Source organism: Streptococcus sp. DTU_2020_1001019_1_SI_AUS_MUR_006, from assembly GCF_032340315.1.
In the GTDB taxonomy this organism is placed as follows: Bacteria; Bacillota; Bacilli; order Lactobacillales; family Streptococcaceae; genus Streptococcus.
In genome coordinates, this window is sequence record NZ_CP135436.1 from 1461888 (window position 1) to 1923260 (window position 461373).

Genomic DNA, 461373 nt, shown 5'->3' on the forward strand with positions numbered 1-461373 from the left:
GCACCCCAAAAGTTAGACATAAAAATCTAACTTTTGGGGTATTTTTATTATGAAATTAACTTATGATGATAAAGTTCAAATCTATGAACTTAGAAAACAAGGATATAGCTTAGAGAAGCTTTCAAATAAATTTGGGATAAACAATTCTAATATTAGGTACATGATTAAATTGATTGATCGTTACGGAATAGAATTCGTCAAAAAAGGAAAAAATCGTTACTATTCTCCTGATTTAAAACAAGAAATGATTAATAAAGTCTTACATGAAGGCTGGACTAAAGATAGAGTTTCACTTGAATACGGCCTCCCAAGTCGTACGATACTTCTTAATTGGCTAGCACAATACAAGAAAAACGGGTATACTATTGTTGAGAAAACAAGAGGGAGAGTACCTAAAATGGGACGTAAGCCAAAAACGAGACCTGAAGAGAGGACAGAATTAGAACGTCTTCAAGCAGAAAATGAGTACCTGAGAGCGGAGAATGCTATCCTAAAAAAGTTAAGAGAACTCCAATTGAAGGAGGAAAAAGAGAAAGAAGAAAGACAGAAATTGTTCAAGAATTAATGACTGAGTTTTCGTTAGATATTCTTCTAAAAGCCATTAAACTAGCTCGTTCGACCTACTACTATCACTTGAAACAGCTAGACAAACCAGATAAGGACCAAGAGCTTAAAGCTAAAATTCAATCCATTTTTATCGAACATAAGGGAAATTATGGTTATCGTCGGATTCATTTAGAACTAAGAAATCGTGGATATCTGGTAAATCATAAAAGAGTTCAACGCTTGATGAAAGTACTCAATTTACAAGCTAAAATGCGACAGAAACGAAAATATTCTTCTCATAAAGGAGACGTTGGCAAGAAGGCAGATAATCTTATTCAACGCCAATTTGAAGCAACCAAACCAATGGAAAAGTGTTATACGGATGTGACAGAGTTTACCATTCCAAATAGCACTCAGAAACTCTATTTATCGCCCGTTTTAGATGGTTTCGACAGCGAAATCATCGCTTATCATCTTTCTACTTCACCGAACTTGGAACAAGTGAAGAGCATGTTAAAACAGGCCTTCACAGAGAAGTACTATGAGAATACGATTCTCCATAGTGACCAAGGATGGCAATACCAACACGATTTTTATCATCATTTTTTAAAGAATAAGGGAATCCAACCATCTATGTCACGTAAGGGGAATAGCCCAGATAACGGTATGATGGAATCTTTCTTTGGCATTCTTAAGACTGAAATGTTTTATGGTTATGAGAATACGTTTCAGTCACTTGAGCACTTGGAACAAGCTATTGTAGACTATATTGATTACTACAACAACAAACGAATTAAGGTAAAACTAAAAGGACTTAGTCCTGTACAATACAGAACTAAATCCTTTGCTTAAATTAATTGTCTAACTTTTTGGGATCAGTACATCTTGATATTATACGTTTTTTTAATTTTAAAGACTTTTTAACTATTTTCTACGATTTGTTAAACTTATCAAGGTTAAAAAAATGCTACAAGACAGTAGACATCCTGAAGTTTCTACCTTATTTTTAATACTAATTGAGTTATAAAAGGGCATGCTCAAATAACACCTCATCTGTATACAATAAAATGGACTAGGTAATCATTTTAGGGAATTGACCGATTACAATAGTATAGATCCGTGAATGCCATCTGGTTCAGTCTTTTTTCTGTTAATGTAGTATAATAAAGGGTGTAGGGATTCTATTTTTTAAAAGGATTTTTCTAAGAACGAAACTCCAATTAGAAAGAGGAGAAGCATGAAGCAATCACTTGAATTTTTAAGAAAAAGAATCACCGATAAGATGCCCTTAGAGGATATGGTAGCAATCTTTGAAGACTTGTGTCGTGAGCCTATTGAGGATGAGATGATTTTATTTGAAACAGGGACATTTACAGCTATATCTGATAAGCCCTTGTTTCAACTATCCTTAGTAAGGCAAGCTCCAAATGAAAAGGAAGAGTTTTATCAGGTTCACCTTGATATTTTCTATGAAGCTAGTCAAGACAATCAAATCTTTAGTGAATCGACCTGGGATGAAGATTTAGAGGAAAATATTTTTGACTACATTAGAAATTCAGAAGTATTTGCCTATGCTAAAGAGCAGGAATACCTAGCAGTCAAAATGTATCTTGAAGAAACTTAAGAAAAGGTAGTAATATGTTTGATTTTTTTAAGAAAGCAACACACAAAAAACTTGAAATCAATCTCCACAACAATTCAATGATTATTAACGGAACCAGCTTAGCTTTTCCTTTGTCCTTGAAAGATATTGAAGCTGTATTGGGGAAGCCTGACCAGGTTGTCAAAAGAGATAATAAGTTTATTAAATACATTTATGATAAAGCTGGAATTGTATTTGAACATTCTTTCTCAATTAATAATCATTTAAAAAAATGTAAGACCTACATTGATGAGGAACATTTGATTTCTACTGTTTTCCTCTACTATGGCGATGTTGTAAAATCTATGACTGGAGAGAAAGAATTACCAAAGCAACCATGCCAAGCTGTGGTATTATCAGATGGAAAATCTCCTTATTTCTTTTCTGATAGACAGAGAGTAGGGGATTTTAACTTAATTTTATGGACCCCTTACGGAAGAAATTTTAATGGAATTCCAGAGACCATCACAGACACACTATCTATTTCCTACTTTCCAGAGTTCAAACATGAACGGGAAAGTTACAAATTAAAAGAAACTGACGAAGAAGTGTTACGCTTTGATAATATAAATTTTAAATTAGCTATTATCCAGGTCTTGATGTACGATTTACGAGTACTGAAACCCTTCTTTGACATCTATGATTTTGCGGATGAATTTAGTGAACTGGAAATCGATACAGAAAGTATGGAGATTATTCAGCCAGCACTTGAATATATGATAGATCTTCCGATACCCAAAAAATATGCCGAACAAGTCCAAGAAATTTATATGGATGGCGGAAATGAAATTTATCTGAATTTGATTCCTCAGTGGGACGGTGAAGATGATGGTTTTGATCTAAATGAAGTTAGTCTTAAAGAACTGCAACAGTTTCCAAATCTGAAGCAAGCGACTATCATAAGCAGTAATTTTGAACATGTCAAAGAAACGTTCGACATGCAAGGGGTTCAAGTGAAGTTATTATAATTGTCGCATTTATCTGGATAAATCATAAATGGATGGGATAAGTTCTTTAAGAATAAGGGTTAAAAAAGGAAAGAAATCTGGTGTCGGAAAATGAACATTCTTGATCTTAATTCTAATCAGAAAGATACGATATTGTTAATCCACCCTATGTTATCTTCTGCTCAAGGGATGAAGTCCCTCATTGCAGATCAGATGGGGCAAGAGTTTAGATATATTATTCCGGATTTGTCTGCGCATGGGCGATCAGCTTCGGATACTTACGAGTCAGCTATTAAGGAAAGCCAGATGATCTATAATTATCTAAAAGATCATCAGATAAAAGACCTGCGTTTAGGCTTTGGTGCATCCTTGGGTGGAGTTGTATTACTGCAATTATTGAATTACAAGGACATCAGGTTTGGGGAACTTGTTTTTGAAGGGGTTAGTTTATGGACAAATGCGCCCTTGCTAGATGTATTTACTAGGTATTTATTGTTAATAAAGCATAGAAAAGCTTTGCGAAATAGAGATATAGCTGTTCGTAAGATGGTTTCACTTTATGGAGAAAAAGGAGAGATGATGGCGGATTCTTTCATTGCTATGGATGAAGAAAGCATCAGACATATTTCCCATGATTGTGCCTTTGTAGCTTTGCCCAACCTTACACTAGAGGAACAAAAAAGTTGTGCCTTCTTTTATGGATCAAAAGAATTCGACTTGATAGCTGCTAAAAAAGTTCTCCCTAAAAAGTATCCTCATGCCACATTTCATATTTGGCAAGGATATGATCACTGTCGCAAGATCACAGAAAATCCGGTAGTTTACTGTAAATTATTAAAAGAAATGATTGTAAAGAAAAATACCAGTTTTAATGAGGTAACACATGACAAGCAAAAGATCTGATCTTGAACATTATAGAAATATGTTAAAACAACCTTGGGGAAAGATACAATATGAAATAACCTTTGCCCAACTTGCTCATCTGGAAGGTAAGAAAATTCTTGATTTTGGATCTGGATTTGGCTTGGTCAGTGAATTTCTCTCTCGCAAGAATCAAGTTATTTCTGTTGAACCTAATGAGGAAATGCTCTATGCCAACTCTTCCACATCCTATGAAAAATTGTGGGGAAGTATTGACTAACTCGCTTGTTTTATGGATAAATCCTTTGATCTTGTCCTTTGCCATAATGTTTTAGAATATATAGATCCTAATGACCGAAAAGACTATCTTCTGGAGTTCAAAAGAATTTTAAAAGATGATGGCTTGATTTCAATTATCAAGCATAATCAAGTTGGAAAAGTTCTACAAAGTGTTGTTTTTGCTAATGACATCAATCAGGCATTTTGCTTACTCAATGGTGAAAATTTTGAGAGCCTATCTTTTGCAAGTGGTTCTACTTATACGATTGAGGAATTATTAGCTTTGTCTGGTCTTAAATTAGAAAACTATTTGGGGATTCGAACATTTTACAGTCTACAACCAAATGAATTTAAGAGCAAAGAAAACTGGTTAGAAGAAATGACAAAGATTGAACTTGCAGTATGTGATTTAAAACCTTATAAAGATATTAGTTTTTTACAACATTTGTGGTTAAAAAAATAATAGAAGCATAGGTTTTGTTTTAAAGTAAAATAAAAACTGATGTATATGAAGAAAGAGTGAATGAGATGATTTCTTCAGTTTGTAACTTGATAAAATTTTTTCCACAAATTCTATTTTTCCAATTTTGATAGAAAAATTCTTAGACAGTTCATGATTGTATCTATTTTAGTTCAGTACTTTCAATTTTTGTTTTTAGAAATTTCATTATATAATAAAGTGTATCAAAAAAAGATATATTGATAGCCTAAAGATGTGAATAGATATTGAGGAGAAAAAAATGCAAAAAATAATGTTGATTATCAATCCAACCTCTGGTGGAGAAAAGGCTTTAGAGTATAAGGAAAAGTTAGAAAATAAGGCTAAAAAATACTTCGAGCAAGTCGATACCAGAATTACACAAAAAGCGCAAGACGCCACAAACTTTGCAGTAGAAGCTTCTCGAGAGCATTATGATGCTGTCCTTGTTTTTGGTGGAGATGGGACTGTCAATGAAGTAATCTCTGGTATTGCTGAGAAAGACTTTATTCCGAAACTAGCAATTATACCTGGAGGAACTGGAAATCTCATCACGAAACTATTAGAAATCAATCAAGATATTGATGGTGCCATTGACGAGCTTGATTTTAATTCTACGAGTAAGATTGATATCGGAAAATCAAATGGAAATTATTTTGGTTATATCTTTAGTATTGGTTCACTACCAGAAGCCATCCATAACGTTGGGATAGAGGATAAAACAAAGTTTGGTATGCTAGCCTATGCGATTAATACCATGAAGTCTGTCGTTACAGATCAAGCATTTAACATTCAAGTTGAGACAGAAAATGGAAATTATATTGGAGAAGCAAGTCACGTTTTAGTTCTCCTAACCAATTATTTTGCTGATAAGAAGATTTTTGATGAAGATAAGGACGGATATGCAAACGTTCTGATTCTTAAGGATGCATCAATTCTTACTAAATTGTCAGTTATTCCTGACTTATTAAAAGGGGATGTCGTTGAAAATGATCACATCGAGTACATAAAAGCTCGTCATATAAAAATCTCTTCAGACACTGAGTTAGAAACGGATGTTGATGGTGACAAATCTGATGACCTACCAGTAGAAATCAAAGTGCTAGGTCAGCATATTCAAGTCTATTCTCAACCGAAAGTATAAGATTTTTAAACTTTGACAAGTCTTTTTAAAGATATTATTAACAAAGGAAAACCTATGAAAATTAGAAAATTAGCAACTATTGGCCTTTTCTCAACGCTTCTTTTGACCTTAGTGGCTTGTAGTCAAACTCAAAAGACATCTGATAGTACTGCTGAAACTTCAGTAACTCAAACACAGTCTGATCAAGTTGCCTGGAAAGCAACTTATAGCAATTTGAACAATCAACCGAGTGCAGAAGAAGTTCGGAAAGCCTTGGCTGCACATTTGGATAAAGAAAGTGTGGATGCATTTTTCAACCTTGTAAATGATTATAACAATACTGTCGGTTCAGTTGGCCTAACTGGAGATTTTTCTACATTTACCAAAACAAACTATGATGTTGAAAAGATAAGCAATCTTTGGACTCCGAAAAAAGGTGATTTTGTAGGTACCAACTGTCGTATTAACAGTTATTGTTTATTGAAAAATTCCATCGAAATTCCTAAGTTAGAGAAAGATGATTCCCTCTTGTTTGTCGATAATGATGCTATTGATAAGGGAAAGGTCTTTGGTGCAGAAGACAAGGATGCCTTTGATATTTTATTTTCAAGAGTTAAAACTGAAGCAACCACAGATGTCAAGGTTCATGCTGCTAAGATGGAAAACTTCCTTTCTCAATTCAAGTTTAATGAAAATGCTCGAATGCTATCCGTAGTTGTCCATGATGACTTGGATGGGCAATCCCTTTTTATCGGTCATGTTGGGATACTTGTACCAAGTGAGGATGGCTACCTTTTTGTCGAAAAGTTAACCTTTGAGGAGCCTTATCAAGCCATCAAATTTGCGACCAAGGAAGATTGTTACAAATATCTAGATACAAAATACGAAAACTATACAGGAGAAGGTCTAGCGAATCCCTTTATTATGGATAATGATAAGTGGGTTCAATTCTAAAAGTAGGATTTTGGGGATGATTTGCCTAAAGAGTAGGATAAGAAGTTACCAATCGAATGATAGTTAAATTGACATGATTAGAGGATAGCAAGCATGGATGAACATACATTAAGAGTTGTAAAAATTGATAAGGAAGCTATTTTTGAGTTGATCTACGAAACGTTTATAGCGCAAGAGCAAGAACTGCTGGACCTGTCGCCAGTAGATGTTATCAATGATTGTGCTATGGATTGGGAAAAGGGGGAGTTTATCTTTGCATCACATCTTCAAGAAAATAGTCTGGGAGAATTTAATCCTCTTCCCACTAATATTGATATCCAAGATTTGCTGCAAAAACTACCTGTTACAACAGATTCCGTTCTTGGCAAAGAAGTGATTTATAGAGATTTTTCATTCGACCAATTAAAAAAATAGTATAATAGTAGTAAATAAAATAGTCATAAGGAGACACAATGGATATTAAAGATTTTACAGAAAAAGAACAAGAAATGATTAAAAAGGGACTAACTTTCTCTAAGCTGACCGATAAGGAAACTGCCGATAAAATTATCGCTTTAATTCCTCAAGATATGATTAAACGAATTCCATTTTTTGTTAGAAAACATGCCATTACACGTACTGTTAAGAGAATCTCGCTCGAGTATCCAGAGTTGTATGCTGTAGCTGAACAAGAAGGCCAACTTCCTGAAAAAGAAGCTCAAGAATTGCGACAAATTCTTACAGATATTTTCCAAGAAAAAATGAACAAGCATAAGATTAAGTAAGGTTTTAAATTTAGTAATTTCATGGCGGTTGAACCTAGGAGTTGAGAATGGCTATTGATGGCGTTAAAATCATTGACAGTGATCAAGGGTATGACATTTACAATGAGGTAGTTGGTCGTTATAGAGACGGTGATCATGTGTCCAATATTATCAAGGATATCCTCGATGCAGAGAAAGATTACTGTCAAACTGACTTTTTTACAGAGATTTATTGGACTGCTCTTGCCTATTCACTGTGGAAGATTGGTCACCTGACAGACGATATCAGAGATAAAACGGTAGAGCTTATCCAAAAAGGGGCTGATCCATTTTGGATGGAAATAGATCCAAAGGCTTTGAAGCAAAGGCAAAAAGTCTTGGAAAAACTTGCTATCCAGTTGCAAACTGAAAATCCTAGGCCTCTAAAGTTCCCTAAAGCCAAAACTAAACGCAAACCCTATTTTGAAGAAGGGGATCTCCTTGCTGTTAAGTTTCAAGATGAGTATGGTCTTGTCTTTGTATCTATGGTTGATCAGAGTCCTAGAAAGCTTGAGTACCATCTGGCTTGCACGCGCCTCTTACAGACAAAAAAGCCCACTATCGATGATTTTTTGACCAGTCATATCTCCTGTAAGATGGACAATACAAAGTTTGCTCTCGTTACAGACTGCTGGTTCAATCACAAAGATTTAGGGCAATTATTAGAAAATATTGAAAAAATTGGACAGGTGAAACTTAGACCTTTTAGTCTTTGGATGTTAGCACCTGCCCAAAATTTAGAAGATATTTATGAAGAAATCACTAGAGATAAAGGTTCCTCTGGCCTTAGATTCATTGAAACCTATAAACTTGTCGACGATATTTTTCCAGTTTAATGCCTATGTGATAATGGGAGAAATGGTCAATCATTCCCACATGCTGTGTTGGGCTCTGACACCATAGCTATCCAGGGAACCATCTGAATTGAACTTGGATTCAATCCGGTATCTTTTCCAGAGGTCGTAATCTGCTGTTTGAATGGTTAAAATGAAGTTGGCATCGGTATCAGATTCATGATAATCAACAGGATTGACTTCAAAGATATCGATTAATTTTCGTGTTTGAAAGTCTTGGTGTTTGAGGTTTGCTAGCTTGACATGATTGATGGAAATTTCTTCTAGTTGATTCTTATCCTTAGGTGTTCTGTAATAGGTGACGACGCAGTTTTTGAGTTGATCAGTATCTTTACCTGTGGGAGTAAGGCTCATAAAGCCATAGGACTGATCATCCCGCTTGACTTCGAGAAGCTGACCGTAGTAGAAGTGGTCGTTTTTGGGATTGGTGATTGGACTATCTGCACCTTTATCTTCGAAGGTGAACCCATGCTCCAAAAGCTCGGAAGCCTTGGTCTCCCCTATAATGACAGTGGTATCTTGAATGGTTACTGGAACAGGTTGCGCTGGAAGACCACTCATCATGATGCAAAACATAAAAACATAACTCGTTAAAAAAAATGTCCCGACAAAAGCGTTGGTTGATGCATAGACATGACTGTTATGAAAGTTTTTTCTTATAGCTAGTACAACAAATTTTCCAAGACTTTTTAAAATCATACTAACAAGTACGATGAAAAATTGTTTTTTCAAACATTCATAAACTGCTTGCGGGAAGCTATTGCCATGATAGTAGAAGCCAGCCAATACGAGTAGATTTACGATTAAATAGATCAGCAAGAACCAATGAATCTCTTTAAGGGCATTAGCATCAGTGATTTCTTCATAGTCAACGTGAATTCTTCCTTGAACAGCATGGCCAAATTTATAAATCCATTTGGGAATGTCTTTGCCTTTTTTAACCGCAACTACGAGTCTGATATAGAGATAGGTGGTAAAGGATAAGGATAGAAAGAAAAGAGCATAAAAGCCCAAAACAATACTAGTGAACATGACTATTTCCCCTATTTAACCTACAATAAAACAATTTCTTAGCTCCATTATAGCATTTTCTAGGGAAATAGAGCTAGAAATATCCATATGATACTAACAGATTCAAAGGAGAAAAATCATGGGAATGATTGCCAATTATCAATATTTACCAGACGATAAATTAAAACAAATAAAGCTACTTTCTAATGAGGAAAATGACTTGCTGGACTTGGCGGAGGATTATGCAGAAGAATTTGAAATTTTTCTGGATATCGATAAAATGTGGGATGTCTTGGTCTTTGTCTTGACAGGATTTAGTAGTTCAGAATTTTTGGATGACAATCCCTTGAGAGAAGCTGTTTTAGGGGTGACTCCTCTAGAGGATGTATCTGAATATATCGCCTATACTGAAAAAAAACAAGATAGCCGAGATCGTAGAAGCTCTAGAAAGTTTTGACATGGACAGAGCTATGACTGACTTTAGTATGGAAGCCTGTAAGAAAGCCGACTTGTATCCTGATATTTGGGATTATCTTGAGGAAGAGGAAGAAATCAAGGATGACATTTTAACCTGCTTTGTCAAAATGAAAGACTTTTACAATGAAATCTTAAACCACAAGGGGAATGTCTTAGTGACTATTTGTTAAGATTTTATGTCATCCATTAGGAAGGTGGTCAGATGAATCCATTTCTAGAAAAATACATTACATTAAAAAAGCAATACCTGGACCAAGATGGAAAGCCTTCAAGTGTCGCAGCCCTTTATGATTTGGCTGATGAATTAGCTAAGTCTGATGATTTAGAAGCGAAGAAAGACTTAGTTGACCTCTATGAGCAATTGGGTCTCTACATTAGTGCCTATAGCTTATTTACCGAAATTTTTGATAAACCAAATCGAAAACAGATAAAGAAACTGAGTCGTTTACAAGAAATGAGTCAGAGTCATGGAGATAGATTTGCCCTTCCTCGTTCCCTAACAAAAGAAGGGAAGAAGCAAAGGCAGGACTTGTTAAAAGACTTACCCCATTTTCTCTATCATCCAGATCCATTAGCTACAGGTTCATTTGTTGAAGGAGAAGCCAAGGTTTGCCCATCTTGTGGGAAAGAAAGCAATGTTTATTATACCCTTATACCTTATAGTATCGAAGAGATAGAACATCTCTGCCCAACTTGCATTGCAAACGGTCAAGCAGCCAAAAAATTCGATGCAGAATTTATCCAAGATGACGAGTGGCAGGGTGAATTGGATCCAGAAAAGAATCAGCTCTTTTTTTGTCAGACTCCAGGCTACTCTAGTTGGCAGGGATAATCTTGGCTTTCTTGTTGCCAAGATTATTGTGCTTACTTGGGTACAGTTGGCATTCGAGAATTAAAGGCCATGGGAATCGCTAAGCAAGTCTTGGCAGACTATGAAGCGCGTGAAGAATATCAAGAGGTAGAAGACTACTTGGTCAAAGATGGGTCTCTCTGTGGTTATTTGTTTAGATACCTCCATTGCCCAAAATACCAGATCTGGGTCGATGCAGATTAAATCGGAATGTGATTCGCTATGAAAATTAAAGAGAAGACTATGGAAGAACTAGAATTATTTGAAGCTGCCTCCAAAGATTTATTAGATACTATGCAGGGATTTAAAGACAATCTATCTGCTCAATTTTCCCTATTTGATAGTGATAACTGGCAGTATGATAAGGGATCGATAAAAGTTTGTAGGGCTGATGAGTCAGGATTCAAAAAAAGATGTAGGGTCGGAATCAGCTACAACTTGAAAGTCTCCCTATTAAACGAAGATGCCGAGCAAATCTGGCTACTGTTTAAAGACTGGTTCAATACTAGCAGATTGAGTCTAGTTGAAAGAAATCCTAATAATGAAGATTTGGGAAGATATGTCTTCTCAGCAAGTTCCTCTCTAGGTGATCAGGTAGATTGTTCAATTTATTTGCCCAATGAGTGGAATATCCCTCAGATTAGCCTTTCAGGCTATCTAACAGCTCGTTATAGGGCTTGTGATCTTGATAAATCGCAAGAATAAGATGGAGGTTTTTAGAGATGAGAAAGATTGATTGGGACAAGATAAAGACTCGTTTAGATGCCTTGCTGGTCCTGGATGAGTATCTGACAGATCCGAGTGAGGATTGGATCAAACTCGTGATTAAGACTGAGGAAGACTATGGACTCCGCTACCTTATTGACAATGGCTCTGGTGATTCTTTGGATGTGATTTTGACTGATAAAATGATCCTTATAAAAGGCTTGGATCATGAGAGTAGTTTAAGCCAGTTTGCTGCTGACGAGTGGAATCAAGATATCATCGATAGTTTTTATAAAGGACTGGATGAAAAGTATGTCTCACTTTATTCAGAAGACCAAAAAGATGAAACAACCTTCCTTTTTGATAGCTTTGAGAGATTTCATGAGTTTGTGACTGACTATTATTCAATCACAGTTGATGAGGACTTACTGAGAAAACTATACAAGGATGGCTTTCTTTCAGACCTAGAATTAAACCAATTAATCCAGGAGAATTAAGAGGTTTATCATGAGAGTGAACTATAAAAATACCCCTGAAAAATATCAAGCCATAGCAGAAAAAATCATCCCTGACTTACTTGATTTACTCAAAAGTTTAACCTTGTTAGAAGAGGAAATTTTTGAGCGTAACAGAGCACTGGATAAGGAAAAAGAAGGCCTTGGCATCCCATCAAATCAGCTTCATCCTTTGTGGAATGAACTTATGGATGACTATTTTCAGAGGCAAATGCAACTTTTAACTGGACGAGTGACACCACAATATCTTCAAAGAGGTCCTCGGAATTCTTATGCTTCCCCAAGTGAGTATAACTATGTTCAAACGAATGATTTTTCTGTCGATTTTATCATGACAAAAGCTGAAGAAGCAAGAATTATCACCCATTTTCAAGAAGCATTAGAAATGAAGCATCAGTTTGTTCTTAGATTGGTGGATGGAAATTGGCTACTTGATGAGAAATTTTACGGTTTTGAGGACGAGGAAACTTGGTATCTTGACTCACTTTGAGTAAGATAGCTTTGCTTTCCAACTGATATGAGAAAAAGGAGAAGTCCTATGAATTTTTTAAAAAATCTATTTGCTAGTAAGAAAGAAAAGTCAGAGAAGAAAAAACAACTTATCTTGTCCATGCCCCTCTTCAAAGGCCAGCAAGCCTATTCTTTAGACCAGGTTGTTCAGGAATTGAAATCTCACTGGGGACTTGAAATTTCTGAAGTTTCTGGGGATGATTCGAGTGCAACATTTATGATTGATGGTGCTCTCGTTGCTTTGGCATTGATGGATCTTCCTATCCCAAGTCAAGAATTTGAAGAATTGTATGCCTATTCTTACCTCTGGCAGGATGTTGAGAAGGAAACACAGGAGCACACACAACACGCCATTGTTTCTATTTTGTCTGACAATCTTTCGCCAGTAGAAACTTATTCCCTATTAACTAAAGTCAATGCCTCTATCCTAAAAACTAGTCAATCAGCTATTGGTATTTATCAGGGTTCTACCACCTTGCTCTTGCCCAAAGATCTTTATCTAGACCTAGCTGACCTTTTGAAAGAAGAAATGCTTCCTCTTCAACTCTGGATTTATATGGGAATTATCAACCAGGGAGATAAAACTAGTATTTACACTTATGGTTTGAAAGAGTTTGGAAAAACTGAGATTGAAATCATTGATTCTGTCATGGATAGCGATGACTTATATTATTTCCTCTTGTCTATTCTTCAGTATGTTTTAGGCAGTGATGTCACCTTAAAGGATGGTGAAACCATTGGCTTTTCAGAAGATCAAAAAATCAAAATCACTGAGTCAAAAGCTGTCTATTTGGAAGGAAATTCCTTGAAGTTAGAGGTTTAGACCATGATTTATAATTGAGTGTCCTTCCTAAATTGGGGATTTTATGAAGCGTGATATAAAAAAGTATTATCTCTACCGATTTCTGGTCTATAGATTTGAAAAACTCTCTTGTAAGAATCCAAGTCTCAAGGAAATAAAACCAGAGAAGAGAGAAAAAATCGTTCTAGAGGCTACTCGAACTAGTCAAAAGATTATTCTAGTCCTTGGAATTCTTTATGTTTTGCTAAATTCTGCTTTATTCATTTACCTAAGGCTCAGTGATTTCCAAAATCCTTTGTTTATGATGTATACTGACTACATCGACTATTTGGGTCAGCTGATAAACGGAGAATGGGGCGGTAGTTTGCGTCAAAAGAAAGCTAGTTTTTTGATGATTGCTCTACTGGCTTTGCCCATTGTGGTCATAGAAGGTGGCCCCTTCTTCTTGCTGGTCTTATTGATTGTGAATTGGGTGCTAAAGAGAAAGATAAGATTTGAGAGAGAACATAAAGGAGTAGAGAGCCATGGCTAGAACGGCGATAATAGGTACTTTAATAGTTTTTGCAATCTTTAATCTGCTACTTGGTCTGGGGTTTTATCTCTTTCTAAAAAAGAGGAAAGAGAACGGGCAGTCATTGTACGAAACCCCTGTAAATCAACAAACTCGAACAGAAAAACTGGGTTTAGGCGAGATTTTAGTCTACCTGACGTTGATTGCTATTGCAGGGATCTTTGCTTTTCAGGCCTTAAATAGAGGTGGTGTTGGGAATTCTATTTTAGCCAAAATGATTCTTCTCCCAGCCATAATGGCTCTTTTCAATGCAAGAAAAAGGACTGGAAAGTCATTACTTGCCCTCCTTATAACCTTTATGGTCTTTCTGGTAGGAGTCATGTTTAATCTCACGATTGGTTTGCCACCTCAAGCACCGATTTTGCAAATTAATGAAAGTAAAATCACGTTAGCAGAAACAAAAGCAAGTGATCTGATGGAAGCTGGATTTGATATCTATGTAAGACAAGGTGATGGTGGTAGCGACTCCGAAGACCTCCTGGCAGATGGCAATTTCCAAAAGTATGCAGGTGATAAAACAGTCACTATCGAAAAAGGCTTCAGACTTGATAGCAATGCTGTTCCCTACGCTCCCTATCTCTTTGCAAAAGATGGCATAGTTCTTGGGAGTATTTCCTTTTACGGGGCAGAAGATAAGGACGTGGTTCTAGAAGATTCTAAGGTTATTCAGGTTCGATTTAACAAGGATAGCATTGAAGCAGCTAAAGAACATTCTATAATTTTGAAATTGGATGAACTCGACTTGACTAGTCGACTGGATGTTCCACTTGTTCAAGAAACTTTTAAAAAGCATCTATGGTCAATCCCCCCATCAAATACAAGTGATGTCACTCAATTGTGGTATGGATTACAGTGGTCAAGTAACAGTGACTCTCTATTTTGGAATGAGTATTATAGTCTTATCCGTCTAGATGAAAATTATTTGATGACTGATTTTGAACTAGCTGCCAAAGTAGCGCGTGATGAGTAAATACGATTTTGAATAGTTAGCTTTGCTTATGCCTATCTAAAGGAATTAATTTAGGCTCTTTGTCAACTGTAGTGGGTTGAATAAAAACTAACATCTGGAGAGGACAATTGATGTCCTCTTCATTTTTATATTCAGAGCGATGAAAATTCGTTTCTTAAAGTTGTCAAAGTTCCGAAATCCAAAGGCATTTCGTTTGATAAGTTTAACGAGATTATTGGTCGCTTCCAATTTGGCGTTGGAATAGGGTAGTTGAAGGGCGTTGACAATTTTCTCTTTGTCCTTGAGAAATGTCTTAAAGACAGTCTGAAAAAGAGGATGAACCTGTTTAAGATTGTCCTCAATGAGTCCGAAAAATTTGTCTGGCTCCTTGTTCTGAAAGTGAAAAAGCAAGAGCTGATAGAGATTATAGTGGTGTCTCAAGTCTTCTGAATAGCTCAAAAGCTTGTCTAGAATCTCCTTATTTGTTAAGTGCATGCGAAAAGTAGGGCGATAAAAACGTTTATCACTTAGTTTACGACTATCCTGTTGAATGAGCTTCCAGTAGCGCTTGATAGCTTTGTATTCATGGGATTTTCTATCAAATTGATTCATGATTTGAACACGGACACGACTCATAGCACGGCTAAGATGTTGCACAATGTGAAAACGATCTAGAACGATTTTAGCATAAGGAAAAAGCTGTTTAGCCAAGTTATAGTAAGGACTAAACATATCCATAGTAATGATTTTCACCTGACAGCGAACCGCTCTATCGTAGCGAAGAAAGTGATTGCGGATGATAGCTTGTGTTCTGCCTTCAAGAACAGTGATGATGTTGAGATTATCAAAATCTTGTGCAATGAAACTCATTTTTCCCTTAGTGAAGGCATACTCGTCCCAGGACATAATCTCAGGAAGACGAGAAAAATCATGCTTAAAGTGGAAATCATTGAGCTTTCGAATGACAGTTGAAGTTGAAATGGATAGCTGATGGGCAATATCAGTCATAGAAGTCTTTTCAATTAACTTTTGCGCAATTTTTTGGTTGATAATACGAGGAATTTGATGATTCTTCTTGACGATAGAAGTCTCAGCGACCATCATTTTCGAGCAATGATAGCACTTGAATCGACGCTTTCTAAGGAGGATTCTAGTAGGCATACCAGTTGTTTCAAGATAAGGAATTTTCGACGGTTTTTGAAAGTCATATTTTTTCATTTGACTTCCACAATCAGGACAAGATAGAGCATCGTAGTCCAGTTTGGCGATGATTTCCTTGTGTGTATCCATATTGATGATATCTACAATCTTGATGTTTGGGTCTTTAATATCAAGGAGTTTTGTGATAAAATGTAATTGTTCCATATGAATCTTTCTAATGAGTTGTTTTGTCGCTTTTCATTATAGGTCATATGGGACTTTTTTTCTACAACAAAATAGGCTCCATAATATCTATAGGGGATTTACCCACTACAAATATTATAGAGCCTTAATTTATTTAGTTCCTTTTTTTGTTTTTTGATTTTAATTTAAAACGATTTCCATTTTGAAACTAAAGCAATTTCACGAACAAAATATTAAATTATTTAAAAAAAGTTTCTAAAAATACTTTACAAGTATCTGAAAACATGATATAGTAATAAAGCTTAGAAAATGAGATGATGTTTTCTAGCAAATATAAACCCGAGTAAAAAATGCCTACGGACAGGCAGGGTTGAATGCCGAAGCGTGGTTGAAAAACCACATTATTGATAGGGTTAAAAGCCTACTTTTATAAGTTGATGTTAGGACACTTGTCCTAATTCATAAATTTTTAGTGTGGTGAAAGCACACGTCATCTTGTGAAACGATCAATAAAGTACGTAATATTTGCTACTAGAGAGTTAGGAAACATCAGGAACAGACATACTCAACAGAAACAAACATAAAAACGTCAGAAGATTGCAGAGCAGGTGAAATCCTGCTCTTTTTTCATGAGTCAACCTTTAGTTCCTTAGTTTTCATAAGGTTCTAAAAATATGGAGAGGAGTATGTCTTGAAGGAGTTAGATCAAAACCAAGCCCCAATTTATGAGGCCATGGTGAAGTTACGCAAGAAAAGGATTGTTCCCTTTGATGTTCCAGGTCACAAGCGTGGACGGGGAAATCCAGAACTTGTCGAACTGTTAGGTGAAAAATGTGTTGGCATTGATGTCAATTCGATGAAACCCTTGGATAATTTAGGCCATCCCATTTCGATTATTCGGGATGCAGAGGAGCTGGCGGCTGATGCTTTTGGAGCAGCCCATGCCTTTCTAATGATTGGGGGAACAACTTCATCGGTGCAGACTATGATTCTTTCTACCTGCAAGGCTGGAGATAAGATTATTCTGCCACGAAATGTCCATAAATCTGCTATTAATGCGTTGGTTCTATGTGGTGCCATTCCCATCTATATCGAGATGAGTGTGGATCCTAAGATTGGTATCGCTTTAGGTCTTGAAAATGACCGAGTAGCCCAGGCCATAAAGGACCATCCAGATGCTAAGGCTATTTTGATTAACAATCCTACTTACTATGGAATTTGTTCAGACCTCAAGGGTTTAACGGAAATGGCTCATGAAGCTGGCATGATGGTTTTAGTGGATGAAGCCCACGGGGCGCATTTGCATTTTACAGATAAACTTCCAATTTCTGCTATGGACGCAGGGGCTGATATGGCAGCAGTCTCCATGCATAAGTCTGGTGGGAGTTTGACACAAAGTTCGCTTCTTTTAATCGGGGAGCAGATGAATCCTGAGTACGTTCGTCAGATTATCAACCTGACCCAGTCAACATCCGCCTCTTACTTGTTGATGGCTAGTTTGGATATTTCACGTCGCAACTTGGCCCTTCGTGGTAAAGAGTCGTTTGAGAAAGTCATTGAGCTATCAGAGTATGCTCGTCGTGAAATCAATGCTATCGGTGGCTACTATGCCTATTCAAAAGAGTTAATAGACGGAGTGTCCGTTTGCGATTTTGACGTGACCAAGTTGTCAGTTTACACTCAGGGTATTGGCTTAACAGGTATCGAGGTTTATGACCTCCTGCGAGATGAATACGACATTCAGATTGAGTTTGGTGATATTGGTAATATCTTGGCCTATATTTCCATCGGCGACCGCATCCAAGACATTGAACGATTAGTTGGTGCTTTAGCAGATATCAAGAGACTATACTCACGAGATGGGAAGGACTTGATAGCTGGAGAATATATCCAGCCCGAGTTAGTGCTGTCTCCACAAGAAGCCTTCTATTCAGAGAGAAAAAGTTTGTCTTTAGACGAATCTGTTGGACAAGTCTGTGGGGAATTTGTCATGTGCTATCCTCCAGGAATCCCTATCTTGGCTCCTGGAGAACGTATTACACGAGAAATTGTAGACTATATCCAATTTGCCAAGGAACGTGGTTGCTCCCTCCAAGGGACGGAAGATCCTGAGGTCAATCACATCAACGTCATTAAGAGAAAGGAGAACTAGATGGATTTATGGTTTTCTGAAGTTCATACTCCAGATGTGAAATTGTCCCTGAGAACAGCCAAGCAACTCTACGCTGGTAAAAGTGAATGGCAGGATATCGAAGTCTTGGATACGCCAGCTTTTGGAAAAATTTTGATTTTGAATGGGCATGTCTTGTTCTCAGATGCGGATGATTTTGTCTACAATGAAATGACCGTTCATGTTCCCATGGCTGTGCATCCCAATCCCAAGAAAGTTTTGGTAATAGGGGGTGGTGACGGTGGTGTTGCCCAAGTATTAACACTCTATCCTGAATTGGAACAAATCGATATCGTGGAACCAGATGAGATGCTAGTTGAGGTTTGTCGTGAGTATTTCCCAGATTTTGCTGCAGGGCTAGATGATCCTCGTGTTACCATTTACTACCAAAATGGGCTACGCTTTTTGCGAAACTGTGAAGATGATTACGATATTATCATCAACGATGCCACTGATCCATTTGGACATACGGAAGGGCTCTTTACCAAGGAATTTTACGGCAACAGTTACAGAGCCTTGAAAGAAGACGGCATCATGATTTACCAGCATGGGAGTCCCTTCTTTGACGAGGATGAGTCGGCTTGCCGTAGTATGCATCGCAAGGTCAATCAAGCCTTTCCAATCAGTCGGGTCTATCAGGCCCATATTCCAACTAGCCCAGCTGGCTATTGGTTGTTTGGATTTGCATCGAAAAAATACCACCCTGTCAAAGATTTTGACAAGGAAGGCTGGAAAAAACGCCAGCTTTTCACAGAATACTACACTGCAAACTTGCACGTGGGAGCCTTTATGTTGCCCAAGTATGTTGAGGACATTTTAGAAGAAGAGGAAGGAAAAAAATGAGTCGTTTACTAGTTATTGGATGCGGGGGCGTTGCCCAAGTTGCTATTTCAAAGATTTGTCAAGATAGCGAAACCTTTACAGAGATTATGATTGCTAGCCGTACCAAGTCAAAATGTGATGACTTGAAGGCTAAACTGGAAGGCAAAACAAGTACAAAGATTGAGACAGCTGCACTTGATGCTGACAAGGTAGAAGAAGTGATTGCCCTGATTGAAAGCTACAAGCCAGAAGCCGTTTTGAACGTAGCACTACCATATCAAGATTTAACCATTATGGACGCATGTTTGGCGACTGGAGTTCACTATATCGATACAGCTAACTACGAAGCCGAGGATACGGAAGATCCAGAATGGCGAGCTATTTATGAAAAACGTTGCAAGGAACTTGGTTTTACAGCCTACTTTGACTACTCATGGCAGTGGGCTTATCAGGAGAAATTCAAAGAAGCTGGCTTGACAGCTCTGCTTGGTTCTGGTTTTGACCCAGGTGTGACTAGTGTCTTTTCAGCTTACGCCCTTAAACATTATTTTGATGAAATCCATTATATCGACATTTTAGACTGTAATGGTGGTGACCACGGTTATCCATTTGCAACAAACTTTAACCCAGAAATCAATCTCCGCGAGGTTTCTGCGCCAGGTTCTTACTGGGAAGATGGAAAATGGGTCGAAGTTGAAGCCATGTCTATCAAGCGCGAGTACGATTTCCCTCAGGTTGGACAAAAAGACATGTATCTCCTTCATCACGAAGAAATTGAATCATTAGCGAAAAACATTCCAGGTGTCAAACGCATTCGTTTCTTTATGACCTTTGGTCAATCTTACTTGACGCACATGAAATGTTTGGAAAATGTCGGTCTCCTCCGTACAGATACTATTAACTTCAATGGACAAGAAATCGTTCCAATCCAATTCTTGAAAGCCTTGCTTCCAGATCCAGCCAGCCTTGGTCCACGCACTGTTGGTAAAACCAATATCGGATGTATCTTTACAGGTGTCAAAGATGGCGTTGAAAAGACCATCTACATCTACAATGTCTGCGACCATCAGGAATGTTACGCAGAAGTTGGTTCGCAAGCCATTTCGTACACGACTGGAGTTCCAGCCATGATAGGGACAAAATTGGTTATGAACGGTACTTGGAAACAACCAGGAGTTTACAACCTTGAAGAATTAGATCCAGATCCATTTATGGAAGCTTTGAATGAGTATGGTTTGCCTTGGGTTGTGGTTGAAAATCCACAAATGGTGGACTAATGAAATTAGAAAATGTACCAACACCAGCTTATGTTATTGACTTGGCAAAGTTAGAAGCCAACTGTCGCATTCTACAATATGTACAAGAAGAAGCTGGCTGCAAGATTTTGCTTGCCCAGAAGGCATATTCTCTTTACAAAACCTATCCCTTGATTAGCCAGTATCTCTCTGGGACTACTGCCAGTGGTCTTTATGAAGCCAAATTGGCAAGGGAAGAATTTCCTGGTGAAGTCCATGTCTTTGCACCTGCTTTCAAAGATTCAGACTTGGAAGAATTACTTGAAATTACTGACCACATTAGACTTCCTGCGAAACTAGAATCCTAGTTCACGATTGATAATGCCAGTAATCAAATTCATTCGTAATCCAAACCGTTTGCGTCGATTTCGATAGGTTGTTGAAAATATTTTAAACGTTTTTACTTTGGCAAAAATATTCTCAACCTTGATTCTCTCTTTAGATAGCGCATGGTTATAGGATTTATCTTCAAGAGTTAGTGGCTTAAGTTTGCTTGATTTCCTCGGAGTTTGCGCTTGTGAATACATCTTCATGAGTCCTTGATAACCACTGTCAGCCAAGATTTTACCAGCTTGTCCGATATTTCTGCGACTCATTTTGAACAATTTCATATCGTGGCAATAGTTCACTGCAATATCCAAAGAAACAATTCTCCCTTGGCTTGTGACAATCGCTTGAGCCTTCATAGCATGGCATTTCTTTTTACCAGAATAATTGGCTAGTTGATTTTTTTAGGACGATTTATTTTTACCTCTGTTGCATCCACAATCACCGTATCCTCAGCACTAAGATGAGTTTTTGAAATCGTAAAGCCACTTTGAATAAGAGTTGATTCAACCCATTGACTCCGACGAATTAAGTTGCTTTCGTGAATGCCAAAATCAGCCGCAATTTGTTCATAAGTACGGTATTCGCGCATGTATTGAAGAGTAGCCATGAGGAGATCTTCTAAGCTTAACTTAGGGGTCCGTCCACCTTTTGCGTGTTTACGTTGATAAGCTGTTTTTAATACGGCTAACATCTCTTCAAAAGTAGTGCGCTGAACACCAACAAGGCGTTTAAAGCGTGCATCAGTTAATGGTTTACTTACTTCATAATTCATAGTTTTATTGTATCATATTTTGTTTCGCAGGAAGTCTATTGTCTTTAACTCTGAGAGACAGTTGCGTAAGCATGGTTCGCGTTGTCGTGAGGCTGGTATCAGTATAGGTCTCCGTATCAATCCCCAATGTTCAACTCAGGGTGATCACGCGCTCTATGACCCCTGTGCACCAGGTTCTCGTTTTGGCGTGACACTAGATAAAATTCCTAGTGATTTGTTGGATTTGGTGGATGGTCTTCATTTTCACACCCTTTGTGAGCAAGGTTCGGATGATTTAGAGACAACTTTGAAAGCAGTAGAAGCGCAATTTGGAACGTATTTGCATCAGGTCAAATGGCTCAATATGGGGGGCGGACACCACATCACAAGAGAAGGTTACGATGTGGATTTGCTGATTTCAGAAATCAAGCGTATCCGAGAAACTTACAATCTTGAAATCTATATCGAGCCGGGTGAAGCCATTGCACTCAATGCGGGTTATCTAGCAACTGAGGTATTAGATATTGTAGAAAACGGTATGGAAAGCTTGGTTTTAGATGCCTCTGCGACCTGCCATATGCCTGATGTACTTGAGATGCCCTATCGTCCACCTTTGAGAAATGGCTTTGAGGCACAGGAAAAAGCCCATACTTATAGACTTTCTTCCAATACATGTCTGACAGGCGATGTGATTGGTGATTATAGTTTTGAAAATCCTGTTGAGATTGGAGATAGACTTTACTTTGAGGACATGGCTATTTACTCATTTGTTAAAAATAATACCTTTAATGGTATTGGATTGCCAAGTCTCTATCTCATGGACGATCAGGGTGACTGTAGCTTAGTCAAAGCCTTCGGCTATCAAGATTTTAAAGGGAGATTATCATGATGGACAGTCCCAAAAAATTAGGCTATCGTATGCCAGCAGAGTACGAACCACATCATGGTACCCTCATGATATGGCCGACTCGACCAGGTTCATGGCCTTTTCAAGGAAAAGCTACTAAAGCAGCATTTAGCCAGATTATTAATACCATAGCAGAAGGGGAAAGAGTCTATCTTTTGGTAGAGCAAGATTATCTATCTGAAGCCCAATCTTATCTTGGAGACAAGGTTGTTTATCTATATATTCCTACCAATGATGCCTGGGCGCGTGATACGGGTCCGACTATTCTTGTCAATGATGAAGGCCAGAAATTAGCCGTGGATTGGTCTTTCAATGCTTGGGGTGGTGCTGTAGATGGTCTCTACCAAGACTATGAATATGATGACCAAGTAGCCAGTCATTTTGCCGAGGCCTTGGAAATGCCTGTTTATGATGCTAAACCTTTTGTCCTAGAAGGCGGAGCGATACATAGCGATGGCCAAGGAACCATTCTTGTGACTGAAAGTTGCTTGCTTAGTCCCGGTCGCAATCCTCATCTAAGTAAAGAGGAAATTGAGAATACCTTATTAGAGAGCCTTGGAGCTGAAAAAGTTATCTGGCTTCCTTATGGTATTTATCAGGACGAAACCAATGAACACGTTGACAATGTTGCAGCCTTTGTTGGTCCTGCAGAACTTGTCTTGGCTTGGACGGACGACGAAAGCGATCCTCAATATGCCATGTCAGAAGCTGATTTAGCGCTTTTAGAAAAGGAAACAGATGCAAAAGGTCGTCACTTCACCATTCATAAATTGCCTATCCCTGCAGTTCGACAAGTTGTGACAGAAGAAGATCTTCCTGGTTATTCCTACGAAGAAGGTGAAGAAGAGCGATACGCAGGTGAACGACTAGCAGCTTCCTACGTGAACTTTTATATCGCCAACCAGGCAGTCCTTGTTCCCCAGTTTCAAGATAAAAACGATCAAGTAGCCTTAGATATCCTCAGTAAGTGTTTTCCAGACCGTAAAGTTGTCGGAATTCCAGCCAGAGATATTCTCTTAGGTGGTGGCAATATCCACTGTATCACCCAACAAATCCCAGAATAGGAGAAAAAGATGAGAAATGTAAGAGTTGCAGCCATTCAGATGCAATGCGCTAAGGATGTGGCAACAAATATTCAAACAGCAGAGCGTTTAGTACGTCAGGCTGCAGAACAAGGTGCACAAATTATTCTTTTACCCGAATTATTTGAACGTCCATACTTTTGTCAGGAACGTCAGTATGACTACTACCAGCATGCCCAATTTGTAGCAGAAAATACTGCCATTCAGCATTTTAAGGTGATTGCTAAGGAACTACAGGTCGTTTTACCAATCAGTTTCTATGAAAAAGATGGTAATGTCTTATACAATTCCATTGCTATCATTGATGCAGATGGAGAAGTGCTTGGCGTTTATCGGAAAACCCACATACCAGATGACCATTATTATCAGGAGAAATTCTTTTTCACACCTGGAAATACTGGTTTCAAGGTCTGGGACACTCGCTACGCCAAGATTGGTATCGGGATCTGTTGGGATCAATGGTTCCCTGAAACTGCCCGTTGTCTTGCACTAAATGGAGCAGAATTACTCTTTTATCCGACAGCTATTGGTTCGGAGCCGATTTTGGATACTGATAGTTGTGGTCATTGGCAACGTACCATGCAAGGGCATGCAGCAGCAAATATTGTGCCAGTTATCGCAGCAAATCGTTATGGTTTAGAAGAAGTCACTCCTTGCGAGGAAAATGGAGGACAAAGTTCCAGTCTAAACTTCTACGGTTCATCCTTTATGACCGATGAAACAGGAGCTATTTTAAGTCAAGCCGAACGACAAGATGAAGCAATCCTCATAGCTACTTATGACCTCGACAAGGGAGCAAATGAGCGACTTAACTGGGGTCTCTTTAGAGACAGAAGACCAGACATGTATAAAGATATTGTGAAATGACAAAAAGCGGCTCTATAATATTTGTAGTGGGTAAATCCCCTATGGATATTATGGAGCCTATTTTTGTGTAGAAAAAAAGTCCCATATGACCTATAATGAAAAGCGACTAAACAACTCATTAGAAAGATTCATATGGAACAATTACATTTTATCACAAAACTACTCGATATCAAAGACCCAAACATCAAAATTCTAGATATTATCAATATGGATACTCACAAAGAAATCATCGCTAAACTGGATTATGAGGCTCCATCTTGTCCTGATTGCGGAAGTCAAATGAAGAAATATGACTTCCAAAAACCGTCGAAAATTCCTTACCTCGAAACGACTGGTATGCCTACTAGAATCCTCCTTAGAAAACGCCGTTTCAAATGCTATCAGTGCTCGAAAATGATGGTCGCCGTGACCTCTCTCGTCAAGAAAAATCACCAAATTCCTCGTATTATCAATCAAAAAATTGCGCAAAAATTGATTGAAAAGACTTCTATGACTGATATTGCCCATCAGCTTTCCATTTCAACTTCAACTGTCGTTCGCAAGCTCAATGACTTCCGTTTTAAACATGACTTTAGCCGACTTCCTGAGATTATGTCTTGGGACGAGTATGCCTTTACCAAGGGAAAGATGAGTTTTATCGCACAAGATTTTGACAATCTCAACATTATCACCGTGCTTGAAGGTAGAACCCAGACTATCATCCGAAATCACTTTCTGCGCTACGATAGAGCCGTTCGCTGTCAGGTGAAAATAATTACTATGGATATGTTTAGTCCTTACTATAACTTGGCTAAACAGCTTTTTCCATGTGCTAAAATCGTTCTAGATCGCTTTCACATTATCCAACATCTTAGCCGTGCTATGAGTCGTGTCCGTGTTCAAATCATGAATCAATTTGAGCGAAAATCTCATGAATACAAGGCTATCAAGCGCTATTGGAAACTCATCCAACAAGATAGCCGTAAACTGAGTGATAAACGTTTTTATCGCCCTACTTTTCGCATGCACTTAACGAATAAAGAGATTCTAGACAAGCTTTTGAGCTATTCAGAAGACTTGAAACACCACTATAATCTCTATCAACTCTTGCTTTTTCACTTCCAGAATAAAGAAGCTGACAAATTTTTCGGACTTATTGAGGACAATCTGAAGCAGGTTCATCCTCTTTTTCAGACTGTCTTTAAGACATTTCTCAAGGACAAAGAGAAAATTGTCAACGCCCTTCAATTGCCCTATTCCAACGCTAAATTGGAAGCGACTAATAATCTCATTAAACTCATCAAACGAAATGCTTTTGGTTTTAGGAACTTTGACAACTTTAAGAAACGAATTTTTATCGCTCTGAATATAAAAATGGAGAGGACAACGATTGTCCTCTCCAGATGTTAGCTTTTATTCAACCCACTACAGTTGACAAAGAGCCCAAAAAGCCTCCAAGAGGCTTTTTTCTGTAGATACTATAATAATTTTTTGATAATGTCCTAGGATTCTGATAAAATGGGGTATAAGAAGTTTTAAAATTTTGTATGTCAGATTTTTAAAATTGAAACATTTTGAGAGGTAAAATATGATTACAGGCGAATTAAAGAATAAGATTGATCAATTGTGGGAAATGTTATGGACAGAGGGAAATGCGAATCCTTTGACTAACATCGAGCAATTGACTTATCTTTTATTTATGAAGGATTTGGACAGAGTTGAACTTGAACGAGAAAATGATGCTGAATTTCTAGGTATTCCCTTTGAGGGAATTTTCCCAAAAGATAAACCCGAATATCGTTGGTCAACCTTTAAGAACTTAGGAGATGCGCAAGAAGTTTATCGCCTGATGTCACAAGAGATTTTTCCATTTATTAAGAATCTGAAAGGGGATACTGACGATACAGCTTTTTCACGTTATATGCGTGAAGCGATTTTTCAAATCAATAAACCTGCTACACTCCAAAAAGTAATTTCTATATTGGATGAATTTCCAACTAAAGGATCGGATATGGAGTTTTATAGTGACAAACAAAGTATAAATGATATTGGAGACATTTACGAGTATCTATTGTCAAAATTATCTCAGGCAGGGGCAAATGGTCAATTTCGTACTCCTCGTCATATCATTGATATGATGGTTGAGCTCATGCAACCGACAATTAAGGATATTATTTCAGATCCTGCCATGGGGTCTGCAGGATTTTTAGTTTCTGCAAGTCGCTACCTAGACCGAAGAAAAGAAGAGTGGCAAACAAATATTGACAGTGTAAAGCATTTCCACAATACTATGTTTCATGGGAATGATACAGATACGACAATGTTGAGACTTGGGGCTATGAACATGATGCTCCATGGGGTTGAGAATCCACAAATTAGCTATCTAGACTCGCTTTCTCAAGATAACGAAGAAGCTGATAAATATACTCTAGTTTTAGCCAATCCACCTTTCAAAGGATCTCTTGATTATGATTCAACCTCTGGCGATTTGTTGGCTACGATTAAGACTAAGAAGACAGAGTTGCTTTTCCTTGCCCTTTTCTTACGCACTTTGAAGCCAGGTGGACGTGCAGCTGTTATTGTACCGGACGGTGTCCTCTTTGGTTCCTCTAAAGCTCATAAAGGGATTCGTCAGGAAATCGTTGAGTATCATAAACTAGATGCAGTTATTTCGATGCCAAGTGGTGTTTTCAAGCCTTATGCAGGAGTTTCAACGGCTATACTTATCTTCACTAAGACTGGAAATGGTGGGACGGATAAGGTTTGGTTTTACGATATGAAAGCAGACGGTCTGAGTTTAGATGATAAACGCCAACCTATCAACGAAAATGATATTCCAGATATTATTCAACGATTCCATCAATTAGAGAAAGAAGTAGAACGCAAGAGAACAGATCAGTCCTTCTTTGTTCCAGTTGATGAGATTAAGGAAAATGATTTTGATCTGTCCATCAATAAATACAAAGAAATCGAGTATGAAAAAGTTGAGTATGAACCAACAGAAGTCATTTTAAAGAAAATCAATGATCTAGAAAAAGAAATTCAAGCTGGCTTAGCAGAGTTAGAAGAATTACTAAAGTAGGGAGATGCATGTATGAAAAAAGTGAAGTTGGGGGAAGTTTGTGAGATTTTAAATGGATTTGCCTTCAAGAGTTTGCTATATGTTAACGAAGGCATTCGTATTATAAGAATAACTAATGTTCAAAAAGGATACATCGAAGATAGTGACCCAAAATACTATCCAATTGAATATAGAAATTCAATCGAGAAGTATATTTTAAAAGAAAATGATTTGCTTATGTCTTTAACAGGAAATGTTGGACGAGTAGGATTAATAAGTAAAACTATGCTTCCTGCTGCATTAAATCAACGGGTTGCCTGTTTAAGAACTATTGATAGTTTAATTTCCAAAGAATATGTATTTCAATTTCTTAATTCAGATCTGTTTGAACAGTCAGCAATAAGAAGTTCTAATGGTGTTGCTCAAAAAAATTTAAGTACAGATTGGTTAAAAAAAGTAGAAATTACTTATCCTTCAGTTGAGCAACAAAAGTTGATTACTAGTACGTTAAATTTGATTGAACGATTAATTTGCTGTCGTAAAGAACAAAATAAAAAATTGAACGAGCTCGCCAAATCCCGATATTTCGAGGAGGTGGTTGCATGAAGAAAGTGAAACTAGGTGAAATTTGTGAGATACAAGCAGGAGGTACTCCTTCAAGAAATAAGCAAGAATTTTGGGTTCAAGGTAATATACCTTGGGTAAAAATAAAAGATATAAACTCAAAATACATCTCTAAAGTTGAAGAACATATTACAGATTTAGGGTTGCGGTTTTCCTCTGCAAAATTATTTTCAAGAGGTACGATATTGTATACTATTTTTGCTACTATTGGTGAAGTAGCTATATTAGATATTGATGCTGCAACAAATCAGGCTATAGCAGGTTTACATTTAAAGTCTGAAAAAGTATTAAAAGAATATCTTTATTTTTTCCTTCTTTCTATTAAAAATAGAGTAAGAAACGATAGTAGAGGAGTGGCTCAGAATAACATTAATTTAACGTACTTAAAAAATATAGAGGTCCCTATTGTTGAAAATAGTATTCAGCAAGAAATTTGTAATAATTTAACTAAAATAAATCAAATAATTACTCTACGTAATCAGCAACTCATAGAACTCTCAAACCTTGTAAAATCCCGATTTAACGAGATGTTTGAAGATTATCCTGACTCAGTATTCTTAGATACATATATAAAAGAACTGAGAGCAGGTAAAAGTTTAGCTGGTGAGGAAAATAATAAGAATAGACTTCCTGCGAAACAAAATATGATACAATAAAACTATGAATTATGAAGTAAGTAAACCATTAACTGATGCACGCTTTAAACGCCTTGTTGGTGTTCAGCGCACTACTTTTGAAGAGATGTTAGCCGTATTAAAAACAGCTTATCAACGTAAACACGCAAAAGGTGGACGGACCCCTAAGTTAAGCTTAGAAGATCTCCTCATGGCTACTCTTCAATACATGCGCGAATACCGTACTTATGAACAAATTGCGGCTGATTTTGGCATTCACGAAAGCAACTTAATTCGTCGGAGTCAATGGGTTGAATCAACTCTTATTCAAAGTGGCTTTACGATTTCAAAAACTCATCTTAGTGCTGAGGATACGGTGATTGTGGATGCAACAGAGGTAAAAATAAATCGTCCTAAAAAAATCAACTAGCCAATTATTCTGGTAAAAAGAAATGCCATGCTATGAAGGCTCAAGCGATTGTCACAAGCCAAGGGAGAATTGTTTCTTTGGATATTGCAGTGAACTATTGCCACGATATGAAATTGTTCAAAATGAGTCGCAGAAATATCGGACAAGCTGGTAAAATCTTGGCTGACAGTGGTTATCAAGGACTCATGAAGATGTATTCACAAGCGCAAACTCCGAGGAAATCAAGCAAACTTAAGCCACTAACTCTTGAAGATAAATCCTATAACCATGCGCTATCTAAAGAGAGAATCAAGGTTGAGAATATTTTTGCCAAAGTAAAAACGTTTAAAATATTTTCAACAACCTATCGAAATCGACGCAAACGGTTTGGATTACGAATGAATTTGATTACTGGCATTATCAATCGTGAACTAGGATTCTAGTTTCGCAGGAAGTCTAATAAAGTATTAAAAACAGGAGCTGTATCGTACGATTATTTTAATTCCTCTGAAGTAAAAAATTTACCAATTGACTATATTCCCTTAGATGAACATAAAGTTGAAATAGGGGATGTAATTATTAGTCGTATGAACACTTCTGAACTAGTTGGGGCTGCTGGGTATGTTTGGGCTATCAATAGTGATAATATATATTTGCCAGATAGATTATGGAAGGTTATTCTGAATGATCGAGTAAATCCAGTTTTCTTATGGAAGCTTATTACAAATGAGAAAACAAAATTAAAAATTAAGAGAATTTCCTCTGGAACTAGTGGGAGTATGAAAAATATTTCGAAATCAAAATTTTTACAAATTAGAGTCCCCCTCCCCCCTCTTTCCCTCCAAAACGAGTTCGCAGACTTTGTGGCTCAGGTAGACAAATCACAATTGGCAATTCAAAAATCACTAGAAGAACTTGAAACTTTGAAGAAATCTCTCATGCAGGAGTATTTTGGCTGATATTCTGTCATTGTAATTACGGTAATTATTTGTTATAATACTTCAAAGGAGGAAATCAGATGGTAGTAAAAACAAGAAAGCAAGGAAATTCAATCACCATCACCATTCCAAGCGAATTCAATATTCCAAGTGGTGTTAAATACGAAGCAAAATTGTTACCAAGTGGTGAAATTATCTTTACTCCCGAAGAGTCTGGACATCAGATTTCTTATGTATCTGATGATGCCTTTGACTTAAATTTAGACAAAATTTTTGACGAATACGATGATGTTTTCAAAGCTTTGGTGGAAAAATGACAGTCTATCTAACAGAAAGGCAAATTGAAAAAATCAATGCTTTAGCAATTCAACGGTATTCACCTAATGAAAAAATTCAAACGGTTAGTCCTTCTGCCTTAAATATGATTGTCAATTTACCAGAACAATTTGTCTTCGGTAAACCTCTTTATCCAACAATTTTTGATAAGGCAACGATACTATTTGTCCAATTGATCAAGAAGCATGTTTTTGCCAACGCTAATAAACGAACTGCTTTCTTTGTTTTGGTGAAATTTCTACAGTTAAATGGTTATCGTTTTTCTGTAACAGTTGAAGAAGCGGTCGATATGTGTGTAACTATCGCAGTAGAATCCTTAACAGATGAAAAGTTGTCTAGCTACACCAAATGGATCTCAGAACATTCATTTAGAGCTAATGGCCAAATTTAAGCTTGGATATTTAAATCCTATAAGTAAAAAAGGCTCTTTGTCAACTGTAGTGGGTTGAATAAAAACTAACATCTGGAGAGGACAATTGATGTCCTCTTCATTTTTATATTCAGAGCGATGAAAATTCGTTTCTTAAAGTTGTCAAAGTTCCGAAATCCAAAGGCATTTCGTTTGATAAGTTTAACGAGATTATTGGTCGCTTCCAATTTGGCGTTGGAATAGGGTAGTTGAAGGGCGTTGACAATTTTCTCTTTGTCCTTGAGAAATGTCTTAAAGACAGTCTGAAAAAGAGGATGAACCTGTTTAAGATTGTCCTCAATGAGTCCGAAAAATTTGTCTGGCTCCTTGTTCTGAAAGTGAAAAAGCAAGAGCTGATAGAGATTATAGTGGTGTCTCAAGTCTTCTGAATAGCTCAAAAGCTTGTCTAGAATCTCCTTATTTGTTAAGTGCATGCGAAAAGTAGGGCGATAAAAACGTTTATCACTTAGTTTACGACTATCCTGTTGAATGAGCTTCCAGTAGCGCTTGATAGCTTTGTATTCATGGGATTTTCTATCAAATTGATTCATGATTTGAACACGGACACGACTCATAGCACGGCTAAGATGTTGCACAATGTGAAAACGATCTAGAACGATTTTAGCATAAGGAAAAAGCTGTTTAGCCAAGTTATAGTAAGGACTAAACATATCCATAGTAATGATTTTCACCTGACAGCGAACCGCTCTATCGTAGCGAAGAAAGTGATTGCGGATGATAGCTTGTGTTCTGCCTTCAAGAACAGTGATGATGTTGAGATTATCAAAATCTTGTGCAATGAAACTCATTTTTCCCTTAGTGAAGGCATACTCGTCCCAGGACATAATCTCAGGAAGACGAGAAAAATCATGCTTAAAGTGGAAATCATTGAGCTTTCGAATGACAGTTGAAGTTGAAATGGATAGCTGATGGGCAATATCAGTCATAGAAGTCTTTTCAATTAACTTTTGCGCAATTTTTTGGTTGATAATACGAGGAATTTGATGATTCTTCTTGACGATAGAAGTCTCAGCGACCATCATTTTCGAGCAATGATAGCACTTGAATCGACGCTTTCTAAGGAGGATTCTAGTAGGCATACCAGTTGTTTCAAGATAAGGAATTTTCGACGGTTTTTGAAAGTCATATTTTTTCATTTGACTTCCACAATCAGGACAAGATAGAGCATCGTAGTCCAGTTTGGCGATGATTTCCTTGTGTGTATCCATATTGATGATATCTACAATCTTGATGTTTGGGTCTTTAATATCAAGGAGTTTTGTGATAAAATGTAATTGTTCCATATGAATCTTTCTAATGAGTTGTTTTGTCGCTTTTCATTATAGGTCATATGGGACTTTTTTTCTACAACAAAATAGGCTCCATAATATCTATAGGGGATTTACCCACTACAAATATTATAGAGCCGTAAAAAATAGATAAAGAGACAATATTAGAATTCTGTAATTCAGAAAACTAATATTGTCTCTTTTTATTGAAATAATGAAAGTGAGAATATATGGAAACAAAAGTGACAATCATCATTCAAGAAATGCTACCCCTTTTAAACAATGCACAATTACTAGCATTACGGGAGAGTTTAGAGCGTCATTTAGTGAGTGGTGTAAATCAACAGAAGTATACGAATAATTCCTTGTTAGCCTTGTTTATTACTGCTAAACAGGTGGAGGGTTGTAGTGCAAAAACCATTTGTTATTATCAAAGGACCATTGAAAATTTATTTACAAGCATAAAGCAGTCTGTAACACAACTGACAACAGATGATTTGAGAAGTTATCTAGCACAGTATCAGTCAGAAAAAGATTGCAGTAAAGCAAATTTGGACAATATCCGACGCATCCTGTCTTCGTTTTTTGCTTGGCTTGAGCAGGAGGAATATATCATCAAAAATCCTATTCGACGGATAAAAAAGATTAAGACCGAACAAACTGTGAAAGAAACTTATACTGATGAACATCTTGAAATCATGCGAGACAATTGTGAAAACTTAAGGGATTTAGCAATGATCGATCTGCTAGCTTCAACAGGAATGCGCGTGGGAGAACTTGTACAGCTGAATCGATCAGATATTGACTTTGAAAATCGTGAATGTGTTGTATTTGGGAAAGGTAAAAAGGAGAGACCTGTTTACTTTGATGCTCGTACGAAAATTCATTTAAGGAACTATATCAATAGCAGAGAAGATAATCATCCAGCTCTTTTTGTTACCTTGCTTGGAAAAGCTCAGAGACTCGGAATAGCTGGTGTTGAGATTCGATTAAGAAAGTTAGGTCAAAAGCTTGGAATCCAAAAGGTCCACCCACATAAATTTAGAAGAACACTAGCAACAAAGGCAATTGATAAGGGAATGCCTATCGAACAAGTCCAAAAACTTCTAGGTCACAGCAAAATTGACACAACCTTAGCCTATGCTATGGTCAACCAAAGTAATGTTAAACATTCCCATCAGAAATTCATCTCTTAAGTGCAAATCCCGATTTAACGAGATGTTTGGAGATCCTGTTTTGAATGAAATGGGTTGGGAAAAGCATAGATTATCAAAATTAACATTAAAAATTGGTTCAGGGGCTACACCTAGAGGAGGAAGAGAAAGTTATGTCAACGAAGGGATAGCGCTCATTAGAAGTATGAATGTATATGATGGTAAGTTTATTTTCAAAGATTTAGCTTATTTAACTAATGTTCAGGCTGAAAAATTAAATAATGTAATTGTTGAATCTGACGATGTTTTGCTGAATATTACAGGTGCATCTGTATCTCGTTGTTGTATTGTTCCACAAATTATTTTGCCTGCGAGAGTTAATCAGCACGTTTCTATAATTCGTTGTAAAAAGCACTTATTATCACCAATATTTTTAAATCAACTTCTAATAACTTCCGAGTTTAAGAGTTTGCTACAGAAAATAGGAGAAAGTTCAGGTGCTACTCGTCAAGCGATAACAAAAAATCAGATTGAAGAATTAACCATCCCCCTCCCCCCTCTTTTCCTCCAAAACGAGTTCGCAGACTTTGTGGCTCAGGTTGACAAATCACAATTTGCTTGTCAGATGGCTATAAAACTGTGGAGAAATAGCTTAAAATCTAGTATAATATAGGTATCTATTTAGTCAAAGTGAGAGAAAAATGGGAAATTTTGATTTTCTTTTGAATAATAAGGAGTATGAATCTTTTTCGAGGCCCTGTATAGAAGCCGAGAATATGATTGGGACATCCACTGTAGCGACAGCTTTCATGGCGCGTCGTGCCTTGGAGCAGGCTGTTCATTGGATTTATAGCCATGATTCTTATTTGGAAGCCCCTTATCGTGCTACCTTGTCTTCATTAGTTTGGGATGATGACTTTAGAGAAATCGTAGATCCAGAGCTTCATAGTCAGATGGTTCTCTTGATACGCTGGGGCAATCATGCTGCTCATGGTGGGGAGATCAAGGAACGTGAAGCGATTTTAGCCTTACATCATTTGTACCAGTTCGTAAACTTTATTGATTACTGCTACAGCAATGAGTTTGTGGAACGTTTTTTTGACGAGAAGTTATTGCCAATTTCAGAGAATGTCAAGAAAAGAGAAACACCACAAGCCATGGTGGAACTGCAAGACAGTTTACCTGTTATGCCTGACTTTCATGAACAAATGGCTGTACAGTCCTTGGAAGTTCAAGAGAATTATACAGAAAAACGTGAAACTGCTGCTCAACGGCAAGAGGTTTCCTTTCATATCGATCAGTTATCTGAGGCTGAGACGAGAAAACTTTTTATTGACATTGATTTACGATTAGCGGGTTGGAAATTTGAAGAAAATTGTCGAGTTGAAGTCGCTGTTAATGGACTGAAACACGGATCGGGAACAGGTTATTGTGATTATGTCCTTTATGGTAAAAATGGAAAGATTTTAGCAATTATTGAAGCTAAAAAGGCTGCAGTGAATCCAGAAGTCGGTGAAGTACAAGTTAAGGAATATGCTAAAGCGCTAGAGGAAAAAATAGGTTACCAACCGATTTGTTTTATTACAAATGGCCTCAAGCACTACATTCTTGATGGTGTAAATCGTCGCCAGGTCGCAGGATTCTATTCTCAAGAAGAATTGCAATTATTGATGGACAGACGTCATTTGCAAAAACCACTTGAGGATATTTCTAGTAAAATCAGAGACGATATCTCTGGACGATATTACCAGAAACATGCGATTGCAAGTGTTTGTGAGGCTTTTTCTAACAATCGAAGACAAGCTCTTTTGGTAATGGCAACTGGTTCCGGGAAAACTCGAACAGCAGTCTCTCTTGTTGATATCCTATCACGTCACAATTGGGTCAAAAATATTCTCTTTCTAGCTGACCGAACATCTCTTGTAAAACAAGCCTATGATTCATTTAGGAAATTACTTCCAGATCTTTCGGTTTGTAACTTTTTAGAGGATAAAGCTGGGGCACGATCAAGTCGTATGGTGTTTTCTACTTATCCGACCATGATTGGAGCTATTAGTGATCAGGAAGAAGTCATTCAACGCCCTTTTACTGTTGGTCATTTTGATCTTATCATTATTGACGAGTCCCACCGCTCTATTTATCAAAAATACAAGACAATTTTTGATTATTTTGATGCTAGAATCGTAGGCTTAACGGCCACACCTCGTCAGGACCTTGATAAAAACACTTATGGATTTTTTAACTTGGAAAATGGTGTTCCTACTTATGCTTATGATCTTGAAAAGGCTGTTGAGGATGGATACTTGGTATCCTATCATTCGATTGAAACCAAGTTAGAATTACCTACAGATGGGCTTCATTACGATGATCTATCCCAAGAAGATAAAGAATATTTTGATAGCCAATTTGAAGATGATAGTCTAGAAAAAGACATTGATGCTGGAGCTTTTAATTCCTTTATTTTTAATAAAGGTACAGTAGAGATTGTTCTAGATGAACTAATGACGAGAGGGATTCAGACGGCTTCGGGTGATGAGATTGGAAAAACTATCATCTTTGCAAAGAATCATCATCATGCTGAATTTATTAGAGAGATTTTTAATAAAAGATATCCTGAAAAGGGGAGCGACTATGCTCAGGTGATTGATTACAGTATTAAACATTATCAGACCTTGATTGATGATTTTAAAATCAAAGAGAAATACCCTCAAATTGCAATTTCAGTTGACATGTTGGATACAGGTATTGATGTTCCAGAGGTTGTCAATTTAGTCTTTTTCAAGAAAGTTCGCTCAAAAACAAAATTTTGGCAGATGATTGGTCGTGGAACGCGTCTCTGTAAAGATTTGTTTGGACCTGATCAGGATAAGGAAAACTTCTTGGTATTTGATTATGGTGACAACTTTGAATACTTCAAAGCAGATCCGAGAGAAGGAAATGGACGTCATATTGTTCCCTTAACACAGCGTTTGTTTAATATCAAGGTGGACTTGATTCGTGAACTACAAGACCTTCACTATCAAGAGGAACAGTTTGCAAGAGAGTATCGTCAGCAACTGGTCTCAGAACTTCATAGTCATGTAGAGGACTTGAATGAGTTAGACTTTAGAGTTCGTATGGTCTTAGATATGGTTTATACCTATAAGAAATTAGAAAATTGGCAAAATCTTACAACGATTTCATGTGAAAATCTTCATACTCATATATCTCCTCTCATGTTTGATGATGATAAAGAAAATGAAATGGCTAGACGCTTTGATTTATGGATGTTAGAAATTCAAGTAGGACAACTAACCTCTAAGCCATCAAGGACTCATATAACTCAAGTCATGAAAACTGCTCAGGCTCTTGCTTCTGTTGGCAATATCCCTCAGGTCTCTGCACAGGCTGAAATTATCAGGAAAGTGCAAGAACCTGAATTTTGGGAGGAAGTAAGCTTGTCTGAACTTGAAAAAATACGCCTTTCTCTAAGAGATTTATTGCAATTCTTAGATAAAACGAGCCGAAAGGTATATTATGTCAATTTTGAAGATCGAATTCTTTCTACTGTATATGAAACCACTCCTTATTTGCAGGTAAATGATCTTCGATCCTATAACGAAAAAGTTGAACATTATTTGAAAGCTCATTTGGATGAGGAAGCAATTTCTAAATTGTATCATAACAAGAAGTTGACTCCTCAAGATTTATTAGCATTAGAAACTCTATTATGGGAAAAATTAGGAAGTAAAACTGACTATCAGCAGCACTATGAGAACAAGGCTATTCCTAGATTGGTGCGGGAGATTATTGGTTTGAATAGAGAGGCCGCTAATCAAGTCTTTTCTAAGTTCTTGTCAGATGAAAGCCTTAATGCTAAGCAAATTTCTTTTGTGAAATTGATTGTCGATTATGTCGTTGAAAATGGTTATATGGATAAGTCTATCCTGACACAAGAACCGTTTAAATCTTATGGCTCCGTACAAGTACTATTTCAACATCAAATACCAGTATTGAGGAATATTGTCCAAACAATTGACTTAATCAATAATCGCGCCGAAGAAGTAGCTTGAAAATAGAAAGAGAATCACCATGCAAACACAAGAAGAAATGAATGTTTTGGTACCTGAAAAACTTGCAGAAATTGAGCGTGATTATGATGTTACTGTTTTGTGGGCAATTGAGTCTGGTAGTCGCGCTTGGGGCTTTGAGTCTCCGGATAGTGATTTTGATGTGCGTTTCGTATACAAGCACAAGCAAGATTTTTATCTAAGCTTGAACGATCATCGAGATGTCATCGAACTACCAATTGACGATACATGGGATGTGAGTGGTTGGGATTTGGACAAGGCTTTAAAGTTGCTTTATAAGTCAAATCCAACCTTCTTTGAGTGGTTACAGTCGCCAATCGTTTACCAGCAAGACGAAGGCTTTATTGACCGTATCCGTCCGCTTGATAGTCAGTATTTTTCAGAGAAAAAGATGCTCCACCATTACTTGAATACTGCTAGAACTCAAATGAATAAGTATCTTTCAGGAGATAAGGTCAAACCTAAAAAGTATTTCTATGCTCTGCGTCCTATTTTAGCTTGTCGTTGGATTGAAAAACATCACTCTGTTCCACCGATTTTGTTTGATGATTTGGTCAAAGAATTCCTCCCTGATGAAATGAAAGAGCATGTGTCTAGATTGCTTGATATAAAGGTAAAGGGACCTGAAGAAATGGAAATTGAGCCGATAGAGCCCATCCAGGACTATATCATCAAAAACATCCAAGAACTAGATGATTACATCCAAAGTGTTACCGAGGAGAAGAAAGATTGGGAAGCTCTTAATCAATTTTTCCTTGAAGAATTAAGTCGTGACTGAGGTTAGATATGGGAAAATGGACATGTAGATGTGGTCAAGCAATGAACGATCACCAAGCGCCTGATCCAAATGCTTATTCGGTTTATTCGGATGAGTTGCTTGAGGATATTTTTAACAATACTGACGAACATGATAGAATTTCCTATGAAGACATTTCGGAGGCTTCCTTTTATATGTGGAAGTGCCCAAATTGTGGTAGTTTTATGGTCTTTGGCGAAGAGGATAATAAAGATTGTTTCACTTTTTATGAGCGCCAGACCAGTGCAAAAGTTGAACCACTTTTCGATCCTGATCAGGAGTTGAATCTCGTTGTCGTTGAGTTTCAGGAAGGTGGAAATGGATATACTTATATCTGTGATGATCCAAGTATTCATATTGGGCATGGTGTGATTGTACCAACTGGAAAGGAAAATATTGAAAAAATAGCTCTGGTAGTCCAGAAATATCATGCTTTCCCAAGAGATATCACTTATCCCGCTGAAAAGTTAAAAAGGGTTATCCGTAGGTATTCTATTTTTGATCCCGAGACTTCAAAAATAGTTTGTAAAAATATACTTGAGCATGGAAGAATTCTAAATGCTTGCTCGAAAAAAGTAAAAATAGAGTCTAAACAAATTTACCATGCAATCAAAACTCCTCTAGGCTATTTTTGGTTGGAGTTAAATAGAGTTCCAATTCCGATGAAAATCACACAATTCAAGTACAAGATAAAAAGTATCAGGTTGATGGAGCCTTTTATATAAAGCCTGCCAAGGTAAACTACAGAAAATTGTTAGAACTTGAATTATGTGCAGATTTTGATATTGATGCCTCTCGTTGGATTGACGTTCTATCAGACGAAAATGTTTGGGGAAATACCTGGGAACTGAATGGCCTTCAATTTGGAATTACTGCAGGAGAGTCCCCAGAATTTGAAGATGAAGTAGTTGCAAGAAAATTTAGCCGTATCCCACTCTATTATGACTGGCATCCAGAATTTGAAGACTATTATGGCTTTAGCCTAGCATGGAAAAAATACGAGTCTGATAGTGATTTGTCGATTGATTTCTATACTACATAAGATGGAGGATTATAAGTATGAAAAAAGCCTGGGAATTATTGTTTGAGGGGAAGATTGAAGAGGCCAAGAAATTAGTCTCAGAAAATTTCTCTTTGGAAACATGCAAGGATTATGGCCTTCTCAATTTAATGGGGTATATTAAGCTCTTTGAAAAAGATTACAAAGAAGCTTTGCTGATTTATCAAAATTATCTAGATGTGGCAATTTCAAGTCAAGATAAAGAAAATGAACATATAGGATATCACCAGTTAGCCATGGTTTATCGTGAAATGAATGACTATCAAACAGCTCTTAACTATATCAATAAAGAGCGAGAAGTTATTGAAGATTCTTTTTTAGAGGATGCACTAAAATCTTCTGTCAATAATTATGAGCAAGGTTATTTACGATTTAAGATTGGGGAAATCGAAAAATCGATCATGTATATGGAGCAGTCCTTAAAGCAAGCTTCACAAACAGATGATCTTATTGCTCAAGCCTGTTCCTTCAGAGGTTTGGGAGAGATTTATTCTGTAGAAAAACCTGAAAAATCGCAAGAGAATTTTTTGCAAGCTATCGATCTTTTTGAAAAAGCAGGCGATCAGGTTGGAGCTCAAGAAGTTAAAGACTTGTTAAACAAGAAAAAGTAGCCCACTCAGGCTACTTTTTTAAAATTCTTTGTAAACATAAGGATTATCTGGCTTATCGACTTTTACGAAAGATTGAACTTCAAGAGTTGGGAGGACTTGATTGAGTTCCTTATGATATTGGTTTCTAATCTTCCCTTTTACTCTCACCCAAGTGTTATTCTCATACTGATTGGTATTTCCAGTGGTCAAAAGGCCGAAAACTCCTGAATCAGCGATACAGTGCATGATACCGAAACGAAAAACGAACTGACTATTGGCATGATTTGGATCGTTGTAGATAAAGCCAATAAACTCGATTTCCTTGCCTTCAAATTCATTTGGATAATCATAGATAGCTTCCATGACTTCCAAGTAATTTTCATCCTTGATAACAATACTAGATTGAGCTAAATACTTATCAGCAATCTTACGAACAGTGTCTACATAAGCTGTGTGTGAATAAAACCTACTGGTATCCGGCTTAAGATACTGACTGCTCGTTCCTTCACTTGCTTGGATTGCCTTGTCAGTTCCTTCCGACAAAGGGAAATAATATCCTTTTGCCGATACTGTTTGTGAATCCAGAGTGACTGTTGGAAAAGTAAATCCAATTAACAGAGGTAAACTTAAGAGGGCAAAACTAGCAAGCTTGGCTGAAAAACTATGTAAGTGACTATGTTCTTTCAAACGCTTGAAGCAAATATAGGCTTGAACGATGGCTAGTAGCAAAGATAAAAACATAGTGATATAAGCCAGATAAGAGTAGTGGAGGTTTATATACTGATTGAGTTTACCTGATAGGTGCAGATAAAGGGTTAAGATAAAATAGCCAAATAAGATAAAAAATCGAATCATAGCATCACCCCGATTAGATAAGAATAGACAAGAACAACAAGAGTTACGATGGTCATGAACTGCCAGATAAAGCGAGATTTGAGATAATTCTTCATCATGAGGAGGTTCTTGATATCAAGCATGGGACCTATAACTAGAAAGGCAAGCACTGGAGCAAAGCCAAAACTTGATAGAAGAGAAGATCCGATAAAGGCATCTGCTTCACTACAGAGAGATAGTAGGAAGGATAAGACCATCAGAAGAACAATCGCAAGTAGTGGTGTTGCGCTGATAGATGTCAGAACCCGAGTTGGTACATAGACCTGGACTATGCTGGCAAAAAGACAGCCAAAGACCAAGTAACGCCCCATATCAAAGAATTCATCAATAGCTTGGATAAAGACCTGAAGCATTTTTTGACTTTTAGTCAAGTGAGAAAAATCATGCTCATGGCAAGCAAGTCTATTTTCTTTTTGGATAGGTTCCTCCCAGAAAAATCCAAGAAAGACACCCAATATAGTAGCAACTAGAATTGCGCCCAAAGTTCTTAGGAAAACCATTTGAATTGAATTACCAAAAGCTGAGTAAGTCGCAAAAAGTACGATAGGATTGATGATAGGAGCCGTTACTAAAAAAGGTACAGCTGTATAGCTTGGAACCTTCTTCTCCAAAAAACGATTGATGATCGGAACAATTCCACACTCACAAGAGGGAAATAGAAAACCGATGAAGCTACCAAAAAAGATTCTCCCTAGGCGGTTTTTAGGGAGAAATTTATAGACCTTCTCAGGAGTCACATAGACTTCAATGGCACCAGAGATGATGCTACCAATTAAGACAAAGGGTAAAGCTTCAATGATAATTGATAGAAAAATAGCGCCAGTTTGTAAAAGACTAGAGGGTAGAGATTGAAAGATAGTCATCTATTTTTTCTTTTCTGCCTTATCTTTCTTTTCTTTGTCATCTGGGAAAGTCACTTGCTTCAAATCAGGGAGTTTAGCGAATTCTTCGAACATCTTATCTAAGTCATCAGTTTTTGTAAATTTAACAGCCATGGGGCATACCTCAATTCTTATTGTTTCCTCTATTATACTATTATTTCAGCCAAAAAGTTTAATTTTAAATTGTTAAGACGAGTGAATTTTCAATTTCAACAAATACCAAGTCAACTGTGACATGAATGAAAACAAGCTTTCTTCCTTATGGTATAATAGTTTCATGGATAAAAAATATGAAAAAATTTCCCAAGATTTGGGTGTAACCTTAAAGCAGATTGATACTGTCTTATCTTTGACAGCTGAAGGAGCGACTATTCCTTTTATCGCTCGTTATCGGAAAGACATGACTGGAAGCTTAGATGAGGTGGCTATTAAGGCAATTATTGACCTTGATAAAAGTCTAACCAACCTCAATGACCGTAAGGAAGCAGTCTTAGCAAAAATCAAAGAGCAAGGCAAGCTAACCAAGGAATTGGAAGAAGCTATCCTAGCAGCTGAAAAACTCGCAGACGTTGAAGAACTCTATCTTCCCTATAAGGAAAAACGTCGGACCAAGGCAACTGTCGCCCGTGAGGCTGGACTTTTTCCTCTTGCTCGCTTGATTTTACAAAATGTTCCCAACTTAGAAGAAGAAGCAGAAAAATTTGTCTGTGAAGGTTTTTCTAGTGGCAAAGAAGCCTTGGCTGGAGCAGTAGATATCCTAGTTGAAGCACTTTCTGAGGATCCTACACTTCGTGCCATTGCTTATCGCGAAGTCCTTGAAAATTCTAAAATCACTTCTCAAGTCAAAGACGAAAGCCTGGATGAAAAGCAGGTTTTTCAGATTTATTACGATTTCTCGGAGACGGTTGCTAACATGCAGGGCTACCGTACACTTGCCTTTAATCGTGGTGAGAAGTTAGGCATCTTGAAGATTGGTTTTGAGCATGCGGTCGAACGTATTCAAGCCTTCTTTGCTGCTCGTTTTAAGGTTAAAAATGCCTATATTGAAGAAGTTATTCAGCAATCTGTTAAGAAGAAGGTACTGCCAGCTATCGAGCGTCGTATCCGTACAGAGTTAACAGAGAAGGCAGAAGAAGGAGCTATTCAACTCTTCTCAGAAAACCTCCGTAATCTTCTTCTGGTAGCACCTCTTAAAGGGCGCGTGGTTCTTGGTTTTGACCCTGCATTTCGTACAGGGGCTAAGCTAGCTGTTGTAGATGCGACTGGGAAGATGTTGACAACACAAGTTATTTATCCAGTCAAACCAGCTTCAGCTCGTCAGATTGAGGAAGCCAAGCGTGATTTGGCTGATTTGATTGGCCAATACGGTGTTGAAATCATTGCTATCGGAAATGGAACTGCCAGTCGTGAGAGTGAAGCTTTTGTTGCTGAAGTACTGAAGGATTTTCCAGAAGTTAGCTATGTCATTGTCAATGAAAGTGGTGCGTCTGTCTACTCAGCTAGTGAACTTGCCCGTCAGGAATTTCCAGATTTAACTGTTGAAAAACGCTCTGCTATCTCTATTGCTCGACGTTTGCAAGATCCTCTTGCTGAATTGGTTAAAATCGATCCTAAATCCATCGGTGTTGGCCAGTATCAGCACGATGTTAGCCAGAAAAAACTATCTGAAAGTCTTGATTTCGTGGTGGATACAGTTGTTAACCAAGTTGGTGTCAATATCAATACGGCTAGTCCAGCCCTACTTTCACATGTTGCAGGACTAAACAAAACCATCTCTGAAAATATTGTTAAGTATCGTGAAGAGGAAGGAAAAATCACTTCACGCGCCCAAATCAAGAAAGTTCCTCGCCTAGGTGCTAAGGCCTTTGAGCAAGCTGCTGGCTTCCTCCGTATCCCTGAAAGTTCTAATATCCTTGACAATACAGGAGTTCACCCTGAAAACTATACTGCGGTCAAGGAACTCTTCAAACGCTTGGATATAAAAGACCTAAATGAAGAAGCGCAAGCAAAACTCAAATCTGTTTCTATCAAGGAAATGGCTCAAGAGCTAGAACTCGGTCAAGAAACACTTAAAGACATTATCGCTGACCTTCTCAAACCAGGACGTGATTTCCGTGATTCTTTTGATGCTCCGGTCCTTCGTCAGGATGTCTTGGATATCAAAGACTTACAAGTTGGCCAAAAGCTTGAGGGAGTTGTACGCAACGTCGTTGACTTCGGTGCCTTTGTTGATATCGGTATCCATGAGGACGGTCTCATTCATATCTCTCATATGAGCAAGAAATTTATCAAACATCCAAGTCAAGTAGTATCGGTCGGCGATTTGGTAACCGTTTGGGTTAAGAAAATCGATGCTGACCGTGAAAAAGTGAATCTGTCGCTCCTAGCTCCAAATGAATCTAACTGATTACGTTAAACAGGTCTCTTTAGAAGATTTCGGAAAACCTTTCAAACACCAAGCTCAATGGAATACTCGCCTACGGTCGACAGGTGGACGATTTTTCCCTAAGGATGGTCATTTGGATTTCAATCCTAAGGTTTATCAAGAACTTGGTTTAGAGGTTTTTCGTAAAATTGTTCGTCATGAGCTCTGCCATTACCATCTTTATTTCGAAGGTAAAGGCTATCAGCATAAGGATTTAGCCTTTAAGCAACTTTTAAAAGAGGTAGACGGACTTCGCTTTGTTCCTCCCTTATCAAGTGCCAATCAAAAGCCAAATTTCGTCTATGCTTGTCAGTCTTGTCAGCAAATCTATCAAAGAAAGCGAAAAATCGATACCAAGCGTTATCGTTGTGGTCTCTGTCGTGGAAAGCTCCTCTTGTTAAATCGGCCTAAGGACTGATGTAGTAAATCTAGCTTAGTGCTATACTAAGATTAAGAAATCCGAAAGAGGAATAAATTATGAATACAAAATTTTATAAAATGAGAAGAAATCGTATGGTATCAGGTGTACTTGCAGGTCTATCTGATAAGTGGAATCTTGATGTAACCCTAGTTCGTTTCCTTTTTGCAATCTTTACAATCGCAAACTTTGGACTCGGGATTATTATCTACATTATCTTAGCTTCTATCCTACCAACAAAGGAAGATATCGAAGCTGAAATGTATGGAACAGGCCCACGCAAGATCAAAGAAGCCAAACCTATCAATGATGACGAAGGTTGGTTTTGGTAAATCGCTTTACCATTCTTAAAAAATCAAACCCTTGTAGTACCAAGGGTTTTTCTTTTGCTTAAAAATTTGTGGTAAACTAATAGTAGTTGATTTCAAAAAAATATCTCTATCTTACAAAAATGTAAGATTAAAGCTCCAAATGTAAGGTTATGTTATGGAACCATCTCTTTTTTTAGAGTACACTTATATCATAAAAATAAAGGAGCAAAACTATGAAAAATATTTTACAGAAAAAACAAAAAAGTAAACCGAGTCCTAAGGATATCGAGCGAGTTGAGCTCGGCATTCAAATGATGCAGGCTCAGTTTCAATTAATGGGATATTAAAAAGGAGATTATCATGACACTATTAGATGTAAAACACGTTCAAAAGATTTATAAAACACGTTTTCAAGGCAATCAAGTAGAAGCCCTGAAAGATATTCATTTTACTGTAGAAAAAGGCGACTATGTTGCCATTATGGGTGAGTCTGGTTCTGGGAAATCAACCCTACTCAATATTCTCGCCATGCTTGACAAACCAACTCGTGGTCAGGTCTTTCTAAACGGAACAGACACAGCAACCATTAAAAATACTGAAGCATCAAGCTTCCGTCGTGAAAAGTTAGGCTTTGTCTTCCAGGACTTTAATTTGTTAGATACGCTTTCTGTTAAAGACAATATCTTACTCCCTTTGGTATTGTCTAGAAAGCCTATTACAGAAATGATGAAAAAATTAGTCGTGACGGCTGAAAATCTTGGCATCAATCAATTGCAGGAGAAGTATCCTTATGAAATTTCTGGGGGGCAAAAACAACGGGTAGCAGTTGCACGCGCCATTATCACAGAACCAGAAATTCTCCTTGCTGATGAGCCAACAGGAGCTCTAGACTCTAAATCATCTGCGGCCCTTCTTGATATTTTTGATCAGATCAATGAACAAGGACAGACTATTCTCATGGTAACCCACTCAACAGCTGCGGCCAGTCGTGCGAAACGTGTCCTCTTCATCAAGGATGGCATCCTCTACAATCAAATCTACCGTGGTGAAAAGACTGAACGTCAGATGTTCCAAGAAATCTCTGACACCTTGACTGTTATGGCAAGTGAGGTGAACTAGTATGTTTCGATTAACCAATAAGTTGGCCATCTCCAACTTAATCAAAAACCGCAAACTCTATTATCCTTTTGCTCTAGCAGTTCTCCTTGCAGTTACTATCAGCTATCTATTTTATTCATTAACTTTTAATCCTAAAATGGTAGAAATGCGGGGTGGATCTTCTATTCAATTTACCCTACAACTAGGTCTCATCGTAGTAACACTTGCATCTGCCATTATCGTCCTTTATGCCAACAGTTTTGTCATGAAAAATCGTTCCAAAGAACTGGGTATATATGGCATGTTGGGACTAGAAAAGCGACATTTGATTGGTATGACCTTCAAGGAACTCCTGATTTTTGGTCTAGTAACAGTCACTGCTGGGATTGGGATTGGTGCCCTCTTTGACAATCTGATTTTCGCTTTATTGCTCAAACTTTCAAAGATGAAGGTGGAGTTAGTCGCAACCTTCCAATGGGCCGTAGTCCTTTCCATCCTTCTGGTATTTGGTCTAATCTTTTTAGTAATTGTCTTCCTAAATGCTATCCGCATTATCCGTATGGATGCTCTCCAACTATCTCGTGAGAAAGCAAAAGGTGAGAAGAAGGGCCGTTTCCTAGTGTTTCAGACAATCTTGGGACTACTCTCTTTAGGTAGTGGCTATTATCTAGCTCAAAGCGTAACAAATGCTCTATTAGCTATTTCTACCTTCTTTTTAGCTGTAATACTGGTCATTTTAGGAACCTATCTCTTATTCAATGCTGGGATTACAGTTTTCTTGAAAATGCTCAAGAAAAACAAGAAATATTACTACCAACCTAACAATCTCATCTCTGTTTCTAACCTCATTTTCCGTATGAAGAAAAATGCGGTTGGTTTAGCGACTATCGCCATCCTTTCCACCATGGTTTTGGTCACCATGTCGGCAGCAACCAGTATCTACAATGGTTCTGAAAATATTAAAAAACTCCTGTATCCTCACGATATGTCAATTTCAGGACAAAATGTAGAAGTTGAGGATTTAGACCAACTTTTAACTCAGTATGCCAAGGAAAAGAACCTAACAATCAGCACTAAGGATGTTCTTAGCTATGCAAGTTTCGGCCTTTCTAGTCAAGATGGTACCAAATTAACCACCTTTGCAAAAGGTCAAAATAGTGTTATGCCCAAGACAGTTTTCCTAGTCTTTGATCAAAAGGATTATGAAAAAATGACTGGACAAAAGCTGAACCTTACGAATAATGAGGTGGGACTATTCGCTAAGAACGATGGCCTTAAAGGTCAAAAAGCATTCAGTCTTAACAATCAGAACTATACGATCAAGCAAGAAATCCAGCAAGATTTCCTCAGAGACCATGTTGCTAACCAGTATGTACTTTTGATCTCAGATTATAACTACCTTGTTGTCTCAAATTTGCAGGACTTTTTAGATAAATACCAGGATTCTGCTATATACACTCAGCTATATGGTGGAATGGATGTGACAGCAAGTAAAGAGGAACAGTTAAAGCTATCTGATGATTTCGATGCGTATGTGAATAATTTCAGTCACAATCTCAAGAACGAGAATGGTATGGTTTACGGTGCAAACATTGCGAGTGAGTCAACTGTCGAAATGAACGCTCTCTTTGGTGGAGTCCTCTTTATCGGTATTTTTCTCTCTATCATCTTTATGGTAGGTACTGTACTCGTTATCTACTATAAACAAATCTCAGAAGGTTATGAAGACCGTGAACGCTTTGTCATCCTGCAAAAAGTTGGCTTGGACCAAAAACAAATCAAGCAAACTATTAACAAGCAGGTCTTGACCGTCTTCTTCCTCCCTGTAATCTTTGCCTTTCTTCACTTGGCATTTGCCTATCATATGTTGAGCTTAATTCTCAAGGTCGTTGGTGTTGTTGATTCAGCCATGATGTTAAGCGTAACTCTTTCCATTTGTGGTATCTTTGCTTTAGTTTATGTACTAATCTTTATGATTACTTCAAGAAGATATCGTAAAATTATCCAGCTATAATAAAAAATACCTCGATTTTTTCGAGGTATTTCAGACTGAAGAAAAAGTCCATTTTGGACGATTTTCTTCAGTCTTTTTAAAAAAATAGAGAAAGTATAGTTGATTGAAATAAGATATGAACAAAAGAGATTAGGAAAGTCAAATCAATTTCTAAAAATATTTTAGAATCTGTAGTGTACTATTCTAAGTTCAATCTGCTATAAAAAACTCTTAAGAATAGCGCGATATCAGCATTCCTAAGAGTTTTCACTATATGGTACCCAACCTACAATATGGCAATTTTTCTATTGCTGGTAGGGTTTGTCTACGTTCTGAAATACCTCGATTTTTTCGAGGTATTTTTATGTTTTAAATACTAAACAATTGTCCAAACAGATAGGTCACTCCCATGGTCAGAAGGCCGATACAGAGGTTACGGATCATGGCTGTTTTTGTTGGGGCTTTCCCGAGTTTTGCACTGGTGTAACCTGTAATCAATAGAGAAATCGCAACGATAAAAACAGTAGCAGGGATTCGATAGTCACTTGGAAAGATGGTAATAGAAAGCATTGGTGGTAAACTACCAAGAACAAAAGCGATGAAGCTAGATGCTGCAGCATGCCAAGGATTAGTGAATTCCTCATACTCGATTCCGTACTTTTCCTCAACTAAGGCTTTGAGAGGATTTTTAAGAAATGCCTTGTTGGTTAAGAGTTGGGCTGATGTTTCACACTCACCATTTTGAAGATAGGCTGCGTAGAGTGATTTTTTAGCAGCTTCCATATCTTTATCCAAAAGTAGTTGTTCGCGGGCTACAGCGGCTTCCTCCGTGTCTTTTTGAGTCGATACGGATACATACTCGCCACCAGCCATAGAAAAGGCACCAGCAAGAATTGCGGCTAATCCTGAGAGGAAGATAATCCAGATATTGTTAGTCGCACTGGCAACCCCAATAACAACTCCAGCGATAGAGATGATTCCATCATTTGCGCCCAGTACACCAGCACGCAAGATATTTAAACGGCCAGCAAAGTTTGCATCAATTTCATGTGTAATTTCTGACATAGTTTTCTCCTTTCTAAACATTATAAAGTATAGGAACAGTGAATACAAACATTTTAAACTATCTGAAAAAAGTTCTACAATTCTAATAATAGCCATAGCTATTTCTTATGCCAAGATATAACAAAGTTGTATTTGTAACCTGAGAGATTAGGTGATACAATGAACCTAATGAAATCTTTGGAGGTCTAAATATGACTCGTGAATTTAAATTTGAAACTCTTCAATTGCATGCTGGTCAAGTGGTAGATGCTACTACCAAGTCTCGTGCTGTTCCAATTTACCAAACAACGTCCTTTGTATTTGATGATACACAAGAAGGTGCAGAACTTTTTGCCCTTCAAAAAGCTGGAAATATCTATACTCGTATTACCAATCCAACAACATCAGCTTTTGAAGAGCGTATCGCAGCACTGGAAGGCGGAGTTGGTGCACTTGCTACTGCATCAGGTATGGCAGCTATTACCTACACAATTTTAGGATTTGCTCACGCAGGAGACCATGTGGTTGCAGCTTCAACTATTTATGGTGGTACTTTTAATCTCTTGAAAGAAACCCTTCCTCGCTATGGTATCACCACAACTTTTGTTGATATTGATAATCTTGAAGAAGTAGAAGCAGCGATAAAAGATAATACCAAACTTGTTTTGATTGAAACCTTGGGTAATCCAGTTATCAACATTCCTGATATCGAAAAAATTGCTGAAATTGCTCATAATCACCAGATTCCTTTGGTTGCAGACAATACTTTTGCAACACCATATCTTATCAATGTCTTTTCTCATGGTGTTGATATCGCGGTTCACTCTGCAACTAAGTTTATTGGCGGTCACGGTACAACTATTGGTGGTGTCATCGTTGATAGCGGCAAATTCGACTGGGCTGCTTCAGGAAAATTCCCTCAATTAGTCGAAGAAGATCCAAGCTACCACAATATCAGTTATACTCGTGATGTTGGTGCTGCTGCCTTTATCGTCGCTGCTCGTGTTCAATTGCTTCGTGATATGGGAGCTGCGCTATCACCATTTAACTCATTCTTGCTCTTACAAGGTCTTGAAACTCTTTCTCTTCGTGTTGAACGCCATGTTCAAAATGCTGAGAAAATCGTAGATTTCCTTGTGAACCATCCAAAGGTTGAAAAGGTCAACTACCCAAAACTTCCAGATAGTCCTTACCATGCCTTGGCTGAAAAATACTTACCAAAAGGTGTTGGTTCAATCTTTACCTTCCATGTTAAAGGTGGAGAAGCAGAAGCTCGTAAGGTGATTGACAACTTGGAAGTCTTTTCAAACTTAGCCAATGTAGCAGATGCTAAATCATTGGTGGTTCATCCCGCGACTACAACACATGCTCAGTTGTCTGACTCAGATCTAGAAGCAGCAGGAGTAACTAAAAATCAAATCCGTCTTTCAATCGGTCTTGAAAATGTCGATGATTTGATTGAAGATTTGCGACTAGCGCTTGAAAAAATCTAAAAATAACTAGTTTTTATCGAATTAAGGATCCTTCTCACGAATAATAAAGTGAGGAGGATTTTTATGTATAGTATTTCATTTCAAGAAGATTCGCTCTTGCCAAGGGAACGCTTGGTGACAGAAGGAGTAGAAAGTTTGAGTAATCAGGAATTACTAGCCATTTTATTACGAACAGGAACTCGTCAATCTACCGTTTTTGAAATTGCACAGAAAGTATTGTCTCAATTAAATAGTTTAACTGATTTAAAAAAAATGACCTTGCAAGAATTACAGACTTTATCAGGTATCGGTAGAGTAAAAGCTATTGAATTGCAAGCAATGATTGAGCTTGGAAGTCGTATTCACAAACATGAAACCATTGAGGCAGAGAGCATTCTTAGTAGTCAAAGACTGGCTAAAAAGATGCAACAAGAATTGGGAGATAAAAAACAAGAGCACCTAGTGGCGCTCTATCTGAATACACAAAATCAAATTATTCATCAGCAAACCATTTTTATTGGATCTGCTACTAGAAGTATTGCGGAACCAAGGGAAATTCTCCACTATGCCTTAAAGCATATGGCAACATCCGTGATTCTGGTTCATAATCATCCATCTGGTGCTGTTATGCCAAGTAGAAATGATGACCAGGTTACGAAACTTGTTAAAGAAGCCTGCGACTTAATGGGTTTGGTCTTATTGGACCATCTCATTGTTTCACATTCCGATTATTTTAGTTACCGTGAGAAGACGGACTTGATATAGGTTTATTTTTTTAATTTTAGGGGACCCTGCTCAATCTCTTGTAAAGCATAGGATTCTACTTGAGTCATATCTATGACAGGAAGTGGATCTAATGTAGCGACTAGCAATTTTTCTTGCACGATAAAATCAACAATAGCATTGAAGTCTTTTATTTTATAATACCTTTTTTTATGGATGAGGATATCCCTGTAAAAACCGACCGATGAGCGAAATTTACCTTTTAATTTAGCATCTGTTTTTTTACAAAATGGTTTTGCCTTTTTAGACCACTTTTTGAGTTGCTTTTGTTTTTCTTTTTGAGATAGTTTATCAAGATTCTCTTTATCCTTAGAAAATGCTTGATAGCTTTCGGCTGTTAAAAGTCTGTATAGATTAGAAAGTTGAAAATAAACTTCTATTTCCTTGCTCTTAACAAAAGTGAAAATATTAACTTCTAAATCTCTCAAAATATCATGAGTAGAAGGTGTTTTAAGTTCATTCATGATTTAATAACCTATTAGTAGCCTTAGAGTTCATTGACGACATAGTCGAAAAGTGTTTTATCTTTGGGGCGATTTTCAAAAAGAAATTCCGGATGCCATTGAACACCGAGAAAGGAAACATCATCTGTACTCATAACAGCTTCAATAATGCCATCCTTAGGGTCATGAGCTACAATCTTTAAGTTAGGTGCTAAATCCTTGATACTCTGGTGGTGGAAGGAGTTGATATGGGAGATTTCTCCATAGATTTCTCGAAGAACAGTATCAGGTTCTGTTACCAAACGTTGTGTTGTGTACTCGGCAGAACAATCCTGCCAGTGGTCTTCGATATCTTGATACAAAGTTCCACCCATAGCAACGTTAAAGAGTTGAGTCCCACGGCAAACAGAGAAAATAGGTTTCTTTTGTTTGATGGCTTCTTTTATAAGAGCTAGCTCAAAAATATCTCTTTGAAGGTGGTAGTCATCGCTATCGATTGTTTTAGGCTCACCGTAGAACTTTGGATCGACATTTTGTCCACCTGTCAAGATGAGCTTGTCAATCATACTGATATAGTGGCTAGCCATTTCTTGATCACCAATCGGTAGGATGATGGGAATCCCTCCAGCGTCTTTAACGCCTTCAATAAAGCCTTTTGCTGCGTAGCTCATCATAAGCTCATCATCAGGATGAGCTTTTTCGTTTCCTGTAATCCCAATAACTGGTTTTTTCATAAATGCTTTCGCTTTCTAATCCTCTTTTCTCATGAAATAGAGGAGAGTTTGCAATTCACTAGTTAAATCCACATATTGAGCCACCACATCTTTTGGTAGTTGGAGATGAACGGGTGAAAAGCTTAAAATTCCTTTAATACCTGCTTCGACAAGGAGATTAGCTACTTCTTGTGATTTGACACTCGGAACAGTTAAGATTGCAGTTTTTACATCTGCATTTTTTATTTTATCCTTGATTTGGGAGATTCCATAAATTGGAATTCCATCGGGAGTTTTTGTCCCAACTTCAGGATGGTCATCCAAATCAAAAGCCATAATAATTTTCATTTTGTTTCGTTCATGGAAACGGTAGTGAAGGAGAGCGTGCCCCATATTACCAATACCCACCAACATAACATTTGTAATAGAATTATCATTTAGAAGATCAGCAAAAAACGTCATTAGTTTTTTGACATCGTAGCCAAATCCACGGCGACCAAGTTCACCAAAGTAGGAAAAATCTCGTCTAACGGTAGCAGAATCAATACCAATGGCCTCGGCAATTTGTTTTGAGTTGGCTCTTTCAATCTTTTCTGCATGAAATCTTTTAAAGATACGATAATAAAGAGAAAGTCTCTTTGCTGTTGCTTTTGGAATAGCAGACTGTTTTTCTTTCACAAAATCACAACCTTTCTAAATACTATTTTATAGAAAGATTGTGAAAAAATCAACAAAAACAAGAAAAAACTAAGAAAATCTTAGTTTATCTTTGTAAAATCATAGTGAAATAGAAAACGATAGAGATCTCCCAGAAGACCTTGATATATTTCTTTCCCCTTATAGGTAAGTGAAGTAATGACGGTCGTATCTGGAAGAGTCACACATCCTGAAAGTGACAGCATGAGTGCTTCGTAATCTTCGTATTCTAAAAGGCGATCGACTTGATAGGTATCCTTATAGGTTAATCGAAACATAGGGACCTTCTATCTTTCACTTTTAGTGAAAACACCACGTTCAACAAGACTGTCCATCAAGAAGTAGAATTTCTCTTGGTGGATATGAGTTTCTTCTGACTTAAAGATATCAACCAAACGTAGACCAAATTTATCAGTGATGTTGATTTTTGCACCAGTTAAGTCTTTGTTGATGATAATCTTAAGTTGGAAACCTTCCCCACTATTTGGAACCTTCTCAAGAAGGCGTGTTAGTTCATAGTTACCAACCTTTGTTTCAAAAAAAGTGTTATCTTTTAGAGTAAACTTTTTGACAGTTGGGCTAAGTGTGTAATCGTAACGGCAATTTTTGAGACTAATAGTTTTTTCGAATGCCATTGAGTTATCCTCCAATGATTTCTTTTAGAGTTTGTGCGAGGGTGATCATTTCTTGCTCTGTATTTTGAGGTGAAATGCTGACGCGAACGGATTCGTGTAAGCGAGGAGAGTCTTCTCCGTAGAAAGCTTGAAGAACATGACTAACCTGAACGACACCTGCAGTACAAGCAGAACCAGTTGAAATAGAAATCCCTTCAAGATCCAGACGAAGGAGTAGTAGATCATTTCGTTGACCTGGAAATCCAATATTAAGGACATAAGGTAGCTGGTCTTTTCCTTGATTGAGGTAATAGTCTGTCTCAGCCATTTCCTTTAAGAAGGTGTCTTTCAGTTGTTGAACCTTTTCAAAGTTTTGTGCTTGGTTTTCAAGATCATCCTTTAGAGCTGCTACCATTCCTACAATGGCAGGAAGATTTTCTGTTCCTGCTCTTTTTTTCTGCTCTTGATCACCACCATGAAGGTAGGAATCAAAATCTGTAGATGCAGCATAGAGAAAACCAACTCCTTTTGGACCATAAAATTTGTGTGCAGAAGCACTGAGAAAATCAATTCCCAATTCTTCGGGAAGTATCTCTAATTTACCGATTGCCTGAACTGCATCGACATGATAGACGGCTGGATGATTTTTTAGAACCTCACCAATTTCAGCAATAGGTAATAGTGTACCGGTTTCATTGTTGGCAAACATAGTAGAAACAAGAATGGTATCTTCACGAAGTGCATTTTTGACTTGGTCTGCAGTGATTTCTTGATGTTCAGGCTGTAATATAGTCACTTCAAAACCGAAATTTTCAACCAAGTATTTGATGGGTTCTAGAACAGCATGGTGCTCAATCGCAGTAGTGATAATGTGCTTCCCACGATTTTGATGGCGAAGGCAGTAGCCGATGATAGCAGTATTATTGCTTTCAGTACCACCAGTGGTAAAGAAGATATGTTGTGGCTTTGTTCCTAGTAAACTTGCTAGTTCTTGACGAGCTTCTCGTAATAGTTTACCTGCTTGACGCCCATGGCTATGAATACTAGAAGGGTTACCATAAGTTTCTTGCATGACTTGAGTCATTGCTGAGATAGCTACTGAAGACATCGGAGTCGTTGCAGCATTATCCAAATAAATCAAAAACTCACCTAATTTCTATTTAAATAGTGGACTAACTGGTTTTCTTTCGTGAATACGAACCATAGCATCACCAATCAATTCGCTAGCAGTGATGTATTGCACGTTTTTAGGTTTTCTACTTTCTGTCAAAACAGAATCTGTAACCAAGATTTCCTTAATATTTGTTGCATCTAATAACTCTGCAGCACCGTTAACGAATAGTCCATGACTTGAAACCGCGTAGATTTCAGTAGCACCATCGCGTTCCAAAATTTTAGCAGCTTCAGAGAAGGTACGGCCAGTGTTCAGAATGTCATCGATTAAGATTGCTTTCTTACCTTCAACCTCCCCGATAATGTAACCTTGGCTACGTTCAGAATCATCTTGTGCATAATCAATGATAGCAATCGGAGCATCAAGATATTCTGCAAGACTACGCGCACGTTTTACACCAGAGTTTTTAGGACTAACAACAACCACATCTGAACCAGTTAAACCTTTATCGCAGTAATGTTTTGCAAAAAGTGGGATAGTATAGAGGTTATCTACAGGAATGTCAAAGAATCCTTGAACCTGAACGGCATGGAGGTCAAGAGTCAATACACGACTAACTCCAGCTTTGACCAGCATATTTGCAACCAGTTTTGCAGTAAGTGGTTCGCGTGAAGAAGCGATACGGTCTTGGCGAGCGTAGCCGAAGTATGGAAGTACAACGTTAATGGTATTTGCACTAGCGCGAACACAAGCATCAACCATAATCAAGAGTTCCATCAAGTGGTTATTTACTGGATAACTAGTTGATTGGATAATATAAACATCGTATCCACGAACACTTTCCTCAATATTAACTTGGATTTCACCATCTGAAAATTGGCGTGAAGATACTTTTCCAAGTGGAACACCTGCAGCATCTGCGATTCTTTGAGCAATTTCCTGGTTGGAAGATAGTGCGAAAAGTTTCATGTTTTTTGTATCTGACATCGATAAACCGTCCTCTTTAAACTAAGTGAATCGCTATAGTGAGACACTTTCAGTGATAAATGCTCTCTACAACAGATTCTATTATTTTTCATCCCTTTTATTTTATCAAAAAAAGAAGATTATTTCAGTATTTTTTCATATTTTCTATAAAACGAACCAATTTTGAAGGAGCTTTTTTGTAATGGATTTCATTGGCTTGTAAAAATTTTTGGAAATCAAGACTACCTTGGTTGCCATCTTCCACTTCTAATTCAAGCTCATAGTCAACAATATCAAAGTATTGGCTTTGATCAAGAGCCATGAGGCCGATAGGAGTTTGCTTTTCGTAGCGAACAGTAGTTAGGCAACCTAAAACTACCCAGCCACTGGTTGAAAGTCCACGGCTAGTCAATTCGTCAAGAATCATTCCTTGTGGAAGTTTACATTCTTTAAGACAATGGTTTGCTTCCTCAAGGCTTAGATCTTGATTGTACTCCATATTTCCAACTTTTTGGGGAATTTTTATGGTCAATTCAGCACTATTTTCAAAAGTACGAATGCGCATAGCGATTTTATGTTTGCGAAGGTAAAAATCAGGCGTGTCTAGGTAGTAATTTTTTTGTGTAATAGGTGTGACTCCTGAAAAGTGATCCTGCAATCTTTGATATTCATCCTTGTTTAGAAGTGTTTTCATTTCAATTTCTAAATGTTTCATTTTTTTTACTTTTTCCTTATCTTTGAAAGCGATTGTATGGTATAATAAGCATTGTATTTATTGTATAAGATTTTTCCTAGAAAATCAAAAACTAGATAAATCGAAGTGTATAGAGAATTGGATGAAAAAGATATATGATTACAGAATGGGAAGAATTTTTAGATCCTTACATTCAGGCTGTCGGAGAGCTGAAGATAAAACTCCGAGGTATTCGAAAACAATACCGCAAACAAAATAAACATTCTCCAATTGAGTTTGTAACTGGTCGAGTCAAACCGATCGAAAGTATAAAAGAAAAAATGGCTCGTCGAGGGATTGGATACGATACGTTGGAACAGGACTTGCAAGATATTGCAGGTTTACGCGTCATGGTTCAATTTGTAGATGACGTGAGCGAGGTTGTTGCCATCCTTCGTAAGAGGCAAGACATGAGAGTGGTACAAGAACGTGACTACATTACTCATCGAAAGGCTTCAGGCTATCGTTCTTACCATTTGATTATTGAGTATACAGTTGATACGATCAAGGGGGCAAGAACGATTCTGGTGGAGATTCAGATTCGTACCTTGGCTATGAATTTCTGGGCTACCATCGAGCATTCTCTAAATTATAAATATCAAGGGGATTTTCCAGAAGAAATTAAGAAACGTCTGGAAATCACAGCAAGAATCTCTCACCAATTGGATGAAGAAATGAGTAAAATTCGTGATGATATCCAGGAAGCACAGGCACTCTTTGATCCATTGCATAGAAAGTTAAATGACGGGGTAGGTAATAGTGACGATACCGATGAGGAATACAGGTAAACGAATTGATCTAATCGCTAATCGCAAACCTCAAAGTCAAAGAGTCTTATATGAATTAAGAGATCGACTAAAAAAGAATAACTTTATATTAAATGATAAACATCCCGATATCGTGATTTCCATAGGTGGGGATGGGATGCTTTTGTCTGCTTTTCACAAGTATGAAGACCAGCTGGATAAGGTTCGCTTTGTTGGTGTTCACACTGGTCATTTAGGTTTCTATACAGACTACCGTGATTTTGAACTGGACCAATTGCTTACTAATTTACAGTTGGATACTGGGGCTCGTGTGTCTTACCCACTGTTAAATGTAAAGATATTTTTGGAAAATGGAGAAGTGAAAATTTTCCGAGCTTTGAATGAGGCTAGCATTCGGAGAGCTGATAGGACTATGGTTGCCGATATTATTATTAACCAAGTGCCATTTGAACGTTTTAGAGGAGATGGCCTGACGGTATCGACGCCAACCGGGAGTACAGCCTATAATAAATCTCTTGGTGGAGCTGTTTTGCATCCTACTATTGAGGCCCTACAATTAACAGAAATTGCGAGTCTCAACAATCGTGTCTACAGAACTTTAGGTTCGTCTATCATTGTGCCTAAGAAGGATAAGATTGAATTGATACCGACTCGCAATGATTATCATACGATTTCTGTTGACAATAGCATTTATTCTTACCGTAATATTGAAAGAATAGAATACCAAATAGACCACTACAAGATCCACTTTGTCGCAACTCCAAGTCATACTAGTTTTTGGAATCGTGTCAAGGATGCCTTTATTGGTGAGGTGGATGAATGAGATTTGAGTTCATTGCTGACGAACACGTTAAGGTAAAGACCTTTTTAAAAAAGCATGAAGTCTCTAAAGGTTTGCTAGCCAAAATCAAGTTTCGAGGTGGAGATATTCGCGTAAACGGTCATCCACAAAATGCAACCTATCTCTTGGATATAGGAGATGTGGTTGTCATCGACATTCCTCCTGAGGAAGGTTTCGAGACACTGGAAGCCATTGATTATCCACTGGATATTCTGTTTGAGGATGATCATTTCTTGATTTTAAACAAACCCTTTGGTGTGGCATCAATTCCGAGCGTCAATCATTCTAATACCATAGCTAACTTTATCAAGGGCTACTATGTGAAACAGAACTATGAAAATCAGCAGGTTCACATTGTAACCAGACTAGATCGAGATACTTCGGGTTTGATGCTTTTTGCGAAACATGGTTATGCTCATGCTAGACTAGACAAACAGTTGCAAAAGAAAGCCATTGAAAAGCGCTATTTTGCTCTGGTTAAAGGAGATGGTTTTCTGGAACCTCAAGGTGAGATTATTGCACCGATTGCCCGTGACGAAGATTCAATCATTACTAGACGAGTTGCAAAAGGTGGTAAGTATGCCCATACTTCCTATCGTATAGTGGAGTCTTATGGCAATATTTATCTAGTTGATATTCGACTGCATACAGGAAGGACACACCAGATTCGTGTCCATTTCTCCCATATCGGTTTCCCTTTGCTTGGTGATGACCTCTATGGTGGTAGTCTTGAACATGGCATAGAGCGTCAAGCTCTGCATTGCCATTACTTATCGTTTTATCATCCTTTTCTTGAAGAGCAGTTGGAGATGGAAAGTCCACTGCCGGATGATTTCAATACTCTTATAACTCAGTTATCAAATAATAATTTATCTTAAAAGGAGTCAAAACTCATGGAAGTTTTTGAAAATTTAAAAGCCAACCTAGTTGGTAAAAATGCACGTATTGTCTTGCCTGAAGGTGAAGAACCACGCATTCTTCAAGCAACAAAACGCATCGTAAAAGAAACAGAAGTTATTCCTGTCCTACTTGGAAATCCTGATAAAATTAAAATCTATCTTGAAATCGAAGGAATCATGGATGGTTATGAAGTAATCGATCCTGCACATTATCCTCAATTTGAAGACATGGTAGCATCACTTGTAGAACGTCGTAAAGGAAAAATGACTGAAGAAGAAGCTCGAGAAATCTTGGTTAAAGACGTGAACTATTTTGGTGTTATGTTGGTATACATGGGCTTGGTAGATGGAATGGTTTCGGGAGCTATTCACTCTACTGCGGCAACTGTTCGTCCAGCCCTTCAAATCATTAAAACTCGTCCAAATGTTAGTCGTACTTCAGGTGCCTTCCTTATGGTTCGTGGCACTGAGCGTTACCTATTTGGTGACTGTGCCATCAATATCAATCCTGATGCTGAATCTTTGGCAGAAATCGCAATTAACTCTGCTATCACAGCTAAGATGTTTGGTATCGAACCAAAAATTGCAATGCTAAGCTATTCAACTAAAGGTTCTGGTTTTGGTGAAAGCGTAGATAAAGTTGTTGAAGCAACTAAGATCGCTCATGATCTTCGTCCTGACCTTGAAATTGATGGGGAATTGCAATTTGATGCTGCCTTCGTTCCAGAAACAGCTGCTCTTAAGGCGCCAGGAAGCAAGGTTGCTGGTCAAGCAAACGTCTTTATCTTCCCAGGTATTGAAGCAGGAAATATTGGTTACAAGATGGCAGAACGTCTTGGTGGCTTTGCAGCAGTTGGTCCAGTATTGCAAGGTTTGAACAAACCAGTTAATGACCTTTCACGTGGATGTAATTCAGACGACGTCTTCAAACTTACTCTTATCACAGCAGCCCAAGCTGTACACCAATAAAATACAAGATAGCTCCTTTTCTCTTAAAGGAGCTTTTCGTTGAATTTCAAATCTAAAGATGATAAAATGTATTTACAAATCATCTTTACAAAGAGGTATTAATCATGGCAAGTACTCAACCTGTTAATTTTAGAGCAGATTCGACTCTTTACCAACAAACGAAAGAAATCATAGCTGATGAAAAGTTAACCCTATCAGATATTTTTAATGCTGCACTTCGTAAAATTGCGACAGGTGCAGTTGATCCTAAAGAGTTCGTATTTAGTGATTTACAAGAGACTCAATATCAGGTTGCTTTTGAAGACTTGAAAAAGGAAATCTTGATGGGACATAAAGAAATTGAGCAAGGTAAACTAACGTCTTTGGCAGATGTAAGAAAGGAATTTGGACTTGACTAATCATAAGCGTTACCATGTTTCTCTTACGGATCAAGCTAAGAAAGACTTGAGAGAAATACATGATTATATTGTACTGAATTTTTACAGCCAGCAATCTGCCGATAGTAAACTAGACCTTATTCTAACGGCACTAGAAACTTTAGAAACCTTTCCAGAAGCATGTCCTTTGGTTTCAAGTCGAGGTTATGGTGAATTAACAGATGACGGAAAACGTTATCGATATATGCCAATTGAAAATTACTTAGCTTTTTATTATATCGACAAATATGAGGTTTATGTCTCCAGAATTTTAAATTCCAAGCAGAATTGGGCTAAGTTATTCAATAAGTAGAGGTAAAATTTTTTAAATTTTTTTGAATCATTTAGTCCCACTCTTTGTCCCCCAAAGAAAGGAAGTTTTTAAAATTGAAATACAAATTTCTATTATTCGACCTCGATCACACCTTACTCGATTTTGATGCTGCTGAGGATATAGCTCTGACGCAACTCTTAGAAGAAGAAGGAGTTGCGGATATTCAAGCCTATAAAGACTATTACGTTCCAATGAACAAGGCTCTCTGGAAGGACTTGGAGCAAAAGAAAATCAGTAAACAAGAGCTGGTTAACACGCGCTTTTCTCGTTTATTTGTTCACTTTGGACTGAAGAAAGACGGTAGTTTTCTGGCCCAGCGTTACCAATTTTACTTAGCTCAACAGGGACAAATTCTTTCGGGTGCTCACGAACTCTTGGACAGCCTCATTGAGCGTGATTATGTCTTGTATGCTGCGACAAATGGCATTACTGGCATTCAGACGAGGCGTTTGGCTCAATCGGGTCTGGCACCTTATTTCAATCAAGTTTTTATCTCTGAACAGTTGCAAACACAAAAACCGGATGCTCTCTTTTATGAAAAAATCGGTCAGCAGATTGAAGGTTTTAGCAAAGAAAAGACGCTGATGATTGGAGACTCTCTAACTGCCGATATTCAAGGTGGAAATAATGCTGGCATTGATACCATCTGGTACAATCCTCATCATCTGGAAAATAAGACACAAGCTCAGCCAACTTATGAAGTTCATTCTTACAAAGATTTGCTGGATTGCTTAGATAAACTGTAAAAAGTGGTTTAGGTAGCCACTTTTTGCTATAATAGAGGCAGTATTAACGAAGGGGGCGGCTATGGAACACTCATCTTGGCATGCTTTGATTAAAGAGCAATTACCTGAAGGTTATTTTGGGAAAATCAATCACTTTATGGAGCAGGTTTATGCTCATGGGACTGTTTATCCGCCTAAGGAAAAGGTTTTTCAGGCTCTTTTGACGACTCCACTGGAAGAGGTTAAAGTGGTAATTCTAGGCCAAGATCCCTATCATGGGCCTGGTCAAGCTCAGGGCTTGAGTTTTTCAGTTCCAGATTCTATTCCAGCACCTCCTTCTTTGCAAAATATTTTAAAAGAACTTGCGGATGATATTGGGGTAAAACCGTCTCATGACTTGACCTCTTGGGCCGAGCAGGGGGTCTTGCTTCTCAATGCTTGCTTGACGGTTCCTGCTGGTCAAGCAAATGGTCATGCCGGTCAGATATGGGAACCTTTTACAGATGCTGTGATAAAGGTCGTCAATAATTTAGATAGACCAGTGGTTTTTGTACTCTGGGGTGCTTATGCACGTAAGAAGAAGTCCTTGGTTAAAAATCCTCAACACTTGATTATCGAATCAGCCCACCCGAGTCCCCTTTCCGTTTACAGAGGATTTTGGGGTTCCAAGCCTTTTTCCAAGGCCAATGCATTCTTAACAGAGACAGGACAAGAGCCGATTGATTGGCTTAGATAAGGAGAGAATATGCCTCAGTTAGCGACAATTTGCTACATTGACAACGGGAAAGAGCTACTCATGCTTCATCGCAATAAAAAGCCTAATGATGTCCATGAAGGGAAATGGATCGGTGTAGGTGGAAAGTTAGAACGGGGGGAAACTCCACAAGAATGTGCTGCTCGTGAAATTCTTGAAGAAACTGGTCTAAGAGCAAAACCAGTATTAAAAGGAGTAATCACCTTTCCAGAGTTTACACCAGACCTTGACTGGTACACCTATGTATTTAAGGTAACTGAGTTTGAAGGTGAGTTGATTGACTGTAATGAAGGAACCTTAGAATGGGTTCCTTACGATGAGGTTTTAAGTAAGCCGACCTGGGAAGGGGACCATACCTTTGTAGAGTGGCTTTTAGAAGATAAACCATTCTTTTCAGCTAAATTTGTCTATGATGGTGATAAATTATTGGATACCCAAGTGGATTTCTACGAATAAAGGAGTAAAGTGATGTTAGTAATCAAAAACGGCCGTGTAATGGATCCTAAGTCTGGTTTGGATCAAGTCAGTGATATTTTAGTTGAAAATGGAAAAATCGTTAAAATCGCTCCTCGAATCGATGTTGAGGGAGTTCAAGTAATAGATGCTACTGGTCTTGTAGTTGCGCCTGGATTGGTGGATATCCATGTTCATTTCCGTGAACCTGGTCAAACTCATAAAGAAGACATTCATACGGGAGCACTAGCAGCAGCTGCAGGTGGATTTACAACTGTCGTTATGATGGCTAATACTAATCCAACGATCTCTGACGTAGAAACCTTACAAGAAGTCCTTCAGTCGGCAGCTAAGGAAAAAATCAATGTCAAGACTGTAGCAACGATTACCAAGAACTTTAATGGCCAAGGTTTGACAGACTTTAAGTCGCTTTTAGAAGCTGGAGCTGTTGGTTTTTCTGATGACGGAATTCCACTTGAAAGAAGTAAAGTTGTCAAGGAAGCCATGGAAGAGGCTAAAAAACTCAACACCTTTATCAGTCTGCACGAAGAAGATCCTGGTCTGAATGGTACGCTAGGTTTTAATGAAAATATTGCTAAAGAACACTTCCATATTTGTGGCGCTACAGGGGTTGCAGAGTATGCAATGATTGCACGTGATGTCATGATTGCCTATGCAACAAAAGCCCATGTTCATATCCAGCACTTATCCAAGGAAGAAAGTGTTAAGGTTGTGGAGTTCGCTCAAAATATGGGAGCAAACGTAACTGCAGAAGTAGCACCCCAGCATTTTTCTAAGACTGAAACTCTTCTTTTGACTAAAGGAAGTAACGCTAAGATGAATCCACCTCTTCGTCTGGAGTCTGACCGTCGTGCAGTTATTGAAGGACTTAAATCTGGAGTCATTTCTGTCATTGCTACTGACCACGCGCCTCACCATGCTGACGAAAAAAATGTTGAGGATATTACCAAAGCGCCATCAGGTATGACAGGCTTGGAAACTTCTTTGTCACTAGGTTTAACCTATTTGGTGGAAGCTGGCGAGTTGAGTTTAATGCAATTGCTAGAAAAAATGACCTATAATCCAGCAAAACTTTATAATTTTGAAGCAGGTTATTTGTCTGAAAATGGACCTGCAGACATTACCATTTTTGACGCTAAGGCAGACCGGATCATAGGATCACATTTTGCTTCTAAATCATCTAATTCACCATTTATCGGTGAAACCTTAAAAGGCCAGGTCAAATACACCATCTGTAAGGGCCAAATCGTTTATCAAGCGGATTAGGAGCTTGAGGATGAATTATTTTCGTAAATTTAGAAATCGTAAACGAAATGCTTGCCATGGAGTATATTGTCCAGCTGCTAACCGTGCTAAAATTCAGTATGAAACCAAGGAAAAAGCTGATCATGCTGTAGAGTATGATAATGGTGGCTTGATTAGAAGCTATTATTGCGCCTCATGTAATTGCTGGCACACGACATCAAAAACTAGTAATCCACCTTTGAGCTTGAGAAAATACGGATTAAAGCTTTTTGGCTTGGATGAAAAGGAGTAGAAAGAGTAGGTATGCATTCAACAGAAACTATTAAAGGCAAAATCATCTTATTTTTAAAAATTTTCTTTCCTATTTTAATTTATCAATTCGCTAATTATTCCGCATCTTTTGTCGATACCACGATGACGGGCCAATATAATACTCTCGATCTAGCGGGTGTTTCCATTGCGACTAGTTTATGGAATCCTTTCTTTACCTTTTTGACTGGAATTGTCTCAGCCTTGGTCCCTATTATTGGTCACCATTTGGGACAAGGAAAAAAGAAAGAGGTTTCTTCGGATTTTTATCAATTTCTTTATTTGGCTTTAGCCTTATCTATCGTACTTTTTGGCTTGGTTTTCTTTTTAGCACCAATTGTGTTACAATTCATGGGACTGGAAGTGGCTGTATCCAGCGTTGCCATACGCTATCTATGGCTCTTAGCAATCGGTATTATTCCTCTTTTACTTTTTAGTGTTATTCGTTCGCTACTTGATACGCTAGGACTGACAAAATTGTCTATGTATCTCATGCTTCTTTTACTTCCTTTAAATAGTGGATTTAACTATTTACTAATATATGGAGCTTTTGGTTTTCCTGAGTTAGGAGGTGCAGGAGCAGGTCTGGGAACTTCCCTTGCCTACTGGGCTTTGTTGCTGATTTCGTTTTTGGTCTTGTTAAAGCATAAAAAGCTCAAGGAATATCAACTCCAAAGACCTATGCCCCTACAAATCAAAAAAATCAAGGAAGCTATTTATCTTGGTCTACCAATTGGTGGAACTGTATTTGCAGAAGTTGCTATTTTTTCAGCCGTTGGCTTGATTATGGCGAAGTTTTCATCATTGATAATAGCTAGTCATCAGTCTGCCATGAACTTTTCATCTCTCATGTACGCTTTTCCTATGAGTATTTCAACTGCTATGGCTATTGTGATTTCTTATGAGGTAGGAGCTAAACGATTAGACGATGCAAAACAGTATATCCATATTGGTCGTTTAACAGCTATGGTGTTTGCAGTTCTAACACTTAGTTTTCTTTACATCTATCGTGAAAATGTAGCCAGACTATATGGTCAAGATCCAGAATTTATCCAACTAACAGCTTCTTTTATGACCTATAGCTTGTTTTTCCAGTTAGCTGATACCTTTGCGGCACCTTTGCAAGGAATTTTAAGAGGTTACAAGGATACGATTGTTCCTTTTTGCCTTGGTCTTCTCGGATACTGGGGCATAGCTATTCCACTGGGAATAGTCTTAGATTACTGGACAGGATTAGGTGCCTATTCTTATTGGATTGGTTTAATTGTTAGTCTGGTGATTAGTGGAATTCTTTATCAGTGGCGTTTACAAGTTATTATGAAAAAATTCAAATAATTTGTTGAAAAATGATGAAAAAACAGCTTGTGAAATTTGTATTTTATATAAAGAAAAGTCTTGATTTTACTGACTTTTCTTTTTTTATATTGTGAAAAATTGCAAGCATATTTTTTGACACTAATTAACCTATAAAGTAAAATAGAACTATAAGAATTTAAACTTAGAAAGGCAAGATTATGTCAACTTTAGATAAAAATCTTTTGCTTGAGATGTTCCGTAAGATGGAAGAAATTCGTCGTATGGACTTAAAAATTGCTCAATTAGTAAAAAAAGGGAAAGTGCCAGGAATGACGCACTTTTCTGTTGGGGAAGAAGCGGCTAACGTAGGAGCAATGTTGGCTTTAAACGACGATGATTTGCTGACATCAAACCACCGTGGACACGGACAAGCCATTGCTAAAGGAATCGATTTGAATGGCATGATGGCAGAAATCCTAGGGAAATATACTGGTACTTGTAAAGGGAAAGGTGGTTCCATGCATATTGCTGACCTAGATGCCGGTAACCTTGGTGCTAACGGGATCGTTGGTGGTGGTATGGGAATTGCCGTAGGTGCAGCCCTTACTCAACAAATGCATAAGACTGGTAAGATTGTCGTCTGCTTCTTTGGCGATGGTGCAACCAACGAAGGTGTCTTCCACGAAGCGGTCAATATGGCTTCGATCTGGAATCTGCCAGTAATTTTCTACTGTATCAATAACGGTTACGGAATCTCTGCTGATATCAAGAAAATGACCAATATTCAGCACATTCATGAGCGTAGTGCTGCATACGGCATTCCTGGAATGTTTATTCCTGACGGGAACAACGTTATTGATGTCTATGAAGGCTTCCAAAAAGCTGTTGAACACGTCCGCTCTGGAAAAGGACCTGTCTTGATTGAAAGTGTCACTTATCGTTGGCTTGGTCACTCTTCATCTGACCCTGGTAAATACCGGACCCGTGAAGAAGTCGAAGAGTGGAAGAAGAAAGATCCGATTGAAAACCTTCGTAAGTATCTGCTCGAGAATGATATTGCGAGCGCAGAAGAATTGGATCAGATCCAAGAAGAAGTAAAAGAAGCAGTTGAAGCTTCAGTAAAATTTGCGGAAGAAAGCCCATTCCCACCACTCGAATCAGCTTTCGAAGATATTTACGCAGACTAAGGGGGAGTAGAGAATTATGGAAACTAAATTAATGTCTTTCCGCGATACCATTATCCTTGCTATGTCTGAGGAAATGCGTCGCGACGAAAATGTATTGTTGATGGGAGAAGATGTCGGAGTTTTTGGTGGAGACTTCGGAACCTCTGTAGGGATGCTGGAAGAGTTTGGTCCAGAACGTGTCCGTGACTGTCCGATTTCTGAGGCTGCGATTTCAGGTGCAGCAGCTGGTGCAGCCATGACCGGACTTCGTCCAATCGTTGATATGACTTTCATGGATTTCTCTGTGATTGCCATGGATGCTATTGTCAACCAAGCTGCTAAGACTCGCTACATGTTTGGTGGAAAAGGTCAAGTGCCGATGACCATTCGCTGTGCTGCTGGGAATGGAGTTGGATCTGCAGCCCAACACTCCCAATCTTTGGAATCATGGTTTACTCATATTCCTGGTTTGAAAGTTGTTGCTCCTGGTACGCCAGCGGATATGAAGGGACTTCTCAAGTCTTCTATTCGCGATAACAACCCCGTTATCATTCTTGAGTACAAATCAGAATTCAACCAAAAAGGGGAAGTGCCAGTTGATCCGGACTATACGATTCCGCTTGGTGTCGGAGAAATCAAACGCGAAGGAACTGATGTCACTGTCGTAACCTACGGGAAAATGCTTCGTCGGGTTATTCAGGCAGCTGAAGAATTAGCTGAAGAAGGCATTTCAGTAGAAGTAGTAGACCCACGTACCTTGGTTCCACTTGATAAAGAAATCATCATTAATTCTGTTAAGAAGACAGGAAAAGTCGTCCTTGTCAATGACGCCCACAAAACAAGTGGATATATCGGTGAAATTTCAGCTATCATTTCTGAATCAGAAGCATTTGATTACTTGGATGCACCTATCCGTCGTTGTGCGGGGGAAGATGTGCCAATGCCTTACGCACAAAATCTTGAGAATGCAATGATCCCAACAGTTGAAAGTATCAAAGAAGTCATTCGTAAAACGTACAACAAAGAATAATACATAATATAAATTATGTAACCTGTTCGTGATTTTATCTTTCATTTTGAAATAGATAAAATGCGACATGAGTGAGTCGAATCGATTCTATTCGACGAACGAATTAGTAAATCTACTAGGTTGACCGCCTGATAGCGGCAACCGTAGCAACCTGAGATACGTGTGTATCCAAGTTGCTTGTAGAATTGAATCCGGACGGAGGACTGTGAAAAAAAGATAGATTTCCTTGTGTTCATCGAACACAGCGTCAATCTCCTATTTTTTCTTTATCCTCTACGTCCTTGATATCTTAGATTAGAGCACGGGCTAAAGTCTGGGTGAAAAAGAGAAACTTTCCTAGAAACTAAAGTTTCTTCGTCAAGTTTCCTATTTTCACTGTGACTTTTGATGCCCTTAGTATCTTATAATAGAATAGGAGAGGTCATGGCTGATGATAAGCTAAGAGCGACTCCTGCAGCTAGAAAATTAGCGGATGATTTAGGAATTAATCTCTACGATATTTCTGGCTCAGGCGCAAACGGTCGTGTCCACAAAGAAGACGTGGAAACATTTAAAGACACTAATGTGGTTCGCATTTCACCACTTGCAAAACGAATTGCCCTTGAACATAACATTGCATGGCAGGAAATCCAAGGAACTGGTCACCGTGGTAAGATTATGAAGAAGGATGTTTTAGCTTTCCTTCCTGAAAATATCGAAAACGATACGATTAAGTCTCCTGCTCAAATCGAGAAAGTGGAAGAAACTCCAGACAACGTAACACCTTACGGTGAAATCGAGCGTATTCCAATGACACCGATGCGTAAGGTTATTGCTCAACGTATGGTTGAATCTTACTTGACTGCACCAACCTTCACGCTTAACTACGATGTCGATATGTCTGAAATGCTTGCCCTTCGTAAGAAAGTCCTTGATCCAATCATGGAAGCAACTGGTAAGAAAATTACTGTTACAGACTTGCTTTCACTTGCGGTTGTTAAGACTCTTATGAAACACCCATACATCAACGCTTCATTGACGGAAGATGGTAAGACAATTATCACTCACAATTATGTCAACCTTGCGATGGCAGTTGGAATGGACAATGGATTGATGACGCCAGTTGTTTATAATGCTGAAAAAATGAGTTTGTCTGAGCTGGTAGTTGCCTTCAAAGATGTTATCGGGCGTACTTTGGATGGTAAACTAGCTCCTAGCGAATTGCAGAATTCTACCTTCACCATCAGTAACTTGGGAATGTTTGGTGTTCAATCATTCGGTCCAATCATTAACCAACCGAACTCAGCAATCCTTGGAGTTAGCTCGACAATTGAGAAACCTGTTGTAGTTAATGGTGAAATTGTGATTCGTCCAATTATGAGTCTTGGTTTAACAATTGACCACCGTGTCGTAGATGGTATGGCTGGTGCTAAGTTTATGAAAGACTTGAAAGCCTTGATTGAAAACCCAATCTCAATGTTGGTTTAGAGAATTTATTTTTAGAAATATAGATAAAGGAAGTAAGATATGGCCTTAGAAGTAATTATGCCAAAAGCCGGCGTGGATATGACAGAAGGACAAATCGTCCAATGGAATAAAAAAGTCGGAGAATTTGTTAAAGAAGGAGAAATCCTTTTGGAGATCATGACTGACAAAGTCAGCATGGAATTGGAAGCAGAAGAAGACGGTTACTTGATCGCTATCCTCAAAGGTGACGGCGAGACTGTTCCTGTTACTGAAGTTATCGGATATCTTGGTGAGGAAGGTGAAAACATCCCATCAGCTGGAGCTCCTGCACCAGAAGCTAGTCCAGCACCTGCAGTCAGCGCTTCAAACGATGATGGTAAGAGCGATGATGCTTACGATATCGTTGTTATTGGTGGTGGACCTGCTGGTTATGTTTCTGCTATTAAAGCAGCTCAATTAGGTGGTAAAGTGGCTCTTGTTGAGAAATCTGAACTTGGTGGAACTTGCTTGAACCGCGGATGTATCCCAACTAAGACTTACCTTCACAATGCTGAAATCATCGAAAATATCGGTCATGCAGCAAATCGTGGTATTGTGATAGAAAATCCTAACTTCACAGTTGATATGGACAAACTTTTAGAAACAAAATCTAAAGTTGTTAATACTCTTGTTGGTGGTGTTGCAGGACTCCTTCGTAGTTACGGAGTTGATGTTCATAAGGGTATCGGTACAATCACTAAAGATAAGAATGTCTTGGTAAATGGTTCTGAATTGCTTGAAACTAAGAAGATTATCCTTGCTGGTGGTTCAAAAGTAAGCAAAATCAACGTTCCTGGTATGGAATCATCACTTGTGATGACGAGTGACGACATCCTAGAAATGAACGAAGTACCAGAAAGCCTTGTGATCATTGGCGGTGGTGTTGTCGGAATCGAACTTGGACAAGCCTTCATGACGTTCGGTTCAAAAGTTACCGTTATCGAAATGATGGACCGTATTGTTCCAGCTATGGATGCGGAAGTATCTAAGAATCTTCGTTTAATCCTTGAACGTAAAGGTATGACTATCTTGACAGACACTAAACTTCAAGAAATCATTGAAGAAGATGGCAAACTTCGTATCAAGGTTGAAGGAAAAAATGATATCATTGCTAACAAAGCTCTTCTATCAATCGGACGTGTTCCAGACCTTGAAGGTATCGGTGAAGTTGAATTTGAATTAGAACGTGGCCGTATCAAGGTTAACGAATACATGGAAACTTCTGTTCCAGGTATCTACGCACCAGGTGATATCAACGGTACTAAGATGTTGGCTCACGCTGCCTTCCGTATGGGTGAAGTTGCGGCTGAAAATGCGCTTAAAGGAAACCACGCTGTTGCCAAATTGAACTTGACTCCTGCAGCTATTTATACACTTCCTGAAGTAGCAGCTGTTGGTTTGACTGAAGAACAAGCTCGTGAAAAATACGATGTTCAAATTGGTAAATTTAACTTTGCTGCAAACGGACGTGCAATTGCATCAGATGCTGCTCAAGGATTTGTTAAAGTCATTGCAGACAAGAAATATGGTGAAATCCTTGGTGTTCATATCATTGGTCCTGCTGCTGCAGAGTTGATCAACGAAGCGTCAAGTATCATCGAAATGGAAATCACTGTTGAAGAAATGCTTAAGACAATCCACGGACACCCAACATACTCTGAAGTTATGTACGAAGCATTTGCTGATGTTCTTGGAATGGCCATCCATTCACCTAAGAAAAAATAAAGATAGATAGTTTAGACTGGAATTTTTTTCCAGTCTCTATCGTATAAAGGGATATCATGAAATATATTATCAATCATTCAAACGACACTGCCTTTAATATCGCTTTAGAGGAATATGCTTTTAAACACCTTTTGGACGAGGATCAAATCTTCCTTCTTTGGATTAACAAACCGTCTATCATTGTTGGTCGTCACCAGAATACTATTGAAGAAATTAACCGTGATTATGTTCGAGAAAATGGTATTGAGGTGGTCCGCCGTATCAGTGGTGGTGGAGCTGTTTACCACGATTTAAACAACCTCAACTACACCATCATTTCAAAAGAAGATGAAAACAAGGCCTTTGACTTCAAGAGCTTCTCAACTCCAGTTATCAATACCTTAGCTCAACTAGGCGTTAAAGCTGAGTTCACAGGCCGTAATGACCTTGAGATTGATGGCAAAAAATTCTGTGGCAATGCCCAAGCCTATATCAATGGCCGTATTATGCACCATGGTTGTCTTCTCTTTGACGTGGACTTGTCAGTCCTAGCTAACGCACTTAAAGTGTCTAAAGATAAGTTTGAATCAAAAGGGGTTAAATCAGTCCGTGCTCGAGTAACTAATATTATCGATGAGTTGCCAGAAAAAATCACTGTTGAAGAATTCCGTGATCTACTTTTGGAATACATGAAAAAAGAATATCCTGAAATGACAGAATATGTATTTTCAGATGAAGAATTGGCTGAAATCAATCGAATCAAAGAAACTAAGTTTGGAACTTGGGACTGGAATTATGGGAAATCACCTGAATACAATGTCCGCCGTGGAACAAAATTCCCAAGTGGTAAGGTTGAAATCTTCGCTAACGTCATTGAATCAAAAATCCAAGACATCAAGATCTACGGTGACTTCTTCGGTATCGAAGATGTTGCAGCCGTGGAAGATGTTCTTCGTGGCGTTAAATACGAACGTGAAGATGTTCTTAAAGCCCTTCAAACCATTAACTTAGGCCGTTACTTCGCAGGGATCACTGCAGAAGAAATTGCTGAGGCAGTGGTTGAATAAAGCAAAAAGAAGTTGGTTTTTCCCAGCTTCTTTTTTTGTAGCTATTATTTACATAAATTATATTATGTAGTTTATAAGCTGTCTAAAGCATTTTTCTGTTCATCATTGACAATATGGGTATACAAGTCAGTAACTTGTGTGCTGGCATGTCCCAGTTGATGGCTTACCAAAACCTGCGACTTGGTTGCATCATAGAGACGAGTTGCAAGCGTATGGCGTAGTTTGTGGGGAGTTACCCGAACTTTGAAGTCTTCTGAATACTTGGCCACCATCTTTTCGACACTAGAAGCATCGATACGGTTTGGAACACCTCGATACAAGGTCAGAAAGAGAGCTGTATCAGTCCTTTCTGTCTTATAACGTTTGTCTCGAATAGCAAGATATTGCTCCAGATAAGGCTTAGCAAAGGCGGCTACATTTACCGAATCGCGTTTCCCACCTTTTCGAGTGACGTCAATGACCATCATCTTAAGATTGAGGTCACGAAGGTCTAGGTTAACAGCTTCAGATAAACGGACACCAGATGCCAAGAGAAGGGCGATAATGGCCAAATCACGTTCCTTATTTTTTTTAAACGATGATAGAGCACGATTTGAGAGTTGTTGTGGGTACTCTTGGTCGATATAAGTCAGAAAACCTTCTGTTTCATCACCTAAAAAGAGTTTTTGCTTGATATTCTCAGCCCGTGCAGCCAAGGTTTCTTTCTTTTTCTTGGTAGCAACCTTCTTCATGACATTACGATAGAAATAAGGTTCCCCTTGCTCGTTTTCAACTTCCTCAGTTAAATACTTATAAAGACTAGAAAGAGCTGATAAAGTACGGTTAATGGTTGTTTGGGAGACACCATTTTTAGTTGTATTAGCATTAAGCAAAGGACGTTCACGTAAGTAAAGAATAAAAGATTCCATGTCTTTCTTAGTCATGTTCTCCAGAACATCCAAAGGAATATTTGCCATAGTATCAGCATCCGATATACCAGATTCCAAAACCCAGGTGAAAAATCGATCGTATTCCTTTAAGTATTCGTACAATGTCGTAAAACTGTAGGGAACGGCCAATTTTGATTGGTAGTATTCCAGAACGTACCAGGGCATAACTTGTTTGAGTTTATCAATCCGTTCTAATAAGATCTCGCGTTTCATGTTTTTCTCCAAATATTCTATACTAGTAGTATAGCATAGCTAGTTATATTTTTCAAGAAAATTATAGTTTTTCGGAAAGATGTTATAGGAGTTATATAGGATTGTCTAAGTAAGCTATATAATGGAAAAAAGCGCTTATAATTTGGTAAATCATTGCTTCATTGAACTTATATTTTTAAAATTTTTAAACTTCTACAGTTTTTTAAGTTAAATATAAAAACTCGATTCCATCTTTTAGGGACCGAGTTTTTGTTTTTATATTGTTTTCATCTATATGAATCCGCCGATTAAATAAATCTGAAAATCTTTTTCTTAAATCATGGATCAGATATAACGTAATAAAATTTATGTAAATTAATACTGCTATAAAAGCAAATCTTTTACTTTTCCAATTTCACTTTTTGGAATAACTAGGTGAATCATATCACCGAGGTACATTCTGGTTGAACCGTTAACGGTTTGGCTCTTGCCATTATGGACTTGAGTTGTGATGAGGATATTATGTGGTAAGTTGAGTTCATGTACTTGTTTCCCTGCTATTTTATCTGAAACTGGAATTTCAATGAGGGTAACTTCTCCATCATCAGTTACTGATTCAGGTAGCATTTTCTCCAGCATGGCTTCATAGACGGGCGCCCCTTTGAGCAGATCCATAACAATATAGGCAACTAGGGTTACCATCCCTAAAGGCATTAGATTGCGGATGTCACCAACCATTTCCGTCACAAGAATCATAGCTGTCAAAGGTGCTTTTGAGATGGCCCCAAAATAACCACTCATTCCAAGGATAACAAAGATAGGAAATTGCTGTTGGGTAACAAGGCCAAGATTGACACAAATAACGCCTACTAGGGCACCAAGTAAGGATCCTAATGCTAAAATCGGTAAGAAAATACCACCTGGCAGTCCACTTCCGTAACTAATCATGCTCCAGATAAAGCGAATGATAAAGTAAATTAAGAGAATTTGAAAACTGAAATCCTGTTCTGTTAAAGATAAAACAATTTGATTTCCCCCACCAAGTATTTGTGGCAGGAAGATTCCTATTGGAATGATAAGAAGAAAGGCTAGAATAGGATAATTGGCCTTATCCAGATGAACCTTTTGACCAATCCAATCATATACTTTTCCAACGTTAAGAACGGCTTTTTCATAGAGAAAACCTGAGAGTCCTAGAAAAATTCCCATCACCAGATAAATCCAATATTGGCTCAAGTTCATGAGAGGGATATTGTCCGGCATATCAAGTACAGGTGTTAAGCCAAAGATGAGAAGAGAAACGAAGTTTGCTACCAGACTGGCTGCCAAGGTAGAAACCCAGAAAAATCTTGAAAAATGGTGATAGACTTCTTCTACTACAAATAATAACCCTGCAATCGGCGCATTAAAGGCAGCAGCAAGTCCAGCAGCAGCTCCACTCGCGATTAAAGAACGTTCTTCGACAGGGCTAGACTTGAGCCACTTAGCAATTCCTTTACCTCCAACAGCACCTAGTTGAATACTTGGACCTTCACGCCCTAACATGAGTCCACTTGCAATTGCGAGAATACCAAGAACATATTTCTTCCATAGCACACTCCACCAGTTGAGAGACATGAGACCTTTTAACTCTGCCTCAACTTGAGGAATACCAGAACCTTTGATATCTTTTTCCGAGCGTGTTAATTTGGCGCTAAGCCAGCAAATAACAAGATAAAGCAAGGAGATAATCAACAGATTACGTACAAGATTATCTTGATCATGATAAAGCCCTTGGATGACATGAAATCCTTTTTCAATAGAAAACCGAAAAGACCCAACAATAAGGCCTACGACTAATCCAACGATAATTCCTCGCCCTACTTGAGATAGAATTGTACTTGACGCGAAGGCAAATTCTTTCTTGGAACTAAGTATTTGCGACTGTTCCTCCATAATTCTCTCCTTTAATTATCTTTTACTAGTTTCTGAAACGATCGTTTTAATCGGTTCAAAACTGGTGCGATGAATAGGTGTGACACCGTGCTTTTCAATTCCTTCTAGATGCTTAGCAGTTCCATAGCCAGCATTTTGAGCAAAATCATAGCCTGGAAATTCTTGGTCATAGTTAGCCATGATCTTATCTCTTGTAACCTTCGCAACGATAGATGCTGCTGCAATGGATAGAGAATTAGCATCTCCTTTGATAATGGATGTTTGAGAAATCGGCAAATCCAACTTCATGGCATCGATTAATAAGTGCTCAGGTTGCGGGTCCAGCTGCGATACAGCTTCTTTCATGGCCAATTTAGTTGCTTCATAGATATTGACTTGATCAATGACTTGATTATCCATAATCCCAATACCGATTGCTAGAGCCTTATCTTTAACAGCTTGAAAAATCTCTTGATGTTTTTTCTTGGGGATCTTTTTACTGTCATTCAAGCCTTTTATTTTACAATTTTTGGGAAGAATGACTGCTGCAGCAACGACAGGACCAGCTAAAGGCCCACGTCCAACTTCATCTACACCTGCAATTAAGCTAATACCTTGAGCATAAAGCTCTTTTTCATAGTTAAGCATGGCTTCTAAGCGCAGATTTTCATCAATTTCAGCTTGAATAGCTTTCTTACGCTTTTGAATTTCTTTTTGGACACCTGAACGAGAATCTTTTTCAAATTCCTTAAACAGAGGACTACTAAGTTCAGTTATCCTTGCTAATTCTTCTTTTATTTCTTTAATCGTTGCCATTGAGATCATCCAATGTATCTAATGTGTAATTACCAAGTTTTCCATCACGAACTTCTTTGACAAAGAGATTGTAAAAACGATCGTAATCATCACGGAAACCAAGGATACGAGTCATGTCCATGATAATTTCAGGAGCTTCATCGTCCAGATTCATTTGTTTAAAACGTTCTTGAAGCTTATCGGGATAATGGGTTTTAAAGTAATTAAGACCGAAAATCGTCACTTCATCCATCGGAAGCAATTGGTCTTTGATAGCTCCAGTTAATGCGAGTTTAAGGGCGACAGTTTCATCTTCAAATTTTGGCCAGAGAATCCCTGGAGTGTCCAAGATTTCCAAATCCTTATTTGTTTTGAGCCATTGTTGGCCTTTTGTCACACCTGGCTTGTTACCAACTACAGCAATTTTCTTACCAGCTAATCGGTTCATCAGAGTCGATTTACCAGCGTTTGGAATCCCGATAATCATGGTACGCAAGGTTTCGATTTGAATCCCACGTTCCTTTTGACGAGCAATCTTATCTGCCATAAGCTTTTTTGCTGCATCTGTCACAACTTTAACTGTAACCTGCTCTTTGGAGTTAATAGCTAGGGTTTGAATTCCTTGTGATTCAAAGTGCTGACGCCATTCTTTCGTTTGAACTGGGTCTGCAAGATCTGCCTTGTTTAAAATCAGAAGTCTTGGTTTATCTCCTACAATTTTAGTCAGCATTGGATTTTGGCTAGACAAGGGCAAGCGGGCATCCACCAAAATCGTCACAAAATCAACAAATTTTAAATTTTCCTGAACCTGTCTTCTTGCCTTGGACATGTGTCCAGGAAACCATTGAATAGTTGCCATTCTGTAAAATTCCTTTCTCTTATTGGATTTGTATTTATTTTTCCAGTTTCAAAAATTAAATAGATATCCTTTTTCTAAAATAAATCACTATCTTTTATTATAACATGATTTCTCGTATTTGACGCTTGATTCAATGCCGATTGTAAAATGTTTTCTAAGTAAATCAGTCACAAATGAAATTCCTCATTGTCTAAAACGATTGAAAAATAATAGTGTTCACCATAATTTTTAACATAGTTGCTGATATACTTTTCTGTTTGAAAAATGGATTTACTGCTATCAATAGTTGGATCTTGTTTCTCGTAATACCAATTATCATAAGTATGTGTCAGTTGGCCATTCTTGTAGCAAAACACATCTCCACCTAATATTGTCAGATTGTTTGCTTGGATAATAGCAAGTAAGTCTGGGATTGCTGAATAATCATAAGCGTATGCATCAATCCCTAAGTCACGTAGATCAATTCCTCTTTTATTTATATTCTCAATATTCTGTTTCATAAAGTTAATTCCTTAAGTTTCTCTTGATAAGCAAAATCGATAACCACTACACAGTCGTTATCGATTTTAATGAATTTTAATCTTTTTCACCAAGCTTGCTGTTAATTGACATCATGATACTTGCAATTTTTTCTCCCCAGTATGGATCTGAAGCATAAAGGACATTCATACCTGATGATTTATTTCCTAGGTATGTTCTCCCATTATCGATGTAATTTTCGCGAATCCACTTGGCTGCACCTAAGATACCCTTATCAACATCGTCAAAGCTTTTAGCTGAATCATATGGCGTTGTATCATAAGCAGCGATACCAAAGAAGTTATTCTTATCCTTGGCAATCTGGCTACGTCCCCATGAACTTTCTAGAGCACTGTGGGCAATCAAGTAGAGGGCATTAATTTTATAACGTTCTTCAGCTTCTTTAAAGATTGCACCCTTACCTGCCAGACGACTTCCCTTGATATTCATAAGAGAATAGACTTTATCTAATTCTTCAGCTGTGTAATTGCTTGGTTTTCTTAAATCTCTAAATAAGAAAGGATTTTCAACTGTAAAGTTTTCAAAGTTAATACCATCAGCTGAATAGTATTTTTTGCCAATGGCCATTGATGAATTATGAGGTGCTACACGAATACTTGCGTAAGGTGATAACTCATGGTAAAGATAACGACCATCCGTAGTATAGTGAGGAATGAATTCACTATCTGTGCTGACCGCTACTAGATCACTCTTGTTCATATATCCTGAAAGTCCTGATATTTTGACTGGAAGTCGACCACCTTGAACTTCAGCCCCAGTAACCGAAACAATGCTACCTTGTGAGATATAGCTGAGTCTATCACCAGAAGCACTGTATACATAAGCTGTAATTGGTGTTACTTTATAATAGGATGATGGATCAGAAATCCATTTTCCATTGCTTTGGAATGAATAGTCTTTACCTTTGATTTTGAAAGTCCCTGTTACATATACCCCATCATCTTTGAGGTAATACCAAGCATCATAGTTCTTATCAAAAATCCATTCATTCTTAGCCATATAGCCACCAGATTTTAGATAGTAAGCACCCTGCCATTGATTTTCAGCATAAGCACCGTCCGACTTGAGGTAGAACCAGCTATTATATTTCTTATCAAAGATCCATTCATTCTCAGCCATGGCTCCACTATCTTTTAGATAGTATTTAGATTTCCATTGACTACTTAGCATGTCACCATCTTTATTAAAATAGTACCATGTACCGTTGATTTTTTCCCACTTGTCGCGAATAATTTTTCCTGATTCTGTAGCAAAGTACCATTTATCAGCAATTTTTACCCAAGAATTTTCTGCCATAGCACCGCTAGTCTTGAGAAGATAATCATTATAAATAGTATTGCTTAACATTGTGCCAGATTCATCAAATCGATACCAAACACCAGCTATCTTTTTCCAAGTATTACGAGTAATTTTCCCGTCCTCATTGGCATAGTACCATTTATCAGCAATTTTCACCCAAGCATTTTCTGCCATAGCACCACTACTTTTGAGAAGATAATCATTATAAATAGTATTGCTTAACATTGTGCCCGATTCATCAAATCGATACCAAACACCAGCTATCTTTTTCCAAGTATTACGAGTAATTTTCCCGTCCTCATTGGCATAATACCATTGATCGTCAATTTTTACCCAAGAAGATTCTGCCAAAGCACCGCTATTATTCAATAGATAATCATTAAAGATAGCGTTACTAAGCATGATGCCATCTTGATTAAAATAGTACCAAACACCAGCTATTTTTTTCCAATTCGAAACTGGTTGATTATTCTCATAATAACGCCATTGGTTATTTTCTTTTTGCCAACCTTCTTTGTTAACTACTTCTACTATTGCTTCTTTTGAAGATTGTTCGTGTGTATCAGGAGTTTGAGAGGTTGCTTTTTCAGCCTCGTTTTGATGTTTCTTCTCATTTCCTACTGTATTCGAAGAAGTTCTTTCTGATGATTGAATATTATTGGTAGCTTGAGAATCCTCGGCATAGACGGTTGTTTTTGCAAAACATGCCATAGAGAGGGCAACCGTACTTGCCAGCAATATTTTTTTCATTCTTTTCTCCTAGTAAATACCAAGATTGGGATTTGTTTTTCCTAAATATTATATTAAAATCGCTAATTATCAATTTTATTATACAATATTCTGTTAAATATAAAAGTAGTATCTTTCAGAAGAAAAGAACTTGTAATATTTTTAAAATATTTTAGAAATAAAAGTTAATAAAAAGTAGTCGAACATCAGCTGAACGACTACTTTTTTATAACATTATGCCTGACCATAGACTTCTTTGCGATTCGTTTTAGTTACTTTGCTAGTACTCTTCCAAAGGTTTGGATTGATGAAAATAGTGACGATCGCTAGTATTGCAAAACCAATCCCAACATACCAGTAGGGTGCATCCAAGGTTGTTGAGCGTCCTGAAAGGTTGACAATCCCACGGAAAAGTGTACCCGCTATAATAATCGCTACTGCCGAATTCCATAGATTTAGACTAATACGAGAGAAATGTGGAAGAACTTTGAGAAAGATTGCAAGTAGAATTCCCCCGACAAGAGGTACTGCAAACAAATAGTGCATATGGACAGAAGTTTCTCCAAAACTAAAAGCTTCGTAAATTCGAGAAAATGCAAAGAAGAAAATAGTGATTAGTGTATAAGAAATGACCGTTTTTTTAAATCGTTTTTTGCTAAAATTAGTAACCAATGTAGACAATGTCACTCACCGCCCTTTCTGAAATTTTGTTTCCTCCAGTCGTTGGTTTATTGATAACCTGACCGTTGAAGTAAAGTGTAGATGATCCACCACCATCAAGGTTGTAGGCTGTTTTTGCTCCATAAGATTTCATGACCTCAGCGAGCTGATAAAGAGAGAGACCTTCACTTTCAGAGGTACGTCCATCTGAAACCACGATGATATAGTGGTTTTCATCGATAATACCAATAGCTGTACGAGGATTTGAAGCCATGGCCTGTCCTACTTCTGTATTGGTATCAACTGCAATTTCACCATTTTCGACCAAGGCTGGTCCAAAAGCCAAGAGATTGACGACACCATCATTTACTAGTTGCTCAGCTGAGATCTGATCTTCGTAAATAACCTTGAAAGAGCCGTCTTTATAAATAGCTAAGTCCCCATTACTAGAATCTTCACGAACAGTATCACGATAAACTACTCCATTACGGATAACATAACCTGTAGAGTTAGCACCATAGTAGTCCCCGTTTACCGCTAAAATGGCATTGTTGTCAGCTGCGGTAACAGAGGTTTTTGCAGTTACGTTAGTTCTGTAGGCATTTTGAGCAAAGGCAGTTTTCAGATAATCCGATGAGCTCAGAGTAATATCAGCAACGTAGACTTGGGTATTATTGACTGTCGTTTCAGACAAATTAACAGAAATATTGTCATCTTTATATCTAGAGTCAGTGACAGTAGCCGTTTTAGCAGCTTGACTTGCTGCTGCAGCATTGGAACTTGTGCTCGTTGTGGCAACTGTCGAGATAGTTTCAGCAAGGACAAAGGTCTTTAGCATTGAGTAACTAAAGGATCCTGTCAAGAGTAGACCAAGAACTGAGGCGTAAGCATAGCGTTTCTTTAAAAATTTCATAATACAGTTGATGTCCTTTCCTTAAAGATGAATTTCTTCTGCACTGTCCAAGAGACAGTGAAGAGAAGAATGCCGACGATAACTTTAGCAATCAGAAGGTTGATACCAAAGACTGTAAAGAAGAGACGAATCAGTAGCGTGTCTAAGACAAAGAGTCCAACTGCTAGACCAAAGTATCCCATCCCTGTTTTCACAAGGCTATCGTCATTTTTAAAGACTAGTTTCTTATTTGTAGAATAGTTGAAAATAGAGCTAGTCACACGAGCAACTCCGTTTGCTAGAAAGATTCGTAGACTCGTCGGAACTGTCGGCAAAATCAAGATTGCTAGGGCGTAAACGACATAGTCTACAACAAAGCTACTGAGAGATGATAAGGCAAATTTAAAGATATTTTTATAAATCATGAGCCCGTCTTGGATTGGACGGAAGTGTGAAGCCTCATTATCGTTGATATAGACAGTTTCAATAGGCACTTCTAGAATCTCGTATTCTTTTGTTGCTTCGAGCAACATATTCATTTCATATTCATAACGTTGAGCTTCAATCTTAAGCATAAACGGTATCAAGTTTGTCGTAAATGCACGAAGTCCAGTTTGCGTATCTGTTACTCCTACTCCTGTTTGAAGCTTAAAGAGAGCTTTAGTTAAGCTGTTACCAAAACGGCTACGAAGGGGAACTTTTCCAGAAAAGGCACGTACACCCAAGATTAGCTTGTTTGGATTTTCGGAAGCTTTATTAGCCGTGCGGAAAATATCCCATACCTTGTGCTGTCCATCCGCATCTGCTGTGACAACCGTACCATAAATGTTTTGTTCTTGAATATAAGTAAAGGCTGTTTTTAGAGCCTGCCCTTTACCTTGGTTCACTTGGTGACGAATGACAGTAGCAAATTGTTTTGCTTTATCAAAGATTTTTTGGCACTCTGATGAACTGCCGTCCTCTATGACTAAGATATGAAAATCACTCTTTTCGTGAATTTTTTCAATGAGTTTGATAAGTTGCTTATCTGGTTGATAAGCTGGAATGACTATGTAGTTCATATCGATACCTCTTTCTTTGATGATGGTATAACTATACAGAACATCGCTTAAAGATACCTTATATCAGTTTTCTTTAAGAAAAAGTTTAAAAAACTTTAAGCTTTAAAAAGGACTTATCACTTAATAAGAAATTTAGTTTGAATTTTCAGATAAAAATAAATATACAAAAATCCTCAAATAGCAACTGTATTTGAGGATGTATCTTATCATACAATGAGAGTACTTAGTCTATTTTCTCTCTTAATCTTTCAACAAAGAGATAGGCTGCGGGGCAGGTTAGAGTATTTTTAATAGTAAGATTATTGATTTGGTAAATCTTCTTACGGTCAGTATGTGGAAATTCACGACAGGCTTTGGGACGGACATCGTAGATGGAACAGAGATTATCGCCTCCTAGAAATGGACAGGGCATCGATTTGAAGATCTTATCTCCATCCTCGTCCACTTGCAAAAACTCAGCTTCAAAGGCTGGCAATTTCATTTTAAAATACTTGGCAATACGTGTGATATCTGCTTCTTTAAAGTCTGGACCAAGACTCTTGCAGCAGTTAGCGCATGCTGTACAATCAATTTCATTAAAAACTTCTTGATGGATTTCAAGCGCAATTTTATCTAAATTTTTAGGCGCTTTCTTCTTTAGATTTCCTAAAAACTTACGATGCTCTTTTTGTTTTTGCAAGGCTAGTTGGTGATAATATTCGATATCGATTTCTTTTGACATAGTTTCTTTCTAATTTTTAATGTTGATACAAACATTTTTATTTTATACATAAATAAAATTATGTAAAATTATTTAGAGACATAATTTTAACAATAATGAGTTTCTCCATGCAGGACGAAAACTACCGCCATACTATCATTCTTTCTAAAAAAGGTTTGATGCAGTTGGTTAAAATGCCTTCTATCCAAGATTTTTGTGCGGACGATAGATTCTCCGCATCTAAACATTCCTTTAGAAAATCACGTACCTGATCAGGTGCTATTTCAAATTCAAAAGCCTTCATTTTGTAGAAAAAGTCCAACAAAGTGTTAGAGAGATAGTCAGTTGAAAATGGAATTTCTCCAGTTTTTCGATACATGATTAGAAGTCGGGAAAAGCGAGCTTTTTCTTCGGGTATATCCTTAAAATAAGAGTTAAGCAACCAGACTTGCTTTTGTTTTCTTTCAAGAGGGTCTTGACTAGCAATGCGTTGATCCTTTTCAAGTTCTCTTTGGTACTGTTTTGATTTGATAGAACGTTCTGCACGATTTTTACCAAAGAGAATTTTTTCCCACTGGCGCTCCTCTAGTGTCAGTGTTTCGCTCAATCCAAAGTAATCCTGATAGGCACGTTCAGCTGGTCCCATTGCTAGAACCAGGTTATCCGCATATTGTTTAGCAATCTTGTCCCGCTTCTTTCGCTCCTTTTCAGCCTTGATGCGAAGTTCCTGCTCATAGTCAATTTTTTCTTTTCCTAGTTTAACAAGATAGAGCTGATCGTCAGATTTTCCAAGTAGAAAGGGTTTGATAAATTTCTCAAGGACTTCTTCCATACGAGCTTTCTTCAAAGGCTCTGCCTTACTCCAACTTCCACCTTGAAATACCTCTAAAAAGAGTTGATAATCCTTTTCTGGTGAGAATTGATTACCTCGATTTGACTTAAAAGCTCCCTTTTCCCATAGCCAGTTGATCAGTCGCTCATCAAAATCCGTTTTATTAACTCGAATGGCTTCTTTTTTCTGAGCCTTTCTGGTTAGATTTTCAAGCTTTCTGAGAAGTTTTTCTTCCTCTTCTAGCTGTTGATCTAGGCTAATTCTTTGGAAATGACGCACACAGTCACTCCCAATGGGAAAAAGTCGTTTGCCAGTAACTCCGTTAAAAAGTTCATAAGCATACTTAATAGCATTACCGCAGACACAATTGCTTCGACCGATTCCATTAAAAATCAAGGAAACTTCACTCCATTCTTTGGTAGCTTGTTCCCAAGTATCGGCTTTAGAGGCCTCTAAAACTGCATCATATAAGTTTTTTCTAACAGGAATGGACATGATGCCTCCTTTCTTTTTAAAGTTTAACGACTTCTACTTGGTCTTTACCAAGTAGAATCAAATATTTTTCAACTGTTTCTATCTGATAAGAACGAGATAGAGCCTCTGCATAGAGGTCTAATTGTCCTCGATAGCGTTCAATAAGCTGACTAGCATGCTCATAACGGTCTGTCTTGTAGTCAAAGAGAGCAATCTTATCATTGTAGAGGAGATATCCATCTAAGATTCCACGGACAACAAAATCTTCCTGACTCTTAGCATCTCTTTTCAACATTGAGAAAGGTTGTTCTCGATAGAGTTTATCTTGGTTTGCAAGAATCTCTTGACCTAGAGCCGTATCAAAGAAGGACAAAATCTTTACTAGATTGATTTTGGATTTGACATCCGAGCTTACTTGAACTTGCTCTAAAGCCTCTGTTAAAGTCTCTAAAGTGGGTTTCTTAGCTAGATTAATTCTCTGCATGAGTTCATGGGTAGCACTACCAATCTCAGCACCAGTAACTTTCTTAGTTTTAGAGAAATCAGGAAGATTGAATTGAACAGTGCTTTCTTTTAGTTGACTTTGACCAGCTACTACTACACCTTCCATATCCATAACTGGTTCATACAACTTCTTAATCTGACTTGGAGTTTGTACACTTGGAAGATTGATTGCTGCACGGTGGATTTGGTTATAGACTTCCACTTCTTTCAGCATTTGTAAAGCTTCCTTGATGGCATCAGATTGACGGTTGTCTGCTTGGGATTGGTCTTGGAGCTGGCTTTTATTTTCCAATTCTCCGATAGCTTCTTCTGTCAGTTGTTCTTCACCCTCGAAACGAACACTAAAGTGTAAGTCCTCTTTAGAAAAAGCTTGGTAAATGGCCCAAATCCAATCTTGGAAATTACTAGCATCTAGTCTAGTTTCTCGAGTCAAAAGACCTTGCCCATTTGTCGGGTATTCTTTAGACTCCAACTTCTCCCTTGATCCCTTTCCGACTAGATAGATTTTTTTCTCAGCACGAGTCATGGCTACATAAAGTAAACGCATCAACTCAGAATAGCTTGCTAATTGGAGTTCTTCTTCATTTTGCGTATAGGTCAAGCTAGGGATAGATAATTTAATAGTAGATGGAACGTATTCCTCTTTGGAATCTGTATCATCTGTAGCAACTCTAGCTACGTACTTAAGACCAAGGCCATTTTTACGACTTAGGATGACTTGAGACATGGAATCTTGCTTGTTGAATTGCTGATCAATATTAAGGATAAAGACATAAGGAAACTCTAGGCCCTTACTTTTATGAATACTCATAAGTTCTACTGCATCCTTAGGTGGTGCCACAGCAACATTGGCAAGATCATGCTGGGCTTCCAAGACCTGATCTATCATTCGAATAAAGCGAGATAATCCCTTAAAATTACTCTTTTCAAACTGATCTGCTCTTAAAGCAAGGGCATAGAGGTTAGCCTGTCTAGCATGACCATTTGGCAAAGCACCAACATAGTCATAGTAAAAACGGTCGCTATAGATTTTCCAAATGAGATCATAAAGTGAGTGCGTTTTAGAATACAAACGCCAAGCCTGGACGGTTTCCATGAAAAAGCTTAGTTTCTTTTGTAATTCAGCTTTGATTAAATCTTTTTGAAGACCAATTTTCTTCTGAGCATTAACTAGTTTCTCATAAAAGTTCTCTTGAACCTTATCCTCAGATTTTTGAAGTGCGAGACGAGCCAATTCATCCTCATCAAAGCTAAACATCGGAGATTTCATTAGAGCAACCAAAGCAAAGTCTTGAAGAGGGTTGTGGATGACACGAAGAGTATCCAACATAACCTGCACTTCTAGGGATTGCAAATAGTTTGATTGGGCGCCGTCTGTCTTGACTGGAATACCATACTCAGACAAGGCAAGTAGGACCTGGTCATTACGACTTCTGCTGGCAGTTAAGAGAGCCATGTCCTTGAAAGGTACACTCTTATCATTATGAAGGTGAATTATCTCCTTAAGCACCATGCGCATTTCACCAGTTAATTTGTTGGTTGCAAGTTCCTCCTCATCATCAGAATCGCTATCATCCTTATCATATAAGAGAACTTCTGCCTTGTTTTCAGGATTTGCTTGAATATCAGTATTTCCAAAAACAAGTTGATGCATACCATCGTATGAAATTTCCCCAACTTCATCGTCCATAAGATGCTTAAAGACATCATTTGTAGCATCTAGAACCTCTGAACTACTACGGAAATTTTCTTTAAGTAGAATTAATTGACCTTCTTTGTCATCTTGAGCAAATCTATGAAATTTTTCATTGAAAATTTGGGGATCTGCCTGTCTGAAACGATAAATAGACTGCTTGATATCCCCAACCATAAAACGATTATGACCGTTTGATAGGAGTTCTAACATTCTTTCTTGGATGTGGTTAGTATCTTGGTACTCATCTACCATGACTTCATGGAAGCGTTCCTGATACTCTTGTCTAACCTGAGAGAAGTTTTCCAAAATCTCAATGGTATAGTGGCTAATATCCGCAAATTCGAAGGCATTTTCTTCGCGTTTACGCTTTCGATAGGCATCAACAAAATCACTCATAAAAACTTGAAAAGTCTTTGCTAAGTCCCAAGACTCTTGATGATATTTTTCCTGGAATTTTAGTAAAGTAATTTGGTCATTTAGTGCAATTAGCTTTTCAAATTTTGCTTTTCTCTCTTGGTTGTAGGTTTCTTTCAAGTCTTGCAGTTCGGCCTTACGACTAGCATTTGTAAGAGCACGACCACCTTTATCCTTAGAGATACTAACAACTCGTTCTAGCACTTTTTGGTATTTGTCAAAGGTTGATTCATGGCTTAAAGAACTGATCTCGTCAAGAACTTGTTGGACAGATTCTAGGTAAGCTGCTTTGCCAAATTCCTTGGCATCATTATCCAAATGGTAACGGAAAAAGCTTTCTAAATCCCAAAGTCTTTCTTTTATATCCTCTGCAAGGTTTTCTTTAGCAACGGTAAAATCAGCCTCTTCAAAGCCTTTTAGAAAGGAATCTTCTAGCCAAGCCTGAGGATTGCTGGTAGATTGCAAAAAGTCATAAATCATATAGACCTGTTTACGCAAACCACGCGCGTCTTTGCTTCTACCTGCAAAGTTCTTAACTAGCTGACTAAACTTGCCTTGTTCTTTACCTTGATAGTGACTTTCAAAAACTTGACGAAAGACCTCATTTTTTAAGAGAAGTTGCTCACTTTCATTCTGAAGAATACGAAAATTTGGAGAGAGGTCAAGGAGATGACCATGCTTGGTCAGGAATTTCTGGGTAAAAGAGTCCATGGTCCCAATCGCGGCATTGGGTAAATCAGCTAATTGTCTGCCGAGGTGTTTTTTTAGTTCCACATCTTGCGTTTCTTGGATTTGTTGGCTGATTTTCTTTTCCAAGCGTTCTTTTAACTCAGTTGCTGCCTTGACTGTAAAGGTTGAGATAAAGAGTTGGCGAATTTCTACACCACGCGCTAACTGATCAAGAATTCGTTCAGCCATGACAAAGGTTTTCCCTGAGCCAGCTGATGCTGAGACCAGAATATTTTGACCAGAGCTATAAATAGCTTGAATTTGTTCAGCTGTTTTCTTAGGTTTCTTGTTAGACTGAGCTTCTGCTACTTGCAAGGCTGCAATCTCTTCTTGAGATAAAAATTTCATCGCTCCAACTCCTCTCTGATTTTATTAAACCAAGTTTCCTTGGCATTGCTCTTGGCAACTTTCTCTAAAAATCTCGCCTGACCTAAATGATAATTGGCTTCAAAACCTGTAATAGCTTGATATTGTTGCACATAGGCTGCAATGCTTCTACCGTTTTCTGTATAAGGGTTGATCGCAAATTCACCAGATAAAATCTTCTCTGCCGCTTTTTTGTAGAGAAGGGCATTATAGTCCAACAATAACTGGAATTCCTCATCAGACAACTGGTAAGTCTTATTTTTATTGTAAAACTCTCCAAGGTTTTTTATCTCTTTTTCAAGAAAGAGGCCTTGGTATTTCATAGTCTTATTCGTTTCTGCTACTGCCTTAGAAAGAGTTTTAGCAGTTTGTAATGACTGAATTGGTTCAGCCATTTCTAGGTACATAGCTCCAAAGAAATCCGTATTCCCTTCTTGCTTGAGGGCAGCTAGATAGGTTGGTAATTGCGAGTTAAGACCATTATAAAACATAGGGAACTTGAACTGAGTCAAAGAAGACTTATAATCTACAACACCGATAGCATCAGAAGTTTTCAAACGGTCAATTCGGTCAACCTTACCACGGACATAGACATTTCGTCCATTATCTAGCTGAATAAAGGCTTGGTCCTTGCCACCAAAGACAGCTTCTTCCTGAATCGTTTCAACATCCGCATTATGTCTAAGAATATGTCCAGTAGCGCGTGCGACATCCAAGAGGACTTCCTTAGTAAATTGAGCCTCCAAACTCTCCTGATAAATAGCTTGAAACTCACGTTCTTGACTGGTTTCAGAGATAGCTTGTTCTAAACGACGATCAAAGGATTCATCGCTCGGCATTTTCAATGCCCGCTCAAAGATACGATGCAAGAAATTCCCATGACTTCTTGCATCAGGACGGAGACGCAATTCTTCCTGCAAACCTAAAACATATCTTAGATAGTAACTGTATTCATTACGGTAGAACTCCGTTAGTCCAGAAGTAGATAGATAAAAATCTTGATCTTGAGGATACAAGGCTTCCAAAGTTTCAGTAGCTAAAGTCTTACTTTTTGGACTTGTTGGTAGGACAGGATTATCAAGACCTTGATCTTCTAATTTTCTCCCCATGACACGAGCTAGAACCTTAATAAAGGTTAAGTCCTGCTCACTTGTCTCCGACTCACCTTGTTGGTGATAAGCAACAAGACTAGACAAAAGACTGTGATAAGAACCAATATCATCCTTTGATAGGTTTCTTCGATCGATTCTCTTTTCAATCTTGCTAAAACCAAAATCCTGCAATTCTTTCAGATAAACTGACTCTTTGCTCTCGTTTTCATTGAGTAGACTAGGCGCTGATAAGACCAATTTTTTCTTGGCAGAATTTACCAAAGAAAGCATGGTATAGCGATTCTTCTTAAGATTTTCATGACTAGCAATCAATAATTGAGAGCCATCTTCAGTTCCTTGGTTTAAAACTTTTCTTTCTTCATCACTCAAAAGACTAGTATTTTGGCTAATTTTAGGTAGATGATCCTGGGTTAAGCCAAGTGCATAGATGTAATCAGAAGTCAAAGGCGAAATCAAATCATAACTTTGCACCAGAACCGTATCTACCGTTGCTGGGATTGTACGATAATTTGATAAGGACATACCTGAATGAAGAAGAACCAAGAAATCATCTAAAGCGACCTGAGTCCCCTCAAATACGGTCGCAAATTGCTCCATTACGTGGCAAAATGCTTTCCAGACCTCCTCTTGTCTTTCTTGTTCTGCCGCATCCATCGTTTCAGATAAGGATTGTAATTGCTTGGTAACAGATGCGTCCTTCAAAAAGTTATTCCATTTTGCAAGGATATTCTCAGTCTTTTGCTTACGACTGGATAATAAAGTTTCTAGTGGGTTTAGGACACGGACACGCAGCTCGTTTAATTTCTCTAAATCAAATTTCCCGTGATGATTTTTTGTAAATTCTTGTTTAAAGTTTGAAAGACCATCAATACCCAAATAGCGGATATATTGTTCAAAGCTATCGATTTCTTCTTGAGTAAGGTCGGTATATAAGCCGGTTCGTAAGAGGTTAATCAAATCTTCTTGACGGAAATAGTACCGTTTGAGGCGTCCGATGGATTCTACAAATTGAGTCAAAGGATGATGAGCCATAGACTCGCTTCTCCCGAGATAGAAAGGAATCTGATATTGATTAAAAATTGTCTGCAAGGACAGTTTATAGGACTCTACGTCTCCTAGTAAGATACGAACATTTTTGTAGCTTAGTTCAGGTTCTTGGTGCAATTTCTGGCGAATACTACGAGCAACGAGTTCCAGCTCTTCTTTTTGTGTCAGACAAGACCAGATTTGCAAGTCTTCTCTATCCTTAGCATCCACTTCTAAACTGATTTCAGAATAATCATAAGCACTTTCCAGTAATTTTGAGGCCTTGGCAAAAGCATCAAGATTTTCATGTTCTTGACAGGCATCTTCTGCCTTGGTCTGATATTTAAAAGCTAAATGACGTAAAAACTCAACACTGGCTTGGTATAGGTTCCCTTCACTAAAAGAGCTAGTGTAGGCTTTCTTAGTCGCATATACACCAATGATAATTTCAACACCCTTACGATGAAGCAAATCCACTAGGTGTTCCTCTTCTGCAGAAAAACGGGTAAAACCATCAATGACTAGGGCAATCTTACTAAAATCACTACTTACCATGTTTTTTTCGATAGCATTGATCAGATAGGATAATGGACTTCCTTGTGAAACTTGACCTTGATTTAAATGCGCTGTTATCTTTTCAAAAATCAAGATTAAATCAGACCGTTTATCAGCATCTGTCAAACTTTCCAAGTCCAAAAAACTCATCTTTGCAGTTGAAATTTCATGATAAATCTCAATCAGTTGCTGGATGAATTGCGGATCTTGTTTAATAGCCCCGTAAACACGTAAATTCTTAGCGTCTATCTCAGACAGACACTTATAGAAAGCCATACCAAGACCGATATCATCGAGACTTGACCTCTCAGGAATATCATTTAAAATCAGATAACGAGCCATTTGAGCGAAGCGCGTGACTGTGATAGCAAAAGAAGCCTGCTGACTCAAGCACTCCAGCACGGCACGTTCCTTTTCAAAAGAAAGAGAGTTAGGGGCGATATAAAAGACTCGTTTGCCTTGGGCAACCAGTCCTTGAGCCTCCTTGGTTAGGATTTCTGTCAAAGAAGTCCGAATATCGGTATAAAGTAGTTTCATCTCTGCCTCGTTTGTTTTTTGTCATTACCTTTTATTATATCATTTTTTAAGTAAAAACAGATTGATATAAAGCCCTAATTTTAACCTGTCCCATATCAAAAAAGTCGGAATAAAATCCGACCTTTTATAGTTATTAACTACCAGAAAACAAGAGTACCCATAATTCCCAAAATGCAGTAATGTTGATCATGATATGAAGTAAAATAGGGTAATAGAGAGAATGAGTTTTTCGGTAGAGGAATGCACAAATTGCTCCTCTACTTGCATAGGTGAAAAAGGCGAGTGGTGTTAAACCTGAACTGACATGCACATAGCCAAAGATACAGGCTGATAGTAAAATATCTCCATACCAAGGTGAATCTTTCAAAAATGTATTCATCAGAACACCTCGGTAAATCAATTCTTCTGAAATTGGTCCTAGCAGACAAGTAATAAGCAAAAAATATAGCAACTCTTGTCGCCCTGTCATCTCAATCATTTCATTTAAAGACATTTGATTGGATGTGGCTGGTGTTAAAAAAGAAAACACAGTATCTGAAAGATAATTGACTCCATAAGCAAGAAGCAAATAAACTAGATATCTCCATTTCCACTTTAACTCAAGAATTCTTCTACCTTCGAATACTAGTAAATAAAGAATAGCTATAAAAGTAACGATGAGCTCTAAAAAAGCAAGAATTTGAAAAAATTCTCTACTAGCAGGTACAAGCCTACCTGCAAAATGATTAAAAATCCACCAAAACCATGTCTTTCTATAAATGATTAGAAACAAGGCTAGTAAAATCTGTACTGTTCTTCTTTTCATGATAAGTCCTCTGCTTTTTATCCATTATCAGTATTTTACAAGTTTAGTATAGCATATCTTTTTAAACTCCCCTTGTCAAATCATGAATTGTAATTGAAACGTCCTAAATTGACATAGTAATCCTTATTTCATCCAAAATATGCTATAATATAGACAAAATACGTGAAAAGGAAATACTATGATTAAATTACTTGCTCTTGATATGGATGGAACTCTACTCAACGAAGCCAAGGAAATCCCTCAGGCTCATATTAATGCCATTCATAAGGCTGTCGACAAAGGCGTCAAACTTGTTCTTTGTACTGGTCGCCCTCTCTTTGGAGTTCTTCCCTACTATAAGAAACTTGGTCTTGATTTGCAGAATGAATACGTCATCGTCAACAATGGATGTTCTACCCACCAAACTAGTGACTGGGGCCTTGTTGACTGGCGAGAACTTAGCAAATCAGACATTGAATACCTGAATGAACTTGCAGAAAATAGTGAGGTTCAGTTGACTCTCTTTGACGAGGAACACTACTTCGTTCTAGGGGGCGAACCAAATCCTATCGTAAAATACGATGCGACACTTGTCTTTTCTGACCTGACTGAAATTTCACTAGAGGAAGCTACCAGTGGTAAATATCGCATGTTCCAGGGTATGTTCTTAGGTACAAAAGAACAAACAGATGATTTTGAACAACGATTTGCTGATGAACTTTGTCAGAGATTTAGCGGAGTTCGTTCACAACCAGTTATCTATGAAGCAATGCCACTCGGTACAACCAAGGCTTCTGCTCTTTCTCGCTTGGCTGAGATTTTAGATATCCAACCTTCTGAAATCATGGCAATGGGTGATGCCAATAACGATATTGAGATGTTAGAATTTGCAGGGCTTGGGATCGCCATGGGAAATGCTAGCGACTATGTCAAATCTCTCGCGGATGCCGTAACTGCCAGCAATGAAGAAGAGGGTGTTGCACGCGCTATTGAGAAATATATTTTGTAAAATTAAAAAAGCAACTAGCAGTTTATTCTGAGAGTTGCTTTTTTTTGTTTAAAATAATGCTGTTAGTGCGGTTATAATCCCTAAAACAATACCTGGCTCATTAGATGCTACCATGGGAATATCAGGTTCTTTTTCGTTTAGAAACTAAACTTACTTCTTCTCAATCGGTGCTACACTGGCTAGGAGTTTTTTGAGGCCGACTTCTGGGAAATTGATTTTCAATTCCTGAGTAGATCCACTTCCTGAAACTTCTAGAACAGTTCCTTCGCCCCATTTCTTATGAAGGGCAATATCACCAATAGACCAGCTTGTCTCACTAGAAGTCGATGTAGAACCAGCTGAAAATTGTCCAAAAGGTAGTCCTTTTGATTCAATTGATCTTGGAGCTGCGTTGCGTTTACGATCTTGTAGAGCTTGAGCTAGGCTCATGCCTTGACCAAAGGCGACACCTCCACTACTATAGGATGCTTTGAAGCTACTATTAGCAGGACGCGCCAAACCTTGATAAGTTAACAAATCTGAACTAATCTCATTGATAAAGCGTGTTGGACGATTATAGTTCGTTCGACCAAACAGCAAGCGGGAGTTAGCATTGGTTAGATAAAGGATTTTCTCTGCGCGCGTGATACCGACATAGGCTAGACGGCGTTCCTCTTCTAGTTCATCCATGTCTTCTGCTGCACGACTAAGTGGAAAGACATTTTCCTCCATTCCAATCAAGAATACAACTGGAAACTCTAGTCCCTTAGCCGCATGGAGCGTCATCAAGGTTACTTCTGATGTTTCCTGACTGCCAGAGTCTGTATCTGCAATCAAGGCCAAGTCATTGAGGAAGCGACTGAGCTTATCCAAGCCAGTTTCCTCTTCTTGATTATCTGGATTATCATCAAAGTTTTTGGTAACAGAAAGAAACTCTTCGATATTTTCAACCCGCGCCTTGCTTTCCAAGGTTGCCTGAGCATTGAGAATATCCACGTAGCCTGTCTTTTCCAATATCCCTTCAACAAGTTCGGTGATGCTTAATTGGTCTAGTTGCTCCCGCAAATCAAGAATCATATTGGCAAAATCCCAGATCGACTGAGCTGCCTTACCTTTTATCCCTGATAACATGATGTTAGCTGAAGCATCTAGCATAGACATGTTTTGCATATTAGCAAAATCACGAATTTTCTCTACTGTTCCAGGGCCAATGCCACGTTTAGGTTCATTGATGATCCGCTCAAAACTAATATTATCACTCAAATTGGCGATGAGATTCAGATATGCAATAACGTCACGGATTTCCTTACGGCTATAGAACTTAGTTCCACCGACCATAGTATAAGGAATATTAGACTTGAGCAGAGCTTCTTCAATTGTACGAGACTGGGCATTGGTACGGTAAAGAACTGCAAAGTCCTTGTGAAGGAAGTTTTGACTTCGACCAAGTTCATCAATGGTTTTGGCGACAAAGACAGCCTCGTCTTGTTCATCATTAGCACGATAGTAGACAATTTGTTCCCCATCCGCATTTTGAGTCCAGAGATTCTTAGGACGACGATTTTTATTGTTTTTGATAACGTCATTAGCAGCTTGGAGGATGGTCTTGGTCGAACGGTAATTTTCCTCCAATAAAACAACCTTGGCTTGAGGATAATCCTTCTCAAAATCCAAGATATTCTGCATATCAGCACCACGCCAACCGTAGATAGACTGGTCAGCATCCCCTACTACGCAGATATTTTGGAAACGAGAAGCCAAGAGTTTAACGAGTTGATACTGAGCATGGTTGGTATCTTGATACTCATCAACATGGATGTACTGGAACTTCTGTTGGTAATAAGTCAAAACATCGGGATTTTGGTCAAAGAGCCTCAAAGTCAACATGATCAAGTCGTCAAAGTCCACTGACTCTGACTGACGAAGTTCTTTCTGATAGGCTGTATAACACTTAGCTACAATTTGCGTGTACATATCTCCTGCCTGGGCAGCATAAGCTACATCGTCAATCAGATCATTCTTAGCATTGGAAATGGTTCCCAAAATAGTGCGTTCATTCCATTTTTTAGGATCCAAGTTCAACTGCTTGAGAATGCGTTTCATGAGCGTTCGCTGCTCTCCAGGATCCACAATCGTGAAATTGCGATTATAGCCAATGTGGTCCGCATCGCGACGTAGGATACGCACGCACATAGAGTGAAAGGTCGCAATCAAACAATCCTGAGTAGCTGGATTGAGTCCATAAGCACGCTCCTTCATTTCACGTGCAGCCTTATTGGTAAAGGTAATGGCCAAGATATTCCATGGGTTGACCATCTTTTCATCAATTAAGTAGGCAATACGGTGGGTTAGAACACGAGTCTTACCAGATCCCGCCCCCGCCATGATCAGCAAAGGTCCTTCTGTGGTTTGAACGGCCTCGGCTTGACGGTCATTCATTCCCTTTAATAATTCGTTCATTTTCTCTTCCTTATTCTTCAAGTCAATGTTTCTATTATATCAAAAAAGTTTGAAAATAACTTTTCTTAGGAGCCTTCTGATTATTTTAGTTGGCAAGACAAGAAAAGGCTGGGACAAAAGTCCTAGCCTCTCAATTCTCTTTTGATTGTCGAGCAAGACGCAGTGGTTGAGTGGGCTCTACTACGCTGATTTCATCAGCTTTTACAGCCCTACTCAACTGTGCGGAGGTGGGACGACGAAATCGAATTCTAACGAATTACCGATTTCGTCGTCCCACTCTCAGTAATTCTTCTATTAGTCCTTTATAGACTGCAAAAGCGTCATTAGGGCTTGGGCAGAACGACGTCCTGCTTCTACGATAAATTCATCAAAGGAAACGGATGCTTCATGATTGGCATTGTCACTCATGGCACGAACGACTAAGAAAGGAAGGTTCAAAGTCTGAGCTGCTTGAGCAATAGCTGCTCCTTCCATCTCTACAGCAAGAACTTGAGGGAAGTGTTCTTTAATGGCCTTGATTTTATCTTCTCCAGCAACAAAACTGTCTCCGGTCGCAATCAAACCTAAATGCCAAGTTTGGTCCAGTTTAGACAAACTCTCTTGAATCAAACTGATAAACTTTTTGTCTGATTCAAAATAGAGAGGCTGTTGAGCCATTTGACCGTAATCATAGCCAAAGGCAGTCACATCAACATCGTGGTAGGCAAGCTTGTCTGCAATCACTACATCCCCTACTGCGATTCCACTTGCCACTGCACCAGCAGAACCAGTATTAATCACTGCATCGACTTGAAAGTGATCCGCTAAGATAGCGACACTCATCGCAGACATGACTTTACCAATACCACTCTCTACAAGTACAAGCTCAACAGAACCAATCTTACCAGTATGATAGCTATGTCCCAGAACCTTTTCTTCACTGGCTTCGTCCAAGTGTTGAATCAAGTAAACTAGCTCTTCTGGCATAGCTGCAATAATTCCAATTTTCATGATAGACTCCTTAAATAAATCTCATTGCTAAAATTAACAAAATCAAGAGAAAAATAACTGCAAAAAGAATCTTGTTTAATTTAGAATTAAAGACATTTCTCTTGGTATTTTCAATCCGACGACTTTTGTGAATAGAAGGTTCAACTTCGATGGTCAGTGTATCCTGGCTAAAACCATGATCTCTGGTTCGTGAATAGCCAAAATTTTGAGAAGAAGTCGGTAAAATCTTAGTTTCCTCATCATCTAGCAAGGGAGGACCTGAGATGTCCTCTCCTCGATTGGCACGTTCGATCATTTCATCTGTTAATAAAGGTTTACCCATGGATTCCTCCACTATTTCTTTGTAATTCCCAGTACTGAATAGCCATGATAGTCTTAGCATCACAAATATCTCCTGACTGGATCAGTTCTTTAGCTTGGTCAAGACTGACTTCAAGTAACTCCAAAGTCTCATCTTCATCCTGCGGACGAGGATTTTCAACTTTTGTCAAATCGCTTGCCAAGTAAAGTTTTAAGCGTTCGTTACAAAATCCAATCGCTGAGTAAAAATCATAGAGAAGGCTTAATTTGCCAGTATAGGCTGCTTCTTCTTCTAATTCACGAAGTGCTGCAGCTTCTGGATCTGCATTCTCCCCAATTTCCAGTTTACCTGCAGGAATTTCATAAGAGACTTTTTCAATCGCCTTGCGATATTGTTTAACAAGGACAATCTTATTTTCTGGAGTGACTGCAAGGACACAAACTGCTCCATTGTGGAAAATCAAATCACGTTGCGCTCTACCTTTTCCAGAAGGTAGTTCAACCTGATCTTGAACTAGCTGAAAAATAGGTCCTTTATAAATTTCTTTACGACTAAGCGTCTTTTCTTCAAATTCCATCGTTAGCTCCTATTTATTGTTAGGATGGTGAGGGAGGCGAGTTGCATATTCGTCCTTATTAATTTGGCGACCTCGTCCAATAGCGATGGCATCAGCTGGAACATCCTTAGTAATGGTTGAACCTGCACCAACAAGAGAGTTATCTCCAAGATCTACTGGAGCAATGATGGTTGAATTTGATCCAACAAAAACATTGTTACCAATAGTTGTCTTAAACTTGTGTTGACCATCGTAATTTACAGTAATGGTTCCTGCACCGAAGTTGACATCACTACCAACTTCACAGTTACCAATATAAGTCAAATGACCTGCCTTAGTATTCTCCCCAATGCTAGAACCTTTGACTTCAACAAAGTTCCCGATATGTACATCTTTTGCAAGGCTTGATCCTGGACGGATATGAGCATAAGGTCCAACTGTAACACCATCAGCAACTGAGCTTTCCTCAATCATTGAATTGGTGATTACTGCTCCTGCTCCGATGCTACTATCAACGATATAAGTTCCGTTTGTCAGGATAGTTTCAGCACCAATCTTACTAGAACCTTTGAGGGTTACATTTGCTTCTATTTGAACTTCTGGAGCAATTTCAACATCGATGTCAATGTAAGTAGCTTCAGGATTCACAAAGCTAACTCCATTGACCATATGCGCTTGATTAATACGACGACGCATGATGCCTTCAGCTGTCGCAAGGGCAACACGGTCATTAACTCCGAGACTTTCATCAAAGTCTTTCAGAGTATAGGCTCCGACTTTTTCTCCAGCTTCACGGAAAATGCCGATGACATCAGTAATGTAGTATTCGCCTTGGGCATTGTTGGTGTTGATATTCTTCAAAGCTTCAAAGAGACGAGCATTATCAAAGACATAGGTTCCTGTATTGATTTCCTTGATTTGTTTTTCAAAATCAGTCGCATCCTTCTGCTCCACGATACGAAGCACTTCAGCATTCTCGTTACGAACAATACGCCCATAACCAAACGGATCTTCAGCTTCTGCAGTAAGGATTGTAGCTACATTCTTGTGATTTATGTGGAAATCAATCAAATTTTTAAGACTTTCCCCAGTGATTAATGGTGTATCACCAGCGATGACCAATGTTTGACCAGAAAGTCCTTCAAGAATTGGCTCAGCCATCATAACCGCATGACCAGTTCCTAATTGCTCAGACTGTCTTACAAAATCAGTTTGACCAGCTAAAACTTGCTCCACAAGTTCTGCCTTATGTCCAACAACCGTTACTGTTTTTTCAGGCTTGATGGCCCCTACACTACGAAAAACATGCTCAAGCATTGAAATTCCTGCAACCTTGTGCATGACTTTTGGTAGATCTGATTTCATACGAGTACCTTTACCCGCTGCTAAAATAACTGCATAATTTGCCATATTTTTCTCTTTTCTATAGAAATTCCCTTATATTATATCATAAATTTGCTTTTTCAAACACAAAAGAGGGCAAATGCTTTAAAACATCGCATTCTCTAGATGATTTCGAGTATTTTTTTTGATTTTTTTCACCATTTACGATACACTATAAAAGTATGAGAAAGAAAATAAATCCTGTTTTTATTTTTACTGTATTAGCTACTCTCGTGGGTATTTTAATCATCAATAGACCCAAGTTCGAAGACCATCCAGTCAAAACAAAGCAAAATCCAGTTCAAGTAGAAACTCAAGCTTTACATAATATCAACAAGCCGATTATTGATGTTTCTGGCTGGCAAAGACCATCAGAGATCAATTATGACACCTTAACTCAAAATATTTCAGGTGCAATCGTTCGGGTTCATAGTGGGGCTCAAGCTTCTGTTGAAAACGATGCTTCATTTAAAAATGGGGTTGATAAGGCTTATAAAGAACACATCACAGAATTTCAAAAACGGAATATTCCAGTCGCTGTTTATGCCTATGTAGCTGGTAAAAATGTCGAAGAAATGGAAAAAGCTGCTGAAGTATTCTATAATGCTGCTTCTCCCTATAATCCTAGCTACTATTGGTTGGATGTTGAAGACAAGACTATGTCTGACATGAACAAGGGGGTTGAGGCCTTTCGCGCTAAATTAGCTTCATTGGGAGCTAAAAATATTGGCATCTATGTTGGTGTCTACTTTATGGAGGAGCATAGTATCAGTACGGAGAATTTCTCAGCAATCTGGATACCGTCCTATGGAACCAACTCGGGTTACTACGAGAGTGCTCCCAATACAGATCTTAACTATGATCTTCACCAATACACCTCTCATGGAAGCCTTGGAGGCTTTGAAAATCATCTGGATTTGAACCTTATTTCTTCCACAAAAAACAAGGAAGAAACCTTTAGAAAATTGTTTTTAAATCCTTAATTACTATCGCCATAAGCAAGTCAGACATTGCTTTCTGCTTGCTTTTCTTTATTTTTCAATATTAAACCACTGTTTTATCTTTATAATATACACTGAATTTTGGAGGACTTCTATGTTATCATGGCTATCAAAAATTATTAAGGGAATTGTTATTGCTCTCGGTTTCATTCTACCAGGGATTTCTGGTGGCGTTCTTGCCGCTATCTTGGGAATTTATGAGAGAATGATTCGTTTCCTTGCCCATCCTTTTAAGAATTTAAAAGAAGATCTACTCTTTTTCCTACCTGTCGGTATTGGAATGCTCCTAGGTATCGGCCTTTTCTCATATCCTATTGAGTACCTTCTCGAAAATTATCAAGTATATGTGTTATGGAGTTTTGCTGGTGCCATCATCGGTACCATTCCAAGTCTTGTCAAAGAATCTACCCGTGATTCCGAGAGAGATAAGATTGATCTCATTTGGTTTTGGGCAACTTTTATCCTTTCAGGTATTGCCCTCTACGCCTTAAATTTTGTCGTCGGATCGTTGTCAGCTAGTTTCCTTAACTTTACTCTTGCTGGATGCTTACTGGCACTTGGAATTTTAGTACCAGGACTCAGCCCTTCTAATCTACTTTTAATCCTTGGTCTTTATAGTCCAATGCTAACAGGATTTAAGACTTTTGATTTATTCGGAACCTTTCTTCCAATAGGAATTGGAGCACTTGCTACTCTTGTCATTTTTTCAAAATTTATGGACTACGCTCTCCGTGTCTATCAATCTCGTGTTTACCACTTTATCATCGGAATTGTTCTTTCAAGTACAATCTTAATCCTCATTCCAAATGCTGGTAATGCTGAAAGCATCAGCTATAGTGGATTATCTCTTGTGTCTTATGTCATCATTGCCTTTTTCTTCGCTCTAGGTATTTGGTTAGGTATTTGGATGAGTCAATTGGAGGATAAATACAAATAATGGCTAAAAAAGTAAAAGTCAAAAAAACCTTGGTCCAACAAATTTTAACCAAGGCAGGAATAAACCATACAGGTATTCAAATTAATGCCCTGGAAGGTGAGATGCCTCAAGGTTATGAAAAGAGTCAGATTTTTAAGACTCTAGCACTTCTGGGAGATAAGACTGGACCCATTATCGGCATCCTTCCTATCACTGAACATCTTTCTGAAAAGAAACTAGCTAAGATTTCTGGTAATAAGAAAGTCAGCATGATTCCACAAAAAGACCTAGAAAAAACAACAGGCTATATCCATGGCGCCAATAATCCAGTTGGAATTCGTCAAAAACATAACTACCCTATCTTTATCGATCAAAGTGCACTTGAGCTTGAAGAAATGATCGTTTCGGCAGGTGAAGTTGGGCATAGTATTATTATCAACCCAAAAGACCTTGCAAGCTTTGTTAAAGCAGACTTTGCAGATATTTTAGAAGGACAATGATCAATGAAACTATACTTTGTTCGCCACGGTAAAACTCTTTGGAATCTTGAAGGACGTTTTCAAGGGGCAAGTGGTGACTCACCACTCCTTGAGAAATCCATTGAGACCTTAAAACAATTGGGCCAGTATCTACAGGAAATTCCATTTGATGTGATTTATTCTAGTGATCTTCCTCGTGCCGTAACTTCTGCTCAGATTATCCAAAGTCAACTGAAAATCAGCTGTCCATTAGAAGAGATACCCTCACTAAGAGAATGGCAACTTGGAAAACTTGAAGGTGCAAAATTTGCAACCTTGGAAGCCATCTATCCCGAGCAATTAAAAGCTTTTCGTACCAATCTAGCAAAATTCGATTCGACTATGTTTGGAGCAGAGTCTGTCTATCAAACAACTCAACGAACCATTCAATTTATCAAATCATTAGAGTTCAAACCTTTTGAACATGTTATGATTGTTGGTCACGGTGCCAATCTCACAGCCAGTATTCGAACTCTTCTAGGCTATGATACTCCACTACTTAGAAAAGATGGCGGTCTAGCAAATGCTAGTGTTACTGTTCTTGAAACATCTGACTTTGAAAACTTCAATCTTATAGTCTGGAATGACACTTCTTACCAAGATAATAACTGAACTTAGCAATCACTGTTAAGTTCTTTTTAGATTTTGTAGAATATCCGTGAATTTATTTGACTTTTATGATAAAATGGGAGTATCGCAAAAAGACTCATCGTATCAAGAATTGAGTAAAAACTAGGAGGAAAAAATGTCAACAGAACATATGGAAGAACTAAATGACCAGCAGATCGTTCGCCGTGAAAAAATGGCTGCGCTCCGCGAACAAGGAATCGATCCATTCGGTAAACGATTTGAACGCACTGCTAACTCACAAGAATTAAAAGATAAATATGCTGACCTCGATAAGGAACAACTACATGAATTGAACGAAACTGCTACTATTGCAGGTCGTCTTGTTACCAAACGTGGTAAGGGTAAGGTTGGATTTGCCCACCTTCAAGACCGCGAAGGTCAAATCCAAATCTATGTTCGTAAAGATGCTGTCGGTGAAGAAAACTACGAAATCTTTAAAAAGGCTGACTTAGGAGACTTCCTTGGTGTCGAAGGTGAAGTTATGCGTACAGATATGGGAGAACTCTCTATCAAGGCTACACATATTACTCACTTGTCCAAAGCCCTTCGTCCGCTTCCAGAGAAATTCCACGGTTTGACTGACGTTGAAACCATCTACCGCAAACGTTACCTTGATTTAATTTCAAACCGTGAAAGCTTTGAACGCTTTGTTACTCGTTCAAAAATCATCTCTGAAATCCGTCGTTACCTTGACCAAAAAGGCTTCCTTGAAGTGGAAACACCTGTTCTTCACAATGAGGCTGGTGGAGCATCTGCGCGTCCATTTATCACTCACCACAATGCTCAAAATATTGATATGGTGCTTCGTATCGCGACTGAGCTTCACTTAAAACGTCTTATCGTCGGTGGTATGGAACGTGTTTATGAGATTGGCCGCATCTTCCGTAACGAAGGAATGGATGCTACCCACAACCCTGAGTTCACTTCTATCGAAGTTTACCAAGCTTATGCAGACTTCCAAGACATTATGGACTTAACTGAAGGCATTATCCAACACGCTGCTAAATCAGTTAAAGGTGATGGTCCAGTCAACTATCAAGGAACCGAGATCAAGATCAATGAACCATTTAAACGTGTACACATGGTTGATGCAATCAAGGAAATTACAGGTGTTGATTTCTGGAAAGATATGACTTTAGAAGAAGCTAAGGCAATCGCTGCTGAGAAGAAAGTTCCAGTTGAAAAACACTACACTGAAGTTGGTCATATCATCAATGCTTTCTTTGAAGAATTTGTTGAAGAAACTTTGATTCAACCTACCTTTGTCTATGGTCATCCAGTAGCTGTATCTCCACTTGCTAAGAAAAATCCTGAAGATGAGCGCTTTACCGACCGTTTTGAACTCTTCATTATGACTAAAGAATACGGAAATGCCTTTACTGAGTTGAACGACCCAATCGACCAGCTTAGCCGTTTTGAAGCTCAAGCCAAAGCCAAAGAACTTGGTGACGATGAAGCGACAGGAATCGACTATGACTACATTGAAGCTCTTGAATACGGTATGCCACCAACAGGTGGTTTGGGAATCGGTATCGACCGTCTCTGCATGCTCCTCACTGATACAACTACTATCCGTGATGTGCTTCTTTTCCCAACTATGAAATAAAATACAAATCTCCTAGTCACATTCTAGGAGATTTTTTAGTATTAATATAAAAGACAAACTCGATTTTGAGCTTGTCTTTTTGTTGTTTAATTAGAATAATCCAAGAACAGTTCCATCACTTTCAACATCCATGTTGAGAGCTGCTGGTCGTTTTGGAAGTCCTGGCATGGTCATGACATCACCAGTAAGGGCAACGATAAAGCCTGCACCAAGTTTTGGTACCAATTCACGAATGGTAATTTCAAAGTTTTCAGGTGCTCCAAGTGCGTTTGGATTATCTGAGAAACTGTACTGAGTCTTAGCCATACAGATTGGTAGTTTATCCCAACCATTTTGAACGATTTGAGCGATTTGAGTTTGAGCTTTCTTCTCGAAGTTTACTTTGCTACCACGATAGATTTCAGTGACAATCTTTTCAATCTTCTCTTGGACAGAAAGATCGTTGTCATAGAGACGTGTGTAGTTTGCCGGATTTTCAGCGATAGTCTTGACAAGCGTTTCAGCAAGGGCTACTCCACCTTCTGCTCCATCAGCCCATACGCTAGCTAGTTCGACTGGAACATCGATTGAAGCACAAAGTTCTTTCAAGGCTGCGATTTCTGCTTCGGTATCAGAGACAAATTCATTGATAGCAACAACTGCTGGAATACCGAACTTACGGATATTCTCAACGTGACGTTTCAAGTTTGCAAATCCTGCACGAACAGCTTCTACATTCTCTTCTGTCAAAGCATCCTTGGCAACTCCACCATTCATCTTAAGAGCACGAAGGGTTGCAACGATAACTACTGCATCTGGCGCAGTTGGCAAGTTTGGAGTTTTGATATCCAGGAATTTCTCAGCACCAAGGTCTGCACCAAAACCTGCTTCTGTTACTGTGTAATCTGCCAAGTGAAGGGCAGTAGTTGTAGCCAAGACAGAGTTACATCCGTGTGCGATATTGGCAAATGGGCCACCATGTACAAAGGCAGGTGTTCCATAGATGGTTTGAACCAAGTTCGGTTTGATAGCGTCTTTTAAAATCAATGCCAAGGCACCTTCAACCTGTAGATCACCTACTGAAACAGGTGTACGATCATAACGGTAACCAATGACGATATTGGCCAAACGACGTTTTAAATCTTCAATATCAGTTGCCAAGCAAAGGATGGCCATGATTTCTGATGCGACAGTGATATCAAAACCATCTTCACGTGGAATACCATTAAGCGGACCACCGAGTCCAACAGTTACGTGACGAAGAGCGCGGTCGTTCAAGTCAACCACACGTTTCCAGAGAATACGACGCTGATCGATTCCAAGCTCATTTCCTTGGTGCAAGTGATTGTCAATCAAGGCAGAGAGAGCATTATTTGCAGTTGTAATAGCGTGCATATCTCCAGTAAAGTGAAGGTTGATGTCTTCCATTGGTAAAACTTGGGCATAACCACCACCAGCTGCACCACCTTTAATCCCCATGACTGGTCCAAGAGAAGGTTCGCGGATAGCAATCATGGTTTTCTTACCAATCTTATTCAAAGCATCAGCAAGTCCAATAGTGATAGTTGATTTTCCTTCACCAGCAGGTGTTGGATTGATAGCAGTAACTAAAATCAATTTACCGACAGGATTACTTTCAACCTCACGGATCTTATCAAAGCTCAGCTTAGCCTTATATTTTCCATACAACTCCAAATCATCGTATGAAATACCAAGTTTCTCAAAAACTTCAACGATTGGTTTTAATTCGATACTTTGTGCAATTTCAATATCTGTTTTCATAACAAACTCCTCTACCTCAAATGTGTTAATTCATTATATCATAAAATAAGATTTTTAACAGTCATAAAGCTTGGTAACGTTCGTAAATATCACAACACTTCAGACTTTCTTGGCTTCTTTTTAAATTTTTATATGCCTTTATAGGTTTTAACTATAGTTGAAAGCTTAGATTTCACATAATATTTTATCGCTTTCATTTTACTTACTGTTCATTTTTTTGTACAATAGTTCTATGAAAATTTTAGTTACATCTGGTGGTACAAGCGAAGCCATTGATCGAGTTCGCTCCATTACCAACCACTCTACTGGTAGACTTGGTAAAGTTATAACTGAGACTTTACTAAAAGCTGGTCACCAAGTTTGCCTGATTACTACGCAACAAGCTCTAAAACCAGCATCACACTCGAATTTATCCGTTATCGAAATCAAAAACACTTCCGATTTACTCCAAGAGATGAAACGGATTGTCCCTGATTATCAAGTCTTGATCCATTCAATAGCTGTTTCTGACTACAGCCCAGTTTACATGACAGGTCTTGATCAAGTTCAAGCAAGTCAAGATTTAAGTGAGTTTTTGCATAAGAAAAATATGGAATCAAAGATCTCCTCTAAGGATGAGGTGCAAGTCCTATTTCTTAAGAAAAATCCAAAGATCATCTCTCTTGTTAAAGAATGGAATCCAAGTATTCATCTCATTGGCTTTAAACTGCTTGTCGATGTTACTAAGGAGCATCTGATTCAAATCGCTAGAGAAAGTCTTGAAAAGAATCAAGCTGATTTGATTGTCGCTAATGACCTCACTCAGATTAATGCTGATCAACATCTGGCTTATCTAGTAGAGGAAAAAGATTATCAGATTGCTGCTAGCAAACAAGAAATTGCTGACTTATTAGTGAAAAAAATTCAGGGATTTGATCGTTAGAAAGGAAAATTATGGCTCGTATTACACTCGCTGTGACAGGCTCTATCGCCTCTTACAAGGCTGCTGATTTGGTAAGTGGCTTGAAGAAACAAGGACATTCTGTTACTGTACTTATGACCCAGGCTGCGACTGCCTTTATCCAACCTTTAACCCTTCAAGTCTTATCTCAAAATACCGTACATCTCGATCTTATGCAGGAACCTTATCCTGATAAAGTCAATCATATCGAGCTTGGCAAAAAAACAGACTTATTTATCCTTGCCCCTGCGACCGCTAATACGATTGCGAAAGTCGCGCACGGTTTTGCCAACAATATGGTTACTGCTACTGCTCTTGCCTTGCCACCCTATGTTCCAAAACTAGTAGCACCTGCTATGAATACCAAAATGTATGACCATCCAGCAACTCAAACAAACTTAAAAACTTTAGAAACTTATGGTTATACAATTATTGCTCCAAAAGAGTCCCTACTGGCCTGTGGCGATGTAGGACGCGGTGCTCTTGCTGATCTTGATACTATTTTACAACAGATAAAGGAAAAACTTCATGAACAAACGCTCTAATATTGCTCCAATTGCTATCTTTTTTGCCAGCATGATCGTCATTCATCTGCTGAGTTCTATTGTCTTTAATGTCTTGCCATTTCCAATTAAACCAACCATTGTCCATATTCCAGTCATCATTGCTAGTATCATCTACGGGCCACGAATTGGTGCCATCTTAGGTTTTTTGATGGGGATGATTAGCTTGACAGTCAATACAATCACGATTCTCCCAACTAGCTACCTCTTCTCTCCTTTTGTACCAAACGGTAACATCTACTCCCTAGTTATTGCGATTGTACCACGCATCCTTATTGGTTTAACTCCATACTTTGTCTATAAACTCCTCAGAAACAAGGCGGGGCTTATCTTTGCGGGAGCTCTCGGTTCACTTACTAATACTGTATTTGTACTAGGCGGAATCTTCTTCCTCTTTGGAAATGTTTTTGATGGAAATATCCAAAAACTATTAGCTACTGTTATCTCAACAAACTCTATCGCAGAACTGATTATCTCAGCAATACTCACCCTAGTTATTGTTCCGAGACTTGAAAAAATCAAAAAATAAGAGGTCGGGAAAATCCCGACCTCGATTTTTATTTGCGCTGAAGATCTGCTCCAGCATTTAGTGAATCTTAAAGAGTCAAAAAAGCCTTTGAAACAATATTTTTCTCTATCTAAAAGCATAATTGTGAAGATTAACGAATATGAGAAAAAGGTTCAAACTTGATAAAATCTTTACTTTCCCACAGCCTTTTATCTACTTATTATTGGGCAAGACGTGCTTCTTCTAAAATCTTTTCAATCTTTGTTGTTAGCAAATCAATAGCTACTGTATTGGTCACTCCTTCTGGAATAACGATATCTGCATAACGCTTTGTTGGCTCAATAAATTGATGATACATGGGTTTTACCACACCAAGATACTGGTCAATAACGCTATCCAGACTACGACCACGCTCTTCCATATCACGTTTAATACGGCGAATGATACGAACATCATCATCTGTATCTACAAAAATCTTGATATCCATCAAATCACGAAGTCGTTTGTCCTCCAAAACCAGGATTCCTTCAACGATAAAAACATCTTGAGGTTCTTGACGGTAAGTTTTAGAACTTCTGGTGTGGGCAGCATAATCATAGGTAGGAATGTCTACAGGACGACCTGCCAACAATTCTTTGATTTGCTCAATCATCAAATCAGTATCAAAAGCAAAAGGATGGTCATAGTTGGTCTTAATACGCTCTTCAAAGGTTAGATGAGATTGATCTTTATAGTAGGAATCATGCTCAATCATAGAGATTTTTTCATTTGGAAAATGCGACAAGATTGCTTTAGATACGCTTGTCTTTCCTCCTCCAGATCCACCTGTTACTCCGATAATGATTGGTCTATTTTGCATTGTAGCCTCCTTGTTTTTTCCCTTGTCTATTTTACCATATTTTTGATAAATTTTACAGATGGAGTTTTCTACAAAATAGAAGAAAAAATCCTCATAGCCAGAAGCTACAAGGATTTGTAGTTGATTAATCGAAGTTAACGTATTCTTTAGAAAGTTCAAGAACTTCTTCCATTGTTGAACATTCAGTAAGAGCACGGTTAGCGTATTCTTGCATTTTAGCAGTGTCGAGTTTCTTCATCAAGCTACGTGTACGAAGTACAGATGTTGCTGACATAGAGAACTCATCCAAGCCCATTCCGACAAGAAGTGGAACAGCTGTTTGGTCACCAGCCATTTCACCACACATACCAGCCCATTTACCTTCAGCGTGAGCTGCTTTGATAACGTTGTTGATCAAACGAAGGATTGATGGGTTGTATGGTTGATAAAGGTATGAAACTTGTTCGTTCATACGGTCTGCCGCCATTGTGTATTGGATCAAGTCGTTTGTACCAATTGAGAAGAAGTCAACTTCTTTTGCAAATTGGTCTGCAAGCATAGCTGCTGCAGGAATTTCGATCATGATACCAACTTGGATGTCATCCGCAACTGCAACACCTTCAGCAAGAAGGTTAGCTTTTTCTTCATCGAAGACTGCTTTAGCTGCACGGAATTCTTTCAAAAGCGCAACCATCGGGAACATGATACGCAATTGACCGTGTACAGAAGCACGAAGAAGAGCACGGATTTGAGTGCGGAACATTGCATCTCCTGTTTCAGAGATAGAGATACGAAGAGCACGGAATCCAAGGAATGGGTTCATTTCATGTGGCATATCGAAGTAAGGAAGTTCCTTGTCACCACCGATATCCATTGTACGGACAACAACTGGTTTACCGTTCATTCCTTCAAGAACAGCCTTGTATGCTTCGTACTGCTCGTCTTCAGTTGGGAAGTCTTGAGAATCCATGTACAAGAACTCTGTACGGTAAAGACCGACAGCTTCTGCACCGTTATCATTAACACCTTCAACGTCTTTCGGAGTACCAATGTTTGCAGCCAATTCGAAGTGTTTACCGTCAGCAGTAACTGTTTGAGCATCCTTCAAGAGTGCCCATTCAGCTTTTTGTTGAGCGTAAGCTTCACCAGCTGCTTTAAACTCAGCCGCTTGTTCTTCAGTAGGGTTGATAATCACTTCACCTGTAATACCATTAACGGCAAGTAGGTCACCATCTTTAACGATTTCAGTGATATTATTTGTACCCAAAACTGCAGCGATTTCAAGTGTACGAGCCATGATAGCTGAGTGACTTGTACGACCACCAATGTTTGTTACAAAAGCTTTTACAAAGTTTTTGTCCAATTGAGCTGTATCAGATGGAGTCAAGTCGTGAGCAATCACGATTACTTCTTCATTGATAGAAGCTGGGTTTGGCAATTTTTTACCAAGGAGGTTAGCTAATACACGTTTTGTTACGTCGCGGATATCCGCTGCACGTTCTTGCATATATGGGTTGTCTTCCATGCCTTCAAAGATTGTGATAAACATGTCTGTAACTTCTTTCAGACCTGCTTCTGCATTCACTTTCTTAGCACGGATAGTTTCTTTGATTTGACCGATCAATTCAGGGTCAGCAAGAACCATCAAGTGGGCGTCAAATACTTGTGCCGCTTCTTCACCAAGCGTACCTACAGCCTTCTCGCGGATAAGAGAAAGCTCGTTTTGAGAAGCTTCAAGAGCAACATCCAAACGAGCCTCTTCTGCATTTGTATCTTCGACTGTAACAGTCTCGAATGATAAATCCGGTTGAACGAGTAGATATGCTTTTGCAACTGCAACACCGTCAGATGCTGCGATTCCTTTAAGCATTTCTGTCATTTCCTTATGCCAATCCTTCTTTTTCCATTGTTTCTGAGATTGCAGCGATAGCGTCATCAGCGTCTGCACCTTCAGCAGTGATTGTAACGTCAGCACCTTGACCAACACCAAGGCTCATTACACCCATGATAGATTTAAGGTTAACTGATTTACCTTTGTACTCAAGAGTGATATCTGAAGCAAATTTGCTAGCTGTTTGTACCAACAATGTTGCTGGACGTGCGTGAATACCTGTTTCTGCCACTACGTGGAAATCTTTAGAAGCCATAGTTTGACTCTCCTTTAATAGTTTTCTTGTTGAGTTACATATCTGATAACCCTTACAATTTAGTATTATATCACCTTCATTGATATTTTTCAAGTATTTTATGGACTTTCTTCAATTTCCTTTCAGATAACTTGCTGAAAATCTTCTATTAAATTTAGCAAAACACAGTATGTAGTTTTTGTCGAGACACCTATAATGAAATCATTGCTTTTTCTGTAATTATTTTTTAATACTACACTATATATTGTGTTTGTTGGTAAAATCAGTAAAATAAGTACACAAGATTTAGTTTTAGAAAGTTGACAAAGTTTTTTTTTCTGATATACTAAGAAAGTAATAAATTTTTAAAGAGGAGTTACAGAAATGGTAACCGTATATTCTAAAAACAACTGTGTCCAATGTAAAATGACGAAACGTTTTTTAGACAGTAATAATGTTGAATATAAAGAAATCAATCTTGATGAACAACCTGAATACATTGATCAAGTAAAAGAGCTTGGCTTTAGTGCTGCTCCTATTATTCAGACACCGACAGAAGTTTTCTCTGGTTTCCAACCAGGTAAACTTAAACAACTTGCTTAAGAATCAGGACAAAAGCTTCTATGTCTACCTTAGAAGCCTTTCTTTTGTAATTAGATAAAGGATTTTTTATGGGATTAAAACAACTTGAAGATGTGACTTACTTCCGTCTTAATAATGAAATTAACCGTCCTGTTAATGGACAAATCATGCTTCACAAGGACAAGGAAGCTTTAGAAGCTTTCTTTAAAGAAAATGTTGTACCTAATACAATGGTTTTTCATTCAATTACGGATAAAATTAATTTCCTCATTGAACATAACTATATTGAAACAGCATTTATCAAGAAATACCGTCCAGAATTTTTGGAAGAACTATCTCAATTTATTAAAGATCAAAACTTCCAATTTAAGTCTTTCATGGCTGCCTATAAATTCTATAATCAATATGCTTTGAAGACTAATGATGGGGAATACTATCTTGAAAGCATGGAAGACCGTGTCTTCTTTAACGCTCTTTATTTCGCAGATGGTGATGAAGCGATTGCTATTGATATCGCTAATGAAATTATCCACCAACGTTATCAACCTGCTACTCCTTCTTTCTTGAATGCAGGTCGTGCGCGTCGTGGCGAATTGGTATCGTGCTTCTTGATCCAGGTAACAGATGATATGAACTCTATCGGACGTTCTATCAACTCAGCTCTTCAACTTTCACGTATCGGTGGCGGTGTCGGAATTTCCCTCAGTAACCTTCGTGAAGCTGGAGCTCCTATTAAAGGCTATGAGGGTGCTGCTTCTGGTGTCGTACCAGTTATGAAGCTTTTCGAAGATAGCTTCTCTTACTCTAACCAACTCGGTCAACGTCAAGGTGCTGGGGTTGTTTATCTCAATGTCTTCCACCCAGACATCATCGCCTTCCTTTCAACTAAGAAGGAAAATGCGGATGAAAAAGTGCGTGTCAAGACCCTTTCACTTGGTGTTGTTGTACCAGATAAATTCTACGAATTGGCTCGCAAAAATGAAGAAATGTACCTCTTCAGCCCTTACTCTGTAGAGCTTGAATACGGCGTGCCATTTAACTACATCGACATCACAGAAAAATACGATGAATTAGTAGCAAATCCAAACATCCGTAAGACAAAAATCAAGGCGCGTGATTTGGAAACTGAGATTTCTAAATTGCAACAAGAATCTGGTTACCCTTATGTGGTCAACATTGATACAGCCAACCGTGCAAATCCAGTTGATGGTAAGATCATCATGAGTAACTTGTGTTCTGAGATTCTTCAAGTCCAAGAACCAAGTCTTATCAACGATGCTCAAGAATTCCTTAAAATGGGGACTGATGTCTCATGTAACCTTGGTTCAACAAACGTAGTCAACATGATGACGTCACCTGACTTTGGTCGTTCTATCCGTGCTATGGTTCGTGCCCTTACTTTCGTAACAGATAGTTCACACATCGTTGCTGTACCGACTATCGACCACGGAAATAGTCAAGCTCATACCTTTGGTCTTGGTGCCATGGGACTTCACAGCTACCTTGCCCAACAATTGATTGAATACGGATCACCTGAGTCAATTGAATTTACAAGCATCTACTTCATGCTTATGAACTACTGGACCTTGGTTGAGTCAAACAATATCGCCCGCGAACGTGGTATCACCTTCCACAACTTTGAAAAATCAGACTACGCTAACGGAAGCTACTTTGACAAGTATGTGACAGGCGAGTTTGTTCCAAAATCAGACCGTGTTAAAGAACTCTTCAAAGATATCTTTATTCCTACTGCTGCTGACTGGGCTGAACTTCGTGATAAAGTTAAAGCAGATGGACTTTACCACCAAAACCGCCTTGCTGTAGCGCCAAATGGTTCTATCAGCTATATCAACGATGTATCTGCTTCTATCCACCCGATCACGCAACGTATCGAAGAACGCCAAGAGAAGAAAATCGGTAAGATTTACTATCCTGCTGCTGGTTTGTCAACAGAAACAATCCCTTACTACACTTCTGCTTATGACATGGATATGCGTAAGGTCATTGATGTTTATGCTGCTGCGACTGAGCACGTGGACCAAGGACTTTCACTCACACTCTTTATGCGTAGTGATATTCCAACAGGCCTTTACGAATGGAAGAAAGAAAACAAACAAACGACACGTGACTTGTCTATCCTTCGTAACTATGCCTTCAACAAAGGTATCAAGTCTATCTACTACGTCCGTACCTTTACAGATGATGGTGGAGAAGTCGGTGCTAACCAATGCGAGAGCTGTGTGATTTAATTCAACTCTCAAAAAAATTACATTTACTTAATCCATTAAACGAAACGTATTTTGCTGATAGAATCATGTAAGAACATAAAAGTCGGGCTACCGACTTTTTGTTCGATTATAGCATAGAATTATGATAAAATAAGAATGATTATGTTATCGCATTACTACACACAGAAAGAGATTTCAAATGAAAACTTACTACAAAGCCATTAACTGGAATGCCATCGAAGATGTCATTGACAAATCAACCTGGGAAAAGCTGACTGAGCAGTTCTGGCTTGATACGCGTATCCCTTTGTCAAATGACCTAGACGACTGGAGAAAGCTTTCTAATAAGGAAAAAGACCTTGTTGGTAAAGTTTTTGGAGGTTTGACCCTTCTTGATACCATGCAATCAGAAACTGGTGTTCAAGCCCTTCGTGCTGATATTCGTACGCCTCACGAGGAAGCTGTTTTTAACAATATCCAATTTATGGAATCTGTTCATGCTAAGTCATACTCTTCTATCTTCTCAACCTTAAATACCAAGTCTGAAATTGAAGAAATTTTTGAATGGACTAATACCAATCCATATCTTCAGAAAAAAGCTGAAATTATCAATGAAATCTACCTAAACGGAACTCCTCTTGAAAAGAAAGTAGCGAGTGTCTTCCTTGAAACCTTCCTTTTCTACTCTGGTTTCTTCACACCACTCTACTATCTTGGAAACAACAAGTTGGCCAACGTGGCAGAAATTATCAAATTGATTATTCGTGATGAATCAGTTCATGGAACCTACATCGGCTACAAATTCCAACTTGGTTTCAACGAATTACCTGAAGATGAGCAAGAAAAACTCAAAGAATGGATGTACGACCTTCTCTATACTCTTTATGAGAATGAAGAAGGCTACACAGAGAGCCTCTATGACGAAGTCGGATGGACTGAAGAGGTTAAAACCTTCCTTCGCTACAATGCTAATAAGGCTCTTATGAACTTGGGGCAAGATCCTCTCTTCCCTGATTCAGCTGACGATGTCAACCCTATCGTTATGAACGGGATTTCAACTGGTACATCCAACCACGACTTCTTCTCTCAAGTTGGTAATGGCTATCTACTTGGTGAAGTTGAAGCTATGCAGGATGATGACTATAACTATGGACTAAATTAATACCTAACCTAAAAAAACATCTAAGTTTAATTTGTACTGATCCCAAAAAGTTAGACAATTAATTTAAGCAAAGGATTTAGTTCTGTATTGTACAGGACTAAGTCCTTTTAGTTTTACCTTAATTCGTTTGTTGTTGTAGTAATCAATATAGTCTACAATAGCTTGTTCCAAGTGCTCAAGTGACTGAAACGTATTCTCATAACCATAAAACATTTCAGTCTTAAGAATGCCAAAGAAAGATTCCATCATACCGTTATCTGGGCTATTCCCCTTACGTGACATAGATGGTTGGATTCCCTTATTCTTTAAAAAATGATGATAAAAATCGTGTTGGTATTGCCATCCTTGGTCACTATGGAGAATCGTATTCTCATAGTACTTCTCTGTGAAGGCCTGGTTTAACATAGCTTCCACTTGTTCTAAGTTTGGTGAAGTTGAAAGATTATAGGCGATAATTTCGCTATTAAAGCCATCTAAAACTGGTGATAAGTAGAGTTTTTGACTGCTTGCTGGAATGGCAAATTCTGTCACATCTGTGTAGCACTTTTCCATTGGTTTGGCGGCTTCAAATTGGCGTTGAATAAGGTTATCTGCTTTCTTACCAACGTCTCCTTTATGAGAAGAATATTTTCGTTTCTGTCGCATTTTAGCTTGTAAATTGAGTACTTTCATCAAGCGTTGAACTCTTTTATGATTTACCAGATAACCACGATTTCTTAGTTCTAAATGAATCCGACGATAACCATAATTTCCCTTATGTTCGATAAAAATGGATTGAATTTCAGCTTTAAGCTCTTGGTCCTTATCTGGTTTGTCTAGCTGTTTCAAGTGATAGTAGTAGGTCGAACGAGCTAGTTTAATGGCTTTTAGAAGAATATCTAACGAAAACTCAGTCATTAATTCTTGAACAATTTCTGTCTTTCTTCTTTCTCTTTTTCCTCCTTCAATCGGAGTTCTCTCAACTTTTTTAGGATGGCATTCTCCGCTCTCAGGTACTCATTTTCTGCTTGAAGACGTTCTAATTCTGTCCTCTCTTCAGGTCTCGTTTTTAGCTTATGTCCCATTTTAGGTATTCTCCCTCTTGTTTTCTCAACAATAGTATACCCGTTTTTCTTGTATTGTGCTAGCCAATTAAGAAGTATCGTACGACTTGGGAGGCCGTATTCAAGTGAAACTCTATCTTTAGTCCAGCCTTCATGTAAGACTTTATTAATCATTTCTTGTTTTAAATCAGGAGAATAGTAACGATTTTTTCCTTTTTTGACGAACTCTATTCCGTAACGATCAATCAATTTAATCATGTACCTAATATTAGAATTGTTGATCCCAAATTTATTTGAAAGCTTCTCTAAGCTATATCCTTGTTTTCTAAGTTCATAGATCTGAACTTTATCATCATAAGTTAATTTCATAATAAAAATACCCCAAAAGTTAGATTTTTATGTCTAACTTTTGGGGTGCAGTTCAATTACAAACCAGATGTTTTTTTTTGTTTATTTTTGTTTTCTTTAAGTTGCTTAGCTGTTTAAAATATGATAAAATAATATTAGATTTGGGGGTGGTTCAATGCTGAAGCAAGAAAAATTAGATACTATTTTAGAAATTGTTAATACAAAAGGAACTATCACTGTTAAAGAGATTATGAATCGCCTTGATATTTCCGATATGACAGCTAGACGATATTTACAAGAGTTAGCGGATAAGGATTTACTGGTTCGAGTTCATGGAGGAGCTGAAAAACTTCGAACAGGTTCCTTATTAAATAATGAGCGTTCTAACGTTGAAAAACAAGGGCTACAAACAGCAGAAAAACAAGAAATTGCTCGCTTTGCAGGTCACTTAGTTGAAGAAAGAGAAACTATTTTCATTGGTCCAGGTACCACATTAGAATTCTTTGCGCGTGAGCTTCCTATCGATAACATTCGTGTTGTTACCAATAGTTTGCCTGTATTTCTTATTCTAAACGAGCGTAAGCTAACTGATCTCATTCTAATCGGTGGTAATTATCGTTCAATTACAGGAGCTTTTGTCGGTACTCTCACTCTTCAAGATATCGCTAGTTTGCAATTTTCAAAAGCCTTCGTTAGTTGTAATGGTATCAAGGATCAAGCTATCGCTACTTTTAGTGAAGACGAAGGTGAAGCGCAGAAATTAGCACTTGAAAACGCCAACAAAAAATATCTCCTAGCTGACCATAGCAAATTTGATAAATTTGATTTCTTCACATTTTACAATATCTCAGATATCGACACCATTATAACGGATTCAAAATTAAGTGACCAAACACTCCAATCACTGTCTAAACAAACTAAAATTATCAAGTCAAAACCTTAAACTCTACAACTAGTCATAGAATTTAGTAGCTACTACTAATTCCATGGCTAGTTTTTTATTTTATATTAAGCGTGCAATCTAAAATATTTCAATTATTTTTCAAATCTATGATTTCTGTATTTTTAATTTAATAGATTCCTCGAATCTGTCTTTTTATATTCCATTTCACGAAGTCATCCTTTTTAGTTTATTATAACAGTTACTTGTATTTTCTATCATTTCCCCTACTTTTTTGATATAATAAATTTAGAATGATTCTTCAAAGGAGGCATCTATGCGTTTTAATCAATTCAGTTACTATCCTGTAAGCCAGCAACAAGCTTTACGGGAATTATCCAGCCTTGGATTCAAGCTTGACCAATCAAATTCTGATAAAGAACTGTTTGAAGCTTTTGTTAGAACTTGCTTTTTCAATTACAAAAATACGGATTATCCCCTCTCAACTTTAGCGGTTGATAAAGAAACTGATCTGCTCACTTTCTTCAACTCTGATCGTGAATTAACTGCAGAAATTTTCTATACTGTTGCCTTTCAGTTGCTTGGTTTCAGCTACTTAACGGACTTTGAAGATGGTCTTGTTTTTCACAAAGAAACGGCATTCCCAATTGTATACGGAGATTTGATTGACAATCTCTATCAACTCCTTAACACGCGCACTAAAAAGGGAAATACCTTGATCGATCAATTGGTTAGCGATGGTCTTATCCCTGAGAACAATGATTACCACTACTTCAATGGTAAGAGCTTGGCAACCTTCTCTGCAAACAATGCTATTCGGGAAGTTGTTTATGTGGAAAGTCGAGTTGATTCTGATAATGATGGACTGCCAGATCTTATCAAGGTAAACATTATTCGTCCATCTTACCACGGCAAAATTCCAGCTGTTATGACGGCAAGTCCTTACCATCAAGGAACCAATGATAAAGCAAGCGATAAAGCTCTTTACAAAATGGAAGTTGAGCTAGAAGTCAAGGAACCGCATGAAATTTCTCTAGAAAAACCAACATTAGACTTGGTTGAACCAGTTGGCCAAGCAGAACTCGTTCCAGAAGCTGAAGAAAAACTGACTCATATCAATAGCAGCTACACACTTAACGACTACTTCCTTCCAAGAGGATTTGCAAATATCTACGTATCTGGTCTTGGAACCAAGGATTCTCAAGGTCAAATGACCAACGGAGATTACCGCCAAGTTGAAGCCTATAAAAATGTTATTGATTGGCTCAATGGTCGTTGTCGTGCCTTCACAGACCACAGTCGTAAACGTCAGGTCAAGGCTGACTGGTCAAATGGAAAAGTTGCCACTACTGGTCTTTCTTATCTAGGAACAATGTCTAATGGTCTTGCAACTACAGGAGTTGATGGTTTAGAAGTCATTATTGCTGAAGCCGGTATTTCTTCTTGGTACAACTATTATCGAGAAAATGGTCTGGTAACAAGCCCTGGTGGCTATCCAGGGGAGGACTTCGATTCATTAGATGAATTAACTTATTCTCGTAATCTCTTAGCTGGTGACTATATTCGTGGAAACGAAGCTCATAAAGAGTCTATAGAAGAACTCAAGAAAAATCTAGACCGTAAAACTGGAGATTATAACCAATTCTGGCATGACAGAAACTACCTACTTAATGCTGAAAAAGTTAAGGCTGAAGTTGTCTTTACCCACGGTTCGCAAGACTGGAATGTCAAACCACTTCACGTCTATCAAATGTTTAATGCTCTTCCAAGTCATATTAATAAACACCTCTTTTATCATAACGGGGCCCATGTTTATATGAACAACTGGCAGTCTATTGATTTCCGTGAATCCATGAATGCTCTTTTGACACAGAAATTATTGGGGCATGAAACTGATTACCGACTTCCAAGAATCGTTTGGCAAGACAATACAGCTCCTCAAACATGGATGACTCTTGAAGATTTTGGAAATCAAACTGACCACAAAACTTTCACATTAGGTACTGAAGAAGCTGTCATTCAAAACCACTATGAAGACTCTGATTTTGAACGATTTGGAAAAACTTACCAAACCTTTAATAATGAACTCTATCAAGGGAAAGTCAATCAAGTTACGATTGACCTGCCAGTGACAGAAGAACTTCATCTCAATGGGCGTGTTAAACTAAACCTCCGTCTCAAATCAAGTACAAACAAAGGCTTACTATCTGCCCAACTTCTCGAACTTGGTCAAAAGAAATACCTACAACCGTATCCAGGAGTCTTGTCTGCTCGTACGATTGATAATGGTCGTTACCACATGCTGGAAAATCTTTGCGAGCTACCGTTTAGCCCAAATGCACAGCGCGTTATCACCAAAGGCTATCTCAATCTTCAAAATCGTCATGATTTACTGAAAATTGAGGAAGTTAAGCCTGATGAATGGATGGAATTTCAATTTGAACTCCAACCAACTATTTACAAACTAAAAGAAGGCGATACAGTACGTCTCGTTCTTTACACAACAGACTTTGAGATTACTGTACGTGACAATACAGACTATCACTTGACTGTCGACCTTGAACAGTCCAATCTTGAGATACCTTTTCAAAGGGAGGTAACTGTAGATGAACAAAGCCGAGCAAAGACACCAGCTCATCCGAGCCTTAATCACTAAACAAAAAATTCATACCCAAACTGAATTACAAGAACTACTGATTGAAAACGGAGTACAGGTCACACAAGCAACACTTTCAAGAGACATTAACCTGATGAATCTTTCTAAGATTCGTGAAGGTGAACACTCCTATTATTCAATCAACACTGACTCTACATCCAAGTGGGAAAAACGGCTAGAAGTCTATATGGAGGAAGCACTCTACATGATGCAACCCGTCCAACACCAGGTTGTTATCAAAACCTATCCAGGTTTGGCACAATCCTTCGGATCTATCTTGGACGCCCTAAACTTCCCTGAAATAGTGGCTACTATCTGTGGAAATGATGTCTGTTTGGTTATCTGCGAGGATAAGGAACAAGCTCAATCTTGCTTTGAACGCCTCAAACAATTTGCACCACCTCTATTTTTTGATCGGTAACAAAAACCCGTGATGACTATCATCACGGGATTATTTTATGATTTGCTATTTTCAGCTTGCTTTTTAGTTCTTGCTAGTCTCAAAGCACGATTTGGATTGAGGCGATTAAACAGTTCTTCTAACTTCTTCTCATTCCAGACGTCTGCTGCAGAAACAAAATTTCCATCAGCATCTCGGAAAGATATCGGTTTATCTCCCATAGCTATCTCCTAGTCTACAAACTCAAATTCAAACTTACCGATACGAACCAGATCTCCATCCTTGGCACCACGGGCACGGAGAGCTTCATCAACTCCCATACCGCGCAACTGACGAGCAAACTTCATGACAGACTCATCACGATCAAAGTTAGTCATGTTAAAGAGTTTAATGAGTTTTTCACCTGAAAGTACCCAAGTTGCATCGTCATCACGACTAATTTCAAATGGTTTTTCTTCTTCGTCAAAGCCATAATAAACTTCTTCTTCCATTTCTGACTCATCATAAAGAAGGAATTCTGGTGTCTTATCAAGAAGCTCGGCTGTTGCATCAAGTAAAGGTGCAAGACCTTGCTTAGTCAAACCTGAGATTGGGAAGATGGCTGGTAAGTCCTCGAACTCATCATAGTTAGCTGCCAATTTTTTCTTGAATTCTTCAAGGTTTTCCTGACTTTCTGGCATATCCATCTTATTAGCAACAATGATTTGGGGACGCTCCATTAGACGAAGGTTGTAAGATTCCAACTCTTTGTTAATAGCTAGATAATCTTCGTAAGGATCGCGACCTTCACTGGCTGACATATCGATGATGTGAAGGATAACGCGAGTACGCTCAATATGGCGAAGGAATTGAGTTCCCAAGCCCACACCTTGACTTGCTCCTTCAATCAAACCAGGAAGGTCTGCCACTGCAAAGGACTCACCTGATTGGGTACGGACCATACCAAGATTTGGAACGATTGTTGTAAAGTGATAGGCACCAATTTTAGGTTTTGCAGAGGTAATTACGCTGAGCAAAGTTGATTTTCCAACTGAAGGGAATCCAACCAAACCAACATCAGCAAGAATTTTAAGTTCTAACTGTAATTCGCGCTCCTGACCAGGTTCTCCATTCTCAGAGATCTCTGGCGCAGGATTTTTGGGTGTCGCAAAACGGATATTTCCACGGCCACCTCGACCACCGTGAGCAACGATAAACTCTTGGCCGTGCTCAATCAAGTCAGTGATAACTTTTCCAGTTTCTGCATCACGTACAGTTGTACCTTGAGGCACTCGAACAATCAAGTCCTCTGCTCCTCTACCATGCATTCCTTTGGTCATCCCTTTTTCACCCGATTGGGCTTTGAAATGACGATTGTAACGGAAGTCCATTAGGGTACGTAAACCTTCATCTACAACAAAGACAACGTTACCACCACGACCTCCATCACCCCCCCAGGGTCCACCGTTAGGGACGTATTTTTCACGGCGAAAGGCAACCATCCCATCGCCACCATTTCCAGCCTTGACCTTGATCTTGGCTGTATCTAAAAACATACTCATATTCTTTTCTCACTCTAAAAAGGGCTGGGAAATCCCAGTCACCAACTATTACTACTTGCTAGAAAATCTAGCATTTTAAAATCTGCTAAATACACCAATGGCTGTAGCAAAGATACCTGCTAAGGTTACAAACAACATAATCAAAACGACGAATAGTGTCAATTTCTCAAAAAATGTTTTTTTACGTTTTCCATTATCACCAAATGCCATTATTTTCTCCTTTTCTATAATTCCCTATTTTTAATATTCTTCCGAAACTGGAGCAATTGCCCATAAAATTAAGTAAGCAATCAGTCCACTACCATAACAAAAAGCTAGAACTCCCCAGATTACACGTACAATCGTAGGATCAATATCAAAATAATTAGCTAGACCAGCGCATACTCCACCGATTTTTTGATCTCGACTACTTCTCATAAATTTCTTTTTCATTTCTTCATTTCCTTTCTTCGATGATCTTAGTCATTCCAATAATCTCTCAAATCATTCAACTGTTTCTTAGATGCCTTTAACATTCGTTTAGAACTTTTGACTGGAACTGAAACTGCCTGTTGTGGTATATAAAATACTGTCTTTAAAATACGTTTCGTAACAGGTTCATCTGCAGTCAATTCTTTTTCAAAATTGTTTGAGATGATAGCATCCAAATAAAACTCATGGACTCTCTTAGCAAAATTCTCAGCTGAAATTTCATACAATTTATCAGCCAAAAGGTTTTCATCCATGTCAGGCGTAGCAATAAGAGCCTCTAAAATAGCACCTGATAGATCACGCTCTTCATAATAAAGAGTTCCAAACATCTTATCGCTAATCAAATTATCTAGATAAGGATTTCCATGAGCTATTACCGGAGTCTTACTTGCAAGACTTTCAAGATAGGTCAAGCCTTGCGTCTCACTAGTTGAAGCTGAAATGAAGAAGTCAGCAGCCTTATAGTAAAGTGCGGTCTCACTTGGGGCAATCATCCCTGTAAAAATAACAGAATCTTGAATCTGTAAATCTGCTGCTTGCTCCTTGAGATTTTCCAGAAAAGGACCATCTCCAGCTACGACTAATTTAACATTTTGCTCTTCTTTTAGAACATCTGGAAATGCTGCCAGAACGGCTTGAATGTTCTTCTCGTAAGAAACACGTGAAAGACTAAGAAGCATCTTTTCATCTTCCTTAATACCTAGTTTAACCCGTAAGTCTGCGATATGTTCTGGTCCAATCTCTGGTCGTTCAAACTTGGCTAGCTCAATCCCTGTAGGAATAACACGCTTTTCAACTTTTACCTTATAATCTGATAAAAGGTCTCGCACAATTTCACTCGGACAAATCACACCATCAACATCATGAAGGAAGCCTCTCACAAGATACCTGACCATACCAGGACGAATCAACATCCCCTTAGCGATATAGTGGACATAATCCTCGTACTGGGTATGATAGGTATGAATGACTGGAATCTTCAACTCACGCGCTATCCAAATCCCTAATAAACCAAGAGAAAACTCAGTCTGCGTATGAATAATATCCAGCTTGTATTGTTTTGCTATCTCAAGAGCTTTCGTAAATCCACGATAGGCGAAACGACGATCTTTAAAGGCAAAGAAAGGAACACTAGGGATGCGAATAATCTGCCAGTCTTCATAACGATTAACATCCTTGTCTGTTGTTGTAAAGATAAAGACGGCATGTCCTTGCTTTTCAAGTTCTGTTTTTAAGGTTCGAATACTGGTCGCAACACCCGAGACCTGCGGGAAATAAGTATCTGTAAATAATCCAATTCGCATATACTACCTCATTTTTTTCCTAAAGCTGCTTGCTCCCGATAGAATTTTAGCCAGATCTCAAGAAGATGCTCTTCTGAATATTCTCTTGAAATGGCCTTAGCCTTTTCTTTTAATTCTTTTAGTTCTTCTGGATGCTCCCGATATTCCAAGATAGCCTCTTTCATCTCTTCTACATCACTTGTTGGTCTGTAATTTCCTTCGAGAATGACCTTGTAAAGATCTAGATCACGAAGCATAATGGGTGCTTCACAACTCGCAGCTTCTAGAATAGTCATTGGAAAGAGCTCGTTATAACTTGGAAGCAAGAAAAGATCAGCCAAGGCATAGAGTTCTCTCATCCGTTCTGGATCAACAATCCCTGGGAAAATTAGATTTTCTGGAGGATTATCCATAATCTTTTTATAGCGTTCATATCCATCGGTTATTCCCCCAAAAGAGAAGCCACCAGCCCAAATAAAAGTGATATCAGGTAATTCCTCAGCTAGAGTGATAAAGTCATCTATTCCTTTACGCTTCTGAACCTGACCTGCACCAACGACTACAAACTGATTCTCATCAATCCCCATATCTTTACGAAGTTGTACAACTTGCTCTATAGGAAGTGGATGCCATTTTTCTTTGTTGACAAAGTTAGGAATATAGGTCACTTTTTCACGTGGAATTCCAGCAGCAACCAAATCCTCAATGAAGGTAGGATTGACCACAACCAGATGCTCCATACGGTCATAAAAAGAAAATACATAGCGTTTGACAATCCCCTTTAAGAAGAATGGAATCTTCAAACTACCTTCCAAGGTATCCGGTAAGAAGTGAACATAGCCAATCTTACGTCCAGAACGTTTTTTCTGAAAGGTAGAGAGGTAATAAGGAAAATCAATCGTATGAAAATGAGTAACATCCGCTTCGATTGGAAGATTTTCTGTTACGATCAGTTGGTCTTTCGCATCTCGTTTTAAAAGCTGCACCAGTTCACGATAAGCGCCAGACACACCTTGGCCTGCCACTTTTTCACTTGAACTTAGCATGTTGATGCGTAATTTCTCTTTTTCCATAGTAACCATTATACCATTTTCTTCAAATAAAATCAGCAAATAAAAAGAGAGATAGCATAAAAGCTGGGAATTCCTGGCGTCTACACTATTTCTCTTTTCATAATATACTTACTTGATACCTAAAGCGATACGAGCGTAACGACTCATTTTTTCAACTGTCCAAGCTGGATACCATACTAATTTGACTTCAACGTTAGTAACTTCTGGAACATCTGTCATAGCATCATAGATTTGGTCAGTTAAAAGATCTGCCAAGGGACAACCCATGGTTGTCAAGGTCATATCAATTTCAGTCTCACCTGTATCGCCATCAAAACGAATCTCGTAGATCAAGCCTAGATTGACAATATCAATCCCCAATTCAGGGTCAATCACTTCTTCTAGTGCTGTCAAAATACGTGTTTTGATATTTTCGATTTGTTCTTCTGTGTAAGCCATCTTCACTCTCCCTCAACTTAATCTTCAATGAAATCACGAAGTGGTTTGCTTCGACTTGGCTGGCGAAGTTTTCTCAAAGCTTTTGCCTCAATCTGACGGATACGCTCACGAGTCACGTTGAAGACTTTACCAACATCTTCCAAGGTACGCATTTTCCCATCATCAAGACCAAAACGGAGACGCAAGACATTTTCTTCACGATCTGTAAGAGTATCCAAGACTTCATCCAACTGCTCACGCAAGACGATACGAGTTGTGTAGTCCACTGGATTTTCAATCACTTCATCCTCGATAAAATCACCAAGGTGGCTGTCGTCCTCTTCACCGATAGGTGTTTCTAGAGAAACTGGCTCTTGAGCAATCTTGAGAATTTCACGAACCTTGTCAGGTGTCATATCCATGCGTTCAGCGATTTGTTCAGGAGTTGGATCTTGTCCCAACTCTTGAAGAAGATTACGTTGTTCACGAACAAGCTTGTTAATTGTTTCCACCATGTGAACTGGGATACGGATGGTACGAGCTTGGTCAGCAATTGCACGAGTAATGGCTTGACGAATCCACCAAGTCGCATAAGTTGAGAATTTGAACCCTTTAGAGTAGTCAAATTTATCAACGGCCTTCATCAAGCCCATGTTTCCTTCTTGGATCAAGTCAAGGAACTGCATTCCACGTCCAACATAACGTTTAGCGATAGATACTACCAAACGAAGGTTCGCTTCTGCAAGGCGTTGTTTAGCTTCGATATCACCCGCTTCAACAGCAAGAGCCAATTCTTTTTCCTCTTCATTTGTAAGCAGAGGAACAACCCCGATTTCCTTCAAGTACATACGGACAGGGTCATTGACCTTAGCAGAGGTTGAACCGATCAAATCTTCATCAGTCAACTCTGGTTCTTCCTCAGTGCTCAAAACACGCGCACTTGGATTTCCTTCGTTGTCCGTAATTGAGATACCAGCATCTTGAATGCGTTGCAAAAGATTCTCAATACCTTCCACGTCTAAAGTGAAGGGAATTACTAGGGCGTTATTGATTTCGTCATCTGTTGCTGTACCAGTTTTTTTATGATTGCGAATAAATTCCGCTACTTGGACGTCAAAGGTTGTTACTTCTTTTTGTTTTGTTGCCATTCTTACTCCATTCTTCTTTTTTGGGCAATTAAGCGTTCTAGCTCTTCTAATGCGGTGTCTGTATCACCGACATGGCTAGCTTCCTGAACTTTCTTTTTAATTTGCAGATTTTCCTGATTCAAAAGAGCTCTTTTTCGAGACTCTTCCACTTCAGCTAACTCGTGAGGGGACATCTCAGGTGGCAAATCTAAGGCTAGGACTTGATACCAAGCACTCTCCACTTCTCTGGTCTGATGAGCCAAATCCTCAGATGAGATACTTCCATTATCAATCAAGAGTCCATACAAGGTCTGAAACTCTGGAGTTTCAAAAATAAAGTCATCTCTTAAGCGGTAGTCATTGAGCACCAAGGGATGTTCCATCATTCGATAGAGGATATGGGCCTCTGCTCTCATCACTGCTGTCAGTTGCTTTGTGACAGACATGGTGACAGGACTAGGACTATAGGTCTCCTTGACCTTCTCCTTTCTCTGTCTGACACGACTTTCATTGACAATATGTTCGACTTGCTGATAGTCAAAAGATGGCAAGTGATCCGTCAAAATGTGAATGTAGGAATTCTGAGCTGTGATAGAGGGTTCCTTGGCGATTAAGGGAGCAATTTTCTCTATAAATTCAATCTGAGCTTGTAGATTTTCACTGTTTTCCGGTCTAAAATGATGAATGTAAAACTCAACAGGACTAATGCGTGTATTGGTTAAGAGATAAGCCAAGTCTTGAGGAGAGTTTTTCTGCAAATATTCATCCGGATCCATCGCGTCAGGAATCTGGACTACTTGGACAGGTAAATCTTTAAGTTCATCCAAGGCCTTAGCTGTGGCAGCTTGCCCAGCCTTATCTCCGTCATAGGTAACGATCACTTTTTTGGTAAAACGTTTCAGATGCTCCACATGTTCACTCGTCAGTGCCGTACCCATAGAAGCGACTGCATTTTCAATACCAGCACAATAAGCCGCAATGACATCCATAAACCCTTCCATCAGGTAGATTTCAGGAGCCTTGCCCGATCCTTTTTTTACCCTCTCCAAATGATATAATTCGTAACTTTTGTTAAAAATTGCCGTCGCTCGACTATTTTTATACTTTCCAGTTTGAGAATCAGTCTCTTGCCATACACGACCAGAAAAGGCAATCACCTTTCCTTGATCATTTGAAAGAGGAAACATAATGCGATTATGAAAGGTATCAAAAAATTGGTTACTCTCAGATAGATAAAACAAACCCGAATCCAGCAAGTCCTTCTCACTATAATCATCTGCTAAACGCTGATATAGATAAGAGCGTTCTGCTGGAGCTAAACCAATCATAAAATGCTTGAGAACATCATCTGTTAAGCCACGTTTATAGAGATAGTTTCTCGCCTCCTCACCCATCTTCGTCGTCATGAGAATGGCATGATAAAAACGAGCAGCTTTCTCATGCATATCATAGAGATTTTGATGGGGAGACCTAGGCTGTACAGAACTTTGAACAGGGGCTGCCATCTGAATCCCAAGCCTCTCAGCTAATATCCTCACCGCATCCGCAAAAGTTACTTGCTGATACTCCTCGATAAACTTAAAAACATCTCCAGAACGTCCACAACCAAAACAGTGGTAAAACTGCTTATCCTCGACCACGTTAAAGGAAGGGGTCTTTTCACCATGAAAAGGACAGAGCCCTAAAAAGTTCCGTCCAGATTTTTGTAAAGAAATCACTTCTCCTATGATTTCGACAATATTGGTATTGTTTTTGATCTCTTCGATGAGTCTCTTGTCAACCATAGACAATACCTCCATTTTATCACAGTTTACTCTAACTAGTATAGCTTATTTCTGAAAAAAAGTAAACCATTTCATACACTTTACATGAGACTATTTCATAAGTTTCCAGCTATCATGAAAAACTGAATCTTCTGAGCAAATCATTCTAATATTTGAAAGAAAAACAAAAGAAATAAAATCCTATTTCACTTGATCTTCGAGATTATTTTTCAATATTCTGCTAATATACTGACCATCTTTTCTACTAATACAAGCCGTTGCAAAAGTCATAGGTGCTATATAAACTTCTCCTCTATATGATGGGTCGGTCAATACAGGCATAGAATAATAGGCATTCTTTTTATTATTAAGATCAATAAACCATTTACCTCCTAGGTGCTTACGGAAGGTTTCACCGATATAAACGGTCAAATAATCCAACATCTTGCGGTCTGCTATCAAAGCATGGTGGTCATCGTAGTGAGCCAAGATCCAAGCCTCCAAATCATCCAAAGACTGCATGCTATAGTCTAAATGAAGGCCTTGTTCCTCAGCAAACTCCCTAGTAAAATAGTCCATCTTAAATCCAATCTGAAAAATCCATTCCTGAAAATCTTCTTGTGTGTATACCATGTTTTTATCTCCTTACTATTATCAAAATTTAAGATTCTTAGATTGATTATATTATAAAGGAAAACAGACGAAAAGAGAAATATAAATAATATTTAAAAACAACTAAAACACTTAGAAGCAAAAGCCTACTTCTAAGTTTTTAAGGATGCTTGATTTAAAAATTATCTACTCAAAAAGTTGATAGTAATCGGAAATTTTCATCTTGGCTTTTTCATCCTTATTCAAATCTTGGATGATTTGTCCATCTTTCATAACAATCAAGCGATTTCCATACTTGAGAGCATCTTCCATATGGTGAGTAATCATCAAAGCTGTTAGATGGTCCTTGTTGATAAAGTCATTTGTCAATTCCATCAAGGCAACACTTGTTTTAGGGTCAAGTGCAGCTGTATGCTCATCTAACAAAAGGAGTTCTGGGCGCTTCAAGGTTGCCATCAATAGACTCAAGGCCTGTCTTTGTCCACCTGACAAGAATTCAATCGGTGTATCCAAGTGTTTTTCTAGACCATTTCCCACCTTCTCAATAGTTTCTTGAAATTCTTCTTTATATGCTGAGAGTTTTCTTGGGAAAAGTCCACGTTTTTCTCCACGGAACTTGGCAATCAAAAGATTTTCTGCAACCGTCATACGTGGAGCTGTCCCCATCTTTGGATCTTGAAAAACACGAGAAAGATACTTGGCACGCTTTTCAGGGCTGAAATGAGTCACATCCTCACCCATGATACGAATGCTACCATTAGTCAAGGGTAGCGTTCCTGCAATGCTATTAAAGAGGGTTGATTTCCCTGCACCATTTCCACCCAAGATTGTAATGAAGTCATGTTCATAAATATCAAGTGAAACATCGTTTAGAATAATCTTTTCTTCGTCAAAGCCATTTGTCACAATTTTTGTGGCATTTCTTAATTCTACAATTGCTGTCATTTGCTTAACTTGACTCCTTTCAAGTATTTATCCTTAAGGGTTGGAATTACCAAGCAAGTTGCTAGGATAAGGGCACTGTACAAACGGAGGTAGCTAGTGTTAAAGCCGAGAGCAATGACTCCCCATACCAAGAATTGATAGCTGATGGAACCAACTACAATAGTAATCAAGCGTTCTGCTAAGGTAAGACTCTTAAAGAGAACCTCACCGATAATCAAGCTGGCAAGACCAACAACGATAACACCGATACCACGAGAGACATCCGCATAACCTTCTTGTTGAGCGATAAGTGCGCCAGCAAGTGCGATTACACCATTTGACAAGACCAAGCCCATAAGCTCCATACGTCCTGTATTGATACCAAAACTACGAGCCATGTCTGGATTATCCCCTGTAGCGATATAGGCCTGTCCAAGTTTGGTATCTAGGAAGAAAAGCATGAGAAGGATAACCAAAGTCACAAAGATTAAACCTGTCAGTAATTGATTAACCTCTGATGAAAATGGAAGAACATCCTGGATTTGTTTTGTTCCTAAGAGCCCAAGGTTAGCTCGTCCCATAATCATGAGCATGATAGAATGACAAGAAGTCATGACTAAAATTCCTGATAAAAGAGTTGGAATTTTCCCTTTGGTATATAATAACCCCGCTGCTAAACCAGCAAGACATCCTGCCCCTATAGCCGCTAAAGTAGCAAGAAAAGGATTAACCCCTTGGGTAATGAGAGTCACTGCTACCGCTCCTCCCAATGGGAAAGAGCCCTCAGTTGTCATATCTGGGAAGTTTAGAATTCTAAAGGTCATAAAGATTCCTAAACCAAGGATAGCCCAGACAAATCCTTGTGAAATAATCGATATTAACATGTTACATTCATTTCCTTCTTTTAAAAATTGGAGGAGATGTATCCAACTCCTCCCGTTTTCTTATTCAATCACTTGACCAGCTTCTTTGAGAACTGATTCAGGAATAGTGATTCCAAGTTCTTGAGCAACTTTTTTGTTGATCACTGATTTACCAGTTGAGAAGACATTAACTGGTGTATCTGCAGGTTTTTCCCCCTTCAAGACTTTGGCAATCATTTTACCAGTAGCAACACCAAGATCGTGTTGGTCAACAACGACTGATGCTAAACCTCCAGCTTCTACCATGGCAGTCGCACTTGGGTAGATTGGTTTTTTAGCTGTTTGATTGCTTGAAACGACAGTTGAGAATGCAGATGCGATTGTGTTATCGATTGGAACCCAGATTGCATCTACTTTACCAGTCATAACGTTCACTGTTGAAGCAATTTCGTTCGTTGAAGGAACTGCGAATGTTTCTACTTTCAAACCAGCTTTTTCAGCGTAAGCTTTGAATTCTTCTACTTGTGATTTAGAGTTATCTTCGCTACTTGAATAAAGCGCTCCAACCGTCTTGACATCAGGTGTCAAAGTTTTGATCAATTCAACCTGTTGTTCAGCAGGGTTGTGGTCAGATACCCCTGTGATGTTCCCACCTGGTTTTTCCAAGTTTTGTACAAGGTTAGCACCAATTGGGTCTGTGATAGCTGCCATGATAACAGGAAGGTCTTTTGTTGCACTTGCAAGACCTTGAGCTGCTGGTGTTGCAATACCGACAACGACATCATTTCCATTTGCCACCAATTGTTTACTCATTGTCGCAACCTTACTTTGGTCACCTTCTGGGTTCATAAAGTCGATTTTGACTTGGTCACCTTTATAACCTTCTTCAGCAAGTCCATCTTGGATACCTTGGTAGATCAAGTCAAGCGATGGGTGGCTTACAAACTGAAGAACACCAACCTTAGCTGTTTTATTAGCTGTCTCAGTTTTAGTTTCTTGTTTCGTTAAACTAGAATATACCAAGCTTCCACCAACTACAAGTGCTAATACTACGATAATACCGAGTAGACGTTTGTTTTTCATAATTTTCTCCTTATTTCTTCTTAACTTATTATTTTTTTATTCAATCACTTATTCAAGCGACGCCATCGTTTGATTTCCATAATTTTTTCCTCCCCATAGAAAAAGTCCTCACACAAAAAACTTGTGTGAGGACGTCGATGCGCGGTGCCACCTCAATTATAGGAACTAGTCCTATCGCTCTTACTCGCTTCACGAGTTGCACTGTAAGGTGTGCTCACCGAATTCTTATGATTTCAAATTCTTAATAACATTCAGCCCAATTTTCATCACTTCCACCTATCTGTTTCCACCAACCACAGACTCTCTAAAAAATTTCAATGATTACTTTCTGAATGCTTAAATTATATCATTTTACTAAAACTTGTCAAGGGTTTTCATAAAATATTTTAAATATTAACAAAAATCCCCACGTTTTTTATAAAATCTAACTTGTATCAACCTGAATTACGTAATCCTGTAGCAATTCCGTTGATAGTTGTATGGATTAATCTTTCTTCATCTGAAGATAACTCACCACGGCGTTGACGCTTAATCAATTCCAACTGAATATAGTTAAGGATATTGAAATAAGGCATGCGGTAGTTGAGACTGTCTTTCAAATAGGTATTTTCTGCCAAGAGCTCCTCATGGCCTTCAATAGCCAAGATAACGTCCTTAGTCAACTGCCATTCATCTAAAATGGTATAGTAAATTGCTTGTACTTCTTCACTTTCACACAGTTTAGCGTATTCAAAGGCAATGTTCATATTTGATTTTGACAAGACCATATCGACATTGGATAGGAGTGATTGGAAGAATGGCCAGTTTTGATACATTTCACGAAGGAATTCAATATTTTTAGGATCTTGATCGATAAATTCCTTAAAGCTTGAACCAACTCCATACCAACCTGGGAACATGACACGACTTTGTGACCATGAGAATACCCAAGGAATAGCACGTAGACCACCGATTTCGGTAATTGTTTTACGAGCTGCTGGACGAGAACCAATATTGAAACTTGAAATAGCCTTGATTGGACTAGATTCAAAGAAATAATCATAGAAATGTTCATTTCCAAATACAAGTTCACGATAAATATCGTAGCTACGTTCTACTACTTGATCCATGATTGCTTCATAACGATTTGACGTATTGGTATCACTCTTCTTCTTGGTAATCATACGGTTGATAGCTGCTGAAACCAACATTTCAAGGTTATAGTAGGCTGCATCCTTGTTTCCGTATTTGTTGCCGATAACTTCTCCTTGCTCTGTCAATCGAATACGATCCTTAATTGACTTGAGCGGTTGAGAAGCAATGGCATCATAAGTAGGACCACCACCACGACCAACTGTACCACCACGACCATGGAAGAAGGTTACTTTGACTCCAAATTCGTCACCAATAGCAGTCAATTGTTGTTGTGCCTTATAGAGTGTCCAACAAGATGATAGATAACCGCCATCCTTGTTACTATCAGAGTAGCCAAGCATGATTTCTTGGTAATTGTTTTTAGAAGCAATCCATTTCTTAGCAAGTGGTAGAGAGAAATACTTTCTCATTGTTTCTTCTGAATGATCCAAGTCTTCAATCGTCTCAAAGAGGGGAACAATCTGAACACGCGCTTTTTCAGCATCAACTAGTCCTACTTCTTTAAGCATGATAGCCAACTCCAGCATATCTGACACGCTAGTTGCATGAGAGATAATCGTTTGACGAATGACATCTTCTCCCAAACGGTCTTTTAATTCACGAGCAGTTTGGAAGATAGCCAGTTCTTTTTCGAGAAGTTCAGACTTCTCAGCATGAGTTGCAGACAAGATTCGAGGATCTTCTAATAATTCATGCAATAGCAAGTCACATTTTTCATCTTCTGATAAATCACTATAGTGGTCATTGATTCCAGCAGATGCCAACAATTCTGCTACACAGGCTTCGTGGACGCTTGAATCTTGACGCATGTCGATGGAAGCCAAGAAGAAACCAAAGACTTCTACAGCTTCTAAAAGTTCTGCAAATTCACCTGTGAGTAAGGCCTCTGCCTTGTTTTCAAGTAATGAGTCCTTAATAATGTATAGATCTTGCTTGAACTCTTCGACTGTTTCGTAAAATGGTGGACGATCTTCAGCCAGCTCTTGAATAGCTCCTGAAAGTCGATTACTAATATAGTCTGTAATCACTCCTTGTTGATGTCCTTGAGTACCTAGAAGACGTTCAACAGGATGACGTTCATCAGCTGACGAGCCAACAACAGACCATTCTTTTAAATTCAAGAGTGTTTGAATCAATTTGGATTGAATCAAATGAAAGGCGCGGCGATAGGGTTCTTTCTCACGAAAGACTGATGTATCTCCAGACTGAGCAGCCATTTCTTCAACAGCTTTACTAGTTTTTGATAAATTAGTCGAGAGAGAGAAGGTACGATAGAGACTAGAAATCTTGCTAATATAGTAGTTCAAGATCACTTCACTTTGAATGGTAGCAGAACGCAGAAGTGTCTCAGCAGTTACAAAAGGATTTCCATCACGGTCTCCACCAATCCACATTCCCATAGTAATAGGTTTTGCTTGTTTAAGATCAATTCCTTGCTCTTTCGCTAGACGTTTGTACTCTAGCATCAAGTTAGGAACAGCCTGTAGGAAGGAACTATTGTAGTACTCCATCACATTAGTGATTTCGTTGGTTACTTTTAGTTTCTTCTCACGAATCATATCTGTCTGCATGATGATTTCAATATAGCGACGAAGATCATTATGCCATTTTTCCTTGTTAATGAGTCCCATTTTCACGTCACGATATTTACGTAAAAGGGTATGGATATGAGTGGTCAAATCCAACATACTCTTACGTTGAACCTGAGTTGGATGGGCTGTCAAAACTGGCACCACGTTCAAGTGTTCAAGAATCTCAGCAGCGTTTTCTTTTTCAGCCACCATTTTAATAGTTGTTGACAATTTACCCAGATAGTCTTGATCGACATTATTTAGATGGTTAATCTCATAAGCCAAGTCAACATCTTCTGAGATGTTAATTAAAAGAGGCAAAATAGAGAAGTATCTAGAAATGTAGACCATCTCATCATTTGAAAGCCCTGTTACTACTTTATCTAGCCCTTGATAGTCAAGTTTTGAAGAAAGTTCCTTCAAGTGCATAATCTTATCGAAGGTTTCAGCAGGAAGCATATTTTTTGTGATATCTTCCAGCATATCTGTCAAGATTTGCACTTCTTCTTGTACGACCGTTTTGTTACTATAATTTTCTAACTTTTGAAGAGACATTTTTTTCTCCTTGTTATATTATGTCTTAGAGTTGCGCTTCTAATTCGCGATAGAGTTTGGCACGTTTTTCACTGGCATCAATATTCAACACAAAAGCGATGGCTACTGATAGCACCAAGAGACTATTTCCTCCTTGCGATAGGAAGGGGAAGGTTACCCCTGTTGAAGGGATCAAGCCTGATATACCGCCAATGTTAACGAATACCTGTATCAGAATCATTCCACCAATACCGATTGCCACCATTGAGTTGAAAGGATCTCTCGCTCGAATACCTACCAAAATAATACGAAGAATCAAGAAGAATAGAAGAGCCAAAATAAGACTAGCTCCTACAAATCCAAACTCCTCTATCACAATCGAAAAGACAAAGTCTGTATGGGCTTCTGGTAGATAACCTCGTTTTTCAATGGAATTTCCTAAACCAAGACCAAACCAGCCACCATTAACCATTGCATAATAAGAATTAGCTAACTGATGTCCAGATCCTGCTAGGTCATTAAAGGGGTTGAAAAAAGCACTGAAACGCTTGGCAACATAACCAAATACAGGAATTTTTGAGAATTTTTCAACACCGATAAACCGAATGGCAGTCAAGGAAAAAATGGATGTTCCAGCCAGCAGTCCCAAAATAGTTGTGAACCAACGATAAGCTATTCCACTGATGGTATACATGAGCAAGGATACTAAAATCAAGATGGTTGCATTTCCAAGGTCAGGGAAGATTGCCAAACTACCAATCATGACCAAGAGGACAAAACGCCAATCATTAAAGGCTCTTGGCAACCACTGATTAAGGGTTAAAACTTGGAAGTCATAAACCGCAATCTCATCTTGTTGTTTTGAAAAACGCTGAGCCAAGTACCAAATGATAATAATCTTTAGATACTCTGCTGGTTGAATCGTGACCGGGCCAACCTTGATCCAGCCATAGGCTCCATTGATGGGAGTACCTATTAACCGTGCCAGAGCTAGAAGTATCAGCTCGACAAACATGACGATAAAGATCAAGCGCTCATTACGGAGAAATCCTAATTTTAATTTATAGATTAAGGCTATTAAGAATAAACTGGCTATCCAGAAAATCCCCTGATTTCGCACTAGATATAATGCACTCTTTCCTTCCTGGATGAGGGACGCACTAGTTGTCGAATAAACTACAATCAATCCTAAAACGGATAAAAGTAGATAAGGAATCAAAATTGAATAATTCAGCAGGTGCCTTTTACTTATTTTCATATGTCACCTATCTTTCGGAAAAATATTTTTATTTTCCCTTATTATTTCTAGTTTTACATGCTATTATACCATTTTTTAGCCTAGAAAAAAACTCTTACAGTATAAACATTCGAATTTTACTCAAATATAGCATAAAAAGGGCAGTAACGCCCTTTCTATTTTATCTATATTTTCGTTTTCCAGCTAAAGCAAGTAGTCCAACACTTGCTCCAAGCAATGCTAAAAGTCCTGACTCTTTCGTTCCTGTATTTGGAAGCTGTTTCTTAGGTTCTGCTTTTGCATTTGTAGCTTGTGCAGGCGCTTGATAGGTTTTATCGTCTTTAGTTCCTACAGTAACTTGATCTACTGTGTAATCAACAATATTACCCTTTTCATCCAAAACTGGGACTGGTTGGTAGCCAGCTTTTTCAAGCTCTTTACGTTTAGCATCTGCAAGTTCAGCCAAACGTTTTGCTTCAGCTTCTTCAAACTTCGCTTTAGCAGTTTCGTAAGCAGTTTGAGCTTGGTCTGCTGCAAGGCTCTTAACTTCGTAGTCTAATTTAGCTTTGTTTTGCGCCTTATACACATCTTTAAGCTCAGTTTCAGCTTTTTCAAGCTCTGCTTTCGCTTCTTTCAAACGAGCTTTCGCACCGTTAAGGTCTGCAAGCTCTTTTTCGGCTTGTTTAACTTCTTTTTGTGCATCTTGAAGGGCTTTCTTAGCAAGAGATACCGCTTGGGCTTTGCTTGTAGCAATCGCTTCAAGTTCTTTCATCTTGCCTTCTTCTGCTTTAAGCGCTTCTTGTGCAGTTTTAAGAACTTTCTCAGCGTCTTTCAATTTGGCTTGCGCATCTTTAAGAGCTTCTTCTTTTACAGACTGTGTAGCAGTCAAAGTGTTAACAAGAGCGTTAGCATTAGAAAGAGTAACTACTGCCATATCATGACGCTCTTTTGCTTTATCAAAAGCTTTTTGTGCGTTGGCAAGTGGGCTTTCACCATTTTTCAAAGCAGTCAAATTAGCTTCAGCGTTTGTAAGAGCAAGTTTAGCATCTGACTCTGCTTTTGTTTTCGCTTCAAACGTAGCTTGTGTGTTATCACGAGCAGTCATAGCATCAGCAAGCGCTTGACGAGCTTCGCTCAATTTACGCTCAATCGCTTCGTTACTTAGTGGGTTAGCAATAGGTGTTTTATCCCATTTAGAGTCCTTTACTTCTTCATTACGAATAGCAGTCAAGAAGTGAGTAGTGTAAAAGTCGTCTGTTTTACTTTGTGCTACACCACCGAAGTAGATGGTTTCATGAGCATAGTCGAATTGGAGGATACCCTGAGTGTGTGCATAGTCACCTTTAGTTGACACAAGCATGATGAGATCATTATATAACTGCTCTTTCATTTCGCCAAGAGTTTTACGATAAACTCCGTCAGCATCGTCAAAATCATGGAAAACATAAGTGGTTACAGTATTTTCATAATACTGTTCACCCTTGTTTTCTTCCTCTTTGTCTGTCGTAGGCATACCATATTCTTTGGCAACTTTATTAACACCTTTAGCATAGTGTCCGACACCACCCTTAGCACGGTAGTCATCTTTCATAGCTTTAGAGAAGTTTGCTTTCAAATATTCTTTTGCAACCTTATCAGCAAATTCAAGAGAAGTTTTTGAAAGAACAACGTCTGAGAGTCCAAGTTGATGGCGCATTTGGTTGATAAGGTCAACCACGTAATAGTTCAACTCATCTTTAATCGCTTGTGGGAGATTGTTAATATCGTAGCGAGTTTCATCTGCTTGGTCTGCTTTGCTTGGAACATATTTGTTGAGTTTCTTGTGTTCTACTTGTGCATTTACGATTTTATCGTAAAGCTCCATAGTACGTTTATCACGTTCTTCCTCAGTCATTTCGACACCTGAACGGATTTGACGAAGGAACTCCATTTCATCTTTCACTGCTTGAATGAAAGCTGGTGAAAGAGTAATCGTTTGTTTCTTAGAGCTATCTTGAAGTGCGTCAAGCACAGATACCGCTTGGTTGTAAATAGCAAGAGCGTTATCACGGTTAGTTTTCGCAGTTTTAGCTTCGTTTTCAGTACGCTCTACATCTTGTGTAGCAGTTTTAACAGTTGTTTCAGCTTTAGTAATTTGGTCAGCAAGCTCACCATCCAATTTCTTAGCTTCATCAAGAGCTGCTTGTGCATCTTCTTGTGCTTGTTTGCTTGTAGCTTCTTCTTTAATTGCTGCGTCTTGTTTCTCTTTAGCATCAGCAAGACCAACACCATTCAAAGCGTCCTCTGCATTTTTAACGGTAGTTTTAGCATCAGCTACTCCATTTTCTGCTTGAGTCACTTCTGCTTGTTTAGTTCCAACAGTTTTGCCTTGAATAGCAACATTACGGTCTGCATCATCTTGTTCAGTTTGCGCAGAAGATACCCCTTGTTCAGCAGTTGGAACTTTTGCTTTAGCAGTTTCCACTTTCTTCTCAGCATCTTTGATAACTTCAGGTGTTGCTTTGTCAGCAGTCTTTTGAGCATCGTCTTTAGCTTGTTTTAAGTCAGCGACTTTCTTTTCTGCCTTATCAGAATTTTCATTCGCTTGATCCAAGACTTCTTTTGCCTTATCTGCATCTTCTTGAGTTTGTTTAGCAGTAGCACCAAGTTCAGCGACTTCCTCCTTAGTCGGAGTTTTCACTTCCACTTTCTTAGGCGCTTCTTTCTCTACTAAAGCTGGTTCGTTTTTAGCATCTGTAATGTTAAACGCTGGCTCAGTTTGAGCAGTACGAACACCACCTGCATTATCTACATTGGGTTCAGCTACCTCATTTGCACTTACAGTTGTTGCAAGGCCCGTTGCTGCTATGGCAGTCAAAGCAATCAATTCTTTTTTCATAGGTTTCCCCTTTTTATTTTTTTATACCTTCATTATACCACAATATACAACTTTTTAAAGTCATTTTATTAAAATATAACTATTTGAAGTCTAAAAAATGCAGTCGTTTGACTGTATCATGTAAGTAGCGAGGTACTACATGGTCAAAAATAAAAGTAATTTGCAAGACTACATTTCTAAACGCATCCGTTTACTCAGAATAGAAAGAGGATATACCCAAGAACAATTAGAGGAAATGGCTGACTTAGGAACAAATTATGTTTACAAATTAGAAAATCTATCAACAAACTTAAAGATTCAAACTCTAGAAAAAGTCATGGAAGCATTAGAAGTAGATTTAGACACTTTCTTTGATATCCAACTGAAAGAAGAAGACCCCAAAATATCCCGTCTGATTGACGAATTGAAACTTCTTCCTACAGAACAAAGATCTCGTGTACTAGATGCACTACTGCTAATTCTGAAAGAAGTCCAATAGAAAAAAACTATCTACTTTCTAAAAAAGAAAGATAGATAGTTTTTTTATTATGTGACTATTAGTCCGTCTCGCTCCGTGAGGTGCGAGACAAATAAACCACCCGCTATGCGGGTGCGCGTCGAAGGTTATACCAAAAAAACTCCAAACGCGATACAATAAAGGTGTTCAAGCCAATTGTAAAGCGAAAGGAGAAAACCATGGTACAAAAGTCTCATAGTTTATTACACACAAAGTGGCACTGTAAGTATCACATTGTGTTCACCCCTAAGTATAGACGAAAAGTCATCTATAATCAATATCGGAGTAGTTTAGGTGAAATATTTCATCGCTTGTGTAGTTATAAGGGAGTTGAAATTATCGAGGGTCACTTAATGCCAGACCATGTACATATGTTAGTAAGTATTCCACCAAGGATAAGTGTTTCGAGTTTTATGGGTTATTTAAAAGGTAAAAGTGCACTCATGATGTTTGACAAACACGCCAATTTGAAATATAAGTTTGGGAATCGGCATTTCTGGGCAGAAGGTTATTATGTGAGTACAGTAGGGCTTAATGAAGCCACGATAAGGAAATACATACAAGATCAGGAAAAGCATGATATAGCACTAGATAAATTAAGTGTAAAAGAATATGAGGATCCCTTTAGGGATAGTGGCAAGTAATACTCACGCCTCTTTAAGAGGCAAGTGACGAGTCAAGAGCAATGAGGCTTGAACAACGTGAAAGCCAGCGTCTTTAGGCGCTGGCTGGTAATTTGGGCTTATAGCCCTGGTGCAAACCACCCGTTAGACGGGTGGTTATGATTAGTTTGAGGCGCTACTGCTGCTGTCAGAAGTTGTTTCGCCTTTGATGTATTGTGTAAAGATATTTTGGAAGGCCTGGTCTTTAACTTTAATGTTGGCATCTTGTAATTCTTTACTAATAACACCTTGAACAAAGGTTGCATCATTTTGTTTTTGAGTCAAAATGATTGTTTTAAGTTTTTCTTTATAATCATCCAAGTTTGAAGATTTTTCTGACTTCTTCGTTAACTTAACAATGTAGAAACTACTTGTATAAGCTTGAGTTCCTGGAGCAGTGATAACATCTGAAATTCCGTTGACATCAAGAGCAAAAGCTGCTTTCTTAACTACATCTGGTAATTCTGTTGATGCAGAGTCAAAAGTAATTTCTCCACCATTTTCTTTTGTCTTTTCGTCTGTAGAATTGTCTTTTGCAAGTTGTGCAAAGTCAGCTCCAGACTCTTTTGCTTTGGCAAGAACTTCCTTAGCCTTATCTTCACTGTCAAGTTTAATAATTTGAGCCGTTACTTCTGGAGTATACTCTTCAAAAGCTTTTTTGTAGTTTTCATCTGTTAATTCAGCTTCAGCAGCTTTCTTAACAGCATACTCAACTAATTTACTTGTACGAATTTGAGCTTTACGGCTTTCTGCAGTCATACCTGAACGGGCGAGAATCGTTTGATAGCTATCACCGTATTTCTTTTGTTCTTCTGCAACTGCATCATCTACTTCTTTATCACTTACTTCTGAACCATATTGTTTTTCAAAAACTTTTTGAATGGTCATATTCAGCAAGACTTGTTGAGCAGTCGCATTATTTTTGACTTCTTCAAAGAATTGATGCTCAGTAATAACATCGCCTTTCATGCTAATCAAGTCAGTTCCTTCAGAACTGTTTGAACAAGCAGCCAAAGTAGCTACTGACAACAAGGTGATGGCTCCTGCCATTAGTTTTTTCTTCATGTTTACTCCTTTTTCTAAAAACGGTCGAAAATTTCTTTAGACCGACTCAATCATTATACCATATTTTAAAGCAGATAACTTAAATAAGACTAAAAATACTAGCTTTTAAATTTTAAATGATTCCAGTTTTTCTTATTCTAAAAAGAACCTGAACAACAGTTCAAGTTCTTGTTTATCGTGAGTTAATTTTTTAGTGACGTCCTTTGTAAGTCAGACCAGCTAGACCAATACTTGCAAGTAGGAGGCCAAATAGAGAAAGTGAAGAACTTTGTTCACCCGTGTTTGGCAAAGCTGGAGTTTCTTTTTTCGAAGTAGGTTTGTCAGCTTTAGAGTTTGAAGTTTGCCCAACAGGTTTCACAGGAGCTGTTGGAGCAGTATTCGAATTAGTTTGTGGTTTAAGCTCTGGCTTAACTTCTGGTTTTGAAGTATCAGAAGGTTTAGGTTCTGGCTTAACTTCTGGTTTTGGTGTCTCTGAAGGCTTAGTTTCCGGTTTTACTTCTGGTTTCGGAGTCTCTGATGGCTTAGGTTCCGGTTTTACTTCTGGTTTCGGTGTTTCTGAAGGCTTAGGTTCTGGCTTAACTTCTGGTTTTGAAGTATCAGAAGGTTTAGGTGCCGGTTTTACCTTCTTGTAAAATAGATACATATAGTTGTATCCATCCACAGAACCAGAATATGTGCTTAATGTATCATAATCCATGTTATAGCCAGGTAGCCACTCATAATGTGAAACCACCTCGAAACCTTCAATATCTTTATAAATATTAACTGTCTCACCGGGATTCAGAACCCCAAATTCTGACGCAGCAACCTTCTTTCCTCCTGAACCTTTTTCGAGATAATCAATACGGTATTTTAACGGTTTCTGCTGTTCTTCAGCTTCAGCAACAGGCTTTTCTGACGGCTTAACCTCTGGTTTTGAAGCATCTGAAGGCTTAGGTTCTGGCTTAACTTCTGGTTTAGGTGTCTCTGAAGGCTTAGGTGCCGGCTTAACTTCTGGTTTCGGTGTATCAGAAGGTTTAGGTTCTGGCTTAACTTCTGGTTTTGAAGTATCAGAAGGTTTAGGTTCTGGCTTAACTTCTGGTTTCGGAGTTTCTGAAGGGTTAGGCTCAGGTTTTACTTCTGGTTTTGGTGTATCAGATGGTTTAGTTTCCGGTTTTACTTCTTCTGATGGTTTGGCATCCGCATTTACCTTCTTATACGATAGATCCATAAATAGACGCCCGTCCGAAAACCCAAAGTTTTCGCTTACTATGCGGTAGGTCGCATTAAAACCGGGCATCCACTCATCAAAATTCGAGACCACCTGATAGCCATCAATATCTCTATAAATATTGACACTTTCACCAGGATTTATAGTTCCAGTTTTTCTTGGAGCTATTTCCTCCCCGGTATCTTTATCATAATATGCGATAGTGTATTCTAACGGACCTCTTTCTTTAGCTTTTACGACAGTAGTCCCAAAAACAGGCACATCAGTCAAAGCTGGAGCAACAACCCCAAGAGCAGCAACAGATAGCAAAGAAACACCAAGTTTGGTCACTTTATTTGTTTTCATCATTTCCTCCTTAGGAATGTAGAATTACTTTTTAGGTGGGCAAATACTACAAAATCCTAATTTTTTTGATTTTAGTATTTCGAAAATACACCTCAAGCGCTTGAGCGACAAGGGTTTTGGTGTATCGCGTAACGACCGTTAAACGATACACTTAAAAAACAAAAAAATACCAATCTAACATAGGCTCAAAACCTTGTTAAATTCGTATTTTCTGAAATATTCACATTGTTATTTTGAATGTTTCGCCAAACGGTCGTTAATCGAAATATATTTACGCCTTCATTGTAGCATTTTATCTTGTTTTTAGCAAGAATTTTGCGAAATATTTTTACGATTGATGGCTACCTTGTTTCGTTCCAAGACTTTATAGATGGTTGAGGTCGAAATTCGTTCTGTTTTTGCTATTGTTCTGATGCTTGATTTCCCTGCCAAATACTGCTCAATAATTCTCTCTTCCTTATCTCTTGACATTCGCTTGGCACCTAGTTTGACACCATTTTCCTTGGCTTTCCGAAGTCCTTCACGGGTACGAAATCGCAGATTTTCCAGTTCACTTTCTGCCACAAATCCTAAAATGATGCAAAGTAACCTACCGATGAGCGAGTCGGTTTCCAGTTTTTCATGCAAACTGACTAGCTGAATAGCCAAATCATTAAATTGTTCAATCAGCTCTAGTAATCTGAACATGGAGCGAGTCAGGCGATCTAACTTATAGATAGTAAAAGTGACCTGTTTGCCTTCCTTTGAAAGGTCACAAGCCAATTTTAAGGCTTTTTCGAGTTCTGGGCGTGCATTGTTTGAACCAGATTCACGTTCGATAAAGAGCTGGTCGCAGTGCTTAAGAGCCTCCATTTGCACCTCCAAGCCCAAGTCTTGCTTGTGGGTAGAAACGCGAGCATAGCCTATATTGATGGTGGTTTGAAACATAAAAATCCTCCTGTTTTTGATACAGAAGGATTATACGATTTTTTAAAATTATTCCATTTCTGGTAAACTTACATTTTCCACATTTTTTCTCAGCATGAGAATTCCGTCTCCAAGTGGAACCAAGCTAGCGATTAAACCAGGATTGTCTAAGGTTGCATCAAATAGTCTTTGCAAGCCACGATAAATCGTCCGTTGTCCACGTCGGACTTCCATAATATCCCTCGCAATATCTCCTCCTTGGAAAATATCATCCAAGACAACGACTCCACCTACTTCGAGGTGTTTGAGGATTTCTGGTAGAAAGACGATATATTTGGACTTGGCAGAATCCATAAATACAAAATCATAGGTCTCAGTCAACGTTGACAAGACATCTACCGCATCACCTTCTAAAAGAGTGATTTGTTTGCGTTGATCAAATTTGGCAAAATTCTCCTTGGCAAAACCAATCATCTCAGGATTTCGGTCAATAGTGGTAATTTTTGACTTAGGTGAATGCTCTGCCATTAAAAGTGCTGAAAATCCAATTGCTGTGCCAATCTCCAAGATGTTTTTCGGTTGCATGGTTTCCATAAGGAAACGAAAATAAGCAACCGTTTCATGAGGAATGATGGGAATATTTTCCTTACGAGCGAACTTCTCTAATTCCTTGAGTGAGCCAGTCACTTGCTTTTGTCTGTGACGCATGAACTCAACAATCTCATGCTTGACAACAGGACGTCGCATATTATGATTGGCATTTTTACTATAAGACTTTACCATCTGCCTTATGCCAATCCTAATTTTTCAACAAGAGCTTCAAACTCATCTAAACGACGTTCAAAGACAGCAAAGGCATCGTTGAGGTAGTCTTCCTTCTCCATATCAACGCCTGCTTTTCTCATGACATTAAGTGGATAGTCTGACTTCCCTGCTTTGAGGTAATCGATATAGCGATCACGATCTTCTTGGCTACCATGTACAATCTTTTCAGCCAAGGCTGAAGCTGCTGCAAAACCTGTTGAATATTGATACACATAGTAGTTGTAGTAGAAATGTGGAATACGGGCCCATTCATATTGAATTTCAGGATTATCTTCCTTACTCAAACCATAGTAAGTTTCATTCAAGTCGGCATAAAGCTCATTTAAGAATTCACTGGTCAAGACTTCACCATTTTGGTCAGCTTGGTGGATGGCATGCTCAAATTCAGCAAACTGAGTTTGACGGAAGACTGTACCACGGAAGCCATCTAGGAAGTTGTTTAAGATTGCAAAGCGTGTTGCATCATCTTGAACTTCTTGCAATAATTTTTCTGTCAGGATGTTTTCATTAGTAGTTGAAGCAATTTCTGCTAAGAAAATTGAATAGTCTCCATAAACGTATGGCTGGGTTTCACGTGTATAGCTAGAATGCATACTGTGACCAGTCTCATGTACAAGAGTAAAGAGATTATCTAGATTGTCCTGCCAGTTAAGGAGCATAAAAGCGTTGGTATCATAAGAACCGCCAGAATATGCACCTGAACGCTTGCCTTGGTTTTCATAAACATCAATCCAACGTTCGTTGAAGGCACGTTTAACTCGGCTCAAGTAATCCTCACCAAGAACTGCCAAAGCTTCTTCTGCCTTCTTCAAGGCCTCCTCATAAGTAAAGCTGTATTCCACTGAAGACAATGGTGTATAGACATCGTACATTTTGAGGTCAGGAATTCCCAAGATTTTTGAACGTAGTGCAAGATAACGATGCAAAAGTGGCAAGTGTTTGCGAACTGCTGACACTAGATTGTCATAGACACTTTCTGGTACAAAGTTAGCCGCAAGAGCAGCCTGACGAGCACTCTCATAATTGCGAACTTTAGCACGGTAGTTTTGGACTTTGACATTGGTCTGTAGAGTCTTAGCATAGGTGTGTTGGAACTGCTCGTAAGTTGCATAAAGTGCTTCATAGGCACAACGACGTACCTCACGATTTTTTGATTCCATCAAACGTATGTAGGTTCCGTGAGAGAGTTGCACTTCATTGTCTTCGTCATCCAAAACGTAAGGGAAAGTAAGGTCAGCATTGTCTAGGATAGCAAAGGTTTCACTTGCCGATCCAAAGATTTCACTGGCTCCTGCAAGCAATTCTTCTTCACGCTGTGAAAGAACATGATCTTTCTTTTGTAAGAGCTGATCAAAAAAGTGTTTATAGAGCTCAAGTTTAGGTTCAGCAGCCAAGAAAGCAGTCATTTGTTCCTCAGTAATCTCCATAAACTCTGGCTCGTAGAAAGAAAGTGCCTGATCAAGCTGGCTATAAATCGTCATAGCCTTAGCATAGTATTCTTGATACTTAGCTTCGCGCGTGTCTTGGTCATTTTTCATATGCGCATAGACATAAAGCTTCTCCAACTGGCGTTCTAACTCTAGAGAACGTTCAGTGATTTCAAGCAAGCTCTGAGCGCTGTCTAAAAGATGACCTACATATTGGTCAACTGTTTCCACTTCCTCTGACAGTTGGTTGAGGGCATCTTCCCAAGCCTGATCAGTAGCAAAGATCGTTGATAGATCCCATTTGTCTTTTTCATTTATTTCATTTCGTTGTAATACCATAAGTTTCCTCCATCCTTTCTATTTTACCACATTTTTTAAGAAATATTGCTGATAAAAAGCTGGGGGATAGAGCTTTTGTGTATCAGTTTTGGGATTTTGTTGATAATAAGCCTGAAAATTGTCGTAATAGTCCTGCAAATCTATAGTTATCTGGCAAAATCGACCATTTTCTATAGGCCTTACTTGGGGAAACCAATCTTGAACATCCAAATTCAGTAGATTCTTTCCCTGAGCATAAGCCTCCCCCTGTTTCCTCATCCAGTAAGGATTTTTATAGTAAAGTTGTTGGCGAATGTAGTCGCAAATTGTTTCATCTTGTGATACATCCATACTTGCTATTCTTTGCTTCTGATAGGGAAGCCGTAAAATCTCTATGAGATTGCCTTGCCCATAAGGAAACTCCCTTATTTGATAATAAAGATTCCCCTTCAAATCTTGATGGATCATGTATTTCAAGCGAAGTATGTCCCTTTGCTGATCTAATTCCCATAGATGAAAGCCCATATTTTGACTAAAGGAAAGCAGGTCTCTTTGGAGGTGAGTCAAACGTTCCTTTAACCAAAGTTTTTGACCTACTAGCCAAAGTACTTGGTAGCCATTTTTTCGATAGCCCAGACTTCTTTCCTCCAAAAGTTGGCGAGAAATAGAACTACACTGAACTTCTAAGGCAAGCTGTTTATTGACTAAAATATCTGCAATTTGTTTTAGTTGGGGAATGGGACATTCAAGCTCGGCCTTGTCATTTTTCATAGCCCAATTAAAAAGGGCAACCTTATTTTCCAGATGCTCTAGACTCTCATTTTCGTAGTAAAAATCACACTGTTTGAGCGATACATGGGCAAAATGCGTCCGTAGGTTCTTCCCTTTTCTTAATCGAAGCAAAGCTCCACAAGCTGGACAAGTATAGCTCTGTTTGACTAATTTATCCTCCAAGGCATTGACTAAGCTTCCTTTTTCATCTCTGGCTAAAAACATTTATACCCCCTTTACTACTTTATTCGAAAAGGATAAGAAAAAGGCTGAGCAAACCAGCCTCATGGATTATTTAACGAATTAAGAGAGGAATCTTATCCCCTTTTTCTTTTTAATTTCTTTTCCAACATAGGGATGATGTTAGAAATCTGATCATTTTTTATGACCAAGACTCCGTATTCATGACAACGATTGATGTATACTGGATTTATTTTCCCAGAACAAACAATTAGTTTTAGACAACTTTCCCCGGCAAAATGGGTGGCATAAAGTTCTAATTCATTTATAGCCTCTACTGATAAGTCTGTCATTTTACAGGAAATAAAAACAATGGACCTACCTTTACGAAGGACAACATCAATCTCATTTTGTACATTATCAGCCTCAGGGAAAATACCATTCCAATCAATTTCAGCCCCTATCATACATTCATCAAAATACTCTGACTCTAGCGCTAGAAGGTAAAGATAGAGTTCTAAAATATGGCCTTTGCTCCGACAAAGCAGTTGGGCCTCGGGGGTAGAAAAAGTATAACTAACCTGTTTAGAAGTTTCCTCTTCAATATGGAGCAAGTCAGCATCTGTTAATAGGGAAATGATAGATTTAGGGTAAGAATAACGTTTCCCATTATTCTCTAGCTCTTTTCCTGTTTCAGAATGAAGATTACTTGTCCTTGCCGAAGCAAAAAATTGTGTTACTTTTAACCACTCTTCAGGATTTGTAAGGGCAAAATTTGCCAGTTTTTTGATAGCAGCAATCTGTTTAGGTGTATGGAAAGGTTGCTTGGACTTTAGTAGTTTACCACCACGTAGGGCAATCAACTGCTGGATGGATAGAGTCGGAACCACCAGGTTCTTTTTCTCCAATTTTCCAAGCTTCCAGTCATACTGTAGACCATGGTCAACATCCATCGCAAGAAGTTGTATCTTTCTGTCCAAAGCATACTGATACATAAAAATAGCTAATATCGAATCTCCTCCAAAAACATCTAAGGTCACTGAATCATAGTTAGTCAAGAAAAGATTCAAATCATCCGTAATCTTATTTAGACTTATTTGCCTAAAATGCACTTGCTTTACATGGGAAACTTGATCCAACAAAAAATGTTTCAAGGCCAATCTTTCATCTTCTGTAATTTTTTTCAGGGAGAGAAATAAAACCTCATCACAATCACAAATAAAAGTCTGATAAACATTTTTCTCGATAGTGTGATGATCAAAAAGTTCGACTAAAAGACTAGGCATGGCGCTACCTCCCTATTAAAAATTTGCTAGTTATATGGAAAATTCAAAATTTCTTATTATAAACTTCATAGAAATATGGGTTAATAGATTGTCTTAAGCATTTTCTACACATCTAGTATAGCATAATTCAGTTGATTGGCCCTCAAGTCTTTATATAAAAAAACGAATAGAAATTGATAGCTTCTCTATTCGTTTTAAGATTTTTATTTTACTTTTTTAGCCAACATGGTTGCAAAGCGTAGTTGGATACGATTGCCATTTTCGTCACGACGGTGTAAATGACCAGGGTTTTCATTGTACTTCACTAACTCCCAATCCTTGTAGTAATTGGCCAATTCTCCCTCTTTAAAGGTGAATGGGAAGTTCACTGAGCAAGGATAATCCTCCGTGTCCATGGCACAAACGATAAGATTATAGCCACCGATAGAGGTTTGTTCTTGCATGTTTTGGATAATAGCAGGAATACGTTCTGCTTGTAAAAACATGAGCACAACCGTTGATACGATAAAATCGTAAGTTTGGCCTATGCTAGCTGAATTGATGTCGTAGAGACCAACAGGCATTTCTAAATCTTCTTGCTCTACGATACTTTGCAAAATTTCAAGGGATAGCTCATTTTGGTCAACTGCTGTAACATCAAATCCATGTTGAGCGAGAAAGAGGGCATTTCTTCCTTGACCACATCCTAGATCCAGTGCCTTACATGGCTTGACCGTCTGCATAGCTTCTAAGACTTCCGAATGGACTGGATTGGTATTGTATTTCTTTGGGAAATAATCCTCTGGTTTACAATAAAATTCCAGATACCATTCTACATCATCTGTGGCAGCTTCTACTCTGTGCCAGGCTTGAGGTTGTGCCATAGGATTATCAGCACCTGCTTCAAAGAGGTTCTCAGCTATAACTTCCCCCTCCTCAGTCAATTCAATAAACTTAAGAGCCCCTTTTAATACGGTAATCTTGCCCCAGGTTCCGACCTTAGTATTGTGTTTTCTTTGAACAGCCTCTGGCATGGTGTTTTTATTCCAGACAGGCATGCGTTTATAGGCAACTAGTTTTTCCATTTACTTCACTCTTTCTATCGATGGTTAACTGCTTTCATAACACGCGCGATATCGCGATCTTGCTCACGACGTTTGATTGACTCACGTTTATCATAGTCATGTTTTCCTTTAGCAAGCCCTAAAAGAAGCTTGGCATAGCCGTCTTTGATATAGACTTTAAGAGGAACCAGCGTCATCCCCGTTCCTTTTGTTTCCTGCTCTAACTTCTGGATTTGCTTTTTATGAAGGAGAAGTTTACGACGACGTTCTGGTTCCTGATTCCAGATATTGCCTTCCTCATAAGGAGCGATATGGACATTGCTCAGCCAAACTTCCCCATTCTTAACCTGAGCAAACCCATCTTTCAGATTGATGCGGGCTGCTCGAACACTCTTGATTTCTGTACCAGTTAGAACCATTCCTGCTTCTAGCGTATCTACGATAGTATAGTCGTGGTGCGCTTTTTTATTTTGCGCGACGACCTTTCCCTCGCCCTTTGCCATGCTTAGCTCCTTTCTTTGCTACTTCTTTGTAAAAAGGTTTCTTGCTTTTTTTCTTTTTGTCCTTCGAAGAATGCTTACGCTTATCATTTGAGCGGCTAGTTTTTCTCTTGTCTTCTTTCTTATCCGAACGACGACCTCTATCCTTACGGCCAGACTGTTTCAACCCCTTCTCAATCACATCAAATTCGCTTGGAATAAAGCTGAAATCAATCTCGCCAGTCATCTTATCGGCTCTTTCGACACGAATGCGTATCTGTTGTCCCACACGGAAGGTTGTCCCTGATTTCTCTCCACGAAGAGTCAAATCACGTTCATTGAAATGGTAAAACTCAGGAAGATTTGTAATGTGAATCAAGCCTTCAACTGTATTTGGTAATTCAACAAAAAGACCAAACTTGACGATACTTGAAACGACTGCATCATACTCTTCACCCACAAACTCTTCCATGTATTCAGCTTTTTTCATGGCTTCAACTTCACGCTCTGCCTCAATAGCTCTGCGCTCACGATTAGAAGACTGGGTCGCAATCTCTGGAATAACCTGTTCAAAATGCTCCGCCACTTCCTTAGAACGTCCATAGTCACGAATCATACGGTGAACCAAGAGGTCCGGATAACGGCGAATCGGACTGGTAAAGTGTGTGTAATAGTCCGCTGCTAGGCCATAGTGACCATGGTTATGCTCAGAATAACGAGCCTGCTGCATGGAACGCAGAAGCATCATAGAGAGAACATCCGCATAAGGCTCACCCTCAACAACACGCATGATGTCTTGGAGTGCTTCCTGGCTAATCTCACTCGCAGTTCCATAGATTCGTAATCCAAAGCTAGAAGCGTAATCAATAAACTTTTGAACTTTTTCAGCTTTAGGTTCCTCATGGATACGATAGATGAAAGGTAAATCAAGTTTGCTAAAATGCTCAGCAACTGTTTCATTTGCAATCAGCATAAAGGACTCAATCATACGTTCTGCAGTACCGCGATGACGAAGAACAATATCTACTGGTTTCCCTTGCTTGTCAACCAAGATTTTAGCTTCATTGGTATCAAAATTAAGAGCTCCACGCTTAATCCGCATACCTTCAAGAATTTCATGAAGCTTGGCCATAAGTTCGATACTAGGAACAATTTTCTTATACTCTTGTCTCTTCTTCTCGTCACCAGCTAAAATGTCATTGACATCACTATAGGTCATTCGGAAACTTGTCTTGATAACTGTCTGCGTAATCGTATAATTACGAACACGGCCATTTTTATCAATCTCCATAATAGCCGATTGGGTCAAGCGGTCCACTTGAGGATTAAGAGAACAGATGCCGTTTGAAAGACGCTCAGGCAGCATTGGAACTACACGATCTGTCACATAAACAGAAGTCGCACGATTGAGGGCTTCCTTATCAAGGGCAGAACCTTCCGTTACATAATATGAAACATCCGCGATATGAACTCCTAGTTCGATATTTCCATTTTTTAATGGTTTGATATGAACTGCGTCATCCAAGTCTTTTGCATCAGCTCCATCAATGGTAAAGGTAATTTCATCTCTCAGGTCCAATCGTCCTTCCATATCTTTTTGAGAAGGAGCATCTGGTACATTTTCCGCTTCTTTGAGAACAGCTTCTGGAAACTCGGATACAATGTCCATTGATTCCAAGACCTCGAGGACATCAATCCCTACATCCGTTGAATGTCCGACAACATCTAAGACACTCGCCACAAAGAAGTCGTGTTTCTTACTTGGATACTTATCGATAAAGACCTTGAGAACTTCTGTCCCTTCCAGTTTGAGAGATGGCTTTTTCACATAAATCGGTTGTATAATCTTTTGATTTTTAGAACGGATATAACCCGCATACTTTGGTTTCTCTTCATCAAGAATAATTTGCCCGACAACTGTCGTGAAACTGTGTTCTAAAATATCGATAATCTTTGCTTCTGCAGCAGTTCCTTTCTGTCGGTCTGCAACCTTCTTAATGACAATTTCAACAGTATCGCCATCAATGGCATAGTTAACATCACTTTTTCCAACAAAAAGATCGTCTTCTTCGCCTTCAAGACTCACAAAACCGAAACCATTTTTATGGGCATGGAAAATTCCTTTTAGGGTAATCTCATGTTTTTTCTTCTGGTCTAGGGTTAAACTACCATCTTCTTCAAAGCGAATCTGGTGCTTACGTTCCATCAAGGAAAGGGTTTTGATTAACTCACGGAAGTCCTTAGAACCATCCTTTCCGAGAGCTTGAGCCAAATCATTTACTGTGCCCCGCCCCTTTTCTTGTAAATATTCTTTTATTCTATCTTTCATGTTTTCTTTCTAGATTTTTTATTTTCATTTTGAACTATAACTTAGGTGTGACCACTTTTAAAAATAAAAATAGGCAAAGACCTAGTCCCGCCCATTATTTTCTTATCTACTTGATAATACCGTCAATGCTAAGGCAATGGCTAGCCAGAAAAAGACTAAAATTCCTGTCAAACGTTGCATCACAGCTTCAAAACCGCGCGCTTTGCTACGTTCAAACAAATCACCTGCACTGGCATCAAATACATTGCTAGATTGGTTTTTAGTTGGTTGCATAAAAATTGCAATCACAATCACAACAGATAATACTAATAGAATGGTTAATAATAGGTTATACATATCAAACTCCTTAAAATCCCTATTATTCTACCATAATTTCTACTTAGATTCAAGATGTAGAGTCACTTTTCTTTCTTTAGGACAATACTTTAAGACCTCAATCTTGTCTGGATGGGTTTTGGAGTTCTTACTGGTTAGATAATTGATGCTGCCACAAGAGGAGCATTTGAGATTGATTTTTACTCGCACTAGATTTCCTTCACTTTTAATAATGTTCTAAATTGGATAAGATTAAATAAACAACTGAGAGCTACACAAAGAGCTGTTGCATAAAATACTGAGTGATAGCCAAATTGTCCCGCTACTACTGATCCTGCTAAGGGACCTATCACTCCTCCTAGATAAAAGAAGACTTGATTAAAGGCAAATACCCTTGAAATGCCAACTTTAGGAGTCATTTTGCTTAGGAGAGCATTGACACCAGGGATCAGAGCTCCTGTCCCCAGACCAAATAGAAAACGATAGAAGCCTAATTGGAATGGGCTAGTCGCATTTGCACATAATAGATATATGAAAACTGAATATACCTGAGCTACGACAAGGAGTCGATGATTGCCCACTTTATCACCTAATTTACCCATGATACCTGCACTCATCATACTTGAAAATCCCATGCTGGATACAATCAAACCAGAGACAAAGAGAAGATTCTCTTTCTGTCCAAGGTCTCGTACATACAGGGCAAGGATGGGACCAATAGATTGGGCAGCAAATTGAATCACAAAGCTAGTTAGAAATAAATTTATCAGGAGAAAAGGATATTTAACAGAAGTAAAGAGCTCTCTTGTAGGGAGTGCTTTTTCTTTTGGCACTGGTTGAAAGTTTTCTTTGATAAAAAGAATGGTTAAGATAGCTGCCAAGAACAGGAAACTACCAACCAATAAAAAGACATTCCGAATGCCAAAAATTTCGGCAATGAAACCACCGACAAAGGGACCAGTCAAAGTTCCAGCGACAACACCAGTTGATAAAGTCCCTAGAGCGTATCCTGACCTATCTTTGGGGACTTGACTAGCAATTAAAGCTGTCGCATTGGGTACAAATCCTGTAAAAACTCCATTAAGAAACCTTAAGAACAAGAGCCAGAAAACATTTGGAACAAAGGCCAGACCTCCCATAGTAATAGTCATGGCTAGCCCTGCACGAATCATCATGGGTTTTCGACCATACTTGTCTGCTAAGATACCCCAAATTGGTGATACAAAGGCTGCAGAAATGGCTGAGACTGATATAGCTAAACCTGAATAAAAGGCAACTTGATCTCCTTCAATTCCTAACTGTTCGACAAAAATAGGCATGAAAGGAACAACGAGAGAAATGCTAGCTCCTGTTAAAAAACAACCAAACCAAGCAATACGAAGATTATCCTTCCAACTAATCTCTTGCATGAGCATCGCCTCCTTCAAGTAAAGTCACTACTTGACTCAAAAGCTGCTCTCGACTGCCATTATTGTCTAATATATAAGTAGCAAATTTCTTCTTTTCTTCTAAAGGCCACTGTGAAGCTAAACGAGTTTCAGCTGACTCTTTGGATAACTGATCACGGTTCATTAAGCGATCCAGCTGGGTATCTCGCCTTACATAAACTAGCCAAGTTTCATCGAACCATGAAGCATAGTCCTGTTCAAAAAGCAATGGAATATCCATGAAAAATACGTCATCAGTCTGAGATAACTTGTCTCTCAAAGAGCCCAATTCTTCACGAATAATTTGTCCTTGAGTCTGTTTAGACCATTCTCTCTCCTCAGAGTTAGAAAAGATCAGACTGGCAAGTAATGGTCGATTCAGTTCCCCATCTTCTAGAAGGACTTTTTCACCGAAATACTCTACTAAAATCTGAAAAAGGCGACCACCAGGTTTTTGAAGTTGGTGAACAAGCGCATCCGCATCTACCACTTCAAACCCTTTTTGTCTTAGAAAATTTGTGACGGTGGACTTCCCGGATGCAATACCACCAGTGATTCCAATAATTTTTCCCATCACTTTCTCCTTTGACATTTTGGGCAAAAATGGGTTCCACGACCACCGAGTTGAATTTTTTCGATAATGGATCCACAACGTGAACAAGCTTGTCCAGCTTTATCATAGACTTGATGAAACTCTTGCATGGTCCCATCTTCGCCAAATGCATTGGTATAGGTGCGAATGGTTGAACCGCCTTTCTCGACAGCCTGCCCCAAGACTTCAATGGTTTGATCATGGACTTTTCTAGCCTCTTGAGCAGTTAAACTGTTAGAAAGTCTAGAAGGGTGAACCTTGGCCCTCCAGAGTACTTCGTCTACATAAATGTTTCCCAATCCTGCAACTAGCGTCTGGTCAAGTAAATGAGATTTAATAGGTTTTTTTGACCTTTTCAAGGCTCGTTTAAATCTTCCTAAATCAAAATCCTGTTCAGTAGGTTCCGGTCCAAGCTTTTTAGATACAAAGTAAGCATCTAAGAGTTCAGGAGCAAGCAATTCCATAGTTCCAAACTTGCGGACATCCTCATAAACAAGAGTTCCACCATCTTCAAAATGAATCAAAACATGGGCATGCTTACGTTCAGGGACTTGACCTGGATAATAAAAATACTTGCCTTCCATCCGTAGATGAGAAATCAAGACCTTGTCTGTTAGATAGAAAAGTAAATATTTACCACGGTGCCCCATAGATTTAACAACTTGACCAGGCAATTCTTTCTGAAACTGATCCAAATCTGTCTTAATCATCTTGGGATAACGAATATCAATGCTTGTAATCTTCTTCCCCAGAATCAATTTTTCCAAGCCACGACGAACTGTCTCGACCTCAGGTAATTCAGGCATAGCTCCTCCTTCTCTAAAAACAAGAAGCAGGCTACTGCCCACCTCTTCTTAATATTCTTTTTCGTTATAGCCAAAGTCAGCCAAATCTAGCTTTTTATCGCGCCAGTTTTTCTTAACTTTGATCCATGTTTCTAGGAAGACCTTGTCTCCTAGCATGAGCTCAATATCACGACGAGCCATAGTCCCAATTTTCTTGAGCATGGCACCACCTTTACCGATGACAATCCCTTTTTGGCTGTCACGTTCGACCATGATAGTTGCTCGGATATGAACCTTGTCTGTATCCTCGTCTCGTTTCATAGAGTCCACCACTACTGCAACTGAGTGTGGGATTTCTTCACGAGTTAAGTGTAAGACCTTTTCACGAATCATCTCAGAAACCAAGAATCGTTCTGGATGGTCAGTAATTTGATCCGCAGGGAAATATTGGAAACCTTCCTCAAGATTTTCACTTAGAATATCGACTAGACGAGACACGTTATTTCCCTGAAGAGCTGAAATAGGAACAATTTCCTTAAAGTCCATCTGATTACGGAAATCATCAATTTGAGCCAAAAGTTGATCTGGGTGAACCTTGTCAATCTTATTGACCACCAAAATTACAGGAACTTTAGCAGCTTTAAGACGCTCGATAATCATATCATCACCCTTACCTCGAGCCTCATCTGCTGGCACCATAAAGAGAACGGTATCCACTTCTCGAAGGGTGCTATAGGCCGACTCTACCATGAAGTCTCCAAGCGCTGTCTTTGGTTTGTGAATTCCTGGGGTATCGATAAAGACGATCTGTTCCTTATCCGTCGTATAAATCCCCATAATCTTATTTCGCGTTGTCTGCGCCTTATCACTCATGATAGCAATCTTTTGCCCCATAACGTGATTCAAAAAAGTTGACTTCCCTACATTTGGTCGCCCTAAAATGGCTACAAATCCTGATTTAAATGTCATAATTTCCTCTTACTGTTTAAAATAATAAATCCCAAATCCGTGGGAGAAAGATGAGTGCACCTGTCAAAGCGGCAAAAAGAGAGACTACAAGTACGGCTCCAGCCGCCATGTCTTTAGCTTTTTTTGCCAACATAGAAAAGTGATAGTGACTAGCCAAATCTACTACATTTTCAATAGCTGAATTAATAATCTCAAAAGCTACTACCATGAAAATGCTCAAAAGTAGAAATAACCATTCGATTCGTGACACCTGAAAAACAAAACCTGCAAGTACAACTATTAGAGCCGTCACTGCATGCTTTCTCATGTTACGTTCTTCCTTAATCGCAGTAAAAATTCCTGTAATGGCAAATTCTAAACTGGAGATTAGGTCACGATTTTTCCATTTTCGTTTATTGTCTTGTGAGTCCATAGGCTGTCAAAATTTCTTCTTGTAAACCGAACATCTCCGCTTCTTCTTCGGGAGTGTAGTGATCATAGCCGTTAATGTGTAAAAAGCCGTGCACTGCCAAGAAGCCCATTTCACGTTCAAAACTATGACCGTACTCCTCAGCTTGCTCATGTGCCTTATCAATGGAAATGAAAAGCTCACCGATATAAGCATCAAATTCTGACATCATATCTGCCAAGTCGGGATCATTTTCCAGATCTTCCTCATCAAAGGCAATCTCTAACTCCGGCTTATATTCAAGACTGATAACATCTGTTGGACGATCGGTATCACGAAACTCTAGATTGAGTTCATGGCTTCGTTCGTTGGTCACAAATGTGACCGCCATTTCCTTGTCTTCTTTTCCAATTTTTTTTGCAGCAAATTCTAAAATTTCCTGTGTTTGTTCTAAAATTTCTTTTGAAACTTGTCCAGTTTCATCTACCATTTCAATATACATGTGCTTCTCGATTCTCTTTACTTGGCTTTATTATATCACATTTCTATGATTTTATTCTACCTTTTTGATATAATACTATGGAATACATTCACGAGGAGAGAACCATGTCATTTGATGGATTTTTTTTACACCACATGGTTGAGGAATTGCGAACTGAACTACTAAATGGTCGCATCCAAAAGATAAATCAACCCTTTGACCAAGAATTGGTCCTGCAAATCCGTAGCAATCGTAAAAGTCATCGTTTGCTCCTGTCTGCCCATCCAGTTTTTGGACGCATCCAGTTAACAGAATCAACATTTGAAAACCCTGCTCAGCCATCTACTTTTATTATGGTATTGAGAAAGTATCTTCAAGGAGCAGTTATCGAGTCAATCGAGCAGATTGAGAACGACCGTATTGTAGAAATCACAGTTTCCAATAAAAACGAGATTGGGGACCATATCCAGGCCACTCTCATCATCGAGATTATGGGCAAACACAGTAATATTCTACTTGTAGATAAGTCTAGTCACAAAATCCTTGAAGTTATCAAGCATATCGGTTTCTCTCAAAATAGCTACCGCACCTTGCTTCCAGGATCAACCTATATCGCTCCACCAAGCACCGAATCTCTCAATCCTTTTACTATCAAGGATGAAAAGCTCTTTGAAATTCTGCAAACCCAAGAGTTAACTGCTAAAAATCTTCAAAACCTCTTTCAAGGTTTGGGAAGAGATACAGCAACCGAGTTAGAAAGACAACTGCTTAATGATAAACTAGCCACTTTCCGGCACTTCTTTGGACAAGAAACCAAACCTTGCCTAACAGATAAATCCTTTTCTTGTGTGCCTTTTTCTAGTAAAACAGCGGAGAATTTTGACAGTCTTTCACAATTACTTGATGTCTATTACAAGGATAAAGCCGAACGTGACCGTGTGAAACAACAGGCAAGTGAACTCATACGTCGCGTCGAAAACGAACTACAAAAGAATCGTCAAAAACTAAAGAAACAGGAAAAAGAACTTCTGGCTACCGAAAATGCAGAAGAATTTCGTCAAAAAGGTGAGTTACTAACCACTTTCCTCCATCAAGTTCCCAATGACCAAGATCAGGTCATTTTAGAAAACTACTACACCAACCAGCCTATCACGATTGCACTTGATAAGGCATTAACGCCAAACCAAAATGCTCAACGCTACTTCAAACGCTATCAGAAATTAAAAGAAGCTGTTAAATACCTGACTGACCTGATTGAAGAAACCAAGGCAACCATTCTCTATCTAGAAAGTGTCGAAACGGTACTCAATCAAGCCGGACTCGATGAAATTGCTGAAATTAGAGAAGAATTAATCCAAACAGGATTTATCCGCAGAAGACAAAGGGAAAAAATCCAAAAACGACAGAAACCTGAGCAGTATCTAGCTAGTGATGGAAAAACGATCATCTATGTAGGGCGCAATAACCTACAAAACGAGGAATTGACCTTTAAAATGGCCCGTAAAGAAGAACTCTGGTTCCACGCTAAGGATATCCCTGGAAGTCATGTTGTTATCTCAGGCAATCTCAATCCGACTGATGAGGTAAAAACAGACGCTGCAGAACTTGCAGCCTACTTCTCTAAGGGACGTCTCTCAAATCTCGTTCAGGTAGATATGATTGAAGTTAAAAAACTCAACAAACCAACTGGTGGAAAACCTGGTTTTGTCACCTATACTGGACAAAAGACCCTCCGTGTCACACCAGACCCTGAAAAGATTCAGTCCATGAAAATCAAATAAAGTCTTGTATACTGGTGGGCTGTTACTGCTATAGACTCAAATAAAAATGGGAGGTGTGTTCAATGCTACGGCATATCAAATCTATTTTAACTATTATATTCGGAGCTGCCATTTATGCCTTCGGACTCACGTATTTTGTTGTGCCCCACCACTTATTCGAGGGTGGAGCAACAGGAATCACCTTGATTACCTATTATCTCTTTAACATCCCTATCTCCGTGATGAACCTCATCATCAATATCCCATTATTCATTCTAGCCTGGAAAATATTTGGTGCGAAGACCCTGTACAGCAGCCTACTCGGAACCATTTCCTTATCCATTTGGTTAGCAATCTTTGAAAAGATTCCTCTCAGCTTTAATCTTGAGGGAGATCTGGTCATCGTTGCTTTAGTTGCGGGTGTTCTTTTAGGACTTGGTCTAGGTATTATCTTCAATGCTGGTGGTACCACTGGAGGGACAGATATCGTTGCTCGAATCCTGAACAAGTACACCAATATCTCCGTAGGGAAATTACTCTTTGCACTAGACTTCCTCATCTTAATGCTCATTTTAATTATCTTCCAAGACCTTCGTCTCGTTACTTATACACTTCTATTTGACTTCATCGTTTCAAGAGTTATTGACTTGATTGGTGAAGGCGGATATGCTGGAAAAGGTTTTATGATTATCACTCAAAAGCCTATGGAAGTGGCAGATAAAATCAATGAAGAGTTAAGTCGAGGTGTCACCTTCATATCTGGACAAGGTTACTACAGTCAAAAAGATTTAAAAATTATCTACTGTATCGTAGCAAGAAATGAAATGATTAAGATGAAAGAATTGATTCATACGATTGATCCTAAAGCCTTTATCACCATCACTGAAGCTCACGAAATTCTTGGAGAAGGCTTCACCTTTGTAAAAGAAGAAACTTCCTAATACATAGACAACAAAAATAGTAACTTCGAATTTGAAGTTACTATTTTTTTTGATGATAAAAACGGAAGAAGCAAATCTTCCGTTTTACAAATCATTATTTTTCAGCTGTAAGTGCAGCCATTGTGATGTAGTTATATGGTTTGTTGAAGTGTGGCAAGAAGAATAGGTCTGTCAAGGCCAATTTTTCAATTGTAACATGTTCTTGGATAGCCAATGAGAACATGTGAATTCCCATGCTGATTGCTGAATCACGAGATACCATTTGAGCACCAAGGATTTCACGGCTGTCTTTATCAAAGACAATCTTGATTGCTACTTCATAGTTATCATGTTTCATAAATTCTGGTTTTTGAAGATCGTTGAAGCCTGTTTCGACAGCATTGTATCCTGCAGCTTTAGCTTTTTCAAGAGTCAAGCCAGTTGAAACCATGTGAAGACCGTAGATAGAGATACCGTTTGATCCTTGAACACCAATTCCTTCAAGTTCATGTCCACAAGCATTGTAAGCACCTACGATACCAGTACGTACAGCATTTGATGCAAGAGCGATGTAGCTAGTGTCTTTACGAGCGTTGTCATAAACAGTCGCACAGTCACCAACAGCGAATACCCCTGGAAGTGAAGTTTCTTGTTTCTTGTTAACAAGGAAGGCACCGTTGCGGAAAAGTTCAATCTTACCATCAGCAAGAGCTGTGTTAGGACGGAAACCAACTGCAAGGATAACCATATCAACGTCAAAGCTTTCTTTGTCAGTGATCAAGCGTTCAACTTTACCGTCACCTTCGATAGCTTTAACAGTTTGTCCAAGTGCCAAGCGGATGTTGTGGTCTTCCAAGTTCTTAGCCATCAATTGCGTGAAGTCTTTATCGTAGTAACCGTTTAAGACTGTGTCTACGATATCAACAAGGACAACTTCTTTTCCAAGACGTTCGAATGCTTCAGCAAGCTCAACACCGATGTATCCACCACCGACAACAGCGATACGTTCAAGATGTTTGCTCTTGTCAGCAAGTTTGTTGATCACTTCTTCAGCATTTTGGTACAATTTAACGAATTGTACATTTTCAAGAGTTGCTTTGAATTCGCGGTTACCCTTCACAATTTCAACACCTTCGATTGGTGGCAAGATTGGAGTTGAACCAGTCGCAAAGATCAATTTTTCGTATGATTCTTTGTGTTCTTTTCCATCAACTTCAGCAGTTACAACTTTGTTATCATAGTCAATTGAAAGAACTGGTGAGTTCATATAAACTTTAGCACCTTTTGCTTCCAATTTTTCTTTATCTGAGTAGAAGAGACCTTCTGGACCATCGATTTGCTCACCAATCCAAAGAGCCATTCCACATCCTAGGAATGAAATGTTTGAGTTTTGGTCAAAAACAACGATTTCATTTTCACTTCCAAAATTGTCCAACATAGTGTTGATACAAGCTGTTCCAGCGTGGTTAGCACCCACGACTACGATTTTACTCATAAGATAATTCCTACCTTTAATTTTTTATTTACTTTTCTAGTATATCATTTTCTGTGAGCGTTTACAAGCTTTTTACTTGTTTTCCCTTATTTTTGAAAATACTAGAAACATATATTAATTTCTTTTCAGTGTTTTCAAATTAAATTTTAAGGAAATATAGTTTTTTTGAGCATATTTCTTGACTTTTTGTAAAAAACAATTTGTGAAAACGCTGACTTTATGATATTCTATTTATATGGAAATGAAATATAAATCTTCAGATTGCTTTCATATCTGGATTTACAACTATTTCCAATTGATTTGAAGGGAGTTGATTTTTTGCCTCTCAGTTCATTATCTGAACGGTTAATGGGAACTACGATTACTATTTCCTTGGTACATGAACAAGCGGACAATCTTCTCCGTCAAGCTTTTGATTTGCTCAAGGAACTTGAATTTCGATTTAATGCGAATAGTATCGAATCGGAATTGATGGAAGTTAACTATCAGGCAGGAATTGCCCCAGTTAAGGTCCACCCTGATCTGTTTGAACTGATTTCTTTAGGATTAGAACACAGTCTAGCTCCTGGAAGTCATCTCAATATCAGCATTGGTCCCTTGGTACAAACCTGGCGTATTGGTTTTTCCGATGCAAAAGTTGCTAGTCCGGAAGAAATTTCTTCGGTTTTACCATTGATAGATCCCCGTTTTATCAAACTTGATTCAATTGCTTCTACTGTTTTCTTAGAAAAGAAAGGAATGAAAATTGATTTAGGTTGTCTAGCGAAGGGCTATAGCGCAGATAAGGTTGCTACTTTCTTAAAAGAAAATGGTGTCACTTCTGCTCTTATCAATCTTGGAGGAAATATCCTTACCATTGGTAATAACCAAGCCAGAAATGGACAACCTTGGCAAATTGGTATTCAAGACCCTAATCATCCACGTGGTAATCACCTGATGACCTTATCTATTACTGGAAAATCTGTTGTTACATCTGGAATTTATGAACGGCATCTTGAAATTGATGGAAAGGATTATCATCACATTTTCGATAGTGAAACTGGCTATCCTATTGAAACGGATTTGGCTAGTTTAACGATTATATCTGACCGCTCAGTTGATGGTGAGATATGGACCACACGATTGTTTGGCCAACGTAGCGCTTCTATCATGTGGCAAATCGAAAATATCGATGGAATCGAAGCCATCCTTATTGATAAAGATGGACATATCGCTTGTTCATCCGGTATCTAAAGATAAATAATAAATAATGCAAAAAGAGAAAGGAAAGCTCATGCTAAAACTTATTGCTATTGTAGGAACTAACTCTAAACGTTCCACAAACCGCCAACTGCTTCAATATATGCAAAAACACTTTGCTGATAAAGCAGAAATCGAATTGGTAGAAATTAAAGACCTACCAGTCTTCAACAAACCTGCAGATAAACTTATTCCTGCAGAAGCCTTGGAAATCGCTGCAAAAATCGAAGCAGCTGATGGTGTGATTATCGGTACTCCTGAATATGATCACTCAATTCCTGCCGTTCTTATGAGCGCTCTTGCTTGGATTTCTTATGGAGTATTTCCACTCCTTAACAAACCAGTGATGATCACAGGCGCTTCATACGGTACACTCGGTTCTTCACGTGCTCAATTGCAACTCCGTCAAATCTTGAATGCACCAGAAATCAAAGCAAATGTTCTCCCAGATGAGTTCTTGCTCTCTCATTCTCTTCAATCATTCGATAAGAATGGTGACTTGGTAGATCTTGATGTAATCAAGAAATTAGATGCCATCTTTGATGACTTCCGTATCTTTGTTAAAGTGACTGAAAAATTGCGTAACGCACAAGAACTTCTTCGTAAAGATGCAGAAGAATTTGACTGGGAAAATTTGTAAGATAGGAGATTGAAAGAATGAAATTTGTTGGACTTGTTGGATCAAACTACGACCAATCATATAACCGCAAACTCTTGGAATTCATCCGTCGTAACTTCAAACTGAAATTTGAATTAGAAGTTCTTGAAATCGATGAAGTTCCAATGTTTAACCAAGACGAAAAATGGGACGAAAGCTTCCAATTACGCCTTCTTTACAATAAAATTACTCGTGCTGATGGTGTGATTATTGCTACTCCTGAGCACAACCATACAATTTCTGCTTCACTCAAGTCAGTTCTTGAATGGCTTTCATATGAAGTACATCCATTCGAAAACAAACCAGTGATGATCGTGGGTGCTTCTTACTACGACCAAGGAACTTCTCGTGCTCAAGTTCACCTTCGTAAAATCCTTGACGCACCAGGGGTGAATGCCTACACATTACCAGGTAATGAATTCCTTCTTGGAAAAGCTAAAGAAGCTTTTGATGCTAACGGAAATATTATCAACGAAGGAACTGTTAAATTCCTTGAAACTTGTTTAGATAACTTTGTCAAATACGTAGGAGTCGTTTCTAAATTGAAAAAACCAAAACCAATTGAACCAGAAGACTTGGATTGTGGAAAACCAATCGCTACAACTATTACAGAAGTTGACCCTGATGATCCAAACTGGGTAGAAAAAGTCGCTGAAATCACAGGAGCTGTATCTGGTGATACATACGTTAAACTTGACCATGGTATCCTTACAGTTAACCAAATCGATATGTTCTTGAAAGCTATGCCTTTTGAGTTGACATACGCTGACGATAACAACCAATTCCTCTACTACAACAATGCTCACCAAGATCCTGATACAATGTTTGCAAAACGTGTACCATCTCAATCTGGTAGCCGTATGTCAACAGTTCACGGTTCACTTCCACCAGCACGTATGAAAAATGTTGAGTGGGTTATCGGAACTCTTAGAAACGGTAACCAAGAATACGTTCGTACAATTGTTCCAGGTTCACCTGCTGGTGTTATCAACACTCACAACTACCAAGCTATGTACTATCCTGACGGATCATATGCTGGTATCAATGAAATTGTATTTAACTTCCAACCGTGGCTTGACTGGTACTTGAAAGAAACTGGTCAACGCTTGGTAGGAGGAAGCGGTCCTTTTGCTCCTGCTGGAGGCCACGGTGACGCAGATGCTACTTCTGGTGCTTCTGACTCAGCTGACGGAGGCCATGGAGATGCGGATGCTACTTCCGGGGCAAGTAACTAATAACTAACAAAAAAGGAACCATTTTGGGTTCCTTTTTTATAATAGAAATCTCGGTTCGCACACATACAAACCGAGAATTTATTTTATTTAGCTTATGAATTTGGATCATCCAAACTTCGTCCGTGCAAACCCTTTTCACGTTGTACCTGACGAAGTTTTTCAGGAGTCACATCATTTCCATCTTCATCTACGATTTTGATCCCTTCAATGTGATGACGAACTGAACGACGATAGCCTTCGATATATTCCTCACGAAGTTTAGCTTGTTCTACTTTTTCTTCTGCAGTCAAGCCTTCAGTTTTTTTCTTTTTCGCAAGCTCATTAATACGAGCGATTTTTTCTGGTGTCATATTTGAACCTCCAATCTACTTTTTAATTTCTATTTTGTATTAAGAAGATTAAAAGCAACGACAGTTTTTGCTTTATTCACAAGTTCAGTTAGAATAGCTAGGCGATTATTCTTAACATCAACATCCTCTGCCATAACCATTGTATTGTCAAAGAATGCATCAATAACAGGACTAAGAGCAAATAGTTGCGTTAATTTATCGTTAGCTGAACCTTTCAATTCAAGATTTTCGACTGCTTGAGCTAGTTCTTTTTCTTGTTCATTTTCAAAGAGACTAGTATCAACTTTGACTGAACCTTCTGCTTTTTCCGCTAGGTTAAAGGCACGAGATAAGGATTCAACAGCTGGTTTGTAGTCACTATTTAGAGATGCTTCTTTCAGTGCTTCTGCTGCTTCAATCATATCTGCAACAACAAAGTTTGAGCTTGCTAGAACAGCTTCCTTAATATCTTTTGCAGTAGACCCCATCATCTTATCAACACGAGCTTTGATGAAGTTAAGCACTTCTTCTTGATTATCGTAAGTTAGACTTTCAAATGATAGGGAATACAGGCTAGCAATCAATTCGTCCATTGGAATATTCCAGCCAAAGTCTTCCAAGATACGGACAATCCCTTGTGTTGCTCGACGAAGAGCATAAGGGTCATTTGAACCAGATGGAATCAAGCCAACAGAGAAGAAGGACAAGAGAGTATCCAATTTATCAGCTAGTGCAAGGATAGCTCCGACTTTAGACTCAGGAAGAGCACCATCTGCAGAATCTGGAAGGTAGTGTTCACGAATAGCTTGTGCTACTGCTGCATTCTCACCAGCGAGAAGGGCATATTTCTCACCCATGATCCCTTGAAGCTCATCAAATTCACCAACCATACCAGTCAAGAGGTCAAACTTATAAATGGCTGCAGCACGAGCAAGGTCAACAGTTTCATCTACCGATAAGCCTGCTTTTTCTGCCAAAAGGATAGCAATTTGCCCGGTACGAATCATGTGTTCACGTAATGAACCAATCTTTTCATGGAAGGTTACGTGTGATAATTTAGCTACAAGATCTTCAATCTTCAATTTTTGGTCTTCACGCCAGAAAAATTCACCATCTTCAAGGCGCGCCACCAAGACTTTCTCATTTCCTCGGATGACATTATCCAAATACTCTGCATTTCCGTTACGAACAGAAATAAAGTTTGGTTTTAGATTTCCATCAAGGTCACGTACTACAAAGTAACGTTGATGAGTTTCCATTGAAGTGACCAAGACTTCTTCTGGAACCTCTAGGTACTTAGGATCAAAATTCCCCATGAAGGCAGTTGGATATTCAACCAAATTCAGAACTTCATTCAAGAGTCCTTCATCAATTTGTACCTGAACACCTTCTGCAGCTTCAATAGCCTTAATTTGCTCACGAATCATATTTTCGCGTTCAGTGCTATCTGCAATAACATAAACTTTGCGCAGGTCTTCTTCATAGCTGTCAGCATGCTGAATTTCTACTTCGTGACCAAGGAAACGATGTCCACGGCTAACTCTTCCTGAATGAATATCTAAGAAATCCATATCGAGTGCCACATCATCCAAAAGAACTGTCAACGTATGGACTGGACGGATATATTCAAAGGTATTGTTTGCCCAGTGCATACTTACTGGGAAGCTTAAGCTAGCCAATACTTCTGGAATTCCAGTCAAAACTTCCTCAGCTGGTTTTCCAGCTTCATGCTTAGTTACGTAGACATATTCTTCACCTTTGATTTCACGGAATTCGATATCATCTACCGTCAAGCCTTTACCACGGACAAACCCTTGCGCTGCTTTAGAAAAGTTTCCTTCTGCATCCAAAGCAATTTTTTTAGAAGGTCCTTTAAAATCTTCAGTCAAATCCGTTTGTTGGTCTGCCAAGCCAAGTACGCGAACAGCCAAACGACGTGGAGTTGAAAAAGTTTGAATTCCTTCGTATGAAAGGCGGTTATTATCCAAGAAGGCTGCCATTTTTTCACCTAGTTGTTTTTCACTTGGTGTGACAACGTAGGCTGGTAACTCTTCGAGTCCTAGTTCTACTAATAAATTTTTTGCCATGTTTTTTCCTTTACAAAATTTCTTCTTTTTGATAGGCACCTTAGGTACTGGGGACGTTGCTAACTAACTTTGTGAGTCTGTGGAGAAATCTTCTGTCTTCTTGACAAAGATTTCCCCACAGTCTCATCAAAGTGGATTTAGGCAACTGATTTTTGAACCTAAAGTTTCAAAAATCCCCAGATATCAGTACGGCGGTGCCTATCCCTTTAGCAAGTCTTCGACTTGTCTCTGAGTGCCATACGGGCTCACTTTGTTCGCCCTTCTTCTATTCTTGTAACTCTTTTTATTATTCCTCTTCTGCTAGGAGTTGAGCGCGTGTAGCTTCGTCAAGAAGTGGGTAACCAAGTTTCTTGCGTTCAGCTACGAATGTCTTAGCTACGACACGGGCTAAGTTACGAATACGAGCGATATAACCAGCACGTTCTGTTACGGATACTGCTCCACGAGCATCAAGCAAGTTGAAAGTGTGTGAACATTTCAAAACGTAGTCATAGGCAGGGTGTACAAGTCCCAATTCCAAAGCACGTTCTGCTTCTTTTTCGAATTTCTCAAAGTTTTCAAGAAGCATATCTTGATCAGAAACTTCAAAGCTGTATTTTGAGTGTTCGTATTCTGGTTGAAGGAAGATTTCACCGTATTTAACACCAGGAGCCCACTCGATATCGTAAACTGAGTCTACTTCCTGAATATAAGAAGCTAAACGCTCTAAACCATAAGTAACTTCAGCTGTAACAGGACCAGTTGCCAAGCCACCGACTTGTTGGAAGTAAGTGAACTGAGTGATTTCCATACCGTCAAGCCAAACTTCCCAACCAAGACCTGCTGAACCAGTTGATGGGTTTTCCCAGTTATCTTCAACGAAACGAATATCGTGTTCCAATGGATTGATTCCCAATTTTTCCAATGACTCAAGGTAGAGCTCTTGGATGTTTGAAGGTGATGGTTTCATGACCACTTGGAATTGATGGTGTTGGTAGAGACGGTTTGGATTTTCCCCGTAACGACCATCTGCTGGACGACGAGAAGGCTCTACATAAGCCGCATTCCATGGCTCAGGACCAATAGCACGAAGGAAAGTGTAAGGACTCATAGTTCCCGCACCTTTTTCATTATCATAAGCCTGCATGAGCATACAACCCTGGTCATTCCAGTATTGTTGCAAAGTAAGGATAATTTCCTGGAAAGTCAATTTTTTGGACATATTTTACTCCTTTATTATAATTTCTTGCGACCTAGAATACAAAAAGAACCGTGTCTTTGCTCCTAAGTCAAGTGACCTAGGGGCGTCAGAAACGCGGTTCCACCCTAATTTATTACTTCATTATTTTTCTAAATTTACCAAAAGCGCCACACTCATCTCTCAATCACCTGACTCTCACTACCACAGGCTCGCTTGGGATTTACTGATAAGATATTCTTTCTTGTTGTCTATTATAACAAAAAGGAATTGAAAAGTAAAATTATTTTATCATCACTCTTGTATTTTTCTCAGTATTAATTCTTACTAATCTTTCCAATTCTTTAGAATATTATCAATCGCATTCACCGATCGTATTCCTGAAACTAAAAGTACAAACTTCAATGACACATTTTTATAAGAAGGGCTGATAAAAAATACAAGATAATTGCTTTTAGACGATATGATCTTCTACTTTCTAGAAGCATTTCTAAATACTTCTTCCTTATTGAAAAACGATGATTAAATTGGTAAAAGAGGTAGCTAAGGAATTGATGTCTAAAAAGTCAAATCCACTAATATACTGGATTGCATAAAAGAGCAGTAAAATATCGATTTTTTCAGTATTTCCAGTACAGAGGGAAATATTTCTCTTTCTTGCGACTGAAAAATTACTTACAGAATAGACAACAATCGGAAATTTATCTTTTGCTATCGTTTTTTTCAATAACAAAATTTCTTCATCCCTTGTATGCATATGATAAGCTCCATTTTCTTGAACGATTTTAATTCTATTCATCCAGTTTTCTTCATATACCGATTTTGACTGAAGGGCCAGTCTTAATGATTTCTGCAAAAAGTTTTTAACTTAGAGTTTTTCTAGTTTAAACATTTATCATTAGCAAAACTAAACCTTCCAAAAGAAGTTCTGTTCACTCACCATAACTTTAGAGACTTGAATATCTTGGCATACAATGTCAATTAACATACTTGATAAAGTAATTGTAGCTTGTATCATATTATTTTTCGCTTCAATAAGTCTAATGTCATGTACAGTGTGAGACATGAGATTTTCAAAAGGAATATCTTTCATATTGAAATTTCTTGTGCCAGTTTCACTTTCAAAACATGTCCAACCCGCGTCCGTCTCATAGTTAACCTTAAAACAACGATAGAAGACTATCTCCCAGCAATACTGATCCGATTTACCATTTTCAACTTCAATATAGAGTCTACATTCATCTCCAAAAAATGAAGCTCTAAAATCTAATGCATAGGCGTCCCAGTAGTTCGTCCCCTTAATCTCTTCCTCTAGCTTTAAAATATCCACAAGTCCCTCCCCTTCAATTTTTTTAATTATAATCTAATTAAAAATGCATACATCTATAGAATAAACGAGAAACGCTTGCTAAATCATTACATTTCTAGTTTGTTCATCGTGTAATGTTACTGCCCTTTTATAGTCTTTTGAAAAAATTCTAGGCAAATGATTTCTAAAATGCTTTAGATTTTCCAATTGAGTTTTGACATAGAATTGACATCGATGGAGCCCCTCGTCATTATCTGCTACTTCCATATCCACTTCAATATTTAACTCTTCTCTTACATTAATAGGTGCAAAAGTGAAAACAAAATAACCACTTCCACCACCCCTATCATCTCCAAAAATGATCTTTCTTACTAGATTAGGATTTTCTATATAGTCATCCATGGTCAGTAATACCTTCGTCATCTCATCCTCAAAGAGATAGCATACTTGATAAATTGTTAGAAACTTTGTTTCACAAGTAAGCCTAACTTCGCAAAATTTTTCCGATTCATCGAACCACTCACTTCGTAGTACTATATTATCCAGTTTTTTCCCTCCTCTACACAATTACATATAACACATCACTCTATATTATAAAATTTAACAATAAAAATATGACCATAGATAGGTGATTTAGCGTTTAGCATTTAAACAAATAGTTTCCATGATAGTTTAATAAGTCAGATTTTATTTACGGCTGTATTCAAAATGATGACATTTCAAAAATCTACAAAATCAGTTTATTTTTTACACCTTAGAGTTATATGAAATAATAAAAATCGGTGTTTCAATAATTTTAATGGCTCATTGGATTTAAAAAATTTTTAGAAAATCCTTCTTCAGATACTTTTTACAACTACATTTTTACCTTCCTCGAGTGCAAATCTAAAACAAGTCAACATAACTTCAAATAAATCACTTCCTGAACTAGTTATGAAATATTGAGATAAATTTGTGATATGAGAAGCAATATGATTACCCCAAGGAGGAGTGACTGACAAATCTTCAAAATCCCATATGATGTCGTGAGGTGGAAATTTTTTCAACTCTTCTTGAATAGATAACAACTCTGCTATTCCACTCTCAATATCTTCCAAAGGAATATCGCCAAAATAAAGTTTATTCATGATAACGGGGTACTTACTTCCCCAGTCATTATTCTCTAACTGAACATATATAGTCGAAAATAATGAATTAAAAAAGCTCCCTTCTCCTACTGTCCACCAATTATAACCTACCATTAAGCCTACAGACATAAAATCCACCTCCAAATTATTCTTAAATATTACTTCTACATCAACAGATGTCCTATTATTGTTAATAAAATCATCTGTTTACTGAAGATTAGCAAATGCTATCCCCTTTTTCTATCTATTATGCGCTATCTCTAGCAAATTGTCTTTCCAATCTTTATGGTCGAGATCAAACTTTTATACATCTGTGCTTTAATTGTAAATATCCTATTCAATCTTTAATTTCCTTTGATTTCCTAGGAGAGCATGTTTACAGATAAATAAGATTGTTGATTACTTTGGTCGTGTCTGACTAATTTATCTCTTAAACTTCCTCTAATATTTTCAACTGTAACCACTAGCATCGTACTAGTAATTTTAAAGATTAGATGGAATTTTTACTCGGATTTTAAAACTATCTGATATTCCTTTAAATCCCAAAAAGAAATATTGGCGAACATCAGTAAAAATAATAAAAACGGAGTTATTCCTAATATAATAAAAGAATCAACTTCATCTGTTACCACAATAGTATAAACACACCACAAGAGTAGAAATAAGAGGATGAAATAACCCATTATTTTACCAACTGCCATTTTCCAGTTAGCAGGCGACATTTTGACAAATACATAGGGGCGACCTTCATAGTCGAGTGAAAGTCTTTTTTTATGAGAATATTGAAATCTAAACCCCAACACGAAGAATAAGCTTATAAATAATAAACCGAATTTCGATACTGCTGCTACATTTGGAAGTTCAGGTAACAAATCCTTAACTAAATACCTCCTTAATAGTGTCGTACCGGAAATAATAGACTTCCTGCGAAACAAAATATGATACAATAAAACTATGAATTATGAAGTAAGTAAACCATTAACTGATGCACGCTTTAAACGCCTTGTTGGTGTTCAGCGCACTACTTTTGAAGAGATGTTAGCCGTATTAAAAACAGCTTATCAACGTAAACACGCAAAAGGTGGACGGACCCCTAAGTTAAGCTTAGAAGATCTCCTCATGGCTACTCTTCAATACATGCGCGAATACCGTACTTATGAACAAATTGCGGCTGATTTTGGCATTCACGAAAGCAACTTAATTCGTCGGAGTCAATGGGTTGAATCAACTCTTATTCAAAGTGGCTTTACGATTTCAAAAACTCATCTTAGTGCTGAGGATACGGTGATTGTGGATGCAACAGAGGTAAAAATAAATCGTCCTAAAAAAATCAACTAGCCAATTATTCTGGTAAAAAGAAATGCCATGCTATGAAGGCTCAAGCGATTGTCACAAGCCAAGGGAGAATTGTTTCTTTGGATATTGCAGTGAACTATTGCCACGATATGAAATTGTTCAAAATGAGTCGCAGAAATATCGGACAAGCTGGTAAAATCTTGGCTGACAGTGGTTATCAAGGACTCATGAAGATGTATTCACAAGCGCAAACTCCGAGGAAATCAAGCAAACTTAAGCCACTAACTCTTGAAGATAAATCCTATAACCATGCGCTATCTAAAGAGAGAATCAAGGTTGAGAATATTTTTGCCAAAGTAAAAACGTTTAAAATATTTTCAACAACCTATCGAAATCGACGCAAACGGTTTGGATTACGAATGAATTTGATTACTGGCATTATCAATCGTGAACTAGGATTCTAGTTTCGCAGGAAGTCTAATAGTTACCACATCATCTACATAGCCAAAACAAAATCTTATCGACTGATGTTTTTTAGAATTCCTATCTATCATTACTGAGCATAATCCCTACTTTTTTAGCTCAATAGATTCACTAGCCGTCTATTCTTTTTATGAGAAATTCAATAAAATCGCTAGCATAGTATTCTCCATCTCTAAAAACTGCTAACTCATCGGTCAAACTTTCCTGTTTTTGAAAATAAAACATGCCATCTTCCCCTTCACAGATGACTAATTGTTCAGAATTACTAAACCCTTCTTCTCGGTTCAGTTCATTTATGTATACGATATCCCCGCCTACAACTCTATCAAAATCTAATCCATAGATACTGAATATTTCTTCTCCATAAATTTCTCCACCCATATAGTTTTTTAGCCACCATTTATAGCTTTCAGGAAAAATAAAATGTAATCTTTCCTCAGCTTTTGTAATCCATTCATCAGAAATCCCCTCTCCAAATGGTCCAAAGCCCACACCATCAGTAGAAGCAATCTTCTTTTTTAATTCATCAATCATAATCCACCTTTATTTATTAAAAATTTATAACTATTAGTATTTGTCCAACCTGTCTAGCTATTATCTTCCTCACAGAAATGCTTGTATTTATATCATATCAAACAATTAGTATTAATCTAGCAGATATACATTGAATGTTTTTCTTTTTCCATCAACTATGTATCTTTCAACATCTTCTTCCCACCATGAAACTGTATCAGATAATATTTCTAAAAATATATTTTTAGACCTTTCATCCTTGATAAAAAGATCTCTTGAATTGTTTATAAAAATATTAATCCTCTCTGGATGTATATAATTAGAACGCTGGAGTCGATCAGATAATGCATCCCAATTACCATCTTGGAGATCATCAATATTAAAACTTTTGGCTAATATCTCTATCGCATCTCTTTCACTTTGTACTTTTTTTCCATCAATATTTAGATTGAAATCATTCAAGCACTTAACCATTAAATAGTTTTTCTCTAACTTTGTTATTCTTCTATAAACATTCACTTAAAGTTCCCCTTCATAAACTGTTTAAAAATTTTTTCAAATTCATACTAGTATCACTTTTTATCCAGCACTTCGCAACTCTAGTAGTTCTTGTTTGCCTTTCTCCATTTCCATTCAAGCATTACTTTATACATTTTTGGGCATAATCTAATGGTTTACTTTTGATAAACGAAAGAGGCCTTTAGGAATCGATTAGCTATTCTTCAACTCTTACTACAACCTTGATATGCTTATTAATATGTATATCGATAAAGTTTTTGGCTGTTAGGATTTGTTGGGGTATTGGATGAATTTTCTAAAGTAGGCAAGTCCTTTACTAGGATCACCACTCTTTTACAATTTTTACAGTCTTAAGTAGCGCTCTCATAAACTAATAAATAGGCATTGTAATTCAAAGTATTTATAACCTTATAACTCGATAAAATAGATTGGGCAAGCCCCATAAATCCACCATTTAAAACTTGATAAACAAAATGATTTTCGGGATGAATAGTAGCTATATCTAACTCATATTCCGATTCAATTGAACGTAAATCCAGTCCTTCATCAATCAATCTAAAAGCAACATAATCGTCACATTTTATAAGTTTATCACTGATTTTCAAATAGAGTTCACCATCATTGATTAAACTAGCTTCTACATAATATAAACCTTCCTCGATGTTTTCTACTTCACTTATTTTCAAGGGGACGCCCGATATTTTTTGCAGTTCAATAGCTGTTTTTTCAAATTTAAATGTCAAGGAAACATTTATGAGTATTTCCATCATGCCTTTATTAGAAAGGAAAACATAATGATTAAAATCATCAGCTGACCATATACCACAAGATCGATAACTAACTTCTTTCGATAATTTACTATCAAAAACTTGGTAGATTCCACAGCCATCAAGTTCATATTCTTTATTATATAGTTCGCTATACTTTTTACTAACAAACGATAGATACTTAATATAATTAACTGATAAATTGAATGTCTGGGTTCCATCAAATATCTGAACGATATCTGCCTCTTGAGTTTCATGAGCAATCTGAAAAGAAAAATCCAAGTGCTCTGAAGAAATCTTATCCGTAAATAACTTTATTACTCTACACACTTTCATACCTCAATATCTCATTTTTATATCTCAATCGTCAATTTTGCTATTTTATCTGATGCTTTAAAACCTAAATCAGTTCTCTGACTATCATAATAGCTTGTGCATCAATTGTCAAGTTCAGCTTTCTCTCAAACTTATTCTATCTGAGCTATAAGTAAACTTTATATGACACCATAAGTAAAAAAATCTCCTGAAGAATAAATTCCTCAAGAGATTTTAGATTGATTTAACTCATAATCCTATGTCATCAAAAATCTAAACCGATAATTATCCATTCATCTACATAATCCCAAAAAGGTATCGGATATTCTGGCAACTCATCCTTTGACCAAAATACACCTCCTTCATCTATTGGTTTAGACAAGTCTAATACGAGATACGTTCCCATACCATTGCTAAAAAAATTGTAATAACTGGAAATGTCATTTGTTAACTGTTCCTCAAATTCCCAATCATAATCAGCTATTGGTTCAATCATATCTAGATCGTCTAAGCCCATGCTTTTACTGGTAAAATCATTAAAACCTGCATGAATATGTGTATAGAAATCACGGATACTTCCGTCAAGTTCTAGTTTGGACTGATTAAAGTGATCTGTAAACTCTTGGTCCGAAATCGGCATTTTGCCCTCATAAAAAACCAAGCTATTGCTTTGATACGTTCTAATCGAATAAAGCAATGAGTAATTGTTTCCAATTTTGATAAGATCTATATCTTCTGAAAATTCCTCTAGATATGAGATTGTATTGCTGAGTTCCTCAGCTAGATATTTTTTCCATTCTCCTAGGATGATTTGTTTTCTTTTAGAAAAATCTGATGTTTGAAACGCATCCCGCCAATATTGTGGAATAGGATGATTGGACAGATTTTCAAAATTAGATAAAATCTCGACCATCTCTCCAGATGGCACATATTTCTTTAAAAAATTTAATTTTTTATTCATAAACTACCTCCAATTTATTTATCATAGATAAAGTTATCTATCATGCTCTGAAGTTTCCTTTCTAAGATTACTTCTTTTCTTATCAAATCCCTCCAAAGTAACAAATTTTTTCTTTGGGAATATATGATCAGATTCTATTTTCTTAGTAATGACATTTCCTGGTATTGTAAAATCATTCATCGGCAGACCAATCCCTTTATTGACTCTCATTCAAAGATCTGATATGGAGGAGCATTATCTCTAAATTCTATATTCTGCAGCAGATAATTTATTTTTCCAATATCGTGCTTTAGATATTAAAGTACACGATTAACCGCAAACATTTAGAAATTTTCTACTGTCATTGGTAGATGCTTCGTCATCGCAATATCAGCCTAAGGAGCTTCAACTATTTGAATATTACTACTCCACTACTGACCATTACCCGACAGTCTCACTCTCATAATCACACATATATATCAAAGCGTTCTATGGAGTTCTATTATCAAAATATTTGGCACTTCCATTCCGAAATATTTCAATTCTTCTAGTATCGTATCTATGATTATCAATTTCAGAATAAATCCAAACAGGATAATCATCATCATGTTACCAATAAGTTCGATAGTATTCCATTATTGGCCCCCCGTCTGATTTTTATCATTAAAAAGTTGTAATGTTTTTTCAAAATCATTTTTTGAAATTTCTATTACGGTAATTTCCTCACTATCGTTGATAGATTCTAAATCTTCATCGGTAGGAAATTCACCCAACTCAAAGGGAGTATTAGCATCATAATAACTAATTTTTCCATCTAAAAAAATTTCTAGTTTTCTAATCTCATACCCCTGATTATCAACTTCTGAAAATATCCATGTTGCATATTCAAGAGATGACTGCTCCCAATAAGTTCTATAATATTTCATTAGCTTCCTCCTAATTTTCACCATAATTTACAATACGATTTGTTATATCAAGAGAAGATTCATTAGGCGAATGGATTCCCTGTCGTGTCTGTAGTTTTTAATGATTATCGCAAAGTTCAAGCTACTCAGTTTCTTCTAATAAGGAAGGATTAATAATTAATTCTCTTTCAATTGCCATTCCGATTCCACTGATGGTTGTTATTCCATGTATCCCTAATATTTTAGGCTCTTTATCCAATAATTCCCCAGTCTCTTTACAGAAAAAGTTACCTTTAAAATGAATACTATAGAATCCAAAATCCAGCTTTTTCTCTTCCTCTGTTAAGGGAATATTAGCGATAGTATGGAAATATCCTTTTTTCCAATATGCATCATCTACAATAGCAGGTGGAATTAACAAGTTAGAATAATCTGGCTTGTATTTATCAATATTTTTTTCATGAGTATTCCCTTTAAAGATAAATACAACATGTTTCCCTTCCACAAAAGTATCCCGAACTTTTCTAACTATATTAGAAACCAGCACTTTACCATAAAAGTAGATTCCCTCCCTAGGAGACACAAGAAATACATCTCCCACTTTTGGAATTGACCTACTTTTTTTAATCACTTTTAGTTGATGAGTAGCTGCCTTTGTATCATAAAAGTTCTCTAACTCCTTCTGAATTTCTACATTTAAACTCTCAAAACGTTCTTTTCTTCTTAAAGCTATTAGATTTGTATTCATTATTAATTTCCTCCATTAAGATATTTTCACCATTCCATTCATTAGAGACCGCCTTTTTAACATAGTTCCAACCTTTTTTGATACTGTTCCAGAAGTGCACACTCGGGTCTGTGTAGTTGACGGGGGTGTTCTGCACATAGCTGTAACGGTTCTGGCTGAGAGGTTCTGTGTTCTCACCTGGGTAACCATCCTCAGTTAAGAAAGTACCTCCCTGACTATCATAATAGCTTGCTCGTAAATAGTCAAGTCCAATATCATCACGATCCTTGCCGTTATAGGCAAATGGCTGAGCTGTTAGGTCTGTGCTTGTCTTTCTTGTCCCAGAGAAGTTATAGCCGATGGTGATAGTATAAAACTCTCGATGAAAAATTTCTTCGAGAGTTTTTAATGATTATCGCAAAGTTCAAACTACTCAGTTTCTTCTAATAAGGAAGGATTAATAATTAATTCTCTTTCAATGTCCCATCCTATTCCACTGATAGTCGTTATTCCATGCATCCCTAATAATTTAGGCTCTTTATCCAATAATTCTCCAGTCTCTTTACAAAAAAAGTTACCTTTACAATGAAGTTTATAAAAGCCAAAATCCAGATTTTTCTCTTCCTCTGTTAAGGGAATATTAGCGATAGTATGGAAATATCCTTTTTTCCAATATGCATCACCTACAATAGCAGGTGAAATTAACAAGTTAGAATAATCTGGCTTGTATTTATCAATATTTTTTTCATGAGTAATTCCTTTAAAGATAAATACAACATGTTTTCCTTCCACAAAAGAATCCGGAACTTTTCTAACTATATTAGCAACCAGCACTTTACCATAAAAGTAGATTCCCTCCCTAGGAGACACAAGAAATACATCTCCCACTTTTGGAATTGACCTACTTTTTTTAATCACTTTTAGTTGATGAGTAGCTGCCTTTGTATCATAAAAGTTCTCTAACTCCTTCTGAATTTCTAAATTTAAACTCTCAAAACGTTTTTTTCTTCTTAAAGCTATTAGATTTGTATTCATTATTAATTTCCTCCATTAAGATATTTTTCACCATTCCATGCATTAGAGGCTGTCTTTTTAACATAGTTCCAGCTTTTTTGATACTGTTCCAGAAGTGCCCACTCGGAACAGTGTAGTTGACGGGGTTGTTCTGCACATAACTGTAACGGTTCTGGCTGAGAAGGGATCTGTGTCCTCATATGAGTAACTATCCTCAGTTAAGAAAGTACCTCCCTGACTATCATAATATCTTGCTCGTAAATAGTCAAGTCCAGTATCATCACAATCCTCGCCGTTATAGGCAAACGGCTGAGCTGTTGGGTCTGTGCTTGTCTTTCTTGCCCCAGAGAGATTATAGCTGATTGATGCGACGGCTTTTCCATCCTTGGTCAAACCTGTCACAGATCCCGACTGTTTTCCAAGTAGTTGTAGCTGTCACCTGTTTGGTTGTTGAGGTAGCTAGCTCGATCTTTGCCATAACTATAGTTCTCTCGTGCCTTGCCATCATGGTCATAGGTTTCAAGGACTTCTGTATGTTCACGATTGATATCATTGACATAGTTGCGTTCCTCGTAGTAGTTGTAGGTATCCTCTCGTGTGGTATAAGGGATGCGGACATCCTGAACCTGACTGGCATAGGTTACTTCTCCCTGTCCAGGTAGGTTCCCAAGTTCTGGTGGATTGACGGCTATTCCTTCCTTACTTGCTCGATCCTTAGCCACTTTCTGGTGATAGGCTGTCGACACATCGTCAAAGATGCTGTGCCAGATGCTTCCTACTGTCTGTGGTAGGGTGGATAGGGCTTGGAGGACATTCTGACTAAAGCCATACCAGAAGAGGGAGTTTTCTTCCCCACTTGGGGCTGTGTATGGCGACTTACGACCTGACTTGTCTCTACCTGCATGCGATACCTGATCCCCAGATTGAGCATCCTTGGCTTTGCCTTGGAAGAGCTGATAGGTGTTCTTGCCTTCCTTGCGACTAGCAGTGAAGACACGATTATCATCTCCGTCGTAAAGTGCAGCCATGAGAAGACCCTTCTTGTCCTTGATCGCAAGCAAGCGGTTCTCTGTATCGTAGATGTAGTCTAGCTTTTCTGAGTTCTTCTCAAAAGAGATATTTATATCAACATAGTCAGCTAGTAGTAAACTTTATAGTGCACCATAAGTAAAATCTCCTGAAGAAATTCTTCAAGAGATTTATTAATGTTAATTAACACATTATTTACTAATCCACATAAATGCACATGCTTTCTAATAATCCCTTAGCTTCCTTTAAGCCCTCTAATCCATATTTAGATAAGATTTCTACATCATCAGCCAGTCTGATATCTTGTTGCGGATTAGACAATTTTTCTTTGAATAACTTTACAACTAAATTCAACTCCGCGGTATTCATATCATAGTAATTTTTCCAATGCTCTAAACCAATTTCAAAAGAAGAGAGTTGAGGAATCAAAATATCTCCACCGTTAGAGAATATATCCTTCCAACTATCATTAGATTCTAACTCATTCCCGTTATTCCAGAAACTAGCTGTAATAACTGGCAGAATCTCTCCATTCCTTTCATCCAATAGATATTGCAAGGTCTCTTCCTCAGCCAATCGAAAATTTTGAACTGGACAATTTTCAAAATAGTATGTATAAGGAAGGAAATATCTTAAACGTTCACTATTATCAGACCGAATAGCACATACACAAACATCATTTTGAAACGTAACAGTTCCTCGACTGCCAAAACCATCCTGAACGGAATAACTAGTCCCGTCCCAAGAGTGCTCAAAAGATAGTTCTGGAAATTTGGCGGACATAACTGCGCAAGAAATACTTGCTAAATAACATCCTTCATATAAAGTCTTTACATTTACATCATAAGACATCTCAATCACCTCCTGAATCATCATCAGATTTCATTCTATTCTCAAATCTAGGAAAAAACTGTGCATTAGCATAGCTATTAGAACCACATTTGGTTTTAGGAATAACATGATCTACTTGCCACTCGTTGTGTTTACCAGCTTTTTGAGGTTTATATAAAATTTCTACAGGTAAGTCTGAACGAACTACTCCGCCATTTCTTACCCTATTCTCTTTTATAATGAATTCCTTTTGAGTCGCATCACTTATTGTTTCACCTACTGTATCACTCCATTTTAGAATGAAATGTTAACTACTTTTAGTATTCTCTGAAAAGGTAACAACATTCTAATTTCCACTTTTAATAATTCTAAGATACTCTTCACCGTCTTTTGTACTACTTATTCAGTCAGTAATCCTTTTTTAAAATATATAATATTTCTCAAATCATTTGTCCACTCCACTATTTCATCATTACTCCATGTAATAAACAATATGATGTGAGATATTTAAAAATTAGTTGATACATTGTTCTTCACGTCAAGTCCCTAATTCGGTTTTATAAAAAACAACTATTGGTTCTTCAGTATAATTAAAATTCCATCTGTATTTACGTAATGTGTAAAAAACAGCTCACAAAAAGTAGAAGCTAAAGAGTTTAACGAGACAGTGTCATTCCCACATAGTTTCGTCATTATATTTACTTATAAAAGAATAGATTACTTGTGGATTCATAAATAAATAAACAATCTGGTCATATAGATCTTTATTCATGACGAAATTCCCATCTAAAAAGTGTAACTCAATGGTTTCAGCATCCGTATTCATTTCTAAATCTTCAAATTTCTTCATATTACTTTTACGGAAGTAAGAATCTAAAAATTTTTTCCAATTATAACCATTCATGTAAATTCCAAAATGTACTTCAATATAATTTGAAATTTCTCTAACCAGTTTATCTCCAATATCTATCGTAATTATACCTTCATCATTTTTTATGAAACTATCAATTTTTTTGTAGACAGATTATCATTCTTTAATACAAAATTAGGAATGATAGATGGATTCATAATTAATGAACGGTTAATCTCAGCAGCTACTCCTGTAATTGTACAAAGTCCGTACATTCCTAAAATCTGAGGTTCATGTTCTAAACGCTCTCCACTTGAAGTATAAAATGAATCTCCTAAAGGATGAATCTTATAGAATCCTATCTCCAGTTTTTTCTCTTCTTCACTGAGAGGAGAATGTTTAATTACGTAAAAGTAACCTTTTTCCCAATATTGATTACTGACAATAAAAGGATCCGTCAACAATTCATGATAGTTAGGTTTAAATGTTTCTATATCCATAGTATTAAAACATGTTGAAAATATTACGACAACATGGCTTACACTCATCAGGCTATTGCTTGATTCAATGTTTGATTCCATAACTTTCCCCAAAAAATAATATCCTTTTTTGGGGGATAAAACAAACAGATCCCCTTCTTTAGGCAAATCATTACTAGGTTTTATTACTTGGAGTTGATAATCACTCGAATCAAGCTCTTCAAACTTTTTTAATTTTCTTTGTACTTCTTTTGGAAGACTATTAATTTTTTTATCTCTTCTTTCTTTTATCAAATTATTAAAAATCATAGTCTCCTCCTATTTATTATTTTGAGCCCACATAATAGCCTCATCATGAAATTTATTTTTTGACTAATGCTGTTGATCTTATTCAATTTATTTGAGTTACCAATTGGATTTTCTATTAACACTCCATTGAAATCAAAGTACATTTTTTGGTGACAGGCTACTTAATAAATATCCTAATCCAGTTATTAACTTAGAAATTACCAACTAATCAATGAATCTTACAGTATTTTAGGAAAGTAAAGAAAGAATTTCTAACAAAGAACTAGAATATATTTGTTGTCAAAGTAAACATTTCTGCTCTTTTTAATTTTAAATGAGTTTTAGTTATGAACTCGGAGATTAGTTTAAGCAGAAAAGTTACCATTTTGGGATACCTTTACTTCAATGCTAAAGAACATAATCATTGGAAACTAAGAGCTATAAGAAGGACCATTGAAACTCTATTTTAAAATTGTGTTGTTCCTTTTATGTCAAAAAAACACTGGCTAGTGGCTTTGTAGATTTGCAATTGGGATTGGAAAAATTATACTTGTTTTTCTTTAAGATTAACTATCATCACAACTCTAATTTTTATATTCCAATCATCATTCCTGCTAATTATCTGATGTTTTAATATTTAAAACCGTTCTCTGACTATCATAATAGCTTGTGCTTCAATTGTCAAGTTCAGCTTTCTCTCAAACTTATCCTTTAGTAGGAATATTTCTCAGATATGGTTAGACCAAATCTATATAGAATTTATTTTCGCTTCATAGCACTCATGATTCTATGAAATCGTAAGTAGATGAAGTCAGCTTCAATACCCTAGTAAGATAATTTTTGACCACTACTTGAATCTATGAAATACTTCTTCTCACCTTCGTAAATAAGTATGAGTTCTGTTCCAATAGGCATGTTAAAAATTGATAATACTGCTGGTTCTATTTCAACAATTGTACTCCAGTCACATATCGACATATTTTCAGCATGTGATAGATATTCTTCTGTATCTATTTCGGATAAAAAACGCCATCCGTTATCTAACTCATTAACACTGTTCTCACGTAATATCCATTTTATATTGGCCTTATTTTTTAAAATATTATTAGATACTATTGAAGCACCTAATCCCATTCCTTTATTACTCACATTTATAACCTCTATTTATGTTAGCTAGTTCTTAACTTGAATCAGACAAGACAAACTACTCAAATCTATTACCTTTATATCGTGGATTGAAATAAGATGTGAACAAAGAGATTAGGATAGTCAAATTGATTTCTTAGAATCCATAGCGTACTATTCTAAATTCAATCCACTATACAAAACGGTACACTGTGAATTTTAAAAAATGCTAGAAATTGACTCAACTGCTCTGGTAAATTTGTTCATATTCTATTTCATTTCACTATATATCCCAACCAATAAAAAAACCGAAGCCTAAGCTTCGGTCGTTTTTCATGGAAACTCTATTATTTAAGAGTAACTGAAGCTCCAGCTTCTTCCAATTTAGCTTTGATTTCTTCAGCTTCTGCAGCTGCAACGCCTTCTTTGATGACACCTGGTGCACCATCAACAAGTTCTTTAGCTTCTTTAAGACCAAGACCTGTGATTTCACGTACAACTTTGATAACGCCGACTTTCTTGTCGCCTGCAGCTGTCAATTCAACGTCAAATGAATCTTTAGCAGCTTCTTCAGCACCACCAGCAGCAGCTACAGCTACAGGAGCAGCTGCAGTTACACCAAATTCTTCTTCGATAGCTTTTACAAGGTCGTTCAATTCAAGGATTGAAGCTTCTTTAATTTCAGCAATAATGTTTTCAATGTTCAATGCCATTGTTATTTCCTCCAAATAAGTTTATATTTTATGTTTATATTTTTGTAGCTAGGCTACGCTGCGTAGCTTAAGATTAAGCTGCGTCTTCTTTGTTGTCTGCAACCGCTTTGACTGCAAGAGCAACGTTGCGCACTGGCGCTTGAAGTACAGAAAGGAGCATAGAAAGAAGTCCTTCGCGGTTTGGAAGAGTTGCAAGAGCAACGATTTCTTCTTTTGATGCGACAGCGCCTTCGATTGCACCACCTTTGATTTCAAGTGCGTCAGCGTTTTTAGCAAAGTCGTTCAAGATTTTCGCTGGAGCGATAACATCTTCGTTAGAAAATGCTACAGCAGATGGTCCAACAAATACAGATGCAAGTTCTGCAAGGCCAGCTTTTTCAGCTGCACGACGTAAGATTGAGTTTTTAATAACTTTATACTCAACTTCGCTTCCACGAAGCTCACGACGAAGAACTGTATCTTGTTCAACTGTCAAACCACGAGCGTCTACAACGACGATTGATGCAGCAGCTTTCATTTTTTCAGCTACTACGTCAACTAGTTCCGCTTTTTTAGCAATAATTGCTTCACTCATTAGTGTGTTCACCTCCGTAATTATTTTGCTTGGGGAATTTTTCCAAAAGAAAAACGCGCCCAAACCTAGACACGAAAGTACAATACGCTTCTTTTTACATGATACGTTTTGTCCTCGGTAGGATATTTATGAGTCGAGCTCCCCTACTGTCTTAGGCAGTTTTTTCAAACCGTATATAAGTATACCATACTACTTTGTTTAGTGCAAGAGTTTTTTTCTTATTTTTTAAAAAATTTATTTATTTTTTAACCTTATTTCAAGATAATCTCCTCAAAAATCAATTTTGCTTCTTGACTTGTTTGATTTTTTATTGTACTATACAACTGTATATACAGAAAAAGGAGTTATTATGAATACACAAAAGAAAACACAATTCATGACCTTGACCGCATTGCTAACAGCTATCGCTATTTTGATTCCTTTGGTGATGCCCTTTAAAATTGTCATTCCTCCCGCTTCCTACACTTTAGGAAGTCACGTTGCTATTTTTATCGCTATGTTTCTCTCGCCATGGATGGCTATCTTTGTTATTATAGCTTCTAGTTTAGGATTTCTCATGGCTGGGTATCCGATTGTTATCGTACTTCGTGCCTTTTCCCATATCTTTTTTGGAAGTCTGGGTGCTTTCTATCTTCAAAAACATCCTCAAACCTTGGACAATAAGAAATCTTCTTTGATTTTTAACTTTGTACTTGGTTTGGTTCATGCTATTGCTGAAGTTTTGGCTTGTGTGATTTTTTATGCTAGTACTGGAACTGACTTAAAAAATATGTTCTATGTCTTGTTTGTATTAGTTGGATTTGGTACTATTATTCATAGTATGGTAGACTATTACTTAGCCTTGGCTGTTTATAAAGCATTGAAAAAACGCCGTTAAGCGTTAAGAAAGAAGAATATGACAAAAAATCGAAAAGAAGCCCTTCTACAACTCTTAGAAAAAGCTCAAAAACCTCTAAACGGAAAAAGCTTAGCAGAACATTTTCATGTCACTCGCCAGATTATCGTTCAGGACATTGCAGTCCTGCGTGCTGATGGTGCTCCGATCTTATCAACCAATCGTGGCTATATTTATAAAGAAAGCAAGACCAATCCGTATGTTCACAAACTGTTTAAAGTAAAGCACGAGATGGAAGAAATCGGGCAAGAACTTCTAGCTATCGTCGATAATGGCGGACGTGTCCAGAATACCTTGATTGATCATCCTGTCTACGGAGAAATTGAAACCTTGCTCAAACTCTCTTGTCGCCGTGACGTTCAGCATTTTTTAGAGCAAGTCGAACGGTCTGACTTTAGACCACTTTCTGAATTAACAGATGGCGTCCATTATCACCTAGTCGAAGCTGAAAACGAACAAGACCTCCTCTATATCGAAAAGGCCTTGGACAAGTTAGGTTATTTGGTAAAGGATTAGAAGATTTTCTTTTCCCAATCGTCTTCTGTACGGCGAGGGTAGAAAAATTCAGACTTATCCGGATTTTCCATCATCTCCATTAAAGGTAACATATCATAGGCCAGATCCAAGTTTGGAATCTGGTCTTTTTGCACCCAAGAAACTTCTCCTTCATCTGAAGAACGAAGGGTACCAAAGAACTCAGTCGCCTTATAACAAACGACAATATAGCGGCCACCTGTATCTAGTGGCCAATTTTTAATGCCGACAAGTTGAGGATTTTGAATCGTCAGACCTGTTTCCTCGTATATTTCACGAATAACAGATTCTGCAAAGGCCTCACCATCTTCCACATGACCTCCTGGAAAAGCATAGCCAGACCAGCGGTTTGTTTCAGGCGATCGATACTGCATAACCACGCGCTGATTTTCAAGGTCTTCTATTAGACAAATATTAGTTAGAATGGTTAATTGTGCTCGAGACATAGGACTCACTTTCTAATGTTTAATTTTTTTCTACATACTTAACTTTAGACTTCATAATCAAAGGATTAACTAAGTCATGATATTCATGAATTTCATGGAGTAAGAATCCTCTGATGATTCTTATTTCATTTTTTTCCCTAATCACATAGTAGTCTAAATTGATAGGCATAGATGAATCTGGAACCGTGGAAAAAAATAAAAATATCATAAACCAGATTATGAGAGCAACGAATCCACTGAGAGCTTGAAAAATCAGATGATGCCATTGAAAGATTCTAGATTTATAAAAGATAGTCCACGGATGGATAAATAGGGTTAAACAAAGACCAAAGAACCAGAAATTCCACAAGACTGGGGTAAAAGCTAAGCCAAACAATCCTAAGATAAAATGAATCAGGGCGAATACCAGGCACAAAAGATAAATAAACCTAAATACAGTTAGATGTTTCATCATGATTGACTCCTTTTCAATATATTTTTAAAGCTTGAATGATTCATAAAATTTTATTTCCAATTTTCAAAATGTATCTTCATCGGTTTTAATTTTTTGTTTTATAATAACTAAATTAGTTAAATCATAATGTTAATCTTCATTTTAAAATTTGTTTTTAACTTTCGATTTCCATTAAATCTCTTTTTAATTTTTCTAACTCTTCTAAATTAATGTAGTACTCCGAATAAAAGAAATTTCTAATCTTTTCTTCAATCTTATAAATCTTTATATTAAACCAATTGAGATATTTGATTTTTTCTCCAGTATATACTGATATAGTAAGAAATATTATTGGAATTATCGTACTTAATATATATGTTAAAATATCAAAATTACAATTTTTACCTATATACAAAACTAATAAAACTATTAAAAACAAACCTATTGTTATTAATCCTCTTATGAACTTAATCCATCCTTTGACCCTTTTATCAGCATTATCTTTTCTAGTCTCTATATCATTAATGCTTCTCTGGATTTGCTCTATTCTCTCATTAGAAATTCTAGTAATTTCTTTCTTACTGTTCTCCACTTCTTTCTCAGCACGCTTTTTCTCTTCAACTACCTTTTGTCTATCTAATTCTCTAACCTTATTATCATGTTCCAATTTTTTTACTTTCTTTTCTAATCTCTCCTTTCCTGATTTATATATTTCTAATCCATTTGGCTTAATAATATCGTCAATGTTATTTAATTGCTCCCGATCTATATCCTCGGGTTTCATCATTTTTTTACGCAGTTCAATAATATTTTCATTCAAGTCGTCTTCTGACAACTCTCCATTTTTATAACTTTCTTTTACTTTATCATATTGTTTAGCGACTGTTTGAGTTAAAATATTAGATAATACCAATCTAGACTTCTCTAATATATTAAATGTCGAAGGCAAGTTCTCAGAACCAAATCCTTTATTTAAGTCAAACCATAAGCGATTAGTTAATGATGACATACTAATTGCGAGAGGAGCATTAAAATCTTCATTCTCTTTATTAAAATCATTAGCCATTTGTAAAATTTTTCCAACTTCAGTGATGACTAGATGCTTTGATTCTTTCAAAGATAAATTTTCAGAATTAATATCATCCTTCTTTCTTAAAATATTTGTGTAGTTTAAGTGTTTTAAGTATTTTTCCTTATTCTCAGTAGCTAAACCATACTTCTCGACAATTTCTTGACTCTCAATATTAAAATTATGATACTCTGGAGAATAATAATTTAATGAATCGGCTTCTGAAATAGAATGTCGCTTCAATATATTAGTAAATTTTGCACGTTTATTTATCACATCAGCTGGAGTTGAACAATCTCTTACAATCTCATCCATTGCAACATTTCCAATATCAACAATTTTATTACCTTTGACTATTTCTTCTGCAGTTCCGAAGAAATGGTCTATATCTTCGCTAACTTCTTTATAATACCGTATTGAAATAATTCGTTTGTTGCTTTTTTGATTCATTTCATTAATTAATTGAAACATATCATTAGCTAATTTCTGGAAGAAAATACCATTGTATCCAGCTAAATGAAATAGTATTTCTGTTTCAACATATAAATTTATATTATTTTTCCATGTTAATTTACTAATATCACTAGTATAATTAATTCCTGAAAATAAAACCGCACCTTCTTTTATTTGATTAATATTTTTAAGAAAATCACTATCGATATTGTTCTCAATAATGAACTCACTAATAATGCTTGAATAGTCCCCATTAAACGAATCATCTAACAAAAATGATGTGAATTCTCTTGTCAGCTTTTCCTCATTTATTTCTCGGTTTTTATCCTTAACATATTTTATAAGCCTTGACATCAACGCACGACTTTTTAAATCAGATTTTTCTAATTCTTGAGTAATTTCGCTATCTAAAGAGATATCCTTTCTACTAACTAAAAATTGCCCGTCTTTTTTGGATACAAATTCTATTCTTTTTATCGCCGATTGAATGACATAACTAGGGATACAGAATCCAAAATTTTCATTTAATAACAATGATATTTTTTCAACATCAAAACTATTTAATTTATTAGTCACTATTATATGTTCAATAAACTTTGATATTATGAAGTAAGTATCTTTTTTTCCATCATTGTATAATTGACGGTACATAGCATACGACGCTAATTTATTAACTTTATTAATCATTTATAATCTCCTGTTTTATGAATATTTCTTTTCTACCCCAACGCCTTTACTTCCAACATCATATCACGAATCTGAGCAGCCAATTCAAAGTCAAGCACTTCGACGGCTTCTTGCATTTGTTTTTCCAGTTTCTTGACTAGTTCTTTGCGCTCCTGTTTGTTGAGGCTATTGATATCAACTTCCTTATCCTCTTCTTTAGCCACAGTTTTTGTGACAGAGATAAGGTCACGGATTTCCTTCTTAATAGTTTGTGGGACGATGCCATGCTCTTCATTATAAGCCATCTGAATTTTACGACGACGAGCTGTTTCATCGATGGCTTTTTGCATAGACTGGGTCATAGTGTCAGCATACATAATCACATGACCTTCACTATTACGGGCTGCACGACCGATTGTTTGGATAAGACCACGTTCATTACGGAGGAAACCTTCCTTGTCAGCATCGAGAATAGCAACTAGACTCACCTCTGGAACGTCAATCCCTTCACGAAGGAGGTTAATTCCTACCAAGACATCAAAAACACCCAAACGCAGGTCACGAATAATCTCTGTCCGCTCTAAAGTCTTGATATCCGAGTGCATATACTTGACCTTGATACCCATTTCCTTGAAGTAATCAGTCAAGTCTTCTGCCATTTTCTTAGTCAAGGTAGTAATAAAGGTGCGTTCATTCTTTTCAACACGAGCATTAATTTCACCAAGCAAGTCATCAATCTGTCCCATGGTTGGGCGCACTTCCACTTCTGGGTCCAAAAGACCAGTTGGACGGATGATTTGCTCAATAACAGTGTCCGTTTGTTCCATCTCGTAATCACCAGGCGTTGCTGAAACGTAGACAATCTGGTGGACATGACTTTCAAACTCTTCACGACGGAGGGGACGGTTGTCCAAGGCAGACGGTAAACGGAAACCATAGTTAACCAACATTTCCTTACGTGAACGGTCACCATTATACATTCCTTTGATTTGCCCCATGGTCATGTGACTTTCATCAATCATAATTAGAAAATCATCAGGGAAGAAATCAAGAAGCGTATAAGGTGGTTCTCCTTCGCTTCGTCCATCCATGTGACGTGAGTAGTTTTCGACACCATTGGTATACCCCATCTCACGTAACATCTCGATATCGTACTCTGTCCGTTGTTTCAAGCGTTGCGCTTCGAGGAGCTTGCCTTCTTTTTCAAAGATAGCTAACTGCTCCTCCAACTCCGCCTGAATCTTAGCAATAGCTACTTCCATGTGGTCATCATTGGTCACAAAGTGAGTAGCTGGGAAAATAGCCAAATGATCCACTTCGCCCAGAACTTGCCCCGTAAGAGCTTCGACTTCACGAATACGATCAATCTCATCTCCGAAGAACTCAACACGGAAGGCATGCTCATCACGAGATGCTGGGAAAATTTCCACCACATCCCCACGTACACGAAATCTTCCACGCTGGAAATCAATATCATTGCGTTCAAATTGAATATCGACTAATTCATTAAGCAGTTTATCACGAGAAATTTCAAGTCCTGGGCGCAGACTTACTACACTATCAGCATATTCTTTAGGGGAACCCAAACCATAAATACAAGATACGGATGCTACAACGATGACATCGTTACGCTCCAAGAGCGCTGATGTAGCGGAGTGACGGAGTTTATCAATCTCATCGTTAACTGAACTATCTTTTTCGATATAAGTATCACTAGAGGGAACATAGGCTTCTGGCTGGTAGTAATCGTAATAGGACACGAAGTACTCGACGGCATTCTCTGGGAAAAATTCCTTGAACTCCCCATAAAGCTGGCCTGCAAGAGTTTTATTGTGGGCGATGACTAGGGTTGGTTTATTAATTTTGGAAATCACCTGGCTCATAGTATAGGTCTTTCCTGTACCAGTCGCCCCCATCAGGATTTGGGCCTTTTCTCCACCCTCAATGTTATCTACCAACTGCTCAATAGCCTGCGGTTGATCCCCAGACGGTTGGTATTTAGATACGAGTTTAAATTTGTTGTCTGTAATTCTATTGATCATAATTGCCTCATACATCTTTTCTATCCTTCTATTTTACCATAAAAAGGATCGACTTACTGATTCTCAACTTCTTGCCATTTAGCATCTTATGTCATATCTTCTCACATAAAAAACACTAAATATTTGCCAACTTTTTTATTTTCTGCTATAATGGGTAAATATTCTGAAAAGGAGACTAAACATGAAGAAAAAAATCCTTACATTTTTATTATTTTTATTTCCCTTATTCTCTTTAGGCTATGCTAATGCGGACACTATCAAGATTGTTAGTGATACAGCTTATGCACCCTTTGAGTTTAAAGATACAGACCAGACTTATAAAGGAATTGATGTCGACATTATCAATAAAGTCGCTGAGATAAAAGGATGGAATATCCAAATGTCTTATCCAGGCTTTGATGCTGCTGTCAATGCGGTCCAAGCAGGGCAAGCAGATGCAATCATGGCTGGTATGACAAAAACCAAAGAACGTGAAAACGTCTTTACCATGTCTGATACATACTATGATACAAAAGTTGTCATCGCAACGACTAAGTCTAACAAAATCACTAAGTATGAAGAACTCAGTGGTAAAACTGTTGGTGTTAAAAACGGTACTGCCGCACAACGTTTCCTAGAAAGCATCAAAGATAAATATGGTTTCACTATCAAAACCTTTGATACTGGTGATTTGATGAATAACAGTCTCAGTACAGGTGCTGTAAATGCCATCATGGATGACAAACCAGTCATCGAGTACGCTATTAACCAAGGGCAAGATCTCAGTATCAACATGGACGGAGAAGCCGTTGGAAGCTTTGCTTTTGGAGTTAAAAAGGGTAGCAAGTACGAATACCTGGTTACAGAATTTAACGAAGCTTTAGCTCAGATGAAAAAAGATGGTAGCTTGGACAAAATTATCAATAAATGGACAAATTCTTCTAAAACTAGTTCACAAATAACTTCTCTCACTTCTACTACAAGCGCAGGGCAAAAAGCTACTCCAGTCAAATCAAAATACGTTATCGCAAGTGATTCTTCATTTGCACCATTCGTTTTCCAAAACTCAAGCAACCAGTACACTGGTATTGATATGGACTTGATCAAGGCTATTGCCGAAGACCAAGGTTTTGAAATTGAAATCACTAACCCAGGTTTTGACGCTGCTATTAACGCGGTCCAATCTGGTCAAGCCGATGGTATGATTGCTGGTATGTCTGTTACAGACGCTCGTAAAGAAACCTTTGATTTCTCTGATTCTTACTATACAGCTAATACTATTCTTGGAGTTAAGGAATCAAGTACTATTTCATCTTATGAAGATTTGAATGGTAAAACCGTTGGTGTAAAAAACGGTACTGCTTCTCAAACCTTCCTAACTGAAAATCAAAGCAAATATGGTTATAAAATTAAAACCTTTGCAGACGGTTCATCTATGTATGACAGCTTGAACACAGGTTCAATTGACGCCGTGATGGATGACGAACCAGTTCTTAAATACTCTATTAGCCAAGGACAAAAATTAAAAACACCAATCGAAGGTACTCCAATCGGTGAAACTGCTTTTGCAGTTAAAAAGGGAAGCAATCCTGAATTGATTGAAATGTTCAACAATGGTCTTGCAAATCTTAAAGCAAGTGGTGAATTCCAAAAGATTCTTGATAAATACCTTGCAACTGATTCAACAAGTGAATCATCAACTGTTGACGAAACTACTATCTTGGGCTTGTTGAAAAACAACTACAAACAACTCCTAAGTGGACTTGGAATTACCCTTTCTCTAGCTTTGATTTCCTTTGCAATTGCGATTGTTATCGGGATTATCTTTGGTATGTTTAGCGTTAGTCCTTATAAATCACTTCGTCTTATTTCAGAAATCTTTGTCGATGTGATTCGTGGTATTCCATTGATGATTCTTGCTGCCTTTATCTTCTGGGGAGTTCCTAACTTTATTGAATCTCTTACAGGCCAACAGAGTCCAATCAATGACTTTGTCGCTGGTACAATCGCCCTCTCGCTAAACTCAGCTGCCTACATCGCTGAAATTGTTCGCGGTGGTATTAAGGCTGTTCCTATCGGACAAATGGAAGCTAGTCGAAGCCTTGGTATCTCTTACAGTAAAACCATGCGTAAGATTGTCTTGCCACAAGCAACCAAACTCATGCTTCCAAACTTCGTCAACCAATTTGTCATCGCTTTGAAAGATACAACTATCGTATCTGCAATCGGTTTGGTCGAACTCTTCCAGACTGGTAAGATTATCATTGCTCGTAACTACCAAAGTTTCAAAATGTATGCAATTCTCGCAGTCTTCTATCTTGTGATTATCACTCTTCTTACTAGACTTGCAAAACGCTTAGAAAAGAGGATTCAATAATGTCTAAATTAAAAATCGATGTCGATAATTTACATAAGCAATATGGTAAAAACAAAGTCCTTAAAGGAATCTCAGCAAAATTCTATGAAGGAGATGTTGTTTGTATCATTGGACCTTCTGGTTCAGGTAAATCAACTTTCTTGCGTAGCTTGAATCTCCTTGAGGAAGGTACAAAAGGTCACATCACAGTTAATGGCTATGATTTGACGGATAAAGCAACCAACGTGGACCACGTTCGTGAAAATATCGGAATGGTGTTCCAGCACTTCAATCTTTTCCCTCACATGACGGTATTGGAAAATATCACTTTCGCACCAGTAGAGCATAAGTTAATGACTAAGGCCGAAGCTGAAAAATTGGGAATGGAACTCCTTGAAAAAGTTGGATTGGCTGATAAGGCTAATGCAAATCCTGAAAGCCTATCAGGTGGTCAAAAACAGCGTGTGGCTATCGCTCGCGGTCTAGCCATGAACCCTGATATCATGCTCTTTGACGAACCAACTTCTGCCCTTGACCCTGAGATGGTCGGTGACGTTCTTAACGTTATGAAGGAATTGGCTGAACAAGGCATGACCATGATCATCGTAACCCACGAAATGGGATTTGCCCGCAAGGTTGCCAATCGTGTTATCTTTACTGCAGATGGTGAATTCCTTGAGGACGGTACACCTGACCAAATCTTTGATAACCCACAACATCCTCGTCTTAAAGAATTTTTAGACAAGGTTCTAAACGCCTAGAAGAAGTTTGAACTGCACCCCAAAAGTTAGACATAAAAATCTAACTTTTGGGGTATTTTTATTATGAAATTAACTTATGATGATAAAGTTCAGATCTATGAACTTAGAAAACAAGGATATAGCATAGAGAAGCTTTCAAATAAATTTGGGATCAACAATTCTAATATTAGGTACATGATTAAATTGATTGATCGTTACGGAATAGAGTTCGTCAAAAAAGGAAAAAATCGTTACTATTCTCCTGATTTAAAGCAAGAAATGATTCATAAAGTCTTACATGAAGGCTGGACTAAAGATAGAGTTTCTCTTGAATACGGCCTCCCAAGTCGTACGATACTTCTTAATTGGCTAGCACAATACAAGAAAAACGGGTATACTATTGTTGAGAAAACAAGAGGGAGACCAACTAAAATGGGACGTAAGCTAAAAACGAGACCTGAAGAGAGGACAGAATTAGAACGTCTTCAAGCAGAAAATGAGTACCTGAGAGCGGAGAATGCCATCCTAAAAAAGTTGAGAGAACTCCGATTGAAGGAGGAAAAAGAGAAAGAAGAAAGACAGAAATTGTTCAAGAATTAATGACTGAGTTTTCGTTAGATATTCTTCTAAAAGCCATTAAACTAGCTCGTTCGACCTACTACTATCACTTGAAACAGCTAGACAAACCAGATAAGGACCAAGAGCTTAAAGCTGAAATTCAATCCATTTTTATCGAACATAAGGGAAATTATGGTTATCGTCGGATTCATTTAGAACTAAGAAATCGTGGTTATCTGGTAAATCATAAAAGAGTTCAACGCTTGATGAAAGTACTCAATTTACAAGCTAAAATGCGACAGAAACGAAAATATTCTTCTCATAAAGGAGACGTTGGTAAGAAAGCAGATAACCTTATTCAACGCCAATTTGAAGCCGCCAAACCAATGGAAAAGTGCTACACAGATGTGACAGAATTTGCCATTCCAGCAAGCAGTCAAAAACTCTACTTATCACCAGTTTTAGATGGCTTTAATAGCGAAATTATCGCCTATAATCTTTCAACTTCACCAAACTTAGAACAAGTGGAAGCTATGTTAAACCAGGCCTTCACAGAGAAGTACTATGAGAATACGATTCTCCATAGTGACCAAGGATGGCAATACCAACACGATTTTTATCATCATTTTTTAAAGAATAAGGGAATCCAACCATCTATGTCACGTAAGGGGAATAGCCCAGATAACGGTATGATGGAATCTTTCTTTGGCATTCTTAAGACTGAAATGTTTTATGGTTATGAGAATACGTTTCAGTCACTTGAGCACTTGGAACAAGCTATTGTAGACTATATTGATTACTACAACAACAAACGAATTAAGGTAAAACTAAAAGGACTTAGTCCTGTACAATACAGAACTAAATCCTTTGCTTAAATTAATTGTCTAACTTTTTGGGATCAGTACAGTTAGGCAAAAAGTCTTTATAATCAAAAAAACGCATTGTATCAGGTATAAAAAACTTGATATTATGCGTTTTATTGTGGGAGAATTTACTTCGGTTTCTCCTAATACTCAATGAAAATCAAAGAGCAAACTAGGAAGCTAGCCGCAGGTTGCTCAAAGCACTGCTTTGAGGTTGTAGATAGAACTGATGAAGTCAGCTCAAAACACTGTTTTGAGGTTGTAGATGGAACTGATGAAGTCAGCTCAAAACACTGTTTTGAGGTTGTAAATAGAACTGACGAAGTCAGTAACATATATACGATAAGGCGACGCTGACGTGGTTTGAAGAGAATTTCGAAGAGTATGAAATTAAGTTTATGCCCAGACTCTTAATATAGACGTATTGGATTTTTGGATTTTTTAGAAAATTATGATAAAATAAAGGATATGAAAAATGGGGACTCCTCATGCCTAGTTTAACTAGGAAACAAAATAGAAATTAGGTAGCTAGATGTCATCAAAAGTTATTGTTACAATTTTCGGTGCAAGTGGGGATTTGGCCAAACGTAAGCTCTACCCTTCACTTTTTAGACTTTATAAATCAGGTAATCTTTCTGATCATTTTGCTGTTATTGGAACTGCTCGTAGACCTTGGAGTAAGGAGTATTTCGAATCTGTCGTTGTCGAATCTATTTTAGACTTGGCAGATAGTGTGGAAGAAGCTCAAGCATTTGCGAGTCATTTTTACTATCAAAGCCACGATGTTAATGACACTGAGCACTATATCGAATTACGCAAGCTTCAAGCTGAATTAAACGAAAAATATCAGACTGAGCACAACAAACTCTTCTTCCTCTCAATGGCACCTCAGTTCTTTGGTACCATCGCCAAACACCTCAAATCAGAGCAAATTGTTGATGGTAAAGGCTTTGAACGTTTGATCGTTGAGAAACCTTTTGGAACAGACTATGAGACTGCAAGCAAACTAAACGAAGAACTCCTAGCTACTTTTAACGAAGAGCAAATCTATCGTATCGACCACTATCTCGGTAAAGAAATGATTCAAAGTATTTTTGCCATTCGATTTGCAAATATGATTTTTGAAAATGTTTGGAATCGTGAGCACATCGATAACGTACAGATTACCTTTGCAGAGCGTCTAGGTGTTGAAGAACGTGGTGGCTACTATGATGAGTCTGGTGCCCTTCGAGACATGGTTCAAAACCATACCCTCCAGCTCCTATCACTCCTTGCTATGGACAAACCTGCAAGCTTTACAAAGGATGATATTCGAGCTGAAAAAATCAAGGTATTTAAGAACCTCTACCACCCTACAGATGAGGAACTTAAAGAACAATTCATCCGTGGTCAATATCGTTCTGGTAAAGTTGATGGCATGAAATACATCTCTTACCGTAGTGAACCAAATGTTAACCCTGAATCTATGACAGAAACCTTTGCTTCAGGTGCCTTCTTTGTAAATACTGATCGCTTCCGTGATGTACCTTTCTTCTTCCGTACAGGGAAACGCCTAACAGAAAAAGGAACACATGTGAACATTGTTTTCAAGCAAATGGATTCCATTTTCGGAGAACCACTAGCACCGAATGTGCTTACTATCTACATCCAACCAACTGAAGGATTCTCTCTCAGTCTTAACGGTAAAAAGGTCGGGGAAGAGTTTAGCCTTGCGCCAAATTCTCTTGACTATCGAACAGATGCAACTGCAACAGGTGCTTCGCCAGACCCATATGAAAAACTCATCTATGATGTTTTGAACAATAATTCAACTAACTTTAGCCATTGGGATGAAGTGAGTGCCTCATGGAAATTGATTGACCGTATTGAAAAGCTTTGGGCTGAAAACGGTGCTCCACTCCATGACTACAAGGCTGGTAGCATGGGACCTCAAGCTAGCTTTGAACTCCTTGAAAAATACGGTGCTGAGTGGACTTGGCAACCAGATATCGCCTATCGTAAAGATGGTAGACTAGAATAATCAAAAACAATCCTGCAAGAATTCTTGCAGGATTTTCTTTTATATCAAACCTTCTAGAAGGCCCTTCATAAAGTTTTCAGAGTTAAACTCACCGATATCATCGATTTTTTCACCAAATCCAATCAACTTAACAGGAATATTGAGTTCTTCACGGATAGCCAGAACGACACCACCTCGGGCAGTTCCATCAATTTTGGTTAAGACAATTCCTGTAACAGGAGTAATTTTTGAAAACTCTTTGGCTTGTACAAGAGCATTTTGACCTGTTGAGGCATCCAGAGCTAGGAAGGTTTCATGCGGAGCTTCTGGCACAACACGTTTAATGATACGACCAATTTTTTCCAACTCTGCCATCAAGTTTTCCTTATTTTGTAAACGGCCAGCTGTATCAATCATGAGAATATCAACACCTTCAGCCACCGCACGTTCCATCCCATCAAAAACCACACTCGCTGGATCTGCTTTTTCAGGTCCAGTAACCACAGGAACATCTACACGACGACCCCATTCTGCTAGCTGAGCTACCGCACCAGCACGGAAGGTATCTGCAGCAACAAGCATAACCTTTTTACCAGCTTGTTTGTATCGATTAGCTAATTTACCAATTGAAGTTGTTTTCCCGACACCATTAACACCTACAAAGAGCATGACTGTCAAACCATCTTGGAAGTTAATGCTTTCATTGTACTGTCCATCTTTTTCGTAAAGCTCTACCAATTTTTCGATGATCACACGACGGAGGACATCTGGTTTCTTGGCATTTTCAAGTTTTGCTTCATAGCGCAATTCTTCAGTGAGATTTGAAGCTACCTGTACACCAACGTCACTCATGATTAAGAGTTCTTCAAGTTCTTCGAAGAATTCTTCATCAACAGAGCGGAAGTTAGCAAAGAAAGCATTCAAACGAGCTCCAAAGCCCGTACGAGTTTTCTTGAGACTGCGGTCATATTTTTCCTGTACAGTCTCTTGAACTTGAGGAATTTCTTCGATTACTAGATCTTCTTCCACTTTTTCAGAAGTGTCTGCTTCCGTTTCGTCTGATTGAGCTTGATTAGCTTCTTCATCGTCGCTATCACTTGAAGGTACTTCTTCGACTGGTGACTCAAGTTCTTCTGCTACAAACTCTGCTACCTCTTGAGCTCTTTCTTCAACTTCTGTTGACTCTGACTCTTCCTGACAACAATGACACTCAGTTTCCTCTTCAAACTGAGTCTCTTCTTCCTGAGGGGTGGTTTCTGCTTCAACTGTTTCTAGAGTAGTTTCTGCTACTGGTTCTTCCGACTCACTAGCTTCTTTAGAATAAGTTTCCTCAAATTCTGAACTTTGGTCGGTTTCTTCAGTATTCTTCACTTCAACTTCTTCAGTTCCAAGTGCTTCAACTTCCTCGCTAGGTTCTGTCAGATCCAAGTTTTCCAAAGCTTCTTTAACAACTTCTTCGATTTTTGGTTCTTCTTTTCTACCAAATAAACGGTCAAATAATCCCATGCTTTAGTTCTCCTTCAGTACATATTTTTCAATGGCCCAGGCAACAGCTTCCTCGTCATTGGTCATAGGGGTTACTACATTTGCAACTTCCTTGACCTCAGGCACAGCATTTTGCATGGCAACGCCGAGTCCTGCCCATTCTATCATAGAAAGGTCATTGGCCTCATCTCCACAAGCCATCACCTGACTTTGGTCAATTCCTAGGTGGTCGATTAATTTAGCTAATCCAGTAGCCTTATGAACGTTCTTTGGCGACCATTCCAAAAGCATGTCGCGAGATTTAAAAATTTCGTAGTTGTTAAACAAGCCTGGTGAAATATTAGCAATTGCTGCATCCAAAGGTTCTTGAGGAAAGGCAGTCACACATTTATTGTATGTTACTTGACTAGACAAATCTTCAAAAGCAGTTGGAACAAAAGTTAGAGCCGGGTTAAACTGAGCATATAAACTTTCTTGGTCAGACTGAATCTGATAAACTGTTCCTTCTGAAATTGCATCTAAGGGAATATTTAGTTTTTCAGTTTCTTCATAAATACGTGTCACATCATCAATGGAGAATACTGTCTTATCGAGGATTTCACCTGTATTTTTTTGAACCAATCCACCATTAAAGGTGATAGTATACTCATCATCATGACCATCTGTATCAAGTTCTTTAAGGAAGAAATCCATGGCCTTGAGAGGACGTCCAGTTGTTAGGACTACCTTGACCCCTTGTTCACGCGCAGCCTTTAAAGTTGCCTTGGTACGATCAGTTAATTTCTTGTCTGTCGTCAGCAAGGTTCCATCTAAGTCTAGGGCAATTAATTTAATATCTGCCATTATAACCCCTCCATATAAGCGATAACTGATTGGTCTTTATGGTGACCGATAACTGTTTCGGCAAGTTCCAAAATCTCTGGGCGAGCATTTTCAGGTGCGACTGGGTGCCCTACAACTTGCATCATGTGAAGGTCATTGAGATTGTCACCGAAGGCCATCACTTGATCCATATTCAGATTTAACTTCTTAGCTAATTCGACAATCGCAACTCCCTTGTCCACATAATCAAGAACAATATCAATGGATTCAAAACCTGTCGTCATTGCCTTAACACCAGGAACATGTTCATTGACCCAAGCTTCGCCAGCTTCTACTGTCTCTTCTGTAAAGTTAGTTGTGAATTTGAAAATCTCATCGGTAATATCTTCTAGACTAGCTACTTTTTGAATATTCTCATTGTAATGATGACTAAACATGAGATAGGTTTCATCAACCGTATCTAGAACATAGCATGCTTTTTTACCTGTCAAGAGCATCTTCTTTTCATCAAAATAAGGTGAAGTCTTTAGCTTTTCAAAAGTTGATAGGTAAAAATCTCTAGGCATGGTCGCTTCATAGAGGTCTTGTCCATGAAAACGAACGAGACTCCCATTTTCGGCGATAAAAATAATCTCATCTTTGACATCCGTAAAATGTTTCTCTAAGGACAAAAGACCACGTCCTGATGCTACAGCAAAATAGATTCCTCTCTCTTTGTAGGATGAGAGAAGAGCTTTTAAGCGCTCCATATCAAATTGGCCAGCTTCATCCAAAAAAGTCCCGTCCATATCTGTGGCAATGAGTTTTATCATACAATTATCTCCTTTTTTTGAATTAGGGGTGTGCAAAGGGCATTTAGGGTGTGCAACGGAACAATTCGATTGGATGATAAATCATCTCAATCTCATACGCTTGCCACTATTTAGTGGTCAAGCTAGTTCCCTTACTAACTTCACTGCTAGAACTTTCGCCTATAACAATTTCGTGTCGCATTTTTAACGATTTAGGCAATCCCCATCATTTCTCATCTCTGTTAATCCTTTATATTATATCATAAAATGAATGTCTCATTCCATTCATAAAAACAGTCAGATCATATTTCTATGACCTGACCATTTTTGAAGTGGACTTCTATTTTTGTAAATTTACAAAATAACATTGCTTACATTTGTTATGTAGTTTTACTATTCTAAATTTAGTTTGTATTTTGCCATTTGGCGAATACGTTCTGGAGAAGCGTGGTCTACAAACTGACTTTCTTTTAGATCTAGCGCTGCAATTTCTTCTTTATCTGTTAAGTCTAAAGTAAAATCAAATACATTTAAGTTTTCTTTCATACGTTCTTGTTTTGTAGTTTTCGCTAACACGACAATATTTTGTTCTACAAAGTAACGTATAATGACTTGTGCAACTGACTTATTATGTTTTTTAGCTATTTTCTCTAATACTGGATTCGAAAAGATATTGTTTCTACCTTCTGCAAAGGGTGCCCACGCCTCTAACGTAACATTTTCTTCTTTTAGTATCACAACTTTTTCTTTTTGTTGATGGAATGGATTTAGTTCAATCTGATTTACAGCTGGCATTTCGCCTGTAAAAACTCCTAACTTCCACCATAGCGGAACTTAATCTGAAACGCTTTCAGATGAGGAGATTTTGTGCACTCTTTTTTCGATTCATTTTGGCTACAAAAGCGATGAAATCAAGCATTAGTAAAACCAGTGGAACTTAGTTTGGGAATTTAGCTCATTATTTTTAGTCATCTATTTTCACCTACATATCCTTAATTGAAGATTTTATATGTTCTCTTTCTTCATTTGTTAGCCCATACTTATCAAATAATTGCTCATCAATTTCAGATATTGATTTTGACCAATCTATATCGGACTGATTAGTGAAGTCTTGCATTGGTACAAATTTATATACAATTTGGTAAATATTTTGAGATGATTTTAGAATGCCAACCATAAATCTTAAAAATTTGGTTAATAAATACCTTGATAAATTAATAGCCTCTTGTTCAGTTGGAAAATCTCCAATAGGAATTAAAGAATCTGTGCAAACAGAACGATTAGAACCAATATATGGCCTTCCTAATATTGCAACTGCATCTTTCTCACCCAAAACACCGGCAGCACCGTTAGCCTTAGACATAAACACTTTATATCTGTTAGCTAGGTCTTTATTCTTTGTGATTTCTTCTTCTTTTGTGTATCTTATCCTATCATAAGAACACCTTACTGAATATGAACCATCAAAATAGGTTTCAGAAGTCTTGCTATTAACCTCCTTACCTGTAATACCAAAAGCATTTCTTCCTTTTGTAATCGTCATCAATGTATTAAAATCTTTATGATTTCTGACTTTATTTAATATGGATACCATAGAATTCATAGATATTATTTGTTCCATGTCTTCTTCAAACAATGGTCTAAATGCACTATTTTCTTCTTTATCATGTATAAATTCAGTATTGCCAGTATATTGTTTTTCAAATAAAAAATAATTTACTGATCCTAACTCTGTTCCTTCAAAAACCGATGCACCATTAACCATCGTTTTTATTTTTTTAAAGTGATTGTTTCTCTTTACATATTCTCTTAGCTTAGGGAAGGAATTATCTTGTGCATCTGCAGTGAACCATTTTGATGGAGTTATTAATGTTGCATATGCATCTGTAACATCCATTGCTAGTTTTATATAGTTTGGGAAAAGTTGTTTTCCTAGTGATTTATTTCCTTTAGATTTACTAATAATTTCTTGATATGGTGGATTCCCAACTATTGCGCCAAATTTCACTTTCTTATCACCTACCTCTATCTCATCATTTAAAGTAATTTCACTAAAATTTTTATCTTGTTTAAGCAAGTTATTAATTTTTGTGTTGTCTACTTCTCCATTTCCATTTCTCACATCAATCAAATCATACGCATTAAACTCGCTTGATATATTACTCACATTCAAATTCAATATTTCATAGAACCTTCTTGTAAATTCATATGCTATAGATGATGTTGGAATTGAATAAATTATATCTTTTATATCTTTATGAGCATATCCAAGTTCAGCTGTTAATCTTTTATAAAGAGCTACAGCGTATTCTCCTGATTTACTTGCAATATCCAGTAATTTATCCTGCTTATCTACCATTTCTCTTAAGCCTTCTTCTGGTAGTAATACAACCATCTCATCACATACTCTTGATGGTGTTATGACCTCAGATTCTGACATCCTATTGAATTTTTTAATTGAAGTCATCGCCCTGTCAAGAGGAGTAAGTCTTTCATCTGATGCAAGCATAGATATATTTTGAATTTTATAATCCAAACTACTTCTCTTAAACGGATCCATCATATCGCTAATCTTTTGCAGAACAACTTTATCTAAATATAGGTTACTTGCAATTCTTTGGTTATCATGTCTTTCCAATGTATTTAAAATATCATCTAAAGAAGATACCTTATCTTTTGTTAAGAAAGAATAGAAAAGTAATCTTTGATAATACGTCTTAACTTGACTTTCTAGTTTTTTAACCTCATCATCTGTTTTTGTTTCAGTATAATCTTCAGTTGGTGTATCTTTTTTATCACCACTATCTTTTTTATCACCACTATCTTTTTTATCATCTTTTGGCTCTTCTATATCCAAGTCTTCACCATCACCTTGATTTGGATCTATGGTTAATCCTTGCTTTGAATTAAACTCGGCTTGAGCTTCTATAACCTTTCGTATATCAACATCATTTAAAAGAGCTAAATCAACAGGTATATCCACTACCTCATCTGAAATACTTCTTTGATTATTGTATTCACTTACTGCCTCTAAAATATTCGTAGCATCTACTTGTTTTATTTTATTATGATTCATCATAATAATCGGAGAAATACGAATCTCCTCCACAATTCTTTCTTTCAGCTTACTGTTTCCATTTTCTTCTGTATTTACATTGTAAATAAGAGATTTTTGTTCCTGCATTCTAAATAGACGATTCGGATCAAAATCAACTAACAGTGTCTGGGGCTTTAAGTTTTCCTTGATAAATCCATTTTCACTCGACAATGTTCTAATATACTGATTTTGTAATCTGAAAATAGATTGATCATATTCTTGTGGGGAAGCTGTATCTTTAAAATAAAGCATAGTATCCCATTGTTCTACAGTTGAACCCGTTAACATTCTATTCACAGTTAATGTTAATGTTTTTTGATTGTTTTCTTCGCACTCTTTAATCTTTCTTTTAATATCGTCGGGCTTACTATATTCTCTTCTTGCCTCAACACCTGAAATATTTATTATTTCATATTCACATAAGTTCTTAAATGTATCTTTATTTGTATTAATAAGCTCTTCCATCGCATCGCAAGAAGCACAGTATGGCAAAACCATAACCATGTGTCTACACATCTTACCTTCTTTGATTTTGTCATAATCTAAAAACCCTAATAACTCTTCGTCTTCTTTACTTCCATCAATGACCTTAAGCAAATCAAAAATTTCAGAGTCGTTTTTAAACTTCTTATGTCCTTGATTACTCGCATCTTTTTTAATAGAAATCGGTTCAAATAATTTTGAAAAAGCAAAGCTAACACCACTTTTCCTCAAAGCTTCCATTTTTTTACGAGAAGATTTGTTAGGATTAAAGGCAAAACGAACCATTTGAGGAAATCCATAATATGGATTGTCCCATTCATTTACATCATCATTATTAAGATGTTTCCTATCCCATTCTTCCTGCTCTTTCACAATATCTGAAAATTGAACAAAAGAAATAATATCCTCTTTTTCAAATTCACTTCCCATCAAAATGCGATAAGGTGTTCCTGATAAATGCAGTCTTATTTTTGCATTTATTTTCTTAATTTCAATATCCGCCTCACCAACATCTATATTTTCATCTTCAAGTTTACTGATATTCTCTTCATCAGTCTTATCATAACCAGCATTCTTTAGAATCTTTCCATAAGATGCTGCTCTTGCCCCAAAATGTGTTTCGTCCACAATGAGAAGGTCTATTTGTTCCGCAAAAAGCTCCTTATGTTTATCCTTAATGTTATCCCCTTGAAGATCTTGAAGCGTGAGAAATATAACGACTTTCTTTCCTTCGGAATGCTTCTCAGATATTACATTTTCATTAGCCAACAAATCAGATGATTCTATAAAAACATACTCTGAAAAGTTTCCTGCACTTTCAACGGTTTTCTTCCATTCATCCTTAACATCTGCTTTAGCTGACACTACTAAGACAGTTTGAGCTTTCATTTCTAAAGCACAACAAAGTGAAGTAAACGATTTTCCAAAACGCATAACGGCATACATTAGTATATTTCTACGTCCATTTCTCACAGCCTGTATAAAACTATTTACAGCAGCTTCTTGATTTGGTCTTAAGTCCCAATCTCCACCCCTCTCATAATGATATGTCTGAGGTAGTCTATTTTTAGAACTATAATATTCATACTTGCTTGAGTTAGCTTGATAATTTTCCTTTATATCTTCAATAGCATTATCAATATCTGTTATTTTAGTATCTTTAAAAAATTCTCTACTATAATAAATGCCATCTTCTAAATCATACGGCTTTAATCTTTGTTTATTTAAATCATTTTCAAGATATTGGTGAATGGAATAATCTCTATAATAAGTTTCTTCATCAATTGTGGCTTTATTCTCATATTGTTTTTCAAGATCTGGGAAAAATTCTCTCCATTCGTTTAATCTTTTTGATACTGGTCTGTATGTATCGCCAACCTTTAAATAATTTGGTACTGTATTTGTCGTAAATGCATAGATATGGGGCTCTACACGACCAATAATAATCTTATCTAGTATATCTATAGCTTCTATCTTATTTTCTTTCATTTGCATCATCCTCTTTATTTAGCAAGTCTTTAAAAGTGATATTTTTTCTTGCTCGCCAGTCTTTTATAACACAGAAAGCATTTTCTTCTTTCATCGTGAAATCAAATAGCGTCATCTGTTCATTGGGTTCGGTCGGTTTTCTATATGGTATAGTATATGTTAGACCATCCATTTGCCATAAATTCCACGAAATTATCTTTGCTATCTTTAAAAGTTCTTTCTCTTCTGGTTCCCTTTTAAGTTTTTCTTGCATATAGTCACAATACGAAACGAGTAAATTTTCTCTCGCTATAAGTAAGCTATCTCCTTGGAATTCAAATCCGTAAACGCTTTGAAATGCTCTTTCTGACCATTTAAGCCATTCATCTTCACTAGTAGTATTTTCATTTACTACTCTCATTTTCCTATCTAAAAAACCAATTCGTTTATACAAATCTATAGGGTTACCCGTTACAGTATCATATCTACTCACTAAATAAGGTGCTTCTCCGCAAGTAATTTCCAACCTTCTTTCATCAACATATTTTTTCCATGTTCTTCCTTTAGGAAATTCTATTTTTTTAGTAGTAGATTCCCAAGTCCTTTCTTTTTCAATATTGAAAACTTCCTCTCTTTCAAACCATGCCTTATCAACTAAATTATTTTGAGCATTACATATCCAACTAGGTGTAAATACCTCTGCTTTTTTCTTTGTTCTATCCCCTTGACTTTCCTTAGTCTTTAGTATCCTAGGTTGAATAACATTTAAATTATCACCAGTAATAAGGCTAAAATGAATAGGATAGTGAGAACAGTACTCTTTACCTAATATCTCATAATCATCTGTTCCCCAGATTATATTTCTATTCGTTGTTCTATCTACAAGAAGAATTTCTAAAATTTTCTTGCTCCATTTTCCTTCGTCTATATCAATAGTAAATGCCATTTAAAATTTTCTCCTTAGATATATCTCCTACTAAAATTCTGTAATATCAATTCCTGCTTCTAATAATCGTTCATATCTTTCATTTGAAATTATAACTGCTAATGGTTTTCCATTTTTCAATACAAAAGCTGTATTATCTTCATTAGATAAATTCGTTATTATTTTTGATGACTGACCTTTTAGAAAATCAGTCATATTGTGAAATTCCATAGGTTTTTTATTTTCTTTTTTTATTTCCATAACTACACCTCTCAATGCTATCTATTATACCAAATTTTCATTTTATTTACCATTATAAAAGTCATTACCTTTATAATTAAAAAGTCAAGTGGTTTTTCACCCCTTCCTATACTGAATAGCGATACTTCGTTAATTTGTTCTAGTAAAAACGTCTTTATATCAACATTTATAGCTAGATGCATAATCTAACGTTTACCAAAAGTTATCGTTAGAACATTTGCATCCACTAAGGTCTATTTTTAGGAAAACCATCCTAATTTTGGGTAAAAATAAGCCCTTTATCCCCCAATTGTATCATTTTCAACAATATCATTTCTCCAGCATCAAGTACGAATAACTTATTAACGACTAATTCTAACTGGATTGGGAAATATGATTTAACGATTACTAACATTTTAACGATTTAAAAGTTTAGTCATGGCAGATCCATTTTTTACAACTTCTTAGATATGGGTTATAAAAATAAAAATCCCTATATTTCAAGGGATTACTTTCTTCAATTGTATTATTTAGTTCATCCTCATTTCTGTTGCAACTATTTTAATCATAAATACTCATATTCTCCAGTTATAAATCTATCTTCTATATACCATAGAAAAAGCAAATAGCGCCTAATCCACATGAGATTAGACGCTGATAAAATGACTATTTTAAACTTATTTACGGGTTTAGAATCAAACTTTCAGCCATTCATCAATTCAAGGTTCTCTTATCCATATTTGGCAAAGAGAGTCGGAATTTAATGATGCAGAGTCGAATCACAAAACCAACAATAGAAACAATGATAAAGACAGTGATTCTTGGAAAGTGAAGGACAAAGGCCAACCAATAATAAATAACTCCAATTACGAAAGATAGAAGGGCATAAATATCTTCTTTTAGAACACTTGGTACTTCATTAATCAGGAGGTCTCGGATAATTCCACCACCTGCACCCGTTAAGCAGGCTAAAAGACCTGCAGACATCAAATTTAGCTTACTATCCACTAAGGCTGTGGCTCCGATTAGAGAGAAGATAATAAGCCCAATCGAATCAAAGATGAGATAGGCTTCTCTCAGCCACTTATAGAACTTTTTTTCATGACTAGCATTGGCTTGTTTTGAAGTTACAAAGACATACATGATAACCGCTACAAGGATAGAGACATAAATCGGGCTGGGATCAGCAAGAGAGGAAGGAAAACGACTGATAATAGAATCTCTCAAAATCCCTCCGCCTACTGCCGTTACAATTGCCAATAAACTAATTCCAAAAATATCTAATCGTTTACCAAATCCTTTGATGGCTCCTGAAGCAGCAAAGGCTATAGTTCCAATATAATTACAGATCATTAGGAATAGATCAAAATCCATATAAGCTCCTCAAATTATTTTGTAACCCTTCCGACTTCTTGAAGGTTATTTAAATGCTTAGCTTAAAAATTTGTAACGAGCACTAACTAAGCATCCATATTCTCTAAATCTTTTAGTTTTACAGAGACAATCTTAGATACACCAGATTCTTGCATGGTCACACCATAGATAGAGTCTGCTGCTGCCATAGTACCCTTACGGTGGGTAACAACGATAAACTGACTATCCTTGTCAAATCGGTTGAGATAATCCCCAAAACGTTTAACGTTGGCCTCATCGAGTGCGGCCTCTACCTCATCCAAGATAACAAATGGAATAGTCTTGACACGAATGATTGAGAAGAGCAAAGCCAGAGCTGACAAAGCCTTCTCTCCACCACTCATGAGATTGAGAGACTGAATTTTCTTACCTGGTGGTTGCACAGAGATTTCGACACCTGCTGTCAATAAATCTCCTTCTGTCAGGATTAGGTCTGCTTGACCACCACCAAACATCTGCTTAAAGGTTACTTTAAAGGACTCACGAATAGCTTCAAAGGTTGATTTAAAGCGTTCCTTCACTTCATCATTCATCTCTGTAATGGTTTCAAGAAGTAAGTTTTTAGCAGAAAGAATATCGTCGCGCTGACTATTCAAGAACTCCAAGCGTTCGTGTACTTCGTCAAACTGTTCAATGGCATCCAAGTTAACCGGACCAAGTGAACGAATGGATTTTTCAAAATCCTTAACCTTTTGTTCAGCGACAGCCAAGTCTTCCAATTGGTTCGCTTGTTCTAAAGCTTCTGTATAGCTAATTTGATATTCCTCTGTAAGCTGTCCTTGAAGATAGCGAAGGCGGTCTGTAATCTTCTCTTTAGTCGCTTCCGCTCGAGTTTGTTTACGTATCCATTCTTCATTTTGCTGACCAGCTTGTTCTAAATGACTAGCAATATCATCCAATTGACCTTCAATATCATCTAGTTCAAACTGCTTACGAATGAGCCCTTGTTGGATTTCTTCCTTCTGACTCTTAGCTTCTGTTTCCTGCTTGGTCAAAAGTTCCGTATCAACCTTTTCAAGATTGTCTACCTTTTCTTGGAGAAGGCGTTCGATTTCATCTTGCTCCATATCAAGGTATTCAAGCTCTTTGTTAATCCGTTCAATATCTGCAACTTCGTAACGCTTTCGCCCTATCATTTCTGTTTTGAGCAGACGTTCTTGAGACAGTTTATCCTGCAAGCTTTGGTAGCGTTCCTGAATAGCATTTTTATTGGACTTGATTTCTTCAATCTCAGATTCCAGCTTTTGCTTTTCGGTTGCAATAACTGCAAGACGTTCCTGGCATTTTTCTTTTTCAGCTTGCCAATCTCCACCTCTGAGATTAGTTAATTCTTGCTCCTGAAGTTTCAAGAGTGTCTCAAGTTCTTCGACCTGCTGGCTAGTTTGTTGATAAGCTAAGTACAAGCCTTGTTCCTGGATACGAGCTTGCTCTCCTTGGAACTTAATGGTCTCCAAAGTTTGACTAAGTGCATTCAAGGCTTCTTGAACTGACTTCAGATTTTCTTCCTCTTGATGCAGAAGCTTTTCTTCTTGAGCAATTTCTTTTTGCAATTGCTCCAATTCAGGCTTGATAAAAATACTGTTATTTTGACGATTGGCTCCACCAGCATAAGAACCACCTGTTCGCAATTCTGTACCGTCTAGCGTTACCATCCGAACTTGATAACGTACTTTACGAGCCGCATCACGCGCATGCTCCACTGTATCAAAGATAGCTGTGGTAGCTAGTAGATTTTTAAAAATAGCTTCAAGCTTAGCATCAAAGGAAACCAACTCATCTGCCATGCCAAGAAAGCCTAGACTTGAGGCAATCACATCTTGGTTTTGACCTGAAATGCTACGAGCTTTGATAGTTGTCAAGGGTAGGAAGGTAGCGCGACCCGCTCGATTTCTCTTAAGAAAATCGATGGCCTTTGTTGCTGCCTGTTCATCTTCAACGATGATATGTTGGCTACTTGCCCCGAGGGCAATTTCAAGAGCTGTTTGATAACGAACATCAAAAGTTAAATGTTCACTGACCGCTCCGACAATACCGCCCAGGCGATTTTTTTCTTGTAGAACACTCTTAACACCTGCATAGAAATTACTATGGTTTTTTAGAATGTTTTCCAGACTTTGCGCCTTGGCCTGCTTGTTTTTCAGGCTATCCAAACGGTCAAAGAGTTGATTTTGCTGACTTTGATAAGCCTGCTTTTGTTCTTCTTCCTGTTTAGCATGCGTCTGATAGTCAGCAAGCAAGGTCTGTACTTTTTCTTTTGCTGATTTAAGAGCAGTTTCTTGCTCACTAGCCTTAGACTTGGCAGAAGCTAATTGTTCCTTCAAGGATACTAATTGTTCTTCTTGCTTTTGAGTCTGTTGGCGACTATTTTCAAGGTCATTCTCAATCCGTGTCAACTGGTTAGAGACATCCGCTTCTTCCTGCAAGAAAGCAACAAAGCGCTCACGCAATTGCTCAATCATTTGGTCTGGATCATCAGAAAAAGCTAGCAATTCAGCTTCTAAACGATTGAGTTCTTTATTATTAACAGCTAATTCTTCTTCTAGCTTATTTAGACTGTTTTCTTTTTCTTCCTTTTCCTGAATAAGAGTATTTCTCTTTTCATCTAAACTAGCCAAACGAGCCTGTGCCTCTTGTTGATTGAGAGCAACCTGCTCTGTCTCCAGTTTAGACAAGGCCAATTTCCGTTCTAAATCACTGATTAGAGCAGTCAAATCCATCAAACTAGTTTGATCTTTAGCCATCTCAGCCTGCAAATCATGACGTTTCTTTTTGAGAGCTTGATTTTCTTCTTCTAGCTCTTGTCGCTTTTGGTAATAGCTAGTTAGAAGTTCCTGAACTTGGTTTAATTCTCCTTCTGTCACATCCAATTCAGCCTTATTGGCTTGAATTTGTGCAACCAAAACGTCCAAGTAGATCGCTTTACGCTGACCGTCCAACTCCATAAATTTACGAGCTGTAGCTGCTTGCTTCTCCAAAGGCTTGATTTGATTGTCCAGCTCATATATGATGTCTTCTAAACGGTCTAGATTGTCCTGAGTTTGTTGCAGCTTGCTTTCTGTCTCTTTACGACGGGTTTTATACTTCAAAACTCCAGCCGCTTCTTCAAAGATAGCGCGACGTTCTTCAGGTTTGGAGTTAAAGATTTCTTCGACCTTCCCTTGGGAAATGATGGAAAAAGAATCACGTCCGAGACCAGTATCTAAGAAAAGATCATGGATATCACGAAGACGAACTTTTTTCCCGTCTATCTTGTACTCACTATCTCCACTCCGATAGATATGACGTTCAACTTTGATTTCCTGGCCTGCATCCTTGATAAAGCCATCTTGGTTATCCAAAGTAACAATAACAGAAGCGTAGTTTAGAGGCTTCCGACTTTCTGTTCCTGCAAAGATGACATCAGGCATCTTCCCACCACGCAGACTCTTGACACTAGATTCACCAAGTGCCCAACGGAGGCTTTCAGTGATATTTGATTTCCCAGAGCCATTTGGTCCTACAACCGCCGTCACCCCTTGGTCAAAAACAACCTTGGTCTTGTCAGCAAAGGACTTAAACCCTTGGATCTCAATTTCCTTTAAATACATGAATCCAGCCCTTTCTCAACTGCATTTTTAGCGGCTTCCTGCTCGGCCAATTTTTTAGAGCGTCCTTTACCTGAACCTAGACTTTGTCCCTCAACAAGGACTTCAACCTCAAACATCTTATCATGGGCTGGCCCAATCTCTGAAATCACCTGATAACGAATATCAACATCTCCATTAACTTGGAGCAATTCTTGCAGGTGAGTCTTATAATCCTTGATCATCTCAAAATCGCCAGCTTCAACCTTTGGAATCATGACTTGGTAGATAAAGTTTTTTACAGTCATTATATCCTTGTCTAAAAGCAGAGCCCCCAAAAAGGCTTCAAAGGCGTCACCCAAGATCGTATCTCGGTTACGGCCTCCCGATTTTTCCTCACCCTTACCAAGCTTGATAAACTGGTCAAACTGACAATCACGGGCAAAACCAGCCAAACTCTCCTCACGGACAATCATAGCTCGTAGTTTTGACAGGTCCCCTTCTGGTTTTTTAGGGTATTTTTTAAACAGATATTCTGAAATCAATAATTGCAGAACAGCGTCTCCTAAAAATTCCAAGCGTTCGTTGTGTGAAATTTTTAAGAGGCGGTGCTCATTGGCATAACTGGTATGGGTAAAAGCTGTTTCAAGTAAGCTTTTATCTGTAAAAACAAGTTCAAAACGGTCTTGTAACACTGATTCTAATTCTTTCATGACTACCTCTTTCTAAATCATTATAATCCTATCCATTATATCAAAAAAAGGCTTCATAGTCAGAAAAGAACAGTGAAAAGCTTATTTTCTAACTTCTAGCTAAAATCAGCCCCCAGCTAGCGGATTGGGCTTTTTTTTGGTATAATAAATCTTATGGAAATTGAAAAAACCAATCGAATGAATGCTCTGTTTGAATTTTATGCAGCCCTTTTGACTGATAAGCAAATGAACTATATCGAACTCTACTATGCAGACGACTATAGTTTAGCTGAAATCGCTGAAGAGTTCGGCGTTAGTCGCCAGGCTGTTTATGATAATATCAAACGAACTGAAAAGATTCTGGAAGACTATGAGATGAAACTCCATATGTACTCTGACTACATTGTTCGCAGTCAGATTTTTGACCAGATTTTGGAGCGTTATCCAGAGGATACTTTTCTGCAAGAGCAAATTGAGATTTTGACCAGTATTGATAATAGGGAGTAATCATGGAAAATCTTGTCGTTTATAAAGGAATACCCTGTAAATTATTAGCTGCAGAGGAACCATTTCCTAGACGACTACAGATTATCTCGCCCAATGATATCTCCAAAGCTATGCAAATCGGTTTTAGCTGTTGGGAATATCCAAATGAAATCATGAAAGAAGTCACACCCGAAGAACTAGAGTGTTTGCAACATTTCGGACGATTTCCACTGAATTGAAAAAATAGGAGAAAAACATGGCATTTGAAAATTTAACAGAACGTTTGCAGAACGTCTTTAAAAACCTACGTAAAAAAGGAAAAATCACAGAGAGTGATATCCAAGAAGCAACCAAGGAAATTCGTCTGGCTCTTTTAGAAGCCGACGTTGCTCTTCCTGTAGTCAAGGACTTTATCAAAAAAGTTCGCGAACGTGCGATTGGGCATGAAGTCATTGATACCCTCAATCCAGCCCAACAAATCATCAAGATTGTCAATGAAGAATTGACGGAAATTCTTGGTTCAGACACAGCTGAGATTATCAAGTCACCAAAAATCCCAACCATTATCATGATGGTCGGTTTGCAGGGTGCTGGTAAAACAACTTTTGCAGGCAAACTTGCTAACAAACTTAAAAAGGAAGAGGATGCTCGTCCTTTGATGATTGCAGCCGACATCTATCGTCCTGCTGCCATTGACCAGTTGAAAACACTTGGACAACAGATTGATGTTCCCGTATTTGCTCTTGGTACTGAAGTTCCTGCAGTTGAGATTGTTCGCCAAGGTTTGGAGCAAGCCAAAGCTAACCATAACGACTATGTTTTGATCGATACGGCAGGTCGTTTGCAAATCGACGAACTTCTCATGAATGAGCTTCGTGACGTTAAAGCACTTGCTCAACCAAATGAAATTCTTCTTGTCATCGATGCTATGATCGGTCAAGAAGCTGCTAACGTTGCGCGAGAATTTAACGCTCAATTAGAAGTCACTGGTGTCATCCTTACCAAGATTGACGGTGATACTCGTGGTGGTGCGGCCCTTTCTGTTCGTCACATCACTGGTAAACCAATCAAGTTCACGGGTACTGGTGAAAAGATTACCGATATTGAAACCTTCCACCCAGACCGTATGGCTAGCCGTATTCTCGGTATGGGAGATATGCTGACTCTGATTGAGAAAGCTTCCCAAGAATACGATGAGCAAAAAGCCCTTGAAATGGCTGAAAAGATGCGAGAAAACACCTTTGATTTCAACGATTTCATCGATCAGTTGGATCAGGTACAAAATATGGGACCAATGGAAGATTTGCTCAAGATGATTCCAGGTATGGCCAACAATCCTGCCCTTCAAAACATGAAGGTGGATGAAAAACAAATTGCTCGCAAACGTGCCATCGTCTCTTCTATGACTCCAGAAGAACGTGAAAATCCAGACTTGCTTACTCCAAGTCGCCGTCGTCGTATCGCTGCTGGTTCTGGTAATACCTTTATCGAAGTCAACAAGTTCATCAAGGACTTCAACCAAGCTAAACAACTCATGCAAGGTGTCATGTCTGGTGACATGAACAAGATGATGAAACAAATGGGCATCAACCCTAACAACCTTCCTAAAAATATGCCTGGTGGTATGGATATGTCAGCCCTTGAAGGTATGATGGGACAAGGTGGTATGCCTGACTTATCAGCTCTTGGCGGAGCAGGAATCCCAGATATGAGCCAGATGTTCGGTGGAGGTCTCAAGGGCAAAATCGGGGAATTTGCTATGAAACAATCCATGAAACGCATGGCCAATAAAATGAAAAAAGCTAAGAAAAAACGCAAATAAAAGGGACTCGCTTGAGTCCTTTTTTAGTTATTTCGAAGTTTTTCCAGAGTCTCTTTAAAGATATCTGGAATATCAGCAGTAAATTCCATAGTTTTCCCTGTTTTAGGATGGGTAAATCCAAGCGTTTTGGCATGAAGAAATTGCCCATGTCCTTTCAAGGTTTTACGAGGGCCATAGACCTCATCGCCAGCGACAGGATGACCGATATAAGCCATGTGTACACGGATTTGGTGAGTACGTCCTGTTTCCAGTTGCAATTCCAGCAAGATATAATCACCAAAGCGCTCCAAAACTTGGAAACGTGTCACTGCTGGTTTGCCTTTGGCAGTCACAGCTTGTTTCTTACGGTCTTTTTCGCTACGTCCGATTGGTGCTTCAATCACACCACGGTCATTTGGAAGATTTCCATGAACAATAGCCCAATATTTGCGAAGAGACTTCTTATCCTTCAATTCTTGAGCCAGTGCTAAATGGGCATCATCGTTTTTAGCAATCATCAAGAGACCTGAAGTATCCTTATCAATACGATGGACAATCCCTGGACGCAAGACACCATTGATGCCTGATAGGTCCTTGATGTGGTACATAAGGGCGTTAACCAAGGTACCACTGGTATGACCAGCGCTTGGATGAACGACCATTCCTTGAGGTTTATTGACTACTGCTACATCCTCATCTTGGTAAATAATATCTAAAGGAATATCCTCAGCTACATACTCCAAAACCTCTGGTTCTGGCACCTGATAAGTAACGACATCGCCCTCTTGGACCGTATACTTGGCTTTCTTGACCTGGCCGTTGACCAAGACTTGGCCTGATTTGATTTGTTCATTGGCGAGACTTCGCGACAGTTCTGTTAAATCTGACAAAGCCTTATCTAAGCGTAGTCCGCCTGTTTCAATTTTAATTTCCATTCATTTCCTCTTTTAGCATTGCAAGCAATAACACAACTACTCCTACTGTCAGATAACTATCAGCTACATTGAATATGGCAAAATTAACAAAGTCTAAGTGAAACATATCCACGACAAATCCTTGACTGATACGATCGATAAAGTTTCCTAGGCCACCTGCAATAATCAAAACTAGTCCAAAGACAGTCCAGAAAGAATCCTCTATATGCTTATGCAAATACCAGATAGCTCCTACCATGACCACTAAGGTAATCACTGCAAAAAACCACTGTTGATCTTGAAGCATAGAAAAGGCTGCCCCCCTATTTTGCAGATAGGTTAAACTAACTAGATTTGGAATCCATGACTTGATTTCACCAAGAGCAATATTTTGAACGACGTACGCCTTTACAAATTGATCTAAGATAATCAAGGCTGCTATAATCCCTGCAATTATTCCTCTTTTTTTCATGCTTTCCTCTTCTGATCAAAATACTCTTGCATAACCTCTACAAATAAAGTCCCTGCTTGGCTCAAGTCTACTTCCTCACGTTTTACATAAACCATGCGATTATTGAGATTATCATTTAATGGAATAACGGTGATCCCGTTCACACTATTGCTATCTAAGAATCCAGATCCAGTCGCATAAGCATTTGTTCTTTCAAGAATCCCATTTAAGGTAGCGCGGTCAGTTACGTTAAACATTTGAGAGCTAGCACTTGTATCTACAAAGTTCTCTGAGTAATAAAGATACTCATCCTTTTCTTGCGTGAATCGAACTGTTGGTAAATCTGCCAAATCCTCCATAACCAACTCTTTTTTCTTGGCTAAAGGATGTCCTTCACGCAGATAGATATGCGTCTGGAAAGAAATCAACTCAATCACTTCAAGACCTAGCTTTTCAACCCGTTGCATGATTCCTTTTTGGTTTTGATTATTAAGGTAGATAATTCCAATCTCACTATGTCCTTGGGCTACTTCATCCAAAATCTGAACAGTTGTAGATTCAAAAATACGAAAATTCTTATAGTCAGGATACTGTTGCGAAAAAGCTGTAATGGTTGGTGGCAAGAAATCATAGTGCTGGCTGGCTATTGAAAACTCATCTTTCTCCTCTTCAGGATTGGCATACTGATTTTGGAAAACATCAAATCCTTTAACCAACTCTTGTGCCTTTTCATAAAATTCCATCCCACGACGTGTAAGAAAAGTTCCTGAACTGGTTCTGCGGAAAATCTTAAAGCCAAGCTCTTTTTCCAAGTCTCTTACAGAAATAGATAGACTGGGTTGGCTAACGTACATCTTCTCAGCCGCTTCACGAAAAGTACCACTATTAGCAATAGCTACAACGTAGCGTAATTGTTGAATATTCATGATTTCTCCTTCGATTTCTATCTTATCATTATACCATAAATCAAGCCTATCCAACAAAGGAAAATTATGTGTCCTAGACTTCTTAGCAAAGTAAACAAAAAACACCTTTAAAGCTAGACCCAAAATCCAACTAAAAAGGGGTGTTATCAAATGCGATTATTTAGCTGCTGCGTAGAGTTCGTCTACTTTATTCCAGTTGATAACTGAGAAGAAAGCTTTGATGTAGTCAGGACGAACGTTGCGGTATTTCACGTAGTAGGCATGTTCCCAAACGTCCAAGCCCAAGATTGGTTTTTTACCTTCTGAGATTGGTGTGTCTTGGTTTGCTGTTGAAGTCACTTCAAGTTTACCTTCTTTGTTAACAACCAACCAAGCCCATCCAGAACCGAAACGAGTTGTTGCTGCTGCAGTAAAGGCTGCTTGGAATTCTTCGAATGAACCGAAAGTTTCATCGATTGCTGCTGCAAGTTCTGCTGATGGAGCTGTTTTCTCAGGAGTCATCAATTCCCAGAAAAGAGCATGGTTCAAGTGTCCACCACCATTGTTGATAAGCGCTTGACGAATATCAGCTGGGATAGATTCTACGTCAGCAAGCAAAGCTTCAAGGTCTTCACCGATTTCAGGGTGTTTTTCAAGAGCTGCATTTGCATTGTTAACGTAAGTTTGGTGGTGTTTGTCATGGTGCAAGTGCATTGTTTCAGCATCGATGTATGGTTCTAATGCATCGTAAGCGTATGGAAGATCTGGTAAGATAATAGCCATCTGTAATACCTCTTTTTCTTTCTATATAATGATGATAACGCAATCATCCTATTTTTTCAAGTTATTTGCTCAATTTGACTGGCTAGCAATCTGTAATAGAGCCTTCTCAAACAGGTAGCCTTTCTGATAAACTCCTGTCTTAATTTGATAATCAGCTTGGATGAGATAACGAATAGAATTCTGGAGAAAATCAAGGGATAGTCTTCGAGAATCACGAAGGGCAAATTTGATTTGATAGGGATTAGGATTGCGACCAAGATAGTGACCCAAACTGCTGACCATCTGGGACTCTGTCTGACCAGATTCTTGCAAAATTTTCACTTGTGTATAGAGTCTGAACTGTCCCAACATAATGGCAATCAGTTTAATCTCATCTTCTCCCTGCAAAGTCAAATCTTTCACTAAGTCCCTTGCTTGATCTATCTTCTTCGCTAGGATGAGCTGGGTTAAGTCAAAGATATTATCCTGCAAAGTCTTTGGAATGGCTTCAACAATATCTTCTTCTGTTATCAGACCACCATCCTTATAAGACAGTAAGAAGAGCAGGTTTTTCTGAATTTCACTGAATTGAAAACCTGACTTGATAAGTAACTGTTCAAAGGATTTTCCATCAAAGGTAAGTCCTTGTTCCTGAGCCCACTTTTGAAAATATGCTCGTATTTCTTGTTCTTTTGGCTCGATGGCTTCAAAAATCTTGGCATCCCTCTTGAGTAATTTGACTAAACGTCTCTTACTATCCAGCTTCCCTTCAGCAAAAATAACTAATTTACTCGTCGGAGATGGGTTTTCCAAATATTCTTCAAAAGCCTTAAGCTCGTCATCAGATAGATAGCGCTTTTTAGCTGTTGTTATATCGAGAAAATGATCTAAAATAACAATTTTTTCATCCGCAAAGAAAGGAAGACTGACCAGCTCTAGTTCCAAGCTTTTGTAGTCTACTTCTTTCATATCAAAATAAGCAAAGTTCAAATCAGCAGGATCGTAGCCGATTTGTTTGAGAACCTGTGTTTTCATGACGTCATACTGGCCTTGATCGCCCCCTGTAAACAGGGTCAAACTCGGAAGGTTCGCTAAGGACAGCTTTCGGCTTTCTTCTATGACTAGCATCTATTCTCCTTTCTTTTTAGTTTCGCTTTTCTTTAATCAATATAATTCAATTTCCCACGGAAATCTTCAAGGTTTTCATAACCTTTTTCCGTCATAATTTCTTTGAATTCCTTTGTAATACGTTCAAAAGAACCTACTCCTTCTTTATGAAGAGTAGTTCCTACCTGCACCATGCTGGCACCACATAGGATATGTTCAAAGGCATCACGTCCTGTTAATACTCCACCTGTTCCGATGATTTGGATTTCTGGATTTAAGCGTTGATAGAAAGCATGAACATTTGCAAGGGCAGTAGGTTTGATGTATTCTCCGCCAATCCCACCAAAGCCATTCTTAGGACGAATCACGACTGACTCATCTTCAATATAAAGACCATTTCCGATAGAGTTAACACAGTTGACAAACTTGAGCGGATATTTGTTAAAGATCGCTGCCGCTTGATCAAAATGAACAATATCAAAATAAGGTGGAAGCTTAATTCCTAAAGGTTTTGTAAAATACTCAAAGACTTCTGATAAGATACGATCTGTAGTTTCAAAGTCATAGGCAATCTGAGGTTTACCTGGAACATTTGGACATGAGAGATTGAGCTCAGTCAACCCACGAAAATCACTCTCTTGAACCTTTTTCAAGATGGTGTGAGTTTCCTCTGGAGACATTCCAACTAATGATAGAAAGAAGGTACGATTTGGTTCCTTTTCTTGTAACTCTAAAAGATAGTTTAAGTAATAATCTAAACCATTATTTGGTAGACCCATAGAGTTGATAGAGCCAAGTGGAACATCTTGATAACGTGGTTCAGGATTTCCCTGACGAAATTCCAAGGTTGCTGTCTTAGTGACAAAGGTTCCTGCTGCTGAGTTTTTAACACCTTCTAACTCCTCAATTGTCATACAAGCAACTCCTGCCGCATTCATCAAGCAATTGTCAAACTCAAAACCAGCAATCTGTGTTTTAGTTGATACCATGATTCTGTTCCTCCAGATTCCTTTTTATGTCTATTATTATACCATACTTTAACTTTTGCTTTTCAATAAAACCATTTCCATAGAAAAGGTTCGTTTTTTAGCAAGTTTTGAATCAGTTGTGTCAAATTGAAAGAATTTTTAGAAAATTTGTGTTTTTTTCTTTACACTGAAAAAATTTTCTGCTATAATGACTCATGTAATAAAATATGACAACAAAAAGGAGAACGATATGACATCTGCTAAAGAGTATATCCAAAGCGTGTTTGAAACTGTAAAAGCTCGTAACGGGCATGAGGCTGAATTTCTCCAGGCAGTTGAAGAATTCTTCAGCACTTTGGAGCCTGTCTTTGAAAAACACCCTGAGTATATTGAAGAAAATATCTTGGCACGTATCACTGAGCCAGAGCGCGTAATTTCTTTCCGTGTTCCTTGGGTTGACCGTGATGGAAAAGTTCAAGTTAACCGTGGTTACCGTGTTCAATTCAACTCAGCTGTTGGACCATATAAAGGCGGACTTCGTTTCCACCCAACTGTAAACCAAGGGATCTTGAAATTCCTCGGATTCGAACAAATCTTTAAAAACGTTTTGACTGGACTTCCAATCGGTGGTGGTAAAGGTGGATCAGACTTCGATCCTAAAGGCAAAACTGATGCTGAAGTGATGCGCTTCTGCCAAAGCTTCATGACTGAATTGCAAAAATACATCGGACCATCTCTTGACGTACCTGCTGGTGATATCGGTGTTGGGGGACGTGAGATTGGTTACCTCTATGGTCAATACAAACGCCTCAACCAGTTTGACGCAGGTGTCTTGACTGGTAAACCACTTCCATTTGGTGGTAGCTTGATTCGTCCAGAAGCAACTGGTTACGGACTTGTTTACTACACAGAAGAAATGCTCAAGGCCAACGGCAACAGCTTTGCAGGTAAAAAAGTTGTCATCTCTGGTTCTGGTAACGTAGCTCAATTTGCCCTTCAAAAAGCAACTGAACTTGGTGCAACTGTTATCTCTGTATCTGACTCAAACGGTTACGTTATCGATGAAAATGGTATCGACTTTGACCTTTTGGCAGATGTGAAGAATAAACGCCGTGCTCGTTTGACTGAGTATGCAGCTGAAAAATCTACTGCTACCTACTACGAAGGTTCTGTATGGACTTACGCTGGTAACTATGATATTGCCCTTCCATGTGCAACTCAAAATGAAATCAACGGTGAAGCTGCGAAACGCTTGGTTGCTCAAGGCGTTATCTGTGTATCTGAAGGTGCCAACATGCCTAGTGACCTTGATGCTATCAAAGTCTACAAAGAAAATGGCCTTCTTTATGGACCTGCTAAAGCTGCCAATGCTGGTGGAGTAGCTGTATCTGCCCTTGAAATGAGCCAAAACAGTCTTCGCCTTTCATGGACACGTGAAGAAGTTGACGGTCGTTTGAAAGATATCATGACTAACATCTTCAACACAGCTAAAACAACTGCAGAAACTTACGGTCTTGGTACTGACTACCTTGCAGGTGCAAACATTGCAGCCTTTGAAAATGTAGCAAATGCTATGATTGCTCAAGGGATTGTTTAATTCTAAAAATGAACTCCTCACTATTCGTGGGGAGTTTTTTCTTATATATTAAAAAAGACCTATCCGAGTGGATAGATCTTTATTTTCTTACAATTTGCTTGCTACGGCATCCAACAAGTCTTGGATTTTCGCCTGGTTGCTTCCTCCTGCCATGGCCATATCTGGTTTACCACCACCACGTCCATCGACGATTGGAGCCAATTCTTTAACCAAGTTGCCTGCGTGCACATCTTTTGTCTTGCTCGCTACAAGAAGGTTGACCTTGTTACCAATAGCTGCGACAAGAACAAGGACATCAGAGTAATCTTTTTGTTTCCAGTTATCCGCAAAGGTACGAAGGGCACCTGCATCTGATACAGATACTTGGCTGGCAATGTAACGGTGACCGTTTGCTTCTTGAACATTCTTGAAGACATCACCTGCCGCCGCTGCTGCTGCTTTTTCCTTCAATTCTGCATTTTCTTTTTGCAATTGACGGAGTTGTTCTTGAAGTCCTTCAACCTTGTGAGGAACTTCCTTGAGTTGAGGAGCTTTCAAGGTTGCTGCGACTGCTTTCAGTGCATCTTCTTGGTCACGATAAGCTTCAAAGGCCTCTTTACCAGTCACTGCCAAGATACGACGAGTTCCTGATCCGATACCTTCTTCTTTGACAATCTTGAAGAGACCGATTTCAGAAGTGTTGCCAACGTGGGTACCACCACAGAGTTCCACTGAGTAGTCACCAATGGTTACAACACGGACTTCCTTACCGTATTTCTCACCAAAGAGGGCCATAGCTCCCATTTCTTTAGCTGTGTCAATATCAGTCTCAACTGTTTCCACTGCGATGGCTTCCCAAATCTTCTCATTGACTTGTTGCTCAATAGCACGCAATTCTTCAGGAGTGACAGCTTGGAAGTGAGTGAAGTCAAAGCGAAGGAATTCTACTTCATTAAGTGAACCTGCTTGAGTTGCATGATGGCCAAGAATATTGTGAAGAGCCGCATGGAGCAAGTGAGTGGCTGTGTGGTTCTTCATGACACGATGACGACGATTGCTATCGATAGCCAAAGTGTATTCTTGGTTCAATGCAAGAGGAGCAAGAACTTCAACGGTGTGCAATGCTTGTCCGTTTGGTGCTTTTTGAACGTCTGTTACTGTAGCTACGACATTTCCTGCAGCATCCAAGATTTGACCATGGTCCGCAACTTGTCCACCCATTTCAGCGTAGAATGGAGTTTCTGCAAAGATAAGTGACGCAGTTCCTTCTGATACAGCTTCTACTTCGGCATTGTCAGCTACGATAGCCACCAACTTAGAAGACAATTGGCTAGCATTGTAGTTGAAGACACTTTCTACAGTGATGTTTTGAAGGGTTTCGTTTTGCATACCCATAGATCCACCTTTGACAGCAGATGCACGCGCACGTTCTTGTTGTTCCTTCATGGCTGCTTCGAAACCTTCACGGTCTACAGTCATTCCTGCTTCTTCAGCAATTTCTTCTGTCAATTCTACTGGGAATCCGTATGTATCATAGAGTTTAAATACATCTTGACCAGCAATAACAGATTGTCCTTTTTCTTTCAAGTCTGCTACGATGCCTTGGGCAAAGTGTTGACCTGAGTGAAGAGTACGAGCAAATGACTCTTCTTCGCTCTTAACGATTTTTTCGATAAAGTCACGTTTTTCAAGCACTTCTGGGTAGTAGCTTTCCATGATTTTTCCAACAGTTGGAACGAGTTTGTAAAGGAAAGGCTCATTGATACCCAATTTTTGACCATGCATAGAGGCACGACGTAGGAGACGACGAAGGACATAACCACGACCTTCATTTCCAGGAAGGGCACCATCTCCAATCGCGAATGAAAGAGAACGGATATGGTCGGCAATGACCTTGAAGCTCATGTTATCGCCATCTTGGTCGTAAACCTTACCAGATAATTTCTCAACTTCACGGATGATTGGCATGAAGAGGTCAGTTTCAAAGTTTGTCTTAGCACCTTGGATCACTGCTACCAAACGCTCTAAACCAGCGCCCGTATCAATGTTTTTGTGTGGCAATTCTTTGTACTCGCTACGAGGAACAGCAGGGTCTGCGTTAAATTGTGACAATACGATATTCCAGATTTCGATATAACGGTCGTTTTCGATATCTTCTGCAAGAAGACGAAGACCGATATTTTCTGGGTCAAAGGCTTCTCCACGGTCGAAGAAGATTTCTGTATCAGGTCCAGAAGGTCCCGCACCGATTTCCCAGAAGTTGTCTTCGATTGGGATCAAATGACTTGGATCTACTCCCACTTCAATCCAGCGGTTGTATGAATCCTTGTCATCTGGATAATAAGTCATGTAAAGTTTGTCTTTAGGGAAGTCAAACCACTCAGGACTTGTCAAAAGCTCATATGCCCATGTAATGGCTTCGTCACGGAAGTAATCCCCGATTGAGAAGTTTCCCAACATTTCAAACATAGTATGGTGACGGGCAGTCTTCCCTACGTTTTCGATATCGTTGGTACGGATTGCCTTTTGAGCATTGGTAATACGTGGGTTTTCAGGAATGATGGTTCCATCAAAGTATTTTTTAAGAGTGGCAACCCCTGAGTTGATCCACAAAAGTGTTGGGTCGTTTACTGGAACCAAGCTAACGGATGGTTCTACTGAGTGGCCTTTTGTAGCCCAGAAATCAAGCCACATTTGGCGGACTTGTGCACTGGATAATTGTTTCATATGTATCTCCTTTTTACTAATTTGATTGGCTTTCTAGCATTTCCACATAGTCAATAGCGACACAGAGGGAAATGACTAGGTCTGCATAAGATTCGTCATAGACGGTTACGGTATAGGTAGAGGTTAAATGGAAAAGTTCCTTGGCAATCTCAGCAATCACTTGGTCACGATCATCCAGCAATTTAAAATTCAAATCCCAGACATTTCCTTCGATACGAAGACCGAGATTATCAAACTCATACTTATCTCTGAAGAAAGTCAACTTCTTTCGGATATAAAAATGATCTCCATTACTGAGTTGAATCTCAAAACGAGGTAGGAAAGTTAAGACTTCCTTACTAATCTCACTGACCTGTTCACCAGCAACATCATAGATGGTAAAGGTTTTAGGAATCTTAAAAAAAGAACCTTCAACCTGATAGGCAACATTGCCCAACTCATCCTTGATATCAAAGCGTTCACCACCTAGGCGAAATTTTTGTTTGACAAGAAATCTTCTCATAAGCACCTCCAAAAATAAAAGACAAATCCATATCACGAAGGGCGAAAAACCGCGGTACCACCTTCATTCAATGAACTTGTCATTCTTTCGTTCTTATGCAATTGTTGGATTGAGTAGCATGACTTTCTATCTTAGATGGCTCGCAGCACCGCCAATTCTCTGAACTAAGATGGAGAGAAAATCAATTCTCAACTTTCTTATTATATCGTTTTTTTGAGTTTGAGTCAACTGGAAATAATCCTCATTTAAATAATCAAATCCCTATATCTCTAATTACTTTTTCAGGATATATTATTCTTACCGCTATTACTTTTCTTTATCTCCAATTTTCATATTACTAAACACAGCCACTAAAATATTTACAAATATAAAGGTGCCTATCACCCAATGTATGGAATCATTTGTTAGGTATTGTTGATCCAAGCCATCCTTTAAATGGAATAGTATAATTGTTTCGTTAACAATCAAAAAGGTTGGCCAATAACTTTTTTGAAAAAAGTAGACATTTTCATGATTTGTTACCGCTTTCTATTATTATAAACTTAGTATACTACTAGGCTATAAAATAAGCAAATAGGATAGAAAAAATACACAACTATACAACTATTCAAAAAACGAACCAGCTTTACTGATTCGTTTTTAGTTTATTTATTCCTACTTCCGATACATCTTAAATTGTAGGAAGAGGTCGCTGTAAATTCCTGTCCATTTATGGTCAAACTTCTCATAAACTTCTAGATGTTTCATAGTATCTGCATCAGGATAGAAGGACTTATCCTCTTTTGTCTCGTCAGGGAGCATTTCCTTAGCAGCATTGTTTGGTGTTGAGTAACCGACATACTCAGCATTTTTTAGAGCATTTTCAGGCTTCAACATAAAGTTAATGAAGGCATAGGCCGCATCCTGGTTCTTGACAGTTTTAGGAATAACCATGTTGTCAAACCAGAGGTTGCTTGCTTCTGTCGGTACAACATATTTGAGATTAGGATTCTTTTCCAACATCTGGCTGGCTTCCCCTGAGAAGGTCACACCGATAGCAGCATTGTTCTGAATCATGTACCCCTTCATCTCATCCGCAACAATAGCCTTGATATTAGGTGTTAGCTTATAGAGCTTATCTACCGTTTCCTCCAACTGCTGTGGATCTTTAGAGTTTAGGCTATAGCCTAGCGAGTTAAGACCTAAACCAAGTACTTCACGCGCCCCATCAAAAAGCATAATGGAGTTCTTATACTCTAGCTTCCAAAGGTCATCCCAATGTTCAGGTGCTTCTTCCACCATAGTCTCATTGTAGACGATTCCCAAGGTCCCCCAGAAGTATGGGATAGAGTACTGGTTGTTGGGATCAAAGGACTGGTTGAGAAATTCAGAACCGATATTCTCAATTCCCTCAATCATACTATAATCCAGTGGAACTAGAAGGTCTTCATCCTTCATCTTGTTAATCATGTACTCACTTGGGATGGCAATATCATAGGTTGTCCCACCCTGCTTGATTTTCGTGTACATGGCTTCGTTGGAGTCAAAGGTCTCATACTGGACTTGGATTCCTGTTTCTTCTGTAAATTTTTCCAGAAGTTCAGGGGCGATATAGTCTCCCCAGTTGTAGATAACCAATTTTTGACTATCACGGCTATTGATTTTACTATCAAGATGATAGGAAATTCCCCACAAGACAAGGATAATGGCTAGAATTCCTGCTAAAAATGAATAGAGTCGTTTCATGCTTGCTCCTCCTTCTCACGTGAAATGAAGTAATATCCAACAACCAGGATAATACTAAAGAGGAAGACCAAGGCTGAAAGAGCATTGATTTCAAGAGAAATTCCCTTACGAGCTCGAGAGTAGATCTCAACTGACAAGGTTGAAAAACCATTTCCCGTTACAAAGAAGGTCACAGCAAAGTCATCTAAGGAATAGGTGAAAGCCATAAAGTAGCCTGCGATGATAGACGGCGTTAGGTAAGGAAGCATAATTTCCTTGAACATCTGGAACTGACTAGCTCCAAGGTCATAGGCTGCATGGATCATATCTCCATTCATCTCTTTTAATCGAGGCAAGACCATGAGCACTACAATTGGAATTGAAAAAGCTACATGACTAGACAGAACTGTCAAAAATCCAAGTGAAAACTTGAGTTGGGTAAAGAGAATCAAGAAGCTAGCACCAATCATAACGTCTGGTGCAACCATCAAAATATTATTGAGTGATAGGAAGGCTTCTTGATATTTTTTACGTGATTGGTAGATATAAATGGCACCGAAAGTCCCAATGACAGTCGCAATCAAGGCTGATAGGAAGGCTAGTAAAAAGGTCTGAACCAAGATGAGCATGAGTCTTCCATCGCCAAACATGGTTTCAAAGTGAGACAAACTAAAGCCTGTAAAGCTATTCATATCATCCCCGGCATTGAAGGCATATCCAATCAAGTAAAAGATTGGCAGATAGAGGACGATAAAGACAAAGGCTAGGTAAAGATTTGATAATTTTTTCATCGTTCTCTCCTTTCCTTAGTCACCCACATGGTGATAAACATGGTCAGGATAAGAACAACACCGATAGTTGAACCCATACCGTAATTATCGTTTGTCAGGAAGTTCTGCTCAATGGCAGTCCCCAAGGTAATCACTCGGTTCCCCCCAATCAAACGGGTCAACATGAAAAGACTCAAACTTGGAATAAAGACAGATTGAACTCCGCTTCGCACCCCGTTCATAGACAGAGGGAAGATGACATGACGGAAGGTTTCCCACTTGGTTGCACCAAGGTCATAGCTAGCATTAATGAGGTTATTATCCATATCATCCAAGACATTGAAGATAGGCAAAATCATAAATGGAAGCTCGATGTAGCTTGCAACAAAGATAAATGAGAAATCCGTAAAGAGCAACTGCTGCGAACCGATTCCGATAAATTCCAGGAATTGGTTAATAGAGCCATTTTGCCCAAAAATCCCGATAAAGGCATAGGCCTTGAGGAGAAGGTTGATCCATGTTGGCAAAATAATCAGCATAAGCCATAGTTGACGGTGCTTGAGACGAGTCAAGAAGAGGGCTGTTGGATAGCTGATAAGAAGCGTCACCAGAGTTACAATCCCAGCATAGAGAACTGAGTTAAAACTCATTTTGAGATAGGTTAAATTTTGTGACGCAAAATAAGATTTATAGTTTTCTAAACTGAACTGGCCTTCGATATTGAAAAAGGATTGCCCAAAAATCAAGACCAAAGGTGTCAAAACAAAGAGTGCAATCCAAAGCATGTAGGGCACTACAAAGAGTTTAGAGGTTGTTTTCTTCATCTCTTTCCTCCTCGATAGCGTTGATCAAACCTGCTTCTTGCTCTTCGATTTCTACATATTCTTCGATACGAGCATCGAACTCTTCTTCGGTTTCATTGAGACGCATGATGTGGATATCTTCTGGTTCAAAGTCCAGACCGATTTCTTCACCCACGATGGCCTTACGAGTTGAGTGAATCATCCATTCGTTGCCAAGTTCATCATAGGCGATAATCTCATAGTGAACCCCACGGAAAAGCTGAGTATCAACCTTAACTTGAAGTTTTCCTTCTTCTGGAAGGGTAATGCGCAAGTCCTCTGGACGAATCACGACTTCGACTGGTTCATTTGGCTTCATCCCACCGTCAACCGCTTCAAAGCGTTTGCCATTGAACTCAACCAAGTAGTCCTCTATCATGGTACCTGGCAAGATATTTGACTCCCCGATGAAGGTTGCAACAAAGTGGTTGATGGGCTCATCGTAGATGTCAACGGGTGTTCCAGACTGAACAATCTCACCATCATTCATAACGAAAATCCAGTCACTCATGGCCAAGGCTTCTTCCTGATCATGGGTAACAAAGACAAAGGTAATGCCCAAGCGTTGTTGCAGTTCACGCAGTTCGTACTGCATGTCTGTTCGCAACTTCAAGTCCAAGGCTGACAAAGGTTCATCCAACAAGACCACACGAGGCTGGTTAATGATAGCACGGGCGATGGCCACACGCTGACGTTGTCCTCCAGATAGCTTACGGATTGAACGTTTTTCAAATCCTTCTAGCTGAACCATCTTGAGAACTTCTAATACACGTTTTTCGATTTCTTTTTTATCGACCTTACGCAATCGCAATGGAAAAGCAACATTTTCAAACACATTCATATGTGGGAACAAGGCATAAGACTGGAAGACCGTATGAACATCACGTTTATTGGTCGGGATGTCATTGATACGGACACCGTCTAGCATGATATCACCAGTTGTTGCATCCAGCAAACCTGCAATGATATTGAGGATGGTTGATTTCCCAGATCCTGAGGCACCAAGAAGTGTATAGAACTTCCCTTCTTCCAACTCAAAATTAATATCTTTGAGAACCTTGGTGTTGCTATCTTCAAAAACTTTAGAAACGTTTCTGAATTCGATAATTGGTTTTTTCAATTGGCATAAATTCCTTCTTTTTCATAGATTAACAGATCAGGGCTCTGTCAGGCCGCCACTACCTCTTGCAAGGAGTTAGGCCTCCTGCATGCATCTTCGCTACCGATAGGCTTTCACCCCCTTTACATGTCTAGTTAGCAGCAGCTAGGCTATTTTTATTTTATTCATGCTCTCCTAGGATTCGAACTTCTCTCTCGAGGGTAACTCCTGAGTGCTCTTTAACCTTCTCAATGACAGACTCGATCAATTCCTCATAGTCCTTAGCAGTTCCATCCGCAATATTAACCATAAAGCCTGCATGCTTTTCAGAAACTTCAACCCCACCGATACGATAACCTTTCAAGCCTGCTTCTGCAATCAATTGCCCTGCAAAATGCCCCACTGGACGTTTAAAGACTGAACCACAAGAAGGATACTCTAAAGGTTGCTTGAGTTCACGAAGGTGGGTCAAGCGGTCCATTTCTTGTTTGATAGTCTCATAATTTCCTGGCGATAGTGCAAATTTAGCTGATAGGACTACTGCTCCTGATGCTTGAATGGCTGAATGACGATAACCAAAGGCCAGGTCCTTAGCAGATAGGGTTTCGATTTCACCTTCCTTAGTCAAGATTTGACAAGACTGGAGAACATGAGCAATCTCACCACCATAAGCGCCAGCATTCATAAAGACAGCACCACCGACGCTTCCTGGAATTCCACAAGCAAACTCAAAACCAGTCAAGCTATGACGGAGGGCAATACGAGTGGTTTCAATCAAGTTAGCTCCAGCTTCTGCCTCAATGGTATAGCCATCAACAGAAACATTATTGAGCTTGTCACACATGATTACAAAACCACGTACTCCACCTTCACGGACGATAATGTTACTTGCATTTCCAAGAACCATCCAAGGAATGTTTTCCTGATTGGCAAATTTTACCACACGAGCCATCTCGTAGCGATTACGAGGAAATACTAAATAATCTGCCTTCCCTCCAACTTTGGTATAGGTATAAGTTTTTAGCGGTTCATCGAATCGAATATCGATTCCTTCTAAGGTTTCTTTTAATTTATCTGATACAGTCATTTTTCTAATCCTTTTATGAAATTCATTCCATTATACCATTTTTAGCGATTTTTTTCGATGATTATGTCACCTTTTACCAGAGACAATACAAAAAAGAGGCTAGGCCTCCTTGATATTACTACTTCTTGTAAAAGATTGATTTTGTTAGGAAAACGAAAGCCAAAACTTCTACTGCTAAGATTCCCTCTACCACCAGAGGATTTGAGATCCAGCCAACTTGAGAAAGGCTCGGTGCCAGATCAAATAAAGCATGCAGACCGTAAGCTGCTACTAGATAAATCCATTTTTTTTGGCGAACAGCTTGGAAAACCCAGAAGGTCAATCCAACTTGAAGAATCAAGGCAAGAATTCTTTCGACTCCCAAAAGATAAATCTGCCAAGCTGCTAAATTATGAATGGTTGCAAGTGTACTCTCAGGTAAGAGTTCCATGATAGCTGGATTTTGCGATTCAACTGCTGAAAATAGGATAAAGAGATTGAGTAAACCAGCAATTCCGATATAAATCATTTCTAGCCCACCATGACCAAGACCATAGGCGAGGGCATCTGAATCTTCCATCTCTCTTTTTTTGTTCAACCATTTGAAAAAGATTAGTCGGGCTGTTTCTTCGAATAAGGCAGCCATACAGATTCCATAAATCACATAGAGAAGGGGATTCTCTGTCATGAGAGTAATAGTTCCATCTCTCTGAGGTCGAAGAACCAGCAAATGAACGATTTTTTCTAAAACCTGTGATGAGGCAAAAAATGCAACTGCACCAAGTCCCAAAACTGCAAAATTAATCTTGTATTTCTTTCTTGCGTACCAAACTGCTGCAATGAGGACGGCAAACAAGGCCAGCATCGTTATTATTACATGAATTTTCATATTCGACTCCTTTTATTCTGACTTATCGATATCTTTTTTCATCTCGTCAACATTAAATTTAGCAAATAGATATTGACGATCCTGAACAGGAAAACGTTGATCCAACTGGTCAACTGCACCCACTTCTACAATACCTTCCTTGATGACAAAGTCCATAACGTGACCACCAAAGGTTAGGTCATCTGAGATAAAGTGTAGATGGTAACCAGCAACACTAACTCCATGGAAAATCTCTGGGGTCCAAAAGCCGACGATGGTTCCTGAAACATTTTCGCGACTATACTCTGGCTGATGTGTTGCTACTTCTGCAAACTTCGTTTCAGAGGTTGACTTAGGAATCATGCGCACATGCATGTTCTTGAAATCACCATGAATCTTGATGGAACGGAAAAGATTCTCTCCATCATAATAGGACTCAATACGTTTTTCAAGTTCCTGATCAGTCATTTCAAAACGCTGGCGGAAAATAACTTCTGCCTGGTGGGGTACAACTGCTGCATAGGGGATCAAGGCATCTGGTGAAACTTCCACAATTTCAGGTTTCTCACCTGAACCCTTGGCCTGATAAGCTTTCCCATCTAAGACAATCAATTCTCCATCGATAGAATCCAGGGTTCCTAATCCTAAATCACCATGTTCAAGCAATTCACCAACTGTCATGGTTCCACCGTAAAGTCCCGCCATCAAGGCTCCCAAAGTATTGTATTGGAATAATTTAACTGGTTCTTGCACCTTCATCATCTCACTCTTCTTTGAAAATTTTACTTACTAAGTATATCACATTTCTGATTAGAATTGAATGCTAGACTGCCTTTTAATACTCAATGAAAATCAAAGAGCAAACTAGGAAACTAGCCGCAGGTTGCTCAAAGCACTGCTTTGAGGTTGTAGATGGAACTGACGTAGTCAGCTCAAAACACTGTTTTGAGGTTGTGGATAGAACTGACGTAGTCAGCTCAAAACACTGTTTTGAGGTTATGGATAGAACTGACGAAGTCAGTAACATATATACGGCAAGGCGACGTTGACGCGGTTTGAAGAGATTTTCGAAGAGTATAACATTGCCAAACTTCTAAAAAAAAGGTACAATGTAACAAAATCATGAGAGGTCTAAGATGAAGCAAGAAAGCAAATATGAACAAGTCGTTCACTATCTAAAAAATGAGATAGAATCAGGTAGATTTCCCACTGGAAGTCGCCTACCATCTATCCGAAAACTCAGTCAAGATTTTCACTGTAGCAAAGACACCATACAGCGCGCACTCTTAGAACTCCGATACCAGAAATATATCTACTCCAAACCTCAAAGTGGTTATTATGTATTGGAGCAACAAACCAGTCATGAAGATCTAATTATCTCAGTCAATGATGAACACGCAGCTGCCTATGATGATTTTCGTCTTTGTGTCAACGAAAGCTTGATTGGACGAGAAAATTATCTCTACAACTACTATGAACACCAAGAGGGTTTAGAAGAATTACGAGAGTCTGTTCAGACATTGCTCTTTGATCAAGCGATTTATAGTAAGGCAGACCAGTTGGTCATGACGTCTGGAACCCAGCAGGCACTGTTTATTCTTTCTCAGATCGATTTTCCAGGTCAAGCTCAGGAAATACTGGTCGAACAACCGACCTATCATCGAATGAACCAGCTGCTGCTAGCCCAAAATCTTCCCTTTCAAACCATTGAACGTCGGGTGGATGGCATCGACCTGAAAGAACTTGAGGAGCATTTTAAAAGTGGAAAGATTAAGTTCTTCTATACCATTCCACGTTTCCACTATCCTCTGGGCCATTCTTATTCTGAAGAGGAAAAACTTGCTATCCTTGACTTAGCTGCAAAATATCAGATTTATATCGTTGAGGATGACTACCTGGGTGACTTGGATCCTAAAATTGGACAAACCTTTCATTATCTGGACCAACATGATTTGGTCATCTATATCAAGTCCTTTTCTACAAGTCTATTTCCTGCCCTCCGGATTACTGCCCTTCTTCTTCCTAATGCGATCAAGGAAGCTTTTGTGACCTATAAAAACATTCTCGACTACGATAACAACCTTATCATGCAAAAGGCTCTATCACTCTATATTGATAGTCAACTCTTTGAAAAAAACAGACTAGCACGATTGGTACTGCAAGAAAAAAGTCAGGAGCACATCCAACAGCTCTTACAAACCTATCCCATTTCCCTACCGAGCTATCCACTTCATGATGGGCTTTTGCTTGATCTCAGGAACTATCCTAGCATCGCTAGTCTTAAACACAGTCCTCTAGGACTCGACTTTTTCGAATCATCCTACATAGAGTCTTGTCCCTATCACTTTGCAAAAGTTCCTTTAGAAAATATTGAAGAAACATTAAGCTATTTAAAAACAGAGCTGGACTGAAATCCAACTCTGTTATTTTTTATTGTTCTACTTCTGTTAGCTTAGCAGCTTTTTCAAGATAAGTTTGGTAAGTTCCGTCATCTTTCAGTTTTTGGATGACCTTATCAACCACTTCCTTCAAATCTGAGTTACCTTTTTTGATAGCTACAGCATTTGCTTCGCCTTCTTTCATAGTCAAGCTTACAGTAGCTACTGCCAAATCTGAGTTCTTAGCAGCATAGCTTAGTGCTACTGGCTCATCCATATGAACGGCATCAACCTTACCTGATTGAAGCTCATTGACTGCCTCACCCATGTTTGTCAAAGAAGTCAACTGTGCCTTAGGAAGTTGCTCTTTAACCATAGATTCAGGAACAGTTCCTTTCTGAGCTGCAATATTAGCACTTGCAAGAGAGTCCAAATCCTTGTATTTTTCAAGATCTGACTTTCTGATAAGGAAGCTAATTTTATTTTCATAGTAAGGGATTGAGAAATCAAAGACTTCTTGTCTTTCTTCAGTTGCACTGATTCCCGCAATTGCTAAGTCTGCTTTTCCTGTTTGAAGACTGGTCAAGACATTATCAAAACTCATACTTGAAATTTCCAATTTCACTCCAAGTTCATCAGCGATTGCTTGCGCCATGTCAATATCCGCACCTACGACTTGGTTTTTACCATCCACAAGTGCTTGAAACTCAAAGGGTGCATAGTCGGGACTAGTTGCGACCACTAATTTTCCTTTTTGCTTGATGGCCTCCACTGCAGACTGCGAGCTTGAGCTAGACGATTGGCAAGCTACCAATAAGAAGCTTGCAAGAAAACTACATAAGATAAATATCCATTTTTTAAAATTCATAAATAAACAACCTCTCTGTTAATTTTGTATAATTATAACTTATTCAGAAATACTTGTCAAGTTTTTCTTGCATTTTCATAAAATATAATTAAAAAATATAGAAATTCAGTGGTTAGTTTATCTATCTATTGGGAACTTATTTTCAAAAAAATCATTTATCATATCTCGATGTTGCTGGTTTACAATTGTGATATTTTGTATGTCCCTATGTTCAAAAAATCCTAATTCTAAAGTTTCGTCACTCGTAAAAACATTTGTAGAGATAGAAGTTTCAGATGCAACTAAATACAAAATTGTAAGAACTTGAGCCTCATCACCATTTGGATAACTATCTGAATATTTTGTATAAACATTTAAAAGTTTTTTCACTGTCACTTTCAGTCCAGTTTCTTCGTAAAACTCTCGAACTAACGCTTCTACAGCCGATTCGCCTAATTCAATAGCTCCGCCTGGTAATCCCCAAGTTCCTTTATCTGCTCGTTTTTGTAATAATATTTTTCCTGATTGACTTAATATTCCACATGTGAAATTTAAAATAATTTTATCTTTTCCAACTTTTTTTCTTATATTCTGTATGTAGTTCATTATTCACCTCTGACAAAGTAAATTATCTATACAATGAAAGCTTACTCTAGTAAAAAGTAAGCTTTCACAATAATTTTATCATTTGAATACTTTATAATTCAACAATCTTACCTGTTTCAAAGTAAACAACCCATTCACAGATATTTTTTGCATAGTCACCGATGCGTTCCAAGTAAGAAATGACTTGGAAGTAATCACGACCTGTGACGATAGCTTCTGGGTTCTTTCTAATTTCTTCAGTTGCAAGATCACGAATATTATCAAAGTAATGGTTGATAGTTTCATCCATGGTTGCAACTTCATAGGCTTGATCCACAGAACCATTCAAATAAAGTTCTAAAGCGGCTTCAACAAAGTTTTTTACTTCACGACCCATTTTTTTAATTTCTTCTTCAACTGCAGGGATACGCTGCTCACCCTTCATACGAATCGTTGCTTTTGCGATAGATACTGCATGGTCCCCCATACGTTCTAAGTCTGACACAGCTTTTAGAACTGTTAAAACTGTACGTAAGTCTTGTGAAACTGGCTGTTGTAGGGCAATCATTTCAAATGATTTCTTTTCAAGTTTCACTTCGTATTCGTTTACTTCTGCATCTTCCTCAATGACTTCTTTAGCCATGTCACGGTCATGCGTTACAAAAGCACGTACGGTACGATTGATTTGGGAAAGAACTTCTTGTCCCATAGCATAAAACTGATTATGCAATTTCTCTAAATCTTCTTCAAATTGAGATCGTAACATCTTCTCACTCCTTATCCAAATTTACCTGAAATGTAGTCCTCTGTCTCCTTATGTTGAGGATAGAGGAACATTTCCTTGGTATCGTTAAATTCAATCAAATCTCCATTGAGGAAAAATCCTGTCTTATCAGAGATTCGAGATGCTTGCTGCATAGAACGAGTGACCAAGAGCATGGTGTATTTGTCTTTTAGACCATACAAGGTTTCCTCAATCTTACCCGCAGAGATAGGATCCAAGGCAGATGTAGGTTCATCCAAAAGAATAATCTTTGGACTAGTTGCTAAAACACGGGCGACGCAGACACGTTGTTGTTGTCCACCTGATAGACCAATGGCAGAGTCATGCAAACGGTCCTTAACCTCATCCCAGATTGAAGCACGCTGTAAAGCTTTCTCCACAGCTTCATCCAAGACCTGCTTGTCTTTTTCTCCATTTATGCGGAGGCCATAAACGACATTTTCATAGATAGACATAGGGAAAGGATTAGGTTGTTGGAATACCATTCCAATTTCCTTACGCAATTCAACTGTATCGGTACGAGGGCTATAGATGTTGTGACCGTTATAAACCACTGATCCAGTTGTCGTCACTTCAGGATTGAGATCCCCCATTCGGTTAATAGCCTTTAGAAGTGTTGATTTTCCAGATCCAGACGGACCAATAAGGGCTGTAATTTCCTTGGGTTGGAATGATAAGGAAACACTATTCAAGGCCTTCTTTTTATTGTAATAGACTGACAGGTCTGAAACCTGCAAAATCGGTTCTGTCATACTATTTCCTCTCTAACCAAAGTGTCCAGTTACATAGTCATTTGTTGACTGTAGCTTAGCATTTTGGAAAATATTTGCAGTTTTATCATACTCAATCAAGTCACCCAAGTAGAAAAATCCAGTGTAATCACTCGCACGCGCAGCCTGTTGCATGCTATGGGTCACGATGATGATGGTGAAGTCCTTCTTCAACTCAAGCATAGTTTCCTCAAGCTGGGCTGTCGCAATCGGATCCAAGGCTGATGCAGGTTCATCCATCAAGAGGATGTCTGGTTTTACTGAAATAGCACGGGCAATACAGAGACGTTGCTGCTGGCCTCCTGAAAGCGTTAAGGCTGACTTGTGAAGGTCATCTTTGACCTGATCCCAGAGGGCAGCCTGGCGAAGTGAGGTTTCTACAATTTCATCAAGGACCTTCTTATCCTTAACTCCTGCACGTTCATGTGCAAAGGTGATGTTGCGGTAGATTGATTTAGCAAATGGGTTTGGACGTTGGAAAACCATTCCGATGTGTTTACGCATTTCATAAACATTAATTTCTGGACGGTTAACGTCAATACCTCGATAGAGAATCTGTCCTGTAACCTTTGCAATATCAATGGTATCATTCATACGATTAAGACTGCGTAGATAGGTTGATTTCCCAGATCCAGACGGACCAATCAGGGCCGTGATTTTATTTTTTTCGAATTGCATATCGATGCCCTTGATGGATTCATTTTTACCGTAGTAAACATGTAAATCCTTGGTAGAGAGGGCCACTTTTTCTTCAGGGAAGGTGATGATATGCTTTTCATCCCAGTTATATTTTGACATGGCTTCTCCTTTAGGCAGCGGTTAATTTCTTGTGTAGGTAGCTTCCGAGTTTGCGAGCTCCAAAGTTAAAGATTAAGATAAAGATTAGGAGCACCGCAGCAGAACCTGCTGAAACAAGGGTTCCATCAGGAATAGTTCCTTCACTGTTGACTTTCCAAATATGGACGGCCAAGGTTTCTGCTTGACGGAAGATTGAGATCGGACTGGTTACACTGAGAACATTCCAGTTTGACCAGTCAAGAGCTGGAGCTGATTGTCCTGCCGTATAGATAAGAGCCGCAGCTTCACCAAAGATACGACCTGATGCAAGGACAACACCCGTAACAATACCAGGTAAGGCTTCGGGGATAACGACATGAAGAACTGTTTCCCAACGAGAAAGTCCAAGTGCTAAACCAGCTTCACGTTGTGTATGGTGAACGTGTTTTAAGCTGTCTTCAACATTACGTGTCATCTGTGGAAGGTTAAAGACGGTCAAAGCCAAGGCACCAGAAATAATTGAAAATCCATACTCAAACTGAACTACAAAGATGAGGTAACCAAAGAGACCGACTACGACTGATGGCAGTGAAGACAAAATCTCAATACAGGTACGAACGAAGTTGGTAACACGGCCTTTTTTGGCATACTCAGCCAAGTAAATCCCAGCTCCCATTGACAAAGGCACAGAGATGAACAAGGTGATGACCAAAAGGAAGAAGGAATTATAAAGCTGAATTCCAATACCTCCACCTGCTTGGTAAGAAGATGATTTTCCAGTCAAGAAGGACCAAGAAACATGAGGTAAGCCTCGAACCAAGATATAGAGAATCAAGGAAGCAAGAATGGTCACAATGATTCCTGCGATGGTATAGAGGACAGCTGTTGCAAGTTTATCTAATTTCTTAGCGTGCATAGTTTTTCTTTCCTCTTTCTTTCGTAATCAATTTAATCACACTGTTAAAGGCCAAACTCATCAAGAGCAATACTAAGGCCAGTGACCAAAGAACATTATTATCAACAGTTCCCATAACGGTATTACCAATTCCCATGGTCAATACAGATGTTAAAGTCGCTGCTGGTGTCGTCAATGAAGTTGGAACAACTGCTGAGTTACCAACAACCATCTGAATCGCAAGGGCTTCACCAAAGGCACGCGCCATCCCAAAGACAACAGCTGTAAAAATCCCTGAACGAGCAGCCTTCAAGGTTACACGCCAGATGGTTTGCCAACGAGTCGCTCCCATAGCTAAACTTGCTTCACGGTAGTGACGAGGCACTGCACGTAGACTATCCGTTGTCATAAAGGTTACAGTCGGCAAAATCATAACAAAGAGAACGAAAATCCCTGATAAAATACCGAAACCTGTTCCACCAAAGACACTACGTACAAATGGTACGACGACCTGCAATCCGATAAATCCATAAACTACTGAAGGAATCCCAACTAAGAGTTCAATAGCAGGTTGCAAAATCTTAGCTCCTTTTGGAGACACCTCTGTCATAAAGACTGCTGCACCAATGGCAAATGGTGTTGCAATAAGAGCTGACAGGATGGTAACAATAAAGGAACCTAAAATCATTGGAAGGGCACCAAATTGTTTACCTGACGGATTCCAAGTTGCACCAAAAAGAAAATCAAAGATATTCACACCATTGACAAAGAAGGTCGAAAAGCCTTTTTGGGCTACAAAGATCAAAATCATTGCAACAATGATAACAATCAAAGATAGGCAGGCAAAGGTTAGTCCTTTTCCTAATTTCTCAAGACGAGAGTTTTTTGAAGGAGAGAGCAATTTTTTTGATAATTCTTCTTGATTCATTATTGGCTCCCTTCTATCGCTGTCACAGTACCTGCAGCATCTTTTTCGACCTTCATTTCCTTAACAGAAATATAGCCCATTCCTTTAACAATTCCATTTTGCGCTTCGTCCGAAAGAACAAAGTTTAAGAATTCGGCAACCAATTCATTTGGCTCACCAAGTGTATACATATGTTCATAAGACCACAAAGGCCAGTTATTCGTGGTTACATTCTCAGAAATTGGTTCATAGCCGTTAAGTTTGATGGTCCCAACAGAATCATCAACATAAGCAAAGGCTAGGTAGGAAATAGCACCAGGTGTTTGGGAAACGATGGACTTCACCATACCATTTGAATCCTGTTCCTGACTTTGAACAGCTGACTGACCATTCATAATCACGCTGTCAAAAGTCGCACGAGAACCTGAGCTAGCCGCTCGGTTGATAATAGAAATGGCTAAATCCTTACCACCAACTTCTTTCCAGTTGGTAATTTTACCTGTAAATATTTTGCGAAGTTGTTCGGTCGTTAAATTATCAACATCGACTTCTTTGTTGATGATAACAGCTATCCCCGCAACAGCGACCTTATGGTCAACTAGGGCAGTGGCATCGATTCCGTCTTTTTCCTCGGCAAATACATCCGAGTTACCGACGTCTACCGCTCCAGACTGGACTTGAGACAGACCTGTACCTGAACCACCACCTTGAACATTGACTGTTTTACCAACGTGTGCGGACGCAAATTCATCTGCTGCCGCCTCGACTAAAGGTTGAAGGGCAGTTGAACCGACAGCCGTCATAGACTCCCCACGATCAATCCAACTAGCACATCCTGCTAGTGAACCAACAAGTAAAAAGGTTGCAAGAAAGAGGGTGAGTTTTTTAAATTTTTTCACTATTTGTCTCCTTGAAAATAATGATGAATAGCTTGGAATTTCGCCCTATTTTCTAATGTTTTATGCAAAAAATCCATACTTCCACTATAACATAGAATACTGATTTTGACTAGTTTTTTACCTTAAACCTCAAGCCCTTAGGGAAATAATTCTTCAAGATATTTCCGGTCACTTTTGCAAAGCCTAAACCATTCCCACCAACCAAAACTTGATACCAGTCATTTGGCAAAGTTTCAGACAGCTGAACTGTTTCACCAGCTACGTATTTGACAAAGTCCTCTTCATGAATTTCAATTGATTGTTTGACTTGGCTTGGTTTTAAGGCTAAACCAAGAGCAAAACTTGGTTCAAAACGTTTTTTCTTAAAGGTTCCAAGATGAAGTCCGTTTCGTGCAATCCTAAGTTTACCCAAATCTGGTAGGAATTCTGGTAAGAGGTACAGTTGGTCTCCAAAAGTCTGTAAAATACCTGGCAAATTTATCTTTAGATGTTTTTTTTCAAAATCTTGCCATAAACTCAACTGTTCGCGACTGAGATTAGTCTTAGAAGGCTTGAACTTCCCTGACTTGTTTTGTCCTTTAAACTGAAGATGGGCCACGAACTGACCTTCTCCCTTAAAATGGTGAGGATACATACGAGCTGTTTCAGGCAAGTCAATCCCAGGAACCATTCCATTGATATGTGTAACTGGAATCAATTCAAAATCATAACTATCCAATAACCATTTGACAATTTCTTCGTTTTCTTCTGGAGCCCATGTACAAGTCGAATAAACCAAACAACCACCATCAGCCAACATGGTGACCGCATCCTCTAGAATTTCACGCTGCAAGTCAGCACATTGGCTTGGATATTCTACACTCCAATAATCCATGGCATCTGGCTGTTTTCGGAACATCCCTTCTCCAGAGCATGGTGCATCTAGGACAATTAGGTCAAAATATCCCTTAAATACTTTAGCCAAACGATCGGCAGATTCATTGGTTACAACAACATTTGTTGCACCAAAACGCTCCATATTTTCAACCAAAATCTTAGCTCGCTTGCTAGAAATTTCATTGGAAACAAGTAGACCGTCACCTGCAAGATAGGCTGCCAGTTGAGTTGATTTCCCACCGGGAGCCGCTGCCAAATCCAAGACCTTCATGCCTGGTTTTGGTTGAGCTACTTGTGCAACCATTTGAGCAGCAGGCTCTTGTGAATAAACTAAACCTGTTACATGCTCAGGAGATTTCCCAGAAACCTTGCCATAATAGCCCCAAGGTGTATGTGGAATAGCATCTGAAAAAGAAACCTGGCTTTCTTTTAAGGGATTGATGCGAAAGGCGGAAACTGCCTCATCATCAAAAGAGGCAAGAAAAGCTCTTGCCTCATCTCCCAATATTTCTTCATATTTTTTTACAAATCCTTCTGGAAATTGCATGTAAGTTTATTTCCTTTCATAGATATAGGATTGAATTTCTGCCAACTTGTCTGTTGGAACCATCATGATTGGTTGTCGTGTCTGAAAATCCACCGGCTCTCCAGTTAAGGTTACAATCTGATAACCTAAACTTTTTCCAATGATATCAGCTGCAGCATAGTCCCAAGGTTGGAGATAGGTGATATAGGTCAATAGCTGACCAGATAATATTTTTGAAAAACTAATAGCCGCACTTCCATATATTCGTACACCAAGTGAAGCATTAGCCAATTCTGCCACACCCCAGGCGTTTGTTTCCAACATGCCAGCGTTACTCGCAATTAGAAAATCTCGCAAGGGCTTATCCTTAAAATTAGGCAAGGGTTCTTCATTGAGACAGGCCTGAAAAGTACCTCCTCCATGATAACAATGACCTTTCATGACATCATAAATGATCCCAAACTGACCCAAACCGTTTTCAAAATAAGCTACCATAATGGCAAAATCATCACCTTGGGCGACAAAGTTGTTGGTACCATCAATGGGATCAATGACCCAAACAGATCCATGTCCAACTGAAGCACGTAAACATCCCTCTTCTGCACAAAATTGGTCATCAGGATAACGCGAACGAATTTTATCAACTAAAAAATTCTGAACTTCCTTGTCCAAACGAGTCACCAAGTCTGTAGGGGATGATTTTCTCTCAATATGCAATTCTTCTTGCATATGAGCTAGAATATAGTTTCCTGCTTCCTTGACAATCTCTTTGGCAAATATAAATTTATTTTCCAAGCGAAATCTTCCCTTCCCCTTGTTCTTTGGCAAATTGGACAGCTCGATAGAAGGAGTAACCACTCGCAGTTTCAAATTCACGGCCCAAGCGTTTTTCTTCACTCTTGCTTGGAACAACCGCTTTGAATCCCTTATAGGAATCTAATAGTTTCTTTGCTTCTATCTTAGTCTCATAGGCTGCTTCAACATCATTAAAAAAAGAAAGCACTGAAGCAAGTTCTTCAGTGCTCCACGACAAATCTAGTGGGTAACTATACTGTTTATTCATCTAATTAATACCAGCTCTCAATGTAGCTTCTTTCAGTTCTTGTTTACGGTAACTACGAGGGAGAAAAGCACGAATCTCATCTTCATTAAAACCGATTTGCATCCGCTTTGCATCAATAATAATCGGACGACGCAAAAGACTCGGATACTGCTCAATTAAATGAAGCAACTCCGATACTGAGATACTCTCTACATCAATATTCAATTTTTGAAAAATCTTTGAACGAGTCGAGATGATGTCATCAGTACCATTTTCGGTCAAGGAAAGAATGTGTTGCAGTTCTTTTCTCGTTAAAGGGCTGGTCATAATATTATGCTCTTGGAAGGGCACTTTATGATTCTCGAGCCAGGCCTTTGCTTTACGACATGATGTACAACTCGGTGATAAAAATAGTGTAATCATGCTTTCCTCTTCTTTACATACTTTTCTATTCCTATTATACAAAAAAATAAAGCGCTTGACTAGTTATTTCCGTAAAAAAAACTACTTTTTCAAGAAAAATAGGTTTTTTAGAATCAAATGTGAATGTTTCGCTTAAATATAGAAATATTCATGTTACAAACGATAGTTTTTCCTAGATTTTATTTGGAATCAGTAATACTTTTCTTCACTTATCTATTTGTTTTTCTACTCTGTAGGTACATAAATCCAAAAATCAATTCATACAAGCAGAAAAATAGAAGAAAGGCATGGAGGAAAAAGTCCTCTGGTAGGATAAGAATGACAGGATCCTTTGCTGGATCAAATAGCCAGGTATCATCACCTACAAAAAGAATTTGATGAAACAAAGTAAAGAACTGCTCAAATCCAATGAAAACTCCGACCAAACCAAGAACCAAAGGTAGCGAGAGCATGATTAAGAGATTTCTACGGTAGAGAGATAGAAATCCTTTCTGAATGACCTGCTTCCAAAAAAGATAGAATATCGGTAGAGTTACTAGTGCTACTCCTTGAGCCAGATGGAACAAACCCTTCACAACCGCAAAATGATGGATGCCAGACGCAGATGAAGGAAAATCTGGCATTTCCAATGCTTGATTTAATGGATTGGTCAAATAATCCATCAAAATATTAAAGTTCTGCTGGATTATCTGAGGTTGCAAATGAACACGATTTGTCAAGTTTAACCAAGAAATTTCCTGAAGATAGACCAACCAAGCTAGGTAAATGGTCAATAAAATAGCAAGCGAGAGGAGAAAGAGAATACTTCCTACAAAAGTAAACTTAGTTTTCATCGAAATTCCACTCCGCTAGACTTGAAAGGACATGAGTTGGTGCAATTGGCAAGTCTGCTACTTCTTCAGGTTTTGTAAATCCTGTCGTCACCAAAAGGCTAGGAATGCCATTGTCAATACCAGCTCGAATATCAGTAAGATAATTATCGCCCACCATGACAATTTCTTGACGTTCAAGTCCTAGGTGTTCAACAGCCTTGTCCATAATAATCGCATTAGGTTTTCCAATATAAACTGGTTTTACACGAGTTGCTGCTTCAAGAAGAGTAATCAGTGAACCAGCACCAGGTAAAAGTCCACGTTCTGTTGGAATATTTAAATCTGGATTGGTGCCGATAAAATGAGCACCTTTATGGATAGCTAGGGTCGCCGTAGCAAATTTTTCATAGTCAACTTGCCAGTCCAAACCTACAACCACATAGGCTGGATTTTCTTTATCTTCTACATACCCTGCTTCTTGAATGGCTTCCTTGAGCCCTGCTTCTCCAATCACATAAACTGTCTTTTCAAGACCTAAATCATTCATGTAATCAATTGTAGCTAAAGTTGCAGTATAGATCGTCGATACAGGCGTGTCAATGTTAAACTGATTGGCTAACATCTCTTGAACACTTTCAGGTGTACGAGTGGTGTTGTTTGTTACAAAAAGATAAGGAAGCTCTCTTTTTTGTAACTCGTGAACAAAAGCCTCTCCCGCAGGGATTCTATCTTTCCCCTTATAGATCGTTCCGTCTAAATCAATTAAATATCCTTTATAAGTCATATCTTTCTTTCTAATCTTTTTTAATTTCTTGCCAAGTTATCCTTGCCTTAGCGTTGGTGTCACCATCACTTGTGACTTTATGATTACTCTCTAATCCATTTAATTCATAACTAGAAGTAATCATTCCACCTGGTCGAACTTCCTTAACATATTTAAGGTTAATTTTTTTAGGGATATGGTTAGTCAGGAAATCGGCTCCCATGACCTCAAAAATCCAATCCAGGTATTTGCTGTTATTGACGTGACCATTCATATCTAAGTCATAGAAACGAACGTGGTAGTCCTTGCTTATCGCTTCTTCCAGCTCTGTATATTTTGGCCCACGGACCAGTTTCTTAGAAAACTCAGATTGGTAAGGAGCGACAATTTCTGATACTACAGGATGAACCTTTCGACTCTCACGATCCATAAGGACAAAGGTAGCTACCATATGAATGATTTCTTGACCATCTTCATCATAAATCGTAAATCGGCGGTAGCAAAATAGACGATTATAAGTTAAAGCTTCTGTTTCAATGGTGATTTCCTCAGCAAAACGAGGCAAACGAACCACATCGATATCATAATCCGTGATAATCCAGACCAGATTATACTGTTCTAAAACATCCTTATCACTCACTCCCAGTTCAATTGACTGCATCCCTGAGACCTGGAGGGACAACAAGATCACATCTGGTAGCTTGATATGGCCATTCATATCAGCCATATCAAAAGGAATTTTCATCTTCATTTGATAAGTTAAGCCCATAATTTTACTCCAATATAAATCGTTCTGCTACTGTATCACCTAAGAAGAGCCCTCTCTTAGTCATACGAACATGATCGCCATCAAGCTGCATAAGACCTTGTTGAATCAAGTCTTTGACAATATCTCCATAAAGTTCCTGGAAAGACCGTTCGAATTTTTCTTCAAAGCGTGCCATGGAAACTCCTGACTTCTTGCGAAGGCCGAGAAACATCTCTTCTTCCATTTGCTCCCTTTGACTCAAGTGTTCTTCATTGATACGAGCACTTCCCTCTTCTACCGCCTTTAAATAATGGCGAATAGGCCCATGATTTTTATAGCGAACACCGTCTACATAGCCAGAAGCACCAGCACCGATTCCATAATACTCAGCATTATCCCAGTACATAAGATTGTGACGACTTTCAAATCCTGGTTTTGAAAAGTTAGAAATCTCATAGTGCTCAAATCCAGCTCTTTCTAGCTCTGCAATGATATACTCAAACATCTCTGCTTCTAATTCTTCCTTAGGAAGAGGTAATTTCCCTCGTCTCATACGATTCATAAAGACCGTATGATTTTCTAAAATTAAGCTGTAGAGGCTCATATGAGGAATATCAAGGGCAATTGCCTTAGCGACATTGTCCTTGACCTGATCCATGGTCTGCCCAGGAAGTGCGTAGATTAAGTCAATAGAGATATTATCAAAACCAGCTAATTTAAGGCGGTCGATATTTTCATAAATATCCTTTTCTGTATGACTACGCCCAATCTTTTTCAGCATTTTATCATCAAAGGTCTGAACACCTAGTGAAACACGATTGACTGCAGAATTTTGCAGAACAGCAATCTTATCAGCATCCAAATCACCAGGATTGGCCTCAATTGTCAACTCTTCCAACATTGATAAGTCCAGTTTTTTAGTCAATCCTTCTAACAAAACTTCCAATTGAGAAGCGGACAAGGCTGTCGGTGTCCCACCACCAATATAGAGTGTACGCAATTTTTGAATATCATAAGAATGAAATTCTTGCAGTAGATGCTCTAGATAGCTGTCTACTGGCTGATTTTTAATAAAGACCTTGGAAAAGTCACAATAATAACAAATCTGTGTGCAAAACGGAATATGCACATAGGCTGATGTCGGTTTCTTCTGCATAGTATTTATTATACCACAAAAGCGAACAATACTTAGAATTCCGTTTAACAAAATCCTAGCATTGTTCGCTTTCTTTATCTAAACATTCTTTTTATTTTACGACTAACATGATTCCCAGAACCAATCTAGTTTGTCTTTATAACACAAAAGAATGAATAGTGATTGACTAAATTTTTAGTCTTCTTTTTTCTTTCCCAAAGCAAGTCCGAGACCACCTAGAATACCAAGAAGGCCTAGAGATGCAAGAGTCGCATTTGATTCAGTACCAGTATTTGGCAATACTTTTTGAGAATCATTTGACTTAGCTCCATTATCAATAGTAGCTGTAGTATCTTCGTGATTTACATTCGGATTAACTGCAACTGGTGTTACCTTAGCTGGAGTTTCTACTGGAACTTCTACAGCTGGTTTACCTGGTTCTGTAATCTTACCTGTACCTGGGACATCTTTCTTAGGAAGTTTGTCATTTGGTACTTTACCTTTACCATCTTGACCGATTTCAACAATGATTGGACCATCTTCACCTGGGATTTCTACCTTAGTTCCTGGTGGGAATGTTGAGCCATCTGGTTTCTTCGGTGTTACTGTAACGTCACCTGTCTTAGGATCTTGTTCAACATCTACTGTTGGTGTCTTTTGACCTGGTGTTGTTACATCCACTGGTTGTGATGGTTTCTTGTTCGGTTCAGTTACTGTTCCTGTACCTGGGACATCTTTCTTAGGAAGCTTGTCATTTGGTACTTCACCTGAGCCATTGTCGCCGATTGTGACTGTGATTGGTGTGTTGTTTTCACCTGGAATCACAACCTTGCTGCCTGATGGGTATGTTGAACCATCTGGTTTCTTAGGCGTTACTACTGCATCACCATTTGGTTTGCGTGTGATTTCAATCTCACTTGGTTTTTCAGTTGTTGGGGTATTTGGTGTTACCTTACCTGGTGTTGTTACTGGAACTTCAACAGCTGGTTTACCTGGTTCTGTAATCTTACCTGTACCTGGGACATCTTTCTTAGGAAGTTTGTCATTTGGTACTTTACCTTTACCATCTTGACCGATTTCAACAATGATTGGACCATCTTCACCTGGGATTTCTACCTTAGTTCCTGGTGGGAATGTTGAGCCATCTGGTTTCTTAGGTGTTACTGTAACGTCACCTGTCTTAGGATCTTGTTCAACATCTACTGTTGGTGTCTTTTGACCTGGTGTTGTTACATCCACTGGTTGTGATGGTTTCTTGTTCGGTTCGGTTACTGTTCCTGTACCTGGGACATCTTTCTTAGGAAGCTTGTCATTTGGTACTTCACCTGAGCCATTGTCGCCGATTGTGACTTCGATTGGTGTGTTGTTTTCACCTGGAATCACTACCTTGCTGCCTGATGGGTAAGTTGAGCCATCTGGTTTCTTAGGCGTTACTACTGCATCACCATTTGGTTTGCGTGTGATTTCAATCTCACTTGGTGTTTCAGTTGTTGGGGTATTTGGTGTTACCTTACCTGGTGTTGTTACTGGAACTTCAACAGCTGGTTTACCTGGTTCTGTAATCTTACCTGTACCTGGGATATCTTTCTTAGGAAGTTTGTCATTTGGTACTTTACCTTTACCATCTTGACCGATTTCAACAGTGATTGGACCATCTTCACCTGGGATTTCTACCTTAGTTCCTGGTGGGAATGTTGAGCCATCTGGTTTCTTAGGTGTTACTGTAACGTCACCTGTCTTAGGATCTTTATCCAACTCTACTGTTGGTGTCTTACGAGCTGGTGTTGTTACATCCACTGGTTGTGATGGTTTCTTGTTCGGTTCGGTTACTGTTCCTGTACCTGGGACATCTTTCTTAGGAAGCTTGTCATTTGGTACTTCACCTGAACCGTTGTCGCCGATTGTGACTTCGATTGGTGTGTTGTTTTCACCTGGAATCACTACCTTGCTGCCTGATGGGTAAGTTGAGCCATCTGGTTTCTTAGGCGTTACTACTGCATCACCATTTGGTTTGCGTGTGATTTCAATCTCACTTGGTGTTTCAGTTGTTGGGGTATTTGGTGTTACCTTACCTGGTGTTGTTACTGGAACTTCAACAGCTGGTTTACCTGGTTCTGTAATCTTACCTGTACCTGGGACATCTTTCTTAGGAAGTTTGTCATTTGGTACTTTACCTTTACCGTCTTCACCGATTGTGACTGGGATTGGCTTACCATCTTTACCTGGGATTTCTACCTTAGTTCCTGGTTTGTATGTTGAGCCATCTGGTTTCTTCGGTGTTACCGTAACGTCACCTGTCTTAGGATCTTGTTCCAACTCTACTGTTGGTGTCTTTTGAGCTGGTGTTTCTGGTGTTACCTTAGCTGGTGTTGTTACTGGAACTTCTACAGCTGGTTGACCTGGTTCTGTAATCTTACCTGTACCTGGAACTTTATCGTCTGGTAATTCGCTGTTTGGTACTTTACCTTTACCGTCTTCACCGATTGTGACTGGGATTGGCTTACCATCTTTACCTGGGATTTCTACCTTAGTTCCTGGTTTGTATGTTGAGCCATCCGGTTTCTTCGGTGTTACTGTAATGTCACCTGTCTTAGGATCTTGTTCAACATCTAGTGTTGGTGTCTTTTGAGCTGGTGTTTCTGGTGTTACCTTAGCTGGTGTTGTTACTGGAACTTCTACAGCTGGTTGACCTGGTTCTGTAATCTTACCTGTACCTGGAACTTTATTATCTGGTAGGTCACTGTTTGGTACTTTACCTTTACCATCTTCACCGATTGTGACTGGGATTGGCTTACCATCTTTACCTGGGATTTCTACCTTAGTTCCTGGTTTGTATGTTGAGCCATCCGGTTTCTTCGGTGTTACTGTAATGTCACCTGTCTTAGGATCTTGTTCCAACTCTACTGTTGGTGTCTTTTGAGCTGGTGTTTCTGGTGTTACCTTAGCTGGTGTTGTTACTGGAACTTCTACAGCTGGTTGACCTGGTTCTGTAATCTTACCTGTACCTGGAACTTTATTATCTGGTAGGTCACTGTTTGGTACTTTACCTTTACCGTCTTCACCGATTGTGACTGGGATTGGCTTACCATCTTTACCTGGGATTTCTACCTTAGTTCCTGGTTTGTATGTTGAGCCGTCTGGTTTCTTCGGTGTTACCGTAACGTCACCTGTCTTAGGATCTTGTTCAACATCTAGTGTTGGTGTCTTTTGAGCTGGTGTTTCTGGTGTTACCTTAGCTGGTGTTGTTACTGGAACTTCTACAGCTGGTTGACCTGGTTCTGTAATCTTACCTGTACCTGGAACTTTATTATCTGGTAGGTCACTGTTTGGTACTTTACCTTTACCGTCTTCACCGATTGTGACTGGGATTGGCTTACCATCTTTACCTGGGATTTCTACCTTAGTTCCTGGTTTGTATGTTGAGCCGTCTGGTTTCTTCGGTGTTACCGTAACGTCACCTGTCTTAGGATCTTGTTCAACATCTAGTGTTGGTGTCTTTTGAGCTGGTGTTTCTGGTGTTACCTTAGCTGGTGTTGTTACTGGAACTTCTACAGCTGGTTGACCTGGTTCTGTAATCTTACCTGTACCTGGAACTTTATTATCTGGTAGGTCACTGTTTGGTACTTTACCTTTACCGTCTTCACCGATTGTGACTGGGATTGGCTTACCATCTTTACCTGGGATTTCTACCTTAGTTCCTGGTTTGTATGTTGAGCCATCTGGTTTCTTCGGTGTTACCGTAACGTCACCTGTCTTAGGATCTTGTTCCAACTCTACTGTTGGTGTCTTTTGAGCTGGTGTTTCTGGTGTTACCTTAGCTGGTGTTGTTACTGGAACTTCTACAGCTGGTTGACCTGGTTCTGTAATCTTACCTGTACCTGGAACTTTATCGTCTGGTAATTCGCTGTTTGGTACTTTACCTTTACCGTCTTCACCGATTGTGACTGGGATTGGCTTACCATCTTTACCTGGGATTTCTACCTTAGTTCCTGGTTTGTATGTTGAGCCATCCGGTTTCTTCGGTGTTACTGTAATGTCACCTGTCTTAGGATCTTGTTCAACATCTAGTGTTGGTGTCTTTTGAGCTGGTGTTTCTGGTGTTACCTTAGCTGGTGTTGTTACTGGAACTTCTACAGCTGGTTGACCTGGTTCTGTAATCTTACCTGTACCTGGAACTTTATTATCTGGTAGGTCACTGTTTGGTACTTTACCTTTACCATCTTCACCGATTGTGACTGGGATTGGCTTACCATCTTTACCTGGGATTTCTACCTTAGTTCCTGGTTTGTATGTTGAGCCATCCGGTTTCTTCGGTGTTACTGTAATGTCACCTGTCTTAGGATCTTGTTCCAACTCTACTGTTGGTGTCTTTTGAGCTGGTGTTTCTGGTGTTACCTTAGCTGGTGTTGTTACTGGAACTTCTACAGCTGGTTGACCTGGTTCTGTAATCTTACCTGTACCTGGAACTTTATTATCTGGTAGGTCACTGTTTGGTACTTTACCTTTACCATCTTCACCGATTGTGACTGGGATTGGCTTACCATCTTTACCTGGGATTTCTACCTTAGTTCCTGGTTTGTATGGAGTTCCATCCGGTTTCTTCGGTGTTACTGTAATGTCACCTGTCTTAGGATCTTGTTCCAACTCTACTGTTGGTGTCTTTTGAGCTGGTGTTGTTACTGGAACTTCTACAGCTGGTTGACCTGGTTCTGTAATCTTACCTGTACCTGGAACTTTATTATCTGGTAGGTCACTGTTTGGTACTTTACCTTTACCATCTTCACCGATTGTGACTGGGATTGGCTTACCATCTTTACCTGGGATTTCTACCTTAGTTCCTGGTTTGTATGTTGAGCCGTCTGGTTTCTTCGGTGTTACCGTAACGTCACCTGTCTTAGGATCTTGTTCAACATCTAGTGTTGGTGTCTTTTGAGCTGGTGTTTCTGGTGTTACCTTAGCTGGTGTTGTTACTGGAACTTCTACAGCTGGTTGACCTGGTTCTGTAATCTTACCTGTACCTGGAACTTTATTATCTGGTAGGTCACTGTTTGGTACTTTACCTTTACCGTCTTCACCGATTGTGACTGGGATTGGCTTACCATCTTTACCTGGGATTTCTACCTTAGTTCCTGGTTTGTATGTTGAGCCGTCTGGTTTCTTCGGTGTTACCGTAACGTCACCTGTCTTAGGATCTTGTTCCAACTCTACTGTTGGTGTCTTTTGAGCTGGTGTTTCTGGTGTTACCTTAGCTGGTGTTGTTACTGGAACTTCTACAGCTGGTTGACCTGGTTCTGTAATCTTACCTGTACCTGGAACTTTATTATCTGGTAGGTCACTGTTTGGTACTTTACCTTTACCGTCTTCACCGATTGTGACTGGGATTGGCTTACCATCTTTACCTGGGATTTCTACCTTAGTTCCTGGTTTGTATGTTGAGCCATCTGGTTTCTTCGGTGTTACCGTAACGTCACCTGTCTTAGGATCTTGTTCCAACTCTACTGTTGGTGTCTTTTGAGCTGGTGTTTCTGGTGTTACCTTAGCTGGTGTTGTTACTGGAACTTCTACAGCTGGTTGACCTGGTTCTGTAATCTTACCTGTACCTGGAACTTTATTATCTGGTAGGTCACTGTTTGGTACTTTACCTTTACCATCTTCACCGATTGTGACTGGGATTGGCTTACCATCTTTACCTGGGATTTCTACCTTAGTTCCTGGTTTGTATGGAGTTCCATCCGGTTTCTTCGGTGTTACTGTAATGTCACCTGTCTTAGGATCTTGTTCCAACTCTACTGTTGGTGTCTTTTGAGCTGGTGTTGTTACTGGAACTTCTACAGCTGGTTGACCTGGTTCTGTAATCTTACCTGTACCTGGAACTTTATTATCTGGTAGGTCACTGTTTGGTACTTTACCTTTACCATCTTCACCGATTGTGACTGGGATTGGCTTACCATCTTTACCTGGGATTTCTACCTTAGTTCCTGGTTTGTATGTTGAGCCGTCTGGTTTCTTCGGTGTTACCGTAACGTCACCTGTCTTAGGATCTTGTTCAACATCTAGTGTTGGTGTCTTTTGAGCTGGTGTTTCTGGTGTTACCTTAGCTGGTGTTGTTACTGGAACTTCTACAGCTGGTTGACCTGGTTCTGTAATCTTACCTGTACCTGGAACTTTATTATCTGGTAGGTCACTGTTTGGTACTTTACCTTTACCGTCTTCACCGATTGTGACTGGGATTGGCTTACCATCTTTACCTGGGATTTCTACCTTAGTTCCTGGTTTGTATGTTGAGCCGTCTGGTTTCTTCGGTGTTACCGTAACGTCACCTGTCTTAGGATCTTGTTCAACATCTAGTGTTGGTGTCTTTTGAGCTGGTGTTTCTGGTGTTACCTTAGCTGGTGTTGTTACTGGAACTTCTACAGCTGGTTGACCTGGTTCTGTAATCTTACCTGTACCTGGAACTTTATTATCTGGTAGGTCACTGTTTGGTACTTTACCTTTACCGTCTTCACCGATTGTGACTGGGATTGGCTTACCATCTTTACCTGGGATTTCTACCTTAGTTCCTGGTTTGTATGTTGAGCCATCTGGTTTCTTCGGTGTTACCGTAACGTCACCTGTCTTAGGATCTTGTTCCAACTCTACTGTTGGTGTGTTCTTATCCGCATCTGTACGTGGATCTACTACCTTAACAGTTACTGGAACTTCATCCTTAGAGCCATCTGGGTAAGTGACAACTGCTGTTGTTTTCTTATCGCCTGGTGTTGTAGTGTCTACTGGAGTCTTGTATTCAACTGTAGTTCCTTTTGGAAGATCTCCTACATTACCGATTGATTTCTTAGGATCTGGAGTTTCACCTACATTAACAGTTTGCTCTTGAGGTGTTGGATTGTTCTTCTCTGCATCTGTACGTGGATCTACAACCCTAACAGTTACTGGAACTTCATCTGTTGAGCCATCTGGATAAGTAACTACTACTGTACGTGTGACTTGACCATTGTTAACAGTTGGAGTTTCTCCAGCTTTCCATGCATATGTCGTTGTTGTACCTGGTGTTGTTCCTGTAGCCGGCAAGTCAGACTTGTTGGCAATATAAGTCTCTGGTGATCCCAAATCTGGAACAGTTCCATTTGAAGTCAGATTCACTGTAGGATTTGTAGCTGTTGGTGTATATTTCTCAGCTTGCTTACGGAACTCAATCTGAATATTGGCGTTATTAGCAGTGTTATTGTTTGTGTTGTTATTTGTCAGACCTTCTTGGTCATATCCACTAATATAACGATTCCAGATATTTCGACTAGCTGGAGTATTGATAACCTGATCTTTACCAACATGACCTGAAATATTAACTTTATATGGGTTAGTATCTGTCGCATTGCCAGCTTGACCTAAATTACTTGTCTTATCCGTGAAGTTAATACTTGTACCATTAGCAGGAAGTTCAAGACGACCACCATTTGTAACTTCGAAATTACCTGATGGTGCTACTGCTTGAGCATTGTCGTGAACCTTAATCTTATCCAAGCGACCACTGTTATCAGTTAAGTTCACATCAACGCTAAACTCTTCTTCACGATAAACGATAATCTTATGTGGGTTAGTACTATCAATTTCCGCATTCTTAATAGGAGTTAAGCTAGTAATTGTTGGCGCTACTGTGTCACGAACTGTGAAGGTTACAGGTACTTCATCTGTTGAACCATCTGGATAAGTAACTACCGCTGTACGTGTGACTTGACCATTGTTAACAGTTGGAGTTTCTCCATCTTTCCATGTATAAGTCGTTCTTGCACCTGGCGTTGTACCTTCAGTTGGCAAGTCAGACTTGTTGGCAATATAAGTCTCTGGTGAGTCATAACCACTGATTGTACCATCTGTCGCTACATCGATTTTAGAGCCTGTTACTGCTGTTGGTGTATATTTATCAGCTTGCTTACGGAACTCAATCTGAATATTGGCGTTATTAGCAGTGTTATTGTTTGTGTTGTTATTTGTCAGACCTCCTTGGTCATATCCACTAATATAACGATTCCAGATATTTTTGCTAGCATCAGCTTTGACTTCCTGATTTTTACCAACATGACCTGAAATATTAACTTTATATGGGTTAGTATCTGTCGCATTGCCAGCTTGACCTAAATTACTTGTCTTATCCGTGAAGTTAATACTTGTACCATTAGCAGGAAGTTCAAGACGACCACCATTTGTAACTTCGAAATTACCTGATGGTGCTACTGCTTGAGCATTGTCGTGAACCTTAATCTTATCCAAGCGACCACTGTTATCAGTTAAGTTCACATCAACGCTAAACTCTTCTTCACGATAAACGATAATCTTACGTGGGTTTTTACTATCAATTTCTGCATTACGATTATCAGTTAATTTAGTAATTGTTGGTGCTACCTGGTCAGCTGGTATTATCTTAGCTGGAGTTGTTACATCAGGAACTTCAACAGTTGGTTGACCTGGTTCTGTAATCTTACCTATACCTGGGACATTACCTTCAGGTAAATCACTATTAGGTACTTTACCTTTACCGTCTTTACCGATTGTGACTGGGATTGGCTTGTCACCTTTACCTGGGATTTCTACCTTAGTTTCTGGTGGGTATGTTGAGCCATCTGGTTTCTTCGGTGTTACTGTAACGTCACCTGTCTTAGGATCTTGATTCAACTCTAATGTTGGTGTAATAGATTGTGTAACCTTGACAGTTGATGTAAACTCCGCACTTTGTCCAACGTTATTGACAGACTTGACCTTGACCTTATAGTCGCCAGGATCTGAAGCAACACGACCTGTGATAATAAGCTTGTGCTCATAATCACTCACTTTTTGAACTTCAACTTTTTGATCTTTAAGTTCCAGCTTACTATCCACTAACTTGATAGAATCAGCTGGATTATAACCTAGTTTTGGATCACCAAGTGAAAATCCTGCTAGATTATCTTTAGTTGTAAATTCAAGTCGAATTTCCTTACCTTTTTCGATAGTTTGATCAGCCCCCGTCACCTTAGGAGATGGCAAACCATACCATTGCATATCATTTCGGTGGGTGCTGAACTCATAGGAGCGCATCCCTGCTGCATACATGAGTGGAGTCCCCTCAGCAGCCTTGGTTTTGAAACGAAAGATATAGTTTGATGCACTATCCTTAGTTCTACCACGATAATCAATATCAAAATGATAGACTCTTTGCGTATGCTGGATCAACCAATCCTTCAAATAATCTGATACCAGAACATCCTTCTCCGTTGTCGTACGGGCACCACCTGTACGATTAAAATAGAGTGTATCAGGTTTTGAAATGATTTCTTCAAATGTTTTAATCTCTCCATCAGCACCTTTCCAGAAAGCATCGGTAGTGGCGGCTTTGCCCCAAGCCTGCTCGATAGCTCCACCAGGGGTACCAATGTTAACATCCTTAGACGTAGAGCTAACCTGATCTTTAAAAATGTCGTATAAGTTTCGTGGTAATCTTCCTTGAGTTTCAATACGTCGTTTTCCACCAGAACCACCCCAGTAACTACCAAATGATGCCGAACCGTCGTCTACCAAGGTATGACCAGTTGGAATGGTAAACCAAGCATGGGCATTTTGGTGGTTTTCAGGATTAGCTTCAAACTCAATGACCCAATCGTATGTATCTCCGTTTTTAGTGACATCAACCTTAACGACATCCTTGACATCCTTAACTCTTTGATTATCCGCAGTATTTTGGTTACGGTCTCTAAAGAGCATGGTACCAGCTGGATAACCTGAGCCATCTCCTTCCTTTGTGAAGTAGAGCCCAACAGCATTGTCATAGGTTGCCCCCGCATCAGCGCGAAGCGTTGTCCCAACTGGGATAGCTGCGCCATTACGGACGTCATTACGCCCCGAAGTCAAACGATTACGTGCAATCATAACAGAGCTTTCGTTACGTTTGATGACACGATTCATATCCTCAACATCACGAAGGCTAACTTCTACACCACCAAATGCAGACTTGGCTACAGCAACTTGGGCGATAGCTTTTTCCAAGATTTCACGTGTCAAGTCATTCTCAGGTGTTTGGGCGATAGCCTGCTCCAAACGATCAATAGATACTTTGAGACTAGCTTTAGCTTTTTCCAGTTGCTCAACATTGGTATTTTCTGAAGTTTCCTCAGACTTAGCTGAAATTTCTGGAGTTGGCTTCACTACTTCTGGCTTGATTTCCGGAGTTGCTTCCTGTGTACTTTCACCATTTTTATCTTCTTTGCCTTGAGATACTTCCACTGCTCGTAGCTGGTCCAAAACATTGGTCAAGCGAGCTACTAAAGCGTCCACTTCTTCTTGACTCACTTTTGAATCAGCGAGAGTCTGTTCAGCCTTGACAAGTTCTTCCTTGGCACGGACTAAAAGATCTGTATTAGCAGCTTCCTTGACGTGGAGCTGGTCTTTGATCTGTGCCACAAGCTGACTTGCAGTAGCTGTATCCACTTTTACAGAACTAGCAGGCTCTTCCTTATCCTGCGATGCTAGCGGACTAGTATCTTGAGTTAAAGCCTCTACATGAGGTTTGTCGACAGGTGTTACGCTATCCGCACTAACGACACGCGCACCCAAAAACATCAGCGCTGCAACAGCAACTGAAGCCGCACCAAAGCTATACTTACGAATAGAGAAGCGTAAGACTTTTTCCTGTTGTCGACGCTTTACTCTACTTAGTGAATTTGATTTTTTTTCCATCGTTCCTCCTTATATTAAAGACAAAATCAAATTGAGAAGCAATATTCCCTCTGGGGAATAATACAATAAAAATTACTATGATGACCATCTCTTAACACATCATAGCTATTTCAGGCAAATTATACCATTTTAAATTGATTTAAACAAGCATAAAGCCATTCAATCTCTCGAATAAAGCGCAAACATATTCGAATGTCTATAATACATTAATATATATTTTGTTTAAATAAAACAGAAAGATTCTCCTTTCTGATGACATTCTCTATATATCAGATTGGCAAGTGTACTAATCGCTCACCGGTTGAGAACTTTTGGGAACATTTCAAAACTGAGCACTAGGATTAAAGACATACAATATTTTGAGAGGGGCTTGGTACGAATATTGACGCCTACTTTTTTCAAGAATACAAAAACGACCTTGTACTTCTTCAAATGAGTAACAAGGTCGTTTTTTGATCTTTTATTATTTCATCGTTCACTTAACAGTGAGTAGTTCAATCTTTAACGAAATGCTTATTTTAGTCTTCTTTTTTCTTTCCAAACGCAAGTCCGAGACCACTTAGCATACCAAGAAGCCCTAAAGATGCAAGAGTCATACTTGACTCTGTTCCAAGTCTTGGCAATACATTTTGAGAACCATTTGACTTAGATTCCTTATCAATAGTAGCTGTAGTAGATCTGTGATTTGCATTCGGACTAACAGCATCTTGAATTGGAGTAGCTAGTGGATCTGTGGATTGACTAGAATCACCATTAGTATCAGGTGTTACTGGAAGAACTTGAATTGTATTTGAACTTACTTTTCTGAAAATATGTGTGATTATAGGTTCTTTATCATCGACTTCAGTTCTTAAAAATTCATATCTCGGAATTACTCCATGACCAGCTGCTCCTGCATCTCCTGTCTTAACTGATGATTTCAAGACATTCCCATCCTCATCATTCCATCTAACCTCAATCATTAGCTCTGGCAATGCAATTGAACCCGATAATGCATCGTTTTCAAAAGTTGTTACCTTAGGAACTTCCACAGATGATTTACCTGGTTCAGTAATCTTACCTGTACCTGTTTTTTCTACGTTTGGTAGATCACTGTTTGGTACTTTACCTTTACCATCTTCATCGATTGTAACGACGATTGGATTACCATCTTTACCTGAGATTTCTACCTTAGTTCCTGGTGGATATGTTGACCCATCTGGCTTCTTCGGTGTCACTGTAACATCACCTGTCTTAGGATCCTGTTCTAACTCTACTTTTGGTTCTTTCGTTTTCCCATAAGTTCGAACGGTTGTTGGAGTTACCTTACCTGTTTTTGGATCAACTTCATAGGTAGTGATATCAATCACATCGCGACCTTCAGAATCTTTAGATTGTTCAACCTTAGTTTTCGCACCAACTTTAACGATTGTCTTACCTGCTGGGCTGACTACTGGGGTGCCAACGTGTTCTGTGATATGACCGTCATTTGAATCTACATCGTAAGTGGTTGTTGTAACTGTTTTACCTTTAGCTCCTTCAACGCGTTCGTTAGGTGTGTCAACTTCTCGTTCACCATCTCTAACATACTCAACTTCAGGTTCAATTGATGCTTCTACTACTTTGTCCTTCGCTGCGACTTTGACAATTGTTTCTGTTGGATTCACTACTACTGGTTTTCCTACTGTTTCTGTAATAGCACCTGTAGTAGGATCAACACTATATGTTGTTGTGATAGTGCTTGAACCTGTTTGACCTGCTTCCTCCACATTTGGTTGATCTTTGTCGCGTGTATCATCTTTCACATATTTCTTAGGTGATGGGAGTTTGGTTGTCTCCACTTTATCCTTCGCTGGAACTTTGACAATAGTATTCGTTGCTTCTTTCGTACGAACTGGTTGACCTTCACTTGCTGTAATTTTTCCAGTATTAGGATCCACAGTGTAAGTTGTTGTGATAGTGTCTTCACCATCTTCACCTTTAACAGTAGTTGGGGCTGTACCTTTTTCTTTCGTATCATCTTTTTCATAGACAACAAGTGATGGTACTACTCTCTTCTCAACTGTTGGTTCTTTTGTTGTTCCATAAGTTCGAACGGTTGTTGGAGTTACCTTACCTGTTTTTGGATCAACTTCATAGGTAGTGATATCAATCACATCGCGACCTTCAGAATCTTTAGATTGTTCAACCTTAGTTTTCGCACCAACTTTAACGATTGTCTTACCTGCTGGGCTGACTACTGGGGTGCCAACGTGTTCTGTGATATGACCGTCATTTGAATCTACATCGTAAGTGGTTGTTGTAACTGTTTTACCTTTAGCTCCTTCAACGCGTTCGTTAGGTGTGTCAACTTCTCGTTCACCATCTCTAACATACTCAACTTCAGGTTCAATTGATGCTTCTACTACTTTGTCCTTCGCTGCGACTTTAACGACTGTATTCGTTGGTTCTTTCGTACGAACTGGTTGACCTTCACTTGCTGTAATCTTTCCAGTATTAGGATCCACAGTGTAAATGGTTGTGATAGTGTCTTCGCCATCTTCACCTTTAACAGTAGTTGGGACTGTACCTTTTTCTTTCGTATCATCTTTTTCATAAACTACTGGAGACGGTACTACTCTCTTCTCAACCGTTGGTGCTTTCGTTTTCCCATAAGTTCGAACGGTTGTTGGAGTTACCTTACCTGTTTTTGGATCAACTTCATAGGTAGTGGTATCAATCACATCATGACCTTCAGAATCTTTAGATTGTTCAACCTTAGTTTTCGCACCAACTTTAACGATTGTCTTACCTGCTGGGGTGACGACTGGGGTATCAACGTGTTCTGTGATATGACCGTCGTTTGAATCTACATCGTAAGTGGTTGTAGTAACTATTTTACCTTTAGCTCCTTCAATACGTTCATTAGATGTGTCAACATCTCGTTCACCATCTCTAACATACTCAACTTCAGGTTCAATCGGGGTTTCTACTACTCTATCCTTCGCTGCGACTTTGACGACTGTATTCGTTGGTTCTTTCGTACGAACTGGTTTACCTTCACTTACTATAATCTTTCCAGTATTAGGATCCACAGTGTAAATGGTTGTGATAGTGTCTTCACCATCTTCACCTTTAACAGTAGTTGGGGCTGTACCTTTTTCTTTCGTATCATCTTTTTCATAGACAACAGGTGATGGTACTACTCTCTTATCTACTGTTGGTTCTTTCGTTTTCCCATAAGTTCGAACGGTTGTTGGAGTTACCTTACCTGTTTTTGGATCAACTTCATAGGTAGTGGTATCAATCACATCACGACCTTCAGAATCTTTAGATTGTTCAACCTTAGTTTTAGCTCCTACTTTAACGATTATCTTACCTGCTGGGGTGACGACTGGGGTACCAACGTGTTCTGTGATATGACCGTCGTGTGAATCTACATCGTAAGTGGTTGTAGTAACTATTTTACCTTTAGCTCCTTCAACGCGGTCATCAGGTGTGCCAACTTCTCGTTCACCAGCTCTGACATACTCAACCTCTGGTTCAATCGAGGTTTCTACTACTTTGTCCTTCGCTGGAACCTTGACAATTGTTTCTGTTGGATTTACTACTACTGGTTTTCCTACTCTTTCTGTAATTGTTCCATCTGATGGATTTACTTCGTAAGTAGTTGTTACTGTGCTTGAACCTGCTTGTCCTGCTTCTTCTACATTGTCTTGGCCTTTATCGCGCGTATCATCTTTTACATATTTCTTAGGTGATGGGATTTCTGTTGTTTCTACTTTATCCTTCGCTCCCACTTTGACAACTCTAGCTATTGGTATAGTTACGACTTCTGGTTTGCCTTTTGATGGAGTTAGGGTTCCATTTACTGGATCTACGCTATATGTTGTGGTGACTTTAGTTTGTCCTGATTTCCCTGAAAATTGAACAGTATCAGTACCTTTTGGACTGTTCTCATCTTTTAAATAAACTGTTTTGGGTTCAACTGAATTATACTCAACTATATCCTTCGCGCCCCCTCTATTGACTACTTCTTGCTTCTCAGTCGAAGTAAGACTGCCAGTTTTTGAGTTTACTGTGTAGCTTGTTGTCTTCTTAACAACGTCGGCTCCTCTTTTAATGTATTCTACTTCATCCTTGGCTGCGACTTTGACAACTGTTTCTATTGCCGGTTGCTTAACTACTGGTTGTCCTACATGTTCAATAAGATCTCCAGTGTTAGGATTTACACTATAAGTTGTTGTTACCGTCTGTTTCCCAGTTTTTCCAGGTACTTCAACATTAGCTTGTCCTTTTTCGCGTGTATCATCTTTCACGTATTTCTTAGGTGATGGGATTTCTGTTGTTTCTACTTTGTCCTTCGCACCATTTTCCTTGAACACTTGATCAAGTGCATTTTTAGTAATCTGTCCTGTATCAGGATCCTTGATACTAACAGTTGTTGACTTAATGATGTCGTCTCCACGTTTGCTATATACAACAGTTTCTCCAACTTTTTCTACAGACCTATCGGTTGTAATTTTTTTATCTTGATAACCTATTCCATCTAAGGAAATTCGTTTCCCAGAAATAAACTCTGGTCGTCTATTAATCATATCGGCTTCAAAATAAGAACGTGAACTATGACCTCTGCTTGTTCGTCCAACATTTATAACAACATCACTATCATTGCTGACACTTTTCCCTATAGTAGAATCATTATCAACAATATAATGAGTCAGTTTACCTGACTTAGCTATTTTTTTACTATCTAAACCTTTTTGCCAAAATTCAGATGACGAGAACAAACCTGTCCTCACTTTTGGAGCATTAAATGTTGTTCCTTTTTTTAAAATATTGTTATAGAAATTTCTATAATCTAATTGTTCCTTAGGAGACATAACTCTGCTATCAGAATATGCCAACTGATAGGCTTCAACCATCGCACGTTGTACTAAATATCCTCCCAAAGAATGTCCTGTTAGATAAAGGTTGGTGATACTCTTATCCTTAGCTAATTCACGCATAATTTCTTCTGCTTCTATCGCCTGTTTAGGATTACTCCCTGTTCCAAGTGTGATATCAGCACCTATATCTTTAGAATCACTAGTCCCACGAAATGCTAGTACTTGGGCAGTTCCATTTGGTAAATATAAGAAATCGCTCTTGGTCTCAAATAAGACAGCATCAAGTCCACTGGATGTATGATAACTTTTCTTTCTTTCCCAATAAGGTCCCAATTCCCTATTCATCATCATGTATTCATAGCGTGGTTTACTTTCCCCATTCTTTTTGTATAACTCTGCTTCTGTTAAGGGTGTCTTATGATCCAGTACTCTGTCAATATACTTATCGTCACGGTAAGCCAATTCCATGAACATAATCATATCACGTTCACTTACATTCCATTTTAATTTTTCATCTGGCTTTTCGTTACTATCAATAATACCATCACCATCAGTATCATCTAAAAGTGGATGACTGTTATAGCCTACATACTTTTTCCCATTTTTTTCATATATATAAACTTCTTCTTTATCCTTCAAGTAATCATCATCTGTATAACCTTCTGGATTTAACTTGGGACCATTAACTAACAAACTATCCAGTTGATCACCTTCTGAACCGATTATTCCTGCTTTTATTTGATTCGCATACTCATCAGTTAATTCATACTTTTTAAGCTCAGAAGGATTTGATGCTGCTCTAACCTCTGGAGCGCTTGATCTGTCTTCACCTGCCACCAAAGTAGTTGCCGTCGAATTGACAGTTTCCTTATCACCAGAAGTATCCAGAATTGTCGTACTCGTAGCTACTGTTGAGAGCTCTTTAGCATCTATCTCAGAAGAAGCATTGTCTCGATGTTCTGAAATATTTTGAACTTCTTCTTTAATCTCCACAGTCGGCAGTGAATTATCATTTTCAGAATTAACTTCTATCCCTGTTTTATTATTTTCCGTAGAAGCCAAAACTCCTTGAGTTGGAGCAAATAAGGAAACCCCTATTAGTACCGACGCCACTCCAAAAGAAAACTTTCGAATCGAAAAACGCTGGCGTTTATTAAAGATATCTTTCATGTTATCCAATCCTTTTTAACAATTTTTCATATAAAACTTAGAAAACATTAACATTTTCTGTTAACAAAATCACAATTTTTTCTTTTCCTAAAATTTAGGAAGTTTACTCTACTTTAATACATCACATTTTAAATCCTTTCAATTTTTAAACAACTATTTGTTATAATAGCTAAACCCAGTCACCCAGTTCATCAGGCATGTTATTTAGGTTACGGACAGAACCGCTAATTTTAGACTTCCAAACAACTCTGTAAAAAAGTACAAGGTTATCTTTTTCTATTTTATCATCTAGTTCCATTTTCCCATCCGTATAAAGATCAATAACCTGCTGTTAAAATTTCACTAAATTAAGAAAGAAATCTAAATACTGAACTTTCTATACTGCCATTATATCACAAAGAATTCCTTAAAAGAAAAAAATCACCATTCTTGATTTTCTAGAAAACAAAGAATGGTGACTCTATGTTAATTTTCTTGAAGCTCAATGACAATTTCTTGACCATTTCCATTTTCTTCCACAACTACTTTTTCTTCTAGTTGTGATTTGAAATGATTCAAGGTTTCTTTTGAAGCTTCAGTCGCTTGTTGAGCATGGTATTTTGCTTTATCTAAGACAGTGTCAAGAGTAATTTCCCCAGATTCAATCTGCTCTTTTGTTTTAAGAACGAATTCTTTGGTTTGTTCTTTGACATCCGTTAATTTTTCACAAACCTGCTCTTTAGCATACTCAGGATCTTCTTTTAGATCTTCTAAAAATTCTTGTGCTTGGCTTCTAACTTGTTTACCTTTGTCACTAGTTAGAAACAAGGCAGCTGCAACACCTGAAACAGTTCCTAAAAGGATAGATGATAGTTTTCCCATTAGTCAACTCCTTTTTTATTTTTTAAAAAATTTACTTGCAACACGAATGGCAGATAAACTTGCACCAGTTTTTATAGTTTTTGATCCAGCAGATGATGCTTTTTTACTCAAAACACGTGCTTGCTCATTTAGGTCAGAAACAGAAACAGAAAGGTCTGCAACTGCTGTAAAGAGGGGATCAATTGTAGCAACTTTGACATTGATATCATCAACAAGAACGTTGACTTTTGTAAGCAATTCATTTGTTTGATGAAGAGTTACATCTACATCTGATGTTAAAGTTTTAACAGTCTTTTCAGTTTCATCGATTACACGACCAACTTTTTGAAGGGTAATAATCAGATAAACTAAAAATACAACCAAGGCAATTGCCACAAAAATATAAGCCACTTCTAACATTTTAATTCTCCTTTTTTACATTATAAAATGGTGCTTTTTTCCGATTTTGATAAAAGATGATATAAATACCAAGGCCAATCAATAGCGCGGACAACCACTGGGATACTCGGAGCCCAAAGAACATGAGACTATCCGTACGCATACCCTCGATAATCATACGTCCAAATCCGTACCAAATTAGATAAAAGGCAGTGATATGACCACGACGGATACTCTTTAATCGGCGTCTAAAAATGACAATCAAGGCAAAACCGATCAGATTCCAGATAGATTCGTATAAGAAGGTTGGTTGGCGGTATGAGCCATCAATATACATCTGATTCTTAATAAAACCAGGTAAATAGTCTAGATTGTCAACGACTGCTCCATAAGCTTCTTGGTTAAAAAAGTTTCCCCAACGCCCTAGACTCTGAGCAATCATGACGCTCGGAGCTGCAATATCTAAGAAATCCCAAGTATTGATTAATTTGCGATCAGCAAAGATATAGAGAACAATCGCTCCAGTAATTAAACCGCCATAAATCGCAAGACCACCATTCCAAATAGCAAAAATCTCTCCCAGATGTTGGCTATAGTAATCAAATCTAAAAATAACATAGTAGAGTCTAGCACCAATGATGGATAAAGGAAAGGCAATTAAGATAAAGTCCAAAATATCATCAGATAAAATCTTCTTTTTAGGCGCTTCTTTACTGGCAAGGTATACCGCTAAAACAAGACCTGAAACAATGCAGAGTGCATACCATCTAACAGCTAAAGGGCCAATTTGAAAAGCAATTGGATCAATCATCTTTCACCTCGTTCTTTGCAATCAGATTTGTCAATCTTTCTTCAAACAATCGAGTAGCATCAAAGCCCATTTCCTTAGCACGATAATTCATCGCTGCTGCTTCGATAACGACAGAAATATTACGTCCTGTTTTTACAGGAATGCGGATACGCGGAATGGCTACTCCAGAAATCTCCAATTCTTCAGCATTATTGCCTAGGCGATCAAAAGTCTTTTGTGTGTCATAATTTTCTAGATAGACAGCTAACTGAACTTGTGAAGAATCCTTAACTGCACTGGCACCATAAAGACTCATCACATCTATAATACCAACACCACGAATCTCAAGTAAATGCTTCAAGATTTCAGCTGGTTCACCCCAGAGAGTCATTTCATCCTTAGCAAAGATATCTACACGGTCATCCGCTACCAAACGGTGTCCTCGTTTCACGAGTTCTAAACCTGTCTCACTCTTACCAATACCACTGTCACCCTGAATGAGCACACCCATACCATAGATATCCATCAAGACACCATGTACACTTTCACGCTCAGCCAAACGAGAATCTAGGTAACTTGACAATTCCCCAGACAGACGACTTGTTGCTGTACGACTCGTTAAAATAGCGATTTTACATTCTCTAGCAGCCTTTAGCATTTCCTCTGGAACTACTAAACCACGCGCAACAATAACTGCAGGTGTTTCTGGTTGAAACATCTTTTTCAAAACCTGGTAGCGATTATGAGAAGACATACTAATCAGATAAGACCACTCTTTCATTCCCAAAAGTTGAATCCGCTCTGGAGTATAGTAGTCAAAATACCCCGTCATTTCAAGCCCTGGTCGCGTAATATCCGCAGTATTGATTTTCTTTTCAAGTAATTCAGTCTCACCATAGACAATGTCTAGTCTGAGCTTATCAATCACTTCTTTGACTAAAACCGACATAATTTTCTCCTTCAATCAAGTTCTTCCCTCTATTATATCAAATTGTAGGAGGAAGTTTCAGAATTTTGCAGGATTTATAGGATTTATTTAAAGCAAAAAAGACTAGATCACTCTAGCCTTTCTTATTAATTAGAATTTTTTACGTTTACGAGCTGCTTCTGACTTACGTTTACGTTTTACAGAAGGTTTTTCATAGAATTCACGTTTGCGTGTTTCTTGAAGAGTACCAGCTTTAGTAACTGCACGTTTGAAACGACGAAGAGCATCGTCAAGAGATTCATTCTTACGTACTACTGTTTTAGACATTTTTTTCACTCCCTTCAAGTTCAAGATCTATTCTATTTTACACGGAATAAAGAAAATTGTCAAGAAAAAAATGAAATTCTCCCAAATCATTCCATTTAAAATTTACAAGATTTTACCATTATGTCTAGCCTAGTTCTCCACTTCTAAAGTTTGTTCTAAACGAACACTTAATTTTTTAATTTCTAACCCCATGTGGTCTAGGTACTCCCAATAATCTGACGGTAGATCAAAAATGGTATATAAGTCCTTGCTGCCAACGTGATCAACAAGATGTTTCAGTATTTGCTCTCGAATAAAATATAAATCCTTTACTTGACCTAAACTAATAGTTTCTAACTTTGCTAAATACTGACATAAAGCAGAAAGTGAAGAACAGTCAAATTTGTCTTCTTCATGTAAAAAATATAAAAATTTTGATTTTCAACCCTTATCATATTTGAAATATACCCAAACCAAAAAACCACCCAATCCATAGGATCGAATGGTCTTTAATGATTAAAATCTTATTTTTTTAACAAGCTGAGTGCTGCTGCATCTGCGATAATGGTCACATCTGGATGGTTTTGCAGGCTACTTGCAGGTAGACTTTCTGTCACAGGGCCTTCAACAGTTCCAGCGATAGCTTCTGCTTTTGATTCACCATAAGCAAATAGAAGGATAGACTTAGCATCCAAAATGTTCTTAATCCCCATTGAAATAGCTTGGGTTGGAACATCTTCAATCTTCTCAAAGAAGCGCGCGTTAGCTTCGATAGTAGACTGGTCAAGCTCTACAAGGTGAGTTTGACTATCAAATGGTGTGCCTGGTTCATTAAAGCCTATATGACCATTGCGACCAATTCCTAAGATTTGTAGGTCAACTGGATGGTCAGCAAGAATTTGGTTGTAGCGTTCTACTTCTGCTTCTGCATTATCCTTGACACCACGTGGCAAGAAGCTTTCTTTAAATGGTTTCTTATTGAAAAGATTTTCTTGCATGAAGTAACGATATGATTGAGGATTGTCCCCATCAAGACCTACGTACTCATCCAAGTTCACACTTGTAAGATTTGAAAAATCAAGATCGCTCTCAACGATTTGTTGGTAAAACTCCAGAGGGCTACTTCCTGTTGCAAGTCCCAATGTTTGTGCACCGTTTTCCAATTTTTCTTTTAAGATATCAAAAGCAACTTTTCCACCTTCAATTGGATTTTCCACTTGAATAACTTTCATAATTTTGTCCTCCATATTCTTTATTTTATTATATGGTATAGACCAATTTTTGTCAAGTGAAAACGATTTATTTTTGTTGAAAATATGACAGTAGCCTCAAAATAGCTACTGTCTTGTCTCATTTGATTCTTAAAACCTTGATAGACTTGACAAATAGTAGGAAAGAGCCAAAAAAAGCTCGATAATATTTGTAATAGGCAAATTCCTATAGATATTATGGAGCTTTTTATTGTATCGAATTGTCAAATGAAGAGCAGATAGTAGATTGCATACAGAATAGTGCACTGTGACTTCTAAAACATTGCGAGAAATTGATTTGACTTCCTTAATCAATTTATCCAGATTTTATTTCACTTCACTATACTTTCAAGGTCTATTATTTAGTATATCCTCCGACAAGTGAATAGTATCATCAACTAACATGAGATTGCTAGCATTGAAAGAATTTTTTTAATAATATTAGCAACATATTTATTTTACAAAAAATATTAATCATAAAAAATCTTGTTCATCTATAATGAACCTAGAAAATATATTTCTTTAAAGTATTTGATAAAGCTTGATAACCAGAAACGCTGAGGTGAAGCCCATCCGTTGTGTAGTCTTCCTTGAGTTGTCCTTCCTGATCGAGTAGGTTCTCGAAAACAGAAACGTATTCTACCTGCATGTAGCTGGAAGCTAAGTCTTGATAAGCTTGATTCCAGGCCTTGATTTTCTCATTGGTACGAATATAAACTGTCTGCTTGAAGTCCGTACTCTCATTGACCGGCAAAATGGAAACTAGCTTTATCTGTGACAGTGGATAGTCGCGAGAAATGGTTTGAATCACGCTCTCAAGATTGTTTAGCGCTTCATTCATTGGAACATCTTTTCCAATGTCATTTGTCCCAATCAATAGTACAATTTGGTCCACTGCATCGCCATAGAGGTGGGCATCAAGATTTTCTCGTAAAAGTCCCGTCTGATAGCCTCGAACCCCTCGGTTCACAATGGTTTTTGACGTTCCCAATAATTCTTGCAAGGGATAATACTCAATAATAGAATCCCCGATAAAAATGATATCTGGTTCAATTACCGAGATTTGATTAAGTTCACGATACTTGGTTTGAATTTTCTCTTGCTCTTTTAAGAGCCAGTTTTCTAAAAGCTGTACTGCCAAGTTATTCTCCTCTTTCTAGCCAATTTTCTAAAACTTGGTAAACACCTGCCTGACTGTTGGCTGGCGCCACTTTTGTCGCAACTTCCTTAACAGACTCCTCAGCATTTTCCATGGCGTAAGAAATTCCTGCTAGTTCCAACATTTCAATGTCATTTTCACTGTCTCCAAAAGCCATGATCTGTTCAGTTTCTAAGTTCCAACGTTTGAGTAATTCTTTTAAGCCCCAAGCCTTATGAATCCCATCTTGTAAGATATCAATACAGCCATACCCACTAGAAACAGCTCGCACATGACCGTCAAACAAGTCATTGATTTCTTGTAAAACAGAATTTAATCGTTCTTCTCCAACAACCATACTCATCTTGAGGACACCTCCAAAGAGACTGGAATCAAATTCATCAACAAAGTGCATCCGTTGATAGAATTTCTCTATCATCTCCGGAGTCATAAAATTTTCAAGTTGAGTAAAAACGGTGCCTTCTTTCACAAAACCGCCATTCATAGCAGTTACGACAAACTGATCCTGACACTCTCTGCCTTTAAAATGGCCCAAAGCCCTATCAACCATAGCATCGTTCCAAGTCTGAGCTTGAATCAATTGATCATTTTCTAATATACGAGCACCATTAGCAACCACAAGAACTACTCTTTCTGCTAGATGTCCCAGTAATTGTCGCATTCGATGAACTTCATTTCCCGTTGCAATGACAAAACGAACGCCACGTTGATCTAGCTGATCTAAAATTTTCTCTAGTCGAGGTAGGTCCAGTTGTCCTTGAGGATCCAACAAAGTACCGTCCATATCCGTCGCTATTATCTTAATATCCATCTTGCTCCTCTTTTAATGTCACTACCACTTCAAACCTACATGCTCGTTCATTTCTTTATAGGCTGTATCAATCCGTTCCTTGGTATCTTCATCTAACTGACTACGATATTTACCGCCCTCTATAAAATCTTCTAAAATGTAGGTCTGGTACAAATAGAGCGGATAGCCTTCAGGAGAATAAGTTCCTTTTGGTGTCCTATTAACCCAGCTGGGATGTGCTTTAGCTGTCTCAATTATAGTCTTACCTGCTTTTTTCTTAATGGTCACGTCCATGAGAACACCACGTTCTGTCCATTTTGCATTTTCCTCATCTTGCATAGTCTCAATTCGCTGATTTGAGATAAAATTCCCCATAGAATAGATAATGAGTTTCTTGTCCCCATCTTTCTCAACCGTTTCAGCAGGCTCAACTACGTGAGGATGGCCACCAAAGATAATATCAGCTCCCCAATCAATCATCTTGTGATAGAGTTGCTTTTGCTCTTCAGTTGGTTCCAATTGGTACTCAATTCCCATCTGAGGCATGATAATTGTAATATCCGCTTCCTTCTCTGCTCGTTCAATTTCAGCCTTCATCTTGTCCTCATTTAGGTCAGAAAGATGATTATCATAGTCTTCTTTAGAAATGTATTCTTCAATGCCGTTAAATCCATAAGAATAGGCTAAAAGGGCAACTTTAATTCCATTGACTTCCTTGATAACTATCGGTGCTTTCTCTCGTGGTTCATGGGTATAAACACCAATTGGTGTCATTCCAGCTTTTTCGATAGCATCTGCAGTTGAAAAAACTCCCTCAATCTGAGAATCCAAGATATGATTGTGAGCCAAGTCTAAGACCTGATAACCAGCATCCTTTATAGCATCCATGACTTCACCAGGTGCATTAAACAAGGGGTAACCTGCGAGATAATGGTCTTTATTTACAGTTCCTTCAAAATCACCGATGACTAAGTCTGCTTGCTTGAGCCATGGTTTTACATAGTCAAAATTTTCATGGAAATCATAAGTCCCATCTTCTTTTAGAGCGGTTCTATAAATCGGAATATGATAGAGCAAATCCCCATTTGCCATAATACGCGCACTTGTTTCTTGCTCCGTATCTGCATTCTTTTCCTGAGAATTTAACTTTTTCTGCACAGCACTTGGATCACTACTGCTTAAAGAAATTCCTCGAGTTCCTTCCACTAGTAAAGTAAGCATCATCGAGACAGCTACCGAAGCTAACAAGACCACAATAAAAGTGCGATTGTTCCACTGCTTATAGTTCCTGAAAAATCGAACAGAATGTCTAATAGCATGTAGAACAGGACCTTTTTTTCTTTTTCTACTACGTTGTTCCAAATTTTTTCTCCCTACTTTTTGATGCAAGTCACCTTACCTTATTATACCACAGACAAATTGGTATTTCCTTTTATTATATTATTTTTTAGCAACTTCTGTGACTTTCTTTCTCATCTGTTTTGTGTTATCATGTAATTGTAATAGAAGGAAAGGAAAGAATATGTCTGCTATAGAACGAATTACCAAAGCTGCTCATTTAATCGATATGAAAGATATTATCCGCGAAGGGAACCCTACTCTTCGTGCCGTTGCCGAGGAGGTCTCTTTCCCCTTGAGCGATCAAGATATCATTCTCGGAGAAAAAATGATGCAATTTTTAAAACACTCGCAAGATCCTGTTATGGCTGAAAAATTAGGTCTACGTGGAGGTGTTGGGCTTGCTGCACCACAGCTGGATATCTCAAAACGCATCATCGCCGTACTGGTACCAAATATCACTGAGGATGGCGAAACACCTCAGGAAGCCTATGACTTACAAGCTGTAATGTACAATCCTAAAATCGTCTCACATTCAGTCCAAGATGCTGCTTTAGGTGAGGGAGAGGGTTGCTTGTCTGTTGACCGTGCTGTTCCAGGTTATGTTATCCGCCATGCCAGAGTAACTGTAGACTACTTTGATAAGGATGGAGAAAAACATCGTATCAAACTAAAAGGCTACAACTCAATCGTTGTTCAACATGAAATTGACCACTTAAATGGCATTATGTTCTACGATCGTATCAATGAAAAAGATCCATTTGAAGTTAAAGATGGATTGCTCATTCTTGAATAAAGAAAATCCCGTTGCAAGACGGGATTTTGTGTTATAATGAAGATATGAAAACAAACGATATTGTCTATGGCGTTCATGCCGTCACAGAAGCTCTTTTAGCAAATACTGGAAACAAACTCTACCTTCAGGAAGATTTACGAGGAAAGAATGTGGAAAAAGTTAAGGAATTAGCTACTGAAAAGAAAGTAGCCATTTCTTGGACTTCCAAAAAATCACTTTCTGAGATGACTGAAGGAGCTGTTCACCAAGGTTTTGTCTTACGCGTTTCTGAATTTGCCTACACTGAACTTGAGCAAATTCTTGCTAAGACACGCCAGGAAGAAAACCCACTACTACTAATCCTTGATGGTTTAACGGACCCACATAATCTCGGTTCTATCTTGAGAACAGCGGATGCAACCAATGTTTCAGGTGTCATCATTCCCAAACACCGAGCTGTCGGCGTCACTCCTGTCGTAGCAAAAACAGCAACAGGTGCGATTGAACACGTTCCTATCGCTCGCGTGACCAATCTCAGCCAAACCTTGGACAAACTCAAGGATGAAGGCTTCTGGACATTCGGTACTGATATGAACGGAACTCCTTGCCATAAATGGAATACCAAAGGAAAGATTGCTCTCATTATCGGAAATGAAGGCAAAGGTATCTCTAGCAACATCAAAAAACAAGTGGACGAGATGATCACCATTCCTATGAATGGTCACGTACAGAGCCTCAATGCCAGCGTTGCTGCTGCCATTCTCATGTACGAAGTCTTTAGAAATCGACTCTAATAAAAAGTGAGGTTGGGACAAAAGATCCCGACCTCACTTTTTATTAGCAATCAAACTTTGACGCGGTAGCTGATTGAACTTTTTGTTCGTCTTTTGGACTCCAAAAAGCTCCTAATCATCCTCGAGGGGCTGGGACTACGAAATCGAGACTTTGTCTATCGATTTCTATCCCACCGCCTTTTTAACTATGTTCAGTAATATATTTATAGGCCTCTTGACCTGCAATAGCACCATCTCCAACAGCTGTTGTAACTTGTCGAAGGTCTTTCTGGCGAACATCCCCAACTGCGAAGACCCCTGCAACGCTTGTTTTCATGTGGTCATCTGTCACAATCCAACCTGCCTGGTCTCGAATCTGCAACTCTTGGACGAAATCACTAACAGGGTCCAATCCAACATAGATGAAGACACCACCAAAGTCTTGTTCTGTCACTTGTCCTGTTTTAACATTTTCAATGACAACTGACTCTACACGGTTCTCACCCTTGATTTCTTTGACAACAGAATCCCAAATGAAATTGATTTTTTCATTGGCAAAAGCTCTATCTTGCAAGACTTTTTGAGCACGAAGTTCATCACGACGGTGAATGATGGTTACAGACTTAGCAAATCGTGTTAAGAAGATAGCCTCTTCAACTGCGGAGTCACCTCCACCTACGACCAACAAATCTTGGTCGCGGAAAAAGGCTCCATCACAAACCGCACAGTAAGAAACACCACGGCTATTGAGTTCTTCTTCACCTGGAACTCCCAAGAGACGATGTTTAGAACCAGTCGCCACGATAACTGTGCGAGTTTCATAAACTTGGTCGTCTGTTACGACTTTTTTAAATTCCCCATGATCCTCAACATTTTCAACGAAGCCATAGAGATGCTCAACACCCAGATTTTCAAGAGGTTCAAACATTTTTTCAGCTAATTCAGGACCACTGATATTAGCATAACCTGGATAGTTTTCAATGTCAGAAGTATTATTCATCTGACCTCCTGGAAGGCCCCCTTCAATCAAAGCCACTTTCAGATTACTGCGTGCTGCATACAAGGCTGCAGTCATCCCAGCAGGACCTGCACCGATAATAATCGTATCGTACATTCTCTTTCCTTCTTTCTTGTTGTAACTATTTTTATTCTAACGAATTAAATCCCATTTTACAACTATTAAGCCTTGAGAACCAACAAGATGCTCATGGTTGCAAATGACAATACTGGAATGGTCAAAACTCCAATCATAATCATATCGTAGAGATGGGCTTGACGTGCTTTAGCAGTTTTGTCAACCCCCGACAGAGCTCTAAGTCCAATCCAGAGTCCCAAAATAATCAAGACCAGTAGAATTGTCAACACTAAACTCTCTAAATACAAAGCAAATAGCTGAACTAGCATGCTCTCTCTCATTTCTATTAATTTTAAAGAGCAAACCCAGTTAGCCTAGCTAACTGAGTCTTTCTTATCTTCTATTATATCAAATATAGGTCCGTTTGTAACTAGCAAAGAATTCTTTTGTTCGTTCTTCTTTAGGATGATTGATAATCTCATCTGGTGTTCCAGACTCAATAATCTTTCCTTTATCCAAGAATAAAACCTTATCGGCTACCTGAGAAACAAAGGACATATCGTGACTGACTAAAATCATGGTTTGACCTGATTTGGCAGCATTAGCGATAGATCGTTCTACCTCACCAACCAATTCTGGGTCAAGGGCTGAAGTAGGTTCATCCAAGAGCAAGATTGCTGGCTTCATGGCCAAAGCACGCGCCAAGGCTACCCGTTGTTTTTGTCCACCTGATAAGTGGCGAGGATAGTGCTGTTGACGATCAGAAAGACCAACCTTAGCCAACTCTTCTTTGGCAATCTTAGTTGCTTCTTCATCGGATAATTTCTTGACAACAACCAAGCCTTCCTTGACATTGTCTAAGGCTGTTCTACGTTCAAATAAATTAAATTGTTGAAATACCATGGACAACTTACGACGAAGAGTCAAGATTTCATCTTGAGTAATTTGAGAAAAGTCAACTTTGAAATCATCAATCTGAATACTTCCGCTATCAGGTGTTTCCAGATAATTTAGGCTACGAAGAAAGGTTGATTTACCGGCTCCTGATGAACCAATCAAAGCCACTACTTCCCCTTTTTGAATATCTAAATTCAGATGATCCAAGACGGTTTGACCTGAAAAGGATTTACTTAAATTTGAAATCTTAATCATTAGCGAAGTTCTCCTTTCACATCTGTTTTCACATTATCTGGTGCTTCGATGGCCATTTTTCTCTCAATAAAGCGACCAAGATTTTCAATAGCGATATTTACCACCCAGTATACAAGAGCAACTGAGATGAAACGTTCGAAGTAACGGTAGTCTGCACCACCCAAAATCTGAGCTTGGGCAAAGACTTCTACAACACCAGCACTAAAGGCTAGGGAAGTACCCTTAGTCAAACCGATTAGGGAGTTAATCAAGGTTGGAGTCGCTACTACCGCTGCATTTGGAATAATCACACGACGATAGACTTGAGCACGTGTCATCCCAAGACTACGAGCGGCTTCAATCTCTCCAGGATTGACAGAAAGAATAGCAGCACGGATAGTTTCACTAGCGTAAGCTGCTTCGTTAAAAGCAAAAGCTACAATGGCAAAAGCTGCAGCCGGAATCGCATTGATATTAAAAGCAGTTCCCCATTGTTGATTCAACGCTTTTAATGCTAGAGGAATTCCATAGTAAGTCAACATCAGCTGCACTAGGATTGGTGTCCCTTTTAAGAAACTAACAAAAAATGCTTGTAATGGATAAAGAATTCTAACGCGATTAATTTTTACAATAGCAAAAACCAAGGCCAAGATGATGCCAAAAAAAGCACCAAATACTGTCAACATCAATGTTGTTGGCAATTGTTGTACAATTCTTGGAATCCCATCAAAGACAGAACGAAAACTAAACAGTTTACCGTCTGGAATATACTGCATCAAGTTTTGGTACCAATCTGATGCTAAAAGTGTTGTAACATTCATAGAAACATCCTCTCCTGATAATGAATCATTCTATCATACTTCTGCCTAGATTTAAAATATTTGCTACGTGCAGAAGAGACTTTGTCTACCTACTAGTTTATCATACTTTAAAAGTGTAAGGTTATATATTTTACCTATCAAGGAGATAGAAAAAAACTATTTCAAATCCAAGTTGTCGTAGGTTTTACGATAGCCAATTTGTTTAACAACACCATTCTCCACTAATATTGGACGTTTTAATAACATACCATCACTGGCCAAGAGTTTGGCTGCTTCTTTATTGGATAAAGTCCCAACCTTATCTTTTAAGCCCAGTTCACGGTATTTAATTCCACTGGTATTGAAAAATTGCTTCAACTCAAATCCTGAAGTTTCAAGCCAGTTTAAAATAACCTTTTCACTCGGAGTCTCTTCTACGATATGAACATCCTTATATTCTAGTCCGAGTTGATCTAACTCCTTTTTTGCTTTCTTACAAGTTGTACATTTTGGGTATTCGATAAATTCTAACATTTTCTTTTCTTTCTGTTCTTTATTCTCTTGAAATGCTGCACCTTCATGCTTTAAGAGCCAGGCCTTCTTGGCAATTCCTGAAGCATAGCCTGTTAGACGATTACCAGCACCTAGTACGCGGTGACAAGGTACTAGGATTGACCAAGGATTACGTCCTACTGCTCCTCCGATTGCCTGAGCCGAAGCTATCTGCAAATCCTTAGCTATCTGTCCATAAGTAACTGTCTGACCAAAAGGAATTCCCCGCAAGTAGTTCCAGACTCTTTTTTCGAAGTCACTACCGACAGGAGCTAAAGGCATCTTAGATAAGTCTTGATCTTGCCCCTTAAAATAAGTCTCTAAATAGGAAGTAATTTGATTTAAAATGGGATGACTTTCAACAAGAGTTACATCATTTTCAGATAATCCCTTCTCAAAATCACTCTCTTCTTCAATCCATATCCCAAACAGATAGTGGTCATCTGCAACCAGAGATAAAATCCCAACCGGAGACTTGTACAGCATTTTTGCATACTTCTTAGGCATTTGATTTTATTTTTTGATAGGCCAAGCGTTCCCCGTCTACTGGAACTTTACCGACCTGTTTAAAGCCAAGTTTTTCAAAAATATGCTGCATGGCTTTGTTTTTAGCGTGCGTATCTGAACGAAAATCTAGGTAATCAAAGCCTTCAATCAAGCCTTCCAAAAAGGTCTGAGCAACACCTTGACCTTGCACATCACTGGCAACTGCGATACGATGAAATACTAAGTATTCTGTTTCTCTTCCTTCCCAGCTTCCATCATAAATGGCTTCATAGGCTTTTTCTGGACTCTTGGTTACTGCTGCATAAGCTAAGAGCTCTCCTTCTTCCAGGGCTACATAAGCCTGACCTGAGATAATATCTTCGATAATCGTATCAGTATTTGGGTAACCATTTTGCCATTGGGTGCTACCAGCTTCCGCCAAGCTTTTTTTAGCTTCCTCAATCACTTGCATAATTGCATCTACTTCGTTTGGAAAGGCTAAACGAATTTCCATCTTATCTCCTCTTTTCTGACTAGTTTCTCTCATCATAGCATAATTTAAGGCTTTCTACAAGCAGTTAAAACTTGACTTTTTATTTCTATTATTTTATAATCTGGTTATCAAAACTAGATAAACAGGAGTTGGAAATGAAATCTACTTTTTCCTACCCAGAATGGGACGAAATTCCAAACATTGATCTCTATTTGGATCAGGTCCTACTTTATGTAAGTAAAGTTTGTTCCCCTATTTCTCTTGCTAAAGAGAAAGGTTTAACTGCATCAATGGTGAACAACTATGTCAAACACGGCTATATCAGCAAACCTGAAAAGAAAAAATACCAACGCAAACAAATCGCCCGATTAATTGCTATCACAACGCTCAAGTCTGTTTTTTCAATCCAGGAAATTGCTCAAACCCTTAATACCCTACACACAGAGACTAACTCAGAAGAGCTTTACAACGCTTTTGTGTACTACATGAACGAAGACATTGACCCAGCCAATCCTATTATCCAAGCAAGTTGCCAAACGGTTAAACTCTATCATCAGACACTTGCTCTTGTCTATAAAGAAACCGAAGAGGAGGAAACAAATGAATACTAGTTTTAAACTTAGCAAGCGCCTTAGTTTTGGAGAAGAGATAGCAAACAGTGTCACCCATGCTGTAGGGGCACTTATCATGCTGATTTTGCTCCCCATCTCATCGACTTATAGTTATGAAGCTCATGGATTTTTATCATCGATTGGGGTGTCGATTTTCGTTATTAGCCTCTTTCTCATGTTCCTTTCATCAACCATCTATCATTCTATGGCTTATGGTTCCACTCATAAGTATGTCTTGCGCATTATCGACCATTCCATGATTTATGTTGCGATTGCTGGCTCTTATACTCCTGTCGTTTTGACTTTGATGAATAACTGGTTTGGTTATCTCATTATTGCTATCCAATGGGGAACAACTATTTTTGGTATTCTTTATAAAATTTTTGCCAAAAAAGTCAATGAAAAATTTAGTCTAATGCTCTACCTCATTATGGGTTGGTTAGTTGTGGCTATCCTACCAGCAATCATCAGTCAAACAAATCCAATCTTTTGGACTCTTATGGTATCAGGCGGGCTTTGCTATACAGTTGGTGCTGGATTTTATGCTAAGAAGAAACCTTACTTCCACATGATCTGGCATCTCTTCATTCTAGCAGCATCCGCTCTCCAATACATTGCCATTGTTTATTACATGTAAAAATAGGCCGGGAAAATCCCGACCTATTTTTATTTGCACATATTGATAAAGTATTGATGCAAGCGAAGATCATTTGTCAATTCCGGATGAAAGGAGGTCACTAGCATATTCTTTTCTTGAGCAGCAACGATTTGATTGTTCACTACTGCAAGAACATCAACACCCTTACCAACTTCACTAATAATAGGTCCACGGATAAAGGTCATGGGAATTTTGCCAACACCCTTGCACTCTGCTTCGGTATAAAAACTTCCTAGCTGACGCCCATAGGCATTGCGCTCAACTACTATATCCATAGTCGCCAGATGACTTTCCTCTTGAGAAGTGATTTGTCTCGCAAGCAGAATCAAACCAGCACAAGTCCCAAAGACTGGTAAGCCATTGAGAATAGCTTCTCTTAGAGGGAGTAGCATATTCTGGTCACGTAGGAGTTTTCCCATAGCTGTCGACTCACCGCCAGGTAAAATCAAACCTGACAAGTCACTCTGATGGTGTTGAAAGTCTTCAAGATTTCGCAATTCAATACTTTCAACTCCTAGTTCAGTAAGGACTTTTTCATGTTCCACAAAAGCACCTTGCAAGGCCGATATTCCAATTTTCATCTATTTTCCTCGCTCCGCCATGAGAATTTGGATTTCATTCTCATTGATACCAACCATAGCTTCTCCCAAGTCTTCAGAGATTTGAGCTAAAATTTGAGGATTCTGATAATTGGTAACAGCCTTGACAATTGCTGCCGCACGTTTAACAGGATCACCTGACTTGAAAATTCCTGAGCCAACAAAGACACCTTCTGCACCTAGCTGCATCATAAGAGCAGCATCTGCAGGTGTTGCAACCCCTCCAGCCGCAAAGTTAACAACTGGTAGTTTTCCATGTTCGTGAACGTATTGAACTAATTCTACAGGTACTTGGAGTTCTTTTGCAGCAACATATAACTCGTCCTCACGGAGGTTTTGAATGCGGCGGATTTCTTGATTCATCATACGCATATGACGAACTGCCTGAACGATGTCTCCTGTTCCAGGTTCCCCTTTTGTACGAATCATAGAAGCTCCTTCAGCGATACGACGTAAGGCTTCACCTAAGTCTTTAGCACCACAGACAAAAGGAACTTGAAATTCTTTCTTGTCCACATGGAAACGATCGTCAGCTGGAGATAGAACTTCGCTCTCATCGATATAGTCAATCTCGATGGCTTCCAAAATCTGTGCTTCGACAAAATGCCCAATTCGAACCTTGGCCATAACTGGAATGCTGACTGCTTCTTGGATTTCCTTAATCATCTTTGGATCGCTCATACGAGAGACACCACCAGCTGCACGAATATCCGCTGGGATTCGCTCCAAGGCCATAACTGCTGCCGCACCTGCAGCCTCAGCAATTCTTGCTTGTTCAGGGTTTTGGACATCCATGATGACACCACCTTTAAGCATCTGTGCTAAATTCTTATTTAATTCATAACGATTTTCAGTCATTTTTTTCATCCTCAATAGTTGTATTGGTAGCTACAGTTTTATTGTAAGGTATAAAAGACTGCATAACAAGATAAAATAAATCGATTTGTCCGGGTACAATTATCTCTATCACAAAAAAAGCACCCACATTGGGTACTTTTATTTCTTAGATTTTTTAATACTTTTCACAAGATAAAAGAGATATCCTGAAACCATGTAGGCAACAAAGATAGTTGCCGCCCATTTAAAGACAAAGCCCCAACCATGTTTGGTAGCATTCAAAAAGAAATAAGGGAAGGGACTATCCTTAGCATTAGGGACATCCATCTTTAGAACAAAACCGTTTAAGAGGGCAAATCCCATATAGAGCAGTGGTAAAACTGTCCATACAATAGGATCAAACCACTTATATTGACGACTCTTATCAAAAATAATTGTATCTGCTAAAAACCAGAGAGGGACAATATAATGGCAAAGGAAATTTTCCAAACGGTAAAAATCTGTCGTCAAAGGAGCTAGCATGAAATGATAGATGACACAAGTAATCATAATACTCATAGTGACACCACCTTTGAGACGTAGAATCCCAGCACTCTGCCAACTATCACCGCCACTACGCATCTTTAACAAAAGATAAGCTGTAAAGATGACAACCAAAAGATTGGAAAGGACTGTATAGTAAAGCAACATCCCTAAACCACCACGTTTGGTAATTTCCAGATAAACCCCTGTAAATGCTGCGAAAAACAAGAAAGTCCGACTGAAAAAAATAAATTTATTCCAAGTAGTCATGATTAAATCTTTTTAACAAATTCTGATTTTAGTTTCATAGCACCAAAGCCATCAATCTTACAGTCGATGTTGTGGTCACCCTCGACGATACGGATATTTTTAACACGTGTTCCTTGCTTAAGATCTTTCGGCGCACCTTTCACTTTCAAATCTTTGATCAAGGTTACTGTGTCTCCATCAGCCAATTTATTTCCATTAGCATCAATAGCAACAACACCATCTTCAGCTTCTGTTTGTTCTGCTGGATTCCATTCATAGGCACACTCTGGACAGACTAGCAATGCTCCGTCTTCATAGACGTATTCTGAATTACATTTTGGGCAATTTGGTAGATTGTTCATTTTATCTCCTTATAGTTGCATGATTGTTTGATTGTCAAATTTTCGTTAACAATGACTATTATACCTTAAAATTAATAATTTGACAAATTGCTAAAAAACCGACTCACCACTATCATGGTCAATCGGTTAAAATTTCAAATTAAAAATGTTTGACTGCTTCTGATTTAATTTTTTCGACAACTTCTAAAATACTTAGTCCTGTCGTGTCCAGATAGATTGCATCATCTGCCTGCTTAAGAGGAGAAGTTTCACGATGACTATCTTTATAATCACGCGCAGCAATCTCTTCTTTCAAAGTTTCCAAATCTGTTTCGATCCCCTTTGAAAGATTTTCCTTATAACGTCTTTCCGCACGTTCATCCACTGAAGCAACAAGAAAAATCTTCAATTCAGCTTGAGGTAATACAACTGTACCAATATCTCGACCATCCATGACGATTCCGCCTTGTTGGGCAATTTCTTGTTGAAGGGCTACCAATTTTTCACGAATAGCTGGAATGGCTGCAAAAGCAGATACAGCATTGGTTACTTCATTTTCACGAATTGGATTGGTAACATCAACGTCTCCAACAAAAACAAGCTGTTCCCCTGTTTCAGAACGACCAAAGCTAATCGGATATTGTTCCAATAATTCAAGAAGTCGAGAAGACTCTTCTGGACTTACTTGGTTGTTCAAAGCGATGTAAGTCGCAGCACGATACATGGCACCTGTATCCAAGTAGGTATATCCAAAGTCCTTAGCGATAATCTTAGCTACTGTACTCTTACCACTGGATGCTGGTCCATCAATAGCAATCTGAATTGTTTTCATCGTCACTCCTATCTTGTCTTAAGGACATCACCAGGATTTGCAAACCAAGTTCCTGAAGACATATGACCAGGGTTCAAGGCTTCAAGCTGAGCAATAGAAATGCCTGCTCTAGCTGCAATAGCTGCCTCACCTTCACCTGCAAGGACAGTAATGGTTCCCTCAGCATTTGTATGTTCCTCTGAACTACTTGAAGAAGTTGATCCTGCTTCAGAACTTGATGCTTCAACTGAACTACTTGATGACGTTGAAGAAACTTCCTCTACCTTAGGCGCAGAAGAATCATGAAAATCTTTCAAGGCTGCTGTACGATCACTTCCACCAGATGACAGGTAGATTAAAACAGCAATCATACCGACAACGATAACAAAGAAAATACAAGCCAAAATGGTTAGAATACGGTTGGCTACCACTCCTGTTCCCTTATTTCCTCTACTTCTTCGTTCCGAACGACTTTCCTCGATGTCGTAAATATCTTCTTGCCATGGTTCCTTTTCCATACCTTACTCCTTGTTTTTTTTCTAATTTCTTATTACAATATAAATATGAAAATCACACTTATACCTGAACGATGCATTGCCTGCGGGCTATGCCAAACCTATTCTGATTTATTTGATTACCATGATAATGGTATTGTGCGTTTCTATGATGATCCGAATCTACTAGAGAGAGACATCCCAGCTAGTGAAGAGCTGCTAGAGGCTGTGAAACAGTGTCCCACTCGCGCACTCATCAAAGATTAATTTGTCATCAGTGGTGTTTTGATGTTCAAATCCCACTTTCTCTAGTTTAGCATATTTTTCCAGAAAATTATAGTCTTTTGAAGGACTTATTTTTAGTAAATCTTATCATGACTCACTCTGTTCTTTTATCAGATAGAGGGGTCTTTTTTTCGTTTCCATATAAATTTTACTGATATATTTTCCGAGAATCCCAATCGTCAATAATTGGACACCACCAAGAAATAGAATGACAGCCATCAGAGAGGTCCAACCAGAAGTTGGATTGCCCAGTACGAGAGTACGGACAACTACAAACAATGTCATCACTAAAGCCAGAAAACATGACGAAAGGCCAGCAACAAAGGCTAATATTAAAGGGAAATCTGAAAAATTCACAATCCCTTCGATAGAGTAGAAAAAGAGTTGTCTAAAACTCCAACTTGTCTTACCTGCCTGCCTTTCAACATTAGGGTATTCTAGATAGTGAGTATGGAAACCAACCCAGGCAAAGAGTCCTTTGGAAAAACGATTATATTCTGTCAATTCTAACACTGCATCCACAACTGATCTTCTCATCATCCGAAAATCACGAACACCCGATGGAAGAGCTACTGGGCTAATTTTTTGCATAAAACGATAAAAAAGATCGGCGCAGAAACTACGTAAAAAGGGTTCTCCTTCTCGACTGATTCTGCGAGTTCCAACGCAGTCCAAGTCTGGATTCTGATCTAGTAGTTCTTTCATCTCAAGCAAGAGTCTTGGTGGATCCTGAAGGTCTGCATCCATAACCACCACCAAATCTCCTGTTGCTTGTTGTAAACCTGCATATATGGCCGCTTCCTTCCCAAAATTTCGCGAGAAAGAGATATAATGTACTGCAGGATTTTTCTCTCGATAAACCTTTAAAAGGTCCAAAGTCTTATCAGTCGAACCATCATCTACAAAAATGTATTCGCTTTCTGTTCCCAAATCTGGAATCAGTGCTTCAAGAGTTTGATAAAAAAGAGGAAGTACTTCCTCTTCGTTTAAACATGGGACTATGATTGAAATCGTCATCTTAGTCTTCAAATCCATTTGGATGCTTGCTTTGCCAACGCCATGCGTCTTCACACATTTCTGTAATACCAAGTTCTGCTTCCCATCCTAGCTCTTCCTTAGCTTTTGCTGGATCTGAATAGCAAGCTGCAATATCCCCTGGGCGGCGTTCAACAATACGGTATGGAATAGGACGTCCGACTGCTTTTTCCATATTTTGAATAATTTCAAGAACTGAGTAGCCTTTTCCTGTACCAAGGTTGTAAATGTTTAGTCCTGAACCTTTTTGAAGTTTCTTAAGGGACGCAACATGTCCTTTTGCTAGGTCAACAACGTGGATATAGTCACGTACACCTGTTCCGTCTTCAGTATCGTAGTCATCCCCAAATACTTGAACTTGTTCCAACTTACCAACTGCGACTTGTGTCACATATGGAAGAAGGTTATTTGGAATACCGTTTGGATTTTCACCCAAATCACCGCTCTTATGTGCTCCAATTGGGTTGAAGTACCGAAGTAAAACAACGTTCCATTCTGAATCAGCTTTATAGATATCTGTCAAGATTTCTTCAAGCATCAACTTTGTACGACCATAAGGGTTAGTAGCAGAAAGAGGGAAATCTTCGAGGATTGGAACTGTATGCGGATCTCCATAAACTGTTGCTGAAGAACTGAAGATAATGTTCTTACAGTTGTTTTCTTCCATTGCTTTCAAAAGGCTAACTGTACCAGCAATATTGTTATCATAGTAGGCTAGTGGGATACGTGTAGATTCCCCTACAGCCTTCAAACCAGCAAAATGAATCACACCTGTTGGTTCTTCATGTTTAAAAATATCACGAAGTGTATCCGTATCGCGGATATCAGCTTCATAAAAAGGAATCTCAACTCCTGTGATTCTTTCTACCACTTCAAGACTTTTACGGCTACTGTTTACCAAGTTGTCTACGACAACAACTTGGTGTCCTGCTTGGACTAGTTCAATGACAGTGTGGGTACCGATAAATCCTGCTCCACCTGTTACCAGAATTTTTTCTTGCATTTTATTTCCTCAATTCTTAGATTATTTTTTTCATTTTACCATTTTTGATAGGGAAAGTCATTTACTTTCCTAACACTATCGTAAAAACTAGGTAAAAATTTTACTATTGTTTCTTTTTAATATATCTTCCAGTCGGATAATCTGCCGGATCTAATACTCCACTTCTCCCCTGAAGCATTTGGACTAGATGATAACCGATTATGGGACCAGTTGTTAATCCAGAAGATCCTAGTCCGCTTGCTGTATAAACTCCTGACAAGGCTGGTACTTGACCAAAGAACGGAGAGAAATCACTCGTATAAGCTCGAATACCCGCACGTTCTCCAGATGAAATCGCCTCAGCCAGGGCTGGATAAAATGGACTCGCTGCCTCAGCCATTTGTTGGAGCAAATTTTCATCAACTGTTAGGTCAAATCCCATATCATTTTCATGAGTAGCTCCTAGAGACAACTTCCCACCTGGAAATGGAATCAAATCCCACTCCCCTTCAGGCATAACTACAGGATAGCTTGCCATGTCTTGTTTCACTTGGTAATCTCGGAGTTGCCCCTTTTGAGGACGAACATCAACCTCATAGCCTAAAGGCTCCAAAATGTGTCCAAGCCAAGCTCCTGTGGACAAGATAACTTGGTCAAACATTTGATTGTCTATTTGATAACCCGAAGCTAAGGGTTTTAGACTGACCTCTTTCTTTACGACCTTCACTTGACTGGCTTCCAGTAATCGATTCACTAGGAGTTGCCCATCTACTCGAGCTCCACCAGAAGCATAGAGTAATCTTTCAAATCCCTCTAATCCTGGAAATAGGTTACTTGCTGACGTTTGGTCTAAAACGGCTAATTTTCCTATTAAGGGAGATTCATCTCTACGTTGCAAGGCTAGTTTATAGAGTTCCTCTAGCTTGGAGTCATCTTTTTTTAGAAGGAAAACTCCCGAGCGTTGGTAAAAGTCAACTTCTTGACCAGATTTTTCTAAATCAGCCAATAAATCCACATAGAAATCAGCTCCTAGGCGCGCCATCTTATACCAGGCCTTATTGCGTCGTTTAGAGAACCAAGGACTAATGATTCCTGCAGCTGCCTTGGTCGCTTGGCCGTATCCATGATCAAAGACAGTTACTTCGATATCTGCTTCTTTAGAGAGGTAGTAGGCGGCAGTTGCCCCTACAATTCCTGCTCCTACAATGGCAACTTTTTTCATTGTCTTTACCTTCTAACTAGATATGATGGAATGGATTGGTAGAAGCCTGACTTGCGACAACTTCGAGAGACCAAGCATTTTCTTCCTTCCATTCGTTCAAGAGTTCTGCAATTTTTTCAACAAAAAGCACTTCGATATAGTGTCCCGGATCTAGAGCTAACAAACCATCTGACAACATATCTTGGGCAGTATGGTAGTAAATATCACCAGTGATATAGACATCTGCCCCCTTTGCCAAAGCATCCTTATAGAATGACTGCCCACTGCCACCACAGATGGCCACTCTTGAGATGGTTTTTTGCAAATCAGTCTCTTGATAATACACCATACGAAGGCTATCTAGACCAAAGACTTCCTTAACATGGTCAGCAAATTCCTTAAAGGTTTGAGGTCTAATAGTTCCAATACGCCCAATCCCACGTTCAGGACCTGTTTCCTGTATATAGGTTGTATCTTTAATATCTAACAGTTGGCAGAACCAGTCATTTAATCCATTCTCAACAATGTCGATATTAGTATGGCTAACATAGACTGCAATATCGTGCTTGATGAGATTGATGTAAATCTGATTTTGAGGACGACTAGCTACCAAGTCCTTGATTGGACGAAAGATAGGGGCGTGCTTAACGATAATCAGATCAACACCCTTGTCAATAGCTTCAGCGACTGTCTCTTCACGAATATCAAGGGCAACCATGACTTTTTTAATTTCCTTGTCTAGGGTGCCAATTTGCAGACCACGACTATCACCTTCCATAGAAAATTCTTGTGGGCAATAGGCTTCATAACGCTTAATCACTTCACTTGCTTTCATGGAGCACCTCCTTAATGGCTTGAATTTTATCTGCTAGAACCTGACGTTCTTCTTGATTTTTTTCTGGAATTTGACTAAGGGCAAACTCAAGCTTAGCAGCTTCTTTTTGCCATTTTTGGATGAAGACTGGACTGACTTCTTTGGACAAGAATGGGCCAAAGCGGACATCAGTTGCTGATAGATTCATTTCGCCAACTTCTGCAACTATGATCTCGTAGAATTTCCCTGCTTCTTCTAGGATACTTTCTGCTATGATTTGAAAACCATGCTCTTGTAACCAAGAACGCAACTCATCTTCTCGGTTATTTGGTTGAAGAATCAAACGATCAACATTGGCAAGTTTGTCTAATCCTTCTTCTAAGATCGTAGCAATCAAACGGCCACCCATTCCAGCAATAGTGATAACAGAGACCTGGTCAGCCTCTTCAAAAGCAGCCAAACCATTTGCTAGGCGAACCTGAATTTTCTCAGTCAAACCATGACTTTCAACATTTTTTACTGCAGATTGGTAGGGACCTTCTACAACCTCTCCTGCAATGGCACGCTCAATGTGACCTTTTTCAACTAGTTCAATCGGTAAATAAGCATGGTCGCTTCCTACATCTAGCAAAACGGATCCTTGGGGAACAAAAGAAGCCACCGTTTCTAATCTCTTCGAAATCATTTTTTCTCACTTTCAAAAACTCTATTTCCCTTTATTATACCATATTTTATCTGGCAATCCTGCTCCTAAAAAGACCGCAATCATGGATTGCAGCCTTTCTTTATTTTCTAGTTTGATAACGACTTGTCAGGATGAAAATGATAGCAAAGATGACCATCATAATGCCATAGACAGGTAATGTTTGTTCTGTCAGTGTTGAAATTTCAAGTAATTTTTGAATTCTTGGAAATAGAGCTGTTCCAAGGAAGCCACCAACTGACCAAATAATCAAGAGAACACGCCACAGACTAAATGGCAAACAAGCTCTAACTACAGACATGAAACCAATCGATGCCAATAGATAATACAAAAGTGTCGAAATTTCAATTGCTGACCAACCTTGACCTGTTCCAAAAATTTTAACAAAGAGAACACTAAAGACTACCATCAAGGCACTTGGTAGTGCTCGGAGCATGGATTTTCTGAGGAAGTTTTGTTCGACTGGCTTAATATTTCGCTCAAAGGTCAATACGAACGGTGGGAATCCTTCCACAAACTGGTCAATCATGGTAATCTGAATCGGAATGAATGGGAAAATCAAAATCCATTCAGTACGACCCAACAATGCACTTGCAATACAGATGATTGCCAACAAGAAGGAATAGATGGTCTTAATCAAGAAAATTGGAGCAATGTGAGCAATATTATTAACCACACGACGACCCTCAAAGAGAATCTCAGGAACATCATTAAAGTCTGAGTTCAAGAGAACCAGATTTGCAATCTGACGAGTCGCTGGATCTCCTTCAGCCATAACGATGGAACAGTCTGCCTCACGAAGAGCTAGAATATCATTGACACCGTCTCCTGTCATGGCTGTAGTATGACCTGCTTTTTTCAACGTTTGGATGATCAGTTTCTTTTGATGAGGAGAGACACGTCCGAAAATCGCTGTCTCCTCAGCCATGGCAACCAATTCCTCGTCCGTGATCTTCGAACAATCTACATAGCTGTGGTAATCTGCAAAACCAGCTTTTTGAGCAATACTTGAAACCGTAACTGGATTATCACCAGAGATAATTTTCAGGCCCACTTCCTGAGAACGAAGATAGTCTAGAGTTTCAGCTGCCCCTTCTCGGATTGGATCTAGAATTTCAAGCAAAGCCAAGGCTTGAATATCAGATGGCTTTTGTGGCTTGTGGTGATCAAGTTTTTCTTGACTGAGGGCCAGAACTAAGACACGAGATCCTCGTTCGAGAGCTTCTCTAGCCTCAGGAACTTCAGCATCCAACAACATCTCCGGTGCGCCTAGAAAAACAGTTCCAAGACCTTCCAACTCCATTGCTCCCCATTTACGATCGCTTGAAAATGGAAGATTAGAAATCATCGGATAAGTTACTTGACCTTGAAAACGTTGACGAATAGCTTGTGCTGTTGGGTTCTTATCTTCACTGTTTGCCATATAGCTAGTTAATATTTTGGCAATAGCATCCTTGTCATAAGCCTGGGTCAGAGGAAGAACAGTCTCAACCTGCATCTTCCCTTGGGTGATGGTACCTGTCTTATCCAAGCAGAGCATATCCACGCGCGCTAGGGTTTCAACAGAGTACATCTCCTGTACCAAGACCTTTTTCAAACCAAGCTTGATAACAGCGGTTAAAAGAGAGGTAATGGTCAAGAGGGCAATCCCCTTAGGCAACATTCCCAAAAGAGCTGTAGATGAATTCACTACAGAAGACTTCAGTGGTAAACCTTTCAAGACCAAAGCTTCAAGCAAGAGGGCAATTCCAAATGGAATGATGATTTTCCCAGTAAAGCCTGCAAGTTGATCAAGTGATTTCATGATACGTGAGTTGATCGGTTTAACTGTCTTAGCTTCAAGCATGAGTTTGGCTGCATAGTTATCTGCTCCTACATGATGAACTCGAGCAAAGACAGAACCACTGGCAAGAAAACTACCGGACAGCATTAAGTCTTCTACTTCTTTTTGCACCAAGTCGCTCTCGCCCGTTAACATGGCTTCATTGACTTCTGCAAAGCCTTCTAATACAATCGCATCACTTGGAATTTGATCCCCTGCAGACAAGCGAATCACATCATCCAAAACAAGCTCTTCAGGGTCTAAAGTAATCTCTTGTCCATCACGAATAGTCGTAATCTTTTCTTTATTTAAGAGATTGAGTTTATCAACCATATGCTTGGCACGTAGCTCGGTTACAATTCCTGAAAAAGCATTAAAACAGATAACCGCAAAGAAAACCAGGTTGCTCCAGGCTTGAACAAAAGCGAGCGCTAATGCAATAGCAAAGTTCAAAGCATTGAAGAGAGTAAAAACATTTCGTTTTACAATCTGCCAAGTACTGGTACTAGCTGATGCTTTGAAATCATTGACCTGTCCCTGTTTCTGACGTTCATTAACTTCTGATTGGCTTAAGCCCATAATTTTATTTTTATCCATAATCTCTATCATATCATTTTTTTTTGAATAATTCTAATTTCATATGAAGAGCAATTCCGCCTAAACAAAAAAACATTTGCTTGTCCTAGTATCATAAGGTATAATAAAAGAAAGAAAATTGAAGGAGACACCATGTTTTATACTTATCTTCGTGGGCTCGTTATGTTGATCCTTTGGTCTATCAACGGTAATGCTCATTATCATAATACGGATAAAATTCCGAGTCAAGATGAAAACTATATCCTAGTCGCTCCGCATCGTACTTGGTGGGATCCTGTCTACATGGCATTTGCGACCAAACCAAAGCAATTTGTCTTTATGGCTAAAAAGGAACTGTTCTCTAATCGAATCTTTGGTTGGTGGATTCGTATGTGTGGTGCCTTTCCTATTGATCGGGAGAATCCTAGCGCTTCGGCTATCAAATACCCTATCAACGTTCTTAGAAAGAGCGACCGATCTCTCATCATGTTTCCAAGCGGTAGTCGTCATTCTAACGATGTCAAAGGGGGCGTAGCTCTGATTGCTAAAATGGCCAAGGTTCGCATCATGCCAGTTACTTACACTGGCCCAATGACCTTAAAAGGACTCATCAGTCGTGAACGTGTCGATATGAACTTCGGAAATCCTATCGATATCTCGGACATTAAGAAGATGAATGATGAAGGAATTGAGATGGTTGCTGAACGTATCCAATCAGAATTCCAACGTCTAGATGAGGAAACAAAACAATGGCACAATAACAAAAAACCAAATCCTTTGTGGTGGTTTATTCGCATACCAGCACTGATTCTTGCTGTCTTAGTTGCGATTATTACCATCATCTTTAGCTTTATCGCAAGTTTTATCTGGAATCCAGAAAAAAAACAAAATCAATTAGGTTAGAATAAAATGGCTGAGGGATATTCTCTTAAGCCATTTTAGTTTGACTGACAGCTGATTACTTTTAAATAAAATATTTTATTGACAAAGATTTGAAACTATAGTATACTTTTTAAGTAAGCTGATTTAGCTCAGTAGGCAGAGCGCATCCATGGTAAGGATGAGGTCGCCGGTTCGATCCCGGCAATTAGCATTGTTTAACAGTTCCTTTTTATAGGAACTTTTTTATTGACTTTTTTTCGACCTTATAGTAGAATAAAACTTGCGATGAGTCGATATGTAGCGAGAGCTACTATTGAGCAAAGGAGGTCATAACGCAGGAGCGGACCTTGAGAAATTGTGTGAACCGGTTTCTCACATGGAGATGCCTCTCAGGCTTTCTGGTTTTTCCAGAGAGCTTTTTTTATTTTCCTAAACACTACTAAATCCTATCTTTTAGCAATTCTTTCTGCACAAACAGCAAAAAGCTCAAACCTCAATCATACACTGATAGACTTATTATCCAAAAAATCTTAGCTAGGTTTAGTCGTAAAGATACAAAGATGACCATTGCTATCTCTAATTACAGCAAAAGTTACAGGGCAAACTGTATTATATACCTTAGCATTGAAATAAAAATGATATATTTTGCCCCTCGTCACAAAAAAAAGACCTATCACACAAGCTAGAAAGCTTGATATGATAGGCTTTTTAATATTAGATTAACGTACAGTGCGGATACGCATTGTGTTAGTACGAACTGCTTCACCAAGTGGCACACCTGCAACGATAACGATATCGTCACCAGATTGTACAAGACCTGCTTCAACTGCTTTACGTTCAGCAATTTCAAACATGTCGTCAGTTGATGATGGAGCTTCTGTCAACATTGGGATAACACCCCAGTTCAACATCAATCCACGTTCTGTCAATTCGTCGAATGTCAATGCCAAGATATCAGCATTTGGACGGTATTTAGAGATCAAACGTGCTGTGTGACCAGTCTTAGTAAGAGTTACAACCAATTTAATGTCCATTGAATTTGTAGCATCTTTAACTGCTGAAGCCATAACTTCTGTCTTAGAGTTACGTTCAAATGAATCTGAGTTCAAACGTCCGTATTCGTTAAGAAGAGTTTGAGCATTCTTATCGATAGTTGCCATTGTACGAACAGACTCAAGTGGGTATTTACCATTCGCTGACTCACCTGAAAGCATTGTTGCGTCAGTTCCGTCGATAACAGCGTTAAATACGTCTGATACTTCTGAACGAGTTGCACGTGGTTTTTCAGTCATTGTTTCAAGCATGTTTGTTGCAGTGATAACAACTTTACCAGCAGCATTCACTTTAGTAATGATCATTTTTTGGTAAACTGGAACCATTTCAAATGGTACTTCGATACCCATGTCACCACGAGCGATCATGATACCGTCAGCAGCTTCAATGATTTCATCCAAGTTATCGATACCTTGTTGGTTTTCGATTTTAGCGAACAATTGAACGTGACCGTTACCAGTTTCTTCACAGATTGCACGAACTTCATTCACGTCTTTTGCAGTACGTACGAATGAGATCGCGATGAAGTTGATACCTTGTTCCAAACCGAAGCGGATATCAGCGTTATCACGTTCAGCAAGAGCTGGGAAAGGAATTTTAGTGTTAGGGATGTTTACACCTTTTTGTTTAGCGATAACACCGTCATTTTCAACTTCAACAACAAATTCACGAGTTGCATCGTCTTTTTCTACAACACGAAGACCAAGTTTACCATCGTCAACCAATACTTGACGACCAACTTCAACATCATCATAGATATCAAGTGCTCCTGCAACGTTCAAAGCAATCACTTCACGAGTTGATTTGATTCCTTGTTTAGTTGCAACACGGATTTTTTCACCAGTTTTGTATGAATACTCTTTAGCTTCACCTTCGAACAATTCAGTACGGATTTCTGGTCCTTTAGTATCAAGAAGGAAACCAACTTTTTTACCTGCAAGTTTTTCCGCAAGTTTAACAGTTGCCATACGGTCACCTTGTTCTTGGTGGTCACCATGTGAGAAGTTGAAACGGAAAGTGTTAGCTCCTGCTTCAATCAATTGGGCAATGTTTTTAGCTGAAGCTTCAACGTCAAGTTTTTCACCCCAGTATCCGTCATCACCAAATTTTTTACCACCGCGGATTTCTACCGCAGGACCCAAAGTTGCAACGATTTTTACACGTTTGTTCATGATTTTTGTGACTCCTTTATATAATTCGACCTTTTTTGGTCATTTTACCAGTTTAGTTAAAGTTGATTAAGACAAGCTCTTGTTTAAAGCAGAAAGTTCAATATCAGCTTTGTGAGGGTTGTTAACAACGATCTTACCATCAGCTGTTAGGCTAAATAAAGCTCCTTCTTCTGCAGTTCCAAGAATTGGATTTTCAACCATTTTCTCATTGCGAATACCAACAGCGACACCACCGATTCCTTGTTTAAGGAGTTTAACAGCATGTGCACCCATGCGTGACGCCAATACACGGTCACGAGCAGTTGGTGATCCACCACGTTGGATGTGACCAAGTTCAGTTACACGAAGATCGCTTGTATCTCCAGCTTCTTTTAGTTTTTGACCAAATTCTGCCGCTGACATAACACCTTCTGCCAAAACGATAATGTTGTGCTTCTTACCATGTTCATATCCAGCCTTGATACTTGCTACGATGTCTTCCATCTTGAAGCCTTCTTCAGGGATAATAATTTCATCAGCACCAGTAGCGATACCAGCCCAAAGAGCGATGTCTCCAGCATTACGTCCCATAACTTCAACTACGAAAGTACGACGGTGACTTGATGAGGTATCACGAATCTTATCGATGGCATCCATTGCAGTTGTAACTGCAGTATCAAATCCGATTGTGAAATCAGTACCTACGATATCGTTATCGATTGTTCCTGGAAGTCCGATAGCAGGGAATCCATGCTCAGTCAAGCGCATAGCTCCGTGATAAGAACCGTCACCACCGATAACTACGACACCTTCGATACCGTGTTTTTTCAACTGCTCAATCCCTTTAAGTTGACCTTCGAGTTTTGCAAACTCAGGATAACGAGCAGAGTGAAGGAAAGTACCACCACGTGAAATGATGTCTCCCACTGAAGCAGCATCAAGTGGATAAATCTCACCAGCAACCATACCAGCGTATCCATCATAGATACCAAAAACTTCCATTCCTTCTGAGATTGCTTGACGAACTACTGCACGGATGGCAGCATTCATACCAGGGGCGTCTCCACCACTAGTCAAAACAGCAATACGTTTCATTTGGTTTTGCTCCTTTTTCTTTTAACATTCTAACTGATTATACCATAATTAAAGTTAAAATTCTTTTATTTTCATTGATTTTTAACGATAAATCGTTTTCATAGTTATTTGACTCAAAGTTTCCTGCAAACTAACATCTTTTGCAACAAAATAGCCCGGCAAAAGAACATTTTTTTGTTCATTTTCGTAGCGAATGATGACAGGAATTTGTCCCTTGTATTGTTCTAAAATATGATAAATTTCAGAATCATGTTCATGATCAGCAGCCTGAATCCAAAATCGTTCACTCACTGCTTCTTTTAGATTATTTAATACTAACTGAAGGCGACCGTCTCTTGCCTGCACTTTTCCATTAAGGTAGTAAAATCTTCCTTCATGTAAGAGATTTTTAAATTGGCGATACTGGTCAGAAAAAACTGTGACTTCAAGCTTCGTTTTACTATCACTAACTTTCAGAAAAGCCATGTTTTCACCTTTTTTAGTACGAATGACACGAATGGATTCTATCTCAACGAGTACTGTAGCTGTCTGTCCTTCAGATAGTTCAGACAAACTCACAATTGGATAGAGGGGATTCTTTGCTAAAATCAGTAAGGGGTGCGGACTGATACCGACTCCAAGCCACTCCTGTTCCTTACGAAACTTTTCGACTTGCGTAAAATCCTCACTCTCAAGCCAATTGTAGCTATTATCTGCAAATAAACTACCCAATTCTTCCACAAAAATAAACAAAGTAGGTAAATTGGATAAGATTTTTTGGCGATTTTTTTCAAAACTATCAAATAAACCAATCTCGACTAGGGGAGTTAAAAGACTCAACTTCTGATAATTTTTAGGCAAGCGAGTGACAAAATCTTCGACACTACTAAAAGGACGATTCTCTAAAATCCAATAGGCAAAATCTCGAGGCATCCCCTTGATACTCTTAAGTCCCAAGTAAATAGTCCTGTCTGTCAATTTATCCTGATACGGAATTGTATTGATAGAGAGTGGTGTTAGTTCAAAACCCATTTCAAGCGCATCGAGAATATAATCTCCACTGGCATAGTTGAGCATAACTTGATAAAAGATTTCTGGGTAATGTGTTTTAAAGTAAGCAAGCTGGAAGGCTAAAGCCGCATAAGCATAAGCATGCGATCGGTTGAAACCATAACCAGCAAATTTTTCCATGACAGCAAAAACCTGCTGAGCCTGTTCTTTTCCATGACCTTTTTCGAGTGCACCTTGGATAAAACTCTCCTCCATTCGGTGCATCTCGGCCGCATTCTTTTTCCCCATAGCACGACGTAAAATGTCGGCCTTCCCAAGGCTGAAACCAGCGTAACGCTGTGCCACTTGCATAACCTGTTCTTGGTAAAGCATAATGCCATAAGTTGGAGCTAAAATATCTTCCAAAACTGGGTCCAGAACTGTTACCTTTTCTTTACCATGTTTTCGAGCCACAAAGTTATCAATATAGTCACTCGCTCCCGGTCTGTTGAGGGAAGTCGTTGCCACTACTTCTTCAAAGCTTTCAGGCTTCACGCGCTTTAATAAGCGAATAGCACCAGGTTGTTCAAACTGAAAGATTCCCTTGGTCTTCCCAGCTGCAAAAAGAGCCAAAGTTTCCCTATCCTCAAGGTCAATATCCTCAATCCTTAGCTGAATTCCTTGAGTTTCAAATAAGAGCTCCTTCATTTTTTGAGCGAAGGTGAGGTTTCGTAAGCCCAAGAAATCCATCTTGAGCAAGCCATTTCCCTCGACTCCATGAGCATCATACTGGGTAATGAGCATATCCTCACCATACTTAAGAGGAATATAGTCCGTTAGATTTTTATCACTGATAACCACACCAGCAGCATGAATGGAGGTTTGACGAGGTGCTCCTTCTATTTTCTTGGCAATAACGAAAGCCTTTTGGTACTCAATCTTACCTTGAATCAGTTGTCTAAAGCCTAAATTCCCTTCATAGGCGCTTGTCAAGGTATCTTTGAAACCAATTTTCTTGGTTATGGATGTCAACTCGTACTCGGGAACACCATACCGTTTAAAAATATCTCGGATGGCCTGTTTGGCACCAAAAGTCGAGTAGGTGACTATCTGAGCAGCGTGAATACTACCATAACGGTCACGAACATAGCGGATAAATTCAGGACGATAGATATCAGGAATATCAATATCGATATCAGGCATGGTATAGCGTTCACGATTTAAAAAGCGCTCAAAGATAAGATTCTTAGCTACAGGATCAATACCAGTAATATTTAAGGCATAGGCCACTAGACTTCCAACTGCAGACCCACGTCCCATTCCCATATAATATCCCTGAGAACGACCAAAACGTAAGAGATCCCAGACAACCAAGAAATAGTCATCGAATCCCATGTCATGAATCACAGATAGTTCTTCTTCCAAACGAGCCTGATAAACTGAATCGAGTAAGCCTTTCTGTTCCAAGCCCTTAATAGCTCTTTCGCGCAACTCTTCAACAGCTGGTCTCTCTGGATTGAAGCGTGGAAGCTTGAGACTACTATCAATCTCATAGGAAGCTTCCTTGATTAATCTTGCAAGATTTTCAAGCGCGAGTGGAAATTTCTCTAAAAAAATCTGTTCTAGACGGTCAGCCGGTAAAAACAAGCCTTGTTGCGCTTGAACATCCACCTCTCGTAAGGTCACATTTTCCTTAATCGCCTTGAGCATTTGAAGCGTTTCTAAATCCTCAGATTCGAAGGAATTAACACGATAAAGTGGGAGAATGGAGTGAGAAAAATTCGACTGAGGTGTATCTGGATACACTCCGATATAATAGTCATGCCCTAAGTCCAAGGAATCAATTGCAGAATAATAGGGAACAATAACACAAATATCTTCTAGATAGGTAGAAAAATCAGTCCATTCCTTTTTACCTGTCATTTTTTGACTCGAAAGCTTCATGAGATTTCGATAACCATGATTTGACAAGGCTAAAAATCGAAGGTTGACAAGTTCCTCCTCATGATGAACGGTCATCTCAAGACCTAATAAAGGCTGAATCTCCTGTTTTTGGCACTCTTTGATAAAATAATAGGCTCCATAGAGATTGTCAACATCCATGATTCCAAGTGCTGAGTAGCCGTATGCTTTCCCCTGGTCAACATACTTCTGAATGGAAATCATACTCTCCATGAAACTATAAACCGTTTTTGTATCAAGTTGTGCAATCACTCGCTATCACCTCCCTTTTTCTCCTTATATTATACCATTTTAGAAAATAGAAAAACAATTTCTTTCTCCCCTTGTAGAAAAAAGAACCACAGTTGAATTAACCGTGATTCCCATTCATTATTCTACCTCTAGGATAGGATTTGTGGTTGTCAAATGACTGATCTTACCACTAATACTCTTCGAAAATCAAATTCAAACCACGTCAGCGTCGCCTTGCGGTACTCAAGTACAGCCTGCAGCTAGCTTCCTAGTTTGCTCTTTGATTTTCATTGAGTATAACACCAAAATATTTCTCAATTTTAGTATGTAATTCTAGCATTGATTCTAGAGCTCGTGATGCCTGCTCTTCATTGATAGCTTCAATGACTAAAATAGCATCTTTGGTTTCTTCTGTTAACATGGTTCTTTGGGCTTCACGCCAGTTTAAACACCGACAAACCGCACCCTGATCATCAAAATAAATCATTTCATCAGCTAATGCTGGAGCATCACTTTCAGCCCCTAGTGGAAAGAAGGATTCATTCCCCTGAGCTCATCAAGACATAAGTCACCAACAATCTTAGCTAAATCCTCTCCCCCACAAGGAACAGCGTAAGAAAGTGAAACACTATTATAGAGATCTAGCAAAGGATTTATTGGATTAAATTCTCTTCCTTGACTTACACACTTTAATAAAGCTTCATTAGAAGAACGAGTACATTTTTTTGGTTTTGAATTAAGTGAATGCCTGACGCCATTCTTTTTCTTTCATTCTACTAAAAATTCAAAAAAACGAGTAGCATACAAGCTACTCGATAGGAACTATAATGAATTTTCACGAATCACTTCTACCTTGTATCCATCTGGATCTTTGATAAAGTAATAGTTTGGTTGAGTCCCTGGAAGTCCATTAGGCGCTGTCACTTCGTAGCCTTTGTCGCTATGTTCTTTGTGAAGAGCCTCAAGATCAGGTGTGCTTAGGGCGATGTGAGCAAAACCGTCACCGACAACATAAGGTCCGTGATCATAGTTGTAGGTCAACTCCAATTCATAATCATCACCGTCAAGACCTAGATAAACAATCGTAAAAGCATAGTCTGGAAAATCCTTGCGACGCAATTCCTTAAATCCAAAAGCATCTTGATAAAAAGCGATTGATTTTTCAAGATTTTCTACTCGCAAGCATGTGTGTAGCATTTTTGAAGCCATTTTTTTCTCCTTTGTTTAAAAAAGACTGGGACAAACTTGCACCAGTCTTATGAATAATTATTTACCAAGTTTTGCTTTAGCTGCATCTGCAAGAGCTGTGAAAGCTGCTGCATCGTTAACAGCCAAGTCAGCAAGCATTTTACGGTTAACTTCGATCTCAGCCAATTTCAAACCATGCATCAATTGTGAGTATGAAAGTCCGTTCAAACGAGCTGCCGCATTGATACGTGTGATCCACAATTTACGGAAGTCACGTTTCTTTTGACGACGGTCACGGTATGCATAGTAGTAAGAGTTCATTACTTGTTCTTTTGCAGTACGGAACAAGATGTGTTTAGCTCCATAGTAACCTTTTGCTAATTTAAGAATACGTTTACGACGTTTGCGTGATACAACGCCACCTTTAACACGTGCCATGTTTTATTTCCTCCAAATATTTCCTAGAATTGTTTACTTACAAATACGCGATTATTTCAAGCGAGTAAGCATTGCTTTGATACGTTTGAAATCTCCTGAATGCACCATAGATGCTTTACGAAGATGACGACGTTGTTTTTTAGTTTTTCCGTGGAAACGGTGAGATGTGTAAGCACGGAAACGTTTAAGTCCACCAGAACCTGTACGTTTGAAACGTTTAGCTGATGCGCGGTGTGTTTTTTGTTTTGGCATGATTTTTTCTCCTTTATTTAACTTTCTGACAATTATTTTTTGTCAGTTGCTGGCGCCAATTGCATGAACATTTGGCGTCCATCCATTTTAGCACGTTGTTCAATGATAGCAATATCTTGAGTTGCTTCAGCGAACTCGGCTAAAACTTTTGCACCAATCTCTTTATGGGTGATCATACGCCCCTTAAAGCGAATGGATACCTTCACTTTGTTTCCTTTTTCAAGGAACTTGCGAGCATTGCGAAGTTTAGTTTCGAAATCACCCTTGTCAATAACTGGGCTCAAACGAACTTCTTTCACGGTCACAACGCTTTGTTTTTTGCGTTGCTCTTTTTGTTTCTTCTGGTACTCAAATTTGAACTTACCGTAGTCCATAATTTTCGCAACAGGAGGTTTAGCTTGAGGTTGAATGAGAACCAAGTCCACATTAGCTTCGTCCGCAAGTGCCTGCGCTTCGCTTAGTGGTTTGATACCCAATTGCTCACCTTCAAGACCGATTAAGCGAACTTCGCGTACACGAATTTCATCATTGATGAATAAGTCTTGCTTTGCTATGGTTTTCACCTCTTTTTTTAATTTAGAGAAAAACAAGAGCGGACTTGCTAACGCAAACCCGCACTACATGATTGTATTTCATTTCTGAAATTTGATCCGTAGGGGCCAGACAACGTTAGTCGCAAGGCGAGAAGTTCTCACTTCTGCTTTTCTCAACTTTTATATGATATCAAGTTTTCCCCTACTTGTCAAGATTAAAACTATCTTTTTTTAATTTTTTCTAAAAATTTGCCGACTGTGAATTTACTAGTTACGAGAATAGTAAATCTCATGTGGCTTCAAACGAGTGTTGAGTAGATCTGATACAGTCACAAAACTATAACCTTGTCCCTGCAGATACTCAATAACTTTTGGTAGCGAATTTACTGACGGCTGATGGATATCATGCATTAAAATGATAGATCCATTGCTTGCCTGACGCTGAATTTCTGTCAAAATCGCTGCTTCATTTTTACTCTTCCAATCCAAACTATCCACATCCCACATGATAAAGCTTAAATCAAGGCTATTGCGAATATCATCTGAGATTGCTCCATATGGTGGACGCATCAATTTAGAGCTTTTGCCAAGAACTTTTGTAATAGCATCTTCTGTATCTGTAAGCTGTTTCTTAGCGTCTTCCAATGACAGTTTTGTTAAAATTGGATGATTCCAGCTATGGTTTCCAACTTCATGACCTTCAGACTGCATACGTTTAAGAATCGACTCATTACCTGAAATATTTTTTCCTTGTACAAAGAAGGTTGCTTTGATCTTGTACTTGGCTAGAATATCTAAAGCTTGTGGAGTTGTATTTCCATCTGGTCCATCATCAAAGGTAAGAGCTACTACTTTTTTATTTTTCTCAGCCTGAGCCTTCTTATAAAGTTCTGCATCCTTTTCAGATAGATAGGATGATTGGATAACATCAAAGAAGTCTGAAATAGGCAAAGCTATTTCTTCTACATTATTGGTTGCTTTAACTGGATATAACACCAATTGACTATCTTTGTAAGCAAACTTCCAAGATGATAAATCGCTAGCTGAAAAATCGGCTATTACTTGATCTACAAGTGTTTGCTCGATCTTTTTATCAAGGAGTGTTGACTTAATATCCTCAAGAAACTTTTCCTTAGCTTTGCTAGCATCTGTAAAGAGCTGATCTAACGTAAACAGAGTCCCATCTTCCTTAAGATAAAGCTGATCTAACGATGTATTTTCTAATTCCACCACAGTAGAATCACTCAGGTCATAGGCCTGTTTTTTTACAAGATGGCTCTCCACACCTTTGATGGAAGAAGAATCTTTTTCAAAGTAGTAAAAGATCAAATGTTCTTTATCTTCTACCTTATCCGTGATATCTTTTACAATGATATCCTGAACAGAGGTAATGACCTTGTCCCCCGTCATAGGATAGTAGGTAATGATTTCTGCCTGCCCTTTACGAAAATGCTCTTTCTGACTTCCTTGTGAATAGGCATCATCTTTTTCTTTTTTCAGTGCTTCAATTTTTTGCTCAAAAGCTTGCTTGGTCAAGACTTTATAAGCAATACCTGCACCTAATGTTAGGATTGTGAAGAATAGAAGCCCCACAATAATCCATAAATTTCTTTTCTTCTTGTCATTTGTTTTACAATTTGTTCTTTTTTTAGTCATAGTCTTATCATATCAAATCAGGCCTATAATTTCAATGATAAATAGGAAAATGTCCATTTTTAAAGAAAAGAAAGGTAAAAGAAAGAGGTTGGGACAAAAGATCCCGACCTCACTTTTTATTTGCAATCAAACTTTGACGCGGTAGCTGATTGGACTTTTTGTTCGTCTTTTAGACTCCTAAAACTCCTAATCATCTTCGCGGGGCTGGGACTACGAAATCGAGACTTTGTCTACCGATTTCTGTCCCACCGCCTTTTCTTAATTAAAATCGAATGATTTCTCTTGTTTTTTCATAAGAAGAAACGAAGCGGTTTGTTACACCTGGCTCAGCAACTTCCAAAGCTTGAGAAATCTTTTCGAAAGATGCTTGATAATCAAAGGCATTTTCAAAGATTTCTAAAGATTCATGGAAGGCTTGTTGAATCCCTTCATCAAATGATCTGTAGCGGTTAGAATATTGAAGCAATTGCTCTGTCAAGGTTGCATATTGCACAATACTGTAAGTTTCTGTTTCCAAAACTTCCATATCATGTGATGCGATTTCTAGGATACGATTAACAGACTCAATGTTGACTTGTGACTGTTCCAACTCTGCCATCAAATCCTCAGTACTATGGCTAGCCGCAAAGAATAATTTCAAGAAGTTCTGTGGGATTCCTGGAAGATTTCTCTTTTCCATGTAGCGCTTGATTGTGTGGAGACGATTTACGTAAACATTTGCCTTTTGACGAGCATTAACATCATCTTTTTCAATCTGTACTAAACGTTCGCTCACTGAAACTTGGTCATCTTCAATTTCTTTTAATGTAGCTTGAACATTTTCTAAACGTTCTTCCAATACAGAGTAAGCTTCTGAATATTCCTCTTGTTCTGAAGTCAAATCACTAACTGTAACTTCTAGGGAATCCAAATCCACTTGAAGACGACGGACGTGATTTACATCACTCTCAGACATCAAGTAAGTTTTGCTCAAGCGTTCAATATCTTTCACTAAGACTTGATTATTGTCTTTTAAGTGGTCAAGATAGGTTGGAAGTGTTGACAACAAGTTTTCAACAACCTTTTGAGAAGCAATCTCTCGTGTGAAAATACTATAGAGAGCATTGATTTCTTCTTGAATCTGATTATTTTCATATTCAGCATTGTCCAATTCCAATTTTTTAATATTTTCTTGGTTATTTTTCAAAGCTTCATACAATAACTGTAAACGTGATTCAATGTCAGTTTCTACAAAGTGATAGTTGGCATCAAGCAACTTACGATAGCCAGCCTCTAGATCTTCAAGTTGATCAGGGAGTTCTGTCGTTAGTTTAGTAACAATTGCTGGAATTCTCTCTACGATATGCGTCAAAGCGAGGATATGATTTTCAGCATTATCCAGAATTCCTGCTGCTTCAACTGGATCTCCTGAAGAGTTTAGCGTCACAAATTGAGAAAATTCTGATTGGATGTTCTCCAATTGTTTTTCAATTTCAGGAAGTGCTTGACCATATTTCTCAGAGTCTTCTGCGACTGTTTTCTGCAGGCTTTCAAATAAATCTAAAGCATGCAAGACACGACCACTATTTTTTGATTCTTGTTTTTCTAGATCTGCCAAAGCATTTCGAATGGAAGCAATATCTTCTTCGATAAGGGTAATCTGGCTTTCAATTTGATCAATTTTGTGTTGAGCTTTCAAGAAGCGAAATGAATTATTGTACCCTTCTGCTTCAAACAGATTATTCTCAATATCCGCAAATGAGTTGAGGGATAGGTCTACCCATTTTTGATTCCACTCTCTAAATGCAATCTGACTTTGACCAATCAGATGCATATTCTTAACAGCTTCTACTTCATCGTTAACTGGAAGGTTATACAACTCTTCCTTTCTTCCTTCTAGTACTGCGAGCCTCTTTTCATTTCGTTTGCGTAACAAAATCGCTACAACATAAGCAATGATCAGAAGAGTCGCGATTACAATCATAATAATAATCAACAGATTATCAGACATATCAAACTCCTTTTTATACTTGAAACAATTGTAATGATTATATCATATTTTTCAAACCATGGGAACTATTTCCAAATTTTTTTAAACGTCAAGCGTACTGTAAACAGCATTTTCTTCAATAAATTCTCGACGTGGTTCTACGCGGTCGCCCATGAGCATATCAAAGATTTTATCTGCTTCTGCAGCATCATCAACTGATACACGCGCCATGAGACGATGTTCTGGGTTCATAGTTGTTTCCCAAAGTTGATGGTCATCCATTTCTCCAAGACCTTTATAACGCTGAATAGTTGGTTTTGAACGTCCTTCACTATAGCGAGCTAAGGCTTCCTGTAGACGGATTTCTTGATCTGCTCCAGGTTGGATGTATTCTTTAATTTCACTGCCGACCTTAACACCGTAAATTGGTGGTTGAGCGATATAAACATAACCTGCTTCTAAAACGGGTTTCATATAACGATAAATCAAGGTTAACAAGAGGGTACGGATGTGAGCTCCATCGACATCGGCATCCGTCATGATAACGAGTTTTTGGTAACGGGCCTTGCTAACATCAAATTCAGCACCAAAGCCTGTTCCCATAGCTGTGAAAAGGCTACGGATTTCTTCATTGGCAAGGATTTTATCCATGCTGGCCTTTTCAACGTTGAGGATTTTACCGCGAATCGGTAAAATCGCTTGGAATTCACGGTCACGACCAGACTTTGCAGAACCTCCCGCTGAATCTCCTTCGACGATAAAAAGTTCAGTTTCAGCTGGATTATTTGAAGAACAGTCTGCTAATTTCCCTGGAAGGTTTGAAATCTCTAAACCAGATTTCTTACGAGTAACCTCACGCGCACGCTTGGCTGCTACACGCGCCTTAGCTGCCAAAATCCCTTTTTCAACAATCCGCTTAGCAATCTGTGGATTTTCCATTAGGAAGTCTGAAAATGCTTCACTAAATAGGCGGTTAGTAATCTTGACAACTTCACTATTTCCAAGTTTAGTTTTCGTTTGTCCTTCAAACTGAGGATTTGGATGTTTCACAGAGATAACGGCAGTCAATCCTTCACGGACATCCTCACCTGTCAGATTATCTTCGTTATCTTTCAGCAATTTGTTTTTACGAGCGTAGTCATTGATGACACGAGTTAGGGCTGTACGGAAACCTTGTTCATGTGTTCCACCTTCATGGGTATGAATGTTATTGGCGAAACTCATGACATTTTCATGGTAGCCAGTTGTGTACTGCATGGCTACTTCAACTGTGATGTCATCCATTTCTCCATCTGTGTAGATTGGCGTATCAAAGATGACATCCTTGTTTTCATTGATATACTCAACGTAACTCGCAATCCCACCTTCGTAGTGGTAGTGTTTTGTTTGTTCAAGCCCCTCACGCTTGTCAGTAATAGAGATTTGAAGACCACGGTTCAAAAAGGCTAACTCCTGAATCCGCTTGTTTAATTTATCAAAATCAAAAGTTGTTGTTTCTGTAAAAATCTCTGGATCTGGCGTGAAGTGTACTGTTGTACCTGTTTTATCTGTATCTCCAATCACCTCAAGGTCAGCAACAACATGTCCACGACGGTATTCTTGGTAATGGATTTTTCCATTTTTGTGAACACGAACATCCAACTGAGTTGAGAGGGCATTTACAACCGATGAACCTACACCGTGGAGTCCACCTGAAACCTTGTAACCGCCACCGCCAAATTTACCTCCAGCGTGAAGAACGGTAAAGACAGTTTCAACGGCAGGACGGCCTGTCTTTTCTTGAATATCAACAGGGATACCACGTCCATCATCAACAACCGTGATAGAGTCATCTGGCTCAATAAAGACCTGAATATGACTAGCAAATCCCGCCAAGGCCTCATCGATAGAGTTATCAACGATTTCCCAGACTAGGTGGTGAAGACCTTCTTTTGAAGTCGATCCGATATACATTCCAGGACGCATACGAACGGCTTCCAGACCTTCCAAAACTTGAATCTGACTGGCATCATAATCCTGTGCCTGTTGGTTTTTGATTTCTTCTGTCATTTTTTCCCTTTTTCTTTTTTTCCTTTTTCTTACATGTCTAATACTTGTCTCAATGTCACGATATTTTTAAAGAGATGCGTCGCTAAGCCTGCTGCCTGTCCAGCTTCAATGTCTATAGGTCGATCACCAATAACGATACCAGAACTAATCTTATACTTATCTCGCAAATAGATCATAGACTCTGGATTTGGTTTTCTCTTGAAACCAGAACTAGCTGTTACTACTTCTGTAAAATAGCTAGCAATACCCGTCTTTTCAAGGATATCCAAAACTTGGTCATTGCGATGCGAAACCAAAAAGTTCCGTCCTCCCTGATCTGAGATTTCCTCCAATAAAGCAGGTACTCCCTCAAACAAGGCAGGATGTTCAAGCTCTCGCGCTTCATTTTCCTTATATTTTTCTAAAAAATGCTCTATTGTTGGGGCAAATTGGTCAATCGCAAAAGCAGTTGACACTTTCAAGGCATTGTAAACTTTATCATGTTCTTCTTCGATTCCAAATTGAGCTAATGTTTCCACAAAAGCCGCGGTCGAAGTCTCATAATTATCAAGTAAAGTTCCACCTAAATCCCAGATGTAATCGTGATATTTCATACCCTTCATTATAGCATTTTTTTATCAAAAAAGCGACGATTTCCTTCTATTTTAACAGTAAAAAACGAGAAGAATCCCCTAATTGATAGATTCTTCTCGTTTTAGTTAATCTAATCCAAAAACATCACGATAGAGCATGGCTGCTCTCAAAGCATTTGCATCGCCACCAAGTTGTTCCACTAGGTTATAAGCAAAGGCAAGGGCAGTTGCTGGACCTCGACTGGTAGTCAACTGACCATCGACAACTACTGTTTCCTTGCGATAGTGACCATCAGCAATTTGCTCTTGGACACCATCATAGCAGGTGAACACTTTATCCTTGAGGAGACCAGCTCGATTCAGTACAATTGGTGCTGCACAAATGGCTGCTACTTTTTTACCAACTTGCTCACATTTTTGAAGTTCAGCAATCAAAAGTTCATGATCGCGTAAATTTGCTGAACCTGGCATACCTCCTGGTAAGACAATCATGTCGTACTCAGATAAATCACCATCAAACACACGATCTGCTTGTACTTGGATGTCATGTGATCCCGTCACTCGGGCTTCAAAACCAACCATATGACAAGTAATATTGGCACGACGTAATACGTCCACAACTGTTAGGGCTTCGATTTCTTCAAAGCCATCTGCTAAGATAACTGCTACTTTAGCCATGATTTACTCCTTATTTAACTTTTTTCAAAACAACTTTCTTCCGTTTAAATCTTGTCTTACCGCTCTTTTCTTCGGCTAGATGCGTTTGATAACTCATCGATAGAAGCAATCCAACACCAATCAGATTACTGATAATGGCCGATCCCCCTTGGGAAATGAATGGGAGAGGAATCCCTGTCAGAGGAAGGAGGCCTGTCACTGCACCGATATTTTCAAAGATATGGAACAAAAGCATCATAATAAATCCAGTTGAAATGTAGGTATAAAATTGGTTATTGGACTTCAGAGTGATTTTTAACATTCGATAGATAAGTAGGAGATAAAGTGTAATTACAAGGACAGATCCGATAAAACCAAAATCTTCTGCAATGACTGTAAAAATCATATCACTCTCACGAACGGGAATGAGGAGATTGGATACATTAAATCCTTGACCAAACAAGCCTCCACTACCGATGGCGATTTGCCCTTGGGCCTGTTGATAGGTGGTCGTTTGTGCATAATCAAATGGATTGAGCCAAGCAAGGATACGGTTAATCTGATAGGTTGGCATCCCGATTTGATGTATGAAAGCACGCCCATCTTTTGTGATGAAAATTGCCAAAAATCCTGCAATTCCCGATACAGCTGTTACAAAAATTGGAATGATGATTTTCCATGATACTCCAGAAAGCAAGACCAGTCCCGCAAAGATTGCGACAAAGACCAAGGCCGTTCCTAAGTCACTCTGCAGGGCCAGTAAACCTAAGACTGGCAGCGTGAAGATAATCATCCACAGTATCAAGAGGAAATCTAAAGGAATCGTTCGTTCACTTTCCTTGTGTTTCTGTGTGAATTGAACAACAACCCGAGCCAAGATCAAAATATAGGAAATTTTCATGAATTCGGAAGGTTGGAAAAGTGTCACTCCTCCAATTGACACCCAGTTTTTAGCCCCTGTTGCTGCCACTAAATTAGGATTGTAAAAAATCAAGGGTAAAACCATAAGGGCTAGACCTAGGGCATAAAGATAGGGAGTCGCCTGCCATAAAAATTTTGTATTAAAGAACATGACTACAAAGCTGATGATAATTCCCAAGACGATCCATGCTAGTTGCTGACCGAGAATTGGCCAAATATTATGTGGATAGTCATGACTGACAGCTATGTAAATAGCCACAACTCCAATCACCAGCAAACAAAATACTGGTAAAATCAAACTATAATCGACTCGAGAGTCGAGAGAACGTTTCATAAAGGTCTCCTTCATTCTTTCAGATGTTTATTTTATTTTTTGTGTAAAAATTCTTGAACTTTTGAGAATACTTGCTCTTTGCCAACTTCTCTCACTCGACTAGTCTGTGACAAGGCCTTGCTAATCTGCTTTCCATATCGCTTGCTTGTCATTCGGCTATCCAAGATAAGGACAGATGAGCGCTGTCCAAGACGACGCATGGTTCTACCAATCGCTTGTTTGAGGCGAATAATAGCCATAGGAAGTTGATAGTCATAGAAAGGATTTTTCCCTTCAAGGCGGAGTTCCTGATTCATTTTTTTCGTAAAGGGATCTTCTGGATTTTGGAAGGGCAAGCGTGTTACCACTTCAATCACTCGAGGGTGAGTCGCAAAATCAACTCCCTCCCAAAAACTTCCTGTCCCTAGCAAGAGTTGAGAGTCTCCTCTTTCAAACCGTTTCTTGAGTTGAGCCGGATCCCCGTTCTTATATTGGGCTAGATGAGCAAGAGATAAAGAATCTGACACCCGCAGCAAAAGATCTTTTGAAGTGAATAAAACGAGCATAGGTTCTTCAAGATAAGACAAATCTTCCAGCACTTCTACAAGAGCCTGAGCATAGTCTTCTTGGGAGCTTTCTGTCACCAATGGAAAATCCTTAACGACCAAAATTTCTTGATTTTCTTGAAAATTCTCATCCAGTCTGTCAAAGGCTGCGTGCGGAAATCCCATTAGTTCAGGTAAAGATACTCTGCTACTAATTTCCAAGGTTGCAGAGACAGCTAAAAGCTGACAGTTTTCTGGAAAAATCTCAGAAAAGAGCAGACGTTGATTGCGACTGGAAGAAATGACAACCTTCTTGCTAGACAAGTCTGAGGCTGATAGCCAAAATTCTCCGTCAGTGCAGAAAAATCGCCGATAATCTTGGAAACCTTGAACTTCTAACTCTGAGAAATCCTGTTGGAGCTGGGCCATTGTTGTTGCCGGACACATTCTTCGTTTACCAGATAGGAACTGGTCCATCAAGTGACAAAGCTCAAAGCGAATACTCTCCATCAAGCGTTTTTGAAGCGTCCCTTCTTCTCGAACTAGAGCTTGATCTAGTTGGTCTACTATGTCGTTTAATAAGTAACTCTTTTGTAAAAGATTTTCCAAAGTTAATAAGATCTTCTGGGCCTCATCCAAAATCAAGATACGACCATCTAACAGACTGGGATCATCCTCAAGTCTGGTAACTAGATAGGCATGATTGGTCACAAGTAGCTGGCAAGAGCGAGCCTTTTTCTGACCACGTCTCCAAAAATCCTCTAACCAAAAGAGAGAAGCTTTCGGAAGATTACCATCGTGTACCAAGTTTGGTAAAAACTGCTGGTAGCGATAAAGCTGACCAATCTCGTCTAGGTCCCCCGTTTCTGTCTCGGTTAACCAAACCAGGAGTTGCATCTTGAATCGAGTGTACAAACGATTGGATTCTTCTTCCTCTAGTGCATGATGAAAGGCATCTAGTTTTAGATAATTCTGTGGTCCTTTAAGATTATGAATCGAAAGGTGAAAGACCTCTTCCAATCTACGAGCCTCTTCTTGCATCACTTGATTTTGTAGAACTTTAGTAGGAACACTGAGAAGGATTCCTTTTTCGTTTTCTAGTGATAAAGCAGGTAACAAATAGCCGTAGGTTTTTCCGATCCCCGTCTGAGCCTGAACAAAGGCAAGCTTCTCATTCTGTAGAAAAGTTTGAACCTTCTGAGCAAAGCTAGCTTGCGGAAGTCTATCTTCCAAATTCAACAAGGCAATATTGGTTTGAAAATCCTTGGAAAGTTTTCGTGGAGAAAGGACTGATTTTTCTTTTCTTAAAAATATACCTTGCACCTCAACCAAATCATGTTCTGCAAGGATTGACTGCTTCTGATAAACTTCTTCAATGACTAGATAAGACTCATATAATAAACCATCTGACAAGTTTAACAAGCGTTCCAACAAGCCTTTAGGCAGTTGAAACATTTTTTGACGCATACAGAGAAAGAGCTCTGCTGTTGCCTGAGCATCTGATAGAGCAGTATGGGCTTTTTCTAGTGAAATTCCCAACTCTTGACAGAGAATCCCCAGATTGTATTTTTCAAGTTGAGGATAAAACACCTGAGCCAACTCGACTGTATCGATACGGGGAGTACGCAATTCATAGCCCTCAAAAAAGAGGAATTCTGCTAATAAATTAGCATCGAATTGAACATTGTGCGCAACAAAAACACCGTCCTTGACCAAGTCAAAAATTTTTCCAGCCACCTGAGGAAACTCTGGTGCCTCTGCTAGTCGCTGGTCGGTCAAGCCCGTTAATTCTTTGATATGAGAATCCAAGGGTTCGTGGGGATTGACATCCGTTGCAAATTGGTCAACAATCTCGCCATTTTCAATGACCACGATTCCTACTTGGATAATTTTTGCCTTGCTTCCGGTACTGGTCGCTTCTAAATCCACGACAACATACCGATCATTTCTAAAATTCATCATTAAAAATTATATCAAAATTTACAGCATTTGACATCCATGAACTTTATTGGAAGGGTCAAGTTTCTTGCAAGTTTTGAATAAAAATGATTGAATAGAAGTGTAGAAAAGGAGGGACATCATGAACCCATTAGCTTTGTTTAATCAAGTAAAAGAGCTAATCGAGAAAAAAGATTTGGCTGCCGCAAAAACTTTTGTCGAAGAAAACAAGGACCAACTCGGTGAATACCTTAGTCAAGCTCAAAGCCTGATTTCAGGAACAGAAGGGATCAGTAATCTTGTTGATAAGGTCAAAGGACTCTTCTAATTCTTAAAAGGCACCTGAAAACCTCAGGTGTCTTTTTGTATTTTCTTCATGAAGACTGGGAGTTGTTGACTAATCGTAGTTGGCATGACGACATAATTATCCTCAGCTAGAGTTTGGGCAATTGCTGAGTGCAAATAAGTCGCTACTGCGACCCTTTCATAGAGGCTAACTTGTGGGAATTGACCAGCAAAACCGGCAATCATCCCAGCCAGAGTATCACCCATTCCTCCAGTTGCCTGATAGGGGCCACCGACACTCAGCTGATAACAATCAACTTGTCCAGCTTGCCAGATTCGAGTAGCTGGACCTTTTTGAACCAAAATCGTTCCTGAAGGGAATCTCTTCAAAGCCTCTCCTGTTTCCTTGCTTCCTTGGGAATCCAAATCTAAGCCTGACAAGACTTGCCATTCCCTCTGGTGAGGAGTTAAAACAAGCTGGGCTTTGGGGAATTTCATTCCCGTCTTAGCAAAAATGGATAAGGCACCACCATCCAGTATGAGAGTCTGGTCTTGATTTGAACGATGAAAGACTGTTTGAAGAAGCTCTTCTCCACGCTCATCATCCACTAGTCCAGGTCCAACCAAGACAATATTAGCTTTCGGCAACTGTTGCTCAAGCAATTGCTTATCGTCAAGAGTAAAAGCCATAGCCTCCGGCAGATGGCTATGCAGAGCTGGAATATTCTCTTTATCCGTTGCTACTGTCACCAATCCTGCGCCACTTTTAACAGCTCCTAAGGCAGCCATAATAATCGCTCCCCCATAGGGATAAGTTCCCCCGATCAAGAGAAGACGCCCATAGTCTCCCTTATGACTAGAACGAGAACGCTCGATGATCACTTTTTTCAATAGAGCTTGATCAATCTCTTTCATACACTACTCCTTCACTTCAACTTATCCTTACCATGCAGTACTTGATTAACCTTGGTATTCCAAGCCTGTAACCCTTCTCCCTCATAGTCTAGGTAAATCACTCTATCTTGTAATTGACAAGGAATCAAACCTTCAAAACAAGCCTTATCTTTTGAAGGAATAACACACAAATGAAGAAAGGTATCCAAATCTAAACTATCTCTTACCTTCGCAACATGATAGCCATCAAAGATATAACCTGGTGCTTGAATTAATTCTTCATACAGAAAATGAAAACTAACGCCAGGAATGAACTTTTCTTGCAATTCCTCCTCAGAAGGTGCCCTTCCTAACAAACGCTCCATAGCGAGTCGGTAACCCGAAGTCGTATTAGACCATCCGAACATGATATAGTCAAAATAGTCTGCTGGATCAGAAGCTGCATTACGACTATCTGTAACTAGCTCAGCCCCACTTTTACCAAATACTTTTACCGCCGACATGAGTTTTCCAGTCTGAAAAATAGCCTGAGCCACCTCAACTGTACAAGTATGACTACAATAATCTGAGGTAACCAACTTCCTCTGGATATCATAGGTAGAAGCTACAAGGCGATGACTTGGTCTGTAGGGAGGAAAAAAGCTATGCTCTTGCAAGTAATCATGAATTTGTATTTTTAATTCATGATTCTCACATTCCACAATGGTCTGACGATGATGGTTCTGTTCGTAAGCAATAAACTTTGCTAGCTTCTCCAATTCCCATTCTTTAATCTGAGGATAGTTTTCAAGAGCAAATTGATACATCCCATCCCACTGGAGACTAAAATCTGCATTATAAACTTTTACAATCATGGTCCTTCTCCTCACATTCTCTTACTTTCATTATACACCTCACTACCCAATTAATAAAGGAGAAGACTATGCTATCTTCTCCTTCTTTTATAATGATTTGCTTTTTCAGAGCTATGAGTTATCAACCTTACTTTTCTTTACGTTTAACTGTTAGTAGAGCTACTGATAAAACAAGACTGAGACTTGCTAGGAAGGCAGCTGTATCAGATCGACTTTCACCTGTTTCTGGAAGTCTTGCTGAATTTGCTTTTCCTGGATTATTTCCAGAAACCTCTCCCTGAGCTACTAGCCCATGAGCTGATTCTACTGGTTCTTGATTTTGTTCTTTATAGACAATCGCATAAAGTCCTAGATCTTTGGTGACAAATTCAACTGTGTCACCTACAAGCGTCACCTTCTGAACCTGCAAGCCTTGATCTAAGCTCATGTGATAAACTCCTTGAACCTGACCCTTGACTGGCAATCTCACTAGAACTGCACCTTTTGGATCAACCATTTGGTTATCTTTATCTAGCAATTTCACTTGATAAGCATCGTATTGCTTACCAGCTAATTCTTGGCGTAGAACCTTTTGAACTTGAAGCTTGAGATTAGCATCCAAGTCTTGAGATAGCCCTGCTACCAGAACTCCAGTTTCCTTATCAGATAAGATTTGAACCTCTGCAGTTGGTTTTTCCACACTTGGGGCTGGTTCGTCGCCTACTGTACCGATTGCTTCTGTGTATTCTGGTAACTCGTTTTTAGCGGCTTCTACTGCATTGACGCCACCATCAAATTCTGGGATTTCTACTACTGGAGCTGGCTCATCGCCTACTGTGCCGATTGCTTCTGTGTATTCTGGCAACTCGTTTTTAGCTGCTTCCACAGCATTAACGCTACCTGTAAATTCTGGGACTTCTACTACCGGAGCTGGTTCGTCGCCTACTGTGCCGATTGCTTCTGTGTATTCTGGCAACTCATGCTTAGCGGCTTCTACTGCATTGACGCCACCATCAAATTCTGGAATTTCTACTACCGGAGCTGGTTCGTCGCCTACTGTGCCGATTGCTTCTGTGTACTCTGGCAACTCATTTTTAGCGGCTTCTACTGCATTGACACCACCTTCAAATTCTGGCACTTCTACTACTGGAGCTGGTTCGTTGCCTACTGTGCCGATTGCTTCTGTGTATTCTGGCAACTCGTTTTTAGCGGCTTCTACTGCATTGACTCCGCCCTCAAATTCTGGCACTTCTACTACAGGAGCTGGTTCGTCGCCTACTGTGCCGATTGCTTCTGTGTATTCTGGCAATTCATTCTTAGCGGCTTCTAGAGCATTGACGCCACCTGTAAATTCTGGGACTTCATGCTTAGCAGCCTCTACTGCATTGACGCCACCCTCAAATTCTGGGACTTCTACTACTGGTGCTGGCTCGTCGCCTACTGTGCCGATTGCTTCTGTGTATTCTGGCAACTCGTTTTTAGCGGCTTCTACTGCATTGACACCACCCTCAAATTCTGGAACTTCTACTACCGGAGCTGGCTCGTCGCCTACTGTGCCGATTGCCTCTGTGTATTCTGGCAATTCATTCTTAGCGGCTTCTACTGCATTGACTCCGCCCTTGAATTCTGGGACTTCTACTACTGGTGCTGGTTCGTCACCTACTGTGCCGATTGCTTCTGTGTATTCTGGTAACTCATGCTTAGCGGCTTCTACCGCATTGACACCACCTTCAAATTCTGGGACTTCTACTACTGGTGCTGGCTCATCACCTGCTGTCCCGATTGCATTTGTGTATTCTGGCAACTCATGCTTGGCAGCTTCAGCAGCATTGACGCCACCATCAAATTCTGGAACTTCTACGACTGGAGCTGGCTCGTCACCTTTGCTAGTAGTAATGGCTGGTTTGACCTTAACTTCAACAACTCGATCTTGCGCCTCAGTCGTATCTGTATGAACAGTTGTACGGTTAGATCCTAGAACCTCAACATAATCAACTCTTTCACCCTTCTTACCTTCTGAGATTACACGACGTTCATCTTGCGCTAAGTCATTGTTTTCACGAATAATTTCCTTAAATGGAATTTCGGTCTTGACAACTTCTAAACTTGGTCGTTCGAGAACAGGACTTTGGTCGCCTTCTTCTGGAACTATACGGTGACTAGACTTGAAGTGAATACGATATTCCTTGACAAGACTACCATCCTTAGCAAGAAGACGAACAAGGCTAGGAAGGCTAGGAAGGTTATCCTGACTAGACTCAACAACCGTTGTCACACCGTGACCACTTGCTTGAGCAGTCACCTGTGGTTTAGTGCCATTTAAACTCACTGTATAATCTGAAACCGCAGGATCAAAGTTTTCTAATGCTTTTCCAGCAACTGAAATGGTCACTGAAGGAGTTTCCTCATCTCTTGCTTTAGCAGGAGAGTAAGCACTAAATTCGACCATTGCTAGACCATTAGTTGTCGATTTACGAGTCATGCGTGCTCGAATGGCTGTTGTCTGAATTGGATCAAAGGTAAATTCGATTGGTTTACCAGCCACGATTTCTCCAGATGCCTTATAAGGAATTTCTTGCCAGTTTTCTGCCTTATTAAATGGATGATCCGCATTTTCTTCATAACGAGAAATGGTACTTGGTTCTGTATAGGCAGGCCCAACATATCTTTCCAGTACCATTGTCGCAGGTGCGTCTGTTCCACTGTCTTTAAAGAACTGAATAGCTACTTTTCCAACAGACTGAGGTGTAATCTGACCATTCTTCTTAAAGAGAATTCCCACAGATGTTTCTTGGTCTTTCGGAGTTCGAGACCAGTTAGTCCAACGTCCATCCTCGTTAAAGTGACCATCGTTGATATAGAAAATCTTATCCCGAGAAGCTGCTTGTGTATCATTTGTAGTAGATGCAAAGGCTTTAGAATCTGTCGCATTATTGCTTGCATTCTCAGAGATAACTTGATTACCTTTTGTAACAACTGTTACTTGCATCTTGGTTGTTAAGTCTGTTCCTAGAACATGACCAAGCACTTCAAAGTTACCTTCTTGGGCAGTCGCATGTTCTGGAATTGCATCCCATTGAACAGAAAGGTTATCTTTAACCCAGCCATCTTGTGATGGATAGTAGACTGTTACCTCGGCAGGCAATTGAAGTTGATCGCCAACATTCAAGGTCTGGGCACTATTTTCCGCAGCTACTGGTTGTGTTGACTCTTTTTCGTCATCACGGAAGATACGATATTCTTTAAGAACAGTTCCATCCTCAGCTTTCAAGATAAGACGTGTCGCACCTTTTTCACTTATTGCAGGAACAACCGTTACCAAACCGTTGTTGCTGGCTGTGGCAGTGATTTCCTTGCTTGCTTGAGGAATATAATACTCTGTCTTAGATGGATTGAAATGTTCGAGCTTCTTGCCATCTACTTGGATAGAAATTTCTGAGCTGGTAGCACTTGGAACCTTACTTCCTAAAATAGTAATTTCTGTTAAACCAACACCAGCCTTTCCATCTGCCTTCTTCATACGCATACGAACAGCATAAGTTTCAACCTTGTCAAATGTAAAGTGGTTTGTTTGACCTGCAGATAATTGTCCTGGAGCTTTTAGATGTTCAACTTCTTTCCAGTTGGCAGCATTGTTGAATGGATGGTTGGTATCACGCTGAGCATTATTGACATCATTTGGAAGATCTGGAACTTCTTGACCGACATAGTATTCAATAACATATTCTTTTGGAAGTCCGATTGCCCCGTCTGTATAGAAATCAACTGATAGATTGTCGACAAAGCGCTTGGTCAAATCACCAGAGTTACCAAACAAGATAGATGCCCAGTCATTATCAGTACCTGTTTGCCATGTAGTCCATCGATTCTTAACATCTGTACTGGCTCTTGAAACTGTCAAGTCGTTCAAAGTACTTGCCGAATCATCACCACCCGTATTGGACACGATAGCCGCTGGCAATTGAGAACCAGTCCATTGTTTAGAGATGTTATTTCCAGCAACAACTTGACTAGAAACACGAATATGAGCCTTGGTAGTCAGATGGCTACCCACTAATTGACCCTTGATTTCATAGATACCTTCAGTCTGACTAAAGTTTTCAGGAACCTTGTCCCAAAGGACATCTTTATAGACAGTTGTTCCATTAGAATGATAAGCACGAACACTAGCAGGTAATTGAACAGTTTCACCCTTAGGAAGAGTAAGGCTGATTTCTTCTGCAACCTGCAAACCTTCAACAGTCACATTGGCAAGAGCCTCAATATCTGTACCTTCGACATGACCTTTAAGGGTAAAGCTATGATAGTAACCAAGTTCTTTGGCATCTACCTTGTCCCAAGTTACAGCTACCTTACGAGGCAAGCCCTTATCAAATTCTGCTCCGATTTGATCAGGCAAATTCGGTTGCTGATTGATATCTGTAGAGATAGAAACAGGATGTAGCTTGACAATTTTCTTGTCTACTGTATTTTCTTTTATCACAAGTTCAGTTGCTACAGACTGAGTCTTATCAGTTTGATTGTCAATACGAGGAGTGAGGGTTACACTACCTTTCGTGTAAAGAAGCAAGTTCTGGCCGTTCACCTCAAGATGAGCACCATCAGCTGACTTAGCTTCCAAATGGATATCTGACGCTGAAAATTCAGTCTGTGAACCATCCTCATAATGTCCAATGACATGATAAGGGAGAACTTGGTCTTCTGTTGCAGTTTCTTTTCCTTCAACACTTACTTCCAAGCGTGTCAAGGCAGGAGCTTCCTTCACAAACTGAATCAAATAAGTTTGAACCAAGTCACCCTTCTGGTCACTCAAGAACACAGAAGCCTGATAATCATTAGCTGCTGAAGCTTGTTGAACAGTTACTTGGTAGCCAGTAGTTTGTGCACCAACATTTGGAATCTTAGCAGTATAAGGAAGGGATACTCGGTAGTAGGTCTTTCCAGACTCAAAGTCAGCGAGAGCCTTGTCACCAACAGTGAGACCTGTAACAGTACTTTCTGTTTCCTTATCACTCGCGATAAAGGTTGCCGTAACCTCGTAGTCATTGCCTTCCAATTTACCAGTTGCTTCAGTACGTCCACCTTCTCTTGTCAAGGAAGAAGGATCTTTCAAGGTCCAAGAAACAACATCCGCATCAACCAAGTTACCATCTGATAAAACAGCCGTAACAGTCTTGTCCAAATTTTCAACAGCTGTACCAACTGGGACAGTTGCTACCTTAGGCAACCACTTATCGAGTGCAACCACCTTAACAAGGGCTTCAGCCTTAGCTTCAAGTCCTTCCACGCTACCAAGAACTTTTTTCTCACCTGCACTAGTAAGGAGATCATCTGGTATATCCCAAGTTACAGATTTTTCTTCAACACTGCCGTCGCTATAAATAGCTGTCACAGTTTTTGGTAATTTAGGATCCTCGCTGACATCAGTTCTTGCCTTAACAGGGGCAAAAGCAACAAAGTGACGGTTTTCTTTCTTACCTGAAACAGTTGTGACTGTTGCTTGATCAGAAGCTAAACCTGCAGAATCTGCAAAGAGGGTAAATTTCCCTTCTTTTTCAGTGGATTTAACAATGACAACACCTTTACCATTGAAGGCTTTTCTCTGCCATGTGCCATCTTTCTGAGCTTTATAACGTTCACGACTAGCTTGTTCTCCATTATCCACACCAACGATTTGTCCTTGGCCATGAAGATTGAAATGAACAAGATTATTGGCAGTTGGAACGACATTGCCATCCTCATCAACGATTTCATAATGGATATAAGATAAATCTTTACCGTCTGCAGTGATGACATGTTCTTCCTTGGTGAGTCGAACTCTAGCTGGTTCCCCAGCTGTTGTCACACTATCACGCGCAATTTCTTTGCCATTTTCATCACGAGCAATAGCTGTTAAGGTACCCGGTTTATAGTCAACCAACCACTCAAGATACAATTCACTTGGTTTAGCTCCCTCGTGATAAGGGCGCCCATCTTCAGTTGTTTTCTTAACAAATTCTTTCTTACCAAGGGATTCGTTATTCAAGAACAATTCTACGCTAGCGGCATTTGAGAAGGTCCGAACTGGAACCTTGCCATTGATGAGCATATTACGTTCCTTGAGCGTTTCTTTTGTCCAATTCCAGTGAGGCATGATACGAACAGTTGGTTTTTCTTTGGCACTATACCACTCACTACGGTATAAATAGAAATCATTCTTAGGCAATCCTGCCGTATCAATAATACCAAAGTAAGAGCTTTTCACTGGTGTATTATCCTGGTTATGCCAAGGTGTAGGTTCACCGATATAGTCGAAACCAGTCCAGATGAACTGACCTGCATAGCCAGCACGATCACGGTCAAAAGTCCAAGATTCAGTAGCTGTTCTACCCCAGGCTACACGATCATTACCATAGTCTGACTGTTCATAGTGACGATTTGGACGATTGTCGTGCCAGAGTAAATGAGCAGGATCAAAATAAGAATCACGAGTTCGAGTTGCTGAAGAAGTTTCAGAACCGTAAATCAACCAGTCTGGATGGGCTTTACGAACTGCATCATAATTACGCTCACCATAGTTCATACCAACAGCATCCATGATTGCTGCTAATTCTAAGAACAAGCCTGTAGAAGCACGACTGAATTTGTTTTCACCCATGGTCACATAGCGCTCTGTATCGATAGCTTTTATGACAGCTTTCAAGCGCTTAGCTGTTTCTAGTGAACGTTTTCCACCATCAGCCTCATCCACTTCATTACCGAGCGACCACATGATGATTGAAGGATTATTTTTATCTCGTTCAACCATGGTTCTGAGGTCAAAATCAGACCACTTCTCACCCTTCTTGGCTTCTGGATGAGTTGCATCTTGATCAAAGAAACGTCCATAGTCATATGTTTTCTTGCCACGATACCAAGTATCAAAGGCTTCTTCTTGCACCAAAAGTCCTAGACTTGCCGCAGCATCTAACAACTGTGGACTTGCTGGATTGTGGGTTGTACGGATAGAGTTAACTCCCATATCTTTTAGGAGTTTTAATTTTCGGTAGGTTGCCTTATAGTTTTCTTCTGCCCCCAAGGCACCGTTATCATGGTGGATACTAACTCCATGGAATTTCATTCTCTCACCGTTCAGTGAGAATCCTTCTTTGGCTGTCCAGTTAAAATAACGGTAACCAAAAGTATCTTCTGTAACATCAACTAGCTGACCTTCTTTATAAACCTTGGTTTTCAGAACATAGAGCTGAGGATGGTAGCTTTTCGTTGTCCAGAGGGTTGGCTTATTAACCAAAATCGTTTGCTTAAAGTCTGCTGTCTCATTTCCTGCTAGGCTCTTAGTTACAGAACGAACCAAATCTGAAACAGCCTTACCTTCCTTAGTAAAAATCTGTTGCTCCACAAATACCTTGGCTAAAGTCTTGGCAGTATTTTTGATCTTGCTTTGGATTTGTGTTTCAACGTTGCCATCTTTTTGTTCAGCTAGTTTTGGAGTTGTAATATGATTTCCATTTTCAGCTACCTGCACCTTGTCGCGATAGCTCAGAGTTACATCGCGATAGATACCACTTCCTGAGTACCAACGACTACTTGGTTGCTTATTGGTAACTTGGACAGCAATGGTATTTTCACTGCCATCTTTATTTAAAAATTCAGTGATGTCATATGAAAAATGATTGTAACCACTTGGATAATGGCCTACAAATTTACCATTGACATAGACCTTAGAGTCCATGTAAACTCCATCAAAATTGATCCGAACATCTTTGTCCTTAGCAGCTTCATCTACCGTGAAAGTCTTGCGATACCAGGCAGTACCCCCGTTTAATTGACCACCTTCATTTCGAGCAGGAGACTTGTGATCAAAATCAAAATAGATACTCCAGTCATGAGGAAGGTTCAACTTAGACCAATCATGAACATCTACATCTTTCTTAGAAAAATCACCCTGAGCGTTTAGTTTAAAATACCAGTCTTTGTTGAAATTTTGTTTTCTTTCTTCAAGGAGCTGATTTTCTTTTTCCTTCTCTTTTGTAGCTTGAGGTGATTCACTTGCAGAAGCTTTTTCTTCCTTGCTTTTATCGTCCATTACAGGTTTATTCTGGTTAGTTGTATCTGTATGTTCTTCTCGAACTACTGGCTTTTCAGCACTTGCTTCTGAAACTGTAGACTCTTTCCCATTCGCTTCAGCAGCAGGTTTTGCAGTTTTTTCAACTTTGTCTTCTTTAGGGCTGACTACTTCTGCTTCCTTTTCTTCCTTAGGACTTGTTGCCTCAGTCACCTTTTCTTCGGTTGCTGGTTTTGCGGATTCAACAGTATCATTTTCTTCTTCAGTAGCGGAATCTTGTGGGCCATTTTGCTCAGCTTTTGCAATGGCTGCAGCAACCTCATCTGGAAGCTTATCTAAAGGTTGAACTTGATGAATCGTTTCCTCGCTGGGACTTGCTGCTTCGGTTTCAGCTGCTTGAGCCACCTGAAGACCAAATATACTAGCTCCAATCATAACCGAAGCCGCACCGATGGCAAATTTACGAATACTATAATGACACCGTCTTTCAAAAAATCTCTTATCCATTATTGTTCCTTTCCAATGTTCTAGTAAGCGATTACATTTTACTCCAAAAAATAAACCTCCCTCTAGACGCTTACTTATTTTATCCATATAAATATTGATGCTTTTAATATATCAAAATGGTAGAGTTTTTTCAATAATTTGTAGAAGTTTTACTGTAATTTTATTAAAATAAGTGCAAGAAAAAACAAGTTCATTTTTTAGAACTTGTTTCTTCACTATATAAAATCAATGCTTGTATTATCTATCCAAGCTACGCAATGCAGCTTGATAAGTTTGCTCCATTAGCATAGTAATGGTCATAGGACCAACTCCACCAGGTACAGGCGTGATATGACTAGCGATTGGCGCAACAGCCTCATAGTCAACATCTCCACAAAGCTTGCCATTTTCATCTCGGTTCATCCCCACATCAATGACAACAGCCCCAGGTTTGACAAAGTCAGCAGTCACAAACTTAGCACGACCAATTGCTACGACAAGAATATCCGCCTTAGAAGCTACCTTGGCCAGATTGTGTGTTCGTGAGTGGGTCAAGGTTACAGTTGCATTCTTAGCCAAAAGTAACTGGGCCATTGGTTTCCCGACAATATTTGAACGACCAATGACAACTGCATTCTTACCTTCTAGTTCAATCCCATACTCATGAAACATTTCCATGATACCAGCTGGAGTTGAAGGGATCATAACTGGATGACCAGACCAAAGGCGCCCCATGTTGAGCGGATGAAAACCATCCACGTCCTTTTCTGGATCAATAGCCAATAAAACAGCTTCTTCATCGATGTGTTTTGATAAGGGCAACTGCACCAAAATACCATGCCAAGCTGGATCGTGATTGTATTTGGCAATCAAGTCCAACAATTCCTCTTGGGTAATGGTCTCCGGAACTCTCACGACTTCACTTTGGAAACCTGCAGCTATCGCTGAACGTTCCTTGTTACGAACGTAAACCTGACTGGCTGGATTGTCCCCAACCAAAATAACCACCAAACCAGGAACCAAACCTGTCTCTTCTTTCAATTTCGCAGTCTTTTCAGCCAATTGTCCTTGTAGCTTGGCTGCTAAAGCCTTGCCATCAATAATCTGTGTCATGTGTTTTCTCTTTTCTAACAAATATCTTCTATTATATCAAAAAAACACTTGTTCCTCTAACACTTCTTACCTAAGAGACCTTATAGTCTGAAACTATAAGAAAAAGCCCCCTTGGAGCTTTTCATGATATTCTTACAAAACCTTACTCAAGAAATCCTTGGTTCTTTGTTCTTGGGTTTGTTCAAAGACTTGCTCTGGAGTTCCATCTTCGACAACAACACCGTCAGCCATAAAGATGACGCGGTCTGCCACTTCACGCGCAAAGCCCATCTCATGCGTTACGATGACCATGGTCATTCCTGACTTGGCAAGTTCTTGCATAACCGCTAGTACTTCCCCTACCATTTCTGGGTCTAGGGCAGAAGTCGGTTCATCAAAGAGTAGGACATCTGGTTCCATGGCAAGACCACGAGCAATAGCGATACGTTGTTGCTGTCCACCAGACAAACTTTGTGGATAAGCATCTGCCTTATCTGGTAAACCAACCTTTTCCAAGAGCTCATGCGCTCTCTTTTCAGCAACTTCCTTACTTTCCCCTTTGGTCTTGATAGGAGAAAGCGTGATGTTATCCTTCACTGTCATATTAGGGAAGAGATTGAACTGTTGGAAAACCATTCCCATCTTTTCACGCATGGCAAAGAGGTCGTTTTTCTTATCTGTAATGTCTACTCCTTCAAAGATAACCTTTCCTTTTGTCGCTTCTTCAAGGAGATTCATAGAGCGAAGGAGGGTTGACTTACCGCTACCAGATGGTCCGATAATCACCACAACTTCCCCTTTTTTGATTTCAAGATCAATCCCTTTTAAAACTTCATTCTTCCCAAAGTTTTTATGAAGGTTTTCAATTTTTATAAGCGTTTCAGTCATTATTTTTTCTCTCCTTGTCCCATACGATTTTCAAAAGCTTTCAAGGCTAGTGTCAAGATAGAGGTCATAATCAAGTAGTAAAAGGCTGCAAATAAGAGTGGAGTTAAAGGCAAGTAGGTGGTTGTTGACACCGTGGTAGCTCCATTCCACAATTCCATGACACCGATTGCTGACAAGAGTGAACTATCCTTGATAATGGTAATAAACTCATTCCCCAAGGCCGGCAAGATATTCTTGATAGCCTGTGGCAAGATGACATAGCGCATGGCATTTTTAGGACGAATCCCTAGAGAGTAAGCCGCCTCTAATTGACCTTTAGGTACTGCATTGATACCAGCACGAACTGTTTCTGATACATAGGCACCACTATTCATAGAGATAATGATAATCCCTGGAATCAAACGTGAAAAATCAACTCCCAAAACTCCAATCTGAATTGTCGGAGCATTGATATGCATAAGAGCAAAAGCAATCATGATCTGTACCATCATAGGTGTTCCACGGAAAATCCAAATATAAACATTGGCAAGCCAAGCTATGGGCTTCATTTTCGAACGTTGAGCAAAAGCCAAGACTACCCCTAAAATTGTCCCCAAAAAGACAACCAAAACAGAGATCAAGACTGTTACGAGAGCACCATAGTTAAAATATGGCAGATATTTAGGTAAAAAAGAAAAATTCATAAATCCACTACTTTCTAATTTCTAACTTAAAACTTGTATGAGTATAACATATTTTGAATAAAAATGCAATCTTTTTCCTTTCATTTTCAATAAAATTTCAAAGAAAATAGAAATAGCGAGAAATCTTAGTTTTTTCTAGTCAAGTGGATACTCTTTATGGTAAAATAGTAACGATAAGAAATGGAGGAGAATCAAAATGGAATCACATTTGGTTAGAATCATCAACCGCCTAGAAGCAATGACAAAAGATGGTGGTAACTTAAAACGTAACTTTGAGCGCGAGGGAGTTGTTGTAGCTGAAGTTGCTTTTAACCATGATGAAGAAAATGGCCCAATCTTTACACTTCGTGATGTTGAAGCGCGTGAAACATATACTTTTGACAGCATCGACTTGATTGCGATGGAAATTTACGAACTTCTATACTAATAATAGATATACAGAGGTTGGGACAAAAGATCCCGACCTCACTTTTTATTAGCAATCAAACTTTGACGCGGTAGCTGATTGGACTTTTCGTTCGTCTTTTAGACTCCCAAAACTCCTAATCATCTTCGCGAGGCTGGGACTACGAAATCGAGACTTTGTCTATCGATTTCTGTCCCACCGCCTTTCACCAACGAGAATCCTTTTTGTATGACAAATAGGATTTTTTTCTTGCTATCAAAATATTCTCCAGATTAGCGCTCTACTATTTACAGTGCTAGTATCCAATCTTTTTACTTGAATTGCCCAATAATCATGATATAATTAAATTATATACTTGTTTGACTATTTTTGACCTTTTAGATTTAGTCAAGACTAAGAAAGAAATGAGGTGGCGGTATGCTCTGTCAAAACTGTAAAATCAATGACTCAACGATTCATCTTTATACCAATCTCAATGGACAACAAAAGCAAATCGACCTTTGTCAAAATTGCTACAAAATTATCAAAACAGATCCTAACAATAGCTTATTCAAGGGCATTACAGATTTAAACAACCGTGATTTTGATCCATTTGGAGACTTCTTTAACGATCTCAACAACTTTAGACCTTCTTCTAATAACAACAATATCCCCCCAACCCAGTCAGGGGGTGGATACGGTGGAAATGGTGGCTATGGTTCCCAAAATCGTGGTCCTGCCCAAACCCCACCACCAATCCAGGAAAAAGGACTCTTGGATGAATATGGTATCAATGTCACTGAGATTGCCCGTCGTGGAAATATTGACCCTGTAATTGGCCGTGACGAAGAGATTATCCGTGTCATTGAAATCCTCAACCGCAGAACAAAAAACAACCCTGTCCTCATCGGTGAGCCTGGTGTTGGTAAGACAGCCGTTGTAGAAGGTTTAGCTCAGAAAATTGTTGACGGTGATGTTCCACATAAGCTTCAAGGGAAAGAAGTGATCCGCTTAGATGTCGTTAGCCTTGTTCAAGGAACAGGTATCCGAGGTCAGTTTGAAGAGCGCATGCAAAAACTCATGGAAGAAATTCGTGATCGCGAGGATGTTATCCTCTTTATCGACGAAATTCATGAGATTGTCGGTGCTGGTTCAGCAGGAGAAGGGAATATGGATGCAGGAAATATCCTAAAACCAGCTCTTGCTCGTGGCGAACTCCAGTTAGTAGGTGCTACTACTCTCAATGAATACCGTATCATTGAAAAAGACGCTGCCCTTGAGCGCCGTATGCAGCCTGTTAAGGTAGATGAACCAACTGTTGAAGAAACCATTATTATTCTTAAGGGGATTCAAAAGAAATACGAAGATTATCACCACGTTCATTATACTGATGGGGCTATCGAAGCGGCCGCTACTCTTTCTAATCGCTACATCCAAGACCGTTTCTTGCCAGACAAGGCTATTGACCTTCTAGATGAAGCTGGTTCAAAAATGAACTTAACCTTGAATTTTGTAGATCCTAAGGTCATCGACCAACGCTTAATCGAGGCAGAAAATCTCAAGGCACAAGCAACCCGCGATGAAGATTTTGAAAAAGCAGCCTACTTCCGTGACCAGATTGCCAAATATAAGGAAATGCAAAAGACCAAGGTAACAGATCAGGATACTCCAATCATCAGTGAAAAGACAATCGAACACATCATCGAGCAAAAGACTAATATTCCAGTTGGTGATTTGAAAGAAAAAGAACAGTCTCAACTTATCAATCTAGCAGATGACCTCAAGTCTCATGTTATTGGCCAAGACGATGCAGTAGATAAGATTGCTAAGGCTATCCGTCGTAACCGTGTTGGTTTAGGTACTCCAAACCGTCCAATTGGTAGCTTCCTCTTTGTTGGTCCTACCGGTGTCGGTAAGACAGAACTTTCTAAACAACTGGCCATCGAACTCTTTGGTTCTGCTGATAGCATGATTCGCTTTGATATGAGTGAATACATGGAAAAACACAGCGTTGCTAAACTCGTTGGTGCCCCTCCGGGATACGTAGGTTATGATGAAGCTGGACAATTGACTGAAAAAGTTCGTCGTAACCCCTACTCACTGATCCTCCTAGACGAGGTTGAAAAAGCCCATCCAGATGTTATGCATATGTTCCTCCAAGTCTTGGATGATGGCCGTTTAACGGATGGTCAAGGTCGCACTGTTAGCTTTAAAGATGCCATCATTATCATGACCTCAAATGCAGGTACAGGTAAGGCAGAAGCTAGTGTTGGATTTGGTGCTGCTAGAGAAGGCCGTACTAACTCTGTCCTTGGGGAATTAGGCAACTTCTTTAGTCCAGAATTTATGAACCGTTTTGATGGCATTATCGAATTCAAGGCTCTCAGCAAGGAAAATCTCCTTCAAATCGTTGACCTCATGTTAGATGATGTCAATAAACGACTCTCCAGTAATAACATCCATTTAGATGTGACAGATAAGGTTAAGGAGAAACTCGTAGACCTTGGCTACGATCCAAAAATGGGAGCTCGCCCGCTTCGTCGTACAATCCAAGATTATATCGAAGATGCGATTACGGACTACTACCTTGAAAATCCAAGCGAGAAAAACCTCAAAGCCGTCATGACTAGCAATGGTAAAATCATGATTAAATCAAAAAATAAATTGGAAACAGTTGACTCAAATGACTAATTCCACATACTAAAAGAATGTTCTTACTTGACAGTAAGAGCATTCTTTACTATTATAGTAAGAAAGCGCACACATAAAGGAGAAATTTATGACAAATCCAACCTTTGGAGAAAAAAAAGAGGGTGTAACCTACAAAACTAGATATGGTGTTTATGCAGTCATTCCTAACTCAGCACATGAAAAGATTATCCTCGTTCAAGCTCCAAATGGTGCATGGTTCTTGCCTGGTGGCGAGATTGAAGCAGGTGAAAATCATTTTGAAGCTTTAAAACGAGAACTGATTGAAGAATTAGGTTTTACAGCTGAGATTGGTACTTATTATGGACAAGCAGATGAGTATTTCTATTCCAGCCATCGCGATACCTACTACTACAATCCAGCCTATCTCTACGAAGCTACTTCTTATCAAGAAATCCAAAAACCTTTGGAGGACTTCAATCACCTAGCTTGGTTCCCAATTGATGAAGCTATTTCAAACTTAAAACGTGGCAGTCATAAATGGGCAATTGAAGCTTGGAAAAAACAGCATCAAGTTTAAATTAACTTTTCCAATTTTCCCAAAAAGTGCTATAATAGACATAGAAACACAGGAGGAAAGCCTATGAAGCTCATCAACACTACTAATTCTCACTCAAACCTTGTTAAAAGCCAACTGGAGAGTACCGACGCTACACTCGTAGAAGTCTACTCTGCAGGCAACACTGATGTTATCTTTACTCAGGCACCGCTTCATTATGAAATCCTCATTTCCAATAAACATCGTGCTATCCGCGAACAAGAAATGGAAAAAATCCAAGAATTTTTCTTGAATCGCAAGATTGACAAGCAAAATATCGATGAAGCTAATATCAAGACCCTCTACTCTGAAAAATTGATTGAAATCTCAATCCCTACAAAATAAAACTTAACAATATTTGGACTACACTCTAAAAATTCTAACTTTTTAGAGTGTTCTTTGTTTGTCTAATCCGATATTCTAGAATCAGATTCAGTATTACAGAAAGAGTTTTCTAACAATCCTTCAACTTACTAAATTGGGTACTATTTTTGTAAAAACTCGGTACTTAATCATCAAAATAATTAATTCTACTATTATAATTTACTAACATTCAAAAAGGAGCTCATCAATGGGGAAAATAGTATACAGAAAGGCAAGGCTAGACAAATACCAAAAAATTGGAAAAATAGTAGCCGACAGCTTCTTTGACTATCCATTTTTAACTCTAATCATAGATGATCTCAAGAAACCTGAAAACTATCCTGCTTTTTTAGAACTATTGGAAAGTCTCCTGACTCGCCTCTATATCAAAGAAGAGACCTGTTTAGTAGCTGAACAAGACGGAGAAATCCTGGCTGTCGCCTTATTACAACAAAATGATTTTTCTATCCTATCTTACTTGCTAAATGGTGTCATAAAACTATTTCGCTACATTAGCCCTCGAATTTTTTTGAAGTATCTTGATTTAGTAGACCGTTCCGAAGAACATTTGAAAAAATCAAATAGCTTTGACTGGTATTTGATGCTCCTTGCGGTCAATCCATCTGTTAAAGGACAAGGAGTGGGCAGTGCTTTTCTTAGAGACGCAGTTGAGCCTTATGTCAAATCCAAGGGTTGCAAGCGCTTAGGGCTCATTACCAGTACAGAAAAAAATGTTCCATTCTATAAAAAGAATGATTATGTATTGCTAGATTTTATGGAGTTAGAGTACGGGACTAAGTCCATTGGTAACTGGGCTTTTTTAAAGACTATCAATAAATAACAAAAAAGGAGTTTAAATCAACTCCTTTTTACTTTATTTAACTGCTTCTTTCAAGGCATCAACCTTATCCAAGCGTTCCCATGGAAGATCGATATCTGTACGTCCCATGTGTCCATAAGCCGCTGTTTGACGGTAGATTGGACGTTTGAGATCAAGCATTTGGATGATTCCTGCTGGACGAAGGTCAAAGATTTGACGTGCTGCTTTTTCAAGCTTGCTTTCAGCTACTGTTCCAGTACCAAAAGTATCGATACGAACAGATACAGGTTGAGCTACACCAATGGCATAAGCCAATTGAACTTCTGCCTTCTTAGCAAGTCCTGCTGCAACGATGTTTTTTGCAATGTAGCGAGCTGCATAAGAAGCTGAACGGTCAACCTTAGTGGCATCTTTACCAGAGAAGGCACCACCACCATGACGTGAGTATCCACCATAAGTATCCACGATGATCTTACGACCTGTCAAACCTGAGTCTCCTTGAGGTCCTCCGATAACGAAACGACCTGTTGGATTGATAAAGAATTTAGTCTCATCATCAAGATAAGAAGCTGGAATGACTTCTTTGATAACCTTGTTAATCACATCTTCATGAATTTGTTCATTGCTCACTTCTGGATCGTGTTGAGTTGAAATAACGACTGTATCCACGCGCACTGGCTGGTCATTTTCATCATATTCAACAGTAACTTGAGATTTAGCATCTGGACGAAGATAGCTAATTTCACCAGACTTACGAAGCTCTGCTAAACGACGAACCAACTTGTGACTGAGTGAGATTGGAAGCGGCATAAGTTCTTCAGTTTCATTAACCGCAAAACCAAACATGAGACCTTGGTCTCCAGCTCCAATCAAATCAAGTGGATCTTGATCAGCATTTCCACGAACTTCCAAGGCTTCATTAACACCTTGGGCGATATCAGGAGATTGTTCTACCAATGATGGGTGAACTCCTACGGTCTCAGCAGAAAATCCATACTCTGTATTAGTATAGCCAATCTCTGCAATCGTATCACGTACCACACGGTTAATATCTACATAGGCATTGGTCGAAATTTCACCAAAAACATGAACTGAACCAGTATAAACAGCTGTTTCAGCAGCAACGTGGGCTTCTGGATCCTGCTCTAAAATAGCATCCAAGATAGCATCTGAAATTTGGTCTGCAATCTTATCTGGATGCCCCTCAGATACAGATTCAGACGTGAATAATTTACGTTCTGACATAAAAATGTCCCCCCTTAAAAAATATTCGTTATAGAGTTACAAAGTACTGGTAGAGAATCGATAAACGACCTTCACTACCACCTTATCGGGACCATATAACCTAACTATTATAACACGAATCTTTGAAAAATACTCGTATGATTACTTTTTTTCTCAGAAGGAAAATATTTTCTAATCCAAACCAAATAAAAAAACTCTTAAAGTAGATCTGATTTTACTCCAAGAGTATTGTTAAAAACTAATTATTTTCTAGATAAAACTCAAAACGTTCTCCAACGTATTGGCTCTTTACATACTCGAAAGCTGTACCGTCATCAAAGTAAGAAACCTGAGTCAGTCCTAAAATAGCATGACCTTTTTCTACTTCCAGATAATGAGCAATTTTTTCCTTGGCTAAGCGAGCATATATAGTCTGGTGAGACTTACCAATCCGATAACCATGTTTCTGCAAGGTTTGAAAGAAGTGCTTGGTTACTTCTTCTTTCTTAAAATTTTTGATAAATTTCTCAGGAATCGACGCCACTTCATAGACAACAGGGACTTTGTCAGCATAGCGAACACGTTCCATCCGAATAATATTTTCAGTGGCCTTGATCCCTAATTTTTCAACTTCTTGCTCATTAGGAATAGTCCGACGATAGGAAATCAGATGACTCGATGGTGTTTTCCCCTGCGCCTTCACGATTTCCGTAAAACTGGTCGTCCCACGCATTTTTTCCTGAACACGAGTACTAGAAACAAAAGTCCCGCTCCCCACACGACGCTCCAAAACTCCTTCCTCGACCAAAAGGGAGATGGCTTGACGCAGGGTCATACGGCTAACCTCAAATTCCTCAGCTAAGTCTCGCTCGCTTGGGAGTCTCTCTCCAATTTTCCAATTTCCCTCATCAATACCTTTTTTGATTTGGTCGTGAATTTTCATATAAGCTGGTAACATGCTTGCTCACTTCTTTTCTTTATTTTTTCCATTGTACCCTATCTCATGGGGAAAAGTCAAACTGCACTTGTTTGGTTGGTAATTCTGGGGCATTTATGATAGAATATTCAAGAAGATATTTCTTTTAAGAAAGGGAAAAGATGACCAACATTTCAACTGATTTGCAAGATGTCGAAAAGATCATCGTACTGGACTATGGTAGCCAGTATAACCAACTTATCTCACGTCGTATCCGTGAGATTGGTGTCTTTTCAGAACTAAAAAGTCACAAGATCTCGGCTGACGAAGTCCGCGCTATCAATCCTATCGGGATTGTACTTTCAGGTGGTCCAAACTCTGTTTACGAAGAAGGATCATTTGATATTGATCCAGAGATTTTTGAACTTGGAATTCCAATTTTAGGAATCTGCTACGGTATGCAGCTATTGACTCACAAGCTTGGTGGTAAGGTTGTTCCTGCAGGTGATGCTGGTAACCGCGAGTATGGACAATCCACTCTTACTCACACTGAGTCTGCTCTTTTTGCAGGTACTCCAGATGAGCAACTTGTCTTGATGAGCCACGGGGATGCTGTAACAGAAATTCCTGCGGATTTCGTTCGTACTGGTACATCAGCTGACTGTCCTTATGCATCAATCGAAAATCCAGACAAGAAAATCTATGGTATCCAATTCCACCCAGAGGTTCGTCATTCAGTTCACGGTTATGATATCCTCCGTAACTTCGCTCTCAATATCTGTGGTGCCAAAGGTGACTGGACTATGGATAACTTCATCGAGATGCAAATCAAACAAATCCGTGAAAAAGTTGGAGACAAACGTGTTCTCCTCGGACTTTCTGGTGGTGTTGACTCTTCTGTTGTTGGGGTTCTTCTCCAAAAAGCCATCGGAGATCAATTGATCTGTATCTTTGTAGACCACGGTCTTCTTCGTAAAGGAGAAGCTGACCAAGTTATGGATATGCTTGGTGGTAAATTTGGTTTGAATATTGTCAAAGCAGATGCTGCAAAACGTTTCTTGGATAAACTTGCTGGTGTGTCTGATCCTGAACAGAAACGTAAGATTATCGGTAACGAGTTTGTCTATGTCTTTGATGATGAAGCAAGCAAGCTAACAGACGTGAAATTCCTTGCTCAAGGTACACTTTATACAGACGTTATCGAGTCAGGTACGGATACTGCTCAAACTATTAAATCTCACCACAACGTTGGTGGACTTCCAGAAGACATGCAGTTTGAACTCATCGAACCACTCAACACTCTTTACAAGGATGAGGTTCGTGCCCTTGGTACTGAACTTGGTATGCCAGACCACATCGTGTGGCGCCAACCATTCCCAGGTCCAGGTCTTGCTATCCGTGTCATGGGTGAAATCACTGAAGAAAAACTTGAAACTGTTCGTGAATCAGACGCAATCCTTCGTGAAGAAATCGCTAAAGCTGGTCTTGACCGTGATATCTGGCAATACTTCACTGTTAACACTGGCGTTCGTTCCGTAGGTGTTATGGGTGACGGTCGTACTTATGACTATACCATCGCTATCCGTGCCATCACTTCTATCGACGGAATGACAGCTGACTTCGCTAAGATTCCTTGGGAAGTTCTCCAAAAAATCTCAGTCCGTATCGTAAACGAAGTTGACCACGTTAACCGCATCGTCTACGATATTACAAGTAAACCACCTGCAACTGTTGAGTGGGAATAGAGTTAATGAGCTAAAAAAGCCCTAGAAATCAATATTTCTAAGGCTTTTTATTTTGCTTTAACAACAATTTAACAACAAAAAACTATTTTTCAGTATTTAAACCTAATATCTTTTTAACCCTTTTGGTACTTTCTATATACATACCTTTCTTAGAGTCGCTAACAATTCTAGCATAATCTTCATTATCTTCACGCAATTCATAAACACGGTAAAAATCATTATTATATTCAAACTCACCAATAATATTTTCTTTTTTCATTATACTGCTCCCTTGTATATGAATTATAACTAATAATACGGTAAACTTCAATAGTTTACCGTAGGAATCTAAAGTTTAATCGGACAGACTTCGCTAGTCAGACAAAACTTTAGATTGAAAATTTTTAGTATGCTGATTGCCATTAAATTTACTTTTTCTGATATTATTATCACTCACCACTACTTTCCCAGTCATTCTAGTAGCTACTTCTTTCATAGCATTTGGTCTTAAATGAGAGTACGTTCCAAGTGTTGTCTTAATATCAGCATGTCCTAGACGATTTTGCATTTCTAAATCATTCATTCCTAGAGAGAGCATAAAGCTGGCATGAGAGTGCCTTAAATCGTGAATCCTTATTGATTTTATTTTTGCGTAATCACTATGAGATTTTAGAACACGTTTAAGAGTTGATTTTACCAACGGACTATCTCCTATGGAAAATACAAATTTACATTCTCCTATCTGAGATTGTGCTTTCTTCCAATATTTCAAATGTTCTAATGTATCATCATCAAGATACAAAAGTCTTACACCTGATATAGATTTTGTATCAGTAAGATACCACTCTTTTTGGCTTTTATAATACATTGAACAGTCTATTAAAACTGTACCTTTTTCAAAATCTATTTTCGACCATTCAACTGCTTGTAATTCACTTGTTCTAACTCCAGTCATAAAGAAAAACCAAAATGTAGTAAAGTACAATAATTCATAGATATTAGATTTATCAAATGTACTAATGAATAGCTGAAATTCTTCCACCGTCCAAAAATCAACTTTAGGGCGGTCTTTTTTTACGTTTCCTACCGTCTTAGCAACATTATTTGACAACATACCCAATTTAACTGCTAAATCAAAAACTTGTTGTAATATTTGATGAACAGAACGAATATAATTATTAGACAATCCCTCTATAAACATTGCATTTTGCCACTGCTTTACATGAGGTGCTTGAATATCTGATAACTTCATATTTTCAAAATATGACAGTCTTTTAAATTTAGATTGTGTCATATCAAAAGTACGTTTTCTTACTTGACTTTTATAATCTGGTATAAAATAGTCATCAAGAAACTTTTTAAAAGTCATTGTGCTATTAACGGTTATAGAACCTTTACCAAAGTCAGCAAGCATACGTAAGCGCCACTCTTGAGCTTCCTTTTGCGTTTTAAAGCCATTTTTAAACTTTTGTATTCTTTTACCAGTCTGAACATCAAAACCTAGAGAAACAGTTGCTCTATACGTTCCATTCCCCATAGGATAGATACTAGATATTTTAGGCATCTTCTTTTACTTCCAAATCTACTAGACTAGCTTCATCTATTTTCACACCCAAAATTTCTTCTACCGTTTCAAGTGGTACACGTCCTAAACCTTTACTTTCATACCAAGTTAAACCTTGACTAGCTAATTTTGCTTTAGCCTGTTTTACTAACATCATAGCTTGCCAACTTGAAAATCCTAATTTCATTAAATCTTTTTTTACAACAAACATACTATTTTCCCTTTCTTTATGTTATAATTATCTTGGTTTTTTATTTTGATGTGTGATTGATTTTCACGCATCTTTTTTTTACATCTAGCCCATAAATTTCTATCATTCATGAAAATATAAATATTATCTATTTCTTGCCTTACTGGTATACACTTCCCAAAGCGTACTATACGGAAGTCAGTATTTAACCTTTCATCAAAGAACATCACAATTTTTTTAGCCATTTGTCACGTCCTTTGCTTTTTTAGGTAATATTCTAGGATAGATACAATCTTCAAGCAATTTACGAATAAAATCGTCCTTATCTTGCGAACAAAACAAATCTTCATAGTCAAAGTTCAAAACGACGCTAGAACCATCAGGACGTTGGAAATGCCCATTTTCTCTATTCTCTCGAACTTCTGAAACACTATAAAACCTTTCTTCCATTCCATGCTTTCTAGCGATTTCAGAAGAATAATTGACCCGTCTTAAATACTGGTTTATATCTTCTTCCTGAATTTGTCCGAAAAATTGTTTTGGAGACATATAAGCCGACATAATAACCAACCTAGGAACTACTAGCTTATTTCGATAGCGTGCCGACATTCTAGCCGAGTTGATTGGATCGAATAACTTCAACCAATCCGCAGGAGCTAGGCTATCCTCTCGCAAGTCATCTAAAATAAGGATTTCCTCTCCTGAATAATTGTCAAATGGATTTTTTGAGCTTGCAGAATATGAGCCACCTCTTAAACCTGCATTTTCAAGCGCTCCTTGCACCTCTAAAGCAATATCTCTAGCAAGTGTAGACTTACCAATCCCAGGCTTCCCTTGGATATATAGGACAGTCAAATCATACTCCCCATTTTGCAAGGCTTCCAAGCGTAGAACACTTTCACGTTCTCCGAAAATATCAAAGCCCTCAAGGAATTTCTGACGATTGTTTGCCATCAGATAATACAAATTATCGTCTTTCATAATATCAAAATATGTAAGTTCTCCCTTGTAAACTTTAGACAATACCAAATCTAAACTTTCATCAGATTTCTCACGCTTTTTCGTGGCTGCATACTTCTCAAAATCTTCTTTATTCTGATTGATAAAGGTTTCATAATCAAGCGTATCAAATGTTTCCACATCACTAGCAGGATACTGATATTTATCTTTATCCTTGGCATGGATAAGATAAGCTAAAGCGTTGATACGTGTTAGGTGTCTTCCTCCTCTTGATTTTGGAGTTTCTACACGTTCTTTTTCTACTCCAAGAGCCAAGGCAACTTTTGACAAATCCATTCTTCTTGGGAAATCAATATATCCATGAATATGAGGTTCAACCAATTTTGTCCCATAAGAAATATCTTTATCATGGACGATAAAAGCGACTTCCACAAATTCCTCTTCTTCAACTAATTCACGGATACAGTCAAAGATTAATCTGAAAATCTTTGTCTTATTATCTTCCCAATTCTCAAGTAATTTCTTATCTGATACAGCCCAATCCCAAAAGTCTGGTTTCAGTTGTTGCTCAAATAAGAAACGTCTATTTTGTATTCTTTTCGTCATTCTTTCTCCTTTTCAATTCATGAAAGACTTTTGCATATTATTTCTATGTTTTTTTTTATTCTATTGTTTTGAGTATATGCTTCATTTTTTCGAGCATATACTCAAGCATATACTCAAGCATAAACTCAAGAAAAAACCCTTAATTTTTGGCATTTTTGCTTTTCCTAACGCTACGCTGACACCTTCGGTAATGTCCTCGGAAAGCTTGCCAATCAAGGGATTACCCTTGGTTTGCACCATTCTATCGTCAAGTCCTAGAATGGCGCCCGCGCATAGGTTTTGAGTATATGAGTATATTCTCCCTCAAAAAACTCTTGTGACTAAAATTTCTGTATATTTAGGTAGCTTGGTTGCATTGCCCTGTCGGAACAAGTCAGCCAACTAGATGCCCGCTGATACCCGCAACCGCTCAGGGCGAACCGCCCTTTTTGCGGTTGCTATCAGCTACTAGTTAGCTCACTTGTAAACCGACAGGAGCAAGGCGGCCAGCTCCCATCATATACAGAAATGTTAGACCTACATAGCAAGTTTTAGCCCAGAGGCTACTAGTTTGACGGCTTTATATCCTGCATTTCTACCCTCAACCCAGTCCGCTTTGACCTGCACATCTAGCAACTCAACGAATAGAGAGCCACCAAACTCAATGGTTTCTTCAATTTCCTCGAAACTGCCATGAACTTCAATCTTGATGGACTTAACGTCCTCTTGGTCAATTAACCCATCATTTACGGCTTTAGCGGTTCGCTCATCAATTCCCTCCAAAATATAATGGCTTAAAATGTCCGTCTGTTTACCGTCTTTGAACTTCTTACTTGGTCGAGCTTTGGAAAAATCTACTTGAATTTTCTTAGGAATATCAAATTGAGAGCTTTCAAGAGCTACTTCTTTAAGTGAAAGCGGTGATGTTAGTTTAATTTTTTTGTTTGCCATTTTTTATATTTCCTTTTCTATTTTTTCAATTTTGAGAAGAACCCTTTTGCCTGTTTTTCTTCCAAGGCTTCAAGTCGTTCTTCTAGCTTTTTTAATGTTTTTAAATCCATTTCTAATGAAATCAGTTTAAAATTCACATCTTTATTCTTTATTTTCTGATTTTCTTGAAATTTTTTTAACTCAGCCACGTCTTGTTTAAGTGCCCTTTCTTCGGCACTTTTTAGATCGCCCCATACAGCAGTTACAGCTTCAGTCATATTTTTTGTTTCATCAATTCGCTTAGAAAGTTTGATAAACTTTTCAAATTCTTCTTCAGTAAATTGATAATGGTCTTTTACGTGCTTATGTGTGACCTTTATTTTGACTTTCTTAAACTCGTAACCTGATAAGCGTTCAATACTTATCCGCCATTTTTTAACAGCACTATAGGACTTGCCAGTGGCTTCCATGATGTCTTCATACTCGTAATAATCTTTATAGGCCATCTCCTTTCCTCTTTTCCGTATATATGATATAATTTAGATAGATTTATTTTATTGAGTCTTTGAGGATTTTTCTTCAAAGACTTTTTTATACAATCATAGACAGTTACCCCCAATTCTTGCCAAACATAGTATAGTTTGATATAATTAGTCTTAATAGGACTAATTATATTTTAGTCCAAATAAGACTAATTGTCAACAAAAAAATAGTCTTATTTGGAATTTTTTTGAAAGTAGGTATTTATATGTTAGATTTTCCAAACAGATTAAAAGAAAAACGAAAAAATAAAGGATATACCCAAGAACAAATGTCTAAACTGTTAGATATTGGGCAGAGTGCCTATGCCAAGTGGGAAAACGGTCGGACTGAACCCACTCTCGAAAATATAGTAAAACTATCAAAAATACTAGATACTTCCACTGATGAACTATTGGGAAGACAAGTCAATTTTGGAGACAGGATTATATTTGATATATCTAAATATGACTTAAGCAATTTGAAGAACTTTAGTGAACAAGAGATTTATGATTTAAAAGCTACAATAGTTCTTGAATTGTTAGATGAGTCCACAAATACACTAGCAGTCAAAAATAGACTAACTATCAAAAACAAACTTGACAAAGATGAAGAAAGCATTTTAGATGCTTTACTTACTGAATCTAAAACATTTGCAGATGAGATAATAGCATTTGATAAATTCAGAAAATCACAAAAAAGTTTTAAATGGCCTTGGCAAAAAAATAACAACAATTTAACAACAAAAGACTCAAATAATATCAAATAGTACTCATTGATTGTATTATCAATCACTATTAAATCAACTATCCTAAATAGTCAATATCTGACTTTTAGTGAGTGGGAGTAAAGTTTCCTATAAAATAATAAATAATACTGCTGGAGCATGGACTACAGTGGTATTATTTTTTATAATTTCAATATTAGGAAAATTTATCGACTCTCAACTCCTCTTTTTAAATCCTTGAAACCATGCTATAATATAGTAAGTATAGCTCCAATAACCTAATGATAAAGATTTCTTACATCATCCGTAAGTGTTATTCTACTCTGATTCATATTATAATGAAAGTAACAAAAGATGGAGGTGTTTAACATGGAAACAATTTTACGAGTAGAATCATTAAAAAAGCATTATGGAAAAGAGCCGAATATCACCAAAGCCTTGAACGGTATATCTTTTCAAGTTGTCAAAGGTGAGTTCTTAGGGATTATGGGAAGCAGTGGTTCTGGGAAAACAACCCTTCTTAACTGTCTCGCTACTATCATCAAACCAACTGACGGCTCCATTCAAATGCAAGAAAAAGATTTAGGTCAGTTAAAAGGTAGTCAGTTAGCTGATTATCGTGGTAAGGAAATTGGTTACCTATTTCAAAATTTTGAGCTTTTGGACAATCTGACAGCCAAAGAAAATATTTTACTCCCCTTGTCTTTGCACAAGGTCGATGCCAACGAAAGCAAGGTTCGGTTAGAATTGCTTTCCCAATATCTAGATATTTCTGAACTTCTGGATAAGTTCCCATCTCAATTATCAGGTGGTCAACGGCAAAGGGTAGCTGCTGCGCGTGCCTTGATTTTAGACCCTAAGATTGTATTTGCAGATGAGCCCACAGGAGCTTTGGATTCAAAAAATGCGACCATTTTGATGCAAAAATTATCCGAAATGAATCAAGTGGAAGAAACCACCATTCTCATGGTGACCCACGATTCAGTCGCTGCCAGCTTTTGCAACCGCATCTTGTTTATCCAAGACGGAAAACTATTCCATGAAATTCGACGCGATTATCCAAGAGAAAGTCAAGAAGATTTTTACCACAGAATACTAAAGGTCATGTCTGCACTGGCTGGAGGTGATGGCAATGTTTTCTAAATTAGTCTCAAGAAATAGCAAGAGGGATCGAAAGAATAATGGCTTGTATTTCAGTTCCATGGTTCTTTCTATTATCTCCTTTTACATCATCCTTTCTTTGTCCCATCAAGATGTGATGATCTTTCTCAAACAAATAGAGAGTGACGCTGTAAATAAACTCTTTAGCATGATTCCCATTCTTTATGTAGCAACCCTCTTTATTCTCTTTTTTCTAGTCTACTTCGCAAGCAGTATGCAGATGGAAAGGAGAAAACATGAATTTGGTGTCTATCTAACGCTAGGGATGCGAAGAAGCAAACTGTTCTTGCTGCTCCTGCTTGAGGATTTGAGAAACAGTATTCTTGCTCTTGGAATAGGACTTCCAATTTCAATCTTGATTTCAGAACTGATTAGCCTAATAACCGCTAAAATTGTTGGGCTAGGGATTATTGAACATCAATTTTCTCTATCTACTACAGCTCTATTCTATACAATCATCGGTTTCCTAGCCGTAAAATTAGCTGTCTTTATTCTTTTAAGTGCAAAAACAGCCAATAAGGAAATCGGAGATCTGCTATCCTATTCTCCTTCTGGCATGAAGAAACTACTCCCCAAGGGTGTGTACCTTCTTGCTTCTGTCCTCGGAATTTTGCTTCTAGGAACAGCCTATTACTTGGGGATGAGTGGACGAGCTTGGGAAAATGTCATAACAATGGGCATCACTGTTCTCTTGGGAACTCTAGGAACTATACTACTCTTCTTTGGTATGCGTTTGTTTATAGACTTTTTGGTCAAGCTTGGAAGCAATCGAAAACTCCACACCTATAATTTTAGACAGATTCAAGAATTAGTTATCCAGCGCTCAACTATACTGGCTATCTGCTCCCTCTTAATCTTCTCTGCCTTGTGCCTCTTTGGAGCAGGTGTTGCCATTGCAAGTGGCAATTCAGGCAATCAAACCCACGTTTTGGATTATACATTTAGAGATAGCAAACAGGAAACAGATGAAAATCTTGATATGAATACAGTAAAAAAAGAGCTTGAAGCTGCTGGACTGGCATCACAGTTTTCAAAGATTCTACAAATCAAAGTGGGCAAACCGAAAGAACACGAGTCCGTGTCCTTTGAACAGTTCATCAAGGTATTGAAAGAGCAAAAAGAAAGTAAAAACAAGGAAGTCTTAGTCCATAATTTCCAGAAGTATATAAGTTGCCACCTTTTGCCACTCTCTGAATACAATGAGCTTAGAAAGGCTGCCAGTCTCCCTCCTCTAGAATTAACAAACAAGGAAGCCTACTTGTATATGGGAAAAGATTTTCTCCCGGATGATAATCTAGTTAACTCTGTTCTGAAAACAAATCCTCAAATCAAAGTCATGGGAAATGATGTAAAATTGATTGGAGAGGTTCAGTCTTTACCGATTGTAACGGATCGTGAAATAACCATTTCTATAGCCCTCATAGTCCCAGATGAAACCTTTATGAGCTATACAGATGGTCGGTATTCAAATTATGTTAGTGGTATCTTGGCTCCTGAGTTGGTCAAGGAAAAAGGCCTGATGAAAGCTATCTCAGATACCAATAAAAAACTGAATCAAAGCCCTCTTGGCTATGAAAGTTATATACAAAATATGGGAAGACAATTATTTTACATTATCTCTGCCAGCTATATCACCATCTATCTGGCTATCATCTTCCTTGTTGTCGCAAATACAATTATCGGCGTTCAGTTTTTGATGGGACAAAGACAATCCTACAGACGATACCAGACCTTAATCCATCTCGGAGCAAACTACGAAACTCTTTGTAAATCTTCAGAAAAGCAAATCAATTGGTATTTTGGTCTACCAATAGCTCTTGCACTTATCAGTAGTAGCTTCGGAGTGAGCTCCCTCCTCACAGGAATAGTACCAGCCAGTTCAAGAATGGCCATGGGGCAGAAATTTATCACAGCCATGCTGATAATACTGCTGTTAGCTGGATTTGAAGTCATCTATATAAGAATTGTAAAGAAAAATAGCAACAAGTACTTGTTGTCATTAATGGAACCCAAAAGAGATGAATAAGGTAGAATAAAATAGGAAAAGGAGGAGCCGATATGAAGCATATTCTGGTTATTGAAGATGAAGCCTTGATTCGAGATGAAATTGTCATTTTGTTAGAGAAAGCGGGTTATCAAGTTGATAAGTTGACTGACTTCAAAGATACAAGCCAGCAAGTATTGCAATACGATACGGATTTAATCGTACTGGATTTGAATTTACCAGGAGAAACAGGGTTTCAAATTTGTAAAAATCTCAAGTCCAAACGCTCTGTGCCCATATTGGTTCTCACCTCCCGTGAACAACTAAAAGATGAAATTTACGCCCTAAAATTAGGGGCTGACGAGTACTTAACAAAACCTTTCAAGAAAGAAAGATTCTTGGCTCGTATAGAAAACATCTTGAAACGCTATGAAGGTAGACAAAATTTGCTTGAAAAAGATAATTTCCTGCTGGATAGAAATACCTATACTCTTTATATCAACGGACATTCGATTTTACTCCCTCAAAATCAAGGGAAATTGTTAGAAACCTTATTAGTGGCAACTGATTCAGTCGTCACAAAAGAAGAACTAAGTATGAAACTGTGGAATACAACTGAGTTCATCGATGAAAATGCCCTACAAGTAAACATTGCAAGGCTGAAAAAGGTGATGAAACAGGCTGGCATTGCTCTTCAAGTCAAGTCCGTCAGAGGTATTGGTTACAAGCTAGAAGAGGTAAGTCCAGATGAAACATAATCTAAAATATCTAGCTAGTTATCTGCCTTGGTTACTTGTTCTCTTAGCATTTGATCTATTTACAGCTATCCTGCTTTGGCTTTCAGATGTGAGAATGTTTCAAGCTCTCGTCCTTCTCTATATTTTAGCCACCGTCCTGCTTTTTTTCATCCTATCATTCTTACTTATAAGAAAAGAAAGAAAAAAATCCGCTGCTTATAAATCCTTCATAGCCAATCCTAAAATCGATACTGAGCTTGAATTATTGAATTTATCAAGTGCCTCAGAGAAAGAAAGCATTGAAAAAATAGCAGATACACTTTATCAAAAGCAGGCTCAAATAGGAAAGCTAAACTCATTACTAGCCGACTATGAGGACTATGTTGAAAAGTGGGCTCATGAAATCAAACTCCCTCTATCCCTTCTTTCCCTCCTTTTGGACAACCAAAGTGACCAGTTGCCTGAGGATACAGCTTTTAAGTTGGACTATGTAAAAAATCAAATCCAAGGAAATGTATCACAGATCTTATTCTATTATAGGGTGAAAAGTGAGAAAAATGATTTTCTATTTGAAGACCTTGACCTAGAAGAGTGTATCCAAGATCTTTTAGAGAACTTTGATCCCTTGCTCAAAGAAAAGAATTTTACGATTAAGTTAGAAAACATACAAGGAACCTGCTACACCGATCAACGCAGTTTTGAATTTATCCTGTCTCAAATACTAGCCAACGCCCTTAAATATAGCTCTGAAAAACCAGAACTCAAGATTTCTATGTCAAGTGACAAGGGGCGCAAAACCCTGATTATTAGGGATAATGGGTGTGGAGTTAAAGCTTGCGACCTCCCTCATATCTTTGAAAAAGGATTTACAGGTGATTCAGGAGAGACAAGGAAAAAATCAACAGGCATGGGTCTCTATCTTGTCAAACAATTAGCAGATGCTTTAAAAATCGACATCGTAGTAAAATCCGAATGGATGCATGGATTTGAAATCTCTCTTTCTATTTCGTAATTTTTCGATTAAGAAAATTGCCTAGTCATAGAAAGCACATATTTTATACCAAAAAGGAAAGCTGTACTGACTCCCAAAAGTTGGACAAATAATTATTGAAAGGATTTGGTTCTGTATTGCACAGGGCTAAGTCCTTTTCTACCATTTGTCAAGTATATCAAGGTATTTGATGAAAAATAGTTTGATTTCCATAGTCAAACTAAGGAAATTGTCTTTTTCTGAACTAAAGTTTAGTGAAAAAAGTGTACACTAAATCAACACCTTATCTGGTGATTTTTTTGATAAGGCGTTACAATAATATGGCATAAACAATTTTCTACCATTTGTCAAGTATATCAAGGTATTTGATGAAAAATAGTTTGATTTCCATAGTCAAACTAAGGAAATTGTCTTTTTCTGAACTAAAGTTTAGTGAAAAAAGTGTACACTAAATCAACACCTTATCTGGTGATTTTTTTGATAAGGCGTTATAATAATATGGCATAAACAATTTTACCGATTTTGGGTAGAAGTATAATCATAAAGTTTGTTATGCGTTATGAGGTAATACATTGTTCTAATGAGACGATGTATAGAGGCAATCGTGTGTGGTTTAGTTGAAGTCACTTGCGATTGTCTTTTCCGTTTCTCATAGAAGTCTGCGATATGACAAGGATTGGTGTGGCTAGCTGAAGCTATGTTATGAATGCACTTAAAAAGAATCTTTCTGGCATAGGGATTCCCACGTTTAGTGATATGTTCCTTAGCTAGAAAATTTCCAGATTCATAGTGTCTGAGGTCAATGCCTATAAAAGCATTGATTTGATTGGCAGAGTGAAATCGACGAATGTCACCAAGTTCGCCAATAATACTTGTCGCTGTGGTTTCGGCTATTCCAGGAATAGAGAGAAGAATCTCGTATTCTGGCAAAGATTGAGCTAATGTTACCATCTCCTCTAAAACACCTTGTCTGTGTTCCGAAAGCCTAAGTAACTCCCCTGCATAGTATTTGACCTCTTCTATCACTGGAGAGGTTTTCTTAACCGCACAATAAGACTGATTAGCTAGTTTTGTAAGCTTATCTACTAAGTAAGTCACACGTTTTTCAGAGATGCGTTTTGCCGTAGACTGACGGATGATAGCTGTTAATGTGGCGTCATCTGACTCCAGTACAAAACTATTACATGGAAAAGTCATGACCAAGTTCCAATATTGTTCCCCAGTTGGTGCCGACAAGATGTTTTCCAATTCAGGAAAAGTGACCTGTAAAACCTTGTGCAGACGGTTTTTAGCGCAGACGATATCCTCAGTAAGATTCTGATAGAAACGGCTGAGATCGCGTAATTCTTGATAAAGCGCTTCTTGGACATAGCTTGGTTTACGATTGAGGATGAACTGAGACGCAGCTAGTTTTTCAGCGTCAATCTTATCGGTTTTACGTACTCGTAAGCTATCTAGTTGTTTTTTGGATTCTAAGGGATTGAGCCGTGTATAAGCGTAACTATTATCCTCAAAGAAGGCCTGAAGACGACGAGAATAGACACCAGTCGCCTCGAAGATAATCTCTGGCTCGTGAACAGTCTTCAAGTCCCCAAGTAGTCGATTAAATCCGATGGCATCATTGGGAATGGTATAGCCATGTACTTTTTCTCCATTGACCAAGATGGCCACTTCTGAGCTTGCTTTACTCACGTCAATCCCAAAAACTACTCGCATGATATTACCTCTTTGTCTTGAATGATTCCTTGCTTTAGTGATGTCATTTTCAATACTCGACGTTTTTCGTCCCACATACTTTGATAACATTCTTCCTAAAACAGGTGTCTTGTCAGTTTTAGTTACGACGTCTAGCGCCAAAGGACTTATCGACTTAACAAGACACCACTACTTTAACATAACGAAAAAGTAGTGAGTACTTTCTCCCGTCGGAGATTTCCTCACTACTAATCTTAGTATGTTTTAGTTTGACTTTAATTCGTTTCTTGTTTTAGTTCTGGAGAATAATAACGATTCATCCCTTTCTTGACGATATCTATGCCATAACGGTCAATTAATTTCATCATGTACTTTAGACCAGAAACATCCACACCAAATCTTTTCGAAAGCTGTTTGAAGCTTTGTCCTTGCTTTCTTAGTTCATAAATCCGAACTTTATCTTCATAATTCAATTTCATAATAAAACACTCCAAAAGTTAGATTTTTTCTGTCTAACTTTTGGGGTGCAGTTCAAATTTCTGATGGGGTTTTTATATTTCTTTCTAATTCTTACCAGAAAAACTTTCGATAAATTCTAGCAATCGTTAAAAAGATAGCGTAGACTATACCTAAGATGGTTAAAACTATTTTTCCAGTACTCAATTCTGAACCGATGACCAATATATGAAAGAGAGGAGCGAGACCGGTACACACATATATCAAATAAACAATAACATTTATTTCACCAATCCCAGCAATAAAGTCTTTCATTTTTATTTTCATTTTCATTTACCTTCTCCAATAATCTACTTTTAATTTAAGTATATTATAAACTTCAGAAATTTAAAAGAATGATCTGATTAAATTTTAAGTTTTTAACATCATCTACTTATGAATTCTGACAATCCCGATTTAGAACTATACAAAAACAGTAAAACCACTTGGTCCTACTGTTTCATTTTTAAAATGTTTGGCGTTTGGCTTTACGTTCTGCACGTCCACGGGCACGACTTTCTGCACGTTTGGTTTTACGGCGTTTTTCATCGACGGCCCACTGGATTTTTTTCTTATAACCTGGTTTGACTTTTTTCTTTTTCTTTTTAACCAAGCCAATCATTTCGATGTCCAGTTTTTCCTGTTTCTTCTCACGATTAACACGGCGGTCACGGTCATAAGTATCTTGGAACTCTCCGTCTTTGACCATCTTAGGAGTAAACTTGATCCCTAGTTTCTCTAACTCACGAATATCTGAGTCATCACTAGGCTGGTAAAGTGTAATGGCTGTTCCTGGTAAACCATTACGTCCAGTTCGTCCGACACGATGGACAAAGAAGGACAAGTCTTGTGGAATGGCATCGTTGATAACGTGGCTGACACCCTCAATATCAATCCCACGCGCAGCCAGGTCAGTCGCTACGATATACTCAAAATCAAGATTTTTCACCTGATTCATAATTCGTTTACGTTCACGAGGAGCAATATCTCCATGGATCTTAGCCACCTTTAATCCTTGAGCAGTTAGATAGCTGTGCAATTCATCCGCACGAGTCTTGGTATTGACAAAAATCATGGCTAGATAAGGCTGCATAACTTGTGTCAACTCATAAATCTGAGCATTCTTATCACGCCCCTTAGTCGAAATCAACCAGTTATCAATAGTGTCTGAGATAACCGTTTTGGTCTTGATTTTCTCCATGACAGGATTGGACAAGTATTTCTTCAAAAATGGTTGTAGTTTTTGTGGGATAGTCGCTGAAAAGACCATAAACTGCAAGTCTTTTGGAAGACTTCCTGCAATCTTATCAACCGTCTCCAAGAATCCCATATCCAAGGTCATGTCCGCTTCATCGACTACAAAGGTCTTAGCCTTGTGAATAGCTAAATCACCTGATTTGACCAAATCATAGATACGCCCTGGAGTTCCAATAACGATATGTGGTTGATTGCTTGCCAGTTTGTCAATTTGGCGAGCCTTGTCTGTACCCCCAACATAGTTAACGACACGTACTTCTACATCCGAATGAGCTGCAATTTGACGAGCAGCTTGGTAAATCTGCGTTGCCAACTCACGGCTAGGTGCTGTGATAACTGCTTGCACACTATCGCTCTCTTCATCCAACTGTTGGAAAATCGGTAACAAGAAGGTATGAGTTTTCCCTGAACCTGTTTTTGATTCACCAACTAAATCACGACCTGCCAGAACAATAGGAATCAACTTTTCCTGAACCTCGGTAGGAGTCGTAAACTTCAACTCCTCCAATGCTTCTTCTATATATTTTTTAAACTTAAATTTCGTAAATGACATAATATCCTCGATTCTATCTATCTACTCATTATACCACATTTTAATGCATTACAGTTAAACTTTCGATTTAGATAAACCTACGGAAATTTCAAAATATACTCGAATAATGACAAGAAAAATACTCTCTGTCCATCCTAAACAAAGAGTATTAGATTTTTACGTAAGATTCCACTCTTCTATCAGCCAATCACAAAAATGATGATAGCGTTGCTCAAGAGCTTCATGATGCCCATAAGCATCAAATCTTGAATAAGTTGAGGGAACTGCTTCTGAAATCAGATCATGAATGTTTCTAGCAAAAATAGGAGCCTTAGACAGACGGTTGGAATGATTAGCACCTTCTGTCTGACCATTTTGTAGATAAATGAGGCTTTGGCTCTGCATCAAGGTATGTTCCCTACAAAAGTCTATAAAGTCTGGATACCAGAAGGAACCACAGATAGAAAAGATACAGGTCGCAGGAAGATAACTACTATAGAGACTATAGACAGCAGCAAGACCACCCAGTGAATAGCCACCATAAGCCATTCTGCTTTCATCAAGCAAATAGGCTTTTTCTAGAATTGCGATAATGCCTTGAAAGACCTTCTGATGGTATTGGTCTACCTTCCCACCAAAATCCGGAGCTCCTTCTTTCAAAGCATCAGACTGCCAGGGTGTAAAGTCATCCAGACGATTTTCTGGAATCAAGCCCACCAAAATTACAGATTGAGATAGGTCTGATAAATAATCCAGTTCCCCATCGTTTAAGAGCACAACTGGGTAGGCTTGTTTAGAGTCATAGGTTGAAGGAAGGCTGACCCTAACCTGAATCCCTTCCCAGTTAAACTCCTTATTTCTTGATAAAGTCATTGATTTTTTCAAGGGAATCAATCACTGCAGGACCGTAATCCATCAACTCATCGTAAGAGATAGTCATGATTTTTTGGTTCTTGATTGCTGGGACATTTTCCAAAACAGCATTTGCCTTCATCAAATCCACTGCTTTTTCATCCAACTTTTGATTGCGGTCGCTGGTTACATAGATAATCAACTCTGGATCCATTGATACTAGATTTTCCAGGGTCAAGCCAGAAGTTCCTGTTGCAACATTGGTATAACCAAGTTGGTTGAGCAAACTTTCTTGTAGGGCTGACTTGTAGGCACCAAAGGTTTCATCATTGTAGGCCACCATAATCAGAGCTTTTTTCTTTTCACCCTGTGTTTCTGGGTTTGCTTTCTTAACCGCATCGATTTTAGCTTGTAATTGCTCTGCATATTGGTTAGCCTTGTCTTGGACATTGAAAATGGTACCAAGATCCTTCACATCTTCTACGATATTTCCTAAATCTTGTTGGATATTTGAAAGTGAAGCTTTTTGCGTATAAACAGGGATTTTGTTTTCATTCCAAGCACTAATGGTTCCCATTGACTTTTCAGAGAACATCATGTTGCGTCCCATCAAGGCATCTGGTTCATAAGAAAGAACTGTTTCTTGTGAGACAGATTTTTTATCACCAATGTGAGGGATGGCTTCAATAGCATCCTTGTATTTACCAGTTACAGCATTATCAGAATTGAGCATGCCAGCAATTTTATCTTGCAAACCGAGTTCAAGTAGAATTTCAGTTGTTGAGAGGTTGTTGGTGATGACCTTTTCAGGAGCCTTTTCAAAGACTTGTTCGACTTCGTTTCCTTTGGCATCATAAGTTTTGATAGTTACAGGATAGCTAGTTTCTGTATTAGCTTTTTGACTGGATTCTGTTGTAGCTGGTGCGGATGATGTTTCTTTAGAAGTGTTGCCACAAGCTGCCAAAGTTAAGGTAGCTACTGTTACGAGTAAAATACTAAGTGATTTTTTCATATTTTTATTTTCCTTTTTAATTTTTATAAATAGTGAATCATAGCTTGCTGATCTTCTGTCCAAGTAATCTGACTTTGGACGTCATAGATAGCCTGCAATGACTCGGGTGTGATGGTCTCTTTTGGAGTACCTTGGTAAACAATCTCCCCTTCTTTCATTAGATAGAGATAGTCTGAATAGCGACAAGCTAGCTGAATATCATGCAAGACAGCTAGCACATTGATTTGGAGATTTTTGACAATGGTTAACAAGTCTAGCTGATACTTGATATCCAAATGATTGGTTGGTTCATCTAAGAGCAGGAGTGTCGGTTCTTGTGCCAAGGCACGTGCCAACAAAACCCGCTGCTTCTCTCCTCCTGACAAAGAAGAGTAGAGTCGATTTCTCTTTTCGAGCATATCTACCTTGACCAGAGCATCCTCAACCAAAACAAAATCTCTGTCTTTTTCTTTTTGTAAGAAGGTGAGATGGGGTGTTCTGCCCAGCATGACAATTTCCTCAACCGTACAATCAAATTGTAACTGATTAAACTGTGTGACGACTGCCATCTGCTTTGCCGTTTCCTTGACGCTCAATTGTTCCAGTGGCTTTCCATCTAGAGAAATCAAGCCCTGATCAGGCTTTTCCTGTCGATAGAGGAGTTTCAGCAAGCTAGTCTTCCCACTGCCATTTGGTCCTAAAATGGTATGAAATTGGTTGCCCTCAAGTTTAAGTGAGACTCCTTTGAGAATTTTTTTCTCTCCGATTCCAAAGTGAATATCCTGACACATTAAGTCCATATCAAACCCTCACCTCCCTTCGTCTACTTCCAACCATGTAGATAAAGAAAGGTGCACCTACTAAGGCTGTGAAGATACCAATCGGCAGCTCAGCATTTTGAATCAAGACACGAGCAAGAACATCTGCCCAAACAACAAAAAGCGCGCCGAGCAAAGTAGCTATCGGAAAAAGTCTTCTGTAATTTGTCCCCACCAAGCTTCGTGCCAAATGAGGTGTGATGAGACCAACAAAACCAATAATCCCACAAGTCGATACCAAGATTGCTGTCATTATAGCCACAATCGTCACGTAGAGATACCAGTAAAAACGTAGGGGAATCCCTAAGGTCAAAGCCGCCTCATCACCCATCATCATGGCATTAAAAACACGATATTGGGTAGAGAAAAATAAAAAAGCAATTCCCACGATTATAGTTGGCAAGGTTAAGTGAGCCCAGGAAGTCCCCGCTAAAGAACCCATGGTCCAAAACTTGATGGTCATGACACTATCAGCATTAGCGCCAATTGAAATAATAAAGTTTGAAAAAGCCAAAAATAGTGCATTCACAACTGTCCCTGATAAAATCAGGCTTGAAGTTGTCATCCTGCCTTGCATGGAAGCAATCAGAAGGACTGCAACTGTTGCCACAAGCGCTCCAAGGAAAGAGCCGAGACCAATCATGACCTTAAATCCGAGGATGATGCTCAAAGTCGCACCAAAGGTTGCCCCAGCTGAAATTCCTAACACATAGGGTTCTGCGATTGGATTATTGACTGTTGACTGCATAACGCTACCACACATGGAAAGGCCAGCACCAACTATCAAACCAAGAAAAACCCGTGGTAATCTCATATTCCAAACAATCGCAAGTGTAGACTTCGAAAGGTCTCCTATATCCAGAGGGGCTCCCATCTTACTCAAAATAATCCGATAGGTATCACTCAAGCTAATTTGAACTGAACCCATAGAAACAGCCAAAAATAGAGAAACTCCCAAAGCTCCGACCAACAGAGCTAGGAGAAAAACATATCGCAGGTTTTGATGGCTTCCAGAAGATTTGGAAATCATGAAACCCTCCCTTAATAAAATTAAAAATTTAGACAATTTTCATAAATAGTATACCACATTTCCAAATCTGGAACAAGGCTAGAAAGATACAGATAAAAAGACTGTTAAAACTAGGGAGCTGATTGAGCTCAGGCTAAAATCCTAGTGAACCAAAAATCTCCCCCAAGGGAGACATATCTGGTTTGTTTTACCTTATAGTGCTAGGAAACGTAACCGAAGATCATACTTGAGTATATCGATGTAAGGTGAGAAAAATAAAAAAAGCTCTCTGAAGTCAGAGAACTCATTTGAGCTCGGGCTAAAATCCTAGGGAAAAAGATGAAACTCCTTGTGTTCATCGAACACTGTGTCCTTTCCCTATTTTCATACGGATTTTTAACGCCCTTAGCATCATGATTCTTGCTGGATAAAACGTTTATAGACTAGGCGGCAAGCCGAAGATTGTACAAAAATTTTAGTGAAACAAAAAAATCTCCCCGAAGGGAGAAGATCTGGTTTATTTTACCTTACAGTGCTAGGAACCGTAACCGAAGATTATACTTGAGTATATCGAGGTAAGGTGACAACGCAATGTAAGTGGAAAATAAAGCAGATTAACGACGAAGTCCAAGAGAGTTGATCAACTCACGGTAACGGTTAACGTCGTTTTTACGCAAGTATGCAAGCAAGTTACGACGGCGACCGATTTTCTTCATCAATCCACGGTAAGTAGCGTGGTCTTTTTTGTGTTGTTTGATGTGTTCGTTAAGGTGGTTGATTTCCCAAGTAAGGACAGCAACTTGAACCTCTACTGAACCTGTATCACCTTCGTGACGTGCATATTGTGCGATGATTTCATTTTTTTTCTCTTTTGAGATTGCCATGATGTTTCTCCTTTTTATTTGGCTTCATCCGAGTGACAGGTTGGCATGCCTGTAACCAAGAAGAAGTTATTTGTCTTTACGACAATCTCTATTCTACCAATAACTAACTTCTTTGTCAACTGATTTACTATTCTTACCGCAAAAGTGCTATAATAGTTATAGGAAGGATATCTAAGTAGACATCTTGAAAAGAGAGGTGATTACCATGCGTAAATTCCCGCAATATCTCCCCTACTATCTGGTCGTATTTTTCTTTTATTGGCCACTTTATGAGCTGTTATTACGGACTATTACTGAAAACTATATCTTGAAGGAACTCACCATCGGCAACGTTATTATCTTCTCTCCACTGGTGACTTTCATAGCATCACTATTCTACTCTTATCATTTCAAGTTCTCAGTTTGGTGGTTAATTGGAGTTGGCTTGCTCTTTTGCTTTACCATCATTACCTTCGGAGAATTTATCCTTCTCTACTTCCTAGCCTATGAAATCTTTGCCCTCGCAGGTATGGCTATCGGTGCCGCTATTAAGAATCTAGTGCAAAAACTGAAAAGGAAAAAACTTTCACAAAAACCTTGAAAAATCTCACAATCATGCTATAATAATGCATAGAGACAAGTCACTTAGAATCTTTCTTTTAGAGAGTGCGTGGTTGCTGAGAACGCATAGGGAGTCTAAACTGATACTACTCTACTAACTTTTATGCAAACATAAAACGGTGGCCACGTTAGAGCCAATCAGAGGTGTCAACAGTTTTTGTTGTACATAAATGAAGGTGGAACCACGTTGCGACGTCCTTTCGAGGATGTCGCTTTTTGTTTTTCTTGATTTAAGTCTGTAAAAATAGGGAAACACTTCTGCTATAAAAATAATTGATAACTAATAATATAAGGAGAAAACCATGATTAAAATTACTTTCCCAGATGGCGCTGTTCGTGAATTCGAATCTGGCGTTACAACTTTTGAAATTGCTCAATCCATCAGCAATTCTTTGGCTAAAAAAGCCCTTGCTGGTAAATTCAACGGCAAACTCATTGACACAACTCGTGCTATCACCGAAGATGGAAGCATTGAAATCGTGACACCTGATCACGAAGATGCCCTTCCAATCTTGCGTCACTCTGCAGCACACTTATTTGCCCAAGCTGCTCGTCGCCTTTTCCCAGATATTCACTTGGGTGTTGGTCCAGCTATCGAAGATGGTTTCTACTACGATACAGACAACCAAGCAGGTCAAATCTCTAACGAAGACCTTCCTCGTATCGAAGAAGAAATGAAGAAAATCGTGAAAGAAAACTTCCCATCTATTCGTGAGGAAGTGACTAAAGATGAAGCGCGTGAAATTTTCAAAAACGATCCATACAAGTTGGAATTGATTGAAGAACACTCTGAAGATGAAGGTGGTTTGACTATCTACCGTCAAGGTGAATATGTAGACCTTTGCCGTGGCCCACACGTCCCATCAACAGATCGCATCCAAATCTTCCACCTTCTTAACGTAGCTGGTGCTTACTGGCGTGGAAATAGCGACAACGCTATGATGCAACGTATCTACGGTACAGCTTGGTTTGACAAGAAAGACTTGAAGAACTACCTTCAAATGCGTGAAGAAGCTAAAGAACGTGACCACCGTAAACTTGGTAAAGAATTGGATCTCTTTATGATTTCTCAAGAAGTTGGTCAAGGTCTTCCATTCTGGTTGCCAAATGGAGCGACTATTCGTCGTGAATTGGAACGCTACATCGTCGATAAGGAAATCGCTGCTGGTTACCAACACGTCTACACTCCACCAATTGCCTCAGTAGAACTTTACAAGACTTCTGGTCACTGGGATCACTACCGTGAAGATATGTTCCCAACCATGGATATGGGTGATGGTGAAGAATTCGTTCTTCGTCCAATGAACTGTCCTCACCATATCGAGGTCTTTAAACACCATGTTCACTCTTACCGTGAATTGCCAATCCGTATTGCTGAAATCGGTATGATGCACCGTTATGAAAAATCTGGTGCTCTCACAGGGCTTCAACGTGTAAGAGAAATGTCACTTAATGACGGTCACACTTTCGTAACACCTGAACAAATTAAAGATGAATTCCAACGTACACTTCAATTGATTATCGACGTTTACGAAGATTTCAACTTGACTGACTATCGTTTCCGTTTATCATATCGTGACCCTCAAGATACTCACAAGTACTTTGATAATGATGAGATGTGGGAAAATGCTCAACGCATGTTGAAATCAGCTATGGATGACATGGGACTTGACTACTTTGAAGCTGAAGGGGAAGCAGCCTTCTACGGACCAAAATTGGATATCCAAGTTAAGACTGCCCTTGGAAAAGAAGAAACCCTTTCTACTATCCAGCTTGACTTCTTGCTTCCAGAGCGCTTCGACCTTAAATACATCGGAGCTGATGGTGAAGAACACCGTCCAGTTATGATCCACCGTGGTGTTATCTCAACTATGGAACGCTTCACAGCTATCTTGATTGAAAACTACAAGGGTGCCTTCCCTACATGGCTTGCACCTCACCAAGTAACTCTTATCCCAGTTTCTAACGAAAAACACGTGGACTACGCTTGGGAAGTAGCTAAGAAACTTCGTGACCGTGGTGTCCGTGCCGATGTGGATGAACGTAATGAAAAAATGCAGTTCAAGATCCGTGCTTCTCAAACTCAAAAGATTCCTTACCAATTGATCGTTGGTGACAAGGAAATGGAAGAGAAGGCTGTAAACGTTCGCCGTTATGGTCAAAAAGAAACAGAAACCATGCCGGTAGATGCATTTGTAGAATTGATTCTTGCAGATATTGCCAACAAATCACGAGTTGAAAAATAAACGATAAAATCTGGGATAATATTTCCAGCTAGCTAAAAAAGCAACAACTGTTTCAGCTGTTGCTTTTTTATTTAGCCTAAGCTAGTAGTGATTTGTAAAACCACCACAAATGGTATCCTCATCAACGATCCTTTCTATCCACTAACTTTGGGATATAGGATATCCTCCTAAGATTTGCTTCCTCGAGTTAGAAAAGGTCAATATCCTCAATCCTTGTCTGCTTCATTTTCTTTTACGAGATCTTTTTGTGAATCTTTTTCAGAGAGTTTTTGATCGATATACTTATTAATGGTTTCATAAAATTCCTTGGTCATCTCACTATCTAATTTTGTCGAATTATGGACTTGATTGACTTTCAATTGAACAGATTGAATACCGTAAGAGGCTTGTTTTTGGCGGATCGTTTCTAATTCTTCTTCTGAAATCGGCTCTCCAACAACCGTCAAGACTAATTCATTGCTACTTGACTTGTAGACTTGATTAATGACCGTATGATTAGCGAACTCTTTTCCTACAAACTGTTTAATCCCTTCTTTTCGTGCTTGATCTATCGTCAGAGTGACTGCTGAATAGCTGGCTGGAAGAACCAATAATACAATTAAGGATATCAACCCAATTCTCATTTTAATGTTTAGCTCTTTAAATGAACTTAAAGGAGATTTTCTCATCAAAATTCTTGTTCCAACAATGTTGATTAGCATGATAAAGACACAGTTGATCAAGAAAAGATAGAGAGCTCCGAATAAAAATCGTACATTTCCATTAGCTAAACCATAACCTGCAGTACAGATAGGTGGCATCAGAGCTGTTGCAATGGCTACTCCAGGCACGATATTATTTGCTTCTTTTTTCCTTGAACCAATTACACCTGCAATCCCACCAGCAATAGCAATGAGAACATCCCAAATGGTTGGAGATGTTCGTGCAATCAACTCGCTACTTGTATAAGATAAGGGAGAAATCCAGAAATACAGAGTCGAGACAAGCAAACTGACTAATACTTGAGTAAATAAAACCTCTAGAGATTGCTTGATTAAACGCGTATCAAAAATAGCTAAACCGAATCCCAGTCCAACAATCGGTGTCATAAGAGGGGAAATCAGCATGGCTCCAATAATGACAGCTGTTGAATTCATATTTAGACCTATAGAGGCAATAAAAATCGCACACATTAAAATTGCTGTATCTCTTAATCGAACATGAAGATCATCATATAATTTTTCACGGTATTCACGTGTTGAATAGTTTCCGGTCATTGGTTACTCCTTTTATTTCATATAATCTTGTTTCTGCAAAGACGATGGCAGAGAGACTTCTGTCCAATCTTACATATTTTTAATTCTCACCTGTCATTCTTTTGAAAATTATCCTTTAAATATCCATCAGTCCATCCTTAACATTATATCAAAAATTTTACAGCCTTTCTCTGAAGAAATCAAGCAATTTAAGAGATAGAGAAAGGTAGAAATTTTTATTTCCTTATCCGCAGAAGAAAAAACGTTATCTCCTCTGAAAGAAGATAACGTTTTAATGTTTAAACATGATGAGTGTGTTTGGTTTTCCAATTTTGTATCATGCAAATCTCCCAAGGTGTTGTGTTCCCCAAGGTAAACTCGCAAATTATGGCTACTAAGATAGAGTATCCAATATAATCTAGGATTCCTCCGTCAAAATAACGTTCTGACTTTACATTATATCCTTTATTTTTATATTTGAACAATCTTACGATAGCTTCTTGAAGTAATCACAAAGATTAGGACATAAACTAAAGCAAAGATACCACAAATAGAAAGTGTTACACTTAACATCATGGCTGAATCAACAACACCAACGACCTTGAGAATCAGGCTCAACATGTGATAAGCAAAAGCCAGATGAAGAAAGGCAAAGGCCAGAGGTAAGAAGAAAACAGTCAAGACCTGCTTGTTAATGGTTTGCTTGATTTGTTTTTGATCCAAACCAACCTTTTGCAGAATGACAAAGCGTTCACGGTCTTCATAACCTTCTGAAATTTGTTTATAGTAGATAACGAGTACAGTACCTACCATAAAGATGATAGAGAGAAAAATACCGATAAAGAGGACTCCACCAAAGAGAGCACTCATCTGAGCACTAGCATCTGATAGATTGCTACCATAAACATAGCTACCTTCAGTGTTTAATTGAGCATTAAACTTTTGTAGATATTTTTCATACTCGTCAGCGACCTTGAGTTGTTCTTCTTCGCTGGCATTTACATTCATGCCACCGTAAAACTGATTATAGATAGCCGAATCTGGGAATTGATCCAAAAAGGCTTGTAAATCAGGCACAACAAGGTAATTGTAATCAGCAGTCAAAATATTAAACTGATTTGGGACATGGTTGACAATGAAATCTTTATTAAATTCTTCTTTTACAGAAAATTGATGATCATTTAGAGTTAGAGCTTTCTGTTCTTTAACTCCCTCATTCTTTGCAAAGAGTCCGACCTCATTTCCTGATAGAGACAGTTTTTGACCAGTCATATTTTCATAATCTTTTTGGTCAAATACCATGAAAATTGTTGTGGGTTGGACACGGTTTTGTCCTTTTTCAAAAATGGTTAACTTAGTTCCTTCTTGGTTCGCAACACCAAAGTAAGTATAACGAAGCACTTCTTTCTCTTTAATCGTATAACCTTTGTCACTTGCAAACTGGCTCAAGAGTTTGTCCAAATCTTCTTTTTCAACATTTTGCCCTGAAACCCCAAAATCATGAGGATTTAGAACTTTTTTAAAGCTTTCTGCGGCATTGAAAATACTAGTCGCTGCTGACATGGTTACCAAAACCATGGTTGACAAAATTGCGATAGTTGCCAGTCCAACCGCATTTTTCTTCATACGGAAAATCAAGTTAGACACTGAGATGAGATTATTTGGTTGGTAATAATATTTCTTGTTTTTCTTCAAGATTTGTAGAAAAACTGTAATCCCTGCATTAAACAAGAGATAGGTCCCAAAGATAACTAGTAAAACAGCTAGGAAGAAAGTTGTGAGAGCTGTAAGGGGATCTTTTACCGTAAGGGCAAGATAATAGCCAATCCCTAAACTAATCGAACCAAGAATAGTTTGGAGAAGAAGGAAGCGACCTTTTTTCTCTCCGCTTGCTTTCTCACGCGAGAGCTTGAGGGCATTCATACGGGCGATTCGAAGGGCATTTAGGAACATGAGGCCTAGGAAAATCAAGCCAAAAACAACAAGTACTGTAATGACAACTTTCATCTGGAAGGTAGCGACCAGTTCAACCTTTAATTTCATCAGTTTGAGCAAGAAAGCGAAAATCAGATTGTCAAAGAGGACACCAATCCCAATCCCAGCAGTGACTGTTACAAGCCCAAATATCAAGAGTTCCTTAAAAGTCATACTAATCAGATGGCGCTTCTCCAAGCCCAACATGCCATAAATTCCTAGTTCCTTAGAACGATTTTTCATGACAAAACTATTGGCATAGAGGACGATAATGGCTGACGCAAGGGTGACGACAAACATACCAAATCCAAGAGTAGCTTGAATCGTTTCACCTCCACGGATTTCTGCAATCTTTGGATTGAAGGTTAGAGAGTAAAAGAGATAGGTGACGGTGACTGCCAAGAGAACAGCCAGTGCAAAGGGATAGTAGAGTTTGCGGTTTTTGATTAAGTTGGAGACGGCCAACTTATTGGTTAATCGAAACATGCTAGTTCACCTCACTTGCCATAACAGTCAAGGTGTCAGAGATTTCTTGGAACATCTGACGATCGGTCTTTTCACCACGGTAGATTTGATTATAGAGAATGCCGTCCTTGATGAAAAGAACACGTTTTGCACGGCTAGCAGCTGCCGTTGAGTGGGTTACCATGAGAATGGTTTGTCCTTGCTCGTTGATTTGATCAAAGATATCAAGGAGAGCTGCAGATGATTTAGAATCTAGAGCTCCTGTTGGCTCATCAGCAAGGAGAATTTCTGGTTCTGTGATGATGGCTCGTGCAACTGCAACCCGTTGTTTTTGTCCCCCAGAAATTTCATAAGGGTACTTCTCCTGCAATTGATTGATGCCAAGATTTTCAGCCGTTACGACCAACTTTTTCATCATTTCTGTAATAGGCTTTCTAGACAATACCAAAGGGAGTAAGATATTGTCTTTAACAGAAAGCGTATCTAACAAATTGAAGTCTTGGAAGACAAAGCCTAACTTTTCACGACGGAAGCTTGATGCTTCAGTATTTTTAATGGTAGCTGTGTCTGTTCCGTTTAGGAAGACCTGACCACGAGTTGGTTTGTCAAGCATGGCGAGAATATTGAGTAGAGTTGATTTCCCAGAACCAGATTCACCCATAATAGCAACGTAGTCGCCTTTTTCAACGGTAAAGTGAATATCTTTCAGGGCTTCTACTTGGTTGCCTTGAAAGCGAGTTTTATAAATCTTTTGAACGTGTTTTACATCTAATAGTGTCATTTTAACTTCTCCTTTTTAATATCCCATTAATTGAAACTGAGCTTGCATCATTTCGATGCCGATTTGAACTCGCTCGATATCCTTTGGACTCGGCTTACTTGTATGTTTCTTTTGTAAAATTGTTTTCATGGTTCCTCTCCTTTTTCTTTATGCTCTAAGTTTACTCCAAAAAAAGATGGCTTACCATAACATAACCTTACAAAAGAGGCCTTTAATCTTACATTTTTGTAAGATTACATTTTTATCTAATTGAAGCCTTTTTTCTCACTAGATCAAGGTCTAAAGAAGAGCTTGAAAGGTTTCTTCCAAGCTCTTCACAATTCTTTTCATTCAATCAGTAAATTCACTTCAGAGAACTTAATCCTCACAGTTGTTCCTTGCCCAAGTTCGGATTCTATTTGAATCTGATGTCCTAATTCTTGGCTGATTTTCTGGGTTAGATAGAGCCCAAGTCCAGATGACTGTTGGGTCATTCGACCATTATATCCTGAAAATCCACGTTCAAAGACTCGCAACCGATCACTGTTTTTGATACCAATCCCAGTATCCTTGATGCAAAGTTCTTGATCGTCCATATAGATTTCAATTCCACCTTCATTTGTGTATTTGAGGCTATTTGATAGGATTTGTTCAATGACTACCAACAGCCATTTTTTATCCGTCACAATCCTTCTGTCCAAGTCATGCAGATTAATACTTAGATCTTTCTGGATAAAGAAAATAGCATATTTGCGAATGACTTCCTTGACCAGATCTTCTATATTCTCTTTCTTCAAAACCAAATCATCATGGAAGCTTTCTAATCGTAGATATTGGAGTACGAGATTGGTATATGAATCAATCTTAAAAATTTCCTGTTCCAACTGTTGTTTCAATTGGCGATCTGCCACCTCGCTCACGAGGAGTTTACTGGCTGAAATGGGTGTTTTTATCTGATGCACCCAGAGTGTATAGTAATCCACCAAATCATTATAGCGGTTTTCCGCATCTGATTTCTTTTGGTAGAGTTCCTCTTCACTTTTCTCTAATTTTTCAGTCAATAGAGCCTCCATTGGGGACTTGGCTTCTCTTTTTCCGTAAAACAATTCCTTGCGATAGCGTTGCAATTCTATCAAGAAATCATAGACCAAAAACAGAAGTGTCAAAAATGTAGATAGAAAGAAGAAATAGTTAAAGTAAGGCACTTGGTTATCAAATAAGACCTCAAAGAGAAAAAGTAAACCTGTAAGTAAGAGAATAAAAGCGAAAAAACGGCTGCGCGAACGGATATAAGCTAGAAAAAAACTTTTGAAATCAAGCATGTTTCAATCCGTACCCTATTCCTTTCTTGGTTTCAATAAAACCAATCAAACCTTCTTCTTCCAATTTCTTACGCAGACGGGCGACATTAACGGATAAGGTATTATCATCGATAAAAAAGTCACTATTCCAAAGCTCCCGCATCAAGTCGTCACGCGCTACGATATTTCCCGCATGCTCAAATAAGACACGTAAAATCTGAAATTCATTCTTGGTTAAACTGATAGCTTTGCCATTGACATGCACATCCATAGACTTGGTGTTGAGGATAACTCCAGCATACTCTAGGAGACTTTCATCCCGTCCAAACTCATAGGAACGACGCAACAAGCCCTGTACCTTGGCTAAAAGAACCTGTTGGTCAAAAGGCTTGGTCACAAAATCATCCGCCCCCATATTAATAGCCATCACAATGTCCATAGCCTGGTCTCTCGAAGACAGAAACATAATGGGAACTTTAGAAATCTTGCGAATCTCTTGGCACCAGTGATAACCATTAAAGAGAGGCAAGCCGATATCCATGAGAACTAGATGTGGCTCAGACTGAACAAATAGGGTTAGAACTTCCATGAAGTCTTCTACCATGACTACCTCAAACCCCCATTCAGAGAGCATTTTCCCAACTTGTTGACGGATAACTGGATCATCTTCTACTAGTAAAATCTTATGCATCTGCTCCTCCTTTTTCTATATTATAGCAAAATTCTCCTCACTACTAGCGAAATTGATGCAAATCTGATAAGATAAAAGTAAAGAAAGGAGTTCCCATGTCCAATATTTTCGACTACCTAACTGACGTTCAATACGATTCTTTTTACGATCTTCCCTTGAATGAACTGGATATACTTGCTTTTACAGAGCTGACCTATCTTTCTTTTGATAACCTATTGGACCAGCCTGTCAATCGTTTAAGCGATGTCGCAACACGTGTCCCGCGAGAAAGCACCATGTTGACCAATAAAGAACGTCTGCAACTCTTAGACCAGCTTGCCCAGCACAAACGTTTTAAAAATAGCAAACTCTCTAACTTTGTCAACGAAATTGATACCGAGCAACAGAAACAGTTCGCTGCTATGACCTATCGCCTTGATTTAGATACTTATCTGATTGTCTTTCGAGGTACAGACGATAGTATTATTGGTTGGAAGGAAGATTTCCATATGACCTACATGAAGGAAATCCCTGCCCAAAAGCATGCTCTTGAATACTTGGAGGATTTCTTTACCCAACATCCAAAACAAAAAGTGATTGTAGCTGGACATTCTAAAGGTGGGAATCTGGCTGTCTATGCTGCCAGTCAAATTCGACCTGAATTGCAAGACAAGATATCTGCAGTTTATACCTATGATGCCCCTGGTTTGCAGGCTCATCTGACTGAGACCACTGGTTATCAAGATGTTATTCCAAAAATTCACCGTTTCATCCCACAAGGTTCTGTCATTGGCATGATGCTGGAAGTTCCTGATACTCCTATCGTCGTCAAATCTACAGCTCTTGGTGGCATCGCCCAACACAGCACCTTTAGTTGGCAAACTGAGGATAATCACTTTGTCCAACTAGAAGAAATCAGCAGTGAGAGTCTCCAAATTAAAGACACTCTCAAAGAATGGGTGGACAGTGTTCCTGATGAGGAATTGGAGCTCTACATCGATCTCTTCTTTGGTACCATTCTAGAATCTGGAATCAGTTCCATTAATGAACTGTCTTCTAAAAATGCTATTGACCATGTTCAACAACTTGTTTCTCAAGCCCAGACACTGGAGCCTGAACAAGTTGAAATCTTAAAAAATCTGACACAACTCCTGCTGGATGCTCGTTTCCAAGCCTGGAAGAATCATTTTTAATTTATCAAAAAGTCCTTCCTTTACGGAGGGACTTTCTTGTTGATTCCTTATTTTATTCTTCTGTGTTATACTAGAAACTGTAAATCTTTGAAAGAGGAAATCCTATGAAAATCCATAAAACTGTGAATCCTGTCGCCTATGAAAATACTTATTATCTTGAAGGGGAGCAACACCTGATTGTGATCGATCCTGGTAGCCATTGGGAGGTCATTCGCAAAACTATCGAAACCATCAATAAACCGGTCTGTGCCATTCTTCTGACCCATACCCACTACGACCATATTATGAGTCTAGACTTGGTCAGAGATACTTTCGGAAATCCTCCCGTATATGTGTCAGAAAGCGAAGCTGCTTGGCTCTTTACTCCTGTCGACAATCTTTCTGGCCTTCCTCGACACGACGATATGGCAGATGTCGTATGTAGACCAGCCGAACAGACCTTTGTCTTTCATGAAGAATACCAGATTGAGGAATTCCGCTTTACTGTATTACCAACTCCAGGCCATTCTATCGGTGGAGTTTCATTTGTTTTCCCAGATGGACACTTGGTCTTAACGGGAGATGCCCTTTTCCGAGAAACCATTGGTCGAACAGATCTACCTACAGGTAGCATGGAACAACTCCTTCATAGTGTCCAAACCCAGCTCTTCACCCTTCCAAACTACGATGTCTATCCAGGGCACGGACCTGCTACTACCATCGCTCACGAAAAAACCTTCAATCCATTTTTCTAAAACATAAAAACCAAGGACAATTATCCTTGGTTTTTGTATAGCTTCAATTTCTACATCACTACTTGCTCGGTAGAATCAAAATTGACTAGAAAAATAATTTAAAACTAATTAGTTGGATTCAATTCTTTCCAGTCAATGTTAGACAAATCAAGCTTTTCAGAAGAAATATCTAAAACTTGCTCTGCTTTTTCATTACCACCGATTTGAATAGTTGCTTCTTTAATCTTCTGCACTCCATTTTTATCAAACGAATATAGAGCCAGGTTCATTTCTGGACGAGTTGACTGCCAGTCTGCATAAGAGACTAGACCATTTTCGTAAATAACAAAGCCTGAGCGAAAACCACCTGCAGAAGCTACATAAGCTGTGTGAAGTAAGTTTGGTTTTTGATTTTCCAAATAATAAATGGCTGAAACGAATTTTTCATCCCCAATAAGTAACTCATCTTGCCCATCCTTATTCAAATCAAGAAGGGCATATTTAAAGTCTGGTGCATTTTGATAATCCATTCGAGAGAAAATCATGCCATATTCTTCTGATGCAATCTTGTGTTGTTTATTTTCCTCGTATAAATCTTCTCTATTACCTTGTTTTAAAAGCTCTGTATAGTGATTATAACGTTCAATCACTTCTTTATACAAATCTGGTCCCGTTTCCTTCTTATTTTCAGCAGTTGATTGTGACGCTTTGGTTGACGATTCGCTTGTATTTTCAGTCTTTGCTTCTGTTGATGTACTAGACTTATCGTCTTTGGAAACAGATGATAGTGCAGATGAAGGTTCTGTATTGCTATTATTTTTATTGAGACCACAAGATGCCAAAACTGAAATCGAAAGAATAGATGAGAGCATCATTAAAAATTTCTTCATATTAACCTCGATAGCATTGCATTTTCAGATGTATAAACTTCAAAAATGAATCATTCACGTCAAGTTATACTTGGTTAAGAAATCATTTTACCAAATAATCACACGGTCTTCTGGTGAACGCCACATTCCGTCGCCTTCTTTGACATCATAGGTCGTAAAGAAGTCGTCAAAGTTTGGCACTTGGACGTTAACACGGAGTTTAGCTGGCGCGTGTACGTCAACGCTAGCCATGAGTTTCATCAACTCTGGGCGACCTTTCATACGCCAGATACGAGCAAAGTTATGGAAGAACTCTTCAGCTGAGAAATCTGGCTCTCTCTTAGCAGCTTCTAGCGCTGCAGCGATTCCTCCTAGATCGGCAACGTTTTCGGATACAGTTAATTTCCCATTGATTTTTGCGCCGTAAGATTCTTGGCCATCAAACTGGTCGATAACCTTCTGTGTCTTTTCTTTAAAGGCTGCATAATCGCTCTCTGTCCACCAATCCTTGAGACTTCCATTTTCATCAAAGGAAGCCCCATTTGTATCAAAGGCATGAGAAATTTCATGGGCGATAACCGCTCCGATCCCACCATAGTTGGCAGAAGATGACTGATGCAAGTCATAGAATGGTGCCTGTAAAATAGCAGCAGGGAAGACAATCAAGTTCTTTTGTGGATTGTAGTAGGCATTGACCATATGAGCAGGCATTCCCCACTCCTTGTAGTCAACTGGCTGATTCCACTTGCTCCAACTGTGCTTGATTTCCACACGCGCAAAGGCTAGGGCATTCTCAAAGAGGCTAGCAGATTCATCCACTACCTTATCTTTATAGCGGACTGGCAATTCTTCTGGATAACCGATATAAGGCTTGATGACATTGAGTTTGACGATGGCTTTTTCTCGAGTTTCAGGAGTCAGCCAGTCATTTTTAGCTAAACGTTCCTTATAAACGTCAATCATGGTCGCCACTTTTTTCTCTACGTCTGCCTTGGCTTCTGGAGAGAATTTTTCGTGGGCATACCAAAGGCCAAGAGCTTGTTTAAAAGGTCCTTGAGCTAAATGGTAAGCTGCCTTACGTTTGTCTTGAGCCTCTGGAACTCCTGAAAGAGCTCGTCCGTAGGCACCTGACAAGATACGAATCTCATCTGTTAGATAGCTAGTTGAAAGATTAACTATACTCAAGATCAAGCTTGCCTTGAGCAAAGGCCAAGCTTCTTCACTATAGAATTGCTCTGCTGCTTGCCAGAAACGTTCTTCATCTACAACAACCTTGTCTGGAGTTTGTCCAATCACTGCTTGGAAGAAGTCATCTAAAGGTAGGGCAGGCGCAAACTTTTTGAAATCTTCATAAGAATAAGGATGGTAAAGTTTGGCATATTCTGAACTTTCTTCGTTTGAAAGTACGACAGCTGCGATACGGCGGTCCAATTCCAATCGTTTCTCTAGCAAATCTTCGATTTCTTCATCTGAGAAGTTATAGGCTTTGAGGAGATTAGAAGTACTTTCTTTCCAAAGGTTCAATAATTCCTCACGCTGAGGATGGTCTTCCGCATAGTAGGTTGTATCAGGCAAAATAGTTCCTGGAGCACTAGCCCAAAGAACATTGGTTCTAGCATCCATAAAGTCTGGTGATACTCCAAATGGAAGGAAGTTTGGTTTACCAGCTAATTCAAATGCAGCTAGTTTACTTGCGAAATCCGCAAAACTTTCCAAATCTTGATATTCCTTCAGTAAAGGGAGGACTGGCTCGATTCCATCAGCTTCTCGCTTATCGAAATCTCTGACCATAGCATGGTACTTGACAAAGTTTTCTAGGATAGGATCTTCTGGAAGATCTTCTCCTGCCAACCACTTGTCAGTCGTCGTTAGCATCAACTCTTCGATTTCTTCGTCAAGGTCGATAAAACCACCTGTTCTCGATTTATCGGCTGGAATAACAGCAGTCTTTTCCCACTCACCATTTATTGCATCATAAAAATCATCTTGATAACGTGTCATCTTGTTCTCGCTTTCATTTTTCACTTATTCTTAGCTTAGCAAAAATCCCTGGGGAATGCAATTAAAAATGCCGTCTTCTTCTGATTGTTTTCTAGTTAATATTTTAAATATTTACAAAAATTAACTTGACTTAATTTTTATTTTAAGGTATATTAAAAGATAGGAGGAATATAACTGTATGATACGTATCGAAAACCTCAGTGTCTCCTACAAAGAAACGTTGGCACTAAAGGATATTTCACTAGTGCTCCAAGGACCAACGATTACCGGAATTATTGGCCCAAACGGCGCTGGGAAATCAACATTATTAAAAGGTATGCTGGGAATTATCCCACATCAAGGTCAGGCATTTCTCGATGACAAGGAAGTTAAAAAATCCTTACATCGAATCGCCTATGTCGAACAAAAAATCAATATCGACTACAACTTTCCCATCAAGGTCAAGGAATGCGTCTCGTTAGGACTGTTTCCCTCTATTCCTCTCTTTCGAAGTTTAAATGCTAAACATTGGAAGAAAGTGCAAGAGGCCCTTGAAATCGTCGACCTAGCTGACTACGCTGAACGGCAAATCAGTCAACTCTCTGGAGGTCAATTCCAGCGGGTCTTGATTGCCAGATGTTTGGTGCAGGAAGCCGACTATATCCTCTTGGATGAACCCTTTGTTGGGATTGACTCAGTCAGTGAGGAAATCATCATGAATACGCTGAGAGATCTGAAAAAAGCTGGGAAGACGGTTCTCATCGTCCACCACGACCTCAGCAAGGTTCCCCACTACTTCGATCAAGTCTTGCTTGTCAATCGAGAAGTGATTGCCTTTGGTCCGACCAAAGAAACTTTTACCGAAGCCAATCTAAAAGAAGCTTACGGTAATCGACTCTTTTTCAATGGAGGTGACCTATGATTGCAGAATTTATCGATGGATTGCAAAAATTCCATTTCCTACAAAATGCCTTGATAACAGCTATTGTCGTCGGGGTCGTAGCTGGAGCTGTGGGATGTTTCATCATTCTACGCGGGATGTCACTCATGGGAGATGCCATTTCACATGCTGTCTTGCCAGGTGTAGCCCTCTCCTTCATCTTGGGCCTTGACTTCTTTATCGGAGCCATTGTCTTTGGATTGCTAGCTGCCATCATCATTACCTACATCAAGGGGAACTCGATTATCAAAAGCGATACCGCCATCGGCATTACCTTTTCTTCTTTCTTAGCCCTCGGTATCATCTTGATTAGTGTCGCTAAAAGTTCAACTGACCTTTTCCATATCCTTTTTGGTAATATCCTAGCCGTCCAAGATACGGATATGTTTATTACTATGGGTGTAGGGGTAGCCATTCTCTTGTTAATCTGGATTTTCTTCAAGCAACTCTTGATCACTTCCTTTGATGAACTCTTGGCTAAGGCCATGGGAATGCCTGTCAATTTCTATCACTACTTACTCATGGTACTCCTAACTCTCGTGTCTGTGACAGCTATGCAAAGTGTCGGAACTATCCTGATTGTAGCCATGCTGATTACCCCAGCAGCAACTGCTTATCTCTATGCTAATAGCCTGAAAAGTATGATTTTCCTTTCCTCAACCTTTGGAGCTACAGCTTCAGTTTTGGGACTCTTTATCGGCTATAGCTTTAACGTTGCGGCAGGTTCTAGTATCGTGCTTACAGCCGCTAGTTTCTTTCTTATTAGCTTCTTTATCGCTCCAAAACAACGATATTTGAAACTGAAAAATAAACATTTGTTAAAATAAGGGGCAGAACCCCACTAAATTGGAGGATCTAATGAAAAAATTAGGTACATTACTCGTTCTCTTTCTTTCTGTCATTGCTCTTGTAGCATGTGCTAGCGGAAAAAAAGATGCAGCTTCTGGTCAAAAACTAAAAGTTGTTGCTACAAACTCAATCATCGCTGATATTACTAAAAATATTGCTGGTGACAAAATTGATCTTCACAGTATCGTTCCTGTTGGTCAAGACCCACACGAATACGAACCACTTCCTGAAGACGTTAAGAAAACTTCTCAAGCTGATTTGATTTTCTATAACGGTATCAACCTTGAAACAGGTGGCAATGCTTGGTTTACAAAATTGGTAGAAAATGCCAAGAAAACTGAAAACAAAGACTACTTTGCAGTCAGCGAAGGTGTTGATGTTATCTACCTTGAAGGCCAAAACGAAAAAGGCAAAGAAGACCCACACGCTTGGCTCAACCTTGAAAATGGGATCATCTTTGCTAAAAATATCGCAAAACAATTGAGCGCTAAAGACCCTAGCAACAAGGAATTCTACGAAAAAAATCTCAAAGAATATACTGAAAAACTAGACAAACTTGATAAGGAAGCTAAAGAGAAATTTAACAACATCCCTGCTGAGAAAAAACTCATCGTAACCAGCGAAGGATGCTTCAAATACTTCTCTAAAGCTTACGGTGTACCAAGTGCCTACATCTGGGAAATCAATACTGAAGAAGAAGGAACACCTGACCAAATCAAGACCTTGGTTGAAAAACTTCGCCAAACAAAAACTCCTTCCCTCTTTGTCGAATCCAGTGTCGATGACCGTCCAATGAAGACTGTTTCACAAGACACAAACATCCCAATCTATGCTCAAATCTTTACAGATTCTATCGCTGAAGAAGGTAAAGAAGGCGACAGCTACTACAACATGATGAAATACAACCTTGACAAGATTGCTGAAGGTTTGGCAAAATAAGCCTCTGAAAAACGTCATTCTCACGTGAGCTGACGTTTTTTTCTGCCCATATTTTCAGTCAAACTATTGGAAAAGTCTGAACATTTAATGTAGAATGAAAGAAAAAAGATTGGAGTAGCTTATGACTACATTCCTTGGAAATCCTGTAACTTTCACAGGAAAACAACTGCAAGTAGGAGACAAGGCTCTTGACTTTTCTCTAACAACAACTGACCTTTCTAAAAAATCACTGGCTGACTTTGAAGGTAAGAAAAAGATTTTGAGTGTCATTCCTTCTATCGACACTGGTATCTGCTCACTTCAGACTCGTCGCTTTAACCAAGAATTGGCTAGCTTGGACAACACTGTTGTCCTTACTGTTTCTATGGACCTTCCATTTGCTCAAAAACGTTGGTGTGGCGCAGAGGGAATTGAAAATGCCATCATGCTCTCAGACTACTTCGACCACTCTTTTGGACGTGATTACGCGCTCTTAATCAATGAGTGGCATCTGCTTGCGCGCGCGGTCTTTGTCCTTGATGCTGACAATATTATCCGTTATGTTGAGTATGTGGACAATATCAATTCCGAGCCAAACTTTGAAGCAGCCATTGAAGCAGCAAAGTCGCTTGACTAAAAGAAAGCCCACTTATAACAAGGCAGAAAGCTAGAGAAATCTAGCTTTTTTTGGTATACTAGATGGAGATAATAAACAAGGAAATGCAAATGACACCTAATAAAGAAGACTACTTAAAATGTATTTATGAGATTGGCATGGAACTTCCTAAGATTACCAATAAAGAAATCGCTGCTCGAATGCAGGTATCACCTCCAGCTGTAACTGAAATGATCAAGCGCATGCAATCCGAAAATCTTATCCTAAAAGATCAGAAAAAGGGCTACTTACTAACGGACATTGGTTTAAAACTTGTATCTGACCTTTACCGAAAGCACAGACTCATTGAGGTTTTTCTGGTTCACCATCTAGACTATACCAGCAATCAGATTCACGATGAGGCTGAGGTATTAGAGCATACAGTTTCAGACCTTTTTGTGGAGCGACTGGAAAATATGTTAGGCTTTCCAAAGACCTGTCCCCATGGTGGAACCATTCCTGCCAAGGGTGAGCTTCTAGTTGAGGTTAATAACCTACCACTCTCTGATATCAAGGCAGCTGGAACCTATCTTTTGACAAGAGTTCATGATAGCTTTGAACTTCTCCAATATTTGGAAAAACATGCAATCCATATTGGAGAACAACTCCAAGTCAAGCAGTTCGATGGCTTCTCTAATACCTTTACCCTGATTCACAACAATGAAGAACTTCAAGTCAGCCTCGAAATCGCCAAACAACTCTATGTTGAAAAAATGAACTAATTTCTCAAGTCCCCTACCAACCCTGAAAGCTTTATTTTCAGGGTTTTATTTCTAGCATTTGATGTTACTCTCATTTTGTTGTAGAATGTTTGTAAAAAAAGAAAGATATTTTAACCTATGAAAAAATCACTAAAAATTTTTGCTACATCTAAATGGTTCGACCTCTTCGGGGTTGCTTTGGTCGTTGGGATTGCGATTGCATCTGGTTACCTCAACTCACGCCTCGATAAATTCGTAGATTGGGGACCATGGACAGCTCTTGTACCCTTTGGATTGATTTCCGTAACCAACGTTGGGATTTCCATGTTGTCCACTCGTTTCACGGGGAAATTAAGCAAATGGGGAAATTACTTTGGTATTGTTAATACCATTTTGTCCGGTGCTATTGATTATATCCTTGGAAATAAGGCGGCCATTATCACCTATCCTGTCACCTTCCTCATTTATACCTTTGCGATTAAGAAATGGGAAGCTTCGCAAGAAGGCAGACCCAACCAAATGAGCCAAAAACAGCTAAAATTGGCGGCCATCATTATTTCCATCATCGCCTTCCTCTTTGCCTTTGTGACAAACTATATCGGCTATGGGGGCAAGATGAATCTCCTTGCCTACGTAACAACTATTGCCTTTGCACTGTCCCTCATTGCAAATGCTTTGAACGCATTGAAACTAACAACTCAGTGGGGCTTTTGGTTGATTTACAATTTCGTTCAGCTGACAAAAGCTGGTATTCAAGGAAACTTCGCCAATATCGGAAAATACATCTTTTATATCCTCAATGCAATCGGAGCTTTATTTGTCTGGAATGATGAAGAAGTGGAAAAATAGAAGGAAACTCAAATAAAGAAAGCAAGCCGACTTAATAGAATTTCCTTACTAAAATTTTTTATCATTTTACTTGTAACTCCCATTCTTTTGGAGTAGAATGAAGCTAGATAAAAGAGGGAGGTCATCTTATGAAAAATCTCTTTAGAATCCATTTTACAGCCATCGTAGTCAGCGATTTGCTACTGTTGGTAACTTTCAGACCTCGATACGAACTTTCTTTGGAGAGAGGCCTGATTTTTTGCTTCATTTTCATCCTTGCTCAAGGACTACTGCTATTTCGCTTGGTCAATCGACTCAAAAAACATTTCTCTGAGATTTATCCTCAGATGAACAAAAAAATTCGCCTTTACTACTTAAAGATTCTCTCCACTGACCTACTATTATTTGTCTTTTTAGCCATCACTGGCCCTCAACATTTTTACTCTCTTACTCCAGTCTTTACTTCCTGTCATTCTACTTTTTATTATATAACGGCTAGCCACCTAAGAGAAAACTATCCAGACTTTTATGACAAACATATCTCTTTGTGGGAGTGTCTCTAAGGAAAAAAAGGTTTTATCATGAAAAAAATCATCTACATCAAAACCATTCAACTCCTTATCATCGATGGAATCATGCTGGCATTTTTGACATTTAAAGAGGGACTGACGTGGGATTGGATTTTGATTTACAGTGGTTGGCTCATTTTCTTTCATCCTGTGCTATTGACCTATCTGTCTAACCAGCTTTGTGACCACTTCAGTCAACTCTATTCCCAGATTAGACCTAGATTCTGGCGTTTTGCCTTACAAATCCTCCTATGGGATAGCCTGATAATTCTCTCCTTGCTGTTTTTAAGGGGTGTCCCACTCTTCCTTCAGGGAACTCTCCTCATCCTAGGACATTTCATCCCTTCCTATCGCACCTGCCAAATCCTGAAACAAGACTTCCCCAAAGCTTATCAAGAACCGATTTCATTTTGGAATATTTTGTGATAGATGAGAAAAACCAAGCCGGTCGGGCTTGGTCTTTCTTATCTATTTTTCGTATCAAGGATAATGGTAACCGGTCCGTCATTGACCAGCTCAACCTGCATATCCGCTCCAAAGATGCCTGTCTGAACGGGCACTTCTTGAGCTAATTTTTTGTTGAAAGCATCATAGAAGTCTGATGCCATATCAGGCTTGGCTGCGCCTGTGAAGGCTGGACGATTTCCCTTTTTGGTATCTGCAAACAAAGTAAACTGAGAGATGGAGAGGATTTGGCCTTGGATATCCTTAACCGATAAGTTCATCTTGCCTTCAGCATCTGAGAAAATTCGCATATTGACAAGCTTTCTGACTGCATACTCCAAATCTTCTTTTTGATCCTCAGGTCCAACACCTACTAAGAGTAAGAGCCCCTGCTGGATTTTCCCATATACTTGACCCTCAATAGAAACTTGTGCTTTCTTGACACGCTGAACGATAATTTTCATAGCAATCCTTTCTGATGATATCAAGCCAACTTAACCATTGGTACGTTTAACCGAGTAGACTTCTGGTACACTCTTAATCTTATCAACCACGGTGGTCAGCATTGAAAGGTTTGAAATTCCAAAGGAAACATGGATATTAGCAAATTTCATATCCTTGGTTGGTTGGGCATTAACGGTTGAAATATTCTTAGTTGTATTTGATAAGACTTGCAAGATATCATTCAATAGACCAGAACGGTTGAGCCCGTAGATATCGATGTGAGCCATATACTCCTTGCTTGAGAATTGGTCTTCCCATTCAACATCGAGTAGACGTTGCTCATAGTTTTCCTGTGAACGAAGATTCATACAGTCTACACGGTGGATGGCAACTCCGCGTCCTTTGGTAATATAGCCGACGATATCATCACCTGGAACAGGGTTACAACATTTAGCAATCCGGATCAGGAGCCCAGAAGCACCTTGGATGACTACTCCACCCTCATGCTTAACCTTAAGCGTGTCCTTGTTCTCCACCTTGACTTCGCCACCCTTGACCAGTTCTTCTGCTTCTGCCTTAGCTTTGGCCCGCTCTTCTTCACGACGTTCCTTCTCAGTCAAACGGTTAAAGACAGTGATGGCTCCGATTTCTCCAAAACCAATCGCCGCAAATAGCGCTTCTTCTGTCTTGTAGCTGGTTTTTTGAAGGACTTCATCCATGTGGCGTTTGTCCATAAATTTATTGGCCACATAGCCGTTTTCTTGGAGCTGACTAATCAGCAATTCACGACCTTTATTGATGGACAATTCTTTATCTTGGTTTTTAAAGAACTGACGAATTTTGTTACGAGCCTTGCTGGTCTTGACCATATTGAGCCAGTCACGGCTTGGTCCAAATGAATTTGGATTAGTGATGATTTCAACCTGGTCACCCGTTTTTAACTTGGTCGTCAATGGAACCATACGGCCATTAACCTTGGCACCAGTCGCTTTTTCCCCAATCTTTGTATGAATTTCATAAGCAAAGTCAATCGGACCTGAATCTTTTGGAAGTGAACGAACCGCCCCATCTGGAGTAAAGACATAAATCTCCTCAGCCAGATAGTTTTCCTTGACAGTATCCACAAATTCCTTGGCATCATCTGCTTGATCTTGGAGCTCCATCATCTCCTTGATCCAGTTCATTCCAATAGCAGATTCCTTACTATTAACCTGACCCTTGATTCCTTTTTTGTAAGCCCAGTGAGCCGCAACCCCGTACTCAGCAACCTCGTGCATCTCCTTAGTACGAATCTGGAACTCAATCGGCCCTTTTGGTCCATAAACAGTCGTATGGATAGACTGGTAACCATTGGCCTTACGATTGGCAATATAGTCTTTAAAACGTCCCGGCATTGGTTTCCAAAGCTCATGAACGTAGCCCAACATCGCATAGACATCACTCTGAGTGTCTAGAATACAACGAATGGCAATCAAGTCATAGATCTCTTCAAAGCGTTTTTTCTTGTCCTGCATCTTGCGATAGATAGAGTAGATATGCTTTGGACGACCGTAGATTTTTCCTGTAAGATGGCGCTCAGATGAGTATTCCTCGAGTTTCGTCACAACTTCATCGACCAAGGCTTCACGCTCTTGACGTTTTTCCTTCATCATGTGACTAATCTTGTAAAATTCAGTTGGATTGAGATAGCGGAAAGAGAGATCTTCCAGTTCCCATTTCACACTTGAAATCCCCAAACGATGAGCAAGCGGTGCATAGATTTCCATTGTTTCTCTGGAAATACGCTCCTGCTTGTCCTTACGAAGGTGCTTAAGAGTTCGCATATTGTGCAGACGGTCAGAAAGTTTGACCAAGATAACACGGATATCCTCTGACATAGCCATGAGCATCTTGCGATGATTTTCAGCCAGCTGCTCCTCGATAGACTTATACTCAACCTTACCAAGCTTTGTAACACCGTCAACAATCACTCGAACATCATGGCCAAACTCACGCTCTAAGTCATCCAAGGTAGCTTCTGTGTCTTCTACCACGTCATGCAAAAAACCACAGGCAACAGTGACAGCATCTAGCTTGAGTTTAGCCAAAATACCTGCTACCTGAATAGGGTGGATAATGTAAGGCTCGCCTGATTTACGATACTGGCCACTATGGCATTCTACAGCGTAAACCAAGGCCTTGTGTACAAAAGCCACATCTTCTTTCGATAAATATTTTTGCGTTAAAGCGACGACTTCATCGCCTGAATAAATTACTTCTTTCGGCATGCATACTCTCCAATTCTTCCTACCATTTTAACACTTTTTTGAGGATATGAAAACTAGTAAAGCCCATTCTAGATTAGAATCACTTACTGATTATTCTAAAAAGAAAAAAGTACAATTTTCAGATAAATGTTCACATTTTCCTGCATTTTTGTTATGTATGACAAATAAAACTTCCATTTTCAAATTTTCCCTGCTTCTTTGTTTAAAATCTATAAAATAATATTCGTAACTAACTTGATACCTAGCCTGTGATTTTGTATAATCAAGTGAAACTATTTTTTAGGAGAATGTTATGACATCATTTCGCAAACCAGCCGCCCTTTTAGGGCTTACTGCCGCTGTCTTTGCAGTATCTACTGCACAGGCTGATGAGACCAGCACAAATTTAGATGCTAGTATCAAACCTAGTTCAGCAACAAGTCCAGCTGAAAAACCAGTCACTAGTAAAGCAAGTGACACACTAGCTGATTCTGAAAAAGAAGGGACTATTGAAAAAGGGACTACAGAAGTTGCCCTAGCACCAACTGCTGAAGCTAAAGCTTCAAACGAAGGAAGTCTCGCAGAAGATGAAGCCAACCAACCTGTCGAAGGGCAAGAAGTTGATGTCCGTATCCTTGCAACTACCGACCTGCATACAAATCTAGTCAACTATGACTACTATCAAGACAAACCTGTTGAAAATGTCGGTCTTGCAAAAACAGCAATCCTCATCGAAGAAGCTAAAAAGGAAAATAGCAATACTATCCTCGTTGACAATGGGGATACCATCCAAGGAACACCTCTTGGAACCTACAAGGCTATCGTCAATCCAGTTAAAGAAGGCGAACAACACCCTATGTATACAGCACTTCAAAAGCTTGGTTTTGAAGTGGGGACACTCGGAAATCACGAGTTTAACTATGGATTAGACTATCTTAAACGTGTCATCGAAACCGCTGGTATGCCTATTGTCAATGCCAATGTTGTCGATCCTAAAACAGGTGCTTACATCTACGATCCTTACAAAATTATCACCAAAACTTTTGTAGATAAAACTGGTCACAAAACGACTGTCAAAATTGGGGTTACAGGAATTGTCCCTCCTCAAATTCTTAGCTGGGATAAAGCTAACCTTGAAGGTAAGGTTTTGGTTAATGATTCAGTAGAAGCTATCAAAAATATTATTCCTGAAATGCGTAAAGCAGGTGCAGATATCACTCTCGTTCTATCTCACTCAGGTATTGGAGATGACAAGTACGAAAAAGGTGAGGAAAACGAGGGCTACCAAATTGCTAGCCTACCTGGTGTTGATGCCGTAGTCACAGGTCACTCACATGCCGAGTTTCCTAGTGGAAACGGAACAGGTTTTTATGAAAAATATCCTGGTGTTGATGGTATCAACGGTAAAATCAATGGCACTCCTGTCACCATGGCTGGAAAATACGGTGATCATCTAGGTATTATTGACCTCAATCTTGTATATAAAAATGGAAAATGGTCAGTTGTCAACAGCAAAGGATCTATCCGTAAAATTTATACAAAATCCAAGGAAGCCGACGAACGCATCAAAGAAATTGCTAAAGAATCTCATGAAGGAACTGTCAAATATGTCCGCCAGCAAGTCGGAACAACAAGTGCCCCGATTACTAGCTACTTTGCCCTTGTAAAAGATGATCCATCAGTTCAAATCGTCAACAACGCTCAAATTTGGTATGCTAAGAGAGAACTAGCAGGAACTCCTGAAGGTAGCCTCCCAATCCTTTCTGCTGCTGCTCCATTTAAAGCTGGTACCCGTGGTGATGCAACTGCCTACACAGACATCCCAGCAGGTCCAATTGCGATCAAAAACGTAGCAGATCTCTACCTCTACGACAATGTTACAGCTATTCTCAAAATTACTGGAGCCCAATTAAAAGAATGGTTGGAAATGTCTGCAGGCCAGTTCAACACTATTGATCCGAGTAAAAAAGAAGCTCAGCAGCTCATCAACTCTAGCTATCGTACCTATAACTTTGACGTCATCGATGGTGTAACTTACGAGTATGATGTAACACAACCGAACAAATATGACCGAGAAGGCAAGTTACTTCATCCAGATGCTAATCGTGTTCGCAATCTTAAATACCAAGGCAAAGATGTTCGTCCAGAGCAAGAATTTATCGTTGTAACCAACAACTATCGCGCAAATGGTCAATTCCCTGGTGTTCGTGATGCTAGCCTCAACCGTCTACTTGGACTTGAAAATCGTCAAGCAATTATTAACTATATCCTTGAAGAAAAAAATATCAACCCAAGTGCAGATAAAAATTGGCGCTTCACTGATAGCATTAAAGGATTAGATATCCGTTTCTTGACAGCTGATAAGGCTAAAAATTTGCTAGGCACAGATGGCGATGTTCAATATCTCGCAAGTTCAGAGCAAGAAGGTTTTGGTGAATACCGACTTCTCTATGTAGAGCCAAAAGTAGATCCTACAACACCAGACCAACAAGATTCTGGCAATCAGAGCCTTAATGGACGAAATGAGACTATTACTCTTTCAAATGGTGGTCAAACTATCACACTACCAACAACTACTAAAGCAGCTACTACTAGTTTGCCAAATACCGGAGAAGAAACATCCATCCTTACACTACTAGGAATCGTCCTAGCAGGATTCGGACTTTCTCTTAAAAGCAAGAAAAAACAAGGCTAATTAAGTCAAAAGAAGTAAGATGATGTTCATCCTACTTCTTTTATTATGGTTACAAGAAAGGCACTGCAAATTCAACAGTGCCTATTTTTATTTCTATATCTTAGTAAACTGTTCTTTCAGTTTCTACGTCGAAGAAGTGTGCTTTGTTCAAGTCAAATCCAAGTTCAACTGTTGCACCTGCTTGCAAGTAGTCACGAGCGTCAACTTTTGCAACGAACTCATCTTTACCAACTTGGCAGTATAGGTGAGATTCTGAACCGAGCAATTCTGATACAGAGATTGTTGCTTTCACAACTGATTCTGGGAATGTTTCAAGAAAAGCAGGTTCTGCATTTACGTCTTCTGGACGGATACCGAAGATCAATTCTTTTCCTTCGTAGCCTTTTTCACGAAGAACTTTCAAAGCACCTTCTGGAACTTTCAAAGTAAATCCGTCAGCAACAATGCGGTCACCGTTCAATTTAACGTTGATGAAGTTCATAGCTGGGCTTCCGATGAATCCTGCTACGAATTTGTTAACTGGGTTTTTGTAAACTTCTTGAGGAGTACCGATTTGTTCAACACGTCCGATAGTACCTGTACCAGCAGGGTTTTTAGTTGCTGACATGATAACGATACGATCTGCAAGTGTCATCGCTTCTGTTTGGTCGTGAGTTACGTAGATAGTTGTAGCTCCGATACGACGGTGGATTTTAGCGATTTCAGCACGCATTGATACACGAAGTTTTGCATCCAAGTTTGACAAAGGTTCGTCCATCAAGAATACTTTTGCATCACGGACGATCGCACGACCCATGGCAACACGTTGACGTTGACCACCTGAAAGGTCAGCTGGTTTACGATCCAAGAATTCTTTCAAACCAAGAATTTCTGCTGCTTCTTGTACACGTTTGTCAATGTCTTCTTTGCTATATTTACGCAATTTCAAACCAAAAGCCATGTTATCGTATACAGTCATGTGTGGGTAAAGAGCGTAGTTTTGAAATACCATGGCAATGTCACGGTCTTTTGGAGCCACATCGTTGACAACCACGCCATCGATAGATGCAGTACCTTCTGTGATGTCTTCGAGACCTGCAATCATACGAAGAGTAGTTGATTTACCACATCCTGAAGGTCCTACGAAAACGATGAACTCTTTGTCTTTAATGTTCAAGTTGAAATCTTCAACTGAGTAGTGTTCGCTATTTGGATATTTTTTGTAAATATTTTTAAGATTTAATTCTACCATTTCGGTGAACTCCTTTTGTCATTTGATAGTTTTATTATAGATGAAAACGCTTTATATTTCTATGGCAAGGTGACCAAAAAAATTAAAAAGTTCTGTGCAACTTGCACAAAACTTTAGATTATATCTGGTAAAATCAACTGATAACACAAGGTCAAATCAGTCAATTCTTTCAACTGCAGTCCTGTCAATTCTTCCCATTTATCAATCTTGTATTGGAGAGAATTGCGGTGCAGATAGAGCTGCTGTGCTGTTTTAGTCAGGACCGCACTGTTTTCCCACAGTGAAAGGATGATTTCCTGAATCTGATCCTGGTCCACAATCATCTGATGCAGATATTCCTTGATAACTCGGAGATCCACAATTCTTTCACCCATACTCCAAAGATAGAGTTGAGAAAAAGTATGGAACCCTTGATGCCCTTGTCGCCACCAGTTTTTGAACAAATCACGTTCTGCTTTGATGAGATCTGACAGAGCCTGATATCCTGTCTGTGACCAGACCTGACCTAACATGATGGATAAACGTACTCCAAAGTCATATTCTACGGCTTCCAAGGTATCCATTAAGATAGAGCGAACAGATGCGTATTTGTCCTGTTGGAGAACAAAAATGTAATCCTGCGCTCCCACCTGAAGCACTGTTTGACAATTTGGAAAGAGGGTTCCCATCATCTCTAACCAAGACGTTAAATTTTCCTGTTGGAAATAGGATAGGTGACAATAGACCAGCTGCAATTTTTTAAAGTTTTGCGGTGCCTGTCCTTTGCCTTCAATGAGATAACTATACCAGGGATTGAGGGAAATGGTTTGCTCCTGTTTGGTTAAGAGAGCCACCAGTTGTTTTTCACGCTCGCTAAGACTAGCTTCCTCAAGCAAAAGCCACTGATAATTTGACAGAGGTAGACTTAGATAACCCTCTTTATCAACTGGCTGATCTAAGATTTTACCATCAGGAAACCAATCCAGTAGTTCTTTTGCAATCATTTCTAGCCCTCCACTTTTTGGATGCACCAAGAAATCAAGGTTTCGAGGCGTTCCACATTTTCAGTCATATGAAGATAGCCCATGACCGCTTCAAAACCAGTAGACATACGATAGGTTACCACATCCGCATTCTTAGCCTTGGTATGGCTGTTGGTGTTGCGACCCCGTTTATAGATTTCTTCTTCTTTTTCCGTTAGGACTTCTTCTTCCAGCATGAGGGAAATCAAGTGTGCCTGAGCCTTAGCTGATACATACTTGGTTGCCTCTTGGTGGAGTTTATTGGGTTTGGTCATGCCTTTAAGAATGAGATGGCGACGAATATACATAGAGTATACTGCATCTCCTTCAAAGGCTAGCGCAATCCCGTTAATGAGATTGACATCAATCACGTGTCCACCTCACTCCATCCTTGGTATCCAGTAGCTTAATCCCTTGAGCAGCCAGTTGGTCACGGATTTGGTCAGCTGTCGCAAAGTCACGATTGGCACGCGCTTCTTGGCGTTTTTGGATCAAGGCTTCAATCTCTTCATCCAAAACTTCCTCGACAAAGACAATACCAAAGACCTCTAACATAGCTGTAAGAGCTTCCTTAACAACCGCATCATAGTTTCCTGAGTTGATCCATTTAGCCATTTCAAAGACAACTGTGATACCATTGGCAGAGTTGAAATCCTCATCCATGGCCGCTACAAACTTATCTTTAAATGCCTGTAACTCTTGAGCATCTACAGTTCCAGTAAAAGGTTGTTCATAGGTGTTCTTTAGATACTTGAGATTAGTCTCTGCATCACGCACTGCTTTTTCCGTAAAGTTGATAGGCTTGCGGTAGTGTTGAGTCGCAAAGAAGAATCGCAATACTTGACCGTCGATAGTTTTGAGAGCATCGTGTACCGTAATGAAGTTTCCCAAAGACTTAGACATCTTGACATTATCGATATTGACAAAACCATTGTGCATCCAGTAGTTAGCGAAGGTCTTACCTGTTTTGGCTTCTGACTGGGCAATTTCATTGGTATGGTGAGGGAACTCAAGGTCTGCTCCACCACCGTGAATATCGATGGTATCTCCTAAAATCTCAGTTGACATGACCGAACACTCGATATGCCAGCCTGGACGACCAGGTCCCCAAGGACTGTCCCAAGAAATCTCACCTGGTTTCGCTGCTTTCCAAAGGGCAAAGTCCACAGGATTTTCCTTACGAGCTGTTTCTTCATCTGTACGACCTGAAGCACCCAGCTCCAAGTCTTCTAGGGTTTTATTGGCCAATTTAGCATAATTGTGGGATTTTTCTACACGGAAATAGACATCCCCGTGGCTCTCATAGGCATAGTCCTTTTCAATCAAATCAGTAACAAAACGAATAATATCATCCATAAACTCTACAACACGTGGATGACAAGTCGCAGGCTTCACCCCCAAAGCCGTCACATCTTCACGAAAGGCAGCGATATACTTTTCCGCTACTTCCTGAGGTGTGATACCTTCTTCCTTGGCGCGGTTAATAATCTTGTCATCTACATCGGTAAAGTTTGAAATGTAGGCAACCTCATAACCACGGTACTCAAAGTAGCGACGAATGGTATCGAAGGCTACTGTTGAGCGGGCATTCCCCACGTGGATATAGTTATAAACTGTCGGCCCACAGACATACATCTTAACCTTGCCGTCCTCGATTGGGACAAATTCTCGCAAATCACGAGACATGGTGTCATAGATTTTAATCATAAAATAATAGTCAGGAAAGCTAAAATTCATAAACAGATATTTTCATAACTAACTGTTCAACGAAATTTTAGTCCGATTGCCTGTCACAAATCGGAATTCCTTGCTCCTTTCTAAACATAAAAGAAGAATACAGTAAAAAGATGAAGGGAGTCACTACGGAAGTTTTATTGCTATCTTTTCCGTTAGGCTCCCTTCCTTTCTTGTTTCAAATTTATCGTAAAGACTAGTCTAAACTAACTCTTGAGCAATGACTAGGGCAATCTCAAAGAAAGTCATAGCATCCGCTTTTCTATCCTCGCGTCTAGCATCCCATTCATGATTGTGATGGTCGACATAGTCAGCTGTGTAGAAAAATTGATAGACATTGGCTTGTCGATATTGGGCCCAGGCCATGATAGCTGAAGCTTCCATATCTACAACTCTAGCTCCTGCTGCTAGTCTTCGTTTGACCTTAGCAGCTGTTTCACGATAGAAGGCATCTGTGGTCCAAGACTTTGTTCGAATATGCTCAATGCCAGCTTTATCCAAGGCTTTTTCCATAGTAAAGAGTAGAGATTGCTCATAGGCTATTTCATCACTTGCTGGAGCATAGTGATAACTAGTACCTTCATCACGTAAAGCCGAGCTTGGTAGGATAATCTTATCTGCTTGAATAGACTGGTCCAGAACTCCACAAGATCCCAAAACAATAAAGTTCTTAAATCCTCTTGCTTTGAGTTCTTCCAAGAGTCCAACAACCATTGGAGCTCCAATCGTAGCCATAGCAACTGCTACCTTACTCCCATCTTTTTCATAGATATACCATGGCAGTTTGCCATTTAGATTGGTAAGATAGCCACCTTCGTAGACACCATCTATCTGCTTTACTCGTTCAAGGATCTCTCCATTAAAAGACAAGATAATGGTATCACAGATTTCTCCACCACTAAGAAGGCTTCGATCAGTTGGCTCTATAACAGCAGGTACATTTTCAAATTCTTCTAATAGCATTTATTACTCTTTCTCATTCAGATAAACCACTTGGGTTTGTTTGACAAAGCCAATCTTTTCATACAAACGTTTAGCACCTACATTGCTATCTTCCACGGCAATCTGAAATTCCTTATCATTTTGCTCAATCAGTTGGTTGACGAGGGATTTTGCTAAATAGCTTCCATAACCTTTTCCACGTTCAAGTTCTGATATTGCTAAACCGTAGAGGTAATTCGTATTAGTCGATAAATCTACCGTGCAAGTCCCAATAACCTGACCGTCTTTTAATAAAATATATAGGTGACTTTCTGGATCCTTCAGAGCTTCGGCGACATATCTATCCACAACTTCTTTCGATTCATGTTCCTCTGAAAATGCCTGAAATTTTAACTGGCTAATTTGCTCCTGATACGAACTATCTGCTAACAAAACTTCAAGATTGGAAAGTTTTGCTAACTGATAAGGTCTTCTATCCTTACCTAACCAGGTTTCTGTCTCTTCATCCTTGACCAGTCCCCAGTTATTGACAAAATCAGGATGACGGTCTAGAAAAATACGTTCTGTCTGAAAAGTCACTGAACGAATAGGGGAAGAAGTCGTTTCTTTCTCAAAGCTAGTAAACAAAGCACGTGCAATTCCCTGACGGCGATGATTGGGATGAACCAGTATCGTCACTTCCACATCTTGGTCATCAGCATAGACAGTTAACAAACCAACCAGTTCGCCTTTTTCGTAAAAAAGGAAAAATGCAGGCATGCTTAGGTCAAAATTAAGCATGTTAGAAAGATAAGGATCACGATAAGTTCCATCATAGGCTTGGCAACAGTTAATTAGTTTTTTCGCCTCAGATAACTCCTCTTGGCTTAACTTATTTCTTGCTTGAATCATATAGATATCCTCTACAGCTCGGACGATCTATGACTGGCATCTCTCGCTTGCTCGAGTTTATTGACGTAGTATTCCCGTTTTCCTTCAACTTCATGAATGGTTGGTTCATCCTTTTGCCCATGCACTCGGACAATCTTAGCAGGAATACCGACAACCGTTACATCGCTAGGTACATCTGCAACAACAACCGCTGCAGCACCGACTTTGGCATTTTCACCGATTTCTACAGGCCCGATAACTTGGGCATGTGCAGATATGAGAGCTCCCTTACGCACGGTCGGATGACGTTTGCCAACATCCTTACCAGTCCCACCAAGAGTCACTCCGTGATAGAGAAGAACTCCTTTTTCAACGATAGCCGTCTCCCCAATCACAAGGCCAGAACCGTGGTCAATAAAGACACCTGATTCGATCTGAGCTCCAGGATGGATCTCAATCTGCGTCCAAAAACGCCAAAACTGGCTGTGCATACGAGCTAAGAGCTTAAAGCCATGTTTCCAGAGAAAATGAGAGAGACGGTGGGCAGCCAAGGCTTTCACACCAGGATAGGTCAAAAGAACCTCCAAAGTGGTGCGAGCCGCTGGATCATTTTCTTTTACGATATCAATGGTTTCACGCCACCATCCCATACATTTCTCCTTTTCTTATTCTGAATCTTTTGGTGTTTCTGTAAATTCTTTCTTAGGTTTGTGATCCTTGTGATGACGTGGGCGGTAAGGTCTCTCAGACTTTTCGCCTTTTTCATCACGTTCAGGTTTTGGAGGACGAGGAAGAAGGGCTTTCATAGAAGCATCCACACGTCCTTTTTCATCAATCTTGATAACCTTAACATCAACTTCATCCCCGATTGCTACCAAGTCTTCGACATTATTGGTACGTGTCCAAGCCATCTCAGAGATATGAACAAGGGCATCTGTCTTATCAAAGAGGTTGACAAAGGCACCAAATTTCTCGATACGAACAACTTTAGCATGGTAAACTTCATCCACTTTAGCTTCACGAACCAAACCAGCAATGATTTCTTTAGCGCGGTTAATGGCAACTTGGTCACTAGAGTAGATAGATACGTTACCTTCTTCGTCGATATCAATCTTAACGCCTGTTTCAGCGATGATCTTATCAATCGTTTCTCCACCTTTACCGATAACAATCTTAATCTTGTCCACATCAATCTTGATGGTATCAATTTTCGGAGCAGTTGGAGCCAATTCTGGACGAACTTCTGGAATGGTTGCTTCAATGACATCAAGGATTTCAAAACGAGCTTTCTTGGCTTGGGCAAGAGCTTCAGTCAAGATTTCTGCAGTGATCCCTTGGATCTTGATATCCATTTGAAGGGCTGTAATCCCATCACGAGTACCTGCAACCTTGAAGTCCATATCTCCAAAGTGGTCTTCTAAACCTTGGATATCTGTCAATACTGTATAGTTGTTTCCATCTGAGATAAGACCCATAGCAATACCTGCTACTGGTGCCTTGATTGGCACACCACCAGCCATAAGGGCAAGTGTTCCCGCACAGATAGAGGCTTGAGAAGAAGAACCGTTTGATTCCAATACTTCTGCTACTAGACGAATCGCATATGGGAATTCTTCCAAGCTTGGCAATACTTGAGCAAGGGCACGCTCACCGAGAGCACCGTGACCAATCTCACGACGGCCAGGAGCACCGTAACGACCTGTTTCCCCTACAGAGTATTGTGGGAAGTTATAGTGGTGCATAAAACGTTTCTTGTACTCTGGATCCAAACCATCGATGATTTGAGTTTCACCCATTGGCGCCAAAGTCAAGATAGAAAGAGCCTGAGTTTGTCCACGAGTAAAGAGACCTGAACCGTGTACGCGAGGAAGGAAATCAACAACCGCATCCAAAGGACGGATTTCATCAACCTTACGGCCGTCAGGACGAACCTTGTCTTCAGTGATCAAACGGCGCACTTCAGCGTGTTCCATTTGTTCCAAGATTTCAGCCACATCACGCATGATACGGTCAAATTCTTCGTGGTCTGCATATTTTTCTTCGTAAACTGCTGTTACTTGATCTTTCACTGCTTGAGTTGCAGCTTCACGCGCCAATTTTTCTTCTACTTGGACAGCTTTTTGAAGGTCGCTGTTGTAGGCTGCGATGATTTCAGCTTGCAATTCAGCATCTACATGAAGCAATTCTACTTCTGCTTTTTCTTTACCAACTGCTGCAACAATTTCTTCTTGGAAGGCAATCAATTCTTTAACGGCTTCGTGTCCTTTAAGAAGAGCTTCCAACATGATTTCTTCTGACAATTCTTTGGCACCAGACTCTACCATGTTGATAGCGTGTTTTGTACCAGCTACTGTTAATTCAAGAAGCGATTGCTCTGCTTGTTCTTGAGTTGGGTTGATGACGATTTCTCCATCAACATAGCCTACTTGTACCCCAGCGATTGGTCCGTCAAATGGAATGTCTGAGATAGACAAGGCCAATGATGAACCAAACATGGCTGCCATTGGTGCAGATGCATTTTCATCGTAAGAAAGGACAGTGTTGATGACTTGCACTTCGTTACGGAAACCTTCCGCAAACATTGGACGGATTGGACGGTCAATCAAACGCGCTGTCAATGTCGCATCTGTTGAAGGACGTCCTTCACGTTTCATAAAGCCACCAGGAAATTTCCCAGCCGCATACATTTTTTCTTCGTAGTTGACTTGAAGTGGGAAGAAATCCCCAGTTGCCATTTTCTTAGACATAACGGCAGCAGTCAAGACAGTTGACTCACCGTAACGTACAACAACAGAGCCATTTGCTTGCTTAGCAACCTGACCAGTCTCTACGATCAACTCACGACCCGCAAAAGTCGTTTGAAACACTTGTTTTGTCATTGTAATCCCCTTTGGATTGATAAAATTATACGCCTTGCCTACAAAGATCAGGATACAAATCATCAGAAAGGTTTGATACTAAAGCATCTAAACCTTTCACGCTAATCGCTATCATGCGATTAGCTAAATGCTTTACTAACTCTCTCGTCAAATATCATCGATTTGACTCGCTCGTGTCGCTCTTTCCCAAAATTAGTAAGAGTCATTTAGGAAAAATTGCTATCAAAAAATTGAGAATTAGAAGATCCTAAAAATTTAAATACCCTCATCTTTGTATCAAGTACGTACAGAGTCTATTTTATCATATTTTTCTTAAAAAGTGCGGTCTTTTCTATTAAAAAGGAACCATTCCTCCATGAAAAGAAGAATGGTTTGCTTTTTATTATCCTAAAGATTGGTGATTAAACAAAGCATGAGTTGCTTGATGAATGTACTGAGCAGTATCTGCATTGTTCATGGTGTAGAGATGCACACCTGCTACGTCTTGCGTTACCAAGTCCACGATTTGGTCTACGGCATAGGCAAGTCCTGCTGCTCTGAGTGACTCAGGGTCATTCTCATACTTGTCTAAGATAGCTTTAAACTTACGTGGAAGATGGATATTCTCACAAGTCTTCAAGAGACGAAGAGCTTGGTTACGATTCAGGATTGGCATGATACCCGCATGAATCGGTACATCAATACCAGCCAAGGTGCACTTGTCCTGGAAATCGTAGAATCGCTCATTGTCAAAGAAAAGCTGAGTGACAAGACTTGAACAGCCTGCATCTACTTTTCTTTTCAGATTTTGAATATCTGAGATTTGGTTTGGTGAATCAGGGTGCCCTTCTGGGTAACAAGCGCCAATAATTTCAAAATGTGGCGCCTGCCCCTTGATGAATTCAATCAGGTCTGTCGCATAACGGAAGTCCTTTTGTGGTTCCACATCAGGGATGAGATCTCCACGAAGAGCCAAGATTTTCTGAACCCCAACCTTATCCAAATCTGCAATGGTCTCAGCCACCTTATCCTTAGTCAGATAAATAGCTGGCAAGTGAGCAATAGTTGGAATCTCCAAGTCATTTTGGATATAGTCTGCCAAACGAACCGTCGTCTCTTTGATATTAAATTTATTATTGCTGGCAGTCACACTGATGAAGTGTGGTGCCAAGTCCTGCATATCTTTCAGGGCCGCAATAATTTTGTCATTGCCTACTGCTGGGTTTGGAGGGAAAACTTCAAATGAGAGGGACGGTGTTTGACGTGACATATTTATGAACCTTTTCTAGTTGATTTCTTACTGATCAACCATGTATGGAGAAATATCTTTTCTTACAATTTCTCACGCGCAGCTTTCGCAGCTTCTACAAGGCGGATCAAGCTTTCTTTCGTTTCTGGAATACCACGTGTTTTCAAACCACAGTCAGGGTTGATCCAAACTTTTCTGCTTGGCACTTTAGCAAGGATTGCTTCGATTGTGTGGTCGATTTCGCCTTCGTTCGGCACACGAGGTGAGTGGATATCGTAAACCCCAGGTCCAACTTCTGTTTGGAAGTTTTTCGCTTTGAGTTCGTCCAAGATTTCAAGGTTTGAACGGCTAGCTTCAAATGAGATAACGTCTGCATCCAAGTTGTCGATAGCTGGGATGATATCTGTAAATTCTGAGTAACACATGTGAGTGTGGATTTGTGTGTCTGGTGCTACTGTTGAGTGTACCAAACGGAAGGCTGGAATAGCCCAGTCAAGGTAGTCTTCGTACCAGTCGCTACGACGAAGTGGCAATTTCTCACGAAGAGCAGCCTCGTCGATTTGGATGATTTTCACACCTGCAGCTTCAAGGTCAAGAACTTCATCCTTGATAGCAAGAGCGATTTGAAGAGTAGAATCCTTGATAGAGATGTCTTCACGTGGGAATGACCAGTTAAGAATTGTAACAGGTCCAGTCAACATACCTTTAACAGGTTTGTCAGTACGGCTTTGTGCATAGCTAGACCATTTCACAGTGATTGGGTTGAGACGAGTCACATCACCCCAGATGATTGGTGGTTTAACTCCACGCATACCGTATGATTGTACCCAACCGTTCTTAGAGAAGAGGTAACCTGACAAGTTTTGACCGAAGTACTCAACCATGTCGTTACGTTCGAATTCACCGTGTACAAGCACGTCAAATCCAACTTCTTCTTGCCATTTGATCCATTCGTCGATCGTTTCAGCAAGGAAGGCATCGTATTCTTCTTGTGACAATTCACCCTTACGGAAGGCCAAACGTTTAGCACGAACTTCCTTAGTTTGAGGGAATGAACCGATCGTTGTTGTTGGAAGAGCTGGAAGTTTGAATGCTTCTTCTTGGATTGCTTCACGTTCTGCGAAGGCTGGCAAACGAGTGTAGTCTGCGTCAGTCAATCCAGCGATACGCGCACGAAGTTCAGCATTTTCACCAACACGTTCAGTCGCAAAGAGTTCTTTGTTTGCTGCAAGAGCTTCTGCTCCTTGACCATTACGGATAGCATCCAAGTCACGGATCTCATCCAATTTTTCTACTGCAAATGCAAAGTGGCTCAAGATAGCTGGTTCAAATTCTTCATTAGCAGTTGTAAATGGCACATGAAGAAGTGAGCATGAGCTTGTCAAAACGATGTTTTCAGCTGGGATTTGCTCAAGAATAGCCAAGCTCTTTTCGTAGTTGTTACGCCAGATGTTCTTACCATTGACAATACCTGCATAAAGAGTCTTGTCAGCTGGGAAGCCACCTTTAACAAGTTCAAGAGTTTTCTTACCTTCAACGAAGTCAAGACCGATCGCATCTACTGGCAATTTCACAAGATCAGCGTAAACGTCACGAACGTCACCGAAGTAAGTTTGAAGCAAGACCTCAAGACCTTTTTTATCAGCCAAGAGTTTGTTGTAGATGTTCAAGAAGAGGGCTTTTTCTTCTTCTGTCAAGTCTTTGACAAGAGCAGCTTCATCGAGTTGGATACGAGTTGCACCAAGTTCAGCCAATTTCGCAAAAACATCTTGGTAAGCAGCTACTAAGCTATCTACGAAGTCTTCTGCTTTCACACCTTCTTCAAAGTCTGACAATTGAAGGAAAGTGAATGGTCCTACAAGGACAGGACGAGTGTTAAGACCAAGTTCTTTAGCTTCTTGGAACTCATCAAAGATCTTGTGACCAGCCAATTTTACTTGAGTGTCTTTTTCAAATTTAGGAACGATGTAGTGGTAGTTAGTGTTGAACCATTTCTTCATTGGAAGGGCACGAACATCCCCTTTTTCTCCTTGGTAACCACGTCCCAAAGCAAAGTAGCGTTCAAGGTCAGACAAGTCCAAGTTTTGTACTGAAGCAGGAACTACGTTGAAAAGGAAAGCTGCATCTAGGAAGTTGTCATAGTGAGAAAAGTCATTTGATGGGATTTCAGAAATGCCTTTTTCTTTGACGATGTTCCAGTGTTTTGCACGCAATTCTTTAGCCGCAGCCAAGAGTTCTTCTTCTGAGATTTCTTTTCTAAAGTATTTTTCAGTTGTAAATTTTAATTCGCGGAATTCACCCAAACGAGGGAAACCGATAATTGTAGTTGACATGTTTTGTCCTCCAAAAATTGTTGTTGAAACTATCTTAACAGAAAAGAAATCATCTGTATAATTGTAAAAAATTAGGCTTTGATATAGTTTGAAACTATATCACTTTTTAAAGCACAAAAAAAGATTTGGAGAAGATTCCCCAAATCCTTGATAGACAATGGTTAATAGATTTTCAAGATAGCCATGTTCATAGTCAAACTTGATTAAACCGAGAGTTGCCTATGGCTTGTTATTAGAAAAGACTATAGCTCTATCCCCTTGTCACGGAGATTAGCCAGACACTCCTCATAGTAGGCAGCGTCATGTTCGCTATAGATAGGACTTTGCAATTTCTCCTCTGCTAAGTCTTCATAGGAAGGACAGGTCTTGCCACGGTAGTTCTTGTCTAGCCACTCTGGACTGACATTGTAGCCACGGCTAGCCATCTCCTCCATGATCAAACGATGATAGGCATAGAGACGATAGGGCGAGTAGGTAAAGACATAGTCAACCGTCGCATGCTTTCTGCCCCAGCCATTGCCACGCAGGGCGCAACACTCTCGATGTTGCCCCAAAAGTTGAGGACGGGGAAGTTGTGAAATTAAGGCCTCATGCCAAAGTCTCATGGGAGTCTCCTTTCAGTAACGTTGAATGTTGCAAATAGGTATTTGGATAGCGTTCAAGCAAGTCTCGAGTCCTAGCAATCAAATCTTCCTTGGAAGCTTGACCAAAGCGATAGCGATCCAGCAAGATCATATAGTCCTTACGCTCAGCATCTGTCGCTTTCTTTTTGAAATAGCCCCAAATATGCTGAAAGGCATTGCAAACCTGACCCCTGTGCTCTGGAATCTGGCAGGCACGATCAATCATCTCTTGAACCTGACTCACCTCCACCACTTCTTGCTTGAGATACTGGCGAATGTCCTTGTAAATATTGCTAGAATGGCTCAAAACAAGGTATTTATTTTCCGCCCAGAGTTGCTGACAAAGGGCACGTTGGTTGTTATTTTCCATATTTCTCCTAACTTTCTACTAGTTCCCAGGAAATACGGAAACAAAGTTATTTCTATAAAATGAGCGAATTAATTACTCCATCACCCTTTAAAGTTTTTCAAAAACTCTTTGAGTTCTGCATCAGCTTCTGGTGTGGTTCCGTGGAGTTGACCGAGCATTTCAAGTAGAGAAGCGGTTTGGCTTTCGATATCTTTATTTGTATCGTTAATCTTGCTGACGATGTCTGTCAGTGGCTCTACTTCTTCTTCCTCAAAAGTATCCACATAGCGAGGGATATTGAGGTTGTAGTCATTTTCGACGATTTCTTCATAGCTTGCTAGATGGGCAAACTTATCAATCTCCTCACGAGACTTGTAGGCTTCCAGAATCTTCTCGATATGAACATCCGTCATGATATTTTGATTTTTCCCTTTATCAAACTCCTTAGAGGCATCGATAAAGTAGACATCACGGTTGGTACGGTTCTTTTTGAGAATGATAACCGTAGTCGGAATGCTGGTATTAAAGAAGATATTGGCAGGTAGCCCGATAACCGTATCAATAGCTCCTTCTTCTAACAAGGCCTTGCGAATGGTTCCCTCCGCATTTCCACGGAAAAGAACACCGTGAGGAAGGACGATAGCCATGACCCCATTATCCTGCTTGAGGTGGTAATACCCATGCAAGAGAAAGGCAAAGTCAGCCTTGGACTGGGGTGCCAGTTTTCCAAAAGGAGAGAAACGAGGGTCAGCCATAAAGCCAGAGCTTGCTGACCACTTGGCAGAGTATGGCGGGTTCATGAGAACACCATCAAAGTTGGTCGGCTCTTGTGTTGGCCAGTCTTCATCCAGTGTATCGGCATTGTGGAGAAATTGATTCTCAACTGGAACACCGTGTAGGATCATGTTCATCCGAGCCAGGTTATAGGTCGAGGTATTGAGCTCCTGACCAAAGTAGACAACCGTCTGCGGTTTATGAGAGTATTTCTTGGCATTGAGCAAGAGAGAGCCAGAACCCATAGTCGCATCATAGATGGTAAAGCCTTCCTGATCTTCACGACCCAAAAAGGCAATCTGAGTCATGAGCTTGGCAACAGGTTGAGGCGTATAGAACTCACCAGCTTTCTTACCCGAGTCAGTCGCAAACTGACCGATCAGATACTCATAGGCATCCCCCAGCATATCACCAGCATGTCCAGCCACATCCAGCACAGCCAACTCTTTCATGACTGCTGCTACTGTTTGGTTTTGCTTTTGTGGAGTTGCCCCTAGCTTTTTAGAGTAGAGGTCGATATCTTCAAAGAGATTTTCATAGAGGTCATCACTCTGCTCGATATCACGAAAACCTTGAGCCAAGTCTTCCAGCTGGAAAGTCCCTTCATTGACACGTGCTACCAGAGCCGTAAAGGTCAAGTCTGGCTTAATGATATAGTTGAGCTCGTCATTCATGACAGAGACCAGATCCTCGTGGGCCTCCGCATCCTCGTAGTAGTTGCGATAGACCTCAAGGGCATCCTCTAGACTATCCGTCCCCTCTTCCATAGTCTCAGCCACGAAAAAGAGCATCTTGTCTGACAGATACTTATAAAAGACCATGCCTAAAAGATAGGACTTGTAGTCGTTGGCATCCATCTTAGAGCGGAGAACATCCGCTGAGTTCCACAGGGCTTGGTAGAGCGACTGGGAAGTTTGTGTTGTTTCCATAATGTTTCTTTCTAAGTTTTACAAATATTTTTCAAAAAGTGATTGTTTAGGAATAACCAATCACTTCTCTTTCTACCGTTTGAATCAAGTCCAAAGGAATATCAGAAACAGGAAGTTGATAAACGATATTTTTTCGAGGGTTATAAAATCCAAGATTTTCGATAGACAGGAAGTCAGGATCATAGGAATGTAAACCCATGATATAGTATACAAGGACTTGTAGCGTATGGTCTTTATTTGGAGTTGTTTTAGTCACCTTAAAATCCCATAATGTATCCTTGGTCAGAAAATCTCCATCACCCTTATCAATCGTGTCTGTATAACCTCCAAGAAAATGAAAGCCATCCTTTACCAAAGGACCATAGAGGTCGAAAAAGCAAAGACTTCGTTCTACCATGATACGAATATTCTCTATCGTTTCGGCATCCACTGAAATTTCCTCAAAAGGCTTATAATACTTGATCCCCGCACGAAAAACGACATCAAAAGAAACCAAACGACACGCACTTTCTATCGATAAGTCATCCAATCCTGTAACCAAATCAAGAAGTGCTTCTGCTAGGTCTCCCATACCAACCATCTGAGCTCCCTTGAGAGAAATTCTGAAAGCATCACAGGCTTCTGCCCCTTTCATAAAACGAGTCAAGTAGTCAACACAAATCCCCACTAAACTTGGAGATACGGACTCTACAGGATGCAGAATTCTATGGTCTTCGAACTGCTCTACTGAAAATAACTTGATGGGCAAGTAGCCACCTCGAGGTTGGTTAATTTCTTTGATACGTTGTGTTACAGATACCATGAGTTCTCCTTTTAATTATATAAAATACGTAATACCCAGTAATGTTTAGTTCACGCTTATCCAAATTTGAAAAATGACTCAATTCATTTTTTCTTTGCTCTCAGTTTTCTTGTGCCTGCTTCAACCTTATCAGCATTTTTCTTATTTTCCAATTTTTCATTAAATACTGTTTTATCAATAATTGTCTTGATTAAATTATCAAGTTCTGTTCCTTCCGAGTAATCTGCTGGTACAAAGTAATCAATACGACTATCACGAGTCATTTTGTGGACTTTTTTTCTGTCATTGGTTTTTGGATTGAATACACCGATAGAATAGCCCCCTCGCATTTTAACTAATTTCATACAGGGGATATCAGTATCACTATCACCCAGATAAATCATATTTCTGAAAGGAACTCGTAAATCACTCTCTGGGAAAAATTCATTGACTGCAGAGTCATTTACATCTAAAATACCTTTGGTAATTCTAAAAAGAAATTGAGTCTTATTGGTGTAATTCACTACTTGAGCAGGCCAGACTGCAACCCCATTTTCATCACAATAAAAAGAAGTCGCATAAATTTTCTTAAAGGCCCCCTTCTTAGCTATTGAAGTGCCCTCTATCATCTCTTTCAAACCCGATGAAATAATATAGTGCTCAACAGTTACACCTCGTTCTTCCCCATACTTTCTGATTCGTTCAAACCAGCCTTCAACCCCATCGAATAATGCTACTTCTGAACCAAACCTAGCTAACTCTGTCTTTGTAAATAGGACTTTCCCTGCAGATTCTGTTTTCATAGTATACATATAGGCTAGATTTTGGTCCATATCATTTTTATGGGCAAAACCATTTGACTTCTTCCAAAACTCTCCAATTTCATACCCTAGCTCCTGGATAAACCCTTGAGCTTGCATATCATCAGGAGACAGCGTTTTATCAAAATCATAACAAATGGCTACAACAGGTTTATCATCTTTAGAGAGATGATTCGATTTTACTTTTGACATAAGGTTGTTCTCCTTTTTATATAAACATATCCTGCAAGAGTTTCTTTTTCAAAGTCTCAAGCTGAGAAATTTTTTCTTGGTAAGAATTGATGAGATTATCAAGGTTTGAGAAATAGGCGCCGATGGCTTGTTGTTCAGCTATTGGTGGTAAATAAAATGGAATCTCTGAAAAAGTTGGGAACTGTACACGTTGTTTTTCAATTAGACTTCCTGTTGCAAACTGTTTATATTGATAAATTGCATACATTGTTTTCAATAAAATTTTTAGAAAATCATTATCAAATTTTTCTATATCTCTATTTTTTATCACAATATAATAACCAGAAACTGAAATAGTAACTTCATTATTGTTTAAATCTAAAGCACCTAATGTAAGATTCATTGGATTATAAACAAACTCATTTAAGTTAACCTTTTTAAATTTATCATTCTTTTTTACCAAAAAATCTCTTTTGTAACGATCCGTTTTAGGTGTTAATCCCTTCTCAACTGTTAAACTCCATAACTCATTCTCTACTGAAGGTTCAATATAATTTGATACTTGTTCAAAAATATCACCTAGATAATACTTCTGCCATTTACCTTCAAATCCATCCATACGAATTTCAGGAACTGTCTGTCCAGCTTTTGGAAACATCTTGGAGAGCATGGTCGCCTTGAGAGATTGGTAGTTAGCGAGATTGTCCTTGTAGCTAGCCAGAAGGTCGTCGAGGGTGCGAAAAAGGGAGCCTATTGCAGATTGTTCCTCTTGACTAGGGACTGGAACCTTGGTATTACGAAGCGTTTCTAGCCCCAAAAATTTTTGAGTATTCCCTGCCATTTCAATTTGAATATATTTATTGAATAAGTTCGTTTTTAAATATTGCAATAAAAATTGATTTTGTATTTCTCCACTATTTTTTATCAATCCTACATTTTTTATAGCAAATCCATCTGAATCAACTAAAACAGGCTTCCCTATTGTACCAATAAGGCCAAGCAGAATATCACCGACTTCCACTTTTGAACGTTTATTTATCTCATTATAATCTGATTCAGAAATTAATGATGCATCACATAGATTTAATCCAGAATCTGTTAAATTCTTTGAAGTTACTAAAGGATATCCATTTTCAATATATTTTGGAGATGAGTGAGTCCCATCTCGAACATCTTTGACTTCTTTTAGATCCCTATATAGCCATTCTTCTTTAATTTCACTTACTCTAATCAGTGGCATATGTTTCTCATTTTTCCTTTTTATACTTAATATTATATGCATTTGCATATTCATTGTGAAATTGATAAGCTACATTCAATTCGATATTAGGCATCATATTTGAATAACCCTTTTCCTTCAATGACCAATGTTTAATATCATCTTTCTCAGGTGTTATAGTATCAAAATAACAAATCAGATTAGCATCAAACATCAATTGGAGTAGATAATCCGGGGAGGAAAGTTTATTTGAACTATGTTGCAAACTAATATTACTATTATTATAGGCATCCACAAATTCAGGATATGTAAACTTCTTATGTATTCCTAATTTATTCAATGATCTAAGAAAATTATCAAATACTTTTAATTCGTCTCTAGAAATATAGACAGACATATAATCTGCTAATTCCGTTTTTAGATAATCGTGATACTCTTCCTGTACTCTTTTCAAATCTTTCTTACTAAAAATGTCCTTATTCTTAGAATTTTTATTTTTCTCAATTACTAAATTCAAAAGCGTTAAAATATCTCGTGGTTTATAATTTGAAAAGTATAAAAATTGCACAAAAGAGTTAAGTTTATCAGGGCTTGTAATCGGTTTATAAGGATATGAAAAATAGTGATCCCACGTCTCTCCAAGCATTTTACTTGGTTTATCCTGTTGTTTTGAAAGGTAGTTATCTGCTAGCCGAAATAATAAACCTTGTCTATAATTTTTATCAGCAGTTTCCCATTTTAAATACACTGTATTATTTTTAAGTATTTGACCACCATTATATAATTTCATATCGAAAAGTAAATCTGGCCTAATTAATAAACAAATTCTTACCCCCATACTTCTCAACTTTTTATCACTGTTCAAATTTGCAACTGCATTTGCTAAACCTTCAATACATGCTTTATACACTTCATAATCAACATTCTCTGGTAAGATATCAATTCCATCTATAAAGAAGTCGATAGTTTTTGAAAAGTTTACTTTTTCAAAAAGTTGTTTTGACTCATTGAATAGCTCTGTTAAAGCCATTGAGGTTTTTTGCAAATGAGATGTTGAAGTATTCTGCTCACCACTTTCTCCATTAATTTTGGAGCCTACACCAGTTTTATGTATAGTTAACTTAGCAGAGAGCTCTGAACTAATTTTTTCAGTGTATGATTGAACCACATCTAGGATAGCTTGAAAGTTTGGATCATACGCATTCCGATGAAACTTTTCTATAAAAGATGATATCCTATCAATTTTCTTTTTATAAAAAATTCTTTTGTATATGTTTTTCTTCAAATCATTCTTTATGTAGCTTAAAATCATCATCATAATGACATTTTCCCATATCTCATGATATGGAGTATTCTCTAACTTTCCTCTCTGTTTTAAGCCAATGAACTTATAAAACATTTGAGGAGGAACTCGATTAAGTTCTGCTATACCTTTTCTTTTATTATTGCAATAATATACAGCATAAGCTGTTTTCCCAGAACCCTTTTCACCAACAATAAAATAAGTATTCTGATTAGATATTAATTCATAAAACTCGTCCTTTAAAAATACTCTATCAAATAATTTTTCATCGAGTTTATTTCTTGCCTCATTAAAGTCATCTGCATTCGTACTTAGTGTCCTTAATTCGCTGACTTTTTTAAATTTCTTTTCGTTTTGTACCATTATATTTCATCCCCCATTTATTTCTCACAATCAAAAAGCATTTTAAGTATAATTTTTAAAAATTATACTCCTACATTTTCTCATAATAAAATTATACCACGAATCCACCAAAAAACGCCTTTAGATAATAATATATCTAAAGACGTTTATTTTTTATCCAGCTACTTGTGTCGCTTCTTCTACTTTCACTTTCTTATCCTTCTTACTCGAACCACTCAATCGTCGTTTACTGTCTCGGATTGTGTTTAGATCCTTGAGGAGTTTGGTTAGGTGTTCCTTTTCAGGATAGGCTTCTGCACTGGCTGCGGTAAAGCGCATAAAGAGGTCGTAGATACTAGTTAGTTCTGTGCGGACTTGTTTGGTCTTGCCAACTTCCTTAGTAGACTTATAAGCACGCGCCTGACTTTCCACTTGATCATACTCCTCTTGCGCAATAGTGACTGCCTGTAGCATCGGTGTCAATCCAAGATTCGTCACAGCTGTTTGGTATGGTTCCTCACTTAGTGTTTTGAGAAGACTCTTGACCTCTGCCGTTTCAACATCGTTACTGTGCTTGGTGATATCCTTGTACTTAGTAAATACTGGCTTAAGCGTCTCATAGGCTTCCTTAAGACTGCTTTCTTTGATTTTAGCAAATCCTCTATGAAGTGTAAAGAGACCGACTAAAGCACTATCTCTTTCCTTATCCACTGTTGTCAAACTAGTAGACTCCTTCTTCTCCACACTAGCAAGTTGAGCTTGATAATCTGATAGCTTACTCTTGAAGGAATCAAGATGCTTGCCGTACATAGTCTCATCCTTGTGAGACTTTGTGAAATCTTCTAAGACTTGACTTGTGTCAATCATCAAGCTTTCAAATTCTCGATTAGTAAAGTTAGTATAGCTTAGCGGACGGATGTTATAAGTTTTTGTCATGTTGTGACCTTTCTATTTTTAATGATTATTTTCTATTTGTTCAAACCAATAATGGAACAATTCTGCTAAATAAAGTTGCGGCTGATTTGTCTTTACGATACTTCTTTGTCTATCCTTTGGAACCAAAGAACTTCCCTCTGTTTTATAGGCCTGTATTAAAATAGCTACGATTCCAATTAGACAGATCACCAAAAAACTATGAATCCAATCATCATCAACTGTTTTGTTTTTCTTCATCAGAATTTCCCCTTTAAGTTTATAGATAAATAGTAACAGATAAAAATGAAATTTTAAGCATCGTTGGCTCAACTGACTCTTTTTTCAGCTCAACAGCACACTTTTAGAATTTTTGTAACGTTCAGAGGACAAATCTAACATTTCAAAAATAAAAAATCTCTATCTGACTGGACAAATACCTTGTCTGTCAGATAGAGACTTTTACTATTTTTAGATTTTAACCTTTCTAGCTTTAGAATGCATATAAACTTTAGGAGAGACGACTATTCGAAAGTTCGAAGACCTAAAAACTTTCTCAGCTAGACTATTCGTAGCTTAGAACACTCATAAATTTATGCATTCCTTATCATTCTAAGCTTAGACCACATATAAACTTTAGGAAGTCTATATCTTCGAAACTTCGAAGGACTATCTCCCCACTCTGAGTGGCTCAATCACCTCTTCTATCAGTTGGGTATAGGCTTCTTTGATTTGTTTTTTATAGAGGAGTGGGTTGAGGGCATCTGCCACGTCAACTTTATAGTCCTTGTAGCGCTGACTCTTGGTCAGTTGGCTTTCTCCTAGTTGCTTTTTAGCGCCCTTGCGGTAGTGATTGACATAGTAGCGGAGTTCATCTTCACCCACATACCAGGTCTTACTAAATTCTTGGATATGCTGCTGGATGACTGCTTCAATCATCTGGTCAAGGATATTGGCGATGGATTGACCTCTGTAGCGGTCAGGATTTGCCTGTACTTCTTGCCAAAGTTCTGAGATGATCTGTGCCAGATTTGGATTGGTCTTCTCCAGACTTTGGATAAAGGTATCCACTGCTTCTCTATCCTGTGCGCTGAGACTCTTTTCCGTACTTTTCTCTTGCTCGAGCAGGCTTTGAATCAAGGTCAGGATATAGGCGTAGTTAATCTCATCGACTTGAATAGACTCCAGTTCGTAGTGGATATCCAGTGGCTCCCCATCTTCATCACCATCTTCTGAACGACTTTTAAGTTCGGCAAGGATATTTTGATAGAAGCCTAGATAGTTTTCCAATTCTTCTGCGGTTAGTCCAGTCTCTGCATAGATTTCTTCCTCGTCATACTCTTTATAAACTCGGATAGAAGCCAAGTATTTATCAAAGGATTGATAAGCCTTGGCTAGTTTTCTCAATTCAGGCGTAGAGATTTGTTCGATTTGGAGTCCTTCTTCGGGGTCATCGGTGATTAGATTTCGAAAGTCGCTACAACTTCTCAAAAAGTTTCTCTTTTCCTCTTCCCAGCTAGGGGCTAGGACATCATTTTCACCACCATTTGAGTAGAGCTTGAGGGCATTATCGACTGCTTCCTTAAAGGCTAGTGGCTTTTGGAAGGTGATGATATGACCATAGGTCTTACTAGAATCAAAGATCCGGTTGGTTCGACTAAAAGCCTGAATCAAGTCCTGCGGTTGCATTGGTTTACGATCGATAAAGAGGGTCGATAGACAAGGTGCATCAAATCCTGTTAAGAGACGATTGACCACGATAACCAAGTCCAACTGCTCATTGCGATAGAGATATTTGTCTTGCTTACGGGCAAGGCGGTTATTGACATCGGTATTAAAGCCACGGAGATCTGCCATGGTAAAGTGAGTATCAAACTCTCGGTTATAGTCTTCTAAGACCTGTTTCATATGGTCTTGGTTGGCTCTTGAGTCCTCTTCATTTTCTGTGACAGAGTAGGTAATGGTAAATTTCGGAAAGTCTGGAAGGAACATCTTGACTCTCTCTGATACCTTGACCCGTGTTTGACCAGCCTTGACTCTTTTGAGAAGGTCATAGTAGGCTTGAGCTTGAGGGATAGACTTGACCGTCAGAATGGCATTGTAGGTATTGCCCACACCTTTTTGGATGCCTAGTTGTTGGCGGGATTTATTGATAATGGCATCCAAGACTTCCAGCATGTGCTCCTCATTTTCGTAGACAGTATCTGGTATTTCATTTTCAGACTGGTCTGTGATGAGGGTATTGCGATAATCCACCTTAAAGCCTAAGACAGCTCCGTCATGGATGGCTTCCTTGACTGTATACTCATGGAGACGGTCTCCATACTGTTGCTGGGTGGTTTGAGCTAGGTCACCGACCTGCTGGCGTTTATTTTCCTTAAAGATGGGCGTCCCTGTAAATCCATACCAAAGGGACTGAGGGAAAAAGGCTTTAATGTCTTTTTGTGTTTGTGGCGTCACGGCACGGTGGCATTCATCCACGACAAAAGCCACTCGGAGTCCCTTGATTTTGTCCGCATCTCGTTGGTAAAGACCTTGGTCAAACTTGCGCATCATGGTGGTGATTTTCTGGATAGTTGTCACCACGACACGTTTATCATTACTGCCTAGTCGCTTGACCAAATCATGTGTATTGTCCGTCTCATCGATATCAATGACATCATTGGTCGCATATGAGAGGAAGGATGATGTAGTCTGTTGGTCCAAGTCCCTGCGGTCAACTACAAAAATCGTCTTTTGGATGGAAGGAATCTGAAGGAGATTCCTCGCTACCTTATAAGATGTCAAGGTCTTCCCTGAACCTGTCGTATGCCAAACATAGCCTGATGCTTGTTGGCGAGAGGCTTCCTGCACCGCTTCGATAGCATGGATCTGGTAGGGGCGCAAGAGGATGAGAGATTTCTTGCTATCATCAATGACAGAATACTGCATGACCATCTGGTGCGCACGAGGGATCGAAAGGACTTCGTGGGCAAAGCTAGTCAGATTTGTCACAGGATGATTGTCCTTATCCACCCACTTGGTTAGAAATTGCTTGTTGAGTTTATTTTCACGAGTTGCAGCGATATAGCGAGTATCAACTTTGTTGGTCACAACAAACATCTGCAAGCTAGAGTAGATACCACGGAATTTCCCTTCACGGTCATATTTTTTAATCTGATGAAAGGCATCAATAAATGCTGCTTGGGAACTCTTTAACTCGATTTGAATCATAGGCAAGCCATTGATGAGAAGAGTAACATCCAGTCTACGGTCTTGGTCCAGAGGATTTACTTTTTCTCTTTGGACTTGATTGACTACTTCGTAGCTAGACTTTCCTGCTGCGATATTGTCTCGCCAAATAACTGACAAACGGATGGTGCCTAGGCTAGCATCTTCTCTTTGAACCTCGACTTTGGCAATGCCGTTTTCACCGACCAACCACTTGGCAGCATCATAGTAGCTAACAAAGTTGAGTTGATTTTGAATCTGGCGTTTTTCTTGCTCAGTCAAGGGATGGTCTGCAAGCAGAGCAACGTTGTTTTGGGCTAGTTTCTCAAAAAAATTGTCCCATAGTTGTTCTTCTGTTTTTAGGTCTTCTCTATAAGTCCATTGGCTTTCACCAGTTACCAGCTGGTTAATCAGTTGTTTTTCTATTTCCAGTTCTGGTTTTACCTGCATCTATATTTCTCCTTCAGAGGTTGACATTCTAGTTATTATTATATCATAGTCCTATCAGAAAAACTTCCGCTCCCTCCCTACTTCAACGCACTTTTTACCTTTTTCTTAGTTATGATGCGGTCATTTTTGTTGGCTAGGGATTTGAGTCGGGCTTCGAGTAAGACTTTTCTGCCTGCTTCGTTGCGGGTGTAGACTAACTGGTAATCACCTAGCTGAGGTGCGATTGCGTCTAGAAAGAGCTGAGCTTCTTCCTTGCGCTTTTCAAAGAGGCTAGGAACTACAAAATACTTGGATTGACCTTCTGGTGCTTTTTTTGCTACTAAGAGGTAGCGTTGATTGTCCACGGGAGCAAAGAATTCGCCCAAGGTCTGAGAGAAGAGCTCCTTATCTCGCATACTGCCACCTTTTAGATAGGCAAAAACGCAATAGCTATCCTTATCTTCTTCCACCTGCACGCGCGACCGATCATCAGAAAGATGCCCCATCTTTAGCATGGCATTACGAATACCTTCACCCACCTGACGTAGGCGTACATAAGGACTCTTGTAAAAGAAATAACGGACCAAAGCAATAGTAAGCAAAACAAGACTAATAGTCGTTAACCAAGCAAGACGAATACCATTTGTTTTAAAAAGATAGAGGAGGAGATTAACTGCAATCAATAAGAAAGAATAGCGAACCCACTTTTCAGCATCAACCAGTGTCAAGAGAGGGATTTGCTTGCGATCGGTTGCTACCTCATTGACAATCTCTAGTTTATCCGCAACTACTAACGCCTCCTGCCATTTTTTGCGAAGGGAGCTACGGTCCTTGGACAATTCCTTGATTTTCTGATTATAGGCTTTAATCTTACTTTTCTTAAAAGGAGGTTTTGGGAAGTCCAAGCGATCCAGCCCTGTCTCGATGGTATCCTCCTTATAGGATAAACCTAGAAAGTGCTCCATCCGACGAGTTAGACTGAGTAAATCTTGATAGGGATTATCCTTATCTACTTCCTCTTCATTTTCCTTTTCCCTCAAGAAAAGATTTTTTGTATAGGGTTTGATGGCTACTAGGTGCCAGATATTGCTGGTCTTATCTGGATGTCCTGGCCAGATACGGATAGCACGGCCCCGCATCTGATTACTAAGCATAAAGCTTCCGACAAAACTTCCTAGGATGAGAGAGTTGACACAAGGCGCATCCCATCCTTCTCCCAAGAGAGACTTGGTTCCGACCAAGACCTGGATAGAACCACGTTGGAAGAGCTCGGTCACTGCAGCGACCATCCCCTTAAAGCTAGATGGAAATCCTACTTGGAGATAGGCGCCTTGATCGAGTTTTCCGATGGCTGAGAAGGTCAAGTTGGTATTTGGGATGAGTTCTTCGAGTTCTTCCTTGACACTGGCCGGTATGATAACGACACTACCTGAAAGGACTGCTATTGGGACAGAAAGACCTTGTTTTTGTGCACTGCGGCGAATAGTTTCAAAGTAAGGGAGGACACCTAATTGCGTGATTGGCGCTTGGTCATCTCCCAGATAACTAGCAAAATCCTTGCGGATATAGTCCGCCAAGACTAACTGTCTCAAGTCCTGACCTAGACTAGCATACTCGGTTTCAAAGATAGATGCGATGCCAGCCAGTTTTCCTAGAGATTGATTGAGGATTTGGTCATTGACCTTGGATTTGACCAAAAAGACCTGACGTTTTTCAATCAATCCTCTTGATTTCAACTCAGCTTCTATCTTTTTCTTTGTCTCCTGTGGATCCTCATACCAGTCGGGTGTCTGATAGAGAAGGCCTTGCAAGAGAACTTCTAGCCAGTAGTAATTAAGAGCAGGCAAGCCTTCCGCCCCCAGTAAATCTCGTAAGTGCTTAGGAATTTCTAGCTTTTGAGCCTGTAGATAAATGAGGAGGGCTGAGAGATACTTGGGATCTTCAAGGAGCATATCCGCAGAGATTTCTCCTTTGAGAACCTTGGAAGACCTAATGAGCGTCTGAAAATCAGGATCAACCACTAATTGGCTGACATACTTCCACTTGGTGTCCTCAAATTCTTCCAGGCGCTTGTCTTCTTCCTTGGTCGGAAAACAGATATAGACAAAGTCCTGGTGTGGGCAGAGGGTATCTTCCTTGACCAGTTCTGGCACCGTGATTTCTTGGTCAATCTCGCCACACATCTGGAGATAGCGTTCCCAGAGTTCTGGCTCACTGTCATAAGGCGGTGTTGCAGTGAGAGAGATAACTTGCAGTTGTTGGTAATTTTTACGGAAATCTTCTAGGCTTTTCCACCATTCATTTCTCAAGTGATGGCATTCGTCCAGACAGAGGGTTTCAACGCCCCTTTCCTTGAGGCTGGCAAGCAGGTCAAAGCCGACAAAGTCCTCAACTTCGCCATTATCTTCCTGAGATAGTACTTGTTGTATAGCACTGTGAAAGGCTTGGTAGGTGGCAATGGTAATTTGCTTCATGTCCTTGAGATTTTGAGACACGAGACTTGTGATCTGGTCCCCATCCTCTAAAAAGGCCTGGCGAATCCTATCTACCCATTGTTCCCGAATGGTAACAGTCGGCACCAAAACCAGAGCTGGCTTATCAAAGCGGGCAATCAACTCGATACCAATGGTTGTTTTCCCAGAACCTGGTGCTGCCACCAAGTGGACATGGCCATCTGCTTGATATTCCTGAAAGTTATCCAAGACCTGTCTTTGGTAGTTGCGCCAAGTGCCATTAAACTTCAATCCTAACATGATTTTCCTCATTCTAAGCTGCCATTTTCTTATTCCCATTTTACCATACTTGAAGCAAAGTCACATGAAGTACCCCATATAGTCTTTCTCCTCAAAATATGGTATAGTAGAATTATACTACTCAAGAGGAGTTTACATGTCACACGATAAAGAAATGAAAGCTGTTTCTCCCCTTCTACAGCAAGCAATTAATATTTCTTCCATCATCGGTGGAGTTGGTACTTTGATTTTCTGTATCTGGGCCTATCAGGCTGGAGTCTTGCATTCCAAGGAAACCCTATCTGCCTTTATCCAACAGGCCGGTATCTGGGGGCCACCACTCTTTATCTTTTTACAGATATTGCAGACGGTTGTTCCTATCATTCCAGGTGCTCTGACATCCGTTGCAGGTGTCTTTATCTACGGTCACATTATTGGAACTATTTATAACTATATTGGAATCGTTATTGGTTGCGCCATTATCTTTTACCTGGTTCGCCTCTACGGAGCACCCTTTGTTCAGTCTGTCGTCAGCAAGCGTACCTATGATAAGTACATCGGTTGGCTAGACAAGGGCAATCGCTTTGATCGATTCTTTATCTTTATGATGATTTGGCCGGTTAGTCCAGCGGACTTTCTCTGTATGTTGGCTGCTTTGACCAAGATGAGCTTCAAACGTTACATGACCATTATCATCCTTACCAAGCCCTTTACCCTGGTTGTTTATACTTATGGTTTGACTTATATCATTGATTACTTTTGGCAAATGTTCGCCTGATCACTAAAAAAGTTGATCAAAAACTCAATTTTATACTCAATGAAAATCAAAGAGCAAACTAGGAAACTAGCCGCAGGCTGTACTTGAGTACGGCAAGGCGACGTTGACGCAGTTTGAATTTGATTTTCGAAGAGTATTATCAGAAAATGAAAAAAATAAAACGCATAGTATCAAGGTTTTTCAATACCTGATAGTATGCGTTTTCTGATTATAAAAACTTTTTGCCCAGCCTCTTTTTGTTAACCTTCTTTTTTCAATAGGAGAGAAACAAGGACTGATGTCGCAATCATCCATGCTCCTAGAATGATAAAGGTCATTCGACCATTCGTTGTTACTAAGCCAATTCCTGAAAGAACAAAAGGTGTTAAGGAGGCACCAAAACTACATCCCAAAACAGCATAAGAAGTTGCTTTGTTGAGGAGCTTTGCTGGGATTCTCTCAGAAATTAACTGAAAGACTGTCGTAAGGGCAATGCTATAGGCAAATCCTCCTAAGACAGAACCTGCAACGACTACCCAAAGAGAAGGTGAAAGAGCAATGATGATTTGCCCAATACCAAAGGTTACACCCGCAACCAATAACAATTTTTCCTTAAAGGTGGAGATGAGGAAAGAAAAGCTAATACCCGCCAGAATCCCAATCAACTGCATGGCACTGAGTACCAGACTAGACAATTGAGCATCTCCAAAGCCTGCCTCAATCATGAGACTAGGAATACGGAAGGTAATAGCTGTATTGGTACATACAATGACTGCAGCTCCGACAGCTAGGAAGAAAATCAGCTGTAGCATGGAGCGAGTTAGTTTCGCTACTTCTTCTGTCTTTTGCTTGGACTCATGAACTTCTTCTTTGTTATAAGGGACAAAGAGAAGGAAGAGTACAAGAACCACTAGACCTGCAGCGTAGGCTAGGAAGGTTGCGGTCCAGCCAAAGGCCAAAAGCTGACCGACTGTCAAGGTCAAGATAGAGGCTCCCACCACCTCAGCTGATCCACGAAAACCGAGCATCTGGATACGAGTCTTGCCATGATACCGTTCACTGATGATCGAGATGGCCTTGGCGTTTAGCATCCCCACACCAATTCCAAAAAGAAGACGAGTGGCAAAGACAAAGTAGTATCCTTGATACCAGAAGGGAGCTGTTCCACTGATTGATAAAATCAAAAGTCCCAAAGTCAACTGGAGACGTTCAGGAAAAATCCGTTCTAAAACTCCATTTAAAAGGAGCATGGCCATAATCCCAAAGGATGGAAGGCTGACCAAGAGCTCGACCTGACCTGTCGAGTAGCCCTGATAATAGTCAAACATGGCTGGTAGGGCACTTGATATTGAAAATGATGTGATCAATACTAACGACAGGGAAAGTATACTCACTTTTTCCAAAAATTGTTTCATTTTATCCTCATTCATTATTTATGTTAAGTCAAAAGAGCTAGATATTACTCTAGAGATAAAAGATATCTTTCATCTAGTCCCTATAACTCTTTTAGCAAAAAGGTCCTTTCCTATCATACACTGTTTCCCAAAAATTGGCAAGCAACTGCTTTATAAGTTCAACATAAAAAGGGCTCTATAATATTTGTAGTGGGTAAATCCCCTATAGATATTATGGAGCCTATTTTGTTGTAGAAAAAAAGTCCCATATGACCTATAATGAAAAGCGACAAAACAACTCATTAGAAAGATTCATATGGAACAATTACATTTTATCACAAAACTCCTTGATATTAAAGACCCAAACATCAAGATTGTAGATATCATCAATATGGATACACACAAGGAAATCATCGCCAAACTGGACTACGATGCTCTATCTTGTCCTGATTGTGGAAGTCAAATGAAAAAATATGACTTTCAAAAACCGTCGAAAATTCCTTATCTTGAAACAACTGGTATGCCTACTAGAATCCTCCTTAGAAAGCGTCGATTCAAGTGCTATCATTGCTCGAAAATGATGGTCGCTGAGACTTCTATCGTCAAGAAGAATCATCAAATTCCTCGTATTATCAACCAAAAAATTGCGCAAAAGTTAATTGAAAAGACTTCTATGACTGATATTGCCCATCAGCTATCCATTTCAACTTCAACTGTCATTCGAAAGCTCAATGATTTCCACTTTAAGCATGATTTTTCTCGTCTTCCTGAGATTATGTCCTGGGACGAGTATGCCTTCACTAAGGGAAAAATGAGTTTCATTGCACAAGATTTTGATAATCTCAACATCATCACTGTTCTTGAAGGCAGAACACAAGCTATCATCCGCAATCACTTTCTTCGCTACGATAGAGCGGTTCGCTGTCAGGTGAAAATCATTACTATGGATATGTTTAGTCCTTACTATAACTTGGCTAAACAGCTTTTTCCTTATGCTAAAATCGTTCTAGATCGTTTTCACATTGTGCAACATCTTAGCCGTGCTATGAGTCGTGTCCGTGTTCAAATCATGAATCAATTTGATAGAAAATCCCATGAATACAAAGCTATCAAGCGCTACTGGAAGCTCATTCAACAGGATAGTCGTAAACTAAGTGATAAACGTTTTTATCGCCCTACTTTTCGCATGCACTTAACAAATAAGGAGATTCTAGACAAGCTTTTGAGCTATTCAGAAGACTTGAGACACCACTATAATCTCTATCAGCTCTTGCTTTTTCACTTTCAGAACAAGGAGCCAGACAAATTTTTCGGACTCATTGAGGACAATCTTAAACAGGTTCATCCTCTTTTTCAGACTGTCTTTAAGACATTTCTCAAGGACAAAGAGAAAATTGTCAACGCCCTTCAACTACCCTATTCCAACGCCAAATTGGAAGCGACCAATAATCTCGTTAAACTTATCAAACGAAATGCCTTTGGATTTCGGAACTTTGACAACTTTAAGAAACGAATTTTCATCGCTCTGAATATAAAAATGAAGAGGACATCAATTGTCCTCTCCAGATGTTAGTTTTTATTCAACCCACTACAGTTGACAAAGAGCCATAAAAAGTAGGACCATCCGACTCGGCGAAGCCTTGATGGTATCCTACTTTTATAGATTTTAGTAAACTATCTTACTTAGATTTTCAAGAATCGACGCATTGAGATTCCTGAACCAAGTGAACCGATACAGATTCCGATGAGGAACAAAAGACCAATCATCAATGGAATAAAGGTATCTGGGGTAATCAAGGATAGGTTTTGTCCAACCAAGGATGGGTTGACAGATTGGAATACTCGGTTATAGATAAAGTAAACCAAAACTGATGGAAGAGCTGCTCCCAACAAACCAATAAAGGCACCTTCTAACAAGAATGGGCCACGGATGTAGCTGTTTTTAGCACCAACCAAACGCATGATTTGGATTTCACGACTACGTGAAATGATTGTGATACGAATGGTATTTGAGATCAAGAAGACCGCGATGAAAATCAAGAGTCCTGCAATGAACAATCCCCAAACTCGGATGAAGGAAGCCAACTTGAAGAGACGCTCCGTATTGGCACCACCGTCTTGAACCTCAGAAACTCCTTCGATTTTCTTAGCTTCTTCAGCGACTGGTTTCACATCACTTGGTGAATTGGTATCTACTATGTAGGCATCATGAAGAGGATTGGCATCTCCTTCAAAAACCTTCCACTCGTCACCCATGGTTTCAGTCAGCTTTTGGTACTGCTCTTCTTTACTTGAGAAGGTTACATTTTTAACAGCTGGCATAGCCTTGAGGGCATCATAAACCTTGTGATAATCATTGTTTGTAACTGTTTGGCCTTCTTTGACGATGGTTTCACTATTGTCTTCAACGTCTTTACGGACATAAACCATGACACGTACGTTGTTTTCGATATCCGTTGCCAATTTTGCAGTATTAAAGATAACTGAGGCAAAAATAGCAACCAAGGTCAAGGTAATCATTACTGAACTGACAGCAGCAATGGTCATCCACCCATTACGCTTTAAACTCTTTAAAGCTTCGAATAGGTGGCGGAAAAATCTACTAATCATCGTATCCGTACTCTCCTTTCGCTTCGTCACGAACCACACGACCATTCTCGATGGCAATGACACGGTGGCGCAAGGTATTTACGATTTGGCTGTTGTGGGTCGCCATCAAAACAGTCGTACCTTGGAGATTGATGCGCTCCAAAAGGTTCATGATTTCCCATGAATTATCTGGGTCCAAGTTACCTGTTGGTTCATCCGCAATCAAAACTTTAGGATTGTTTACGATAGCGCGAGCAATGGCGATACGTTGCTGCTCACCACCTGACAATTCATTAGGGAATGAACGAACCTTGTGTTTTAAACCAACAAGATCCAAAACTTCCATAACACGTTTTTTGATATTGCGACGGCTTTCACCGACAACCTCCATTGCGTAAGCAATGTTCTCATAAACGGTTTTCTTTGGCAAAAGTTTGTAATCCTGAAAGACAACTCCAACACTACGACGAAGGAGCGGAATATCTTTCTTTTTAATCTTCACGAGGTTAAAACCGGCAACCTGCAAACTTCCTTTTTCAACTTTAACCTCACGATACAAGGCACGGATAAAGGTTGACTTACCTGCACCTGAAGGACCTACGATATAGGCAAACTCTCCTGGTTCAATATTTACAGAGACGCCACGTAGGGCTGTTGTCCCGTTGTCATACTTTTTGACAACATCTCTCATTTCAATGATCGACATGTGACTTCCTTTCTTTTAACTAATACGCCATTTTAGATAGGCATCGATGAAACCATCTAAGTCTCCATCCATGACCTTATCTACCTGCGCAACTTCAAAACTGGTACGGTGATCCTTCACCATGGTATAAGGGGTAAATACATAGGAACGGATTTGGCTTCCCCATGTGATTTCTTTCTTATCCCCCTTAAGGGCATCTACTTCAGCAGCTTTCTTTTCCTGCTCCATCTGATAGAGTTTTGCCTGAAGCATCTTCATCGCACGGTCACGGTTTCCGTACTGAGTACGGTCAACGGTTGATGCAACGACAATCCCTGTCGGAATGTGGGTCAAACGGACACCTGTTGAAACCTTGTTGACGTTTTGTCCACCTGCTCCACCCGAGCGGAAAGTATCCATCTTGATATCATCTTCTCGGATGTCAACTTCAATAGTATCATCCAACTCTGGCATAACCTCTACAGAAGTAAACGAGGTGTGACGACGCTTAGCTGAGTCAAATGGTGAGATACGTACCAAACGGTGAACTCCCATTTCTGACTTGAGAAGTCCATAAGCATTTGGCCCTTCAAAAGACAAGGTCACCGACTTAATTCCTGCTTCATCACCAGCTTGATAGTCCAAGACTTCAACCTTAAAGCCTTTAGCGTTACCATAACGAGTGTACATACGAAGGAGCATATCTCCCCAGTCTTGGGCTTCTGTTCCACCAGATCCTGGGTGAATCTCTAAAATAGCATTATTATGATCATAAGGCTCTGACAAGAGCAAGGTCATCTCGTAGCTAGTCATCATCTGATCTAGCTCAGCTAACTTCTCCACCAACTCATCCTTGACAGATTCATCCTCTGCTAAAAAGTCTAGTAAGATTGCAACCTCATCCTGCAACTCTTCCATGGTATGGAAGGTATTGTAGGTATTTTTTAGTTCGTTTAATTCTTGCGACGTTTTTTGGGCCGCAATATTATCGTTCCAAAAATCAGGTTCTGTCATTTTGTTTTCCAAAATGGCAATTTCTTCTTCTAACCCTTCGAGGTCAAAGAGACCCCCTAAAAGAAGCTAATTTTTCACGATTGGCGTCAATTTTTTGACGGATTTCTGAAATGTCCATATATACTCCTTTTTTGTATCGTTTTATTATACCATAATTTTTCTTATTTATCTAATCGGTGTTTTTTAAAATTTCTTATCAAAATATTTCGATTTGAAGACTAAGAGAATGTTTTCAACAATTTAGAGGGTAAAGAATCAAAAAACATCCCAAAGCTGATCAATATTCTCATCCTAAAAACATTGATCGATTCTCTGAGATGTATATAAATACTATTTTAAAAGAGAAATACCTGACAGAGCTGAACGCAGCACCTAATCAGCTTTCTAGCAAAGCAACTAAGATTATTCTTTATCTGCCTTCAAAATCGAAGTTTCTTGGGCATCTGCTGATTTTTCTTCCTTATCTACCGGCTTATCAGAATCCTTCTTAGGATCTTCTTGATTTCCCTGAACTTCTTCCTCTTTTACAGGATTTAAGCTCCAAATACCATCTTGATTGACCTTGTAGCCATCAGGTGTTGTTCCATTTCTTAGAAGTGAACCATTTGATTGGAAATAATACCAATTGCCATTCAGTTGTTTCCAACCAGTCTCCATAGCACCACTTACATTGAGATAATAACGAGCGCCATCGACATCTAGAAAATTTATTTCATTTTCATCATCCCACTACTTTTGAAAAACGAGATAATCACTATGACAGGAAAATTATGTTCAAGTACATTCACAACATTGTTTCAGCTAGGCATACCAAACTCTGCTATATCGCTAACTTCTATGAGAAAAGAAAAAGATAATCAGCAATAACTTCAACCAGACACATTCAATTACCTCTACACATCATTTCATTCGTTCAATGTATTATCTCATCATGCATAACAAACTTTACGATTACACTTCGACCCAAAATAGATAAAACTATTAATGCTGCATTATTTCAATACCTTGTTTCAATAAATACCAGATGAGGTGTTATTTTAGTATACCTTTTTTAGATTAATAAGTGTTAAAAATAAGACAGTAGCCTCTGGATAGCTACTGTCTTATTTAATTCTTAAAGCCTTGATAGACTTGATGAATGGTTGAAAAGAGTATTGAATGAATTGAGTTAATAACAATTATGATAGGTGAGTTGATCTTTTAATTTTAGCCAGTGCAAGATTAAGTGCATAGTGTAATGTTTTATCATTTGTTATAAAAAGAATAACGAAATAATAAACACCACAAGAGACAATTGTCGATAGAACCATGAATATCATATTAAGATTCACCGTAAAGGAGTCAACCTGGAAAAGCGTTTTAAAAACTAAATAAATAGGAATAAATCCAAGAGAGACAATAATGTAACGTAGTAGAGTCAAGAAAATTTCTTTCAAATCATGCAATTTATGTTTCTTGATAAAATAAATTTCTAGTAGTACTACGATAATTTCTGCAATAATAGTAGTACTGATGTAATATTCTGGTAAGAAAATATTATTGAAATATAAGAGACAGTTAAATAAAATATTGATCCCACCACCAATAAAGTAAAAAGCAGTTAACCGATTTTCGTGGTCATTAATGAATATAATTTGTCTACCAAGAATCAACTCGATTGCCCATATAATGCTCCTAAAAGCGAATAGGCTAGTAACGATACCAGCTTCAAGATACTTCTCAGATGAATAGATAACCGTTGCATACTTACCTAAAATCATGATTCCAATACTAGTTGGAATTGTAAGGAAATAAAATAATGATGCTGCTTGATTTACAAGGCTCTTATAAGAATTGTAATCTTTTTTTCCAAGATAATATCCCAGACGCGGGACACTTACGTTAATAGCTCCACCCAGAACACCGGCAATCAACATGACAATGTTGGAAGCGATGGTATAATAAGAAACGTAGTTTTCATCAGGTCCCTTGGTGATGAACAACCTATCAAGCAAAGTATAGAGCATGCTGGAATTTGCCAATAACAGCATGGTCAAGAGTGGTTTAGATGCTTTTACCAACTCAAGGAAGCCAATCTTGACAAAGGAAACTTCTCTCTTGATCCAAAGAAAACTAAGTAAATAATTCAGTACAGTTGTTGCACTCATGACAATTGCATATGGAACAATATCATCCGCTGTTTTTACAAATGTGAAGATAGTAACTAGCATAGTAATTCTAATGATCAACGTCTTGTAAAGTATGAAGGAATAATTTTCATAGGCTTCATTCATCCACTCAATATTGAGAAATTGAAATAGCGCTTGTGTACCTAAGATATAGTAGAGAACTTTAAGATTCTCAATACTAGTATCCAAGAAGATGAAGGTGAAGTAGATGCCAGTTGTAAAGATAGAAGTAAAAACAGAGATATAGAATAACTTAGAAAAGACATAATTAATTTTATTCTTATCATCCTTAACCTTACTGATAGCTCGAATCCCATAATTATATATTCCAAAGGCAGCGAGTGGAATAACAAAGCTGGCCCATGTATTAGCAGTATTAAAATATCCGTAGTTAGATTTACTTAGAATCCGCGTCAAATAAGGATTAGTTATCAGCGGAAAGACGATATTAAGAATATTAACTAGCAAGCTAGCCAAAGCATTGACTTTTATATTTTTCATTACACTTCCTTTCTTAACTGTAAAATGCTCTCCCGTATTATATCATATTCTAGCTTTTTAGGATAAAATCTTAAAATTGAATAGGTCATACTAGACGAGACAGAATTTATAAAGTCTTTTACACTAAAGTAGAAGGAAGATACATATGTCTAGAAAACTTGTTGTATGTTCAACTGGAGAAGGCAAGGATTTTCCTCTCCAGTTGGTAATTTTTCTTCGACTCATTACAGTGGCAAAAGAGTCTATACTCTAATATAATGTCATACTGTCCTTCAAAATCGATATAATCTACAAGCTATACGTAGCTACACCTAGTAGATTCTTATTTAAATTTTTAACAACTTGAAGATTTTCTTCAAAGTTTTTATATCTAGTTATACCATACTCTTCTACAAATAAAATGTTGTCAGAATCTAGTACAGACTTAATGTTATTTAAATTTCCAATGACAATATTTTCTGGTAAGGCTTTAGCATATTGCTTAGAAAATTTATCAAAAACATTTTTATTCGTTGCTATCACTAATAAGTTCTTATTTCCATTCTTATATTGTATAACATCTTTAAAATTAGCTACATTATCTAATTTCACTACAAAATCTACACCATATTTTTCATAATCTCCAGCTCTATTAATAGTTGGATTAAAAATATACGCTGCTACGTTAACAAATATTACTAAAAACAGAGCTCCAATTCCGAGTATAATCACACGAATGAATAAAGTAACTTTATTTACTCCAGATTCTATGTCATTTTTTTCAAGTTCTTTTGAATAAACTGTCTCCAATTTTTCAATTGTGACCCCAGAGTATGTCTGTTTATATTTATCAATCAAATAATCCAATTTCTGTTCAATAATATCATTCGCCAATTTACTTGGTGTTAATATTTTTACTGTAATTCCCGCATTATTTAATAAGGAATTTACTTCTATCTTTTTGTTCCAAAAATCAAAATTTGAGTTTTTAAGTGTAACCTCAGATGTCAGTAATTCTGACGCAATTTTTTTCATATCTGATTCTGATTGGTCATTGAACAAATAAGCTCCATTTAAATTGGCTTGAATCAAACGTCCATAGAAATCACTATATCCTCCAATTGTGTTACTATTAGGAGTTTTAGTTTCATCTTCTGGCGCTATGATTTTATACGAAAGATAACTAGAATAATTACTAGCATCCTTTACAACAGACTTTGTTGTAAGTACTTTATATGAGTATGGAATAGCTAAACAAAGAAATAAAACTATTAGTGAAACCAGATTTAATACTCTTCTCTTATAAATATTTGCAAATAAATCTGCAATCGAATAATTATCAAACATTATACATCTCCTTTATTATCAACTGTGTATTTTAATTTTCTTTCTATTAGGGTTGCTACAAAAAAGATAACAAAAATAATTCCCCAATATTGCAATGTAACTAAATTAAAGAAGCTCTCTGTAAAGCCTCCTCTCGGCATAAAGAATAGATTATTTAAAATTAATAACGTAATACCGAATAATAGTACTCCAGATTTATAAGCTGATTTTATCATAAATATGAAACCTATTCCCATTAGAATACTCAACAGAAATAGTCCAAGCATTCCATAATCAGTATACATTTCCATTATATAGCTTCCACCTATGCCATGACCTGCCAAATAATCCTGTTTCAAAACAATATACGAAATATTGTGAGCGTATCTGTCACTTTCAAGAGCTAATTCTAGACTATTATTAGCACTAGTAAAGGGAGTTCCACCAAATAAAATACCTAAATTCCCTCTAGTGATATACTCAATTATAGGACTAAATGTATAATTTCTAAACTCTTTTATTGGTAAATTACTTCCATATAAGTATCCCCTTGCTAAAACACCAAAGCTAGTTCCTTGTTTATAGATAAAATCTAAAAAAAGTTCAGAAATACTCATATTCCCAATCCCTGCTCCATCACGGGCATAATTCAAAAATCCCATAACAAGCATCATGATAGGAGCACCTATATAGAACATAGCTTTTTCTTTTACACCTATCCATATCCCTTTTTCTGTTTGATTTCTCATAAAATAATAAATAAAAGAAAATATCAAACTTAATACAAATGGATTTCTAGTTCCTATTAAAAGATTAATCACATTTCCAACGACAAACATACCTAACACTATTGTTGAATGACGTTTGTTGGGCTTAGTAGCTAAATAGATACACATGGCATAAACTACAAACGTTGATAATGTATAGGTAAAATAAGGTAGCTCGCTTTTGAAATCTGCATAATACTCATAATATGATACATTTACTCTATACATTAGCCGTTCGATTAACCTAATTAAATAGAACGGATATGAAACTAGAAATACTGCTAGAGATACTTTTCTTATACTATTTATAAATAATATAGATTTTTGAGTTTTATAGCCCTCTTTTTTATTGTTTTCTTTTTTAGAAATTAATAAACCTCCTATTGTTAATCCAATAATAGAAACAATAACAGCCAAAAATGAAAATCTATAGACATCTTCCTGATAAGTATTTATCAACCCCTGCTTGAAATAATCTATGGTTGGTCTAGACACTAAAAATAGAAAAATTGTAATGTAAAAAATAAGGTGGATTATATAATACTTTATATTGTTAAAACAGTATAGGATACTACTTATAATAAGCATAACTAAAGTTATCAATAACGTAATAATCGAATTGTTATATATATATGCAATACCCAAAAAAATAGTTATAACATAGCTAAATAGCGTAATTAGATAATACACTCTTTTCCAATCTAATATCAAATACTCACCTCATTCCTCTACACAGTAATTAAAAAACATCCCCAGTAGAAACAATACGTTTCTTAAAATTATATAGGTACTCTGATAATTCTAACTCTATCATTTCTACTTCCTCCCTGTATTTATCATCTCTATTGTAAACTTGTAAATTATTCACAGAAATAGCTGGGTTGAAATACTCAAACTTTGCTTTATGATGGACAGAATCTATACCGATGAAATTTTCTATATCTTGTTTTGTTTCCTCATAATTCAAAACCAAATCCTCAAAATTTAATCGTAATGCTAAAGTATTTGTTTTTTTCTCATTTTCTCTCATCATTTTGTAATAATTACAAAATTCCTTAACATCGGTTGGATATGGCACCTCTTGATTTCTTGGCTTCCAAAAGTATTTATTCATTATAAATACATCCCGAGGATCTCTAGAAATTATTATTGGAAATAACTCTTCAATTTTATAATTATCAATTATATTAAGATTATGGGGCAATAAAAGCTGATCTAGGACTATATACTCTTCTTTATCCGAAATTTCTTTTATTACATTCAAAATAAATTTTCTACTTTTTTCATAGAAATCATCCGACGCTACCATACTCATTTCTAATTGCACTTGTTTTGGCTTTGTTGTCTTTTTAAAGATAATTCTCTTTATAACTCTCATAAGCCAGGCAATTTTTGAAGGTTTTTGATGATAATACCAAATCCCCTGATATTTACTAGTTATTATAGAATCCAAATAAGATTCTACCACATTCATGAAGTTATGCGATATTTTATCTTTATAATCAGCTATTCCCCAACCATCATAATGATACAACTTTTCCATGAGTTTTCTAAAATTCTTTATGGCTTCATCGCTTCTTATAGCATTATTATTATATAGTAATTTATATTCTAAATCAAATAATCCATCGGGTGCATATAAGAATACATACTCAAAGTCTGAATTTTTTGTGTTTATTCCTTCATATTCTTTTAATAAATCTGTCACAGCAGAAGATCCACTTCCCATATAACTCATAGGAACTATGATTTTATCCATATTTTTATCATCCTATAATTCTTTAATGATTTTTTTTATACTAGCAACTTGTTTATCTAAGGAAAATTTATCTACGTGTTCTCTACACACTTCCGACTTAATTATTCTATTTTCCTTATTTTTACTAAGTTCTTCTACAATATAATTGGTGATTTCTTCATTGTTGTCTGAAACAAAGCCACATTTTTGAGAATTATATAGTTCATTTGTTCCCCCTACAGGTGTACTAATGAATCCCTTTCCCAAAGCTAAACTTTCGACTAAAACAGTAGGAAAGCCCTCTGCTTCTGATAATAAAATGACATAAGAAGATTTTTTTATGTATGGATACGGGTTTTTAACATAGCCCAACATAAAAACATTGTTCTCTAATTGATTATCAAGTATAAATTTATTAACGTATTCCTCTAAATCGCCTTTGCCTAATAGATATAATTTTTTATTGGGAATCCTTTCAACCACATTCTTAAAAACTTCTAACAGTCTCTTTATGCCTTTTGATTCTTCGATTCGTCCTATATAGATAAGACTATCCTCTTCAAATTTAATTTCCGCATTTTCAAGAGATTTAGCATTGATATCATTAAAATCATATCCATTATATACTAGTTCTATTTTTTTCTTATACTCAGGATAAATTTCTTTGATGGATTCTTCTGTTTTTTCTGAAATAGCTATTATTTTGTTAACTGATCTTAGTTTTTTACCTTGTCTAATTCTAGATATTTTATGATTTTGCAAATTATAAATTGTTCCATGATTCCACGATATTGTTTTCACATCATCATTAAGTAAATAAACTGGATAAAGATAATTAAAAGCAATCTCATAATCGTATTTTTTTCGAGTTATTCTATTTCTAAAAAATTTTGGAAAGAACAAGAACAACTTCCATTTAATGTTTTTAAAAAGACTAGCATTTTCTAAATTTTTGAATACAGGTTCTAATACATTAATATTTTCATCATCACTCCCTACAGCACCATGATGATTTATCTCTAAAATATCAATATCGTATTCGTCGCTTAATCCTTTGGAAATATTTTCCAAAATTTTTTCAGCTCCGCCCCCCATACTAAAAGACCAGGTTATAAACAAGACTTTCTTTTTACCCATATCTCACCTATTTCAAAAGTTTTTTCACTATTTTTCTTTGATTATATTTTATCAAATACATTAGTATTTTTCTCTTTAAAGGTTGACTCTTTAAATATTTATTTTTTATCCAATTTGGATATTTAATTTTAACTTTTTTTAGATATTCATCTAATAGAGGAGATGTTTCATCTATTCTTAAGATATTTGCATATCCTCCGTATAAAATATGGTACCAGTTAAAATATTCTAACTCTTCTTTAAATTCTCCTGGATAATTTTCTGCATAGTATTCTTCAACACTACTCAACATAACTTCTATGTCTCTTATTTTATTTATAGCAGTGCCACCACGCATAATAGAACCTTCTGTTAAATAATATTTGTATATGCTAAAATTAAAGTATTTTGCTTTACTTACATTGGGCCATAGTCTTGACATAAACTCAAAATCTTCATATAAATAGCCACTTTTAAAGGTTACTTTAGTTTTTCTTAAAAATTCTAAATCATATATATAATGCCAAACAGCATTTGGAAGAGTAAAAAGTTTCTTTTCTGTATTAGGAATAAGTATCGTATTTTCTTGTATTCCCATACTTATAGTCTCTAGTTTACTATTCTCATATCCTACTCGATAATCAAATATATTTACTTCTTCTAGTTTTTGATTAGCTATAAATTCTATTGCCCCTTCATCTATCTCATCATCTACATCAACAAACCATAGATAATCTCCACTAGCTTCTTCTAGAATTACTCTTCTTACATGAGCTAAACCTGAATTGGTTTGTGTTATTACTTTTATCTGGGATATTTTTTCACTATACTCTTTTAATATTGTTTTACTATTATCTTTTGAACCATCATTTACTATTAATAATTCTAACTTTATGTTTTCTTTTGCTTTCTCATACTCTTTGAGTATAGAATCTATACAACGAGATATATATTTTTCTCCGTTATATACTGGTATGCCTATTGTTAATTTCATTCTTTTTTTCCTATTATCTCTTTTATAAATCTATATACTCTTTTAGAATTTCTGTCATCGTATATTCTAAAAAACTTTTCAATTTTTTCTTTGTATCTATCTTCCAGGATCCACTTATTATTAAATTGTTTTTGAATATCTGATATTAATTCATCTAGGGTATCTATTGATTTTCCGAAGCCATCTTTATAATCATAGTATCCTTCTTCGTACTGACCCTCCCTAAATTTTTTATAATCAAATTGATAAAACAAAACTGGCTTTCTCATATAAGCAAAGTCCATAAATACACTTGAGTAATCTGTAATTAAAAAAGCTGACTCTTTTAATAATTCTTGTATATCATATTTTTTCCAATCTGCCAATATGATATTATCCGAAGAAGTTTGAAATTCTTGTAAATTATTTTGCATATTTCTATGCGGATAAAAAATTAACGTTAAGTCATTTTCTTCTAAAAAAGTTTTTAGGTCCTTACTTAATAAAAACTCATTCCATTTTTTAAAATATTCACTTTCTGTAAAAATACTGCCTTCATTAAAGCTAGTTCTAGCTTTAGTATTTAGGTTTAACCATTCTCTCCATGTAGGCATTACAAGAATTTGATTATTTTTTACAATGTTATTATGGAGGTTGTCAAATCTAGGAAAACCTAAATATTTTACATACCCACTAGGATAACCAAACTTTTCCTCTATTTCCTTGTACTCTTGTTCTGCTCCACATATAAAGCCACGCATCTTTGTATTTTCATAATATAGCCATTTAGCATCTGAAACTGTTATTCCATGTTGTAAAAATACTTTATTGGTTTTTAATCCTAAATATACTTCCATAAGATTAAAAACAGCTGCATTAGGGTTTCCCGCTTTTTGTGTACTTACATTTACTCCTGCACTTAAATAATAAATCCAGTGTCTCAAAGACCAATACTGTATACATTCTCCTAACTCTTTGACTTTTTGAGCATCAGGAGATTTCAAATCAATAACATATATTACATTTTCCTCTGGGTGATTTTCTCTAATATATTTAAACAACCAATAGCCATTATCTCTAGCTTCTTTTTCACTTTCACATATTAGTATTAGATTCTTATTCTTGCGTCTAAAGAAAAGAGAAATAACATAGGCTATAGGAAAAATAAATATAAGCGAAATAATATCTCTTATAGAAATTAATCTTAATTTTTCAAAAAAATTTCTACTCATCTTAGTACCTCCTCATATACGTGCTTATAGTTTAATGAAAATTTCCAACTTATTCTCTTTTTTATTAGAGCAAAAATCTGATGTTTGGAAAAATAATCCAAGGGAAGAACATCCAGAGCCAAGCCATGTGGGAGGTCCAAATCTTGTTGGTAAGGCTTGATGCAAGTTGTTGCCTTATCTCGAATAGTGATAAAGAGGTTGCGGTCAACAAAGTCTCTATCACTTTTTGATAGGAAGTAACGCTCATCCGCATAACAAGGCCATAGCTCTGCTAATTTTTCATAATCCTTGCGGGGCATAAAGAAGTCTAAATCATCATCCCAAGGGATAAAACCTTTATTTCGTAGAGCGCCAATAGCTCCTCCACCACACAAATAACAGAGCAATCCGTGTTCTTTACAAAAGGCGACAAAATATTCAGCCATCTCTAGGCTACGAGTTTGAATTGCCTTTAAATCACTCATCTTATTCTCTTCCTCTCCTGATAGAATACATCATTCTATTATACCATAAAAACAGTTTATAAATCCATCTAACCATGTGAAAAATCAAAGCCCGAGACACCTGTTATCATAGGTATTCCAAGCTCTGATTCGTTTTTTTCAGTTTACCTAAATCCCATTTGGGCTAGCTTATTCTGGTAAGCTTTTTGATCCACTCGAAGGGCTTGGCCTCCATAGACATCATAGTCATCTACCCAGTCTCCAAGTTCTGGAACTGTCAATCTTTCAATACCATTCTGACCTCCTTCAAGGACTGATAATCCGTTGGTCAATAAGAAGGTATAAGGAAGGTTTGTAGATGTCATAGCGAATACTTTACCAAGTGCTTCTGAACCTGTGAAAAGTTTTGTAGGATCTTTAATTTGCTGTAAAACAGCAGTCATGACTTGTTGCTGTCTACGAGTACGTCCATAGTCCCCTTCATCGTCATCACGGAAACGTGCATAGTTCAGAAGAGTCGAACCATTCATCTGTTGTTTTCCAACTCGAATGGTTTGAGTCGGTGACTCAGTTTCCGTTGCATGCAAGTCATCGCCTACAGTCGCTTCTGTCACAGGAACCCCGTTTAGGGTTGAAAACTGAGCATCTATAGTCACACCATCAGGGAAAAGCGTATCAATGGCTGTCGCAAAGGCTTGAAAATCGACAAGGGCATAATATTTTATGTCTAGATCAAAATTATCCTTGAGCACCTTGCGGACCATTTCAGCTCCTTGTTTACCTTCTTGTTCCCCTAATTCATAAGCCAAGTTTAATTTATGGTCGGTCTGTTTTTGACCATTGATAACTTGGCTATACCCATCAATATAGACCAGGTTATCACGCATAAAGCTAACGAGCTTCAATTTTTTATCTTTGCCACTTACATTCAAAACCATAATGGAATCTGTCCGTGTTTCTGCACTATTCTGTCCGATACGTCCATCCGTACCCAAAATAAGAATATTAACCCCATCACGCGTATCTTGTCCATTGAAGACTTCAACCTGAGCAGCTTTGGCATCTTTGGGCCCATTTGAGCCATTAGGATTCGCCGATTGGAATCCCTTTAAGAACATGATGATCATTCCTACTGCTACACAAAGCAATAACATCCCTAACCAAACAAATAAGCGTTTAAAACTAAAACCTCTTTTTTTCTTTGGTTTCTTAGCTTTTGGAACCTTCGTTTCCAGTTGAGCTCCACCACTACGGCGGCTAGAGCGACTACGATTAGCATAGGTTGGCAGGTCGATACCAGAGTCTGAAAGAAGTTGTTCTTTGGCTTCTGGATTGAAAACTTCCGCTGAACCTTTTTGACCTTCTAACTTAGCATGTAATAAGTCAAATTCTCTCTTTTCTTTTTCATTCAAATAATGAATATTTTTCAAAAGATAGTCATATCTCAATTTTTCATGGTGTGTCAAAGGATTCTCTCTAGTCATTCCTTCTCCTTCCCTTTATCCTGTATGGTATAGATAGGGTAAGCTCCTAGTATTTTATAGTGGATCCCAATCGTTTCTAATTCTTCTTGAGCAAAATGGACCAGTTCTTTATCAGCATAGTCCACATCAATGATAAAAAAGTATTCGCCCAAGGCTGTTTTTAGGGGGCGACTCTCAATCTTAGTTAGGTCAATCCCGCGCCAAGCAAAGGTAGAAAGCGCCTTATATAAAGCACCTGGAAGATTATCTGGCAAAGTCAAAGCTAGACTCATTTTCTGAGCATTTGCATTCAAGGGCATTTGCGGTGCCTTGGGACCTAACACCCAAAAGCGCGTGAAATTGGCTTCCATCTCTTGAATATCTTGAGCAATTAATTCCAAACCATATTCTCCAGCCGAACTTTTGGGGGCAATGGCCGCAAAAGGCTGATCTGGATGCTCGGAAATATAGCGCGCAGCGTAGGCTGTACTGGCAGTGACCTCCAATTTAGCGTCTGGATAATGCTCATCGATATATTTCTTTCCTTGAGCCAAGGCCTGCGGATGAGAAAAGATTTTATCAATTTTAACTTGCCCTGGCACTGCCATCAACTGTTGATGAATTGGCTGCACAATCTCCGCCACAGCTTGAATTCGAGCCTGGTGGAAAAGATAATCCAAGGTTTCATGAACACTACCTTCAATAGAATTTTCAACTGGCACTACTGAAAAGTCTACTAAGCCCTGTTCGTAAGCCTTGATAACGTCCGTAATATTTGAAAAAGGCTCTAGTTCCTCATGAGGAAAAGCCGTTTGCACCACATGGTGCGAAAAAGATCCTTTAGGACCTAGATAGGCAATTTTCATGTCAATTCCTCTATAATTTCCTCCGGACTTAGCTTGGACACATCGATAACTTTACTAGCCACTTCCTCATACCAAGCCTGTCTTTCTTTAAAAATCGCAGCCAAATCTTCCTTGCTATTCTTTAAAAATAGTGGGCGTTGATTGTCCTCATCGGCTGAAATTCGCTGGTACAGGGTCTCAAAACCTGCTTTTAGGTAGATATTATCAGCATTTTGCTTGAGCAAGGCCCGATTACGCGGAGAAATGACTACTCCTCCCCCAGTTGACACGACTTGGTCCGTTTTAAGTAAGTCAGCTAAAATTTCTGATTCCACCTGACGGAAGGCTGCTTCTCCTTTTTCTTCAAAGAAACGAGCAATCGGCATCCCCAGTCGGTCTTCCAACAAGGCATCCATGTCTACAAAGTCAGGATCTAATCCTCTAGCAATAGTAGATTTTCCTGCACCCATAAAACCTAGTAAAACCTTAGCCATGAATCAAAGTCTCCAAATCATCAAAGAAACTTGGGTAGCTAGTATTGATAGCTTCAGCACGATCCAATTCAACTTCTCCATCTGCCACTAAAAGCGCTGCAATGGCTGTCATCATGCCGATACGGTGGTCACCAAAGGTATTGACTCTGGCTCCATGGAGGGCAGATTTCCCTTTGATAATCATGCCGTCTGCTGTAGGAGTAATAGCTGCTCCCATGCTATTTAAAGCATCTGCAACAACCTGAATACGGTCTGTCTCTTTGACTTTAAGTTCTTCAGCATCTTTGATGACCGTTTGCCCTTGAGCTTGGGTAGCAAGGAGAGCGATAATTGGTAATTCATCAATTAAGCGCGGAATCAAGGCTCCGCCAATCTCTGTTCCCTTCAAATCTGAAGTTTCAACAGTCAAGGTTGCAGACTTAGCAATTGGATCAATATCAGTAATCTCTAATTTGCCACCCATAGCACGGATGACATCGATAATACCTGTACGTGTTTCGTTAATACCGACATTCTTAAGTACCACATGAGAATTTGGAACAATCAAACCTGCCACCAACCAAAAGGCTGCACTAGAAATATCTCCTGGAACGACAACCTTTTGTCCACTTAGTTTCTGTGGTCCCTGGACAGTGATTTTCTTACCATCGACACTCAAGTCTCCGCCAAATTGACGCAACATATCTTCTGTATGATTACGAGTGCACTCCTTCTCAATGATGACAGACTGGCCCTGAGCCTGCAAAGCTGCAAAAATCAAGGCTGACTTGACTTGAGCAGAGGCAATCGGCAATTCATAATGAATAGGTGTTAAGTTTTTTGTTCCTTTTAAGTGTAACGGTGGCAAGTCTCGCTCTGTCTGACCAGAAATGCTAACTCCCATTTTTTTCAAAGGAAGGGTCACACGGTCCATAGGACGTTTAGAAAGACTGTCATCTCCAAACATCTCTACTTCAAAGTCTGCACCAGCAAGGACGCCTGAAATCAAACGAATAGAGGTCCCAGAATTCCCCATATCGAGAGCATTCCGAGGGGCTTTCAATCCATCTATCCCAACACCTTGAATGGTAACGACACCGTCTTTATCCTCTATCTCAACACCGAGGTCACGAAAAACTTGCATAGTTGATAGAACATCTTCACCACGTAAGATATCATAAACCTTAGTCTCACCTTCAGCCAAACTTCCAAAAATAATAGAGCGATGACTGATAGACTTATCACCTGGTACTCGAATACTACCGTTCAAGTGGTTAATGTTTGTTTTTAACTTCATACTAGACCTCATACTGACAATACTTTTTCTTATTTTATCATAAAAAGTCAGAAATTTCTTAAAAATTCCTGACTTTATGATAGTTAATAATATTTTTTCAATAGACTTTTACCTTTTTGATTTATTTCAACCTGAAGCTTTTTAATAGCAATTCTTTTTCATTTTCAATTTACCAGCTATCTGAAGAGCCACCACCATCAAATCCACCGCCATCCCAATCATTTGAAGACCAAGATGAACTAGAACTACTAGTATCATATCTAGATGTAGAAGAATCTAATCTACCATAAGAACTTGACTGTACTCTTTGTGAAGCATAGTAGCTTTTTTTGAGCTCGGAAGTCCAAGAAGCATTCTTCACAAAATCTTTATCGTTTGGATAGAGTTTTCCCTTCCCATTATAAGAGTATTGAGAGCGGTTCAGCCTATCTAGTTCTTTCTTTTAACTTCTGCGTAGTATTCTTCTATCAGTAATGTAGTCCAAGTATCATTAGGTAAAAAACCTTTTGAGTCTGGATAGAGTTTGTTATCTCCTGTGTAGTTATACTGAGACCTAATTAAACGCTTATTTTTTTATAGTAAGATTTACGTTCTTCAGTCCACGTATCGTTAGGTACAAAGTCAGGAAAATCTGGATATAGCTTCCCCTTTCCCTCATACTCATACTTAGAAAAGCGACATCTTTTTAAGTACCTGAACCACGTTACTAAACTCAGTAAAAGAAAGAACATTAGATAGAACAATATCGGAAACGGAATGTAATCGAAATACTTACTAAGGCCTTCATTATTTTTTAATGATTTTTCATAGATTTTTGGAAGCTGAGTATTCTTATTCTCTTTCTTGTTTATGATTTCAGCTTTCCCAGATTCGGCTTTAGAGATACCTACTAGAATTCTGTTAAGAGCATCAGTATATTTCCCTTCTTTCATGTAAGGCTTCGAATCATTTAGTAAAGAACTGGCCTTCGAGTCAGTAAGCCAAATTGCTGCTTCATTGGATGTTTCAATACGAAACTTCCTATCCTTTATAGCAATAGCGATTAAAATTCCACTGTTGGAATCTTGTTTCCCAATTTTCCATTTGCGTGCAACCTCATTGGCTACCTCTTCGATACTGGAACCGTCCAGGGTATCTATAATGTAAATACCTACTTGGGTTTCACTTCCAGCATTCATACTCTCTAACGTTTCTGCAACACTAGTGGTTAAATAACCATTAGGATCGTATATCCCATTTAAAGGCCGATCTGGAACAGCTATATTAGCCGCCACTAGCGGCATAAAAAAGAATAAAGGGATAATTAAGAGTAAAATTAACTTTTTCATAGGAGATCCCCCACAAGACTAATCAGTTAAATTGATTTTAGGGATAAACTTTGCATCTTTCTCTGCTCCAATTAACTCAGCTCTATAGTTAGAAACTTTCAAATTTGTTTTGCATTTTGTTTATTAGTAAAGACAATCATTTCCACAGTCATTATTAAACAGACCAGGCTAATAATTCTAGCTTATACAGTAGTTACCGATAATAAAAATACGATTGAGAAATGCCGATAAATCATAAACAAAATATTTTTTTATTTTAGCAATTCTGAAATTGGTTCAAAAACAATTTTTTCAATATCAGATAGATAAATAGAAAGTTGTTGCTGTTTTGCAAAGAATTCTGACAAGAGAGCATTGCCTTGAATCAACTTACCAAAGTTTTCCATTTTTTCCTGGAAAGAAGCATCTGGAATTTGACCAGTTTGGGCTATGACTTGGATTTCATGCTGAAAAGCAATATAATCTGCAAAGATTTTACTAGCTTCTGCATCTGCTTGGATGGCATCTCTAGCTTCTTTAACCACTTTGTATTCAGGCAATTCGCGTAGTCCACGACTAAGTTCGTTTGCACTATCATAAATATTTGACATAATTGTCCTCCTTATTTAATAACGACTGTGTAATTCGTATTTTCTGTAATGACTTGCTCAGCGCGTTTTAAATCCTGAGCATTCTTAAAGGAAATCTGCAGAATCCCGTGAACATCCTCACGGTTTTCCTCATTGATATGGATATTGACCAAGGAAGTTCCTCTTAGCAATTCCAAGATGCGCAAGATAACATCTTCCTCATCGGGAACATCGACATAGAGGTCATAAGAGCTATCCACTCCTCCGCGTTTATGGATTTCCATAGCCTGACGTTGCTCACGCGCTTGATTGAAAAAATTCCAGATTTGGTTTTCATCACCCTTACTGATAGCTTGTCCAATCTCGTCCAAACGGCCCCTGAAGTCCTCGATGCGTTCAACAATGGTCTCTCGATTGGATAAGAGAATAGAAGTCCACATACCTGGCTCGCTTTCAGCAATCCGAGTCATATCACGAAAACCACCTGCCGCAAAGCGTCGTGCCATCTCATGTTCTTCAGCATAACTAGCAGTTTGTTCCATTAAACCTGATGCCAAGATATGAGGAAAATGGCTAATCTGAGAAGTCACTCGGTCATGCTCTTCAGCATCGATTTCAATGAAACGAGCGTGCAGACCTGACAGCAAGTCCTTCATTTCTTCAAGCGTGTCAGGACTAGTTAAACTTGATGGCGTAAAGATATAGTAGGCATTTTCAAAAAGATTAACATCGGCAGAAGCCGCTCCTGTCTTATGACTACCTGCCATAGGATGAGCCCCTACAAAGCGAACAGGCTTATCTGCAAAACAGTTCTCAGCTGTAACCACGATAGCTGACTTGGTCGATCCAGCATCAGAAATAATGACACCTTCTTTTAGTTCCAAAGTTGCCAATTCTTGTAAAAAAGCAATGGTTTGCTTGATTGGCAGGGTAAGAATGATGACGTCTGCAAGTGGAGCAAAACTGGCAAAATCATCCGTCGCACGGTCAATCATTCCTCTCTCCAAGGCAATATCTCTAGACGTTTGACTACGATTGTATCCTAAAATTTCATAATCAGGATGATCCCGCTTGATTCCGAGTGCCATGGAAGCACCAATCAAACCCAATCCTGCGATATAGATGGTTTTAGCCATAAGAACTCCTTAATAATTCTTTGTATACTCCCGATGTTTAGCAACAGCTTCTTTTAATTCCTCCAGATTATCAGAAGAGAATTTCTCTAGAATTTCTTGGGCTAAAACTGTTGCTACAACTGCTTCCATAACAACACCTGCTGCTGGAAGAGCGGTTGGATCACTTCTCTCCACCGTTGCCTTATAAGGCTCATGGGTTTCAATATCGACACTCATTAATGGCTTATAGAGAGTCGGAATTGGTTTCATGACCCCACGAACAATAATCGGTTGGCCATTGGTCATGCCACCTTCAAAACCTCCAAGGTTATTCGTTCGACGAGTATAGCCTTCTTCTTTAGACCAGAGAATTTCATCCATGACTTGACTACCCTTGAGATAACCTGCTTTAAAGCCTAGTCCAAACTCCACACCCTTAAAGGCGTTGATTGAAATAACTGCTTGAGCTAGTCTCGCATCTAGTTTGCGATCCCATTGAACATAAGAACCCAGACCAACAGGAACACCACCCACAACTGTTTCGACAACACCACCAATAGTATCTCCATCACGTTTAATCTGATCAATATAATCCTTGATCTCCTGCTCACGTTCTTGGTTAACGATAGAAACTTCTGATTGAGCAGCCAGTTTTTTAATCTCTAAAACTGTTAAGTTTTCTGGAACATCGATTTCCTTGCCGCCAAAAACAACAACATGGTTGGCAATTTCGATATCAAGCTCAGCTAAAAGTCGCTTGGCTACTGCTCCAACTGCAACCCGCATAGTTGTTTCACGGGCAGATGAACGTTCCAAAGAATTTCGCAAGTCATCAAAGCGGTATTTAATCCCACCAACTAAATCTGCGTGACCTGGGCGAGGATGAGTGATTTTTCGTTTGCTTTTAAGTTTATCCTCAATATCCTCGGCAGACATGATATCCAGCCATTTTTGATGGTCTTTGTTAATGACATCCATGGTAATGGGAGCACCTGTCGTCTTACCATGACGAACTCCAGAAGTGAAGACAACCTGATCACTCTCGATTTTCATACGTCCACCACGACCGTAACCGCCTTGGCGACGTTTGAGATCCTCATTGATATCTTCTGCAGTCAAAGGCAGTCCTGCTGGAATTCCTTCAATAATTGCTGTCAGACGAGGACCATGTGATTCTCCTGCTGTTAAATATCTCATACATTCTCCTTATTTTACTAAGTAAGCTTTCATTTCTTCGAGAGAAACTGGGTGAATCATCGCTGAACCAAGCTCAGGTACCAAAACTAATTTCATGGTATTGCCACGCGCTTTTTTGTCATGAGTCAAAGCCTGATAGAGCTTGTCAAGATCCCAGTTTTCATAATCAACAGGAAGACCAAACTTCTGACACATCTCTCGGATAGACTGGGTTATTCCAGCTGGCATGAGGCCTTTTTCTTCGGCTACCTTAGAGACCTGAACCATTCCCATAGCCACTGCCTCACCGTGCATGATTTTTCCGTAACCAGCAGTTGCTTCAATAGCATGACCGATTGTATGACCAAAGTTGAGATACAGACGAATGCCATTGTCCAATTCATCCTCAACTACCATCTTTCGCTTCACCTGGCAAGAATGATCAATCAAACTCTCTGAATGCTCCAAAATACTCTCTAAAGAACCATCCATTTCAGATAATAAGTCCCAGAGTTCTGGATCTTCAATTAAGCCATACTTGATGACTTCACCCATTCCTTCAATCAACTCTCGCTTACCTAGAGTTTCAAGAACTGTTGGATCAATCAAAACGCCATCTGGCTGGGCAAAAGTTCCCACCATATTCTTGGCAAAAGGAGTATTTACTCCTGTCTTACCACCGATTGAAGAGTCCACTTGAGCTGTCAAGCTAGTCGGAATTTGGACAAAGTGAATACCTCGCATATAGGTTGAGGCTACAAAGCCAGCTAAGTCTCCGACAACTCCGCCACCTAGAGCTACGATGCCGTCACTGCGAGTCAAGTCTTGCTTAACTAGAAATTCATAAGCCTTTTGAACTGTGGTTAGATTTTTTCGCTCTTCACCCTCTAGAAAGTCAAAAACTGCCACTTGAAAACCAGCATCCTCTAAGCTCAATTTTACTTTTTCTGCATAGAGAGAAGCCACATGGTTATCCGTTATGATAACAATTTTTTGTGGTTGCCAAAGTTCGCGCAACCATTTCCCCGCTTGAGACAAGCATCCTTTTTCAATCTGAATATCGTAAGGATGATGTGGAAGGTCTATTCTAATTTTCATAGCAGGTCTCCTTTTTCTTTATTGGTACTTTTGTGTTAATAATTCCCAGATTTGATCTATTGGCATTTCCTTGCCTGTCCATAACTCAAAAGCTTCAGCAGCTTGGTAAAGCAGCATGCCAAGGCCATTGATAGATTGATTTCCCTGGTTTCTTGCCCACTTTAAAAATGGTGTTTCAAAGGGTTGATAAATCACATCTGCTACCAAGAGCTTCTCTGGTAAAGCGACACTTGCTGGGATTGGCAGAGATACTCCATCCATGCCAACACTAGTCGCATTTACCAGTAAATCCGAATCAATTATCCTTGCTTGCAGTTCAGAAACATCTTCTAAAGCAAATAAATCTACTTTAAATCCTGTTTCATTTTGTAGTTTTTCTAAGTAAGGTCTTGTTTTTTCTATTGAAGCCGAACGTACAGAGACAGAAACTTGACTGACTCCATCCAAAATTGCCTGCGCCAAAATTGCCTTGGCTGCACCGCCTGCTCCTAACAATACCATTCTTTTCCCAGATATTTTAAAAGAAGGCAAGCTCTTAAAAAATCCCTTGCCATCTGTGTTATATCCGATTAAAGTTCCCTCTCGATTCACAACTGTATTAACTGCACCAATAAGACAAGCTTCCTCACTCAACTGGTCCAGATAAGGAATCACTTGCTCCTTGTAGGGCATAGAAAGATTGATTCCATACATCTGATAGCGACGAATATTTGCAACTGTTTCTGCCAAGTCAGTCGCTTCAACCTCCCAGGCTAGATAGACACCGTTTGTCTCTGTTGCCTCAAAAGCACTATTATGAATGAAAGGAGAAATGGAATGTTTGATAGGATTTGCGACCACAGCTGCCAGACGTGTGTAGCCATTAATCTTCATTCAAAATCTCCCGAATTTTTACCATATTGGAGAGTGAGATTTGTCCTGGGGCACTTGCTGCATCTAAACTTGCAAATGACCAACTTGAACCCGTTACATCTGAAGTGATACGAGATACCTTACCCACTTTGCCCATAGAAATAGTTACATATTCTTGTTCAGGGTTGAGAGTTTTAAATCCTCGTGTGAAATTCATGAGGTCTAATACATCTTGTGCTGTATGTGCCATTACAGATACCTTAACTACTTTCGGAGTTAGGCTAGTTAGTTCTGACAAAATTTCCATCATATTATCTGGAGTTTCCTGGAAATTATGGTAACTCAAAACCAAATTTGGAAAATCTAGCATCTGCTCAAAAACATCCTTGTGAGCAAAATACTCAAAATCAATATATTCTGGTTGATAGAGTTGAGCTACATCTTTGATAATTTGGACATACTCTGCCGAATCCAAATCGATCTCGCCTCCCTCAGCACGAGTTCGCAGGGTAAAGAGGAGTTCACGGCCTGCAAATTTTTCAAAAATAGCTGGGGCTACCTGTAAAATAGCTTCCTTTGGTAGGAAATCGGCACGCCACTCAATGATATCAGCATCAATATACCGCATGGCATCGATTCCTTGCGCCTCTTCCAAACTCTTTGGCATTACTGAAACGACTAATTTCATTTAGTTACCTTCATGCTAATCACCTTGAGGTAATTACTACTTTCATCTTTTTCATTGTAGACAAAGTCTGCTGGAAGTCCATACTTTTGAAGAACCTGATATTTTCTTCCTGCGAATCCTTTGTCGATTTGTTCTATAAATTTTTGACGGGAAACATTGGCAGCATTGGTGCTAGCAATGATCATACCTCCCGGATTTAAAATCTCTAAACTCTGGGAAATCAACTTGTGATAGTCCTTAGCTACAGAGAAAGTTTGCTTTTTATTACGGGCAAAGCTAGGTGGATCCAGAACGATCACATCATAAGATAAGCCCTTACGTTTAGCGTATTTAAAGTATTCAAAGACATCCATAACAATGAAACGATGACTGTCAAGACTGAGTCCATTGGCATGAAAATGAGCTTCTGACAGTTCTCTTGAACGTTTGGCTAGGTCTACAGAGGTTGTTTCACTAGCTCCCCCCATAGCTGCAGCAACTGAGAAGGCTGCTGTATAGGAAAACATATTTAGCAAGGACTTGCCCATGGCCAAACCATCAACTAAGCTACCACGCACTTTATGCTGATCCAAGAAAATGCCTGTCATAAGACCGTCGTTCATAAAGACTTGATAGAGGACACCATTCTCGAGAACTGTAAAATGTTCTGGTGCTTCTTGACCATAGATATGGGCAGACTCATAGTCTAGACCTTTAAAACGAATCTTTTCATAGGCACCTAAGACTTCAGGGAAAACCTGAGCAAAAGCTGCTAAAATCTGTTGGCGAAGTCCATAGATATAGGAGTTATACCAAGAGAAAACAACATAATTCCCATAGAGGTCCAGAGTCATTCCACCAAAACCATCGCCTTCTTGATTAAACAAACGAAAGGCAGTTGTCAACTCATCTCGATAGTAAGCAGAACGTCTTTGTTTGGCTTTTTCAAACAAACTTTCAAAGAATTTTTGGTTAAAAGAAAGCTTCTGGTTCGTTACAAACCAACCAATCCCCTTATTTTGACGAGATAAATAGGCCTTGCCCAAAAACTGCTTGTTTTGACTCAATAACTCGACTTCTTGATCAGTTTCAGATAGTTCTGGAAAATCAATTTCCTCCAAAAGCACTAGACCTTGGTTTAGTTTTTTTTCAACACGTCTACTGACGAATACTTTATTCATAAACACTATTATAACAAATTTTATGACAATTCACAAAATAGAAACTATTGATTTATCCATCATCTTGCCCTATCTGAGAGAATTTTTCCTCCCATTAGTCCTACTATTTTTCTTTTATAGTATTTCAACACTTCCAGTTGAAAAATAGACATAAAATTTAAAGAGTTTAATTATAACGCAAACGTTTGCGCAGAAGCTGACTTTATGCTACAATAATTCTCATCACTGTAAGTAAGAGGATTAACTATGAAAAATCAAACCCTAATGCAATATTTTGAATGGTATCTATCCCACGATGGAAAACACTGGATGCGCCTAGCTGACGACGCTGAACACCTAGCTAACTTAGGCATTAGTCACATTTGGATGCCACCTGCTTTTAAAGCAACAAATGAAAAAGATGTTGGTTATGGCGTCTATGACTTGTTTGACCTTGGAGAATTTAATCAGAAGGGTACTGTACGTACTAAGTATGGCTTTAAGGAAGACTATCTTCATGCCATCCAAACTTTAAAATCTCATAGGATTCAACCAATGGCTGATATCGTCTTAAATCATAAGGCAGCCGCTGACCATTTAGAATCTTTTCAAGTTATCGAAGTGGATCCAGAAGATCGAACTGTGGAACTAGGAGAACCTTTTACCATCAATGGCTGGACCGGTTTTACTTTTGATGGACGACAAAATACCTACAATGACTTCCACTGGCACTGGTACCACTTTACTGGAACTGACTACGATGCTAAACGCCGTAAATCTGGAATCTATCTGATACAGGGAGACAACAAAGGCTGGGCTCATGAGGAATTAGTCGACAATGAGAATGGCAATTACGACTATCTCATGTATGCCGATCTAGATTTCAAACATCCTGAAGTGATAAAAAATATCTACGATTGGGCAGATTGGTTTATGGAAACAACTGGTGTGGCAGGTTTCCGTTTGGATGCAGTCAAACACATTGACTCTTTCTTTATGCGCAATTTCATTCGCGATATCAAAGAAAAATATGGCCAAGATTTCTATGTCTTTGGAGAATTCTGGAATCCAGACAAGGAAGCAAATCTGGACTACCTTGAAAAAATTGAAGAACGCTTTGATCTTGTCGATGTTCGACTTCACCAAAATCTCTTTGAAGCAAGCAAGGCTGGAAAAGATTATGATTTAACAACCATCTTTGAAGATAGTCTAGTACAACTCAATCCAGACCGAGCTGTAACCTTTGTCGATAACCATGATACTCAGCGTGGCCAAGCTCTTGAATCCACTGTTGAAGAATGGTTTAAACCAGCAGCCTACGCCCTCATTCTTTTGCGTGAGCAGGGTCTCCCATGTGTCTTTTACGGAGACTACTACGGTATCTCTGGTCAATATGCTCAGCAAGATTTCAAAGATGTTCTTGACCGTTTGCTAGCTATTCGAAAAGAGTTGGCTTACGGAGAGCAAACGGACTACTTTGATGACCCTAATTGTATCGGTTGGGTCCGTTCAGGAGCTGACAATCAATCACCACTTGCCATCGTGATTTCTAATGCCAAAGCAAACTCTAAAACCATGTTCGTCGGTCAAGAATGGACTGACCAAACCTTTGTTGATTTACTTGGTAACCATTCAGATCAAGTAACTATTAATGCTGAAGGTTATGGAGATTTCCCAGTTACAGAACGCTCTCTTAGTGTATGGGGACTGGCTAACTAATCAATTAATACTCTTCGAAAATCTCTTCAAACCACGTCAGCTTCTCCTTGCCGTATATGTGTTACTGACTTCGTCAGTTCTATCCACAACCTCAAAACGGTGTTTTGAGCAACCTGCGGCTCGCTTCCTAGTTTGCTCTTTGATTTTCATTGAGTATAAAACACACAAAAAATGCCCACAAGCTAGATTTTCTTTCTAGCCTGTAGGCATTTTTTTCTATTATCAATACTTAAAACTAGTCTTTCCAAAGATCCATAGCATTTTGAAAATCTGCAGAAACTTGAACATTTTGAGGATTAGTCGCTTCTCTCTCCTGACGCTTAGCCTCTACCTGGACTACACTCTTAATGCCTTCATGACGCCAGTTTCTTAGGATAGCTTGGATGTACTTCCAATTTGGTTTTCCATTCAAAACGGCCTCACGTAGGGCCTCTTTGATCAGGTTCGCACTGGTTCCGTCTTCTTTCAAACTCTTTTCCAAATCTTCGATCTCAAAAGGACTTAGGAGACGACCTAGCTCTTTTTGGAAGGTTTCCACCAAGTCTTTCAAATCATTTTTAGCGGGTAGCGCTTGGCTAGGCTCTTGCTGTTCAAAAAGTTGGTCTAAGCGCTCTAAAGCTAAAGTCGCATCAAAAATCACTTCTATCTCACCATTGAGTTCAATGGTTCGGTATTGAAGTAAGCCTTTTTCTGTCAAGCGCGAAATAGCTTGATTGACTTCAAAGACTTGCTTGCCAATTTTCTCAGCAATCTGGCTTGGGGACAACTCCCCTAAAGCTGTTGTATTTTGTAGGTAAAAGAATTGCCAAACTAAGAAATCATCGCTTGATGAAAACAGTTGATTGTAGTTTAAGAGCAGAGCACTTGGTAATACCAAGTTCCCTGATTTGAAAGCATCTAAATATGTCATAATTCCTCTTATAAATATCCAAAATGAGAGACATCTTCTTCTGCACTCTTCCACTCAAAAGGGGTTTCTTGGTAAACTGCATAATTTACCCAGTTACTGAAAAAGAGAGCTGCTGAGGAACTCCAACGCATACAAGGAAGTTCATGGATGTCATCATTTTTGAAATAATTTTCTGGTATATGGGGATCTAAACCAGCATCTAGATCTCTAAAATATTCTTTCGCTAGAGTATCACGATCATACTCTAAATGCCCAAAGCTATAAACTTCTCTTAAATCTCGGCTTGCAAGGATAGAGATTCCCACCTCTTTTCCAGATGCTAAAATCTCTAGATTGGTTTTATTTACAATGTCTTCTTTGAGAATTTCTGTGTGACGAGAATGGGGAGACACATACAAATCATCAAAACCTCTCAGCAAAAGATGACCTTCTTTTAAAACATCCTGAGGATAAATTCCCGAAAGCTTTTGAGCCATCTGGTGTTTATCTACGCCGTAACGATAGTAGAGGCCAGCCTGTGCTCCCCAGCAAATATGCAGGGTTGAAAAGACATGAGTCTTTGACCAATCGATAACCTGAGTAAATTCCTCCCAATAGTCCACTTCTTCAAAAGGGAGATGTTCAACTGGTGCTCCTGTGATAATCAAGCCATCAAAATACTGGTCTTGAACTTCCGAGAAGGTCTTATAAAAAGTCTCCATATGTTCAGAACGAGTTGTTTTCGACTGATGACTTTCCATATATAAGAAATCAATATCTAACTGCAAAGGAGTATTAGCTAAATGCCTCAAGAGCTGGGTTTCCGTTACAATTTTTTGAGGCATCAGATTTAAAATCAGAATTTTTAGCGGGCGGATATCCTGATGAGCCGCTCGTTGGTCATCCATGACGAAAATATTTTCCGTTCGTAAAATCTCAACTGCTGGTAATTTTTTATCTATTCGAATCGGCATGGAAATCTCCTTACTGTATCAAGTTTAGGCTCAAGTGAACATACAGTCATCAAATGAAAAAATCAGCTGACGAAAGTCCTTCCCTTTATTATACTGTAAGAAGATATAGTTTTCAATTATAGTTTTTCTCTAACTAGATATAGCCTTTTTTTATATCAGATGAAGAGAAAACAGCCCTAGGGACTGTTTTTCATTAATAATGCATAAGCACCTTGTAGTCGTAATCTCCGATAGCTTCACGACCTTTAAGCTCATCAAGTTCGATCAAGAAGGCACAACCTGCTACGACTCCACCCAATTTTTCAATCATTTCGATTGTAGCCTTAACAGTACCACCTGTTGCCAAGAGGTCATCTACGATCAGAACACGTTGTCCTGGTTTGATAGCATCTGCGTGCATAGTCAAAGTATCAACACCATATTCTTTTTCATAGTCAGCTGAAACAACTTCACGTGGTAGTTTTCCAGGTTTACGAACAGGCGCAAAACCGATTCCCAATTCAAAAGCGACTGGACATCCAACGATAAATCCACGCGCTTCTGGTCCAACAATCATATCGATTTTTTTGTCAGTAGCGTATTGGACGATTTCACGAACAGCATAGCTGTAGGCATTACCATCAGCCATCAAGGGACTGATATCACGGAAGACAATTCCTTCCTTAGGGTAGTTTTCAATGGTTGCAATGTAATCTTTTAAGTTCATAGCATTTCTTTCTTTTAAAATTTTTACTCTCTATTATAACACATTTCTTAGAAAAGAGAAATAGAAAGAAGCCTTGACACTTGGTACAAGACTTCTCATTTTTTCCTTCAATTGTTGCTATTATTGACTGAATGAAGTTCTTACTTCTTTTTACTTTTAGATTTTTGATTGAGTTGACGATTTTATTCGATACGCCACTCTCGCTCAAAGTAGGACATGGCTTCAAAGACTCTTCGCGGTAAACCGACATCCAGCAAGTAGATTGGGATTTTCAAAACATTTGATTACTTTGTAGTCGAAAATCCCTCGAACTTCTTCCACCCTTGATTCTCATAAGAGAAAACGTTTCTACCTGCCCCCAGGAATAAAACTGCCAATCTTTTTTAGGATGTGGCTTATAGAAAAAAACTTGGGACGTACATTTCAAATACTCTTTATCTGAAAAAGAAGTCGCAAACGTTCATACAAAATCCATCCAACAATGATGATTAAGAATAAGACAAAGAGTCTTAATGCCACCAATCCCACAGGTGCCACCTTGGGATAGGTCAGCATAAACGATAGAATCCAAAGCAGAAAAGCTAACTCAACTAAGCAGAGAAGAATAGTCCAGATGATTTTCTTACTGCTCCATTTGATGATTTTCTCTTCCATTACGCCAACTCACTTAAATATTCATAGCGTTCATATTTTTCAAGCAAGGCTTCATTCTTTTCATCTAGCTCTTTTTGAAGGATAGCTAGTTTGCCAAAGTCAGAGCCATTGGCCTGCATTTCTTCTTCAATCCCAGCAATGCGGTTCTCCAAGTTTTCGATATCACTTTCAATACTTGCCCACTCTTGCTTTTCTTGGTAGGTCATGCGTTTCTTTTCTTCACGGACTTTGACAACTTTTTCTTTCTCAGCCTTTTGAACTTGACTTGTTACTTCTGCTTCGAAGGCCTTTTCATCCAGATAATCGGTATAGTGGCCAAAGAAGGGACGGATGGTGCCATTCTCAAAGGCAAGAATCTTAGTCGCTACCTTATCAAGGAAATAACGGTCGTGACTAACAGTCAAGACTGGACCTGCAAAACCTTGTAAGAAATTTTCTAGAACAGTTAAGGTCGCAATGTCTAGGTCATTAGTTGGCTCATCCAAGAGGAGAACATTTGGTTTTTCGAGGAGTAGTTTAAGGAGGTAAAGTCGTTTTTTCTCACCACCAGACAACTTCTCAATCAAAGTACCGTGTGTTGAACGCGGGAAGAGAAATTGTTCTAGTAACTCAGCGATTGAAGTTGTAGAACCACTACTGGTCTTAACCTCTTCTGCCACTTCCTGCAGATAATTGATAACCCGCTTACTCTCATCCAAGCCTTCGATTTGTTGAGAGAAATAAGCGATGCGAACAGTTTCACCGATAATAACCTCTCCTTCAGTCGGTTTCAAACTTCCTGCAATTAGGTTAAGAAGGGTTGACTTCCCAACACCATTGTCACCAACGATTCCGATACGGTCTTTGGCTTGAACCAAAAGGTTAAAATGTTGCAAAATCGGTTTGTCATCATAGGCAAAGGAAACATCCTTAAACTCGATGACCTTTTTACCGATACGGCTGGTTTCAAAATTCATGCTCAAGTCTGTCTCAACACTAGTATCAGAAACCTCCTTTTTCAAGTCATGGAAACGATTGATCCGAGCTTGTTGCTTGGTTGCACGAGCCTGTGGTTGTCGTCTCATCCAAGCTAATTCTTGTTTGTAAAGTTGTTCCTTTTTGTGAAGAAGAGCAGCATCACGCTCATCCTGTTCCGCCTTGAGGCGAACATAATCTTGGTAATTTCCTTGATATTCTGTCAAACCAGCTCGGTCCAACTCGAAAATTCTCGTCGAAAGCGCATCTAGGAAATAACGATCATGGGTGATAAAGAGAACCGTTTTCTTGGAATTTTTCAAAAAGAGGGTCAGCCATTCAATGGTGGCAATATCCAAGTGGTTGGTTGGTTCATCCAAAAGCAAAAGATCGTGATTTCCTAGCAGCACTTGGGCCAACTGAACACGTCTTCGCAATCCACCCGAAAGAGCTCCAACTGGAGTTGATAAATCCTGAATTCCCAACTTGCTAAGAACGGTCTTGACCTGACTCTCAATTTCCCAAGCTTGGAGAGAATCCATCTCCGCCATGACACGTTCCAAACGCGCCTGCTTATCCTCACTGTAGTTGAGCATAAGAAGTTCATACTCACGAATGAGCTGGATTTCCTTGAGATCACTAGATAGGACCGTATCCAAGACAGTCTTGTTGTCATCAAAAACTGGATCCTGAGTCAGGTAGCCAATCTTGTAGTCGTTTTTAGCTGAAAAAGGACTGACATCACCATCGAAACCTGAAACCCCTGAAAGAACATCTAAGAGAGTCGTTTTCCCAGTTCCATTGACACCAATGAGACCAATGCGATCCAAGTCATGGATGATAAAGGAAATATCCTTAAAGACAGTCTTGTCTCCAACGGATTTACTTAGTTTTTCAACAATAAAATCACTCATTTTTTCTCCCTCAAGTAGGCATGAATAGCTTCCAAATTATTTTCCAAATCTCCATCTACAATAGCATACTCAATCTCTGCTAAAATTTCTCCCATTTCTGGTCCTGGTTGATAGCCATATTCTTTGATCAAAATCCCACCATTGATTTGAATTTCTTTTTTATCATGGATGGTTAAGCTGTGGTAAGTCTCTTCGATAGCCTGTGGATTGACTTCTTTTCCTTGAGCCTGACGAAGATTTTCAGCCTGCAAGAGTAAATCTAAGTCAAAACGGTAACAATCGCGCTTGCTCAATTCTCCCTTTTCACGCAAGGCCAAAATAGTCAGCAAATCCTGAACTTGCTTGGCAAACTGGCGTGAGGTCTTCCAAGCCTTCAAAAATTGCTGCGCATCCTTCACCTCTAAAGCCCACAGTAGAGCCGCCCAAGCTTGTTCAGAAGATTCAAAAGTAAAATCAGCATCTAAGTCAAATAAAGATTGGAGGTTCTCCTGACTACCAGCCATATCCGGAAGATAATCATAAGCTTGACTCTCAATCATGGAAGATAAACCTACTCGCCAATGGGGAGCTAGTAGAAGTTTATCAAATTCAACAAAAGTACGCTCCACAGAGATTTTTTCTAGGAGTGGCGTCAAATCTTTCATAGCCTCAAAGGTTTCTTGCTCGAGTTCAAAACCAAGACTAGCTTGAAAACGAAATCCACGCATAATGCGTAGGGCATCTTCGTTGAAACGCTCACTAGCTACACCAACTGCTCGTAAAATTTGATTTTCTAGATCTCTCAAACCATCGAACAAATCAATGATTTTTCCCATCTCATCCAAGGCAAAGGCATTGACAGTGAAATCACGTCGTTTGAGGTCTTCTTCTAATGAGCGGACAAAGGAAACTGCACTAGGTCTACGATAGTCAACATAGACATCCTCCGTCCGAAAGGTGGTTACTTCGTACTCCTCATCCCCTTCTAAAACCAAGACGGTTCCATGTTCAATTCCGATATCAGCTGTGCGTGGAAAAATCTGTTTTGTTTCTTCTGGATAAGAAGAAGTCGCGATATCCACATCATGGATGGGACGATTGAGTAGAGCATCCCTAACAGAGCCTCCAACAAAATAGGCTTCATAGCCTGCTTCTTTAATTTTTTCTAATACTGGTAAAGCCTTCTGAAATTCAGAAGGCATTTGTGTTAATCTCATAATAAGTGTTCTAATCCATAGACAAGCTCATGACGCTTGACAACTTCTTTGATTCCCAAATTCACTCCTGTCATGAAGGAGCTACGATCATAGGAGTCATGACGCAGGGTCAATCCTTCTCCCTGATTTCCAAAAATAACTTCCTGATGGGCCACAAGACCTGGCAAGCGAACTGAGTGAATTCTCATACCATCAAAGTCCGCACCACGCGCACCGGGTATGAGTTCTTCCTCATCACTGGCACCTTGTTGAATTGATTCTCGTACCTCTGCCATCAACTCAGCTGTTTTGATAGCTGTTCCACTCGGAGCATCTTTCTTCTTGTCATGATGGAGCTCGATAACCTCCACATTTGGGAAGTATTTAGCAGCCTGCTTCGCAAATTGCATGAGTAAGACAGCACCCAGAGCAAAGTTTGGAGCAATCAAGCCACCCAAATCTTGGGAACGGGAAAAATCTTTTAGCTCTGTAATTTCTTGACTAGTAAAGCCTGTTGTACCAACCACTGGAGCAAAGCCGTGTTCAAGAGCAAAACGTGTATTTTCATAGGCAACTGCCGGTGTCGTAAAGTCCACCCAAACATGGGCATCAAAGCCTGCTAAGTCATTTTTATCATTGAATACTGGAATTCCTTGCCATTGGGTCTCAGACTCAAAAGGATCCAAAACAGCTACTAGTTCTAACTCAGGATCTGACAAAACCATCTGACAAGCAGCTTGGCCCATCTTTCCCTTAAAACCAGCAATAATTACTCGAATATTCATCTCTACTCCTGTCTAAGATACAAAGCCTGTAAGAACACAAAGTGAAATTAGGAGTTCTGGTCAAGGAGTGTATACTTCTTGGAAGAACTATCTTTTTCACACAGGGTTTCAGGCGTGTTGAATTTTAAGATACAAAGGACCTTAGTTGCCCCTAAAAAATAGTCTAGATTATGGGTGTATAGCCCAAAGCAATACTTCCTTCTCCCAGGTGAGTCCCAATAACACTACCGAAGGTTGCAATTGAAACATCTGTAGCCACTCCACCATCGATCAAAAGTTGACGTAAATCTGCTGCTTTTTGAGGAGCATTCCCGTGAATGACAGTAATCTGGTAATTCCCAATAGCTGTTGCTTCTTTAACAATTTCAACCAAGCGTTTGGTAGCCTTTTTCTCTGTACGAACCTTTTCATATACTTCTATCACACCTTGGTCATTGAAGTATAGGATTGGCTTGATACTAAGGAGATTCCCCAAAATTGCCGCACCATTTGAAAGACGTCCCCCCTTAACTAGATGGTCAAGATCATCCACCATAATAAAGGCTGAGGTATTTTCAATCTGTTCAGTTACTTTATCTAAGATAGACTCGAAACCATCTCCCTGTTCTGCCCATTTAAAGACACTCTCAGCCATATAGCCTAAAGGAGCACTTGTAATTCGAGTATCTGGAAAAGCAATGGTCAAACCTTCAAACTCATCCTTCATGTATTGGATATTTTGGTAAAACCCTGAAATTCCAGAAGATAGGAAAAGGCCCAAGGCATGTGTATAGCCTTTGTCTTTTAATGATGATAAAATTTCATCTAACTTAGCAATACTTGGTTGGCTCGTTTTTGGCAATTCGCTTGCTGAAGCCATTTTTTCATAAAATTCTTGAGCGGTTAGATTTACACCTTCAACATACTCCTGTCCATCGATATTCACAGGAATGTCTAACACAAATAAATCTTCTTTCCGCAAGGTTTCCGCTTGTAGAAAAGCAGACGAGTCTGTTATGACCGCTAATTTCATTTCTTAAAACTCCAAATTAATTCCCGGTAAATCAAGGGCAATTTCTGTTACTTCATAAGTCAAACGATTAAGCATATCCAAACATGGGCGAGCTAGTGTCTCAACTTCTTCTTGGTTGAAATCACTTGGTTGGTCGACAATACGACCTTCAACATGATTGACTTGAGAAATCGTTCCACTAATGACAAATCTATCAAAGACAATCATAAAGCTCAAAACAACTACCAAAGAAGTAACTTGATTATCTTGATCATGCTGAAGCAACTGGAAGTTTACATCAACCTTAGTTTCAGGTGCTCCATTTTCATTTTCCCATTCAAAGTTACGCGCATCAAAGTGATACTGGCTGACAAATTCTTGTTCACGTTTTAAATTCATTTTCATCTCCATTTGTACAATTACAATATAGTTGCCATTGTACCATATTTTTTTATTTTCTGCTAGATTTACTAAATACCAATCTCAGTTTTAACAACTTGGGCAATAGTATCTACATAGTAGTCAACTTCCTCAGTGGTTGGGGCTTCAGCCATGACACGCAAGAGTGGCTCCGTTCCACTCGGACGAACGAGGATGCGGCCATTCCCTGCCATTTCTTCTTCCATCTTCTCGATAATGGCTTTGATAGCAGGAACTTCCATTGCCTTTTCTTTCATGGCATTTTCCACACGAATATTGACTAATTTTTGTGGGTAAATAGTCACTTCTGCTGCTAATTCTGATAAACTCTTACCTGTTTCTTGCATGATCTTCGTCAATTGCACAGCTGACAACTGACCATCACCAGTTGTATTGTAGTCCATCAAGATAACGTGACCTGACTGCTCTCCACCGAGATTGTAGCCTGATTTTCTCATTTCTTCAACTACATAGCGGTCTCCAACTGCAGTGACTGCTTTATTAATACCTTCACGGTCCAAGGCCTTGTGGAAACCAAGGTTAGACATAACGGTTGTTACGATCGTATTTTGAGCCAATTGACCTTTTTCAGAAAGGTATTTCCCGATGATGTACATAATCTTGTCACCATCAACGATTTCTCCATTTTCATCAACAGCAATCAAACGGTCGCTATCACCATCAAAAGCCAAACCGATAGCTGAACCGCTTTCTTTTACAAGTTCTTGCAAGGCTTCTGGATGAGTTGAACCAACGTTCAAGTTGATGTTAAGGCCATCTGGTGTTTCACCAATAACTGTTAATTGAGCACCTAGGTCTGCAAAAATTTGACGAGCACTTGTTGCAGCTGCTCCGTTAGCAGTGTCCAAGGCAACCTTCATCCCTTCAAGAGGAGTTCCAGTTGAAACGAGGTAGGCTTCATATTTACGCAAACCTTCTGGGTAGTCTACAACCGTACCTAAGCCCTCTGCACTTGGACGTGGAAGAGTATCTTCACTTGCATCAAGCAAGGCTTCGATTTCTGCTTCTTTGTCATCGTCTAGTTTAAAGCCGTCACCACCAAAGAATTTAATTCCGTTATCAAGAGCTGGGTTGTGACTTGCTGAAATCATGACACCTGCACTCGCTCCCTCAGTTTTCACCAAGTAAGCTACTGCTGGTGTTGCAAGAACTCCAAGCTTATAAACGTGAATTCCGACTGAAAGGAGACCAGCAATCAACGCTGCTTCAAGCATTTGACCTGAGATACGAGTGTCACGTCCTACAAAAACTTTTGGTGCTTCAGTCGTATGTTGACTGAGGACATAACCTCCAAAACGTCCCAATTTAAAAGCTAATTCTGGCGTTAATTCTACGTTTGCTTCTCCACGGACTCCGTCCGTTCCAAAATATTTACCCATTTTTTATCCTTTTCTATTGTTTTATTAATCTTTTTTTGAAGAGTCTGGCTTGGTTTCAGAACCAGTTGAAGACGAACTGCCCGAAGATGAGCTTGTCGTTGATGAGCTAGAACTACTTGCTGATCGAACTTGTTTCGTTGTTATCTTCATGGTTGTTTCATACGGTTTAATCACCGTTGGTAAAACTGTTCCATTCTTATCAATAGCTTGTAGAGGAACTGAACCCGTATAATTTCCTGTAATTTTTTCACTAGTTGGTAAAACAGCCACAATCTTATCAATCTTGGATAAGGTATCAGCATCACTAGTAACCGAAACGCGTTCATCTGAAACAGTCACACTATCGATGAGAATTCGTTCATCAACCTTACCAGAGTCAATCTGTGGAGTGACTGGTAAATTATCCCGTGTTGCCTTCTTCCCAATTTTAACGGTGATTTTCTGTGGTGTTGCTAGGGCTGTTAAACCGCTCGGAAGATTCTCAATGGTCAAGGGAACTTCAACCGTTCCTTCTGTCGCCTGTGTCAAATCTGCAATAACCTTGAATTTACGAGTGCTTTCTTGCATCTCACTAGCCAAGGTCACTCGATTGGATCCAGTTAAAAATACCGTTACTTCTGAACTAAAACCGCTAATAAAATACTGCTCACTATTGTACTGAATATCAATCGGTACATTTACAACCGTATTGGTATAGGTTTCTGTTCGAGCCGGTCTTGCATTATTATTATTTTGGTAATTAATAGAGGTAACGTAGATAAATAAAACACAAGAAAAGAGGAGTGAGGAGATGATATATAAACTATTTTTTTTCATTCTTCCAGCCTCCTAATATACGCTCTGTTAAGCTTAGTTCTTGTGAATTTTCCGGAATCAGTATACGACGTAGTTCTTCCTCAAATTCTTCCATCGTTAAATCATGCTTAAAGACACCATTATAGGTAATGGAAATACCTCCAGTTTCTTCTGACACAACAAATGTTAAGGCGTCTGATACTTCAGATAAACCAATAGCTGCACGGTGTCGTGTTCCAAACTCCTTAGAAATACCAGTGTTTTCAGTAAGTGGAAGATAAGCAGATGTTACAGCTATTCGATCACCTTTTATAATGACTGCACCATCATGTAAAGGTGTGTTGGGAATGAAGATATTGATTAAGAGTTCTGCAGAAATTTTAGCATCTAAAGGAATCCCCGTAGAAATATATTCCTGCAAGGTTCTGACACGCTGAACAGAGACCAGTGCTCCAATTTTACGCGGGCTCATATATTCTACCGATTTGACAAAGGCCTGAATCATCTGTTCTTCTGAACTCATTGGTGTACTTGAAAAGAAATCAGTCGCACGTCCCAAGCGCTCTAAACCTGTCCGAATTTCTGGAGAGAAAATAACAACCGCTGCAATAACACCGTAAGTAATCAATTGATTGATCAACCAAGAAATAGTTGTCAAGCCTAGGGTATTTGCTACTATCTGAGCTAAGATAAAAACTAAAACACCTCGAACCAGGATCATAATCTTGGTTCCTGCAATTGATTTTGTAAATTGGTATAAGATATAGGCAACGATAAGAATATCAATCACATTTATCAGAATACTCCAAGGACTGGAAAATAAACTAGACCAGTATTGAAGATTAGATAATTGCTGAAAATTCATTCTAGGCCTCCTCTCCATAAAAAAGCTACTCTTCATTATATCATTTTATATGAAAATTTTCTTCCCTCTACTTCATTTTAAATTGGTAGAAAATATGATAGAATTAAATGATAGAAATGAATTAAGGAGAAACCATGTCTGAACTATATGATATCACTATTGTAGGAGGTGGTCCTATCGGTCTCTTCGCAGCCTTTTATGCTCACCTTCGTCAAGCCAAAGTACAAATCATCGATTCTCTTCCTCAACTAGGTGGTCAACCTGCTATCCTATATCCTGAAAAACAAATTCTCGATGTTCCTGGTTTTCCAAACCTCACAGGGGAAGAATTGACTAACCGCCTTTTGGAACAACTTGAAGGGTTTGAGACGCCTGTACACCTCAATGAAACTGTTCTTGAGATTGAAAAAGAGGATGATGTTTTTAAGATTACAACTAATAAGGGAAACCATACTTCTAAAACCGTTATTATTGCTATGGGTGGTGGTGCCTTTAAACCACGTCCACTCGAATTAGAAGGTGTTGAAGGCTACGACAATATCCACTACCATGTTTCTAATATGCAACAATACGCTGGTCAGAAGGTAACCATTCTGGGTGGTGGTGACTCAGCCGTTGACTGGGCACTAGCTTTTGAAAAAATTGCTCCAACTACACTTGTGCATCGTCGCGATAACTTCCGTGCTCTTGAGCATAGCGTCCAAGCATTGCAAGAGTCTTCTGTGACTATCAAAACACCATTTGTGCCAAGTCAGCTTCTTGGAGATGGAAAAACTTTAGACAAGCTTGAAATATCAAAAGTTAAATCCGATGAGACCGAAAACCTTGAACTAGATCATCTCTTTGTCAACTATGGCTTTAAATCTTCTGTCGGTAATCTTAAAAAGTGGGGATTAGACCTTAACCGCCACAAGATTATCGTCAATAGCAAGCAGGAGTCAAGCCAAGCTGGAATTTATGCTATCGGTGACTGCTGCTACTATGAAGGTAAGATTGACTTGATTGCAACCGGTCTAGGTGAAGCACCAACTGCCGTTAATAATGCTATCAACTACATTGACCCCGAACAAAAAGTACAACCAAAACACTCTACAAGTCTATAATGTCAAAATTACAATTTTATTAAAAAATCAAGTGAAATTTCATGATAAAACGCATAATAACAAGTATCTAAAGAACTTGCTATTATGCGTTTTTATGATTTTAAAAACTTTTCCACTAACCACCTTTATTTGCTTTTTATATAAAGTTTAATACTTATTGATTAGTTTTTTAATATTTCCCCTCATTCCGACATATTCAGACTAACAAACTCTGTGTACCGTATGAGTAATACTAGATAATATTCTATCCTAGTGTAATTTGTGGTGAAACTTCGAAGTTAACATTTACAAATTGACGTTAAATACAGTTATGAACATGTTATAAAGTTTGATGTTAGTGGCTGTTAGATTAATTATTACATAAGTTAAGTGTTAATCTGGCTCATTTATCATTCTGTATCGGTAATATAAATTTAACTTCAGCACCACGACAAGCTTCTCTATTTTTCAAGATTACTGATCCACCATGTAATTTAATTATTTGTTCAGTAATAAATAATCCAATACCATAATTGGTTGCAGAATGCCTGCTATAATCTCCACGATAGAACTGTTCTTTTGCGTGAATTAAATCGATATCAGAAAAACCTTTCCCGTTATCTAATACTGATATTTCTAAAAATTCATCTACAGTTTTTAAATTCAATTCCAATGTAACTATTCCATTATTATTTTCAATTGAATTCGCTAAGACATTTTGCAATGCTCTCTCTAAGAGTTTCAAGTCTACACTCATTATACCATCTTCAACTACTACATTAGTTTTTAGATTGTTAGAATTAATTGACATTAGTTCTTTAGAAACTGTTACCAATTGTTCTGATACAGTTTTTACTGCCAACGATTGTGGCTGGTATTCAGTGGCATTAGAATTCTTATTCATGATTAGAAGTGTTTTTATATATTCAGATATTCTATTGCTATTCCTCAGTATATAATCTATATAAATACTCTGGTCCTCTGTCACAGATGTCTTTTTAAGCAACTCAGCATTTCCTTGAACAATAGATACTGGGGTTTTCAAGTCATGTATCAAAGCAGAAATCTGTTTTTGCTTGTTTTCTTCCTGTATCCACTCTTTGATTAATGACTCTTGCAAAGCATTTCTCATTTTCTCTAAACTAAATAGAACTTCATTAAATTCTTTGACTCTTGAATAATGCAGGTCAAAATCTAAAGTTTGTTCTGATATTTTTTCGGAAGCAGCAAATATAGGTGAGAGTTGTTTCACAAGATATTTAGCCCATACTATTGTAACAACCAATGTATTTAGTAAACTAACTAAAATAAGAATACTGACATACACTACATTGACATTAGGAAAATATTTTGCCATGAATTTATTTGTAAAATAGGGTTTTACTGAATATTGAATAATACAATAACCGTCATTTCGTAAAATTTCTATATAGCTATAAGATGGGGTATTATATACTCTCTCATTATTATAGTATCGAATTGCTCTATCTTCTTCATCTTTACTCATTGAACTAGTAATGATATTTCCATCCTTTGAAATTAATAGATATGAGGCATTATCTGGTATAAGATTTTTATCAAAGGTCTCTGTATTGGCTATCGCATTCTTCCTCTCATAAATCTGATTTTCTGTGTAATCAGCAGGTAAAATAAATCCTAATGAATACATGGTGGTGAACATCAGAATTACTAAACCAAATGAAAGAATCAATACAATTCCTACACTTATTAGATATTCTAAAAATATTATTTTTAGCGATCGCCCTTTTAATTTTATTCCCATTTATATCCAATTCCCCATACAGTTACAACTGGAGATACACCTTCCTTCTGTAATTTTGCGCGAATATTCTTAATATGTTCTGAAATAGCTGAAGAATTACCTATTCCATCATATCCAAATATCATCTCATAAATCTGTTCTCTTGAAAATACTTGCCCACGCCTACGTGCTAGAAGTTCACAAATTCGATACTCAGATTTTGTAAAAGGAATTTTCTTATCATTTACATAAATTATATTCGCTGATAAATCAAATCTAATTTCTCCAAGATTTAAACTTAAATGTCTCTCTCGATTTTCTCGACGTAAATGAGCATCAACTCTCGCAATTAATTCGTTTACCCCAAAAGGTTTTAGAATGTAATCATCAGCTCCTGTTGATAAACCAGAAACAATGTCACTTTCCAAAGATTTTGCAGTTAAAAATAAGATGGGACAGTCTACTCTATCTCTAATAGATTTACAATAAGATATACCATCTATCTTTGGCATCATTATATCTAATAAAATTAAATCATACTCTGATAATTTAGAAATAGGCACCTCTGTTGGATTTTGAAAAATATCTACATGATATAATTTTTGCGTTAAAATATTTTTGATTAAAACTAAGAGATCCATTTCATCATCTATAGCTAATATTTTCACCATCCTATTCCCACCTTCATTTCTATTCCATATTAGTTCTGCCGTTCCATTTACTAAACCAAATCAAACTTACAAATAAAATTACAACTATCATTGGTGTTGCAACTAAAGACCATTTAAAAAATTCATAATAAAATAAGTTTTCACCAGATATTTTATCTACAAAATAAAGACCACAAAGTCTTGAAGACCAAGAACTTGGTATGTAATACCAAATCTTATCCCCCATACTTGTAACAGCAAGCAGAGCTATCAATGTTTCAAAGAAACCAAGACCAATAGAGGCACCACTCCCAAATCTGAGGCTAATAACCAGATGTATTAAATATAACGGAACAACTCCGATAATCATTAAGACTGATTCCAATATCAAATCATAAAATTCTTGATAATTAAAAAACATCAAAAAACTACTTTGGAGTATAACAAGTGATAGAGATGCACACAACAATAAGGATAATAACTTACCAATATACATACTAGTTCTTGATTGCGAACCAGTTAACATTATCTGAAAACAACCTGCTTCTGCTTCCATTTCTATTACCTTTGCAGTAATAAAACCAATAATAATCGGGAACAATGCACCTAACGTAATCAAATAATTTAATGTGACATCCTCAATTGAATACCTACTTAGGCTCGTAAATTTAAAACCAGCATATATCATAATCACAAATAGTATTGGGAGAAACAGATATAACCAGGGTAACCAAGTATGTTTTATCTTATATAGTTCAGACTTTAAAATATTTATCACTATCCCACCTCCTGTTTTGCAAACCAAATAGATGATAAGTAAGATAATAGAAGAAATAACAGAATTGAGAAGATACATGGAGGCAAAATGGATGTGTTTAACATCATATTTCCTGCATCTGCTGGTAGTCCATTTGGCATAATTTTCAGCATTGGAACCATAGCTCTTATACTCCAACTATATGGGGAAAACAACCAATAATCTCCAGCAGAAAACATAATTCCAAGTACAACACCTAGTAAACCATTTATCATAAGACTAATAGAAAAACCAAACTTTTTAGCTAATAGTAGGCAAAATGGAATTTGCCATATGCTTGATACCACTAATGCTATACTCGAAACTAATAAAGTACTAAAGCTATAGCTTAAAAATATTTGTTCTCCAAAAATAAATTGCACAATTAAAACTGCTATCAAATGAACCAAACTTGTCATCAGAATCAAACAGCTTGCTACAATAATTTTTGATATCCAAATCTTTCTTAAATCAATACTTAGAGGATAAACTGCCCTATATTTTATTTTTTTATCTTCGTATCGATTCATTAAAGCAAGAATCAGTGCATAAGTAATTGGCATAATTATAGTATACCACCAATTATATGAATCTACTGTAAAATATGGTGGTGCCAGTATATAAGAAAGAATTATCAAAGATATAGGTATTATATAGATTATTTTTTTTAAAAAAGTTCTTTTATATTTTAAATAATCACTAAGGATATAATTTATCATTTTTAATTCCCCTTCTTTACTACTTCCAAAAATAAATTTTCTAAACTTTCTTGAGAGTTTTTTATATCTTGGTATTTTAATTCACCTTCACATATTATTCCGATATAATCTGCAACTTGCTCAACTTCGGAAATATTATGGCTGGATAGAATTACTGTAATGCCTTGTTTTGGAAAACCAAGAATCATCTCCCTTAATTCTTGAATTCCCAATGGATCTAAGCCGTTGGTTGGCTCATCTAAAATTAATAATTTAGGATTATTTAACAGTGCTATTGCAATTCCTAATCGTTGTTTCATTCCCAAAGAAAATTTTCCACTTCTTTTTTTACCTGTATTTGATAGACCAACGATTTTTAGAACTTCATCAATTCTTGATTCGGGTAATCCAAGTAACATTGTTCTTACTTTTAAATTTTCTCTTGCACTTAAGTTCTCATACAACGGAGGTAACTCTATCAAGGCACCAATTTGTTCGAGATCCTTTCTACTCCATATATGATTATCAAATATAATATCTCCGGACGATTTATGGAGCATTCCTGTTATCATCTTTAGTGTAGTTGATTTCCCAGCACCATTTGGACCAAGTAATCCGTAGATACTATTCTCTTTCACTTGTAATGAAATATTATTCACTACAAGTTGATTCCCAAATTTCTTTGACAAATTCCGTGTCTCTAAAATATTTTTTTCCATTTTGATCCTCCTTAAATTTACACTTCAATAATAAAATATAAATTTAAAGATTTTATAAAGAAAATACATAACTTTTATTGATCTAAAAAATAAACTATAAATACGCAATTTAATGAAGATTAAAAATAAAAATTTGAAATTTTTAGTATTCTATCTAGAACCTTAATCTATTAAAACAACGAATCCTCTGAAAATGAAAATTCTACTGAATGAAACTTCAGTAGAATTTTTTAAATTTATGTGACTATTAGTCCGTCTCGCTCCGTGAGGTGCGAGACAAATAAACCACCCGCTATGCGGGTGCGCGTCGAAGGTTATACCAAAAAAACTCCAAACGCGATACAATAAAGGTGTTCAAGCCAATTGTAAAGCGAAAGGAGAAAACCATGGTACAAAAGTCTCATAGTTTATCACACACAAAGTGGCACTGTAAGTATCACATTGTGTTCACCCCTAAGTATAGACGAAAAGTCATCTATAATCAATATCGGAGTAGTTTAGGTAAAATATTTCATCGTTTGTGTAGCTATAAAGGAGTTGAAATTATCGAAGGACACTTGATGCCAGATCATGTACATATGTTAGTAAGTATTCCACCAAGGATAAGTGTTTCTAGTTTCATGGGTTATTTAAAGGGTAAAAGTGCACTCATGATGTTTGACAAACACGCCAATTTGAAATATAAGTTTGGGAATCGGCATTTCTGGGCAGAAGGTTATTATGTGAGTACAGTAGGGCTTAATGAAGCCACGATAAGGAAATACATACAAGGTCAGGAAAAGCATGATATAGCACTAGATAAATTAAGTGTAAAAGAATATGAGGATCCCTTTAGGGATAGTGGCAAGTAATACTCACGCCTCTTTAAGAGGCAAGTGACGAGTCAAGAGCAATGCGGCTTGAACAACGTGAAAGCCAGCGTCTTTAGGCGCTGGCTGGTAATTTGGGCTTATAGCCCTGGTGCAAACCACCCGTTAGACGGGTGGTTATGATTTGAGGTTATTTTAAAAATTTTTAAACATCAATCTCGATATATCTTTTTTGAACATCAATATATTATATTTTACAGTTCCTCTGCAATTTTGTTGATCTTTCTCAGGCGATGATTGACACCACTTTTGGTTAAGGGATTTGTCAGACTATCTGCCAACTTTTGAATAGAATAGTCTGGATGCTGGATACGCAGACGGGCAACTTCCTGCAAGTCTGCTGGCAGATTATCCAAGCCAATTCTATCTTTGATTTTACTGATATTATTAATGGTTTTCATGCTTGCAGAAACCGTACGAGCAATATTTGCCGTCTCTGCATTATTGGCACGATTGAGGTCATTTCGAGTTTCTCGGAGAATCTTGACACCTTCAAAAGTATCACGTGCCTCCATAGCTCCTACTAAAATCAGGAAATCCATAATATCTTCTGCTCGCTGGAGATAGGTCACTGCACCTTTTTTTCGTTCAATCACCTTGGCATCTAACAAGAACTGCTGCAAGAGCGAAGCGATCCCTTGGGCATGGTCCAGATAAACTGAACTAATTTCCAGCTGATACTTGCCTGACTCGGGATCCCGAATACTCCCATTTGCTAAAAATGCACCACAAAGATAGGCACGACCTGCTTCTTCATCTCCTAAAATATCCGGATCAATTCCCGTCTCCAGACCAAAGAAAGAATCAGCCAAACGCAAATCCGCTAAAAGTTCTTGGACTTGTTCATCTGTAAACACAGTATAGACCCGATTTTTACGAAGATTGCTTCTCTGATGATGACGAATCTCCGACTTAATACCATAAAAGTGTAAAAACGATTCATAGAGATGGCGGGCAAGCTTGGCACTCTCTGTAACAACGGACAAGGTCAAGCCAGAACTAGACAAACCTACGCTTCCAGACATCTTGATAATAGCTGATAACTCATAGCGACTCAGGTGGTGTTGACCTAGGATTTCTTCTTTTACTGCTACTGTGAAACTCATTTTCTCACCTGTATGATACGCATTAATTCATCCACGATTAAATCCCCATCATGGAAGGCACCACCATTTTCCAAACGTAGGAAGTTGGATGAAATGACACGGGGAACTTGTTGATGCAAACCGTCAAAATCATGCTCAACCTGTACTAAATACTCATCAAAACGATTGGTATCCATATAATCTCTAGGTACCTTCTCGATATTAACAAGTACTGTATCAATAAATGGTCTACCCAAATGACGATGCAAGACTGCTACGTGATCACTATCTGAGAAATGTTCTGTCTCTCCGCGCTGAGTCATGATGTTGCAGACATAGGCAATTTCAGCCTTGGTTTCCAGAAGAGCCTGACCAATCTCCTCAATGACGATATTCGGCAAAATCGAAGTAAAGAGGGAGCCTGGACCCAAGACAATCATATCACTCTCAAGAATGGTATTGACAACTCGGCGGCTAGCCTGCGGTTTCTCATCGTCTAGAGTGTTGGTGACATAAACATGGTCAATCATGCCTGGATGGTCTGCAATGTGACTTTCTCCAGCTACTTCTGTTCCATCTTTAAAGACGGCATGGAGTGTCAAAGGATGGTCACTAGATGGATAAATCTTTCCTGTCGTATGGAAAAATTTACTCAGTAATTGCATAGCATTATAGGTTGAACCCTGCATTTCAGATAAGCCAGCTATGATAATGTTTCCTAATGGATGACCAGCAAAAGCACCTGCATCCTCAGAAAAACGGTATTGAAAGACCTTTTCATAGAATTTTGGCATATCTGACATGGCCACAAGGACATTACGTAAATCCCCTGGAGGTGTCAACTGTTGAATATTTTTACGCAATTCGCCTGAAGAACCGCCATCATCCGCAACGGTTACAATGGCTGCAATTTCCACATCCTTTTCCCTTAAACTATTTAAAATAACAGGGATTCCGGTTCCTCCACCAATCACCGTAATTTTTGGTTTTCTCATGAACGGTTTACCGTTTCCTTTCTTCGGTCTTTATCACGATGGCTTTCATTTACAGGCCAATTCTTAAACAAATCATTGGCTAATCGTTTGGCAAAGGCAACACTCCGGTGTTGTCCTCCTGTACAACCTACTGCAATGGTTAAAACAGATTTTCCTTCTTTTTTGTAGCCAGGTAGGATTGGTTCGATCAAGGCCAACAAATGGCGGTAGAAATCTTCAGATTCTTCATGATTCATAACATAGTCATAAACGGCCTGGTCTTCACCTGTCTGATTGCGAAGTTCTGGTAGATAGTAAGGATTTGGGAGGAAACGAACATCAAATACCAAGTCAGCATCAATAGGAATGCCATATTTAAACCCGAAAGACATAACCTCAATACGGAAAGACTGAGCCTGTTCTTGATCTGAAAATTGTTCAGCAATCGTTTTACGAAGTTCACGAGGGGTTAACTCTGTTGTGTCTACCACGTTTTGGCTCATATTTTTTAATGGAGCCAAGAGTTCGCGTTCCAACTTGATTCCGTCCAAGATACGACCATCTGCTGCTAGTGGGTGACTTCTTCTTGTTTCCTTATAGCGTGCCACCAATTCCTTATCCGCCGCATCCAAAAAGAGGATTTTAAAGTCTAAATCATCTTGATTTTCCAATTCATCCAAGACAGCCTGAATCTCTGAGAAGAAAGAACGACTACGCATATCAACCACTAGGGCCAACTTGTGGTCATCATCCTTGGTCTCAACCAACTGCAAGAACTTTGGCAAGAGGGCAGGTGGCATATTATCAATGGTAAAATATCCTAAATCTTCAAAGGATTGAATAGCTACAGTTTTTCCTGCACCACTCATCCCTGTTACAATCACCAGGTGAAGTTGTTTCTTTGTCATCTTTGTCTCCTTATATCAAAAGAAGTTTGGAAGAACCAAACTTCAACTCGCTTATCCAATCTCTGCGATGACTTCAATTTCGACTTTTACATCGCGAGGAAGACGAGCTACTTCTACAGCTGAACGAGCTGGAAATTCCTTGTTAAAGGCTGTTTGGTATACCTCATTGAAAGGTACAAAGTCGTTCATATCACTCAAAAAGCAAGTTGTTTTAACAACATGGTCAAAATCTGTACCTGCTTCTGCTAAAATAGCTCCAATATTTTTCAAGACTTGTTCAGTCTGTTCTTGGATCGTTTCTCCTACGATTTCTCCAGTTTCAGGAGATAATGGAACTTGACCGCTAGCAAACAACAGATTGCCAACGATTTTTCCTTGAACGTAAGGTCCGATTGCCTTTGGAGCTTTATCTGTATGAATTGTTTTTGCCATTTGTATTCCTCACAATTTTTCTAAAATAGCATCCCAAGCTTGGTCCATTCCTGCTTTTGTCACTGAAGAAAAGAGGATAAAATCATCACTTGGATCAAAGTTTAATTTCTTTTTAATAGCTGATTCGTGCTTGTTCCATTTCCCACGCGGAATCTTGTCTGCCTTGGTCGCCACAATGATGACAGGAATTTCGTAATATTTAAGGAATTCGTACATCTGCACATCATCAGCCGTCGGATCATGGCGAAGGTCAACGAGACTGACAACCGCTCGAAGATTTTCTCGAGTAGTTAAATATTCCTCAATCATGCGTCCCCATTTTTCGCGTTCCTTTTTGGAAACACGGGCATAACCATAGCCAGGCACATCCACAAAACGCATCTTGTCATCAATATTAAAGAAATTGAGTAGTTGTGTTTTTCCTGGTTTCCCAGAAGTACGAGCTAGATTCTTACGATTGAGCATGGTGTTGATGAAGCTTGATTTCCCAACATTTGAGCGTCCTGCAAGAGCAATTTCAGGAAGTTCATCCTGCGGATAGTGGGACTTATTGGCAGCACTCAGTAAAATCTCAGCATTGTGTGTATTGATTTCCATAGTCACCTCTAGGCTGTCTCTAGAATTGGCTTAGCCGTTCCGTCAACCGCTTCTTTTGTGATACGAACTGTTTTCACATTTTCTTGACTTGGAACTTCAAACATAACGTCTAGCATGGTTTCTTCGATGATTGAACGAAGTCCACGCGCACCAGTTTTACGTTCGATGGCTTTGTTGGCAATCTCTTGGAGAGCCTCATCGTCAAATTCAAGCTCAACATCGTCATATGAAAGCAAGGTCTGGTATTGTTTAACCAAGGCATTTCTTGGCTCTTTCAAAATGCGAACCAAATCATCCACAGTCAACTGCTCCAGAGCTGCAAAGACAGGCAAGCGCCCAATCAACTCAGGAATAATACCGAATTTCTGAATATCTTCTGCAATGATCTCTTGCATGTAAGAGCTGTTTTCGTCAATAGCCTTGTTATTTTGTCCAAAACCGATGACTTTTTCTCCCAAACGCTGTTTGACGATTTCTTCGATGCCATCGAAGGCTCCACCCACGATAAAGAGGATATTCTTAGTGTCCACTTGAATCATTTCTTGTTGTGGATGTTTACGTCCACCTTGAGGTGGTACGCTGGCTACAGTTCCCTCGATAATCTTGAGGAGAGCTTGTTGCACACCTTCACCAGATACATCACGTGTGATAGAAACGTTCTCACTCTTCTTAGCAATCTTGTCGATTTCGTCTACGTAGATAATTCCACGCTCTGCACGCTCGATATTGAAGTCAGCTGCTTGCAAGAGTTTGAGGAGAATATTTTCCACGTCCTCACCTACATAACCAGCCTCAGTAAGAGCTGTTGCATCTGCAATGGCAAAAGGTACATTCAAACTTCTAGCAAGTGTTTGAGCAAGGAAAGTCTTCCCTGAACCAGTTGGGCCAATCATCAAAATGTTTGATTTTTGCAAATCCACATCTTCTGACTCTTCACGAGTGTCATGGAAATTGATGCGTTTGTAGTGGTTATACACAGCTACTGCCAAGGCACGTTTGGCACGATCTTGACCAATCACATAGTGGTTCAAGATGTTTAAGAGTTCGATTGGTTTTGGCACTTCAGACAAGTCTGCTAGGACTTCCTCTGCCAATTCCTCACGAATGATTTCCTGGGCCAACTCCACACATTCATTACAGATAAAGGCGTTGTTCCCAGCGATTATTTTTTTAACTTCTTCTTGGCTTTTGCCACAAAATGAGCAATAAACCATCATATCATTTTTCCTATTTGTAGGCATGATTCCCTTCCGTTCTAAATGATTTTTCTATCTAAAATAAGGTCATATAAAAAGCATGAATGCTATTCACCAAGTTTGTAAAGGCATTAAGCCAGAGTAGAGTAGCAAGTCCAAAGCGCTTTTTACGAAAAGCCTGTGCTCCAGCAAGCAAACAGACCAAACACAACAAAGCTGTGAAAAAACCAAATATACTACGTTCCATTAGACTTCCTTTCTCTTTCTATATTCGATGGTAAAATCATAGGCATTTTTCTCATCTTTGCTATAAGATTTGCTTGCAAGAGTCTCAAAAACAGTCAAGTCAAAATCTTCCGGGAAATAAGTATCCCCTTCAACTTGAGTGTGGATTTGTGTCACAATAATCTCATCGAGATATGGTTCAAAAAGCTGAAAAATCTGCTTGCCTCCAATAATATAGAGATTTTTATCCTGGTTCTGATACCAGTCTAAAACGTCCTCAACATTTTGGAAAACCAGAGCACCCTCAATTGACTCTTCAGGATTGCGCGTCAAAATCAGAGTCTCACGTCCTGGAAGCAAACGTCGTCCCATCCCATCAAAGGTGACACGTCCCATCAAGATGGCATGATTCAAGGTTGTTTCTTTAAAATGTTTTAACTCTGCTGGCAAATGCCATGGTAAGTGATCCTCTTTTCCGATTACACCCTTTTCATCTTGTGCCCAGATGGCTACGATTTTCTTTATCATGCTTTCATCCTTTTTATTGATAGTTCTATTTTATCAAAAATCTTGAAAAAAGACTGTTTTGGAACGCCCTACGAAATAGAAAAAATCCGTAGAAAACTTCTACGGATTTTTGACAAAATAGAGTATCTTACAAACCAGGTACTTGTCCTAATTCTGCTGCAAGCATCCAGACAGTTTTTTCAAGGTCTGCCTTAGCACCAACAAAGATATCATTGGTTACATCATCACCTTCTTCATCTGTTACATCCAATGCTTTTTGGAAGAGTGTGATGAGGTAACGATAAATAGATAGAACACGCTCTAAACTTTCTTCTACGTTACGGAATTCTCCAACTTCTTCTTCGATTTCACTGTGTTGAAGGAATTCTGTCAAAGTAGAGTAAGGTTTGCCACCAAGAGTGATCAAGCGTTCGCTGATTTCATCAAGGTAACCATCAAGGCTATCCATATATTCATCCATCTTAGGATGCCATACCATAAAACCACGTCCACGCATGTACCAGTGTACTTGATGAAGAGCGATATGCGCTACATACAAGTCTGCTACGGCTTGATTCAAGACTTCTTTCGTTTTTACTAGCGTTTCAGGAGCTGTCTTAGATAATGTTGTTACGTCTTTTAATGCATCTTTTTTCAATTCTACCATTTTTCTCACCTCATAATATTATTTTTGCAACCATATTTATTGATTACTATCTCAGTATACTACTCCAAGTAGACAAAAGCAAGGAAATTAACTCATATTAAAAAAGTTGTAATTGACTGATAATTTAAGAAAATGAGTGGCTATTTATCCTAGCTATTTTCTCTGTTTTTACTAGAAAATTGACTTTGATAAAGATCATAATAGAAACCTTTTGCAGCTAGGAGACTTTCATGATTTCCTTGTTCAATAATCTGTCCATCTTTCAGCACCAAAATCTTATCAGCTTCCTGAATAGTCGAAAGTCGATGGGCAATGACAAAGCTTGTTCTCCCCTTCATCAAACGTTTCATGGCCTTTTGAATCAAGAGCTCTAGACGAGTATCGACTGATGAGGTCGCTTCATCAAGGATTAGAATTTTTGGATCCGCTAAGAGGGCACGCGCGATGGTTAAAAGCTGTTTCTGACCAAGAGAGATATTGCTAGACTCCTGATTCATTTCCATATTATAACCACCTGGAAGAGTGCGGATAAAGTGGTCAACATTGGCCGCCTTGGCAGCTTCAACGATTTCTTCATCTGTTGCCTCAAGATTTCCAAAGCGAAGATTTTCCTTGATACTGCCTTCATAGAGCCAGGCATCCTGTAGGACCATCCCAAACTGTCGACGATAGTCCTGACGAGACAGGTCACGAATATCTTGGCCATCCACTAAAATGGCACCAGCTGTCACATCGTAAAAACGCATGAGAAGGTTAATCAAGGTTGTTTTCCCTGCTCCAGTAGGTCCAACGATAGCTACCATCTCTCCAGGTTCAACATCTAGGTTGAAATTGCGAATCAATGGTTTGTTTTCCACATATTGGAAATCGACGTTTTTGAAACTAACTTGACCTGTCAATGGTGCCAAGTCTTTTACTTCCTCACTTTGAACTTCTTCCTGTTCATCCAAAACTTCAAAGACACGATCAAGCGAAGACTTAGCACTTTGCATTTGTCCTGCTAACTGAGTGATATTTTGGATCGGCTGGCTAACTTGCCACACATACTGAACGAAAGCTTGCATATTACCAATCGTCAAGCGCCCTGCAATAACCTGCAATCCACCTAAGACTGCAACAATCAGGTAGGTTAAATCAGACACGATATGAAGGGCAGGCATCATCAATCCTGAAATAAAGCTCGCCTTAAATCCGACTTGTTGCAATTCATCCGTAATCTTTTCAAATCTCTCTTGAGAGTTTTCTTCGCGTCCGAAAAGTTTTAAAACATTGAAACCTGTTAAGTTTTCCTGTACAAATCCATTCATACGTCCCAATATAGCTGCCTGCTGTTTAAAGTACGGCTGCGAACGATTTAGAATCGTTTTAGCACCAAAATAAGTAATCGGAATCGACAAGATAACAATGATAGCCAACTGAAGATTTAGATAGAGGACCATTCCCATAACAAAAATAATGGTAAAGACTGCATTAACAATCTGTAAGAATGATTGTTGGAGTGCATTAGATACGGTCTCTACATCACTAGTAAAACGTCCCAGCAAATCCCCAAATTGGTGCTTGTCAAAGTAAGACACAGGGATGCGGTTGATTTTTTCGCTCATTTCATTTCGCAAATCCTGTATCATGGACTGTACCGCATTGGTCATGAAGTAGTTTGAGTAATAAGACCCCAACTCATAAAAAAGACCACGCAAGAGATAGATCACCAGAATCACTGCGATATAGCTGGTATTAATCCCTGCTCCTGCAACACCATTTGCCATGGCAAGAAGATTGCTGGTTAACTCAGTGATAGCAAGTCCCAATACGAAAGGCTCGATAACACTCATAATGACGCTGACTATTTTCAAGAAGACAGCAAAGAAAACAGAGAAACGGTAGGCTTTTAAATAGCTCCATAGACGAGCTAGACTAGATTGTTGTTTCATCCTTTACCTCCTATTCTTCTGTCAGAGACGCATTTTTCAACTGCGACTCAGCAATTTCTCGATAGATGTCATTGGTTTCCATCAATTCTTCATGACGGCCACGAGCAACAATTTCCCCCTTATCAAGGACGATAATCTGATCAGCGTCCATAATGGTCCCAACCCGCTGGGCAACAATTAAGACCGTTGCATCTTGAGTCACTTCCTTGAGACGACGACGCAAGATAGCATCTGTACGGTAGTCCAAGGCTGAGAAGGAATCATCAAAGATATAGATATCTGGACCCTTGATGACTGCGCGGGCAATCGACAAGCGTTGCTTTTGACCACCTGATAGATTGCTTCCCCCTTCAGCCAGATGAGTTGCAAAACCTTCTTCTCGACTTTCGATAAAGTCTTTGGCTTGGGCTACATCAGCTGCTTGGTGCAAGTCCTCATGACTGGCGTCCTCTTTTCCGTAACGGAGATTATCTGCGATAGTCCCTGTAAAGAGCAAGGCTTTTTGTGGAATAAATCCAATTTTCTGGCGGAGTGATTTGAGACGGTAATCCCGGACATCAACACCATCGACCTTAATTTTCCCTAGCGTAACATCGTAGAAACGAGGAATCAATTGAACTAGAGTAGACTTACCTGAACCAGTTGAGCCGATAAAAGCAATGGTTTCTCCCGGTTTAGCAGTAAAGGAAATGTTATGCAAAACAGGGCTTTCTGTTTCCCCAGGATAGGCAAAGGTTACATTATCAAATTCTAGATAACCATGGGTTTCTGTTTCTTGAATTCCGTCCTCATTTGGATCAATGGAAATCGGCATATCCATGATTTCCTTCAAGCGTTCACTAGATACAGCCGTTCTAGGGTACATGGTAAAGAGGTTTGACAAGAAAAGGAAGGACAAGAGAGCGTGGAAACTATACTCGATAAAGGCTACCAAATCCCCAATCCGCAAACTTCCTTGCTTGAGAGGATCTAAAGCAAACCAAACGATAGCTACTATCATGGCAATAATGATTTGCACAAACAGTGGCTCTGTCAAACCAGTCAATTTGAACAAGCGATTCGAATTATCTGCATAGATTGCATTTTTCTCTTCGAAACGTTTTTCTTGGAAATCTTCACGAGCAAAGGCACGAATCACTCGTAGCCCCATCAAATTTTCACGGACATACTGGTTAATCTTATCCAAAGTTTTCTGTTGTTTTTCAGATAAGGGGCGCGTTTTCACCGCCACATAAAGGACTACTACAGCTAGGAAAGGAACGGAAAAAGCGACAATCCAAGCTAGTGAAGGGCTGGTCAAGAAAATCATAAGAATACTCGACAGCATCATCATGGGAGTGATAACACCCAACTTAAGCGTCTGCTCTGCAAACTGCATGAGAACAAAGGCATCACTAGTAATACGAGTCACCAATGAAGAAACACCAATTTGTTCATATTCGTGATGAGAATACTCTTGTAATTTAGCATAAACATCATTTCGCATGTCCTTAACCATATTGGTGGTCAGTTTACTCGCAGCATAAGACAGAACTATCCTTCCAAATGTGCCCAAGACGATAATAACCAACATGACCATGGCCCAAAAATAGAGTTTTTCTTCATTACCTTGATTAATCCCCTGGTCAATCATGCGAGCAAGAACAGTCGGTAGCCCAAGATTGACAATAACAAAGAAAATAGCTCCGAAGAAGTCTAACACTAACCACTTGGGATAACGTTTGAGATAAGACCAAATATAAAGCATAATTCTCCTTTCTTTTTCATTCAAAATGCAGAAAAGAGCGTGCTTACGCACGCCTTTTTACTAAAAAGAAGACAGGCAGTCTTAACCTCGAGGGAGGGAACTGTCTGTCTCAGATATTTGAAGCTTATTTTACAAAGTCAAGCAATGCCAAGAAGCTTTCTGGATCAAGTGATGCACCACCAACAAGAGCTCCGTCAACGTCTGGACAAGCCATGTATTCAGCAACGTTTTCAGGTTTAACTGAACCACCGTATTGAACACGTACTTTATCAGCAACTTCTTGACCGAAGTCAGCAGCTACAACGTCACGAACAACTTTACACATTTTTTGTGCGTCGTCTTGTGAAGCTGATTTACCAGTACCGATAGCCCAGATTGGCTCATAAGCGATAACTGTTGAAGCGACTTGTTCTGCAGTCAATCCAGCAAGAGCAGCTGAAACTTGAGCACCTACGAATTCTGCTGCTTTACCAGCTTCGTAAGTTTCAAGTGACTCACCACAACAGATGATTGGAAGCATGCCGTTAGCAAAGATTGCTTTTGCTTTTTTGTTGATGTCTTCGTCTGTTTCGTGGAAGTAGTCACGACGTTCTGAGTGACCGATAACAACGTAGTCAGTACCGATTTCTTTCAAAACTTGTGGGCTAGTTTCACCAGTGAAAGCACCAGCATTTTCAAAGTAGCAGTTTTGAGCAGCAACTTTAAGGTTTGAACCTTTAGCAGCAGCAAGAACAGTTGTCAAGTCAAGAGCAGGAGCTGCGATACCTGCTTCAACAAGATCAGCTGAAGGAAGTTTTGACGCAACTGCTTCAACAAATGCTTTTGCTTCTTCTGGGTTTTTGTTCATTTTCCAGTTACCAGCGATAAATGGTTTACGTGACATTTCACATACCTCTTTTTTCATTTTATTTTCTACTTATTTTATCATATTTAAAGATAGCTTGCAAATCTTACTCTGTAACTATAAGTCTTCTTTTCAAAAACTTTCCAGTTGCCATTTCTATTTGGAAGTTGGCTTGCGCCTCGTTAATTTGACCACTGCTTCTGTCCTTGCTGTGTGCGGAAACATGTCAACGGACTGGATATAATGCAGTTCAAAGACATCAACCAATCGGACTAAATCACGCGCCAAGGTAGACACATTACAGGATACATAAACCATCTTTTCAGGAGCGTATTTGACAATGGTATCCAAGAGCTTATCATCTAAACCTGTACGTGGCGGATCCACAATCAGGGCATCGGCACGATAGCCTTCCTTGTACCAACGAGGAATAATTTCTTCTGCAGTCCCTGCTTCATAGTGAGTATTGGTATAACCCATACGCTGGGCATTTGCTTTGGCATCCTCAATAGCTTCTGGAATAATATCCATTCCTCTCAAACTTTTGACCTTTTTAGCAAAGGCAAAACCAATGGTCCCAACACCACAATAGGCATCAATCAGATGGTCGTTCTCAGTAACGTCCAAGGCCTTAACCGCTTCACTGTAGAGGATTTCCGTCTGTTCAGGATTAAGCTGATAAAAAGCTCGAGGTGAAAGAGAGAACTCATAGTCTAAAACACCCTCACGTATACTATCTTGACCCCAAATAATCTCTGTCTTGTCCCCATAAGTCTCAGAAGTTTTGGCAGTATTGGTATTGACTGCGACAGTCACTACTTCAGGATAATCCTTGACTAGGTCTTTCACAAATTGAGTCAAATTCAATTGGCGATTGGTCACAATGATAATCTGAACTTGCCCAGTTTTCCGTGCTCGACGAACCATGATGGTCCGAACTCCAAGGATTTTCCGTTCATCTGTAATCGGAATTTGATGATAGGTCAAGAGTTCAGCAATGCGATTGGCAACCGCTTGTGTCTCCTTGTCTTGAACCAGGCAGTCCTTTAACTCGACCAAATAATGGGAATTCTGAGCATACAAACCTGCCTTGACTTGACCTTTAAACTTTCGCGTTTGGAATTGCAGTTTAGCACGATAATACTTGGGTTTCTGCATGCCAATGGTTGGTCTAATTTCAAAATTTTCATAGCCAGCAGGTGCAAATTTCTTCAGAGCTTGATGGAGGAGATCCGTCTTGAATTCTAAC

The 461373-nt window shown here is 38.7% G+C and carries 416 protein-coding genes, 1 tRNA gene, 16 pseudogenes and 2 other annotated features (1 of these 435 cut by a window edge); of the genes and pseudogenes, 135 read left to right on the forward strand and 298 right to left on the reverse strand.

Annotated features, from left to right (window positions below; translation table 11 throughout):
• Positions 1-49: 49 nt before the first annotated feature.
• From RRU92_RS07040 to RRU92_RS07085, 10 genes and pseudogenes are all read left to right on the forward strand, one after another.
• Positions 50-1398, forward strand: a protein-coding gene (locus RRU92_RS07040) for an IS3 family transposase (protein WP_315639112.1) whose coding sequence is annotated in 2 segments (ribosomal slippage) — positions 50-500 and positions 500-1398 — 1350 coding nt in all. Because the reading frame shifts where the segments join, the coding sequence is not laid out codon by codon here.
• Between the two features lie 385 nt (positions 1399-1783).
• Positions 1784-2170 carry a hypothetical protein gene (locus RRU92_RS07045; protein ID WP_315639114.1) on the forward strand — a complete coding sequence of 129 codons (387 nt, stop codon included), beginning with the start codon at positions 1784-1786 and terminating at the stop codon, positions 2168-2170.
• A 14-nt stretch (positions 2171-2184) separates the two neighbouring features.
• On the forward strand, positions 2185-3156 hold the full coding sequence (locus tag RRU92_RS07050) for a DUF6892 domain-containing protein (RefSeq protein ID WP_315639115.1): 972 nt from the start codon (positions 2185-2187) through the stop codon (positions 3154-3156).
• A gap of 90 nt (positions 3157-3246) precedes the next feature.
• Positions 3247-4038 (forward strand): alpha/beta hydrolase, encoded by a 792-nt coding sequence (locus RRU92_RS07055; RefSeq protein ID WP_315639116.1) that lies wholly within the window; start codon positions 3247-3249, stop codon positions 4036-4038.
• A pseudogene (locus RRU92_RS07060) lies at positions 4019-4738 on the forward strand (class I SAM-dependent methyltransferase). Before RRU92_RS07055 ends, RRU92_RS07060 begins: the two are co-directional and overlap by 20 nt.
• A gap of 277 nt (positions 4739-5015) precedes the next feature.
• Positions 5016-5897, forward strand: coding sequence for a diacylglycerol kinase family lipid kinase (locus tag RRU92_RS07065; protein ID WP_315639117.1), 882 nt, complete (start codon positions 5016-5018; stop codon positions 5895-5897).
• Between the two features lie 54 nt (positions 5898-5951).
• Positions 5952-6830, forward strand: coding sequence for a DUF4300 family protein (locus tag RRU92_RS07070; protein WP_315639118.1), 879 nt, complete (start codon positions 5952-5954; stop codon positions 6828-6830).
• A gap of 93 nt (positions 6831-6923) precedes the next feature.
• Entirely contained in the window at positions 6924-7244 is a 321-nt protein-coding gene (locus tag RRU92_RS07075) for a hypothetical protein (protein WP_315639120.1), read from the forward strand.
• A gap of 38 nt (positions 7245-7282) precedes the next feature.
• Positions 7283-7594, forward strand: a complete 312-nt coding sequence (locus RRU92_RS07080) for a hypothetical protein (protein WP_075231390.1) — start codon at positions 7283-7285, stop codon at positions 7592-7594.
• Between the two features lie 47 nt (positions 7595-7641).
• On the forward strand, positions 7642-8448 hold the full coding sequence (locus RRU92_RS07085) for a hypothetical protein (RefSeq protein ID WP_315639122.1): 807 nt from the start codon (positions 7642-7644) through the stop codon (positions 8446-8448).
• Positions 8449-8478: 30 nt separating this feature from the next.
• Here the strand turns inward: RRU92_RS07085 and RRU92_RS07090 are convergent, their stop codons facing one another.
• The gene (locus RRU92_RS07090) at positions 8479-9498 is read right to left on the reverse strand and encodes a hypothetical protein (protein WP_315639124.1); all 1020 of its coding nucleotides are present in this window, start codon (positions 9496-9498) and stop codon (positions 8479-8481) included.
• A gap of 118 nt (positions 9499-9616) precedes the next feature.
• Between RRU92_RS07090 and RRU92_RS07095 the strand changes: the two are divergent.
• The 8 genes and pseudogenes from RRU92_RS07095 to RRU92_RS07130 all read left to right on the forward strand — a co-directional run bounded on the left by RRU92_RS07095 (position 9617) and on the right by RRU92_RS07130 (position 14877).
• Positions 9617-10124, forward strand: a pseudogene (locus RRU92_RS07095) (YfbM family protein).
• 32 nt (positions 10125-10156) lie between these two features.
• Positions 10157-11008, forward strand: a pseudogene (locus RRU92_RS07100) (CbrC family protein).
• 18 nt (positions 11009-11026) lie between these two features.
• Positions 11027-11509 (forward strand): hypothetical protein, encoded by a 483-nt coding sequence (locus tag RRU92_RS07105; RefSeq protein ID WP_315639126.1) that lies wholly within the window; start codon positions 11027-11029, stop codon positions 11507-11509.
• A 17-nt stretch (positions 11510-11526) separates the two neighbouring features.
• The gene (locus RRU92_RS07110) at positions 11527-12006 is read left to right on the forward strand and encodes a hypothetical protein (protein ID WP_315639128.1); all 480 of its coding nucleotides are present in this window, start codon (positions 11527-11529) and stop codon (positions 12004-12006) included.
• 10 nt (positions 12007-12016) lie between these two features.
• The gene (locus RRU92_RS07115; protein WP_315639130.1) at positions 12017-12514 is read left to right on the forward strand and encodes a hypothetical protein; all 498 of its coding nucleotides are present in this window, start codon (positions 12017-12019) and stop codon (positions 12512-12514) included.
• A 48-nt stretch (positions 12515-12562) separates the two neighbouring features.
• Positions 12563-13357, forward strand: coding sequence for a DUF4261 domain-containing protein (locus RRU92_RS07120; protein WP_315639131.1), 795 nt, complete (start codon positions 12563-12565; stop codon positions 13355-13357).
• Between the two features lie 43 nt (positions 13358-13400).
• The gene (locus RRU92_RS07125; protein ID WP_315639132.1) at positions 13401-13868 is read left to right on the forward strand and encodes a hypothetical protein; all 468 of its coding nucleotides are present in this window, start codon (positions 13401-13403) and stop codon (positions 13866-13868) included.
• Entirely contained in the window at positions 13861-14877 is a 1017-nt protein-coding gene (locus RRU92_RS07130; protein WP_315639133.1) for a hypothetical protein, read from the forward strand. The genes RRU92_RS07125 and RRU92_RS07130 overlap by 8 nt, the downstream gene beginning before the upstream one ends.
• An 87-nt stretch (positions 14878-14964) precedes the next feature.
• Here the strand turns inward: RRU92_RS07130 and RRU92_RS07135 are convergent, their stop codons facing one another.
• Entirely contained in the window at positions 14965-16221 is a 1257-nt protein-coding gene (locus RRU92_RS07135) for an ISL3 family transposase (RefSeq protein WP_315639098.1), read from the reverse strand.
• 670 nt (positions 16222-16891) lie between these two features.
• On the opposite strand from RRU92_RS07135, the gene RRU92_RS07140 reads away from it, so the two are divergent.
• The 4 genes and pseudogenes from RRU92_RS07140 to RRU92_RS07155 form a co-directional block, all read left to right on the forward strand.
• On the forward strand, positions 16892-18352 hold the full coding sequence (locus tag RRU92_RS07140) for an aminotransferase class I/II-fold pyridoxal phosphate-dependent enzyme (protein ID WP_315639134.1): 1461 nt from the start codon (positions 16892-16894) through the stop codon (positions 18350-18352).
• A complete protein-coding gene (speE, locus tag RRU92_RS07145) occupies positions 18353-19213 on the forward strand; it encodes a polyamine aminopropyltransferase (protein WP_000366713.1) in 861 nt (286 codons plus the stop codon).
• On the forward strand, positions 19210-20469 hold the full coding sequence (locus RRU92_RS07150; RefSeq protein WP_000088775.1) for a saccharopine dehydrogenase family protein: 1260 nt from the start codon (positions 19210-19212) through the stop codon (positions 20467-20469). Before speE ends, RRU92_RS07150 begins: the two co-directional genes overlap by 4 nt.
• Positions 20469-20768, forward strand: a pseudogene (locus RRU92_RS07155) (carboxynorspermidine decarboxylase); the annotation flags it as partial. The gene RRU92_RS07150 and the pseudogene RRU92_RS07155, both read left to right, overlap by 1 nt.
• 15 nt (positions 20769-20783) lie before the next feature.
• Here RRU92_RS07155 and RRU92_RS07160 read toward each other — a convergent pair.
• Positions 20784-21589, reverse strand: a protein-coding gene (locus RRU92_RS07160) for an IS5 family transposase (protein WP_315639137.1) whose coding sequence is annotated in 2 segments (ribosomal slippage) — positions 20784-21212 and positions 21215-21589 — 804 coding nt in all. Because the reading frame shifts where the segments join, the coding sequence is not laid out codon by codon here.
• A 37-nt stretch (positions 21590-21626) separates the two neighbouring features.
• On the opposite strand from RRU92_RS07160, the pseudogene RRU92_RS07165 reads away from it, so the two are divergent.
• From RRU92_RS07165 to RRU92_RS07215, 11 genes and pseudogenes are all read left to right on the forward strand, one after another.
• Positions 21627-22457: pseudogene (locus tag RRU92_RS07165) on the forward strand (carboxynorspermidine decarboxylase); the annotation flags it as partial.
• Positions 22454-23539 carry an agmatine deiminase gene (aguA, locus tag RRU92_RS07170; protein ID WP_315639138.1) on the forward strand — a complete coding sequence of 362 codons (1086 nt, stop codon included), beginning with the start codon at positions 22454-22456 and terminating at the stop codon, positions 23537-23539. The pseudogene RRU92_RS07165 and the gene aguA, both read left to right, overlap by 4 nt.
• A gap of 9 nt (positions 23540-23548) precedes the next feature.
• Positions 23549-24424, forward strand: a complete 876-nt coding sequence (gene aguB, locus RRU92_RS07175; protein ID WP_315639139.1) for an N-carbamoylputrescine amidase — start codon at positions 23549-23551, stop codon at positions 24422-24424.
• A 132-nt stretch (positions 24425-24556) separates the two neighbouring features.
• Positions 24557-25813 (forward strand): ISL3 family transposase, encoded by a 1257-nt coding sequence (locus RRU92_RS07180; RefSeq protein WP_315639140.1) that lies wholly within the window; start codon positions 24557-24559, stop codon positions 25811-25813.
• Positions 25814-25991: 178 nt separating this feature from the next.
• On the forward strand, positions 25992-27485 hold the full coding sequence (locus RRU92_RS07185) for a class I SAM-dependent DNA methyltransferase (protein WP_315639141.1): 1494 nt from the start codon (positions 25992-25994) through the stop codon (positions 27483-27485).
• Positions 27486-27497: 12 nt separating this feature from the next.
• Positions 27498-28070 (forward strand): restriction endonuclease subunit S, encoded by a 573-nt coding sequence (locus RRU92_RS07190; RefSeq protein WP_315639142.1) that lies wholly within the window; start codon positions 27498-27500, stop codon positions 28068-28070.
• Complete coding sequence (locus tag RRU92_RS07195; RefSeq protein WP_315639143.1) at positions 28067-28744, forward strand: restriction endonuclease subunit S; 678 nt, start codon at positions 28067-28069, stop codon at positions 28742-28744. Before RRU92_RS07190 ends, RRU92_RS07195 begins: the two co-directional genes overlap by 4 nt.
• Positions 28745-28748: 4 nt before the next feature.
• Positions 28749-29554, forward strand: a protein-coding gene (locus RRU92_RS07200) for an IS5 family transposase (RefSeq protein WP_315639137.1) whose coding sequence is annotated in 2 segments (ribosomal slippage) — positions 28749-29123 and positions 29126-29554 — 804 coding nt in all. Because the reading frame shifts where the segments join, the coding sequence is not laid out codon by codon here.
• Between the two features lie 15 nt (positions 29555-29569).
• Positions 29570-30070 (forward strand): annotated as a pseudogene (locus RRU92_RS07205) (restriction endonuclease subunit S); the annotation flags it as partial.
• 59 nt (positions 30071-30129) lie between these two features.
• Positions 30130-30366, forward strand: a complete 237-nt coding sequence (locus tag RRU92_RS07210; RefSeq protein WP_000260607.1) for an AbrB family transcriptional regulator — start codon at positions 30130-30132, stop codon at positions 30364-30366.
• Positions 30363-30776: a type II toxin-antitoxin system death-on-curing family toxin gene (locus RRU92_RS07215; RefSeq protein WP_049549513.1), complete on the forward strand. Its 414-nt coding sequence runs from the start codon at positions 30363-30365 to the stop codon at positions 30774-30776. The genes RRU92_RS07210 and RRU92_RS07215 overlap by 4 nt, the downstream gene beginning before the upstream one ends.
• Positions 30777-30841: 65 nt before the next feature.
• Here the strand turns inward: RRU92_RS07215 and RRU92_RS07220 are convergent, their stop codons facing one another.
• The gene (locus RRU92_RS07220) at positions 30842-32098 is read right to left on the reverse strand and encodes an ISL3 family transposase (RefSeq protein ID WP_315639098.1); all 1257 of its coding nucleotides are present in this window, start codon (positions 32096-32098) and stop codon (positions 30842-30844) included.
• A gap of 215 nt (positions 32099-32313) precedes the next feature.
• Between RRU92_RS07220 and xerA the strand changes: the two genes are divergently transcribed.
• The 6 genes and pseudogenes from xerA (at position 32314) to RRU92_RS07250 (ending at position 39774) form a co-directional block, all read left to right on the forward strand.
• The gene (gene xerA, locus RRU92_RS07225) at positions 32314-33279 is read left to right on the forward strand and encodes a site-specific tyrosine recombinase/integron integrase (protein WP_315639144.1); all 966 of its coding nucleotides are present in this window, start codon (positions 32314-32316) and stop codon (positions 33277-33279) included.
• A complete protein-coding gene (locus RRU92_RS07230; RefSeq protein ID WP_410530666.1) occupies positions 33224-33910 on the forward strand; it encodes a restriction endonuclease subunit S in 687 nt (228 codons plus the stop codon). The genes xerA and RRU92_RS07230 overlap by 56 nt, the downstream gene beginning before the upstream one ends.
• Positions 33911-33938: 28 nt before the next feature.
• A complete protein-coding gene (locus RRU92_RS07235; protein WP_315639145.1) occupies positions 33939-37289 on the forward strand; it encodes a DEAD/DEAH box helicase family protein in 3351 nt (1116 codons plus the stop codon).
• 19 nt (positions 37290-37308) lie between these two features.
• The gene (locus RRU92_RS07240) at positions 37309-38085 is read left to right on the forward strand and encodes a nucleotidyltransferase domain-containing protein (protein WP_315639146.1); all 777 of its coding nucleotides are present in this window, start codon (positions 37309-37311) and stop codon (positions 38083-38085) included.
• 8 nt (positions 38086-38093) lie between these two features.
• A pseudogene (locus RRU92_RS07245) lies at positions 38094-39145 on the forward strand (hypothetical protein).
• 17 nt (positions 39146-39162) lie between these two features.
• The gene (locus RRU92_RS07250) at positions 39163-39774 is read left to right on the forward strand and encodes a tetratricopeptide repeat protein (protein WP_315639147.1); all 612 of its coding nucleotides are present in this window, start codon (positions 39163-39165) and stop codon (positions 39772-39774) included.
• An 18-nt stretch (positions 39775-39792) separates the two neighbouring features.
• Here the strand turns inward: RRU92_RS07250 and RRU92_RS07255 are convergent, their stop codons facing one another.
• From RRU92_RS07255 to RRU92_RS07265, 3 genes are read right to left on the reverse strand one after another with little or no spacing between them, the layout of a single operon-like run.
• The gene (locus RRU92_RS07255) at positions 39793-40608 is read right to left on the reverse strand and encodes a TIGR03943 family putative permease subunit (protein ID WP_315639148.1); all 816 of its coding nucleotides are present in this window, start codon (positions 40606-40608) and stop codon (positions 39793-39795) included.
• Entirely contained in the window at positions 40605-41510 is a 906-nt protein-coding gene (locus RRU92_RS07260; RefSeq protein ID WP_311522260.1) for a permease, read from the reverse strand. Before RRU92_RS07260 ends, RRU92_RS07255 begins: the two co-directional genes overlap by 4 nt.
• Positions 41511-41642: an SPJ_0845 family protein gene (locus tag RRU92_RS07265; protein ID WP_000268695.1), complete on the reverse strand. Its 132-nt coding sequence runs from the start codon at positions 41640-41642 to the stop codon at positions 41511-41513.
• Positions 41643-41805: 163 nt separating this feature from the next.
• Between RRU92_RS07265 and RRU92_RS07270 the strand changes: the two genes are divergently transcribed.
• The 5 genes from RRU92_RS07270 (at position 41806) to RRU92_RS07290 (ending at position 47794) form a co-directional block, all read left to right on the forward strand.
• Positions 41806-43935 (forward strand): Tex family protein, encoded by a 2130-nt coding sequence (locus tag RRU92_RS07270; RefSeq protein WP_315639149.1) that lies wholly within the window; start codon positions 41806-41808, stop codon positions 43933-43935.
• Positions 43922-44371 (forward strand): SprT family protein, encoded by a 450-nt coding sequence (locus tag RRU92_RS07275; RefSeq protein ID WP_311522265.1) that lies wholly within the window; start codon positions 43922-43924, stop codon positions 44369-44371. Before RRU92_RS07270 ends, RRU92_RS07275 begins: the two co-directional genes overlap by 14 nt.
• Before the next feature lie 59 nt (positions 44372-44430).
• Entirely contained in the window at positions 44431-44703 is a 273-nt protein-coding gene (locus tag RRU92_RS07280; RefSeq protein WP_311522267.1) for a PspC domain-containing protein, read from the forward strand.
• Between the two features lie 339 nt (positions 44704-45042).
• Positions 45043-45801: an ABC transporter ATP-binding protein gene (locus RRU92_RS07285; RefSeq protein ID WP_000173364.1), complete on the forward strand. Its 759-nt coding sequence runs from the start codon at positions 45043-45045 to the stop codon at positions 45799-45801.
• A 1-nt stretch (position 45802) separates the two neighbouring features.
• On the forward strand, positions 45803-47794 hold the full coding sequence (locus RRU92_RS07290) for an ABC transporter permease (RefSeq protein WP_315639150.1): 1992 nt from the start codon (positions 45803-45805) through the stop codon (positions 47792-47794).
• 348 nt (positions 47795-48142) lie between these two features.
• Here the strand turns inward: RRU92_RS07290 and RRU92_RS07295 are convergent, their stop codons facing one another.
• Positions 48143-48838, reverse strand: a complete 696-nt coding sequence (locus RRU92_RS07295) for a VIT family protein (RefSeq protein WP_315639152.1) — start codon at positions 48836-48838, stop codon at positions 48143-48145.
• Positions 48839-49029: 191 nt separating this feature from the next.
• On the opposite strand from RRU92_RS07295, the gene RRU92_RS07300 reads away from it, so the two are divergent.
• Both RRU92_RS07300 and radC read left to right on the forward strand, forming a co-directional pair.
• Positions 49030-50310, forward strand: coding sequence for an O-acetylhomoserine aminocarboxypropyltransferase/cysteine synthase family protein (locus RRU92_RS07300; RefSeq protein WP_315639154.1), 1281 nt, complete (start codon positions 49030-49032; stop codon positions 50308-50310).
• 63 nt (positions 50311-50373) lie between these two features.
• Positions 50374-51054, forward strand: coding sequence for a RadC family protein (gene radC, locus RRU92_RS07305; protein ID WP_315639155.1), 681 nt, complete (start codon positions 50374-50376; stop codon positions 51052-51054).
• A gap of 2 nt (positions 51055-51056) precedes the next feature.
• Here the strand turns inward: radC and RRU92_RS07310 are convergent, their stop codons facing one another.
• From RRU92_RS07310 to RRU92_RS07345, 8 genes are all read right to left on the reverse strand, one after another.
• Positions 51057-51536 carry a hypothetical protein gene (locus tag RRU92_RS07310; RefSeq protein WP_315639156.1) on the reverse strand — a complete coding sequence of 160 codons (480 nt, stop codon included), beginning with the start codon at positions 51534-51536 and terminating at the stop codon, positions 51057-51059.
• 23 nt (positions 51537-51559) lie between these two features.
• Positions 51560-52249: a gamma-glutamyl-gamma-aminobutyrate hydrolase family protein gene (locus RRU92_RS07315; protein WP_315639157.1), complete on the reverse strand. Its 690-nt coding sequence runs from the start codon at positions 52247-52249 to the stop codon at positions 51560-51562.
• 15 nt (positions 52250-52264) lie between these two features.
• Entirely contained in the window at positions 52265-52906 is a 642-nt protein-coding gene (locus tag RRU92_RS07320; RefSeq protein WP_000660647.1) for a redox-sensing transcriptional repressor Rex, read from the reverse strand.
• 80 nt (positions 52907-52986) lie between these two features.
• The gene (locus RRU92_RS07325) at positions 52987-53202 is read right to left on the reverse strand and encodes a DUF4649 family protein (protein WP_060955717.1); all 216 of its coding nucleotides are present in this window, start codon (positions 53200-53202) and stop codon (positions 52987-52989) included.
• A 9-nt stretch (positions 53203-53211) separates the two neighbouring features.
• Positions 53212-53559, reverse strand: coding sequence for a DUF1831 domain-containing protein (locus RRU92_RS07330; RefSeq protein ID WP_045762949.1), 348 nt, complete (start codon positions 53557-53559; stop codon positions 53212-53214).
• A gap of 4 nt (positions 53560-53563) precedes the next feature.
• Positions 53564-54679 (reverse strand): cysteine desulfurase family protein, encoded by a 1116-nt coding sequence (locus RRU92_RS07335; RefSeq protein ID WP_315639160.1) that lies wholly within the window; start codon positions 54677-54679, stop codon positions 53564-53566.
• 15 nt (positions 54680-54694) lie between these two features.
• Positions 54695-55639 carry a ribose-phosphate diphosphokinase gene (locus tag RRU92_RS07340; protein ID WP_045762947.1) on the reverse strand — a complete coding sequence of 315 codons (945 nt, stop codon included), beginning with the start codon at positions 55637-55639 and terminating at the stop codon, positions 54695-54697.
• Between the two features lie 124 nt (positions 55640-55763).
• Entirely contained in the window at positions 55764-56333 is a 570-nt protein-coding gene (locus RRU92_RS07345; RefSeq protein ID WP_315639161.1) for a CYTH domain-containing protein, read from the reverse strand.
• A gap of 134 nt (positions 56334-56467) precedes the next feature.
• Between RRU92_RS07345 and RRU92_RS07350 the strand changes: the two genes are divergently transcribed.
• The 17 genes from RRU92_RS07350 to RRU92_RS07430 all read left to right on the forward strand — a co-directional run bounded on the left by RRU92_RS07350 (position 56468) and on the right by RRU92_RS07430 (position 71832).
• Positions 56468-57139 (forward strand): GTP pyrophosphokinase family protein, encoded by a 672-nt coding sequence (locus RRU92_RS07350; RefSeq protein ID WP_049529686.1) that lies wholly within the window; start codon positions 56468-56470, stop codon positions 57137-57139.
• The gene (locus tag RRU92_RS07355; protein ID WP_315640919.1) at positions 57123-57941 is read left to right on the forward strand and encodes an NAD kinase; all 819 of its coding nucleotides are present in this window, start codon (positions 57123-57125) and stop codon (positions 57939-57941) included. The genes RRU92_RS07350 and RRU92_RS07355 overlap by 17 nt, the downstream gene beginning before the upstream one ends.
• A complete protein-coding gene (locus RRU92_RS07360; RefSeq protein WP_281335596.1) occupies positions 57938-58837 on the forward strand; it encodes an RluA family pseudouridine synthase in 900 nt (299 codons plus the stop codon). Before RRU92_RS07355 ends, RRU92_RS07360 begins: the two co-directional genes overlap by 4 nt.
• 15 nt (positions 58838-58852) lie before the next feature.
• Positions 58853-59827 (forward strand): phosphate acetyltransferase, encoded by a 975-nt coding sequence (pta, locus tag RRU92_RS07365; RefSeq protein ID WP_315639164.1) that lies wholly within the window; start codon positions 58853-58855, stop codon positions 59825-59827.
• 104 nt (positions 59828-59931) lie between these two features.
• Positions 59932-60225, forward strand: coding sequence for an antitoxin (locus RRU92_RS07370; protein WP_315639165.1), 294 nt, complete (start codon positions 59932-59934; stop codon positions 60223-60225).
• On the forward strand, positions 60218-60556 hold the full coding sequence (locus tag RRU92_RS07375) for a type II toxin-antitoxin system RelE/ParE family toxin (protein ID WP_049509216.1): 339 nt from the start codon (positions 60218-60220) through the stop codon (positions 60554-60556). The genes RRU92_RS07370 and RRU92_RS07375 overlap by 8 nt, the downstream gene beginning before the upstream one ends.
• Before the next feature lie 74 nt (positions 60557-60630).
• The gene (locus RRU92_RS07380; protein WP_315639166.1) at positions 60631-61323 is read left to right on the forward strand and encodes a YjjG family noncanonical pyrimidine nucleotidase; all 693 of its coding nucleotides are present in this window, start codon (positions 60631-60633) and stop codon (positions 61321-61323) included.
• A 61-nt stretch (positions 61324-61384) separates the two neighbouring features.
• Positions 61385-62038 carry a uracil-DNA glycosylase gene (locus RRU92_RS07385; protein WP_315639167.1) on the forward strand — a complete coding sequence of 218 codons (654 nt, stop codon included), beginning with the start codon at positions 61385-61387 and terminating at the stop codon, positions 62036-62038.
• Positions 62039-62047: 9 nt separating this feature from the next.
• Entirely contained in the window at positions 62048-62512 is a 465-nt protein-coding gene (locus RRU92_RS07390; RefSeq protein ID WP_001135780.1) for an NUDIX hydrolase, read from the forward strand.
• A gap of 12 nt (positions 62513-62524) precedes the next feature.
• A complete protein-coding gene (locus tag RRU92_RS07395) occupies positions 62525-63796 on the forward strand; it encodes a dihydroorotase (RefSeq protein ID WP_315639168.1) in 1272 nt (423 codons plus the stop codon).
• Between the two features lie 10 nt (positions 63797-63806).
• Positions 63807-64067: a hypothetical protein gene (locus tag RRU92_RS07400; RefSeq protein WP_315639169.1), complete on the forward strand. Its 261-nt coding sequence runs from the start codon at positions 63807-63809 to the stop codon at positions 64065-64067.
• A gap of 11 nt (positions 64068-64078) precedes the next feature.
• Complete coding sequence (locus RRU92_RS07405; protein ID WP_315639170.1) at positions 64079-65419, forward strand: MATE family efflux transporter; 1341 nt, start codon at positions 64079-64081, stop codon at positions 65417-65419.
• A gap of 179 nt (positions 65420-65598) precedes the next feature.
• Complete coding sequence (locus RRU92_RS07410) at positions 65599-66567, forward strand: thiamine pyrophosphate-dependent dehydrogenase E1 component subunit alpha (protein WP_315639171.1); 969 nt, start codon at positions 65599-65601, stop codon at positions 66565-66567.
• 16 nt (positions 66568-66583) lie between these two features.
• Positions 66584-67576: an alpha-ketoacid dehydrogenase subunit beta gene (locus RRU92_RS07415; RefSeq protein WP_049488015.1), complete on the forward strand. Its 993-nt coding sequence runs from the start codon at positions 66584-66586 to the stop codon at positions 67574-67576.
• A gap of 423 nt (positions 67577-67999) precedes the next feature.
• Positions 68000-69043, forward strand: a complete 1044-nt coding sequence (locus tag RRU92_RS07420) for a dihydrolipoamide acetyltransferase (protein ID WP_315639173.1) — start codon at positions 68000-68002, stop codon at positions 69041-69043.
• A 39-nt stretch (positions 69044-69082) separates the two neighbouring features.
• Complete coding sequence (lpdA, locus tag RRU92_RS07425) at positions 69083-70786, forward strand: dihydrolipoyl dehydrogenase (RefSeq protein WP_315639174.1); 1704 nt, start codon at positions 69083-69085, stop codon at positions 70784-70786.
• 56 nt (positions 70787-70842) lie between these two features.
• Positions 70843-71832 (forward strand): lipoate--protein ligase, encoded by a 990-nt coding sequence (locus tag RRU92_RS07430; RefSeq protein WP_311522293.1) that lies wholly within the window; start codon positions 70843-70845, stop codon positions 71830-71832.
• Between the two features lie 71 nt (positions 71833-71903).
• On the opposite strand, the gene xerS is transcribed toward RRU92_RS07430, so the two are convergent.
• The 14 genes from xerS to RRU92_RS07500 form a co-directional block, all read right to left on the reverse strand.
• Positions 71904-72974 (reverse strand): tyrosine recombinase XerS, encoded by a 1071-nt coding sequence (gene xerS / locus RRU92_RS07435; RefSeq protein WP_315639175.1) that lies wholly within the window; start codon positions 72972-72974, stop codon positions 71904-71906.
• 363 nt (positions 72975-73337) lie between these two features.
• Entirely contained in the window at positions 73338-74888 is a 1551-nt protein-coding gene (locus RRU92_RS07440) for a ClC family H(+)/Cl(-) exchange transporter (protein ID WP_315639176.1), read from the reverse strand.
• A gap of 15 nt (positions 74889-74903) precedes the next feature.
• The gene (locus RRU92_RS07445; RefSeq protein WP_315639177.1) at positions 74904-75683 is read right to left on the reverse strand and encodes a ribonuclease HII; all 780 of its coding nucleotides are present in this window, start codon (positions 75681-75683) and stop codon (positions 74904-74906) included.
• Complete coding sequence (gene ylqF / locus RRU92_RS07450; protein WP_315639178.1) at positions 75670-76521, reverse strand: ribosome biogenesis GTPase YlqF; 852 nt, start codon at positions 76519-76521, stop codon at positions 75670-75672. The genes RRU92_RS07445 and ylqF overlap by 14 nt, the downstream gene beginning before the upstream one ends.
• Before the next feature lie 167 nt (positions 76522-76688).
• Positions 76689-77021, reverse strand: coding sequence for an Imm40 family immunity protein (imm40, locus tag RRU92_RS07455; protein WP_315639180.1), 333 nt, complete (start codon positions 77019-77021; stop codon positions 76689-76691).
• Between the two features lie 76 nt (positions 77022-77097).
• Entirely contained in the window at positions 77098-79110 is a 2013-nt protein-coding gene (locus RRU92_RS07460; protein ID WP_315639181.1) for a glucosaminidase domain-containing protein, read from the reverse strand.
• Positions 79111-79323: 213 nt separating this feature from the next.
• Positions 79324-79770, reverse strand: a complete 447-nt coding sequence (locus tag RRU92_RS07465; RefSeq protein ID WP_315640920.1) for a hypothetical protein — start codon at positions 79768-79770, stop codon at positions 79324-79326.
• Positions 79751-80662, reverse strand: coding sequence for a phosphodiester glycosidase family protein (locus tag RRU92_RS07470; protein WP_153225347.1), 912 nt, complete (start codon positions 80660-80662; stop codon positions 79751-79753). The genes RRU92_RS07465 and RRU92_RS07470 overlap by 20 nt, the downstream gene beginning before the upstream one ends.
• Entirely contained in the window at positions 80659-81702 is a 1044-nt protein-coding gene (locus tag RRU92_RS07475) for a bifunctional glycosyltransferase family 2/GtrA family protein (protein ID WP_315639183.1), read from the reverse strand. The genes RRU92_RS07470 and RRU92_RS07475 overlap by 4 nt, the downstream gene beginning before the upstream one ends.
• A gap of 223 nt (positions 81703-81925) precedes the next feature.
• On the reverse strand, positions 81926-82423 hold the full coding sequence (locus RRU92_RS07480; RefSeq protein WP_315639184.1) for a YkgJ family cysteine cluster protein: 498 nt from the start codon (positions 82421-82423) through the stop codon (positions 81926-81928).
• A 121-nt stretch (positions 82424-82544) separates the two neighbouring features.
• Complete coding sequence (locus RRU92_RS07485; RefSeq protein WP_315639185.1) at positions 82545-83729, reverse strand: hypothetical protein; 1185 nt, start codon at positions 83727-83729, stop codon at positions 82545-82547.
• A gap of 16 nt (positions 83730-83745) precedes the next feature.
• Positions 83746-87399 carry a helicase-exonuclease AddAB subunit AddA gene (gene addA / locus RRU92_RS07490; RefSeq protein ID WP_315639186.1) on the reverse strand — a complete coding sequence of 1218 codons (3654 nt, stop codon included), beginning with the start codon at positions 87397-87399 and terminating at the stop codon, positions 83746-83748.
• Entirely contained in the window at positions 87396-90647 is a 3252-nt protein-coding gene (gene rexB, locus RRU92_RS07495) for an ATP-dependent nuclease subunit B (RefSeq protein ID WP_315639187.1), read from the reverse strand. The genes addA and rexB overlap by 4 nt, the downstream gene beginning before the upstream one ends.
• A gap of 133 nt (positions 90648-90780) precedes the next feature.
• Positions 90781-91452 (reverse strand): CPBP family intramembrane glutamic endopeptidase, encoded by a 672-nt coding sequence (locus tag RRU92_RS07500; protein WP_315639188.1) that lies wholly within the window; start codon positions 91450-91452, stop codon positions 90781-90783.
• A 178-nt stretch (positions 91453-91630) separates the two neighbouring features.
• On the opposite strand from RRU92_RS07500, the gene RRU92_RS07505 reads away from it, so the two are divergent.
• Entirely contained in the window at positions 91631-92440 is an 810-nt protein-coding gene (locus RRU92_RS07505) for a Cof-type HAD-IIB family hydrolase (RefSeq protein ID WP_315639189.1), read from the forward strand.
• A 150-nt stretch (positions 92441-92590) separates the two neighbouring features.
• Here the strand turns inward: RRU92_RS07505 and pcrA are convergent, their stop codons facing one another.
• The 5 genes from pcrA to glmU all read right to left on the reverse strand — a co-directional run bounded on the left by pcrA (position 92591) and on the right by glmU (position 98136).
• Positions 92591-94879, reverse strand: coding sequence for a DNA helicase PcrA (gene pcrA / locus RRU92_RS07510; protein WP_315639190.1), 2289 nt, complete (start codon positions 94877-94879; stop codon positions 92591-92593).
• A 294-nt stretch (positions 94880-95173) separates the two neighbouring features.
• Positions 95174-95869, reverse strand: coding sequence for a 5'-methylthioadenosine/adenosylhomocysteine nucleosidase (locus tag RRU92_RS07515; protein WP_315639191.1), 696 nt, complete (start codon positions 95867-95869; stop codon positions 95174-95176).
• Between the two features lie 10 nt (positions 95870-95879).
• Positions 95880-96191, reverse strand: coding sequence for a cell wall synthase accessory phosphoprotein MacP (gene macP / locus RRU92_RS07520; protein ID WP_060955683.1), 312 nt, complete (start codon positions 96189-96191; stop codon positions 95880-95882).
• Positions 96184-96747 carry an NUDIX hydrolase gene (locus tag RRU92_RS07525; protein WP_315639192.1) on the reverse strand — a complete coding sequence of 188 codons (564 nt, stop codon included), beginning with the start codon at positions 96745-96747 and terminating at the stop codon, positions 96184-96186. Before RRU92_RS07525 ends, macP begins: the two co-directional genes overlap by 8 nt.
• Before the next feature lie 9 nt (positions 96748-96756).
• Positions 96757-98136, reverse strand: coding sequence for a bifunctional UDP-N-acetylglucosamine diphosphorylase/glucosamine-1-phosphate N-acetyltransferase GlmU (gene glmU / locus RRU92_RS07530; RefSeq protein ID WP_315639193.1), 1380 nt, complete (start codon positions 98134-98136; stop codon positions 96757-96759).
• A 155-nt stretch (positions 98137-98291) separates the two neighbouring features.
• Between glmU and RRU92_RS07535 the strand changes: the two genes are divergently transcribed.
• From RRU92_RS07535 to lysS, 5 genes are all read left to right on the forward strand, one after another.
• Positions 98292-99092 (forward strand): glycoside hydrolase family 25 protein, encoded by an 801-nt coding sequence (locus RRU92_RS07535; RefSeq protein ID WP_315639194.1) that lies wholly within the window; start codon positions 98292-98294, stop codon positions 99090-99092.
• A gap of 112 nt (positions 99093-99204) precedes the next feature.
• The gene (locus RRU92_RS07540; protein WP_075231318.1) at positions 99205-100047 is read left to right on the forward strand and encodes a DUF368 domain-containing protein; all 843 of its coding nucleotides are present in this window, start codon (positions 99205-99207) and stop codon (positions 100045-100047) included.
• Positions 100047-100526, forward strand: coding sequence for an aminoacyl-tRNA deacylase (locus tag RRU92_RS07545; protein WP_315639195.1), 480 nt, complete (start codon positions 100047-100049; stop codon positions 100524-100526). Before RRU92_RS07540 ends, RRU92_RS07545 begins: the two co-directional genes overlap by 1 nt.
• A gap of 3 nt (positions 100527-100529) precedes the next feature.
• A complete protein-coding gene (locus RRU92_RS07550; protein WP_315639196.1) occupies positions 100530-101156 on the forward strand; it encodes a histidine phosphatase family protein in 627 nt (208 codons plus the stop codon).
• A 133-nt stretch (positions 101157-101289) separates the two neighbouring features.
• On the forward strand, positions 101290-102780 hold the full coding sequence (gene lysS, locus RRU92_RS07555; protein ID WP_315639197.1) for a lysine--tRNA ligase: 1491 nt from the start codon (positions 101290-101292) through the stop codon (positions 102778-102780).
• 90 nt (positions 102781-102870) lie between these two features.
• On the opposite strand, the gene RRU92_RS07560 is transcribed toward lysS, so the two are convergent.
• On the reverse strand, positions 102871-104541 hold the full coding sequence (locus RRU92_RS07560; protein WP_315639198.1) for a formate--tetrahydrofolate ligase: 1671 nt from the start codon (positions 104539-104541) through the stop codon (positions 102871-102873).
• A 232-nt stretch (positions 104542-104773) separates the two neighbouring features.
• Between RRU92_RS07560 and RRU92_RS07565 the strand changes: the two genes are divergently transcribed.
• Genes RRU92_RS07565 through RRU92_RS07575 form a run of 3 tightly spaced genes read left to right on the forward strand, consistent with a single transcriptional unit; the run spans position 104774 to position 106573 of the window.
• Positions 104774-105463: a phosphopantothenate--cysteine ligase gene (locus RRU92_RS07565; RefSeq protein WP_281334953.1), complete on the forward strand. Its 690-nt coding sequence runs from the start codon at positions 104774-104776 to the stop codon at positions 105461-105463.
• 11 nt (positions 105464-105474) lie between these two features.
• The gene (gene coaC, locus RRU92_RS07570; RefSeq protein ID WP_315639199.1) at positions 105475-106026 is read left to right on the forward strand and encodes a phosphopantothenoylcysteine decarboxylase; all 552 of its coding nucleotides are present in this window, start codon (positions 105475-105477) and stop codon (positions 106024-106026) included.
• A complete protein-coding gene (locus tag RRU92_RS07575) occupies positions 106010-106573 on the forward strand; it encodes an ECF transporter S component (RefSeq protein WP_315639200.1) in 564 nt (187 codons plus the stop codon). Before coaC ends, RRU92_RS07575 begins: the two co-directional genes overlap by 17 nt.
• Positions 106574-106772: 199 nt before the next feature.
• On the opposite strand, the gene udk is transcribed toward RRU92_RS07575, so the two are convergent.
• The 3 genes from udk to RRU92_RS07590 form a co-directional block, all read right to left on the reverse strand.
• On the reverse strand, positions 106773-107411 hold the full coding sequence (gene udk, locus RRU92_RS07580) for a uridine kinase (RefSeq protein WP_007555045.1): 639 nt from the start codon (positions 107409-107411) through the stop codon (positions 106773-106775).
• 124 nt (positions 107412-107535) lie between these two features.
• Positions 107536-109269 (reverse strand): phosphoenolpyruvate--protein phosphotransferase, encoded by a 1734-nt coding sequence (gene ptsP / locus RRU92_RS07585; protein ID WP_025171271.1) that lies wholly within the window; start codon positions 109267-109269, stop codon positions 107536-107538.
• A gap of 4 nt (positions 109270-109273) precedes the next feature.
• A complete protein-coding gene (locus tag RRU92_RS07590) occupies positions 109274-109537 on the reverse strand; it encodes a phosphocarrier protein HPr (protein WP_000146952.1) in 264 nt (87 codons plus the stop codon).
• Positions 109538-109900: 363 nt separating this feature from the next.
• Between RRU92_RS07590 and nrdH the strand changes: the two genes are divergently transcribed.
• The 3 genes from nrdH to nrdF all read left to right on the forward strand — a co-directional run bounded on the left by nrdH (position 109901) and on the right by nrdF (position 113488).
• Complete coding sequence (gene nrdH / locus RRU92_RS07595) at positions 109901-110119, forward strand: glutaredoxin-like protein NrdH (RefSeq protein ID WP_000259242.1); 219 nt, start codon at positions 109901-109903, stop codon at positions 110117-110119.
• A 68-nt stretch (positions 110120-110187) separates the two neighbouring features.
• Positions 110188-112347, forward strand: a complete 2160-nt coding sequence (gene nrdE, locus RRU92_RS07600) for a class 1b ribonucleoside-diphosphate reductase subunit alpha (protein ID WP_315639201.1) — start codon at positions 110188-110190, stop codon at positions 112345-112347.
• A 178-nt stretch (positions 112348-112525) separates the two neighbouring features.
• Entirely contained in the window at positions 112526-113488 is a 963-nt protein-coding gene (gene nrdF, locus RRU92_RS07605; protein ID WP_049526102.1) for a class 1b ribonucleoside-diphosphate reductase subunit beta, read from the forward strand.
• 63 nt (positions 113489-113551) lie between these two features.
• Here the strand turns inward: nrdF and RRU92_RS07610 are convergent.
• Positions 113552-114900 (reverse strand): IS3 family transposase gene (locus tag RRU92_RS07610; RefSeq protein WP_315639202.1). Its coding sequence is split into 2 segments (ribosomal slippage): positions 113552-114450 and positions 114450-114900, totalling 1350 coding nucleotides; the frame shifts between segments, so codons are not numbered across the junction.
• Positions 114901-115054: 154 nt separating this feature from the next.
• On the opposite strand from RRU92_RS07610, the gene RRU92_RS07615 reads away from it, so the two are divergent.
• From RRU92_RS07615 to RRU92_RS07625, 3 genes are all read left to right on the forward strand, one after another.
• On the forward strand, positions 115055-115822 hold the full coding sequence (locus tag RRU92_RS07615) for a DeoR/GlpR family DNA-binding transcription regulator (protein ID WP_311522327.1): 768 nt from the start codon (positions 115055-115057) through the stop codon (positions 115820-115822).
• 274 nt (positions 115823-116096) lie between these two features.
• Positions 116097-118436: a Xaa-Pro dipeptidyl-peptidase gene (locus tag RRU92_RS07620; RefSeq protein WP_315639203.1), complete on the forward strand. Its 2340-nt coding sequence runs from the start codon at positions 116097-116099 to the stop codon at positions 118434-118436.
• Complete coding sequence (locus RRU92_RS07625; RefSeq protein ID WP_075231622.1) at positions 118387-118857, forward strand: arginine repressor; 471 nt, start codon at positions 118387-118389, stop codon at positions 118855-118857. Before RRU92_RS07620 ends, RRU92_RS07625 begins: the two co-directional genes overlap by 50 nt.
• 35 nt (positions 118858-118892) lie before the next feature.
• On the opposite strand, the gene RRU92_RS07630 is transcribed toward RRU92_RS07625, so the two are convergent.
• From RRU92_RS07630 to RRU92_RS07705, 16 genes are all read right to left on the reverse strand, one after another.
• On the reverse strand, positions 118893-119057 hold the full coding sequence (locus RRU92_RS07630; RefSeq protein ID WP_000502583.1) for a hypothetical protein: 165 nt from the start codon (positions 119055-119057) through the stop codon (positions 118893-118895).
• 9 nt (positions 119058-119066) lie between these two features.
• Positions 119067-120377, reverse strand: a complete 1311-nt coding sequence (obgE, locus tag RRU92_RS07635) for a GTPase ObgE (RefSeq protein ID WP_315639204.1) — start codon at positions 120375-120377, stop codon at positions 119067-119069.
• 75 nt (positions 120378-120452) lie between these two features.
• A complete protein-coding gene (locus tag RRU92_RS07640; protein ID WP_049548929.1) occupies positions 120453-120587 on the reverse strand; it encodes a DUF4044 domain-containing protein in 135 nt (44 codons plus the stop codon).
• 30 nt (positions 120588-120617) lie between these two features.
• On the reverse strand, positions 120618-120809 hold the full coding sequence (locus RRU92_RS07645; protein ID WP_075229473.1) for a PspC domain-containing protein: 192 nt from the start codon (positions 120807-120809) through the stop codon (positions 120618-120620).
• Positions 120810-120835: 26 nt separating this feature from the next.
• On the reverse strand, positions 120836-122152 hold the full coding sequence (locus RRU92_RS07650; protein WP_315639205.1) for a glycosyltransferase family 4 protein: 1317 nt from the start codon (positions 122150-122152) through the stop codon (positions 120836-120838).
• Between the two features lie 8 nt (positions 122153-122160).
• On the reverse strand, positions 122161-123213 hold the full coding sequence (locus tag RRU92_RS07655) for a glycosyltransferase family 4 protein (RefSeq protein ID WP_315639206.1): 1053 nt from the start codon (positions 123211-123213) through the stop codon (positions 122161-122163).
• Between the two features lie 99 nt (positions 123214-123312).
• The gene (locus RRU92_RS07660; protein ID WP_000331926.1) at positions 123313-123642 is read right to left on the reverse strand and encodes a metal-sulfur cluster assembly factor; all 330 of its coding nucleotides are present in this window, start codon (positions 123640-123642) and stop codon (positions 123313-123315) included.
• Positions 123643-123659: 17 nt separating this feature from the next.
• On the reverse strand, positions 123660-124769 hold the full coding sequence (gene rpoD / locus RRU92_RS07665) for an RNA polymerase sigma factor RpoD (RefSeq protein ID WP_000201894.1): 1110 nt from the start codon (positions 124767-124769) through the stop codon (positions 123660-123662).
• A gap of 2 nt (positions 124770-124771) precedes the next feature.
• On the reverse strand, positions 124772-126532 hold the full coding sequence (gene dnaG / locus RRU92_RS07670) for a DNA primase (RefSeq protein ID WP_315639207.1): 1761 nt from the start codon (positions 126530-126532) through the stop codon (positions 124772-124774).
• Positions 126533-126712: 180 nt separating this feature from the next.
• Positions 126713-127144 (reverse strand): hypothetical protein, encoded by a 432-nt coding sequence (locus tag RRU92_RS07675; RefSeq protein WP_315639208.1) that lies wholly within the window; start codon positions 127142-127144, stop codon positions 126713-126715.
• A gap of 165 nt (positions 127145-127309) precedes the next feature.
• Positions 127310-128068: an ABC transporter ATP-binding protein gene (locus RRU92_RS07680; protein WP_315639209.1), complete on the reverse strand. Its 759-nt coding sequence runs from the start codon at positions 128066-128068 to the stop codon at positions 127310-127312.
• Complete coding sequence (locus RRU92_RS07685) at positions 128065-128931, reverse strand: ABC transporter permease (protein WP_315639211.1); 867 nt, start codon at positions 128929-128931, stop codon at positions 128065-128067. Before RRU92_RS07685 ends, RRU92_RS07680 begins: the two co-directional genes overlap by 4 nt.
• A 60-nt stretch (positions 128932-128991) precedes the next feature.
• The gene (gene trpX, locus RRU92_RS07690; protein ID WP_315639212.1) at positions 128992-129993 is read right to left on the reverse strand and encodes a tryptophan ABC transporter substrate-binding protein; all 1002 of its coding nucleotides are present in this window, start codon (positions 129991-129993) and stop codon (positions 128992-128994) included.
• Between the two features lie 434 nt (positions 129994-130427).
• Positions 130428-133253, reverse strand: a complete 2826-nt coding sequence (ppc, locus tag RRU92_RS07695; protein WP_315639213.1) for a phosphoenolpyruvate carboxylase — start codon at positions 133251-133253, stop codon at positions 130428-130430.
• A 25-nt stretch (positions 133254-133278) separates the two neighbouring features.
• The gene (gene ftsW, locus RRU92_RS07700) at positions 133279-134490 is read right to left on the reverse strand and encodes a cell division peptidoglycan polymerase FtsW (RefSeq protein ID WP_315639215.1); all 1212 of its coding nucleotides are present in this window, start codon (positions 134488-134490) and stop codon (positions 133279-133281) included.
• Between the two features lie 160 nt (positions 134491-134650).
• Entirely contained in the window at positions 134651-137347 is a 2697-nt protein-coding gene (locus tag RRU92_RS07705; protein ID WP_315639217.1) for an SEC10/PgrA surface exclusion domain-containing protein, read from the reverse strand.
• 139 nt (positions 137348-137486) lie between these two features.
• Here RRU92_RS07705 and RRU92_RS07710 point away from each other — a divergent pair, with 139 nt between their 5' ends.
• Both RRU92_RS07710 and tnpA (RRU92_RS07715) read left to right on the forward strand, forming a co-directional pair.
• A complete protein-coding gene (locus tag RRU92_RS07710; protein ID WP_153224722.1) occupies positions 137487-137825 on the forward strand; it encodes a helix-turn-helix domain-containing protein in 339 nt (112 codons plus the stop codon).
• Positions 137826-138022: 197 nt separating this feature from the next.
• A complete protein-coding gene (gene tnpA, locus RRU92_RS07715) occupies positions 138023-138487 on the forward strand; it encodes an IS200/IS605 family transposase (protein ID WP_315639220.1) in 465 nt (154 codons plus the stop codon).
• Positions 138488-138628: 141 nt separating this feature from the next.
• Here tnpA (RRU92_RS07715) and prsA read toward each other — a convergent pair whose 3' ends face one another.
• The 18 genes from prsA to ybeY form a co-directional block, all read right to left on the reverse strand.
• Entirely contained in the window at positions 138629-139570 is a 942-nt protein-coding gene (gene prsA, locus RRU92_RS07720) for a peptidylprolyl isomerase PrsA (protein WP_000728085.1), read from the reverse strand.
• A 190-nt stretch (positions 139571-139760) separates the two neighbouring features.
• Positions 139761-141125, reverse strand: a complete 1365-nt coding sequence (locus tag RRU92_RS07725; protein WP_315639222.1) for an LPXTG cell wall anchor domain-containing protein — start codon at positions 141123-141125, stop codon at positions 139761-139763.
• A gap of 303 nt (positions 141126-141428) precedes the next feature.
• Entirely contained in the window at positions 141429-142052 is a 624-nt protein-coding gene (locus tag RRU92_RS07730) for a recombinase family protein (RefSeq protein ID WP_315639223.1), read from the reverse strand.
• A gap of 48 nt (positions 142053-142100) precedes the next feature.
• On the reverse strand, positions 142101-142814 hold the full coding sequence (locus RRU92_RS07735) for an O-methyltransferase (protein WP_315639224.1): 714 nt from the start codon (positions 142812-142814) through the stop codon (positions 142101-142103).
• Positions 142815-142819: 5 nt separating this feature from the next.
• Positions 142820-144622 (reverse strand): oligoendopeptidase F, encoded by a 1803-nt coding sequence (gene pepF, locus RRU92_RS07740; protein ID WP_315639225.1) that lies wholly within the window; start codon positions 144620-144622, stop codon positions 142820-142822.
• A gap of 18 nt (positions 144623-144640) precedes the next feature.
• Positions 144641-145597 (reverse strand): competence protein CoiA, encoded by a 957-nt coding sequence (locus RRU92_RS07745; RefSeq protein WP_315639226.1) that lies wholly within the window; start codon positions 145595-145597, stop codon positions 144641-144643.
• 92 nt (positions 145598-145689) lie between these two features.
• The gene (locus RRU92_RS07750) at positions 145690-146838 is read right to left on the reverse strand and encodes a hypothetical protein (protein ID WP_315639228.1); all 1149 of its coding nucleotides are present in this window, start codon (positions 146836-146838) and stop codon (positions 145690-145692) included.
• A 203-nt stretch (positions 146839-147041) separates the two neighbouring features.
• Positions 147042-147902 (reverse strand): SAM-dependent methyltransferase TehB, encoded by an 861-nt coding sequence (tehB, locus tag RRU92_RS07755; RefSeq protein WP_315639229.1) that lies wholly within the window; start codon positions 147900-147902, stop codon positions 147042-147044.
• A 14-nt stretch (positions 147903-147916) separates the two neighbouring features.
• The gene (gene smpB / locus RRU92_RS07760) at positions 147917-148384 is read right to left on the reverse strand and encodes an SsrA-binding protein SmpB (protein ID WP_001051741.1); all 468 of its coding nucleotides are present in this window, start codon (positions 148382-148384) and stop codon (positions 147917-147919) included.
• Positions 148347-150689, reverse strand: a complete 2343-nt coding sequence (gene rnr, locus RRU92_RS07765) for a ribonuclease R (protein ID WP_315639231.1) — start codon at positions 150687-150689, stop codon at positions 148347-148349. The genes smpB and rnr overlap by 38 nt, the downstream gene beginning before the upstream one ends.
• Positions 150690-150791: 102 nt before the next feature.
• Complete coding sequence (secG, locus tag RRU92_RS07770; protein WP_000282514.1) at positions 150792-151025, reverse strand: preprotein translocase subunit SecG; 234 nt, start codon at positions 151023-151025, stop codon at positions 150792-150794.
• Between the two features lie 39 nt (positions 151026-151064).
• Positions 151065-151214 (reverse strand): 50S ribosomal protein L33, encoded by a 150-nt coding sequence (gene rpmG, locus RRU92_RS07775; protein WP_001809104.1) that lies wholly within the window; start codon positions 151212-151214, stop codon positions 151065-151067.
• Positions 151214-152413 (reverse strand): multidrug efflux MFS transporter, encoded by a 1200-nt coding sequence (locus tag RRU92_RS07780; RefSeq protein WP_315639232.1) that lies wholly within the window; start codon positions 152411-152413, stop codon positions 151214-151216. The genes rpmG and RRU92_RS07780 overlap by 1 nt, the downstream gene beginning before the upstream one ends.
• Positions 152400-153005: a dephospho-CoA kinase gene (gene coaE / locus RRU92_RS07785; protein ID WP_315639234.1), complete on the reverse strand. Its 606-nt coding sequence runs from the start codon at positions 153003-153005 to the stop codon at positions 152400-152402. Before coaE ends, RRU92_RS07780 begins: the two co-directional genes overlap by 14 nt.
• Positions 153005-153829: a DNA-formamidopyrimidine glycosylase gene (mutM, locus tag RRU92_RS07790; protein WP_315639235.1), complete on the reverse strand. Its 825-nt coding sequence runs from the start codon at positions 153827-153829 to the stop codon at positions 153005-153007. Before mutM ends, coaE begins: the two co-directional genes overlap by 1 nt.
• 48 nt (positions 153830-153877) lie before the next feature.
• A complete protein-coding gene (gene era / locus RRU92_RS07795) occupies positions 153878-154777 on the reverse strand; it encodes a GTPase Era (RefSeq protein WP_315639237.1) in 900 nt (299 codons plus the stop codon).
• A 16-nt stretch (positions 154778-154793) separates the two neighbouring features.
• Positions 154794-155189 carry a diacylglycerol kinase family protein gene (locus RRU92_RS07800; RefSeq protein WP_000378151.1) on the reverse strand — a complete coding sequence of 132 codons (396 nt, stop codon included), beginning with the start codon at positions 155187-155189 and terminating at the stop codon, positions 154794-154796.
• Positions 155170-155667 carry an rRNA maturation RNase YbeY gene (gene ybeY, locus RRU92_RS07805; RefSeq protein ID WP_000275150.1) on the reverse strand — a complete coding sequence of 166 codons (498 nt, stop codon included), beginning with the start codon at positions 155665-155667 and terminating at the stop codon, positions 155170-155172. Before ybeY ends, RRU92_RS07800 begins: the two co-directional genes overlap by 20 nt.
• Positions 155668-155771: 104 nt before the next feature.
• Between ybeY and RRU92_RS07810 the strand changes: the two genes are divergently transcribed.
• The gene (locus RRU92_RS07810; RefSeq protein ID WP_315639239.1) at positions 155772-157427 is read left to right on the forward strand and encodes an NFACT family protein; all 1656 of its coding nucleotides are present in this window, start codon (positions 155772-155774) and stop codon (positions 157425-157427) included.
• Between the two features lie 62 nt (positions 157428-157489).
• Positions 157490-158347, forward strand: coding sequence for a YitT family protein (locus tag RRU92_RS07815; protein ID WP_075231659.1), 858 nt, complete (start codon positions 157490-157492; stop codon positions 158345-158347).
• A gap of 94 nt (positions 158348-158441) precedes the next feature.
• On the opposite strand, the gene nox is transcribed toward RRU92_RS07815, so the two are convergent.
• On the reverse strand, positions 158442-159821 hold the full coding sequence (nox, locus tag RRU92_RS07820; protein ID WP_315639240.1) for a H2O-forming NADH oxidase: 1380 nt from the start codon (positions 159819-159821) through the stop codon (positions 158442-158444).
• 318 nt (positions 159822-160139) lie between these two features.
• On the opposite strand from nox, the gene RRU92_RS07825 reads away from it, so the two are divergent.
• From RRU92_RS07825 to RRU92_RS07835, 3 genes are read left to right on the forward strand one after another with little or no spacing between them, the layout of a single operon-like run.
• Positions 160140-161054, forward strand: a complete 915-nt coding sequence (locus RRU92_RS07825; protein WP_315639241.1) for an FAD:protein FMN transferase — start codon at positions 160140-160142, stop codon at positions 161052-161054.
• 40 nt (positions 161055-161094) lie between these two features.
• Positions 161095-161700: an NADPH-dependent FMN reductase gene (locus RRU92_RS07830; protein WP_315639243.1), complete on the forward strand. Its 606-nt coding sequence runs from the start codon at positions 161095-161097 to the stop codon at positions 161698-161700.
• Between the two features lie 17 nt (positions 161701-161717).
• Complete coding sequence (locus RRU92_RS07835) at positions 161718-162953, forward strand: NAD(P)H-dependent oxidoreductase (protein ID WP_315639245.1); 1236 nt, start codon at positions 161718-161720, stop codon at positions 162951-162953.
• A gap of 92 nt (positions 162954-163045) precedes the next feature.
• On the opposite strand, the gene RRU92_RS07840 is transcribed toward RRU92_RS07835, so the two are convergent.
• The 7 genes from RRU92_RS07840 to RRU92_RS07870 all read right to left on the reverse strand — a co-directional run bounded on the left by RRU92_RS07840 (position 163046) and on the right by RRU92_RS07870 (position 169111).
• Positions 163046-163303 (reverse strand): DUF896 family protein, encoded by a 258-nt coding sequence (locus RRU92_RS07840; protein WP_000187071.1) that lies wholly within the window; start codon positions 163301-163303, stop codon positions 163046-163048.
• Positions 163304-163332: 29 nt separating this feature from the next.
• Entirely contained in the window at positions 163333-165369 is a 2037-nt protein-coding gene (glyS, locus tag RRU92_RS07845) for a glycine--tRNA ligase subunit beta (protein ID WP_315639246.1), read from the reverse strand.
• Between the two features lie 286 nt (positions 165370-165655).
• The gene (gene glyQ, locus RRU92_RS07850; RefSeq protein WP_315639247.1) at positions 165656-166570 is read right to left on the reverse strand and encodes a glycine--tRNA ligase subunit alpha; all 915 of its coding nucleotides are present in this window, start codon (positions 166568-166570) and stop codon (positions 165656-165658) included.
• Between the two features lie 481 nt (positions 166571-167051).
• Positions 167052-167345 carry a hypothetical protein gene (locus RRU92_RS07855; RefSeq protein ID WP_315639248.1) on the reverse strand — a complete coding sequence of 98 codons (294 nt, stop codon included), beginning with the start codon at positions 167343-167345 and terminating at the stop codon, positions 167052-167054.
• Between the two features lie 108 nt (positions 167346-167453).
• The gene (locus RRU92_RS07860; protein ID WP_315639250.1) at positions 167454-167876 is read right to left on the reverse strand and encodes a hypothetical protein; all 423 of its coding nucleotides are present in this window, start codon (positions 167874-167876) and stop codon (positions 167454-167456) included.
• 78 nt (positions 167877-167954) lie between these two features.
• Positions 167955-168278, reverse strand: coding sequence for a hypothetical protein (locus RRU92_RS07865; protein ID WP_315639252.1), 324 nt, complete (start codon positions 168276-168278; stop codon positions 167955-167957).
• Positions 168279-168694: 416 nt separating this feature from the next.
• Positions 168695-169111, reverse strand: coding sequence for an immunity 70 family protein (locus RRU92_RS07870; RefSeq protein ID WP_315639253.1), 417 nt, complete (start codon positions 169109-169111; stop codon positions 168695-168697).
• An 825-nt stretch (positions 169112-169936) separates the two neighbouring features.
• Between RRU92_RS07870 and RRU92_RS07875 the strand changes: the two genes are divergently transcribed.
• A protein-coding gene (locus tag RRU92_RS07875; protein ID WP_315639137.1) for an IS5 family transposase occupies positions 169937-170742 on the forward strand; the annotation gives its coding sequence in 2 pieces (ribosomal slippage) (positions 169937-170311 and positions 170314-170742; 804 coding nt in all).
• Positions 170743-170872: 130 nt separating this feature from the next.
• On the opposite strand, the gene RRU92_RS07880 is transcribed toward RRU92_RS07875, so the two are convergent.
• The 16 genes and pseudogenes from RRU92_RS07880 to rplJ form a co-directional block, all read right to left on the reverse strand.
• A complete protein-coding gene (locus RRU92_RS07880) occupies positions 170873-171295 on the reverse strand; it encodes an SMI1/KNR4 family protein (protein WP_315639254.1) in 423 nt (140 codons plus the stop codon).
• Positions 171296-171406: 111 nt separating this feature from the next.
• Positions 171407-171793, reverse strand: coding sequence for a barstar family protein (locus RRU92_RS07885; protein ID WP_315639255.1), 387 nt, complete (start codon positions 171791-171793; stop codon positions 171407-171409).
• Between the two features lie 350 nt (positions 171794-172143).
• A complete protein-coding gene (locus RRU92_RS07890) occupies positions 172144-172896 on the reverse strand; it encodes a hypothetical protein (RefSeq protein ID WP_315639256.1) in 753 nt (250 codons plus the stop codon).
• Between the two features lie 244 nt (positions 172897-173140).
• Complete coding sequence (locus tag RRU92_RS07895) at positions 173141-173836, reverse strand: hypothetical protein (RefSeq protein WP_315639257.1); 696 nt, start codon at positions 173834-173836, stop codon at positions 173141-173143.
• 468 nt (positions 173837-174304) lie between these two features.
• A pseudogene (locus RRU92_RS10345) lies at positions 174305-174409 on the reverse strand (DUF6881 domain-containing protein); the annotation flags it as partial.
• Positions 174410-174450: 41 nt separating this feature from the next.
• Positions 174451-174741 (reverse strand): DUF6881 domain-containing protein, encoded by a 291-nt coding sequence (locus RRU92_RS07900; RefSeq protein WP_060956102.1) that lies wholly within the window; start codon positions 174739-174741, stop codon positions 174451-174453.
• A 121-nt stretch (positions 174742-174862) separates the two neighbouring features.
• Positions 174863-175468 (reverse strand): immunity 26/phosphotriesterase HocA family protein, encoded by a 606-nt coding sequence (locus RRU92_RS07905; RefSeq protein ID WP_315639258.1) that lies wholly within the window; start codon positions 175466-175468, stop codon positions 174863-174865.
• Positions 175425-175838 (reverse strand): RHS repeat-associated core domain-containing protein, encoded by a 414-nt coding sequence (locus RRU92_RS10350; protein ID WP_410530775.1) that lies wholly within the window; start codon positions 175836-175838, stop codon positions 175425-175427. The genes RRU92_RS07905 and RRU92_RS10350 overlap by 44 nt, the downstream gene beginning before the upstream one ends.
• Positions 175839-175876: 38 nt before the next feature.
• A complete protein-coding gene (locus tag RRU92_RS07910) occupies positions 175877-176482 on the reverse strand; it encodes an immunity 26/phosphotriesterase HocA family protein (protein WP_315639259.1) in 606 nt (201 codons plus the stop codon).
• A gap of 57 nt (positions 176483-176539) precedes the next feature.
• Positions 176540-176854 carry an RHS repeat-associated core domain-containing protein gene (locus RRU92_RS07915; protein WP_315639260.1) on the reverse strand — a complete coding sequence of 105 codons (315 nt, stop codon included), beginning with the start codon at positions 176852-176854 and terminating at the stop codon, positions 176540-176542.
• Between the two features lie 5 nt (positions 176855-176859).
• A complete protein-coding gene (locus RRU92_RS07920) occupies positions 176860-177522 on the reverse strand; it encodes a hypothetical protein (RefSeq protein WP_315639261.1) in 663 nt (220 codons plus the stop codon).
• Between the two features lie 166 nt (positions 177523-177688).
• Positions 177689-178342 carry a hypothetical protein gene (locus RRU92_RS07925; RefSeq protein ID WP_315639262.1) on the reverse strand — a complete coding sequence of 218 codons (654 nt, stop codon included), beginning with the start codon at positions 178340-178342 and terminating at the stop codon, positions 177689-177691.
• Positions 178343-179314: 972 nt separating this feature from the next.
• A complete protein-coding gene (locus RRU92_RS07930; RefSeq protein WP_315639263.1) occupies positions 179315-179959 on the reverse strand; it encodes an Imm26 family immunity protein in 645 nt (214 codons plus the stop codon).
• Between the two features lie 804 nt (positions 179960-180763).
• On the reverse strand, positions 180764-181087 hold the full coding sequence (locus tag RRU92_RS07935) for a DUF2185 domain-containing protein (RefSeq protein WP_315639264.1): 324 nt from the start codon (positions 181085-181087) through the stop codon (positions 180764-180766).
• Between the two features lie 323 nt (positions 181088-181410).
• Entirely contained in the window at positions 181411-181776 is a 366-nt protein-coding gene (rplL, locus tag RRU92_RS07940) for a 50S ribosomal protein L7/L12 (protein WP_001196968.1), read from the reverse strand.
• A gap of 73 nt (positions 181777-181849) precedes the next feature.
• Positions 181850-182350, reverse strand: coding sequence for a 50S ribosomal protein L10 (gene rplJ, locus RRU92_RS07945; RefSeq protein WP_001287269.1), 501 nt, complete (start codon positions 182348-182350; stop codon positions 181850-181852).
• A gap of 38 nt (positions 182351-182388) precedes the next feature.
• Positions 182389-182524, reverse strand: a sequence feature (ribosomal protein L10 leader region).
• Between the two features lie 175 nt (positions 182525-182699).
• On the opposite strand from rplJ, the gene RRU92_RS07950 reads away from it, so the two are divergent.
• Complete coding sequence (locus tag RRU92_RS07950; protein ID WP_049530477.1) at positions 182700-183227, forward strand: ECF transporter S component; 528 nt, start codon at positions 182700-182702, stop codon at positions 183225-183227.
• A gap of 18 nt (positions 183228-183245) precedes the next feature.
• Positions 183246-183761 carry a transcription repressor NadR gene (locus RRU92_RS07955; RefSeq protein ID WP_315639265.1) on the forward strand — a complete coding sequence of 172 codons (516 nt, stop codon included), beginning with the start codon at positions 183246-183248 and terminating at the stop codon, positions 183759-183761.
• On the opposite strand, the gene RRU92_RS07960 is transcribed toward RRU92_RS07955, so the two are convergent.
• From RRU92_RS07960 to uvrB, 4 genes are all read right to left on the reverse strand, one after another.
• The gene (locus RRU92_RS07960) at positions 183758-184225 is read right to left on the reverse strand and encodes an 8-oxo-dGTP diphosphatase (protein WP_315639266.1); all 468 of its coding nucleotides are present in this window, start codon (positions 184223-184225) and stop codon (positions 183758-183760) included. The genes RRU92_RS07955 and RRU92_RS07960 overlap by 4 nt on opposite strands.
• Positions 184226-184244: 19 nt before the next feature.
• Positions 184245-184679: a hypothetical protein gene (locus RRU92_RS07965; RefSeq protein ID WP_315639267.1), complete on the reverse strand. Its 435-nt coding sequence runs from the start codon at positions 184677-184679 to the stop codon at positions 184245-184247.
• 154 nt (positions 184680-184833) lie between these two features.
• The gene (locus tag RRU92_RS07970) at positions 184834-186867 is read right to left on the reverse strand and encodes a hypothetical protein (protein ID WP_315639268.1); all 2034 of its coding nucleotides are present in this window, start codon (positions 186865-186867) and stop codon (positions 184834-184836) included.
• A 32-nt stretch (positions 186868-186899) separates the two neighbouring features.
• Positions 186900-188888, reverse strand: coding sequence for an excinuclease ABC subunit UvrB (gene uvrB / locus RRU92_RS07975; protein WP_315639269.1), 1989 nt, complete (start codon positions 188886-188888; stop codon positions 186900-186902).
• A 181-nt stretch (positions 188889-189069) separates the two neighbouring features.
• Between uvrB and RRU92_RS07980 the strand changes: the two genes are divergently transcribed.
• From RRU92_RS07980 to zwf, 4 genes are all read left to right on the forward strand, one after another.
• Positions 189070-191244: an ABC transporter substrate-binding protein/permease gene (locus tag RRU92_RS07980; protein ID WP_315639270.1), complete on the forward strand. Its 2175-nt coding sequence runs from the start codon at positions 189070-189072 to the stop codon at positions 191242-191244.
• Entirely contained in the window at positions 191244-191984 is a 741-nt protein-coding gene (locus RRU92_RS07985; RefSeq protein WP_315639271.1) for an amino acid ABC transporter ATP-binding protein, read from the forward strand. Before RRU92_RS07980 ends, RRU92_RS07985 begins: the two co-directional genes overlap by 1 nt.
• A gap of 63 nt (positions 191985-192047) precedes the next feature.
• Positions 192048-193396 (forward strand): IS3 family transposase gene (locus RRU92_RS07990; RefSeq protein WP_315639272.1). Its coding sequence is split into 2 segments (ribosomal slippage): positions 192048-192498 and positions 192498-193396, totalling 1350 coding nucleotides; the frame shifts between segments, so codons are not numbered across the junction.
• 520 nt (positions 193397-193916) lie between these two features.
• Positions 193917-195404, forward strand: coding sequence for a glucose-6-phosphate dehydrogenase (gene zwf / locus RRU92_RS07995; RefSeq protein ID WP_315639273.1), 1488 nt, complete (start codon positions 193917-193919; stop codon positions 195402-195404).
• Between the two features lie 39 nt (positions 195405-195443).
• Here the strand turns inward: zwf and ftsY are convergent, their stop codons facing one another.
• The 10 genes from ftsY to rnc form a co-directional block, all read right to left on the reverse strand.
• Positions 195444-196889 carry a signal recognition particle-docking protein FtsY gene (ftsY, locus tag RRU92_RS08000; RefSeq protein ID WP_315639276.1) on the reverse strand — a complete coding sequence of 482 codons (1446 nt, stop codon included), beginning with the start codon at positions 196887-196889 and terminating at the stop codon, positions 195444-195446.
• Positions 196890-196892: 3 nt separating this feature from the next.
• Positions 196893-197711, reverse strand: coding sequence for a Cof-type HAD-IIB family hydrolase (locus tag RRU92_RS08005; protein ID WP_315639277.1), 819 nt, complete (start codon positions 197709-197711; stop codon positions 196893-196895).
• Positions 197711-198502, reverse strand: a complete 792-nt coding sequence (locus tag RRU92_RS08010) for an HAD family hydrolase (RefSeq protein WP_315639278.1) — start codon at positions 198500-198502, stop codon at positions 197711-197713. The genes RRU92_RS08005 and RRU92_RS08010 overlap by 1 nt, the downstream gene beginning before the upstream one ends.
• A gap of 372 nt (positions 198503-198874) precedes the next feature.
• Complete coding sequence (locus tag RRU92_RS08015) at positions 198875-199276, reverse strand: aldo/keto reductase (RefSeq protein ID WP_315639279.1); 402 nt, start codon at positions 199274-199276, stop codon at positions 198875-198877.
• Positions 199277-199463: 187 nt separating this feature from the next.
• Positions 199464-203549: a DEAD/DEAH box helicase family protein gene (locus RRU92_RS08020; protein ID WP_315639280.1), complete on the reverse strand. Its 4086-nt coding sequence runs from the start codon at positions 203547-203549 to the stop codon at positions 199464-199466.
• A complete protein-coding gene (locus RRU92_RS08025) occupies positions 203536-204474 on the reverse strand; it encodes a restriction endonuclease subunit M (RefSeq protein ID WP_303405098.1) in 939 nt (312 codons plus the stop codon). Before RRU92_RS08025 ends, RRU92_RS08020 begins: the two co-directional genes overlap by 14 nt.
• A 30-nt stretch (positions 204475-204504) precedes the next feature.
• Positions 204505-204714: a hypothetical protein gene (locus tag RRU92_RS08030; protein ID WP_303405095.1), complete on the reverse strand. Its 210-nt coding sequence runs from the start codon at positions 204712-204714 to the stop codon at positions 204505-204507.
• Between the two features lie 693 nt (positions 204715-205407).
• Complete coding sequence (locus RRU92_RS08035; RefSeq protein WP_049530871.1) at positions 205408-206067, reverse strand: trimeric intracellular cation channel family protein; 660 nt, start codon at positions 206065-206067, stop codon at positions 205408-205410.
• Between the two features lie 86 nt (positions 206068-206153).
• The gene (smc, locus tag RRU92_RS08040; RefSeq protein WP_315639281.1) at positions 206154-209693 is read right to left on the reverse strand and encodes a chromosome segregation protein SMC; all 3540 of its coding nucleotides are present in this window, start codon (positions 209691-209693) and stop codon (positions 206154-206156) included.
• Complete coding sequence (rnc, locus tag RRU92_RS08045) at positions 209684-210382, reverse strand: ribonuclease III (protein ID WP_315639282.1); 699 nt, start codon at positions 210380-210382, stop codon at positions 209684-209686. The genes smc and rnc overlap by 10 nt, the downstream gene beginning before the upstream one ends.
• 153 nt (positions 210383-210535) lie before the next feature.
• Between rnc and RRU92_RS08050 the strand changes: the two genes are divergently transcribed.
• The 3 genes from RRU92_RS08050 to ffh are packed head-to-tail and all read left to right on the forward strand — an operon-like array spanning position 210536 to position 212669.
• Positions 210536-210868, forward strand: a complete 333-nt coding sequence (locus RRU92_RS08050) for a putative DNA-binding protein (RefSeq protein WP_000402065.1) — start codon at positions 210536-210538, stop codon at positions 210866-210868.
• 2 nt (positions 210869-210870) lie between these two features.
• Positions 210871-211086, forward strand: a complete 216-nt coding sequence (locus tag RRU92_RS08055) for a 2-oxoglutarate:acceptor oxidoreductase (protein ID WP_315639285.1) — start codon at positions 210871-210873, stop codon at positions 211084-211086.
• Positions 211087-211103: 17 nt separating this feature from the next.
• Positions 211104-212669: a signal recognition particle protein gene (gene ffh, locus RRU92_RS08060; RefSeq protein WP_315639286.1), complete on the forward strand. Its 1566-nt coding sequence runs from the start codon at positions 211104-211106 to the stop codon at positions 212667-212669.
• A gap of 23 nt (positions 212670-212692) precedes the next feature.
• Here ffh and RRU92_RS08065 read toward each other — a convergent pair whose 3' ends face one another.
• From RRU92_RS08065 to RRU92_RS08090, 6 genes are all read right to left on the reverse strand, one after another.
• Positions 212693-213583, reverse strand: coding sequence for an RluA family pseudouridine synthase (locus tag RRU92_RS08065; protein WP_315639287.1), 891 nt, complete (start codon positions 213581-213583; stop codon positions 212693-212695).
• Complete coding sequence (gene lspA, locus RRU92_RS08070) at positions 213573-214034, reverse strand: signal peptidase II (protein ID WP_315639288.1); 462 nt, start codon at positions 214032-214034, stop codon at positions 213573-213575. Before lspA ends, RRU92_RS08065 begins: the two co-directional genes overlap by 11 nt.
• A complete protein-coding gene (locus RRU92_RS08075; protein ID WP_315639289.1) occupies positions 214031-214939 on the reverse strand; it encodes a LysR family transcriptional regulator in 909 nt (302 codons plus the stop codon). Before RRU92_RS08075 ends, lspA begins: the two co-directional genes overlap by 4 nt.
• Positions 214940-215095: 156 nt before the next feature.
• Complete coding sequence (sodA, locus tag RRU92_RS08080) at positions 215096-215701, reverse strand: superoxide dismutase SodA (RefSeq protein ID WP_006150800.1); 606 nt, start codon at positions 215699-215701, stop codon at positions 215096-215098.
• A gap of 69 nt (positions 215702-215770) precedes the next feature.
• Complete coding sequence (holA, locus tag RRU92_RS08085) at positions 215771-216808, reverse strand: DNA polymerase III subunit delta (protein ID WP_315639291.1); 1038 nt, start codon at positions 216806-216808, stop codon at positions 215771-215773.
• Between the two features lie 32 nt (positions 216809-216840).
• Positions 216841-217776, reverse strand: coding sequence for a dihydroorotate oxidase (locus RRU92_RS08090; protein WP_315639293.1), 936 nt, complete (start codon positions 217774-217776; stop codon positions 216841-216843).
• 229 nt (positions 217777-218005) lie between these two features.
• Between RRU92_RS08090 and gdhA the strand changes: the two genes are divergently transcribed.
• Positions 218006-219352, forward strand: a complete 1347-nt coding sequence (gdhA, locus tag RRU92_RS08095; protein ID WP_248034096.1) for an NADP-specific glutamate dehydrogenase — start codon at positions 218006-218008, stop codon at positions 219350-219352.
• 87 nt (positions 219353-219439) lie between these two features.
• On the opposite strand, the gene alaS is transcribed toward gdhA, so the two are convergent.
• From alaS to budA, 10 genes and pseudogenes are all read right to left on the reverse strand, one after another.
• The gene (alaS, locus tag RRU92_RS08100) at positions 219440-222058 is read right to left on the reverse strand and encodes an alanine--tRNA ligase (protein ID WP_315639297.1); all 2619 of its coding nucleotides are present in this window, start codon (positions 222056-222058) and stop codon (positions 219440-219442) included.
• Positions 222059-222074: 16 nt separating this feature from the next.
• Complete coding sequence (locus RRU92_RS08105) at positions 222075-222560, reverse strand: LURP-one-related/scramblase family protein (RefSeq protein WP_060955565.1); 486 nt, start codon at positions 222558-222560, stop codon at positions 222075-222077.
• Positions 222561-222866: 306 nt separating this feature from the next.
• Positions 222867-223072 (reverse strand): annotated as a pseudogene (locus tag RRU92_RS08110) (hypothetical protein).
• A 142-nt stretch (positions 223073-223214) separates the two neighbouring features.
• Positions 223215-224285, reverse strand: a complete 1071-nt coding sequence (locus RRU92_RS08115; RefSeq protein ID WP_315639300.1) for an ABC transporter substrate-binding protein — start codon at positions 224283-224285, stop codon at positions 223215-223217.
• Positions 224282-225055: an ABC transporter permease gene (locus RRU92_RS08120; RefSeq protein ID WP_045763347.1), complete on the reverse strand. Its 774-nt coding sequence runs from the start codon at positions 225053-225055 to the stop codon at positions 224282-224284. Before RRU92_RS08120 ends, RRU92_RS08115 begins: the two co-directional genes overlap by 4 nt.
• Positions 225052-225858 carry an ABC transporter permease gene (locus RRU92_RS08125; protein ID WP_315639302.1) on the reverse strand — a complete coding sequence of 269 codons (807 nt, stop codon included), beginning with the start codon at positions 225856-225858 and terminating at the stop codon, positions 225052-225054. Before RRU92_RS08125 ends, RRU92_RS08120 begins: the two co-directional genes overlap by 4 nt.
• On the reverse strand, positions 225839-226996 hold the full coding sequence (locus RRU92_RS08130) for an ABC transporter ATP-binding protein (RefSeq protein ID WP_075230684.1): 1158 nt from the start codon (positions 226994-226996) through the stop codon (positions 225839-225841). The genes RRU92_RS08125 and RRU92_RS08130 overlap by 20 nt, the downstream gene beginning before the upstream one ends.
• A 160-nt stretch (positions 226997-227156) precedes the next feature.
• Positions 227157-228062, reverse strand: coding sequence for a UDP-N-acetylmuramate dehydrogenase (gene murB / locus RRU92_RS08135; RefSeq protein WP_315639303.1), 906 nt, complete (start codon positions 228060-228062; stop codon positions 227157-227159).
• Between the two features lie 118 nt (positions 228063-228180).
• Positions 228181-228930: a YhfC family intramembrane metalloprotease gene (locus RRU92_RS08140; RefSeq protein WP_315639305.1), complete on the reverse strand. Its 750-nt coding sequence runs from the start codon at positions 228928-228930 to the stop codon at positions 228181-228183.
• 12 nt (positions 228931-228942) lie between these two features.
• On the reverse strand, positions 228943-229671 hold the full coding sequence (gene budA / locus RRU92_RS08145) for an acetolactate decarboxylase (RefSeq protein WP_049548245.1): 729 nt from the start codon (positions 229669-229671) through the stop codon (positions 228943-228945).
• A gap of 374 nt (positions 229672-230045) precedes the next feature.
• On the opposite strand from budA, the gene RRU92_RS08150 reads away from it, so the two are divergent.
• Positions 230046-231320, forward strand: a complete 1275-nt coding sequence (locus RRU92_RS08150) for a PLP-dependent aminotransferase family protein (RefSeq protein ID WP_315639308.1) — start codon at positions 230046-230048, stop codon at positions 231318-231320.
• Between the two features lie 19 nt (positions 231321-231339).
• Here the strand turns inward: RRU92_RS08150 and RRU92_RS08155 are convergent, their stop codons facing one another.
• The 27 genes from RRU92_RS08155 to RRU92_RS08285 all read right to left on the reverse strand — a co-directional run bounded on the left by RRU92_RS08155 (position 231340) and on the right by RRU92_RS08285 (position 268621).
• Positions 231340-232155: an ABC transporter substrate-binding protein gene (locus RRU92_RS08155; RefSeq protein ID WP_315639309.1), complete on the reverse strand. Its 816-nt coding sequence runs from the start codon at positions 232153-232155 to the stop codon at positions 231340-231342.
• 117 nt (positions 232156-232272) lie between these two features.
• Positions 232273-232740, reverse strand: coding sequence for an NUDIX hydrolase (locus RRU92_RS08160; RefSeq protein ID WP_049548248.1), 468 nt, complete (start codon positions 232738-232740; stop codon positions 232273-232275).
• Positions 232741-232831: 91 nt separating this feature from the next.
• Positions 232832-233485, reverse strand: coding sequence for a phosphate signaling complex protein PhoU (phoU, locus tag RRU92_RS08165; protein ID WP_000946478.1), 654 nt, complete (start codon positions 233483-233485; stop codon positions 232832-232834).
• 11 nt (positions 233486-233496) lie between these two features.
• Entirely contained in the window at positions 233497-234255 is a 759-nt protein-coding gene (gene pstB, locus RRU92_RS08170) for a phosphate ABC transporter ATP-binding protein PstB (RefSeq protein ID WP_223338828.1), read from the reverse strand.
• A 12-nt stretch (positions 234256-234267) separates the two neighbouring features.
• Positions 234268-235071, reverse strand: a complete 804-nt coding sequence (pstB, locus tag RRU92_RS08175; RefSeq protein ID WP_153224763.1) for a phosphate ABC transporter ATP-binding protein PstB — start codon at positions 235069-235071, stop codon at positions 234268-234270.
• A gap of 10 nt (positions 235072-235081) precedes the next feature.
• Complete coding sequence (gene pstA, locus RRU92_RS08180; RefSeq protein ID WP_045763362.1) at positions 235082-235966, reverse strand: phosphate ABC transporter permease PstA; 885 nt, start codon at positions 235964-235966, stop codon at positions 235082-235084.
• Positions 235956-236873 carry a phosphate ABC transporter permease subunit PstC gene (gene pstC / locus RRU92_RS08185; RefSeq protein ID WP_315639312.1) on the reverse strand — a complete coding sequence of 306 codons (918 nt, stop codon included), beginning with the start codon at positions 236871-236873 and terminating at the stop codon, positions 235956-235958. The genes pstA and pstC overlap by 11 nt, the downstream gene beginning before the upstream one ends.
• Entirely contained in the window at positions 236873-237751 is an 879-nt protein-coding gene (locus RRU92_RS08190) for a phosphate ABC transporter substrate-binding protein PstS (RefSeq protein WP_315639313.1), read from the reverse strand. Before RRU92_RS08190 ends, pstC begins: the two co-directional genes overlap by 1 nt.
• Positions 237752-237860: 109 nt before the next feature.
• On the reverse strand, positions 237861-239174 hold the full coding sequence (locus tag RRU92_RS08195; RefSeq protein WP_315639314.1) for an RsmF rRNA methyltransferase first C-terminal domain-containing protein: 1314 nt from the start codon (positions 239172-239174) through the stop codon (positions 237861-237863).
• Positions 239175-239180: 6 nt separating this feature from the next.
• Entirely contained in the window at positions 239181-239948 is a 768-nt protein-coding gene (locus RRU92_RS08200) for an inositol monophosphatase family protein (RefSeq protein ID WP_315639315.1), read from the reverse strand.
• Positions 239938-240216, reverse strand: a complete 279-nt coding sequence (locus RRU92_RS08205; RefSeq protein WP_315639316.1) for a UPF0223 family protein — start codon at positions 240214-240216, stop codon at positions 239938-239940. The genes RRU92_RS08200 and RRU92_RS08205 overlap by 11 nt, the downstream gene beginning before the upstream one ends.
• A complete protein-coding gene (locus tag RRU92_RS08210; protein WP_045763368.1) occupies positions 240217-240618 on the reverse strand; it encodes a Spx/MgsR family RNA polymerase-binding regulatory protein in 402 nt (133 codons plus the stop codon).
• 209 nt (positions 240619-240827) lie between these two features.
• Positions 240828-241451 carry a TIGR01906 family membrane protein gene (locus tag RRU92_RS08215; RefSeq protein WP_315639317.1) on the reverse strand — a complete coding sequence of 208 codons (624 nt, stop codon included), beginning with the start codon at positions 241449-241451 and terminating at the stop codon, positions 240828-240830.
• Positions 241441-242214 carry a TIGR01457 family HAD-type hydrolase gene (locus tag RRU92_RS08220; RefSeq protein WP_315639318.1) on the reverse strand — a complete coding sequence of 258 codons (774 nt, stop codon included), beginning with the start codon at positions 242212-242214 and terminating at the stop codon, positions 241441-241443. The genes RRU92_RS08215 and RRU92_RS08220 overlap by 11 nt, the downstream gene beginning before the upstream one ends.
• 10 nt (positions 242215-242224) lie before the next feature.
• Complete coding sequence (locus RRU92_RS08225; protein ID WP_315639319.1) at positions 242225-242962, reverse strand: acyl-[acyl-carrier-protein] thioesterase; 738 nt, start codon at positions 242960-242962, stop codon at positions 242225-242227.
• A gap of 4 nt (positions 242963-242966) precedes the next feature.
• Positions 242967-244097: a radical SAM family heme chaperone HemW gene (gene hemW / locus RRU92_RS08230; protein ID WP_315639321.1), complete on the reverse strand. Its 1131-nt coding sequence runs from the start codon at positions 244095-244097 to the stop codon at positions 242967-242969.
• A 174-nt stretch (positions 244098-244271) separates the two neighbouring features.
• A complete protein-coding gene (locus tag RRU92_RS08235; protein ID WP_315639322.1) occupies positions 244272-254780 on the reverse strand; it encodes a Rib/alpha-like domain-containing protein in 10509 nt (3502 codons plus the stop codon).
• Between the two features lie 518 nt (positions 254781-255298).
• Positions 255299-260797: a G5 domain-containing protein gene (locus RRU92_RS08240; protein WP_315639324.1), complete on the reverse strand. Its 5499-nt coding sequence runs from the start codon at positions 260795-260797 to the stop codon at positions 255299-255301.
• Between the two features lie 465 nt (positions 260798-261262).
• Positions 261263-261658 carry a YtxH domain-containing protein gene (locus tag RRU92_RS08245; RefSeq protein ID WP_301560024.1) on the reverse strand — a complete coding sequence of 132 codons (396 nt, stop codon included), beginning with the start codon at positions 261656-261658 and terminating at the stop codon, positions 261263-261265.
• Positions 261659-261673: 15 nt separating this feature from the next.
• Positions 261674-262057 carry a DUF948 domain-containing protein gene (locus tag RRU92_RS08250; protein WP_410530676.1) on the reverse strand — a complete coding sequence of 128 codons (384 nt, stop codon included), beginning with the start codon at positions 262055-262057 and terminating at the stop codon, positions 261674-261676.
• 1 nt (position 262058) lies between these two features.
• Positions 262059-262847, reverse strand: a complete 789-nt coding sequence (gene lgt / locus RRU92_RS08255) for a prolipoprotein diacylglyceryl transferase (protein WP_075231806.1) — start codon at positions 262845-262847, stop codon at positions 262059-262061.
• Entirely contained in the window at positions 262840-263775 is a 936-nt protein-coding gene (hprK, locus tag RRU92_RS08260) for an HPr(Ser) kinase/phosphatase (RefSeq protein ID WP_194251822.1), read from the reverse strand. Before hprK ends, lgt begins: the two co-directional genes overlap by 8 nt.
• Positions 263776-263904: 129 nt before the next feature.
• A complete protein-coding gene (rpsU, locus tag RRU92_RS08265; protein ID WP_000048054.1) occupies positions 263905-264081 on the reverse strand; it encodes a 30S ribosomal protein S21 in 177 nt (58 codons plus the stop codon).
• A gap of 503 nt (positions 264082-264584) precedes the next feature.
• The gene (locus tag RRU92_RS08270; RefSeq protein WP_049526994.1) at positions 264585-265292 is read right to left on the reverse strand and encodes a glucosamine-6-phosphate deaminase; all 708 of its coding nucleotides are present in this window, start codon (positions 265290-265292) and stop codon (positions 264585-264587) included.
• Between the two features lie 523 nt (positions 265293-265815).
• Positions 265816-266451, reverse strand: a complete 636-nt coding sequence (locus RRU92_RS08275; protein ID WP_315639327.1) for an SGNH/GDSL hydrolase family protein — start codon at positions 266449-266451, stop codon at positions 265816-265818.
• 1 nt (position 266452) lies between these two features.
• Entirely contained in the window at positions 266453-267280 is an 828-nt protein-coding gene (locus tag RRU92_RS08280) for an HAD family hydrolase (protein WP_315639328.1), read from the reverse strand.
• Between the two features lie 21 nt (positions 267281-267301).
• Positions 267302-268621 (reverse strand): CapA family protein, encoded by a 1320-nt coding sequence (locus RRU92_RS08285; protein ID WP_315639329.1) that lies wholly within the window; start codon positions 268619-268621, stop codon positions 267302-267304.
• Positions 268622-268781: 160 nt separating this feature from the next.
• Here RRU92_RS08285 and def point away from each other — a divergent pair, with 160 nt between their 5' ends.
• Both def and rlmB read left to right on the forward strand, forming a co-directional pair.
• Complete coding sequence (gene def, locus RRU92_RS08290) at positions 268782-269393, forward strand: peptide deformylase (protein WP_075228015.1); 612 nt, start codon at positions 268782-268784, stop codon at positions 269391-269393.
• 44 nt (positions 269394-269437) lie between these two features.
• Positions 269438-270166 carry a 23S rRNA (guanosine(2251)-2'-O)-methyltransferase RlmB gene (rlmB, locus tag RRU92_RS08295; protein ID WP_315639331.1) on the forward strand — a complete coding sequence of 243 codons (729 nt, stop codon included), beginning with the start codon at positions 269438-269440 and terminating at the stop codon, positions 270164-270166.
• 181 nt (positions 270167-270347) lie between these two features.
• Here rlmB and trxB read toward each other — a convergent pair whose 3' ends face one another.
• The 7 genes and pseudogenes from trxB to RRU92_RS08330 form a co-directional block, all read right to left on the reverse strand.
• On the reverse strand, positions 270348-271259 hold the full coding sequence (trxB, locus tag RRU92_RS08300; protein ID WP_311522752.1) for a thioredoxin-disulfide reductase: 912 nt from the start codon (positions 271257-271259) through the stop codon (positions 270348-270350).
• Positions 271260-271324: 65 nt separating this feature from the next.
• Positions 271325-271549 (reverse strand): DUF4059 family protein, encoded by a 225-nt coding sequence (locus RRU92_RS08305; RefSeq protein ID WP_000960970.1) that lies wholly within the window; start codon positions 271547-271549, stop codon positions 271325-271327.
• A gap of 79 nt (positions 271550-271628) precedes the next feature.
• Positions 271629-272372, reverse strand: coding sequence for an amino acid ABC transporter ATP-binding protein (locus tag RRU92_RS08310; protein ID WP_045762917.1), 744 nt, complete (start codon positions 272370-272372; stop codon positions 271629-271631).
• Entirely contained in the window at positions 272372-273172 is an 801-nt protein-coding gene (locus RRU92_RS08315) for an amino acid ABC transporter permease (protein ID WP_315639333.1), read from the reverse strand. The genes RRU92_RS08310 and RRU92_RS08315 overlap by 1 nt, the downstream gene beginning before the upstream one ends.
• Positions 273173-273328: 156 nt before the next feature.
• Positions 273329-273685 (reverse strand): Spx/MgsR family RNA polymerase-binding regulatory protein, encoded by a 357-nt coding sequence (locus tag RRU92_RS08320; RefSeq protein WP_083303335.1) that lies wholly within the window; start codon positions 273683-273685, stop codon positions 273329-273331.
• Positions 273686-273700: 15 nt separating this feature from the next.
• Positions 273701-274189, reverse strand: a pseudogene (locus RRU92_RS08325) (methylated-DNA--[protein]-cysteine S-methyltransferase); the annotation flags it as partial.
• A 13-nt stretch (positions 274190-274202) separates the two neighbouring features.
• On the reverse strand, positions 274203-274703 hold the full coding sequence (locus RRU92_RS08330; protein ID WP_315639334.1) for a GNAT family N-acetyltransferase: 501 nt from the start codon (positions 274701-274703) through the stop codon (positions 274203-274205).
• Positions 274704-274837: 134 nt separating this feature from the next.
• Here RRU92_RS08330 and RRU92_RS08335 point away from each other — a divergent pair, with 134 nt between their 5' ends.
• Both RRU92_RS08335 and trhA read left to right on the forward strand, forming a co-directional pair.
• Complete coding sequence (locus RRU92_RS08335) at positions 274838-275293, forward strand: DUF1836 domain-containing protein (RefSeq protein WP_315639335.1); 456 nt, start codon at positions 274838-274840, stop codon at positions 275291-275293.
• Positions 275283-275930 carry a PAQR family membrane homeostasis protein TrhA gene (trhA, locus tag RRU92_RS08340; protein ID WP_315639336.1) on the forward strand — a complete coding sequence of 216 codons (648 nt, stop codon included), beginning with the start codon at positions 275283-275285 and terminating at the stop codon, positions 275928-275930. The genes RRU92_RS08335 and trhA overlap by 11 nt, the downstream gene beginning before the upstream one ends.
• A 29-nt stretch (positions 275931-275959) precedes the next feature.
• On the opposite strand, the gene pdxT is transcribed toward trhA, so the two are convergent.
• The 6 genes from pdxT to RRU92_RS08370 all read right to left on the reverse strand — a co-directional run bounded on the left by pdxT (position 275960) and on the right by RRU92_RS08370 (position 279828).
• Positions 275960-276532, reverse strand: coding sequence for a pyridoxal 5'-phosphate synthase glutaminase subunit PdxT (gene pdxT / locus RRU92_RS08345; protein WP_315639338.1), 573 nt, complete (start codon positions 276530-276532; stop codon positions 275960-275962).
• Positions 276533-277408 carry a pyridoxal 5'-phosphate synthase lyase subunit PdxS gene (gene pdxS, locus RRU92_RS08350; protein ID WP_006153788.1) on the reverse strand — a complete coding sequence of 292 codons (876 nt, stop codon included), beginning with the start codon at positions 277406-277408 and terminating at the stop codon, positions 276533-276535.
• A gap of 138 nt (positions 277409-277546) precedes the next feature.
• Positions 277547-278179: a Pr6Pr family membrane protein gene (locus tag RRU92_RS08355; RefSeq protein WP_315639342.1), complete on the reverse strand. Its 633-nt coding sequence runs from the start codon at positions 278177-278179 to the stop codon at positions 277547-277549.
• 2 nt (positions 278180-278181) lie between these two features.
• A complete protein-coding gene (locus RRU92_RS08360; RefSeq protein ID WP_075230400.1) occupies positions 278182-278520 on the reverse strand; it encodes a zinc ribbon domain-containing protein YjdM in 339 nt (112 codons plus the stop codon).
• A gap of 139 nt (positions 278521-278659) precedes the next feature.
• Entirely contained in the window at positions 278660-279331 is a 672-nt protein-coding gene (cmk, locus tag RRU92_RS08365; protein WP_315639345.1) for a (d)CMP kinase, read from the reverse strand.
• Between the two features lie 8 nt (positions 279332-279339).
• Positions 279340-279828 (reverse strand): SAG1386/EF1546 family surface-associated protein, encoded by a 489-nt coding sequence (locus RRU92_RS08370; protein WP_075231789.1) that lies wholly within the window; start codon positions 279826-279828, stop codon positions 279340-279342.
• A 45-nt stretch (positions 279829-279873) separates the two neighbouring features.
• On the opposite strand from RRU92_RS08370, the gene RRU92_RS08375 reads away from it, so the two are divergent.
• Positions 279874-280071, forward strand: a complete 198-nt coding sequence (locus RRU92_RS08375) for a ferredoxin (RefSeq protein ID WP_075230460.1) — start codon at positions 279874-279876, stop codon at positions 280069-280071.
• A gap of 105 nt (positions 280072-280176) precedes the next feature.
• Here the strand turns inward: RRU92_RS08375 and RRU92_RS08380 are convergent, their stop codons facing one another.
• The 6 genes from RRU92_RS08380 to RRU92_RS08405 all read right to left on the reverse strand — a co-directional run bounded on the left by RRU92_RS08380 (position 280177) and on the right by RRU92_RS08405 (position 287243).
• On the reverse strand, positions 280177-281124 hold the full coding sequence (locus tag RRU92_RS08380; protein ID WP_315639347.1) for a glycosyltransferase family 2 protein: 948 nt from the start codon (positions 281122-281124) through the stop codon (positions 280177-280179).
• Positions 281108-282127 (reverse strand): UDP-glucose 4-epimerase GalE, encoded by a 1020-nt coding sequence (galE, locus tag RRU92_RS08385; RefSeq protein ID WP_315639348.1) that lies wholly within the window; start codon positions 282125-282127, stop codon positions 281108-281110. The genes RRU92_RS08380 and galE overlap by 17 nt, the downstream gene beginning before the upstream one ends.
• Positions 282128-282230: 103 nt before the next feature.
• Complete coding sequence (locus RRU92_RS08390; protein WP_315639349.1) at positions 282231-283328, reverse strand: FAD-dependent oxidoreductase; 1098 nt, start codon at positions 283326-283328, stop codon at positions 282231-282233.
• Between the two features lie 16 nt (positions 283329-283344).
• The gene (locus RRU92_RS08395; protein WP_315639350.1) at positions 283345-284142 is read right to left on the reverse strand and encodes a Nif3-like dinuclear metal center hexameric protein; all 798 of its coding nucleotides are present in this window, start codon (positions 284140-284142) and stop codon (positions 283345-283347) included.
• Positions 284129-284806, reverse strand: a complete 678-nt coding sequence (locus tag RRU92_RS08400) for a tRNA (adenine(22)-N(1))-methyltransferase TrmK (RefSeq protein ID WP_315639352.1) — start codon at positions 284804-284806, stop codon at positions 284129-284131. Before RRU92_RS08400 ends, RRU92_RS08395 begins: the two co-directional genes overlap by 14 nt.
• 100 nt (positions 284807-284906) lie before the next feature.
• Positions 284907-287243, reverse strand: coding sequence for a cation-translocating P-type ATPase (locus tag RRU92_RS08405; protein ID WP_315639353.1), 2337 nt, complete (start codon positions 287241-287243; stop codon positions 284907-284909).
• 132 nt (positions 287244-287375) lie between these two features.
• Here RRU92_RS08405 and RRU92_RS08410 point away from each other — a divergent pair, with 132 nt between their 5' ends.
• Positions 287376-288125, forward strand: a complete 750-nt coding sequence (locus RRU92_RS08410) for a 1-acyl-sn-glycerol-3-phosphate acyltransferase (RefSeq protein ID WP_315639354.1) — start codon at positions 287376-287378, stop codon at positions 288123-288125.
• Between the two features lie 117 nt (positions 288126-288242).
• Positions 288243-288315 (forward strand) — tRNA-Thr (locus RRU92_RS08415).
• Positions 288316-288823: 508 nt separating this feature from the next.
• Here the strand turns inward: RRU92_RS08415 and pyk are convergent.
• The 15 genes and pseudogenes from pyk to RRU92_RS08490 form a co-directional block, all read right to left on the reverse strand.
• Positions 288824-290329: a pyruvate kinase gene (gene pyk / locus RRU92_RS08420; protein WP_014713116.1), complete on the reverse strand. Its 1506-nt coding sequence runs from the start codon at positions 290327-290329 to the stop codon at positions 288824-288826.
• Between the two features lie 66 nt (positions 290330-290395).
• Positions 290396-291403 carry a 6-phosphofructokinase gene (gene pfkA / locus RRU92_RS08425; protein WP_075231570.1) on the reverse strand — a complete coding sequence of 336 codons (1008 nt, stop codon included), beginning with the start codon at positions 291401-291403 and terminating at the stop codon, positions 290396-290398.
• 81 nt (positions 291404-291484) lie between these two features.
• Positions 291485-294586, reverse strand: a complete 3102-nt coding sequence (locus tag RRU92_RS08430; protein ID WP_315639355.1) for a DNA polymerase III subunit alpha — start codon at positions 294584-294586, stop codon at positions 291485-291487.
• A 247-nt stretch (positions 294587-294833) separates the two neighbouring features.
• Positions 294834-295328 (reverse strand): annotated as a pseudogene (locus tag RRU92_RS08435) (B3/4 domain-containing protein); the annotation flags it as partial.
• A gap of 59 nt (positions 295329-295387) precedes the next feature.
• On the reverse strand, positions 295388-295774 hold the full coding sequence (locus tag RRU92_RS08440) for a VOC family protein (protein ID WP_315639356.1): 387 nt from the start codon (positions 295772-295774) through the stop codon (positions 295388-295390).
• Positions 295775-295831: 57 nt separating this feature from the next.
• Positions 295832-296191 carry a 50S ribosomal protein L20 gene (gene rplT, locus RRU92_RS08445; protein ID WP_000124830.1) on the reverse strand — a complete coding sequence of 120 codons (360 nt, stop codon included), beginning with the start codon at positions 296189-296191 and terminating at the stop codon, positions 295832-295834.
• Between the two features lie 51 nt (positions 296192-296242).
• Entirely contained in the window at positions 296243-296443 is a 201-nt protein-coding gene (gene rpmI / locus RRU92_RS08450) for a 50S ribosomal protein L35 (protein WP_001125942.1), read from the reverse strand.
• 32 nt (positions 296444-296475) lie between these two features.
• On the reverse strand, positions 296476-297006 hold the full coding sequence (gene infC / locus RRU92_RS08455) for a translation initiation factor IF-3 (RefSeq protein WP_000848177.1): 531 nt from the start codon (positions 297004-297006) through the stop codon (positions 296476-296478).
• A gap of 15 nt (positions 297007-297021) precedes the next feature.
• Positions 297022-297152 (reverse strand) — a sequence feature (ribosomal protein L20 leader region).
• Between the two features lie 91 nt (positions 297153-297243).
• Entirely contained in the window at positions 297244-298632 is a 1389-nt protein-coding gene (gene pgdA / locus RRU92_RS08460; RefSeq protein WP_315639358.1) for a peptidoglycan-N-acetylglucosamine deacetylase PgdA, read from the reverse strand.
• Positions 298633-298894: 262 nt separating this feature from the next.
• Positions 298895-300622, reverse strand: a complete 1728-nt coding sequence (gene ezrA, locus RRU92_RS08465; RefSeq protein ID WP_315639359.1) for a septation ring formation regulator EzrA — start codon at positions 300620-300622, stop codon at positions 298895-298897.
• An 81-nt stretch (positions 300623-300703) separates the two neighbouring features.
• On the reverse strand, positions 300704-302650 hold the full coding sequence (gene gyrB / locus RRU92_RS08470) for a DNA topoisomerase (ATP-hydrolyzing) subunit B (RefSeq protein ID WP_315639361.1): 1947 nt from the start codon (positions 302648-302650) through the stop codon (positions 300704-300706).
• Between the two features lie 29 nt (positions 302651-302679).
• Positions 302680-303243 (reverse strand): HAD family hydrolase, encoded by a 564-nt coding sequence (locus RRU92_RS08475; RefSeq protein WP_075231575.1) that lies wholly within the window; start codon positions 303241-303243, stop codon positions 302680-302682.
• 105 nt (positions 303244-303348) lie between these two features.
• Positions 303349-303900, reverse strand: a complete 552-nt coding sequence (locus RRU92_RS08480; protein ID WP_315639364.1) for a DJ-1 family glyoxalase III — start codon at positions 303898-303900, stop codon at positions 303349-303351.
• A gap of 10 nt (positions 303901-303910) precedes the next feature.
• Positions 303911-305134 carry an FtsW/RodA/SpoVE family cell cycle protein gene (locus RRU92_RS08485; RefSeq protein ID WP_153225409.1) on the reverse strand — a complete coding sequence of 408 codons (1224 nt, stop codon included), beginning with the start codon at positions 305132-305134 and terminating at the stop codon, positions 303911-303913.
• A gap of 32 nt (positions 305135-305166) precedes the next feature.
• Positions 305167-307620 carry a bifunctional DnaQ family exonuclease/ATP-dependent helicase gene (locus RRU92_RS08490; RefSeq protein WP_315639365.1) on the reverse strand — a complete coding sequence of 818 codons (2454 nt, stop codon included), beginning with the start codon at positions 307618-307620 and terminating at the stop codon, positions 305167-305169.
• A gap of 118 nt (positions 307621-307738) precedes the next feature.
• On the opposite strand from RRU92_RS08490, the gene RRU92_RS08495 reads away from it, so the two are divergent.
• A complete protein-coding gene (locus RRU92_RS08495; protein ID WP_315639366.1) occupies positions 307739-307924 on the forward strand; it encodes a hypothetical protein in 186 nt (61 codons plus the stop codon).
• A 23-nt stretch (positions 307925-307947) separates the two neighbouring features.
• On the opposite strand, the gene RRU92_RS08500 is transcribed toward RRU92_RS08495, so the two are convergent.
• The 6 genes from RRU92_RS08500 to RRU92_RS08525 form a co-directional block, all read right to left on the reverse strand.
• A complete protein-coding gene (locus RRU92_RS08500; RefSeq protein ID WP_315639367.1) occupies positions 307948-308796 on the reverse strand; it encodes an NAD(P)H-hydrate dehydratase in 849 nt (282 codons plus the stop codon).
• 11 nt (positions 308797-308807) lie between these two features.
• Entirely contained in the window at positions 308808-309629 is an 822-nt protein-coding gene (locus tag RRU92_RS08505; RefSeq protein WP_315639368.1) for a phosphate ABC transporter ATPase, read from the reverse strand.
• Between the two features lie 127 nt (positions 309630-309756).
• On the reverse strand, positions 309757-318159 hold the full coding sequence (locus RRU92_RS08510; protein ID WP_410530679.1) for an SIALI-17 repeat-containing surface protein: 8403 nt from the start codon (positions 318157-318159) through the stop codon (positions 309757-309759).
• A 237-nt stretch (positions 318160-318396) separates the two neighbouring features.
• The gene (locus RRU92_RS08515) at positions 318397-319251 is read right to left on the reverse strand and encodes a bifunctional methylenetetrahydrofolate dehydrogenase/methenyltetrahydrofolate cyclohydrolase (RefSeq protein ID WP_315639369.1); all 855 of its coding nucleotides are present in this window, start codon (positions 319249-319251) and stop codon (positions 318397-318399) included.
• 132 nt (positions 319252-319383) lie between these two features.
• Complete coding sequence (locus RRU92_RS08520; protein ID WP_045762888.1) at positions 319384-320118, reverse strand: amino acid ABC transporter ATP-binding protein; 735 nt, start codon at positions 320116-320118, stop codon at positions 319384-319386.
• Positions 320118-320801: an amino acid ABC transporter permease gene (locus tag RRU92_RS08525; RefSeq protein WP_315639370.1), complete on the reverse strand. Its 684-nt coding sequence runs from the start codon at positions 320799-320801 to the stop codon at positions 320118-320120. Before RRU92_RS08525 ends, RRU92_RS08520 begins: the two co-directional genes overlap by 1 nt.
• 196 nt (positions 320802-320997) lie before the next feature.
• Between RRU92_RS08525 and RRU92_RS08530 the strand changes: the two genes are divergently transcribed.
• From RRU92_RS08530 to RRU92_RS08550, 5 genes are all read left to right on the forward strand, one after another.
• Complete coding sequence (locus tag RRU92_RS08530) at positions 320998-321228, forward strand: DUF1797 family protein (RefSeq protein WP_000443576.1); 231 nt, start codon at positions 320998-321000, stop codon at positions 321226-321228.
• A gap of 396 nt (positions 321229-321624) precedes the next feature.
• Positions 321625-323877, forward strand: coding sequence for an ATP-dependent Clp protease ATP-binding subunit (locus tag RRU92_RS08535; protein WP_315639371.1), 2253 nt, complete (start codon positions 321625-321627; stop codon positions 323875-323877).
• Positions 323878-323965: 88 nt separating this feature from the next.
• Complete coding sequence (locus RRU92_RS08540) at positions 323966-324415, forward strand: NUDIX hydrolase (protein ID WP_315639373.1); 450 nt, start codon at positions 323966-323968, stop codon at positions 324413-324415.
• A gap of 63 nt (positions 324416-324478) precedes the next feature.
• The gene (locus tag RRU92_RS08545; protein WP_060955508.1) at positions 324479-324778 is read left to right on the forward strand and encodes a DUF1827 family protein; all 300 of its coding nucleotides are present in this window, start codon (positions 324479-324481) and stop codon (positions 324776-324778) included.
• Between the two features lie 226 nt (positions 324779-325004).
• Positions 325005-325637, forward strand: coding sequence for a GNAT family N-acetyltransferase (locus RRU92_RS08550; protein WP_315639374.1), 633 nt, complete (start codon positions 325005-325007; stop codon positions 325635-325637).
• 33 nt (positions 325638-325670) lie between these two features.
• Here RRU92_RS08550 and metK read toward each other — a convergent pair whose 3' ends face one another.
• Together metK and RRU92_RS08560 are read right to left on the reverse strand one after the other, a co-directional pair.
• Positions 325671-326861 carry a methionine adenosyltransferase gene (gene metK / locus RRU92_RS08555; protein ID WP_000003967.1) on the reverse strand — a complete coding sequence of 397 codons (1191 nt, stop codon included), beginning with the start codon at positions 326859-326861 and terminating at the stop codon, positions 325671-325673.
• Positions 326862-327099: 238 nt separating this feature from the next.
• The gene (locus RRU92_RS08560; RefSeq protein ID WP_281334624.1) at positions 327100-327798 is read right to left on the reverse strand and encodes a GntR family transcriptional regulator; all 699 of its coding nucleotides are present in this window, start codon (positions 327796-327798) and stop codon (positions 327100-327102) included.
• A gap of 140 nt (positions 327799-327938) precedes the next feature.
• Between RRU92_RS08560 and guaA the strand changes: the two genes are divergently transcribed.
• Positions 327939-329501, forward strand: a complete 1563-nt coding sequence (gene guaA, locus RRU92_RS08565) for a glutamine-hydrolyzing GMP synthase (protein WP_000182005.1) — start codon at positions 327939-327941, stop codon at positions 329499-329501.
• Between the two features lie 82 nt (positions 329502-329583).
• Here the strand turns inward: guaA and RRU92_RS08570 are convergent, their stop codons facing one another.
• The 7 genes from RRU92_RS08570 to RRU92_RS08600 all read right to left on the reverse strand — a co-directional run bounded on the left by RRU92_RS08570 (position 329584) and on the right by RRU92_RS08600 (position 334215).
• Positions 329584-329760, reverse strand: coding sequence for a hypothetical protein (locus RRU92_RS08570; RefSeq protein WP_315639376.1), 177 nt, complete (start codon positions 329758-329760; stop codon positions 329584-329586).
• A 93-nt stretch (positions 329761-329853) separates the two neighbouring features.
• Positions 329854-331044, reverse strand: a complete 1191-nt coding sequence (locus tag RRU92_RS08575; protein WP_315639377.1) for a tyrosine-type recombinase/integrase — start codon at positions 331042-331044, stop codon at positions 329854-329856.
• Positions 331037-331255, reverse strand: coding sequence for a DUF3173 family protein (locus RRU92_RS08580; protein ID WP_049536509.1), 219 nt, complete (start codon positions 331253-331255; stop codon positions 331037-331039). The genes RRU92_RS08575 and RRU92_RS08580 overlap by 8 nt, the downstream gene beginning before the upstream one ends.
• Positions 331243-331479, reverse strand: a complete 237-nt coding sequence (locus tag RRU92_RS08585) for a hypothetical protein (protein WP_061453547.1) — start codon at positions 331477-331479, stop codon at positions 331243-331245. Before RRU92_RS08585 ends, RRU92_RS08580 begins: the two co-directional genes overlap by 13 nt.
• A complete protein-coding gene (locus tag RRU92_RS08590; RefSeq protein WP_315639379.1) occupies positions 331472-332800 on the reverse strand; it encodes a Rep family protein in 1329 nt (442 codons plus the stop codon). The genes RRU92_RS08585 and RRU92_RS08590 overlap by 8 nt, the downstream gene beginning before the upstream one ends.
• Before the next feature lie 516 nt (positions 332801-333316).
• Positions 333317-333730, reverse strand: coding sequence for a hypothetical protein (locus tag RRU92_RS08595; RefSeq protein ID WP_125415165.1), 414 nt, complete (start codon positions 333728-333730; stop codon positions 333317-333319).
• Between the two features lie 17 nt (positions 333731-333747).
• Entirely contained in the window at positions 333748-334215 is a 468-nt protein-coding gene (locus RRU92_RS08600; protein ID WP_061453543.1) for a hypothetical protein, read from the reverse strand.
• Positions 334216-334457: 242 nt separating this feature from the next.
• Here RRU92_RS08600 and RRU92_RS08605 point away from each other — a divergent pair, with 242 nt between their 5' ends.
• The 5 genes from RRU92_RS08605 to RRU92_RS08625 all read left to right on the forward strand — a co-directional run bounded on the left by RRU92_RS08605 (position 334458) and on the right by RRU92_RS08625 (position 339849).
• On the forward strand, positions 334458-334997 hold the full coding sequence (locus RRU92_RS08605) for a helix-turn-helix domain-containing protein (RefSeq protein ID WP_049536210.1): 540 nt from the start codon (positions 334458-334460) through the stop codon (positions 334995-334997).
• A gap of 327 nt (positions 334998-335324) precedes the next feature.
• Positions 335325-336098 (forward strand): ABC transporter ATP-binding protein, encoded by a 774-nt coding sequence (locus RRU92_RS08610; RefSeq protein ID WP_004251193.1) that lies wholly within the window; start codon positions 335325-335327, stop codon positions 336096-336098.
• A complete protein-coding gene (locus RRU92_RS08615) occupies positions 336088-338142 on the forward strand; it encodes an FtsX-like permease family protein (protein ID WP_248034582.1) in 2055 nt (684 codons plus the stop codon). Before RRU92_RS08610 ends, RRU92_RS08615 begins: the two co-directional genes overlap by 11 nt.
• A 32-nt stretch (positions 338143-338174) precedes the next feature.
• Positions 338175-338858, forward strand: a complete 684-nt coding sequence (locus RRU92_RS08620) for a response regulator transcription factor (RefSeq protein WP_049528771.1) — start codon at positions 338175-338177, stop codon at positions 338856-338858.
• Positions 338848-339849, forward strand: coding sequence for a sensor histidine kinase (locus RRU92_RS08625; protein WP_315639381.1), 1002 nt, complete (start codon positions 338848-338850; stop codon positions 339847-339849). The genes RRU92_RS08620 and RRU92_RS08625 overlap by 11 nt, the downstream gene beginning before the upstream one ends.
• A 492-nt stretch (positions 339850-340341) precedes the next feature.
• Here the strand turns inward: RRU92_RS08625 and RRU92_RS08630 are convergent, their stop codons facing one another.
• The 9 genes and pseudogenes from RRU92_RS08630 to rpsO all read right to left on the reverse strand — a co-directional run bounded on the left by RRU92_RS08630 (position 340342) and on the right by rpsO (position 348361).
• Positions 340342-341544 carry an IS110 family transposase gene (locus RRU92_RS08630; RefSeq protein WP_315640891.1) on the reverse strand — a complete coding sequence of 401 codons (1203 nt, stop codon included), beginning with the start codon at positions 341542-341544 and terminating at the stop codon, positions 340342-340344.
• 263 nt (positions 341545-341807) lie between these two features.
• Positions 341808-342002 (reverse strand): annotated as a pseudogene (locus tag RRU92_RS08635) (helix-turn-helix domain-containing protein); the annotation flags it as partial.
• 91 nt (positions 342003-342093) lie between these two features.
• Positions 342094-342294: a hypothetical protein gene (locus RRU92_RS08640; RefSeq protein WP_315640923.1), complete on the reverse strand. Its 201-nt coding sequence runs from the start codon at positions 342292-342294 to the stop codon at positions 342094-342096.
• A gap of 190 nt (positions 342295-342484) precedes the next feature.
• Positions 342485-343828, reverse strand: coding sequence for a DEAD/DEAH box helicase (locus RRU92_RS08645; protein ID WP_315639382.1), 1344 nt, complete (start codon positions 343826-343828; stop codon positions 342485-342487).
• A 156-nt stretch (positions 343829-343984) separates the two neighbouring features.
• Positions 343985-344680, reverse strand: a complete 696-nt coding sequence (locus tag RRU92_RS08650; RefSeq protein WP_315639383.1) for an alpha/beta hydrolase-fold protein — start codon at positions 344678-344680, stop codon at positions 343985-343987.
• Positions 344661-345671: an ABC transporter substrate-binding protein gene (locus RRU92_RS08655; RefSeq protein ID WP_315639385.1), complete on the reverse strand. Its 1011-nt coding sequence runs from the start codon at positions 345669-345671 to the stop codon at positions 344661-344663. Before RRU92_RS08655 ends, RRU92_RS08650 begins: the two co-directional genes overlap by 20 nt.
• A 23-nt stretch (positions 345672-345694) precedes the next feature.
• Positions 345695-346450, reverse strand: a complete 756-nt coding sequence (locus tag RRU92_RS08660; protein ID WP_315639386.1) for an ABC transporter ATP-binding protein — start codon at positions 346448-346450, stop codon at positions 345695-345697.
• Between the two features lies 1 nt (position 346451).
• Positions 346452-347498, reverse strand: a complete 1047-nt coding sequence (locus tag RRU92_RS08665; protein WP_315639388.1) for an iron ABC transporter permease — start codon at positions 347496-347498, stop codon at positions 346452-346454.
• 593 nt (positions 347499-348091) lie between these two features.
• Entirely contained in the window at positions 348092-348361 is a 270-nt protein-coding gene (gene rpsO / locus RRU92_RS08670) for a 30S ribosomal protein S15 (protein ID WP_001018251.1), read from the reverse strand.
• Between the two features lie 205 nt (positions 348362-348566).
• Between rpsO and RRU92_RS08675 the strand changes: the two genes are divergently transcribed.
• From RRU92_RS08675 to thrS, 3 genes and pseudogenes are all read left to right on the forward strand, one after another.
• Positions 348567-348941, forward strand: a complete 375-nt coding sequence (locus RRU92_RS08675) for a hypothetical protein (RefSeq protein WP_315639390.1) — start codon at positions 348567-348569, stop codon at positions 348939-348941.
• 121 nt (positions 348942-349062) lie between these two features.
• Positions 349063-349190 (forward strand): annotated as a pseudogene (locus tag RRU92_RS10355) (AAA family ATPase); the annotation flags it as partial.
• A 73-nt stretch (positions 349191-349263) separates the two neighbouring features.
• The gene (gene thrS, locus RRU92_RS08680; protein ID WP_315639391.1) at positions 349264-351207 is read left to right on the forward strand and encodes a threonine--tRNA ligase; all 1944 of its coding nucleotides are present in this window, start codon (positions 349264-349266) and stop codon (positions 351205-351207) included.
• 206 nt (positions 351208-351413) lie between these two features.
• On the opposite strand, the gene RRU92_RS08685 is transcribed toward thrS, so the two are convergent.
• The 5 genes from RRU92_RS08685 to RRU92_RS08705 all read right to left on the reverse strand — a co-directional run bounded on the left by RRU92_RS08685 (position 351414) and on the right by RRU92_RS08705 (position 357633).
• Positions 351414-352463 carry a DUF389 domain-containing protein gene (locus RRU92_RS08685; RefSeq protein WP_315639392.1) on the reverse strand — a complete coding sequence of 350 codons (1050 nt, stop codon included), beginning with the start codon at positions 352461-352463 and terminating at the stop codon, positions 351414-351416.
• A gap of 450 nt (positions 352464-352913) precedes the next feature.
• Positions 352914-354902, reverse strand: coding sequence for an ABC transporter permease (locus RRU92_RS08690; RefSeq protein WP_315639393.1), 1989 nt, complete (start codon positions 354900-354902; stop codon positions 352914-352916).
• A 1-nt stretch (position 354903) separates the two neighbouring features.
• Positions 354904-355662, reverse strand: coding sequence for an ABC transporter ATP-binding protein (locus tag RRU92_RS08695; protein WP_070459777.1), 759 nt, complete (start codon positions 355660-355662; stop codon positions 354904-354906).
• Positions 355663-355988: 326 nt separating this feature from the next.
• Entirely contained in the window at positions 355989-356963 is a 975-nt protein-coding gene (locus RRU92_RS08700) for an ATP-binding protein (RefSeq protein WP_315639394.1), read from the reverse strand.
• The gene (locus RRU92_RS08705) at positions 356956-357633 is read right to left on the reverse strand and encodes a response regulator transcription factor (protein ID WP_000548968.1); all 678 of its coding nucleotides are present in this window, start codon (positions 357631-357633) and stop codon (positions 356956-356958) included. Before RRU92_RS08705 ends, RRU92_RS08700 begins: the two co-directional genes overlap by 8 nt.
• Before the next feature lie 95 nt (positions 357634-357728).
• Here RRU92_RS08705 and RRU92_RS08710 point away from each other — a divergent pair, with 95 nt between their 5' ends.
• The gene (locus tag RRU92_RS08710; protein WP_315639395.1) at positions 357729-358805 is read left to right on the forward strand and encodes a DUF2974 domain-containing protein; all 1077 of its coding nucleotides are present in this window, start codon (positions 357729-357731) and stop codon (positions 358803-358805) included.
• Positions 358806-358909: 104 nt separating this feature from the next.
• On the forward strand, positions 358910-359539 hold the full coding sequence (locus RRU92_RS08715) for an MBL fold metallo-hydrolase (protein WP_315639396.1): 630 nt from the start codon (positions 358910-358912) through the stop codon (positions 359537-359539).
• A gap of 104 nt (positions 359540-359643) precedes the next feature.
• On the opposite strand, the gene RRU92_RS08720 is transcribed toward RRU92_RS08715, so the two are convergent.
• On the reverse strand, positions 359644-360408 hold the full coding sequence (locus tag RRU92_RS08720) for a hypothetical protein (RefSeq protein WP_153225436.1): 765 nt from the start codon (positions 360406-360408) through the stop codon (positions 359644-359646).
• An 87-nt stretch (positions 360409-360495) separates the two neighbouring features.
• On the reverse strand, positions 360496-362388 hold the full coding sequence (locus RRU92_RS08725) for a M13 family metallopeptidase (protein ID WP_075229567.1): 1893 nt from the start codon (positions 362386-362388) through the stop codon (positions 360496-360498).
• Positions 362389-362566: 178 nt separating this feature from the next.
• Between RRU92_RS08725 and RRU92_RS08730 the strand changes: the two genes are divergently transcribed.
• The 8 genes from RRU92_RS08730 (at position 362567) to RRU92_RS08765 (ending at position 368253) form a co-directional block, all read left to right on the forward strand.
• Positions 362567-363289: a metal ABC transporter ATP-binding protein gene (locus RRU92_RS08730; protein ID WP_075231208.1), complete on the forward strand. Its 723-nt coding sequence runs from the start codon at positions 362567-362569 to the stop codon at positions 363287-363289.
• Complete coding sequence (locus RRU92_RS08735; RefSeq protein ID WP_075231207.1) at positions 363286-364134, forward strand: metal ABC transporter permease; 849 nt, start codon at positions 363286-363288, stop codon at positions 364132-364134. Before RRU92_RS08730 ends, RRU92_RS08735 begins: the two co-directional genes overlap by 4 nt.
• 31 nt (positions 364135-364165) lie before the next feature.
• Positions 364166-365095, forward strand: a complete 930-nt coding sequence (gene psaA / locus RRU92_RS08740) for a metal ABC transporter substrate-binding lipoprotein/adhesin PsaA (protein ID WP_315639398.1) — start codon at positions 364166-364168, stop codon at positions 365093-365095.
• 121 nt (positions 365096-365216) lie between these two features.
• Positions 365217-365711 (forward strand): thiol peroxidase, encoded by a 495-nt coding sequence (tpx, locus tag RRU92_RS08745; protein ID WP_315639400.1) that lies wholly within the window; start codon positions 365217-365219, stop codon positions 365709-365711.
• 89 nt (positions 365712-365800) lie between these two features.
• On the forward strand, positions 365801-366451 hold the full coding sequence (locus tag RRU92_RS08750) for a metal-dependent transcriptional regulator (RefSeq protein ID WP_315639402.1): 651 nt from the start codon (positions 365801-365803) through the stop codon (positions 366449-366451).
• Between the two features lie 117 nt (positions 366452-366568).
• Positions 366569-367279 carry a nicotinamide mononucleotide transporter gene (locus RRU92_RS08755; RefSeq protein WP_315639403.1) on the forward strand — a complete coding sequence of 237 codons (711 nt, stop codon included), beginning with the start codon at positions 366569-366571 and terminating at the stop codon, positions 367277-367279.
• A gap of 128 nt (positions 367280-367407) precedes the next feature.
• On the forward strand, positions 367408-367821 hold the full coding sequence (locus tag RRU92_RS08760) for a hypothetical protein (RefSeq protein WP_228113874.1): 414 nt from the start codon (positions 367408-367410) through the stop codon (positions 367819-367821).
• Between the two features lie 18 nt (positions 367822-367839).
• Positions 367840-368253 carry a hypothetical protein gene (locus RRU92_RS08765; protein WP_153225438.1) on the forward strand — a complete coding sequence of 138 codons (414 nt, stop codon included), beginning with the start codon at positions 367840-367842 and terminating at the stop codon, positions 368251-368253.
• A gap of 38 nt (positions 368254-368291) precedes the next feature.
• On the opposite strand, the gene dtd is transcribed toward RRU92_RS08765, so the two are convergent.
• Positions 368292-368735 carry a D-aminoacyl-tRNA deacylase gene (dtd, locus tag RRU92_RS08770; RefSeq protein WP_153225439.1) on the reverse strand — a complete coding sequence of 148 codons (444 nt, stop codon included), beginning with the start codon at positions 368733-368735 and terminating at the stop codon, positions 368292-368294.
• A gap of 30 nt (positions 368736-368765) precedes the next feature.
• Positions 368766-370982: a RelA/SpoT family protein gene (locus RRU92_RS08775; RefSeq protein ID WP_049503998.1), complete on the reverse strand. Its 2217-nt coding sequence runs from the start codon at positions 370980-370982 to the stop codon at positions 368766-368768.
• A 292-nt stretch (positions 370983-371274) separates the two neighbouring features.
• Here RRU92_RS08775 and RRU92_RS08780 point away from each other — a divergent pair, with 292 nt between their 5' ends.
• Positions 371275-373656, forward strand: a complete 2382-nt coding sequence (locus tag RRU92_RS08780; RefSeq protein ID WP_153225440.1) for a bifunctional 2',3'-cyclic-nucleotide 2'-phosphodiesterase/3'-nucleotidase — start codon at positions 371275-371277, stop codon at positions 373654-373656.
• 100 nt (positions 373657-373756) lie between these two features.
• Here the strand turns inward: RRU92_RS08780 and RRU92_RS08785 are convergent, their stop codons facing one another.
• The 21 genes and pseudogenes from RRU92_RS08785 to RRU92_RS08885 form a co-directional block, all read right to left on the reverse strand.
• Positions 373757-374887, reverse strand: a complete 1131-nt coding sequence (locus RRU92_RS08785) for an ABC transporter ATP-binding protein (RefSeq protein ID WP_049504000.1) — start codon at positions 374885-374887, stop codon at positions 373757-373759.
• Between the two features lie 113 nt (positions 374888-375000).
• Positions 375001-375870: a PucR family transcriptional regulator gene (locus RRU92_RS08790; protein ID WP_315639406.1), complete on the reverse strand. Its 870-nt coding sequence runs from the start codon at positions 375868-375870 to the stop codon at positions 375001-375003.
• A gap of 2 nt (positions 375871-375872) precedes the next feature.
• Positions 375873-376259 carry a Mini-ribonuclease 3 gene (locus tag RRU92_RS08795; protein ID WP_045763483.1) on the reverse strand — a complete coding sequence of 129 codons (387 nt, stop codon included), beginning with the start codon at positions 376257-376259 and terminating at the stop codon, positions 375873-375875.
• Complete coding sequence (gene cysS / locus RRU92_RS08800; protein WP_315640925.1) at positions 376252-377595, reverse strand: cysteine--tRNA ligase; 1344 nt, start codon at positions 377593-377595, stop codon at positions 376252-376254. Before cysS ends, RRU92_RS08795 begins: the two co-directional genes overlap by 8 nt.
• Before the next feature lie 228 nt (positions 377596-377823).
• Positions 377824-378585, reverse strand: a complete 762-nt coding sequence (locus tag RRU92_RS08805; protein ID WP_315639409.1) for a nucleoside phosphorylase — start codon at positions 378583-378585, stop codon at positions 377824-377826.
• A gap of 3 nt (positions 378586-378588) precedes the next feature.
• Positions 378589-379455 carry a GNAT family N-acetyltransferase gene (locus RRU92_RS08810; protein ID WP_315639410.1) on the reverse strand — a complete coding sequence of 289 codons (867 nt, stop codon included), beginning with the start codon at positions 379453-379455 and terminating at the stop codon, positions 378589-378591.
• Between the two features lie 11 nt (positions 379456-379466).
• Complete coding sequence (gene cysE, locus RRU92_RS08815) at positions 379467-380084, reverse strand: serine O-acetyltransferase (RefSeq protein WP_315639411.1); 618 nt, start codon at positions 380082-380084, stop codon at positions 379467-379469.
• Between the two features lie 15 nt (positions 380085-380099).
• A complete protein-coding gene (gene pnp / locus RRU92_RS08820; RefSeq protein WP_315639413.1) occupies positions 380100-382313 on the reverse strand; it encodes a polyribonucleotide nucleotidyltransferase in 2214 nt (737 codons plus the stop codon).
• A 382-nt stretch (positions 382314-382695) separates the two neighbouring features.
• On the reverse strand, positions 382696-383562 hold the full coding sequence (gene metF / locus RRU92_RS08825; RefSeq protein ID WP_315639415.1) for a methylenetetrahydrofolate reductase [NAD(P)H]: 867 nt from the start codon (positions 383560-383562) through the stop codon (positions 382696-382698).
• 62 nt (positions 383563-383624) lie between these two features.
• Positions 383625-385874, reverse strand: a complete 2250-nt coding sequence (gene metE / locus RRU92_RS08830) for a 5-methyltetrahydropteroyltriglutamate--homocysteine S-methyltransferase (RefSeq protein ID WP_315639417.1) — start codon at positions 385872-385874, stop codon at positions 383625-383627.
• A 242-nt stretch (positions 385875-386116) separates the two neighbouring features.
• Positions 386117-386479, reverse strand: coding sequence for a TIGR02328 family protein (locus RRU92_RS08835; RefSeq protein ID WP_315639418.1), 363 nt, complete (start codon positions 386477-386479; stop codon positions 386117-386119).
• Complete coding sequence (locus RRU92_RS08840) at positions 386463-386867, reverse strand: YbgA family protein (RefSeq protein ID WP_315639419.1); 405 nt, start codon at positions 386865-386867, stop codon at positions 386463-386465. The genes RRU92_RS08835 and RRU92_RS08840 overlap by 17 nt, the downstream gene beginning before the upstream one ends.
• 80 nt (positions 386868-386947) lie before the next feature.
• Entirely contained in the window at positions 386948-388549 is a 1602-nt protein-coding gene (locus RRU92_RS08845) for a type I restriction-modification system subunit M (RefSeq protein WP_315639421.1), read from the reverse strand.
• A 46-nt stretch (positions 388550-388595) separates the two neighbouring features.
• Complete coding sequence (locus RRU92_RS08850; RefSeq protein WP_315639422.1) at positions 388596-389351, reverse strand: hypothetical protein; 756 nt, start codon at positions 389349-389351, stop codon at positions 388596-388598.
• Between the two features lie 116 nt (positions 389352-389467).
• A pseudogene (locus RRU92_RS08855) lies at positions 389468-390343 on the reverse strand (HAD family hydrolase); the annotation flags it as partial.
• 16 nt (positions 390344-390359) lie between these two features.
• Complete coding sequence (locus RRU92_RS08860; protein WP_315639423.1) at positions 390360-391562, reverse strand: restriction endonuclease subunit S; 1203 nt, start codon at positions 391560-391562, stop codon at positions 390360-390362.
• A gap of 7 nt (positions 391563-391569) precedes the next feature.
• Positions 391570-393207, reverse strand: coding sequence for a P-loop ATPase, Sll1717 family (locus RRU92_RS08865; protein ID WP_315639425.1), 1638 nt, complete (start codon positions 393205-393207; stop codon positions 391570-391572).
• A 153-nt stretch (positions 393208-393360) separates the two neighbouring features.
• Positions 393361-394122 (reverse strand): DUF6261 family protein, encoded by a 762-nt coding sequence (locus tag RRU92_RS08870; protein ID WP_315639427.1) that lies wholly within the window; start codon positions 394120-394122, stop codon positions 393361-393363.
• Between the two features lie 18 nt (positions 394123-394140).
• On the reverse strand, positions 394141-394359 hold the full coding sequence (locus RRU92_RS08875; RefSeq protein WP_315639428.1) for a hypothetical protein: 219 nt from the start codon (positions 394357-394359) through the stop codon (positions 394141-394143).
• A gap of 408 nt (positions 394360-394767) precedes the next feature.
• Positions 394768-397758: a type I restriction endonuclease subunit R gene (locus RRU92_RS08880; RefSeq protein WP_315639430.1), complete on the reverse strand. Its 2991-nt coding sequence runs from the start codon at positions 397756-397758 to the stop codon at positions 394768-394770.
• Positions 397759-397835: 77 nt separating this feature from the next.
• Positions 397836-400490: a DEAD/DEAH box helicase family protein gene (locus RRU92_RS08885; protein ID WP_315639431.1), complete on the reverse strand. Its 2655-nt coding sequence runs from the start codon at positions 400488-400490 to the stop codon at positions 397836-397838.
• A gap of 136 nt (positions 400491-400626) precedes the next feature.
• Between RRU92_RS08885 and RRU92_RS08890 the strand changes: the two genes are divergently transcribed.
• Positions 400627-401247 carry a TVP38/TMEM64 family protein gene (locus RRU92_RS08890; RefSeq protein ID WP_049503131.1) on the forward strand — a complete coding sequence of 207 codons (621 nt, stop codon included), beginning with the start codon at positions 400627-400629 and terminating at the stop codon, positions 401245-401247.
• Between the two features lie 239 nt (positions 401248-401486).
• On the opposite strand, the gene RRU92_RS08895 is transcribed toward RRU92_RS08890, so the two are convergent.
• The gene (locus tag RRU92_RS08895) at positions 401487-402641 is read right to left on the reverse strand and encodes an MFS transporter (protein WP_315639432.1); all 1155 of its coding nucleotides are present in this window, start codon (positions 402639-402641) and stop codon (positions 401487-401489) included.
• A 295-nt stretch (positions 402642-402936) separates the two neighbouring features.
• Between RRU92_RS08895 and RRU92_RS08900 the strand changes: the two genes are divergently transcribed.
• Positions 402937-404193 (forward strand): ISL3 family transposase, encoded by a 1257-nt coding sequence (locus RRU92_RS08900; protein ID WP_315639098.1) that lies wholly within the window; start codon positions 402937-402939, stop codon positions 404191-404193.
• Between the two features lie 110 nt (positions 404194-404303).
• Here the strand turns inward: RRU92_RS08900 and ftsX are convergent, their stop codons facing one another.
• The 24 genes and pseudogenes from ftsX to RRU92_RS09025 form a co-directional block, all read right to left on the reverse strand.
• Positions 404304-405230, reverse strand: coding sequence for a permease-like cell division protein FtsX (gene ftsX / locus RRU92_RS08905; RefSeq protein WP_000625530.1), 927 nt, complete (start codon positions 405228-405230; stop codon positions 404304-404306).
• Positions 405223-405915, reverse strand: a complete 693-nt coding sequence (gene ftsE / locus RRU92_RS08910) for a cell division ATP-binding protein FtsE (protein WP_223338957.1) — start codon at positions 405913-405915, stop codon at positions 405223-405225. Before ftsE ends, ftsX begins: the two co-directional genes overlap by 8 nt.
• Positions 405916-405930: 15 nt before the next feature.
• Positions 405931-407026 (reverse strand): peptide chain release factor 2 gene (gene prfB / locus RRU92_RS08915; RefSeq protein WP_148130293.1). Its coding sequence is split into 2 segments (ribosomal slippage): positions 405931-406953 and positions 406955-407026, totalling 1095 coding nucleotides; the frame shifts between segments, so codons are not numbered across the junction.
• A gap of 284 nt (positions 407027-407310) precedes the next feature.
• Entirely contained in the window at positions 407311-407565 is a 255-nt protein-coding gene (locus RRU92_RS08920) for a hypothetical protein (RefSeq protein ID WP_410530718.1), read from the reverse strand.
• 521 nt (positions 407566-408086) lie between these two features.
• The gene (locus RRU92_RS08930; RefSeq protein ID WP_248035313.1) at positions 408087-409577 is read right to left on the reverse strand and encodes an oligosaccharide flippase family protein; all 1491 of its coding nucleotides are present in this window, start codon (positions 409575-409577) and stop codon (positions 408087-408089) included.
• Positions 409578-409865: 288 nt separating this feature from the next.
• Positions 409866-410903, reverse strand: coding sequence for a prephenate dehydratase (locus RRU92_RS08935; RefSeq protein WP_248035315.1), 1038 nt, complete (start codon positions 410901-410903; stop codon positions 409866-409868).
• Complete coding sequence (locus RRU92_RS08940; protein ID WP_248035380.1) at positions 410903-412357, reverse strand: O-antigen polysaccharide polymerase Wzy family protein; 1455 nt, start codon at positions 412355-412357, stop codon at positions 410903-410905. The genes RRU92_RS08935 and RRU92_RS08940 overlap by 1 nt, the downstream gene beginning before the upstream one ends.
• Before the next feature lie 31 nt (positions 412358-412388).
• A complete protein-coding gene (locus RRU92_RS08945; RefSeq protein ID WP_248035317.1) occupies positions 412389-413408 on the reverse strand; it encodes a sulfotransferase in 1020 nt (339 codons plus the stop codon).
• 12 nt (positions 413409-413420) lie between these two features.
• Entirely contained in the window at positions 413421-414524 is a 1104-nt protein-coding gene (locus tag RRU92_RS08950; RefSeq protein WP_315639436.1) for a glycosyltransferase, read from the reverse strand.
• A 7-nt stretch (positions 414525-414531) separates the two neighbouring features.
• On the reverse strand, positions 414532-415497 hold the full coding sequence (locus RRU92_RS08955; RefSeq protein ID WP_315639438.1) for a glycosyltransferase: 966 nt from the start codon (positions 415495-415497) through the stop codon (positions 414532-414534).
• A complete protein-coding gene (locus RRU92_RS08960; protein WP_315639439.1) occupies positions 415494-416708 on the reverse strand; it encodes a CDP-glycerol glycerophosphotransferase family protein in 1215 nt (404 codons plus the stop codon). Before RRU92_RS08960 ends, RRU92_RS08955 begins: the two co-directional genes overlap by 4 nt.
• Positions 416709-416752: 44 nt before the next feature.
• Positions 416753-417172, reverse strand: a pseudogene (locus tag RRU92_RS08965) (phosphorylcholine transferase LicD); the annotation flags it as partial.
• Positions 417173-417315: 143 nt separating this feature from the next.
• Positions 417316-418635 (reverse strand): LCP family protein, encoded by a 1320-nt coding sequence (locus RRU92_RS08970; RefSeq protein WP_315639440.1) that lies wholly within the window; start codon positions 418633-418635, stop codon positions 417316-417318.
• On the reverse strand, positions 418632-419480 hold the full coding sequence (gene pheA, locus RRU92_RS08975; protein WP_315639441.1) for a prephenate dehydratase: 849 nt from the start codon (positions 419478-419480) through the stop codon (positions 418632-418634). The genes RRU92_RS08970 and pheA overlap by 4 nt, the downstream gene beginning before the upstream one ends.
• Positions 419477-419953, reverse strand: coding sequence for a shikimate kinase (locus tag RRU92_RS08980; RefSeq protein WP_315639442.1), 477 nt, complete (start codon positions 419951-419953; stop codon positions 419477-419479). The genes pheA and RRU92_RS08980 overlap by 4 nt, the downstream gene beginning before the upstream one ends.
• On the reverse strand, positions 419946-421229 hold the full coding sequence (gene aroA, locus RRU92_RS08985) for a 3-phosphoshikimate 1-carboxyvinyltransferase (RefSeq protein WP_315639443.1): 1284 nt from the start codon (positions 421227-421229) through the stop codon (positions 419946-419948). Before aroA ends, RRU92_RS08980 begins: the two co-directional genes overlap by 8 nt.
• A 557-nt stretch (positions 421230-421786) precedes the next feature.
• Positions 421787-422557 (reverse strand): TPM domain-containing protein, encoded by a 771-nt coding sequence (locus RRU92_RS08990; protein WP_248035333.1) that lies wholly within the window; start codon positions 422555-422557, stop codon positions 421787-421789.
• Positions 422558-422808: 251 nt separating this feature from the next.
• Positions 422809-423147 carry a YlbF/YmcA family competence regulator gene (locus tag RRU92_RS08995; protein WP_315639445.1) on the reverse strand — a complete coding sequence of 113 codons (339 nt, stop codon included), beginning with the start codon at positions 423145-423147 and terminating at the stop codon, positions 422809-422811.
• A gap of 11 nt (positions 423148-423158) precedes the next feature.
• Entirely contained in the window at positions 423159-424262 is a 1104-nt protein-coding gene (locus tag RRU92_RS09000; protein ID WP_315639446.1) for a prephenate dehydrogenase, read from the reverse strand.
• A 9-nt stretch (positions 424263-424271) separates the two neighbouring features.
• Positions 424272-425438, reverse strand: a complete 1167-nt coding sequence (gene aroC, locus RRU92_RS09005; protein WP_153224946.1) for a chorismate synthase — start codon at positions 425436-425438, stop codon at positions 424272-424274.
• Between the two features lie 9 nt (positions 425439-425447).
• Positions 425448-426515 carry a 3-dehydroquinate synthase gene (aroB, locus tag RRU92_RS09010; RefSeq protein WP_153224945.1) on the reverse strand — a complete coding sequence of 356 codons (1068 nt, stop codon included), beginning with the start codon at positions 426513-426515 and terminating at the stop codon, positions 425448-425450.
• A gap of 18 nt (positions 426516-426533) precedes the next feature.
• A complete protein-coding gene (locus RRU92_RS09015; RefSeq protein WP_315639447.1) occupies positions 426534-427388 on the reverse strand; it encodes a shikimate dehydrogenase in 855 nt (284 codons plus the stop codon).
• Entirely contained in the window at positions 427378-428055 is a 678-nt protein-coding gene (gene aroD / locus RRU92_RS09020; protein WP_153224943.1) for a type I 3-dehydroquinate dehydratase, read from the reverse strand. The genes RRU92_RS09015 and aroD overlap by 11 nt, the downstream gene beginning before the upstream one ends.
• Positions 428052-429215, reverse strand: coding sequence for a class I SAM-dependent rRNA methyltransferase (locus RRU92_RS09025; protein ID WP_281334680.1), 1164 nt, complete (start codon positions 429213-429215; stop codon positions 428052-428054). Before RRU92_RS09025 ends, aroD begins: the two co-directional genes overlap by 4 nt.
• Positions 429216-429461: 246 nt before the next feature.
• On the opposite strand from RRU92_RS09025, the gene RRU92_RS09030 reads away from it, so the two are divergent.
• Positions 429462-430913 carry an alpha-amylase gene (locus RRU92_RS09030; protein WP_315639451.1) on the forward strand — a complete coding sequence of 484 codons (1452 nt, stop codon included), beginning with the start codon at positions 429462-429464 and terminating at the stop codon, positions 430911-430913.
• Between the two features lie 235 nt (positions 430914-431148).
• On the opposite strand, the gene RRU92_RS09035 is transcribed toward RRU92_RS09030, so the two are convergent.
• From RRU92_RS09035 to cdaA, 12 genes and pseudogenes are all read right to left on the reverse strand, one after another.
• Positions 431149-431823 (reverse strand): DnaD domain-containing protein, encoded by a 675-nt coding sequence (locus tag RRU92_RS09035; RefSeq protein WP_075232104.1) that lies wholly within the window; start codon positions 431821-431823, stop codon positions 431149-431151.
• 8 nt (positions 431824-431831) lie between these two features.
• Positions 431832-432776 (reverse strand): homoserine O-acetyltransferase/O-succinyltransferase family protein, encoded by a 945-nt coding sequence (gene metA, locus RRU92_RS09040; RefSeq protein ID WP_315639452.1) that lies wholly within the window; start codon positions 432774-432776, stop codon positions 431832-431834.
• Positions 432777-432969: 193 nt separating this feature from the next.
• Positions 432970-433482, reverse strand: a complete 513-nt coding sequence (locus RRU92_RS09045) for an adenine phosphoribosyltransferase (protein WP_049527563.1) — start codon at positions 433480-433482, stop codon at positions 432970-432972.
• A 182-nt stretch (positions 433483-433664) separates the two neighbouring features.
• Positions 433665-434136 (reverse strand): annotated as a pseudogene (locus tag RRU92_RS09050) (hypothetical protein).
• Positions 434136-436004 (reverse strand): ABC-F family ATP-binding cassette domain-containing protein, encoded by a 1869-nt coding sequence (locus tag RRU92_RS09055; RefSeq protein WP_315639453.1) that lies wholly within the window; start codon positions 436002-436004, stop codon positions 434136-434138. Before RRU92_RS09055 ends, RRU92_RS09050 begins: the two are co-directional and overlap by 1 nt.
• Positions 436001-437200: a CCA tRNA nucleotidyltransferase gene (locus RRU92_RS09060; RefSeq protein ID WP_315639454.1), complete on the reverse strand. Its 1200-nt coding sequence runs from the start codon at positions 437198-437200 to the stop codon at positions 436001-436003. Before RRU92_RS09060 ends, RRU92_RS09055 begins: the two co-directional genes overlap by 4 nt.
• On the reverse strand, positions 437197-437964 hold the full coding sequence (dapB, locus tag RRU92_RS09065) for a 4-hydroxy-tetrahydrodipicolinate reductase (protein WP_315639455.1): 768 nt from the start codon (positions 437962-437964) through the stop codon (positions 437197-437199). The genes RRU92_RS09060 and dapB overlap by 4 nt, the downstream gene beginning before the upstream one ends.
• A 163-nt stretch (positions 437965-438127) precedes the next feature.
• On the reverse strand, positions 438128-438976 hold the full coding sequence (locus RRU92_RS09070) for a DegV family protein (RefSeq protein ID WP_315639457.1): 849 nt from the start codon (positions 438974-438976) through the stop codon (positions 438128-438130).
• A gap of 3 nt (positions 438977-438979) precedes the next feature.
• Positions 438980-439354 (reverse strand): DUF1149 family protein, encoded by a 375-nt coding sequence (locus tag RRU92_RS09075; RefSeq protein ID WP_001050083.1) that lies wholly within the window; start codon positions 439352-439354, stop codon positions 438980-438982.
• A 71-nt stretch (positions 439355-439425) separates the two neighbouring features.
• Positions 439426-440775: a phosphoglucosamine mutase gene (gene glmM, locus RRU92_RS09080; RefSeq protein ID WP_315639458.1), complete on the reverse strand. Its 1350-nt coding sequence runs from the start codon at positions 440773-440775 to the stop codon at positions 439426-439428.
• 24 nt (positions 440776-440799) lie between these two features.
• The gene (locus RRU92_RS09085) at positions 440800-441591 is read right to left on the reverse strand and encodes a YbbR-like domain-containing protein (protein ID WP_315639460.1); all 792 of its coding nucleotides are present in this window, start codon (positions 441589-441591) and stop codon (positions 440800-440802) included.
• On the reverse strand, positions 441578-442435 hold the full coding sequence (cdaA, locus tag RRU92_RS09090) for a diadenylate cyclase CdaA (RefSeq protein ID WP_315639462.1): 858 nt from the start codon (positions 442433-442435) through the stop codon (positions 441578-441580). The genes RRU92_RS09085 and cdaA overlap by 14 nt, the downstream gene beginning before the upstream one ends.
• 134 nt (positions 442436-442569) lie before the next feature.
• Here cdaA and RRU92_RS09095 point away from each other — a divergent pair, with 134 nt between their 5' ends.
• Entirely contained in the window at positions 442570-443538 is a 969-nt protein-coding gene (locus RRU92_RS09095) for an NAD(P)/FAD-dependent oxidoreductase (RefSeq protein ID WP_315639464.1), read from the forward strand.
• A 382-nt stretch (positions 443539-443920) separates the two neighbouring features.
• Here the strand turns inward: RRU92_RS09095 and RRU92_RS09100 are convergent, their stop codons facing one another.
• Genes RRU92_RS09100 through RRU92_RS09120 form a run of 5 tightly spaced genes read right to left on the reverse strand, consistent with a single transcriptional unit; the run spans position 443921 to position 448142 of the window.
• Positions 443921-445300: a HAMP domain-containing sensor histidine kinase gene (locus RRU92_RS09100; protein ID WP_315639466.1), complete on the reverse strand. Its 1380-nt coding sequence runs from the start codon at positions 445298-445300 to the stop codon at positions 443921-443923.
• Positions 445291-445950: a response regulator transcription factor gene (locus RRU92_RS09105; RefSeq protein ID WP_315639467.1), complete on the reverse strand. Its 660-nt coding sequence runs from the start codon at positions 445948-445950 to the stop codon at positions 445291-445293. The genes RRU92_RS09100 and RRU92_RS09105 overlap by 10 nt, the downstream gene beginning before the upstream one ends.
• A 19-nt stretch (positions 445951-445969) precedes the next feature.
• Positions 445970-446707, reverse strand: a complete 738-nt coding sequence (locus RRU92_RS09110) for a lantibiotic immunity ABC transporter MutG family permease subunit (RefSeq protein ID WP_315639468.1) — start codon at positions 446705-446707, stop codon at positions 445970-445972.
• Positions 446707-447444: a lantibiotic immunity ABC transporter MutE/EpiE family permease subunit gene (locus RRU92_RS09115; RefSeq protein ID WP_153224927.1), complete on the reverse strand. Its 738-nt coding sequence runs from the start codon at positions 447442-447444 to the stop codon at positions 446707-446709. The genes RRU92_RS09110 and RRU92_RS09115 overlap by 1 nt, the downstream gene beginning before the upstream one ends.
• Before the next feature lie 2 nt (positions 447445-447446).
• Complete coding sequence (locus tag RRU92_RS09120) at positions 447447-448142, reverse strand: lantibiotic protection ABC transporter ATP-binding protein (RefSeq protein WP_153224926.1); 696 nt, start codon at positions 448140-448142, stop codon at positions 447447-447449.
• A gap of 386 nt (positions 448143-448528) precedes the next feature.
• On the opposite strand from RRU92_RS09120, the gene tnpA (RRU92_RS09125) reads away from it, so the two are divergent.
• Positions 448529-448993: an IS200/IS605 family transposase gene (tnpA, locus tag RRU92_RS09125; RefSeq protein WP_248035372.1), complete on the forward strand. Its 465-nt coding sequence runs from the start codon at positions 448529-448531 to the stop codon at positions 448991-448993.
• Between the two features lie 212 nt (positions 448994-449205).
• Here the strand turns inward: tnpA (RRU92_RS09125) and whiA are convergent, their stop codons facing one another.
• The 13 genes from whiA to rlmD form a co-directional block, all read right to left on the reverse strand.
• The gene (gene whiA, locus RRU92_RS09130; protein ID WP_153225748.1) at positions 449206-450117 is read right to left on the reverse strand and encodes a DNA-binding protein WhiA; all 912 of its coding nucleotides are present in this window, start codon (positions 450115-450117) and stop codon (positions 449206-449208) included.
• A complete protein-coding gene (locus RRU92_RS09135; protein WP_153225749.1) occupies positions 450114-451091 on the reverse strand; it encodes a YvcK family protein in 978 nt (325 codons plus the stop codon). The genes whiA and RRU92_RS09135 overlap by 4 nt, the downstream gene beginning before the upstream one ends.
• Positions 451088-451978, reverse strand: coding sequence for an RNase adapter RapZ (rapZ, locus tag RRU92_RS09140; RefSeq protein WP_153225750.1), 891 nt, complete (start codon positions 451976-451978; stop codon positions 451088-451090). Before rapZ ends, RRU92_RS09135 begins: the two co-directional genes overlap by 4 nt.
• 51 nt (positions 451979-452029) lie before the next feature.
• Positions 452030-452410 carry a RidA family protein gene (locus RRU92_RS09145; protein WP_001140424.1) on the reverse strand — a complete coding sequence of 127 codons (381 nt, stop codon included), beginning with the start codon at positions 452408-452410 and terminating at the stop codon, positions 452030-452032.
• Positions 452411-452419: 9 nt separating this feature from the next.
• Positions 452420-453007, reverse strand: coding sequence for a ribosome biogenesis GTP-binding protein YihA/YsxC (gene yihA / locus RRU92_RS09150; RefSeq protein ID WP_006148034.1), 588 nt, complete (start codon positions 453005-453007; stop codon positions 452420-452422).
• An 8-nt stretch (positions 453008-453015) separates the two neighbouring features.
• Positions 453016-454248: an ATP-dependent Clp protease ATP-binding subunit ClpX gene (gene clpX, locus RRU92_RS09155; protein ID WP_006145154.1), complete on the reverse strand. Its 1233-nt coding sequence runs from the start codon at positions 454246-454248 to the stop codon at positions 453016-453018.
• Positions 454249-454279: 31 nt separating this feature from the next.
• Positions 454280-454450 carry a hypothetical protein gene (locus RRU92_RS09160; RefSeq protein WP_315639470.1) on the reverse strand — a complete coding sequence of 57 codons (171 nt, stop codon included), beginning with the start codon at positions 454448-454450 and terminating at the stop codon, positions 454280-454282.
• Positions 454450-454956, reverse strand: a complete 507-nt coding sequence (locus tag RRU92_RS09165; protein WP_315639472.1) for a dihydrofolate reductase — start codon at positions 454954-454956, stop codon at positions 454450-454452. Before RRU92_RS09165 ends, RRU92_RS09160 begins: the two co-directional genes overlap by 1 nt.
• Positions 454957-455083: 127 nt before the next feature.
• The gene (locus RRU92_RS09170; protein ID WP_315639473.1) at positions 455084-455602 is read right to left on the reverse strand and encodes a Dps family protein; all 519 of its coding nucleotides are present in this window, start codon (positions 455600-455602) and stop codon (positions 455084-455086) included.
• Positions 455603-455751: 149 nt separating this feature from the next.
• A complete protein-coding gene (locus RRU92_RS09175; RefSeq protein ID WP_248035730.1) occupies positions 455752-457533 on the reverse strand; it encodes an ABC transporter ATP-binding protein in 1782 nt (593 codons plus the stop codon).
• Between the two features lie 10 nt (positions 457534-457543).
• Positions 457544-459280: an ABC transporter ATP-binding protein gene (locus RRU92_RS09180; RefSeq protein ID WP_315639474.1), complete on the reverse strand. Its 1737-nt coding sequence runs from the start codon at positions 459278-459280 to the stop codon at positions 457544-457546.
• A 124-nt stretch (positions 459281-459404) separates the two neighbouring features.
• Complete coding sequence (gene tpiA / locus RRU92_RS09185; RefSeq protein WP_000087887.1) at positions 459405-460163, reverse strand: triose-phosphate isomerase; 759 nt, start codon at positions 460161-460163, stop codon at positions 459405-459407.
• Between the two features lie 117 nt (positions 460164-460280).
• Positions 460281-461373 carry the 3' portion of a 23S rRNA (uracil(1939)-C(5))-methyltransferase RlmD gene (rlmD, locus tag RRU92_RS09190; protein WP_315639475.1) on the reverse strand. 275 nt of this gene lie beyond the right edge of the window, so 1093 of the gene's 1368 nt are visible here — the last part of the coding sequence; the start codon falls outside the window, past its right edge; the stop codon is at positions 460281-460283.

Bases quoted from the DNA above. Each gene is read 5' to 3' on its own strand.
- xerS (WP_315639175.1), bottom strand. From the start codon at position 72,974: ATGAAACGCGAGATCTTATTAGAACGGATTGATAAACTCAAACAAGTT.
- rpoD (WP_000201894.1), bottom strand. From the start codon at position 124,769: ATGGCAACAAAACAAAAAGAAGTAACAACCTTTGACGTCCAAGTAGCG.
- RRU92_RS08665 (WP_315639388.1), bottom strand. From the start codon at position 347,498: ATGATTTCCAAATCTTCTGGAAGCCATCAAAACCTGCGATATGTTTTT.
- tnpA (WP_248035372.1), top strand. From the start codon at position 448,529: ATGGTACAAAAGTCTCATAGTTTATCACACACAAAGTGGCACTGTAAG.
- RRU92_RS07195 (WP_315639143.1), top strand. From the start codon at position 28,067: ATGAAGAAAGTGAAACTAGGTGAAATTTGTGAGATACAAGCAGGAGGT.
- RRU92_RS07475 (WP_315639183.1), bottom strand. From the start codon at position 81,702: ATGAACTACATAGTCATTCCAGCTTATCAACCAGATAAGCAACTTATC.
- RRU92_RS08360 (WP_075230400.1), bottom strand. From the start codon at position 278,520: ATGAACAATCTACCAAATTGCCCAAAATGTAATTCAGAATACGTCTAT.
- RRU92_RS08520 (WP_045762888.1), bottom strand. From the start codon at position 320,118: ATGACTGAAACGCTTATAAAAATTGAAAACCTTCATAAAAACTTTGGG.
- RRU92_RS08990 (WP_248035333.1), bottom strand. From the start codon at position 422,557: ATGAAAAAGTTAATTTTACTCTTAATTATCCCTTTATTCTTTTTTATG.
- RRU92_RS07710 (WP_153224722.1), top strand. From the start codon at position 137,487: ATGGTCAAAAATAAAAGTAATTTGCAAGACTACATTTCTAAACGCATC.
- RRU92_RS07105 (WP_315639126.1), top strand. From the start codon at position 11,027: ATGAAAATTAAAGAGAAGACTATGGAAGAACTAGAATTATTTGAAGCT.
- RRU92_RS07485 (WP_315639185.1), bottom strand. From the start codon at position 83,729: ATGTCCATTCCTGTTAGAAAAAACTTATATGATGCAGTTTTAGAGGCC.
- nrdH (WP_000259242.1), top strand. From the start codon at position 109,901: ATGGTAACCGTATATTCTAAAAACAACTGTGTCCAATGTAAAATGACG.
- RRU92_RS07345 (WP_315639161.1), bottom strand. From the start codon at position 56,333: ATGAAACATTTAGAAATTGAAATGAAAACACTTCTAAACAAGGATGAA.
- mutM (WP_315639235.1), bottom strand. From the start codon at position 153,829: ATGCCTGAATTACCTGAGGTCGAGACAGTTCGTCGTGGCTTGGAAAAA.
- RRU92_RS08650 (WP_315639383.1), bottom strand. From the start codon at position 344,680: ATGACTTTATCAAGAAATAAGGAGTTTAACTGGGAAGGGATTCAGGTT.
- RRU92_RS09120 (WP_153224926.1), bottom strand. From the start codon at position 448,142: ATGGAAAAAAATATTTTAGAGACACGGAATTTGTCAAAGAAATTTGGG.
- RRU92_RS08630 (WP_315640891.1), bottom strand. From the start codon at position 341,544: ATGCGAGTAGTTTTTGGGATTGACGTGAGTAAAGCAAGCTCAGAAGTG.
- RRU92_RS07730 (WP_315639223.1), bottom strand. From the start codon at position 142,052: ATGTTTCAAACCACCATCAATATAGGCTATGCTCGCGTTTCTACCCAC.
- rlmB (WP_315639331.1), top strand. From the start codon at position 269,438: ATGAAAACAAACGATATTGTCTATGGCGTTCATGCCGTCACAGAAGCT.
- RRU92_RS08690 (WP_315639393.1), bottom strand. From the start codon at position 354,902: ATGTTTCGATTAACCAATAAGTTGGCCGTCTCCAACTTAATCAAAAAC.
- RRU92_RS07315 (WP_315639157.1), bottom strand. From the start codon at position 52,249: ATGAAAAAACCAGTTATTGGGATTACAGGAAACGAAAAAGCTCATCCT.
- RRU92_RS08980 (WP_315639442.1), bottom strand. From the start codon at position 419,953: ATGGCTAAGGTTTTACTAGGTTTTATGGGTGCAGGAAAATCTACTATT.
- RRU92_RS08380 (WP_315639347.1), bottom strand. From the start codon at position 281,124: ATGGATTTGAAGACTAAGATGACGATTTCAATCATAGTCCCATGTTTA.
- RRU92_RS07515 (WP_315639191.1), bottom strand. From the start codon at position 95,869: ATGAAAATTGGAATTATTGCAGCTATGCCAGAAGAGCTAGTTTACTTG.
- RRU92_RS08620 (WP_049528771.1), top strand. From the start codon at position 338,175: ATGAAGCATATTCTGGTTATTGAAGATGAAGCCTTGATTCGAGATGAA.
- RRU92_RS08495 (WP_315639366.1), top strand. From the start codon at position 307,739: ATGAACCCATTAGCTTTGTTTAATCAAGTAAAAGAGCTAATCGAGAAA.
- RRU92_RS07110 (WP_315639128.1), top strand. From the start codon at position 11,527: ATGAGAAAGATTGATTGGGACAAGATAAAGACTCGTTTAGATGCCTTG.
- RRU92_RS07235 (WP_315639145.1), top strand. From the start codon at position 33,939: ATGGGAAATTTTGATTTTCTTTTGAATAATAAGGAGTATGAATCTTTT.
- RRU92_RS08480 (WP_315639364.1), bottom strand. From the start codon at position 303,900: ATGGCTAAAGTAGCAGTTATCTTAGCAGATGGCTTTGAAGAAATCGAA.
- RRU92_RS07240 (WP_315639146.1), top strand. From the start codon at position 37,309: ATGCAAACACAAGAAGAAATGAATGTTTTGGTACCTGAAAAACTTGCA.
- RRU92_RS08730 (WP_075231208.1), top strand. From the start codon at position 362,567: ATGATACGTATCGAAAACCTCAGTGTCTCCTACAAAGAAACGTTGGCA.
- RRU92_RS08410 (WP_315639354.1), top strand. From the start codon at position 287,376: ATGTTTTATACTTATCTTCGTGGGCTCGTTATGTTGATCCTTTGGTCT.
- dtd (WP_153225439.1), bottom strand. From the start codon at position 368,735: ATGAAAATTATCGTTCAGCGTGTCAAGAAAGCACAAGTTTCTATTGAG.
- RRU92_RS08025 (WP_303405098.1), bottom strand. From the start codon at position 204,474: ATGGCATTTACTATTGATATAGACGAAGGAAAATGGAGCAAGAAAATT.
- rnc (WP_315639282.1), bottom strand. From the start codon at position 210,382: ATGAAAGAATTAGAATCAGTGTTACAAGACCGTTTTGAACTTGTTTTT.
- RRU92_RS07960 (WP_315639266.1), bottom strand. From the start codon at position 184,225: ATGTCTCGAGCACAATTAACCATTCTAACTAATATTTGTCTAATAGAA.
- rplT (WP_000124830.1), bottom strand. From the start codon at position 296,191: ATGGCACGTGTTAAAGGTGGCGTTGTATCACGCAAACGTCGTAAACGT.
- RRU92_RS08545 (WP_060955508.1), top strand. From the start codon at position 324,479: ATGAAGCTCATCAACACTACTAATTCTCACTCAAACCTTGTTAAAAGC.
- tnpA (WP_315639220.1), top strand. From the start codon at position 138,023: ATGGTACAAAAGTCTCATAGTTTATTACACACAAAGTGGCACTGTAAG.
- RRU92_RS08835 (WP_315639418.1), bottom strand. From the start codon at position 386,479: ATGAGACTTTGGCATGAGGCCTTAATTTCACAACTTCCCCGTCCTCAA.
- RRU92_RS07215 (WP_049549513.1), top strand. From the start codon at position 30,363: ATGACAGTCTATCTAACAGAAAGGCAAATTGAAAAAATCAATGCTTTA.
- budA (WP_049548245.1), bottom strand. From the start codon at position 229,671: ATGATGAAGGTGCAAGAACCAGTTAAATTATTCCAATACAATACTTTG.
- RRU92_RS07125 (WP_315639132.1), top strand. From the start codon at position 13,401: ATGAAGCGTGATATAAAAAAGTATTATCTCTACCGATTTCTGGTCTAT.
- RRU92_RS08695 (WP_070459777.1), bottom strand. From the start codon at position 355,662: ATGACACTATTAGATGTAAAACACGTTCAAAAGATTTATAAAACTCGC.
- RRU92_RS07660 (WP_000331926.1), bottom strand. From the start codon at position 123,642: ATGGCTTACACAGAAGAACAAATCGAAAATATCAAAACACGTATTTTG.
- rnr (WP_315639231.1), bottom strand. From the start codon at position 150,689: ATGAAAGATAGAATAAAAGAATATTTACAAGAAAAGGGGCGGGGCACA.
- RRU92_RS07185 (WP_315639141.1), top strand. From the start codon at position 25,992: ATGATTACAGGCGAATTAAAGAATAAGATTGATCAATTGTGGGAAATG.
- pstB (WP_223338828.1), bottom strand. From the start codon at position 234,255: ATGACAGAACCGATTTTGCAGGTTTCAGACCTGTCAGTCTATTACAAT.
- RRU92_RS08885 (WP_315639431.1), bottom strand. From the start codon at position 400,490: ATGTTAGGATTGAAGTTTAATGGCACTTGGCGCAACTACCAAAGACAG.
- RRU92_RS08575 (WP_315639377.1), bottom strand. From the start codon at position 331,044: ATGCCTAAAATATCTAGTATCTATCCTATGGGGAATGGAACGTATAGA.
- rexB (WP_315639187.1), bottom strand. From the start codon at position 90,647: ATGAAACTACTTTATACCGATATTCGGACTTCTTTGACAGAAATCCTA.
- ftsX (WP_000625530.1), bottom strand. From the start codon at position 405,230: ATGATTAGTAGATTTTTCCGCCACCTATTCGAAGCTTTAAAGAGTTTA.
- RRU92_RS07800 (WP_000378151.1), bottom strand. From the start codon at position 155,189: ATGGACTCACAAGACAATAAACGAAAATGGAAAAATCGTGACCTAATC.
- RRU92_RS08205 (WP_315639316.1), bottom strand. From the start codon at position 240,216: ATGAATAAACAGTATAGTTACCCACTAGATTTGTCGTGGAGCACTGAA.
- RRU92_RS07220 (WP_315639098.1), bottom strand. From the start codon at position 32,098: ATGGAACAATTACATTTTATCACAAAACTCCTTGATATTAAAGACCCA.
- RRU92_RS07855 (WP_315639248.1), bottom strand. From the start codon at position 167,345: ATGAATAGAATTAAAATCGTTCAAGAAAATGGAGCTTATCATATGCAT.
- imm40 (WP_315639180.1), bottom strand. From the start codon at position 77,021: ATGAAACAGAATATTGAGAATATAAATAAAAGAGGAATTGATCTACGT.
- RRU92_RS07055 (WP_315639116.1), top strand. From the start codon at position 3,247: ATGAACATTCTTGATCTTAATTCTAATCAGAAAGATACGATATTGTTA.
- RRU92_RS08735 (WP_075231207.1), top strand. From the start codon at position 363,286: ATGATTGCAGAATTTATCGATGGATTGCAAAAATTCCATTTCCTACAA.
- cysS (WP_315640925.1), bottom strand. From the start codon at position 377,595: ATGATTAAAATCTATGACACCATGTCTCGTGATTTGCGAGAATTTGTC.
- RRU92_RS09145 (WP_001140424.1), bottom strand. From the start codon at position 452,410: ATGGCAAAAACAATTCATACAGATAAAGCTCCAAAGGCAATCGGACCT.
- RRU92_RS08560 (WP_281334624.1), bottom strand. From the start codon at position 327,798: ATGTTACCAGCTTATATGAAAATTCACGACCAAATCAAAAAAGGTATT.
- RRU92_RS07525 (WP_315639192.1), bottom strand. From the start codon at position 96,747: ATGGAATTTGAAGAAAAGACGCTTAGTCGTAAAGAAATTTATAAAGGA.
- RRU92_RS07985 (WP_315639271.1), top strand. From the start codon at position 191,244: ATGTCTAAATTAAAAATCGATGTCGATAATTTACATAAGCAATATGGT.
- RRU92_RS08935 (WP_248035315.1), bottom strand. From the start codon at position 410,903: ATGTTTGATAATTATTCGATTGCAGATTTATTTGCAAATATTTATAAG.
- RRU92_RS07275 (WP_311522265.1), top strand. From the start codon at position 43,922: ATGAATCTAACTGATTACGTTAAACAGGTCTCTTTAGAAGATTTCGGA.
- RRU92_RS07260 (WP_311522260.1), bottom strand. From the start codon at position 41,510: ATGACTATCTTTCAATCTCTACCCTCTAGTCTTTTACAAACTGGCGCT.
- RRU92_RS07780 (WP_315639232.1), bottom strand. From the start codon at position 152,413: ATGCAAGAGATTAGTTGGAAGGATAATCTTCGTATTGCTTGGTTTGGT.
- trhA (WP_315639336.1), top strand. From the start codon at position 275,283: ATGAATACTAGTTTTAAACTTAGCAAGCGCCTTAGTTTTGGAGAAGAG.
- RRU92_RS08240 (WP_315639324.1), bottom strand. From the start codon at position 260,797: ATGAAAGATATCTTTAATAAACGCCAGCGTTTTTCGATTCGAAAGTTT.
- obgE (WP_315639204.1), bottom strand. From the start codon at position 120,377: ATGAGTATGTTTTTAGATACAGCCAAGATCAAGGTCAAGGCTGGAAAT.
- RRU92_RS08370 (WP_075231789.1), bottom strand. From the start codon at position 279,828: ATGGAAAAGGAACCATGGCAAGAAGATATTTACGACATCGAGGAAAGT.
- ptsP (WP_025171271.1), bottom strand. From the start codon at position 109,269: ATGACAGAAATGCTTAAAGGAATCGCAGCATCTGACGGTGTTGCAGTT.
- RRU92_RS09070 (WP_315639457.1), bottom strand. From the start codon at position 438,976: ATGAAATTAGCGGTCATAACAGACTCGTCTGCTTTTCTACAAGCGGAA.
- nox (WP_315639240.1), bottom strand. From the start codon at position 159,821: ATGAGTAAAATCGTAGTCGTGGGTGCTAACCACGCTGGAACAGCTTGT.
- RRU92_RS08400 (WP_315639352.1), bottom strand. From the start codon at position 284,806: ATGATTTCGAAGAGATTAGAAACGGTGGCTTCTTTTGTTCCCCAAGGA.
- dnaG (WP_315639207.1), bottom strand. From the start codon at position 126,532: ATGGTTGACAAGAGACTCATCGAAGAGATCAAAAACAATACCAATATT.
- RRU92_RS08530 (WP_000443576.1), top strand. From the start codon at position 320,998: ATGGAATCACATTTGGTTAGAATCATCAACCGCCTAGAAGCAATGACA.
- RRU92_RS09165 (WP_315639472.1), bottom strand. From the start codon at position 454,956: ATGATAAAGAAAATCGTAGCCATCTGGGCACAAGATGAAAAGGGTGTA.
- RRU92_RS08890 (WP_049503131.1), top strand. From the start codon at position 400,627: ATGTCACACGATAAAGAAATGAAAGCTGTTTCTCCCCTTCTACAGCAA.
- RRU92_RS09115 (WP_153224927.1), bottom strand. From the start codon at position 447,444: ATGATAAATTATATCCTTAGTGATTATTTAAAATATAAAAGAACTTTT.
- RRU92_RS08875 (WP_315639428.1), bottom strand. From the start codon at position 394,359: ATGAAGAAAAACAAAACAGTTGATGATGATTGGATTCATAGTTTTTTG.
- RRU92_RS08540 (WP_315639373.1), top strand. From the start codon at position 323,966: ATGACAAATCCAACCTTTGGAGAAAAAAAAGAGGGTGTAACCTACAAA.
- RRU92_RS08850 (WP_315639422.1), bottom strand. From the start codon at position 389,351: ATGGTATCTGTAACACAACGTATCAAAGAAATTAACCAACCTCGAGGT.
- metK (WP_000003967.1), bottom strand. From the start codon at position 326,861: ATGTCAGAACGTAAATTATTCACGTCTGAATCTGTATCTGAGGGGCAT.
- RRU92_RS07135 (WP_315639098.1), bottom strand. From the start codon at position 16,221: ATGGAACAATTACATTTTATCACAAAACTCCTTGATATTAAAGACCCA.
- RRU92_RS08215 (WP_315639317.1), bottom strand. From the start codon at position 241,451: ATGAAAACTAAGTTTACTTTTGTAGGAAGTATTCTCTTTCTCCTCTCG.
- RRU92_RS08685 (WP_315639392.1), bottom strand. From the start codon at position 352,463: ATGACCGGAAACTATTCAACACGTGAATACCGTGAAAAATTATATGAT.
- RRU92_RS08675 (WP_315639390.1), top strand. From the start codon at position 348,567: ATGCGTAAATTCCCGCAATATCTCCCCTACTATCTGGTCGTATTTTTC.
- RRU92_RS09175 (WP_248035730.1), bottom strand. From the start codon at position 457,533: ATGAAACAACAATCTAGTCTAGCTCGTCTATGGAGCTATTTAAAAGCC.
- RRU92_RS07870 (WP_315639253.1), bottom strand. From the start codon at position 169,111: ATGTCTGTAGGCTTAATGGTAGGTTATAATTGGTGGACAGTAGGAGAA.
- dapB (WP_315639455.1), bottom strand. From the start codon at position 437,964: ATGAATATTCGAGTAATTATTGCTGGTTTTAAGGGAAAGATGGGCCAA.
- RRU92_RS08315 (WP_315639333.1), bottom strand. From the start codon at position 273,172: ATGAATGTTACAACACTTTTAGCATCAGATTGGTACCAAAACTTGATG.
- glmU (WP_315639193.1), bottom strand. From the start codon at position 98,136: ATGGCAAATTATGCAGTTATTTTAGCAGCGGGTAAAGGTACTCGTATG.
- RRU92_RS07705 (WP_315639217.1), bottom strand. From the start codon at position 137,347: ATGAAAAAAGAATTGATTGCTTTGACTGCCATAGCAGCAACGGGCCTT.
- cdaA (WP_315639462.1), bottom strand. From the start codon at position 442,435: ATGAATTTTCAGCAATTATCTAATCTTCAATACTGGTCTAGTTTATTT.
- RRU92_RS08220 (WP_315639318.1), bottom strand. From the start codon at position 242,214: ATGACTTATAAAGGATATTTAATTGATTTAGACGGAACGATCTATAAG.
- RRU92_RS08090 (WP_315639293.1), bottom strand. From the start codon at position 217,776: ATGGTATCAACTAAAACACAGATTGCTGGTTTTGAGTTTGACAATTGC.
- RRU92_RS07430 (WP_311522293.1), top strand. From the start codon at position 70,843: ATGAAATATATTATCAATCATTCAAACGACACTGCCTTTAATATCGCT.
- RRU92_RS08515 (WP_315639369.1), bottom strand. From the start codon at position 319,251: ATGACACAGATTATTGATGGCAAGGCTTTAGCAGCCAAGCTACAAGGA.
- RRU92_RS07325 (WP_060955717.1), bottom strand. From the start codon at position 53,202: ATGTTTCGATTAACCTATAAGGATACCTATCAAGTCGATCGCCTTTTA.
- rplL (WP_001196968.1), bottom strand. From the start codon at position 181,776: ATGGCATTGAACATTGAAAACATTATTGCTGAAATTAAAGAAGCTTCA.
- RRU92_RS07270 (WP_315639149.1), top strand. From the start codon at position 41,806: ATGGATAAAAAATATGAAAAAATTTCCCAAGATTTGGGTGTAACCTTA.
- RRU92_RS08525 (WP_315639370.1), bottom strand. From the start codon at position 320,801: ATGAATTTTTCTTTTTTACCTAAATATCTGCCATATTTTAACTATGGT.
- RRU92_RS08055 (WP_315639285.1), top strand. From the start codon at position 210,871: ATGGAAAATCTTGTCGTTTATAAAGGAATACCCTGTAAATTATTAGCT.
- RRU92_RS08150 (WP_315639308.1), top strand. From the start codon at position 230,046: ATGAAGCAAGAAAGCAAATATGAACAAGTCGTTCACTATCTAAAAAAT.
- phoU (WP_000946478.1), bottom strand. From the start codon at position 233,485: ATGTTACGATCTCAATTTGAAGAAGATTTAGAGAAATTGCATAATCAG.
- RRU92_RS08765 (WP_153225438.1), top strand. From the start codon at position 367,840: ATGAAAAAAATCATCTACATCAAAACCATTCAACTCCTTATCATCGAT.
- RRU92_RS08015 (WP_315639279.1), bottom strand. From the start codon at position 199,276: ATGCCAGCTGTAAATCAGATTGAACTAAATCCATTCCATCAACAAAAA.
- RRU92_RS09105 (WP_315639467.1), bottom strand. From the start codon at position 445,950: ATGGTGAAAATATTAGCTATAGATGATGAAATGGATCTCTTAGTTTTA.
- RRU92_RS08475 (WP_075231575.1), bottom strand. From the start codon at position 303,243: ATGAAATATCACGATTACATCTGGGATTTAGGTGGAACTTTACTTGAT.
- RRU92_RS07115 (WP_315639130.1), top strand. From the start codon at position 12,017: ATGAGAGTGAACTATAAAAATACCCCTGAAAAATATCAAGCCATAGCA.
- RRU92_RS07680 (WP_315639209.1), bottom strand. From the start codon at position 128,068: ATGACAGCAATTGTAGAATTAAGAAATGCCACAAAAATTGTGACAAAT.
- smc (WP_315639281.1), bottom strand. From the start codon at position 209,693: ATGTATTTAAAGGAAATTGAGATCCAAGGGTTTAAGTCCTTTGCTGAC.
- RRU92_RS08955 (WP_315639438.1), bottom strand. From the start codon at position 415,497: ATGAAATTAACAATAGGCATACCAGTATATAACGGAGAAAAATATATA.
- RRU92_RS07890 (WP_315639256.1), bottom strand. From the start codon at position 172,896: ATGAAAGTGTGTAGAGTAATAAAGTTATTTACGGATAAGATTTCTTCA.
- RRU92_RS08810 (WP_315639410.1), bottom strand. From the start codon at position 379,455: ATGATTCAAGCAAGAAATAAGTTAAGCCAAGAGGAGTTATCTGAGGCG.
- RRU92_RS07080 (WP_075231390.1), top strand. From the start codon at position 7,283: ATGGATATTAAAGATTTTACAGAAAAAGAACAAGAAATGATTAAAAAG.
- cmk (WP_315639345.1), bottom strand. From the start codon at position 279,331: ATGAAAACAATTCAGATTGCTATTGATGGACCAGCATCCAGTGGTAAG.
- RRU92_RS08405 (WP_315639353.1), bottom strand. From the start codon at position 287,243: ATGGATAAAAATAAAATTATGGGCTTAAGCCAATCAGAAGTTAATGAA.
- RRU92_RS07895 (WP_315639257.1), bottom strand. From the start codon at position 173,836: ATGAATAAAAAATTAAATTTTTTAAAGAAATATGTGCCATCTGGAGAG.
- RRU92_RS07340 (WP_045762947.1), bottom strand. From the start codon at position 55,639: ATGTCAGATACAAAAAACATGAAACTTTTCGCACTATCTTCCAACCAG.
- pyk (WP_014713116.1), bottom strand. From the start codon at position 290,329: ATGAACAAACGTGTAAAAATCGTTGCAACTTTGGGTCCTGCGGTAGAA.
- nrdF (WP_049526102.1), top strand. From the start codon at position 112,526: ATGAAAACTTACTACAAAGCCATTAACTGGAATGCCATCGAAGATGTC.
- xerA (WP_315639144.1), top strand. From the start codon at position 32,314: ATGGAAACAAAAGTGACAATCATCATTCAAGAAATGCTACCCCTTTTA.
- RRU92_RS07085 (WP_315639122.1), top strand. From the start codon at position 7,642: ATGGCTATTGATGGCGTTAAAATCATTGACAGTGATCAAGGGTATGAC.
- RRU92_RS08760 (WP_228113874.1), top strand. From the start codon at position 367,408: ATGAAAAATCTCTTTAGAATCCATTTTACAGCCATCGTAGTCAGCGAT.
- RRU92_RS07645 (WP_075229473.1), bottom strand. From the start codon at position 120,809: ATGAAAAAGAAATTTATGAGAAGTAGTCGAGATCAAAAAATCGGTGGA.
- RRU92_RS08050 (WP_000402065.1), top strand. From the start codon at position 210,536: ATGGAAATTGAAAAAACCAATCGAATGAATGCTCTGTTTGAATTTTAT.
- RRU92_RS08995 (WP_315639445.1), bottom strand. From the start codon at position 423,147: ATGTCAAATATTTATGATAGTGCAAACGAACTTAGTCGTGGACTACGC.
- RRU92_RS08750 (WP_315639402.1), top strand. From the start codon at position 365,801: ATGACACCTAATAAAGAAGACTACTTAAAATGTATTTATGAGATTGGC.
- RRU92_RS07840 (WP_000187071.1), bottom strand. From the start codon at position 163,303: ATGACACCAGAAAAAATCGCTCGTATTAATGAGCTTGCGAAAAAGAAA.
- RRU92_RS07650 (WP_315639205.1), bottom strand. From the start codon at position 122,152: ATGCGAATTGGATTATTTACAGATACTTATTTCCCGCAGGTCTCGGGT.
- udk (WP_007555045.1), bottom strand. From the start codon at position 107,411: ATGCAAAATAGACCAATCATTATCGGAGTAACAGGTGGATCTGGAGGA.
- glyQ (WP_315639247.1), bottom strand. From the start codon at position 166,570: ATGTCCAAAAAATTGACTTTCCAGGAAATTATCCTTACTTTGCAACAA.
- RRU92_RS07925 (WP_315639262.1), bottom strand. From the start codon at position 178,342: ATGTCTTATGATGTAAATGTAAAGACTTTATATGAAGGATGTTATTTA.
- RRU92_RS07745 (WP_315639226.1), bottom strand. From the start codon at position 145,597: ATGTTTTTAGCCAGAGATGAAAAAGGAAGCTTAGTCAATGCCTTGGAG.
- RRU92_RS08355 (WP_315639342.1), bottom strand. From the start codon at position 278,179: ATGACTACTTGGAATAAATTTATTTTTTTCAGTCGGACTTTCTTGTTT.
- RRU92_RS08880 (WP_315639430.1), bottom strand. From the start codon at position 397,758: ATGCAGGTAAAACCAGAACTGGAAATAGAAAAACAACTGATTAACCAG.
- addA (WP_315639186.1), bottom strand. From the start codon at position 87,399: ATGAAATTTTTATCTCAAGAAGAGATTGCAGCCTTGCAAGTAGCAGAA.
- pstC (WP_315639312.1), bottom strand. From the start codon at position 236,873: ATGAATCAAGAAGAATTATCAAAAAAATTGCTCTCTCCTTCAAAAAAC.
- RRU92_RS09085 (WP_315639460.1), bottom strand. From the start codon at position 441,591: ATGAAAAAAAATAGTTTATATATCATCTCCTCACTCCTCTTTTCTTGT.
- RRU92_RS09055 (WP_315639453.1), bottom strand. From the start codon at position 436,004: ATGAGTGATTTTATTGTTGAAAAACTAAGTAAATCCGTTGGAGACAAG.
- RRU92_RS08720 (WP_153225436.1), bottom strand. From the start codon at position 360,408: ATGAAGAAATTTTTAATGATGCTCTCATCTATTCTTTCGATTTCAGTT.
- RRU92_RS08605 (WP_049536210.1), top strand. From the start codon at position 334,458: ATGTTAGATTTTCCAAACAGATTAAAAGAAAAACGAAAAAATAAAGGA.
- RRU92_RS09100 (WP_315639466.1), bottom strand. From the start codon at position 445,300: ATGGGAATAAAATTAAAAGGGCGATCGCTAAAAATAATATTTTTAGAA.
- ezrA (WP_315639359.1), bottom strand. From the start codon at position 300,622: ATGTCTGATAATCTGTTGATTATTATTATGATTGTAATCGCGACTCTT.
- RRU92_RS07300 (WP_315639154.1), top strand. From the start codon at position 49,030: ATGACTCGTGAATTTAAATTTGAAACTCTTCAATTGCATGCTGGTCAA.
- RRU92_RS08280 (WP_315639328.1), bottom strand. From the start codon at position 267,280: ATGGATATTAAGATAATAGCGACGGATATGGACGGTACTTTGTTGGAT.
- RRU92_RS09180 (WP_315639474.1), bottom strand. From the start codon at position 459,280: ATGCTTTATATTTGGTCTTATCTCAAACGTTATCCCAAGTGGTTAGTG.
- RRU92_RS07050 (WP_315639115.1), top strand. From the start codon at position 2,185: ATGTTTGATTTTTTTAAGAAAGCAACACACAAAAAACTTGAAATCAAT.
- RRU92_RS07440 (WP_315639176.1), bottom strand. From the start codon at position 74,888: ATGGAGGAACAGTCGCAAATACTTAGTTCCAAGAAAGAATTTGCCTTC.
- aguA (WP_315639138.1), top strand. From the start codon at position 22,454: ATGATGGACAGTCCCAAAAAATTAGGCTATCGTATGCCAGCAGAGTAC.
- RRU92_RS07725 (WP_315639222.1), bottom strand. From the start codon at position 141,125: ATGAAAACAAATAAAGTGACCAAACTTGGTGTTTCTTTGCTATCTGTT.
- guaA (WP_000182005.1), top strand. From the start codon at position 327,939: ATGACCAACATTTCAACTGATTTGCAAGATGTCGAAAAGATCATCGTA.
- RRU92_RS07655 (WP_315639206.1), bottom strand. From the start codon at position 123,213: ATGGTTACTATGGAAAAAGAGAAATTACGCATCAACATGCTAAGTTCA.
- RRU92_RS09170 (WP_315639473.1), bottom strand. From the start codon at position 455,602: ATGGTAGAATTGAAAAAAGATGCATTAAAAGACGTAACAACATTATCT.
- RRU92_RS08615 (WP_248034582.1), top strand. From the start codon at position 336,088: ATGTTTTCTAAATTAGTCTCAAGAAATAGCAAGAGGGATCGAAAGAAT.
- pheA (WP_315639441.1), bottom strand. From the start codon at position 419,480: ATGAAAATTGCCTATCTAGGTCCTAAAGGATCTTTTTCGCACCATGTG.
- RRU92_RS07370 (WP_315639165.1), top strand. From the start codon at position 59,932: ATGGCAAGTACTCAACCTGTTAATTTTAGAGCAGATTCGACTCTTTAC.
- RRU92_RS08235 (WP_315639322.1), bottom strand. From the start codon at position 254,780: ATGGAAAAAAAATCAAATTCACTAAGTAGAGTAAAGCGTCGACAACAG.
- RRU92_RS08775 (WP_049503998.1), bottom strand. From the start codon at position 370,982: ATGCCGAAAGAAGTAATTTATTCAGGCGATGAAGTCGTCGCTTTAACG.
- RRU92_RS09045 (WP_049527563.1), bottom strand. From the start codon at position 433,482: ATGAACTTAAAAGATTACATTGCAACCATTGAAAACTACCCTAAGGAA.
- RRU92_RS07505 (WP_315639189.1), top strand. From the start codon at position 91,631: ATGATTAAATTACTTGCTCTTGATATGGATGGAACTCTACTCAACGAA.
- RRU92_RS07950 (WP_049530477.1), top strand. From the start codon at position 182,700: ATGAATACACAAAAGAAAACACAATTCATGACCTTGACCGCATTGCTA.
- RRU92_RS08065 (WP_315639287.1), bottom strand. From the start codon at position 213,583: ATGGAAATTAAAATTGAAACAGGCGGACTACGCTTAGATAAGGCTTTG.
- RRU92_RS07865 (WP_315639252.1), bottom strand. From the start codon at position 168,278: ATGACGAAGGTATTACTGACCATGGATGACTATATAGAAAATCCTAAT.
- RRU92_RS07930 (WP_315639263.1), bottom strand. From the start codon at position 179,959: ATGATTTTTAATAATTTGATAAAAGAAAGAAGAGATAAAAAAATTAAT.
- glyS (WP_315639246.1), bottom strand. From the start codon at position 165,369: ATGGCAAAAAATTTATTAGTAGAACTAGGACTCGAAGAGTTACCAGCC.
- RRU92_RS07265 (WP_000268695.1), bottom strand. From the start codon at position 41,642: ATGGCTGTTAAATTTACAAAAACTGATGACTTAGATAAGATGTTCGAA.
- RRU92_RS07130 (WP_315639133.1), top strand. From the start codon at position 13,861: ATGGCTAGAACGGCGATAATAGGTACTTTAATAGTTTTTGCAATCTTT.
- RRU92_RS08505 (WP_315639368.1), bottom strand. From the start codon at position 309,629: ATGATTGTAAAAGTTTATAATGCAGATTTTAGTCTCCAGTGGGATGGG.
- RRU92_RS07735 (WP_315639224.1), bottom strand. From the start codon at position 142,814: ATGGTAAAGTCTTATAGTAAAAATGCCAATCATAATATGCGACGTCCT.
- cysE (WP_315639411.1), bottom strand. From the start codon at position 380,084: ATGGGATGGTGGCGTGAAACCATTGATATCGTAAAAGAAAATGATCCA.
- lspA (WP_315639288.1), bottom strand. From the start codon at position 214,034: ATGAAAAAAAGAGGAATAATTGCAGGGATTATAGCAGCCTTGATTATC.
- RRU92_RS07385 (WP_315639167.1), top strand. From the start codon at position 61,385: ATGGAACACTCATCTTGGCATGCTTTGATTAAAGAGCAATTACCTGAA.
- RRU92_RS08640 (WP_315640923.1), bottom strand. From the start codon at position 342,294: ATGAAAGACTTTATTGCTGGGATTGGTGAAATAAATGTTATTGTTTAT.
- clpX (WP_006145154.1), bottom strand. From the start codon at position 454,248: ATGCCTACAAATAGGAAAAATGATATGATGGTTTATTGCTCATTTTGT.
- aroC (WP_153224946.1), bottom strand. From the start codon at position 425,438: ATGAGATATTTAACAGCAGGAGAATCACATGGTCCTCGTCTGACAGCA.
- RRU92_RS09075 (WP_001050083.1), bottom strand. From the start codon at position 439,354: ATGAATTTAAAACGTGAACAAGAATTTGTCAGCCAGTATCACTTTGAT.
- RRU92_RS07750 (WP_315639228.1), bottom strand. From the start codon at position 146,838: ATGCCTAGTCTTTTAGTCGAACTTTTTGATCATCACACTATCGAGAAA.
- ftsY (WP_315639276.1), bottom strand. From the start codon at position 196,889: ATGGGATTATTTGACCGTTTATTTGGTAGAAAAGAAGAACCAAAAATC.
- RRU92_RS08305 (WP_000960970.1), bottom strand. From the start codon at position 271,549: ATGCTAGTTCAGCTATTTGCTTTGTATTTAGAGAGTTTAGTGTTGACA.
- RRU92_RS07880 (WP_315639254.1), bottom strand. From the start codon at position 171,295: ATGATTGATGAATTAAAAAAGAAGATTGCTTCTACTGATGGTGTGGGC.
- RRU92_RS07285 (WP_000173364.1), top strand. From the start codon at position 45,043: ATGACACTATTAGATGTAAAACACGTTCAAAAGATTTATAAAACACGT.
- RRU92_RS08125 (WP_315639302.1), bottom strand. From the start codon at position 225,858: ATGAAGAAAACAACCTCTAAACTCTTTGTAGTGCCCTACATGCTTTGG.
- RRU92_RS08510 (WP_410530679.1), bottom strand. From the start codon at position 318,159: ATGGATAAGAGATTTTTTGAAAGACGGTGTCATTATAGTATTCGTAAA.
- ftsW (WP_315639215.1), bottom strand. From the start codon at position 134,490: ATGAAAATAAGTAAAAGGCACCTGCTGAATTATTCAATTTTGATTCCT.
- RRU92_RS07560 (WP_315639198.1), bottom strand. From the start codon at position 104,541: ATGAAAACAGATATTGAAATTGCACAAAGTATCGAATTAAAACCAATC.
- RRU92_RS08790 (WP_315639406.1), bottom strand. From the start codon at position 375,870: ATGATTGCAAAAGAACTACTGGATTGGTTTCCTGATGGTAAAATCTTA.
- RRU92_RS08485 (WP_153225409.1), bottom strand. From the start codon at position 305,134: ATGAAACGTTCTCTCGACTCTCGAGTCGATTATAGTTTGATTTTACCA.
- uvrB (WP_315639269.1), bottom strand. From the start codon at position 188,888: ATGATCAATAGAATTACAGACAACAAATTTAAACTCGTATCTAAATAC.
- RRU92_RS08610 (WP_004251193.1), top strand. From the start codon at position 335,325: ATGGAAACAATTTTACGAGTAGAATCATTAAAAAAGCATTATGGAAAA.
- aroD (WP_153224943.1), bottom strand. From the start codon at position 428,055: ATGAAATTAGTCGTTTCAGTAATGCCAAAGAGTTTGGAAGAGGCGCAA.
- yihA (WP_006148034.1), bottom strand. From the start codon at position 453,007: ATGGAAATCAATACACACAATGCTGAGATTTTACTGAGTGCTGCCAAT.
- RRU92_RS08705 (WP_000548968.1), bottom strand. From the start codon at position 357,633: ATGCATAAGATTTTACTAGTAGAAGATGATCCAGTTATCCGTCAACAA.
- RRU92_RS08320 (WP_083303335.1), bottom strand. From the start codon at position 273,685: ATGTTAGAATTTATCGAATACCCAAAATGTACAACTTGTAAGAAAGCA.
- metF (WP_315639415.1), bottom strand. From the start codon at position 383,562: ATGTCACGTCAAACACCGTCCCTCTCATTTGAAGTTTTCCCTCCAAAC.
- RRU92_RS08310 (WP_045762917.1), bottom strand. From the start codon at position 272,372: ATGATTAAGATTTCAAATTTAAGTAAATCCTTTTCAGGTCAAACCGTC.
- RRU92_RS07360 (WP_281335596.1), top strand. From the start codon at position 57,938: ATGAGATTTGAGTTCATTGCTGACGAACACGTTAAGGTAAAGACCTTT.
- RRU92_RS08210 (WP_045763368.1), bottom strand. From the start codon at position 240,618: ATGATTACACTATTTTTATCACCGAGTTGTACATCATGTCGTAAAGCA.
- RRU92_RS09135 (WP_153225749.1), bottom strand. From the start codon at position 451,091: ATGAGAAAACCAAAAATTACGGTGATTGGTGGAGGAACCGGAATCCCT.
- RRU92_RS07815 (WP_075231659.1), top strand. From the start codon at position 157,490: ATGCTACGGCATATCAAATCTATTTTAACTATTATATTCGGAGCTGCC.
- RRU92_RS07830 (WP_315639243.1), top strand. From the start codon at position 161,095: ATGCTAAAACTTATTGCTATTGTAGGAACTAACTCTAAACGTTCCACA.
- psaA (WP_315639398.1), top strand. From the start codon at position 364,166: ATGAAAAAATTAGGTACATTACTCGTTCTCTTTCTTTCTGTCATTGCT.
- RRU92_RS09035 (WP_075232104.1), bottom strand. From the start codon at position 431,823: ATGACATATTTAGATGCTTTCAAATCAGGGAACTTGGTATTACCAAGT.
- RRU92_RS08860 (WP_315639423.1), bottom strand. From the start codon at position 391,562: ATGCCACTGATTAGAGTAAGTGAAATTAAAGAAGAATGGCTATATAGG.
- RRU92_RS07835 (WP_315639245.1), top strand. From the start codon at position 161,718: ATGAAATTTGTTGGACTTGTTGGATCAAACTACGACCAATCATATAAC.
- metE (WP_315639417.1), bottom strand. From the start codon at position 385,874: ATGTCAACTACAATTATCGGTTTCCCTCGTTTGGGTGAATTCCGCGAA.
- RRU92_RS09000 (WP_315639446.1), bottom strand. From the start codon at position 424,262: ATGGCTAAAACCATCTATATCGCAGGATTGGGTTTGATTGGTGCTTCC.
- ybeY (WP_000275150.1), bottom strand. From the start codon at position 155,667: ATGTATATTGAAATGGTAGATGAAACTGGACAAGTTTCAAAAGAAATT.
- ppc (WP_315639213.1), bottom strand. From the start codon at position 133,253: ATGTCTCTTCAAAAGTTAGAAAATTATAGTAACAAAACGGTCGTACAA.
- gdhA (WP_248034096.1), top strand. From the start codon at position 218,006: ATGACATCTGCTAAAGAGTATATCCAAAGCGTGTTTGAAACTGTAAAA.
- aroA (WP_315639443.1), bottom strand. From the start codon at position 421,229: ATGAAGTTAAAAACAAACATTAACCACTTGAACGGTAGTATTCGAGTA.
- galE (WP_315639348.1), bottom strand. From the start codon at position 282,127: ATGCAAGAAAAAATTCTGGTAACAGGTGGAGCAGGATTTATCGGTACC.
- pcrA (WP_315639190.1), bottom strand. From the start codon at position 94,879: ATGAACGAATTATTAAAGGGAATGAATGACCGTCAAGCCGAGGCCGTT.
- RRU92_RS09030 (WP_315639451.1), top strand. From the start codon at position 429,462: ATGAAAAATCAAACCCTAATGCAATATTTTGAATGGTATCTATCCCAC.
- coaE (WP_315639234.1), bottom strand. From the start codon at position 153,005: ATGGGAAAAATTATTGGAATCACTGGTGGTATTGCATCCGGGAAGTCC.
- tpx (WP_315639400.1), top strand. From the start codon at position 365,217: ATGACTACATTCCTTGGAAATCCTGTAACTTTCACAGGAAAACAACTG.
- RRU92_RS08010 (WP_315639278.1), bottom strand. From the start codon at position 198,502: ATGATAAAACTCATTGCCACAGATATGGACGGGACTTTTTTGGATGAA.
- RRU92_RS08440 (WP_315639356.1), bottom strand. From the start codon at position 295,774: ATGGCTTCAAAAATGCTACACACATGCTTGCGAGTAGAAAATCTTGAA.
- RRU92_RS08335 (WP_315639335.1), top strand. From the start codon at position 274,838: ATGAAATCTACTTTTTCCTACCCAGAATGGGACGAAATTCCAAACATT.
- nrdE (WP_315639201.1), top strand. From the start codon at position 110,188: ATGGGATTAAAACAACTTGAAGATGTGACTTACTTCCGTCTTAATAAT.
- RRU92_RS08105 (WP_060955565.1), bottom strand. From the start codon at position 222,560: ATGAGAAGATTTCTTGTCAAACAAAAATTTCGCCTAGGTGGTGAACGC.
- era (WP_315639237.1), bottom strand. From the start codon at position 154,777: ATGACATTTAAATCAGGATTTGTAGCCATTTTAGGGCGACCAAATGTA.
- RRU92_RS08160 (WP_049548248.1), bottom strand. From the start codon at position 232,740: ATGAACTACATACAGAATATAAGAAAAAAAGTTGGAAAAGATAAAATT.
- RRU92_RS07210 (WP_000260607.1), top strand. From the start codon at position 30,130: ATGGTAGTAAAAACAAGAAAGCAAGGAAATTCAATCACCATCACCATT.
- RRU92_RS08500 (WP_315639367.1), bottom strand. From the start codon at position 308,796: ATGAAAGAGATTGATCAAGCTCTATTGAAAAAAGTGATCATCGAGCGT.
- RRU92_RS07905 (WP_315639258.1), bottom strand. From the start codon at position 175,468: ATGAATACAAATCTAATAGCTTTAAGAAGAAAAGAACGTTTTGAGAGT.
- RRU92_RS07545 (WP_315639195.1), top strand. From the start codon at position 100,047: ATGGCTAAAAAAGTAAAAGTCAAAAAAACCTTGGTCCAACAAATTTTA.
- prsA (WP_000728085.1), bottom strand. From the start codon at position 139,570: ATGAAGAAAAAACTAATGGCAGGAGCCATCACCTTGTTGTCAGTAGCT.
- RRU92_RS07330 (WP_045762949.1), bottom strand. From the start codon at position 53,559: ATGGCATTCGAAAAAACTATTAGTCTCAAAAATTGCCGTTACGATTAC.
- RRU92_RS07675 (WP_315639208.1), bottom strand. From the start codon at position 127,144: ATGGTATACACACAAGAAGATTTTCAGGAATGGATTTTTCAGATTGGA.
- RRU92_RS08005 (WP_315639277.1), bottom strand. From the start codon at position 197,711: ATGGCAGATATTAAATTAATTGCCCTAGACTTAGATGGAACCTTGCTG.
- rpmI (WP_001125942.1), bottom strand. From the start codon at position 296,443: ATGCCAAAACAAAAAACACACCGCGCATCAGCTAAACGTTTCAAACGT.
- aroB (WP_153224945.1), bottom strand. From the start codon at position 426,515: ATGAAAATTAGAATAGACCTTCCACATCATCCTTACGATATTCAGATT.
- RRU92_RS07575 (WP_315639200.1), top strand. From the start codon at position 106,010: ATGAACAAACGCTCTAATATTGCTCCAATTGCTATCTTTTTTGCCAGC.
- pstA (WP_045763362.1), bottom strand. From the start codon at position 235,966: ATGCACGCTAAGAAATTAGATAAACTTGCAACAGCTGTCCTCTATACC.
- RRU92_RS07685 (WP_315639211.1), bottom strand. From the start codon at position 128,931: ATGTTAATATCGATTATTTCACAAGGATTTGTCTGGGCTATCCTTGGT.
- RRU92_RS07230 (WP_410530666.1), top strand. From the start codon at position 33,224: ATGCTATGGTCAACCAAAGTAATGTTAAACATTCCCATCAGAAATTCA.
- RRU92_RS07550 (WP_315639196.1), top strand. From the start codon at position 100,530: ATGAAACTATACTTTGTTCGCCACGGTAAAACTCTTTGGAATCTTGAA.
- RRU92_RS09095 (WP_315639464.1), top strand. From the start codon at position 442,570: ATGTCTGAACTATATGATATCACTATTGTAGGAGGTGGTCCTATCGGT.
- RRU92_RS07400 (WP_315639169.1), top strand. From the start codon at position 63,807: ATGAATTATTTTCGTAAATTTAGAAATCGTAAACGAAATGCTTGCCAT.
- RRU92_RS08120 (WP_045763347.1), bottom strand. From the start codon at position 225,055: ATGAAAAAATTATCAAATCTTTACCTAGCCTTTGTCTTTATCGTCCTC.
- macP (WP_060955683.1), bottom strand. From the start codon at position 96,191: ATGGGTAAACCTTTATTAACAGATGAAATGATCGAACGTGCCAATCGA.
- RRU92_RS07445 (WP_315639177.1), bottom strand. From the start codon at position 75,683: ATGGCAACGATTAAAGAAATAAAAGAAGAATTAGCAAGGATAACTGAA.
- RRU92_RS07075 (WP_315639120.1), top strand. From the start codon at position 6,924: ATGGATGAACATACATTAAGAGTTGTAAAAATTGATAAGGAAGCTATT.
- RRU92_RS07955 (WP_315639265.1), top strand. From the start codon at position 183,246: ATGACAAAAAATCGAAAAGAAGCCCTTCTACAACTCTTAGAAAAAGCT.
- RRU92_RS08930 (WP_248035313.1), bottom strand. From the start codon at position 409,577: ATGAAAAATATAAAAGTCAATGCTTTGGCTAGCTTGCTAGTTAATATT.
- pdxS (WP_006153788.1), bottom strand. From the start codon at position 277,408: ATGACTGAAAATCGTTATGAATTAAATAAGAATTTAGCACAGATGCTT.
- def (WP_075228015.1), top strand. From the start codon at position 268,782: ATGTCTGCTATAGAACGAATTACCAAAGCTGCTCATTTAATCGATATG.
- RRU92_RS08270 (WP_049526994.1), bottom strand. From the start codon at position 265,292: ATGAAAGTTATTCAAGTGGAAAATCCAATTGAAGGTGGAAAAGTTGCT.
- RRU92_RS07980 (WP_315639270.1), top strand. From the start codon at position 189,070: ATGAAGAAAAAAATCCTTACATTTTTATTATTTTTATTTCCCTTATTC.
- RRU92_RS07395 (WP_315639168.1), top strand. From the start codon at position 62,525: ATGTTAGTAATCAAAAACGGCCGTGTAATGGATCCTAAGTCTGGTTTG.
- ftsE (WP_223338957.1), bottom strand. From the start codon at position 405,915: ATGTCGATCATTGAAATGAGAGATGTTGTCAAAAAGTATGACAACGGG.
- RRU92_RS08250 (WP_410530676.1), bottom strand. From the start codon at position 262,057: ATGTTAGAAGTGGCTTATATTTTTGTGGCAATTGCCTTGGTTGTATTT.
- RRU92_RS07535 (WP_315639194.1), top strand. From the start codon at position 98,292: ATGAGAAAGAAAATAAATCCTGTTTTTATTTTTACTGTATTAGCTACT.
- RRU92_RS08805 (WP_315639409.1), bottom strand. From the start codon at position 378,585: ATGCTATTAGAAGAATTTGAAAATGTACCTGCTGTTATAGAGCCAACT.
- RRU92_RS08660 (WP_315639386.1), bottom strand. From the start codon at position 346,450: ATGGACTTAATGTGTCAGGATATTCACTTTGGAATCGGAGAGAAAAAA.
- RRU92_RS09160 (WP_315639470.1), bottom strand. From the start codon at position 454,450: ATGGAACGTAGTATATTTGGTTTTTTCACAGCTTTGTTGTGTTTGGTC.
- sodA (WP_006150800.1), bottom strand. From the start codon at position 215,701: ATGGCTATTATCTTACCAGATCTTCCATACGCTTACGATGCATTAGAA.
- RRU92_RS07310 (WP_315639156.1), bottom strand. From the start codon at position 51,536: ATGAATGAACTTAAAACACCTTCTACTCATGATATTTTGAGAGATTTA.
- aguB (WP_315639139.1), top strand. From the start codon at position 23,549: ATGAGAAATGTAAGAGTTGCAGCCATTCAGATGCAATGCGCTAAGGAT.
- RRU92_RS07250 (WP_315639147.1), top strand. From the start codon at position 39,163: ATGAAAAAAGCCTGGGAATTATTGTTTGAGGGGAAGATTGAAGAGGCC.
- RRU92_RS07615 (WP_311522327.1), top strand. From the start codon at position 115,055: ATGCTGAAGCAAGAAAAATTAGATACTATTTTAGAAATTGTTAATACA.
- pta (WP_315639164.1), top strand. From the start codon at position 58,853: ATGGAAGTTTTTGAAAATTTAAAAGCCAACCTAGTTGGTAAAAATGCA.
- tpiA (WP_000087887.1), bottom strand. From the start codon at position 460,163: ATGTCACGTAAACCATTTATCGCTGGTAACTGGAAAATGAACAAAAAC.
- RRU92_RS08030 (WP_303405095.1), bottom strand. From the start codon at position 204,714: ATGGAAATAAAAAAAGAAAATAAAAAACCTATGGAATTTCACAATATG.
- RRU92_RS08920 (WP_410530718.1), bottom strand. From the start codon at position 407,565: ATGGAGACTGGTTGGAAACAACTGAATGGCAATTGGTATTATTTCCAA.
- RRU92_RS09025 (WP_281334680.1), bottom strand. From the start codon at position 429,215: ATGAATAAAGTATTCGTCAGTAGACGTGTTGAAAAAAAACTAAACCAA.
- RRU92_RS08785 (WP_049504000.1), bottom strand. From the start codon at position 374,887: ATGGTAGAATTAAATCTTAAAAATATTTACAAAAAATATCCAAATAGC.
- RRU92_RS07540 (WP_075231318.1), top strand. From the start codon at position 99,205: ATGTTATCATGGCTATCAAAAATTATTAAGGGAATTGTTATTGCTCTC.
- RRU92_RS08865 (WP_315639425.1), bottom strand. From the start codon at position 393,207: ATGGTACAAAACGAAAAGAAATTTAAAAAAGTCAGCGAATTAAGGACA.
- radC (WP_315639155.1), top strand. From the start codon at position 50,374: ATGTATAGTATTTCATTTCAAGAAGATTCGCTCTTGCCAAGGGAACGC.
- pstB (WP_153224763.1), bottom strand. From the start codon at position 235,071: ATGTCAAAATATAACTGGGATGAAAAGCATATCATCACCTTCCCTGAA.
- RRU92_RS07065 (WP_315639117.1), top strand. From the start codon at position 5,016: ATGCAAAAAATAATGTTGATTATCAATCCAACCTCTGGTGGAGAAAAG.
- RRU92_RS08595 (WP_125415165.1), bottom strand. From the start codon at position 333,730: ATGGCAAACAAAAAAATTAAACTAACATCACCGCTTTCACTTAAAGAA.
- RRU92_RS08970 (WP_315639440.1), bottom strand. From the start codon at position 418,635: ATGACTAGAGAGAATCCTTTGACACACCATGAAAAATTGAGATATGAC.
- RRU92_RS08700 (WP_315639394.1), bottom strand. From the start codon at position 356,963: ATGCTTGATTTCAAAAGTTTTTTTCTAGCTTATATCCGTTCGCGCAGC.
- thrS (WP_315639391.1), top strand. From the start codon at position 349,264: ATGATTAAAATTACTTTCCCAGATGGCGCTGTTCGTGAATTCGAATCT.
- lgt (WP_075231806.1), bottom strand. From the start codon at position 262,847: ATGATTGATCCAATTGCTTTTCAAATTGGCCCTTTAGCTGTTAGATGG.
- smpB (WP_001051741.1), bottom strand. From the start codon at position 148,384: ATGGCAAAGGGCGAGGGAAAGGTCGTCGCGCAAAATAAAAAAGCGCAC.
- RRU92_RS08710 (WP_315639395.1), top strand. From the start codon at position 357,729: ATGTCCAATATTTTCGACTACCTAACTGACGTTCAATACGATTCTTTT.
- RRU92_RS08395 (WP_315639350.1), bottom strand. From the start codon at position 284,142: ATGAAAGCAAGTGAAGTGATTAAGCGTTATGAAGCCTATTGCCCACAA.
- RRU92_RS08225 (WP_315639319.1), bottom strand. From the start codon at position 242,962: ATGGGCTTAACTTATCAAATGAAGATGAAAATTCCTTTTGATATGGCT.
- RRU92_RS07640 (WP_049548929.1), bottom strand. From the start codon at position 120,587: ATGGCATTTGGTGATAATGGAAAACGTAAAAAAACATTTTTTGAGAAA.
- RRU92_RS08600 (WP_061453543.1), bottom strand. From the start codon at position 334,215: ATGGCCTATAAAGATTATTACGAGTATGAAGACATCATGGAAGCCACT.
- trpX (WP_315639212.1), bottom strand. From the start codon at position 129,993: ATGAAAAACAAACGTCTACTCGGTATTATCGTAGTATTAGCACTTGTA.
- RRU92_RS07625 (WP_075231622.1), top strand. From the start codon at position 118,387: ATGAACAAAGCCGAGCAAAGACACCAGCTCATCCGAGCCTTAATCACT.
- RRU92_RS07255 (WP_315639148.1), bottom strand. From the start codon at position 40,608: ATGATTCGATTTTTTATCTTATTTGGCTATTTTATCTTAACCCTTTAT.
- RRU92_RS07970 (WP_315639268.1), bottom strand. From the start codon at position 186,867: ATGATTAATAAAGTTAATAAATTAGCGTCGTATGCTATGTACCGTCAA.
- RRU92_RS08535 (WP_315639371.1), top strand. From the start codon at position 321,625: ATGCTCTGTCAAAACTGTAAAATCAATGACTCAACGATTCATCTTTAT.
- rplJ (WP_001287269.1), bottom strand. From the start codon at position 182,350: ATGAGTGAAGCAATTATTGCTAAAAAAGCGGAACTAGTTGACGTAGTA.
- RRU92_RS08780 (WP_153225440.1), top strand. From the start codon at position 371,275: ATGACATCATTTCGCAAACCAGCCGCCCTTTTAGGGCTTACTGCCGCT.
- RRU92_RS09015 (WP_315639447.1), bottom strand. From the start codon at position 427,388: ATGAAGATTAATGGCTACACACGTCTGGCAGCTGTGGTCGCAAATCCT.
- pepF (WP_315639225.1), bottom strand. From the start codon at position 144,622: ATGGTATTACAACGAAATGAAATAAATGAAAAAGACAAATGGGATCTA.
- trxB (WP_311522752.1), bottom strand. From the start codon at position 271,259: ATGTACGATACGATTATTATCGGTGCAGGTCCTGCTGGGATGACTGCA.
- RRU92_RS07810 (WP_315639239.1), top strand. From the start codon at position 155,772: ATGTCATTTGATGGATTTTTTTTACACCACATGGTTGAGGAATTGCGA.
- RRU92_RS07415 (WP_049488015.1), top strand. From the start codon at position 66,584: ATGGAAACTAAATTAATGTCTTTCCGCGATACCATTATCCTTGCTATG.
- RRU92_RS08960 (WP_315639439.1), bottom strand. From the start codon at position 416,708: ATGAGTAGAAATTTTTTTGAAAAATTAAGATTAATTTCTATAAGAGAT.
- glmM (WP_315639458.1), bottom strand. From the start codon at position 440,775: ATGGGTAAATATTTTGGAACGGACGGAGTCCGTGGAGAAGCAAACGTA.
- RRU92_RS08195 (WP_315639314.1), bottom strand. From the start codon at position 239,174: ATGCAATTTCCAGAAGGATTTGTAAAAAAATATGAAGAAATATTGGGA.
- RRU92_RS08755 (WP_315639403.1), top strand. From the start codon at position 366,569: ATGAAAAAATCACTAAAAATTTTTGCTACATCTAAATGGTTCGACCTC.
- RRU92_RS08580 (WP_049536509.1), bottom strand. From the start codon at position 331,255: ATGTTTGTTGTAAAAAAAGATTTAATGAAATTAGGATTTTCAAGTTGG.
- lpdA (WP_315639174.1), top strand. From the start codon at position 69,083: ATGGCCTTAGAAGTAATTATGCCAAAAGCCGGCGTGGATATGACAGAA.
- RRU92_RS07180 (WP_315639140.1), top strand. From the start codon at position 24,557: ATGGAACAATTACATTTTATCACAAAACTACTCGATATCAAAGACCCA.
- speE (WP_000366713.1), top strand. From the start codon at position 18,353: ATGGATTTATGGTTTTCTGAAGTTCATACTCCAGATGTGAAATTGTCC.
- whiA (WP_153225748.1), bottom strand. From the start codon at position 450,117: ATGAGTTTCACAGTAGCAGTAAAAGAAGAAATCCTAGGTCAACACCAC.
- RRU92_RS08950 (WP_315639436.1), bottom strand. From the start codon at position 414,524: ATGGGTAAAAAGAAAGTCTTGTTTATAACCTGGTCTTTTAGTATGGGG.
- rpsU (WP_000048054.1), bottom strand. From the start codon at position 264,081: ATGTCTAAAACAGTAGTACGTAAGAATGAATCTCTTGACGATGCTCTT.
- RRU92_RS07590 (WP_000146952.1), bottom strand. From the start codon at position 109,537: ATGGCTTCTAAAGATTTCCACGTAGTGGCAGAAACAGGTATTCACGCA.
- RRU92_RS08725 (WP_075229567.1), bottom strand. From the start codon at position 362,388: ATGACACGTTATCAAGATGATTTTTATGATGCAATAAATGGTGAGTGG.
- RRU92_RS07410 (WP_315639171.1), top strand. From the start codon at position 65,599: ATGTCAACTTTAGATAAAAATCTTTTGCTTGAGATGTTCCGTAAGATG.
- RRU92_RS08845 (WP_315639421.1), bottom strand. From the start codon at position 388,549: ATGGAAACAACACAAACTTCCCAGTCGCTCTACCAAGCCCTGTGGAAC.
- secG (WP_000282514.1), bottom strand. From the start codon at position 151,025: ATGTATAACCTATTATTAACCATTCTATTAGTATTATCTGTTGTGATT.
- metA (WP_315639452.1), bottom strand. From the start codon at position 432,776: ATGCCGATTCGAATAGATAAAAAATTACCAGCAGTTGAGATTTTACGA.
- RRU92_RS07565 (WP_281334953.1), top strand. From the start codon at position 104,774: ATGAAAATTTTAGTTACATCTGGTGGTACAAGCGAAGCCATTGATCGA.
- RRU92_RS07190 (WP_315639142.1), top strand. From the start codon at position 27,498: ATGAAAAAAGTGAAGTTGGGGGAAGTTTGTGAGATTTTAAATGGATTT.
- RRU92_RS08900 (WP_315639098.1), top strand. From the start codon at position 402,937: ATGGAACAATTACATTTTATCACAAAACTCCTTGATATTAAAGACCCA.
- RRU92_RS08715 (WP_315639396.1), top strand. From the start codon at position 358,910: ATGAAAATCCATAAAACTGTGAATCCTGTCGCCTATGAAAATACTTAT.
- RRU92_RS07150 (WP_000088775.1), top strand. From the start codon at position 19,210: ATGAGTCGTTTACTAGTTATTGGATGCGGGGGCGTTGCCCAAGTTGCT.
- RRU92_RS08625 (WP_315639381.1), top strand. From the start codon at position 338,848: ATGAAACATAATCTAAAATATCTAGCTAGTTATCTGCCTTGGTTACTT.
- RRU92_RS08330 (WP_315639334.1), bottom strand. From the start codon at position 274,703: ATGGAAATTCGTTTAGCCTTTCCAAACGAAGTAGATGCAATTATGCAA.
- RRU92_RS08550 (WP_315639374.1), top strand. From the start codon at position 325,005: ATGGGGAAAATAGTATACAGAAAGGCAAGGCTAGACAAATACCAAAAA.
- RRU92_RS07480 (WP_315639184.1), bottom strand. From the start codon at position 82,423: ATGTCAAAAGAAATCGATATCGAATATTATCACCAACTAGCCTTGCAA.
- RRU92_RS07295 (WP_315639152.1), bottom strand. From the start codon at position 48,838: ATGTCAGAAATTACACATGAAATTGATGCAAACTTTGCTGGCCGTTTA.
- zwf (WP_315639273.1), top strand. From the start codon at position 193,917: ATGTCATCAAAAGTTATTGTTACAATTTTCGGTGCAAGTGGGGATTTG.
- RRU92_RS07630 (WP_000502583.1), bottom strand. From the start codon at position 119,057: ATGGGAGATAAACCGATATCTTTCCGAGATGCTGATGGAAATTTTGTT.
- RRU92_RS07090 (WP_315639124.1), bottom strand. From the start codon at position 9,498: ATGTTCACTAGTATTGTTTTGGGCTTTTATGCTCTTTTCTTTCTATCC.
- RRU92_RS08375 (WP_075230460.1), top strand. From the start codon at position 279,874: ATGAAAATCACACTTATACCTGAACGATGCATTGCCTGCGGGCTATGC.
- RRU92_RS07470 (WP_153225347.1), bottom strand. From the start codon at position 80,662: ATGAAATTTTTAAAGAAACGCTATGCTTACGCCTCAGTTCTTGGTCTA.
- RRU92_RS08490 (WP_315639365.1), bottom strand. From the start codon at position 307,620: ATGATGAATTTTAGAAATGATCGGTATGTTGTCGTGGATTTAGAAGCG.
- RRU92_RS08115 (WP_315639300.1), bottom strand. From the start codon at position 224,285: ATGAAACGACTCTATTCATTTTTAGCAGGAATTCTAGCCATTATCCTT.
- holA (WP_315639291.1), bottom strand. From the start codon at position 216,808: ATGCTAGTCATAGAAGAAAGCCGAAAGCTGTCCTTAGCGAACCTTCCG.
- coaC (WP_315639199.1), top strand. From the start codon at position 105,475: ATGGCTCGTATTACACTCGCTGTGACAGGCTCTATCGCCTCTTACAAG.
- RRU92_RS07910 (WP_315639259.1), bottom strand. From the start codon at position 176,482: ATGAATACAAATCTAATAGCTTTAAGAAGAAAAAAACGTTTTGAGAGT.
- pnp (WP_315639413.1), bottom strand. From the start codon at position 382,313: ATGACAAAACAAGTGTTTCAAACGACTTTTGCGGGTCGTGAGTTGATC.
- murB (WP_315639303.1), bottom strand. From the start codon at position 228,062: ATGACTGTATCAGATAAATTAAAAGAAACCTTAGAAGGAATCGATATT.
- tehB (WP_315639229.1), bottom strand. From the start codon at position 147,902: ATGGAAAAACTAGTTGCCTATAAACGCATGCCTGTCTGGAATAAAAAC.
- ffh (WP_315639286.1), top strand. From the start codon at position 211,104: ATGGCATTTGAAAATTTAACAGAACGTTTGCAGAACGTCTTTAAAAAC.
- RRU92_RS08655 (WP_315639385.1), bottom strand. From the start codon at position 345,671: ATGAAAAAATCACTTAGTATTTTACTCGTAACAGTAGCTACCTTAACT.
- RRU92_RS08895 (WP_315639432.1), bottom strand. From the start codon at position 402,641: ATGAAACAATTTTTGGAAAAAGTGAGTATACTTTCCCTGTCGTTAGTA.
- RRU92_RS07420 (WP_315639173.1), top strand. From the start codon at position 68,000: ATGGCTGATGATAAGCTAAGAGCGACTCCTGCAGCTAGAAAATTAGCG.
- hemW (WP_315639321.1), bottom strand. From the start codon at position 244,097: ATGCAGAAGAAACCGACATCAGCCTATGTGCATATTCCGTTTTGCACA.
- RRU92_RS08945 (WP_248035317.1), bottom strand. From the start codon at position 413,408: ATGGATAAAATCATAGTTCCTATGAGTTATATGGGAAGTGGATCTTCT.
- rapZ (WP_153225750.1), bottom strand. From the start codon at position 451,978: ATGACAAAGAAACAACTTCACCTGGTGATTGTAACAGGGATGAGTGGT.
- RRU92_RS08870 (WP_315639427.1), bottom strand. From the start codon at position 394,122: ATGACAAAAACTTATAACATCCGTCCGCTAAGCTATACTAACTTTACT.
- pgdA (WP_315639358.1), bottom strand. From the start codon at position 298,632: ATGACTAAAAAAAGAACAAATTGTAAAACAAATGACAAGAAGAAAAGA.
- RRU92_RS08020 (WP_315639280.1), bottom strand. From the start codon at position 203,549: ATGAAAGAAAATAAGATAGAAGCTATAGATATACTAGATAAGATTATT.
- RRU92_RS07620 (WP_315639203.1), top strand. From the start codon at position 116,097: ATGCGTTTTAATCAATTCAGTTACTATCCTGTAAGCCAGCAACAAGCT.
- gyrB (WP_315639361.1), bottom strand. From the start codon at position 302,650: ATGACAGAAGAAATCAAAAACCAACAGGCACAGGATTATGATGCCAGT.
- RRU92_RS07405 (WP_315639170.1), top strand. From the start codon at position 64,079: ATGCATTCAACAGAAACTATTAAAGGCAAAATCATCTTATTTTTAAAA.
- RRU92_RS08035 (WP_049530871.1), bottom strand. From the start codon at position 206,067: ATGGATTTTGATCTATTCCTAATGATCTGTAATTATATTGGAACTATA.
- RRU92_RS08590 (WP_315639379.1), bottom strand. From the start codon at position 332,800: ATGACGAAAAGAATACAAAATAGACGTTTCTTATTTGAGCAACAACTG.
- RRU92_RS07290 (WP_315639150.1), top strand. From the start codon at position 45,803: ATGTTTCGATTAACCAATAAGTTGGCCATCTCCAACTTAATCAAAAAC.
- RRU92_RS08585 (WP_061453547.1), bottom strand. From the start codon at position 331,479: ATGGCTAAAAAAATTGTGATGTTCTTTGATGAAAGGTTAAATACTGAC.
- RRU92_RS07280 (WP_311522267.1), top strand. From the start codon at position 44,431: ATGAATACAAAATTTTATAAAATGAGAAGAAATCGTATGGTATCAGGT.
- pfkA (WP_075231570.1), bottom strand. From the start codon at position 291,403: ATGAAACGTATTGCTGTTTTGACTAGTGGTGGAGACGCCCCTGGTATG.
- RRU92_RS07045 (WP_315639114.1), top strand. From the start codon at position 1,784: ATGAAGCAATCACTTGAATTTTTAAGAAAAAGAATCACCGATAAGATG.
- RRU92_RS08140 (WP_315639305.1), bottom strand. From the start codon at position 228,930: ATGAAAATTCATGTAATAATAACGATGCTGGCCTTGTTTGCCGTCCTC.
- RRU92_RS07900 (WP_060956102.1), bottom strand. From the start codon at position 174,741: ATGAAATATTATAGAACTTATTGGGAGCAGTCATCTCTTGAATATGCA.
- ylqF (WP_315639178.1), bottom strand. From the start codon at position 76,521: ATGGCAACTATTCAATGGTTTCCTGGACACATGTCCAAGGCAAGAAGA.
- alaS (WP_315639297.1), bottom strand. From the start codon at position 222,058: ATGAAACAATTATCCAGTGCACAAGTCCGCCAAATGTGGCTTGATTTC.
- RRU92_RS09060 (WP_315639454.1), bottom strand. From the start codon at position 437,200: ATGAGATTAACACAAATGCCTTCTGAATTTCAGAAGGCTTTACCAGTA.
- pdxT (WP_315639338.1), bottom strand. From the start codon at position 276,532: ATGAAAATTGGAATATCGGCCTTGCAAGGTGCTTTTGTGGAACATGAA.
- RRU92_RS07390 (WP_001135780.1), top strand. From the start codon at position 62,048: ATGCCTCAGTTAGCGACAATTTGCTACATTGACAACGGGAAAGAGCTA.
- lysS (WP_315639197.1), top strand. From the start codon at position 101,290: ATGTCAACAGAACATATGGAAGAACTAAATGACCAGCAGATCGTTCGC.
- RRU92_RS07120 (WP_315639131.1), top strand. From the start codon at position 12,563: ATGAATTTTTTAAAAAATCTATTTGCTAGTAAGAAAGAAAAGTCAGAG.
- RRU92_RS08075 (WP_315639289.1), bottom strand. From the start codon at position 214,939: ATGAATATTCAACAATTACGCTACGTTGTAGCTATTGCTAATAGTGGT.
- RRU92_RS07355 (WP_315640919.1), top strand. From the start codon at position 57,123: ATGAGGAATACAGGTAAACGAATTGATCTAATCGCTAATCGCAAACCT.
- RRU92_RS07460 (WP_315639181.1), bottom strand. From the start codon at position 79,110: ATGAAAAAAATATTGCTGGCAAGTACGGTTGCCCTCTCTATGGCATGT.
- RRU92_RS08245 (WP_301560024.1), bottom strand. From the start codon at position 261,658: ATGGGAAAACTATCATCTATCCTTTTAGGAACTGTTTCAGGTGTTGCA.
- RRU92_RS08570 (WP_315639376.1), bottom strand. From the start codon at position 329,760: ATGAAAAAAGAAAATATTATTGGTGAGTTTGAATATAATAATGATTTT.
- RRU92_RS08155 (WP_315639309.1), bottom strand. From the start codon at position 232,155: ATGAATTTTAAAAAATGGATATTTATCTTATGTAGTTTTCTTGCAAGC.
- RRU92_RS07965 (WP_315639267.1), bottom strand. From the start codon at position 184,679: ATGATGAAACATCTAACTGTATTTAGGTTTATTTATCTTTTGTGCCTG.
- RRU92_RS08645 (WP_315639382.1), bottom strand. From the start codon at position 343,828: ATGTCATTTACGAAATTTAAGTTTAAAAAATATATAGAAGAAGCATTG.
- RRU92_RS08390 (WP_315639349.1), bottom strand. From the start codon at position 283,328: ATGAAAAAAGTTGCCATTGTAGGAGCAGGAATTGTAGGGGCAACTGCC.
- RRU92_RS07350 (WP_049529686.1), top strand. From the start codon at position 56,468: ATGATTACAGAATGGGAAGAATTTTTAGATCCTTACATTCAGGCTGTC.
- hprK (WP_194251822.1), bottom strand. From the start codon at position 263,775: ATGTCGGTTTTAGTCAAAGAAGTGATTGATAAGCTCAGACTAGACATT.
- RRU92_RS07500 (WP_315639188.1), bottom strand. From the start codon at position 91,452: ATGAAAAGAAGAACAGTACAGATTTTACTAGCCTTGTTTCTAATCATT.
- RRU92_RS08840 (WP_315639419.1), bottom strand. From the start codon at position 386,867: ATGGAAAATAACAACCAACGTGCCCTTTGTCAGCAACTCTGGGCGGAA.
- rpsO (WP_001018251.1), bottom strand. From the start codon at position 348,361: ATGGCAATCTCAAAAGAGAAAAAAAATGAAATCATCGCACAATATGCA.
- RRU92_RS07070 (WP_315639118.1), top strand. From the start codon at position 5,952: ATGAAAATTAGAAAATTAGCAACTATTGGCCTTTTCTCAACGCTTCTT.